General features: G+C 59.5%; 254 protein-coding genes, 2 tRNA genes and 6 pseudogenes (1 of these 262 cut by a window edge). 114 read left to right on the top strand and 148 right to left on the bottom strand.

What is annotated here, in order from left to right; all coding sequences use genetic code 11:
• Window positions 1–214: 214 nt before the first annotated feature.
• Entirely contained in the window at window positions 215–568 is a 354-nt protein-coding gene (locus tag PspCFBP13508_RS04435; protein ID WP_116658751.1) for a hypothetical protein, read from the bottom strand.
• 293 nt (window positions 569–861) lie between these two features.
• Here PspCFBP13508_RS04435 and PspCFBP13508_RS04430 point away from each other — a divergent pair, with 293 nt between their 5' ends.
• Window positions 862–2256, top strand: coding sequence for a hypothetical protein (locus PspCFBP13508_RS04430; RefSeq protein ID WP_137213783.1), 1395 nt, complete (start codon window positions 862–864; stop codon window positions 2254–2256).
• Window positions 2257–2735: 479 nt separating this feature from the next.
• Window positions 2736–7631: an NAD-glutamate dehydrogenase gene (locus tag PspCFBP13508_RS04425; RefSeq protein WP_137213782.1), complete on the top strand. Its 4896-nt coding sequence runs from the start codon at window positions 2736–2738 to the stop codon at window positions 7629–7631.
• 61 nt (window positions 7632–7692) lie between these two features.
• Here the strand turns inward: PspCFBP13508_RS04425 and PspCFBP13508_RS04420 are convergent, their stop codons facing one another.
• The 5 genes from PspCFBP13508_RS04420 to PspCFBP13508_RS04400 all read right to left on the bottom strand — a co-directional run bounded on the left by PspCFBP13508_RS04420 (window position 7693) and on the right by PspCFBP13508_RS04400 (window position 12674).
• Window positions 7693–8991: a hypothetical protein gene (locus PspCFBP13508_RS04420; RefSeq protein ID WP_137213781.1), complete on the bottom strand. Its 1299-nt coding sequence runs from the start codon at window positions 8989–8991 to the stop codon at window positions 7693–7695.
• 297 nt (window positions 8992–9288) lie between these two features.
• Window positions 9289–10002 carry an ATPase gene (locus tag PspCFBP13508_RS04415; protein ID WP_137213780.1) on the bottom strand — a complete coding sequence of 238 codons (714 nt, stop codon included), beginning with the start codon at window positions 10000–10002 and terminating at the stop codon, window positions 9289–9291.
• A gap of 217 nt (window positions 10003–10219) precedes the next feature.
• Complete coding sequence (locus tag PspCFBP13508_RS04410) at window positions 10220–10621, bottom strand: cupin domain-containing protein (RefSeq protein WP_137213779.1); 402 nt, start codon at window positions 10619–10621, stop codon at window positions 10220–10222.
• A 202-nt stretch (window positions 10622–10823) separates the two neighbouring features.
• Window positions 10824–11117, bottom strand: coding sequence for a putative quinol monooxygenase (locus PspCFBP13508_RS04405; protein WP_137213778.1), 294 nt, complete (start codon window positions 11115–11117; stop codon window positions 10824–10826).
• Window positions 11118–11240: 123 nt separating this feature from the next.
• Window positions 11241–12674: a PLP-dependent aminotransferase family protein gene (locus tag PspCFBP13508_RS04400; protein ID WP_137213777.1), complete on the bottom strand. Its 1434-nt coding sequence runs from the start codon at window positions 12672–12674 to the stop codon at window positions 11241–11243.
• A gap of 373 nt (window positions 12675–13047) precedes the next feature.
• Here PspCFBP13508_RS04400 and PspCFBP13508_RS04395 point away from each other — a divergent pair, with 373 nt between their 5' ends.
• Complete coding sequence (locus PspCFBP13508_RS04395) at window positions 13048–13488, top strand: carboxymuconolactone decarboxylase family protein (RefSeq protein ID WP_137213776.1); 441 nt, start codon at window positions 13048–13050, stop codon at window positions 13486–13488.
• Window positions 13489–13587: 99 nt separating this feature from the next.
• On the opposite strand, the gene PspCFBP13508_RS04390 is transcribed toward PspCFBP13508_RS04395, so the two are convergent.
• Window positions 13588–13875 (bottom strand): hypothetical protein, encoded by a 288-nt coding sequence (locus PspCFBP13508_RS04390; protein WP_224787249.1) that lies wholly within the window; start codon window positions 13873–13875, stop codon window positions 13588–13590.
• Window positions 13876–14039: 164 nt separating this feature from the next.
• On the opposite strand from PspCFBP13508_RS04390, the gene PspCFBP13508_RS04385 reads away from it, so the two are divergent.
• The 4 genes from PspCFBP13508_RS04385 to PspCFBP13508_RS04370 all read left to right on the top strand — a co-directional run bounded on the left by PspCFBP13508_RS04385 (window position 14040) and on the right by PspCFBP13508_RS04370 (window position 17613).
• Window positions 14040–14762: a secretin and TonB N-terminal domain-containing protein gene (locus PspCFBP13508_RS04385; RefSeq protein ID WP_161984069.1), complete on the top strand. Its 723-nt coding sequence runs from the start codon at window positions 14040–14042 to the stop codon at window positions 14760–14762.
• Window positions 14759–15310, top strand: coding sequence for an RNA polymerase sigma factor (locus PspCFBP13508_RS04380; protein ID WP_137213775.1), 552 nt, complete (start codon window positions 14759–14761; stop codon window positions 15308–15310). The genes PspCFBP13508_RS04385 and PspCFBP13508_RS04380 overlap by 4 nt, the downstream gene beginning before the upstream one ends.
• A gap of 32 nt (window positions 15311–15342) precedes the next feature.
• Window positions 15343–16281 carry a DUF4880 domain-containing protein gene (locus PspCFBP13508_RS04375; protein ID WP_137213774.1) on the top strand — a complete coding sequence of 313 codons (939 nt, stop codon included), beginning with the start codon at window positions 15343–15345 and terminating at the stop codon, window positions 16279–16281.
• A gap of 243 nt (window positions 16282–16524) precedes the next feature.
• On the top strand, window positions 16525–17613 hold the full coding sequence (locus PspCFBP13508_RS04370) for a hypothetical protein (RefSeq protein ID WP_137213773.1): 1089 nt from the start codon (window positions 16525–16527) through the stop codon (window positions 17611–17613).
• Between the two features lie 104 nt (window positions 17614–17717).
• Here the strand turns inward: PspCFBP13508_RS04370 and PspCFBP13508_RS04365 are convergent, their stop codons facing one another.
• The gene (locus PspCFBP13508_RS04365) at window positions 17718–18326 is read right to left on the bottom strand and encodes a prepilin-type N-terminal cleavage/methylation domain-containing protein (protein ID WP_137213772.1); all 609 of its coding nucleotides are present in this window, start codon (window positions 18324–18326) and stop codon (window positions 17718–17720) included.
• Window positions 18323–18769: a GspH/FimT family pseudopilin gene (locus PspCFBP13508_RS04360; protein WP_137213771.1), complete on the bottom strand. Its 447-nt coding sequence runs from the start codon at window positions 18767–18769 to the stop codon at window positions 18323–18325. The genes PspCFBP13508_RS04365 and PspCFBP13508_RS04360 overlap by 4 nt, the downstream gene beginning before the upstream one ends.
• Window positions 18770–18889: 120 nt before the next feature.
• Here PspCFBP13508_RS04360 and PspCFBP13508_RS04355 point away from each other — a divergent pair, with 120 nt between their 5' ends.
• The 8 genes and pseudogenes from PspCFBP13508_RS04355 (at window position 18890) to PspCFBP13508_RS04315 (ending at window position 28397) form a co-directional block, all read left to right on the top strand.
• Entirely contained in the window at window positions 18890–19318 is a 429-nt protein-coding gene (locus tag PspCFBP13508_RS04355; RefSeq protein ID WP_137213770.1) for a type II secretion system protein N, read from the top strand.
• A gap of 392 nt (window positions 19319–19710) precedes the next feature.
• Complete coding sequence (locus PspCFBP13508_RS04350; RefSeq protein WP_161984068.1) at window positions 19711–20601, top strand: SIR2 family protein; 891 nt, start codon at window positions 19711–19713, stop codon at window positions 20599–20601.
• A 50-nt stretch (window positions 20602–20651) separates the two neighbouring features.
• A complete protein-coding gene (locus PspCFBP13508_RS04345) occupies window positions 20652–22139 on the top strand; it encodes an RES domain-containing protein (protein ID WP_161984067.1) in 1488 nt (495 codons plus the stop codon).
• Window positions 22140–22400: 261 nt separating this feature from the next.
• A complete protein-coding gene (locus PspCFBP13508_RS04340) occupies window positions 22401–23297 on the top strand; it encodes a hypothetical protein (protein ID WP_137213767.1) in 897 nt (298 codons plus the stop codon).
• A 271-nt stretch (window positions 23298–23568) separates the two neighbouring features.
• Window positions 23569–24729, top strand: coding sequence for an ATP-binding protein (locus PspCFBP13508_RS04335; protein WP_137213766.1), 1161 nt, complete (start codon window positions 23569–23571; stop codon window positions 24727–24729).
• Window position 24730: 1 nt separating this feature from the next.
• On the top strand, window positions 24731–26953 hold the full coding sequence (locus PspCFBP13508_RS04330; protein WP_137213765.1) for a hypothetical protein: 2223 nt from the start codon (window positions 24731–24733) through the stop codon (window positions 26951–26953).
• A gap of 324 nt (window positions 26954–27277) precedes the next feature.
• Window positions 27278–27565 (top strand): annotated as a pseudogene (locus tag PspCFBP13508_RS04320) (hypothetical protein).
• A gap of 472 nt (window positions 27566–28037) precedes the next feature.
• On the top strand, window positions 28038–28397 hold the full coding sequence (locus PspCFBP13508_RS04315; RefSeq protein ID WP_071172636.1) for a DUF6124 family protein: 360 nt from the start codon (window positions 28038–28040) through the stop codon (window positions 28395–28397).
• Window positions 28398–28554: 157 nt separating this feature from the next.
• Here the strand turns inward: PspCFBP13508_RS04315 and PspCFBP13508_RS04310 are convergent, their stop codons facing one another.
• The gene (locus PspCFBP13508_RS04310) at window positions 28555–28821 is read right to left on the bottom strand and encodes a hypothetical protein (protein ID WP_241669494.1); all 267 of its coding nucleotides are present in this window, start codon (window positions 28819–28821) and stop codon (window positions 28555–28557) included.
• 205 nt (window positions 28822–29026) lie between these two features.
• Window positions 29027–30331 carry a PBS lyase gene (locus PspCFBP13508_RS04305; RefSeq protein WP_137213763.1) on the bottom strand — a complete coding sequence of 435 codons (1305 nt, stop codon included), beginning with the start codon at window positions 30329–30331 and terminating at the stop codon, window positions 29027–29029.
• Between the two features lie 488 nt (window positions 30332–30819).
• Here PspCFBP13508_RS04305 and PspCFBP13508_RS04300 point away from each other — a divergent pair, with 488 nt between their 5' ends.
• Window positions 30820–31179: a DUF6124 family protein gene (locus PspCFBP13508_RS04300; RefSeq protein WP_137213762.1), complete on the top strand. Its 360-nt coding sequence runs from the start codon at window positions 30820–30822 to the stop codon at window positions 31177–31179.
• Window positions 31180–31520: 341 nt separating this feature from the next.
• Here PspCFBP13508_RS04300 and gspI read toward each other — a convergent pair whose 3' ends face one another.
• The gene (gene gspI, locus PspCFBP13508_RS04295) at window positions 31521–31907 is read right to left on the bottom strand and encodes a type II secretion system minor pseudopilin GspI (RefSeq protein WP_137213761.1); all 387 of its coding nucleotides are present in this window, start codon (window positions 31905–31907) and stop codon (window positions 31521–31523) included.
• A gap of 190 nt (window positions 31908–32097) precedes the next feature.
• On the opposite strand from gspI, the gene gspG reads away from it, so the two are divergent.
• From gspG to PspCFBP13508_RS04250, 9 genes are all read left to right on the top strand, one after another.
• Window positions 32098–32514 carry a type II secretion system major pseudopilin GspG gene (gene gspG, locus PspCFBP13508_RS04290; RefSeq protein ID WP_178084470.1) on the top strand — a complete coding sequence of 139 codons (417 nt, stop codon included), beginning with the start codon at window positions 32098–32100 and terminating at the stop codon, window positions 32512–32514.
• Window positions 32515–32561: 47 nt separating this feature from the next.
• Window positions 32562–33482, top strand: coding sequence for a type II secretion system minor pseudopilin GspK (gene gspK, locus PspCFBP13508_RS04285; protein WP_137213759.1), 921 nt, complete (start codon window positions 32562–32564; stop codon window positions 33480–33482).
• Window positions 33479–34600: a type II secretion system protein GspL gene (gene gspL, locus PspCFBP13508_RS04280; RefSeq protein ID WP_137213758.1), complete on the top strand. Its 1122-nt coding sequence runs from the start codon at window positions 33479–33481 to the stop codon at window positions 34598–34600. The genes gspK and gspL overlap by 4 nt, the downstream gene beginning before the upstream one ends.
• On the top strand, window positions 34593–35141 hold the full coding sequence (gene gspM / locus PspCFBP13508_RS04275; RefSeq protein WP_137213757.1) for a type II secretion system protein GspM: 549 nt from the start codon (window positions 34593–34595) through the stop codon (window positions 35139–35141). The genes gspL and gspM overlap by 8 nt, the downstream gene beginning before the upstream one ends.
• On the top strand, window positions 35138–37519 hold the full coding sequence (gene gspD, locus PspCFBP13508_RS04270) for a type II secretion system secretin GspD (protein ID WP_137213756.1): 2382 nt from the start codon (window positions 35138–35140) through the stop codon (window positions 37517–37519). Before gspM ends, gspD begins: the two co-directional genes overlap by 4 nt.
• Before the next feature lie 1161 nt (window positions 37520–38680).
• Window positions 38681–40087 (top strand): type II secretion system ATPase GspE, encoded by a 1407-nt coding sequence (gene gspE / locus PspCFBP13508_RS04265; protein ID WP_137213755.1) that lies wholly within the window; start codon window positions 38681–38683, stop codon window positions 40085–40087.
• On the top strand, window positions 40087–41298 hold the full coding sequence (gspF, locus tag PspCFBP13508_RS04260) for a type II secretion system inner membrane protein GspF (protein WP_137213754.1): 1212 nt from the start codon (window positions 40087–40089) through the stop codon (window positions 41296–41298). The genes gspE and gspF overlap by 1 nt, the downstream gene beginning before the upstream one ends.
• Window positions 41299–41735: 437 nt before the next feature.
• Window positions 41736–42845 carry a substrate-binding domain-containing protein gene (locus PspCFBP13508_RS04255; protein WP_137213753.1) on the top strand — a complete coding sequence of 370 codons (1110 nt, stop codon included), beginning with the start codon at window positions 41736–41738 and terminating at the stop codon, window positions 42843–42845.
• A 191-nt stretch (window positions 42846–43036) separates the two neighbouring features.
• A complete protein-coding gene (locus PspCFBP13508_RS04250; protein WP_137213752.1) occupies window positions 43037–55537 on the top strand; it encodes a filamentous haemagglutinin family protein in 12501 nt (4166 codons plus the stop codon).
• A 56-nt stretch (window positions 55538–55593) separates the two neighbouring features.
• Here the strand turns inward: PspCFBP13508_RS04250 and PspCFBP13508_RS04245 are convergent, their stop codons facing one another.
• The 11 genes and pseudogenes from PspCFBP13508_RS04245 to PspCFBP13508_RS04195 form a co-directional block, all read right to left on the bottom strand.
• Window positions 55594–55815: a type II toxin-antitoxin system RelE/ParE family toxin gene (locus PspCFBP13508_RS04245; RefSeq protein ID WP_231507568.1), complete on the bottom strand. Its 222-nt coding sequence runs from the start codon at window positions 55813–55815 to the stop codon at window positions 55594–55596.
• Between the two features lie 37 nt (window positions 55816–55852).
• Window positions 55853–56047 (bottom strand): stability determinant, encoded by a 195-nt coding sequence (locus PspCFBP13508_RS04240; protein ID WP_110645437.1) that lies wholly within the window; start codon window positions 56045–56047, stop codon window positions 55853–55855.
• Window positions 56048–56376: 329 nt separating this feature from the next.
• A complete protein-coding gene (locus PspCFBP13508_RS04235; protein WP_137213751.1) occupies window positions 56377–60723 on the bottom strand; it encodes a hypothetical protein in 4347 nt (1448 codons plus the stop codon).
• Window positions 60724–60930: 207 nt separating this feature from the next.
• Window positions 60931–64881 (bottom strand): Ig-like domain-containing protein, encoded by a 3951-nt coding sequence (locus PspCFBP13508_RS04230; protein WP_137213750.1) that lies wholly within the window; start codon window positions 64879–64881, stop codon window positions 60931–60933.
• 397 nt (window positions 64882–65278) lie between these two features.
• Window positions 65279–65497, bottom strand: a complete 219-nt coding sequence (locus tag PspCFBP13508_RS04225) for a hypothetical protein (protein WP_137213749.1) — start codon at window positions 65495–65497, stop codon at window positions 65279–65281.
• A 108-nt stretch (window positions 65498–65605) separates the two neighbouring features.
• A pseudogene (locus PspCFBP13508_RS04220) lies at window positions 65606–67285 on the bottom strand (MFS transporter).
• A 178-nt stretch (window positions 67286–67463) separates the two neighbouring features.
• Window positions 67464–68231 (bottom strand): phosphonate ABC transporter, permease protein PhnE, encoded by a 768-nt coding sequence (gene phnE, locus PspCFBP13508_RS04215; RefSeq protein ID WP_137213748.1) that lies wholly within the window; start codon window positions 68229–68231, stop codon window positions 67464–67466.
• Entirely contained in the window at window positions 68228–69055 is an 828-nt protein-coding gene (locus PspCFBP13508_RS04210; protein ID WP_130911897.1) for an ABC transporter permease, read from the bottom strand. Before PspCFBP13508_RS04210 ends, phnE begins: the two co-directional genes overlap by 4 nt.
• Window positions 69049–69846, bottom strand: a complete 798-nt coding sequence (locus tag PspCFBP13508_RS04205) for an ATP-binding cassette domain-containing protein (protein ID WP_056789573.1) — start codon at window positions 69844–69846, stop codon at window positions 69049–69051. Before PspCFBP13508_RS04205 ends, PspCFBP13508_RS04210 begins: the two co-directional genes overlap by 7 nt.
• Window positions 69843–70706, bottom strand: coding sequence for a putative selenate ABC transporter substrate-binding protein (locus PspCFBP13508_RS04200; RefSeq protein WP_137213747.1), 864 nt, complete (start codon window positions 70704–70706; stop codon window positions 69843–69845). The genes PspCFBP13508_RS04205 and PspCFBP13508_RS04200 overlap by 4 nt, the downstream gene beginning before the upstream one ends.
• Before the next feature lie 157 nt (window positions 70707–70863).
• Entirely contained in the window at window positions 70864–71262 is a 399-nt protein-coding gene (locus tag PspCFBP13508_RS04195) for a RidA family protein (RefSeq protein ID WP_024013144.1), read from the bottom strand.
• A 114-nt stretch (window positions 71263–71376) separates the two neighbouring features.
• Between PspCFBP13508_RS04195 and PspCFBP13508_RS04190 the strand changes: the two genes are divergently transcribed.
• From PspCFBP13508_RS04190 to PspCFBP13508_RS04180, 3 genes are all read left to right on the top strand, one after another.
• Window positions 71377–72270 (top strand): LysR family transcriptional regulator, encoded by an 894-nt coding sequence (locus PspCFBP13508_RS04190; protein ID WP_137213746.1) that lies wholly within the window; start codon window positions 71377–71379, stop codon window positions 72268–72270.
• Window positions 72271–72393: 123 nt separating this feature from the next.
• On the top strand, window positions 72394–73554 hold the full coding sequence (locus PspCFBP13508_RS04185; RefSeq protein WP_137213745.1) for a radical SAM/SPASM domain-containing protein: 1161 nt from the start codon (window positions 72394–72396) through the stop codon (window positions 73552–73554).
• Window positions 73555–73646: 92 nt separating this feature from the next.
• Window positions 73647–74672, top strand: a complete 1026-nt coding sequence (locus tag PspCFBP13508_RS04180) for a GlxA family transcriptional regulator (RefSeq protein ID WP_137213744.1) — start codon at window positions 73647–73649, stop codon at window positions 74670–74672.
• Window positions 74673–74777: 105 nt separating this feature from the next.
• Here the strand turns inward: PspCFBP13508_RS04180 and PspCFBP13508_RS27560 are convergent, their stop codons facing one another.
• Both PspCFBP13508_RS27560 and PspCFBP13508_RS04170 read right to left on the bottom strand, forming a co-directional pair.
• The gene (locus PspCFBP13508_RS27560; RefSeq protein WP_241669493.1) at window positions 74778–75293 is read right to left on the bottom strand and encodes a hypothetical protein; all 516 of its coding nucleotides are present in this window, start codon (window positions 75291–75293) and stop codon (window positions 74778–74780) included.
• A 100-nt stretch (window positions 75294–75393) separates the two neighbouring features.
• A complete protein-coding gene (locus PspCFBP13508_RS04170) occupies window positions 75394–76428 on the bottom strand; it encodes an alpha/beta hydrolase (protein WP_137213743.1) in 1035 nt (344 codons plus the stop codon).
• A gap of 307 nt (window positions 76429–76735) precedes the next feature.
• On the opposite strand from PspCFBP13508_RS04170, the gene PspCFBP13508_RS04165 reads away from it, so the two are divergent.
• Window positions 76736–76810 (top strand) — tRNA-Gln (locus tag PspCFBP13508_RS04165).
• A 113-nt stretch (window positions 76811–76923) separates the two neighbouring features.
• Here the strand turns inward: PspCFBP13508_RS04165 and PspCFBP13508_RS04160 are convergent.
• From PspCFBP13508_RS04160 to gstA, 3 genes are all read right to left on the bottom strand, one after another.
• A complete protein-coding gene (locus tag PspCFBP13508_RS04160; protein WP_024013138.1) occupies window positions 76924–78912 on the bottom strand; it encodes a U32 family peptidase in 1989 nt (662 codons plus the stop codon).
• A gap of 259 nt (window positions 78913–79171) precedes the next feature.
• Window positions 79172–79552 carry a RidA family protein gene (locus tag PspCFBP13508_RS04155; RefSeq protein WP_101157158.1) on the bottom strand — a complete coding sequence of 127 codons (381 nt, stop codon included), beginning with the start codon at window positions 79550–79552 and terminating at the stop codon, window positions 79172–79174.
• Between the two features lie 72 nt (window positions 79553–79624).
• Entirely contained in the window at window positions 79625–80236 is a 612-nt protein-coding gene (gstA, locus tag PspCFBP13508_RS04150) for a glutathione transferase GstA (protein WP_137213742.1), read from the bottom strand.
• A 105-nt stretch (window positions 80237–80341) separates the two neighbouring features.
• On the opposite strand from gstA, the gene PspCFBP13508_RS04145 reads away from it, so the two are divergent.
• Window positions 80342–81235, top strand: coding sequence for a transcriptional regulator GcvA (locus PspCFBP13508_RS04145; protein ID WP_137213741.1), 894 nt, complete (start codon window positions 80342–80344; stop codon window positions 81233–81235).
• A gap of 123 nt (window positions 81236–81358) precedes the next feature.
• Window positions 81359–81772 (top strand): cupin domain-containing protein, encoded by a 414-nt coding sequence (locus PspCFBP13508_RS04140; RefSeq protein ID WP_137213740.1) that lies wholly within the window; start codon window positions 81359–81361, stop codon window positions 81770–81772.
• Window positions 81773–81784: 12 nt separating this feature from the next.
• Here PspCFBP13508_RS04140 and PspCFBP13508_RS04135 read toward each other — a convergent pair whose 3' ends face one another.
• From PspCFBP13508_RS04135 to PspCFBP13508_RS04115, 5 genes are all read right to left on the bottom strand, one after another.
• Window positions 81785–82036 carry a hypothetical protein gene (locus PspCFBP13508_RS04135; protein WP_130910972.1) on the bottom strand — a complete coding sequence of 84 codons (252 nt, stop codon included), beginning with the start codon at window positions 82034–82036 and terminating at the stop codon, window positions 81785–81787.
• On the bottom strand, window positions 82033–82290 hold the full coding sequence (locus tag PspCFBP13508_RS27555; RefSeq protein WP_130910973.1) for a DUF6555 family protein: 258 nt from the start codon (window positions 82288–82290) through the stop codon (window positions 82033–82035). Before PspCFBP13508_RS27555 ends, PspCFBP13508_RS04135 begins: the two co-directional genes overlap by 4 nt.
• 206 nt (window positions 82291–82496) lie before the next feature.
• Window positions 82497–83048, bottom strand: a complete 552-nt coding sequence (locus tag PspCFBP13508_RS04125; RefSeq protein ID WP_137213739.1) for an ATP-dependent Clp protease proteolytic subunit — start codon at window positions 83046–83048, stop codon at window positions 82497–82499.
• 97 nt (window positions 83049–83145) lie between these two features.
• Window positions 83146–83496, bottom strand: a complete 351-nt coding sequence (locus PspCFBP13508_RS04120) for a general stress protein (protein WP_130910976.1) — start codon at window positions 83494–83496, stop codon at window positions 83146–83148.
• A 469-nt stretch (window positions 83497–83965) separates the two neighbouring features.
• On the bottom strand, window positions 83966–84142 hold the full coding sequence (locus tag PspCFBP13508_RS04115; protein ID WP_016774938.1) for a general stress protein: 177 nt from the start codon (window positions 84140–84142) through the stop codon (window positions 83966–83968).
• A 295-nt stretch (window positions 84143–84437) separates the two neighbouring features.
• Here PspCFBP13508_RS04115 and PspCFBP13508_RS04110 point away from each other — a divergent pair, with 295 nt between their 5' ends.
• The gene (locus PspCFBP13508_RS04110) at window positions 84438–84638 is read left to right on the top strand and encodes a general stress protein (RefSeq protein ID WP_330221312.1); all 201 of its coding nucleotides are present in this window, start codon (window positions 84438–84440) and stop codon (window positions 84636–84638) included.
• A gap of 65 nt (window positions 84639–84703) precedes the next feature.
• Here PspCFBP13508_RS04110 and PspCFBP13508_RS04105 read toward each other — a convergent pair whose 3' ends face one another.
• The 8 genes from PspCFBP13508_RS04105 to PspCFBP13508_RS04070 form a co-directional block, all read right to left on the bottom strand.
• Window positions 84704–84934, bottom strand: a complete 231-nt coding sequence (locus tag PspCFBP13508_RS04105) for a hypothetical protein (RefSeq protein WP_016774936.1) — start codon at window positions 84932–84934, stop codon at window positions 84704–84706.
• Window positions 84935–85055: 121 nt separating this feature from the next.
• Window positions 85056–85286: a hypothetical protein gene (locus PspCFBP13508_RS04100; protein ID WP_137213738.1), complete on the bottom strand. Its 231-nt coding sequence runs from the start codon at window positions 85284–85286 to the stop codon at window positions 85056–85058.
• 206 nt (window positions 85287–85492) lie between these two features.
• Window positions 85493–86530 (bottom strand): DNA topoisomerase IB, encoded by a 1038-nt coding sequence (locus tag PspCFBP13508_RS04095; RefSeq protein WP_137213737.1) that lies wholly within the window; start codon window positions 86528–86530, stop codon window positions 85493–85495.
• Window positions 86531–86601: 71 nt separating this feature from the next.
• Window positions 86602–87681: a molybdenum ABC transporter ATP-binding protein gene (modC, locus tag PspCFBP13508_RS04090; protein WP_137213736.1), complete on the bottom strand. Its 1080-nt coding sequence runs from the start codon at window positions 87679–87681 to the stop codon at window positions 86602–86604.
• Between the two features lie 3 nt (window positions 87682–87684).
• Entirely contained in the window at window positions 87685–88365 is a 681-nt protein-coding gene (gene modB / locus PspCFBP13508_RS04085) for a molybdate ABC transporter permease subunit (protein ID WP_137213735.1), read from the bottom strand.
• Window positions 88366–89133, bottom strand: a complete 768-nt coding sequence (gene modA, locus PspCFBP13508_RS04080; protein ID WP_137213734.1) for a molybdate ABC transporter substrate-binding protein — start codon at window positions 89131–89133, stop codon at window positions 88366–88368. It lies immediately after the preceding gene.
• A 136-nt stretch (window positions 89134–89269) separates the two neighbouring features.
• A complete protein-coding gene (locus tag PspCFBP13508_RS04075; RefSeq protein WP_137213733.1) occupies window positions 89270–90334 on the bottom strand; it encodes a nitronate monooxygenase family protein in 1065 nt (354 codons plus the stop codon).
• A gap of 104 nt (window positions 90335–90438) precedes the next feature.
• The gene (locus tag PspCFBP13508_RS04070; protein ID WP_137213732.1) at window positions 90439–92880 is read right to left on the bottom strand and encodes an autotransporter; all 2442 of its coding nucleotides are present in this window, start codon (window positions 92878–92880) and stop codon (window positions 90439–90441) included.
• 185 nt (window positions 92881–93065) lie between these two features.
• Here PspCFBP13508_RS04070 and PspCFBP13508_RS04065 point away from each other — a divergent pair, with 185 nt between their 5' ends.
• A complete protein-coding gene (locus PspCFBP13508_RS04065) occupies window positions 93066–94049 on the top strand; it encodes an MDR family oxidoreductase (protein ID WP_137213731.1) in 984 nt (327 codons plus the stop codon).
• Here the strand turns inward: PspCFBP13508_RS04065 and ada are convergent.
• The 4 genes from ada to PspCFBP13508_RS04050 form a co-directional block, all read right to left on the bottom strand.
• Window positions 94039–95100, bottom strand: a complete 1062-nt coding sequence (ada, locus tag PspCFBP13508_RS04060) for a bifunctional DNA-binding transcriptional regulator/O6-methylguanine-DNA methyltransferase Ada (protein WP_130909752.1) — start codon at window positions 95098–95100, stop codon at window positions 94039–94041. The genes PspCFBP13508_RS04065 and ada overlap by 11 nt on opposite strands.
• An 80-nt stretch (window positions 95101–95180) precedes the next feature.
• Window positions 95181–95852 carry a DNA oxidative demethylase AlkB gene (gene alkB, locus PspCFBP13508_RS04055; protein ID WP_137213730.1) on the bottom strand — a complete coding sequence of 224 codons (672 nt, stop codon included), beginning with the start codon at window positions 95850–95852 and terminating at the stop codon, window positions 95181–95183.
• Window positions 95853–95859: 7 nt separating this feature from the next.
• Window positions 95860–96024: a hypothetical protein gene (locus PspCFBP13508_RS27390; protein ID WP_178084465.1), complete on the bottom strand. Its 165-nt coding sequence runs from the start codon at window positions 96022–96024 to the stop codon at window positions 95860–95862.
• 34 nt (window positions 96025–96058) lie between these two features.
• Entirely contained in the window at window positions 96059–96361 is a 303-nt protein-coding gene (locus PspCFBP13508_RS04050; RefSeq protein ID WP_007912251.1) for a DUF1883 domain-containing protein, read from the bottom strand.
• A gap of 211 nt (window positions 96362–96572) precedes the next feature.
• Between PspCFBP13508_RS04050 and PspCFBP13508_RS04045 the strand changes: the two genes are divergently transcribed.
• Complete coding sequence (locus PspCFBP13508_RS04045) at window positions 96573–96929, top strand: hypothetical protein (protein ID WP_130909750.1); 357 nt, start codon at window positions 96573–96575, stop codon at window positions 96927–96929.
• A gap of 72 nt (window positions 96930–97001) precedes the next feature.
• On the top strand, window positions 97002–97232 hold the full coding sequence (locus PspCFBP13508_RS04040) for a hypothetical protein (protein WP_039762740.1): 231 nt from the start codon (window positions 97002–97004) through the stop codon (window positions 97230–97232).
• Between the two features lie 2 nt (window positions 97233–97234).
• Here PspCFBP13508_RS04040 and PspCFBP13508_RS04035 read toward each other — a convergent pair whose 3' ends face one another.
• The gene (locus PspCFBP13508_RS04035; RefSeq protein ID WP_137213729.1) at window positions 97235–97522 is read right to left on the bottom strand and encodes a hypothetical protein; all 288 of its coding nucleotides are present in this window, start codon (window positions 97520–97522) and stop codon (window positions 97235–97237) included.
• A gap of 140 nt (window positions 97523–97662) precedes the next feature.
• Window positions 97663–97848 (bottom strand): hypothetical protein, encoded by a 186-nt coding sequence (locus PspCFBP13508_RS04030; RefSeq protein ID WP_016774922.1) that lies wholly within the window; start codon window positions 97846–97848, stop codon window positions 97663–97665.
• A gap of 258 nt (window positions 97849–98106) precedes the next feature.
• Here PspCFBP13508_RS04030 and galU point away from each other — a divergent pair, with 258 nt between their 5' ends.
• Together galU and gorA are read left to right on the top strand one after the other, a co-directional pair.
• Window positions 98107–98946 (top strand): UTP--glucose-1-phosphate uridylyltransferase GalU, encoded by an 840-nt coding sequence (galU, locus tag PspCFBP13508_RS04025; RefSeq protein ID WP_024013124.1) that lies wholly within the window; start codon window positions 98107–98109, stop codon window positions 98944–98946.
• Window positions 98947–99075: 129 nt separating this feature from the next.
• Complete coding sequence (gorA, locus tag PspCFBP13508_RS04020; RefSeq protein WP_137213728.1) at window positions 99076–100434, top strand: glutathione-disulfide reductase; 1359 nt, start codon at window positions 99076–99078, stop codon at window positions 100432–100434.
• Here the strand turns inward: gorA and PspCFBP13508_RS04015 are convergent.
• Complete coding sequence (locus PspCFBP13508_RS04015) at window positions 100431–101447, bottom strand: DNA-binding protein (protein ID WP_137213727.1); 1017 nt, start codon at window positions 101445–101447, stop codon at window positions 100431–100433. The genes gorA and PspCFBP13508_RS04015 overlap by 4 nt on opposite strands.
• A gap of 177 nt (window positions 101448–101624) precedes the next feature.
• Here PspCFBP13508_RS04015 and PspCFBP13508_RS04010 point away from each other — a divergent pair, with 177 nt between their 5' ends.
• From PspCFBP13508_RS04010 to ahpF, 3 genes are all read left to right on the top strand, one after another.
• Entirely contained in the window at window positions 101625–102563 is a 939-nt protein-coding gene (locus PspCFBP13508_RS04010) for a site-specific integrase (protein WP_130909745.1), read from the top strand.
• Between the two features lie 137 nt (window positions 102564–102700).
• On the top strand, window positions 102701–103264 hold the full coding sequence (ahpC, locus tag PspCFBP13508_RS04005) for an alkyl hydroperoxide reductase subunit C (protein ID WP_126363038.1): 564 nt from the start codon (window positions 102701–102703) through the stop codon (window positions 103262–103264).
• 124 nt (window positions 103265–103388) lie between these two features.
• Entirely contained in the window at window positions 103389–104951 is a 1563-nt protein-coding gene (ahpF, locus tag PspCFBP13508_RS04000; RefSeq protein WP_137213726.1) for an alkyl hydroperoxide reductase subunit F, read from the top strand.
• Between the two features lie 252 nt (window positions 104952–105203).
• Here ahpF and gloA read toward each other — a convergent pair whose 3' ends face one another.
• Window positions 105204–105725: a lactoylglutathione lyase gene (gene gloA / locus PspCFBP13508_RS03995; protein WP_071172594.1), complete on the bottom strand. Its 522-nt coding sequence runs from the start codon at window positions 105723–105725 to the stop codon at window positions 105204–105206.
• A gap of 138 nt (window positions 105726–105863) precedes the next feature.
• On the opposite strand from gloA, the gene PspCFBP13508_RS03990 reads away from it, so the two are divergent.
• Window positions 105864–106382 (top strand): DUF4946 domain-containing protein, encoded by a 519-nt coding sequence (locus PspCFBP13508_RS03990; protein ID WP_137213725.1) that lies wholly within the window; start codon window positions 105864–105866, stop codon window positions 106380–106382.
• Window positions 106383–106598: 216 nt separating this feature from the next.
• Here the strand turns inward: PspCFBP13508_RS03990 and PspCFBP13508_RS03985 are convergent, their stop codons facing one another.
• Window positions 106599–106964 (bottom strand): histone-like nucleoid-structuring protein, MvaT/MvaU family, encoded by a 366-nt coding sequence (locus PspCFBP13508_RS03985; protein ID WP_016774912.1) that lies wholly within the window; start codon window positions 106962–106964, stop codon window positions 106599–106601.
• Window positions 106965–107191: 227 nt separating this feature from the next.
• Complete coding sequence (locus PspCFBP13508_RS03980) at window positions 107192–108727, bottom strand: EAL domain-containing protein (protein ID WP_137213810.1); 1536 nt, start codon at window positions 108725–108727, stop codon at window positions 107192–107194.
• A gap of 350 nt (window positions 108728–109077) precedes the next feature.
• Here PspCFBP13508_RS03980 and hppD point away from each other — a divergent pair, with 350 nt between their 5' ends.
• Window positions 109078–110154 carry a 4-hydroxyphenylpyruvate dioxygenase gene (gene hppD, locus PspCFBP13508_RS03975; protein WP_016774910.1) on the top strand — a complete coding sequence of 359 codons (1077 nt, stop codon included), beginning with the start codon at window positions 109078–109080 and terminating at the stop codon, window positions 110152–110154.
• A 173-nt stretch (window positions 110155–110327) separates the two neighbouring features.
• On the opposite strand, the gene rarD is transcribed toward hppD, so the two are convergent.
• Both rarD and PspCFBP13508_RS03965 read right to left on the bottom strand, forming a co-directional pair.
• Window positions 110328–111209: an EamA family transporter RarD gene (rarD, locus tag PspCFBP13508_RS03970; RefSeq protein ID WP_137213724.1), complete on the bottom strand. Its 882-nt coding sequence runs from the start codon at window positions 111207–111209 to the stop codon at window positions 110328–110330.
• 289 nt (window positions 111210–111498) lie between these two features.
• A complete protein-coding gene (locus tag PspCFBP13508_RS03965; RefSeq protein WP_137213723.1) occupies window positions 111499–112809 on the bottom strand; it encodes an MFS transporter in 1311 nt (436 codons plus the stop codon).
• 171 nt (window positions 112810–112980) lie between these two features.
• On the opposite strand from PspCFBP13508_RS03965, the gene PspCFBP13508_RS03960 reads away from it, so the two are divergent.
• From PspCFBP13508_RS03960 to PspCFBP13508_RS03945, 4 genes are all read left to right on the top strand, one after another.
• Window positions 112981–114099: a sugar diacid recognition domain-containing protein gene (locus tag PspCFBP13508_RS03960; RefSeq protein WP_122506803.1), complete on the top strand. Its 1119-nt coding sequence runs from the start codon at window positions 112981–112983 to the stop codon at window positions 114097–114099.
• Window positions 114100–114314: 215 nt separating this feature from the next.
• Window positions 114315–115454 (top strand): glycerate kinase, encoded by a 1140-nt coding sequence (locus PspCFBP13508_RS03955; protein ID WP_137213722.1) that lies wholly within the window; start codon window positions 114315–114317, stop codon window positions 115452–115454.
• A gap of 304 nt (window positions 115455–115758) precedes the next feature.
• On the top strand, window positions 115759–117384 hold the full coding sequence (locus PspCFBP13508_RS03950; protein ID WP_137213721.1) for a methyl-accepting chemotaxis protein: 1626 nt from the start codon (window positions 115759–115761) through the stop codon (window positions 117382–117384).
• Window positions 117385–117425: 41 nt separating this feature from the next.
• Entirely contained in the window at window positions 117426–118613 is a 1188-nt protein-coding gene (locus tag PspCFBP13508_RS03945; protein WP_137213720.1) for an aminotransferase class I/II-fold pyridoxal phosphate-dependent enzyme, read from the top strand.
• A gap of 155 nt (window positions 118614–118768) precedes the next feature.
• Here PspCFBP13508_RS03945 and PspCFBP13508_RS03940 read toward each other — a convergent pair whose 3' ends face one another.
• From PspCFBP13508_RS03940 to PspCFBP13508_RS03920, 5 genes are all read right to left on the bottom strand, one after another.
• The gene (locus tag PspCFBP13508_RS03940; protein ID WP_137213719.1) at window positions 118769–119746 is read right to left on the bottom strand and encodes a D-glycerate dehydrogenase; all 978 of its coding nucleotides are present in this window, start codon (window positions 119744–119746) and stop codon (window positions 118769–118771) included.
• A gap of 13 nt (window positions 119747–119759) precedes the next feature.
• Window positions 119760–121058 (bottom strand): MFS transporter, encoded by a 1299-nt coding sequence (locus PspCFBP13508_RS03935; protein WP_137213718.1) that lies wholly within the window; start codon window positions 121056–121058, stop codon window positions 119760–119762.
• A 57-nt stretch (window positions 121059–121115) separates the two neighbouring features.
• Window positions 121116–122135, bottom strand: coding sequence for a sugar kinase (locus PspCFBP13508_RS03930; RefSeq protein ID WP_137213717.1), 1020 nt, complete (start codon window positions 122133–122135; stop codon window positions 121116–121118).
• On the bottom strand, window positions 122128–122910 hold the full coding sequence (locus PspCFBP13508_RS03925) for a TIM barrel protein (protein WP_137213716.1): 783 nt from the start codon (window positions 122908–122910) through the stop codon (window positions 122128–122130). The genes PspCFBP13508_RS03930 and PspCFBP13508_RS03925 overlap by 8 nt, the downstream gene beginning before the upstream one ends.
• Window positions 122911–123060: 150 nt before the next feature.
• Window positions 123061–124089, bottom strand: coding sequence for a LacI family DNA-binding transcriptional regulator (locus PspCFBP13508_RS03920; RefSeq protein ID WP_137213715.1), 1029 nt, complete (start codon window positions 124087–124089; stop codon window positions 123061–123063).
• A 223-nt stretch (window positions 124090–124312) separates the two neighbouring features.
• Here PspCFBP13508_RS03920 and PspCFBP13508_RS03915 point away from each other — a divergent pair, with 223 nt between their 5' ends.
• The 3 genes from PspCFBP13508_RS03915 to PspCFBP13508_RS03905 all read left to right on the top strand — a co-directional run bounded on the left by PspCFBP13508_RS03915 (window position 124313) and on the right by PspCFBP13508_RS03905 (window position 129835).
• On the top strand, window positions 124313–125143 hold the full coding sequence (locus PspCFBP13508_RS03915) for a hypothetical protein (protein ID WP_137213714.1): 831 nt from the start codon (window positions 124313–124315) through the stop codon (window positions 125141–125143).
• Window positions 125144–125269: 126 nt separating this feature from the next.
• The gene (locus tag PspCFBP13508_RS03910) at window positions 125270–127258 is read left to right on the top strand and encodes a hypothetical protein (protein ID WP_137213713.1); all 1989 of its coding nucleotides are present in this window, start codon (window positions 125270–125272) and stop codon (window positions 127256–127258) included.
• 222 nt (window positions 127259–127480) lie between these two features.
• Window positions 127481–129835 carry an autotransporter outer membrane beta-barrel domain-containing protein gene (locus PspCFBP13508_RS03905; protein ID WP_137213712.1) on the top strand — a complete coding sequence of 785 codons (2355 nt, stop codon included), beginning with the start codon at window positions 127481–127483 and terminating at the stop codon, window positions 129833–129835.
• A 55-nt stretch (window positions 129836–129890) separates the two neighbouring features.
• Here the strand turns inward: PspCFBP13508_RS03905 and PspCFBP13508_RS03900 are convergent, their stop codons facing one another.
• The 4 genes from PspCFBP13508_RS03900 to PspCFBP13508_RS03885 all read right to left on the bottom strand — a co-directional run bounded on the left by PspCFBP13508_RS03900 (window position 129891) and on the right by PspCFBP13508_RS03885 (window position 135753).
• Window positions 129891–130364, bottom strand: coding sequence for a hypothetical protein (locus tag PspCFBP13508_RS03900; protein WP_137213711.1), 474 nt, complete (start codon window positions 130362–130364; stop codon window positions 129891–129893).
• Between the two features lie 313 nt (window positions 130365–130677).
• On the bottom strand, window positions 130678–131319 hold the full coding sequence (locus PspCFBP13508_RS03895; protein WP_137213710.1) for a DUF1345 domain-containing protein: 642 nt from the start codon (window positions 131317–131319) through the stop codon (window positions 130678–130680).
• 162 nt (window positions 131320–131481) lie between these two features.
• On the bottom strand, window positions 131482–134580 hold the full coding sequence (locus PspCFBP13508_RS03890; RefSeq protein WP_137213709.1) for an efflux RND transporter permease subunit: 3099 nt from the start codon (window positions 134578–134580) through the stop codon (window positions 131482–131484).
• 15 nt (window positions 134581–134595) lie between these two features.
• The gene (locus PspCFBP13508_RS03885; RefSeq protein ID WP_137213708.1) at window positions 134596–135753 is read right to left on the bottom strand and encodes an efflux RND transporter periplasmic adaptor subunit; all 1158 of its coding nucleotides are present in this window, start codon (window positions 135751–135753) and stop codon (window positions 134596–134598) included.
• Window positions 135754–136006: 253 nt separating this feature from the next.
• On the opposite strand from PspCFBP13508_RS03885, the gene PspCFBP13508_RS03880 reads away from it, so the two are divergent.
• A complete protein-coding gene (locus tag PspCFBP13508_RS03880) occupies window positions 136007–136708 on the top strand; it encodes a response regulator transcription factor (protein ID WP_016774890.1) in 702 nt (233 codons plus the stop codon).
• A gap of 4 nt (window positions 136709–136712) precedes the next feature.
• Complete coding sequence (locus PspCFBP13508_RS03875) at window positions 136713–138014, top strand: ATP-binding protein (RefSeq protein ID WP_137213707.1); 1302 nt, start codon at window positions 136713–136715, stop codon at window positions 138012–138014.
• A gap of 5 nt (window positions 138015–138019) precedes the next feature.
• Here the strand turns inward: PspCFBP13508_RS03875 and pncA are convergent, their stop codons facing one another.
• Entirely contained in the window at window positions 138020–138646 is a 627-nt protein-coding gene (pncA, locus tag PspCFBP13508_RS03870) for a bifunctional nicotinamidase/pyrazinamidase (protein ID WP_130912202.1), read from the bottom strand.
• A 50-nt stretch (window positions 138647–138696) separates the two neighbouring features.
• Window positions 138697–138864 carry a hypothetical protein gene (locus PspCFBP13508_RS27340; protein WP_161984066.1) on the bottom strand — a complete coding sequence of 56 codons (168 nt, stop codon included), beginning with the start codon at window positions 138862–138864 and terminating at the stop codon, window positions 138697–138699.
• Window positions 138865–139149: 285 nt separating this feature from the next.
• Here PspCFBP13508_RS27340 and ilvA point away from each other — a divergent pair.
• Window positions 139150–140139, top strand: a pseudogene (gene ilvA, locus PspCFBP13508_RS03865) (threonine ammonia-lyase, biosynthetic); the annotation flags it as partial.
• Between the two features lie 36 nt (window positions 140140–140175).
• Here ilvA and eco read toward each other — a convergent pair.
• Window positions 140176–140661: a serine protease inhibitor ecotin gene (eco, locus tag PspCFBP13508_RS03860; protein WP_137213705.1), complete on the bottom strand. Its 486-nt coding sequence runs from the start codon at window positions 140659–140661 to the stop codon at window positions 140176–140178.
• A gap of 369 nt (window positions 140662–141030) precedes the next feature.
• Between eco and PspCFBP13508_RS03855 the strand changes: the two genes are divergently transcribed.
• Complete coding sequence (locus tag PspCFBP13508_RS03855; RefSeq protein WP_137213704.1) at window positions 141031–141300, top strand: DUF1652 domain-containing protein; 270 nt, start codon at window positions 141031–141033, stop codon at window positions 141298–141300.
• Here the strand turns inward: PspCFBP13508_RS03855 and PspCFBP13508_RS03850 are convergent.
• From PspCFBP13508_RS03850 to PspCFBP13508_RS03750, 20 genes and pseudogenes are all read right to left on the bottom strand, one after another.
• Window positions 141297–141695 (bottom strand): hypothetical protein, encoded by a 399-nt coding sequence (locus PspCFBP13508_RS03850; RefSeq protein ID WP_137213703.1) that lies wholly within the window; start codon window positions 141693–141695, stop codon window positions 141297–141299. The genes PspCFBP13508_RS03855 and PspCFBP13508_RS03850 overlap by 4 nt on opposite strands.
• A gap of 90 nt (window positions 141696–141785) precedes the next feature.
• A pseudogene (locus tag PspCFBP13508_RS03845) lies at window positions 141786–142055 on the bottom strand (DUF2790 domain-containing protein).
• Between the two features lie 269 nt (window positions 142056–142324).
• Window positions 142325–143461, bottom strand: a complete 1137-nt coding sequence (locus PspCFBP13508_RS03840; protein WP_241669492.1) for a sel1 repeat family protein — start codon at window positions 143459–143461, stop codon at window positions 142325–142327.
• 6 nt (window positions 143462–143467) lie between these two features.
• Window positions 143468–144442 carry a sel1 repeat family protein gene (locus tag PspCFBP13508_RS03835; RefSeq protein WP_137213702.1) on the bottom strand — a complete coding sequence of 325 codons (975 nt, stop codon included), beginning with the start codon at window positions 144440–144442 and terminating at the stop codon, window positions 143468–143470.
• Between the two features lie 4 nt (window positions 144443–144446).
• Window positions 144447–147755, bottom strand: a complete 3309-nt coding sequence (locus tag PspCFBP13508_RS03830) for a hypothetical protein (protein ID WP_241669491.1) — start codon at window positions 147753–147755, stop codon at window positions 144447–144449.
• 33 nt (window positions 147756–147788) lie between these two features.
• On the bottom strand, window positions 147789–148655 hold the full coding sequence (locus tag PspCFBP13508_RS03825; RefSeq protein WP_122611354.1) for a DUF4123 domain-containing protein: 867 nt from the start codon (window positions 148653–148655) through the stop codon (window positions 147789–147791).
• A complete protein-coding gene (locus tag PspCFBP13508_RS03820; protein WP_137213700.1) occupies window positions 148646–150700 on the bottom strand; it encodes a type VI secretion system tip protein VgrG in 2055 nt (684 codons plus the stop codon). Before PspCFBP13508_RS03820 ends, PspCFBP13508_RS03825 begins: the two co-directional genes overlap by 10 nt.
• A 275-nt stretch (window positions 150701–150975) precedes the next feature.
• Complete coding sequence (locus tag PspCFBP13508_RS03815) at window positions 150976–151596, bottom strand: hypothetical protein (RefSeq protein WP_016774877.1); 621 nt, start codon at window positions 151594–151596, stop codon at window positions 150976–150978.
• A 44-nt stretch (window positions 151597–151640) separates the two neighbouring features.
• Window positions 151641–152579, bottom strand: a complete 939-nt coding sequence (locus PspCFBP13508_RS03810; protein WP_137213699.1) for a carbohydrate kinase — start codon at window positions 152577–152579, stop codon at window positions 151641–151643.
• A 13-nt stretch (window positions 152580–152592) separates the two neighbouring features.
• Entirely contained in the window at window positions 152593–154089 is a 1497-nt protein-coding gene (gene xylB, locus PspCFBP13508_RS03805; protein ID WP_137213698.1) for a xylulokinase, read from the bottom strand.
• Between the two features lie 138 nt (window positions 154090–154227).
• The gene (locus PspCFBP13508_RS03800) at window positions 154228–155700 is read right to left on the bottom strand and encodes a mannitol dehydrogenase family protein (protein WP_137213697.1); all 1473 of its coding nucleotides are present in this window, start codon (window positions 155698–155700) and stop codon (window positions 154228–154230) included.
• Between the two features lie 15 nt (window positions 155701–155715).
• The gene (gene ugpC, locus PspCFBP13508_RS03795) at window positions 155716–156819 is read right to left on the bottom strand and encodes a sn-glycerol-3-phosphate ABC transporter ATP-binding protein UgpC (protein ID WP_073476158.1); all 1104 of its coding nucleotides are present in this window, start codon (window positions 156817–156819) and stop codon (window positions 155716–155718) included.
• 131 nt (window positions 156820–156950) lie between these two features.
• Complete coding sequence (locus PspCFBP13508_RS03790) at window positions 156951–157781, bottom strand: carbohydrate ABC transporter permease (RefSeq protein WP_016774872.1); 831 nt, start codon at window positions 157779–157781, stop codon at window positions 156951–156953.
• Between the two features lie 8 nt (window positions 157782–157789).
• A complete protein-coding gene (locus PspCFBP13508_RS03785) occupies window positions 157790–158716 on the bottom strand; it encodes a sugar ABC transporter permease (protein ID WP_041480415.1) in 927 nt (308 codons plus the stop codon).
• Window positions 158717–158872: 156 nt separating this feature from the next.
• Window positions 158873–160183 (bottom strand): sugar ABC transporter substrate-binding protein, encoded by a 1311-nt coding sequence (locus PspCFBP13508_RS03775; RefSeq protein ID WP_073476160.1) that lies wholly within the window; start codon window positions 160181–160183, stop codon window positions 158873–158875.
• Window positions 160184–160525: 342 nt separating this feature from the next.
• Window positions 160526–161431 (bottom strand): AraC family transcriptional regulator, encoded by a 906-nt coding sequence (locus PspCFBP13508_RS03770; protein ID WP_137213696.1) that lies wholly within the window; start codon window positions 161429–161431, stop codon window positions 160526–160528.
• Between the two features lie 90 nt (window positions 161432–161521).
• The gene (locus tag PspCFBP13508_RS03765) at window positions 161522–162385 is read right to left on the bottom strand and encodes a phospholipase (RefSeq protein WP_130911307.1); all 864 of its coding nucleotides are present in this window, start codon (window positions 162383–162385) and stop codon (window positions 161522–161524) included.
• 111 nt (window positions 162386–162496) lie between these two features.
• Complete coding sequence (locus tag PspCFBP13508_RS03760; RefSeq protein ID WP_137213695.1) at window positions 162497–163801, bottom strand: glycosyltransferase; 1305 nt, start codon at window positions 163799–163801, stop codon at window positions 162497–162499.
• Window positions 163802–163900: 99 nt separating this feature from the next.
• The gene (locus PspCFBP13508_RS03755) at window positions 163901–167824 is read right to left on the bottom strand and encodes a hypothetical protein (RefSeq protein WP_137213694.1); all 3924 of its coding nucleotides are present in this window, start codon (window positions 167822–167824) and stop codon (window positions 163901–163903) included.
• A gap of 171 nt (window positions 167825–167995) precedes the next feature.
• The gene (locus PspCFBP13508_RS03750) at window positions 167996–168355 is read right to left on the bottom strand and encodes a response regulator (RefSeq protein WP_137213693.1); all 360 of its coding nucleotides are present in this window, start codon (window positions 168353–168355) and stop codon (window positions 167996–167998) included.
• Window positions 168356–168620: 265 nt separating this feature from the next.
• Between PspCFBP13508_RS03750 and PspCFBP13508_RS03745 the strand changes: the two genes are divergently transcribed.
• Genes PspCFBP13508_RS03745 through PspCFBP13508_RS03725 form a run of 5 tightly spaced genes read left to right on the top strand, consistent with a single transcriptional unit; the run spans window position 168621 to window position 175147 of the window.
• Entirely contained in the window at window positions 168621–172094 is a 3474-nt protein-coding gene (locus tag PspCFBP13508_RS03745; protein WP_137213692.1) for a response regulator, read from the top strand.
• Complete coding sequence (locus PspCFBP13508_RS03740; RefSeq protein WP_137213691.1) at window positions 172094–172927, top strand: protein-glutamate O-methyltransferase CheR; 834 nt, start codon at window positions 172094–172096, stop codon at window positions 172925–172927. Before PspCFBP13508_RS03745 ends, PspCFBP13508_RS03740 begins: the two co-directional genes overlap by 1 nt.
• Window positions 172924–173517: a chemotaxis protein CheB gene (locus PspCFBP13508_RS03735; RefSeq protein ID WP_122506843.1), complete on the top strand. Its 594-nt coding sequence runs from the start codon at window positions 172924–172926 to the stop codon at window positions 173515–173517. Before PspCFBP13508_RS03740 ends, PspCFBP13508_RS03735 begins: the two co-directional genes overlap by 4 nt.
• The gene (locus PspCFBP13508_RS03730; protein WP_130911312.1) at window positions 173511–174725 is read left to right on the top strand and encodes a hybrid sensor histidine kinase/response regulator; all 1215 of its coding nucleotides are present in this window, start codon (window positions 173511–173513) and stop codon (window positions 174723–174725) included. Before PspCFBP13508_RS03735 ends, PspCFBP13508_RS03730 begins: the two co-directional genes overlap by 7 nt.
• A 44-nt stretch (window positions 174726–174769) precedes the next feature.
• Window positions 174770–175147: a response regulator gene (locus tag PspCFBP13508_RS03725; protein ID WP_016774860.1), complete on the top strand. Its 378-nt coding sequence runs from the start codon at window positions 174770–174772 to the stop codon at window positions 175145–175147.
• A 44-nt stretch (window positions 175148–175191) separates the two neighbouring features.
• On the opposite strand, the gene PspCFBP13508_RS03720 is transcribed toward PspCFBP13508_RS03725, so the two are convergent.
• The 3 genes from PspCFBP13508_RS03720 to PspCFBP13508_RS03710 all read right to left on the bottom strand — a co-directional run bounded on the left by PspCFBP13508_RS03720 (window position 175192) and on the right by PspCFBP13508_RS03710 (window position 179550).
• A complete protein-coding gene (locus PspCFBP13508_RS03720) occupies window positions 175192–176862 on the bottom strand; it encodes an ATP-binding protein (RefSeq protein WP_130909876.1) in 1671 nt (556 codons plus the stop codon).
• On the bottom strand, window positions 176859–178361 hold the full coding sequence (locus PspCFBP13508_RS03715) for an ATPase domain-containing protein (protein ID WP_024013082.1): 1503 nt from the start codon (window positions 178359–178361) through the stop codon (window positions 176859–176861). The genes PspCFBP13508_RS03720 and PspCFBP13508_RS03715 overlap by 4 nt, the downstream gene beginning before the upstream one ends.
• Window positions 178362–178494: 133 nt before the next feature.
• Window positions 178495–179550 carry a tetratricopeptide repeat protein gene (locus PspCFBP13508_RS03710; protein ID WP_130909875.1) on the bottom strand — a complete coding sequence of 352 codons (1056 nt, stop codon included), beginning with the start codon at window positions 179548–179550 and terminating at the stop codon, window positions 178495–178497.
• A gap of 170 nt (window positions 179551–179720) precedes the next feature.
• On the opposite strand from PspCFBP13508_RS03710, the gene PspCFBP13508_RS03705 reads away from it, so the two are divergent.
• The 3 genes from PspCFBP13508_RS03705 to PspCFBP13508_RS03695 are packed head-to-tail and all read left to right on the top strand — an operon-like array spanning window position 179721 to window position 182995.
• On the top strand, window positions 179721–181856 hold the full coding sequence (locus PspCFBP13508_RS03705; RefSeq protein ID WP_137213690.1) for an FUSC family protein: 2136 nt from the start codon (window positions 179721–179723) through the stop codon (window positions 181854–181856).
• Window positions 181846–182046: a DUF1656 domain-containing protein gene (locus PspCFBP13508_RS03700; RefSeq protein ID WP_016774855.1), complete on the top strand. Its 201-nt coding sequence runs from the start codon at window positions 181846–181848 to the stop codon at window positions 182044–182046. Before PspCFBP13508_RS03705 ends, PspCFBP13508_RS03700 begins: the two co-directional genes overlap by 11 nt.
• Window positions 182047–182050: 4 nt before the next feature.
• Complete coding sequence (locus PspCFBP13508_RS03695) at window positions 182051–182995, top strand: HlyD family secretion protein (protein ID WP_071172553.1); 945 nt, start codon at window positions 182051–182053, stop codon at window positions 182993–182995.
• A gap of 224 nt (window positions 182996–183219) precedes the next feature.
• Here the strand turns inward: PspCFBP13508_RS03695 and PspCFBP13508_RS03690 are convergent, their stop codons facing one another.
• The 4 genes from PspCFBP13508_RS03690 to PspCFBP13508_RS03675 all read right to left on the bottom strand — a co-directional run bounded on the left by PspCFBP13508_RS03690 (window position 183220) and on the right by PspCFBP13508_RS03675 (window position 189812).
• Window positions 183220–184641 carry a TolC family protein gene (locus PspCFBP13508_RS03690; RefSeq protein WP_137213689.1) on the bottom strand — a complete coding sequence of 474 codons (1422 nt, stop codon included), beginning with the start codon at window positions 184639–184641 and terminating at the stop codon, window positions 183220–183222.
• On the bottom strand, window positions 184638–187817 hold the full coding sequence (locus PspCFBP13508_RS03685; RefSeq protein ID WP_137213688.1) for an efflux RND transporter permease subunit: 3180 nt from the start codon (window positions 187815–187817) through the stop codon (window positions 184638–184640). The genes PspCFBP13508_RS03690 and PspCFBP13508_RS03685 overlap by 4 nt, the downstream gene beginning before the upstream one ends.
• Window positions 187818–187832: 15 nt before the next feature.
• Entirely contained in the window at window positions 187833–189086 is a 1254-nt protein-coding gene (gene mexE / locus PspCFBP13508_RS03680) for a multidrug efflux RND transporter periplasmic adaptor subunit MexE (RefSeq protein WP_137213687.1), read from the bottom strand.
• A gap of 273 nt (window positions 189087–189359) precedes the next feature.
• Window positions 189360–189812, bottom strand: coding sequence for a DUF805 domain-containing protein (locus PspCFBP13508_RS03675; protein ID WP_137213686.1), 453 nt, complete (start codon window positions 189810–189812; stop codon window positions 189360–189362).
• A gap of 312 nt (window positions 189813–190124) precedes the next feature.
• Between PspCFBP13508_RS03675 and gcvA the strand changes: the two genes are divergently transcribed.
• From gcvA to PspCFBP13508_RS03660, 3 genes are all read left to right on the top strand, one after another.
• A complete protein-coding gene (gene gcvA / locus PspCFBP13508_RS03670) occupies window positions 190125–191030 on the top strand; it encodes a transcriptional regulator GcvA (RefSeq protein WP_130909869.1) in 906 nt (301 codons plus the stop codon).
• 75 nt (window positions 191031–191105) lie between these two features.
• The gene (locus tag PspCFBP13508_RS03665; RefSeq protein WP_137213685.1) at window positions 191106–191933 is read left to right on the top strand and encodes a DMT family transporter; all 828 of its coding nucleotides are present in this window, start codon (window positions 191106–191108) and stop codon (window positions 191931–191933) included.
• Between the two features lie 29 nt (window positions 191934–191962).
• Window positions 191963–192724, top strand: a complete 762-nt coding sequence (locus PspCFBP13508_RS03660) for an SDR family oxidoreductase (RefSeq protein ID WP_137213684.1) — start codon at window positions 191963–191965, stop codon at window positions 192722–192724.
• A gap of 3 nt (window positions 192725–192727) precedes the next feature.
• Here the strand turns inward: PspCFBP13508_RS03660 and PspCFBP13508_RS03655 are convergent, their stop codons facing one another.
• The gene (locus PspCFBP13508_RS03655) at window positions 192728–193642 is read right to left on the bottom strand and encodes a LysR family transcriptional regulator (RefSeq protein ID WP_016774850.1); all 915 of its coding nucleotides are present in this window, start codon (window positions 193640–193642) and stop codon (window positions 192728–192730) included.
• Window positions 193643–193912: 270 nt separating this feature from the next.
• Here PspCFBP13508_RS03655 and PspCFBP13508_RS03650 point away from each other — a divergent pair, with 270 nt between their 5' ends.
• The 4 genes from PspCFBP13508_RS03650 to pgm all read left to right on the top strand — a co-directional run bounded on the left by PspCFBP13508_RS03650 (window position 193913) and on the right by pgm (window position 200153).
• Complete coding sequence (locus PspCFBP13508_RS03650) at window positions 193913–194935, top strand: zinc-dependent alcohol dehydrogenase family protein (protein ID WP_064362651.1); 1023 nt, start codon at window positions 193913–193915, stop codon at window positions 194933–194935.
• A gap of 546 nt (window positions 194936–195481) precedes the next feature.
• Complete coding sequence (locus tag PspCFBP13508_RS03645) at window positions 195482–196948, top strand: hypothetical protein (RefSeq protein WP_137213683.1); 1467 nt, start codon at window positions 195482–195484, stop codon at window positions 196946–196948.
• A gap of 49 nt (window positions 196949–196997) precedes the next feature.
• Window positions 196998–198398 (top strand): PLP-dependent aminotransferase family protein, encoded by a 1401-nt coding sequence (locus tag PspCFBP13508_RS03640; protein WP_137213682.1) that lies wholly within the window; start codon window positions 196998–197000, stop codon window positions 198396–198398.
• Window positions 198399–198506: 108 nt separating this feature from the next.
• Window positions 198507–200153: a phosphoglucomutase (alpha-D-glucose-1,6-bisphosphate-dependent) gene (gene pgm / locus PspCFBP13508_RS03635; RefSeq protein WP_095180093.1), complete on the top strand. Its 1647-nt coding sequence runs from the start codon at window positions 198507–198509 to the stop codon at window positions 200151–200153.
• Window positions 200154–200207: 54 nt separating this feature from the next.
• Here the strand turns inward: pgm and PspCFBP13508_RS03630 are convergent, their stop codons facing one another.
• Entirely contained in the window at window positions 200208–200903 is a 696-nt protein-coding gene (locus PspCFBP13508_RS03630) for a pirin family protein (RefSeq protein WP_137213681.1), read from the bottom strand.
• Window positions 200904–201160: 257 nt separating this feature from the next.
• On the opposite strand from PspCFBP13508_RS03630, the gene PspCFBP13508_RS03625 reads away from it, so the two are divergent.
• Complete coding sequence (locus tag PspCFBP13508_RS03625; protein ID WP_137213680.1) at window positions 201161–203635, top strand: UvrD-helicase domain-containing protein; 2475 nt, start codon at window positions 201161–201163, stop codon at window positions 203633–203635.
• 49 nt (window positions 203636–203684) lie between these two features.
• Here the strand turns inward: PspCFBP13508_RS03625 and PspCFBP13508_RS03620 are convergent, their stop codons facing one another.
• On the bottom strand, window positions 203685–203957 hold the full coding sequence (locus tag PspCFBP13508_RS03620) for a DUF1652 domain-containing protein (protein WP_039761582.1): 273 nt from the start codon (window positions 203955–203957) through the stop codon (window positions 203685–203687).
• A 265-nt stretch (window positions 203958–204222) separates the two neighbouring features.
• On the opposite strand from PspCFBP13508_RS03620, the gene PspCFBP13508_RS03615 reads away from it, so the two are divergent.
• The 13 genes from PspCFBP13508_RS03615 to PspCFBP13508_RS03550 all read left to right on the top strand — a co-directional run bounded on the left by PspCFBP13508_RS03615 (window position 204223) and on the right by PspCFBP13508_RS03550 (window position 224713).
• A complete protein-coding gene (locus tag PspCFBP13508_RS03615; RefSeq protein ID WP_137213679.1) occupies window positions 204223–205038 on the top strand; it encodes a nuclear transport factor 2 family protein in 816 nt (271 codons plus the stop codon).
• 52 nt (window positions 205039–205090) lie between these two features.
• Complete coding sequence (locus tag PspCFBP13508_RS03610; protein WP_130912415.1) at window positions 205091–206497, top strand: FAD-dependent oxidoreductase; 1407 nt, start codon at window positions 205091–205093, stop codon at window positions 206495–206497.
• A 31-nt stretch (window positions 206498–206528) separates the two neighbouring features.
• Entirely contained in the window at window positions 206529–206873 is a 345-nt protein-coding gene (locus PspCFBP13508_RS03605; RefSeq protein WP_137213678.1) for a cupin domain-containing protein, read from the top strand.
• A gap of 55 nt (window positions 206874–206928) precedes the next feature.
• On the top strand, window positions 206929–208017 hold the full coding sequence (locus PspCFBP13508_RS03600; protein ID WP_137213677.1) for a polyamine ABC transporter substrate-binding protein: 1089 nt from the start codon (window positions 206929–206931) through the stop codon (window positions 208015–208017).
• A gap of 169 nt (window positions 208018–208186) precedes the next feature.
• On the top strand, window positions 208187–208636 hold the full coding sequence (locus tag PspCFBP13508_RS03595; RefSeq protein ID WP_137213676.1) for a hypothetical protein: 450 nt from the start codon (window positions 208187–208189) through the stop codon (window positions 208634–208636).
• A 459-nt stretch (window positions 208637–209095) separates the two neighbouring features.
• A complete protein-coding gene (locus PspCFBP13508_RS03590) occupies window positions 209096–210541 on the top strand; it encodes a serralysin family metalloprotease (RefSeq protein ID WP_130912418.1) in 1446 nt (481 codons plus the stop codon).
• A gap of 22 nt (window positions 210542–210563) precedes the next feature.
• Window positions 210564–211055, top strand: a complete 492-nt coding sequence (locus PspCFBP13508_RS03585; RefSeq protein ID WP_343287056.1) for an AprI/Inh family metalloprotease inhibitor — start codon at window positions 210564–210566, stop codon at window positions 211053–211055.
• 168 nt (window positions 211056–211223) lie between these two features.
• Window positions 211224–212999, top strand: a complete 1776-nt coding sequence (locus PspCFBP13508_RS03580; protein ID WP_137213675.1) for a type I secretion system permease/ATPase — start codon at window positions 211224–211226, stop codon at window positions 212997–212999.
• Entirely contained in the window at window positions 212996–214345 is a 1350-nt protein-coding gene (locus PspCFBP13508_RS03575; protein ID WP_137213674.1) for an HlyD family type I secretion periplasmic adaptor subunit, read from the top strand. Before PspCFBP13508_RS03580 ends, PspCFBP13508_RS03575 begins: the two co-directional genes overlap by 4 nt.
• Window positions 214346–214347: 2 nt before the next feature.
• A complete protein-coding gene (locus PspCFBP13508_RS03570) occupies window positions 214348–215718 on the top strand; it encodes a TolC family outer membrane protein (protein WP_137213673.1) in 1371 nt (456 codons plus the stop codon).
• Window positions 215719–216283: 565 nt separating this feature from the next.
• The gene (locus PspCFBP13508_RS03565; protein WP_137213672.1) at window positions 216284–219229 is read left to right on the top strand and encodes an autotransporter serine protease; all 2946 of its coding nucleotides are present in this window, start codon (window positions 216284–216286) and stop codon (window positions 219227–219229) included.
• Window positions 219230–219469: 240 nt separating this feature from the next.
• Window positions 219470–222547, top strand: a complete 3078-nt coding sequence (locus PspCFBP13508_RS03560; protein WP_137213671.1) for an autotransporter serine protease — start codon at window positions 219470–219472, stop codon at window positions 222545–222547.
• A gap of 312 nt (window positions 222548–222859) precedes the next feature.
• On the top strand, window positions 222860–224713 hold the full coding sequence (locus PspCFBP13508_RS03550; RefSeq protein WP_137213807.1) for a polyurethanase: 1854 nt from the start codon (window positions 222860–222862) through the stop codon (window positions 224711–224713).
• Between the two features lie 121 nt (window positions 224714–224834).
• Here PspCFBP13508_RS03550 and PspCFBP13508_RS03545 read toward each other — a convergent pair whose 3' ends face one another.
• Window positions 224835–225059: a YgdI/YgdR family lipoprotein gene (locus PspCFBP13508_RS03545; protein WP_137213669.1), complete on the bottom strand. Its 225-nt coding sequence runs from the start codon at window positions 225057–225059 to the stop codon at window positions 224835–224837.
• A 195-nt stretch (window positions 225060–225254) separates the two neighbouring features.
• Between PspCFBP13508_RS03545 and PspCFBP13508_RS03540 the strand changes: the two genes are divergently transcribed.
• From PspCFBP13508_RS03540 to PspCFBP13508_RS03525, 4 genes are all read left to right on the top strand, one after another.
• The gene (locus PspCFBP13508_RS03540; RefSeq protein ID WP_137213668.1) at window positions 225255–226907 is read left to right on the top strand and encodes a VRR-NUC domain-containing protein; all 1653 of its coding nucleotides are present in this window, start codon (window positions 225255–225257) and stop codon (window positions 226905–226907) included.
• Window positions 226904–229234 (top strand): ATP-dependent DNA helicase, encoded by a 2331-nt coding sequence (locus PspCFBP13508_RS03535; RefSeq protein ID WP_137213667.1) that lies wholly within the window; start codon window positions 226904–226906, stop codon window positions 229232–229234. Before PspCFBP13508_RS03540 ends, PspCFBP13508_RS03535 begins: the two co-directional genes overlap by 4 nt.
• Window positions 229227–231146, top strand: coding sequence for a PAS domain-containing sensor histidine kinase (locus PspCFBP13508_RS03530; protein ID WP_137213666.1), 1920 nt, complete (start codon window positions 229227–229229; stop codon window positions 231144–231146). Before PspCFBP13508_RS03535 ends, PspCFBP13508_RS03530 begins: the two co-directional genes overlap by 8 nt.
• A gap of 78 nt (window positions 231147–231224) precedes the next feature.
• The gene (locus PspCFBP13508_RS03525; RefSeq protein ID WP_137213665.1) at window positions 231225–231758 is read left to right on the top strand and encodes a hypothetical protein; all 534 of its coding nucleotides are present in this window, start codon (window positions 231225–231227) and stop codon (window positions 231756–231758) included.
• A 340-nt stretch (window positions 231759–232098) separates the two neighbouring features.
• Here PspCFBP13508_RS03525 and PspCFBP13508_RS03520 read toward each other — a convergent pair whose 3' ends face one another.
• The 5 genes from PspCFBP13508_RS03520 to PspCFBP13508_RS03495 form a co-directional block, all read right to left on the bottom strand.
• Window positions 232099–232392 carry a hypothetical protein gene (locus tag PspCFBP13508_RS03520; protein ID WP_016774825.1) on the bottom strand — a complete coding sequence of 98 codons (294 nt, stop codon included), beginning with the start codon at window positions 232390–232392 and terminating at the stop codon, window positions 232099–232101.
• Window positions 232393–232575: 183 nt separating this feature from the next.
• Window positions 232576–233919, bottom strand: a complete 1344-nt coding sequence (locus PspCFBP13508_RS03515; RefSeq protein ID WP_137213664.1) for a cation:proton antiporter — start codon at window positions 233917–233919, stop codon at window positions 232576–232578.
• Window positions 233920–233961: 42 nt separating this feature from the next.
• The gene (locus PspCFBP13508_RS03510; RefSeq protein ID WP_016774823.1) at window positions 233962–234573 is read right to left on the bottom strand and encodes a Yip1 family protein; all 612 of its coding nucleotides are present in this window, start codon (window positions 234571–234573) and stop codon (window positions 233962–233964) included.
• 87 nt (window positions 234574–234660) lie between these two features.
• The gene (locus PspCFBP13508_RS03505; protein WP_016774822.1) at window positions 234661–235518 is read right to left on the bottom strand and encodes a glucose 1-dehydrogenase; all 858 of its coding nucleotides are present in this window, start codon (window positions 235516–235518) and stop codon (window positions 234661–234663) included.
• Between the two features lie 363 nt (window positions 235519–235881).
• Window positions 235882–237036, bottom strand: coding sequence for a PatB family C-S lyase (locus tag PspCFBP13508_RS03495; RefSeq protein ID WP_137213662.1), 1155 nt, complete (start codon window positions 237034–237036; stop codon window positions 235882–235884).
• A gap of 318 nt (window positions 237037–237354) precedes the next feature.
• Between PspCFBP13508_RS03495 and fdnG the strand changes: the two genes are divergently transcribed.
• The 7 genes from fdnG (at window position 237355) to PspCFBP13508_RS03460 (ending at window position 247139) form a co-directional block, all read left to right on the top strand.
• Window positions 237355–240420 (top strand): formate dehydrogenase-N subunit alpha, encoded by a 3066-nt coding sequence (gene fdnG / locus PspCFBP13508_RS03490; RefSeq protein ID WP_137213661.1) that lies wholly within the window; start codon window positions 237355–237357, stop codon window positions 240418–240420.
• Window positions 240421–241356: a formate dehydrogenase subunit beta gene (gene fdxH / locus PspCFBP13508_RS03485; RefSeq protein ID WP_137213660.1), complete on the top strand. Its 936-nt coding sequence runs from the start codon at window positions 240421–240423 to the stop codon at window positions 241354–241356.
• Complete coding sequence (locus tag PspCFBP13508_RS03480; RefSeq protein ID WP_137213659.1) at window positions 241353–242018, top strand: formate dehydrogenase subunit gamma; 666 nt, start codon at window positions 241353–241355, stop codon at window positions 242016–242018. Before fdxH ends, PspCFBP13508_RS03480 begins: the two co-directional genes overlap by 4 nt.
• Window positions 242019–242021: 3 nt before the next feature.
• On the top strand, window positions 242022–242948 hold the full coding sequence (gene fdhE / locus PspCFBP13508_RS03475) for a formate dehydrogenase accessory protein FdhE (protein ID WP_137213658.1): 927 nt from the start codon (window positions 242022–242024) through the stop codon (window positions 242946–242948).
• Window positions 242949–243712: 764 nt separating this feature from the next.
• Window positions 243713–245125 (top strand): L-seryl-tRNA(Sec) selenium transferase, encoded by a 1413-nt coding sequence (gene selA / locus PspCFBP13508_RS03470; protein ID WP_137213657.1) that lies wholly within the window; start codon window positions 243713–243715, stop codon window positions 245123–245125.
• Window positions 245122–247038 carry a selenocysteine-specific translation elongation factor gene (gene selB / locus PspCFBP13508_RS03465; RefSeq protein WP_137213806.1) on the top strand — a complete coding sequence of 639 codons (1917 nt, stop codon included), beginning with the start codon at window positions 245122–245124 and terminating at the stop codon, window positions 247036–247038. Before selA ends, selB begins: the two co-directional genes overlap by 4 nt.
• 5 nt (window positions 247039–247043) lie before the next feature.
• Window positions 247044–247139 (top strand) — tRNA-Sec (locus PspCFBP13508_RS03460).
• A gap of 101 nt (window positions 247140–247240) precedes the next feature.
• Here the strand turns inward: PspCFBP13508_RS03460 and PspCFBP13508_RS03455 are convergent.
• From PspCFBP13508_RS03455 to PspCFBP13508_RS03385, 8 genes are all read right to left on the bottom strand, one after another.
• Window positions 247241–247531 (bottom strand): type II toxin-antitoxin system RelE/ParE family toxin, encoded by a 291-nt coding sequence (locus PspCFBP13508_RS03455; RefSeq protein WP_041480302.1) that lies wholly within the window; start codon window positions 247529–247531, stop codon window positions 247241–247243.
• Window positions 247524–247769 (bottom strand): type II toxin-antitoxin system ParD family antitoxin, encoded by a 246-nt coding sequence (locus PspCFBP13508_RS03450; protein WP_122505613.1) that lies wholly within the window; start codon window positions 247767–247769, stop codon window positions 247524–247526. Before PspCFBP13508_RS03450 ends, PspCFBP13508_RS03455 begins: the two co-directional genes overlap by 8 nt.
• Before the next feature lie 341 nt (window positions 247770–248110).
• Complete coding sequence (locus PspCFBP13508_RS03445) at window positions 248111–248470, bottom strand: hypothetical protein (RefSeq protein WP_137213656.1); 360 nt, start codon at window positions 248468–248470, stop codon at window positions 248111–248113.
• Window positions 248471–248928: 458 nt separating this feature from the next.
• Entirely contained in the window at window positions 248929–249438 is a 510-nt protein-coding gene (locus PspCFBP13508_RS03440; protein WP_016774812.1) for a hypothetical protein, read from the bottom strand.
• Window positions 249439–249446: 8 nt separating this feature from the next.
• The gene (locus PspCFBP13508_RS03435; RefSeq protein WP_024013038.1) at window positions 249447–249962 is read right to left on the bottom strand and encodes a hypothetical protein; all 516 of its coding nucleotides are present in this window, start codon (window positions 249960–249962) and stop codon (window positions 249447–249449) included.
• On the bottom strand, window positions 249959–250612 hold the full coding sequence (locus PspCFBP13508_RS03430) for a hypothetical protein (protein WP_056786867.1): 654 nt from the start codon (window positions 250610–250612) through the stop codon (window positions 249959–249961). Before PspCFBP13508_RS03430 ends, PspCFBP13508_RS03435 begins: the two co-directional genes overlap by 4 nt.
• Window positions 250613–250838: 226 nt before the next feature.
• Complete coding sequence (locus PspCFBP13508_RS03425) at window positions 250839–252134, bottom strand: OprD family porin (RefSeq protein ID WP_137213805.1); 1296 nt, start codon at window positions 252132–252134, stop codon at window positions 250839–250841.
• A 1723-nt stretch (window positions 252135–253857) separates the two neighbouring features.
• Window positions 253858–255561 carry an amidase gene (locus PspCFBP13508_RS03385; protein ID WP_137213651.1) on the bottom strand — a complete coding sequence of 568 codons (1704 nt, stop codon included), beginning with the start codon at window positions 255559–255561 and terminating at the stop codon, window positions 253858–253860.
• 442 nt (window positions 255562–256003) lie between these two features.
• On the opposite strand from PspCFBP13508_RS03385, the gene PspCFBP13508_RS03380 reads away from it, so the two are divergent.
• Together PspCFBP13508_RS03380 and PspCFBP13508_RS03375 are read left to right on the top strand one after the other, a co-directional pair.
• Window positions 256004–257119: an AI-2E family transporter gene (locus tag PspCFBP13508_RS03380; RefSeq protein WP_137213650.1), complete on the top strand. Its 1116-nt coding sequence runs from the start codon at window positions 256004–256006 to the stop codon at window positions 257117–257119.
• A 10-nt stretch (window positions 257120–257129) separates the two neighbouring features.
• Window positions 257130–258743, top strand: coding sequence for a mechanosensitive ion channel domain-containing protein (locus PspCFBP13508_RS03375; RefSeq protein WP_137213649.1), 1614 nt, complete (start codon window positions 257130–257132; stop codon window positions 258741–258743).
• Between the two features lie 3 nt (window positions 258744–258746).
• On the opposite strand, the gene PspCFBP13508_RS03370 is transcribed toward PspCFBP13508_RS03375, so the two are convergent.
• The 6 genes from PspCFBP13508_RS03370 to PspCFBP13508_RS03340 form a co-directional block, all read right to left on the bottom strand.
• A complete protein-coding gene (locus PspCFBP13508_RS03370) occupies window positions 258747–260012 on the bottom strand; it encodes an OmpP1/FadL family transporter (protein WP_241669497.1) in 1266 nt (421 codons plus the stop codon).
• Between the two features lie 98 nt (window positions 260013–260110).
• Window positions 260111–261613, bottom strand: coding sequence for a glycine betaine/L-proline transporter ProP (proP, locus tag PspCFBP13508_RS03365; RefSeq protein ID WP_024013032.1), 1503 nt, complete (start codon window positions 261611–261613; stop codon window positions 260111–260113).
• A gap of 378 nt (window positions 261614–261991) precedes the next feature.
• A complete protein-coding gene (locus PspCFBP13508_RS03355) occupies window positions 261992–263290 on the bottom strand; it encodes a carbohydrate porin (RefSeq protein ID WP_137213646.1) in 1299 nt (432 codons plus the stop codon).
• A gap of 97 nt (window positions 263291–263387) precedes the next feature.
• Entirely contained in the window at window positions 263388–265793 is a 2406-nt protein-coding gene (locus tag PspCFBP13508_RS03350) for a glucose/quinate/shikimate family membrane-bound PQQ-dependent dehydrogenase (RefSeq protein ID WP_137213645.1), read from the bottom strand.
• Window positions 265794–266155: 362 nt separating this feature from the next.
• Window positions 266156–267172 carry an NADP-dependent oxidoreductase gene (locus PspCFBP13508_RS03345; protein WP_137213644.1) on the bottom strand — a complete coding sequence of 339 codons (1017 nt, stop codon included), beginning with the start codon at window positions 267170–267172 and terminating at the stop codon, window positions 266156–266158.
• Window positions 267173–267227: 55 nt separating this feature from the next.
• A complete protein-coding gene (locus PspCFBP13508_RS03340; protein ID WP_137213643.1) occupies window positions 267228–268016 on the bottom strand; it encodes an SDR family oxidoreductase in 789 nt (262 codons plus the stop codon).
• 139 nt (window positions 268017–268155) lie between these two features.
• On the opposite strand from PspCFBP13508_RS03340, the gene PspCFBP13508_RS03335 reads away from it, so the two are divergent.
• Entirely contained in the window at window positions 268156–268758 is a 603-nt protein-coding gene (locus PspCFBP13508_RS03335; RefSeq protein WP_137213642.1) for a TetR family transcriptional regulator, read from the top strand.
• Between the two features lie 5 nt (window positions 268759–268763).
• Here PspCFBP13508_RS03335 and PspCFBP13508_RS03330 read toward each other — a convergent pair whose 3' ends face one another.
• On the bottom strand, window positions 268764–269165 hold the full coding sequence (locus PspCFBP13508_RS03330; RefSeq protein ID WP_241669490.1) for a response regulator: 402 nt from the start codon (window positions 269163–269165) through the stop codon (window positions 268764–268766).
• Window positions 269162–270151: a response regulator gene (locus PspCFBP13508_RS03325; RefSeq protein WP_137213641.1), complete on the bottom strand. Its 990-nt coding sequence runs from the start codon at window positions 270149–270151 to the stop codon at window positions 269162–269164. Before PspCFBP13508_RS03325 ends, PspCFBP13508_RS03330 begins: the two co-directional genes overlap by 4 nt.
• A gap of 262 nt (window positions 270152–270413) precedes the next feature.
• Between PspCFBP13508_RS03325 and PspCFBP13508_RS03320 the strand changes: the two genes are divergently transcribed.
• A complete protein-coding gene (locus PspCFBP13508_RS03320) occupies window positions 270414–275663 on the top strand; it encodes an AAA family ATPase (RefSeq protein WP_241669489.1) in 5250 nt (1749 codons plus the stop codon).
• A gap of 568 nt (window positions 275664–276231) precedes the next feature.
• On the opposite strand, the gene PspCFBP13508_RS03315 is transcribed toward PspCFBP13508_RS03320, so the two are convergent.
• The 5 genes from PspCFBP13508_RS03315 to PspCFBP13508_RS03295 form a co-directional block, all read right to left on the bottom strand.
• The gene (locus tag PspCFBP13508_RS03315) at window positions 276232–276708 is read right to left on the bottom strand and encodes an AraC family transcriptional regulator (protein ID WP_016774798.1); all 477 of its coding nucleotides are present in this window, start codon (window positions 276706–276708) and stop codon (window positions 276232–276234) included.
• A gap of 88 nt (window positions 276709–276796) precedes the next feature.
• Window positions 276797–277909 (bottom strand): alkene reductase, encoded by a 1113-nt coding sequence (locus tag PspCFBP13508_RS03310; RefSeq protein WP_137213640.1) that lies wholly within the window; start codon window positions 277907–277909, stop codon window positions 276797–276799.
• Window positions 277910–278080: 171 nt separating this feature from the next.
• On the bottom strand, window positions 278081–280315 hold the full coding sequence (locus PspCFBP13508_RS03305; RefSeq protein ID WP_137213639.1) for a molybdopterin cofactor-binding domain-containing protein: 2235 nt from the start codon (window positions 280313–280315) through the stop codon (window positions 278081–278083).
• The gene (locus tag PspCFBP13508_RS03300) at window positions 280312–280785 is read right to left on the bottom strand and encodes a (2Fe-2S)-binding protein (RefSeq protein WP_137213638.1); all 474 of its coding nucleotides are present in this window, start codon (window positions 280783–280785) and stop codon (window positions 280312–280314) included. Before PspCFBP13508_RS03300 ends, PspCFBP13508_RS03305 begins: the two co-directional genes overlap by 4 nt.
• Complete coding sequence (locus tag PspCFBP13508_RS03295) at window positions 280782–282062, bottom strand: c-type cytochrome (protein ID WP_137213803.1); 1281 nt, start codon at window positions 282060–282062, stop codon at window positions 280782–280784. Before PspCFBP13508_RS03295 ends, PspCFBP13508_RS03300 begins: the two co-directional genes overlap by 4 nt.
• A 285-nt stretch (window positions 282063–282347) precedes the next feature.
• Between PspCFBP13508_RS03295 and PspCFBP13508_RS03290 the strand changes: the two genes are divergently transcribed.
• The 3 genes from PspCFBP13508_RS03290 (at window position 282348) to PspCFBP13508_RS03280 (ending at window position 286180) form a co-directional block, all read left to right on the top strand.
• Window positions 282348–283547: an MFS transporter gene (locus tag PspCFBP13508_RS03290; protein WP_122505585.1), complete on the top strand. Its 1200-nt coding sequence runs from the start codon at window positions 282348–282350 to the stop codon at window positions 283545–283547.
• A 94-nt stretch (window positions 283548–283641) separates the two neighbouring features.
• Window positions 283642–284547: a LysR family transcriptional regulator gene (locus tag PspCFBP13508_RS03285; protein ID WP_137213637.1), complete on the top strand. Its 906-nt coding sequence runs from the start codon at window positions 283642–283644 to the stop codon at window positions 284545–284547.
• 130 nt (window positions 284548–284677) lie between these two features.
• Complete coding sequence (locus PspCFBP13508_RS03280; RefSeq protein ID WP_137213636.1) at window positions 284678–286180, top strand: sensor domain-containing diguanylate cyclase; 1503 nt, start codon at window positions 284678–284680, stop codon at window positions 286178–286180.
• 6 nt (window positions 286181–286186) lie between these two features.
• Here the strand turns inward: PspCFBP13508_RS03280 and PspCFBP13508_RS03275 are convergent, their stop codons facing one another.
• From PspCFBP13508_RS03275 to PspCFBP13508_RS03265, 3 genes are all read right to left on the bottom strand, one after another.
• The gene (locus PspCFBP13508_RS03275; protein ID WP_137213635.1) at window positions 286187–287725 is read right to left on the bottom strand and encodes a cryptochrome/photolyase family protein; all 1539 of its coding nucleotides are present in this window, start codon (window positions 287723–287725) and stop codon (window positions 286187–286189) included.
• A gap of 195 nt (window positions 287726–287920) precedes the next feature.
• Window positions 287921–289042: an alkene reductase gene (locus tag PspCFBP13508_RS03270; protein ID WP_125927083.1), complete on the bottom strand. Its 1122-nt coding sequence runs from the start codon at window positions 289040–289042 to the stop codon at window positions 287921–287923.
• 102 nt (window positions 289043–289144) lie between these two features.
• Window positions 289145–289822, bottom strand: a complete 678-nt coding sequence (locus PspCFBP13508_RS03265; protein ID WP_122692540.1) for a type 1 glutamine amidotransferase domain-containing protein — start codon at window positions 289820–289822, stop codon at window positions 289145–289147.
• Between the two features lie 212 nt (window positions 289823–290034).
• Here PspCFBP13508_RS03265 and PspCFBP13508_RS03260 point away from each other — a divergent pair, with 212 nt between their 5' ends.
• Window positions 290035–290619: a TetR/AcrR family transcriptional regulator gene (locus PspCFBP13508_RS03260; RefSeq protein ID WP_137213634.1), complete on the top strand. Its 585-nt coding sequence runs from the start codon at window positions 290035–290037 to the stop codon at window positions 290617–290619.
• Between the two features lie 1100 nt (window positions 290620–291719).
• On the opposite strand, the gene PspCFBP13508_RS03225 is transcribed toward PspCFBP13508_RS03260, so the two are convergent.
• Together PspCFBP13508_RS03225 and paoC are read right to left on the bottom strand one after the other, a co-directional pair.
• Complete coding sequence (locus PspCFBP13508_RS03225; RefSeq protein WP_137213632.1) at window positions 291720–292052, bottom strand: hypothetical protein; 333 nt, start codon at window positions 292050–292052, stop codon at window positions 291720–291722.
• A gap of 25 nt (window positions 292053–292077) precedes the next feature.
• Complete coding sequence (paoC, locus tag PspCFBP13508_RS03220) at window positions 292078–294288, bottom strand: aldehyde oxidoreductase molybdenum-binding subunit PaoC (RefSeq protein WP_137213631.1); 2211 nt, start codon at window positions 294286–294288, stop codon at window positions 292078–292080.
• A 266-nt stretch (window positions 294289–294554) separates the two neighbouring features.
• On the opposite strand from paoC, the gene PspCFBP13508_RS03215 reads away from it, so the two are divergent.
• Both PspCFBP13508_RS03215 and gabP read left to right on the top strand, forming a co-directional pair.
• Entirely contained in the window at window positions 294555–296681 is a 2127-nt protein-coding gene (locus tag PspCFBP13508_RS03215) for a TonB-dependent siderophore receptor (protein WP_137213630.1), read from the top strand.
• Between the two features lie 235 nt (window positions 296682–296916).
• Window positions 296917–298323: a GABA permease gene (gabP, locus tag PspCFBP13508_RS03210; protein WP_071172494.1), complete on the top strand. Its 1407-nt coding sequence runs from the start codon at window positions 296917–296919 to the stop codon at window positions 298321–298323.
• Here gabP and PspCFBP13508_RS03205 read toward each other — a convergent pair.
• Both PspCFBP13508_RS03205 and PspCFBP13508_RS03200 read right to left on the bottom strand, forming a co-directional pair.
• Complete coding sequence (locus tag PspCFBP13508_RS03205) at window positions 298320–298532, bottom strand: hypothetical protein (RefSeq protein WP_137213629.1); 213 nt, start codon at window positions 298530–298532, stop codon at window positions 298320–298322. The two genes, gabP and PspCFBP13508_RS03205, sit on opposite strands and share 4 nt — an antisense overlap.
• An 18-nt stretch (window positions 298533–298550) precedes the next feature.
• The gene (locus PspCFBP13508_RS03200; RefSeq protein ID WP_137213628.1) at window positions 298551–300602 is read right to left on the bottom strand and encodes a pyridoxamine 5'-phosphate oxidase family protein; all 2052 of its coding nucleotides are present in this window, start codon (window positions 300600–300602) and stop codon (window positions 298551–298553) included.
• A 285-nt stretch (window positions 300603–300887) separates the two neighbouring features.
• Between PspCFBP13508_RS03200 and PspCFBP13508_RS03195 the strand changes: the two genes are divergently transcribed.
• Window positions 300888–301517, top strand: coding sequence for a glutathione S-transferase (locus PspCFBP13508_RS03195; RefSeq protein ID WP_137213627.1), 630 nt, complete (start codon window positions 300888–300890; stop codon window positions 301515–301517).
• A gap of 20 nt (window positions 301518–301537) precedes the next feature.
• Here PspCFBP13508_RS03195 and PspCFBP13508_RS27800 read toward each other — a convergent pair.
• A pseudogene (locus tag PspCFBP13508_RS27800) lies at window positions 301538–301627 on the bottom strand (metal ABC transporter ATP-binding protein); the annotation flags it as partial.
• A 43-nt stretch (window positions 301628–301670) separates the two neighbouring features.
• On the opposite strand from PspCFBP13508_RS27800, the gene PspCFBP13508_RS03185 reads away from it, so the two are divergent.
• A complete protein-coding gene (locus PspCFBP13508_RS03185) occupies window positions 301671–302591 on the top strand; it encodes a LysR family transcriptional regulator (RefSeq protein WP_137213626.1) in 921 nt (306 codons plus the stop codon).
• Window positions 302592–302618: 27 nt separating this feature from the next.
• On the opposite strand, the gene PspCFBP13508_RS03180 is transcribed toward PspCFBP13508_RS03185, so the two are convergent.
• The 3 genes from PspCFBP13508_RS03180 to PspCFBP13508_RS03170 all read right to left on the bottom strand — a co-directional run bounded on the left by PspCFBP13508_RS03180 (window position 302619) and on the right by PspCFBP13508_RS03170 (window position 306035).
• Window positions 302619–303395 (bottom strand): alpha/beta hydrolase, encoded by a 777-nt coding sequence (locus PspCFBP13508_RS03180; protein WP_137213625.1) that lies wholly within the window; start codon window positions 303393–303395, stop codon window positions 302619–302621.
• A gap of 146 nt (window positions 303396–303541) precedes the next feature.
• Window positions 303542–304783 (bottom strand): MFS transporter, encoded by a 1242-nt coding sequence (locus tag PspCFBP13508_RS03175; RefSeq protein ID WP_137213624.1) that lies wholly within the window; start codon window positions 304781–304783, stop codon window positions 303542–303544.
• Between the two features lie 118 nt (window positions 304784–304901).
• Entirely contained in the window at window positions 304902–306035 is a 1134-nt protein-coding gene (locus PspCFBP13508_RS03170) for a lactonase family protein (protein ID WP_137213623.1), read from the bottom strand.
• 265 nt (window positions 306036–306300) lie between these two features.
• Here PspCFBP13508_RS03170 and PspCFBP13508_RS03165 point away from each other — a divergent pair, with 265 nt between their 5' ends.
• Window positions 306301–307602, top strand: coding sequence for an Nramp family divalent metal transporter (locus PspCFBP13508_RS03165; protein ID WP_024013001.1), 1302 nt, complete (start codon window positions 306301–306303; stop codon window positions 307600–307602).
• Window positions 307603–307644: 42 nt separating this feature from the next.
• Here the strand turns inward: PspCFBP13508_RS03165 and PspCFBP13508_RS03160 are convergent, their stop codons facing one another.
• The 7 genes and pseudogenes from PspCFBP13508_RS03160 to PspCFBP13508_RS03130 all read right to left on the bottom strand — a co-directional run bounded on the left by PspCFBP13508_RS03160 (window position 307645) and on the right by PspCFBP13508_RS03130 (window position 313013).
• Complete coding sequence (locus PspCFBP13508_RS03160) at window positions 307645–308448, bottom strand: DUF1206 domain-containing protein (RefSeq protein ID WP_137213622.1); 804 nt, start codon at window positions 308446–308448, stop codon at window positions 307645–307647.
• Window positions 308449–308573: 125 nt separating this feature from the next.
• A complete protein-coding gene (locus PspCFBP13508_RS03155; protein WP_016774774.1) occupies window positions 308574–308879 on the bottom strand; it encodes a DUF6482 family protein in 306 nt (101 codons plus the stop codon).
• A 14-nt stretch (window positions 308880–308893) separates the two neighbouring features.
• Window positions 308894–309604 (bottom strand): SDR family oxidoreductase, encoded by a 711-nt coding sequence (locus tag PspCFBP13508_RS03150; protein ID WP_137213621.1) that lies wholly within the window; start codon window positions 309602–309604, stop codon window positions 308894–308896.
• Window positions 309601–310143 carry a DUF3833 domain-containing protein gene (locus PspCFBP13508_RS03145; RefSeq protein WP_122746185.1) on the bottom strand — a complete coding sequence of 181 codons (543 nt, stop codon included), beginning with the start codon at window positions 310141–310143 and terminating at the stop codon, window positions 309601–309603. Before PspCFBP13508_RS03145 ends, PspCFBP13508_RS03150 begins: the two co-directional genes overlap by 4 nt.
• Before the next feature lie 45 nt (window positions 310144–310188).
• Window positions 310189–310746 (bottom strand): GTP cyclohydrolase I FolE, encoded by a 558-nt coding sequence (gene folE, locus PspCFBP13508_RS03140; RefSeq protein ID WP_041480339.1) that lies wholly within the window; start codon window positions 310744–310746, stop codon window positions 310189–310191.
• A 426-nt stretch (window positions 310747–311172) separates the two neighbouring features.
• Window positions 311173–312607: pseudogene (locus PspCFBP13508_RS03135) on the bottom strand (IS1182 family transposase).
• A 124-nt stretch (window positions 312608–312731) separates the two neighbouring features.
• Entirely contained in the window at window positions 312732–313013 is a 282-nt protein-coding gene (locus PspCFBP13508_RS03130; protein ID WP_130910228.1) for a hypothetical protein, read from the bottom strand.
• 277 nt (window positions 313014–313290) lie between these two features.
• On the opposite strand from PspCFBP13508_RS03130, the gene PspCFBP13508_RS03125 reads away from it, so the two are divergent.
• Window positions 313291–313602 carry a hypothetical protein gene (locus PspCFBP13508_RS03125; protein WP_130910133.1) on the top strand — a complete coding sequence of 104 codons (312 nt, stop codon included), beginning with the start codon at window positions 313291–313293 and terminating at the stop codon, window positions 313600–313602.
• A gap of 175 nt (window positions 313603–313777) precedes the next feature.
• Window positions 313778–314188 carry a hypothetical protein gene (locus tag PspCFBP13508_RS03120; RefSeq protein WP_125916284.1) on the top strand — a complete coding sequence of 137 codons (411 nt, stop codon included), beginning with the start codon at window positions 313778–313780 and terminating at the stop codon, window positions 314186–314188.
• A 151-nt stretch (window positions 314189–314339) separates the two neighbouring features.
• Here PspCFBP13508_RS03120 and PspCFBP13508_RS03115 read toward each other — a convergent pair whose 3' ends face one another.
• Entirely contained in the window at window positions 314340–315299 is a 960-nt protein-coding gene (locus PspCFBP13508_RS03115) for a LysR family transcriptional regulator (RefSeq protein WP_130910226.1), read from the bottom strand.
• Window positions 315300–315388: 89 nt separating this feature from the next.
• Here PspCFBP13508_RS03115 and PspCFBP13508_RS03110 point away from each other — a divergent pair, with 89 nt between their 5' ends.
• From PspCFBP13508_RS03110 to PspCFBP13508_RS03100, 3 genes are all read left to right on the top strand, one after another.
• The gene (locus tag PspCFBP13508_RS03110; protein WP_137213620.1) at window positions 315389–316207 is read left to right on the top strand and encodes an NAD(P)H-dependent oxidoreductase; all 819 of its coding nucleotides are present in this window, start codon (window positions 315389–315391) and stop codon (window positions 316205–316207) included.
• Entirely contained in the window at window positions 316204–316494 is a 291-nt protein-coding gene (locus PspCFBP13508_RS03105) for a hypothetical protein (protein ID WP_137213619.1), read from the top strand. The genes PspCFBP13508_RS03110 and PspCFBP13508_RS03105 overlap by 4 nt, the downstream gene beginning before the upstream one ends.
• 284 nt (window positions 316495–316778) lie before the next feature.
• Window positions 316779–318233: a TrkH family potassium uptake protein gene (locus PspCFBP13508_RS03100; protein WP_137213618.1), complete on the top strand. Its 1455-nt coding sequence runs from the start codon at window positions 316779–316781 to the stop codon at window positions 318231–318233.
• Between the two features lie 58 nt (window positions 318234–318291).
• Here the strand turns inward: PspCFBP13508_RS03100 and PspCFBP13508_RS03095 are convergent, their stop codons facing one another.
• The 7 genes from PspCFBP13508_RS03095 to PspCFBP13508_RS03065 all read right to left on the bottom strand — a co-directional run bounded on the left by PspCFBP13508_RS03095 (window position 318292) and on the right by PspCFBP13508_RS03065 (window position 326032).
• Window positions 318292–318777 carry a DUF6130 family protein gene (locus PspCFBP13508_RS03095; protein ID WP_137213617.1) on the bottom strand — a complete coding sequence of 162 codons (486 nt, stop codon included), beginning with the start codon at window positions 318775–318777 and terminating at the stop codon, window positions 318292–318294.
• 121 nt (window positions 318778–318898) lie between these two features.
• Window positions 318899–321289: a TonB-dependent siderophore receptor gene (locus PspCFBP13508_RS03090; RefSeq protein WP_137213616.1), complete on the bottom strand. Its 2391-nt coding sequence runs from the start codon at window positions 321287–321289 to the stop codon at window positions 318899–318901.
• Between the two features lie 121 nt (window positions 321290–321410).
• The gene (locus PspCFBP13508_RS03085) at window positions 321411–322391 is read right to left on the bottom strand and encodes a FecR domain-containing protein (protein ID WP_137213615.1); all 981 of its coding nucleotides are present in this window, start codon (window positions 322389–322391) and stop codon (window positions 321411–321413) included.
• Window positions 322378–322896: a sigma-70 family RNA polymerase sigma factor gene (locus PspCFBP13508_RS03080; RefSeq protein WP_137213614.1), complete on the bottom strand. Its 519-nt coding sequence runs from the start codon at window positions 322894–322896 to the stop codon at window positions 322378–322380. Before PspCFBP13508_RS03080 ends, PspCFBP13508_RS03085 begins: the two co-directional genes overlap by 14 nt.
• A 185-nt stretch (window positions 322897–323081) precedes the next feature.
• Window positions 323082–323975: a LysR family transcriptional regulator gene (locus tag PspCFBP13508_RS03075; RefSeq protein ID WP_137213613.1), complete on the bottom strand. Its 894-nt coding sequence runs from the start codon at window positions 323973–323975 to the stop codon at window positions 323082–323084.
• A gap of 96 nt (window positions 323976–324071) precedes the next feature.
• Window positions 324072–324812, bottom strand: a complete 741-nt coding sequence (locus PspCFBP13508_RS03070; RefSeq protein WP_137213612.1) for an SDR family oxidoreductase — start codon at window positions 324810–324812, stop codon at window positions 324072–324074.
• Window positions 324813–325135: 323 nt separating this feature from the next.
• Window positions 325136–326032 (bottom strand): LysR family transcriptional regulator, encoded by an 897-nt coding sequence (locus tag PspCFBP13508_RS03065; RefSeq protein ID WP_130910219.1) that lies wholly within the window; start codon window positions 326030–326032, stop codon window positions 325136–325138.
• A gap of 486 nt (window positions 326033–326518) precedes the next feature.
• On the opposite strand from PspCFBP13508_RS03065, the gene PspCFBP13508_RS03060 reads away from it, so the two are divergent.
• From PspCFBP13508_RS03060 to PspCFBP13508_RS03050, 3 genes are all read left to right on the top strand, one after another.
• Entirely contained in the window at window positions 326519–327169 is a 651-nt protein-coding gene (locus tag PspCFBP13508_RS03060; protein ID WP_071172471.1) for a hydrolase, read from the top strand.
• Window positions 327170–327549: 380 nt separating this feature from the next.
• Window positions 327550–329262: a sigma-54-dependent Fis family transcriptional regulator gene (locus tag PspCFBP13508_RS03055; protein WP_071172470.1), complete on the top strand. Its 1713-nt coding sequence runs from the start codon at window positions 327550–327552 to the stop codon at window positions 329260–329262.
• A 298-nt stretch (window positions 329263–329560) separates the two neighbouring features.
• Window positions 329561–329712 carry the start of a nuclear transport factor 2 family protein gene (locus PspCFBP13508_RS03050; protein WP_016774755.1) on the top strand. 427 nt of this gene lie beyond the right edge of the window, so 152 of the gene's 579 nt are visible here — the first part of the coding sequence; its start codon is at window positions 329561–329563; the stop codon falls past the right edge of the window.

The raw sequence follows: 329712 nt of genomic DNA, 5'->3' as shown, positions 1-329712 counted from the left end.
CTCGATGATCAGTCGAGAACTATCGCTCCTGACGGAGCGTTAGTCGAGATACAAGGAGCTGCCGAAGGCTGCGATCTTTTGATCTTCCGTCAGCAGGAAATTTATCGGATGGCAGTTCCGGCCTCTTCGCGAGCAGGCTCGCTCCCACAGGGTCTGATGTACGCATTCCAATGTGGGAGCGAGCCTGCTCGCGAAAGGGCCAGCCCGGTCAACATCAAACCTCGCTGATAAAGGTCCCGGTCCCATCGAGAATGTTCTTCAAAGTCTCGACAACCTCATCCATATCCACCATATCCGGGTTGAAGCTGATCTCCAGCACATCATCGCCATTCAACGCATCGGCATCCGCCGCAGCGATCTCGATCTTCAGCAGGTTCGAAGTCAGCGTGACCTTTACCCCGTCAAGCGTCGACGGCTCGCCATCCAGGGTGATCTCCAGCTCATCCTCATCCGGATAACGGCTCATCAGGAACATCTCGCCCTTGTCGCTGTGGCAGCAGAGCATGGCCATGTTGTCTTCTTCGTCGTCGCACGGGTTGACGATCAGTAGGGCGGTGGTCATTTGCATGGGGAAAATCCTGCGCAGTGGCGGCGGTGAGTCTGTTCGAAGGCGCGATTTTGCCAGTCTCGACCGATTTGCGCTGCCTGCATCGGCAAAAAGTCGCAAAGCAGGACATTTCCGTCGCCCATCTCCGAGCAGCGAGAAGGGGAAATCCGACGCCAGCGTAAGGCAATTACCGAATGCGCAAAATCGTCCCGAAATTGCGATTTTTCCCTTGTGATAGCCACCTTTTTGCCGTTAGTTTCGCCGCTCTTGCGCAACGGAGTGCGTTATCAAAACCCCAAAAAAGGACCTTTGTCATGACTCAATATTTCGAACGCGCCGAAGAAATTCGCCACCTGTCCGATGAGCAGATCGAGGAAATCTACAAGCGCTATCTCGAAGGCGAAAAAACTGCCGCGCTGATGGCGGAATTTCAGATCCCTGCAACGGTGCGCAGTCTGCTCAAGGTTCTGCCCCCGGTTATCAGTGCCAACCTCAGCTGTCCTTATTGCAAATTGCCGATGTGGATCCGCCGGCACGCCAGAGGTACTCCGCTTTCGCTGCGCAGTACATTCAAATGCGTACGCTGTGAGCACCAGCAAAGCCTTCCCGGCACCAATACCCGCCACACGACTTGCAGCTGCACAGAGTGTTTCAAGTTACGCCATCAGCAGCTTGCCGCCCGGGCCGCGCGTGATCGCCTGGAATTGGAAGCTCGATATGGCGCGCGATGCCCCGCAGTGCCTTACGCCAATCTGGGGTTTGTGCAGCAGCTGACGTTGCTCGCCTTGCTGGATGATGGTTACGGCGCGACCGTTGAATGGATTGCGCCGTTGAATGCGCCATCCAGAGAAGAACTGCTCGCCCTGACGTTCGAGGCCCGTGAAGAGTTGCTCAAAAGCCTGCACGAAGCCGGAGTGCTGGCAGTTTCCACCGATTCCGACATCAACGCCTTCGATCGCAGCGAGGGCTGCAATATCCGCGAGTACAGCGCGGTGCGCTGGCTGCCCAGCGTCACGTTCGACGGCGTGGCGCGCAGTACCCGCGAGAATTTGTACCGGGTGCTGTATCAGGAGTTGTCTGGCAGCGTAAAAGCCGCCTGGAAGAGCGAAATCTATTCGCTGGTCTTCAGTCTCGCTCGCGAAGCGTCCATTCAATACATCCGTGTGCTGGCCGCTGAAGTGGATTTTGCCTTCACGGCCGAGGCCCGTGCCGAGGAGGTGGTCGGGCAGTTGCTGCAGGACTTCTCGGTCAGTCAGCTGTATTACTTCGCCCGGCTGGCCGTGAGAAACGCCGCGCATTTCTATGCCACCGGCAATTCCAAGGGGCGCAGTCACGCCTCCAACACCATTCCGCGCAACATGCTGGGCACGGCGCAGGACGCGCTCGCGCGCAACTGGCGCAAGAACGCCCATCGCGATGCGCGAGTACCGCAAACGGCCTTGCAGCGCTTGCTCTACGACGTGGTGCTCAAGGACAGCGGCGCCGGATTTTCCAAATCGCCGGGCATGTACTGGCGTGACGAACTGGTCCCGCAATTCTTTTCCGCCGTGGCGTTCGACAGCGACTTGCTCAGCCATCTGCGCCTGTTCTGCCGCGAATGCGATTCGAGCAACATCGACGCCAGCATGGACAAGCACATCCTGCAGACGATGTGCTACGACTGCGCCACGGTGAGCAAATTCAGAGCCTTTGAGGAACTGCCGGACTGATCCGCGTCAACCGCTGGCGCTGAACCGGATGCCACGCTCAGGGTCGATAACAGGGCCTTGGGCGTTTTCGTTTCCGGATATGTAACGTCCTCGGCGACCGACCTGGCACGAAAGTCCCGTGAAACCGGGGTTTCGAACCTGCATTTCGGCGCACGCCTGCTAGTGTTGATGCAGGCCAAACCCTGCATTTACGTGCCAATGACCGAATATGTCGCAGCACCGCAAGCAGACACATTGTCGCACCCATTAAGCTGCGCAACGGATGAGCACCCGTAAAGGCATTGCTGGCAGCGCTGGCAGTCGCTTTTGCAGATGCTCATTCATGGAAGGTGAATGTGACCTGAGTGTCCCGTCCAGCTTCACCCACCTGTCTCCCTGTTTCCTCTGCCCGAGAATCAGGAACAGGGCGACACCAGCCCCGAAAGGGGTGTTGCACGCGACGCTTTCCATCAATAACAAGCTTAAGCGGAGTACCACAGATGGCGTTCTTCACCGCAGCCAGCAAAGCCGACTTCCAGCACCAACTGCAAGCGGCACTGGCGCAGCACATCAGTGAACAGGCACTGCCACAAGTGGCGCTGTTCGCTGAACAATTCTTCGGCATCATTTCCCTGGACGAGCTGACTCAACGTCGCCTCTCCGACCTCGCTGGCTGTACTCTCTCTGCGTGGCGCCTGCTTGAGCGCTTCGATCACGCGCAACCGCAAGTGCGTGTCTACAACCCCGATTACGAACGCCACGGCTGGCAGTCAACCCACACCGCGGTCGAAGTGCTGCACCACGACCTGCCATTTCTGGTCGACTCGGTACGTACCGAGCTGAACCGTCGCGGCTACAGCATTCACACCCTGCAGACCACCGTGCTCAGCGTCCGTCGTGGCAGCAAGGGCGAATTGTTGGAAGTCCTGCCAAAGGGCAGCACCGGCGAAGGCGTGCTGCACGAATCGCTGATGTACCTGGAAATCGACCGTTGCGCCAACGCGGCCGAGCTGAACGTACTGAGCAAAGAGCTTGAGCAGGTGCTCGGTGAAGTGCGCGTCGCCGTCGCTGACTTCGAGCCGATGAAAGCCAAGGTGCAGGACATCCTCACCCAGCTCGACAACAGCGCCTATCCGGTCGATGCCGACGAAAAGAGCGAAATCAAGAGCTTCCTGGAATGGCTGGTGGGCAACCACTTCACCTTCCTCGGCTACGAAGAGTTCGTGGTTACCGATCAGGCCGATGGCGGCCACATCGAGTACGACCAGAGCTCCTTCCTCGGCCTGACCAAACTGCTGCGCACCGGCCTGACCTACGAAGACCTGCGCATCGAAGACTACGCCGTGTCCTACCTGCGCGAACCGACCCTGCTGTCGTTCGCCAAGGCTGCGCACCCGAGCCGCGTACACCGTCCGGCCTACCCGGACTACGTGTCGATCCGCGAAATCGACGCCGACGGCAAAGTCATCAAGGAACACCGCTTCATGGGCTTGTACACCTCCTCGGTGTATGGCGAGAGCGTGCGGGTCATCCCGTTCATCCGCCGCAAGGTCGAAGAAATCGAGCGCCGCTCGGGCTTCCAGTCCAAGGCTCACCTGGGCAAGGAACTGGCGCAGGTCCTCGAAGTGCTGCCGCGTGACGACCTGTTCCAGACCCCGGTCGACGAACTGTTCACCACCGTGATGTCGATCGTGCAGATCCAGGAGCGCAACAAAATCCGCGTGTTCCTGCGCAAAGACCCGTATGGTCGCTTCTGCTACTGCCTGGCCTACGTGCCGCGCGACATCTACTCCACCGAAGTCCGCCAGAAGATCCAGCAAGTGCTGATGGAGCGCCTGAAGGCCTCCGACTGCGAGTTCTGGACGTTCTTCTCGGAATCCGTGCTGGCCCGCGTGCAGCTGATCCTGCGCGTCGATCCGAAGAACCGTCTCGACATCGACCCGCTGCTGCTGGAAAAAGAAGTGGTCCAGGCCTGCCGCAGCTGGCAGGACGACTACGCCGCACTGACCGTCGAAAGCTTCGGCGAAGCCCACGGCACCAACGTGCTGGCCGACTTCCCGAAAGGCTTCCCGGCCGGTTACCGCGAGCGTTTTGCCGCACATTCGGCCGTAGTCGACATGCAACATCTGCTGAGCCTCAACGAAAAAAATCCGCTGGTAATGAGCTTCTATCAGCCGCTCGGTCAGGTCTCCGGCCAACGCGAGCTGCATTGCAAGCTGTATCACGCCGACACGCCGCTGGCGCTGTCCGACGTCCTGCCGATTCTGGAAAACCTCGGCCTGCGCGTACTGGGTGAATTCCCGTATCGCCTGCGTCACACCAACGGCCGCGAGTTCTGGATTCACGATTTCGCTTTCACCGCCGCTGAAGGTCTGGACCTCGACATCCAGCAACTCAACGACACCCTGCAGGACGCGTTCGTGCACATCGTGCGTGGCGATGCCGAAAACGATGCGTTCAACCGTCTGGTGCTGACCGCTGGTCTGCCATGGCGCGACGTGGCGCTGCTGCGTGCCTACGCCCGTTATCTGAAGCAGATTCGTCTGGGCTTCGACCTGGGTTACATCGCCAGCACTTTGAACAACCACACCGACATCGCTCGCGAACTGACCCGGTTGTTCAAGACCCGTTTCTATCTGGCGCGCAAACTCAGCGAAGATGATCTGGAAGACAAGCAACTGCGTCTGGAACAAGCGATCCTGACCGCACTGGACGACGTTCAGGTGCTCAACGAAGACCGCATCCTGCGTCGCTATCTGGACCTGATCAAAGCCACCCTGCGCACCAACTTCTATCAGACTGACGCCAACGGTCAGAACAAGTCGTACTTCAGCTTCAAGTTCAACCCGCATGCGATCCCTGAGCTGCCGAAGCCAGTGCCGAAGTTTGAAATCTTCGTCTACTCGCCACGCGTCGAAGGTGTGCACCTGCGCTTCGGCAACGTTGCCCGTGGTGGTCTGCGCTGGTCCGACCGTGAAGAAGACTTCCGTACCGAAGTGCTCGGTTTGGTAAAAGCCCAGCAAGTGAAGAACTCGGTCATCGTGCCAGTGGGCGCGAAGGGCGGCTTCCTGCCGCGTCGCCTGCCACTGGGCGGCAGCCGTGACGAGATCGCGGCCGAGGGCATCGCCTGCTACCGCATCTTCATTTCCGGCCTGTTGGACATCACCGACAACCTGAAGGACGGCGCGCTGGTGCCGCCGGTCAATGTCGTGCGTCATGACGACGATGACCCGTACCTGGTAGTCGCGGCGGACAAGGGCACTGCAACCTTCTCCGACATCGCCAACGGCATCGCCATCGACTACGGCTTCTGGCTGGGTGACGCGTTTGCGTCCGGTGGTTCGGCCGGTTACGACCACAAGAAAATGGGCATCACCGCCAAGGGCGCGTGGGTCGGCGTACAGCGCCACTTCCGCGAGCGCGGCATCAATGTCCAGGAAGACAGCATCACCGTGGTTGGCGTCGGCGACATGGCCGGCGACGTGTTCGGTAACGGCCTGTTGATGTCCGACAAGCTGCAACTGGTCGCTGCGTTCAACCACATGCACATCTTCATCGACCCGAACCCGAACCCGGCGACCAGTTTCGTCGAGCGTCAGCGTCTGTTCGACCTGCCGCGTTCGGCCTGGACCGACTACGACACCAGCATCATGTCCGAAGGTGGCGGTATCTTCTCGCGCAGCGCGAAGAGCATTGCGATCTCGCCGCAGATGAAAGAACGCTTCGACATCCAGGCTGACAAGCTGACCCCGACCGAACTGCTCAATGCCTTGCTCAAGGCGCCGGTGGATCTGTTGTGGAACGGCGGTATCGGCACCTACGTCAAGGCCAGCACCGAAAGCCACGCCGATGTCGGCGACAAGGCCAACGATGCACTGCGCGTCAACGGTAACGAGCTGCGCTGCAAGGTCGTGGGCGAGGGCGGTAACCTCGGCATGACCCAACTGGGTCGTGTCGAATTCGGCTTGAACGGCGGCGGTTCCAACACCGACTTCATCGACAACGCCGGTGGCGTGGACTGCTCCGACCACGAAGTGAACATCAAGATCCTGCTGAACGAAGTGGTTCAGGCCGGTGACATGACCGACAAGCAACGCAACCAGTTGCTGGCGAGCATGACCGACGAAGTCGGCAATCTGGTGCTGGGCAACAACTACAAGCAGACTCAGGCCCTGTCCCTGGCGGCGCGCCGTGCCTACGCGCGCATCGCTGAGTACAAGCGTCTGATGAGCGATCTGGAAGGCCGTGGCAAGCTGGACCGTGCCATCGAGTTCCTGCCGACCGAAGAGCAACTGACCGAGCGCGTCGCTGAGGGCCACGGCCTGACCCGTCCTGAGCTGTCGGTGCTGATCTCCTACAGCAAGATCGACCTGAAAGAGCAGCTGCTGGGCTCGCTGGTGCCGGACGACGATTACCTGACCCGCGACATGGAAACGGCGTTCCCGCCGACCCTGGTCAGCAAGTTCTCCGAAGCCATGCGTCGCCATCGTCTGAAGCGCGAGATCGTCAGCACCCAGATCGCCAACGATCTGGTCAACCACATGGGCATCACCTTCGTGCAGCGACTCAAAGAGTCGACCGGCATGAGCCCGGCGAACGTGGCGGGCGCCTACGTGATCGTGCGCGACATCTTCCACCTCCCGCACTGGTTCCGTCAGATCGAAGCGCTGGACTACCAGGTTTCCGCTGACGTGCAGCTGGAACTGATGGACGAGCTGATGCGTCTGGGCCGTCGCGCCACGCGCTGGTTCCTGCGTGCCCGCCGCAACGAGCAGAACGCTGCTCGTGACGTCGCGCATTTCGGTCCGCACCTGAAAGAGCTGGGCCTGAAACTCGACGAACTGCTCAGCGGCGAAATCCGCGAGAACTGGCAGTCGCGCTATCAGGCGTACGTCGAAGCCGGTGTGCCGGAATTGCTGGCGCGTATGGTTGCGGGCACTTCGCACCTGTACACGCTGCTGCCGATCATCGAAGCCGCCGACGTCACCGGGCAGGACCCGGCCGAAGTGGCCAAGGCCTACTTCGCCGTCGGCTCTGCGCTGGACATCACCTGGTACCTGCAACAGATCAGCGCGCTGCCGGTGGAAAACAACTGGCAAGCCTTGGCCCGTGAAGCGTTCCGTGATGACGTCGACTGGCAGCAACGGGCGATCACCATCTCCGTCCTGCAACAGGGCGACGGCTCCCAGGATGTGGAAGCACGCCTGGCGCTGTGGATGGCCCAGCACGAAAGCATGATCGAACGCTGGCGCGCCATGCTGGTGGAAATCCGTGCTGCGAGCGGTACGGACTACGCCATGTACGCGGTGGCCAACCGCGAACTGCTGGATCTGGCGTTGAGCGGGCAAGTCATCGTGCCTGCGGTTGCTGCGAATGCCGAGCTTGAACTGGCGTAAATAGTGGCTGAATGAAAAAGCCCCGCTCTCGAAAGAGGCGGGGCTTTTTCTTGTCTGTCATTCAGAACGTATCAGCGCAGCGGAAGGCGAAGGAGCGCACGCCGTCAGGATAGGGCAATGAAGTTCCGGATACGACAATCCGATTGTTCTGGAGAGCTATGGATTCTCCCATGTCGAGAACGTTGGTCAGATTGATGACAAGCACACCGTTATCCGCAAAATCGTCTGGACGTCCGTCCGATTTGAACTGAGCAATGACAATTTCGGAGTTTTCTTCGCCGTGTGTGCTGGCAAGCACTATGATGCGCCCGCCATCTCGCAGCTTGCCGGAAGTCCACTGGATGCCGTAACGGGCGTTAGGCCAAGATGTCTGGACAGGCTTGCCTTGATTGAAGCCTTGAACGAAGTCTCCCTTGCGATTGACGCAAACAAGCACACCCTTGCTGACATATGATTCGTCGGTAGCGCTGCCGATCCCCACAATATTGCCGTCAGGCATTTCGACGAGCGCGTTTATCTGGCTGAAGGTGTCCAGGTCGTCAAACAGCGCATAACCCTTGTCGCCGAACTCAAGGACGGGTTCACCTTCGGCGCTGAACAGGGCAATCATTGCGCGATAGCCGAAATTGCCTGAAACGTTTCCTGCGATGGCAAATCTGCCATCGTGGAGTCGGATCATTGGCCCTGTCCACGTGAAGTTCGCAAGGTATCGAATCGCAACGTATCCCTTACCTTTACCAAAGCTAGTATCCAGATCGCCGTTGCTTTGCAGCCTGATCAAAAGGCCGCATTGGTCATTGACGGAGTATCGATGGTTGCTCAATACCATCAGCTTTCCATTGTCCAGTTCGATGGAACGGCCACTCAAGTCGGCTGCCGTGGTCCGGTTTTGCCTCGGTTGCATGTCGGGAGGGATGAGGACAGGCAAAGGAATCGGATCAACGAGTTTTACGCCGTTATCGCCAAATCGGGTGTCGGGCGTTCCGTCACTGCGAAACATTGCCAGGCCGCGCTGCGCCTGTGCCTTTTCATGTAGATAAAAGAAACCGTCAAGCAATAGGTTCTTGTTCCCAAGGATGGTGACACTGCCGCCAAAGGATCTGTAACCAGGGGCGAAAATACCGCTGGCCACGCCGTCCTTTGAAAACGAAGTGTCCTGTTTGCCATTTGCGTTCAATCGCACGATGGAGAACTTGTTACCGACATGGCCGGCGATTAACAGCTTGCCGTCAGGCGCGACAGTGATTCCCTCGGCCGAGCCATTTTCATGCTCGGGAAATTTGAACCAGGTGAGACCATTTTTTTGCGGGCCGAAAGTGGGGTCCAGTTTATGCACGCCGGGTGTTTTGGCTCCAGTCATGATCTGCTCCTCGAGTACGCAGTTGTTGCGTAAAGCGATCAGTCGATATGCACCGGCCAAATCAACGCAGTGCTGGTATTAGGGGAGGTTGCGGCCAAGTTGTCCACTGTCAGACCTGACAGTGGACAACGGGGGATGATTGTGGATTTGGAAGAAGGGATGGCCAGTCTTGGCGAGGATTTAATGTCTGAGGGTTTTTGTGGTGTCTGGTCTGGCGCCTTCGCGAGCAGGCTCGCTCCCACAGTTGATCGCATTCCAAATGTTGGAGCGAGCCTGCTCGCGAAGAGGCACTTACATTCAATACAACTTTTGAGCTGGTTTACCCTCAAGCATCGACACTTTCTCCCCCGGCTGCACAACCAGATTACTCAGCGAGCGATCAAACTCCCGCAACGCCGCCAGCTGCAATTCCTCCTGCTGATTGATATCCGCCACGATCTCTTCCGAGCGCTTGAAGTCCGCCCACACCGGGGTCAGTTCCCGCGCCTGCGAGCCCTTCGCTGTGCCGATGTAGTTCAATTGCGCATCGTAAAAATCGGCACTGACATCCGCGCGGATATCCGAGCTGCGCGAGGTGATCAGTTGGCTATGGGTATCGACGATCGCCACCACATCCGGCCTGGCGGCACGCAGGCTTTGCATGTCCGGGTACACCGTCACCGAGCCGAACTGGCGTTGCAGCGAAGCGTTGACCCACTCGACCGCGCGATCCGGGCTGGAGCTGGCGACGTAGGCGTCTTGGATCGGCTGCACCAGCAGGCTCTGACCAAAACCGGTGCCGGCCTTCGTCTGGTACTCGCGCAGGTATTGCCGATTGGCCTGGGTGCCGGGGCTGTAAATCGCGCCTAGCGAGACGCCAGGACCGCTCTTGACCAAAGTGGCAGCGCTGCGACCGGTCGGGTGCGGCAGCAGCGTGTCGAGGGATGAGACGGCTTGCGGGGCAGTGGGAACAGAGCAGGCAGAGAGCAGCAAAACGGAAATCGCCAGCAGGGCGGGAAGCGCAGGTTTCATGGTGTTTCTCCCGTGAAACAAGGTCTGTCGATGAGTGTGCACGGGCCGAAGATATCGGCGGATATTCAGGGTAAACCTGCCGGCCTGACCGTTGGCTGAATAACCTTTGCGCGGTTAGTTTTATTGGCTTTAAGCGTTTGCACGTAATGCCCCAAGGCAATAAAAAAGGCGCAAATGCTCGATTCGCGCCTATCGTTTATGGCTGGCCACGCAGCCATCAGTTTTCCAGCGGGATCAGCACCTGTTCATCCGGGGCCAGCACCATGAACACCAGCAACTTGGCCGGCTTGGTCGAACTGGCATTTTTCGACACCAGATGCTCGGACCCGGCCGGCTCGTACCAGAACTGGCCCTTCTTGTAAGTGATGGCTTTTTCGCCCTTCACCTGTGAAATCACCTCGCCGTCGAGCACGTAAGCCATCGCCGTGCCCTCGTGTTTGTGTGCGATCGAAGACTGGCCGGGCTTGTAATCGACTTCGATCATCATGGCTTTCTTGCCGGGGGCGTTTTTCAGCAGTTGTTCCTGCAGAACGGTGACTTTCTCGGATGGGTCGTGAGCCATTGCCGAAGCGGAAAGGGTGAAGACAAGGGCGGCGGCGAAGAGGGGCAGGGCTTTCATGGCGGGTTACCTGTGAGGGTTGGGGTGTAATCACAGTAGGCCGCAATGTGGCCGGTTCAAACGGCCAATATTCGCGAAGATGGGGTGACCAATTGGCCTCGGAAGGATTTCGGTGCGGCGCAAATCGCCTTCGCGAGCAGGCTCGCTCCCACAGTTGATCGCATTTCAATGTGGGAGCGAGCCTGCTCGCGAATGGGGCATATCAGACGATGGGAAAGCTGTTGAAATCCACGCTATTGGCCAGGCGGCTGTCGATCAGGTCGATAAACCCCTGCGCCTCGGGCCGGTTGAAATGCGCCTGCATCGCCGCTTCCGACTGCCAGCGCGCGCTGACCGTCCAGCGGTGGCTGTCCTCGGGGCAGCGGTCGACCAGGTAGGAATCGCAGCCCGGGGTTTCGCGCAAGGTGTCGACGATCTTTTGCAATTGCTTGCCCAGCTCTTCCGAGCGGCCCGCAACAGCCTTGATCTCAACCGTGTTGATCACTTCTTTGGACATTGCTCACACTCCTGAATCAGGCCGGACGAATCCTGCTCATTGAGGGATAACGCCTGTGCAGAATAGGCCTGCCGCCATGAATCACCAATAACCAATCGGCGGTAAAAGCCTTATACCAACGGCTCATGACAGCTGTTCGAGGATGTCGCGCAGGCGATCGAGGGCAATGTCGATGTCGAGGGTTTCGATGGCGCCGAAACCGAAGTACAGGCCTTCTTTCGCCGGCTGCTGGTAGTAGAAACCACTGATCGCATAAAGGCCGACCTCGACCTTTTTTGCCAGCTCGATGACCAGCGGCAAGTCGACCGGCACCTTGCAGAACACCGCCATGTGAAACCCGGCACTGGCCGGCACGGCTTGCAGCCATGGCGCCAGATCCGTCGCCATGCGCTCCAGGATCCGTTCGCGACGTTGCGCATAGATCGTGTGGCAGCGGCGGATGTGCTTGAGCAGGCAACCCTCGGCGATGAACTTGGCCAGCGCCCATTGCGGCAGGGTCGAGGCGTGCAAATCGGTGAGCTGTTTGGCGCGAATCACCGCTTCGATGATCGACGGCGGCAGGATCGCGTAGCCCAGGCGCAACTCCGGCAGCAGGGTTTTCGAGAAGGTGCCGACGTAGGCGACGATACCGCGCTGATCGAGGTTGTACAGCGAATCGGTGGGCCGGCCCTCGTAGCGGAATTCGCTGTCGTAATCGTCTTCGATGATGATCGCGCCGAGCTCGTGGGCACGGGCAAGCAGGGCCTCGCGGCGCGCCTGACTCATCGCCATACCCAGCGGAAACTGATGCGATGGCGTGACGTAAATCAGCCGCGTGCCATCGGGAATCTGCTCGACCTGAATACCCTCGGCATCCACCGGCACCCCGACCACTTCGGCGCCGTGCGTGCCGAACAACAAGCGCGCGGGCGGATAGCCGGGATCTTCCATCGCTACCAGACTGCCGGGGCGGGTCAGTACGCGGGCAATCAGGTCCAGCGCTTGTTGCGCGCCGTTGCATACGACGATGTCCTCGTCCTGACAATTGATGCCACGGGAAAAGGCGATGTGCCGGGCGATCGCATTGCGCAGCGCCGGCAAGCCTTCGGCGACGCTGTAGAAACCTTTCGACTGCGCCATCTGCCGCATCGCATGGGCGACGCAGCGGCGCCAGTCGTCGTGGGGGAACTGGCCTTTGCTGGTGGCGCCGCCGATGAAGTCGTAGCGCAGCGAACCTTCCAGCGTCGGGTGACGGAGGAACACCGGCAGATTGCGCCAACTCTCGATCACCTCGGCACTGGCCAGCTCGGTGTGGCTCTGCTTGCGCTGTACCTGCGCCGGGCGGGCGTTGACATAGGTGCCTTTGCCGATCACCCCGGTGAGGAAATTTTCGTAGGTCAGCTGCGCATAGGTGTCGGAAATGGTCTTGCGCGAGATGCCCAATTGCTCGGCGAGCAAGCGGCTCGGCGGCAACTGCGTACCCGCCGCCAACCGCCCGGATTCAATCGCCGCGCGCAACTGCTGATACAACTGACCGGCAAGATCCTTGCGGCCGTTGATCACGACATGAAGTTCCATACCGACGAGGCTCCCGGGTGTTGAGTGAAGTGTCGGTCAGATTAGCGTTGTTGGGCTTTTGGCAGTAGTTGCGTGGAGTAAAAACCGCAAATTGGCGCAAGTCCCTGTGGGAGCGAGCCTGCTCGCGAAGGCGGTGTGTCATTGAACAGATTCGTTGTCTGACACTCCGCTATCGCTGGCAAGCCAGCGATGGCGGTGGTGCAGTGGATGAATATTTGTCTGGGAAACCGCTTTCGCGAGCAAGCTCGCTCCCACAGGTATTGCGTTTGGCCGAGGTTCAGTGGTGCAGCCGAAATTCGTGGAATTGGGGCTGTAACACAGCCCGCACAGCCCTTACCGTGAACTCATTATTCCGCCTGCCGAGAGCCGCGCCATGTCCCTGCGTCTGGATTACTACAACGCGTCGCCCAAGGCGATGAAAGCGATGCTTGCCATGGAGGCGCTGACCGCCAACCTGAGTATCGAAGCGTCGCTGCTGCAACTGATTCGGATCCGCGCCTCGCAGCTCAACGGCTGCGCGTTCTGCACCGACATGCACTCGGTGGACGCGCGGCGAGCCGGGGAGAGTGATCGGCGCCTTTACGCGGTCGCGGTGTGGCGCGACAGCAACTTCTTCAACCCCCGCGAACGCGCGGCGCTGGCCTGGGCCGAGGCGGTGACGCTGTTGGCCGAAAGCCACGTGCCGGATGACGTCTACCAGCAGGCGCGCGAGCAATTTGATGAAGGCGAACTGGTGGATTTGACGGTTGCGGTGAGCACCATTAACAGCTGGAATCGGTTGGCAGTGAGTTTCCGCCAGACCCCGAGTGACTGAAGATCAAAAGATCGCAGCCTTCGGCAGCTCCTACATGGGCTCATGCGCATATCCCTGTAGGAGCTGCCGAAGGCTGCGATCTTTTGATGTTGACCTTGCCTAATTCGCCGGCCGCTGCGGTTTCACCGAGGTGCCAAATGTATTGCCCATCCGCGTACTGGTCGCGGCCGGGGTCGCCAGCCCGACCTGATTCGGCGCGCGCTTGTGCACCGGCACATTTAACGCTTCCATGTTCTTCTGCGCCGCCGCCGCGCCGTCGGGATTGTTGCCCATCTGCTGGCTCAGGCAATCGTAATTCGGCGCCTTGTAACCGCCGACCGTGACCTCGACACAGCCCAGCGGCTCCTCCGCCTGCGCCGCGCCCACCGTCATCAGCAAGACCCACATCCACCGTGTTTTCATGTCCGCCTCCTGGCCCGCCCGATTGGGCCGCTATGGGTTTGAGTCTAGTGCAAGCGCGGGGCAAAACCCGTGATGGTTTTTTTGCACCGCCCGTCATACCAGAGTCATAAATGCCCCGCAGGATAGCGATTTTCAGGGGTGCGCCAGTCGTGCAGCGAGGCAGTTCGCGGATCAGTCTTCAGCGCTCGGCGACGCTTGTGCGCCGCGCGGGTCTGGGGTGGTTGCTCGGTCTGCTGGCCAGCGCAGCCCATGCTGATCCGGCAGCGGCGGATATGCGCATGACCTTGCACATCCCCGCGCAGGAACTCGCTCGGGCGTTGGATCAATACAGCCGCGCCACGGGCGTCGCGGTGTTGGTCGACAGTCAGTTGAGCCGGGGCCGTCGCTCCCTCGCCGTAGATGGCGAATTTACCGCCGCCGACGCCTTGCGCCATCTGCTCGGCGGCACCGGGTTGATGGCGCGTTACGCCCGCGCCGACGCGTTCACCTTGCAAGCGGCGCAGGTGGAAGACCTGCCAGTGCCGACGGACAAACCCACGCCGGCTGCTGTCGCGGTCAACCGCAGTTACGCGACGGCGGTGCAAGCGGCGATCGAGCGCAAGCTGTGCCGTTCGCCGCTGACCCGCCCGGGCAGTTATCGCGCGGTGTTGCAGGTGTGGGTCGGGCGCGACGGCGTGGTGCAGCACAACCGGTTGGTCACTTCGACCGGCGATGTACGGCGCGATAACGCGCTGGTGGAAAGTTTTCGCAACCTCACAATCGATCGGCCGACGCCCAGCGCCTTGCGCCAGCCGGTCACGTTGCTGTTGTTACCGGAGTCGTCAGGGAAACGCATGGAATGCACGAGATGGGAAGGAGTTTCCGGGGGATGAAAGACGCCGGACAAAGCGTGATGGGCCAGTTGTTCCTCAGCTCCTACGAGGATTTTCGCGTGCGCCTGCGCCGCCGCCTCGGTTCCGAGGACCTGGCCAACGACGTGCTGCACGAGACCTGGCTGCGGGTCGATCGCATGGAAATTCCGCCGAACCTGCTCAAGCCCAACGCCTACCTGTATCGCATGGCCCTGAACATCGCCGCCGACCGCCGTCAGGCCGATGCGCGCCTGCTCACCGGCACCGAAGTCGAGGAACTGCTGCAACTGGGCGACGAAGCCCTCGACCCGGCGCGGGTGGTCGGTGGGCAAAAGGAGATGCAGGCCCTGCTCAGCGCCTTGTACGAACTCCCCGCACGGCGTCGGCGGATCTTTATCGCCGCGCGGCTGGAAGAGGCGCCACACCTGGAAATCTCCCAGCGTTTCGGCATCTCCACGCGCATGGTCGAAAAGGAAATCAAAGCCGCGCTGGGCTTCTGCGCAGCGAAACTGGAAAGAAAAGTGTTTCAGCGGTTCGGTCGCGGGGCCGGAAAACCGTCTAGCGAATAGTGACCCGATTAATCCGTTGAGAATTTGCGCGTTTGAACATCTTTCGACTGAAACCCGCCGAGCCTTCGGCCACCGAGTCTCTGCACAGCGAAGCCCACGACTGGCTGATCCTGCTGACCTCGGGCCGTGCCACCGTCGCCGACGCCCGCGCCCTGCGCGAATGGTGCGAGCAGAGCGGCGAACATGCCCGGGCCTTCGAAGAAGCCAAGCGGCTATGGCATCACCTGCAACCGGCCGCCGAAGCGTTGCAGGGCCGACGCGGCTTCGGTCGACGGGCTTTTCTCGGCGGTGCGATTGCCGCATCCGCCGCATTCCTGCTGGTGCGCGGCACGATTCCCGGCGGCTTCGAAGGGCTGGGCGCCGACTACATCACCGAAGTCGGCCAGCAGCGCCGGGTCGAACCGGCGCAAGGCGTCAGCCTCGAACTCAACACCCAGACCCGCATCAATCAGCGCAGCGTCGAAAACGGTGTGCAGGGCTTTGAACTGGTCAGCGGTGAAGTCGAAGTGCAAACCGCACGCCTGCCGCTGGCGATGCAGGCCGGGGCAGGGTGGTTGCGCGCCAGCCAGGCCCGCTTCAACCTGCGCAACACCGACCAGCAAGTCTGCGTGACCTGCCTCGACGGCGCAGTCGACGTCGCCCTCGAAGGCCGCAACCTGCGCCTCGAAGCGGGCCAGCAAGTCACCTACAACGCACGGCAAATCGGCAACGTGCAAACCGTCGACACCGCCGCCGTGATGAACTGGCGCCAACAAGTGCTGGTGTTCAACGGCGCGACCCTCAGCCAGATGATCGACGAAATCAACCGCTACCGCCCCGGCATGCTCCTGCTGCTCAACCGCGAACTCGGCCAACGCCGCGTCCAGGCCCGCTTCAACCTCGACCAACTCGCCGGAGTCGCCTTGCTGATCCGCGACGCCTACGGCGTCAAATGCACTGAGCTGCCGGGCGGCGTGGTCGTTCTCAGCTAACCCAGTCCCGCCAGCACCACCCAACCCTGTGGGAGCGAGCTTGCTCGCGAAGGCTTCCGTACTGTCATACCGTCATCAGTGGGCCCGCCCTATTCTCGAGCAGGCGAACAGGCTTAATACGGCTTATGGGGTGTGCAGCAGCAGGTAACATAGAGGCGTGTCAAAGTGCTAGCATCGCGGAATATGGGCCATTGATTCTTTCTAAGATCCGGTGGCCTCCTAGGTGAACGAAGGGAGAGATTGGTGCAGGTCATTACAGGGAACGCTCGGCTTCGTAGAGGCATTAAATCTTTTCAAAAGGCTCTGATCGATCAGGCAGAGCCACGCGGGGAAGAAGTGTGGGCATTTCCGAGTGGAGATAGAGCACCCTGCCTTACCTATGCATTGGAAACCGATCTTGGGGAAATGTTGTTCGCTATTCCTCCGCCTTGGGATGGGAGACAAGCACACCTGTTCAAGCTAGGCTTTGAGGGCGGAACACTCTCTCCCGACGCTGAGATCAACATTCCTGACGGCCTCAACCGCAAGGTCTCAGGGGTTTTGATAGCTGGTCCTGACGGCGAAACTCTAATCGGTCATCGTGGTACCTTCACGGCATTTCGTGGCCGGGTGCCCCGCAGAGACGCGTTCGAGCACTTTCAGGATTGGTTGATAGAGGTAGCAGACGACGATCGGAACGCAGACGTAATCGCTGTGTCCTCAACAAACTCCCCGAGTATCGCAAATGACATTGCCGAGTTCCTATTCAAGGTGAAACGGCTCAAGGAGCAAAGAAAGGCGGAGCTTGGAGATGATGCCCAGAACTCAGATTCGGCCCCCGACGACGAAGACAAATCGGGCGCTAAGTGGCGGGAGCAGGAAGAGTTTGAGGGCAGCAAGTCCTATACTCCTGGCCATGACAAATGTGAATACCAGTATCTACACGGCCCACTCTGTAATGCTCTCCATCGCAAGCTGGATGAGCTCGTAAAGGGAAATTCCGAGCTCAAGGTCGGCAAGAACCGCGTCGATTTGGCGCTAGTTAGCAGAGCTACAGAAAAGGCCAAGGTAATTTTTGAAGTAAAAACCAGCAGCGCCATGTCAGCACAGCTCTACGCTGGATTTGGCCAGCTTGCCTACTACCGGCATCGTTTCGGAGATGCTGATACCAAGCTCATCTTGGTGCTGCCGGCGAGCACAGCACCCGATTTTGCAGCAGCGGACTTCTTCAAACAGGCGAACATTCAGGTGTTGTTTGGTGAGGGCGGTCTTTTTGAGAACTCAGATGGTGAAAGCTTGGAAGAAGTGCTGAGCGGCATCCTGCAATCGCCTACGACGCCGGTCAGTCCATGAAAGCCAGCTCCGTCTGCATCGGCCCGTCAACGTAATGACATTTCCAAGACCAAGGGCGAGAGGAATCCGAACCCGCTCCCTCGGGCTCGTGCGGTGATGCTGGTTTATTGGAGTTGACCAATCACTTGACGGTATTTTTCAGGCCCTTGGGGTGTTTGGCGGGTCAGGTATATCTCCAACCCCAACGGATCCTCCCGCCGATTCCCACTCAGCTGCCGCCAGCCCTTGTCCACCTCCCAAACCCGCACCTGCGCATCACTCACCTCACTCAACACTGCAACCCCCTTCCCAGGCGCAGGCAACGGATAGCGACTGCGCGCCTCAGCCACCGCCCGATACAACGTATCCCCCTTGACCCACCACCGCACCCGCTGCAACGCCCCCGGCTGATCCGCCGCGCTACGAATAATGTCCAGCCGAAACCCCTTGCTATCACTACTGCGCACCGTCACCGCCGGCGGCGCAGTCGGCGCCTCATCCTCAGCCCCGACCTTGCGCGGCTCGCTCAACTCCACCCCCGCGCGCATGTCCACATCCCGCTGCAACTGATTCAACACCCGCAACAACCCATCGCTCTGCTCACTGCTCGCCTGCAAATGACTGTCCGCCCGCGTCACACTGTCCAGCCCGCGCCAGGCAATCAGACTCACCACCGCCATCAGCAGAATTGCCACCATCACCTCAATCAGAGTGAACCCTTGCTGAGTCTTCATTGAATACTGATCCGCCCACTGCTATCGCGCAGCACACTCAGCCGATTGGCCCCATCCGACAAAATCAGCCGCAACGGCGGATTGATCCACTCGGCATTCAGCACCACCGTCTGCCGAGGCTCCACACGCACCTCGACCTTCGGGCTCTGCCACGCACGCGGGCGCAACTGCGCATCCTCCTTGAACGACTCAAACCCCACGCCATCATCCCCACGCCGCCCAAAGCGAAACCCCTTGGCATCCGCCACCCACACAATCGGCCGCCCATCGGCGCGAGCCTCCGCCTGCGCCACCTGCAGCAACTGCGCAACCCGCTCGGCATCCTTGCGCAACAACTGCAACGGATCAGGCTTGATACTCAAACTGATCGCCGCACTGGCGATGCCAATAATCACCAGCACCACCATCAACTCGATCAACGTAAAACCCTGCTGCCTGCTCATCACCCACGCGCTCCTTGGCGTCCCACCCCATCGTGCCCGGCGAACATGTAAGGCATGTGAAATAAAACGGAGAGAATTGCCGCGTAGGCTGGCAACAGGGACAACAAGGAGCGACAACCCATGAAATTCACCGCACGGATCACCCCGGCGCAAACCGTCCAGGCCCTGGCACTGCTCGCCGCCCTGGTGGGCGTCGCGACATGGTCGTCGCTGCTGCTAACCACGGCGGAATCCCACACCCCCGCAGCCGCCCCGCAAGTGCTCGCGGCGAGGAGCGATAGCCCGGCGTTGCAGTGGTTCTCCAATGAGACCGCGCCGGTGGATATCAAGGTGAGCGGGGTGATCGCAGGCGGGAGTGGGACGGTGGCGATATTGAGTTTGAACGATGGAGCACCGAGGAGTTTTTTGGTGGGAGAGAAGGTTGGGGTTGGGGTGCGGTTGGTGGGGGTTGAGGGGGATGGGGTGGTGATTGAGCGGGGTGGGGAGAGGGTGAGGTTGGGGGTTGAGAGGTTGGGGGAGGGAGTGGAGTTACCTAATCTTCGTCATTAAATTTATCCGAGATTCAAAAAAGCACGCCCGAAGGGGCTTTGATTTTGGCAGCCCACCTTCGAGTAACCCGAGAGCGCGCAATATAACTGACAGTCACCCCACGCAACTGAGGATGTTGAGATAGGGATAGAAGCTTCCTTAAACTGCTTGTCTAGGCATAGTCGTAAGAGATAGCATCGAGCCATCAAACGCCAGGAGGCTTGAAATGTACGTGGCTTTCTATTCATTCATATTCGCTCTCGCCATCTCAACATAGTTGGCGTAATCGAATATCGCTATTTACTATAGAGTTAAGGTTTTATAGCGCGTCGAGATACAGTCGGGATTGGACTCTATAATCTGCAACTCATGCAGGTGCTGCTTACCAAAATACTTTCATGGAAAAGTTTGCAATGAAAAATACTATTCTTTTTGGAAATGGAATAAATAGGCTTTCTGCCAATGCGATAAGTTGGGAGGACTTACTTGATGAGTTAAAAGGCGAGGATGCATTCTCCAATGGCTCTTTGCCCAATACGATGGTGTATGAAAGAATATTTATGGGGGCGCACAAAGCTAATAGGAGTCAGCGTGCGGATGAATTGGCTATAAAAAATAAAATTGCAGAGTCACTTGCAGTGCAAGAGTCTAATGAAGTATATGAGTTGTTAGGCGGGATGGAGTTCGAGCATTACCTGACTACAAATTATGATTATGCGTTTGAGAAGGCTCTTGGTGGTATTCCGAATAAGCTTAGTACTGAAGAAATTTACAGTCTAAGAAGGAGTCGTGCATACGAAGTAGACGGGGGTACGAAATATCTATGGAATATTCATGGTGAAATTGATAGCCCAAAATCAATAATGCTAGGGTTAGATCATTATTGCGGTTCGGTTAGCAAAATAGATGCCTATGTCAAAGGTAACTACAAATATTTCGCAGATGGAAAAGAGAGGGTGGTTGAGTCGATAAGGGATAAGTTGAGAGCTGATAGTTTTTGTAATTCTTCTTGGGTTGATCTTTTTTTCTGTTCAAATGTCCATATGCTCGGTATTTCATTAGATTATAGTGAGACGGATCTTTGGTGGATTTTGAATAAGCGCGCCCGGTTTTCAACAGAGAAAATTGTCAATAATAATATTTTCTTTTATGTTAGTGATATTGATGAGCAGAAAAAAGGTTTGCTGGAGTCATTCGATATCAATGTTGTAGTGATAGATGTTGTTGGTGGAGACTATGAGGGGATGTATCGTGCTGCCATCTCTAAAATGCTCCCTTCTAAGTCGTTGATCCGGGCGGCATAAGTATAGCTCAAACGATTTTTTTTGCTATGCTGGCATGCGAGGGAAAATTTATGGGTGAGTTTTCTTCTTTTGAAGAGGTTTCTAGAAGGTTCGTATGTGGTGAATGTATAGGGGAGGAGTATCTGCGCGCTCTGATAAAAGGCAAAGAATACCATAGTTGTTCCTATTGCGAATCTGTGAGTGTGACATGTATATCTATAACTGAACTGGCCAGTCACGTAGAAAAAGCTGTCCGTGAACACTTTTGCAGAACCTCACCTGAGCCGGATGACTATGAGTCAGCTTTAATGCGAGACAGAGAGTCTAGTTACGAGTGGGAGCGTGCGGGCGACCCAATTCTGACTTTGGTTGCCGAAATTCTTGGCTCTGAGGAGTCTGTTGCATCTGATATTTTGGAAGTCTTAAGTGATCGCTTTGGTACTGTTCATCCCGGCGATCCAGATGAAGGCGAGGGAGAGTTTTCTTTAGATGCCCACTATGAAGAAAAGCCAGTTTCACTTTTGTACTGGTCAATGGAGTGGTTAAAGCTTGAAAATGCACTTAAATACGAGAGCAGATTCTCCAATCCAACTGTGATGAGTGTTCTTCAGTCCGTATTTGCCAATCTTGATACTGCACGTTCGTACAGGGATGGGTTTGCGATTGTTACTGCAGGTCCGGGAAGTGAACTAACTGCGCTGTACAGGGGTAGAGAGTTTCAGTCTCAAGATGAACTTTATAAAGCTCTTAAAAGCCCTCTGAGCGAGCTTGGTCCTCCACCTGGACGTTTGGCAAGAGCTAACCGTATGAACGCTTCGGGTATATCAGTATTTTATGGGGCGGAGGACGCGCACTCGGCTTTAGCTGAGGTCCGGCCAGTTGTAGGTAGTAAAGTGGCCGTGGCTATGTTTACTATTATTCGTTCTCTTAGGTTGTTGGACCTGCGTAAGCTAGAATCAGTAGGTTGTTCAGGAAGTGTCTTCGATCCCGCGTTTACTGAAGAGTTTGAGCGCGTGCAGTTTCTCCGGACTTTAACTAAACGATTAACTATCCCGGTCATGCCTAACGAGAAAGATCGAGAATACTTGACCACCCAAGCAGTCGCGGATTATTTGGCTGGCTTGGAGCATCCTGCTATTGATGGAATTCTATTCCCATCGGTACAAGATGGTGTAGGAGTAAACGTTGCACTTTTCCATAAGGCTTCGTTGGTCGAGCCTTTGATATATCCTGACGATGTACGTATTGAAGCGGCGCTTACTGAGTATGATCTCGATTCTGCGATAGAGTGTCCTGAGTACAGTATCAGTATCAGACCACCTTCGGAAAAAGAAAAACCTGTATTTGATGCGCAGTTTTTCTTTCAGGCTGATTACGATAATCCTGATTTTCCGCAATCATCCGTGCGCCGGCAACCGGCTCTTAAATTGGAGCTTCAGTCAATTGAGGTTCACGAAATTACAGCGGTTAAAGTGGTTTCAAAATCAAGTAAAGTCAGGGTCTTTGATAGGTTTGAATTGGAAAAATTTAAACTTGCGGATTTGTCGGATGATTTTTGAATGTCCGGCATCGCAAGCGTGAGGGGTGCTAAAAATTGTCAGTTTTGTGATCTCTTCATGCGGAGGAAGCTGGTTTGATGTGGTGTGTTCGCTGACGCGATCAATCACTCCTCGCGCTCCCATTCTTTATTGATTGTAGTGGTTGGTGTCGCGAATAAATCTGGTTGCGCTTGTTTTGTTTTGTTTTTATTGTGCTTTTGCCTGGTTGCATTGTTTTTGCGAGATGATGTAAGGTTATTGATTTTGTTTTAGGGGTTTATTTTGAATTTTAAGCAATTTGATCCGGAAATCGGTGTTGAAGGTTATTGCAGCGCAATACATGACAGCCTATACCCGAATGCAGCCCCAGAAAGTATAGATTTGGCTGGCTTACGCATGGTAAATAGAGTTTATGCCATGGGCTCTATTTTTTCCAGAGTTCGTTCAATTCGTGAAGTCGATATTGAACATTTTCTTTCTGGGAAAGTATTAATTAAAGAATTTCTGCCTCCTAAGAAGAGCGTTGCGCCCACTTCTGTTGGCCGTTTTAACTACAGTGGAGAGCGTAAGCTTTACTTGGCTGATCATCCTTATGTGGCTCTAATGGAGTGCGGCATTAAACCAGGCGATTACTTTCTCTATAGTTACTTCTCGTTTAAAGTTGACGCTTTTTTTGTAGAGGCTAACGTAAAGGGTTCGACGGCCAAGGATTTAATAAACTCACTGTTTCAAAGTGAGGATGGTAATTTTTACGAAGTCATAAATCGTGTGTATGAGAAATATTTTAACTATGAGGGGCTTCATGGGGTTGTTTACGACTCGGTAAGAGTTCAGAAGGGGTTCAAGCATGAAACTTGGGGTGATATAAGCTCCACTTCTAATCTCGCAATAAAGGAACAGGATCTCTCATTGGCTAGTTTTATGGGGGGCTGGCTTGCCCGATGCGATGATCATTATCGTCCGGTGTATCTGCGAAGTTTTTCTCCAATGTTAAATCCAAAAAAGAAAAGCAAGCTGTCTACTGTCAGTTATCATCAAGAAAAGCCAAAATTTAAGTTGGAGTATTCTCGTGTGATGAAAGAAGTTAATCGACTTCGGGGCTTCTCTAAGTTGCGGTTGGATAATTGCGAGTTTTCTGAGCCGCCGTCTGTCTTGGTTAAGGTGAATTACAAGGATTAGCAATAGAGCGCTCGCTAAGAAATGCATCCCGCCGAAAAGATAATTAGCATATTAAAAAAGGGGCTGATCTGATTTCTAAAAATAGAACAGTCTCCTTTCTTTAGTTATTCAGGGCGTCGCATAAATCTGTTGCAACGCGTAGAGTCTTCCGCGTGCTCCGCCTTCACCCACCATGATGGTATGAGGCTTGGGGCGGCTAAGGTAGGTCAAGGCGTTGGCGGCTCGGTACTCCAGTTATCGCCAAGTCAACGATGGAATGTGAGGGACGTAAATGCAAATCAGCCGAAAGCTCAACCTTTACGAGATCGAGGATCTTTATCAATCGCTTGGTACGGATCCTAACCTCCGACTTCCCATCAGCATGAGTCACGGCGGTGGATTGGGAGTTGATGCGGCCTTGGCACAGTTCATCGTGACCTGGGCACGTGCTTGCGAAAAAGCTGTCCTTCACCTGCACGCAGCTGCTGGTGACGACGCGATGAGGCAAATCACGCAGTTGGCCCAGAGCGCCGCAGGGTTCTCGGCGTTGATCATGTGCGCTGAAGTCCATGCCCAAGATCATCAGGTCATTGACAAGCGCACAGCGCTGATTGCCATCAGGCCTCTAGTTGATGCGATGTTTGAAGGCGAACTGCGTTACACAGCAGGCGCCCGTGGTGCCCGCCCTACAGTGATCAATTTGTTCAGCGTCAACTACGCCAAACGTGAGTTCATCAAGCCTTTTTACTTCGATCATGCCGAGCCCAAGGTACAGCCAAAGACCTGGTTCTCAACGCTGGTCGAGAAGTCTTCGATGCTGATGAACTCGCGGGGGGATCGGGGAATTCTCCTGAGGTTAGGCCTACCAGCACTGGGCAGCGTGCTATGGGAATTGATTTCCAATGCCGACCAACACGCTGTCACAGATGTGGACGGAAACAAGTACAAGAAGGCGCTGCGCGGGACATCCATTAAGCTTAATCGCATGAGTCGCCAAGATGCTCTTGAGTATTCAGCCAACGAGCCTGAATTGGCGAGGTTCATACTGAAGCGTTTTCTGACAGCCGAGGTGTTGGACTTCTTGGAGATTTCGGTCATTGACAGTGGCCCGGGTTTGGCACGTCGGTGGCTGACAGCGAAAGAGGGGCGGCCAGTAGAAAGGCTTGAGGAGCTGAGCCATGAAACTGAACTACAGGCCACGCTTGATTGCTTCAAAAAACACGTTACCTCCAAGCCGCAGTCTCCGAACTCCGGTATGGGACTGCATAACGCCGTTCAGGCGCTCAACAAGCTCAAGGCCTTCGTGCGTGTCCGAACAGGTCGGCTTTCACTGCATCAGGCATTTCAAGGAAGTGATGAGATTATGGAGTTCGATCCGTCTATTCGATACGGTGGCCGGGTGCTCTCCGCTGTGGAAGGCACCGTCTTCACTATCTGCATTCCGGTGAACTGACATGTTCGATCTCATGGATTTTGAAGTCGAGCTGCTCCAGGCCGGCAAGCCGATAAATGCAGTGTTTTTCTTCACCGGACCTGATCTAATCACTGACACGCAAGCAGCGCACGCCCTCCAGCATCAGCTTTCTGGCTACGTTATGCCTGATCTCATGGTGTTTTTGATGCCGGGTTATACCCTGCTCGAATTTCGCGCCCAGATGGCAGCGCCTACATCACCCCTAAAGGCGGAGTTGAGCCGGAAAGGCCCAGGCTCGCCTCGCACCTATGCCTGTGCCTTCTACGATGTGAACGGTGCGATTACCGAGTACGTCCATATTTCTGGCCCGAAACTGAGGTTCGAGGCGCTCATCAAGGGCAATTCCAATGAAATTGCAAAAACTGGTCTGAACCGCCTAGTCGATTGCTCAGACGTACTGAAGAAGGCGCCTCCAGGCTTTTTCTATTCAAAGCCGTCGTCTCGGGCTTCGAACTATTTCATCCGTGCGGAAGACCTGCTGTCCGAGACTTTGCACGCCCATTACCTGGCGTTTGCATGCCTGCCCTTCATCAAGAAAGCCACGGACGATGGCATGGCGGCGCCAGATACGTTGTATTTGGACACGATCGCCTTGTTACCTCTGGCGATGGCGATGCAGATGTACCTTGTACGATTCGGGGTGCCAGGCTTTGCGAACATCCGGTCATTCCATTCGCACGAAGGCCTCATCAAGGACGGGCCTTTGCCCAAGGCCGTTTCTGCCCTGTGCCTCATTTCTGCGTCGAGCCAATGTGGTCTTGCAAAGCAGTGGGTGAAGGTCAATAGCGCTTCGCCAACGCGTGTTGCGACCCTTCTTTCTTTTGATGAGGCATCGAATTCTTGCTCGGTCTTGCATGCGCTCAAGCAACCTGACGACTTCGAAGTGCTTGGAGAGGGCGAAGCGGGTGGGATTCGTCTGATTCGCATCCATGGCGAACGGTTCGTCGCCGAGCACAGCGAAACCAAGGTGCTGAACATTGGCACTGATCATGCTCCAGACGCGCTTCAAGCCAAGTTCTACTCATTCATGGGTGCCGATTTGTTCAGCTGCTATACCCATGATCGGCCAGGGCTAAGGCCTCGGACGGTACATGTCGATAAAGATAAGCTGGTGGCTGCCCATGATTTCGGTGTGTGGTACGAGCGAGTGTTGCGGGAGGAGGCTGTCGCGTCGACCAAGTGGGTCATCCACGATGACGACGGGGCCAGTGAAGCCTTGGCCGACCGTGCGATCAAATACTTGGCGTCTTGTGGTGTCACGGTCGAGAACAAGGTGTCCTTCGATAATTTCGATGCCAGCGTAAATTTTGACGGATCTGTCATCGTCATTGCAGCTGTTGCCGAGCGTGGTTCGCGTCTGCAGAGCGTAAGCCGTCGGCTGCGTACCGCCCAGCAAGCGGGCACCCGCCTTTACATAACGGGGGCCCTCTTTGGGCGTAGCTATCAGATTATGAAAGAGCTTCAGAGCAACCTGACACAGCCACCCAAGGGGCATAGTCGGTACGTCTTCAAGGCATTCATCGAGATCCCGGCTGCGGAGCTTGCGTGTACGACTCACTGGGGTGAAGAGCAACGGGTGCTCAGCTCCTTGAACTCGTTTGCAAGCACCTTCTCGTCGGCAGTTACTCAGCGCATGCAGGTGTTTGATAACGCTGCCACGGGAGGTCTTGGTTTGCACCCATTCTGGCCGAGCAGCCGCACCAGTCTGCCGATGACCCTAAGCCGAGGATTTGCGTTTGTTGACGGTAAGAAAGATGTCAGAGCTGCGTCGTCGACGGACATATACCTCACCATTTTGTGGATTCTGCAGAATGCTCGATACAGCGATAAGGTGCAGAATGCCAAGCGGCTGGAGTCTGGGGAACTTCAACAGGTTCTCCTCTCGCCAGAGGTATTCTCGCGCTTCGACGATGGCGTAATCCAGGCGGCATTCTTGCGCGCCGCGCTGCCGACGGAACTTGATTATCGGGCTCAGGAAACTCATAGCTTGTCGATGGCGGACATTATTCAGCGTGTTGCCGCAGGGTATGGGCAGGAGCGCGGGGAGGCTGCCATGGAGTTTGCGATGGCGTTGGCGATCGGGAAGATCCGACTGCACAAGGACGTCGATCGTCGTCTGCGGGCTAGCCTAATCGAGATCTTGACGCCTCATGTGCCTGAGATCATTTACCTGCTCGATCCTGATTACGAGCCTCCATTGTGATCAGTATCCTCTAACGCCGATGCCTGCCGGCATTCGTTGCGGGAGCGCTCTGCCCGGATCATGGCTTTTTTCTCGGGGGAAAAGGGGGCTGGTTTATTTCAATCGATCCCCTTCTTAAGCCGCTTCGCCGATATCTGGCTGTGAAGGTGCGTCCAGAAAAAAGGGGGCTGATGGACGCATTGAAAAACGTTTTTTTATCAAGAATTTTGGTGTACATCGGGAATATCCAGGACAAGCAAAAATCTGTCCCGGCAATATTGGAATGGAGCTGGTCAGAAATGTCAGAGCGAAAACCCAACTGCCTCCGCCGCCGGCACCACAGAAATGAAAAAGCTTTTAATCGCGGCAATCCTCGTCGTGGTGGCCTTGCTCTATGTCGGCTACTACAAGGCCGTTGAGGATGGAGACATCCAGATCATTGCCTTCATCAAGAAACACCCCACGCTTCAGATGAATTTCTACAACATCCACGCCAATAATGGAGAGATCAGGAAGGTGGAGCGCCTGACGGCGGAGGCGCGGGGGTGAATTATTGATTACTGTAGGTACCGGTTGGGCATCGATACAGACCTGAGCACTCAAGATGACGTCGATATGTGCTGGAAGAAATAGCACTATTTATATGGCCCAGGTTGTGAGTTACGACTGGCAATCCCGGCCATTTTCCTTCGTCTGTTGGGGCAGAGGACGGATCTGCCGTGGGGGGCCGAGACGGAATGAAGTCTAGATAAACACCAACGTTTAAAAAGACATCTCCAAACACTCTCCTAGGCTACACATCCTTGCGCCTTTGCCTACAGCTACGCCAGAATCCGCCGGCTTGTGCGCCTTGGTGGCGGGTTCTATTGTGGTCGGGTCGCTGACGAATCAGCGATCGGGTTTGGTAGCCCGGTTTAGACTTGGCGCATAGCGTCACCGGATACAGTCCTTTTGGGGCTGTTGCTTTATGGTGGCCATGCGCAGGGCGTCTTCGGGCGCGCCGGTTTTCCAAGTCACCGGTCTACCAACCTTCGTATGGCCACCACCCCCTTCGTTTGGTAGCGAAAAGATGATGGCTCCTTTTCTATGATTTGGAGATTCACTCATGATCAAACCAACACCCAACCCGCCCGAAACCGACCCCACGTCTCCCTACGAATCCCTCGATTCCAACAAACTCCACGAAGCCGCCGACCGCGCGCTAGATCATTACCTGTCGCCAAACAATCTCCTGCCTCCGCCGCGTAAGGCGCGGGGGATGTATGCCGTTACCGCTGATACCAAAAACGAAGAATTGCTGGCCGATGCGAGTGAAACGCTTGCTTCGGCGAAGACGATTGCTCAGGACATTTCCAGTTTGTTGCCGGCGCCGCAGCGGCGGGCGTTGTTGGGGGTTGCGCAGTTGATCATGTTGGGGGAGCTGGCGGTGAATCGGGTGATGGATAATTTGGAATTGCCGGGTTGATGTGGAGTAGGGATGGCAGCGATGGCAAATGCGCTGTTTCTGCTGCCGGATAATCCGCTATCGCCAGCAGGCTGGCTCCCACAGGGTTTTGTGTTAATCAGGGACGTTGTGTTCGTCGCTGAAACCTGTGGGAGCGGGTCGGTTTAGTTTTGCGTGATTATTCAGCCGCTTCAGGACATTCACCGGTCCATCGCGTCACCGTCATGTCATTGAACTGCTCACCGATGGTATCGACGCGCAGGCAAGAGCCTTTCTTCGAGTAGTACAAGATGCAGCGCGAGCTATCAAACGAGCAGGTGTCCAGTTCGAAGTAATTGCGTGTAGCCAGCTCCTTCTCCACGCCACTGTATTCATACCCGTCGGTGGTGTGCATCGGTGTTGGCTTCCATCCTTGTTTGACGAGCTTGGATTTGGCCGCAGCCAAACGCTCACCGACGACGATGCCTGCTGGCCCGGGCTTGTCGTTTGACGCCTGTGAGCCATTGGCAAACGCTGCGCTGAAACCCGTGCAATACAGTGCGACAAGTACGAGGATCGAAGCTTTGATTTCATAGTTCCTTCAGCTGACTTGTAGTTCGACAAAACCAGTCATGACTACCGCGCACCCGAGCGGATCTGTCCGTTTGCCTTTAATTCACGAGCTTTTCTTGCCATGCGGCGCGATCGGTCTTGGGAGTTATCGGATCGAAAGCGTGATACTGCCCGTCACACCACGCATCGATTTGGCCGAGCCAATAGGTTTGGCCGGCGTGCCCCGTGTCGAGGCGTTTCAGCAAGTAGCCGAGTTGTTGCCACGTCGGAACAAGTCGGAAAATGGTGCTGCGCCGTTTCGAAGTAAGCTCATGCCAGTCTTGATCAAGTTTGGCCGTCAATCTGATGTGCAATAAGGACCACGGTATTTTGTCCAGTTTCGCAATCACCACCGCAAATACTTTCTCCGAAGGATCATCAAGCGCCTCGAACAGCTCAGAAAGTTGATCATCGCGAAGCAGGCGTGTTGCGGCTTGTCGCACAGTCACATAGCTCGAGCGCAGCGCAAGTGTATGCCATCGCTTTGGCAACTCCACAGCCAGTTCTGTGGCGAGCCCGAGCACGCCCAGCCAATGTTGTTTTGATGTGGGCAAAGGCTGACGTAGGCGCTCGGTCAGCACTGTATGAGCATCAACATCGTTACGAGCCGCAGCCCAAAGCGCCAGATTGCGTACTGCCGGTGAAGCATCTATCAACGCTTCGCGCAGTACAGGTTTCGGATCGACGAGCAGCGGCAGCAGCGCATAAAGCACGCGTACGCGGATTTTGGCACCGGGGTACGACATGGCTTCAAGGAGCAACGGCAGACTCTGCGTCGCCGGTAGATTCAGGCTCGCCGACACCGCCATCAACCGTACGGTCAACTCGCGATGAGCCAACGCACTGCGTATCAGCGTTACGGGAGCGTCGGGGGCTTCAAGCAACAGCGTAAACAGGTAGCGCGCGGCTTTGCCCTGGCGATTCAAGAAGTCAGCGTAGACCTCATCCCAGCAGTCCACCGATTGCAGCATCGCTCGGACCGCCGACAGTGTCTGGGCGTGGTCGACCCGGCGTTGCGCTGCCAATGCCATCAAGGGTTCCAGTGCCGATAACCATGCCTGGGTGTGAGCTGGTGACAGGTAGTGCTTCAGGCCGTCCGCTGCCAATTCGCGAACCTGAGGGACCCAATCGTTCAGACGTTCGATCAACACGGCTAATGCTTCGGGGGACGGTTGCCTGCACAGTTCTCGCACCGCGACTTCCCTGACGAAGCCGTTGGAGTGATTGCTCACGTCTGCCCATGTGCCGGTGTTATTGAAGTGAGCGAGTATCTCCAGCGCCTCGTTGCGCCGATAGCTTTCATAATCGGAGAGCTGTCCTTGCTTGCGTGCCAACCGAGCCAGCCAGTCTTGTGTAGTGTTCATGTGCAGTCCTGTGCGTCCTTGCGGGTGCATATTGTTAGTGCAAAAGCAGCAGCCTACGCGACTTGCTCTTGCGGGCAAAATTCTCGGGTAACGGGACAGATCTTTTCAGGAGGTGGGCGGGGCAGTAATTTTTCGACGACCGTCCATGTTTAAAAAGACATCTCCAGTCACGCTCCCAGGCTACATATCCTTGCGCCTTTGCCTACAGCTACGCCAGAATCCGCCGGCTTGTGCGCCTAGGGAGCGGGTTCTATTGTGGTGCGGTCGCTGACGAATCAGCGATCGGGTTTCGCAGCCCGGATCAATCAAGGCGCACAGCGCTCCAGTTCGTTGTCATTTTTGGCAATGATGCTTTATGGCGGTTGTGCGCGGGATACCTTCGGGTATGCCGGGTTCCTTGATTCCCGGTCTGCGAACCTGCGTACAGCTGCCACCTCTCTTCGTTTCGCAGCGAAACGTGGCGGCTCCAATAATCAAGGAGCTTCACCATGATCAAACCCACACCCAACCCACCCGTAATCGATCCCTCGTCTCCCTACGAATCCCCCGATTCAAACAAACTCCACGAAGCCGCCGACCGCGCGCTTGATCATTACCTGTCGCCAAACAATCTCCTGCCTCCGCCACGTAAGGCGCGTGGGATGTATGCGGTGACGGCGGATACCAAGAATGAAGAACTGCTGGCTGATGCGAGTGAAACGCTTGCTTCGGCGAAGACGATTGCTCAGGACATTTCCAGTTTGCTGCCGGCGCCGCAGCGGCGGGCGTTGTTGGGGGTTGCTCAACTGATCATGTTGGGGGAGCTGGCGGTGAATCGGGTTATGGATAATTTGGAGGTGGCGGGGTGATGTCGTTGGCCTTGATCCGGCGCAGGGCCTTGGGATTTTAGGTGCGGCAGAAGAGGCCCTCACCCCAGCCCTCTCCCGGAGGGAGAGGGGGCCGACCGAGGTGTCTTGCGTTGTGCATCGACCTGGACGAGCGTGTTGATTATGGATTTTTGATGCTTATGCACCGTGGCAGAAGAGCCCCTCACCCCAGCCCTCTCCCGGAGGGAGAGGGGGCCGACCGAGGTGTCTTGCGTTTTACATCGACCTGAGCGACCGCGTTGATTATGGATTCAGAGCGATACGTTCAGGTCGGCGTATCTCTGGAACATCCCCGTATCGGTTCCCTCTCCCTCGGGAGAGGGCTAGGGTGAGGGGCTTCCTGGCCGTGACAACAGGGTCTCCAGTCTGGCCAACGGCGGCGCATCCTGATTGCGGTCGAATACTTGGATTCCAATCCTGAGCAGCCGTCCATTCTCTGCGCTGGCAATCACCTGTTCACAGCGCAACATAAGCCGCCCTTGATCACATTCAACAGCCTTCACCCCATTCGGCAATCGACCTTCCAGCCGTAGCTCAGCCATCCGGCTCTGCGCGGCAATCAGCGCAATCGATCGATCCCGCAGCAGCCCATTACTCTGCGTCATCAACCCCGCCACACGCACGGCGGCGGACATGGCGACGGCGATGATCGCCAGTGCCACCAGCACTTCAATCAGGGTGAATCCTTTCTCTCGCGAACGCGCGCGCATACATGGCCTAAAAGCAAAACCCAGCCCTCGACGCTAACCCCCGTCCTTGACGGCTTGACGACGGAAACACCCGAGGATTTTCAACATCCCTGACATATCTTCTTGCAACACTGCGCGTCGAATTCGGATCAAGCCAGGGAATGTCGAGATGGATATCGCACCTTTGAACACGCTCAGTCAGTCGCCGCGCATGCCGCGTCGCCAGCAGGGTTTTACCTTGATCGAGATCATGGTGGTGGTGGTGATTCTGGGGATTCTGGCGGCGATGGTGGTGCCCAAGGTGCTTGACCGGCCGGATCAGGCGCGGGCGACGGCGGCGAAGCAGGATATTGGCGGGTTGATGCAGGCGTTGAAGTTGTATCGCCTCGATCACGGCACGTATCCGAGCATGAATCAGGGCCTGAAGGTGTTGGTCGAGCGGCCGGCGGATGCGAAGAACAGCAACTGGCGTTCGTATCTGGAGCGTTTGCCGAATGACCCGTGGGGCCGGCCTTATCAGTACCTCAACCCGGGCGCGAACGGTGAGGTCGATATCTTTTCCCTCGGCGCCGATGGTCAGCCTGACGGCGATGGCGTGAATACCGATATCGGTTCCTGGCAGTTGTAAGGCCGGCCGTGAACACAGGTTCGCTCAACGGGGCGAAGCAACAGGGCATGGCGATTATCAGCGCGTTGTTAATTGCCGCCGTGGTGGCGGTGATTGCGGCGGGGATGTTGACGCGGCAGAGCGTGGCGACCCGTGCGCTGGAGGCCGATCAGCAGCGGGTGCAGGGGCGTTGGGTCGCGCAGGGTGGTCTGGAGATCAGCCGGCAGTTGCTGTGGGATGCGCGCCTGCGTGATCCGTTGACCCGGCGTGATCAGCCTTGGGCGCAGCCGTTGTTGGCGGCGGGTTTTGCCGGGCGGCTGGAGGACGAGCAGGGCAAGTTCAACCTGCGCAATCTGGTCGCCAATGAGCGCATCGATGAGGCGCAGGTGCAGGCGTTCGAGCGCTTGTGCGAGTTGATCGGTGTGAGCGCCGTTGTCGGCCAGCGCATCCGTCAACGGGTGATTGCCGGTTATCCGCATCTGCTGAATGCGCAGATTGATGCGACGGGCAAAGCCGGTTTCGACAGCGGCCGCGCGACTTCGCCGGATGCCGATCACAAACCGTCACCGCCGAAGGTGCCGATGCTGCGCACACTCGATGACTTGCGCAGCGTCGAAGGCGTGACCGATGCGCTGATCGGCCAACTGGCGCCGTACGTGACGGTGATTCCGGCGACGACGTGGATCAACGGCAACACCGCCACGGCGCAGGTGCTGGCGGCGTATGTGCCGGGGCTTTCGCTGGAGCGGGCGACGGCGTTGATTGCCGAGCGTGACGCCGGGCGCTGGTTTATCAATCGCGGCGATTTCGTGAACCGCTTGCGCATGCCGCAGCTGGAAGTGAGCAGCGTCAAAGTCGGCATCACCAGTGACTGGTTTCGTTTGCGCGGTGAGGCGCGGCGTGATCAGCGCCGGGTCAGCCTCGACGCTTTGCTGCATCGCAGCGAGGATCGGCTGCCGCAGGTGATCTGGTCGCGGGTGGGCGCATGAGCCAGTTGCGAGTCGCGTTGCCGCCGCTGGCGGAGCTGGAGTTGCACAGCGAAGTGAGCTGCGCCTGTCTGGATCGTCAGGGGCAGGTCAGCCGTGAGGAGCGGCTCACCCTGCGCCAGTTGGGGCAACGGCCGAAGCAACCAACGCTGCTGTGTTTTCTGCATCCGGCCGACAGCCTGCTCGCCAGCATCGATCTGCCGCCGCTGCCCGCGAACAAAACGGCGGCCGCTGTTCAGTGCGCGGCGCAGGCGTTGATGCTCGGTGACAGCAGCCAGATGCATATCGGCCACAGTCCCCGCGATGCGAGCGGGCAGGTGCAGATCGCCTGGGTGTCGCGGCAGCACTTGCAGCGATTGGCGGCGTTGCTGAAGCAGGCGGGTTTGAGTCTGCGCGGTTTGTATCCAGCGCCGTATAGCCTGCCAGTGGCGCCCGGTGTTGTCGCTTGTGTGGCGGACGGACATTTGCTCCGGCGCGAGAGTTTGAACAATGCGCAGGTTGAGCCGTTGCTCGGTGACGAAGTTGATGAGGCATCGTTCGCAGCTGGTGCGACACAGCGCTGGATGGGTCCTTTGCCCGGTTGGGGTTTACACGGTGGTCTGCAGCAAAGCGGCGGCGAGCAACGTGGCTGGGGTCGTGCTGTCGGGTGTGTGGCTTTGGCCGTGGCCGTTTGGGTGATTGGCCTGAATCTGTACGCCGCCCGCGAAGCGCGGCAGGGCCAGCAGCTCAAGGCGCAGATGAGCCAGCGGGTGAAGCAGGCCTTTCCTGAATTGCCGGTGATTCTCAACCCGCTGCAACAGGCGCGTCAGCAACTGGAGCAGCGGCAAAAAGGCGCGGTCGATGATCCGGCGCAGAACTTCAATCGGCTGGTGTTGCAGGCCGGCACGGGCATGCCGTTCATTGCCGGCAGTGTCGAGCGCCTGACCTATCGCGACGGCGTCTTGCAACTGGCGTTGCTAAGCGATGCGAACCGTGGCAGCAACGACAAGGACTGGCAAAGCACCTTGGCCCAGGCCGGCATCAGCGTCACTGCCGATGACGAAGGCTGGACGCTGCGGCCGAGCGATGAATCCAGCGCAAACACCAACGAAGACGACGACAGCGGAGCAGACGATGAGTAGGGCGACGCTGGCGATTTACCGTGCGCGCTGGCAGCGCTTCAGTAGCCAGTTGCAGGCGCGTTGGCAGCCGTTGGCGCTGCGTGAAAAACGCATGGTCGCCGGCATGGCGCTGGTGCTTGTCGGTCTGCTGATCTGGCTGACGCTGGTCAAGCCGCCGTTGGCCAGGATCACTTTCTGGCAGAGCGAAACGCCCAAGTTGCGCGCGCAAACCGAGGCGTTGGAAGTGCTGTTGCGCAGCGTCAACCTGAGGCCGCAGGGGCAGAGCGTTGGCCAGTCGCTGGAGCAAAGCCTGCAAGCGGCGGGGCTGGCCGGGCATTACCAATTGCAAGCAGCGGAGGGTGACGCGTGGCAGCTGAATGTCGATTCCGCGCCGGCCGATGCGCTGCTCGACTGGCTGCTCAGCCAGCCATCACAACTTTCTCTGCAGGTGGTCGAGGCGCAGTTGCGACGCGCAAACGAAACCTCGACCGATGTCACCGCCGGCACATTGTCAGGCACCGTTCGCATGGATCAGGCGCAGGGCGCTAAGGAAGCTTCATGAAGGAGTCACGCTGCAAACCGGCACGTCTGGCGCTGCCGTTGTTGCTGATGGCATTGAGCGCGTGCAACAGCACCACGGCGCCGCAGCATCAGCCGCCGCTGTTGGTCGACAGCGAACTCGGGCGGCCGCTGGCCAACACCCAGCGCAGCGGCGACGCGGTGGCCGATCGCGAACGGGCGCAGGCTCAGGCGCGGCCGGTGCCCAAGCAGTTGCACAACATCAGTCAGCGTGGGCGCAGTGCTGGTGTTGCGCCGAGCAATGCGATCCCGCGCAATCCGTTGGGCGAGCAACCGGTGACGCTGAATTTTGTCGAGGCGGACATTCAGGCGGTGGTGCGTGCGCTGTCGCGGGCCACCGGGCAGCAGTTTCTTGTCGATCCACGGGTCAAGGGCAATCTGACCTTGGTCTCGGAAGGTCAGGTGCCGGCCCGTCAGGCTTACGACATGCTGCTCGCGGCGTTGCGTATGCAAGGCTTCAGCGTGGTCGATGTCGGCGGCGTGGCGCAGGTGGTTCCCGAGGCCGACGCGAAACTGCTCGGCGGGCCGATCTACAGCGCCGACAAACCGGCCGGCAACGGCATGCTCACGCGCACGTTTCGCCTGCAATACGAGAACGCGGTGAACCTGATCCCGGTGCTGCGCCCGATCGTTTCGCCGAACAATCCGATCAACGCTTATCCCGGCAACAACACCGTGGTCATCACCGATTACGCCGAGAACCTCACCCGCGTCGCGCAGTTGATCGACAGCATCGATACGCCGAGCGCAATCGACACCGATGTGGTGCAGATCCAGAACGGCATCGCCGCTGATATCGCGCCGATGGTCGCCGACTTGCTCGATGCGCCGGGCAATGATCCGACGCAGAAAATCGCCGTGATCGGCGACCCGCGCTCCAACACCATCATCATCCGCGCCGGCAGCCCCGAGCGTACCGAGCTGGCGCGCAATTTGATCTACAAACTCGACAACGCGCAGAGCAATCCGAGCAATCTGCACGTGGTTTATCTGCGCAACGCCCAAGCGGCGAAACTCGCGCAGGCGTTGCGCGGTTTGCTCACCGGCGAGAGTGACAGCGGCAGCAGCGACGCGGCGCGGTCGGTGCTCAGCGCGATGGGCAGCAGCACCGGCGGCAATGCCGGGCAGAACGGCCAGAGCAGCACGCCGAGCACTGGCACTTCAACGACGACTGGCAGCGGCGCAAGCGGCGGCAGTTATGCGCAGGGTAGTGGTGGTGGCAGCAGCAGTGGCGGTACGCAAAGCAGCGAACAGAACGTTGCGTTCAGCGCTGGCGGCGTGACGATTCAGGCTGATGCCACCACCAACACGCTGCTGATTTCCGCGCCGGAACCGCTGTATCGCAATCTGCGTGAGGTTATCGATTTGCTGGATCAGCGCCGTGCGCAGGTGGTGATCGAGAGTCTGATTGTCGAGGTTGGCGAGGACGATGCCAGCGAATTCGGTGTGCAATGGCAGACCGGCAATCTCGGCGGCAAGGGCGTGATCGGTGGCGCCAATCTCGGCGGCGCGGGTCTCAACACGGGGGCCAAGAACAGCATCGACGTACTGCCGCAGGGTTTGAATCTTGGCTACGTCAACGGCACGGTCGACATCCCCGGCATCGGCAAGATTCTCGACCTGAAAGTGCTGGCGCGGGCGCTGAAGAGCAAGGGCGGCACCAACGTGCTGTCGACACCGAACCTGCTGACCCTGGACAACGAAGCGGCGAGCATTTTTGTCGGCCAGACCATCCCGTTTGTCAGCGGCAGCTACGTCACCGGCGGCGGGGGCACCAGCAACAACCCGTTCCAGACCGTCACCCGCGAAGAGGTCGGCCTCAAGCTCAACGTGCGTCCGCAGATCTCCGAGGGCGGCACGGTGAAGCTGGATATCTATCAGGAAGTCAGCAGCATCGATGAGCGCGCGTCCAACAGCGTGACCGCCGCCGGCATCGTCACCAACAAGCGCGCGATTGATACCAGCATCCTCCTTGATGATGGGCAGATCATGGTTCTCGGCGGGTTGCTTCAGGACGGCTACAGCCAGAGCAATGATGCGGTGCCGTGGCTGGGCAGCCTGCCGGGCATCGGCGCGCTGTTTCGCAACGAACGCCGGGCGATCACCAAGACCAACCTGATGGTGTTCCTGCGCCCGTACATCATCCGCGACAGCGAAGCGGGGCGCAGCATCACCCTCAACCGCTACGATTTCATGCGCCGCGCCCAGGGCGGCTTGCAGCCGGAACGCAGCTGGGCGATGCCGGACATGCAGGCGCCGCAATTGCCAAGCGCCGCGCAAGGCGTGCCAGCGCCGGGGCCAACATCAGGCCCACGGGCCACGATCAAAGCCGTACCGATTGAACGGAGCACCCGGTTTTGAATGGAATGATGATTGTGGCGAGGGGATTCATCCCCGCTCGGCTGCGCAGCAGTCGTGAAACCGGTACACGGGATTTGCCTGTAGAAACCGGTTCTCAAGGTTTGGGTCTGCTGCGCAGCCCAACGGGGATAAATCCCCTCGCCACAGGGGATCCCATTGCCACTGAGGACTCCATTGCCACAGGGAATCCCATTGCCACGGTACCGATCGAAGGGAGCACCCGGTTTTGACTGAGATGATGACTGTGGCGAGGGGATTTATCCCCGCTCGGCTGCGCAGCAGTCGTAAAACCGGTACACGCGATTTGCCTGGAGAAACCGGTTCTCAAAGATTGGGTCTGCTGCGCAGCCCAACGGGGATAAATCCCCTCGCCACTGAGGTTCCCATGGCCACAGAGAATCTCATTGCCACAAGGGATCCCCTTGCCACGGTACCGATCGAAGGGAGCACCCGGTTTTGACTGAGATGATGATTGTGGTGAGGGGATTTATCCCCGCTCGGCTGCGCAGCAGTCGTAAATTGGGCACACGCGATTTGCCTGGAGAAACCGGTTCTCAAGGTTTGGGTCTGCTTCGCAGCCCAACGGGGATAAATCCCCTCGCCACAGGGGATCGCATTGCCACAGAGGATCGCATTGCCACGGCACTGATCGAAGGGAGCACGCGGTTTTGACTGAGGTGATGATTGTGGCGAGGGGATTTATCCCCGCTCGGCTGCGCAGCAGTCGTAAACCGGGCACATGCGATTTGCCTGTAGAAACCGGTTCTCAGGTTTTGGGTCTGCTGCGCAGCCCAACGGGGATAAATCCCCTCGCCACTGAGGTTCCCATTGCCACAGGGGATCGCATTGCCACAAGGGATCTCATTGCTACAAGGGATCTCATTGCCACAGGGAATTCCATTGCCACGGTACCGATCGAAGGGAGCACCCGGTTTTGACTGGAATGATGACTGTGGCGAGGGGATTTATCCCCGCTCGGCTGCGCAGCAGTCGTAAAACCGGCACACGCGATTTGCCTGTAGAAACCGGTTCTCAAGGTTTGGGTCTGCTGCGCAACCCAACGGGGATAAATCCCCTCGCCACACGGGATCGCATTGCCACAGGGGATCGCATTGCCACAGAAGATCGCATTGCCACAGCGGATGGTGGGGAGGGTGGGCGATGAGTCGGTTGCCTTACGCCTGGGCCAAGGCGCAGCGCATTCTGTTGCGCGATGGCGTGCTGACGGTGTGCCCGTCAACGCCCGGCTGGTCGATCAGCGAGGTGCGTCGGCAGTTCGGTGCGACGCAGGTTGAGCGGGTGCGTGATGACGAGCTCGACGGGTTGCTCGCCAGCGCTTACGCCGATACCGGCAGTGCGGCGGCGGTGGTCGGTGCCGCCGAGAACGAAGTCGATCTCGATCGACTGATGCAGGACATGCCGGAAATCACCGACCTGCTCGACACCCAGGACGGCGCGCCGGTGATTCGCATGATCAACGCCTTGCTCACCCAAGCCGCGCGCGACGAGGCCAGTGACATCCACATCGAGCCGTTCGAAACCCATTCGGTGGTGCGCTATCGCGTCGACGGCACCCTGCGGGATGTGGTCTCGCCGCGCAAGGCGTTGCACGGTGCGCTGGTGTCGCGGATCAAGATCATGGCCCAGCTCGATATCGCCGAAAAACGCTTGCCCCAGGACGGGCGTATCGCCTTGCGCGTAGCGGGGCGGCCGATCGATATTCGGGTGTCGACGGTGCCCACCGGCCATGGCGAACGCGTGGTGATGCGCCTGCTCGACAAACAGGCCGGGCGCTTGCATCTGGAAACCCTCGGCATGGATGCGCAGGTGTTGGCCAAACTCGACCATTTGATTCGCCAGCCCCACGGCATCGTCCTGGTCACTGGGCCGACTGGTAGCGGCAAAACCACCAGCCTCTACGCGGCGCTGGCGCGGCTGGATGCAAGCACCAGCAACATCCTCACCGTGGAAGATCCGGTGGAATACGATTTGCCGGGGATCAGCCAGATTCAGGTCAACGCCAAGATCGACATGACCTTTGCCCTCGCGCTGCGGGCGATTCTGCGCCAGGACCCGGACATCATCATGATCGGCGAGATCCGCGATCTCGAGACTGCGCAAATCGCCGTGCAGGCTTCGCTCACCGGGCACTTGGTGCTGGCGACGCTGCACACCAACGACGCGGTGTCGGCAGTCAATCGCCTGATCGACATGGGCGTTGAGCCGTTCTTGCTCGCGTCATCCATGCTCGGCGTCCTCGCGCAACGTCTGGTGCGGCGCCTGTGCAATCAGTGCAAACAGGAAGATCCGGCCACGCCCGGCACCTGGCGTCCGGTCGGTTGCGCGGCATGCAATCACACCGGTTACAGCGGCCGCACCGGCATTCACGAATTGTTCTGCATCGACGACGACATCCGCACGCTGATTCACCAAGGGGCAGGGGAGCAGGCCTTGCGTGCGGCGGCGTCGAAAGCGGGGATGTTCAGCCTGCGTGAGGACGGTGAGCGCTGGATTCGCAGCGGTGCCACCGCGCCGGAAGAAATCCTTCGTGTGACACGGGACGCCTGATGAATCGCTATCGCTTTGAAGCGGCGGATGCCACGGGAAAAATCGAATCCGGGTACCTTGAGGCGGACAGCCAGAGCGCGGCGTTCAGTGCCTTGCGCGGGCGTGGCCTGACGGCGCTGTCGGTGCACGAGGAAAGCAACGTCGCCCACCACGGTGGCGGCGGTTTGTTCAGCGCCAGACTCTCCGACAACGACCTCGCCTGGGCCACGCGGCAATTGGCGAGCCTGCTCGGCGCCAGCCTGCCATTGGAAGCAGCGCTGAGCGCGACGGTCGAGCAGGCCGAAAAAAAGCACATCGCCCAGACCCTCAGCGCCGTGCGCGCCGATGTGCGCAGCGGCATGCGTCTGGCGGAATCGCTGGCGTCGCGGCCACGGGATTTTCCCGAGATTTACCGCGCGCTGATTGCCGCTGGCGAGGAGTCCGGAGATCTCGCCCAGGTGATGGAACGGTTGGCCGATTACATCGAGGAACGCAACAACCTGCGCGGCAAGATTCTTACCGCGTTCATCTATCCGGGCGTGGTCGGGCTGGTGTCGATCGGCATTGTGATTTTCCTGCTCAGCTACGTGGTGCCGCAGGTGGTCAGCGCGTTTTCCCAGGCGCGGCAGGATTTGCCGGGGCTGACCCTGGCGATGCTCACCGCCAGTGATTTCATTCGCGCGTGGGGTTGGTTGTGTGCGGCTGTGATGGCCGGGACGTTCTGGAGTTGGCGTTTGTATTTGCGCAATCCAGCGGCGCGGTTGAGCTGGCATCACCGGGTGCTGAAGTTGCCGCTGTTCGGGCGTTTCATTCTCGGGCTGAACACCGCGCGATTCGCGTCTACGCTGGCAATTCTCGGCGGCGCCGGGGTGCCGTTGTTGCGTGCGCTGGAAGCGGCGCGGCAGACGCTGTCCAACGACCGCTTGAGCCTGAGCGTCAGCGAGGCCACGGCAAAGGTGCGCGAAGGCGTCAACCTCGCCGCCGCGCTGCGGGTGGAGAATGTCTTCCCGCCGGTGCTGATTCACCTGATCGCCAGCGGCGAGAAAACCGGCTCACTGCCACCGATGCTCGAGCGCGCGGCACAGACTCTATCGCGGGATATCGAACGGCGAGCGATGGGCATGACCGCCTTGCTCGAACCGCTGATGATTGTGGTGATGGGCGGGGTGGTTCTGGTGATTGTGATGGCGGTGTTGTTGCCGATTATTGAGATCAACCAGTTGGTGCAGTAGCCCAGTTTGATGTCGGCCGGGCCGGCCTCTTCGCGAGCAGGCTCGCTCCCACAGAGGAACGCATTTCAACTGTGGGAGCGAGCCTGCTCGCGAAAGCGCCAGTCCCGACAACACAAAACTCAAATATTTTGCACCGGCCTGACCCTCACCCGAGTCCCGAGCCCGCCATCCTCGGGTTCTCCATTCTGTCATCTGCAACCACCCGCCAACGCCTCCAGCCCGATTCAGCCAAACCCCCGATCCAGACATGCTGCCACACCCCGCAAACACCCGAGAAATCCGCGCAAAAATCCCCCCGCAGCTCCCGAGGTTTTTTCCTTTATCTGTCACCGGAAGCTGCGAATTTCTCTCTGCGGCTCCACCACGGTGGACCCTCCCGGTGTCATGCAAGCCTTCCGAAACCTGTGTTCCAAACCAAGTTGAAAAGGAGATTCTTCATGTTCAAGCGCACTCTGATCGCCGCCTCACTGACCGTCGCCGCTCTGGCTTCCGCCCAGGCCATGGCCGTAACCGGTGGTGGCGCCTCGCTGCCTGCCGCACTGTACAAAGGTTCTGCCAACAGCATCCTGCCTGCCAACTTCAGCTACGCCGTGACCGGTAGCGGCATTGGCAAAAGTGCTTTCCTGACCAACAACGCTTCGCAATTTGGCACCACCGGCACAGTGCACTTTGCTGCCAGCGATTCGATTCTCAGCGCTACCGAACTCAGCAACTACACCGCCAACTTCGGTACTTCCTACGGCCCGCTGATTCAGTTGCCATCGGTTGCGACCTCGGTGGCGATCCCTTACAAAAAAACTGGCAACACCACCCTCAACCTGACCAGCACGCAACTGTGCGACGCATTGTCCGGTGCCAAGATCACTTGGGGTGAATTACTCAACAACGACGCCAAAACCGACCCGACACTGATCCGCGTGGTTTATCGCACGGCTTCCAGCGGCACCACTGAAATTCTCACCCGTCACCTGAACTCGGTGTGCCCTGGCAAGTTCGCCGTCGGCACTACCTTTACCAGCGCTCGTCTGGGTGGCTCTCCGCTGCCAGGCAACTGGGTAGGTGTGGTCAACACCGCTGAAGTTGCTACTGCCGTCAACGCTGTGGACGGTTCGATCGGTTATGTCGGTCCGGACGGTGTGAACGCCTCGAGCAACGCCGTTGTGGCGCGCATCAACGGTGTTCAGCCTACCAGCGCCAACGTCAACGCTGCCTTGTCGTCGGCTGCTCTGCCAGCCACCCCATCCAACCCGGCGCAGTGGGTACCGGTCGTAGCCAACCCAAGTACCGGCTATGCCATGGCGGCCTACACCAACTTCATCTTCGGCCAGTGCTACAAGGACGCAGCGGTTGCCGCTGACGTGAAGGCCTTCCTGACCCAGCACTACAGCATTCCGGGCAACGCTGCCGCTACTGCTGCCCACGGCTTCATTCCGGTTCCAACCAACTGGAAAAACGCTGTGACCGCCAACTTCGTCACCAACTCCACCGGCAACAACCTGGACATCAACAACGCCAGCGTCTGCAACGGCGTGGGTCGTCCTTTGTAAGTCCTGCTACACGCGCAATGAAATGGCAGCAGCCTTCGGGCTGCTGCCATTTTTTTTGGCCGATCTACACCTCAATCATGAAGTTTGTGTGACATCCGTTCGGTCGTGCCTCGCGCCAACTGCCTATGTCGTAACAGCAGGTTTTCGCTGGCCTGCAGCCTTATGTGGCAATCAAAAAGGATCTCGTAGTGATGCTCGCTCGCCCATCCCGTCGCAGTACCCGTGCTCAAAATCTCAAGCGTGAGGTCAACGACCCGGGGTTGTGGCTGCTCAAGCCCCTGGCGCACGCGGTGGCGTTGTGTCTGGTGGCAAGCAGTGCGCAGGCGCAAACGGCGTTCAGTTCGAGCTGGTTTGCCGCCAAGGGCGCTGCGCAACAAGCGACGGCCGCTCGACCAAGTATGGGAGGGCTGCCGGGGATGACGCCACCATTGGCGCAGCAGCAAAAAGCCAATCAGCAATTGCAGCGTTCATTGCAGACGCTCAACAACACCGTGGCGGCGATTGCCGCGCAACAGGCGGCGCAGGCGGCCGGGCGTGCGGTGGCCCTGGGCAGTGTGCAAAACGTGCCGGACGGGTTGGGCGACGGCGGCTTGAAGGTCGACAACAGCCTCACCCAGGGTTGGCTGAACGCCAAAGGCCCGCAACAGACGCAAGCCGATGGCAAGACCAACGTGAAGATCGAGCAAACCGCCGACAAGGCGATTCTCAACTGGGAGACCTTCAACGTCGGGCGAAATACCACTGTCGAATTTGCTCAGCAGTCCAATTGGGCCGTGCTCAACCGTGTCAACGATCCGAACGCACGCGCCAGTCAGATCCAGGGCCAGATCAGGGGCGATGGCACAGTGATGCTGATCAACCGCAACGGCATCGTGTTCAGTGGCAGCAGCCAGGTCAACGTGCGCAACCTGGTGGCCGCCGCCGCCAATATCACCGATATCCAGTTCCGGGATCGTGGTCTGTATTTCGATAGCAACGGCAGCCAACCGACGTTCACCGATGCCGCCGGCAAGGTGCTGGTGGAGCGCGGTGCGGTGCTTGAAACCCACAAGCCCGCCGTCTCGACCGACGCCGGCGGCTATACGCTGTTGCTCGGTAAAGACGTGATCAATGACGGCACCATCAACACCGTCAAAGGCCAGACCGTGCTGGGTGCCGGTGATCGTTTTTACATCCGCAAAGGCTCAGGCACGGAAGGCAACACGTTTTCGACAACCTTCGGCAACGAAGTCACGCCTGGCTTCAAGGCTTTGGAAAGTGGTGGGCGGGTCAGCAACAACGGGTTGATTCAGGCTGCCACGGGTGACATCACCCTGACCGGGCATGAGGTGGAGCAGGGCGGCGTGTTGCTGAGCAGCACCTCGGTCGCCACTCGCGGGACCATCCATTTGCTCAATCCGGCGAGTGACACGAGCGGCAGCGTGACCCTGGCGCCCGGCAGTGTCACGGCGGTCCTGCTCGACAGCAGCGACCTGACGGCGCTGGACAGTCAGCATCAGGCGGCCCTGAGCGGGGTCAGCCTCAATAACAGGATTCGCGGCGATCAGTCGCGTATCGATCTCCAGAGCGGTGGCAGCGTCGATTTCCAGAACGGTTCGATCACCCTGGCCACCGGCGGCCAGGTCGCTGTCAGCGCGCAGCGTCGCAGCCTGGTTGGCGAAGGCGCGGTGATCGACGTTTCCGGCGCCGTCGGCGTCAAGGTGGCGATGGAATCGAACAACATCAAGATCAACGTGCAGGGCAACGAGCAGCGCGATGCGTCGGTCAACCGCGAGAACGGCGCGCTCAACAGTAACGATGTCTGGGTCGATGTGCGTGAACTGGTCTACGTGCCGGCCGGCACCAATGGCTATGCGACGGACCGTTGGTACACGGCCGGTGGCCTGCTGGAAGTCGGCGGTTATCTGGGCACCCAGGGGCATGGCATCGGCGAGTGGATGGCGCAGGGCGGCACAGTGAGTTTTGCCGGCAACGACGTGGTCACTCGTAAGGGATCACTGATCAACCTGTCCGGCGGTACCCTCGATGTGCAAAGCGGTGAGATTCGGCAGAGCTGGCTGCGCGGTGCAGACGGTCGCCTGTATGAAGTCTCGCGTGCGCCGGGGGATCAGCTCTACACCGGTTTGTACAAGGGCTACGAGGATGAAAGTGAGCGGTGGGGCCAGACCCGCACGTTCTACAACCCGCTGATTGCACCGTCGAGTCGCAGAGAGTCGGGGTACACGGTTGGTCGCGATGCCGGGCAACTGCTGGTCAGCACTGTCAACGCGGTGCTGGGCGGGCAACTGCTGGGTGAGGTTTTCCAGGGTGAGCGACAGACCCAGGCTCCGCGTGCGGTCATCGACGGTTATGAGCAGAGCCAGACTGCGCTGGCACGGCGCGCGCAATTGATTGTCGGCAGTTATCTGCCGAGCTATCAGGCGGCGTCAGGCGGATTGCGCTACACCCTCAATCCGCTGCTGGATCAGGTCCTGATTGGCGGCGAAGGGCGGGACGAGGAATTCACCGAGGAGCTGAACGGCGCCGTCGCGCAAGACCGTCAGGGCAAGTTGTTGCTCAACGCCGGCCAGCTCAATGGTTTTGATCTCGGCGCACTGAAGATCTCGGCGCTTGAGCGGATTGAAGTGAACGACGCGCTCAAGGTAGACGCCGGTGGTGACATCACGCTGTACGCACCGGATGTCCGCGTTGCGGCCAACCTGACGGCGCGCGGCGGCAGTCTGAATCTGGGCAACGTGTTGAACCAACTGCGCAGCACCACCCTTGATGACATGCTGATTGCGGCACCGGCGGGTGATCCGGTGCAGGTAACGATCGCCAGGGACGTACGCCTCGACACCCGTGGTCTCTGGAGCAATCTGCGCACCGATCCGGACGATGTGGCAAGTCTCGGCTACCTGAACGGCGGCCGGATCTCGATCCGCAGCAGTGGCGATATCGATGTTGCGACGGGCAGCTTGATCGATGTGTCGTCCGGTGCTGCGATTCTGGCCAATGGCAAGACCCGGGGTGGCAAGGGTGGCGACGTGAGTCTTGAGTCCGGCGCGATTTCCGCGCTGGGCGATTCGCATCTGACGATGGCCGGCGACATCTTCGGGCATGGCGTGACGGGCGGCGGTGCGCTGGCTATCCAGGCCAACCGGGTGCGGATCGGTGCGTCCGCAGATACGCTGCCCGAACATGCCTTGCAGCTGACGCCCGAGTTGTTCGACAACGGTTTCTCCGCCTACCGGGTCACCGGCCTGAACGGGCTGGAGGTGACAGCGGGCACACAAATCGATGTGACGATGCCGGTCTACCGTTTTGCAGACACAACGCTGAATCCGGGCAGCGGGGTCGAACCGAGCCAGGCGATGGAACTGTGGACGCCCACGCTGTATCAGGAAGACCCGCTCAAGGGCGTACTGAGCCAGCGCGCCGGTGCGAGTCTGGCGCTGCAGGCCGGCTCGAGTGAACTCGACCGGTTCGACACCGCCAGCACCCTGACGCTGGGCCGCGCATCGCGCATCACCGTCGATCCCGGACAGCGGATCAATCTGCGCGGGACCGGGCAGATCACCCTCGAAGGCGAACTGCAGGCCTGGGGCGGAACCCTGGATATACGTCAGCAACAGTTCGGTTCGATCGACGTCGCCACTTCACAGCAACAAGCCGACAGCAAGGCGCACAACCGCTCGATCTGGATCGGCGAGCAAGCGCAGCTGGACGTTGCGGGGCGTGCCCACACGGCTGTCGATGCGTCGGGTCGGGTCTACGGTCAGGTCGACAAGGGCGGCAGCATTATCATCGGCGGCGAAATCGATCCCAAGCGAGCGACGGCGACGGCGGCCGATGCGTTTGTGATTGTGCGCGAAGGTGCACGTCTGGATGCCTCCGGAACGCAGGCCGTGCTGGACATCTCCGGGCAGGGGCCGACTCGCGTTGCCTCGGATGGCGGACGTATCAGCCTGAGCTCCTATAACGGCCTGTGGATCAATGGTCAGCTGCGCGCTGCTTCAGGTGGCAGCGGTGCTGCCGGCGGACGGCTGGAGGTAGCCCTGGAGACCCCGCTGTACGCTACGCAGAAGGCGAGTGCCGAGGTTCTGCGAGCTCGGGAAATCGTTATTGGCCAGGGGCCGGACGATGCAGTGTTGCCCCTGGACCTCAAGCCCGGTGACGCCGCGGACAACCTTCGTTACGGCCATGCCCGCCTGAGCACCGATACGTTGATGTCGGGCGGATTCGACAATCTGAGCGTGTTCAGCAACGGCCTCTTGTCATTTGACGGCGACGTCGACCTGCACATGAATCAGAGTCTGAATCTCTATGCTGGGGCCTTGTCCCTGGCGCAGACTTCCAGCGACTCGACGCGGGTCGATCTATCAGCGCCTTCCGTGCGGCTGTCCGGTGTGGGGACTTATTACGGCGTGGTGGACACCATTCGCCCCCGGGTCCTGAACAGTCCGACTGCGCAAGTTTCGCCGGCGCAGTTCAACGTGAATGCCAACGTTCTGGATATTGCCAACAGCCTGTCGTTCGGCGCGCATGGGTCGATCTTGCAGAACAAAGACGCCCCGGTTGAGGTCAGCCGTCGCGGCTTTGATCAGGTAACGCTGACCAGCACCGGGGACGTGCGGTTTCTGGCGCCCGTCAGTGGCCAAGTGAAGTCAGAGTTGTGGACACCAGGGGACCTGAATCTTCGCGCTGCGCAGATCTACCCTGCGAGCGGGGTCTCGGCCGAAGTCCGGGTCGGCTATCAGAGTCAGAGTTCTCTCGCCGATACCCATCGGACATTGCGCATTACTGGCCAGGGTACGGCGCCGACAGCGCTGCCGTACTCGGTGTTTGGCACGCTGGCGATGAGCGCCAGCCGGATCCATCAGGGCGGTGTTCTGCGTGCGCCTCTGGGCGTGATCAGTCTGGGTGATGATCTGCTGATCAAAACCCGGGAACTGCGCCTGTTGCCCGGCAGTACGACGTCGGTCAGTGCGGCCGGTCTGGTGATGCCTTATGGTGGCACCACCGACGGTATCGAATACCTTTACAACGGCGCACCGATCATATTGAAAGGCATCAGTGGCGACAGCGCCGGGGTGAACCTGCGCTCGCAGTACGTGGATGTGCAGTCCGGCGCGTTGATCGACCTCTCGGGCGGCGGAGATTTGCGCGGTGCCGGGTTTGTCTCCGGTCGCGGTGGCTCCACCGATGCGCGGTTCAGTCCGTTGGTGCGTAATGCCAGCGATGGCACGTTCAGTCTGCCGGGGCTGGCCAGCAACCCGGTGTACGCCATTGTCCCGGGCGATCAGAGCGCCTACGCACCGATACTGGGGGAAGCGGGAGCGGTCGATCCGCGCATCGGCCAGCAGATCACCCTGGACACCGGCGTGCCAGGGTTGGCGGCAGGCACTTATACACTGTTGCCTTCCACCTTCACGTTGCTGCCCGGCGCGTTTCGGGTCGAAGTCAACGGCCAGGCCGCCCCCGGCGCCAGCAACGGCGCGGTTGCAATGCGCAACGGCTCGTGGACAAGCAGTGCGCGGATGTCGATTGCCAATACCGGCGTGCGGGAAAGTCTCGCCAGCCAGGTCATCGTGACATCGGCGGATGTGTTACGGCGTTACTCGCAATACAACGAAACCACACTGGAGCAGTTCATCGTCAGCGATGCAGCGCGCCGGGGTGTTCCGCGTGCGCTGGCGCCCATGGATGCCAAAGCGCTCAACCTGTTTGTCATCGCGGGGGGTAATCACGATACCGCGCTGGATTTCAATGGCCGGATCGCCTTCGCCGCCGCCAAGGGAGGCGTGGCCGGGACGGCTGTGATTCGTGGCGGCAGTGGCGCCAACTTCGAGATTCTCGGCCCCGGACAGTCAGCCACGAAAGGCTTTGCCGGCGTCTCGCTGAGTGCCGATACGCTCAACCGGCTCGGCGCTTCTCGTCTGGCGATCGGTGCGAGCCCGACGGTGAATTACGGCTCGGCCGGCAATATCGTCAGTTTCACGGGCAGTACCTACAACATCACCTTGCGTGAAGGTGCGCTGCTTTCAGCACCGGAAGTGCTGCTCTGGACCAACAATGGCAACGGTGCCATCACGGTTGAGGCCGGTGCCGGCATCAATTCCCTGGGCCGCGGCGAGGTGCCGTACGACTCCTCCAACGGTTTTGTCTATCAGCCCGGCGCCGCAAGTCTGCTGGTGGTGTCCAATGGCTGGACGAATGTGCTGGCGCCAGAGGTCAACGCCAGCACTGCGTCTGGCAGCATCCGCATCGGCACCTGTAATCACCTGGCATGCGCCAATCCGGCGATGCTCTATTCCAATGGCAGCATTACGGCGGCCACCAACAATCAGTTCGAACTGGCCGAAGCGGTGCGTTTCGGCACCCGTCACCTGGCATTGGCTGTGGGTGCGGTCAACATCGGTACCGCTGAAACACTGGCGGCGGCCGGTCGCCTGCCTGCCGGCCTGACGTTGAGTCAGGGCGTGCTGGACCGCTTGCTGCGCGGCGATACTCAGTTTGCTGCGCCAGCCCTGGAAACGCTCAGCCTGACCGCTCGCGACGCGTTGAACTTTTATGGCAGCGTCGCGCTGGACACCGTGGATCCTCAGACCGGGCGCAGCAAGTTGCAGAATTTGATCATCACGACGCCGGCGATGTACGGCCTGGGCGATACGAGCGACGTGGCGACCATCCGCACAGCCAACCTGATCTGGAACGGCGCCACTCAGGCGCCCGGGGCCGTGGCCAGCGGTGGTGCGGGCAGCGGACACGGCACGCTGGACATTGAGGCTCAGCGCATCGATTTTGGCTACGGCCCTTATTCCCAACCCAACGGCCTGGATCAGAACGCTCGTCTTGCGCTGGGCTTTGCCAACGTCAACCTCAACGCCAGTGATCGTATCACCGCCAACCACAAGGGCAGCCTCGCGGTTTATGAAACGCAGGGGGCTTACGACCCGATCAAGGGTTATCTCTACAGCGGCGGCAACCTGAACCTGCGCACACCTCTGCTGACCGGGGAGGCCGGCTCGGTGAATGCGCTCAAGGCCGGCGGCAGTCTGGTATTGAGCGGACCGGCCGGGACGGCGCTCGCCGATGCACTGGGTGCCGAACTGACGCTGGCGGGGCGTACCGTGGTGCTCGACGGCCGGATTGCGCTGGCCAGCGGCAAATTGCAGGTCAAGGCCGAGGGCGATCTGACCCTCACGAGCGGGGCGAACCTGGACCTGGCGGGCCGCACCTTGCCATTCAACGATATCAACCAGTACAGCTGGGGCGGCGACGTGGCGTTGTACAGCCGCGACGGCAATATTCGTCAGGCGAGCGGCTCGCGCATCGATCTGTCGGCGCAGAACAATCAGGCCGGCAATCTGAGTGTCGTGGCACTGTCAGACACCGCAGGCGAGGTCGATCTGCAGGGTGAGATCCGTGGCAGCAGTACAGGGCATTACGATGCCGGCGGCACGTGGGTACCTTACAAATCCGCTGGCGTGGACATCCGCGCGCAACACTTGGGTGGCGCACTGAATGAACAGTTTGCTGCGCTCAACCAACGCTTGAACGTCGGCCAAGTCTTCGGCAGTCGCAGCTTCCAGTTAAAACAGGGCGATCTGGTGGTCGGCGATGGCCTCAGGGCGGGCGAGGTCTCGGTATCGCTAGACAACGGCAGCCTGACGGTGAACGGCCTGGTCGATGCCAGCGGCGAACGGGTCGGCAACATTCGCCTGTCCGCCGCCCATGGCCTGAATGTGGCGGGCGGTGCGGTGCTGGATGCTCACGGTCGGGTACTGCGGGTCGACAGTTACGGCAAGATTATCGACGCGCCCAACCGGGCCATGGTCGAACTCAGTTCCGGCGACGGCCTGCTGACACTCGCTCCCGGTGCGCGGATAGACCTGCGCCATGGCACGGACGCGGCAGTCGGCACACTGGCGGGTCAGAATGACGGTCGCCTGCGCGGCACGCTGGAGCTGAACGTACCGCGACTGGGCGCCGATGACATCGCCATCGACGCCCCTGGCGCGTTGATCATCCAGGGCGCGCGGTCCATCGGGCTCAATGCCGTGCGCCGCTATACCGATGCCGCCGACGGGGTGGATCCAGCGGCCAGCGGCCGGCCTTATCAAATCATCGACCAGGCTTACCTGAACCGCATCCACGCTGACAACGATCTGTTCATCAATGCAGCCTTGGGCAACAGTGATCTGTTGCAGCGCAAACTGGCAGGGTTGAACAATGCGCGGTATGCCGATGCCTTCCATTTGCGCCCAGGCGTAGAGATTGCGAGTAAAACCGCCGACGGCGATCTGGTGGTACAGGGCGATCTGGACTTGTCCGGCTATCGCTACGCCAGTCTCAACCCGAACACCGGCAAAACTTCGGTGTACGGTTCTGGCGAGGCGGGGAGCCTGGTGATTCGAGCCGGAGGGGACCTGGATATCTACGGCAGCATCAACGATGGTTTCGCGCCGCCACCGGAAACCGTGGACGATGCCGGATGGAAATTGCTACCGGGCGTCCAGCCGTTTGGCGGCGATCTGATTGTGCCGGGCGCAGGCGTGACGCTGGCCGAGGGCACGTTGTTCCCAGCAGGCGTCAAGCTGAACTATGACCTGCCGATCCAGGCCGCCGTCCTCGCCAGCGGTACGCTGTTGCCCACCGAGGCCGTGCTCGCCGGCCCCTACACTCTGCCGGCCGGCACCGTGTTGAGCGCAGCCGTACACGATGCCTCCGGTAACCTGCTGTATGGCGCCGGAACGCTGCTCAATGACAGTGTGATATTGCCAGCCGGCAGCCGCCTCGGCGCCGGGACCCGCCTCGGTCAGGCTACCGGGATGCAGGCCATGCTCTGGCCAAAAGGCGTGCCGTTGCCCAGTGTTCTGGATGACCAGCAGCGTTCGGTGGGTGTGAAGTTGAATGGGGCGCTGGCGCTGCTGCGTGGTTCCCTGATTCCGTCGATGACCGATGTGGTGCTGGCCGCCGACACACCCTTTATCGAACTTCGTTCATTGAACGGTACACGCCAGGGCGCGAACTGGGCGATCGCGAGCATGTTGCCGTCGGGCAGCGCATCGTGGTCGATGCGGATGGTTGCGGGTGCCGACCTGCAAGCCGCTGACAGTCGGGTGGTGAAACCCGTCACCAGTACCGGTGACTTGCGGCTGGCGGACACCCACCTCGGGATTCTTGTCACTGAGAAAAAGCTCGACAGCACCTGGTCGGCGGATAACCCGCTGGGTTATCCGGCGGGCAGCGTTGTCAGCGATGAGGATAGTTTCTGGTGCGATTTGATTCCCGGGGTCTGTCTCCCTCCGGCCAAGTTCCTGTGGGCGGATGGCAACATGATGGGCATACCCGCCGGAACCCCGGTCAGTGACGACGATCTGTTCTGGTGCGACATCGACCCGGGGAACTGCCTGGCCAACAAGGGCGGGATAAACGCCAGTCCCCATTCGCAGATGTTCAGCGTGCTTCGCACCGGTACTGGCGATCTGGATTTGATGGCCGCGGGCAATCTGAGCATGAACTCACCGTTCGGCGTTTATACGGCGGGCACTCAGTCCAGCGATGTCGATTCACGTTTCAACCAGGCCCGCGGCCGCTTGTCTGACGATGGATCGATACTGGGCAGCGCCGGCAGTGCTTACGAAAAATGGGTCAATGGCGGTTCGGAGAGCCTGTATCAGGCGTGGTATCCGCAGATGGGCGGCAACCTGACCATCGGTGCCGGTGGCTCGGTGTCGGGGGACACGCTCGGGCGGCGCGGCTATGTAATGAACGCGCCACTGCGCGAACAGGTATCCAGCGTTGCTGTGGGCAACTGGCTCTGGCGTCAGGGTGATGGCAAGGCGGATCTGCCTACGGCCTGGTGGATCAACTTCGGCAGCTACGCCACGCAGCCCTTGCCGGACCAGAGCACCGACACCGGGTCATACCTGGTCGGCTTCACCGGCTTCGGCACATTGGGCGGCGGCAATATCAGCCTGCGCGCTGGCGCGGATGCAGGCATGCTCAGGCCCATGGGCGATCAGTTGCTTAATCCCCGCAGTCAGGGACTGATCGTGGCGGTGGGCAGCACCGGCCGCGTTGGCGCTGACGGTAGCCTGCAGTTGACTGGCGGTGGCGACATGGACATTCGTCTCGGTGGCATGCTCAATCCGTCATTGCAGGCGAGGTCGGGGCAAAACGGCACGACACCGCCGCGACACGACCTTCAAGGCGCCCTGATCAATCTACGGGGTGCGGCACAGCTGACCGGCGCGGCTGCGGGTGCAATCAACCTGCAATATGGCGTCGAGCAATTCCAGCAGGACGCCCGGGAAACCAGAGCCTACGATTTGTTCAGTGCCAGCACCGGAGCGGCGGGCGGTGGCGTGGTATTGATACCGGGTGATTCGGGGATGCGCATCAGTACACGCGGCGACCTGGTGATGGGGGGCGCGGCGGACCCGGGTCGGGTAAGGCTGCAGAACTCCACGCCGTTCACCACTGACAGTGGTGTGGTCCATGCGGGTGGCGGACTGAGCGGTTTCTCGTTGTGGACCGGGCACACGGCCATAGATCTGTTTTCCGCTGGGGGCAATCTCACACCGAGCACACAGATGGCTGAAGTCAGCACGACGTTGTCTCAACCCGTCAGCGCAATGAACAGCTCGCCGACTGATGGTCGCTTTGTATATCCCTCGATTCTTCGGGCCGTTGCAGCCAAGGGTTCCATCTACGTGGGACCGTCGGCCGCTTTTGGTGCAGCGAGCAATCTGTTCCCGGCGGTGGGGTACTCGCTATTGCTGGCGCCTTCGACAAACGGGCAATTGTCGTTGCTGGCTGGTGACTCCATCTACGCCGGCGGCTATGCGATCAATCAGTCCGGCGCGAGCCCGGGAGCCATCGCGACCCCGTTTGCGCCTTCCTTCTCCGGATACGGAGCCAGCACTGCAAACGTGCCGTTGGTCAGCAACTACAGCCCCGATGGTGTGATCCCGAGCAGAAACCTGCGTTATCCGCTGTTTGCGTTTGGCGCCGATACCTTCTCGGGGTCGAGTGATGTACAGGGTCCGGCGCGTTTCTATGCCTTGACCGGTGATCTGGTCGGTCTACGCAGCGGCGAAACCCTGAGCTTTTCCCCGTCCGCGCGAACCTGGTATGAAGCGGCGGGGCCGGTGTGGATGATGGCCGGTCGCGACATCGTCGGGTCCGGTACTTTCCTGGGGCAGCCGACAATCGCGCCGAATGAGGAATTGGGCGGAACCCGCCAAAGCGTCAGTTCGACCGGTAACCTGTTCATTCACAACGACCCGCGGGATGTCTCGCGCGTATCTGCCGGGCGCGACATTCTCTACAGCAGCTTCGATATCGCCGGTCCGGGCCTTTTGGATGTCAATGCCGGGCGCAACATCCTGATGGAGAACCGGGCCGCTATTACCAGCCTCGGACCGATCGCGGCGGGAGACAGCCGATCGGGGGCGAGCATCGTGTTGCAGGCCGGCGCAGGCGTGCAGGGGCCGGATTACTCACGGTTCATTGCGCGTTATCTGAACCCGCAAAACGTAGCGGATTCAGCGGTGGCCCTCAGCGCGCAACCGGGCAAAGTGGTCAAGAGCTACGTCGATGAACTGCTGAGTTGGCTGAGCCTCGGTTATGGCTTCAAGGGTAGCGACCAACAGGCGCAAGCCTTCTTCGCCGCACTGCCGAGTACCGAGCAGGCGATCTTCGCCCGCCAGGTGTACTTCGCCGAATTGCGCGCCGGTGGCCTGGAATACACCGATGCCAGTGGTCCGCGCACAGGTAGTTACCTGCGCGGTCGCAACGCCATTGCGGCACTGTTCCCGACCACCGATGTGGCCGGTAATCCGATCCGCTACGACGGCGGTATCACGATGTACGGCGGCGCCGGGGTCAAGACGCTGTTTGGCGGCGATATCCAGATGCTCACACCGGGCGGTGGCCAGGTGTTCGGCATCGAAGGCGCGGCGCCGCCGTCGACAGCGGGGATCATCACCCAAGGCTCGGGCGACATTCAGCTGTACTCCCAAGGCAGCATCCTGCTCGGCCAGAGCCGGATCATGACCACCTTCGGCGGCTCGATTCTCGGTTGGTCCGCCGAGGGCGATATCAACGCCGGTCGCGGCTCGAAAACCACCGTGGTCTACACACCGCCGAAACGCGTCTACGACACCTGGGGCAACGTCACGCTGTCGCCGTCGGTGCCGAGCACCGGCGCTGGTATCGCCACACTCAACCCGATTGCCGAAGTGGCACCGGGCAACATCGACCTGATCGCGCCACTGGGCACCATCGATGCCGGCGAAGCGGGGATTCGCGTGTCAGGCAACGTCAACATCGCCGCGCTGACGGTGGTCAACGCCGCGAACATTTCGGTGCAGGGCAAGGCAACCGGCGTGCCGGTGGTATCGGCGGTCAACACCGGCGCGATCACCTCGGCCAGTTCGGCGGCATCCTCCGCTACACAAGCGGCTGAAGACGTCGCGCGGCAGCAACAGGCAGCGGCGCGGCAGAACCAGGCCTCGGTGTTCACCGTGCAGGTACTCAGCTTCGGCAACGAGCAACTGGCACCGTCGCGTGATGGTGCCAGTCGCGCGCCAGCGCCGGGTTATAACCCGGACAGCCCGGTGCAGGTGCTGGGCGCCGGGGCGTTGGATGAACAGGCGAAACAGCAGCTGACCGAGGAGGAGCGTGGGCAGCTGACGTTGTAAAAGACTCTCGTGCAGTACGTTTGGGCGGCCGGTTGGCCGCCTTTTTTTATGAGTGGTTATGGATATTTTTTACGGGCGTGCAAAACGGTCAGAATTTTGATGTGGTCTGTCACCCGATAGACCAGTAAATAATTCGAGTTAATGACCATTTCGCGAGTGCCCGGTATTCGGCCGGAGCGGAAACCATGCGGTATCCAGGAAAGCCTTCGCGCTGCGGCGCTGAGCTTTTGGTGCAGTGCAACTGAAGCGACAGTGTTGCGTTGTTCTACGTATTCGATGATGTCAGCCAGATCTCCAAGAGCCGGTTTACTCCAGCTAACCGGCAGCGCGTCGATTCTTGCGTCTCTCTTCCAGCATCTGACCTAGCAGCACCATTGCCTCATCGTGGGGAATAGGCGGGCGCGGGTCATCAAGTGCGGCTTGTACCTTGGCGCGATACCAAAGGTCGTATTCCGCAGCCTCTTCTTCGGTTTCGAAGTCTGAAACGATAAGTGAAAGTTCAGCGCTCATCATGACCTCCATGATCAATGTGAAGCAGTCTAAGGGGATGTGGGCTCGTTGTCGTCACTGGCGGGACGAGGGACTCATCATCTCCAAACAGACGATGCAGATCTGTCAGACGCTTCGCTTGTGATGCGAGTTAAGTCGATCAGGGGAGTAGTTCGAATCTGTAAGGAATCAGTTTCTGGTTCTCGGGCCATGCGATGTCCAGGAAAGCCTCCGCGCCGCGGCGCTGAGTTTTTGGTGCAGTGCAAATGAAGCGACAGTTGTTGCTCATGAGTGCAGCGTCAGCCCATGCGGCGCCCAGAGGAGCGCCGCATGAAAAGCACGGCCTTGTTTCAGACTGATGCACCTGTTTTACCCAAACGACTCGCTTTGAGCGCAATACCCCGAGAAGCCGGTGTAGCGAGGTACGACACCATTCCCTTTAGTCGATCCTGCACGGTGCTACTGTTTCCCCCTCCCGTAGGCTGACCCCAGGTTACAACCCGGCCGTCAGCGGTGAGCGCGCTAAACCCGTGAGTATTGGTGTAAATCGCGCGGACGTCAGTCAATTGATCCGCTACCGGCTTTGTGTCTCCACCCACGGTGGCATTACCCCATGCTGCCACCGTCCCATCTTTGAACAGTACGGCAAAAGCATGAGACGTCCCTGCCACTTGGACAACATCATCCCGGGCAGCGATGGCATCGGGCACCTTGCCGTCGGCACTGGTTTCCGGCCAAGCAACGACATGACCATTTTCGCGTAGCGCCGCAAACGAGTTCCAAGTGGCAACTACGCATAAGATATCTGTCAGTGTCGAGATCAGTTGGGGAACAGTTCCCCCTTGTGCCACAGGCCCCCAAGCGACGATCTGATTGGTTTTGCGCAGGGCGACAAAACTGTACTTATTGGCACAGGCAAGCCTTTTAATATCCGTCATGGCGGCGATAGGGCCAGGTACAGTACCGCCATAGGTCGCGTTACCCCAAGCGACAAGTGTTCCATTGGCCCTATAGGCTGCGAAGGCATAGGGATTGCCGATAACGTCTTCGATATCGTCGAGTGAAGCTATTGGCGCGGGTACGGTTCCAACATTTGCCGGCAGCCCCCAAGCCTTTACGTGCCCTGTTGCAAGTCTTACGGCAAAGGCTTGCCCAGCAGGAATGATGTCAACAGCATTGATCACGGCTTTGATTTCTGCGGTGGGCACGCCGCCGTTGGCAGCGGTGCCCCAGGCATCCACCGTCCCACCGGCTCTTATACCGGCGAAGGCAGCGATATTACCGATGATCTGGACGAATCCGACCGGACTGACTGTGCCCATGTCGCTGCCCTCACCGGCAGTGGCACTCCAGGCTATCGTGGTGTTATTGGTGCGCCGGGCCGCAAAGGTGCTGCGCGTGGCACTTACCTCAACAATGTCGTTCATCGTGATGATGGTAGGTGGAATGACGCCACCATTGGGTCCGTAGCCCCAACCAGTCATGTCGTTCTTATCGCGCAACGCGACAAATGCTGCTTGACCGGTAATGGTCGTGTCGCTCCCGGTGCCGAAGATGTTCGCTTCGCTGAGTGTGACTTGATCGTCTGCTGTACGGACTTGAAGGTGCTCCTGTGGGGCGGTATCAAACCAGGTGCTCGCCTGCGTCCATTTGCTTTCTGAAGCGTATTTCCACTCTGCCTGAAGCGGTTTTGCGGTAGTTGCATCGAATGCCATCAGTAACCTGCTGGTACTGGCGGCCCGGTATACGCTGCGATTGTAGCGAGCGCCCATGACTCGTAGCTTGCCGGGAGAGATCACCTTGCGCACATCGTATACAGCCGGTGCGGACGGGCCGTCCGTTCCTCCCGCTTTGCGTTTGACGGTGTAGTTCAGCGCGATGCTGCCGCCTTCTTCGTCGCTGATCACCCTGTGAGGCAGTTTGATTGACGACAGTTCTTTATCGGCTTCTTCAGGCTTCACGGTATGGGCAGGATGGAGATAGGTGTTTTTCCCCTCCACGGTAACGCTGATTTCGTCGCCATCCTTCAGCTTTGCAGAGTCGGCAATGATGATCGTCGCACCGTTCGTTACATCGTCAGGGTTTAACTGATCGCCGTTCGCCTCGTTGATTTCGGCAACGGGCAAGTCGATCGGTACGATTTCTCTGGATACTTCATAAACTATGGCTTCCGATGGGCCGTCCGCTCCTCCGGCCTTGCGTTTTACGCTGTACCTCAGCGCGATGCTGCCGCCCACTTCGGCGCTGATCGCGCTGTGAGGTACTTTAATTGATGACAGTTCTTTATCAGCTTCCTCAGGTTTCACGGTATAGGCAGGATGGAGATAGGTGTTTTTCCCCTCCACGGTAACGCTGATTTCGTCGCCATCCTTCAGCTTTGCAGAGTCGGCAATGATGATCGTCGCACCGTTCGTTACATCGTCAGGGTTTAACTGATCGCCGTTCGCCTCGTTGATTTCGGCAACGGGCAAGTCGATCGGTACGATTTCTCTGGATACCTCATAAACGGTGGCTTCCGATGGGCCGTCTGTTCCTCCGGCGTTGCGTTTTACGCTGTACCTCAGCGCGATGCTGCCGCCTTCTTCGGCGCTGATCACGCTGTGAGGTACTTTGATTGATGACAGTTCTTTATCAGCTTCTTCAGGCTTCACGGTGTAGGTTGGATGGGGGTAGGTGTTTTTCCCGTCCACCGTAACGTTGATTTCATCGCCATCCTTCAACTGAGCAGAGGCGTCAATAATAATGGTGGCACCATCATTTACTTTGTCAGGATTCAAATAGCCTGCATTTGCCTCTTCGATTGTGGCGCCGGGCAATTTGATCGATGCGACTTCCCCCACCGTAAATTCCAACACATTCGAATAGCTGGTCGTGTTGCTGGCGGCGCGGAAGATCTCGTTGTGAACCTGCACTTTTTTCCCGCGGTTAGGCTCGATGTGCTGCGCTACAAACGCTGCGTACAGCGGGAAATCCACGTCCTTGTCCTTGGATAGTGCGTTGAGTTTTTTAAGGTCGGTAACAGGCTCATTGCCTTCAACGATCCAGAAAAACTTCACGATATCGTTGGCCTCGCTCGGAACAGCCACTGGCCGTGGGGCGGTGATTTTGCTGGCGCCGCCGGGCAGGTCCTTGGGTTCCAGCACGCCATCCTTTTCACCCAGCACGATGGGTTTGACCAGTTCCCGTTGCGCTTCGCCGACGCTGAGCAGCGAAGCGTGCAGCGACGCGCGACGGGTGATGGTGCCGTTTTCGTCGCTCAGCAGGTAATACGACAGATCCAGCGTGCCGCCCTTCAGGGTTTTGCCGTGTTCGCCGGAGACGGTCACGATGAAGCCCTCGGGATCATTGGCCTCGTCTTCGCTGGGGAAATACCACTCCAGTTCCGGGTCGTAAGTCGTGAGGTCGGACCGGGTGCCGAACCATTTCAGTTCGATGGCATTGTCCGGGGTGATCAGTAGATCGTATGGGATGCGGATGCGGTATTCGGGTGCGTCGGGGTCGAGCGCGCCACTGATCTGGTCGATCGCGATCGGTGCGGCCAGGCGTGTCGGTTCGCCGATTACGCTGTAGGACCGGGACTTGGATCTGGAGTTGTCGACCACGACGCCACCGCGGCGGACATGATAGGAGTACACCACCGTGCGTCCGGCCAAGGCACGCAGGGTGCTGTTGTTGTGCTTGATCGAGACCCGCACCGGCGGCGTGGTTGTAATAGCTTGAATTACCAGTTCGCTGATCTCTTCACCGTCGTTGTTGGTACCGATGACGCTGAGGTAGATCTCGTCGTTCTTTTTAAAGATATCCGCGTCTTCCGCCCAGACTTCCACCAGCGGCGGTTCGTCCCCCAGCACATCCAGATCCACGACGAGACCGTCGGCCTGTTTGAGGATGGGCGCACCCAGCCGCAAGCCTTGGGTGTCGACGACGATACGCACGGCCTCGCACCAGTCTTCGGACTCGTTGTACACGCGGTCGCGGATCTTGTAGCTGACCAACATGCCGTCGGAGTCTCCGGCTGAGAGGATGGTGGCCTTGTCGGCCAGAACCACGATGGGATTATTCTCTGGATCGTCGAGCTGTTCCTGGATGACGGGCTCGGATTCCACGGTTTTCCCGGCCCAGGCGAGGATGAGTACGTCACCGACGGCGGCGTTCTTGTAGAGCAAGCCATCGCCGGGCTTGGGTTTGGCGTAGACAAGTACACCTGCCTCGGCGGTGGCCTTGTCGACACCGTCGCGCACCACGTCCGGCGGATCGAAGGCCATGGTCAGTTCGGAGTGGCCATAGTCGGGATTGGTGTCCTGGCCGGCGGGCAGTTCGAGTTTGACGAAGAGCTTGATCGTCGGTCCCGTCTCGGGCTGCTGACCGAACCGCGTGATCTGGTAGGACAGCTCCCATGCGCGGCCGCTGAGCAAGCGCTCGGGCGGGACGAACAGGGTGACATGCTTGTTCACTTCGATGTCTTCGGTGATGGTCTTTTGCGCGACCATGGTGGTGCCCAGGTACAACTTGCAGTTATCGCTCTTGCTCATGCTGTTCCAGGCGGGAATCTGGGTCTTCAGCCCCTTGTCCGGATAGTTGAGTTGTGCGGCGGCGAGGTTGATGCCCCAGGTGCCGTCATCCAGCAGCCGGCCGCCGGGAATTTCCGGGTCGAGCAGGGACAGTACAGAGATTTCTTTGCGTGGTTGGATGAGCATGACGGGCACTCCTGTCTGATGTGGGAACGACGGAGTGATTAGGGCGCGGTTTCGTGATTTGCGCACCTGTCAGATCTGACAGGTAGAGGCATGTTTCCGATGAGTGGTAGTGCTTCCTTTCTCCCTGAAGCACGAGTTGGTTAGACAAAGGCGTATGAACGCTTTAGAGGTGCCCGCACCGGGCGGTGCGGGCGATAATGAACAAGGCTATCGTATTCCGACACCATCAGACGCGTGCCCATTCTCTTTGGCCTCTGCCCACCCTCCACCCACGATGTACTTGGTTTTCCTGCTGGGCCATGGCCAAAAAGAGCTGCCTTTGTCGGTCGACCAGTAATGGTGATTACTCATAGGCCAGCTTCCGCCATACGCCGCAGAAATTTCATTCAGTTCTCCCATGCTCGGAATTCGTGCGCCATTAACCGATGCGTTCGCATTCATGGCACTCCAGCCGCCATTGCCCAGACCAATGCACAAGATGACGTTGGTGACATGAACGGTATAACTCTTGGATTGCCCTACACCGTCTCTGGCCGTGATTACTGCCGAGCCTCTGCTTCGTGCCCTGACAAACCCTGTCCCGTCGACTGGCGCTACCGCTGGATTACTGGAACTGTAGGTGATCGATCCCGAGCCGCCCGAAGCCTGATGTCGGACCGAGTTGCCTGCATTCGCTGCGGGGAACAGGTTTGGGTAGTCTCGACAGATATATGTTTTGCCACCCAGCGTTACCGGATTCTGATTGAAGTTCAGGGGAGGGATCGGATTGTTCCGGTGGAAGGTCCGAGTATTGGAGTTCTGTCCTGTTGCCAGCGCTTTCGCATAGACCGAATGTCCGCCAAGTCCTATGCCCAGTGTGGTAGTCCAGCTGCCATTGCTCGGATGCCCGGTAAGCTTTGGGCCTGGATTGTTGTTGTCATAAATCTGCACTTCATAACGGGGTGTCACAGTACCGCTCAGCGTGACGCTGGAGTCGGTAGTTGCACCTCCATTTGGTAGTTCGCCTCCCGAGTGTCTGACAGACGTCAGCGTTACTGCCAGATGAGCCTTGACCGCAAAGTTATGCACCGCTGATTCAAGTTGTTGGCCATAAAGCGCTCTGGCCTTGAGGGCGTACCCTTTGACAGTCAAATCAGTGAGCGTGGTCGAACCATTGCCCTCGCCATCAAGTTCGATGGGAGCACCAATTGCCGTGGCGCTGTCGTAAAGCTGGATCAACTGATCTGGGTCAGCCTTCACCGCCACTGTCACCACAGAGTCGTAAGTAGTGCCATCCATCGCCACGGAACCCTTGGAGTCATTGACCGCTGTGATGCTGGGTTTGGTAGCAACGCCGACGGTGAATGTTCTCGGCTTGCCGACCGGGACATCAGCGTCGTACAAGGCTTCGACAGTGATTTTTTGAAGGCCTTCGGTCAGGCTGTCGGCAGGGCACTCCCATGTCCAGAGTGCTGAGGCTTCGGGTGTGCCTTTCAGTACGTCATTGATCCTGATCTCTACCTTCTCGCCACGCGTCGCCGTGCCCTGAACCGTCACACGTTTATCGTATGTCAGCCCGGCTTCAGGAATGTCCTGGCCTTGCGGGTTCAACACTTTGGTGATGACAGGGGTCACGTAGTCATAACGCGTGCGGATGGTCAGCGGCAGAGAGGGAAACTCGATCGCTGCCGACATGTCTGTGCTGCCATCAAAAACAACCGCGCACTTCACCACGGCGGCAGAACTGTGCAGCAGTTTCAGCAATTCGCTTCTGAGCAAAGGCTCGTACAGCCCTTGGATGACTTGCTGGTCGGTAATCAAGTGCCCGCTCAACACATTGATGACGTAGCTGCCTGTGCTGGCGCGACCTTCGAGCCAGATCGAGGCGAGCTGGCCTTTGGCAATGAACGGCCAGGGTTTAACCACCACGCTGGCGTCGCCGGCGATCTCCATCAAATCCAGCACCGCGTCTATTGCCTGCGGGACCTCAGGCCGTGGCAGCTCTTTTTCCGGGGCCTGAAAATCCAGTACCTGCAACGGCAGCACCTGTGACGACGTCCACAAGGCGTATCGCTGAACGTCGTGACTGACGTCAACCGAGCGCCGAATATTGGCACCCACAAAAGAGGCGGGCAGGTGAAAGGTGACGATGCCGGAAGATTCGGCGGGTTGTTCCCGATCCTCTGATGTACCGGCACCGGGTGTTCCCCGCCATTTCAGCGCCAGGGTGTCGAGTGCTTCGTCCATGCTGAGATAACTGCACTCGATATCGACACCGTCGAGGGCATCCATCGGGTTCAACGAACCGTTGGGGGCTTGCAACACAGTGGGCGCAGGCAAAAAACCTACGGGGATGCCAACCATCACCTCGAAGGGCGCCGAATAGCTGAACTTTCCAGTCGCGACATGCAGCAGGGTGTAACGCACAGTGACTGGATAGCCGATGTTTCCCGAGACGTATTGGACATCCACCCGAAAACGCGCGGTCTTGTCGATCGACAAAGTAGTGATGGGGATGCTGCCTTTGGTTGAGCTGAAAGCGGAGAAACCGGTCCAGTGATACGTCAGGATATCGTCCTTCAGCCAGTTGACCGGTTTGACCAGCACATGCGCCTGGGTATAAACCAGGGTCGGGTCGATGACGCCATCTTTGGCTTCTTCTACGTCAGGGGCGGGTAAAGTGCCGGGCACTTCACGTACCTCGACCCGCAGAAAATCAGACTCGCTGAGTCCATAATCGGCTGGATCGTCGTTGTACACCCGGTAATAGAGTTTGAGGCTGCCGTTGATCAAGGCGAGGATGTGCTCGTTCATCACGTAGATGTAGATAAAACCCGTCTGCTGATCGTTGTTGCTGACGTCATATGGTTCCTCATACAGATAGCCATTGCCGTCTGATTTCGTGCCGTCCCAGATCATGTTGATCGTGTCGCCGGTTTTGAGGCTCGGGTAGGTAATTCTTACGGTCGCTGTTTTGCTGTCTCCAGGCAAAATCGCACCGATAACCTCTTCAATCTTCGGGGCGGGCAGCAATGCCGGATTGCCGATCACTTTGACGAAGGTGCGCTTGGAGTAGAGCAGAGGGCTTTCGTCTTTCTTGCGCAAAACATAGGAGCCATCGAGCGTCCCGGTGGCGAAGAGACTGACGAATGCGAAGGGGATCGGGAATTCGAGAATGTAGGGAAGATTGCCGACGGTGACTTCCTCGGTCAGGGTGCGAGGCGCTGTTCCGGTGCTCCCGACACCGGCGACATTGATCACGATCGTGTCGCCCGTGGTGAACTCCTTATTGGTTTCGAGCCGGATCAGCAGGTTGGTCGCCTGATGGTCCAGTTGATCGAGATGGAGTTCGCCATCATCGGCATCTTCGAAGAAGGCCGGGTAGAGGCGAGAAGCACCGGCATCCACCGGAATCCTGGTTTCCTTCGACCATTTCTCGCACCAGTTCCAGACCTCGTCATGGATTTCGTACCTGATCGGCAACGAGCTGCTATCGCCAGCGGTCAGGATGTCGGCGGGCAATGCGGTGATGACAATCTCCTGGATACCCTCGGCCTCGGCCTGAGTCACCACGTGTGGGGCCAGAAGCGTACTCCCCCAGCGCACCCAGATGACATCGCGCGCCCGACTTCCCCGATAGTGCTTGATGGTCATGGGGACGCCGGTGTTCGCCCAATCCTTGCTGACACCATTGTCGATGACATCCTCTGGCAACCCGACCAGGTCGAGGTGTGAGTGCCAAGGAAGATGCTGCTCCTCATCCTCCCCAGCGGGTAAATCCAATTTGACTAACAGTTTCAATGCGACCGAAGGGTCGTCAGGGAGTGGTTCACCTAGCCGGGTCACCTGGTAATAGCACTCAGAGTAACCCGGGGCGATTTCAACAGTCGGGAGAAAGAAAAACAGTCGCTCATTGACTTCTTCGGCTTTGACTTTAAGTTCGTGGATGATTTTGTTGTTCCAGAAAATCTGGATTTCATCTCCCGCTCCCATACCGATGTACGGATCGATAACGGTGAATATTCCAGCCTCGGATTCTTCATATGTGCCCAGGTTGATACCGCCGTCGGCATCCTCGACAGGACGAGTCATGCCGGCGAAGTAGATGGGCCATTCTTCTAAAAGCCCGACGGACAAATTTCCGCGAGGAGGGAACAGAAAAAGTTTGAAAGAGTTCATGGGGGATCCGCCTGAGCATGAAAACGGGAATTCCTTTCTAGTCCCTTTCATTGCTCATTGACTACTGTCAGATCTGACAGGGGAAAGCATAATTCAGACGAACGGTCCAGTGCAGGTATGTCTGTTAATCGGGCGGCCGGTTGCTAGTGATGGCCAGCCGATCAATACCGTACTCACCGGCAGGGACGATGCTTTGTATGGATGTCGAGGGGCCGATTCTTGCCCACGTCCCACAGAATGATTAGCGTGATAGTGCTATAGCCCTTGGCTTCGGGGGTATCGCTCAGTCGAATTTCGAGACCGCCTCTTTCGACCACGGCTGAGCGATATGGCTAGGATCCGGCAAGTAAGGCTGGCTGGGATGTCCTTCAAGCTGTTGCTATCTCCTCCAAATCCATTAATTACCATCAGCCACCTTACGCTCGATCTCATCGACCTTACGCTGCAGCTCTTGCGCTTCCTGCTCTTTGACCCGAGTGGAAGAGGGCGTGATGACCTTGTCCACGCCTTCGGTCTTGCCGTCGCGGTCCTGCAGATCGCGCTCGACCACGTTCACCGGTTTGCCGCTGGCATCGGTGGGTGGGGCGTTGGGAGTTTTGTCGTCGTTGGTATTCATGGTGCTGGCCTCCAGTGGGTGTACATATTGGAGACAGCGCGGCGGCAGACGTTCGAAATTTTTCAGCGCCAGTGCCCTCTCGCGCAGGAGAGGGCACAGTGGCGTTCTTCAGTCCTTGAGAATGTCGCGATCCTTGGTTTCCGGCAGGAAGAACGTGCCAAGTATCGCCGTCGCCACTGCAATGACGATCGGGTACCACAGCCCGTAATAGATATCGCCGGTGGCGGCGACCATGGCGAACGCCACGGTCGGCAGGAAACCGCCGAACCAGCCGTTGCCGATGTGGTAGGGCAGCGACATCGAGGTGTAGCGGATGCGCGTCGGGAACAGTTCGACCAGCCACGCGGCGATCGGGCCATAAACCATGGTCACGTAGATCACCAGGACGGTCAGCAGAAGCAGCATCATCGGATAGTTGATTTTCGCCGGGTCGGCTTTTTCCGGGTAACCGGCGTCTTTCAGCGCCGCGGCGAGATTGGCGGTGAAGGCGTCGTTGCGGGTCTTGAAGTCGGCGGCGGGGAGGGCGCTGCCTTCGAAGCTCTCGACCACGCGGTCACCGATGCGCACCTGCGCCACCGTGTTCGGTTCTGCGGCGACGTTCTCGTACGGGATCGCCCGTTTCGCCAGCAGGGTTTTCGCCAGGTCGCAGGAGCTGGTGAATCTGGCCTTGCCCACCGGATCGAACTGGAACGAGCACTGATCAGGGTTGGCGATCACCTTGACCGGATTTTTTTCCTGCGCGACGAACACGTCCGGATTGCCGTACTGGGTCAGCGCAGTAAAGATCGGGAAGTAAGTCAGCGCCGCGAGAATGCAGCCAGCCATGATGATCGGCTTGCGCCCGATGCGATCGGACAGGCTGCCGAAAATCACGAAGAACGGTGTGCCGATCAACAGCGAACCGGCGATCAGCAGGTTGGCGGTCTGCGCGTCGATCTTCAGGGTTTGCAGAAGGAAGAACAGCGCATAGAACTGCCCGGTTTACCAGACCACAGCTTGCCCTGCGGTACCGCCGAGCAGCGACATGATCACCACTTTGAGGTTGTCCCAGCGTGCGAAGGATTCGGTCAGCGGCGCTTTCGAGGCCTTGCCTTCGTCCTTCATTTTCTGGAATACCGGCGACTCGCTCAGTTGCAGGCGGATGTACACCGACACGGCCAGCAGAATGATCGACAGCAGAAACGGAATCCGCCAGCCCCACGCCTCGAACGCTTCTGTGCCCAGCGCAGTGCGGCAGGCAAGAATCACCAGCAACGACATGAACAGACCGAGGGTGGCGGTAGTTTGAATCCACGAGGTGAAAAAGCCACGGCGATTACGTGGTGCGTGCTCGGCCACGTAGGTCGCCGCGCCGCCGTATTCCCCGCCCAGCGCCAGGCCTTGCAGCAGACGCAGGGTGATGAGGATGACCGGGGCGGCGACGCCAATGGTCGCGTAGCCGGGCAGCAAACCGACGATTGCCGTCGACACGCCCATGATCACGATGGTGATCAGAAACGTGTGCTTGCGCCCGATCATGTCGCCCAAGCGCCCGAAGACGATAGCGCCGAACGGCCGCACCGCAAACCCGGCGGCGAAGGCCAGCAGGGCAAAGATGAACGCGGTGGTTTCGTTGACGCCGGCGAAGAAGTGCTTGGCGATGATCGCCGCCAGTGAGCCGTAGAGGTAAAAGTCGTACCACTCGAAAACCGTGCCCAGCGAGGAGGCGAAGATGACCTTGCGCTCCTCCCTGGTGATGCCGCCGCTGCGCGGTGGCGTGCCGGTGGATGCTGTGTCGATTGTGGCCATGGGTGTTCTCCGTCGTGCTTATTGTTGTAGGCCGGAGTCCCCCGTTACTGCCTGTCGCACTCTGGCCCGTTGGCATCTGCCGCCGTTGCTCTAGCGTGAAGCTTGCACAGTCTGACCGCCTCGCAGGGCTGCAAGGTTTCCTGAAGCATAATCAGCTTTTGCCAGATATCCACTCGGCCTACGCTTTGACCCAACGCTGCCGGCTCCAGGCGCTCAACCAATCAACCAGAAACACCAGCAACAGCATCGCCAGAATCACCGTACTGGCCTGGGCTTCCTGGAACAGACTGAGACTGACATACAGCATCTGGCCCAGCCCGCCGGCGCCAACAAAACCCAGCACGCTGGCCATGCGGATGTTGTTTTCCCAGCGATACAGGCAGTAGGCGAGCAGTTGCGGGGCGAGGTTCGGCAGGGTGCCGTAGCAGAACGCGAGAAGCGGATTGCCGCCCTGCAAGCGAATCGCTTCTGCGGGTTGCGGCGGGGTGTTTTCCAGCGCTTCGGCGAACAGCCGACCGAGCACGCCGGTGGTGTGCAGGGCGAGGGCGAGGGTGCCAGCGTTCGGCCCGAGCCCGGCGGCAAGCACCATCAGCGCCGCCCAGACCAGCTCCGGAATCGCCCGCAAGCCGTTGAGCAGCAGACGCGCCGCACTTTGCAGCGGCCAGCCGAAACGCCCTGCGGCAGGCAGCGCCAGAACAATGCCGAACAGTGCCGCGAGCAGGGTGCCGAGGGCCGACATGGCCAGGGTTTCCAGTGAACCGTGGGCGATGGCTTTCAGGTAACCGGCGCTCAAGTCGGGACTTAGAAAGCGCTGCACATAACTGCCCATCTGCTTGAGGCTATTGGCGCTGCCGAGTTCGGCGAGATCCAGCTCCAGATAGGCAAAGGACGCGACCACCGCACATGCGATGACGACGATCAGCAGCAGGTTGATCAGGCGCCTCATGTCAGCCTCCAGCGCAGCAAGCGGCTGAGCTGATCGGCGCACAGCACCAGCAGCAGGAACGTCAGCAACATGCTGGCGACTTCACCGCCGGCGAACATGCGGATCGACAGGTCAATTTGCTGCCCCAGTCCACCGGCACCGACAAAGCCCATCACCACCGAGGCACGGATTGCGCACTCCCAGCGATACACCGTGTACGAGAGCAGTTCGGCGGCGACATTCGGCAACGTGCCGTAGGCAAATGCCGCCAGTCGGCCGCTGCCGGCCTGCAACAATGCGTGCGCCGGGCGTTGGTCGGTGGATTCGAAGATCTCCGCGTAAACCTTGCCGAGCATACCGCTGTAGGTGATGGCGATGGCCAGCACGCCCGCCGCCGGCCCGAGGCCGACCGCGCGCACAAACAACAGCGCCCAGACGATCTCCGGCACGCTGCGCAAAAAGATCAGCAAACCGCGAATCGGCCAGCGCAGCAAACGCCCGGGCAGGCTCGGCACGCCGCCCCGGGACGCCGCCGAGAGCGACAGCGCGCGACTGGCGATCAGACTTGCCGGCACTGCCAGCAGCAACGCCAGGGCCATTCCCGCTGTGGCAATCGCCAAGGTTTGCAGGGTGGCTTTGAGCAGCAGTTGCAGGAACGCCTGATCGTGCGCCGGTGGCCAGAATGCCGATACAAAACGGCCCATTTCGTTCTGGCTATCGGCCTGAAACAGCACGCCCAGGTCCAGCTCACTGAGCTGAATGCCCGGCCACAGCAAAGCCAGCGCCAGCAGCGTCAGCAACAGTCGCGGCCACGCCGCCGGGTCCCGTGCATCGGCCTTCAGCATCGCGGAATCTGCACAATCAAAGGCGCGACCGCTGGCGCTGGCGATTGCAGTTGTTCATTGGCGTACAGCGCATCGAGCTTGTCGCGGCTGACTTGATCGGATGGGCAATCAAAAAGAATCTGCCCGTCGCGCAAGCCAATGATCCGTGGAAAGTGCGCCAGCGCCAGATCTACCGCGTGCAGACTCGCCACCAGCGTGACGTTGTGCTCCCGGGCATGGCGCGACAGGATCGACAGCGTGTGGCCGGCAAGCACCGGGTCCATCGCCGAAACCGGTTCGTCGGCGAGCAATATTTCCGGCGCCTGATACAGCACCCGCGCAATGCCGACGCGCTGCAATTGCCCGCCGGACAATTGCTGGCAATGGGCGAACAGCTTGTCGCCCAGATCCAGTCGCGCCAACGCCGCGCGGGCGCCCGCCACATCCAGCGGATGCAGCAGGTTCAGCAGACTTTTGCCCAGACTCCACTGACCGAGCTTGCCGGCCAGCACCGCCGTAATCACCCGCTGACGCGGCGGAATCGGCGGCGCCTGATGCACCAGACCGATGCGCGCACGCAGGCGTTGACGCTGGTGAGCCGACAAGTGCCAGGCGCGTTCGCCGAGCACTTCGATGTCGCCACTGCTGGGCTTGAGCGCAGTCGCCAGCAGATTGAGCAGGCTCGACTTGCCCGCGCCGGACGGGCCGATGATCGCCACCTGTTCGCCAGCGCCAATCTGCACGTCGATGTTACGAAGGGCATCGACGCCATTGGCATGGCGCAGGCTGCCCTGGGTGAGGCGTAGGGTCATTTCAGCAATTCGGCAGCGCGGGCGGCTTCCTCGATGCCCTTGTAGTTCTCGGGCTTGGTCTCGATGAAGCGACTGGCGGCCTGCAGATCGAGGATCTTCTTCTGCTCAGGATTGGCCGGGTCGAGGTCGAGGAAGGCTTGCTTGATCTTCGCGGCCAGCTTCGGATCAAGGGTGCCGCGCACGGTCCAGTTGTAATCGAAGTAGGTAGGGGTGGTGGCGAAGACTTTGACTTTGCTGGTGTCGACCTTGCCGGCGTCGACCAGTTTCTGCCAGACGCTGGCATTCAACACCCCGGCATCGACCTTGCCGGCCTGCACCCAGGCAACGGTGGCGTCATGCGCGCCGGAGTAGGCGACGCGGCTGAAGAAGCCCTCAGGTTTGATGCCGTCGTTTTTCAGCATGAAGTAGCGCGGCATGAGGCTGCCGGAGGTGGACGACACCGAACCGAACGCGAAGGTCTTGCCCTTAAGGTCGGCGAGGCTTTTCACGTTCGGGTCGGCGGTGATGAATTTGCTGGTGAACTGCGCATCCTGCTCGCGCTGCACCAGTGGGATCACTGGCGTGGTGGCGTCGGTCTTCAATCGAGCTTGCACAAAAGTGAAACCGCCGAGCCAGGCCATGTCGAGGCGATCGGTGGCCAGGGCTTCAACCACGGCCGGGTAGTCGGCGACAGGCACAAACTGCACCTTCATGCCCAACTGCTGCTCAAGGTAGGCGCCCAGCGGTTCGAACTTGCGCAGCAACTCGGTCGGGGCTTCGTCGGGAATCGCGCTGACGCGCAGGACATCTGCGGCTTGCGCTATCAGGGCAGAAAAGGACAGGGCCAGACCGGCGGTGAGGGCGAGGGTACGCTTGAACATAGAATTCTCCGTTTCGTAAGCGTCAACATTCGAAGGGCCACCGGTTGTCAACGGCGCGCCACGTCAGGGTAGACGAAACGGCGAGGTTATACGCATTCGCGATGAGATTGGCCAGCCTCCGTGCCGGCGCGTTGTGTCTGTTTATGTGCGGTTGCGGTCAAGCCGCTTCGGGCAGTCTGGCAATCACCTTGATCTCGAAATCGAAACCCGCCAGCCAGGTCACGCCGACAGCTGTGATGGTCGGAAACGGCGCTTCGCCCCAGAACTCCGGCACCACAGTCCAGATCGTTTCGAACGTCGAGTGCGGATCGACCATGAACACGGTGACATCCACCGCATCATCGAAGCTGCAACCGGCCGCAGCGAGGATCGCGTTGAGGTTGTTGAAGGCGGTGCGCACCTGATCGCGCAGATCGGCCTCGGGCGAGCCATCCTCACGGCTGCCGACTTGTCCGGAGACAAACAGGAAACCGTTGGAGCGAATCGCCGGAGAGTAACGGTGACGCTCATACAAGGCATGGCGGGCGGGTGGGAACACTACATCGCGCTTGGACATGGGGCTGACTCCATCAGGGGTTGATGGGAACGACTTTAGGTATTTGCAGTGCGCGGATAAACGCGCAAGCTTGGCGTTCACTGTTTGCAGATTCCAAACAATCGAGGGGCGCGGATGGACCGGTTCGATGCGATGCAGGCCTTTGCCCGGGTGGTCGAGGCGGGCAGTTTCACCAAGGCTGCCGAAACCTTGCACATGGGCAAGACCACGGTGACGCAACTGGTCCAGCAACTGGAGGCGCGGCTGCGGGTCAAGCTGCTCAACCGCACCACGCGCAAGGTCAACGTCACCGCCGATGGCGCGGCGTATTACGAGCGGGTGATCAAGCTGCTGGCCGACATGGACGACGCCGAAACCAGCCTGCCCGGCGCCGCTGCACGGCCACGTGGACGCTTGCGCATCGACGTACCCAGCCCGTTCGCGCGGCTGATTCTGGTGCCGGCCTTGCCGGATTTTCATGCGCGCTACCCGGACATCCAGATCGACATGGGCGTCAGCGACCGCATCGTCGACATCATCGATGAGAACGTCGATTGCGTGGTGCGCGGCGGCGAGCTGCTCGATCAATCGTTGATGGCGCGCAAGATCGCCGACCTGCCCTTGGGTGTTTTCGCCGCGCCGGCATATCTGGCCCGCGAAGGGACGCCTGAGCATCCGCTGGAACTGCAAGACTCCCATCACCGCGTGGTCGCTTTCCTCTGGGCGCGCACCGGCAAACCTTTGCCCTACGCCTTGCACAACGGTGCTGAGCAGTTGCACATCAAGGGCCGGCATGTGCTTGCGGTGGATGACGGCAACGCCTATCTGGCGGCGGGGCTGGCCGGCATGGGCGTGTTGTGGTTGCCAACGTATATGTCTGACGCCCATGTGGCGCGTGGCGAGTTGGTGCAATTGTTTGAAGGCTGGCAACTTGAATCGATGCCGCTTTATCTGGCCTATCCGCCCAATCGACACGTGAGCCTCAAGCTGCGGGTATTTATCGATTGGATCGTGCACTTGATGGCATAGCTTCACATGGTGCAGTTATTGCTTGCTGGTGCCGCACAGCCGTCAAAATTCCAACACAAGCGACGGCCGGAACCCATGCAGTGATGAGATGCGTGGTGTTCCCATCAAGGAGCTTCGCCTGCAATGAACATGTATATCGATATTGTTGGTGCCTGCAATCTGAGCTGTCCTTCGTGTCCGATGGGCAACTCGGAAAACCTCAATTACAAGAAATCGATGCAACTGGAGATGTTCCGCCAGATCGTCGAGAAGGCCAAGGCAGAGGGCGTGCGTTCGATCTTCCTGTATAACTGGACCGAGCCATTGGTTCATCCGAAGATCGGCGAGTTCATCGAGATCATCAATGCCGCCGGCATGGCCAGCGGCATCAGCACCAATTTGAATCTTTCGAAAAATATGGAAAAGGCGCTGTTGGCCGAGCCGGCCTATTTCCGTATCTCGCTGTCAGGGTTTCATCAGGAAACCTACAAGAAGGGCCATGCCGGCGGCGATATCGAAGTTGTGAAGCAGAACATGCTCGCCCTGCACGAGATCAAGCAACGGCTGGGGCTCAAGACCCGGGTCGATGTCTATTACCACCGTTATCTGGACAACATTGACGAAGAAGCCTTGATGCGCGGGTTCAGTGAGCGTCTCGGCTTTGTCTTTACCACGGGCTATTCGGTGATGATGCCGCTGGAGAAAGCCCTGGCGATTGTCGAGCGCGATCCGTCTGTCACGCCAACCGACCATGAGACCCTGACACGCCTTGCACTGCCGCCTTACGATGACCTGATCAACGTCGTTCAGCATTATCCCAAGCAAGCCTGCATGCTCAAGGATGACTGGCTGGTGATCGACTGCAATGGCAATACCGTCCTGTGTTGCACCATCTTCAACCAGACCGAATACCAGGTCGGCAAGTACCTCGACATGCCGCTCGATGAACTGACGCGGCGCAAATCCACACAGCAGAACTGTGTCGATATGTGCAACCGCTGCGCCTCGAAAGGCCTGCACATCTATTCGATGTTTCCGAATCAGGGCGTTCTGGAGCGGCATGCGGTCAATCGCATCGTCGACTTCGAACGCCTCAACAGTCAGGGGCTGGCCATCGACAGCCTGCAACTGGGCCGCGCGGGTGAGGTCAGTGCCGAGGACTTCGATGAAGCCCAATACCTTCGCTTGAATGACGACGTCAGGGTGGCGGTTTCCAACGGTTCGTTCAGCAGCGGCTATCAACATTACGTGCTGTGTGGCCGTCTGGAAGGACGACTCGGTGCCGGGGTTTTCTCGGTGCTCTGAAGCGACAGCGGAGTAGCAGTCGATCACGCGCTGCGCAGGCGTGATTGACTCTTTGCTGGATCAAGCCAACTATCGGCGCATAACAACGACCGATGGACCCGACCTTGATTGAACGACGTCAATTCAGCGGTGGCATGAAGGGCAAAAACCTTCGCTATCTGAATGAACAGAACCCCGATAACACCGGCGTGACCCGCACCGGTTTTCTCTTGCTTGAACACTTTTCGCTGCCGGCCTTCACCCAGGCGCTGGACACGGTAGTCACCACCAACCTGCTACGCCCGGGACTTTTCTCGTCGCGCACCTTCGGCCTTGGAGATGGCGAGGTGATCAGCGATCTGGGCCTGGTCATCCGCCCCGACGCGCGCCTGGATTCTGCTGCGCTTAACGAGCTGGACCTGCTGGTAGTGTGCGGTGGTTATCGCACCGAGCTGCGCGCCAGTGACGAATTCATCGGCTTGCTCAAGACCGCGGCGGAGCGGGGCGTGAGCCTGGCCGGATTGTGGAACGGCTCGTGGTTTCTCGGCCGCGCCGGTTTGCTCGATGGCTATCGCTGCTCGATCCACCCGGAACATCGCCCGGCACTGACCGAAATCGCCAAGAGCACCCATGTCAGCAGCGAACCCTATGTGATCGACCGCGACCGCCTCACTGCGTCCAGCCCTTCCGGGGCCTTTCACATGGCGCTGGACTGGATCAAGGGCCTGCACGGCAAGGCCTTGGTCGAGGGCATCGAAGACATCCTTGCTTTCGAGGAGTCGCGCTATCGGCGGATCAAACCCGATGAAAATATCTGCGTCAGCGCGCCGCTGCGTGAAGTGATCAAACTGATGGACGCCAACCTCGAAGAACCGCTGGAACTGGAACAACTGGCGGTCTACGCCGGCCGCTCACGGCGCCAGCTCGAGCGCTTGTTCAAGGAACAGCTGGGCACCACGCCGCAGCGCTATTACCTGGAACTGCGTATCACCGAAGCACGACGCCTGCTGCAACACACCGAACTGTCGCAGGTGGAAGTGCTGGTGGCATGCGGGTTTGTCTCACCGAGCCATTTCAGCAAGTGCTACAGCTCGTACTTCGGTTATCGGCCTTCGAAGGAGAAGCGGCTGGTTAAATAGGACCAGCCGTTAATTACGCTGACTCCGGTCAAAAACCAAGCGTAAAAAAGGGCGCCTTGTCAGGCGCCCTTTTTATTTGTGCTTGTGTGCTTGATCTATAACCGATCAGCGGGATTTCTTTGCGTTCGACGTTGTGGCGTTGCTCAATCCTTTGGAATTGTGATCCCCAGGCGTCGAGGTGGAGATGGCAGATGCTTTGGTCACGCCGCGCGTATCTCTGGACTGGGCGATGCCCGAGGTCGTTGAGCCGTGTCCGCTATCGCCATTGCGATCGCTGCCATAGTGGTTGCCGCTTTCACCGCGGTCGCGAACAGCCTTGCCGGCATGATCACTGCTGAGTCCATTGCCTCGGCCGTTGCTGTTGGCGCTGCCGTGATCCGATCCGCTGTGACCACCGCCTGTGCCGCCACCGTGGCCACCGCCGTTCCCGCCGCCATTTCCACCGCCGCCGCCATTACCGCCACCGCCGCCATTACCGCCACCGCCACCATTTCCACCGCCACCGCCATCTTTCGCATAGGCAGAATTCATGGGGGACAGATCAGCAGGGAGAAGTGGGGCGGCTGCGAGCATCATGGCGCAGGACATGACAGCAACGAGACTCTTGTTTTTTAAAAGCATGATAGCTTCCGTAGGGGGGGTTGATATCGCATCAGTTCAGACGCAAATGGCCCCCTCTAGTTCAAGTCCTGCGACAGACGGAACGGCAGCCGGGCTGCGCCTATAAGCGATCCGCGTCAATCACAGCCTGCGCGAAGGCCTTCGGATCCTCTTGCGGCAAATTATGCCCGACACCGCCTTCAATCAACCTGAATTGATACTTGCCGGTAAACCGTTTGGCATAGTCCTCAGGCTTGGGATGCGGCGCTCCATTGGCGTCGCCTTCCAGGGTAATCGTCGGCACGCTGATCGACGGTGCAGACGCAAGCTTCTCTTCCAGTGCGGCATATTTCGCCTCGCCCTGCACCAGGCCCAAGCGCCAGCGGTAGTTGAACACGGTGATCTCGACGTGATCGGGGTTTTGCAACGCCTTGGCACTGAGATCAAAAGTCGCGTCGTCGAATTTCCACTGCGGCGACGCCAGTTGCCAGATCAGTTTGGCGAAGTCGTGAGTGTTCTTTTCATAGCCAACGCGGCCGCGTTCGGTGGCGAAGTAGAACTGGTACCACCACTGCAACTCGGCTTTCGGCGGCAGTGGGTTTTGCCCTGCGGCCTGGTTGCCGATCAGATAGCCGCTGACTGCCACCAGCGCTTTCACACGTTCAGGCCACAGCGCTGCGACGATATCAGCCGAACGCGCGCCCCAGTCGTAGCCGCCAAGTACCGCTTGTTTGATCTTCAGCGCGTCCATGAAGTCGATCACGTCGCTGGCCAGCGCCGCCGGTTGGCCGTTGCGCAGAGTGTCTTTGGACAGGAAATGCGTGTCGCCATACCCCCGTGCATACGGCATCAGCACGCGATAACCCTTGGCAGCCAGCAGTGGGGCGACTTCGTCGTAGCTGTGAATGTCGTAGGGCCAGCCGTGCAGCAGAATCACCACCGGGCCATCGGCAGGACCGGTTTCGGCGTAGGCCACGTCGAGCAAGCCAGCCTTGATGTGCTTCAGCGGGCCGAAAGGCGAGGGCGCGGAATAGCTGACGGCAGCCGGTTCTGTGGTTTGCGCCTGAGCGCTGCCGACAGCGCCGAACAGCGACAGCGCCAGGACCGACAAGCCGAGCGCGTGGATGATTTTAGAAGTGTGCAGAGCCTGTTTCATGCTGACGTCTCCTTTGCGAGCCTGTGGCCAAGGGGCTGGATGAACCCTTGAAACCTTGGGGCCATTGAAGCGTAGCGAGGTATCCGTTGTGTGTCCCCGCACGGCAGTTTTGCAAGGGCGTGTATGGCGGCGGGGCGCGTACACAGTGTGATACACAGAGGCGAAACCCATTGTTTTCGCGCGAAAATAATAAGTGGCTGTTTTAAAACAAAAAATATTTCATCTCGGGCTTCCCAAACGAAATGAATGTTGTTAAATTGCGCCCCGTTCTCACAGCGATCCTCACGGAGCCGCTGACCAGAGCTACAGGGGCGTCGCCAAGCGGTAAGGCAGCAGGTTTTGATCCTGCCATGCGTTGGTTCGAATCCAGCCGCCCCTGCCATCTACGAAAAAACGCCAACTTCGCAAGAAGTTGGCGTTTTTTTATGCCTGCGATTTACCGCGCTTGAGCCAGCCGGGATTGCGCGGCGCCGAAGCACCGCGCACGCCGGTCAATCAGTGCGGTGCGCGCGGGATGGTTTTCATCAGGTCTTCAGGGCTGATGTGGCCGACCACGCTGCCCGGCTGCGGCAGATTAAGGATGTGGCCTTTCATCTTGCCGATGATGTGCATCTCGCACGGCTTGCAATCGAATTTCAGCGTCAGCACTTCATCGCCGTGGATCAACTGCATCGGCGCGACCTTGGTACGCACGCCGGTCACGCCTTTGGCCTGTTTCGGGCACAGGTTGAAGGAGAAACGCAGGCAATGCTTGGTGATCATCACCGGCACCTCGCCTGGCTCTTCGTGAGCCTCATACGCCGCGTCGATCAGCTTGACGCCGTGACGGTGGTAGAAGTCTCGGGCCTTCTGGTTGTAGACGTTGGCGAGGAAGGTCAGGTGCGAATCCGGGTACACCGGCGGCGGCGTGGTTTCGGCCTTGCGGCTGCCACGCGGATGCGCGGCGACACGTGCCGCAGTCAGCGCTTCGATCACTTCGCGGCGCAGCGACTTGAGCTGCGAGTTGGGAATGAAGAACGCTTGCGGCGCATCCAGCTTGATGTCGGTGGCGTGGTACTGCGTGGTGCCGAGCTGGCCGAGCAGGTCGCGCAATTGCTCCAGCGCTTGCTCAGGCTTGTTGGCGACACCAAACGGCCCATTGAGGGTGACGCTGGCGCTGATGCCTTCTTCGCTGGTCGCGGTCACTTCCAGCTGTTCTTCGCGCAGACGGGCGAACCAGCTCAGGGCCACGCGACGTTCCGAAGAAGTTTTCTGCAACGCCTGTTGCCAGTTGTGATCGAGGTTGCGATTCAACGGATGACTTGGGCGCAGCTTGAACAGGCCTTCGGGCATTTCGTTCGGCTCGACGCGGTAGCGATAGCGCTTCTCGCCGTCTTCTTCGAACTCGCCTTTGGCCTCGGCGATGTTGGCGCGGAACCCCACCACTTCGCGTTTGACCAGTACGTTCAGACCGTCACCGTTGGACAGCGGCTCATGGGTGACAACCTGCATGTCACGCTTGCCGACTTTTTCCACCGTACCGACCGGCAGGCCGGTGAAGGTTGGCGAATCGAAGGCGCCGATGTCGATCTTGCGATCGGTCACGAAATAATCGGTGCTGCCACGGTGGAAGGTCTTTTCCGGATCGGGCAGGAAGAAATGCACAGTACGGCCGCTGGAAGCGCGGGCCAGGTCCGGGCGGTCTTCAAGCACGTCGTCGAGGCGCTGGCGGTAATAGGCAGTGATGTTCTTCACATAGCCCATGTCCTTGTAGCGACCTTCAATCTTGAATGAACGCACGCCGGCCTCGACCAGCGCGCGGATGTTGGCGCTCTGGTTGTTGTCTTTCATCGACAGCAGGTGTTTTTCGTAGGCGATCACGCCACCCTTTTCGTCCTTCAGGGTGTACGGCAAGCGGCACGCCTGCGAGCAGTCGCCACGGTTGGCGCTACGGCCGGTTTGCGCGTGGGAAATGTTGCACTGGCCGGAGAAGGCCACGCACAGCGCGCCGTGAATGAAGAACTCGATGGCGGCATCGGTTTCATCGGCGATGGCGCGGATTTCTTTCAGATTCAGCTCGCGGGCCAGTACCAGTTGCGAGAAACCGGCCTGGTCAAGGAACTTCGCTCGCTCGAGGGTGCGGATGTCGGTCTGGGTCGAGGCGTGCAGCTCGATCGGCGGGATGTCCAGCTCCATCACGCCCAGATCCTGGACGATCAGCGCGTCGACACCGGCGTCGTACAACTGATGGATCAGCTTGCGCGCCGGCTCCAGTTCATTGTCGTGCAGGATGGTGTTGATGGTGGTGAAAATACGCGCATGGTAACGGCGGGCGAATTCGACCAGCTCAGCGATTTCGCTGACTTCGTTGCAGGCGTTGTGGCGCGCGCCGAAGCTCGGGCCGCCGATGTACACGGCGTCAGCGCCATGCAGGATGGCCTCGCGGGCAATGGCGACATCGCGGGCAGGGCTGAGCAATTCCAGGTGATGCTTGGGCAAGGACATAGTTTTTTTAGTCAGGCGGTCACGGGCAAGGGGCGCATTCTACCCGTGAAACGCTTGGTGGGCACGTGTGTGCTGCCCGATGGTGGCTGGTGATCGAGTCAGTTCGGCAGGCTATTGTGTTGAATGTGTCGGCCTCTTCGCGAGCAGGCTCGCTCACACAGGGTTAGATCCGGGCCGGAATACATTCACTGTGGGAGCGAGCCTGCTCGCGAAAGCGGTGTGTCATCCGAAAATCATTGAGTGACATCCGCAAATTCGATCAGCCTTTCGCGGCCATCGCCGTCACTTCCACACGCATCCCTTCAACCGCCAGCGAGGCCACGCCTACCGCCGCCCGCACCGGCCAGGGCTTGGCGAAGTAGCGTTTGTACACTTCATTGAAAGCCGCGCGATCGCCCATGTCGGTGAGGTAAATGGTCAGGTGCAGCACCCGGTCCATCGAACTGCCGGCACGTTCCAGCGCGACTTTCAGCGCTTGCAGCGTGCACTCGCTCTGCTCGGTGATGCCGCCCAGTTCCAGGCTGCCATCGGCGCGGGTCGGGATCTGCGTGGAGACCATGATCCCGCCGAAGGTGGCGACGTCGGACGAAATCGAGTCAGTGTCCGGATCGGGCGTGAAGGTGATGTCTTGATTGGCCATGCGCTTCTCTTGTTCGAGTGAATGAAGATCGCGCCAGTTTACAGATTCCCTCCGGCCATGGCCCGCGCGCGTTCAGACTGGCGAAGTCGCTGCTTCCGCGGCGATGGCCGCAAGCACACTGGGCCGCGCGCCGATGCGCTGCATGTACGCAGCCAGAGTTGGCCATTCGCAAATATCGATGTTGAACGTCGGCAACCAGGTCAGCACAGTGAACAGATACGCATCGGCAACGCCGAACGTGTTCATCAGGTAGTCCTGACCCGTGAGCGTCTGCTCAAGGTAATCCAGCCGTTTGTACAGTTTGTGCCGAAAAATCGCTTTGACCGGTTCCGCAAATTCGCCGCTGAACAATGGCGCGCTGGCACCGTGAATCTCCGAGCTGATGAAGTTCAGATGCTCCTGCAAACGTGTGCGATCCCACGTACCAGCGGCAGGTGCCAAGTCGTTCCCGGGGAATTGATCGGCGAGAAACTGCAGGATCGCCGGGCCTTCAGTGAGCACTTCGCCGTTATCCAGTTGCAGCGCGGCCACGTAGCCTTTCGGATTGATCTCGCGGAAGTCACGGCCGTCAGCGGTGCGTTTGGTCTGGTTGTTGACGCGGATCATTTCGAACGACAAGCCGAGTTCGCGCAGGACGATGTGCGGGGAGAGCGAACAGGTCATCGGTGCAAAGTACAGTTTCATGGCAAGTCCCTTGAAATTGGAGGCGCCACGATCCCCTGCGGGCAAAACTTCCGCAAAGGTCATTTGCAGTGCTAGCGTATGACAAATTCTCATGCGCTTAGCCTTATGACTGCCAGACTTCCTTCCCTCAACGGCCTGCGCGCGTTCGAAGCGGCGGCTCGGCATATGAGCTTTACCACCGCTGCGACCGAGTTGAACGTCACGCAGACAGCAATCAGTCACCAGATCAGGCGCCTCGAAGCCGAGTTGGGCGTGGCATTGTTCCTGCGCCTCAAGGATGGCCTGGCGCTTAGCGAAGACGGGCAGGCCTACCTTCCGGGGGTGCGTTCTGCATTTCAAGCGTTGCGCCATTCGACGCAACAATTACTCGAGTCGCGCGGGCCCAGCGTGTTGACCATCAGCACGCTGGTTTCGGTAGCGTCGAAATGGCTCTTGCCGCGCCTTCCGGCATTTCAGCAGGCGTTCCCGGACATCGATGTGCGCATCAGCGCCGCTACCGATCTGGTGGATTTTCGCCGAGGAGGCATCGACGCGGCGATTCGCTACGGGCGGGGCGACTGGAAAGGTCTGCGCGCGGACTTTCTCATGGCCGATGAGGTATTTCCCGTGTGCAGTCCAGCACTGGCGACGACATTGCACACGCCGCAAGATCTGGCCAGTCACACCCTTGTACAAGTCAGTGGCGTCACCGCCATAGACTGGCAGGCCTGGCTCAGCGCCGCCGGCCAGCCTGCGCAGTTGGCCGACGGCGCGAAGCTGACCTTCGATCTGGCGATGATGGCGGTGCAGGCGGCAATTGACGGGCAGGGCGTGTGTATCGGGCGTTCGACTTACGTGAACGACGATCTGCGTGCGGGCCGATTGGTCGCGCCGTTCGACCTGCGCCTGCAGGATGATCTCGGGTTCTATCTTGTCACACCCCATGAAACCGCTGACTCGACAAAGATCAGCGCTTTCAGAAAGTGGCTTGTGGCTGCGGCCCGCGACACATTTGTATAAGCGTGTATCAACCCTCTGCGGATACACACGGCAACACCAAACCGGGCATTCGAGACACATCCACCTTACATGCCGAACCCAAAGTAGCCCTCACACCAACACGACGTTTGAGAGGGCACCACCATGTATCGTCCACTGTTTCTGGCTTCTGCCGTTGTCTTCGCCTCCCTGACCGGCTTCGCCCATGCGGCGGATGCGCCGGCAACGAGCTGGCAGAAAGGCTTGAGCCGCACCGATCTGGTTCGCCAGGATCTCGGCGCTGACAATCGCGAAGTGATCCAGGCGCGTATCGATTTTGACGCTGGCGTCACCTCGCCTCGGCATGCGCACCCCGGTGTCGAGGTCGCCTACGTCATCAGTGGCACCTTTGAATATCAGCTCGAAGGACGAGCGCCGGTGATACTCAAGGCCGGCGATTCGTTGTTCATTCCGGCGGGCGTCGCGCATGTGGCGAAGAACATTGGCAGCGAGAAAGGCGTAGAACTGGCCACTTACGTCGTGCCGAAAGGCGAACCGCTGCTGATCCTCAAGCCATGATGCGCAAATCCGCTATTTGGAGCGCGGTTTGCTCATCGCACGCTTGATGCGCATCCAGTCCTGAAAGGCCGCCGTTCGCTTGGCGTCGGCCAGAGCCTTGGCTTCGCTGAAACGGGCCCAGGCTTCAGGATTGTCCGTGTCGTCCTCGATGATTCTGTAAGCCGCTTCTTCGAGCAGATCGGCTTCGCGGAACATCGCGGCGTTTTCTGCCATCTCGTCATCCCAGGATCGGCCGAAACCGAACTTCAATGTGTGTTCTGTCATTTCACGTGATCCTCCTCCCAGACCAGAGGTACCGATTCTCGCCATTGCACCTCGGTCACGCCAAAGCGTTCCGCCATCGGTTTGGAAAAACGTTTCAACGGAGGTCGACCGGGGCGGGGAATGGGTGCGATACCCGCGTCGCAACTAGCCCACTGCCACGCTTCGGCATTGTTCATGTTTCTTGTGCGAATGACGAATGACCTGGGCTTTCCATGTAACAGGTACTCGATCACGTACAAATCCGCTCCGCTCATACATTTCCTCCGGCTGCTTAAGAAGAGGGATATCTGGCGAAATGAATAATTCAGAGAAATTGATGCGGGCGTGATGACCGGCTGATTGGGCGCTTGGAGGGCCTGTACGGCGGGCTAAAGCTGTACAAGTTCTGTCGAAATATCGATCGCTTAGAAGAGTGTGGAGACAGGAACGCGCCCGCTACGACGCGTTATTCAATCGGAGTTCAGGAGTAAATGCACGAGCAGACAAAGTCGGCATGAACCTCTGTGTTTTCAACTGCAGTGATCAGACCTGAATGCAAGGCTTCTTCAGGATTGATGATGCGTGGAGCTGCGGTCAGGTACTTCTCTGTCTCCAACGCGTTTTTCCCGTTAGTCGTACGTTCGGCGACGATCTGCGCGTAGAGGTGCAAGTCATAATCCAGGCTCATGGCGTATTCCGACATGCGCGAGTGATCGACTGAACCTTGCAGGTGCCAATGAAATGGGTGAAACAGAAACTTGCTGTGGGTACAGGCGGTGCGGCGCTGGCCGGCGAGAAAGACGATATTGCCCATTGACTCGACCGTTCCCAGATTGTGCGTGTGCACCGGAATTGGCAGGGCCAGCAGGAAGTTGTACATGGTGAAGCCGTAACTGCACTCACCGCCCATGGTGGCGATGTTGACGATGAGTCTGGGTGCATCTTCCTTTACGGCGAGCGAGGCTTTATCGATCAGTTGGCCGCACGTCGAGGCATTGATCGGGCCGGTGAAGTTGATGACATGAACAGGCATGGCGATTCCCTCGGCTGGTCAGGACTCCTAAGCAATAGCTGTAATTTCGCTTGAATGAAAGTGGGCAGGGGAGCCACGCTCCCCTGCACCCGGCGCATTAACTGTTGCGCCCGCCACCATGGCTGTTTTGACCACCTTTGTGTCCGGCTTCAGAGGCTTTTTCCCGATCGTTGGCGAAGTTCCCGCCGCTGCTCTGGCCGCCCTTGCTGCCGGCTTCGGACGCTCTGTCCCGGTCGTTGGCAAAATTGCCACCGCTGTTCTGGCCACCCTTGCTGCCGGCTTCGGAGGCGCGCTCAGGATCATTCTTGAAGTTGCCGCCACTGTTCTGGCCGCCCTTACTGCCGATTTCCTGATAGAACTCTTTGTCGTGCGAAGCCGAAGTGGCTTCACCACCTTTTTTTCCTGCTTCGTTAACTGACATGCTGCCTTGTTGTTTATCTTGTGCCATTTCAAACTTCCTCATTTCTCTGTATAGGCACATGGCGAATCAAGGATGCACAAACTACGTGCCGTCGTTATTCGCCAAGTGCTCATAAAGTTTACTGATGTCGTTTGCGTTGGTTGGTCTGGCTTGTCTTGTAACTACAAGTTTGACCCTCGTGCTAAGAAGAGCGCTCATAAGTTGGCGTTGTATCCGGTGTTCGGGAGTTTTCAGAATTCACTGCCAATTCCCGGCGCTCATAACATTCCTGCTGAACGCTCTCCCTGTGCCTGGGACTGATCTGCTGTCGTTCAACACAAGGTGACACCGGTGGTATATCCGACTTCGTCACGTGCGAACTGCGCGCTGCTTCGGGATAAACTTCTGCTCCCTTGTTTCGTTGCACTTCGCCTCGTGCGAAATCTGTTGCCATGCTCATGATTGCGCTCCATCAGCTGATTTCAAAGGGCAGCGAGGCTGCCCTTGTACCGCTTGCTCAGGACTTGCGACCGCCGCCGTGGCTGTTTTGACCGCCTTTGCGGCCAGCCTCGGATGCTTTTTCACGGTCGTTGGCGAAGTTGCCGCCGGACGACTGACCGCCTTTCTTGCCGGCTTCAGATGCCTTTTCACGATCGTTTGCGAAGTTACCTGGATTTTTATTTCCTGTGGTCATGATAGCTCTCCGATATCAATTAACGTTTCGCTAGTTATGTCCGTTGTCGCACCGGACATCTACTCCGATTACGAGCCGGCGAAGAATGTTTTGAAAATTTTTATCCAGCCCGATGAACGGTAATTTTGTGATGAAACTTATACAGACTGTTAGTTTCTGCGCCGCTTCGTATAACTTTTCATAATTGAGGTCGGTTATGAAAAGAGTCGGGTCAAGTCGCCGTTTCGCTTTGCATTTCATAACCATTGGTCGGCAGGAAGTTGAACTGTAATTTGCCCCAACTAGAGTCTGGAGAGTGTATGTCTACAACTATATCGAGGGCATGAACATGACCAATCACCACAAGGGACAACCGTTTGCCGAGGATCCGCAAAAAATCAAGGAAGCCGGCAAGAAAGGCGGCAGTTCGGTCAACGTGAAAGTCGATCGGGCGGAAAAGGCACGCGTCGGCGGGCAGCACAGCCATGGCGGTGCGCGTACGGGCAAGGGTGACTGAGACGCCGGAGTCCACCAATCGCCGTCCTCTCTGCGCCAGTGCAGAGAGGACTTCTACGCTGACGCCTATCTGAACCGTGGCAACGGACGGTCAATCGGCTTGAGTGTCGACAACGTGTCGCGAATCAGCGGCGCATCTTTTTCGATGTCATGCAGACGATCGCGAATGCGCAGTGCCGTCGGGTGTCCGCCCTGATGATCGACCCAGTCGGCGATCTCTTTGCAGGCGGCTGCAAGGCGCGCCTGGCGGGCGTCAAGCAAGGTGAGGAGGGTGGTGATGGACTCTTTTTCGGACATGGAACACCTCCGTTCTATGAAACCGCTGAACCGCAACAAAAAGCCCGCATGTTGCGAGCGTTCTGCCGTTGGGGTGCTGCTCCATCAGCTGGTTTCAGTATAGACCCGCTATCGCCGGGCATCAGCCGGAGTGCAGGCGGGCCGGTAGTTGAGAACTCGCTGCGTTGAGGCGCTGACATTCAGCTCGAGCATCCGCGTGCTGGTCAAAGCCATCGCCGAAAAAGCCGCCGGTGCGTGTGTCGCAGATACGAAACCATGCCGATGCTTCGGCGGGTTCCTGCTGGCTGTCTTCGGCGCGGCGGCCGTGAATGACTATCTTGGTGCAACGCTTCACGACGAAAATGTCTTCCATGGCGCCACCGCAGTTGATTCGTGTCAGATCAACTATAGAAGCCCTGCGTGATCGTGCAAAAAATACCCGCCTCAACTCGTCGGCAAACGTCTGTAGGAGTGTGAGCCTGCTCGCGATAGCGATGCGTCAGTTGATGAAGATGTCGACTGACAGAGCGCTATCGCGAGCAGGCTCACTCCTACGGGGGAGTGATGTTGTGCCGGAAATCAGCATGCCTCGGTCATCTCACACATGCGTTCGAGAAACATGGCCAAGGCTACTTCCTCGGCGCGCAGGCCTTTGCGCACTCGCGGGCGCGGCAGTTCGGCGAGGGCGCCGAGCATGAAATGTTCGAGCACGGCGGGGTGGATGTAGCACTTGCGGCACACCGCCGGCGTGTTGCCCAGCTGTTTCGCGACGTTCTTCACCGCTTCGACCACGTGGCGCTTGGCTTCGGTCTCCGACTCATGCTGCAACTCGCGCAGCACCGACAACGCCAGGGCGCTGCCCGCCCAGGTGCGGTAATCCTTGGCGGTGAAGGCCGCGCCGGTGAGCTTTTGCAGATAAGCGTTTACGTCGGAAGAAGTGACGGTGTGCCGTTCGCCGTGTTCATCGAGGTACTGGAACAGATTCTGCCCCGGTATCTCCAGGCAGCGCTTGATGATTCGCGCCAGGCGGCGATCCTTGACGGTGATCTGGTGCTCGATGCCGCTCTTGCCACGGAACTGGAACAGGATCGCGCTGCCGTTGACCTCGACATGGCGACTGCGCAACGTGGTCAGGCCATAGGAGCGATTGTCCCGCGCGTATTGCGTATTGCCGACGCGGATCAGCGTGGCATCGAGCAAGGTGATCACCGTGGCCATGACCTTGTCACGGCTGAAGCCCGGCTCATCAAGCAGTGCCTCGAGCTTGCGCCGCAGTTTCGGCAGGGCCAGGCCGAAGTCGCGCAGGCGCGAGTATTTGTCGGCGTCGCGCACTTCGCGCCAGCGCGCGTGATAACGGTACTGCTTGCGCCCGCGCGCATCGCGTCCGGTGGCTTGCAGGTGGCCGCACGGGTCGGCGCAGATCCACACATCGGTGTAAGCCGGCGGCACCGCGAGGGCATTGATGCGTTTGATTTCGTCCGGGTCGGTGATGCGCTGGCCCGATGGTTCGAAATAAACGAACTTGCCGCGCAGTTTTTTCCGGGTGATACCAGGCTGAGTGTCATCGACGTAATGCAGGTCGGCGGGCAGAGCATCTGTCAGCACGGTATCGGGCATGGCGGTTTCCTTCGGTCATACGGCAGTCTGTAACTGATTGACCGCAGGCACCGGCCGTCGTGCCGAATGATTTACGCGAGCACCGCCACCGCCTTGATCTGCGCCCACAGGCGCTGGCCCGGGTGCACGCCCAGTTGATCACGCGAGAAGCGGGTGATCCGCGCCAGCAGCGGCGTGCCGCCGGCATCGAGGCGGATCAGCACATGGGCACTGTTGTCAGCGGCCTGTTCGCTGACGACCGTAACGGGCAGACGATTGAGAATGCTGCTGGCTGCATCATTGTTCAGCGCCAGGCTGATGTCGCGCGCGTGCACTTTGCAGCGCAGAGCCTGGCCCACGGCCATCGGCGCATGGGTGACGCGAATGTTCATTGCAGTGGCCGGCAGTTGCAGGCTGAGCAATTGATAGGTGGCGTCGTAGGCGCTGACCTGGCCTTCGATGATCACCCCGGCGTCATCGCCCAGCGCCAAAGGCAGATCCAGGCGCGCAAGGGTTTCACCGATTGGGCCGCTGGCGAGGGCTTTGCCATCACGGAGCAATACCAAATGATCGGCCAGACGCGCGACTTCGTCCTGGGCATGGCTGACGTACAGCAGCGGAATATCCAGTTCGTCGTGCAGGCGCTGCAGGTATGGCAAGATTTCGCTTTTGCGCCGGCTGTCGAGAGCCGCCAGCGGTTCGTCCATCAGCAACAGTTTCGGGCTGGTCAGCAGGGCGCGGGCGATGCCGACGCGCTGCCGTTCGCCGCCGGACAGATGCTCTGGATGACGCTCGAGCAGATGGCTGATGCCGAGCAGTTCGGTCGCTTGGTTGATATCGACCCGGCGTTGCGACCTGGCGATGCGTTTTAGACCAAACTCCAGATTGGCCAGCACCGACAGATGCGGGAACAGGCTGGCTTCCTGAAACACATAGCCAAGCGCACGTTTATGCGGCGGGACGAAGATGCCCTTGGCACTGTCCTGCCACACCTCATCGTTGATCTGCACAAAACCGTGCTCGGCGCGCTCGAGCCCGGCGATGCAGCGCAGGCAAGTGGTTTTGCCCGAGCCGGAATCGCCAAACAGCGCAGTGACGCCGCGGCCCGGCACTTGCAGATCGACATCCAGTTCGAACCCCGGATAAGTGCGTTTCAGGCGTACATCAATCATCGATCAGCTCCAGCCGGCGCGGGTCTTGCGGCTGGAATACAGCGCCAGCAACACCAGAAACGAAAACACCAGCATCGCCGCGGACAGCCAGTGCGCCTGGGCATATTCCAGCGCTTCGACGTGGTCGTAGATCTGCACCGAGACCACGCGGGTCTTGTCGGGAATGTTGCCGCCGATCATCAGTACCACACCGAACTCACCCACGGTGTGGGCAAAGCCGAGGATCGCTGCGGTGATGAAGCCGGGGCGCGCCAGCGGCAGGATCACGCTGAAGAACGTGTCCCAGGGATTGGCGCGCAAGGTCGCGGCGACTTCCAGCGGGCGGGTGCCAATCGCCGAGAAAGCGTTTTGCAGCGGTTGCACCACGAACGGCATGGAGTAGATCACCGAGCCGATGACCAGCCCGGTGAAACTGAACGTCAGCGTGCCCAGCCCCAGCCACTGAGTGAACTGACCGAGAAAACCGTGCGGCCCCAGCGCCAGTAGCAGGTAAAAACCGATCACCGTCGGCGGCAGCACCAGCGGCAGGGCGACGATGGCGCCGATGGGCCCGCGCAACCACGACGATGTGCGCGATAGCCACAACGCGATCGGCGTGCCGATCACCAGCAGGATCGCAGTGGTCAGCGACGCCAGTTTCAGGGTCAGCCAGATCGCGGCGAAGTCGGCACCGGTCAGCGACATTTACAGTTCATATCCAAAGGATTTGATCACCGCAGCGGCTTTCGGCCCCTTGAGGTAATCGACCAGGGCCTTGGCAGCGGCGCTGTCCTTGCCTTTGTTCAAGATCACCGCGTCCTGTTTGATCGGATCATGCAGGGTGGCCGGAACAATCCATGCCGAGCCGCTGCTCACCTTGCCGTCCTTGTAGATTTGCGACAGCGCTACAAAGCCCAGTTCGGCGTTGCCGGTGGAGACGAACTGGTAGGCCTGGGTAATGTTCTGGCCTTCGACGATTTTGCTTTTCGTGGCTTCGCTCAACTGGAGTTTTTCCAGCACCTGAGTGGCGGCCAGGCCGTACGGCGCGGCTTTCGGGTTGGCGATGGACAGGTGCTGGTATTGGTTGGTTTTCAGCACATCACCCTGTGCATCGACATAACCTTCTTTTGCCGACCACAGCGCGAGGGTGCCGACGGCATAGGTGAAGCGTGAGCCTTTGACGGTTTCGCCTTCTTTTTCGAGCTTTTCCGGGGTTGTGTCGTCAGCGGCGAGGAATACCTGGAACGGCGCGCCGTTCTTGATCTGGGTGTAGAACTGGCCGGTTGCGCCGTAAGCAGCGACCAGTTTGTGGCCGGTGTCTTTTTCGAAGTCGGCAGCGATGGCCTGGATTGGCGCGGTGAAATTGGCGGCAACTGCCACTTGTACTTCGTCAGCCTGCGCGGCGCCCATGCTGAACAGTGCGAGGAATGAAGCGAAGCAGACGGGGGTGAAGCGTGTGGCAGCAAGTGTCATGTAAAGGCTCCGTCATCGGCGGCGGTAATTGCTCTGGTTGGGATAACGCCGATACATGGGCGTAATCGCTGTATACGGAAATATATAGCGATACGCCGCCAAGTGGCGAGGGAATAAATCCGCTCGCCGCATTAATTCAGTGACGGTTGAGTTTCGCCAATGCGCCCTCGGCCAGTTGCCGGGTGAGTTCAGCGCTGTCGATATCCTTGCCCAACGTCAGCGCTTGTCCGGCCCAGAGGTTGGCAAAGTCGGCGTCATCCTTGGCCCGCAGCGGCATCAGCGCACCGCCGGCCAACGGGAAGGCCGGCGCCTGCGCCGACATCGGCCCGAGCTCGCGCATCGCCCGATTGACAATGCCCCGCGCCGGACGGCCGGTGAAAATATTGGTGATGGCGGTCTGGCTTTCTTTCGCAGTGCGCAAGGCTTTGTGGTGCGATGCGCTGACTTTGGCTTCCGGAGTGAACAGGTACGCCGTGCCGACTTGCACCGCCGAGGCGCCGAGCATGAAAGCTGCGGCAACACCCCGGGCATCGCTGATCGCGCCCGCCGCGATCACCGGCACTTTCACCGCGTCGACCACCTGCGGCACCAGGGCGAAGGTGCCGACCTGAGTGCTCAGGTCCTCGCTGAGAAACATCCCGCGATGGCCACCGGCCTCATAGCCCATAGCGATGATCGCATCGCAGCCGTGTTGCTCCAGCCAGATCGCTTCCTCGACCGTGGTGGCAGACGAAAGGATTTTCGCCCCGGTGGCCTTGACCCTATCAAGCAGGTTTTTTTCCGGCAGCCCGAAATGAAAACTCACCACCTCGGGGCGGAATTCCTCAAGCACGGCACACGCGGCTTCGTCAAAGGGTGCGCGGTTGGACACTGGTGTCGGCGCGTCGAAATCGGCACCCAGTTCGCGGTAGTAGGGTTCGAGCAGATTTTTCCAGTCACGGGCGCGCTGTTCATCAGGCGCCGGTGGCTGATGGCAGAAGAAATTGACGTTGAACGATTTGGCGGTGTGCTGGCGAATCGTTTTCAGTTCTTCGCGCAGTTGTTCGATGCTCAGCATTGCTGCCGGCATTGAACCGAGGCCGCCGGCGTTGCACACGGCAATTACCATCGAAGAATTGGTCGCACCGGCCATCGGGCCCTGGATGATCGGCAGTTCGATACCGAGAAGATCAACGATGCGGGTGTCTGGCCACTGGCTCATATAGCAATTCTCCGACGATGAAACGGGCAGGGACGGCAGGCGGTTTTTAGCAGCAAAACCTGTTGCGGGGCCAGTCTGAAATTCTGAACATCACGTGCAGTTTTTCAGCGTCGGTGCAATCCGCCACCGCCAAACGAACGGTTCATCATTTGTGAGGAATGGTTGAAGTTGTGCGTGCGCTGGTTACCGAGATTACGTGCGGCGGATTCGCGGTTGAGATTTTGCAACTGCGCATTGTTGTTCGCGGGTCTGGTCCGGTTGGCACCGCTGCCGGCCACGGACTGCCAGCCGTTGTCGGTTCTCTTGTAGACGTTGCCGTCGCGCCCGGCATAAACGTTGTCGCCGACCCGCGCGGCGCCGCCGTTGCGGCCATGGATACCGCCGTATTGCGTGGTGTTGCCGGTATTGGGGTTGTAAACGGCGCCGCGATTGGCACTGACGTGAGTGCCGCTGCGGACGTTGCCAGCGCTAACCCGCTCTCCGGCGATGGCACCGCCGTTCGGGCCGACTGCCACGCCGCTGCGCCCGGCAGCGTAGTTGCCGGTGTAGGCGTTGTGCACCGCGCCACGTTGCCCGGCGGCGGCAATGCCGGTACGCGAGTTGTACGAGGCGCCAACCTGACCGGCCCAGCGATTGCCGGTCCAGGCGTTGTAACCGGCGCCATAACGGCTGACCGTCGCGCGATCACCCCACTGATGATAAAGATTGCCGGTGGTTCCGGCCCAGCCACCCGGGCCCCAGGCCACCGCGCCGCCGCGATAACCGTAAGCGGCGCCCCCCCAGGCCAGCGGCGCCGGGTACAGACGCGGACCCCACGCGTAGCCCCAGCCGTAATTTCCCCACCACGGATAGGCGCCCCAACCCCAGCCCATGGCGACGGTGCTGCCGCCCCAGCTCCAGCCGAATCCAAAGCCAAAGGACCAGCCAGTCCACGGCGTGTAACGAATCGCGACGCCGAAACCATAGGTCACCGGCGGCCCGTACCAGACGCTGCCGACCCACGGCGTATACGGATAACCGGTGCCGTACACCACAACGCCAGTCGCCGGGTCCAACGTCGAGCCTTGATAGCCCGGTGTGTAGCCGACCACCACGGTATCGCCACTGGCCTCGTAAACCTTGACGTATGTGAGGTAGTGCATCGGCGAGCTGGGCGGAATCGAATAAATCACCGCTGGTACTGAAGAGGCCACACTCCACGGCCCGCTCACCGAGGTGGCGCTGAACCAGATGCCGTTCTCCACGGCCCACCAACTGTCGTTGTCGACGCGAATGATCGGTGTGGCGCTGTTGACCACGTATTGCAGCGGCGTATTGCTGATCGCTTTGAGCTGCGGCTCGCCGTCAAATTGCGGTGTGGTCATCTTCACCGCGCTTTTCTTGATCGCCGACGTCTGCGGGATGGTCGCGGCAATGGCCGCCTCCTGCGCCTGTGGCGTGCCGGCCACCGAGGCCTTGACGTTCTCTTTGGCGCTGTCGTCAGGAATATTGGCAAAGTCGGCCGGCAGTTTGTCTGCCGGGACAAAGGTCCATGGCCCGCTCATGTCGCTGGCGCGGAACCAGCGCCCGGAGATCAGTACATAACTGTTCTGATCGCCGATTTCCTTGAAGATGTGCCCGGTGGTGTTGCTCACGTACAACAGGCTGGTGCCCTGAATCGGTTGCCATTGCGCGGCGCCGTCAGTGACCAACAGTTCCGTTGGCGTGGTGGCGATGAAAATCTTTGGCTGCGGAGGCTTGGCCAGGCTGGGAATCTTGTCCTTCGGATCGCTTTGTCCGGTGAGCAAATCCACCTGGCGACTCTTTATCGCCGCCTGTTTGGCTTTTTCCAGTTCGGGCGACGGTGCAGCGAGGCGCGTGTAGTTGCCGTCCACTTGATCCGCGACCATCCAGCCGTCGAATACGTGCAGGTAGTGTTTGCCCTGGACGTCCTTGAGCAGCAATGGGCGCGTGTTGATCACCCGTTGCAGCTCGGTGCCTTCCACCGGCCGGTAAGCCGCTTCGCCGTCGATGTACACGAGGATTGCCGGGCTGTCGGAGCTGATGATGGTCGGCGGTGTGTTTTCCAAGGGCGCGCTGTCGGCTTTCTGTTCAGCGTTGAGCACGCCAACCGCTGCTTCCAGCTGATCCAGTGAAATGGTTTTCTTGCGGCTCTCGGCATCTTTTTCCAGGACGGCTAGCCACGTGTCGGCCTGTTTGGCATCGGCGGGGAAATCGGCCTTGATGATGTTGTACTGATCGAGCGCGACCCAGCGGGTGGCTTTATCGACGAGGGTGTGAGCGCTGAACTGGACGATGCCGTAGGTGGACTTGCCATCGGCAGCCGTGGCTTCGACCGCCGCGCGGGCATTGAGCGTATAGCCGTCCCAGCTGTCGAGCTGCGGCTGATATACCGTCAGTTTGCTCTTGCCGCTGTTGATCACCTGCGGCCAGTTCGGCTCGCTTGGCGCCGCGTCCGGCTTTGCCGCTGGGGCGGCTGCCCAGGCGTTGCCAAGTGTCAGCAGACATAACATCAGCAACCAGGGTAAAGCGCGCAGCAAAGGCATCGTCAGCTCCATCGACAGACCGGTTCGCAAGGCAAAACCGGGAAAACACAACCGTCGAAAAAGCATAGCCGCCCGCCGAGGATTTACCCGGCTGATCGAGCAGTCAGCGCAAAGTCGAGTGTGGCAATGTGTTGCGATGTGCTATTTCAAGGCATGCTTTTACAAATCATTTTCGAGAGGCCGTCATGTTCAACGCCATTCTGATCGACAAAGACGACAGCGGTTATCGCGCCAATCTGCAGCAAATCGATGAGCAGCAACTGCCCGAGGGCAACGTCAGCGTGAACGTCGCGTACAGCACGCTGAATTTCAAGGATGGCCTGGCGATCACCGGCAGCAGCCCGGTAGTACGCAAGTTTCCCATGGTGCCGGGCATCGACCTGACGGGGACTGTCGAGTCCAGTTCGCATGCCGATTTCAAGGCGGGCGACCGAGTGCTGCTCAACGGCTGGGGCGTCGGGGAAAGCCACTGGGGCGGACTGGCGCAAAAGGCCCGGCTCAACGGTGACTGGCTGATTCCACTGCCCGAAGCTTTCACCCCTGCGCAAGCCATGGCCATTGGCACTGCGGGCTACACGGCGATGCTGTGCATTCTGGCGCTGGAGCGCCATGGCGTGACCCCTGATCAGGGCGAAGTGCTGGTCACTGGCGCCAATGGCGGAGTCGGTAGCTTTGCCATCGCTTTGCTCAGCAAGTTGGGATACCGCGTGGTGGCGTCCACGGGCCGGGTGTCCGAGCATGAATACCTGGAGCAATTGGGCGCTGCAGAAATAATCGATCGCGCCACCTTGTCCGAACCGGGCAAGCCGTTGGCGAAGGAGCGTTGGGCGGCGGTGGTCGATTCGGTCGGCAGCCATACATTGGCCAACGCTTGCGCCAGCACTCGCTCGGAAGGCGTGGTCGCGGCATGCGGGTTGGCGCAAGGCATGGACTTTCCGGCCTCGGTAGCACCATTTATTCTGCGCGGCGTGACGTTGGCGGGGATCAACAGTGTGACCCAGCCCAAGGCGCGCCGTATCGAGGCGTGGAACCGGCTGGCCAAGGATCTGGATTTCTCGTTATTGCAATTGATCAGTCAGGAAATCAGTTTGAGCGAAGCGCTTGAGGCTGCGCCCAAACTGCTCGCCGGGAAACTGCGGGGCAGGGTGGTGGTCGACGTCAATCGTTGAGTTCGCGCTCAAGCAACTGGCGTTTGCGTTCGACGCCCCAGCGGTAGCCGGAAAGGTTGCCATCGCTGCGCACCACGCGGTGGCAGGGAATCGCCACCGCCAGGCGGTTGGCCCCGCAAGCCTGGGCCACCGCACGCATCGAAGTCGGCGCGCCGATGCGTTGCGCGATCTCGGCGTAACTGGCGGTGCTGCCTGCGGGTATCTCGCGCAGCGCCTGCCAGACGCGCTCCTGAAACGCGGTGCCGCGTATATCCAGCGGCAAGTTCAGGCCTGTCGCGGGCGCTTCGACAAAACCGACGACGCTGGCGATCAACTGTTCAAATTCGCGGTCGGCGCCGATCAGATTGGCCTTGCGAAACTGATCCTGCAGATCGCAGACCAGTTGATGCGGATCGTCGCCGAGCAGAATTGCGCAGATCCCCCGTTCGCTTTGCGCCACCAGAATCGCCCCCAGCGAGCATTGGCCAACGGCAAAGCGGATGTCGTTGTTTTGCCCGGCGGCGCGGTAGTCGGTGGGCTTCATGCCCAGCAGTTGATCGGCTGATTCGTAAAAACGGCTGTTGGAGTTGAAGCCAGCGTCATACAGCGCGTCGGTCACCGAGCCGCCATCCGCCAGACGCGCACGCAGTTTGCGTGAACGATGCGCCGTGGCGTAAGCCTTGGGCGTCAGGCCAGTCGCGGCTTTGAATACTCGATGAAAATGGAAAGGGCTAAGGCCGGCGCTGGCGGCAAGGCTGTCGAGCGCGGGCAATGTCTCGGACGCTTCGATCTGCCGGCAGGCTGCTGCGATGATCGCCGCATGTTGCGCGTCATTCTGGTCCTTGCTGGCCCGTTTGCTCGGCCGATATCCGGCAGCTTCGGCCAGTTCGGCGGTTTCGAAAAATATGACGTTCTGCGGTTTCGGCAGACGCGCAAGGCTGCTCGGTCGGCAATAGACGCCGGTGGTTTTCACCGCGTAGACAAATTGTCCGTCGGCACTTGGGTCGCGAGCAACCACGGCGGCCCAGCGGGGATCGTCTTCAATACTGATGGTGTTCGAAAGCGTGTCCATGAGAGGGAATCCGTTGACCTGTTTGAGTCAGGTTAACCAGCATCGTAACCCGCGACACTCCGCGCCTTGCGGTCAAACTTTTACTGATCGCCAGCAACGCGGAAGGTGATGTTGATGCGCCGTTCGCCCAAGAGCGGGTGATGGCCGGGTTTGATTGGCAGCACGCCGTGATAGCGCAGGCGATCCACACCACCCCAGACCACCATGTCGCCGTGCAACAGCGGGATGCGCTGGCTCTTGTCGCTGCGTTCGAAACCGCCAAACAGAAACATTGCCGGCAAACCCAGCGACAACGAAACGATGGGCGCGGCATAACCCTTTTCGTCCTTGTCCTGATGCAACGACATCTTGGCGCCGGGGACGTATTGGTTGATCAGGCAGGAGTCGGCCTGAAAATCCGGAAAGCCGGCACGCTCAGCCGCTTGGTGCGCCAGTTCGGCAAATACCGCCGGCATCGACGGCCACGGCAAGCCGCTGAGTGGGTCGACGCTGGAATAGCGGTAACCGCTGCGATCGGTGATCCAGCCCAGCTGTCCGCAACTGCTGGTGCCGACCGACATGCTGAAACCGCCGGGCGTGACCATGTGGCGTAGCGGGGCGGCGGCGAGAACGGTTTCGAGCGCCGTTAGCAGTTGCTCGACCCGAGACAAGGCGAATCCGCGCAGCACCCACGATTGCTCGCCGATCTGCTCGGCGCGGAGTTGCTGAACGGGCTCGTTGTCGGCGAACAGGTCAAACGTGGTTGGTTGCATGATTCGGTTACAGCGCTTTGCTGACCTTGATGTCACTGAGTTCTTCGTCAGCGTGCATTTTCTTCAGCGCCGCTTTCGCTTCCTCGTCAGTGCCGGTTTCCAGTTCAGCGAATTCGAAACGCTGTTCACCGTCCAGTTTGTACTTGATCACGTATTTGATTTTTTGCGCCACGGTAGTGGTTTCCTTTCAGAATAGGCTGCGCGTATCAGCTCAGTTTAGTGCTGGAGCGACGGATGATCTTGATCGAATGGGTCAGGGTCGGCTTGCGCGTCACGCTGATTGCACGGCGGTTGACGGTGTCGATGGTAATGTTCCAGAAGCCGGTGCTCGGCGCCGTTATGCGTGCTGGGAAGGTGTCGAACGCGCCGCCGTGGTAGGTGTGACGACCGCCGTTTTTGAAGCTGCGGAAGTTGGCGTCGTTCATCAAACGGATGTTGCACATCTGCGAGCATTGAATGACGACGATGTCGTCTTCGTTGAGGTGCTCGCGCTGGTGAATGAATTTCATGGGCGCCTCCAGAAGGGCTTTTTCTACTAAATCAAAACGATAGCTTGTCGATGGGCGCAGTTTATCAGCCCGCACGGGTTATTATCTGGCCGTCGGGCGTTGCTTTGACAAATTTTGAACAGAACTTCGCCATGGCCGGCGGGTTAAATGCACAAGGCCCCGGAGAAAAGCGGCATTTGTGCTGTCGGACGGTCTTTAACGGAGGATTTATATGAAGTGGGGTGTGGTGTGTGTGCCGTTGATTCTGGCAATGGCCGGTTGCGCAAATGTTTCCGAAATCAATGAAACCCTGCCGACCATGAGCGTTATCTCTGGCAAAAAGCCTCAGGAATACGCGCAGTGCCTGACTGAAAAACTCGCCGACAGTCGCGGCGCGTTGCAGGTTCAGCCGCAGAAGGACGGTGTACGAGTGATCGTCCCCGGCAAACTTTCGTCAGGTCCAGCAGCAGTGTTTGATATCGAGGATCGCGCCGGTGGCAGCAGCATCAAGCTGCATGAGCGCATGTCAAACGTGCCGGTTCGCCCTCACGATGTACAGAAAGCCGCGAACGCCTGTATTTCCGGCTGATAGACTACCGGACATCAGCACCCGATGCCGTCACAGTCCTGCTGTGGCGGCATTGTCATTTATGGAGTCGCGATGAAGCGAGAGCACGTGCGGGAGCGCCATGCAGAGGGCCTTATCTCTGCCACCCATGTCATCCAGAACCCGGCAAATCCCGGTGAATGGATCGTGTTTTTCAAGAAGAGTGCAGGGCGCAGCTACTTTTTGGTGGATGACAATGATGAAGTCGAGTCCTTCAGTCGGCTCGACGATCTGATCGAGGTCGTCCGTGGCCTCGGAATCAAGTTCGCCGAAATCCACATGTAGGCTTACTTGCAGACAACCACGACGTTGCGGGTTTTGTAATTGCCGACGTCGACGCCCAGGGTTTTGTCGTCTTCCGCAGGTGCCGGTGTGCCGTCAGTGCCGACAATCCGATAACCGGTGCCGGCGCAGGAGGCATCTGCCTTCTCGTAGCACATCGCCCAGGAGTTGGCCTCACCTGAACAGTCGATGCTCAGGCCTTGTTCGCCATTGTTCAGAAAGGTCGGCTGCGAGGTGGCACAGCCGCTCAGTACCAACACCGCGAAAATCAGATGCAGTTTGTTCAGGTTCATGGTTGCGTGGTCTTCAAGTGGGGGACTGGATGCTCTGACAGCGCCGCGATGAAAAGGTTATAGCGATTGGCCACTTGTTTGCCAACAAGGCACAAAAAAGCCCTGCGTCCTGGCAGGGCTTGAAGCGTGTGGCGACAAGGTCAGTCCTGATCCTTGCCACGGCGCTTGGAAGAAGCAGGCGTATCGGTGAACACCGAGGCCACATCCGTCGCCATCTGCTCGCTGTCGAAAGGCCCGGCGATGTGTTCGCCGTTGGTGGTGGTCAGCGTCCACTTGCCGTCTTTCTTGTCGATCACATACCCGTTGATGATTTTTACCGCAGCCATCTGGTCTTACTCGTTCGCAGGTTCAAAGGCGCCATGATACCGGCAAATGCTCGCTTCGGGGACCGATAAGCGTATGGTGATCCAGTTTCCCCGGATCTTGAGCTACGCTGAATTCGCCGCTGCAACACCGGGATGGAACTATCCGCGCGAATATTTCTCTATGTTGGCATCGGTTAGCCAGCGCGGGGCATTGTAAGGCGCACGCCGCCTGATTAGACTGCCCCGAAACTCGTACACACAGCCTTTTCAAGGACTTATATGATCAAGAAATGCTTGTTTCCAGCAGCCGGTTACGGCACTCGCTTCCTCCCAGCGACCAAAGCCATGCCTAAAGAAATGCTGCCGGTGGTAAACAAGCCACTGATCCAGTACGGCGTTGAAGAAGCACTGGACGCGGGCCTGACTGAGATTTCCATCGTCACCGGTCGTGGCAAGCGTGCTCTGGAAGACCACTTCGACATCAGTTACGAGCTGGAAAACCAGATCAAGGGCACCGACAAGGAAAAGTACCTGGTCGGTATCCGCAAGCTGTTGGACGAGTGCTCGTTCTCCTACACCCGTCAGACCGAAATGAAAGGTCTGGGCCACGCGATCCTGACTGGCCGCCCGCTGATCGGTGACGAACCGTTCGCCGTGGTTCTGGCGGACGACCTGTGCGTCAACATCGACGGCGACGGCGTGCTGACCCAGATGGTCAAGCTGTACAAGCAGTTCCGCTGCTCGATCGTCGCTATCCAGGAAGTCGATCCGCAGGAAACCAACAAGTACGGCGTAATCGCTGGCGAAATGATCCGCGATGACATTTACCGTGTGCACAGCATGGTCGAGAAGCCAAAGCCGGAAGACGCGCCGTCGAACCTGGCCATCATCGGTCGTTACATCCTGACCCCGGACATCTTCGACCTGATCGAGCAGACCGAGCCAGGCAAGGGCGGCGAAATCCAGATCACCGACGCCCTGATGAAGCAAGCCCAGAACGGCTGCGTGATGGCCTACAAGTTCAAGGGCAAGCGTTTCGACTGCGGTGGCGCTGAAGGCTACATCGACGCGACCAACTTCTGCTTCGAAAACTTCTACAAGACTGGCAAAGCTTACTGATAGCGTTTGCCCCGTCTGCAAGAGAAAGCCACCTTCGGGTGGCTTTTTCATTTTCCGCCCTTATATGGATGGCAGTGCTTGCCCAATGAATGGCTGCGGGTATGCTGATGGCCTGCCGAGGAGATAGAAATGGCCTACGATTTTGACCTTTATGTGATTGGTGCCGGTTCCGGCGGTGTGCGGGCTGCGCGGTTTGCCGCCGGCTTCGGGGCGAAAGTGGCGGTGGCCGAAAGCCGTTATCTGGGCGGCACCTGCGTCAATGTCGGCTGCGTGCCGAAAAAACTCCTTGTGTACGGCGCGCACTTTGCCGAGGACTTCGAGCAAGCGTCCGGTTTCGGCTGGAACCTGGGCGAGGCCAACTTCGACTGGGCCACGTTGATCGCCAACAAGGATCGCGAGATCAATCGCCTCAACGGCATTTATCGCAATCTGCTGGTCAACAGCGGCGTGACCCTTCACGAGGCGCACGCGAAAATCGTCGGGCCGCACGAGGTCGAGGTCAACGGCGAGCGCTTCACCGCGAAGAACATCCTGATCGCCACTGGCGGCTGGCCGCAGATCCCCGAAATCCCGGGGCACGAGCATGCGATCGGTTCGAACGAAGCGTTCTTTCTCAAAGAACTGCCCAAGCGTGTGCTGGTAGTTGGCGGCGGTTATATAGCGGTCGAGTTCGCCGGAATTTTCCATGGCCTCGGTGCCAACACCACGCTGCTGTATCGCGGCGATCTGTTCCTGCGCGGTTTCGACGGTTCGGTGCGCAAGCATCTGCAGGAAGAATTGACCAAGCGTGGCCTCGATCTGCAATTCAACGCCGACATTGCGCGCATCGACAAGCAGGCTGATGGCAGCTTGAAGGCCACGCTCAAGGATGGTCGAGTGCTCGAAGCCGACTGCGTGTTCTACGCCACCGGTCGCCGTCCGATGCTGGACAATCTGGGCCTGGAAAACACCGATGTTCAGCTCGACGACAAGGGCTTTATCAAAGTCGACGACGAGTATCAAACCACCGAGCCGTCGATTCTGGCGCTGGGCGACGTCATTGGTCGCGTGCAGCTGACACCGGTTGCGCTCGCCGAAGGCATGGCCGTGGCGCGGCGTCTGTTCAAGCCGGAGCAATACCGCCCGGTGGACTACAAGATGATCCCGACCGCCGTGTTCAGCCTGCCGAACATCGGCACGGTCGGTTTGAGCGAAGAAGAAGCGCGCGATTGTGGCCACGAAGTGGTGATCTTCGAAAGCCGCTTCCGCCCGATGAAGCTGACCCTGACGGACTGTCAGGAGAAAACCCTGATGAAGCTGGTAGTCGACGCCAAGACCGACAAGGTGCTTGGCTGCCACATGGTCGGCCCGGATGCTGGCGAGATCGTGCAAGGACTGGCGATTGCTTTAAAGGCGGGCGCGACCAAGCGCGACTTCGACGACACCATCGGGGTGCACCCGACGGCCGCCGAAGAGTTCGTCACCATGCGCACACCGGTCAGCGCTTAAGCATCCTTCGCTTTGGTCGATTCTGGCGCTGCCGCAACGGTAGCCGCCAGACGCTGGCTGTCCTCAAGGCTCGCCTGAGCCTTGAGCAATTCCTTTTCCAGTGACTGATTGAGCTGCGTCTGCTCGTCGACGCTCTGTTTGAGCGCCTGGCTTTCCAGTGTCGCCACGCGCAGACGTTCCTGGAGGAGGGTGCGCTCGCTGTCCATGCGCGTCGCCTGCTCGAGCAACTGATCCTGACGCTGATTGCTCTGCTTGAGTTGATCCTGCACCAGGTTCAGCTCGCGCTGGGTGCCACGGTTTTCGGTAAGCAGGCGTTCGTTGTCGCGGTGCAACTGCGTGATCTCATCCTGACGCACCAACGCGCTCTGCTGGGCTTGACGCAGTTCGGCCTGAATCTGCTGGATCTGCCCTTCGTGGCGGGCCTGTTCCTGCTCGCGCTGTTCCTTGCTGGCGTTGCGGTAATGCTCCAGCGCATCGCGGGCGTGCAGGTGTTTTTCTTCCAGCGAGCGGATCTGCTCGTCCTTGTCCTGCAGACGCAATTCGAAGTCGGCCAAGGCCTGGTTCAGGCCGGCGTTGCGCGTCTGTTCGGTTTGCAGCATCGAGCGGGTGTTGCTCAGCGCTTCGGATTCGCGTTGCAGGGCGGCGCCCTGAATGTCGTGGTCGTGTTCAAGTTTTTCCAATGCCTGGCGTACCTGTTTCAGCTCGGTTTCCAGTGCTTCGCGTTGCTCCTCGAACTGTTCGCGGGCTTGCTCGATGGGCTCCTGCGCCTGTTCTTTCAGGCGCTGGGCGAGGCGAGAGACGAGGGCGGTCAGCTCATCATCGATCGGTTCTGCTGACGCTTCTATTGGCTGGGCGCCGTCATCCAGCTCTTTCAGATAACGATGGATCGTGGTTTTCGAGCCGGTGTTGCCCATTTCGATGCGTACTGCATCGATGCTTGGGTGTTCGCCGCGGGCCAGGATTGCTGTGCGTGCGATTTGCACCAGTGCTTTGGTAATGCCGCCACGGGCCATGTGAACTCCTACGTTTACGTACTGTGGTACATGCCACTAAAGTACGCAGTGTACCATGCTGAAAATATAGGTAAATCGTTGATGTAAAACAGGCGGGATATACTGGTATTACCCAATGTCAGGCGGCAAAATGCGCTTTTGCATGCCTGAACCCGTACACCAGCGAGAAAACCGCCCATGAGTGACATTGATCGATATCTGCAAGCCGCCACCCGCGACAACACCCGCCGCAGCTATCGCATGGCCATCGAGCATTTCGAGGTGACGTGGGGCGGATTTCTCCCGGCCACCGCAGATAGCGTTGCGCGCTATCTGGTGGAGCACGCCGGGGTTCTATCGATCAACACGCTGAAATTGCGCCTGTCGGCGCTGGCGCAGTGGCACAACAGTCAGGGTTTTGCCGACCCGACCAAGGCGCCAGTGGTGCGTAAGGTGTTCAAGGGCATTCGCGCCTTGCACCCGGCGCAGGAAAAACAGGCCGAACCATTGCAACTGCAGGATTTGCAACGTGTGATCGATTGGCTGGAACAGGAGGCGCAATCCGCCCGCCAGGAACAGGACCGCCCGACCTTGCTCAAGGCCTATCGGGATCGCGCGCTGATTCTGTTGGGCTTCTGGCGGGGCTTTCGCAGCGACGAGTTGTGCCGCTTGCAAATCGAGCATGTGCAGGCCAGTGCTGGCAAGGGAATCACCTTGTATCTGCCGCGCAGCAAGGGCGACCGGGAAAACCTCGGACAGACCTATCAGGCCCCAGCGCTGCTCAAGCTGTGTCCGGTGCAGGCTTATATCGACTGGATCACCGAGGCCGCGCTGGTACGCGGCGCAGTTTTCCGAAGCATTGATCGGTGGGGCAATCTGAGCGAGGAGGGTTTGCACGCCAACAGCATCATCCCGCTGTTGAGACAGGCTCTGCAACGTGCCGGGATTGCCGCCGCCGGTTATACCAGCCACTCGTTGCGACGCGGCTTTGCAACCTGGGCGCATCAAAGCGGCTGGGATCTGAAATCACTGATGAGTTACGTCGGCTGGAAGGACATGAAATCCGCCATGCGCTATGTTGAGGTCAGCCCATTCCAGGGAATGGCTCGGATTATGGATAAGCCGGATCAAGCGTAGAGATCGTTTTCTTCTATTAATACAGTCAGCTAATAGCGAAAACAAATCAGCAGTATCAGGTTTGCCAATGAGCCTTCCGTCGAGTGAGTGGGTAGGATTCACCCATCAACTTCATAACCCCTGACGGAGAGTCATCGATGCCTATCATCAACAGCCAAGTAAAACCGTTCAAAGCTACCGCGTTCAAAAACGGCGACTTCGTTCAAGTCTCGGATGCTGACTTGAAAGGCAAGTGGTCCGTGGTGTTCTTCTACCCAGCCGACTTCACCTTCGTATGCCCAACCGAGCTGGAAGACCTGGCCGACAACTACGCTGAGTTCAAGAAGCTGGGCGTGGAAATCTACAGCGTTTCGACCGACACCCACTTTGCTCACGCTGCCTGGCACAACACTTCGCCAGCCATCGGCAAAATCCAGTACACCATGATCGGCGACCCGACCCACGTCATCTCGCGCAACTTCGACGTGCTGATCGAAGAAGCTGGTCTGGCTGACCGTGGCACCTTCGTGATCAACCCTGAAGGCCAGATCAAAATCGTTGAACTGAACGATGGCGGCGTTGGCCGTGACGCTTCCGAGCTGCTGCGCAAGATCAAGGCTGCTCAGTACGTCGCTGCACACCCAGGCGAAGTTTGCCCGGCCAAGTGGAAAGAAGGCGAGGCCACTCTGGCTCCGTCGCTGGACCTGGTCGGCAAGATCTAAGTCTGTGACATGCAACGCAGGGCGGCACGCCGCACCTTCTTAAGTTAGCTGCACCGCCCAATAAAAATGCCCGGGCGAGATTCGCTCGGGCTTTTTTTCGCCTCAAATAAAGGCAATCGCCCGTATGTTGGACGCCAATCTTAAAGCCCAGTTGAAATCGTACCTGGAACGGGTCACCCAACCGATCGAGATCGTCGCATCCCTCGACGACGGTGCGAAATCCCGTGAAATGCTGGAACTGCTGAAAGACGTTGCCAGTCTTTCGAGCCAAATTACCCTGATCGACAGCGGTGACGATGCCCGCAAACCATCGTTCTCGATCAATCGCCCCGGAGCCGACATCAGCCTGCGCTTTGCCGGTATACCGATGGGCCACGAATTCACCTCCCTGGTGCTGGCGCTGCTGCAAGTCGGTGGCCACCCGTCGAAGGCCAGCGTTGAAGTCATCGAGCAGATTCGTTCGCTAAAAGGCGAGTTCAGCTTCGAGACCTACTTCTCGCTGTCTTGCCAGAACTGCCCGGACGTCGTTCAGGCGCTGAACCTGATGGCCGTGCTCAACCCGAACATCCGCCACGTCGCCATCGACGGCGCGCTGTTCCAGGACGAAGTCGACGATCGCAAGATCATGGCTGTGCCGAGCATCTACCTCAACGGCGAAAACTTCGGCCAGGGCCGTATGGGCCTGGAGGAAATCCTCGCCAAACTCGACACCGGCGCGATTGAGCGTCAGGCCGAGAAAATCAGCGCCAAGGAAGCCTTTGACGTGCTGGTCGTCGGCGGTGGCCCGGCCGGTGCTTCGGCGGCCATCTATGCCGCACGTAAAGGCATCCGCACCGGTGTCGCTGCTGAGCGCTTCGGCGGTCAGGTGCTGGACACCATGGCCATCGAGAACTTCATTTCCGTCCAGGAAACCGAAGGGCCGAAACTGGCCGCGGCTCTGGAAGAACACGTCAAGCAGTACGACGTCGACATCATGAACCTGCAACGTGCCGACAAGTTGATCCCGGGCAAGAATGGCGAGTTGCACGAAGTCCACTTCGCCAGTGGCGCAACCCTGAAAGCCAAGAGCGTAATCCTGGCGACCGGCGCACGCTGGCGCGAAATGAACGTCCCCGGCGAGCAGGAATACCGCAACAAGGGCGTGGCTTACTGCCCGCACTGCGACGGCCCGCTGTTCAAAGGCAAGCGCGTAGCGGTGATCGGCGGTGGTAACTCCGGCGTTGAAGCGGCCATCGACCTGGCCGGTATCGTGTCGCACGTAACGCTGCTTGAATTCGACGTGCAACTGCGTGCCGATGCCGTTCTGCAACGCAAACTGCACAGTCTGCCGAACGTCACCGTGATCACCAGTGCGCAAACCACTGAAGTCACCGGCAATGGCGAGAAGGTCAACGGTCTGCGTTACAAGGATCGCACCACAGATGAGCTGCGCACGGTTGAGCTGGAAGGCATCTTCGTGCAGATCGGTCTGCTGCCCAACACCGATTGGCTGAAGGGCACCATCGAGCTGTCGCCGCGTGGTGAGATCATCGTCGATAATCGTGGCGAGACTTCGATTCAGGGGATCTTTGCAGCGGGCGACGTGACGACTGTGCCTTACAAGCAGATCGTGATCGCAGTGGGCGAGGGCGCCAAGGCTTCTCTGAGCGCGTTCGATCACTTGATCCGGACTTCGGCCCCGGCGTAACTTCCAGGTCGAAAACGAAAAAACCCATGAGCGATCATGGGTTTTTTATTGCGCGTGGAAAGCCACCCCTCACCCCAGCCCTCTCCCGAGGGAGAGGGAGCCGACCGAGGTGTCTGAAGTCATCCATAGACCTGAGAGGGCCGGTCGATTATGGATTCACCGCCAATCTTTCAAGTCGGCGTAATTCTCCAACATCCCCCAATCAGTCCCCTCTCCCTCTGGGAGAGGGCTAGGGTGAGGGGCTTTCAGCTTTTACAGCGGCGCAGGCTGAATGATTTCGACCCAGTAGCCATCCGGATCCTTGATGAACGCCAGGCTCTTCATCCGGCCATCGGTCAGACGCTTCTGGAAATCGCAACCCAGCTCTTCAAAGCGTGCACATGCTGCAACGATATCCGGCACTGAGATGCAGATGTGGCCGAAACCGCGCGGGTCGGTGTTGCCATTGTGATAGGCGAAGTCGGCATCGTTTTCGGTGCCGTGGTTGTGGGTCAGTTCGAGAATGCCCGGGATCGATTTCATCCATTCGGTACGCGCGGCGGCGTCGGTCGGGATCTGTGATTTATCGACCAGCGCGAGGAAGTACAGGCTGAACTCGGCTTCCGGGAAATCACGCTTCTCGACCAGCGAGAAACCCAGTACACGGGTGTAGAAATCCAGCGACTTGGTGATGTCCTTCACGCGCAGCATGGTGTGGTTGAACACGAAGTTGCGGGTTGCGCTGTCTGGCGTAGCTGTCACGCCGGGAAAAGTGTTCAGTTCGTTGAGGCTCATGGGCCCTCCAATAACAAATGGGCGAGTGAATGGGCGCAATGATACGCATGCCGGCCGGCATCGCCAAATGCAAGGCGGGCTTGCCCTGCGCGAGGGCGGGGCTCAGACTTTGCCTTCTATCTACGAGTGCGTCCGGCAATGATCCGACTGTTGAAATCCGTGTTTGTTTTTTTTGCTTTGTCGTCGGCTGTGGTTTTACCCGTAATGGCCGAACCAAGTATCACTTGGCCGACGGGCTGGGAGGTTGAACCATTGCCGGACACCGCGCCACCAGTCTCGCGGCAGCGGGCGGTGAAGCTCGATGCTGATGGCAATCAGGTGATGGTGATGGAGTTGACCATGACGCAAGTGGAGGCGGGGCATCAGGTCAATTTGCAAGGCGTGCTGCTGGAAATGCGCAAATCGATCCAGAAGGATTTCTTCCGCAGTGGTTATCAGAGCGTTTGCAACAGAATTCATCCGGCTGCGCTCGGCTCATTGTCCGGGCTGGAGACGACGTGCACGGTCACCGAGAACGGTCGACACGTATTATCACAAACGTTGGTGGCAGCTGTGGAAACAGACAAGGCTTACGTACTTTCATATGCCGGTCAGGCCGAGGTTTATAAGGCGAGCGCCGACGACATAGAGGCGGCGCGCAACAGCCTGAAATTATAAACGTCCGTACTAACTTGCAATGATTTGAATGCCGGAAAGGATTAAGCACAAAGTTTGATCCAGCGTGTCCTAGCAACATTGCGCAGCAAAATGTTTAGCCTGATGATTCAGTAACGTTACACAAATTTCCAACTTGTTCGATGAAAATCATTTCATTTGTTAGATATTGTCAATAAAAAAGCCCTGCATCGAGCAGGGCTTTTTGTTGGCGTCAGATCAACCGCGCAACCATGAATCCACGGTGGCTGCACCGTACTGCTCTTTCCAGGCTTTCAGACCGCGATGGTTGCCACCCTTGGTTTCGATCAGCTCGCCAGTGTGCGGGTTCTGATAAACCTTGACCACCCGAGCGCGGCGAGTCTTGGGCGCTGCGGACTGCTGGAGACCGGACTTTGCCGGGTTTGGATCAAGGATGGCGATGATGTCTTTCAGGCCTTTGCCATAGGTTTTCATCAGTCCCTGGAGCTTTTCTTCGAATTCGATTTCTTTCTTGAGCCCGGCATCGTTCTTCAGCGATTCCAGCTGTTTGAGCTGTTCCTGAAGGGCCTTTTCAGCTGCGCGAAATTCGGCGAGTCTGGACAATATCTTTACTCCAATAGTGTGTTTGGCTGATACCAACCGCAAACAAAGCTATAAGCCAAGAGCCTGGAAGCGACTCGGTGATAATTGGCTCACCTGCCAGTCTGGCTCAGGTTGAAAAAATTGTAGTAGTTAATGCGACAAGAGTAAATCCTGATGTTGTCGTCATGTAACAACAATGACTTTTTGTATCAATTTGGTGCGGCTGTTCGGCGGGCCATGTCGGCGACTTAATGATGAGTTAATGCGTCGAGGAACTCAGCGCCAGGCATTGGTCTACCGTACAAATAGCCCTGCAAAAAATTAACGTTATGCTCGGTCAGGTAATCAGCCTGGACCTGAGTTTCGACACCTTCGGCAACAATGCGCAAGTCCAGTTTGGCCGACAGCTCGATAATGGAGTCGAGGATATGCCTCGATAACGCGTCTATGCCGATCATGGCCACGAAGCTCTGATCGATCTTTAGAAAGTCGACATTGAAGGTGCGCAGATAACCAAGGCTTGAATGTCCGGTACCGAAGTCGTCGATTGCGATTTTCACACCCAGTGCATGCAGCTGCTCGAAGAGCTGCAGGGTGATGTCATTCGGCTCGACCAGCTGGCGCTCCGTCAATTCCAACACCAGTTCGATGCTGCCAGGCGCAAATGCAGCCAAGAGGTCACGACAATCCTCGACCAGCTCCAGATCCTGGCAATGGCTGGCGGTGATATTGATGCCGATATGGAAAGGTTTGGCGAAGCTTGTGGATTGCGGCCCCAGCAGCACCGCAGTCTGTTGCATCAGGGCGCGGGTCATCGGCACGATCAAGCCCGAGTGCTCGGCAAATGGAATAAACAGATCCGGCCGTACCAGGCCCTCTTTCGGATGATTCCAGCGCATCAGCACTTCGGCACCCGACCATTGCTTGCTGTCACCGTGAACCACGGGCTGGAAATAAGGGATGAACTCCCCGGCTTCCAGCGCACGCAGCATTTCATGGCTGGGCGAGGTCGATCGCTTCTGGACGAAGTGGCCGATTGCACCGGAGACTGCACCGAAGAAAATCAACAGGCTGAACAGCGGAGGATATTCAGCCGCCATGTAACGTCGGATTTCGCCCTCGGGGAACCCCGCGGAGACCTTGAAACCGTAGCGTTCGGATTCCAGCAGGCTGTGCGCGACCGGCAGGGCAGGCAGTGATCCGTGATGCACTTTGCCGTCGGCGGACAGCCAGTTATCGCCTACTTGCAACATCAGTAATGTCTGGCGGCCGATCAGGCGCAGGATGTTACTCAAGTGATAGCCATCCAGTGTGGTCAGTGCGCCACCACGACCGTCGCTGAGACGGTAGATCAATAATGCCGTGTCGGGCGTCACCGGATTGCCATTCATCAGCCACAGTTTGCCGTCGTGGTAGTTTCCGGCATCGACGGCTTCGTTGAACTGGCCGAACAGCGAACTACAGTAGAGATTGTTGTCCCAGACCAGATTGGTTGAGCGCACGAAGGGGCGACGGGTCACCTGTTCGCGCAGGGCGAGTTTCACTTCTTCGCAATTTTTCCCGGCAAGCGGCAACAGAATCCGGGCAGCTTCTGCGGTGTTATCGAGCATCAAGTCGAACTGTCGCAACGCTTGCTCGGCAGTTTCTCCGGCGCTTTGTTGCAACGTGCGTTCTGCCTGCATATAGAGAATCACACTGCCCAGCACGATTGGCAGCAGGCTGCTGAGCAAAGTCACAACCTTGCGGGTGCTGCGCTTGCGGCGGGGGCGGCGGGTCAGCGGCATGGACACATCCTGTGGCTTCGAAGTCGGGCCCGGTAAACAATCGAGCCAGAGGGAGAATAGATGGCAGATGGCTCTTGTGCCGTATCCAAAAAACAGGATTTTATAGAGAGGGCAGACAGGGTCGGTTACGCTGTGTAGAATCGGTTTACGCATACAATAATAATCGTCTTCTGGCAGCAGAAGCCTCGCCCGCAAGAGCCTTGGGTCGACAATGAAGATATTCGGGTTTCAACTGATCTACGGAGACTTCCTCGCTCGCAGCGTGCGTGGCATCTCCTGTGCGCCTCCCACTACATCACTTTCCTGACAAATAACCCTGGTTAATTGATAAGAAATGATGAGGCGTCACCATGGCAGATTTATACGAAAACCCAATGGGCCTGATGGGCTTTGAGTTCATCGAGTTCGCAGCGCCGACCCCTGGCACGCTGGAGCCGATCTTCGAGATCATGGGCTTCACCAAGGTCGCGACCCACCGTTCCAAGAACGTGCACCTGTACCGTCAGGGCGCGATCAACCTGATCCTCAATAACGAACCCAACAGCGTCGCCTCGTACTTCGCGGCTGAGCACGGCCCGTCCGTTTGCGGCATGGCGTTTCGCGTCAAGGATTCGCAAAAAGCCTATTCCCGCGCACTCGAACTCGGCGCTCAGCCGATCCACATCGAAACCGGTCCGATGGAGCTTAACCTGCCGGCGATCAAAGGCATCGGTGGCGCGCCGCTGTATCTGATCGACCGTTTCGGCGAAGGCAGCTCGATCTACGACATCGACTTCGTGTTCATCGAAGGCGTTGATCGCAACCCGGTTGGCGCCGGCCTGAAGATCATCGATCACCTGACCCACAACGTGTATCGCGGTCGCATGGCCTACTGGGCGAACTTCTACGAGAAGCTGTTCAACTTCCGTGAAATCCGTTACTTCGACATCAAAGGCGAGTACACCGGTCTGACTTCAAAAGCCATGACCGCACCGGATGGCATGATCCGCATCCCGCTCAACGAAGAGTCGTCCAAGGGCGCCGGGCAGATCGAAGAGTTCCTGATGCAGTTCAACGGCGAAGGCATCCAGCACGTTGCATTCCTCACCGACGACCTGATCAAGACCTGGGATCAGTTGAAGAAAATCGGCATGCGCTTCATGACCGCGCCGCCGGACACCTACTACGAAATGCTTGAAGGTCGCCTGCCGAACCACGGCGAGCCGGTCGATCAACTGCAATCGCGCGGCATCCTGCTCGATGGCGCGTCGGAGCAGGGCGACAAGCGTCTGCTGTTGCAGATCTTCTCGGAAACCCTGATGGGCCCGGTGTTCTTTGAGTTCATCCAGCGCAAGGGCGACGACGGTTTCGGCGAAGGTAACTTCAAAGCCCTGTTCGAATCGATCGAGCGCGACCAGGTGCGTCGTGGCGTGCTGACCACCGAGTAATCTGGAATGAGAAAATCCCGGCCGGCAGAGATGCAGGGCCGGGATTTTTTTGCTTCATACAAAACCTGTGGGAGCGAGCCTGCTCGCGAATGCGGACTTTCATTCAACAGTCATGTTGACTGGTCTGATGACTTCGCGAGCAGGCTCGCTCCCACATTTGTCTTGTGTTGGATTCAAGAGCGGCGTTGGCGCGTCAAGTGTTTGAAACCTTCGAAAACCAGCACCACCACCGCCAGCCAGATCGGAATGTAGGTCAGCCACTCGCCCGACTTGATGCTTTCCCCGAGCAACAAAGCCACCGCAAGCAGCAACACCGGTTCCACATAACTCAACAAACCAAACAGACTGAACGGCAGCAAGCGGCTGGCGATGATGTACACCACCAGCGCGGACGCACTGATCAGGCCGAGCAGCGGAATCAGCCACATCAGTCCCGGATATTGATCGAACACGGCCAGGCCCTGTTCGCCGCCCTGCACAAACCAGTAGGCGACCGGCAGCATCAGGGTCATGTCGACCCACAGGCCACCGAGGTTGTCGGTTTTCAGGTATTTGCGCAGCACGAAGTACAGCGGATAGCCAACCACGACCACCAGCGTCGCCCAGGAAAAACCACCCACCTGATACAGCTCGTTCAACACGCCCAGACTGGCGAAAAACACCGCGATTTTCTGCAGGTAAGACAGGCTCTCGCCATAGGCAATCCGCCCCGTCAGCACCATCGCCAGTGGCAAGAGGAAATAGCCCAGCGATACATCCAGGCTGTAATCATTGAGTGGTGCCCACATGAACAGCCACAGCTGTAACCCGAGCAGGGCGGAAGAAACCAGCAGCCCGGCAACCAGCTTCGGCCTGGCCGCCATCAATCGAACCAGCTCCAGCACCCGCCGCCATTCCCCGGAAACCAGCATGAACACGGTCATGCACGGCACGGTCAGGAGCATGCGCCAGCCGAAGATTTCCACGCCGCTCAGAGGCGTCAGCAGCGACGTGTAGTAATACATGACGGCAAACAGCACCGAGGCTGAAACCGATAGAGCGATACCTTTAGACAAACTGTCCTCGCGACGTGATGGTTGAACGGGGCGCGCAGGATACGTGGTTTTTGTGCTGAATATTGAGCGGGCGCTCATTATTTCCCACATCCCGGAGCCAAGCACAGAACCTGTGGGAGCGAGCCTGCTCGCGAAGAGGCCGGCAGGTTCAGCATAGATGTTGCGTCGGCTGGCGCTATGCATGATTGCATCGCTTAAACGCAAAAGATCGCAACCTTCGGCAGTTCCTACAGGGAACGCATTCCACAGTAGCTGCCGAAGGTTGCGATCTTTTGATCTGCGCCTCTGATTAAGCCCGCAACGTCCGCGTCATCCGCAACGCCAGCAGACTACCGCCGACGATCACCGCCGCCAGCACATAGAGCGCCGCATCCGTCGAGCCTGTGCTGTCCTTGACCCAACCTACCAGGTACGGGCTGAGGAACCCGGCTATCTGCCCCATCGAGTTGATCAGCGCCAGACCGCCAGCCGCCGCGCCCGCGCTCAGCATGGCGGTCGGCACCGGCCAGAACATCGGCAGACCAGTCAGTGCGCCCATGGTCGCTATGGTCAGGCCGAGAATCGCAATCGCCGGATTGGCCGCGAAATTCACCGCGATCACCAGCCCGACAGCGCCCATCAGCATCGGCACCACCAAGTGCCAGCGGCGCTCCTTGCGCAAATCCGCCGAGCGGCCGACGACCAGCATGAACACTGCCGCGAGCAGATACGGAATCGCACTCAGCCAGCCGATCACCAGGTTATCGCTGAAGCCGAGGTTCTTGATGATCGACGGCAGCCAGAAGTTGATCGCGTACACGCCGCTCTGGATGCAGAAATAGATCAGGCCGAAGGCCCAGATCGCAGGATTCTTGAACACCGCAAGCAGTGAGTCGGTGGCGGTTTTCGGTTTGTTGGCGAGGTCTTCGGCGTGGTCGGCTTCGAGCACCGAACGTTCGTGGGCGGTCAGCCATTTGGCGTTGGCGAAGCTGTCGCTCAACAGGAAATACGCCAGTGCGCCGAGAATCACCGTCGGAATGCCTTGCAGCAGGAACATCCACTGCCAACCGGCCAGGCCACCTTGGCCGGCGGCGAAGTGGTTAAGGATCCAGCCGGAAAACGGGCTGCCGAGCAGACCGGAGACGGGGATCGCCGACATGAACAACGCCATGATCCGGCCACGGCGGAAGGTCGGGAACCACTGCGAGAGATACAGCACGACGCCCGGGAAGAAACCCGCCTCAGCCGCACCGGTGAAAAAGCGCAGGGTGTAGAACTCGGTCGGGGTGGTGACGAACAACAGGCAGGTCGACAGCGTGCCCCAGGTGATCATCATCAGGGCAATCCAGCGCCGTGGACCGAAGCGGGTCAGTGCCAGGTTGCTCGGCACGCCGCACAGCACGTAACCGATGAAGAAGATGCCGGCGCCGAGGCCGTACACCGTTTCGCTGAATTTCAGTGCGTCGAGCATCTGCAGTTTGGCGAAGCCAACGTTGACCCGGTCGAGGTAGTTGAACAGATAGCAGATGAAAATGAAGGGAATCAAACGCAGGGTGATGCGTTTGTAGACGGCGTTTTTACCGTCGTCGATGGTCTGGGTAGCTGCGGCGCTCTGCGACATAGCGGCTCTCTCTTTATTATGATTTTTTGCGATGCAAAGGGTAACGTTGATCGCCCTGAGAGTCTCGGCCACCTTTGGCCGGATTGTCTTTGTGCCTGAGCACAGGGTTTGCCGCCAGACCCTGTGCGGCTGAACAACCGTCCGTGCCTGAAATGAAGGATTGCCGCCGCTATGTTCGAACTCGATCACGACCTTGCCCAGGACATCGTCGACCGGGCCATGGCCATTTTGCCGTACAACGTCAACGTCATGGACAGTCAGGGCCTGATCCTCGGCAGCGGTGAACCGGAGCGCATCAACACCCGGCATGAAGGCGCGCAACTGGTGCTGGCCAACGGGCGTGTGGTGGAAATCGATGCGCAGACGGCGGTGCACCTCAAAGGCGTGCAACCGGGCATCAACCTGCCGCTGTTGCTCGATCAGCGCTTGATCGGCGTGCTTGGCATCACTGGCGAGCCGGAGCAATTGCGCACCTACGCCGAGCTGGTGCGCATGACCGCTGAAATGCTCGTCGGCCAGCGCAACCAGCAGGCCGAGCAGCAATGGCGACGGCAGCGTTGCGATGATCTGCTGGCTTTGCTGTTGAGCGAGGCGGGGGATTCGCCGCGCCTGATCGATGAGGCGCAGCAGCTTGGGCTCAAGCCGCAATTGACCCGGGTGCCGTATCTGTTTGAGCTGGGTCTTGAGCACGGGCCGGGGCAAACCGTCGAGGCACTGAGTGCGTGGCTGACCTCGCGGTATCCCGACAGTTGGTGCGTGAGTTCGGCGAAGTCGTCGCTGTTGTGGTGTCGCCCGGCGAGCCAGAACGTCGAGCACGATCGCCTGCTGGAAAAGCTCGATGGCCTCGGCTGGAAGATTCTGCGCATCGCCGTCGGTGGGCAGGCGGATGGTCTGGCCGGGTTGCGTCGCTGTTATCGACGGGTCGGCGATTTGCTCGCTTATGGTCGTGACGTGCTGCCGAATTCGCGGCTGCTGACGCTCAATCGTTATCGCTTGCCGGTCATGCTATGGCGACATCGCAACGATGATGCGCTGGACGAACTGCTCAAGCCGCTGCGCAAGGTTATCGCCAAGGACAGCAACGGCCAGTTGCTGGCGACGCTGCGCAGTTGGTGCGAGCACGACGGGCAGAGCCAGGCCTGTGCCGAAGCGCTGGGCATCCATCGCAACAGCCTGCGCTATCGCATGGAGCGGATTGCCGAGTTGAGCGGGGTTGATCCGTTGAAGCTGGACGGGATGCTGGCGTTGTACCTGGGGGTGCAGCTGTTGCCGCAGACTGATCCGAATTGATCGGTGTATTTCGGGGCTCCTTCGCGAGCAGGCTCGCTCCCACAGTGGCATGCATTTCAAATGTGGGAGCGAGCCTGCTCGCGAAGAGGCCGGAACATCCAGCGCCAGCCTTTTGTGGAAATGAACAATAAACGCCGACGCCACTTGTGCAGCCGACCGGCGTCAAGGCGCAGGCCGACTGGCAGCATGAACGCCACTGCAACCGGAGAATTCCCATGAAGATCGTCATCGCCCCCGACTCGTTCAAGGACAGCCTGAGTGCCCAAGGCGTTGCCGAAGCCCTTGCCCTCGGACTGGCGCAGGTCTGGCCGCAGGCGACGCTGGTCAAATGCCCGATGGCCGATGGCGGCGAAGGCACGGTCGAGTCGATTCTTGCAGCCTGCGAAGGTGAGTTACGCCGCACCCGCGTGCGCGGTCCATTGGGTGCGCCGGTCGAAGCCGCATGGGGCTGGCTGCCGCACAACCACACCGCGATCATCGAAATGGCCGAGGCCAGCGGTCTGCAACTGGTGCCGCCGGGGCAGCGCGATGCCTGCATCAGCAGCACGTTTGGCACCGGTGAACTGATTCGTGCAGCGCTGGATGCCGGCGCGCAACGGGTGATCCTGGCGATTGGCGGCAGCGCGACCAATGACGGCGGTGCGGGTGCGATGCAGGCGTTGGGCGTGAAGTTGCTGGATGCGCAGAATCAATCGTTGGTGCCGGGCGGCCTGGCTTTGGCGCAACTGGCGCGACTCGATGTGGCTGGGCTTGATCCGCGTCTGGCCGAGGTGCGTTTCGTCATTGCCGCCGACGTCAATAATCCGCTCTGCGGCGCCCATGGTGCCTCGGCCATTTTCGGCCCGCAGAAGGGCGCTTCGCCTGCGCAGGTTGAGCAGCTCGATCAGGCGCTGGGGCACTTCGCCGAGCTTTGCGCGCAAGCATTGGGCAAGGACGTGCGCGATGAACCGGGCAGCGGCGCGGCGGGTGGTCTGGGCTTTGCCGCCAAGGCTTTTCTCGGCGCGCAGTTTCAGGCGGGCGTCGAGGTGGTGGCGGAACTGGTCGGGCTCGCTGAGGCGGTCAAAGGTGCGGATCTGGTGATTACTGGAGAAGGCCGCTTCGATGCGCAAACCCTGCGTGGCAAAACACCGTTCGGCGTGGCGCGAGTTGCCAAACAACACGCTGTGCCGGTGATCGTGATTGCCGGGACCTTGGGCGAGGGTTATCAGGAACTCTATCAACACGGCATCGACGCCGCGTTTGCTGTTACCAGCGGGCCGATGACTCTGGAACAGGCGTGCGCCGAAGCCCCGCGCCTGCTGCGTGAACGCGCTACCGACATCGCCCGGGTCTGGCAGCTCGCCGCCAAACGCTGAACCGCTGGCCTCTGTAGGAGCTGTCGAGTGCAACGAGGCTGCGATCTTTTGATCCTGCTTTTAAAAGTCAAAAGATCGCAGCCTCGTTGCACTCGACAGCTCCTACCCAAGGCAGCGGACCTTGGTTGATTGCTGTAACGTCCCGAAAAATATTTACTTCGGACCCGAAACCTTCCTCAAGCCTGGCCGATACAACGTTCAGGCGCACACAAAACCAAAACCCAGTGACGCCGGACTGTCGCCCGCTATGGGCCAGTGCTCACGGCATGGATGCTCGTAGTTTCTTTCTTTCGAGAGTCCGACCATGTCCCTGCGTAATCTGAATATCGCGCCCCGTGCTTTCCTCGGTTTTGCCTTCATCGCCTTGCTGGTGATTGTCCTCGGCGTGTTCGCCGTAAGCCGCATGACGGTCATACGTCAGGCGTCGATCGATATGGACACCAACCAGTTGCCAAGCGTGACCCACCTCAGCGTGGTCACGGAAAACGTCCTGCGCATGCGCATTCTCTCGTTCCGTGTGCTGGTCAATCGCGAACCGGCCAGCCTGCAAGAGGCAGAAACCCGCATCGCGGTGCTGGTCGACAAGGTGCGCAAAGCACAGGCCAACTACGCTGCGTTGCCGGCAGGTCCTGAAGAGCGCGCGGTCTTCCAGACGTTTTCGACGACGCTCGATAATTACCTGCAAGCGCAGAATCAGATGATCGAGCTATCGCGCAAGGGCGATCTGGAAGCGATGCGCGCGTTGATCAACACGCGCATCAAGGAAGGCACCGATCAAATGGGCGAGCAGCTCAACAAGTTGATCGGCATGAACACCGCCGGGGCCAGAGCGGCGGCGACCAAGGCCGGTGAAAACTATGACAGCGCCATCACCGGGATCATCATCGTCGCCGTGATTGCGGCGCTGGCCACCGTGTTGCTCGCCTGGTTGCTGACCCGTAGCATCGTCACGCCGCTCAACCGCGCCGTGCTCGCCGCGCAAACCATTGCCAACGGCGACCTCAGCAAAGCCATTGAAGACGACGGCAAGGACGAACCGGCGCGCCTGCTCGAAGCTTTGGCCGCGATGCAGACCAACCTGCGCAAAACCATCGAGCAGATCGCTGGTTCCGCCACGCAACTGGGCGCCGCTGCCGAAGAGCTCAGCGCCGTTACCGAAGAAGCCTCTCGTGGCTTGCAGCAGCAGAACAGCGAAATCGAACAAGCCGCCACTGCCGTCAACGAGATGACCGCTGCGGTGGAAGAAGTGGCGCGCAATGCCGTGTCGACTTCAGAGGCGTCCAACCAGTCGACCCACGCCGCCCGCGAAGGTCGCGATCAGGTGGTGAAAACCGTCGACGCAATCCAGACCATGACCCACGACGTGCAGAACACCGCGCAGATGATCGAAGGCCTCGCCGCGCAAGGTCGTGACATCGGCAAGGTGCTGGATGTAATTCGGGCCATCGCCGAGCAGACCAACCTCTTGGCGCTCAACGCTGCAATTGAAGCGGCGCGTGCCGGCGAGGCTGGCCGTGGTTTTGCCGTGGTGGCTGACGAAGTGCGCGCCTTGGCCCATCGCACCGCGCAGTCGACCCAGGAAATCGAAAAAATGGTTGCCGGCATTCAGAACGGCACCGGTGAAGCGGTCTCGTCGATGCAGCAAAGCAACCAGCGCACTCAGTCCACGCTGGAAATGGCCCGCGCGGCCGGTGTGGCGCTGGAGCAGATCACGCAATCTATTCACCAGATCAACGAACGCAACCTGGTTATCGCCAGCGCTTCGGAAGAACAGGCGCAAGTCTCGCGCGAAGTCGATCGCAACCTGGTCAACATCCGCGACCTCGCCACGCAATCGGCCGCCGGCGCCAACCAGACCAGCGCCGCGACCCACGAACTGTCGCGACTGGCGGTGGATTTGAATGCCATGGTGGCGCGTTTCGTGATTTGAGATACGGTGAAGGCTGGAAACCGCGCTAACAGGAGACGTACATGCGCTATTCAGCCTTGACCCAACGAATCGCCGGGGAGGGTGCCGCTGCCTGGCAGATTCACGACCGAGCGCTGGAACTGCGCGCCGAGGGCGTTGATGTATTGTTGTTGAGCGTCGGCGATCCGGATTTCGATACGCCGTTGCCGATCGTCCATGGCGCGATCGATAGCCTGCTGGCCGGCGACACCCATTACGCCGACGTGCGTGGGCGGTTCGAGCTGCGCAGGCTGATTGCCGAGCGTCATCGCCAGCGCAGTGGTCAGCGTGTTGATCCTGATCAGGTGATTGTCCTGCCCGGCGCGCAATGCGCGGTGTACTCGGTGGCGCAGTGTCTGCTCGATCCGGGTGACGAGGTTATCGTCGCCGAGCCGATGTACGTCACCTACGAAGGCGTGTTTGGCGCTTGCGGTGCCAAGGTAATTGCGGTGCCGGTGCGCCCGGAGAACGGTTTTCGTGTCGACCCCGCCGATGTCGCTGCGCGCATTACCCCGCGAACTCGCGCCATGCTGCTTAACAGCCCGAACAATCCCAGCGGCGCCAGTTTGTCCTTGCTGATCTGGCAGGAACTGGCGGCGCTGTGCATTCGTCATGATCTGTGGCTGATCAGCGATGAGGTGTACAGCGAGCTCTTATATGAAGGCGAGCACATCAGCCCGGCAAGCCTGCCGGGCATGGCCGAGCGCACCGCAACGATCAACAGCCTGTCGAAATCCCATGCGATGACCGGTTGGCGCATCGGCTGGATGATCGGCCCGAAACCTTTGGCCGAGCATCTGGTGAATCTGTCGCTGAGCATGCTGTTCGGTCTGCCGGATTTCGTACAGAAGGCCGCGCAAGTGGCGCTGCAAAGCGATCTGCCGGAAGTCACGCAGATGCGCGAGGAGTATCGCTTGCGTCGCGATCTGGTCTGCGAACGTTTGTACGGTTGCCCTGGATTGCAGCCGATTTGCCCGGATGGCGGCATGTTCGTGATGGTCGATGTGCGCCAGACCGGCCTCGGCGCTCAGGCGTTTGCCGAGCGCTTGCTGGAAGGTTACGGCGTGTCGGTGCTGGCCGGCGAAGCGTTCGGGCCGAGTGCGGCGGGGCACATTCGCATCGGGCTGGTGGTGGATCGGGTCAAACTGGCGGATGCCTGCGCGCGGATTGCCTTGTGTGCGATGCAGCTGTTGCAGGCGCGGAGTGCCTGATGGATTTGCGTAGTTTGTAAAGGCCTCTTCGCGAGCAGGCTCGCTCCCACAGTGGAATGCATTCTGCTGTGGAAGCAGGCTTGCTCCCATTTTGAAATGCATTCTCTGTGGGAGCGAGCCTGCTCGCGAAGGCGGCTTTACTGGCGCCAGAGATCTCAGCTTTGCCACGCAGAGGCATTCACCAGATTCCCCGGCCGCTGTCCATTCAGCGCCGCCAACAGATTCTCCACCGCACACCGCGCCATCGCCTCACGCGTCTCATGAGTCGCCGAGCCCATATGCGGCGTCGCCACCACATTGCTCAACTGCAACAACGGCGAATCATGATTCAACGGCTCGCGCTCGAACACATCCAGCCCCGCCGCGCGGATACGCTTGCTGCGCAACGCCTCGATCATCGCCGCCTCATCGACCACCTTACCGCGCGAGATATTGATGAAGATGGTCTCCGGCCGCATCAGCGCAAATTGCTCGGCGCCGATCAAGCGTTCGGTCTGCGCCGTCAGAGGCAAGGTCAGGCAAATGAAATCGGCCTGCTGGAGCAGTTCTTCGAGACTGCGATATTGCGCAGCGAACCGCTCCTCGACCGCCGGTTTGCGTGACTGGCTGTGGTAGATCACCGGCATGCCGAAACCGAAATGCCCACGCTGGGCCAGGGCCTCGCCGATGCGGCCCATGCCGATGATGCCCAGCGTCTTGCCATGCACATCGGTACCGAAATGCGCCGGGCCGATATTGCGGCTCCACTGCCCGCCACGGACCATGTTCGCCAGTTCGACTACACGGCGGGCGGCGGCGAGGATCAGGGCGAAACCGGTGTCGGCGGTGGTTTCGGTGAGCACGTCGGGGGTGTTGGTCAGCAGGATCTTGCGCCGGCTCAGATACTCGATGTCGTAGTTGTCGACACCCACCGAGACGCTGGCAATCGCCTCCAGCTGCGGCGCCAGATCGAGCAGCGCGGCATCGAGTTTCAGGCTGGCACCGAGCAAACCGTGGGCGCGGGGCAGGGCATCGCGCAGCTGCATGAGGCCATCGGCGTCGAGGCTTTCGATCAGCGTTACGTCAAATTGCTCTTTTAGGCGCGCCATCAGCGCGGGCGAAAGTTTCTTGTACAGCACGACCTGTTTTTTCATGGCAAAAGTCCTTTCAGGAATGCGCCGGCACACGCGGCGTGGCGGCGGCTTTGGCGACGACGCGATCACTGGCGCCGGGCTTGAGGAAAATCGTCAGCACCACCGACAACAGCAATGCTCCGCTCATCAACAGGTAGGAGGCGCCGGGCGAACCGGTGGAGCTGTTCAGATAACCGACCAGATACGAACCGCCGAACGAGCCGAGCGCGCCCATGCTGTTGATCAGCGCCATGGCGCCACCGGCAACGTTGGCCGGCAGGATCTCGGGAACGATGGCGAAGAACGGCCCGTACGGCGCGTACATGCAGGCGCCGGCAATCACCAGCAGCGTGTACGACCACCAGAAATGTTCGGCGCCCAAGGCATACGAGCCATAGAACGCAATCGAGGCGATCAGCAGTGGCGGCCAGACAAAGCGTTTGCGCTTTTGCAACTTGTCCGAACCCCACGACACCGCGAGCATGCCCAGCACTGCCGCCAGATATGGCAGCGCCGAGAGCCAGCCGGCCTCGATCATGTCCATTTGCGCGCCGGCCTTGAGGATCGATGGCAGCCACAGCACGAAACCGTAGACGCCGATGCTCCAGCAGAAAAACTGCAGCGCCAGGATGATCACCTTCGGCGAACGGAAAGCCTCGGCGTAGTTCTTCACAGCCTTGATGCCGACCTGCTCTGCGGCGAGGGCGCTTTCCAGATCGTGCTTTTCCTGGTCATTGAGCCACTTCGCCTGGGCCGGGCGATCATCGGCCAGACGCCACCAAATAAAGGCCCAAAGCACCGCAGGCAGACCTTCGATGATGAACATCCAGCGCCAGCTGAAATGCTGCACCAGATAGCCCGACACCACCGACATCCACAGCATGGTCACCGGGTTGCCGAGGATCAGAAAAGTGTTGGCGCGCGAGCGTTCGGCACGGGTGAACCAATGGCACAGATACACCAGCATGGCCGGCATCACCGCCGCTTCGACCACGCCGAGCATGAAGCGAATGACGATCAGCCAATAGGCGTTGGAGACCACGCCAGTCAGCGTGGCGAGCCCGCCCCAAAGAATCAGGCTGACGAAGATCAGCTTTTTCACGCTGTGCTTTTGCGCGTAGATCGCGCCGGGGACCTGGAAGAAAAAGTAGCCGAGAAAGAACAGTGCACCGAGCAGCGAGGACAGGCCCGGTGTGATCATCAGGTCTTCGGCCATGCCCGACGCGGCGGCGAAGCCGTAGTTGGCGCGATCGAGATAGGCCAGGCTGTAAGTGATGAACACGATCGGCATGATGTACCACCAGCGGCGGGTGGCGAGGGTTGCAGTTTTCATCGGTGTGACTCCTGAGCTTGTTGTTTTTGTCGCAGCAGGTTCATTGATTTGCGGTGATCAGGCGGGCCTCTTCGCGAGCAGGCTCGCTCCCACATTTGAAATGCACTCACCTGTGGGAGCGAGCCTGCTCGCGAAGGCGGCCTTTAATTCAACCGATAACTCCTGACGGGTTGGGAGGCCTTCCATATCCCCACGACTCTGCACCGCGCGACTGCCAATCCAGTTCGCCCGCTGCACCGCCTCGGCAAAACTCTGCTGCTCGAGCAGGGCGCTGATCATCCCGACCGCAAAGCCATCACCGGCGCCCACGGTATCGACCACGTTGCTTACCGGCACGCCAGCGACAAAACCCTGATCCAGCTGCGTGCGGTAATAAGCGCCTTCAGGCCCGAGCTTGATCGCCACCGCCTCGGCGCCTTGATCCAGGTAAAACGCAGCGATGTCCGCCGGGTCATCGCAACCGGTGAGCAAGCGGCCTTCGCTCAACCCCGGCAGCACCCAGTGGGCGAGGGCGGCGAGGCGGTTGATCTCGCGAATCATCTCGCCCTCGCTGGCCCACAGGCTTGGACGCAGATTCGGGTCGAATGAAACGCTGCGTCCGGCGGCGCGCATGCGGGTCATCAGTTCGACGGACATTTCCCGCGCCGAGGTGGATAGCGCTGGAGGAATACCGGTGGCGTGCAAGTGACGGGCGCTCAGCAGGTTGTCGCTGATGGAGTGCGGCGACAAATGACTGGCTGCCGAACCACGGCGGAAGTATTCGACCTGCGGGTCGCTGCCATCGTCGTTGCGCGATTTGAACTGGAAACCCGTTGGCTGGTTTTTATCGACTTCGACGTGGCTGCAATCCAGACCTTCCTTGATCAGCGTCTCGACCACAAAGCGTCCGAGCGAATCGTTACCGACCCGGCTCAGCCACGCGACGTTGAAACCCAAGCGCGACAAGCCGATCGCGACGTTGCTGTCGGCCCCGGCAATCCGTTTGTGAAACTGCTCGACCTTGGCCAGATCACCGGTCTGCTCGGCGACCAGCATTGCCATGGTTTCACCGAAAGAAAGAATATCGATCTCAGACATGGGCTGGCTCCAGGCGCGATTGACCGAGGCGGGCGAGGGCGGCGACGTGTTCACGGGTCAGTTGCACCAGATCATCGCCTTGCAGCGGGTATTCGGCGGCGCGCATAACGCCTTGGTCCATGTGCCGCAGCAGTTGTTCCCACAAATGCAGATCGCTGATGGCCGGCGGTACGGCAACCAGTTTGCCGTCGTCGCGGCGCGCCACGGCTTTGCAATGCACGTAACCGACATGACGCCCAAGCGCGCGGGCGGCGCTGGCGGCAGATTGGTCCTGCCAGTGCCAGTTACCGATGTCGAAAGTCATCTTGATCGGCAGGTTGTGCTGCTCGACGGCGGCGAAGAAACGCTGGAACGGCTCGATGCGCCCGCCGTGCAAGGTCTGGTCGTTTTCCACCAGCAGTTGCACCGGGCTCTGCTTGAGTCGCTCGGCCAGTGCCTGCAAATCAGAGTTGTCAGTGAAATAGCCCAGCGACACTTTCAGCCATTTCGAGCCGAATGCCTGGGCCTGTTGCAGCGCGGTAATCAGTTCGGGATTTGGCTGCGCTTGCCCTGCGAGCCAGAGTTCGGTGGGTGAGGAATAAATGCTTTGCAGGCCCTGCGCCTGGGTAGCCTGAGCCAGTTGCGCCGGGTCTTCACGGGTAAGCAGTTCTTCGCGCCACTCGATGCGATTGGCGCCGGCCGCAGCCAGCACATCGATGAAAGCATCCTGTCCGCGCTGACGCACAAGCTCGGCACCGTAGCTGGACAGACTGATGGAAACGGCTGGTTTATTCATTGTTATTGACCTCTGAAACCGGTTTCATTTTTGTTCAAAAAAAATCAGGTGATTCTGTAGTGTTTTTGCAGGCCGTTTCGCGAGCAGGCTCGCTCCCACAATGGAATGGGATCAACCTGTGGGAGCGAGCTTGCTCGCGAAGGCGTCAGATCAGACTCCGCCAACCTCACGGGTCGACCCACGCTCAACCAGCGCCGGCGCAAAATCCAGCACCCGCGCCATCTCATCATCTCCGCGCAAGCGCTTGAGCAGACACTCAAACGCCCGCGCGCCTATCTCTTGCGTCGGCTGTGCCAGCGCGGTAATCCCGCTGCCCACCAGCGGATACCAATCCAGATCATCCAGGGCAATCAACCCGACATCTTCAAATAGAAGCACGCCCAGCGCGCGCAGCGCATGCGTTGCCGCAAGCGCTGCGACACCATTGGCGCAAAACAGCGCTTTCGGGCCATCACCGGGTGTGTTTAAAAAGGTTTGAAGTCGCGCGTTCAGATCATCACCGGTTTCCAGCACCGCGCCACTCAGAGTCGTGCGCTGAGCAATCTGCGCCTGAAAACTGCTGACCCGCTCGATCCGCGAGCTGGTGCCGTCATACGGTTCAGTCACCAGCAAAAGATCCCGATATCCGCGTTGCTCGAGATGCGCGAGCGCCATCTCTACTGCTTGCGAGTTGTTCAACCCGACCATATCACTGTCGAGCCCATCGACCTTACGATCGACCAGCACCAGTGGCATCTCGCGGCGCAGCTCATGCAATTCGTCACGGTGATGGCCCAGCGTGTTCACGATCAGCCCTTCGATGTTGTACGAGCGCAACAGCGCCAGATGCTGGCGCTCCTGCTCGTCATCGCGGTCGGTGTTGCAAACCACCAGGCTGTAGCCGTGCGCCCGGCATGCGGTTTCCACCCCGTGCATCACGGCAATCGAATAGGGGTTACGGATATCGGCGACAAGCATGCCGATCAGGCGTGTGCGCCCGCGCTTCAGGCCGCGAGCCATCTGGTTGGGGCGGTAGCCGAGTTCGCTGATGGCCAACTCGATGCGCAGGGCAATGGCGTCGGAGAGCAGGGCGCGATCATCGCCGATGAAGCGCGAGACACTGGCCTTGGACACCCCAGCGCGTTCGGCGACGTCGAGCATGGTCACGCGGCTGCGCTGGGCGGCGGAGAAGTCGTTCATTGCGGACCTTTTTGTTATTGGGGTAGCGCTGAAACCGGTTTCAGTGAACGACAGTGATGTGATTTCGTCAAGCGCAGGATCAACAGCAATCCTGAGTTGACCCGACGAACGGTGCAAATACCTGTCAGATATGACAGTAGGCAAACATCGCGCGGAGCCTTCTAATCCTTACACACCGATATTCACTATTTAGAGCAATTATCTGGCTTGTAAGGACTTCGCTATGTCGATGCATCGCAAGAGTGATAACGCTGGCATATTACTGGCTGATCCTCCGACCGTAGATGGTGTCCCGGACAGTGATCCTGATGGACGGTTACCCGCAGAAGTATTGCTCAACGGTGGTGTGGCAAGAGTGCCTCGATGGCCAATCTATGCCGATGCTCCCGAAAAGACCGATTTGCTGGAAGTGTTCTGGAGGCCAGATGGTGGCGTCGCAGTCCGGATTTACAACGACCCAAAAGTAGGACCAATTACTGAAACCGAGTTTATGATCCCGCTCGATAAGGGGCTGTTTCAGAATGATGGAGTTGCCTTCCTTTATTATCGGGTGTCGCCTCAGCCATTTGGTAACCCATTAACCTCCGAAGAAAAGAGGTTAACGATTGATCACAGCGTTATTCCACTGCCGATTCTGTTGAGTCCGAGCTTTACGGGTGTGGATTTTTACGGTTATTTGAACTGCGCTACCAAAAAACCGATATGGGAAGGTGTGTATGTGAAAGTGCCTTTCCAGAACTTTAGAGAAAACGACGTTTGTGAACTTTCATGGCGAGGTTTTTCCGAGCTTACTAATAGTGAAGAATTCTATGTAGAGGGTTCGGCGGGAGAGTTGAGTCATACTATGAGTCTTGCTGAGGCAGGAAACAGGGACGGGTTTGAATTGCCATCTATTCCGTTTTCCCCGTATTTGGAGCAGCTGATTGATAAATGCTCTATCACCGCGCGATATAGAGTCAAAAGGGATGGGCGTTATATTGGTCAATCCAGGGATGAGTTGGCAAAAATCGACCGTATAATACCGGGTGAAGATATTCCCTGTGGGCCGGTTTGAAGAAAAATATTAATTCGCTCTGAAATTGAATATTGGTTGTATCAATGTTCGTGCGAGGTTGTGGTGTTGCGTAAACGTTGAATTCTCATCTGTGAGAATTTGGGTAATGGGCGAGGAGAAAATCAAATGAATGCTAAGCAAGAGCTTTCCGAAGTTGATCGGTTGGCAGTCGAGAGCAGAATGAATGTGCCTTTGGCCGGCCCGCCGCCTGTGGTGGACGACATCATTAGCCCCGCGGACCGACGTGTATATGCAAACAAACTCTTGCCGGGTGCAAAACTCCCAGTAAAGTTGCCAAGATGGCCTATCGATATGCCTAACGACAAAGTGGTGACGCGCATTCGCCAAGCAGGCACTACGGCATGGACAATCGTTAACTCTTTCGACGCTGAAGCTGTTGATGGAAGACCTTCAGAGTATGAAATCTCCATTGACTCGGATCTGTTGTTGGAGGTCAATCCGCCCGAAACACCGACCACGTGGGAACTTCAATACCGTGTAGAACCGCAACCGGCCGGTAATCCATATTCCTCAGATATTACAACAATCATCATTGACAGGCGTGCGCCTTATCAAGCCGTGCCGGGTGGCGCGAAAGCTCGTCCGACAATTGGCAGGCTGCCTATCCTATCGCCTGGCAATCTGATCGACGAAGATTTTATCGAGCGCAACTCACCAAACGCTGTTATTAATTTTACCCATAACTATCAAAATCCTTTGCCGGGTGACATTCTGCGTTTTTGGATAAGCAGGGTCTATTCTGCAAGTAATACGGAGGAACCGATTTATGAGGGGCCTGCGGCAGCACTTATTAATGTCAGTATCAACAAGTTCAGGTTGCTTGACCCTCTGGCTGTCTATGCGTACTACACGATTACTGATGAAGTGGGGAATGTCAGTAATTTGTCGTTCGCCGCCGGAGTGAAAGTACTGTTTGCGCCACTGCCAGTGCTTGAAACGCCTATTGTTGATCTGGCGGAAACTGATAAGTTGATTGATCTTAAAGATTCAGCCAATACCACCGTAAAGTTGAGGAGAGTAGATAATATACTGGATGATGATGAAGTCAGAGTAGAGTGGGGCGGCCAAAACCTTGGCGAGTTTGCATTCGGGACTAACGACCCATTATCGGTGCCAGTGCCCTTTACTGATATTTTCACTGAGTACTACGATGGTGATGCGGATATCACGACGGACAAGCCGGTAACTATTGTTGCAACTCTCTTGCGCGGCACCGAAGTCATCAGTGATTCCGAGCTTGAAATTGGTGTAAATATCTACTATCCAGGTCCCGTCAACCCCACCGACCCTGTTCCTCCCAATGATTTATTGGAAGAGCCACACATCACGAGTACCGCAGTACCAGACATCCTGGAACCTGCGGACTATGACAAAGATCACACGGTGACTATCCAGCTCTGGACGGACGTCGACAAACCGGTGAAGACTGGACAACAAATTCACGGCGAGTATGAGGGGGTGCGTTTCGGACCTGAATTCCTGACTGATGGGGATACCAGTGTAACAATGACCCTGCCGTGGTCTGTTATTAGTGCTGGTGGACTGGGGATCAACAAGAAACTTCGATATTTCGTATCCGATATCGGTGGGGTCAATGAAAATCCGTCTCCGATTACCGATGTCACCAATAACGCGATTGTGGTTGAGCTGGATCCACCAGTCGTTGCGCGAGAGTCTGGCACGACTATTTATTGTGAGGATCTCACAGAAGCTGGTTTCGGACTGAAAGTTGGTATTCCGGGCAATGCAACTCATCTGCTGGACGGTAGAACTGTGATTCTCTACGCCCAAGGGTATCGCGATGCGGCGATGACTGAGGAGTCTCCGAATACAGCGTTCGAGTCTGCGCCACACCCAATAACCGGAGGGGAAGGCGCTGCCGGATTCGATATGACAATTACGCCATATGACCCAAACATCAGAAATATTCCGGTGCCACCTCCTGATCCGATTCCCGTTCCACCCGGCGATTACCGTGGGTATTGGAAGATCTGGTACACGGTGGAGATCAACGCGACGGAATATCCGTCGGTGGAGTTCGATAGCCCGATATACCTGGTCAATCCGAAAGGTGAGTACTGCGAGGATCAGTAAAGCGTTTTAGTTGTTTCCCGCCACGACAGCAGGTTGTACGTCGTGGCGGGAATCGTTGCGTTAAAATTTCCGACACCTCAGGAGGATAAAACCCTCACCATATCAGACTTTTCCTACATCGAATGTGCGTGTGTGACGATAATCTTGCCGCCCTTCGGTTGGGCATTCTGATAGCGAGTTGTCGAGCCGATTCTTTATATTCGGTAAGTTCGGTGAACTCTTATGTCGACGTTTAGCAAGCATAGAATTATCAGAAAGTGGTCGCCCGGTTTGATGTTGATATTTTTCTGTTCCTCTGCCGCGCAAGCACGAGTACTCAATCCTGGTGAAAGTGAAACCCTTACGCCCGCATCCCCGATCGAGAGCTGGAGTTTCGGTACAGGTTCTACCTTGACTGTCAACGGAGCAGAGACTCACGATATTTCTACTTTCGGCGGGACGTTGAATGTCAACGCGGGCAAAACCCGAGAAATAGAGGCTACAGAGGGAACTCTAGTCAATCTGAATGGCGCGACGATATCTGGTACAAGCGGCTCCATCACGCTGTCGCTGGTTAACAGCTCAGCAAACATCGAGAGTTCCACGATATCAGGTTTGGCTATTGGTTTGCAGGCTGTCCGGGAGCAGGGCACCCAAACTGGCTCGGTTGTTCACTTGCAGGACAGCACTGTTCAGGGAGCCGCGGGCGGGGCGTTTTTGGCCTCTTATAGTGTCCTTGACATGAGTAACAGCACTGTCGAGGGAACTGGTAGCGATAGCTTTGGTTTGTCACTGTCTGGTGGTTCTGCAAATTTGAGTGCCAACTCGAAGGTAATCGGTGATCTTAACGGCGTGATTTATGGGCTGGATGGTTCGGATGAACTACTCAGCCAGCTGGTATTGGACAAGTCGAGCATTGAAGGAAAAACCGGCGCGGCGATTGTCGCTGACCTGGGTCTCAATCCGTTGGGGCCGTTGGTCATACAAGTGCTGAATGGTTCTACTCTTTCAGGGGGTAACGGTTCGATTCTGGAAGTCGCGGGAGGTACGTCTGTTGATTTCAGTGTCGCGAATAGCCAGCTGAACGGCAATGTCACTGTCCAGCCAGGCAGTGCAGTGAGTGTTTCGTTGGATCAAAGTGCTTCCTTAACCGGTGATCTGTTGAATGTCTCTGCATTAAAGCTCAGCAACAACAGTGCGTTTCACGGGCTATTCAAAGGAAATGCAGTGGATGGCTCAAGCGTGAGAGTCGAAAGCGGTTCGACGTTTACCGGGAATGTCGAGAATGTAACGAGCTTTACCCTTAATGATTCTGCCTGGGTTCTGGCCGGTAACAATCAAGTCGGCAATCTGGAAATGGCAGGTGGCACGCTCGATTTCGCTCCGGGGCAGACCTTCTACAAGCTGGATGTCGAAAATTTGTCTGGCAATGGCGTAATAAAAATGGCCACGGATTTTGGCAGTCAACAAACGGATTTCCTCAATGTCACCAACCGCGCAGACGGCAACTATCAGCTGTCAGTGACAGCGACTGGCAGCAAACCCACGAGTGACGAGCCGATTCAGTTGGTCAAGGTGGCCAGTGGTGATGCGAAGTTTGCGTTGAACAACGGCTCGGTAGACGCAGGCGCTTTCATCTACAAGTTGTTCGAGGAAGGCGACGGCTGGTTTCTTCGACCTGATACGCAAATCAGCACCAGTACCCGCTCTGTATTGGCCATCGCCAATACTGCACCTACAGTGATTGATGCGGAGCGTACGCTGCTCAATACGCGAATGGGCGATCGTCGGTTGACGGGCAGGGCCGGCGGCTTCTGGATGCGCACCTATGGCAATCGTTACAGCGTGCAGAACGGATACGGTGATGGTTATAGCCAGACTCAACAGGGGCTGGTTATTGGAGCCGATACCCGTCTGGCGGAGAGCGAATGGTTAGTGGGGGCGATGGTTGGCTATGGCAAAACCGATCTCGATTTGAAACATGGTAGTACTGGCACGGTCGATAGCTATTCGGTAGGTGGCTACCTGACAAAGTTTGATGCCCAGTCCGGTTTCTACATCGATGCAATCGTGAAGATCAACAGCTTCGACAACAGGTTGAATGTCAGCATGAGCGATGGCGAACGCAGCAAAGGTGACTACAACACGTATGGTTTAAGTGGATCGCTGGAAGTGGGTAAGCAATATGATTTGACTGCTGATCTGTTTCTGGCCCCGTTTGTTCAAGTCAATGCCGCGGTGATCTCTGGTAAGCATTACTCTCTGGACAATGGGCTTGAGGTCGACAGTCAACTTACACGCACCCTTGTTACCAAGGGGGGGATATATGTGGGTAGCCAGATCGATTTGGGCAATGGCCAGAAAATTCAGCCGAGAGTTCGTGTAGCGATGGGCCATGAGTTCATTAAGTCCAATGAGGTCAATGTCAACGAGAGCCGCTTCAATAACGACACGTCGACAACCAGTATGGAGCTCGCTGGTGGTGTCAATTGGGCTTTGCCGAACGGAGTACAGATTTTTGCCGAAGCGGGGTCGAGTCAAAGCAAGACGGTCAGTCAGGATTATAATGTGAGCGCTGGCTTCAGCATTGCGTTCTAAATGCATATCTTATAAAAAAGGAGGCGAAAGCCTCCTTCTTATTGTCTTGCAAATGTCATTTAATACGTTTTACCCAATTCTCTGCGATCAAGTTGAAAGCGATAGTTAGTTCATGAGTCTTTGGTGTTTCCAAGCCGTCACTGACAGTTGCGCTGATATTGCCACTCACTGAACCAGCCGCCGAATCAAAATCTATTGCCGTTGTCGCAGCGCTTGTAGAGTACTCAGAAGGTGGATCTTCTGCGGTATTGCTGTAGAGAATTCGCAGATTTTCATTTGCAAGGACCGGTTTGTTATTTTCCGGAGTCTTCAGAAAAATAACCCTGATGCTCTGGATCTGGTTGGTTGTCGAGTCACGATAACGTGCCTCAATCGTCCAGCGAGGAGGTTCCCCCTCCTGTGGATAGATAACCTTTTTAAACGTCGCCTGAAAATCAATAGGCTCCGATTTGTCGATAGATGCGCTGAAGCTATTATCGAGAGGGGAGTACTTCGTAATAGGTGTACGCAGTTTCCGTGCTGTACTCATGAGTTTGTCTCCATCATTGAAGTCGCAAGTGGGTCCAGCGGATCAGCATTCAAATCGAGCCACGGGAACTGCATCAGAGCGCGATTAGATGAGTCTGTAAACTGTCAGACTTCACAGTTTACAGAATGCGTTTTTTATGATTTGTCAGGAACGTTGATGGATTGCAGAATGGCGATGCATCAACGCATACACAGACATCCTTGATGTCTGTTATTTCCCTGAATATCCAATTACGCAACAGCGATAGCGAATGCCGCCTGAGTAAAGACAACCAATCGACTATATTTCTGCAGTTTCGGAGATTCGCTGAGTTTCAGCCAAACAACCCTGCCGCAATATTAATCGAAAACCCCAAAATCGCGGTGTTGAACACAAACCCGATCAACGACTGCGCCAGCACGATTTTCCGGATATCCCGAGTCGCCACGCCGACATCCGCTGTCTGTACCGCCACGCCGATGGTGAAGGAGAAGTACAGGAAGTCCCAATAGTTGGGCGTGGTCAGCCCTTCGGCAAAGCGCAACGCCGGTTCTTTGCCATCCCAGGTGTAATACAACCTTGCGTAGTGCACGCAAAAGATCACTCCTATCAGCAGCCACGAGCCGGCCACCGTCAGCGCTGTGAACCCGTAGTGCATCAGTTTGCGTGAGGTTTCCAGGTCTCTGCTGCCGGCCAGTTCGAGGGTGATGGTGGCTAGGCTCGCCAATGCGGCAATGCACACCACAAACAGCACCAGCCCGGCGTTCTCATCTTCGACTTCGGCGATGCGTCGAACGTCCGGGGCCTTGGCACGCACGGTCAGCCAGAACATCAGGATCAGGTAAGTCCAGACACCGACGTTCCAGCCAATGAGGATTTTGCTGACGATGGAGTCGGCCGGGACCAGCAGGCCGGTGGCGAGGCCGAGCAGAGCGGCGGCGGATAGGCGAGGGTGGGTGCGGGCGAGGAAGCGCATGGGGACTCACGTTGGTGAACTGTTAGCGCACCATAGCGCAGGCGATCCGGCTTTTGTAAGAGCTGCCGAAGGCTCGGGCCGCGATCGGACGATCTTTCGACTTTAGCTTTTCAAGATCAAAAGATCGCAGCCTCGTTGCACTCGACAGCTCCTACATTTGGATCAGTGGGGTTTGGTGAAGCGTTGTACGAGTTTGATGACGACGACGAAAAAGACTGGGACGAAGATCACCGCCAGCGTGGCAGTGATCATCCCGCCAATTACGCCGGTGCCGATCGCTTGCTGACTCGCCGAGCTTGCGCCAGTGGCAATCGCGAGCGGCACCACTCCAAGAATGAACGCCAGCGATGTCATCACGATCGGCCGCAGACGCAAACGCGCGGCCTGCAACGTCGCATCGATCAGATCGTGACCTTCGTCATACAAGCTCTTGGCGAACTCGATGATCAGGATCGCGTTCTTCGCCGACAGACCAATGATGGTGATCAGTCCAACCTTGAAGAACACGTCGTTAGGCATCCCGCGCATTGTCACCGCCAGCACCGCGCCGAGCACACCCAGCGGGACAACGAGCAGCACCGACGTCGGAATCGACCAGCTCTCATACAGCGCCGCCAGACACAGGAACACCACCAGTAGCGACAAACCGAGCAACATCGGCGCCTGATTGCCTGACAGGCGTTCCTGCAACGACAGACCGGTCCATTCCTGGCCCAGACCTTTCGGCCCCAGCGCTACCAGTCGTTCGATTTCCGCCATCGCTTCGCCGGTGCTGTGCCCCGCCGACGGTTCGCCAGAGATGGCAATCGCTGGATAGCCGTTGTACCGGGTCAACTGCGCCGGGCCTTGAATCCAGTTGGCCTGGACAAATGCCGACAGCGGCACCATGTTTCCGGCGTTGTTGCGCACGTGCATTTTCAGCAAGTCGTCCACCTGACTGCGCTGATCACCTTCAGCTTGCACGACCACGCGCTGCATGCGCCCCTGATTCGGGAAGTCGTTGATGTAGCTGGAACCAACCGCAGTGGACAGTACGTTGCCGATATCGGCGAACGAAACGCCTAAGGCATTCGCTTGCCTGCGGTCGACGATCAATTGCACTTGCGGCGCTTCCGCCAGCGCGCTTTCACGGACGTTCATCAATACCGGACTTTTCTCGGCGGCGGCGAGCAGTTCCGTTCGCGCTTGCATCAATGTCGCATGGCCCAGGCCAGCGCGATCCTGCAAGCGGAACTCGAAACCGCTCGATGTGCCGAGACCGTCCACTGGCGGCGGCAGTACCGAGAACGCCATTGCGTCCTTGATCTGGCTCAGAGCAGCGTTCGCGCGGTCAGCGATCGAGCTGGCGGCATCGTCACTGCCACGTTCCGACCAATCCTTGAGCGTCGAAAACGCCAGCGCCGCATTCTGCCCGCTACCGGAGAAACTGAAACCCAGGATCACTACGCTGTCACTGATTCCCGGCTCACCGGCGTTGTGCGCTTCGAGCTGTTCGGCTACTTGTACGGTACGGTTCTTCGTTGCGCCTGGTGGCAGCTGGATATCGGTAATGGTGTAACCCTGATCTTCTGTGGGCAGAAACGAGGAGGGCAGGCGCGCAAAACAAAACCCGAGCCCAATCAGCAGCACGACGTAGATCAACAGATAGCGACCAGTGCGCTTGAGCGCGTAGCCGACCCAACCCTGATAGCGGTCGGTCAGTTGTTCAAAGCGACGATTGAACCAGCCGAAAAATCCGGACTTCTCGTGATGCTCACCCTTGGCGACAGGCTTGAGCAATGTTGCGCACAACGCCGGCGTCAACGTCAGGGCGAGAAACGCCGAGAACAGAATCGACGTGGCCATGGACAGCGAGAACTGTTGGTAGATCACGCCGACCGAGCCCTGCATGAACGCCATCGGAATAAACACCGCGACCAACACCAGCGTTATGCCGATGATCGCCCCAGTGATCTGCGTCATCGCCTTGCGCGTGGCTTCCTTGGGCGACAGGCCCTCGGTGGCCATGATCCTCTCGACGTTCTCTACCACGACGATGGCGTCATCCACCAGAATGCCGATGGCCAGCACCATGCCGAACATGGTCAGCACGTTGATCGAGAAGCCCAGCGCGAGCATGGTCGCGAACGTGCCCATCAGCGCCACTGGCACCACCAGGGTCGGGATCAGCGTGTAGCGCACGTTCTGCAGGAACAGGAACATCACCGCAAACACCAGCAGCATCGCTTCGCCTAGGGTGTAAATCACTTTGGTGATCGAGACTTTGACGAAGGGCGAAGTGTCGTAAGGAATCTTGTACTCCACGCCGGCCGGGAAGTAGCGTGCCAGTTCATCCATCTTCGCCCGCACCAGCGTCGCGGTGTTCAGCGCGTTGGCACCCGGAGAGAGCTGCACGCCGACGGCGGTGGACGGCTTGCCGTTGAGGCGCGTGCCGAATTGATATTCCTGACTGCCGATCTCCACTCGCGCTACATCACCGATGCGCACCGTGGAGCCATCGCGATTGGCCTTGAGCACGATGTCGGCGAATTCCTGCGGCGTCGACAACTGGCCCTTGACCAGAATCGTCGCGGTGATTTCCTGCGTCGAAGGTGACGGCAGATCACCGATGCTACCTGCTGAAACCTGGGCGTTTTGCGCAACAATGGCTTCGTTGACATCGGCCGGCGTCAGGTTGAACGCGATGAGCTTCTGCGGATCGATCCAGATGCGCATGGCCCGCTCGGCACCATACAACTGAGCCTTACCGACACCGTCCAGGCGCTTGATCTCGTTCATCACGTTGCGCGCCAGATAATCGCTGAGCGCCACGTCATCGAGCTTACCGTCGCTGGAGGTCAGGGTAATCAGCAAGAGGAAACCGGAAGAGACCTTCTCCACCTGCAAACCCTGCTGATTGACCGCTTGCGGCAGGCGCGACTCGACCACCTTCAGGCGGTTTTGTACATCGACCTGCGCCAGCTCGGGGTTGGTGCCCGGCTGGAAAGTTGCCTTGATCGTCGCGCTGCCCAGGCTGCTCTGCGATTCGAAGTAGAGCAGGTGATCGGCGCCGTTGAGTTCCTCCTCGATCAGGCTGACCACGCTTTCATCGACGGTCTGCGCCGAGGCGCCTGGGTAGACGGCATAGATTTCGATCTGCGGCGGTGCGACGTCCGGGTACTGCGCGACCGGCAACTGCGGAATGGCCAGCGCTCCGGCCAACAGGATGAACAGGGCGACCACCCAGGCAAACACGGGGCGGTCAATAAAGAACTGCGGCATATAGAAGCGTCCTGCTTACTGGCCAGTGGTCTGGACAAGTGGAAGAGGGGTTTCGTCGATCTGTACCTTTTCCCCGGGACGGGCGTGTTGCAGGCCTTCGATGACAATGCGGTCGCCGGGCTTCAGGCCACCGGTGACGATCCACCGATTGTTCTGCACCGCACCCAGTTGCACCGGTTGCTGCGCCACGCGCATCTGCTCATCGACGGTCAGCACTTGGGCAATGCCGGCACTGTCACGCTGCACCGCGCGTTGCGGCACGGTGATGCCGTTCTGGATGGTTGCCTGCTCAAGGCGTACGCGGATGAAACTGCCCGGCAGCAGGTCGAGATCCGGATTGGGGAATTCACTGCGCAGGATGATCTGGCCAGTGCCTGGATCAACGGTGATGTCGCTGAACAGCAGCTTGCCGGGAAATGGATACAGGCTGCCGTCATCCTGAATCAGCGTGGCCTTGACCTGATCCTGACCGACTTCCTGCAACTGCCCGGAGCGAAATGCGCGACGCAATTCATTGAGCTCGCGGGTCGACTGGGTCAGGTCGGCATGGATCGGGTTGAGCTGCTGGATCAGTGCCAGTGGCGTGGTTTCGTTCTGTCCGACCAGCGCACCCTCGGTGACCAGCGCGCGACCGATACGCCCGGAAATCGGCGCGGTGACGGTGGCATAACCGAGGTTGAGTTTCGCTCGTTCAAGTGCTGCCTTGCTGGCGGCAACATCAGCTGCCGTTTGCCGGGCGGCGGCGCGGGCGTTGTCGTAATCCTGGCCGCTGATGGCCTTGTCATCGATCAACTGCGCATAGCGTTGTTCTTGCAGTTTCGCCTGAAAGGCGTTCGCCTCGGCTTTGCGCAACGCTGCTTCGGCACTGTCCAGATCGGCCTTGAACGGCGCCGGATCGATGCGGAACAGCACATCGCCTTTTTTCACGTCGCTGCCTTCGCGATAGGTGCGCTGCAACACTACGCCGGCCACCCGTGCACGCACTTCGGCAATCCGTGGTGCGGCGATGCGGCCGCTCAGTTCGCTGGTGATCGACAATGGCTGGGTTTTGATGGTCTCGATGCGCACCGTGGCCGGCGGCGTCTGCTCTTCGGCGTTCGATGACGAATCACAAGCGCTCAGCGTCAGCGCCAATGCGATCAGGCCGAGCCCGGCCAGCAGTTTTCCAGACATGTACAACCCCCAATATTGAAGGCCGCATCCTACGGCCAGACGGGGAGGTTAGCGGTGAAGCTTTGTAGTTGCTGTGTGAAATTGTGTAAGGGTTTTGCTCGGTGGTGCGCGAGGGCGTATATCCTGCAAACCTTGAAATTTATTGCGACAGTTCGATCGCTTTCGCGAGCAGGCTCGCTCCCACAGGAGATCGCATTTCAATGTGCGAGCGAATGAGTCCTGACTGTCGCCCCAGCATTTTCTGGAACACCCCATGCCCAATATCCTCCTGGTCGAAGACGACACCGCCCTCGCCGAACTGATTTCCAGCTACCTGGAGCGCAACGGTTATTCCGTCAGCGTCATCGGCCGTGGCGACCATGTGCGCGAACGGGCGCGGATCAGTCCGCCGGATCTGGTGATCCTCGACCTCATGCTGCCGGGCCTCGACGGCTTGCAGGTGTGCCGCTTGCTGCGGGCCGATTCGGCGACACTGCCGATCCTCATGCTCACGGCCCGCGATGACAGTCATGATCAGGTGCTGGGCCTGGAAATGGGCGCTGACGACTACGTCACCAAACCCTGCGAGCCACGAGTGCTGCTGGCGCGGGTGCGTACCTTGTTGCGGCGCAGCAGCCTCGGCGAGCCTTTGGCGGTAAATGATCGGATCGTCATGGGCAATCTGTGCATTGACCTGTCCGAGCGCACCGTGACCTGGCGTGATCAAGCGGTTGAGCTGTCCAGCGGCGAATACAATTTGCTGGTGGTGCTGGCCCGGCACGCCGGCGAAGTGCTGAGTCGCGATCAGATCCTTCAGCGGCTGCGCGGTATTGAATTCAATGGCACCGATCGCTCGGTGGATGTGGCGATTTCCAAGCTGCGGCGCAAATTCGATGATCACGCCGGCGAGGCGCGCAAGATCAAGACCGTGTGGGGCAAGGGCTATCTGTTCAGCCGCTCCGAATGGGAATGCTGAGCTGATGTTTCGTATCCTGTTTCGCCTGTATCTGGTGACGATCGTCTCCTATAGCGCAGCGATCTATCTGGTGCCTGATCTGGTGGTCATGGCCTTCCGGGATCGCTTCGTCACCTACAACCTGGACTTTTCCCGAGGTCTGCAATCGCTGATCACCAAGCAGTTTCATGCTGCGCCGCAAGAGCAGTGGCCGGCGATTGCTGCGGCGATGGACAAGGAATTCCAGCCCCTGCACATCGTCCTGACGCCAATCGACGACCCAGTGTTCACGCCCATTGAGCAGGAGCGACTGCACCGTGGTGAGAACGTCGTACGCATCGGCGACTGGGGCTGGCGCACCTTGGCGGTCACTCCGTTGAATGCGGAAATGGCCGTGCGCATGGTCGTGCCGCCGGATCCGGTCGACGTCGATCTGTTGTACTGGAGCATCAACGTCCTGATCGGCGCCATGTTGCTCGGTTGTCTATTGCTTTGGCTGCGCCCACACTGGCGCGATCTGGAGCGTCTGAAAGGCACCGCCGAACGCTTCGGCAAAGGCCACTTGAGCGAGCGAACCAGAATCGCCCCGAGTTCGAACATCGGCAGCCTCGCCAACGTGTTCGACACCATGGCCGGCGATATCGAGAACCTGCTCAACCAGCAGCGCGACCTGCTTAACGATGTTTCCCATGAACTGCGTACGCCGTTGACGCGTCTGGATTTCGGCCTGGCCTTGGCGTTGTCCGAAGACTTGCCAGCCGCCAGTCGCGAGCGCTTGCAGAGCCTGGTCGCGCATATTCGTGAACTGGATGAACTGGTGCTGGAGTTGCTTTCCTACAGCCGCTTGCAGAATCCCGCGCAATCGCCCGAGCGCATCGAGGTGTCGCTGGACGAGTTCATCGACAGCATTCTCGGTAGTGTCGACGAAGAACTGGAATCGCCGGAGATCGTCATTGATGTTCTGTTGCACGGTCAGCTCGAACGCTTTGCGCTGGATCCGCGTCTGACCGCCCGGGCTATCCAGAACCTGTTGCGCAATGCCATGCGCTATTGCGAAAAGCGCATTCAGATTGGCGTACAAGTCATTGCCGGCGGGTGTGAGATCTGGGTCGATGATGATGGCATCGGCATTCCCGACGATGAGCGCGAGCGGGTTTTCGAACCGTTCTACCGGCTCGACCGCAGCCGTGATCGCGCGACGGGTGGGTTCGGCCTCGGTCTGGCGATCAGCCGCCGCGCACTGGAAGCGCAGGGCGGCACTTTGACAGTTGAGGATTCGCCATTGGGTGGTGCGCGGTTCAGATTATGGCTGCCTGCGACCGCCTGACACGTCTAACGGATATCGGATGACTGAATCAGGCCGACGCCGGCCTCTTGCATCCGGGCAGTCGCGGCTGCCAGCGAACCGTCCAGATCAATCGCCCGGCAAGCATCCATCACTACGAAGGCATTGAAGCCTGCCGCGCGCGCATCCAGCGCCGAAAACATCACACAAAAATCCAAGGCCAGGCCGACCATGTACACGGTGTCGATGCCGCGTTCTTTAAGATAACCCGCAAGACCCGTAGTGGTGCGTCGGTCCGCTTCAAGAAAGGCCGAGTAGCTGTCGATGTCGGGATTGCAGCCTTTGCGGATGACCAATTGCGCGTGTGGCAAATCCAGTTCCGGGTGGAATGCGGCGCCGGCACTGGCTTGCACACAATGATCCGGCCACAACGTTTGTGCGCCGTACGGTAACTCGATGACGTCGTGGGGCTGCCGGCCCGGATGGCTGGATGCGAACGAAACATGCCCGCTGGGATGCCAGTCCTGAGCAATAACGACTTGCCTGAACTGACGCGCGAGCCGGTTGATCAGCGGCACAATCCGGTCACCTTCAGGCACCGGTAACTGGCCGCCGGGAATGAAGTCGTTCTGAACATCGATGACCAGCAAGGCAGTGCGAGATGAAATTGGCAAAGGGCGATCCTCCTTGGAATAAAACCTCTGCCAGTTTAGCAGGGCTGTGTTCAGCCGCTGGTCTGCAACAAGCATTGCTGGGTTTTGCTGTCCCAGACTTGGCCTTTCGGGCATTCGGGTTTCTTGACGGCGTCGCTTTCATCTACAGCGAAAACAGCAGGGCTGGACAGGGCGGCGACCAGCAGCGGGACGGCGAACAGCACTTGGCGAATGTTCATGGTCAATCTCCACTTTCATCGGCTTGGAACGGAAGTTGTTGTTCTCCTTTGCAGTGACTGTTCCGTTCTGTGCAAGATTCAAAGTTCTGCAGCGGCCATTGACTTGTCATCCGCCGGCAGGCTAATTTCCAGTCCATGACTTTCACCGTATCGCGCTGCCAGCCAAGCATTATTACCGCCATTCCTCATTTGGCGGGCTAGCTCACGACTGCAGCACCCAACCCGCCCCAGAGGCGGGTTTTTACTTTCTGTCTCCGGGGTTCTGAAAAATGTCAGGAGACGACCATGCCGCACAGCCCCGACCAGCAAGCCCTGCTTGAGCACTACGTAAAGAAGATTCTGGCCGCGCCGGTTTACGACATTGCGGTGCGCACGCCGTTGCAGCCTGCGCCGGCATTGTCGCAAGCACTGGGCAATCGGGTCCTGCTCAAGCGCGAAGATCTGCAACCGACGTTCTCTTTCAAGATCCGTGGTGCTTACAACAAACTCGTGCAACTGAGCGATGAGCAGCGAGCGCGGGGAGTGATCACTGCGTCGGCGGGTAATCACGCGCAGGGTGTAGCGCTGGCGGCACGGGAGTTGGGCATCTGCGCGACGATCGTCATGCCGTCTACCACCCCTGAGCTCAAAGTTCTCGGCGTGCGCAGTCGCGGTGCCGAAGCACTGCTGCATGGCGAGAGTTTCCCGTTTGCTCTGGCCCACGCGTTGCATTTGGCCGAGCAGAGCGGACGCACGTTCGTTTCACCGTTCGATGATCCTGACGTGATCGCCGGACAAGGCACCGTGGCGATGGAAATACTGCGCCAGCATCAAGGCGCGCTGGATGCGATCTTTATCCCGGTCGGCGGCGGAGGCTTGATCGCCGGTATCGCGGCCTACGTCAAATACCTGCGCCCGGAGGTGCGGATCATTGGCGTCGAATCCGAACATTCGGCCTGCCTGCAAGCGGCCCTGAGCGCGGACGAGCGGGTGATTCTTCCCAGCGTGGGCACTTTCGCCGATGGCGTGGCGGTGGCGCAGATCGGCGCGTATGGCTTCGAGGTTTGCCGCTTCTGTGTTGATGAGGTGATTACGGTCAGCAATGACGAGCTCTGCGCAGCGATCAAGAATATCTACGACGATACCCGTTCGATCACTGAACCGTCGGGGGCGCTGGCCGTGGCGGGGATCAAGCAGTACGTGGCGCGCAGTGGGGTTCGCGATCAGACATTCGTCGCCATCGACTCCGGGGCCAACATCAACTTCGACAGCCTGCGCCATGTCGCCGAGCGCGCCGCTGCTTGCGGCGTGCCGGCGTAACAAGCGCTCGGGTTATTCCTGCAGGGCGGTGCCGACTTTGTCCGACGCCGACCAGATGCGATAACGCACTTCGACGTCCGACGGCGCGTACACCACAACCGGCAATTTGCTGTTGTAACGCAACATGAAGCCGTCGCCGACGACCGGAACGAAAGCGCGCTTTTTCTGACTGCCAGGCGGGCAGGCCATCATCGTGCTCATTGGGCCGATGACCTTTTCCAGGCGATAGAACGGATAGCCCCAGCCTTGCAGATTCTTTTCATCGAGAACACCGCCCAGACGTTGACGGTTGCAATCTACTTCCAGAGTTTTGCCGGCGAGAATTTCAACCTGGAAATTCTCTTCCTGCTCTTGTTTGGGCAGATGGATGACTTGACGGGTAAACCCGGCTTCGGCTTTGGGATACGGCGCGACGTCTTCGAGTTTGGCGGCGTGGGCGAGGGTGGAAAGGTTGGCGATTAACAGGCCGGTGATCGCGCAAATACTCAAGGGATTCATGGAAGCCTCCGTGCGGGTTGAATTGCATTGGGAGACATTCTTGCCGTCATGGTCGTCGAAAGCAAATTCAGCCGGAGATTGCAGATTGCAGGGGACAGGTGGTCGGTTCATGCATTTTGCAAATAGCAGGATACTGGCCACTTTTCCAAGTGCTTGATTTTGAAAGAAGCAAAACGAACCGATCAAAGGCACGTTTTATGCGTTCTTTCGGTAAGGCGCACCGGATTTGGGCGCCTACACTCCAATGGGCATTTCGCAGTACCACCACTTGCTGCACCAAGGAAACAGCGGGGGCACACCCGTGAAGGCGCAGCAAAGGGTCAGCGTGAATACTTGATTGGCAATCGCACAGAAAGGAGAGGGTTCGCCATGTTTTTATCTGCCTTGGAATTACGCAATATCATTGAAAGCAGCTTCCTGCCGAAACGCTGCCAGTGCACGCTGACACCAGACTTGTCGATGTCGGTCAAAGTATTTGGCGACCATCGAACCGACCAGGCCGAGCTCTACGTCAGTGGAATCGACGCCAGCCGCTTGAACAGCTGCCGTGAGATCAACAACCTGGTCGCAGGGCTGCGTTCCGATCTCGCGCAACAAACCACGACACATCAAAACAGCGCTCGTTCTCGAGCCGTTTAACCCACCGTTTCACTCAGTTCGACCGTCACGCGCCGGGCCTTCACGAAACCAAGGCCCAGCGCGAACTCGACCAGCACCGCGAGCAAAATCCCGGGGCCGGCATGGCCATTGAGCCACTCGCCAAAACCCAACGCCGCCAAACCGAAACAGCCGACGATAAAACCATTGCTCAGTGCACTGCGTGCCGCTGACGGCGGAGCATTGCGCAACAAATAAAACATCACCCCCAACGCCGCAAACAGCACCGCGCTGCGCCTTGCGACTACGCCCGTGCCCTCCGAATAGCCAATACTCCAGATCGCCAGCAACACCTCCGGAAAAAATCCCCAGACCAGCGCCAGCAAAAAACACAGGATGGAAGTAAAGCTCGACAACGTGCGGAACGACAACTGCATGGCCAGTCCTTGCGGCAGTAGGGAAGGCCCCGAGCATACCCGTCGAAACCATCCCACGCCTATGGCCAACCGGAAAATCAGAAGCGTCTGTCAGTTCGGTTGACTGCAAGCGTCAGATAATTTCCTGTAGCTGATTTGTGCGGGCTTGCCGGTGTTGTCGATGTATTTCATGTCGGCGGTGATGACTTTGCACTAGAGGGTCGGCGGCTCGGTTAGCGAAAGCACCTTCGCCACGTGGAGTGGCATGCCGTATTGGTAGGGTGTTTGATTCGATGTGGCGGAGGTGTCGTTGGCTTGGGCCAGTGCGGCGTATGAGCAGCAGGCGAGGGTGGCGGTGAGCAGGAGGGGACGAATGTTCATGAGAGGACTCCAGTGTTGCGGGTAGGCGCCCGGCACGAAGCCGGGCGAGCCTGCCGCACTGGGCGTCAGCGGGGGAGGGCTGAGGGTGTGCGGTGATATGGAGTCTCTGACTGTGGCGTTAAGGCTGAGTTAACCGATGTGAACATGAGCTGAGTTATTTACGGTTGCTTTTCCCTTGCCTCGGGCATTTGTCGTTTGCGATATGAATCATTAGGGTACGGGCTTTGACGTGCTCGAAAAAATTAATGATAAGGCTGTACTGCTAAATTTCAGTACCCTAACTTATCTGGAAAAAACGAGAGCGGTGGGTGAGTGGCCTTCCACGTTTTTGCGAGTTCTTTTGCTTTTTCTAATTGCTCTTTTGACAGCTTTTTTTCCACTTCCGGCAATACGTCGTTAACGTTGTTTGTTACGTTTCCACCACCATCGAGCTCCAGTAGATTCGACAATAGTGCGTATGACTTCACCGGGTCTGATTCAAATCCGTATTCTGGTTCAGCTTCGCCAATATATGACGCATAACCAAAAACTGCTGATGCATAGCCTGAGGCTGCAGCTTTTTCATTCCATTTTCTAAATGATGAAAAATCGGCTTTTTCAATCCTGGTAGCGGCAAATCCCATCATGGCTGGTGGATAACCATTCTCTGCAGCGGCTTTCATCCATTTTTCGATTTCATCTGATCTGCTAGAGGGTAGTAGGAACATGCCTCCCCCCTCTTGATACTTGGTCGCTAAACGAAATTGCGCTAATGCAAAACCTTTTTCTGCGGACTTTTCAAGCCATTCATCGTTTCCTGTTATCTCCCATAGTAGGTACATCGACTCAGCGTCACCATGAGATGCCTGATCTGTAGCAAGGTTTTTGGCTTTGTTCATCCAATCTTTAAGCGATTGCTCAGCGGAAGAACAGTTGTTCATAGTTACGCACAAATCTTGATCCGCGCCGCCGAGCCGAATCATAGAGTAAATATTGCCTTTTTTTGCTGATTCCTCGTAAGCCTTTCGCGCTTCTTGAGTCATGTATCTGTTGTTTTTTCTTATAGATTCTCCCAAATAGTAAAGTGCTTCATCATCACCGCCTTCGGCTGCTATTTGTAATGTTTCAATTGCGGAGATGGCTTTGTGTTGATTGTATAGTTCAATGCCCTTGATTTTTGCCTGAGATTGTTCGTTCGTAAGCGCCAGTGACTGGGGCGACGCTAACGTTAATAAAATAAGCGTAGTGGTGATCACTTTTGGTAGTGTAAGTGCTAAGTTGTTTCTCGGTTGCAGTTGTTTAGCTGGTATATCGGTCTTTGTGAAACTTTTGAAAACGATACGGCAGAGCGCGGACGACAAGGCTGTCGATTGTTCTAATTGGGGAAGATTAGCCTCGTGCCGGTTATTTCTTGCATTCTGCTTCATTACTAATTAAAAACCTAATTTCCTTGGAAAGAAAGAAAGGGGCGGGTGGGTGGCCTTCCACTCAATTGCATATTTTTCCGCTTCCTCAATCTGGTTCGATGTCATTTTTGCAGCAATTTTAGGAAGCTTCCCTTCCACATAGACTTGAACGTTTCCACCGCCATCCAATTCTTTAAGCAAAGAGACCAGTGCGTAGCCCTTGATCAAATCGACGGGGTAGCCAACTTTGTCGGGCGTGTGGGAAAGATATGCACCATAGGTTGCGACGGCATTTTGATAACCGGTTTTCGCCGCTTCTTCCCACCAATGCCGAACACCTGCCAGATCATTTCGCTGGGAAAGAATCGAAATATATTCGATCATTGCAGGAGGGTAACCTCCTTCCGAAGCAGCCTTTAGCAACTCCTCCTCGGCAGTCTTTCTTTTCCAAGGTAGCAAAAATGTGCCTTCCCCCTCGGCGTAACGATTAGCGAGCAACCACTGTGACGGCGCATATCCAGCCGCTGCTGATTTCTGCAACCAATCCAACTCTGCAGTCGCGTTGTAAAGCACAGCCATCGCTTCGCCGTCGCCACCCAAAGCGCGAGGCGTAGCAGTTTTTATCAATAAATCTAGCCAGTCACTTGGTTTTTTACTACTAGCAGGACATTGGTTGACAACCGAGCACAGGTCTTCCGATACGGTGGCGAGTTTAAACATCGCATAATAATCCCCCTGTGATGCTGATGCCTCGTACCATTTTTGCGCTTCGACAGTCATTCCTTGTTTTTTTTGACGAAGCTCGTCAGCTAAATAGAATTGTGCTTCCGCATCGCCCGCTTCGGCTGCTATGCGAAGTTCCAGTTCTGCTGGTTTGTATTGATTGAAAAGCATTATCCCACGAGTTTTTGCGGCCTGCTGAGTTGGTGTAAGCTCGGCAAGTACATTGTTTGATAAGAGGGTTGCAATTGCGGTTGCTATATATATAAGTGTGCGCGACATTTTTTTATCCCTTGATGTATGTAGCTGGAGGGACATATTTTGCTTTTCCGCCAGGAACAAAAGTTTGTCCGTAGTATCGGGTTCTGTGACAAAAGCCATCTAGGTTCGCGCCTAAAAGGTTCACGTGCGCTTTATACCGGGCACGCATTTCGTCGTTCGCATCGTCGTGCAGTCGCAGAATTGCTTCTGACATGAAATTGTCCATATGCAGTCGATTCTCGCAATATAGCTGTTCTGCTTCGTCTGCGGCTTTGGTTCCGAACCGATTCATGCTCATGCATGCTTCTTCAAATTGTGCTTGGGCAAGGGTTATTGTTCCTTGCTTTTCCGCTTGGCGGACAATCAATCCTAGTATGCGCTCAACAGCCTGCTGCTGAAGCAGTTGACACTGGTCTTTTGTATAAGACTTTTCTGTGGCTTTAGAGCTTGCACTAGGCGCTCCATATTCCGAAATCTTAAATTTCTCCGGCGCGGAAATCAATGTCATCAACATTGGGCCAAGCGCACCTGGAGTCGCTGCCAAGATCCATTGGTCTAACTCAGCTTGATTATGATAATTCATAATCGTATGAGCGATAATTGCTCCTCTGCCGCCCCCGGTTAACGCCTCATATAACGACATCACCATATCAACGCCTTGCATGTAAGTCATCGCCACTTCCATCCCGGCAGCGCCAAGAAAGTTTAGTTTGTCGATGTAGTCGGCGGCTTCGTCCGTCACAAAAATTAGCGATTTATCCTGATTTTTATGCATTTCCCGTCGCAGCAAGTTAATCAAGTCAGTAACACCGTCATAGCCTACTTCAAATTGAAATTCGCCGCCGACGCCAGCGCCGACGATGACGGAAGCCTTGAACCGCATGATGAAGCGGCCTTCATGCAAGGAGATCCCAATATCTGCCGTAGTACCCAGCCCATACGCGGCAGTAAAGCCTGCTGTGAGTCTGGCCAGGCTCGCCCATTGGCTAGCTTTCGCGTTGTTGACGGTGTTCGCCATGCCGGGCGAAGGGGCGGTGCGCAACACAGCGATATTTTTCGGCGGAGCCCAGTTCAAGGCGCCTGTCAGTAGAATCCCAGCCTGAACTCCTGCAAAGAGATTGAATTGGGCTTTAGCCCCATCTTCAACCCGTACTTTCGCGGCGTCGCCCGCCAGAACAGGTTCGCTTCTAGTTGTAGTTGCTACGGCATTGGTGGTCTCCGGACGTTTTGCATCGGTGATTTCCGGAAGATTGAGGCCGCCTTGTACGTTTGCACGTCCCAACTGCACGCTGGAGGAGAGGAGGAGGGTAGCGCCTGTGTAGCCCCACGCTCTAGCGCCCAAATGGATCGAAAACCTGCCGAGATTCAGGTTTTTGCGGTTTTTCTCGTAATCCAGGTACGGGATCAGGATGTCTTTTGCTTGATCTTTACCCGGCAGATCCATCTTCATCAACTCAACTTCACCGCGTGCCAAGTCAATCCCAAGGCTGGCTTCGGCTTTGGCAGAGGCCTTGAAGTTATCGGTGACGCTGAAGCTCGGACCAGTGACCTTGGTTCCAGTGTGGATGGAGGACTGTGGTGGCGTGAGGCAACGAACCAATTGTGCTTGAGGACTGTTATCGAACAGGCGCAACGAACTTCGAACTTCTTCTTTGAACAGCAGCTGCCGAAGGCGCAGCCCCCAGTCTTTGCGGGCGCCTGCGTCCTCAATAGTATCCACTGTCAGTTTTTTCGACTTGAGATAGAAATGGAAGAGTTCTACATCGAACCAGCCTTTTTCATCGAACCAGTTGCTTTCCTGATCCTTGATGGCCATCGCGCCTTCGAGGCGTAGCCATTCATGGAAAGGGTTATCGTCTGTGTCAGTTTGCGCTTTCCCGTTGCTGTTGCCGGGAAGTTTCTGCAGGTCTTTGCTTGCAGTAGCACCGAGCGCGCTTACGTCTTTTTTCAAGGCTTTTTCAATGCCTTCCAGATTAAGCAGACTCAAATGCTTGACCGGACTGTTGGGGCTATTGAAAAGCGCCACTTCGCGCAACGGAAAGCCAGCCTTGACCAGGCGCTCTTCCGGTTTCGGCTGAAATTGCTCTGGCTCCCACAACAGATGGCGCAGTGGTAGGGCTGCGGCTACAGCGGCTTCTGCATCATCGCGAAGCTTCATGCGCTCTTGTTGAATGCGCTGCCACTCGGTTTTTTCAGCCTGCACGATGCCCGCTGGTGCCGCTACGTTTTGGCCGCTGGCGTCAATCCAGCCTTTGTATTTGGTGCGGATTTGTTCAGCCAGTTTGACCTGCCGCTGTTCCATCTCGAGATATGATTTGAATTTCTCGATACCTGCGCTGATTTCGCCTGTGTCAGGAATGAGGGCAAACTCAGGAAGTGCCAAGCCATAGTCGGCGACTTTCAAAATCGAATCGATATAGGCAGCAAAGTCTTTTTCGATTTTTTTGCGTTCGTTGGCTACATCGTTCAAATAACCGCACATCCGGGCCTTGCCATCGATCACACAGTTTGTGGCGTCCAGATACGCCTTCTTGTTCTTCTTGAAATCTTCTTCTTTGAGAGTAGTCAGCTTGCCGCTGGCTGTGAGTGCCGCACGGGCTTTCAGATAGGTCTGAACACGAGTTCTAGCCTCAAGAGCACCGGGCGAAAACAGGTTGCCACTTTCATAGATATAGCCAGCTATCTTGGCTTGCTCTATTGCTACAGCCTTCAGCTTCTTCCACTCGTTGTAGAGTCGTTGCAGCTTTTGCCCCTCGGAGTTAGCCTCAAGCAGGCTAGCCTGTTGCTGACCGGCCAGTGCCCGGTTCCGTGCGTACTCACTCTGATCCGGCAACTTCTCCAGCGCCGCTGAATTTCGGGCGTCACGGCTCACGGATTTCAAGCGCATGGCCATGGTTGGCTGCGCAATATCCGGCTCCTGAGCTTCGATTTCCAGCATTCGGCTTTTCTGTTCACCTTGCAGGAAGTTTGACAACTTGGGTTCGAGGAAGTACTCGAGCAACCCCGCGGTGTTCATCCCCTTTAAACGTTCCTCAGGAGACTTGCTTGCGCTGATATGTTGCTCAAGTTCATTCATCGCTTCTTTGATCGAGCTTGCAGCGCGTTCAGGCAGCAGATAGAACATTCTTTCCTTGGTTGCGTAAATCACCTCGCCATAACTTGTCGAGCAAGCCGTTTCCACTTTGTCGAACGCGTTGGGGCAACTGGCAGGCATTACAGGCTGAGGATCAAGCTCCAAGGCAGGTTTCGTTTCAACCGGTGTCGACGGGGCTGAGGCAGTTGCCGCAGAGCTGTCGCGATCTACCTTTGTTGCTTCTGAGATTTCAGTATCCATTTCGCTTCCATTCATTCTTAACGGACGGGTTCATCAAGCAACGCTGGTGGTGAGTTGCTGCAGCTGCTGTACTTTGATGAACGACTCTTCCCTGGATTGCAGGATGGCCATTGCCTGTGGCTGTGTTTCAAGCAGTGGGCCATTTGTGATTGACCCCAGCTTCAGCAAGTGACGGCCTTCGTAAATATTGTGGGCAACCAGCACATTGAGGTTTGCCACAAGGTTGGGCAGATGCTCATCGCTCGGCTCGCCGTAATCTGCGTGATGTTCATCTGCCCAATAAATCCAACCCAAATGCTCTTGAACGTTCGCCGCGGATGGCGGCAGGCTGAACACTGAAGTATCGCCCAGCCATTCGACTTCCGAGACGGCGCGCCAACTGAGCCATGGACCTTTATTGCGCCCAAAATGAACCGGCGCTGGGCTGTATACGTGCTGCCAAGGGCCGAACAGCTGATGGGAGTTGTCGCCAGCGGTATAGGCCAGCGCGGCCCACAGGCTTGGCTTGTGGTAGCTCAGCAGGCTTTGTCCGCCAGAGCCATCATTAGCGCGCAAGAGCCAGCGCGCATGGGCGAGCGCTTTGTCAGAATCAGCTGTGGTAATGGCAATGCCAGAGAAATTTTCCTCGCACAGCTTTGCTGCCTCAGCCGCAAGGCGACTGCCCCACGGCGCGGTGATCCAGAGCGGACCGTCAGCGGCGATCTCAGCGAAGGCGGTTTTGAGGAACAGGCTCTGTGCATCTACCACCGGTTCGCCAACACGATAAAGGCGGCTCATCGCGTCAGGCTGTCGAACCGGGTCAATAATGAAACACACTGTTGATTCAGAGCTTTCTCTCGGTAAATCAACGAACCCATGGCGTGGAGCTTCGAGGAGTGCGCTGAGCGCTTTCACATGCATGTGCAATCCTTACGGCTGCAGGCGCCGTTGCTTTGCTTGCCGCACAACGGCGTTATTCCAGACTCATTCAGACGTTTGGGCAGCGGGACAGGGACTTTCCCCGCCTTATCCGCATCCGCAACCTTCATCGGCCCCGGCAGCAACGGCGCCGCCGGCGTGCCCACCCCAGGCGAGCCACCAGTATTCACCTTCACCTCAGCGCCGCTGATGGTCACGCCACCCGCATCTACCTTGACGAAGCTGCCGCCAGCCTTGGCGGTCAGTTCCATGGCGCCTTCGACCACGACTCTCTGGCCGGCGTAGTAATGTATTTCGTTGCCAGCCTCAACAAACTGCCCAGTCCCCACCTTCACATGCTGCGTCACACCCACCGTCAGGTGATCATCCGCGCGCATCTCACTGATGCGGTCCAGATGGGTGATCCGGTGTTCTTCGACCTTGAACTCGCTCAACACGTTAGCTTCAACAGTGTCATGCCGTTCGTTGCCGACGCGGATTTTCTGGTCGTGTTCGATGTTTTCGTCCCAGTCGCGCTGGGCGTGGATGTAGATCTGTTCGGCGCCTTTCTTGTCTTCGATGCGGAATTCGTTGTAACCCTTGCCGCCCGGGGAGCTGAGGGTTTTGAAGGTGCTGCGGGTCTTGTTGGCCGGCAGGTCGTAGGGGACGACGTTTTCCTTGTGGTACAGGCAGCCGGTGACGAGGGGCTGGTCGGGGTCGCCTTCGAGGAAGGTGACGAGGACTTCCATGCCGATGCGCGGGATGGCGATGCCGCCGTAGGCTGCTCCGGCCCAGCCGCTGGCGACGCGCATCCAGCAGGTGGTTTTATCGTCGGACTGGCCGTCGCGGTCCCAGTGGAATTGGACTTTGATGCGGCCGTATTGGTCGCAGTGGATTTCTTCGCCGGGCGGGCCGGTGACGATTGCGGTCTGGCTGCCGAGGACTTTCGGTTTCGGGTGTTCGAGGGCAGGGCGGTAGTGCGCGTCCCACGGGGTGGCGACGAAGCTGTTGCGGTAGCCCTGGTGGAAATCGCTCTTGTTGTCGGTGACGTCGCTGGTGACGTTTTCGCCGAGCACTTGCGGTTGTTTGCCTTCGTGGAAGACTTCCAGCAGCAGCCACAGGTCGTTCCACTCGGCGCGCGGGTGTTCGGCGAGCGTGAGGAAATGGCCGCTGGTGAGGGTCGGTTCATCACCTTTGCCTTCGGCGAGTTTGTAGTCGCTGCGATGGCGTTCGAGGGCGCGGGTCGAGAGGAACTTGCCGCGCTCGCGGGTGGTGAAGCGGCCGGGGTAATCGTAGTCTTCCAGGTCCGGGGCGAATTCGGATTTGACCGCGCCTTCGGGCAGCAGCTTGGGTTTTTCGAAATCGTAGTCGCGACGGCTGACGCGGGTGGTGCGGGTTTCCAGGCGCAGGTTGAAGCGCTTGATCACCGGTTTCTCCGCAGCCATGCCGGAGTCCTGCTGATAGCTGACCGGCTTCAGTTTGCGGAACACCGTCTGATCGTCGCCGAACACCAGTTTGTGGCCGCTGCTGCTGTGCTGGAAGTGAAAGTGAATGCCTTCCTCTTCGCACAGACGCTGGATGAAGTGCAGGTCGGACTCATCGTATTGCACGCAATACTCACGCTCCGGGTACTCGGCGCCGAGCTGGAAGCTGTAGGCGTCAGAGAGAATGCCGCGATCTTCCAGCACCTGGGCGATGATTTTCGGCACCGTCAGTTGCTGGAAGATCTGCTGATCATGGTTGTGCTGCAGATAGGCCAGTTGCGGCATCAGGCTGATGCTGTAGCGGGTCAGGGTCTTGCCGGAGTCGCCCTGCTCGATGCGATAGACCTGGCCGTGAATCTTGCCTTCGCCGGTGGCGCCGAACGTCAGGCAGGCGCGCTTGTGCAGCAGCTCTTCGAGCTTCAGGTCGGGGCGGGCGCTGACCAGTTCGAGGTCGAAACGGAACGGTTCGTTGAGGGCTTCGCGACCGGTGAAGCTGAGGACTTGCAGGTCGGCGTTGGCGTCTTCGATCGAGAGGGTGATGTGGGTTGCATTGGCGTCCAGCATGCCTTGAATTCCGTCCGTTGAATAAGCAGGTGATGGATGTTGCAGGATTAGACGGCCTCATTCAAGGCGCAAATGGCGTAGGTGTGGGGCCTTGATGCCATAGGGAAAACCCTTAGGAGGGCGGTTTGGGCCAGTGAAATCGGGCCTTTCATAGACGTTGATGGTGTTTGGGAGATTGCCATCGCGGGCAAGCCCGCTCCCACAGGTTTCTCGGGTGTAGACAAAATCGGCGTTCACTAAGGTCCTGTGGGAGCGAGCCTGCTCGCGAAGGGCTTCTACAACCAATGCCAGAACCGGCTCCAGAACCCGCGATTGAGGTCTTCCTTGCAGCCGGCATACTGCTGCGCATACAGATCCGAACGGTTCTGCACCTTGCGCGCGGTCGGCGGTAGCCAGGCCTTGCTGGCGTAGGTCTTGTTGCGGAAGCCGCCCCAGCCTTCGTGGTAGTTCAGGTATTGGTTATAGGCGTCGTATTTGTACACGCCGTTGATCGAGGTGGTCTTGTCCATGTACCAGCCGACGAAGTCGATGGCGTCGTCGAAGTCTTCGCGGTCGGCCCAGTTGCGACCGGTGCTTTTCTGGTAGTCGGCCCAGACTTCGTCCTTGGCTTGCGCGTAGCCGGACGCGGTGGAGACGCGGCCCCACGGAATTACCCAGAGCAGGTATTTGCGTGGCGTCTTGGCGTCGTAGCGATAGCCGGATTCCTGATACATGATCGCGAAGGGCACCTGGATCGGCACGCCCCAGCGTTTCTGGGTGACTTGCGCAGCGTCGTACCAGTCGCTTTTCTCGCGGAAGATTGCGCAGATGTCTTCCGGTGAGCGGGGCGGCGAGGTGCCGCAACCGCTCAGCAGAGTGGCCAGGGTCAGGAGGGCGAGGATGTGCCTGTGATTCAAGAGCTGTTTTCCGTCGTGCGCAAAAAGGCCGACAGTCTACGCGCTCAGCTCAATTGATGACGATAGGGCAGATCCGGACCGGTTTTGCTGCAGGTCAGCGCGGCGGCTTGCACGGCGAACCTGAGCATGCCGTCGATTTGCTCTCGACTGAGCTGCTGCACGCCTTCGACGGAGTCCAGCGAATGTTCGGTCAGCCAGGTGATCAGCGCGGCCTGGAAGGTGTCGCCAGCGCCTACCGTATCGGCAATTTTCACCGGGTTGGCCGGGACCGACCACGAGCCATGGGCGCGACTGAACACGGTCGCGCCGTCGCCGCCGCGAGTCAGGAAGACGATCTGGCAGCGATGTTCGAGCCAGCCTTCAATCACATGCTGCGGATTCTGTTCGGGATACAGCAGGCTCAGATCCTCGTCGCTGACTTTGATCAGATCGGCCAGGCGCACCAGCGTGGCGATGCGCTCGCGCCATAGATCGATGTTCGGCTCGGGATTGAGGCGCACGTTGGGGTCGAGGCTGATCAGGCGTTTGCCGCTTTCGCGCTGAACCAGCTTAAGCAAGGTGTCGCCGATCGGCTGTACTACCAGCGAAAACGAGCCGATGTGCAGGCCGCGCACCTCGTCGCCAAGTGTTGGCAGATGCGCCTCGCTCAATTGCCGATCGGCGCAGCCTTCGCCACGGAAGCTGTAATGCGGCGAGCCATTGGCGCCTACCGCGACCATTGCCAGAGTGGTCGGCGCGGCGAAATCCACCAGATAGTCCGGGCGCACACCTTCGTCCTGCAGCACTTGCTGCAAGCGGCGGCCAAGGTAGTCGGTGGACAGCCCACCGAATAGCGCCGAGTCCACGCCCAAGCGGCGCAGACCGACGGCGACGTTGAACGGCGAGCCGCCGGCAATCGCCTTGAAATTGACTTTCGAGGCCAGCCCGCTGGCATCGTTTTCGCTGAAGAAATCAAACAGGGCTTCGCCACACACCAGGTACATAGTTGTTTGCTCGTTATAGGGTTGCGACATGCTGTTGATAGCGTTCGTAGGCCTGCTGGAACGCCGCGACATTGGCGGCGATCGGCAGGGTTTCGCTGCCCGCGTCGAGTTTCACGCAGCGCTCGCACAGATCGGCCAGGGAGACATCGTCTCCGTTCGAGCGTGACGCGCACCACGCCGCTTGAATCGCCGCACCCAGTGCGGCGGCTTCGCTTTGTTCGGTGCAGATCACCGGGGCGTTCATGATGTCGGCGACGATCTGCCGCCACACCGGACTCTTCGAACCGCCGCCGATCAGGCAGATGCGCAGGCTTTGTAAACCATTCTGGCGGAGCAAATCCAGCCCGTAGCGCAAACCGAAGGTGGTGCCTTCGACGGCGGCGCGGCATAGATTGGCCTGGGTCAGGTTGTCCATGGTCAGGCCATGCAAACTGCCGGTGGCGTGGGGCAGGGCGGGAACGCGTTCGCCATTGAGAAACGGCAACATGCTCACGCCCTCGGCGCCGATCGGCGATTGCGCGACCAGTTCGTTGAAGGTCGGCAGATCGAGCTTGAACAGCTCGCGAATCGCGCCGGTCGCGTTGGTCAGATTCATGGTGCAGATCAGCGGCAGCCAGCCGCCGCTGGAGGAGCAGAACGTCGCGACCGAGGCATCGGCGCTGACGTTCGGCTCCTCCGAATAGGCGTAGACCGTGCCGGACGAACCGAGGCTCATGGTGATCGCGCCGGGCTGGATATTGCCGGTACCAATGGCGCCCATCATGTTGTCGCCACCGCCGCTCGAGACCACGGCGTTGGGGTTGATGCCGAGTTGCTCGGCGATTGCCGGCAGGAGAGTGCGGACGGCGGCGTGCGCGTCGATCAGCTCCGGCAGCGCGGTTTGCAAACGGCCGCTGGCATCGATGTCGCGCAGGATCTGCACATCCCACTGACGCGTGCGCACGTTGAAATAGCCGGTGCCGGACGCATCGCCGTATTCGCTGCAGGCGCGGCCGGTGAGCCAGTAGTTGAGGTAGTCGTGAGGCAGCAGAATTCGGGCGATGCGTGCGAACACGTCGGGATGCTGCTCTTTGGTCCAGAGCAGTTTCGACACCGTGTAGCCCGGCGCAATGACCACGCCGAGGCGTTCCAGCGAACCTTTCTCTCCGCCCAGGTGTGCGAGCAAGCGCTCGTTTTCCGGCGTGGTTTCGGTGTCGCACCAGAGCTTGGCCGGACGCAGCACTGCGCCTTGCTCATCGAGCAGCACCAAGCCGTGTTGCTGGCCGGAGACGCCAACGCCACGGATCGCCTGGCCGTCGACGTTCGCCGCTTGCAAGGCCTGGCGGGTGGCGCTGACGAATGCGTCGAGCCACTGTTGAACGTCTTGTTCGCGGCGGCCGTTGGCGCCGCTGATCATCGTGTGCGGCGCCGCGCCCAGACCGAGCACCTGCCCGCTGTCGGCATCGAGGATAATCGCTTTGGTGCCTTGGGTGCCGCAGTCGATACCCAGGAAGAGTTGTTGGCTGGTCACAATGAGGTCCTCAGGATGTCAGGGTGTTTCCGAGTATGGCGGCTATTCGCGAGCAGGCTCGCTCCCACAGGTCAGTGTTCCAACATCACTTGTGGGAGCGAGCCTGCTCGCGAAGACGTCAGTCGCATCGCCGCAGGATCAGGCTAGAACTCGTTCCAGAGTTCGCGAAACCCCAACCTCGCGCAGACTCTGGCAGCACCACTCGAATGCCGCAACAAACTCCGCCGACTTCGGTATCGCCGTGCCGAAAATTTCTTCCACGCCCAACAGGCGCTCGGTGATCAACTCATCGTCCGCCACCAATCCCTGACAGAACGCCGCTCGCGGGTCCGGAATCGAATACGTATCGCCATTCTCATCCACGCCCTTCAAATACAACGCCCACGCTGCCACGACCAGCGCTGCACGCTTGGTCTCGCGGCCATCGGCGATCAGCCGATTGATCGTCGGCACGGTGAACTTGGGAAACTTCGATGAGCCATCCGAACACACGCGCTCCAGTTGATCGGCAATCGCCTGATTGGAAAACCGCGCGACCAGCGTGTCCTTGTATTCGCTCAGATCAATGCCCGGCACCGGTGCCAGTTGCGGCGTGACATCCAGATCCATATAAGCGCGCATATAGCGCACGAACAGCGGATCGTTCATGGTCTCGTGGACGAAGCGATAGCCCTTGAGAAAGCCCAGATACGTCAGCGCCAGGTGACTGCCGTTGAGCAGTTTGATTTTCATCTCTTCGTACGGCGACACATCGTCGGTGAACTGCACGCCGACCTTTTCCCACGCCGGGCGACCGTTGACGAATTTGTCCTCCAGCACCCACTGTACAAACGGTTCGCAGACCACCGGCCAGGCATCGTCGACGCCGTGTTTGTCGGCCAGTTGCAGGCGATGTGCGGTGCTGGTCATCGGTGTGATGCGGTCGACCATGGCGTTGGGGAAACTGACGTTCTGCTCGATCCAGTCGCGCAACTGCGGATCACGCAGGGCTGCGAAGGCCAGCAGCGTCTTGCGCGCGACCGCGCCGTTGTGCGGCAGGTTATCGCAGGACATCACAGTGAATGCCGGAACGCCCGCCGCACGGCGTTTGGCCAACGCGGCGCAAAGGAAGCCGAACACGGTGCCCGGCGTTTCGGGATGGGCGAGGTCGTGTTGAATCTGCGGCAGATGCGCCATGAATTCGCCGTTACTGTCGTCGATGCAGTAGCCGCCCTCGGTGATAGTCAGCGAAACGATGCGGATCTGCGGTTCGGCGAGTTTGTCGATCAGCGTTTGCGCGCCATCTTCGGCCAGCAGCATGTCGCGGATCGCGCCGATGACGCGCACTTCGGTGTCATCGCTGTCACCCAGTTCGAACAGGGTGAACAGGTAATCCTGCTCGCGCAGATCATCGCGGGCGCGGCGATCTTCCGGGCGCAGGCCGACGCCGCAGATTGCCCAGTCCAGCGCTTGGCCAGTGTTCATCAAGGCATCGGTGTAATACGCCTGATGGGCACGGTGAAAACCGCCGACGCCGATGTGAGCAATGCCCTGGCGTGTGTCGCCGAGGTCGTAGGCCGGCAGTTGCACTTCGGCGGCGAGGCGGTTGAGGTTCTGTTGGTTGAGTTTCATCGGATAGTCTCGAAATCAGGCGGCAGCGCGCAGTGGACGGGTCAGCGCCACACCTTCGGCGTCGAACAGATGGCAGTGAGTCGGGTCCAGACGCAGGCTCAATTGCTCGCCATAACGGCTGGCCAGATCGCCGCGCACGCGCATGGTCAGCGCTTCACCAGCGCTGGTGGTGACGTGGCAGAAGGTGTCGCTGCCAAGGCGTTCGCTGACGTCGGCAGTGACTTGCAACGTGCAGTCGCCGGGTTGCGCCAGCTCTAGATGTTCCGGACGAATGCCCAACGTCACCGCGCTACCGACGCTGAGGTTGGCGGCGTTGAACGGCAGGGTGATACGCGTGCCGGCGTCCAGCGAAACTTCGCAGCTGGCGCCGTCGATGCGGGCAATCTTGCCTTTCAGAAAACCCATTTTCGGCGTGCCGAGAAAGCCTGCGACAAACAGGTTGGCCGGGTTGTGATAGAGGTCCAGCGGCGAGCCGACCTGCTCGATTCTGCCGCCATTGAGCACCACGACTTTGTCGGCCATGGTCATCGCTTCGACCTGATCGTGGGTCACGTAGATCATCGTTGCTTGCAGGTCCTTGTGCAGGCGCAGCAGCTCCAGACGCATCTGCACGCGCAACGCCGCGTCGAGGTTGGACAGCGGTTCATCGAACAAGAAAATCTTCGGGTTGCGCACGATGGCACGGCCGATCGCCACGCGCTGGCGCTGGCCGCCGGAAAGCTGTTTCGGCTTGCGCTCGAGCATCGGCCCGAGCTCGAGAATCCGCGCCGCTTCGCCAACCTTGCGCTCGACCTCGGCTTTCGGCACGCCGGCCAGATCGAGGGCGAACGACATGTTCTTTTTCACCGTCATGTGCGGGTACAGCGCGTAGGTCTGGAACACCATCGCCAGATCGCGCTTGGCCGGGCTGACTTCGGTGATGTCGCGGCCATCGAGTTCGATGGTGCCGCCGCTGACCTCTTCAAGGCCGGCGATCAGGCGCAGCAGGGTGGATTTGCCGCAGCCCGACGGGCCGACGAAGACTACGAATTCCTTGTCGTTCACTTCCAGGTCGATGCCCTTGATGATGGAAAAGCCTTCGAAGCCTTTTTGCAGATTCTTGATTTTCAGGTTGGCCATGAGATGGGCCTCCGCATTGTTGTTTTTCAAGATCAAAAGATCGCAGCCTGCGGCAGCTCCTACAGGAGGTTTATACCGATTGGACATTCCATGTAGGAGCTGCCGAAGGCTGCGATCTTTTGCTTTTCAGTTCATTTCACGGCACCAAACGACAGGCCGCGCACCAGTTGCTTCTGGCTGATCCAGCCAAAGATCAGAATCGGCGCACACGCCAGGGTCGAGACCGCCGATAACTTGGCCCAGAACAATCCTTCGGGACTTGAATAAGAGGCGATCAAAGCGGTCAGTGGTGCGGCATTCGAAGAGGTCAGGTTCAACGACCAGAACGCCTCGTTCCAGCACAGGATCAGCGACAGCAGCACGGTCGAGGCGAGGCCGCCCTTGGCGATCGGCAGCAGCACGCGGACCATTTCCTGCCACAGCGTCGCACCGTCGAGGCGGGCGGCTTCGAGGATGTCTTTGGGGATGTCCTTGAAGTAGGTGTAAACCATCCAGACCACGATCGGCAGGTTGATCAGCGTGTAGATCACGATCAGCGCGATGCGCGTGTCGAGCAGGCCGAAACTCTTGGCCAGCAGGTAGATCGGCATCAGCACGCCCACCGGCGGCAGCATCTTGGTCGAGAGCATCCACAGCAGCGTGCCTTTGGTGCGCTGGGTTTCGTAGAACGCCATCGAGTACGCCGCAGGCACCGCGATCAACAGGCACAGGGCCGTGGCGCTGAACGAGATCACCACCGAGTTCCAGGCGAAACTGAAGTAATCGCTGCGCTCGTTGATGTGCAGGTAGTTCTCCAGCGTTGGCGTGAAGATGAACTGCGGCGGCGTGGCGAAAGCGTCGATTTCGCTCTTGAAACTGGTCATCACCATCCAGAAGATCGGGAAGAAAATCACGATCGCGATGGCCCAGGCCAGGGTGCCGAGCAGCAGGCTTTGCAGGCGGCGGGATTGTTGGAGGGTCATGGCAGGCCTCACGCTTTGTCAGTCAGGTTTTTGCCGATCATCCGCACCAGAATGATCGCGGCGATGTTGGCGATGACCACGGCAATCAAACCGCCCGCCGAAGCCATGCCAACGTCGAACTGCACCAGTGCCTGGTTGTAGATCAGATAGGCGAGGTTGGTCGAGGCGTAGCCGGGGCCGCCGTTGGTGGTGGTGAAGATTTCGGCGAACACCGAGAGCAGGAAGATCGTTTCAATCATCACCACCACGGCAATCGGCCGCGCCAGGTGCGGCAGGGTCAGGTGCCAGAAGATCGCGATCGGGCCGGCACCGTCCAGGCGCGCGGCTTCTTTCTGTTCCTGATCCAGCGATTGCATGGCGGTCATCAGAATCAGGATCGCGAAGGGCAGCCATTGCCACGAAACGATGATGATGATCGACAGCAGCGGGTAGTGCGCCAGCCAGTCCACCGGTTGCGCGCCGAACAGCTTCCAGATGTAGGCGAGGATTCCCGAGACCGGGTGGAAGATCAGGTTCTTCCAGATCAGCGCACCGACGGTGGGCATGATGAAGAACGGCGAAATCAGCATCACCCGCACCAGGCCGCGACCGAGGAATTCGCTGGCCTCCAGCAACGCGCTGATCAACACACCGAAGACCACGCTGATAAGCAGCACGCTGCCAACGAGCAACAACGTATTGGTCGCGCCGGGCATGAAACCCGAGTCGGTGAGGAAGTAAGTGAAGTTCTCCAGCCCGACGAATTCGTTTTCGCCGGGGTAGAGCAGGTTGTAGCGGATCATCGAAAAGTACAGGGTCATGCCCAGCGGCACGATCATCCACAGCAGCAACAGCGCCACCGAAGGGCTGACCAGAAACCAGCCGGGATTGCGCACCCGCAGCTTGCGCTGGGGTGGCGACAGGTCGATGTGGGCTTTGGCAGTTGAAGTATTCATGGCATTCACAACCGAGTCATACAGACCTATGGAGATCCCCATGTGGGAGCGAGCCTGCTCGCGAAAGCGCCGGATCAGTGTCATGTGTACTGGCTGACACGACGCCTTCGCGAGCAGGCTCGCTCCCACAAGAGGCAGGAGCAAGTCGTTCAGCGCTTACTTGGGATAACCCGCGCGCTTCATCTCGCGTTCCGTAGTCTGCTGCGCCGCCGCCAGCGCCTGATCCACCGTGGTCTGGCCGATCAGCGCTGCCGAAAACAGCTTGCCGACCTGGGTGCCCACAGCCTGGAATTCAGGAATGGTCACCAATTGAATGCCGATGTACGGCACCGGTTTCAGCGTCGGTTTGCTCGGGTCAGCGGCCTTCAGCGATTCCAGCGTCACCTTGGCAAACGGCGCTGCGCTCATGTACGCATCGCTGTAGGTCGAAGCGCGGGTGCCCGGCGGCACGTTGGCGATGCCATCGGTCTTGGCAACCAGTTCGCCGTACTCTTTGGACGTGGCCCAGGCGCTGAAGGTTTTTGCTGCGTCCTTGGCCTTGGAGCTGGTCGGAATCGCCAGCGCCCACGAATACAGCCACGCCGAGCCTTTATCCGTGACCTGATGCGGAGCGAAGGTGAAACCGACGCTATCGGCGACCTTGCTCTGGGTCTTGTCGGTGACGAACGAACCAGCCACGCTTGCATCGACCCAAATCGCGCATTTGCCGCTGTTGAACAGGGCCAGGTTTTCGTTGAAACCGTTGCTGGATGCGCCCGGCGGGCCGGATTTCTTCATGGTGTTGACGTAGAAATTCAGCGCATTTTTCCATTCCGGGCCGCTGAATTCCGGTTTCCATTGCTCATCGAACCAGCGCGCGCCGTAAGCGTTGGCAACCGTGGTCACCAGCGCCATGTTCTCGCCCCAACCGGCCTTGCCGCGCAGGCAGATGCCGTATTGCTCTTTGTCTTTCTGGGTGAGTTTTTCCGCAAACCCGGCGATCTCTTCCCAGGTCGGCCGCTCCGGCATGGTCAGCCCGGCTGCCTTGAACAGGTCGGTGCGGTAATAGGTGATCGAACTCTCTGCGTAGAACGGCAGCGCATACAGCGAACCCTTCACCGACAGGCCTTCGCGCACCGACGGGAAGACGTCGTCGAGGGCGTAACTGGCCGGCAGATCCTTCATCGGCTCCAGCCAACCCTTGCCGCCCCAGAGTGCGGCTTCGTACATGCCGATGGTCAATACGTCGAACTGGCCGCCCTGAGTGGCGATGTCGGTGGTCAGGCGCTGACGCAGGACGTTTTCTTCCAGCACCACCCAATTGAGCTTGATGTCCGGATGCTCGCTCTCGAAGGTTTTCGAGAGTTTCTGCATGCGGATCATGTCGCTGTTGTTGACGGTGGCGATGGTCAGGGTCTGGGCGCCAAGGCTGACGCTGCTGAGGGTCATGCAGGTGAGAGCGAGCAGAGCTTTTGCAGTGGGTTGCATCGTGCACTCCTTTTCTGACACCCGACGGGGCAGAAGGACAGTTATTGTTTTTGTGTCTTCCGAATGCAGGAAGAATCTGCGCTGATTACAGCCCTCAATCGAAGGGCTGACAAATCATCCCTAGCACTTTTGTTGATACTTTTTTGCACTGGGGTTTGAGCGGGGGAGCGCAGGGAAGGGCTTTTGCGCGAAGGATCGTTCGCGAATGCGTACAGATTTCGCCAGCCGGGGCACGGTTTTTTGTGGGAGCGAGCCTGCTCGCGAAGACGATATCCCTGTCACAGGGTTCTTGACTGACAGACCGCTTTCGCGAGCAGGCTCGCTCCCACAGGGATAGTGTCGTCAGAGATGGTTCTGTTCAGTCAGCCGCTGCACCGCCAGCCGTCGATAGTGCGACGGCGTCATGCCCTTGAGTTGCTGAAAGCGTCGATTGAAGTTGGAAATATTGTTGAAGCCCGACTCGAAGCACACCTCGGTCACCGGTTTGTCGCCATCGGCCAGCAGCTCACAGGATTTGCTGATGCGCAGGCGATTGACGAATTCGATGAAGTTGCGTCCGGTGGCCTGTTTGAACACTCGGCTGAAGTAAGTCGGCGTCATGCCCAGATGCTCGGCCACTTCTTCCAGTGAAATGTCCCGCGCGTAGTGGCTGAAGATGTAATCGACCGCGCGGTTGGTGCGGTCGATATTGTGTTCGTCGGCCAATTGCGGCGTGGTCGCACCGGACAACAACTGGAAGTCATCACTGGCCGCGAGCAATTCCATCAGGATGAAAAAATGCCCGAGGCGAGTGATGCCGGTGCTGTCGGCGATCCGCTGCATAAGCGTCATGGCCTGACGGATCGTGCGTTTGCAGCGGAATTCGATGCCGTACTGCGCACGCTCGAGCAGTGGCGCCAGGGTTTTCAACTCAGCAAACACCTGATGGCCGCTCTCGAACAGTTCGTCGGTGAAGTTGACCAGCATGTCGCGTTTCTCGACCACTTCGTCTTCGGCGACCTGACTGATCCAGTTGTGCGGCAAGTTCGGACCGGTCAGAAACAGCGTCTCGGGATAGAAATTACCGATGTAGTCGCCGATGAACACCTTGCCGGAGCTGGCGACGATCAGGTGCAGTTCGTATTCCTTGTGGAAATGCCAGCGCACCAGCGGGCACGGAAAGCCGTGCTGGCGATAGATGATGGATAAACCGTTATGGTCATCCATCAACTCGTAAGAGGGGTCGGTCACGCGAGCGGTTCGAGTCATGACGGGGCACTTTTTTATTATTGCTGCGCGATGATGCCTCGTTTTCCGACATTTGTGCCACTTCCACCTGATCGTGGCTGGGTACCGCGCTTAGCTGGGCTTGTCGTGAGCCTTTTGCAAGTTGGCCATTTGGCAAAAGCGCACAATGTTCGAGTTTTTGATGAAATCGAAATTGATGATATTGCACTTGCGCGCCCAGTCGGTCTTACCTGGGTCAAACCATTCGTCAAGGCTGTCGAGGATTCGCTGAGGTCCACCGAGGGTGAAGCTGGTTGCCGATAATGACCATGGGCGGCGTGTGCTGACGGGGTTGCTTAGAACACCTTTGATATAGCCATGCAGATCCGTGGTGTTGACTTGAGTCTGCCCGATCCATTTGTGCTGGATCGGACTTTCGAAACGGGATTCCTGCGTTTCCCAGGTCATCGGCGCGGCCACCATGATGCGTTGCAATGGATTGATGGCTTTGAGCTGGCCAAGTGTCAGATGCAGGTTTTCGGTGGGAATGATTCGCTCCCCAAGCTGTTCCAGCAAAGCTGATTTGAATTGCGCATGATTGAATGGGTCGTTGACGCTGGAAAGTTCATGAAAGTCGAGAACGATAAATTCATTCCGGCTCCGTTCCTGAAATCCCTTCAGATCCCTGACGAGGTCTTCAAGAGTTCGCGAAGAGGTATAGCCATTGTGATGGAAGCGAAATCTCCCCAGATGGTTTGCCTCGCTGTTGTAAATGAGGCGCAGGTCAAGTGCGCGAGCACCGCGATTCAATTGCGAATAAAAGGACACGTCCTGACAGGCAAGCCAGTTTTTGCCGGGAATCAAAGCGTAGGAGGCTTCCCAGTCACACCCGGCGTTATGTGCGCCGGGCAGGGTCATCTCGAATAACGAAAGTTTGTCGAGTAGTGGAGAATCAGCCATCCATTGATGAGTTTGAAAAGTATCTTGGTCTTGCATGTTGAACATCCTGCCAGATCGTTAATGAAAGTTTTGCGCGCAGGATGGTTATAGGCATATTCGGTTTATCGCGATAGTTTGCTTTCAATGCAAGTCGTGTATGGGCTGTAACTACCGCTCCGTAGAATGTAACTGGTTCTTGGCTTCAATCCATTGAGCCATGTATTGGGTACTTTTGAGCGTGTGATGACGCAACATGGCACCGGTAAAGTTGTCGTTTCTAAGTTGTGCCAAATGTTGTCGGCAATCGTTGATCCTGTTGATGAGAAGAGGGCCGTGCACATTGCGCTGGTAGCGTTGTTGCAACAGTGCTTCAGCCAGAACCTGCGCGTGCTGCCAGCGTGACGGATCTTCGTGCAACTGCACCGCCTGTTCGGCGAACGTGTTCGCGTCAAGGACAACCGCTCCGGGCCAGGGACTGTCGCCGTGCATGGCTTCGGCGCCAGTCGGTGTGGTCACACTCGGGGTGCCGCAGAGCATGGCATCGACCAGTTTGCCCTTGATTCCCGCGCCGAAGCGCAGTGGCGCGAGGCAGACCCGTGCTGCAGACATCACCTCAAGCGCATCTTCGGCCCAGTTCATGATGTGAAAACCTTGAGCCGGGTTGTGCAAAGCAGTCGCCTTGGGGGGCGTGTAGGCCCCGTAGATGTGCAGTTGCGCGCGTGGCAAGCGCGCGCGGATCAACGGCCAGAGGGTGGTTTTCATCCAGAGCACGGCATCCCAGTTCGGCGCGTGGCGGAAGTTGCCGATGCTGAGGAAATGCGCGCGCTCGGCAAAACCACGCGGCGCCGTGGCCGGAATATCTATCATCAACGGACACCAGTGCAGAATCTGGCGGGGCACGCCGAACTCCTGCACCAGCAAATCGATTTCGACTTCGGAAATCATCAGGTTCAGGTCGCAACGATACAGCGCGGCGATTTCCCGTTTGGCCAGATCGGTACCCGCCATCAGCTGGAATTCTTCGTGCAATGCCGGGGAAAACAGTTCGCTGAAATCAGTCTGTTCGTCGTTGCTTTTGAGCCGGTCCTTCAGGCGCTGATGGCGCGCATGACGCAGACTTTGCAGATCGGAGGTCTCCAGAATACGAAGGGCATCCGGGCAGTTTTTTTCCACACGCCAGCCAAACTGTTCTTCCATCATGAACTGGTCGAACAGCACGATATCCGGTACCAACTCGCTGATGAACGTATCGAAACTGCTGTTGTTGAGCTCGATCGGTACTTCGCGAATGCCCAGCGATACGAGGTCAGCCTTGTGTTCACCCGGGCCGGCCGGGCTGCTGAACGTGATGTCCCAGCCTTGCTCGAGAAACGTTTCGAGGATCTGCATGACATGCCCGCTGGCCGCCGACGAACGCGGTTCTGGCCAGACGTAGCCGATGACCAGAACTCTGGTGGTACACGAATGGCTCACGACTGATCCTCTGACCCATGGAAAAAAGGGCGCAATTAAACCACAGCGAAGTGATTGAAATGCACCCTGTAGCCCTTTCACCGCCGATCGTTTGCCCGTTCAGCTGACCGGTTTGGCGAGATTTAGCAGCAGCGGCCCTTTCAGGAACTTGCCAGCAGCGGTCTTGCTCACGGCATATTCGATAGTCTTGATATTGAAGCTCAATATGGCCGGGCGGGTGTGCGCTTGATCGAGCAGGGACACCGCAAGCATGTAGGACTCCGCATTGGCCAGCGCGGGGTGATCCTGGACCAGTTTCGGCAGACCCGCCTTCATCTGGTCGAACTGGACGAAACCCGGTCGGTACGCCAGCGCGTGGTGCGGATTGATCAGGTTGTCCGGGTGAGCCTTTCGCGCATCTCGGGCCAGCTCCAGCAAACCGACCGCATCGAATTCCGCATGATACAAATCGGGGTACACCTGGCCGTAATACAGATCAAGGGTGTCCGGGCCACCGTGGGACATTTCATGGATGAGTACGTCGGCGACGCTACCGTCGTCGTAGCGGGACAACTTGTAGAACTCATCGAGATTGTCCGGGTAGATCGAAAGAAACTTGCCGGCGGATTCATCGATGGTCTTGCCGGTGCGCAGCGCCGTCTTCCAGCGCTTGTAGGCCGGTGGCGACAGCGATGCAATCACGCCGGGTTGATGCGGGCGGAAGGTGACGTTGCTGAAACTGATCGATTCCAGATCCCTGCGCATGGCGCGCAGGTGCTTGGACACATGTTCAACCACTTCATCGGAATCATTGCCGAACACATGCCTGAGCACTGCGGGAATGTCGTCGTTGGAGGACAATTCCATCAGCGCGCTGATGGAATTGTCCAGCTTGCTGCGCGCCACGGGAATGGCTTTTTTCAGATAGCCACGGGTGTAACTGAACGGCTTGAAGCGGCCGAACAGACGCTTCAACGGTGCGAAGTTGCCCAGGTCGAGCAGTTTCAGGCGCGGTCCCCAGGCACCGCCGGTGCGGATGTTCAGCGCGTGCCAGTCCTGGTTGCGCTCGAGCACCGCGATATCGACTCCCTCGCCAAGCGCATCGCCCCCTCGCCACGTCGCCTGATACACATCGCGGGTGGGGGAGAGCCTGATCCAGTCGTGACCGTCGGCGCCATGCATCAATCTCTTCAATTGCACGCTGGCGGTGTGCGCGGCATCGAGCGCGCTGGCTCCGGCAAACACGACGCCGCGCCTGGCCAGTTGAAAGCCTTTGCGGGCGAGGGCGGGCACGCCATCGAGCGGGTTGGCCAACGACACCGCCGCACGAGCGACAGCTTTGGCGACTTTCAGCAGTTTAAGGGTGGTCGACCCGGTCTTGGCGAGGATGCTCGCTGCCGACGCGCCAAGACCAACCAGCAGTCCGATCACCGACAGGCCATCCAGAACGCAGCCACCAATACCTTCGGAGACGCGGTCGGTGCGTCCGGAGCGGATGTCTTCAACGCACTGTTTGAATGGCACGATGACGTTGATTGCCAGGTTTTCGATGGTTTCCCTGGTGGTGCGCCATTCTTCCAGGCCGTTGCGCACATCCAGTGCTGCATACAACTCGTCGCGGCTGGCGACAGGATGGTTGTCCAGTACGCACTCGGCGATCGCATCCAGTTGCGCTGAAAAGAACAGCGCGACCGCCCGCACATCAGTCGCGTCGAGTTGCAACTGCCAGAGCTTTTCCACCACCACTTTGGAGGTCATGCCCGGGCGTGATTCGCTGCCCTCGCGATAGGCGGCGTAATCAAGAGGCCACTGGCTCGCTTTGTTCTTGTCCTGGAAGTCGTACTTGCTACCGGTATACGAGAGGGTCGGACGTTGATGGATGAGGCCGGTGCTTTGCAACTTGAGCGCCAGATCGGGGCGCTCGCGACAAACGCCGCGCAACGTGAACAGCTCGTAAGCGCGGATTTGATCACCGTTGCCGCAGCAGAGAATGATCCCGTAACGCCCATGGGCTTCATCCCGCTGGATTTGCGTTTCCTGATTCGGATTCAGCGGATTGACTTCTTTGCGGACGGTGTAGAGGGTTGTTTTGCCGCGGGTCAAGGCGAGGCGATCGTCCTCCGGCATTTGCGTGATTGCCATTTTGATCAGGGACGACAAGCCCTCGCGCACGTTCCGGTAGTAACCATCGAATGCCTGATCAAACAGTTGCGACGGCGATTGCAGTTCGCCGAGGCGGGCAAAGGCACCGGCTGGAGCGCGGAAATTGTCGCGGGGCTTGAATTTGTCCGAGAGTTTTCCGTTTTCGACCAGGTCCCCGGAAAGGTACAGATCGAGAATCGACAGGCGCAGGCGCAGCAGGCCGTTGATTGCATATTCGTTGTTGCCGGTGGTGCTGGCGAGCAAATCCCAGAACTCGCTGAGAATCCCCGCCGGATGCGCAGCCTTCAGACCTTCCAGCCAGCTGCGCTCTTCGAAACTGCTCAAATACTTTATTTTGAAGGCTTTCTGTTCAAGGTAGGGGCCGGCGGGCATGACCTTTTCCAGCGCTTGCAAGGCGATTTTGCGCCGGTCGGGGGGCGTAGCGGACAAGCCGGTTTCAGACTGGGCAAGGGCCTGCATATAGCGCGAGAAATAAGCGGTAGCCTTGATCACCGCAGCGTTGTCGTAGTCTTTGGCACTGCGGTAAGAGATGACTCCGTTCAAAACCGCCCAGTCCACCACCGCCGGGATTGCCACCGCTTCGTACAATTTGTCGAGGTCAGTGGAAACACCTGTCAGCTCGGAAAATGCCTTGATTTGCGCAAACGTCATTGCTCGGCAGCTGCCTGGCGCGAGGTGTTCGATGACGGCAGCGGTCTGGCGCGCTGTTACCCAGCCAGGCTTGTCCAGCGTCAGCCCGGGCGGGATTTGCGCAATCAGCAGCTCCGGTGCCGCACCCGCCAGTAACAGATGCGCTGCCAGTGGCGCGTTGTGCGCCTCGCTCAGGCCGACGTCAACCAGATGCTGTTCGAACAGGATGCGTACTTCGGCCGCGCTCCGTGCGCTATTGGCCGGTTGATAGAAGTCATAGCCGGCGAGGAGCGGCTGATCGGAGCGCAATTGCATGTCGATGATCAGCGCAGCCAGGACTATCTCGTCGAGCTGGCGATCGCGGACGGCTGAATCATCGGCCTCCAGATGCCAGCCAAGCCGCTCGTGCAACGTGACCCCGAGTGCGCGAGCAGTCTTTCGACGCAGGAAGTTTTGCAGAAACTTGTCCGCATGCTCGCGTATATCCTGCGCCGGGATCAGGTTGAAGTTGGCGAACGCCACTGCCTGCAACAGGCTTGTCGCACCTCGGGTCAGCTCATGCACGGTCTGGGTGATGACGTGGCGTTCTGCGATCGATAAATGAAACGGTGAGGATTGATCGGCGTGGAGCAACTCGTGGTAGTCGCCCAGGATGGGTGGTTCAGGCAGTTCGAAGACAAGCCACTCAATCAATACCCTGGTTTCGCCAAGCGTTGTCGGCAAGTTATAACCGTGAAAATTCAACCATTGCTCTATGCCGATCACTTCACCGGAATAAATAACGCCGCCAGTGTCCTCTGCCAACTCGGCGAGCATGTCGAGCTCTTCGCTGAATACGCTTGTTTCTTCACTATCAAAAGCAACGCTGAACCGATGGGATTCAAATTCCGAATCATAAACAATAAATAGCCTGGACTCGGTGTTGACCCCCAGCTGCATGTCATCGGCATATGAGTGTTTGCGCAGTAATTGTAAAAAAGCAGGCGCGTTGATTATCTCTTTGAAGACGTTCCGTGCTGGTTCGCAACGTTCGTCAAAGCTGCTGCCGACGACCCGAGGCATGAAACGATCTTGCACATTGAATACTGTACTGGAGGGGCGCGAGGCGCTTGCCGCATAGCTGCCGACGGAGACGTGAAGCTCGGTTGCTGCAATCGCCTCGGTCAGTGCCCGGGCCATTAGCGCGCGTTCCTGTTTGTCATACGCGCTGCGGTCGACGGTGACAGCCACGTCGGCTGAAATGAACTTCATGGGCTCTATCCTGAATTTATTGAATGGTGTTTGGCAAACGTTCCGTTATTTGCATGACGGGGCCAAGGATTACTCAGGATAGAGCTGGCAGGTTAAGTGATGGCAGTATTAGTTAGTTGCTGATTGTTTTTGGATGTGACAAGTTGCATCCGCGACGGGCAGCTATCAGGTTTATTTCAGAATGCTTTTAACTTTGTCGCGCAATTGGTCAATAGAGAAGGGCTTGCCAATGACCTGCATATCGCTGGGCACATCAATAGTCTCGGCATAACCGCTGGCGAACAGGATGGGCAGAGCAGGGCGCAGCTGACGTGCCCTTTGAGAGAGTTCGCGGCCATCCATGCCAGGCAGGCCGTGGTCGGTCATCATCAAATCGATGGCGTTACCAGAATCCGCAAGAATCGCAAGCGCCTTGCCGCCGTCTTCAGCCTCCAACACGGTGAATTCCAGCTCCTCCAGCACATCCACGATGAGCATGCGCACGATGTCGTCATCTTCTACGACAAGGATAGTGGAGGCATTGGCAGACATGGCAGGACTCTCAAAAATTGAAATCGGGGGATACCGGGCAAGTGAATTTTGCCGGACTCTTGCATGAGTAAGTGGCGCATAGCCACAAGTTCCCGAGCTGATACAAAAAAGAACAGCTCAGTGCGGTGCGGCAAGGATAACCGTTGGCGTCGCCCAATGCGCAGGCGCGTGTAGGAAAATGCCATCATTTGTGTGAGAAAAATGGATCCATGGCGGGGTTTTGGGGCAAACTCTCGGGTTTTCAACAGTTCGACAAGGCTGCCCCATGTCCTCTCCGTCCTCGGTTGATGAACAACGGTTTCGCAAACTTCTGAGTCGCAACGTCAGCCTGCCGCTGGGTGTTGGCGTGCTCAGTGCCGTGTTCTTCGTCTCGCTGATCACTTATTTGCTGTCGGTCATCCAATGGGTCGAGCACACCGACCGGGTGATCAATAACGCCAATGAAGCGGTGAAGCTCACCGTTGATCTGGAAACCGGCATGCGCGGCTATCTGCTCAGCGGTGACGAGCACTTTCTCGACCCGTACGAAGTTGCCAAGCCGCGTATCGAGGTCGCTCTCAATACGTTGCTGGAGCTGACCGCCGATAATCCGGTGCAGACCGATCGCCTGCGCCGTTTGCAAGCCTTGCAGGTGGAGTGGGCCAACTACGCGCAGTCGATGATCGATCTGCAGCGCAGCAGTGGCGACTATCGCGGCGCGGTCAAGGCCGGGCGGGGCAAGCGCCTGACCGATGAGATCCGCAAGCAGTTCGAGGACGTCATCGAGACCGAGCAGGTGCTGCGCGCCACGCGTAACGAAGACGTGCGCCGCACCACTATCTGGAGCATCACCCTTTATCTGATTTTCATCGTCGGTATCAGTGGGTTGCTGGCCTACATCGGCCGCCGTGATCTGCTCAACCTGTCGACCAACTACAGCGCCAACCTCGCCGCCCAACTGGCCAGCGCCGAACGCCTCGAGAAGCAGGCGTGGCTGCGCAACGGCCAGACGCAACTGGCCGAGCAGGTGTTGGGTCAACTGACGCTGAACCTGCTGGGGCGCAACATTCTGCAATTCTGCGCGCAATACCTCGGCACTGCCGTCGCCGCGCTTTATGTGCGTGAAGAACATGGCGGCCTCAAACGCGTGGCGACTTATGGTTTCTCCCGCGAGCAGGAAGAGCTCAATCAAACGATCTACAGCGGCGAAGGCATCGTCGGCCAAGTGGCAGAACAGGCACGGCTGATCCGTCTCGACGCAGTACCGGGCGACTATTTCAAAGTCAGCTCCGGCCTCGGCGCAGGCCTGCCGCACAGTGTGCTGGTGGTGCCGACCAGCGATGACGACCGGGTCAATGGCGTAATCGAATTGGGTTTCCTGCGTCCGCTGTCCGAGCGCGACATCGAACTGCTGGAGCTGATTGCCGGCAACATCGGCACCTCGATCGAAGCGGCGCGCTACCGTCAGCGTTTGCAGGAAGTGCTCGCCGAAACCCAGCAGCTCAACGAAGAACTGCAAGTGCAGCAGGAAGAGCTGAAGACCGCCAACGAAGAGCTGGAAGAACAGTCGCGGATTCTCAAGGAATCCCAGGCGCATCTGGAAACCCAGCAGGTGGAACTGGAGCAGACCAACGAGCAGCTCGCCGAGCAGCGCGACGCGATGGACAAGAAAAACACCGAGCTGAATCAAGCGCAGATTCAGCTCGAAGAGCGTGCCGAAGAACTGCAGCGCTCGAGCAAGTACAAGTCCGAATTCCTCGCCAACATGTCCCACGAGCTGCGTACGCCGCTGAACAGTTCACTGATTCTGGCCAAGCTGCTGGCGGAAAACCCGCAGCAGAATTTGTCGGCGGAACAGGTCAAGTTTGCCGAATCGATCTATTCGGCCGGCAACGATCTGCTCAACCTGATCAACGACATTCTCGACATTTCCAAGGTCGAGGCCGGCAAACTTGAAGTGATTGCCGAAAACACCCGTGTCGATCGACTGGTCGACGGCTTGCGCTCGATGTTCGAACCGTTGGCGGCGGACAAGAAACTCGCCTTCAGCGTCGAGGTTCAGCCGGACGCACCGGGCTTGCTGTTCACCGACCGTCAGCGCCTGGAACAGGTGATAAAGAACCTGCTGTCCAACGCGATCAAGTTTACCGAGCACGGCTCCGTCAGCCTGACGATTGCTGCGCAGCCGAACGATCACATCGCCTTCAGCGTCAAGGATTCCGGCATCGGTATCGCCGCCGACCAGCAGGAAAGTATTTTCGAGGCGTTCCGCCAGGCGGATGGCACTACCAACCGCAAGTACGGTGGCACCGGCCTTGGCCTGTCGATCTCGCGGGATCTGGCGACGTTGCTGGGCGGTTCGATCAGCGTCGATAGCGTACCGGGGCAGGGCAGCACGTTCACCCTGGTGTTGCCGCGTCAGTATCACGAGTTCGGCGAAACGCCGGCCGCGCCGCTGACCTTTCACCCGACACCTGTGACGCCTGCGCCAGTCGCGGTTGCGGTGCCGGTGGCATCAGCGATTCCTGCGGTCATCCCGCGCTTCGCCGATGACCGCGACAAGGCGCCGTTTGCCACTCGTTGCATTCTGGTGGTGGAGGACGAGCCCAACTTCGCTCGCATCCTCTATGACCTCGCCCATGAGTTGGGTTACATGTGTCTGGTCGCCCACGGTGCTGACGAGGGTTACGACCTGGCCCGCGAATTCGTGCCGGATGCGATCCTGCTCGACATGCGCCTGCCGGATCATTCCGGCCTGACCGTGCTGCAACGCCTGAAAGAGCGCGCCGAAACCCGGCACATTCCAGTGCACGTGATTTCCGTCGAGGATCGCGTCGAAGCGGCGATGCACATGGGCGCCATCGGCTACGCAGTGAAACCGACCACCCGCGAAGAGCTCAAGGACGTCTTCGCCCGTCTCGAAGCCAAGCTGACGCAGAAGGTCAAACGCGTGCTGCTGGTTGAAGACGACGATCTGCAACGCGAAAGCATCGCGCGGCTGATCGGCGATGAAGACATCGAAATCACCGCCGTCGGGCTGGCCCAGGACGCGCTGGAGCTGCTGCGCACGACCATCTACGACTGCATGGTCATCGATCTCAAGCTGCCGGACATGCTCGGCAACGATCTGCTCAAGCGCATGTCCACCGAAGACATCTGCTCGTTCCCGCCGGTCATCGTCTACACCGGCCGCAACCTGACCCGGGACGAAGAGGCTGAACTGCGCAAGTATTCGCGCTCGATCATCATCAAGGGCGCGCGCTCGCCAGAGCGGTTGCTCGATGAGGTCACACTCTTTCTGCACAAAGTCGAATCGCAGCTGTCCCATGAACGGCAGAAGATGCTCAAGACCGCGCGCAGCCGCGACAAGGTCTTTGAAGGTCGCAAAGTGCTACTGGTGGACGACGATGTGCGCAACATCTTCGCCCTGACCAGCGCGCTGGAACACAAAGGCGCAGTCGTGGTGATCGGCCGTAACGGCCGCGAAGCGATTGAGAAACTTCATGAAGTCGAGGACATCGACCTGGTGCTGATGGACGTGATGATGCCGGAAATGGATGGCTTCGAAGCCACCATGGAAATCCGCAAGGATCCGCGCTGGCGCAAGCTGCCGATCATCGCGGTAACGGCCAAGGCCATGAAGGACGATCAGGAGCGCTGCCTGCAAGCGGGCGCCAACGATTACCTGGCCAAGCCCATCGACCTCGATCGTCTGTTCTCGCTGATACGTGTGTGGTTACCGAAAATGGAACGCATCTAGTGGAACGCAGCAGTCCGGCCGAACGCAACAGCGAGATCGAATTACGCTTGTTGATCGAGGCGATCTACCTGAAATACAGCTATGACTTTCGCGACTACTCCGGCGCTTCGATCAAGCGCCGGGTGCAGCACGCGCTGAGTCAGTTCGAATGCGCGACCATTTCGGCCCTGCAGGAAAAAGTCCTGCACGACCCGACGGCGTTCATGCAACTGCTGCAACTGCTGACGATCCCGGTCAGCGAGATGTTCCGCGATCCGTCGCACTTCCTGGCGATCCGCAACGAAGTGGTGCCGCTCCTGCGTACCTATCCGTCGCTGAAGATCTGGATCGCCGGATGCAGCACGGGCGAGGAGGTCTATTCGATGGCGATTCTGCTGCGCGAAGAAGGCTTGCTCGACCGCACGATCATCTACGCCACCGACATCAACCCGCGCTCGCTGGAGAAGGCCAAGCAAGGGATTTTCTCCATGGAAAATGTCCGCGCCTACACTGCCAACTATCAGCAGGCCGGCGGTCAGCGTTCGTTTGCCGATTACTACACCGCAGCCTACGGCTACGCGATTTTCGACAAGAGCCTGTGCGAGAACGTGACATTCGCCGACCACAGTCTGGCCACCGACAGCGTGTTCTCCGAAACCCAGTTGATCTCTTGCCGCAACGTGCTGATCTACTTCAACAAGAAGCTTCAGGACCGCGCGTTCGGGCTGTTCCATGAATCGTTGTCGCATCGCGGTTTTCTGGTGTTGGGCAGCAAGGAAACCCTGGATTTTTCCAACTATTCGAACCAGTTCGAGCCGTTGGTCAAACAAGAACGGATCTACCGCAAATCATGAACGACACCCCGAGCCTGCCTCGCATCGAGGCCGTCGTGATCGGCGCCTCCGCAGGCGGTGTCGAGGCGTTGCTGACCCTGCTCGGGCCGTTGCGCAAAGGCTATGTGCTGCCGATCATCATCGTTCTGCATCTGCCGGAAGAGCGCCGCAGTCATCTGGCCGAAGTGTTCTCCCGTCGTGTGGCGATGCCGGTCAAGGAAGCTGAAGACAAGCAGGACATTGAAGCCGGCACGGTGTATTTCGCCACGCCCGGTTATCACTTGTCGGTCGAAGCTGATCGCAGCCTGTCGCTGAGCCTGGAGGATCGCGTGCATCATTCGCGGCCGTCTATTGATTACCTGTTTGAATCGGCCGCTGACGTTTACGGCGAGACACTCGCCGCCGTGCTGCTGACCGGCGCCAATCACGATGGCGCGCGCGGGTTGGCCTGCGTCAAGCACTGCGGCGGTCTGACCATTGTTCAAGACCCCGATGATGCACAAGTCGCCACCATGCCCCAGGCTGCACTGAACGTTCTGCAGCCGGATCATGTCCTACCCATTCACGGCATCGGCCGTCTGCTAGTCGAGCTGGAACGAATCGCATGCTGAGTAATATCCAAGCCAAACTGTTGATCGTTGACGATCTGCCAGAAAACCTGCTGGCGCTGGAAGCGCTGATCAAGCGCGAGGATCGCACGGTCTACAAGGCTCTGTCGGCGGACGAAGCACTGTCGCTGTTGCTGCAACACGAATTCGCCATGGCCATTCTCGACGTGCAGATGCCCGGCATGAACGGCTTTGAACTGGCCGAGTTGATGCGCGGCACCGAGAAGACCAAGAACATCCCGATCATCTTCGTCAGTGCCGCCGGCCGTGAACTGAACTATGCGTTCAAAGGTTACGAAAGCGGCGCGGTGGACTTTCTGCACAAGCCGCTGGACATTCATGCGGTGAAGAGCAAGGTCAACGTTTTCGTCGATCTGTATCGCCAAAGCAAAGCCATGAAGCAGCAGGTCGAGGCGCTGGAGCAGGCCCGACGCGAGCAGGAAGCGCTGCTGCAACAACTGCAAAGCACTCAGCTTGAGCTCGAGCAAGCGGTGCGCATGCGCGATGACTTCATGTCGATCGTCGCACATGAGGTGCGTACGCCGCTCAACGGGCTGATTCTCGAAACCCAGCTGCGCAAGATGCACCTGGCCCGGGACAACGCCTCGGCGTTTACGCTCGACAAGATGCAGGCGATGGTTGACCGCGATGAGCGGCAGATCAAAAGCCTGATTCGCCTGATCGAAGACATGCTCGATGTTTCGCGAATCCGCACCGGCAAACTTTCGATCCGCCCGAGTCGTTTCGATCTGGTGCAGTTGGTCGGCAACCTGTTGCAGAACTTCGCCTCGCAAATGGAAGCGGCTGAGACCAGTGTTTCCTTTGAAGCGCCCGAGCCGGTCGAAGGTTGCTGGGACGAGTTCCGCATCGAGCAAGTGGTATCCAATCTGCTGACCAACGCCTTGCGTTACGGTGGTCGCAGCCCGATTCAGGTGCGCGTCTATCGCGAAGGTGACGAGGCGCGGGTCGAAGTTCAGGACCACGGCATCGGCATCAGCGCCGAGAACCAGAAGCGTATTTTCCAGCAGTTCGAACGGGTGTCCGCCAAGACGGTGGTGGCCGGGCTCGGGCTGGGTCTGTTCATTTCCGAGCAGATCGTCGCCGCCCATGGCGGCTCCATCGTCGTCGAAAGTGAAATCAACGAAGGCGCCCTGTTTCGCGTTTGTCTGCCGATCCAGGAAAACGGCATATCCGACGCAACCTCTGAGTGACCACACGGTCGTATCAGCAGCTATTGACCGAACATAGGCTTCCCATGAGCGTAGATGCGCAAGATGTAGTACTCGTCGTCGAAGACGAACCGGTTATCTTGATGGTCCTGACAGATTACCTGTCAGGGCAGGGCTATCGCGTGTTGCAAGCGGAAAACGGCGAGCAGGCTTTCGAGATCCTCGCCAGCAAACCTCACCTGGACATGCTGATTACCGATTTCCGCCTGCCGGGCGGAATCTCCGGCGTGCAGATCGCCGAGCCGGCAGTGAAACTGCGACCGGACCTGAAAGTGATTTTCATCAGCGGCTACCCGCAGGAAATCCGTGAAACCGGCAGCCCGATCACCAGCAAGGCACCGATCCTCGAGAAACCGTTCGACTTGGATGTGCTGCAGGAAAAGATTCAGGAATTGCTGGCCTGATTAAAACGACGGGCGCCGTAACCCCAATCACGGCGCCCGTTGTTTTAGCTATTGATCATCTCGCGCACCTTGGCGGTGAGCAGATCAAAGGTGAAAGGCTTGGTGATCATCTGCATCCCCGAGTCGAGGAAGCCGCCGCGCACCGCCGCGTGTTCGGCATAACCGGTGATGAACAACACTTTCAGACCTGGTCGGTATTGCCGACCGACCTCCGCCAGTTGCCGACCGTTCATCCCCGGCAGACCAACGTCACTGATCAGCAAATCAATACGTTGCGTCGAATTTAGAATCGGCATGGCGCCATCGGCATCACCGGCCTCCACAAACGCGTAACCCAACTCACTGAGCACGGCGCTGACCAACACGCGCACAGCCGGATCGTCTTCGACGATGAGTACGGTTTCGCCATCCATCGCATACGGAGCCTGCTGCGAATCCGAGACGGGAATTTCCACTTCTTCACCACGGAAACGCGGCAGGTAGAGTTTTACCGTGGTGCCTTGATCGACTTCACTGTCAATCGACACATGCCCGCGTGATTGCTTGCTGAAGCCATAGATCATCGACAGTCCGAGGCCGGTGCCCTGGCCGATTGGCTTGGTAGTAAAAAACGGATCGAACGCACGGCTGACCACGCTTTGCGGCATGCCGCTGCCGTTGTCGGTGACGCTGAGCATCACGTAATCGCCCGGCTCCAGATTGCTGTAAGCGGCGGTGAAATCGCGATGCAGCACCTGATTGCTGGTTTCCACCACCAGTTTGCCACCCTCGGGCATCGCATCACGGGCATTGATTACCAGGTTGAGCAGGGCGCTTTCCAGTTGATTGGGATCGGCCTCGGCAACCCAGAGGTTGTCGTCCAGGCGCATTTCCAGATGAATGCTTTCATTAAGGCTGCGTTGCAGCAGCTCGCCCATCGACAGCACCAGCGTGTTCATCTGCACGGCTTTCGGGTCGAGGGATTGTCGGCGGGAGAACGCCAACAAGCGGTGAGTCAGCCCGGCGGCGCGGTTGGCGGAGGTCACGCCTAGATCGATCAGACTGTCGAGGTCTTCGGTGCGGCCCCGGGCCAGACGCCGGCGCAGCAGTTCCAGGCTACCGATGATGCCGGTGAGCATATTGTTGAAGTCGTGAGCAATGCCGCCAGTAAGTTGGCCGACCGCTTCCATTTTCTGCGATTGGCGCAGCGCTTCTTCGTTGTGGCGAAGCTGTGCGGTGCGCTCTTCAACCTGTTGTTCGAGGGTTTCCAGCGTCGATTGCAGGCGTCGTTCGCTTTCACTCAGGTCGATCAGCCGATCGCGCGCTTCATATTGTCGTCGCCGCCCGCGCAGGGCGGCGGAGACCAGACTGACCAGCGTCGCGGGATGGAAGGGGCGCTCGAGAAAAGTCACGTTGCCGAGCAGGGTGCTGAGACGCGACGGCGGCCCTTGTTCATCGCCGCCATGATGAGTCAGCAGCACGATGGGCATGTCCGACCACGCGGGCTGCTGGTCAAGGTAGGCGATAAGCCCTTCAAGTTCCGGTCCGCGCAACGCTTCAGCAGCAATCAGCAGCAACCCGGCGCCGACCTCCAGCTCGGTGCACAGAGCACCGAGATTCGGCGCCACCATGCCGCCGTAACCGGCTTCGTTGAGAATCATCAACGCGATCTGGCTGTCACGGCCCATGGGCGCCAGAACCAGCACCCGCTCGGCCAACGGCGTGTTGACCGTCACAAGCTTTCATCCTCGAGCAATGGATTGCTCGCTCCCATGTAGGTCGGCACGCCACGCAGCACGCCCTGGAAGGATTCCAGCGGTTGGCCGATGGTCATGCCACGCGAGGAGATCCGGTATTCACGGATGGTCGACTCGTGGTTGCCGGTACGTTTTTTGATAATCGAGATCGCCCGGCGGACTTTGCCGAGGGCTTCGAAGTAGCGCAACAGAATCACCGTGTCGGCCAGGTAAGTGATGTCGACCGGCGCCTGCATATCGCCCACCAGACCGTGCTGGGCGACCGTCATGAAAGTCGCCGCGCCTTTGCGGTTAAGGTACAGCAGCAGCTCGTGCATGTGCAGCACCAGCGCGTTTTCTTCCGGCATCGCCGCTTGATAGCCGTTAATGCTGTCGATCACCACGGTTTTGATACCCAGCTCATCGACGCAACGACGCACGCGATGGGACAACTCACCGGGAGACAATTCGGCGGCGTCTACTTGTTCGATCAGCAGGTTACCGGTGGCCTGCAAGGCTTTGAGGTCTATGCCGAGATGACGCATGCGTTCGAACAGCAGGCCCAGCTCTTCATCGAAAATGAACAGCGCGGCTTTTTCGCCTCGGGCCACCGCTGCGGCGGCGAAGATCATCGAAATCATCGATTTGCCGGTACCGGCCGGGCCGAGAATCAGCGTGCTTGAGCCGGTCTCGATGCCGCCGCCGAGCAGGGCGTCCATTTGCGGGATGCCGCTGGACAGCTGCAGACGTGGGTAGTCGCCGCGATGTTCCGCCGCTACCAAGCGTGGGAAAACATGGACGCCGTCGCCCATGATGGTGAAATCGTGGAAACCGCCACGGTATTTCTGCCCGCGATATTTGACCACTCGTACCCGACGACGCTCGGCGCCATAGCTTGGCGTCAGCTCTTCAAGGCGAATCACGCCGTGGGCGACACTGTGCACGGTCTTGTCGAGGGATTCTGTGGTCAGGTCGTCAAGCAGCAGGACGGTGGCGTCGTAGCGCACAAAGTAGTGCTTGATCGCCAGAATCTGCCGACGATAGCGCAACGAGCTCTGCGCCAGCAGACGGATCTCCGAAAGGCTGTCGAGCACTACGCGGGTCGGTTTGAAGCGTTCGACAACTTCGAAAATCTGCCTGGTCGCCTCGCCCAGTTCAAGGTCCGAGGAATACAGCAGGCTTTGCTGATGTTCGGCATTGAGCAGGCTTTCCGGCGGTGTCAGCTCGAAGATCTTGATGTTTTCGTTCAGCTCCCAGCCGTGGGAGAGCGCACCTTGACGCAGTTCTTTCTCGGTTTCCGAGAGAGTGATGTACAAGCAACGTTCCCCGGCCAGCGCACCGGCGCGGAGGAAATGCAAAGCCACGGTGGTTTTGCCGGTCCCGGGTTCCCCTTCGAGCAAAAACACATGGCCGCGAGACAGGCCACCGGCAAGGATGTCGTCCAGACCTACGATGCCGACGGCGGCCTTTGCACTGATCAACTCGTTTGATGTAGTCAAAAAACGCCCTCTTATGACTAGGGTAATTCGGCGGCTGGCTTAAGTGAGCCGCCTGAATAACTTGACCTCAGGGCATGTTCACGGTTCCGCTTTTTCTTTCGACAGGTGGTTGATTGCACCCGCTTTGCCTTGATTAAAGACCTTGTTGCAGGGCCGGGTCGTCCGGATTCAGTTGCTCCAGTTGCGCCAGCAGGATCTGCACATTCTGCAATTGGCCGCTTTCCTTCCAATAGTTGATCAACAGCACTCGCGCCTTGCGGTCGGCGGGATGGCGCTGAACGATTTCCTGCAGTTGTTTCTGCGCCGCTTCCAGTTCTTCCGCACTGTGCAGAGTGGTGGCGAGGTCGTAGCGATAATCCTTGTTGTCCGGCTCCAGCTCGACCGCCTTGGACAGGCCGAGCAGGGCATATTCGCGCTGGCCGTGATGCAACAGCCACAGACCCAGGGCATGTTGCAGATAGGCCGAGTCAGGCTGCGCCTTGAGTTGTTGTGCAAGTAACTGGCGGGCCGCATCGCTCTGGCCCTGGCGGTCGAGCACATCGATCTGCATGACCAGCGCCGACAGGTTGCCGGGCTCCAGGCGCAACGTGTTGTCCAGCGCTTGCTGTGCCTGTTTGTATTCGGCGTTATGAATATAGAGACGTGCCAGTTGCGCATAGTTGGCGGCGCTTTCCGGCTGGCTTTCGAGCGTCTGCTGCCACCCGTCGATGGCTTGCTGTAGCGGCGCGAAATACAGGCCCAACTCGTCCGGGGTTAGGCCGAGCAGGGCATTGATCGCAGCGAAACGGACAGTTTGTTCTTCATCGTCGAGCAGCGGCCCGAGCAACAGGCTGCGTTGCCCGCCGGGCACCAGGCCGACGATGCTTTTGATCGCTGCGACGCGCACTTGCGGCGCTTCGTGATGCAAGTCGATGTCAGCCAGTTTCAGTGCCTGCGGGCTGGGATAGTTGGGCAGCTCGCCATGCAGCCAGACGCGGCGCTTGACCGAGATGTCCGGGCGCCCCAATTGCTGGTACAACTGGCGCGCCGCTCCGGGCTCACCGGTGCGCGCGGCGTTCAGCGCTTCGCTGTAGCCATGTTTGATAGCATCGGGAATAGTCGGTGCATTGCTGCGCCAGGACAGCCAGACGACGCCGAGGATCAGGACGAGGCCTAGGCCGATCAGCAGGTTGCGGCGGGACTGAGTCATGCGGGTTTCCGAAAGCTTCGAACTTGAGCAGAGCGGCAAGCTTCGTTCAGCTTGGCGCGTGAGTCAAACCGTTGCCAGCGAATCGTCCTACAACACGTGTCGACTGTGAAATCCGTCAGGCTTTTGCTGCAATGTCTACGCTTGCAGAAGTCGTTTTGAAGAGTGTGCCCATGCCAGCGCTGTTTGCTTATTTCAAGGCTCTGATCCATCCCGGTCAGGCTGTTCTGCTGTTTGCCCTGCGGACTATCGCCGCTGGCCTGTTGACCCTGTATCTGGCGTTCATTTTCGATCTCGAACAGCCGAAGTGGTCGATCATGGCCGTGGTGATTGTCAGCCAGCCATTGGCGGGGATGGCACTGGCGCGCAGTTTCGGCCAGGTGATCGGCACCACCGTGGGGGCGGCGGTGGCGGTGTTGATCATGGCGATTTTCCCTCAGGCGCCGCTGCCGTTCATTACCACATTGGCGTTGTGGCTAGCGCTGTGCACGGCGGGCGGCACCTTGCTGCGCTACACCAGTTCCCAAGCGTTCGTGCTCAGTGGTTACACCGCAGTGGTCGTGGCCTTGCTGGCGATTCCGGATCAGGACGGCACGTTTCTGCTAGCGGTTACCCGTGTCACCGAAACCTTGTTGGCGGTGGCCTGTGTCTGCGTGGTCAGTTTGCTCACGGCACGGCCTGAAGCTGTCGCCAAGGGCTATTTCGCCAAAATCGATCAGGTCATCAAACTGGCCGCCAGCCACGCCGCCGAGGTGCTTCGCACGGAAGAAAGCGAAGCCGATTTCCAGCGTAGGCAAATGCAGCTGCTAGGTGAAATCAGCGCGCTGGAAGGTTTGCGCCGTCATTTGTATTTCGATGCGCCACGGTTGCGCAGCGCGGACAACCTGGTATTGCTGCTCGGCAATCAACTGATGCTGCTGACCTCGCGACTGACCGCGCTGCGTCATCAGCGTGAATTGCTCATCGAACGCTGGGAGGGCGATCTGCCGCTTGAGGTTCAGCAGTTGCGGGCCGAGGAATTGGCATTGCTGGAGCAGCTCGCGCAACAGGGGCGCGCGCTGTCTGGCGCCGATCGGCAGCGTTTCGTCACCTTGCAGCAACAGTTCGAAGCGTTGGCGTACAAGGCCGAGCAGCAGACCGAGAACATGAGCGCGACCCTGCGTTCACTGGCCTGGGCGCTGCGTTGGGAGCAGGCGCGCCTGTTGCAGCAACTTGAGCAGATCCTCGAACTGAGCGACGCGATTCAGGAAGGGCGCCCGGCCAGCTGTCTCTATCGCGGCCAGAGCAGTCCTTTGCATCTGGATTTCACCCTGGCCTCAATGAACGCCATTCGCGCCTTCACCGCGCTGTTGGTGTCCGGCCTGATCTGGATCGAAACCGCGTGGGATGGCGCGCGTGGCGGGATGATTCTGGTGGGGATTCTCTGCTCGCTGATGGCGACTTTTCCGCGCCCGCTGATGGCTGCGCAAAGCTATGCGCGCGGACTGGGCCTGGCACTGGTGGTATCGGCGTTGTACCAATTCATGCTGGTGCCGGCGATCAGTGATTTCGAGCTGCTGGCATTGCTGCTGGCGCCGCTGCTGTATGCCATTGCTGTGGGCATTTCCAGTCCGGCCACCGCCGGTATCGGCATGGGCCTTGGCCTGTCCAGTTTCCTCATGCTCGGACCGCAAAATACCGGCACTGGGCAGAACACGGCGATCCAATGGTTCGAATTCGCCGGCGCCTACGTCAGTGCAGCGATGCTGGCCCTGATCGTTTATGCGCTGATCTTCCCGTTCCGCCCGGCCTTGCGCATCCGCCGCCTGTACGGCGAAGCGCGGGAGCAGGTGTACCAACTGAGCAAAATGCCGGCGACCGATGAACAACAATTCGCTTTCGAGAGTCGGATGACCGATCGCCTGACCAGCATGCTCGGCCTGCTGCCAGCGGCGAACGATCGTGCCATGCAGCGCTTGTATGAAATCAGCCTGGCATGCGTGGCCTTGGGCGTGGCCATGCATCAGCTGCGGCAGCAGGCGCAGAACAATGGGTTACTCACCGATGCGTTCGGCCAACGCCTGGCGTCGGCGTTGCGCAAGACTGGTCGTTTGGTTGCCGGTCGCGACGATGTCCAGCTTGCGGCGCTGCTGGCCACGTTGCACCAACTCGGCGATGAGCTGGACGAGCTGCACGCCACCAGTCATGAACATCTGTGGTCGGTGTTCCGTATGCGCGTGGCGCTGCTGATTGTGGTGTCGTTCCTCGAGCGGCACGGCGAATATTTGCAACCTCAAGGCCTGGAAGGAGAACCGCAACTTGCCCATTGATTTCGAGATTGGCGGGGTCTATCTGCCGCCGATTGCCCAGGCGCTGTTACTGGCGATCCCGATTTTCATGTTGCTGGACTGGTGTCTGCGGCGCCTCGGCGTGCTGCGCCTGGTGTGGCATGAAGCACTGTTCGAAGGCGCGCTGTATGCCTGTGTCTGCGCCACGCTGATTCTGTTGATGGGAGCCTGATGTCTTGAAAGCACTAGTTGCACGAATGATGACCGTGGCAGTGGTGATCCTGGCGATCGTCCTTGGCTGGTTTGCTTGGGAGTATTACACCCGCGCGCCGTGGACACGGGATGCTCGGGTGAGGGCGGATGTGGTGACGCTGTCGGCGGATGTTTCGGGGCGAATCGTCAAACTGGCAGTGCAGGACAACCAGCATGTCGACAAGGGCCAATTGTTGCTGGAGATCGATCCGGCGCGCTATCAACTGGCGGTCGAGCATGCCCGGCGCTCGGTGGAAGTGTCCAAGGCGTCGCTGGGGCAATCGCAAGCGGCAATCGTCGCCAGTGAGGCGTTGCTCAAACAACGTCAAAGCGAGGAGCGCCGGCGCCGCACGCTGAAACAGGGCTTCGCGATTTCCGGTGAAGAATGGGAGAAGGCCAGTACCGACGTAGCGGTTGCCCAGGCGGATCTGCTGCGCAATCAGGCAAACCTCGGGCTGGCCGAAGCCAATGTGCAACTGGCAATTGCCGCGCTGACCCAAGCCGAACTGGACTTGCAGCGCACCCGCGTTGAATCGCCAGTGAGCGGTTACGTGACCAACCTGCTGACCCGCCAGGGTGATTACGCACAGGCGGGCGGGGCACTGCTGGCGCTGGTCGACAGCGATTCGTTCTATGTCAGTGGTTACTTCGAGGAAACCAAGCTGCCGCGAATCGAGGAGGGTGATCGGGTACGCATTCAATTGATGAGCGGTGAGCGTTTCGGCGGCACGGTAGAAAGCATCGCCTTCGCCATCGCCGACCGCGAAAACGCGCCGGGCAGTCGTCTGCTGGCGAACATCAACCCGAGTTACACCTGGGTGAAACTGGCGCAACGGGTGCCGGTGCGTATCGGCATCGATGGCGACTTTGCCGGCAAGCATCGCCTGCGCGCCGGTACCACCGCCACCGTCACCGTCCTGGAACCCTGATTCCCCTGTAGGAGCTGTCGAGTGCAACGAGGCTGCGATCTTTTGATCTTGGGACGCAGAGCGTCCCCGGCTACATTCCCATCAAGGATCGCAGCCTCGTTGCACTCGGCAGCTCCTACACGGGATTGGTGATTCAGTGGCATAAAAAAACCCCGCGACCGAATGATACGCGGGGCAAAAAATTTGGTTGGTTGCGGCCAACCAAAGGAGCTCTTTAACAATCTTTACTTGCTGGCAACTGTCTCCGGTTGCCAGCCACCGCCGAGGGCCTTGTAGATCGCGACGATGCCGCGATACAGCTCAACTTCGGCCTGGGCCTGAGTGTCTTCGGCGTTCAGGCGCTCACGCTGGGCGTCGAGCAGGACAAGGAAGTCGGTGGTGCCTTCGCGATAGCGGATTTCCGCCAGATCGGCAGCCTTGCGACTCGATTCGCTCTGACGGATCAGCGAGATCAGGCGTTGCTGACGCTTGCCGTAATCGCTGAAGGCGTTTTCCGATTCTTCGAGAGCCAGCAGTACCTGTTGCTCGTAGTTGGCCAGCGCGCCCTCGGCGTCAGCATCTGCGCCACGCAAACGAGCGCGGACGCTGCCGAGGTCAAACGCGGCCCAAGTGATGCTCGGGCCGAGTGCCCAGGCGTTGGCCGCCGAGGAACCGATTTGCGAGCCACGTCCGGCCGTCCAGCCGAGGAAACCGCTGAGACTGACCCGGGGGAACAAATCGGCCTTGGCCACGCCGATGCGCGCAGTGGCCGAAGCCAGTTGCCGCTCGGCGCTGAGGATGTCCGGACGACGTTGCAGCAGTTCACCCGGATCACCGATTGGCAGCGCCTTGGCGATGGCCGGCAGGTCTTTCGGGCTCAGGTCGACGGTCAGCTTGTCCGGGCGCTCACCGAGCAGGGTGGCGATACGGTTTTTCTGCCGAACCTGTTCCGCCTGCAACTGCGGCACAGTGGCTTCAACGTTGGCCAGACGCGCATCGGCGCGCTCGACATCGAGCTGATCACCGACACCGGCGTCACGAAGGCTGATGGTGATCTTGCGCGACTCCTCCTGGTTGTTCAGGTTGGCCACGGCGATCTTTTCCCGCAACTGTGCGCCGCGCAGTTGACCGTAGGCATCGACCAGTTCGGCAATCATGGTGACTTGCAGCTGGTACAGATCGGCTTCGGCGGCTTGCTGGTCGGCATCACTGGCTTCCAGGTTGCGCTGGATGCGGCCGAACAGGTCAAGCTCCCAGGCCATGTCCAGACCGAGGTCATAGCGTTCGCTATTGACCCGGTCGGTGGTCTGGCCAGGAATCTGGCCTTTGCCCAGGTCACTGCTGGCGCGGCTGGTGATGGTTGGCATCGCGTCGTTGCTGGCGTCGTCGCGGATTGCCCGGGCGGCTTTCCAGCGGGCGAACGCCACACGCAGTTCACGGTTGCCTTGCAGCGATTGCGTCACCAACTGGTTGAGGGTCGGATCGTCGAATTGCTGCCACCAGATGCCTTCGAATTTCGAACGGTCGAAGTTTTTTTGCCCGGCGGCGCCGTCGGTGGCGGTCGTAATATTGGCCGCCTCCGTGGCTGGGGTCTTGTAGTCGGGGCCGACGGCGCAGGCGCTGAGGGCCAGCACCAGCAGACTCGGCAGGAAGACTTTCAGACTCATTGTTGCGCCTCCAATTGCAGGGCTTTGGCTGCTTTGCGCTGCTCGCCGCGTTCGACAAAGTTACGGATCAGTACGTAGAACACTGGCGTCAGCAGCAGACCGAAGAAGGTCACCCCGAGCATCCCGGAGAACACTGCCACACCCATGGCGTGACGCATTTCGGCACCGGCACCGCTGGAGAACACCAGTGGCACCACACCCATGATGAACGCGAACGAGGTCATCAGGATCGGACGCAGACGCAGCCGGCAGGCTTCCAGCACCGCAGCGAGCGGATCGAGGCCTTCTTCCTGTTTGTCCTTGGCGAACTCGACGATCAGAATTGCGTTTTTACAGGCAAGTCCCACCAGTACGATCAAGCCGATCTGAGTGAAGATGTTGTTGTCACCGCCGGAGATGATCACACCGGTGATGGCCGACAGCAGGGTCATCGGTACGATCAGGATCACCGCCAGTGGCAGGCTCCAGCTTTCGTATTGTGCGGCGAGCACCAGGAACGCCAGCAGTACGCAGAGCGGGAACACGAACAGCGCGGTGTTGCCGGACAGAATCTGCTGGTAGGTCAGGTCGGTCCACTCGTAGGTCATGCCGTTCGGAAGTTCTTCCTTGAGCAGTTTCTCGATGGCTTTTTCTGCCTGGCCAGAGCTGTAGCCCGGGGCTGCGGCACCGTTGATTTCAGCGGTGATGAAGCCGTTGTAGTGCATCACGCGATCCGGCCCGGAGGTGTCGCTGACCTTGATGAAGGTTGCCAGCGGGATCATCTCGCCTTTGTTGTTGCGCACTTTCAGCTGACCGATCTGGTCGGACTCAAGACGGAACTGCTGTTCGGCCTGAACGTTGACCTGATAGGTGCGCCCGAAGCGGTTGAAGTCGTTGGCATACAGCGAACCCAGGTAGATCTGCAGGGTGTCGAAGATGTCGCTGACGGCCACGCCATGGGTCTTGGCTTTTTCCCGGTCGATGGCGGCATCGACCTGCGGCACGTTCACTGTGTAGCTGGTGAACAGGCCGGCCAGTTCCGGCACGTTGTGGCTCTTGTTGATGATGTTCATGGTTTCTTTGTACAGCTCGTCGTAGCCGAGGTTGCCCCGGTCTTCGATCTGCAGGCGGAAACCACCAATGGTGCCCAGGCCTTGTACCGGCGGTGGCGGGAAGATCGCCATGTACGCTTCCTGAATGTTCGCGTACTGGCCGTTCAAGGCACCGGCAATCGCACCGGCGGACATGCTCGGGTCTTTACGCTCGTCGAACGGTTTCAGCGTCACGAAGACGATGCCGGCGTTCGGGCTGTTGGTGAAGCCGTTGATCGACAGCCCTGGGAACGCTACGGCGCTTTCCACGCCTGGCTGTTTCAGCGCGAGGTCGGACATGCGCTTGATCACGTCTTCGGTGCGATCCAGGCTCGCGGCGTCCGGCAATTGCGCGAAGGCCACCAGGTATTGCTTGTCCTGGCCGGGTACGAAACCGGTCGGCGTGCTGGAGAAACCGAAGAAGGTCAGCACCATCAGGCCTGCATACACGAGCAGGGCGATGCCGCTGCTACGGATGACCCGGCGCACGGTGCCGACGTAGCCATGGCTGGCGCGATCGAAGAAGCGGTTGAACGGACGGAACAGCGAGCCACCGAAGATCTTGTCGAGCACTTTCGAGAAGCGGTCTTTCGGCGCGTCGTGACTTTTCAGCAACACAGCAGCCAGCGCTGGCGACAGGGTCAGCGAGTTGAATGCCGAGATCACTGTCGAGATCGCGATGGTCAACGCGAACTGTTTGTAGAACTGCCCGGTGAGGCCGGAAATGAACGCCGCCGGGATGAACACCGCACACAGCACCAGTGCCGTGGCCACGATAGGACCGGTCACTTCACGCATGGCGCGCTTGGTCGCTTCGACCGGCGTCAGTCCAAGTTCGATGTTCCGTTCGACGTTCTCCACCACGACGATGGCGTCGTCCACCACGATACCGATGGCCAGTACCAGGCCGAACAGCGACAGGGCGTTGAGCGAGAAGCCGAACAGGTGCATGACCGCAAACGTACCGATCAACGATACCGGCACCGCCACCAACGGAATGATCGAGGCGCGCCAGGTCTGCAGGAACAGGATCACCACCAGCACCACGAGGATCAGCGCTTCGAACAAGGTATGAACCACCGCCTCGATCGAGCCACGGACGAAGATCGTCGGGTCATACACGATGCTGTAGTCCATGCCCTGCGGGAAGCCTTTCTTCAGCTCTTCCATCTTGCCGCGCACTTCGTTGGAAATGTCGATGGCGTTGGAGCCGGGACGCTGGAAGATCGGGATCGCCACCGCCGGCTGATTGTTCAGCAGCGAACGCAAGGCGTATTGGCTGGAACCCAGTTCAATGCGCGCGATGTCCTTCAGGCGAGTGATCTCACCGTCGTCGCCTGCGCGGATGACGATGTTCTCGAACTCTTCCTCGGAGACCAGACGGCCTTGAGTGTTGACCGACAGCTGGAAGCTTTGCGCGGTCGGGGCAGGGGGCGCGCCCAGTTGACCGGCGGCGACCTGACGGTTCTGCTCGCGAATCGCCGTGACCACATCGGTCGCGGTCAGATTGCGCGAAGCGGTCTTGTTCGGATCAAGCCAGACGCGCAGCGAGTAGTCGCCCATACCGAACAACTGCACGTCACCGACACCACCGAGGCGAGCAAGCTCATCCTTGATGTTGAGGATCGCGTAGTTGGACAGGTAGAGCATGTCGTAGCGTTTGTCCGGCGAGGTCAAGTGCACAACCATGGTCAGGTCGGGCGAAGCCTTGTCGACGGTGATACCGATACGCGTCACTTCCTCGGGAAGCTTGGGCTCGGTCCGGGTCACCCGGTTCTGTACCTGCACCTGCGCGTTGTCCAGGTCAGTGCCCAGGGCGAAGGTGATGGTCAGGGTGATCTTGCCGTCGGCGGTCGATTGCGAGGACATGTACAGCATGTTCTCGACGCCGGTGATCGCCTGCTCCAGAGGAGCGGCCACGGTTTCACCGATGACTTTGGGGTTGGCGCCCGGGAAGTTGGCACGCACGACCACGGTCGGCGGCACGACTTCCGGGTATTCGCTGATCGGCAACTGGAACAGCGAGATCGCACCGGCGATCAGGATCAACAGCGACAGCACCGCTGCGAAGATCGGCCGGGAAATGAAGAATTGGGAAAAATTCATCGGAGTTGTCGTCCCTTAACCGCGTGGGGTCGTAGCAGCCAGCTTCGCAGCCGAACCCGATGCGCCCTTGGCAGGGGCAACTTTGGGCAGGTTGCTGGCTTCCAGCGCTTGACGTTGTTGAGCGAGGGCGGCGAGGGTCTGCTCGCTGGCCATCTGAATCACCTCAGGGGTGACCGGGGAACCAGGACGAACCCGTTGCAGACCCTTGACGATGATGGTGTCGTCCTTGTTCAGACCGTTGCGGACGATGCGCAGGCCTTCGATTTTCGGACCGAGTTCGACGGCGCGGTACGCAGTCTTGTTGTCGCCATCCATCACCAGCACGAACTTCTTGCCCAGGTCAGTGCCCACGGCTTCGTCATTGATCAGCATGGCGTTGTAGGTGCCGCTGCCGACCAGCTTCAAGCGAGCGTAGAGGCCCGGGGTGTAGGTGCCGTCAGCGTTGTCGAAGACGGCACGGCCACGGATGGTGCCGGTTTTCGGGTTGACCTGGTTGTCGACGAAGTTCATCTGGCCCAGGTGCGGGTTGCCGTCTTCGTTGGACAGGCCCATGTACACCGGCGTGGTGGCGCCGCGCTGACCGTTGCGGGCCAGTTGCGTGTATTTGAGGAACACGCGTTCGTCGGCGTCGAAGTAGGCGTAGACCTTGTCGGTGGAGACGACGCTGGTCAACGCGGTGGTGTCGGCGGTCACCAGGTTGCCGGCAGTGATTTCGGCGCGGCTGACGCGGCCGCTGATCGGTGCGGTCACGCGGGTGAAGCTCAGATTCAGTTTGGCCAGGTCCAGTTGTGCCTGCAGGGCACCAACGGCGGCGCGGGCCTCTTGGGCGGCGCTGGTGCGCGAGTCGGCCAGTTCAGCGGAAATGGCGTTGCTGGTACGCAGACGTTCACCGCGAGCGGCTTCGTTTTCGCTGCGAGTGGCGGTGGCGCGGGCTTGGGCTACCAGAGCTTCGAGGCGGCGTACCTCGGCCTGGAATGGACGCGGGTCGATCTGGAACAGCAGGTCACCTTTCTTGACCAGCGCGCCTTCGGTGAACGCGACTTGATCAATCTGGCCAGAAACCCGTGGACGGATTTCAACGGTTTCCGGCGCCTCGAGGCGCCCGGTGAATTCGTCCCACTCGTTGACCGGTTGTTCGATAACCTTCGCCACGCTGACTTTGGCAGCGGGCGGGGCGCCGGCAGTCTCAGGGGTTTTGCCGCAGGCGCTCATCACCAGTACGGCCAGCATGGCCAACGGGAAGCGCAAATGTTTGAGTGATTGTTCCATGGATGCAATCCGCCGAATTGTTGAAGATGGGCGGATGATGCTCGGCGCGGGTGTGATGGCACGAATCGAATGAAGCAAAGGTAACTATCATTCGGAATGATATAAGGGCCGAGGCAGCCCTCTAGCATGCACCTTTCGTTAGGGGGCTATCAATTGGTTCCCCGGCAAAAGTTTGTTGCCTGAACCGCAACGATCCAGCGCGGCCCCGAAAACGATAACCCAAAACAAAGAAACGGCCATAAAGGCCGTTTCGATCCGCGATGCGGCTGAGGGTCAGTTGAAACCTTTGCGATTCGCACCAAAACGGTTGGGACCGGGTTGGCTGTCCTGCGCCAGGAACACGATGTTGACGATAGGCAGCAGAATCCACCAGCCGCTGCGGTCAGTGTCGTGCATGCGCCGTACGCCAACAGCGAGGCTCGGCAACAGCATTGCCAGGTTGTACAGGCTCTGCAAAACGCCACCGGTCTTGAGCATGGCGTCGAAAACGCTCATGACAATAGCGATGCCCATGTTGATCAGAAAGAACATCCAGTATTCACGGCGCGTGGCGCGTCCGGTGAACACGGCATATTTCTTCAGCGCTTCCACGTACGGGTTGCCGCTTGCCATGACGGGGCCATTGGCAATCGAATGCAGTGGCGCTTGAGGTGCGCCGCACTGTGGGCATGCCAATGCCAGTGTACTTATTTCCTTGGCGCAACCACGGCAGAAAACCAGGCTCATATTTTTTTCCCTAAAAAATGGTCAGTCGAAAGACGGGACAGATACGCCCCGGTGTTTTCGTTGGTGCAAACATCGCCGCCAACGAGAGCAGAGAGACTGAATGCCCGACTCTCCATTGGCGGGGCGGCGGTAATCTAATCGTTACCATAAGGTTTGTCATCGGCTCTCGGTTTTCGATTTGTGGGTCTGCGGCTAAACCGAAACCCGATCGTCACCAAATCCACTTGGGGCGAGAGGCATGCGAAAGCATTCCGCTCTAACATGAGCTGATATTCATGCCGTCAGCTTCTGCCAACCCCGGAACTTTCATCTATGCGCGACCTGCCCCCGACCGCGACCCTGCGGGCTTTCGAAGTGGCCACCCGGCACCCGACGTTCACGGCTGCCGCTCAAGAACTGCACGTGACCCAAAGCGCCGTCAGTCATCAGCTCCGGCACCTTGAAGAACTTTGGGGATTGCAATTGTTCGAGCGCGGTAAAGCGTTACGACTCACCGCAGCGGGGGCGACGCTGGCGCCGATCGTGCGCGAATTTTTCATGAGCCTTGAAGCAACGCTGGAGGATCTGCGCGAGCAAAAGGACAGGGTTCGCCTGTCTGTCAGCACCACCTATTCGTTCGCGTTGAAGTGGCTGCTGCCACGCTTGCCGAACCTGTCACGCCAACACCCGGAGCTGTTGGTGTCGCTGGATACCACGGACAAGATCATCCACTTCGCCAATGGCGAAGCCGATGTCGCGATCCGCTTGGGCAAAGGCAATTATCCCGGTCTGTATTCGGAGTTCCTGTTTGGCGAGCAGGTGTTTCCCGTGGCAAGTCCCGAACTGCTGCAGCGCGTCGGCACGCCCGGCAGTCCCGCCGAGTTGCTGCAGATGCCGTTACTCATTCGCGACGGCGCCGAGTTGGCGCCGAAATGGGAGGTGTGGTTTCAGTCCGTCGGGCTGGAGTTTTTACCGCTGCGCGAAGGCGTCAGGTTTGGTGATACCAATATGACGGTGGAAGCTGCGTTGCTCGGCCAGGGTGTGGCGCTGGTGCGCAGCGGCCATGTCGAGAATGAAATCGCCGATGGCCGCCTGGTGAGGCTGTTCGATGTGCCGTTCACTTCGCCGCTGGCCTACTATTTCGTCTGTCCCAAAGGCATTGAAGCACAGCCACATATCGTCAATTTTCGTGAATGGTTACTGGGTGAGGCGTTGAAGGTGCAGAGCGCCCAGTGCTGAGGCATGAGCTTTTACTCATGCTTCAATGAGGAAACTTCGCTGTAATGCCAATGCCAGTGATGCCTAGAATGCCGCATGCCAATCCATCTCGTACTTCTTGTTCTGTTCGCCGCGCTCCTGCACGCTAGCTGGAACGCGCTGCTGCGCGGCGGCGCCGACCGGCTCTGGTCGATGACGATGATGTGCGTGGCCATCGCCATCGTCTGCGTCATCGCCGCCTTTTTCATGGACGCGCCTGCACCTGAGAGCTGGGGGTATGCGCTGCTCTCGGCACTGCTGCATGTCGGCTACAACCTGTTTCTGGTGCGCAGCTATCGGGTCGGCGACCTTGGGCAGATCTATCCGATTTCCCGCGGCTCGTCACCGGCGCTGATCACCCTCGGCGCCGCGCTGTTTGCCGGCGAAACCATAACCCCCGGCGAACTGCTCGGCATCGGTCTGGTATCCGGCGGAATCATTTCCCTGGCCTTTCGCGGGCGCAGCCTGTCGGTGCCGAGCCTTCCGTATGCGCTGGGTACCGGTTGCTTTATTGCCGCCTACAGCGTGGTCGATGGCATTGGCGCCAGACTGTCGGGGGCGCCGCTGGCTTACACGGTTTGGATGAGCGCACTGTGGGGCGTGCTGATGCCGCTGGTGTATATCGGCCTGCGCGATGCTCGCAGTCTGTTTTCCGTACGGCCCGGCATGCTCGCCACTGTGGTCGGCGGACTGGTCTCGTTGCTGGCCTACGCAATCGTTATCTACGCCATGAACGAAGCGCCACTGGGCGCGGTGTCGGCCTTGCGCGAAACCAGCGTGTTGTTCGCGGCATTGCTCGGCTATTTGTTCCTCGGTGAAAAACTCACCGTCCGCAGGATGCTGGCGTGCGTGGTCATTGCCAGCGGCGCCATCATCATCGGCTGACACAGCCCAACTGCTCAGGAGAACGTCGCATGGACAAAGTCTCGCAGGCCCCGCTGATTCTGATCACCGGCGGCAGTCGCGGAGTCGGCGCGGCCACCGCCCGACTCGCCGCAGCACAAGGCTACGACGTTGCCATCAGCTACGTCGCCAACGAGTCCGCTGCGCTGGCGGTGGTGGCCGATGTCGAAGCAATGGGTCGCAAAGGCCTCGCGGTGCGTGCTGACAGTTCTGACCCCGAGCAGGTTGCTGAACTGTTCTCGGCCATCGATCGCTCGTTCGGACGCATCGATGTTCTTGTGAATAACGCTGGCGTGCTGGCGAAGCAGTCACGCATGGAGGACCTGAGCTTCGAACGCATGCAACGCATCTTCGCGGTCAATGCTCTGGGACCGATCCTGTGCGCGCAGCAAGCGGTGAAGCGCATGGCTTATCGGCACGGCGGCACAGGTGGGGCAGTCATCAACGTTTCTTCTGCCTCGGCGCGCTTGGGCAGCCCCAATGAATACGTCGACTACGCAGCATCGAAAGGCGCGCTGGAAACCTTCACCATCGGCTTTGCCAAAGAAGTCGCGCGCGAGGGTATTCGGGTCAACTGCATTCGCCCGGGCCACATCTATACCGACATGCACGCCAGCGGCGGCGAGCCGGGGCGGGTGGATCGCGTGAAGGACTCGATCCCGATGGGCCGAGGCGGACAGCCGGAAGAGGTGGCGCGGGCCATCTTGTGGCTGGCCAGCGCGGAGGCCTCGTTTGTTACCGGGACTTTTCTGGATGTGACGGGTGGCAAGTAGTTCCTAGAGGCTATCGGGGTCGCCGAAGAACATCTGAATCCGCGACCTCAACCACCGCTCCCCCGGGTCGTTGTCCTGCGACCCGCGCCAGGCCATATGCAATTCAAAGGTCCGCGTAGGCAGTGGCGGGTCTTCAGCACGCAGACCGCCGGCCGCCGTCAGTGCCTCAGCTGTGTAATCCGGCACGGTCGCGACAATATCGGTGCCTGCCAGCAACGTGCCCAATCCGTTGAACTGCGGCACGGCCAGCACCACGTGCCGTTTGCGTCCGAGCTTTTCCAGTTCTTCATCGACAAAACCACTGAGGTCGCCTGCGAACGACACCAGTGCGTGCGGTCGGGCGCAGTAGTCGTCGAGGCTCAACGGCCCCGGTACTGTGTCGGCGCGCAGCAGCTTCGGTGCGCTGCGGCGCAGGACCTTGCGCTTGGCGTTCGCCGGCAGGTCGGTGGTGTAGCTGACGCCGATCGAAATCTCGCCGGAGGCCAGCAGGCCCGGCATCAATATGTAGTTGACCCGTCGCACCACGAGGACGATGCCTGGTGCTTCGGCGCGCAGGCGCTTGAGCAGCATCGGCAGCAGGGCGAATTCGACGTCGTCGGATAATCCAATGCGGAACACCGACGTGCTGGTCGCCGGATCGAAATCGGCGGCACGACTGACGGCGGTCGAGATCGAATCGAGGGCAGGCGAGAGCAGGGCGAAGATTTCCACCGCGCGCGCGGAGGGTTCCATGCTGCGGCCGGTGCGGACAAACAAGGGATCGTCAAACAGGCTGCGCAGGCGCGATAAAGCGGCACTGATAGCCGGTTGGCCGAGGAACAATTTTTCCGCGGCCCGGGTCACACTGCGTTCGTGCATCAATGTTTCGAACACGATCAGCAGGTTCAGGTCGACACGACGCAGGTCATTACGATTCATCTGGAGTCCTGGCAGAGTCATCAAACTTGACGAGGGCGGCCATATGAGAACAATGGCCGGCATGAATCTTACGGGGAAAGGCTGGTACTCTGCACCGGAAAATTCAGCTTTACTGCGACGGTGGCAGGCCTTTTTTCATGGAATTTGCCAATGCCGCCCTTGATGCGGAATCAATGACAGGCATGTCGACTATTAATAGCCACTGATGGTCTTGGGTCAAAAGCCCAGATAGAGTTCATGGCATTAGAGGTTACTTTGACGAGGTTTGCGATGTCCCGCACGATCCGTTTTCACAAGTTTGGTCCGGCCGAGGTGCTCAAATGCGAAGAGCATGCGGCTGCTCAGCCAGGTCCTGGCGAAGTGCAGGTGCGTGTCGAGGCAATCGGCATCAGTTGGTACGACACCCTGTGGCGCCAGAATCTGGCGTCGTCCCAGGCACGTCTGCCTTCGGGTCTCGGTCATGAAATGGCTGGGGTGGTTACTGCGGTGGGCGCTGATGTCGACGACCTGTCCGTCGGCGACAAGGTAGCCAGTTTTCCGGCTGAAAGTCCGAACGATTATCCGGTGTACGGCGAGTCGATCGTTCTGCCGCGCACCGCGCTGACCCGCTACCCGGATGTGCTCAGCCCGATCGAAGCGAGCGTGCATTACACGCCGCTGCTGATCGCCTACTTTGCCTATGCCGATCTGGCGCGGGTCAAACCCGGTCAATTTGCGCTGGTGACTGACGCCAGCCACTGCGCCGGCCCGTCGTTTGTCCAGCTTGGTAAAGCGCTGGGTGTGCGAGTGATCGCCGCGACCAAGTCGGCCGAGGAGCGCGAGTACCTGCTGTCCCTTGGTGCGGAGAAGGTCATCGTCACCGAAGAGGAAGATCTGTTGATGCGCATCAACAAGATCACCGACAACCGCGGCGTCGATGTGGTATTCGATGGTCTTGGCGGTCCGCAGATGTCGTTGCTCGGCGATGTGCTGGCGCCACGCGGCAGTCTGGTTCTGTACGGCCTGCAGGGCGGCAATCAGACTCCGTTCCCGGCGTGCGCAGCGTTCCAGAAGAACATCCAGTTCTTCGTGCACTGCATCGGCAACTTCACCGGCAAGCCGGAGCTGGGCATTGTCCAGGATCACGTCGCTCTGCAACGTGCTCTGCGTGACATCAACCAGTTGACCGCTGACCGCGTGCTCCTGCCGCTCAAGACTCGTGTATTCCCGTTCAACGAGTTCGTCGAAGCACATCGCTACATGGATGAATGCCCGTGCCGCGAGCGGGTCGCCCTGCAAGTCGAACCTGCGTAAGCCAGCTAAACAGAGTCCGTGGCCCCACGGACTCTTTTGTTTATTTTCCCGTCCCAAACCGATCCTGCCCGCCACGAAGCGTTGACCAATTCAGCAACTGAACTGGTTTTTGCTCCCCATCTGTATCTTCTAATCACACTATAAGCACTGATAATTGAATGATTACTTTCATCTCAAGGAATGAGCTATGGCTGTGCATTCAATTTGTCCAAGGCAATATCAAATGGCTGGCTCGGCTGGCTTCGTCAATTTCTGTTTAATTGCTGTAGGGCGTTTCGGAAGTTGCTTCTCCTTTTCTTGTAATGATTTGTCGTGGGACGTTGTGGGAAGTTTCCTCAGATCATTTGTGGATGGCAAAAGGTCAATGATTACGGGCGGTTGAGCGCCACGCTTGGCATCTGGGAGAATTTTTTCAGGTCAAGTGTTTCAAATAACTACAACTTTGTAAGTGTTAGCATTTCAGCGTCTATTACTTATTGATCCAATTGTCGCGCGCTCATTGTCATGTCTGCGCGGCATGAAACTTTTGATACCGGGTAAATACCGATGAGCACGATCCATGATCAGGCAATGAATTATGTCTATCAGCAAGTATTGCAGCGTCTGCTGAGTTTCTTTTCCCGAGCCGAGCGCACGGCATTGCAGTTGCTGATACAGCGCCTGGTGGTGGCCGCTGGCGGCATGGAAAACATCGGGCAGTTCAAGGTGCTGGTGCATCAGTCCGGCCTGCGTGACAGCTGTTACACCCTGGCCCTGCTTCGGGCGGCGCAACTGACCATTGCCGGCCGCGCCCCGGCGACTTTCCAGCTGCGCGTGGCCTCCCTGCGCTGGAATGGCGACAGCCCGGTCGCCCTGCAGAACCTGCATCGCAGCTACAGCGCGCTGTTTCTTTATGACGATCCGCGGGTCGAAGTGCTGATGGTCGATAACCGCGAGGTGCTGCCGTTCGACCATCGCACGCCTGTCAGCGATGAGGGGCGTGAGGCCAGTCGCGTCAATCTGCTGCTGGTCGGGCACTGTCGCACCTGGCTTGAAACCCCTGAATTATGGGATGAAGCCTATCTGGCGACGGCCGAGTACTACAGCCAGATTGCCCGTTGGAACAATGGTGTCGACGCCATGATCAGCACTGAAAACAAAGGCAGTCAGCAGCAATTTCTCGAGGGTCTGAACCGCGCCATGCAGCGTGTGGCGATAGCGGGGCCAGGCAACGTCAATGCCGGATTCGAAGCGCTGTTTCCTCTGCTCGACGGGCTTGGTGACAATTTCTATGGCGAGCTGCTCCCGGAAGGTGACCGCATTGCCTGGTGCCCCGAAGGCGAGTTCGAGGCCTGCCGACGTACCAGTTTTATCGACATCAACGACATGATGGTTGGCAAAATCGAAGATCGTTGGCTACTGCTGGGAGAATTTCTCGGTTATGAACCCGACGACCTGGCGCTGTACCAGGGCGAAGCGATTTTTGCTGACCCTTTGATCTCGGCACATGTGCGAGGTTTGTACGCCCGGTTCATCGAAGGGCGCGCCTATGAGGCGGGCATCGACGACTACGTCCGGCACACGCTGGCCGACATGCGGCGAAAGCAGGTTGCCGAGCCTGTCTGCGAGCACTTGCTGTCCAGCTACGACAACGCCGGCGGACCAGAGCAGCTGCGCACGCTTGCCGAGGATTACCTGAGCAATGGTTTCGGATTGAACGAAACGCAGTTGGCGTGCCTGTTGTTCGCACCATTCATCGACAGCGGCAAAGGCCTCGAGCGGTTCCTGCGCAACTGTCACCCCGGCATGCTCGTCGCCATGCCCGACCTGCACCGCGCCATGCAGGGCTTGCACGCGCCAGAGCAAGTGTTGAAGTGGCTGACGGAAGTCAGCGGTTTGCCGGTGAGGCTGGTGATCCGTCTCTACGCGATGGGCCCCGTACAGATTCAAGCACCCGCCGAATGCGTCTTGGAAGATGCGGGATCGGATGAGGTGGGTTCCGCCTCGCCATTCGAGCGGTCGACGGAACGCTGACCGTGAGCCAGGAGGTGGGTTGTGAACCGCTGTGTACAGGAACAAGGTTGTGAAAGGCGCGCGGGACAATGACTTCGTTTACCAAGCCGTTTATCGATATCTGACAATGCTGATTGATGATGCAGGGGGGAGCACCACGGTGCGCCTGCCATCGCTGCGTCAGCTGGCTGATCGGCTGAATGTATCCATCTCGACAGTGCAGTACGCCTATTCGCTTCTGGAGAAGGAGGGCCGGGTCTATTCCATAGCGAAATCCGGGTATTACGCGCAAGCGCTGTTCCATCTGGATGCGCCCGGCAACGGCAATGATTTGCTGGAGACCGTATACGTCAACGCCAGACGTCCCGGGATGTGTGTGTTGAGCGCCGACGAACCGGCCTCGCTGCAGCCGCTGGACAGTCCGTTGCTGACATTGGAGCGTGAGCTTTTGCGTCAATACCCGCGTCAGCTACAGACATTCGTACAGCCTTGCGGTGAGCTGGAATTGCGGGTTGCGCTGGCGGCTCGGTACACCAGCTCCACAGAGCATTTCTGGCACGCCGATGACATCTACATCGGAGCTGATCTGCGCGGGGTTCTGGAGATCCTGATTTCGGTCCTTGAATTGCGCCAGGCCACCGTGATCGTCGAATCGCCTTGCGACTGGGTGATATTGCGCCTGCTCGAATCGTCCGGCGTACGCGTGATCGAGTGGTCATTGCTGGCCGAAGGCGTGCTCGATCTGTCGACGCTGGAATCACTGTTGCAGAACGAGCCGGTGCGTTTGATTCTGTTGTCTTCGGTATTGAGCATGCCCCAAGGCAACGGCCTCACCCATGAAAATCAGCAGGCCACCGCTCAGTTGCTTAATCAACATGGCGTCTGGGTGCTGGAAAACGACTGCTACAGCGAGCTTGACGAGCGCAATGGTTCGCAGCGATTGCGAACCTGGCTTGATCCTGATCGCCTGCTGGTGTTTTCCACTTTCGAAAAATTCATCGGCGCTGAAGCGCCATTCGGTTTTGTCTTGTCGCGTCACTGGCGCGAGGCGTTGCAGCGCCATTTTCTGCTGCGCGCGTTTCGATTGTCACCCATTCGCCAAAAGGCCATTGCCCGGCTGTTGAATGGCGGGCGGCTTGATCAGCATTTATGCGTGTTGCGGCGAATGCTGGGCGAACGGCGGGCGGTGTTGATCCAGGTAATGCGCGAGCGTCTGGGCGATGCCCTGCATGTCATCGAGCCGCAGGGCGGGGCGACGGTGTGGGTGCGTTCGTTACGGCCGGTCGACATGGCTAACGTGTTCCACCGCCTGCTCAAGCAACAGATCATCGTGGCGCCCGGCGAGCTGTTCAGTCTGCAAGGGTTGCACTCGGATCATCTGCGTTTAAGCGCGTTGAACCACGGCGAGCGCGACTTGCCGAGTGTCATCGGCCTGCTCGGCGATGCCTTGCGCCTGTCGCCCAGTCAATAACGTTAAAAAACATCGGGCGAGTTTCGGATACATCCCGTCGCACAGTGGTCAAACTGCCAGTAAACTGCGCTGCATTTCCTGAACCACTCCGATTTCAGAGGTTTTTGCATGACACTCAGTCCTTTTGCGGGCAAACCGGCACCGGCAGAACTGTTGGTCGATATCCCGCGACTGGTTACGGCCTATTACACCGGCCAGCCTGATGCATCGATTTCTACCCAGCGAGTTGCGTTCGGCACTTCCGGCCACCGCGGCAGTTCGTTCGATTTGAGTTTCAACGAATGGCATGTTCTGGCCATCAGCCAGGCGATCTGCCTGTATCGCGAAGCCCAGGGCATCACCGGCCCGCTGTTCGTCGGCATCGACACCCATGCATTGTCGACCCCGGCCGGCGCCAGCGCGCTGGAAGTCCTCGCCGCCAACGGCGTCACCGTGATGATCGCCGAAGGCGATGAGTACACGCCGACCCCGGCAGTTTCCCACGCCATTCTCTGCTACAACCGCGGCCGTACCTCTGGCCTGGCGGACGGTATCGTCATCACGCCGTCGCACAACCCGCCACAGAGCGGTGGCTACAAATACAACCCAACCAACGGTGGCCCGGCCGATACCCACATCACCAAGTGGATCGAAGCCAAGGCCAACGAGCTGCTGGCGAACAAACTGGCCGGGGTCAAACGCATCAGCTACGAGCAAGCGCTCAAAGCCAGCACCACCCATCGTCACGATTACTTGAACACCTATGTCGCCGACCTGATCAACGTCATCGACTTCGATGCCATCCGCGACGCCAAGCTGCGTCTGGGTGTTGATCCGTTGGGCGGAGCAGGGGTGCGCTACTGGTCGGCCATCGCCGAACACTACCGTCTCGACCTGGAAGTGGTGAATAAACAGGTCGATTCAACGTTCCGTTTCATGACCGTCGATTGGGACGGCCAAATCCGTATGGACCCGTCGTCCAGCCACGCGATGCAGGGCCTGATCGGCCTGAAAGAGCGCTTCGACGTGGCGTTTGCCTGCGATCCTGACCACGACCGCCACGGCATCGTCACGCCGTCCGGTGGTTTGCTTGCGCCGAACAACTATCTGGCGGTATCCATCGACTACCTGTTCCAGAACCGTCCGCAATGGCGCGCTGATGCTGCTGTCGGCAAAACCGTGGTCAGCAGCGGTTTGATCGACCGCGTGGCCAAGCGCCTGGGCCGTCGCCTGTACGAAGTGCCGGTCGGTTTCAAATGGTTCGCCGATGGCCTGTTTGATGGCTCGCTGGGTTTTGGCGGTGAAGAGAGTGCTGGCGCTTCGTTCCTGCGCAAGGATGGCGGTGTATGGAGCACCGACAAGGATGGCCTGATTCCAGCCTTGCTCGCCGCCGAAATGACGGCGCGCACCGGACGCGATCCAAGCCAGGCCTACCGCGCCCTGACCGATGAACTGGGCGAACCGTTCTCGGTACGCGTCGATGCCAAGGCCAACCCTGAGCAGAAGGCATTGCTGAGCAAGCTGGCGCCGGAGCAGGTCACCTCGACCGAGCTGGCGGGCGAAAAGATCCAGAGCATCCTCAGCCACGCACCGGGCAACGATCAGGCCATTGGTGGTCTGAAAGTCATGACCGAGAACGGCTGGTTCGCCGCGCGTCCGTCGGGCACTGAGGATATCTACAAGATCTACGCCGAAAGCTTCCTCGGCGACGACCACCTCAAACAACTGGTGGCCGAAGCGCAAACTTTGGTGGATGGCGCCATTTCCAGCAAATAATGCGCACATGAAAAAGGGCAACCGTAATGGTTGCCCTTTTTTATTGCCTGCAGATCAAGCCAGGTCGACCAGTACGATCTCGCTGTCTTCAATCGCCGTGACCGTCAGCACTTGCTCGTGTGCCACCGCCACGCCGTCACGCGCTTGGGCACGCAAGCCATTGACTTCGATCACGCCGGTGGCCGGAACCAGATAGGCGCGACGCCCCTCGTCCAGTCGGTACTCAGCGGTTTCACCGGCCTTGATGTTCGCGGCGACCAGACGCGCATTGGCGCGAATGTGCAAGCTCTCATCGTCGCCGTCCTTGCCGCTGGCCAACGTCACAAAACCCTCACGCTCGCCTTTGGGAAACGGCTTGGCACCCCACGACGGCGGCGCACCGGTTTCGGTCGGCAGAATCCAGATCTGGAAGATCTTGGTTTCCTTGTCCTCCAGGTTGTACTCGCTGTGAGCGATGCCGGTGCCGGCGCTCATCACTTGTACGTCGCCCGCTTCGGTACGGCCCTTGTTGCCCAGATTGTCCCGGTGCGTGATGGCACCCTCTCGCACGTAAGTGATGATTTCCATGTCGCGGTGCGGATGCTGCGGGAAACCGGTGCCTGCAGCGATGATGTCATCGTTCCACACGCGCAGGTTGCCCCAGCTCATCCGCTGCGGATCGTAGTATTCGGCAAAGGAAAAGTGGTGATGCGCGTCCAGCCAGCCATGATGGGCGCCGCCCAGCGAGCTGAAGGGTCTGAGTTCAAGCATGATCGTCTCCTAATAAGGGTCGTCAGGGGGCGAGCCCCGTGGTTGATGACGACGATCATCTATCAGGCAATCATCGAAAAAAAGCGCAAAAACTGCCGCATCATGATCAGGTTATTTGATGGGAATGCGCCTCGAAATCGTCTCATCCGACTTTCAATTCGTCGCCTAAACCGATGACCTGTAAGCATTTCGCTAGAACTCATCAGCAAATCCAGACACCATAGCCGCCACAGCCTCACACCCTGGAGTCCGTCAGCGTGGCGCAACACACCCCCGATCTTCCCCCTGAACTTCGTCCACTGGCGGAGATGCCCTGGTTCAAACGTCTGGCCGCGCGATTCTTTGGTCACGGTCTGACCAAGCTGCGCGCCCAGCACCGGGCGTCGTGGCTGCACGGGCAAGCCGACGGATTTCGCAGTGGCCACACCGCTGGCGTCGAATACGGTTTCAAGGAGGGCAAGCTTGAGGGGTTGGAGGAAGGCCGCCAGGTTCTGCTCATTCGAGACAGCCGCAACACCGAGCATCGGCCGCCCAGCGTCGATAACAACCTGTTCGATGACTGGCGCCTGCCGCTGACGGCGGAACTGAAGAAGCGCATCAAAGCTGACGTCGCCCGTTTGCTTCCGGCCCACGCCCAGCCCAGCGCCGCGCAGTGGAAAATGATCTTCAGCGATACGCCGTCCACCTCGGTGGTGGCTGGTGCCGGCGCCGGCAAGTCGACCACGCTGGTGCTGCGCATTCTGTTGCTCAGCCATTATCTGGGTTTTGAGCTGGATTCGATGACCGTGGTGACCTTCACCCGCGAATCGCGTAAGGACTTCATCAACAAACTCATCGAAATCTTCACGCTGTGGGGCCAGCCGCTGAACCTCAAGCAGGCCCGCGAGCTGGTCAGAACCTTCCACTCACGCATTCTGCCGATGGTCCGCAGCCTGCCGGGTTTCGAGCGTTTGCAGGCCTTCGAGAACCTCAGCGATCGCCCGCAAAGCGGCGCAGAGGAGGTCGACTGCAATCCGTTTGACCTGCGGATCAATGACGCACAGCGCCAGCAACTTAATGCTTGTTATCACCGGCTGTTCACCGACGATGAGCGTTTCCGCCAGTTGATCCAGCCGCTGTCCCGCGCGGGTTTGCAATTAAAGGAACTGGAACGCGATCACCCCGATGTGCAGAAGCGCATGGCGGTCACCGAACTCGCAGCCAAGCGCGATGAAGAACTCTGCGATGTGATTGAGGATCTGTGGTTTCGCGCAGGGGCGTGGCCGATCAAAGGCATCGAACCGAATCGGCAGGCCTTCGAAATCAATGGTTCGAAGTTCCACGCTCACGGCTATATTCCCAGCCTCGATGCCTGGGTGGTGCTCGGCTTTGATCCCAGGGAAAACGCCCAGCTGACCCGACCCAACGCCAAGCTGAGTGTCCGTGCAGAGTGGGCCGTCAAGCGCACCCTGTTTCAAGCTTTCTGCCGTAAGCCATTGATATGGATGGATAGTTACGAGTCATCCAGGCGCGTTCTTGCGACGTTGGCCGGAGATGCCAGCGCCGGTCCAGGCTTCGATTACAAGGTCAAAGGCGAGCTGGCATCGGCGCCATTGCTGGATTGTTTTGTCGCCGCAGCAGGCTTTATCGAAAACCTCGGCCTGGATGTACCGGACGCGGTCAGTCGGATGAGCTTCGCCAAGGACGATCCCGATCGCTTTTTCTTTGAAGCCCTGAGCCTGTTCTGGCGCGCATTTGAAGATCACTTGCTGGATCAGAAGCCGCCAGTGATGACCTACAACCGCATGTTCGCGCTGTTCAGCGAGCACTCGCCGGAAAACCTCAAGCTGCTCAGCGATGAGTTGCTGCGGCCGATGGCGCATTTGATGATCGACGAATTCCAGGACGTCTCTCCGCAGATCGTTTCGTGGATTCGTGCCAGCCTCAATGAAATCCGCAGCCGTGGCCCGGCCATGCATGTCGGGCGAGGGGCGCAGCGGTCGTCGCTGCTGTGCGTCGGCGATGACTGGCAATCGATTTACGGCTGGCGCGGCAGTTCGCCGAGCTACTTCATGGAGTTCAACAAGGAATTCCCTTCACCGAGCACCACGCGGGTCATGCTCAGTGACAACTACCGCAGCCACCAGCACATCATCGACGCCGCCGAACATATTGTCCGTGCCGCTCCAGCGATAGCGGGCAAGAAGGCCAAGGCCAGTGGTGAGCCCAAGCCGCTTCACCCGGTCAACGTGCTTGAGCGTGATGATGAAGCATTGGGTCAGCGCCTGGCTGAGCATTACCGGCGCGGCGATTCAATCTTGATGCTTTATCGAAAAAGCAGCGATAAGTTATTGATAGAGAAGCATATTCAGCCTGTACTTAATGTAGATTCGAGCTTACCCTACGACGCGCGGCGGTTGAAACAACTGACCTATCACAGCGCCAAAGGCTTGCAGGCTGATGCGGTATTCCTGCTGGGTGATTGCCAGCATCTGACCAGTTCTCCATACAAGAATCAGGTCTATCGCATGGCCGGATTAGGCAAAGCCGGCGACAGCGAGCCATACGACACTGCACAAAAGGACGAAATCCTGCGCCTTGCCTACGTCGGTATCACACGCGCCGTCAGTCATTGCTACTGGTACGTCGAACCGCAGGAAACCCAAGCGGTAAACATGCCGCGGGCCTCGGATCGAGTTGCCAGGGGCAAGCCTTTCTTCGTCGATCATCGGATCGAAAAGGCCAGCGCCTGATCAATAAAAAGCCCGCATCACTGCGGGCTTTTTATTTTAAATCAGGCGCTTATGCGTAGTTCTTGAGAGATTCCGGAGGAGTGAAAGCTTCCAGCTCATCCTCGATGGCTTCGATGATTCGCTCGACGTCCGCCGCGTTCATCACCGTTGCGCAGGGAATGCCGGCGATGGCGATCATGGTTTCGCCGCTGGCACGATCAAACAGACGGGCGATCATGCTGCCCGGCGCATCCATCGTTGCCTCGAAACCCATTGGATGAAAATGCCAGCGCATCAGCTGGCAAGCGTTGGGGAAAGTGACCTTGCTGAACCCTTTATTCATGGTGTTGCCCGCCTGCTTCATCGAGCGCTTCCTTTTGCTCATGTTAGGTGGGAAGAGCCTTCATTGGCTCAACCAGTGCTTGAGCTTTAAAAGTAGCATCCGTGTGTGAAAAAACTGTGAGTTTTTTCAGTCCGTTTAGCGATTGATTCGCATTTTTTGATGTAAGTCACTGGCTCATCGATTATCGCCAAAACGCCACTATGGATTTTTCGTTGAAGCGGCAGAGGAAGTTGGGCAAGCTCGGTTCTTTTTCGCCGAGCCGCTTATGCACGCCGATGACGACGGCCCAGAACAGACCCAGGCCACGGCCGCCACGGTCATGCGCTATCACCTGAGCTGGAAACACCGGGATCTGGACAGCGTGATGGCGCTTTATCACGCCGATATCCAATACAACGATTTCTTTCAGAATCGCGTACTTGGTCTGAACGAGTTGCGCGGATACGTGCGCGTGAGCATGCCGCGAGAATCCGACGAACTGCTCGAGCATTGCGACCGAATCCGGGTGGACGGCAACACCGCGTTCATTCAGTACGAGGTGACCTTGCGCGGCGGCGATGGCCTGGTATCGTTTCGCTCCAGCGAAGCGATCACGGTCAAGGACGGTTTGATCTGGCGCGTCAACGAGTACGCCTCGCTGGTGCGTACGCAAGCCGACGGCAGTTCGGCACAGAGTCAGCGTCCGGCGGTCAGTCGGCTGGGTCTGTCACCGCGGCAACTGAGTTTCATGGCCGAAGACCTGCAGCAGTATTTTGAAAAGCAGCAGCCCTATCTGGACCCTGAGCTTGACCTGCAACGGGTGGCGAAGGAGTGCGGGTACAGCCGCAATCAGATTTCCTATCTGCTCAATCAGGTGCTGGGGCAAAGCTTCTATCGCTACGTCAATCAGGCGCGCCTGCAGCATTTGCTACGTGCGCTGGACAGCGCCACGCCGCCGTTACGTGTCGACGAGCTGGCGTTTGCCGCCGGCTTCAATTCGCTATCAGCGTTCTACAAATGTTTTCGCGAGCACACCGGCCAGTCGCCCAAGGCCTATGCCAAACAAATTTCTCTGCGGGCACGCGCGCAAGACATCCACTGAAGGCAGCCACTAGGATCGACGCCATCGAAAGTTTTCAATGGCGGAGTCTGGCATGTCGGCGTGGCGCACGATCAGTTTGTGGATGGATCAGCTCGATGAGCCGCTGCTGGCGCGGCCTGCGCTTGAGCGCGATCTGGACGTCGACGTGGCCATCATCGGCGCCGGTTACACCGGACTGTGGACGGCGTACTACCTGAAAAGACAGGCGCCCGGCCTGGATATCGCCATCGTCGAGGCGCAAACCGCCGGGTTCGGTGCTTCCGGGCGTAACGGCGGCTGGCTGATGGGTAATTTGCTGGGCGAGGATCGCTTGCTCGCAGGCTTATCGCCGCAGCAACGGCGGGCGTCGTTTGATTTGCTGCACAGCATCCCCGATGAAGTGGAGATCGTCCTCGAACGCGAAGGCATCGACTGCGATTACCGTAAGGGCGGGGTGCTTTATTGTGCTGCGCGCTATCCAGAGCAGGAAACCGTTCTGCGCGATTACCTGAGCAAGCTGCATGCCCAAGGTCTGACTGACGACGATTACCGCTGGCTCAGTCCCGAGCAGTTGGCCCAGCAGATCCGCGTGGCCAAGCCCTACGGCGGCATCTTCGCCCCCCATGTCGCGACCATTCACCCGGCGAAACTGGCGCGTGGCCTGGCGCGGACCGTGCAGAACATGGGCGTGAAAATCTACGAAAACAGTCCGGTCACCCACTGGCAGTCCGGCAGTCTGCGTACCGCCAAGGCCAGCGTGCGCAGCCGCTGGATCGTCCCGGCGGTAGAAGGGTATTCGGTGACGCTGCCGCCACTTGGCCGCTATCAGCTGCCGGTGCAAAGCCTGATCGTCGCCACCGAGCCGCTGTCCGCTGCGATCTGGGACGAAATCGGCCTCAATCGCGGCCAGGCCTTCAGTGAATTCAGCCGCCAGGTCACCTACGGCCAGCGCAGTGCCGACAATCGTCTGATCTTCGGCGCCCGTGGCGGTTATCAGTTCGCCGGCAAGCTGCGCCATGACTTCAACCTCACCCGCGATGAAGTCGAGTTGCGCCGCTATCTGTTCGGCGAACTGTTCCCGCAGCTGAAAAATGTGCAGATCACCCACGCCTGGGGCGGCAATCTCGGCATGTCGCGGCATTTCAAGCCGCACATGCTTTGCGACCGCGCCAACGGCATCGCGTTGTCCGGCGGATACGGCGGGGAGGGTGTTGGTGCCAGCAACCTCGGCGGACGCACCCTGGCGGATCTTATTTTGGAGCGCGACAGCGAACTGACCGAGCAACCGTGGGTGCTGCCCGACGGCGGCATTCACGCGCTGCGTGCCTGGGAGCCAGAGCCATGCCGCTGGCTCGGCTACAACGCGATCATCAAAAGTTTCGTGCACGAAGACCAGACCCTGGCCAATCCCGCGACCGCGCCCTGGCGGCGCAAGCTCGCCAGCCGGGTTGCCGGGTTCATGGAAGGTTTCATGCACTGAACGTCGTTTCCCTCAATAAACAGGTCACGCCATGAGCATCACCCACTTCAAGAACACCGCCACGCTTGAGCTCGAAGAATCCAACCCGGTCGCCGTGCCCCTCGGCGAACCCGTCGCAATTGCCTCGACCACCAGCGTCGAGCGCGACGACGGTGTCGAAACCGGCGTCTGGGAATGCACCCCGGGCCGCTGGCGGCGGCAGATCACCGCGCAGGAGTTCTGCCATTTCATTTCCGGGCGTTGCACGTTCACTCCTGACGGTGGCGGCGAAACCCTGCACATACAAGGCGGCGACGCACTGATGTTGCCAGCCAACAGGCTCGGGGTCTGGGATATCCAGGAAACCGTGCGCAAGAGCTACGTGCTGATTTTCTGATTGTTTGATCCTTTGATTGCCTGCCAACAAAAAAAGCCCATACAGGAATCGCCTCATGATCCAGAAAACCCTCGCATTGGCGCCGCTGCTGCTGCTGGCCGCTTCCGTCAGTCACGCGGCCGAGACGGTCAAGGTCTACAACTGGTCCGACTACATCGCCCCGGACACCACGAAGAACTTCCAGAAAGACACGGGCATCGGCGTCACTTATGACGTCTACGACAGCAACGAAACCCTCGACGGCAAGCTGATGACCGGCAAATCCGGTTACGACGTGGTTTTTCCGTCGAACCACTTCATGGCGCGGCAAATTCAGGGCGGGGCGCTGAAGAAACTCGACAAGAGTCAGTTGCCGAACTGGAAGAACCTCAACCCGGCGCTGCTCAAGGCCCTGCAAACCAACGACCCTGACAACGAGCACGGCTTCCCTTATCTGTGGGGCAGCACCGGTATCGGCTACAACATTGCCAAGGTCAAAGCGGTGCTGGGCGACAACGCGCCGGTGGATTCCTGGGATCTGATCTTCAAGCCCGAATACATGGAGAAACTGCAGAAGTGCGGCGTGGCGATCCTCGACAACGGCCCGGAATTGCTCCCTGCGGCGCTCAACTACCTGGGCCTGCCGCACCACAGCAAAAATCCCGAAGACTACAAGAAAGCCGAAGCGCTGCTGATGAAAGTGCGGCCTTACGTCAGCTACTTCCATTCCTCCAAGTACACCAGTGATTTGGCCAACGGCGACATCTGCGTAGCAGTAGGCTTTTCCGGCGACATCCTGCAAGCGGAGAACCGCGCCAAGGAAGCCAAGAACGGCGTCGAGATCGGTTATGCGATTCCCAAGGAAGGCGCGGCGATCTGGTTCGACATGGTCGCCATGCCCGCCGACGCACCAGACGAAAAGGCCGGCTACGCCTTCATGAATTACCTGCTGCGCCCCGATGTCATGGCCGGCATCACCAATTACGTGCATTACGCCAATGGCAACGAACAAGCCGACAAACTGATCGACCCGGCAATCAAGAACGACACCAAGGTTTACCCGAGCGCGGAAATGATGGGCAAACTGTTTGCGCTGGAAGCGATGCCGCTGAATATCGACCGGATCCGGACGCGGGTTTGGAACAAGATTCGGACGGGGAGTTGATCGAGGTCTTCCGGGCGCTAAAGCGCCCGGCGTTATAGCGTTAGCGAGAGTTAGCACGAAAAAACAGAGTTTGCACCTGTCATTGTTGACAGGTCCAGCTTCGCTGGAAATTGGATTTAATGCCTCGGCAGGAGGGCGAAATTCCGCCTTTCCTTACAGAGGATTTTTGATGATGAGCAATGAAAATGGTCTTGAAAATGTATTGAAGGGGGCGGTGACAAACCTTCGTAATGGTAAGGAATTAAAGTTCTTCGCCAGAGAAACCCATCGCGACGAGCAGGGAGGGACGCTCAGATTTCATGGCACGATGGTCGACCCGGAGGGCAATAGCAGCTTTCATCTTTCATCTATAGCAGTGAATCTCAGCAACAAGGCTGATGCCGGCACAGAGATTCCGCTCACGGACGCGCGAGTTCTTTTTGTGGCTTACACCCGCTCTGGGGCGACTACTGAACCCAGACATTTTTACGCAGACAAGGAAAAGCCGGGCTTTGTGACGCTCCAGCATTCAGGGGAGCGCATTAACGGTAAATTGCAATTCACCACTGAAGCCCTTGGAGGCGACAGCTACGAGGTCGACGTGATCTTTGACCAGGGTGGTCCTTCTCTATCTCAATAAATCGCTCTACAGGAATCGGTGAGTGCAACGAGGCTGCGATCTTTTGATTTTGATTTTTTGAAGATCAAGATCAAGAGATCGCAGCCTCGTTTCACTCGTCAGCTCCTACAGCTCCTACAGTTCGAATATCGCCGCGGAGTTGATATCAAAGCACTGGCACCCCTGACTGAAAGTGTGACTTGCCCAACAAATTCAAACTTACCGATATTTAATATTTAAATAGAAAATCGTCAGACAATTTCCACCCTCACCGCAACTAAAAACAATCTTTTCTCCCCGCACGCTTTGTTTACGGCAGTTTCCTGATATCACCAAATTGGATCGCAAAAAAACTCTTTACGACAGATTTCAAATTGTGTCAGGTTCGTTACGCCTCATTGGGCGAGTGATAGGACGATCTCGCCAAAGATCGTCCTGTCGGACAAAAACTGTTCCATTGCTAAACAAGGAAGTGTGTTTATGTCGAAAGTTAAAACCAATGCTGTTGATTCCGCCGAACAGGCTTTCCAACTGGCCGCGTTCAGCTCGGCGTACAACCAGATCAATAGCTTCAGCCATCAGTACGACCGTGGCGGCAACCTCACGGTCAATGGCAAACCCTCGTACACCGTCGACCAGGCGGCTACGCAATTGCTGCGTGACGGCGCTGCCTACCAGGACAAGGACGGCAGCGGCAAGATCGACCTCACCTATACGTTTCTGACTTCGGCCTCGAACAGCACGATGAACAAGCACGGCATCAGCGGGTTCAGTCAGTTCAGCGCGCAGCAGCAGGCGCAGGCCAAGCTCGCCATGCAGTCGTGGGCCGATGTGGCCAATGTCACCTTTACCGAGAAAGCCTCGGGCGGTGACGGGCACATGACCTTCGGTAACTACAGCGGTGGTCAGGATGGCGCTGCGGCGTTTGCCTATCTGCCGGGGACCGGCGCTGGTTATGACGGTACTTCGTGGTACCTGATCAACAGCGGTTACACGCAGAACAAGAACCCGGATCTGAACAACTACGGGCGTCAGACCCTGACCCACGAAATCGGCCATACCTTGGGCCTTGCTCACCCTGGCGACTACAACGCCGGCAATGGCAACCCGACTTACAACGACGCGACTTATGGCCAGGACACCCGTGGCTACAGCGTCATGAGTTACTGGAGCGAAAGCAACACCAACCAGAACTTCAGCAAGGGTGGCGTCGAAGCCTATTCGTCCGGCCCGCTGATGGACGACATCGCAGCCATCCAGAAACTCTACGGCGCCAACACCACCACCCGCACCGGCGACACCACCTACGGCTTCAACTCCAATGCCGGCCGCGATTTCCTCAGCGCGTCGTCGTCGAGCGACAAGGTGGTGTTCTCGGTCTGGGATGCCGGCGGCAAGGATACCCTGGACTTTTCCGGGTTTACCCAGAACCAGAAAATCAACCTCAATAGCGCTTCGTTCTCCGACGTTGGCGGCATGGTCGGCAACGTGTCGATCGCCAAGGGCGCAGTCATCGAGAACGCGATTGGTGGTTCGGGCAGTGATCTATTGATCGGTAACAGCGTGGCCAACGAACTGAAGGGTGGTGCCGGCAACGACATCCTCTTCGGCGCTGGCGGTGCCGACAAGCTGTGGGGCGGCGCCGGTTCGGACACTTTCGTGTTCGCCGCCAGCTCGGACTCCAAGCCGGGGGCGATCGATCAGATTCTCGATTTTGTCAGCGGTCTGGACAAAATCGACCTGACCGGCATCACCAACGGCGCGGGCCTGCACTTCGTCAACAGCTTCACCGGTTCTGCCGGCGACGCAGTGCTGACCTCGTCGGGCGGCAACAGCCTGTTGTCGGTGGATTTCTCCGGGCATGGCGTGGCTGACTTCATCGTCAGCACCGTTGGCCAGGCAGCGACCAGCGACATCGTGGCGTGATGTGAAAGGAAAGCGGCGCCTCGTGCGTCGCTTTCTTCGCTTGCATCGGCCTGATCGCTGGGCAAGGCTACAGACCGAAGTGAAATTTCCTATGAGTCGATACGTTTTCACCTACACCACGATGGCATGGCTGATGGCAGTCACGCTGATGATGACCGGAGCGACAAGCATGGCAAGCAGCCTCAGACTCGACGACCCCTCGGCATTTGCCGGGCGCTGGCAGGCCACTTTGACCGGTCACAGCGACACACCCGAAACGCGGTCGCTGCAAGACAAGCCCTCGAACACTTGCCTGGTCGAGCTTGCGCCGAACCAGACCTTGGGCGAGGGCACTGAATGTCTGGCCGCGTGGTTGGGCGAAGCGCCGATCAGTTGGTTTCCGGAGCCCGATGGCGTTGCCATCATCGGCGAGAAAGGTTCGAAAATTGCGTTTTTCAGCCGCCAGCGCGAGAGCGTATATACAAAAAACCTGGATGGCGGATTACTCATCACGCTAGAGCGTGCGGGGCAATAAGCAATGCCCAGAAAGTTGATAAGCACCAGTGATCATAAGTAATAAGCGACCACTGGTTAACTTGTTATGAAATTGTAAGCACTATTTGCAAGTCCTCTTCGGCAGGTAGGCGAAATATCAATGGAATGCTCGTCCGTAATGACGAGAACATGAATTCAGGAAGAATCAATGAAGATGGCGAAGTCTCCGGCCACCGCTCCGTTAATCAAGGCACTGGGTGACTACAAGAGCATCTTGATCAGCGTCGGTTGTTTTACGGCGTTGATCAACGTATTGATGCTGGTACCGTCGATCTACATGCTGCAAGTCTATGACCGGGTGCTCTCGTCGCAGAACGAAACCACCCTGGCAATGCTGTCGTTGATGGTGGTCGGATTCTTCGCTTTCATCGGCCTGCTGGAAGTGCTCCGCAGCTTTATCGTCATCCGCATCGGCAGCCAGTTGGAGCGTCGTTTCAACCTGCGGGTCTATCAAGCCGCGTTCGAGCGCAATCTGTTCAAGGGCGAAGGCAACGCCGGGCAGTCGCTGGGCGACCTGACCCACATTCGCCAGTTCGTCACCGGCCCGGCGCTGTTCGCCTTCTTCGACGCACCGTGGTTCCCGGTCTATCTGTTTGTCATCTACTTGTTCAATGTCTGGCTCGGCGTGCTGGCCACGGCGGGCGCGTTATTGCTGGTTGCACTGGCCTGCCTCAACGAATACATGACCAAAAAACCGCTGGGCGAAGCCGCCGGTTTTTCCCAGCAGTCGAGCCAGTTGGCTACCAGCCACTTGCACAACGCCGAAACCATTCAGGCGATGGGCATGCTCGGCTCGCTGCGCAAGCGCTGGTTCGGGGTGCATTCGCGCTTCCTCGGCTTGCAGAACCAGGCCAGCGACACCGGCGCGGTGATCAGTTCGCTGAGCAAGACCCTGCGCCTGTGCCTGCAATCCCTGGTGCTGGGCCTGGGCGCGTTGCTGGTGATCAAGGGCGACATGACGGCGGGGATGATGATCGCCGGTTCGATCCTGATGGGCCGCGTGCTGAGCCCGATCGACCAGCTGATCGCCGTTTGGAAGCAGTGGAGCGGGGCGAAGCTGGCTTACCGGCGTCTGGATGCGCTGTTGCAGGCGTTTCCGCCAAGCGACGAGGCGATGGCACTGCCGGCACCGAAAGGCCAGATCACCTTCGAACAAGTCAGCGCCGGCCCGCCTGGGCAGCGTGCGGCGACGCTGCATCTGGTCAATTTCAATCTGGGCGCTGGTGAAGTGCTCGGCGTGCTCGGCGCCTCCGGTTCCGGCAAGTCGACGCTGGCTCGGGTGCTGGTCGGCGTGTGGCCGGTTCTGGGCGGCACCGTGCGCCTCGACGGTGCCGATATTCACCGCTGGAACCGCGACCAGCTCGGCCCGTATATCGGTTATTTGCCGCAAGACATCGAGCTGTTCAGCGGCTCCATTGCCGAAAACATCGCGCGCTTCAGCGAAGCCGACCCGCAAAAAGTCGTAGCCGCCGCGCAGCAGGCCGGCGTTCACGAGATGATCCTGCGCCTGCCGCAAGGCTACGACACGCAACTGGGCGAGGACGGCAGCGGTTTGTCCGGTGGCCAGAAGCAACGCGTGGCCTTGGCCCGCGCGCTGTACGGCACGCCAAGTCTGGTGGTGCTGGATGAACCCAATTCCAATCTCGATACCGTCGGCGAAGCGGCACTGGCCAGCGCCATCGCGCAACTCAAGGCTCAGGGCACCACGGTGATTCTGGTCACCCATCGTTCTTCGGTGCTGGCTCAGGCTGACAAATTGCTCGTGCTCAACGACGGCCGTTTGCAGGCGTTCGGCCCGAGTCAGGATGTGCTCAAGGCACTTTCCGGTCAGCACGAACAGCAACGTGAAAAAGCCGCACAAACACCGGGCGGGCTCAGCATGAGCCGGCAGTATCAGCCCTCGACAAGGAATTCGGGTGTATGAGCAGCGCCAGCATGAACACTGAAAGCGAAGCGAACATGGAACACGCCTACCTCACCGAGCGCCCGGAACGCGACGCGAAATTCTTCGCGCGCATGGGCTGGATTCTGGCCATCGTCGGCGCTGGCAGTTTCTTCACCTGGGCGGCGCTGGCGCCGCTGGATCAGGGCATTCCAGTGCAGGGCACCGTGGTGGTGTCGGGCAAACGCAAGGCTGTGCAGTCGATGAGCAGCGGCGTGGTCAGCCGGATTCTGGTGCGCGAAGGCCAGATCGTGAAGCAGGGCCAGCCACTGTTCCGCCTCGATCAGACGCAGGTCGCCGCCGATGTGCAATCGCTGCAGGCGCAGTACCGCATGGCTTGGGCCAGCCTCGCGCGCTGGCAGGCCGAGCGCGACAACCTCAAACAAGTGATCTTTCCGCCTGAATTGAGCAACGACCCGGACCCGCGCCTGGCGCTGGTGCTGGAAGGCCAGCGGCAACTGTTCAGCAGCCGCCGCGAAGCGTTCTCCCGGGAGCAAGCGGCACTGCGCGCCAACATCGAAGGCGCCACTGCACAACTGGCCGGCATGCGCCGCGCGCGCAGCGACCTCAATGCTCAGGCCAGTTCCTTGCAGCAACAATTGAGCAATCTGCAACCGCTGGCCGACAACGGCTACATCCCGCGCAACCGCTTGATGGACTACCAGCGGCAACTGTCGCAAGTGCAGCAACAACTGGCAGAAAACACCGGTGAAAGCGGGCGCGTGGAGCAGGGCATCCTTGAGTCGCGCCTGAAGTTGCAGCAGCACGGCGAGGAATATCAGAAGGAAGTGCGTACGCAACTGGCCGACGCACAGCTGAAAAGCGTCACCTTGTCCGAGCAACTGACCTCCGCCGGTTTTGACCTGCAACACAGCGAAATCCTCGCCACCGCCGATGGCGTGGCAGTCAACCTCGGTGTGCACACCGAAGGCGCTGTGGTGCGTCAGGGCGAAACCTTGCTGGAGATCGTTCCGCAGGGCACCACCCTGGAAGTGGAAGGGCACTTGCCGACCAACCTGATCGACAAGGTCGGCACGCATTTGCCGGTGGACATCCTGTTCACCGCGTTCAACCAGAGCAAAACCCCGCGTGTGCCCGGCGAAGTCAGCCTGATCTCCGCCGACCAGATGGTCGATGAGAAAACCGGTATGCCGTATTACGTGTTGCGCAGCAGCGTCAGCGATCAGGCCATGGAAAAGCTCAACGGCCTGGTGATCAAACCCGGCATGCCGGCGGAAATGTTCGTGCGCACCGGTGAGCGTTCACTCCTCAACTACCTGTTCAAACCGCTGCTCGATCGCGCCGGTTCTGCGTTGACCGAGGAATAAGGATGTTCGGCTGTATGAAAAAGCTTTGCATGCTGGGGGCCGCAATGACGCTGCTCACGAGTCACTCGGCAGTCGCGGCCATGGGTCCATTCGAGATTTACGAACAGGCGTTGCGCAATGATCCGGTTTTCCTGGGGGCGATCAAGGAGCGCGATGCCGGCCTGGAAAACCGCGCGATTGGCCGCGCCGGGTTGCTGCCACGGATCGGCTACACCTACAACAAGGGCCGCAACTCGTCCAAGGCTACGTCTCTGGATGATCGTGCGCGCAACCGCACCGATGAGCGTAATTACAGCAGTTACGGCTCGGCGCTCACGGTGCAGCAACCGCTGCTCGATTACGAGGCTTACGCGGCGTATCGCAAGGGCGTCGCGCAGTCGTTGTTCGCCGACGAAGCCTTTCGCGGCAAGAGTCAGGAGCTGTTGGTGCGCGTGCTGGATAACTACACCAAAGCCTTGTTCGCCCAGGACCAGATCGACATCGCCCAGGCGAAGAAGAAGGCCTACGAACAGCAGTTCCAGCAGAACGAACACATGTTCAAGCAGGGCGAGGGCACGCGCACCGATATTCTCGAAGCCGAGTCGCGCTATGAGCTGGCGACTGCCGAGGAGATCGAAGCGCGCAACGAGCAGGATGCCGCTTTGCGCGAGCTGGGCGCGCTGGTGGGCGTGCCGACGGTGGATATCGGCGATCTGGCGCCGCTTGGTCAGCAATTCCAGACCTTCACCCTGCAACCGGCCAACTTCGACACCTGGCATGAACTGGCGATTAGCAACAACCCGAACCTCGCTTCGCAGCGTCAGGCCGTGGAAGTGGCGCGCTACGAAGTCGAGCGCAACCGCGCCGGGCATCTGCCGAAAGTCAGTGCTTATGCCTCGATGCGCGACAACGAGTCCGAAAGCGGCAACACCTATAACCAGCGCTACGAAACCAACACCATCGGCCTGGAAGTCAGCGTGCCGCTGTACGCCGGCGGCGGGGTGTCCGCCTCCACACGGCAAGCCAGCCGCACCATGGAACAGGCCGAATACGAACTGGATGGCAAAACCCGCGAAACCTTGATCGAACTGCGCCGCCAGTTCAGCGCCTGCCTTTCTGGGGTGAACAAATTGCGCGCTTATCAGAAAGCCTTGAAGTCGGCCGAAGCGCTGGTGGTCTCGACCCGACAAAGCATTCTGGGCGGCGAACGCACCAATCTCGATGCGTTGAACGCCGAGCAGCAACTGTTCACCACCCGCCGGGATTTGGCCCAAGCGCGCTACGACTACCTGATGGCCTGGACCAAATTGCATTACTACGCCGGGACGCTGAATGAGCAGGATCTGGCGCGGGTGGACGAAGCATTTGTGGTCGCGCAACAGCCCTCACCCTAACCCTCTCCCAGAGGGAGAGGGGACTGACCGAGTGGCCTGCGATAGCTGCATCGACCTGAACCACCGAGCTGGACGCAGGTTTGACATCAACAAAAATCGGCTCCCTCTCCTGCAGGGAGAGGGGACCAATCCGGGGAGATTGGCGAGATGCACCGACTTGAACGAGCTGTGCTGAATCCGTAATCGACTGGTTTTCTCAGGTCGCTGAATGACTGAAGACAACACGGTCGGCTCCCTCTCCCTTTGGGAGAGGGCTGGGGTGAGGGGAACGGGCGACACCGCAGGATCTGAGGCTTTGCACCGAGACGTTATGAGCAGGATCTGGTGCGGGTGGACGAAGCGTTTGTGGTCGCGCAACAGCCCTCACCCTAACCCTCTCCCAGAGGGTGAGGGGACTGACCGAGTGGCCTGCGATAGCTGCATCGACCTGAACCACCGAGCCGGACGCAGGTTTTGACATCAACACAAATCGGCTCCCTCTCCTCGGGGAGAGGGCTGGGGTGAGGGGAACAGGCGACAACGCAATTCAGCCCTGAACAAAACAACAAAAACGAGAGTGATGACCATGGACGTACGCATCAAACCGATTTGGCTCGGCACGCTTTTGCTGGTGACCTCGGCGACTCAGGCGCAATACCTCGAACCCGGCGAGCCCGGCAATCCGGCAAGTTGGCGCAGCGCCGAGTTCCTGCGTGACTGGGGCCTCGAACGCATGCAGGCTGATCAGGCCTATGCCGCCGGCATCACCGGCAAGGGCGTGAAGATCGGCGCGCTCGATTCCGGTTTCGATGCCGCCCATCCCGAATTCTCCGCCGACCGTTATCACCCGGTAAGGGCCAGCGGCAGCTACGTCGATGGCTCAGCGTTCAACGTCGACGGCACGCTCAATCCCAACAACGATTCCCACGGCACCCACGTGGTCGGCACCATGGGCGCAACCCGTGACGGCAACGGCATGCACGGCGTGGCGTACAACGCGCAGATCTACGTCGGCAACACCAACAAGAACGACAGTTTCCTCTTCGGCCCCAGCCCTGATCCGCGTTATTTCAAAGCGGTCTATGACAGCCTCGCCGATGCCGGGGTGCGGGCGATCAATAACAGTTGGGGCAGCCAGCCGCCGGATGTCAGCTATCGCACTCTCGCGGATCTGCACGCCGCCTACGCGCAGCACTGGAACAAGGGCACCTGGCTCGACGCTGCTGCCGATGTCTCCCGGCGCGGTGTGATCAATGTGTTCAGCGCCGGCAACAGCGGCTACCCGAACGCCAGCGTACGTTCAGCGCTGCCGTATTTTCAGCCGGACCTGGAGGGCCACTGGCTGGCAGTGTCCGGCCTCGATCAGAGCAATCAGCAGAAGTACAACCAGTGCGGCATCGCCAAATACTGGTGCATCACCACACCGGGGGCGAAGATCGACAGCACCATTCCCGGTGGCGGCTACGCGATCAAATCCGGCACCTCGATGGCGGCGCCGCACGCGACCGGCGCCCTGGCGCTGGTGATGGAACGCTATCCGTACATGAGCAACCAGCAGGCGCTCGAAGTGCTGCTGACCACCGCCACGCAACTCGATGGCTCGGTCACCGATGCGCCGAGCGAGCGCGTCGGCTGGGGCGTCGCCAATCTCAGTCGGGCGATGCGCGGGCCGGGGCAATTGCTCGGTGCGTTCGACGCCAGTCTGGGGGCAGGGCAGCGCGATGTCTGGAGCAACGACATTTCTGACAAGGCGCTGCTCCAGCGCCAGCGCGAAGACCTCGCCGAGCACAGTGCCTGGCAGCAAACCCTGCAGGACAAAGGCTGGCAGAACGGTGTTGCGGCCGACGCCAGTCAGCAGGACCAGACCGATTACGCCGTCGGCATGCTCCGCGATGCAGCGGCGGCGAAGCGGGTTTATCAGGGCAGCCTGATCAAGTCCGGCGCCGGGCAATTGCTGCTCAGCGGCGACAACACCTATCGCGGTCCGACCACGGTCAATGGCGGTCTGCTGACCGTCAACGGTTCGCTGACCTCAGCGGTCACCGTCAACAACAGCGGCACCCTCGGCGGCTCCGGACGCATCGGCGCGTTGACCGCCAACAGCGGCGGCCGGGTGGCACCGGGCAATTCCATCGGCACCTTGAACGTCGCCGGTGATGTGACATTCAATCCGGGCTCGACTTACGCCGTTGAGCTGTCGCCCACCAGCAGCGACCGTATCGTCGCCGGCGGCACGGCAACCGTCAGCGGCGCCAGCGTCAGCCTGGCGCTGGAAAACAGCCCGACCTTGCTCAGCAGCGCCGAAGCGCAAAGCCTGCTCGGTCGTCAGTACAACATCCTGCAAGCGGCCGGCGGCGTGCAGGGGCAGTTCGCTGCGGTGGTGCCGAACTATCTGTTCATCGGCGGCGCCCTCGACTACGCCGCAACCGGCATTCAACTGAATATCCAGCGCAATGCCACAAGCTTCGCCAGCGTCGGGCAAACCCCGAACCAGCGTTCGGTGGCAGCGGCAGTCGAAGCGTTGGGCGCTGGCAATTCGGTATACGAAAGTGTGCTTCGTGCACCGACTCAAGCTTCGGCGCAGCAAGCCTTTCAGCAACTGAGCGGCGAGATTTATCCGGCGCTGGGCACGATGCTGATCAACGACAGCCGACAGTTGCGTGATGCGGTTGGCGAGCGGCTGCACGATGAATCGGCGACCCGCAGCAATGGCTGGATCAAAGCCCTCGGGGCCTGGGGCAGCACCGATTCGGGCCACGACACGGCCGGCTACAACACCTCGATCGGCGGTCTGTTGGCCGGTGTCGACGGCGCGCTCGATGAGCAGACCCGCATCGGTCTGGTCACCGGCTACAGCGACAGCTCCTTGAGCATGGGCTCGGGCACGCATTCCTCGGCGAAAGTCGACAGCTATCACCTCGGCGCTTACGCCGGCCACGACCTCGGTGCCTGGCGTTTGAGCACCGGCGCGGCGTACAGCTGGCATCGCGGCGATGTAAAGCGCGATCTGCAATACGACGACGTCAGCGCCAAGCAGAAAGCCAAGCTTGATGCGACCACCACTCAGGTTTTCGCCGAGGCGGCGTATCGCTTGCAGTTGCAAGCGTTGGCGCTGGAACCGTTCGCCAACCTGACTTACCTGCATCTCGACACCGAGGGCTTTACCGAGAAGGGCGATGCCGCGGCCTTGAAAAGCTCGGGCGATACGCGCGACGTGGTGTTGAGCACTCTGGGCATGCGGGCGAGCAAAACCTTCATCCTTTCCAACCAGCAGGCGCTGGACGTCAGCGCCCGTCTCGGCTGGCAGCACAGCCTCAGCGAGATCGAATCGGAGCAACATTTGCGCTTTGCCAGCGGCGGTACGCCGTACGCGGTGGAGAGTTCGGCGCTGGTTCGCGATGCCGCACTGGTTGGCGTGCAGGCCAGTCTGGCGTTGAGCAAGGACGTGCGGGTCAACCTCGATTACAACGGCCAACTCGCCAGCCGCGAAAAGCTGCATGGCGTTGGCCTGAGCCTGAACTGGCAGTTCTGATTGCATGTGTTTGAGTCAACGTGGCGAGGGGATTTATCCCCGCTCGACTGCGCAGCAGTCGCAAAACCTGTGTTTACGTAGGTTGGAAAAATTGCCGGGGGGGGTCGCTTCGCAACCCAACGGGGATGAATCCCCTCGCCACAGGTGCGGTCTGTCATTGGCTACCGCGGACAAAGGTGCCTCTCGCCACAGCTATTGAAACAACCGGATTTTTCGCAACATCACTAAGGAAGGTCGTGGATGGATAACAACAATACCCCCGCGCAATCGGGTGGCCGCTTTGCCCTGAAAACCCTGACAGTCGCCATGCTCTGTGCCAGTGCGATGGCACAGGCAGCGCCTTACGTTGAGAACGGCCGCAGCGGCGATCCGTCGAGCTGGCGCAGCAATGAATTCAAGGCCGACTGGGGCCTGGGCGCGATCGGCGCGGATTACGCCTACGCCGCCGGCTACACCGGCAAAGGCGTGAAACTGGGCATCTTCGATCAGCCGGTCTACGCCGCGCATCCGGAGTTCTCTGGCAGTAACAAAGTCGTCACCCTGGTCACCAGCGGTATCCGCGAATACACCGACCCGTATATTCCGGTGAAAGCCGGCGACGCGTTCCGCTATGACGGTTCGCCCTCGGTCGGCTCCGACGGCAAGCTCGGTGCCCATGGCACCCACGTCGGCGGTATCGCGGCGGGCAGTCGCGACGGCGGGGTGATGCATGGCGTCGCATTCGGGGCGCAGATCATCAGCGCCGACAACGGCGACCCAGGCCCGGAAGATGGCATCGTGCGCGGCAACGACGGCGCGGTGTACAAGGCCGGTTGGGATGCGCTGATCGCCAGCGGAGCGCGGATCATCAATAACAGCTGGGGCATCGGCATCACCGACCGCTTCGACCTCGGCGGCCGCGATCCGGCGTATCCGCACTTCACCGTCAACGACGCGCAGTTGCAGTTCAACGAAATCCGCACCCTGCTCGGCACCAAACCCGGCGGCGCCTACGACGGCGCGATTGCCGCCGCACGCAGCGGCATCGTCACCATTTTTGCCGCCGGCAACGACTACAACCTGAACAACCCGGATGCCATTGCCGGCCTCGGTTATTTCGTTCCGGACATCGCGCCGAACTGGATCACCGTCGCCGCATTGCAGCAGAACCCGGACACCGCCAGCGCCAATCCCTACGTGATCAGCACGTTCTCCTCGCGTTGCGGCTATACGGCGAGTTATTGCGTGTCGGCGCCGGGCACCAAGATCTACAGCTCGATCATCGAAGGTACCAACGCCGACAACCTGACCACCGGCTACAAAAACTACAACGGCACCTCGATGGCCGCGCCACACGTGGCCGGTTCCATCGCGGTGTTGATGGAACGCTTCCCGTATATGTCCGGCGATCAGGTCGCCAGCGTATTGCGCACCACTGCGACCGACCTCGGCGCACCGGGCATCGACGCCTTGTACGGCTGGGGCATGATCAACCTGCGCAAGGCCATCGACGGCCCGGCAATGTTCGTCACTGAGCAGGACATTCCCGAGGAGTTCCGCGTGCAGGGCGCTTACGGTTCCGGCCAGTTTGTCGCCGATCTGCCGGGCATCGGCGCGATCATCGATCAGGGCAAACCGACCGAACGCGTGTGCAGCGACATCACGTGCGGCCTCGACACCTGGCGCAACGACATCGGCGGCCACGGCGGTCTGACCAAGCAAGGCATCGGCACTTTGGTGCTGACCGGCAACAACACTTACAGCGGCTCGACCCTGGTCAATCAAGGCCGTCTGGCCATCAACGGTTCGCTGCAATCGGCGGTCACCGTCAACAACGGCGGCATCCTCGGCGGCAATGGCCGCATCGGCGCGCTGGCGGTGAACAGCGGTGGTACGGTGGCGCCGGGCAACTCCATCGGCACCCTGAATGTGGCGGGGGACGTGACCTTCGCGCCGGGCTCAACCTACGCCGTAGAGCTGTCGCCAACCAGCAGCGACCAGATCGTCGCGGGCGGCAAAGCCGTCATCGACGGCGCCACGGTGAGCCTGTCGCTGGAAAACAGCCCGACCTTGCTCAGCACCGGCGAAGTGCAAAGCCTGCTCGGCACCCGCTACAACATTCTGCAAGCGGCGGGCGGCATTGAAGGGCGCTTCGGGCAGGTCTTGCCGAATTACGCGTTCCTCGGCGGCACCCTCGATTACTCGGCGGGCGGCATCCAGCTGGCGGTCGGGCGTAATGAGGCATCGTTTGCCAGCGTCGGTCTGACACCGAACCAACGCGCCGTCGGTGCCGCCGCCGAAAGTTTGGGCGCGGGCAATGCGCTGTTCGAAACCCTGTTGCTGTCGCCCAACGCGGCGTCGGCGCAGCAGGCCTTTCAACAGTTGTCCGGCGAGATTCACCCGGCCATCGGCACGCTGCTGATCAACGACAGCCGCTACCTGCGCGAAGCCGTCGGCGAGCGCCTGCGGGAGCGTGATCTGTTCAACGCCGATGCGCCGACTGATGAGCGCAGCAACGTCTGGGTCAAGGTCCTCGGATCGTGGGGCGAAAGCGATGGCGGGCATGACAATGCCGACTCCAACAGCTCCATCGGTGGGCTGCTGGCCGGTGTCGACGGGCTGATCGCTGAAGATACCCGTCTCGGTTTCGTCACCGGTTACAGCGACAGTTCGTTGAGCATGGGCAGCGGCACGCATTCCTCGGCGTCGGTCGACAGCTACCATTTGGGTGCGTACCTGGGCCACGAAATCGACGCGTTGCGCCTGACCGTCGGCGGCGCCTACAGCTGGCATCGCATCGATGTGAAGCGTGATCTGCAGTTCGGCGACGTCAGCGGCAAACAGAAAACCAAACGTGACGCGACCACCGCGCAACTGTTCACCGAGGCCGCATACGACCTGGGCCTGCAACCGATGAACCTGGAGCCGTTCGCCAATCTGTCCTACGTGCACCTCAACACCGACAGCTTCACCGAAAAGGGTGACGCTGCCGCGCTCAAGGGTGGCGAAGACAACCGCGACGTGGTGCTCTCCACCCTCGGCGTGCGCGCCAAGCGCAGCTTCGCCTTGTCGGATAAGCATCAGTTGGCACTGGGCGCCAGCCTCGGCTGGCAGCACAACCTGAGCAGCGTCGATGCCGACAGCCATCTGGCCTTCGCCAACGGCAACAGCGCGTTCACGGTGCAGAGCGTGTCGATGGATCGTGACGCTGCCGTGGTGGGCGTGCGCGCCGGGCTGGCGCTCAATCGCGACGTGCGGGTCAACCTCGACTACAACGGTTTGATCGGCTCCAACGAGAAAGATCACGGAGTCGGTCTGACGCTCGACTGGCAGTTCTGAGGCGTAACCGGCAGCGCTTCTCGGGCTGCCGGTTTTTCAAGAAAAGGGAGCGCTGCTCATGGGATTGTTCGAGTACAAAAATCCAAATGTGCAGAAGATCCAAATGTGGGAGCGAGCCTGCTCGCGAATGCGCTGGTTCAGGCGATTGTGATGTTGAATGTGCTGCCGCCTTCGCGAGCAGGCTCGCTCCCACAGGTACGGCGTACACATGACATTTGAGGGACCATTGAACGACAAATGAAATGCTCCGGAGCCCTGCGCTCTGGCTGTGAGCTATCTCTGACAATTCCAACAACAAGAGAGGCAATGGCAATGGGTGTATACGATTACAAGAACTTCGGCACAGCCGATTCCGCGGCGCTGTTCAGCGATGCCATGGCGATCACGCTGTATTCCTATCACAACCTCGATAACGGCTTCGCCGCCGGTTACCAGCACAACGGCTTCGGCCTCGGTCTGCCGGCGACGCTGGTTACCGCGCTGATTGGCGGCACCGATTCGCAAGGGGTGATCCCCGGTATCCCGTGGAATCCCGATTCGGAAAAACTCGCCCTCGAGGCCGTGCAAAAGGCCGGCTGGACACCGATCAGCGCCGCGCAATTGGGCTATGAAGGCAAGACCGATGCACGCGGGACGTTCTTCGGCGAGAAGTCCGGCTACACCAGCGCACAAGTGGAAATCCTCGGCAAGTACGACGCTCAGGGTCACCTGACTGAACTGGGTATCGCCTTTCGCGGCACCAGCGGCCCGCGCGAAATCCTCATCGGTGATTCGATTGGCGACGTGATCAACGATCTGCTCGCGGCGTTCGGCCCGGCCGATTACGCGAAAAACTACGTCGGTGAAGCCTTTGGCAATCTGCTCAACGATGTGGTCGCATTCGCCCGGGCCAACGGCCTCAGCGGCAAGGACGTGCTGGTCAGCGGTCACAGCCTTGGCGGTCTGGCGGTGAACAGCATGGCCGATCTGAGCGGCGGCAAGTGGGGCGGGTTTTTCGCTGATTCCAACTACATCGCCTACGCCTCGCCGACGCAAAGCAGCGGCGACAAGGTGCTGAATATCGGCTACGAAAACGACCCGGTGTTTCGCGCCCTCGACGGTTCGACCTTCAGCAGTGCCTCGGTGGGCGTGCACGACGCGCCTCACGCATCGACCACCGACAACATCGTCAGCTTCAACGATCACTACGCCTCGAACGCCTGGAACGTGCTGCCGTATTCGATCCTGAATATCCCGACGTGGATTTCGCACCTGCCCACCGGTTACGGCGACGGCATGATCCGCGTGCTGGAATCGAAGTTCTACGACCTGACCAGCCGCGACTCGACGATCATCGTCGCCAACCTGTCCGACCCGGCGCGGGCCAACACTTGGGTGCAGGACCTCAACCGCAACGCCGAAACCCACAAGGGCAGCACGTTCATCATCGGCAGTGACGGCAACGACCTGATCCAGGGCGGCAGCGGAAATGACTATCTGGAGGGGCGCGCCGGAAATGACAGCTTCCGCGACAGCGGCGGGTACAACATCATTTTGGGTGGGCAGGGCAGCAACACCCTCGACTTGCAGCAGACGGTAAAGAACTTTGATTTTGCCAACGACGGCGCTGGCAACCTGTACATCCGCGATGCCAACGGCGGGATCAGCATCACCCGTGACATTGGCAGCATCGTCAGCAAAGAGCCGGGGTTTCTCTGGGGCGTGTTCAAGGACGACGTGCTACACAGCGTCACGGCCAGCGGTTTGAAAGTCGGCAGTAACCTCACCGCTTATGAATCGAGCGTTAGAGGAACGGCCGGCGCTGACACACTGAAGGCGCATACCGGCGGCGACTGGCTGTTTGGCCTTGAGGGCAACGATCATTTGCTCGGCGGCGCGGGCAATGACGTGTTTGTCGGTGGCGCCGGCAATGATCTGCTGGAATCGGGCGGCGGAGCGGATACGTTTCTGTTCAATGGCGCGTTTGGCCAGGATCGTGTGGTTGGCTATACGGCCGATGACAAACTGGTGTTTCTTGGCGTGCAGGGGGTGTTGCCGGGGGATGATTTGCGCGCCCATGCGTCGGCGGTCGGGCAGGATACCGTGCTGACGTTTGGTGGGGATTCGGTGACGTTGGTAGGGGTGGCGCTTGGGAGTTTGAGTGCCGACGGGGTTGTTATCGCCTGAGGTTGATGCGGGGCCTTTGGCGGCCCTTCGCGAGCAGGCTCGCTCCCACAGGGGATTTGTGGACGACGCAGATCCAGTGTGGGAGCGAGCCTGCTCGCGAAAAACGATCATTCAAGCCAAGTCAGTCTTCCTTGCGCACGGTCGCTACTTCATCAGCGCGAACCTTGACCCTGGCGCCGGAGATGTCTTCGAACTCATAGAAACCGTCTTCGGTCTCGGTCTTCGGCATGTCCTCGGTCAGGTACTGGGTGCCGTTCTGCAACGTCACCACGGTCTGGGTCGAACAGCCGCCCAGCGCCAACAGGGCTGCGACCGCTACAGGAATACCCAGCATCTTGATTTTCATACCCACCTCTGACTCCTTGCTTGAATGTGATTGCGGGCATTGTCGGCCCTGTAACGCGGTTGGTGCCAGCATCGGCGGAAAAGTTCGATGGCGGCGCAAAAAAATGCCATTGATCTTTTTCCGTTTGCGCCGGGCAGGGCTGAGCTGGTATCTGTACGCATAACCAGTGTTCGCTTGCCGTGGCTTTGAATTCCCGTGACCTCCAACCCTCTCGACGATCCGTTCTATTACCTCAACAACTTCCGGCAAGTGCTTGATTGGCTTGGGCTTCGCTATGCCGATGTGATGAATGAAAGCGAGCACGGCTTCATCCGCGACTTCAACACGCTGCCGCAAACCTCGCAGGGATTGCTGGTACGCATGGTCATGCGCAAGGGCATTCACTTTCGCGCGAGCAAACTCAATTATCTGGAAATCGGCGACATTGCCGAGGCGGCGCAGCCGTTGCTCGATCGCGGCTGGCTCGATGAACAGGCGGATTTGACACTGGCAGAACTGTTCGATGTCTTGCTCAAGGCCGAGCTTTTGCAGGCATTCGGCGCCTCTATCGAACAGCCGAAAGGGCGCAAGGATGAATGGCTGCCGGTGCTGGCCGAACAGTTCACCGACGCGCAAACCCTGCGCGCCTGGGCGCCGCAACTGGCTGAGCGGCTGTTCAGCCTGACCCTGATGGACCTGTGCGATCGCCTGCGCCTGATGTTCTTCGGCAATCTGTATCAAGACTGGTCGGAGTTCGTGCTGGCCGACCTGGGCATCTTTACCTATGAAAAAGTCGAGTTCTGCGCCGATTCCCGAGGCCTGCGCAGTCGCGAAGACGTCGACGCCTGCCTGTTCCTGCATCAATGCCAGTTGCGCTTCGAAGCCGGTGAAGCGCTGGACGAGATCGTCGAACAGATCAACGCCGTGCAATTCGACAACCCGTGGCTGCGCCGCCGGCAAGCCAAGGCGTTGTTCCAGATCGGCCAGTACGCCGAGCGCATCGGCGACTTTGCCCTGGCCCTGAGTGTTTACCGCGACTGCGCCTACCCGGGCGCACGACTGCGGATGATCCGCGTGCTTGAACGTTGCGGCGAATACGCATTGGCGCTGGAACTCGGCACGCTGGCCGAACAGGCGCCGCAAAGCGCGGCCGAGCAACAAGGCTTGCAGCGCATCGTCCCGCGTCTGCGCCGTAAACTCGGCGGCCCGCCGCTCAAGCGTGCCAAGGCCAGAGAGGTCGAGCGCCTCGATTTGCACTTGCCGCGCATCGATCCGGCGCGGTCGGTGGAGTTTCATGTGCAAGCGCACTTGCACGCCGATGACGGCCCGGTGCATTACGTCGAGAACAGCCTGATCAATTCACTGTTCGGCCTGTTGTGCTGGCCGGCGATCTTCGCGCCGTTGCCGGGTGCGTTCTTTCACCCGTTCCAGCGCGGCCCGGTGGATCTGCTCAGCGAAGACTTCCTCGAGCGCCGCGCCGAACTGTTTCAGGCCTGCCTGGGCGAACTCGACGACGGCCGCTACGCCGAGACGATCCGCCAGCGCTTCGTCGACAAATGGGGCATCCAGTCGCCATTCGTGTTCTGGGGCGCGCTCAATGAAGCCTTGCTGGAGCAGGCGCTGGCCTGTCTACCCGCCGAGCACCTGAAACACTGGTTCAACCGCCTGCTGCTCGACATCAAGTCCAACCGTGCCGGCATGCCGGACCTGATCCAGTTCTGGCCGCAGCACAAGACCTACCGGATGATCGAAGTCAAAGGCCCCGGCGACCGCTTGCAGGACAATCAACTGCGCTGGCTGGAGTTCTGCCACGAGCACCAGATGCCGGTGGCCGTGTGTTACGTGCAATGGGCGGAGCAGAGCGCTTGAGTTACAGCGTTGCCGTGCGTGCACTGTGCGAGTTCACCGCCAAGACCGGCGACCTCGACCTGCGCTTCACCCCGTCACCAACCGCGCTGGAAGGCATCGTCGGCCATCGTACCGTGGCCTCGCGGCGCAGCGAGCAGTACCAGAGCGAAGTGGCACTGCAAGGCGAATTCGGCGAGCTGAAGGTCAAGGGCAGGGCGGATGGCTACGATCCGGCGCAAAACTGCCTGGAAGAAGTCAAAACCTATCGCGGCGACCTGAGCAAGCAACCGGCCAATCACCGCCAGTTGCACTGGGCGCAGGCGAAAATCTACGGCTGGTTGATGTGCCAGAAGCTGCAACTGCAGCAGATCAATTTGGCGCTGGTGTATTTCGACGTCGTCAGCGAAAAGGAAACCTGTCTGGTCGAATCCCACAGCGCCGAATCGCTCCAGGGGTTTTTCGCGCAGCAGTGCGCTTTGTTCCTGCAATGGGCCGAGCAGGAAATGGCCCACCGCGAGGCGCGCAATCTGGCCGCGCAGCAACTGGCGTTCCCGCACGCGGATTTTCGTCCCGGCCAACGGCATCTGGCCGAATCAGTGTTCAAAGCCGTCAGCACCGGCCGCTGCCTCATGGCCCAGGCGCCGACCGGCATCGGCAAAACCCTTGGCACGCTGTTTCCGATGCTCAAGGCCTTGGCGCCGCAACAACTGGACAAGGTGTTCTTTCTCACCGCCAAGACTCCCGGACGCAAGCTGGCGCTGGATGCCAGCCAGGTGTTGTTCAGGCAAACGCCGGACTTGCCGCTGCGGGTGATGGAAATGGTTGCCCGCGACAAGGCCTGCGAACATCCGGACAAGGCCTGTCATGGCGAATCCTGCCCGCTGGCCCAGGGTTTTTATGATCGCTTGCCGGCCGCCCGCGGAGCCGCCAGCCGCATCAACCTGCTCGATCAGGCGGCGATGCGTGAAGTCGCCGCGCAGCACAGCGTGTGCCCGTACTACCTGAGTCAGGAAATGGCCCGCTGGGCGGATGTGGTGGTTGCCGACTACAACTATTACTTCGACTTCAGCGCGCTGCTGTTCGGTCTGGCCCAGCTCAATCAGTGGAAAGTCGCGGTGCTCGCCGACGAGGCGCACAACCTGGTCGAGCGCGGCCGGCAGATGTACAGCGCCAGCCTCGACCAGTTCACCCTCGCCAGCGTGCGCAAAACCGCGCCGGCCGCGCTGAAGAATTCGCTGCAACGGGTCAATCGCGAATGGAACGCGCTGCACGCGCCGCAACTGGCGGCGTATCAGGCCTACGACAAGGCGCCGGACAAACTCCTGCAAGCCATCTCCCTGTGTTGTGCGGCCATCGGCGATTACCTCAACGAACATCCGCAAGGCCTCGACAGCGGCCTGCAGAATTTCTATTTCGACTTGCTGCAATTCGCCCGGGTCGCCGAGCTGTACGACGAGCATTACCTGTTCGATATCAGCAAACGCGACCTCGACCGCAAGCGTCCACTGTCGCAACTTTGCCTGCGCAACGTGGTGCCGGCCGCGTTCATCGGCCCGCGCCTGAGCGCGGCGCGCAGCAGCGTGCTGTTCTCGGCCACGCTGAGCCCGCGCAACTATTACGCCGACCTGCTCGGCACGCCCGCCGATACGGTGTGTATCGACGTCGAATCGCCGTTCAGCGCCGAGCAGTTGCAGGTGCACATCGTCAGCCAGATTTCCACGCGTTTTAACCATCGCCAGGCCTCGCTGGAGCCCATCGTCGAACTGATCGCGCGCCAGTTCAGCGAGCGCCCGGGCAATTATCTGGCGTTCTTCAGCAGTTTCGATTACCTGCAACAGGTCGCAACCTTATTGGCCGAGCGCCATCCGCACATCACCCAGTGGCTACAATCGCGGGGCATGGCCGAGGGCGCGCGGCAGGCGTTTCTCGACCAGTTCAGCGCCGACAGCCAGGGTGTGGGGTTTGCGGTGTTGGGCGGCGCATTTGGCGAGGGCATCGATTTGCCCGGCGCGCGGCTGATCGGCGCGTTCATCGCGACGCTGGGGCTGGCGCAGCTCAACCCGGTCAACGAGCAGATGAAACGGCGCATGGCCGCCATTTTTGGCGCCGGCTACGACTACACCTATCTGTACCCGGGCATGCAAAAAGTCGTACAAGCCGCCGGGCGGGTGATTCGCACCCGTGAGGATCGCGGCACGGTCATGCTCATCGACGACCGCTTTGCCGAAAGCCGCATCAAACAACTGCTGCCGCGCTGGTGGGCGATCAAAAGCGAACCGGCGCTGTTCAAATCGACGGATTCACGCATACTTCAGCCCATGACAGTGGCTGGTGAGTGCGATGAGTGAGAACAACAGAACCGCAGCGATCGAAGACAGCCGATTCCGGCTGCTGATCGACGCGGTTGTCGACTATGCGATCTACATGATCGACCCCGACGGTACCATCACCAGTTGGAACTCCGGCGCCAAACGTTTCAAAGGTTATGAAGAAGCCGAGATCATCGGCGAGCACTTCTCGCGCTTCTATACCCCGGAAGACCGCGCCAACGGCATGCCGCAGCGGGCGCTCGACACGGCAATTCGCGAAGGTCGCTTCGAAGGCGAGGGCTGGCGCGTGCGCAAGGACGGCACGCACTTCTGGTCGCACGTGGTGATCGACCCGATCATCGACCCCAACGGCAAGCTGCTCGGGTTCGCCAAGATCACCCGCGACCTCACCGACCGCAAAATGGCCGAGGAAACCCTCAAGCAAAGCGAACAGCAGTTCCGCCTGCTGGTGCAGGGCGTCACCGACTACGCGATCTACATGCTCAGCCCCGAAGGCTGCGTCAGCAACTGGAACCAGGGCGCGCAGCGCATCAAAGGCTATTTGCCGGAAGAGATCATCGGCCAGCATTTTTCGATTTTCTACACCCCCGAAGACCGCGAACTCGGCGAGCCGCAGCGCTCGCTGGAGATTGCCACTCGCGAAGGCCGCTTCGAGAACCGCAGTTGGCGGATGCGCAAGGACGGCACGCGCTTTCTTGCCCACGTGGTGGTCGATGCAATTCGCGGCGACACCGGCACGTTGCTCGGCTTCGCCAAGATCACCCGCGATGTCACCGAGGCGCACGAGGCGCAGCAGGCCCTGGAAAAGACCCGCGAGGCGTTGTTCCAGGCGCAGAAGATGCAGGCGATCGGCCAACTCAGCGGCGGCATCGCCCATGACTTCAACAACCTGCTGACGGTGATTCTCGGCAACCTCGAGATCGTGCAGAAACGCATCGGCGACGCGCCGAAAATCGCTCGTCTGCTGGAAAACGCCACCCAGGGTGCGTTGCGCGGTGTCTCGTTGACCCAGCGCATGCTGGCCTTCGCCCGTCGTCAGGAGCTGAAGACCGAGTCGGTGGATATCCCGCAACTGGTGCAAGGCATCACCGGGCTGCTGCGCAGTTCGCTCGGGCCGGGGATTCGCATCGAAACGCGCTTTCCCGAAGATCTGCAGCCCGTGCTGGCGGACAGCAATCAGCTGGAACTGGCGATCCTCAATCTCGCCACCAATGCCCGCGATGCCATGCCCGACGGCGGCACGGTGATCATTCAGGCGCAAGCCGAAGTGGTGCTGGAACAAACTCATTCGACATTGGCGGCGGGGCGTTACGTGTGCCTGAGCCTGATCGACAGCGGCGAAGGCATGGACGAAGCCACGCTGGCCTGCGCCCGTGATCCGTTCTTCACCACCAAAGGCTTGGGCAAAGGCACCGGGCTGGGCTTGTCGATGGTGCACGGCTTCATCGAGCAGTTGGGCGGGCGCTTTATTCTGAAAAGCGAGAAGGGCGAGGGCACGGCGGCCGAGCTGTGGATTCCGGTGGCGCTTGAGCGTACGGCCAGTCGCCCGGCGTACAGCAACTCCGCGCCCATTGCGGTGCCGAGGCTCAGTGTGCTGGTGGTCGATGACGATTCGCTGGTGCTGACCAGCACCAGTCTGCTGCTGGAAGATCTCGGCCATCGAGTCATCGGCGCAACTTCCGGCGCCCAGGCGCTGGCGCTGTTCGATCAGGGCGAAGTGATCGATCTGGTCATCACCGACATGGCCATGCCAAAAATGAGCGGCGCGCAACTGGCCCATGCGTTGCGCATGCTCAAGCCGGATCTGCCGATCATTCTCTCCACTGGATATGCCGAACGCCTCGAGGGTTTTGCCGCTCAACTGCCGCGCCTGCCGAAACCGTTCACCCAAGCGAGTCTGGTGCAGATCATCGCCCAATCGATGAAGTGACTCGCTGGTCGATCCGGCTGAACTAGTGCTGACGCGTGCCTTTCCAAAGGTCTTGTTCACTTTTGGAGGGCACGTCTCTTGTCTCGCATATTGACCCAGCCAAGCGCTGTTGAAGAAGCCTTGGCCGAACACGACGCCAAGATGTTTGGCTCACCCAAGGAGCGCCTGGATTTCTATCGCCGGGAAATCCAGTACGAAACCAGCATCCTCGCCAACCGCACCGACGCCTACCTGGCGGCGCAGTCGTTCCTGGTGATCGCTTTCGCCTCGTGCATGGCCAACCTCAATCCGGAGTGGGGCAAGATGTTCACCCTCGTCGTGCCGCCGTTTCTCGCGCTGCTCGGGGTGCTCAGTTCATTGAATGCCTGGCCGGGGATTCGCGCGGCTTACGACATCATTGATCACTGGCACTTCAAGCAGAGCCAGTTGCTGCACGCAGAGCCGGTAATGGGCGCGGCGTATGACGAGTCACCACTTTTCAGCGAAATGGAATCGAGCCACAAGGGCTATCGCAAGTCGCTGCTGTTCTCGGTGCGCACGCCTTGGATTTTTGCCACGTTCTGGGTGATGTTGGGGGTGTATGCGGTGTTTATTCAGGTGACCAATCCTTGAGGTGGATTGGTCGGGACAGGTGCTGGATGTTGTGGTGTTAATGAGATTTTACCCCCTCACCCCAGCCCTCTCCCCCCAAGGGGGGCGAGGGGGAAAGGGAGCAGATTTTCACGCTTTTCAAAATTTGTATTCGACTCGATTTTCAGGTCGATGAATAACGAAAAAACACACCGGTCAGTCCCCTCTACCCTAGAGGGGCGAGGGGGAAAGGGAGCAGATTTTCACGCTTTTCAAAATTTGTATTCGACTCGATTTTTCAGGTCGATGAATAACGAAAAACACCCCGGTCAGTCCCCTCTCCCTCGGGGAGAGGGCTAGGGTGAGGGGCTTTTGACTTTTATTACGCAGTTTCCAGCTCACGCCGCGCAGTTACAGCATTCTGCACCGCCGCCGGAATCGGCGGGAAATCCTCATTCAGCACACACAGATGATCAATCGCATCTTCAAACTTCGCATCGGCTTTCTTGCGCAGTGCCCGGTATTGCTCAAAGCGTTCGAAGTCGGTTGGCGTCTGTTCCAGCAGCGCATTGGCCGCTCGGTTCAGTTCGTGGGCTTCTTCGAACAGTTGACGATTGCGTTCCAGAGCCAGTGCTCTGCAAGCCTTGATTTGCGCAGGAGTCGAGCATTCGTTCATGACCGTGACCTTGTTTGTGTCGGGGTTCCGTTTAATAGGCTGTTCACCGCAGGGGAACCGAACCTGCCGGGCCGCGCTGATGATTGGCGCGGTTAAAGTTGTGACCGTTGGGTCGCGCCTGGCGATCCATTTTTTTGCAGAAAAATCTTCGATAAATTTCAGCCAAGCGCAGCGGCTGAAGAATCAGCTTTTTCGTTGCTTCAGGCGTTCATAGCGCGCCAGCATCGGTTGTGTGCTGATGCCATGCAGCAGAATGCTCAGGGCCACCACCGACAAAGTGACGTCGGTGCAGACCTTGGCCACGTCGGAATCCAGGCCATGGTTCAGGGCGAAGAACAGATAGAACAGGCTGCCGATGCCACGAATGCCAAACCAGCCGATCAACAAACGCTGCGGCCCGCTGAGCAGGTTGCCCCACGGCATCAGCGCCACGCTCAGCGGGCGAATCAGGCAGAACAGCACCGCGCCGATCCACAAGGCCCGCCAGTCCCAATGCGCTATCAGCACAACACCAAGCAGGGTTACCAGAAACACTTCCATCGCCCGCTCGACCAGACTGCCGAATGCGAGCATGTCGCCCATCATGATCCCGGCCGCGACCTGGCTGTCTTCCAGTTGTTCGGTGTCGCCATGCACGGCGTTTTCAGGTTCGATGTTCTGATGGCCGACCACCGGCTGCACCAGATGCTCGGCAGGGGCCTGAGTGATGCCGGTGGATTTCACTTCTTCCTGACGCAGGCCGAGGCCGGCAGCGAAGACCGCGAGGAAGCCGTAGCCGCCAATGGCGTCGGCCACCACGTAGGACAGCGCGATCAGCGCCAGCGTCAGGTAATCGTTCGGGCCGAGGGTGCTGTCCTCGTTGTGAATGCGCAGCAGCAGGGCGATCCGGCCGATGCCGCGACCCATCCAGTAACCGGTGAGCAAACCCGCCGGCACCGCCCACAACAGACTGCGAATTACCCAGTGCTGCCACTCGCCGGCGCTACCGTCACCGTGCAGCAACAGCAGGCCGAGAATGACGAAAGGGAAGGCCACGCCATCGTTGAGCCCGGCTTCACCGGAGAGGCCGAAGCGCACGCGATCGACGTCCTGCGCATCATTGACCTGCACCAGCGCGGCGAGGACCGGGTCGGTTGGCGCCAGCATCGCGCCGATCAGCAAGGAAGGCCCCCACGGCAATTGCAGGCCCCAGTGCAACAGCAGGCACACGCCGATAATCGTCAGAATCATCACCGGCCCGGCCAGACCAAAAGCGATGCGCCAGGTCTTGTTGCCTAGCGGGAGGCGCAATTTCAAACCGCAGACGAACAAGGAAAACAGCACCGCGACTTCCGTCAGGTGCTCCATCCACAAGGATGATTCTTCCAGCGACAGTTTCAGCAAGTCGAGGCCGCTGGGGCCGATGGCGATGCCCAGCAGCAGGCACACCGCCGAGGTGGTGACCGGCATCCAGCGCAACCATGACGATGTCAGGGCCAGCGTCAGCAGCACGGCGCCGAGCACCGCGACCCATACGCCGAAACTCATGACCGCTCACTGCAGTGAATTACCAAGGACAGGCGCACCGGCTCAGCTCACGGTCGTGCGCAGGTACTCGGGGATGAGCACGTTGAACCACAGCAGAATCATCGACACGAGCATGGTCACCAGCACCAGCAGGCCAACGCCCCACACGCACGCCGAATACAGCAGGCCTTGTTCCTTGCGCTCATGCATGAAGGTCGGCAGGCCGACAAACAGCAGGAAGGTCGAATAAATCGACGCTGCGCCGAGCACCAGAATTGCCAGCCAGCGGCTCGGATACAACCCGGCAATCCCGGCGAGAAAAAACGGCGTCACCGTGTAGGCGGCAAAACCGATGCATTGATTGAGCGTTGGCCGCGCATCGAATGATCGCGACATCCATCTGATAAACCCGCCGATAATCGCGACACCGGCGACGATCGTCACGTACAGCAACACGCTCAGTTGCAAGGCGCTGGCCGTGCTCAACCGCACGTTTTCACCGACGGCGAGGCTCCAACCGACTTGGGTGGTGCCGATGAACAGGCACACGGCCGGAATCAGCGCGAGCAGCAGCAGATGCGCGAGATAGTGGCGGGGGTGGGTTTCTTCTTCGCGGCGGATATCGGTCCAGGCGAAGTTGGGTTGGGTGAAGAGTCTGACGAGGGGGGCGGACATGACAACCTCCTGTTCCTGATGGCCCGTAGGCGCTTACAGGTATGGAGGGATGCCATGCCGCTCGGGTTCAGTTTTTCTGCTGCACGGTTACAGCATCGGTTTGCCGCCGGTCACGCCGTAGCGCTGGCCGGTGATATAGCTGGCTTCGTCGGAGGCCAGCAGCACGTAAATCGGTGCGACTTCCACCGGTTGGCCGGGACGGCCGAGCGGGGTGCTGCCGCCGAAGTTCTGTACTTCTTCGTCGGGCATGGTCGAGACGATCAGCGGCGTCCAGATCGGGCCAGGGGCGACGCTGTTGACGCGAATTTCCTTCGGCCCGAGCATTTGCGCCAGGCCACCGGTGAAGTTGGCGATCGCGCCTTTGGTGGTGGCGTAGGCCAGCAGGGTCGGCTTGGGCATGTCCGAGTTGACCGAGCTGGTGTTGATGATCGACGAGCCGGGGCGCATGTGTTTGATCGCCGCCTGGCAGATCCTGAACATGGCCGTGATGTTCACATCGAAGGTCATCACCCATTCGTCATCGGGGATTTCCTCGAAGTTTTCGTGGGTCATCTGGAACGCGGCGTTGTTGACCAGAATGTCGATGCGGCCGAAGCGCTCGACAGTCTTGTCGACCAGCGCTTGGCACTGCGCTTTCTCGGCGATATCGCCCGGCAGCAGGATGCACTGACGCCCGGCTTGCTCGACCCAGCGTGCGGTTTCCTTGGCGTCTTCGTGTTCATTCAAGTACGCCACGGCGACATCGGCGCCTTCACGGGCGAAGGCAATCGCCACTGCGCGACCGATGCCGCTGTCGGCACCAGTGATCAACGCAATCTTGCCGGCGAGGCGGCCGGAACCGACGTAACTTTGCTCGCCGCAGTCTGGATACGGCTCCATCTTGCGTTGCGAGCCGGGCACCGGTTGGGCTTGTTTCGGGAAGGGTGGTTTTGGGTAGTCAGTCATCGCAGGGTCTCCTGATTTCAAGGCCAGTGTTCCGGGTTGACCCGGTGGGTTTGCCTTGAGTTCGATCGGATTTGCGCTGGATTTTGGTTGGCTATGCAAAACCAATGTGGGAGCGAGCCTGCTCGCGAAGGCGGTGTGTCAGATACAGATATTTACCTGTCCGGCCGCATTCGTGAGCAAGCTCACTCCCACAGGGTTTTCGGTTGTACTGAGATTCCCGACAACCCCACAAATCTCATGTGGGAGCGAGCCTGCTCGCGAAAGCGGTGTGTCAGACGATAAATATGTCGACTGACAGTACGCTTTCGCGAGCAGGCTCGCTCCCACAGGGGATCATTTACACAAGGGAATCTAGGGGCAGGATCAGAGATTGCGGCTGGCCAGCGCCCGCTCCATTCGCGCAATCCCTTCTTCCAGCAACGCCCTCGGGCAACCGAAGTTCAAGCGCACAAACTGCTGATGCTGGTCACCAAAATCGAGCCCGGCACTCAGCCCGACCTTGCCCTGTTCGAGGAAGAACCGCTGCGGATCCGGCAGGTCCAGCGCCGTGCAATCGAGCCACGCCAGATACGTGCCCTGCGGCACATTGATGGTCACGCCCGGCAGGCGCGTGCGCACCGCATCTACCAGCCAGTCGCGGTTGGCCTGCAAATAGGTTTTCAGCTCGGCGAGCCACGGCCCGGCTTCGCTGTAGGCGACGCGGGTGGCTTCCATGCCCAGCGGGTTGACGCTGTCGACCATGCCGCAGCGGGCGTGGTTGACGCGCTCACGCAGGGCGGCGTCCTGGATGATCATGAACGAGGTCTTGAGCCCGGCGATGTTATAAGCCTTGCTCGCCGACATCAGGGTGATCGTGCGTTTGGAAATCTCGGGGCTCAGCGATGCGGTGGGAATGTGCACGCGGCCGTCGAAGCACAGTTCGGCGTGAATCTCGTCGGAGATGATCCACGCGTCCTGCGCTGCGCAGATATCCGCGACTGCCTGCAACTCTTCGCGATCGAAGACCTTGCCGATCGGGTTGTGCGGGTTGCTCAACAGCAGGGCGCCGCCGCCTTTCAGCGACTCGCGCAGTGCGTCCAGCGGCGTGGCGTAGGTGCCATCGGCCTGGGCGTTGAATTCCAGCTCGACCTTGTTCAGGCCCCAATGCCCTGGTGCGTGACGCAGCGGCGGGTAGTTCGGCACTTGCACGACGACATTCTGCTGCGCCTGGACCAACGCCTTCAGCGCCATGTTGAAGCCGGATTCCACGCCCGGCAGGAAAATCAGCTCCTGCGGTTTGACCTGCCATGCGTACTTGTTCCACAGGTCGGCGACGATGGCTTCGCGCAGGTTGTCCTGGGCCACGCTGTAACCGAGCAGCGGGTGCAGCAGGCGCTGTTGCAGGGCTTCGACGATGACCGGCGGCGCGGCAAAATCCATGTCAGCAACCCACATCGGCAACACATCGGCCGGGTAGCGGCTCCACTTGGTGCTGCCAGTGTGGTGGCGGTCGAACAGCTGATCAAAATCGAAAGTCATGCGCGGTCTCGTCAAGGCGGAGTTGGTTCTGCCGGACATTCTATGCGCAACACCATCTGTGTGGGAGCGAGCCTGCTCGCGAATACGTCGGGTCAGGCAGCATCGAGTTGGATGACCCAGCGCTTTCGCGAGCAGGCTCGCTCCCACAGGGGGGTGTGCACTGGCTGGAAATCCGGGCCAGACACCCGACGGTCGGTTTTCACACAATCGGCAAGGTCTTTGTCTACAGTGAAAAAGTCGGCGCCAAGGCGTCGCAACCGTGATTGTCCAGATAAAGCCCGGCACAAGTACCGGGTTCCACCTGATCAGGAGTGCACGATGGATCTCAGCCGTCGTCAGTTCTTCAAGGTCGCCGGTATCGGCCTTGCAGGCTCAAGCCTGGGCGCGTTGGGGATGGCCCCGACGGCGGCCTTCGCCGAGCAGGTGCGTCACTTCAAGCTCGCCCACACCCGTGAAACCCGTAACACCTGCCCGTATTGCTCGGTCGGTTGCGGTTTGATCATGTACAGCCAGGGCGATGCCGGCAAAAACGTGGCGCAAAACATCATTCATATCGAAGGCGATTCCGACCACCCGGTCAATCGCGGCACCCTGTGCCCGAAAGGCGCGGGCCTGCTCGACTTCATTCACAGCCCCGGCCGCTTGCAGTATCCGCAGGTGCGCAAGCCCGGCAGCAATGAATGGACGCGCATCGGCTGGGACGAAGCCCTCGATCGCATCGCCGACCTGATGAAGGCCGACCGCGACGCCAACTTCATCGAGAAAAATACCAACGGGCAGACGGTGAATCGCTGGCTGACCACCGGTTTCCTCGCGGCATCGGCGGCATCCAACGAAGCCGGCTACATCACTCAGAAGGTGATTCGCAGCCTCGGCCTGCTGGGGTTCGATAACCAGGCGCGTGTCTGACACGGCCCGACGGTGGCAAGTCTTGCCCCGACGTACGGCCGTGGTGCCATGACCAACACCTGGACCGATATCGCCAACGCGAATCTGATCCTGGTGATGGGCGGCAACGCAGCAGAAGCGCATCCGTGCGGCTTCAAATGGGTGACCGAGGCCAAGGCGCACAACGCCGCGCGGCTGATCGTGGTCGACCCGCGTTTTACCCGGACCGCTTCGGTGGCCGACTATTACGCGCCGATCCGCACCGGTACCGACATCGCCTTCATGGGCGGGTTGATCAATTACCTGTTGACCGAGGACAAGATCCAGCACGAATACGTGCGCAATTACACCGACGTGTCGTTCATCGTCAAAGCCGGTTATGGCTTCGAAGACGGCCTGTTCAGCGGCTATGACGCGGAAAAACGCAGCTACACCGACAAGTCCGGCTGGGGTTACGAATTCGCCGAGGACGGTTTCGTCCGCGTCGACCCGACCCTGCAAGACCCGCGCTGCGTCTATCAACTGATGAAGCAGCATTACAGCCGCTACAACATCGACCTGGCGAGCCAGATCTGCGGCATGCCGGTCGACGCCATGCAGAAAATCTGGGAAGAGATTGCCACCTGCTCGACACCGGGCAAGACCATGACGATTCTCTATGCCCTCGGCTGGACGCAGCACTCGATCGGCGCGCAGATCATCCGCAGCGCGGCGATGGTGCAACTGCTGTTGGGCAACGTCGGCATGCCCGGCGGCGGCGTCAACGCTTTGCGCGGGCACTCGAACATCCAGGGCCTGACCGACCTCGGCCTGCTGTCCAACGCCTTGCCCGGCTACCTCACGCTGGCCAGCGACAGCGAGCAGGACTACGGCCAGTTCATCTTCAAGCGCACGCAGGTTCCGCTAAGACCGGGGCAGCTTTCGTATTGGCAGAACTACAGCAAATTCCACGTCAGCCTGATGAAATCCTGGTACGGCGCCAACGCCACCGCCGAGAACAACTGGCTGTTCGACCATTTGCCGAAGCTCGACATCCCCAACTATGACGTGCTGAAAATGTTCGACCTGATGAGCCAGGGCAAGGTCAACGGTTACTTCTGCCAAGGCTTCAATCCGATCGCGGCGTTACCGGACAAGAACCGCGTGATGGGCGCATTGGCCAAGCTCAAGTGGCTGGTGGTGATGGACCCGCTGGCCACCGAAACCTCGGAGTTCTGGCAGAACGTCGGGCCGTACAACGATGTGAAAACCGAGGAAATCCAGACCGAAGTCATTCGCCTGCCGACCACTTGCTTTGCCGAGGAGGACGGCTCGCTGGTCAACAGCAGCCGCTGGCTGCAATGGCACTGGAAGGGCGCCGACGGCCCCGGCGAAGCGCAGACCGACATTCGCATCATGAGCGAATTGTTCCTGCGCCTGCGCCAGCGTTATCAAAGCGAGGGCGGCAAGTTTCCTGATCCGCTGCTCAAGCTTTCGTGGCCATATAAGATCCCCGACGAGCCGTCGCCGGAAGAACTGGCGCGGGAGATCAACGGCACCGCCGTCAGCGATTTCACCGATGCCAGCGGCGTCACGGTCAAGGCCGGTACGCAACTGGCCGGCTTCGGTTTGCTCAAGGATGACGGCAGCACCGCGTCCGGTTGCTGGATTTTTGCCGGCAGCTGGACCGAAGCCGGCAATCAAATGGCGCGGCGCGATAACGCCGATCCATTTGGCATGCACCAGCATCAAGGCTGGGCGTGGGCATGGCCGGCCAATCGGCGAATCCTCTACAACCGCGCCTCTTCGGACCCGGCGGGCAAACCGTGGGACCCAAAAAAGCGGCTGGTGTGGTGGAATGGCAAGGCCTGGACCGGCACCGACGTGCCGGATTACAAGGCCGACGTGCCGCCGGAAGCCGGGATGAACCCGTTCATCATGAACCCCGAAGGCGTCGCGCGGTTCTTCGCCGTCGACAAGATGAACGAAGGGCCATTCCCTGAGCACTACGAGCCGTTCGAAACGCCGATCGGCATCAACCCGCTGCACCCGCAGAACAAGAAGGCCACCAGCAACCCGGCGGCGCGGATCTTCGATTCGGTCTGGGAAACCCTCGGCGAGGCCAAGGACTTCCCCTACGCCGGCACCAGTTACCGGCTCACCGAGCATTTCCACTTCTGGAGCAAGCACTGCAAGTTGAACGCGATTGCCCAGCCTGAGCAGTTCGTGGAAATCGGCGAAGTGCTGGCGAACGAGAAGGGCATTGCTGCCGGTGATCGCGTGCGAGTCAGCTGCAAGCGCGGCTTTATCGAAGCGGTGGCGGTGGTGACGAAAAGGATCCGGCCGCTGCAGGTCAACGGCCAGGTCGTGCATCAGATCGGCATCCCGCTGCACTGGGGTTTCACCGGCCTGACGCGTCACGGTTACCTGATCAACACCCTGGTGCCGTTCCTCGGCGATGGCAACACTCAGACCCCGGAATCCAAGTCATTCCTGGTCAACGTGGAGAAACTGTAAATGGCCAGCCAAGACATCATTGCCCGCTCGGCCACCACCACCGTGCCGCCGTCGGTGAGGACTCAGCAGGGCGTTGCCAAGCTGATCGACACGACCAAATGCATCGGCTGCAAGGCCTGCCAGGTCGCCTGCTCGGAATGGAACGAGCTGCGCGACGAGGTCGGCCACAACCACGGCACCTACGACAATCCGCAGGATCTGACGGCGGATTCGTGGACACTGATGCGCTTCACCGAGCACGAAACCGACGCTGGCAACCTTGAGTGGCTGATCCGCAAGGACGGCTGCATGCACTGCGCCGAACCTGGTTGTCTGGCCGCGTGCCCGAGCCCCGGGGCGATCATTCAGCACGCCAACGGCATCGTCGATTTCGATCAGGACCACTGCATCGGCTGCGGCTATTGCATCACCGGTTGCCCGTTCAACATCCCGCGCATTTCGCAGAAGGATCACAAAGCCTACAAATGCACGCTCTGTTCCGATCGCGTGGCGGTAGGGCTGGAGCCGGCCTGCGTGAAAACCTGCCCGACCGGCGCCATCGTCTTCGGCACCAAGGAGGACATGAAAGAGCACGCCGCCGAGCGCATCGTCGATCTGAAAAGCCGTGGCTTTGAGAACGCCGGTCTGTACGACCCGGCCGGGGTCGGCGGCACCCATGTGATGTACGTGCTGCACCACGCCGACACGCCAAAAATCTACGCCGGCTTGCCGGATCACCCGGCCATCAGTCCGCTGGTGGGTTTGTGGAAAGGCATCAGCAAACCCCTCGGCCTGCTGGCGATGGGCGCGGCGGTGCTGGCCGGATTCTTCCATTACGTGCGCATCGGCCCCAATCGTGTTGAGGAGGATGAAGTTCCGCCAGCGCCCGACACCTCGGTGCACGTGATCGACCCGGCGGTGCACACCTTCGATCCACGCGGGGAGGAGCGGCCATGAGCAACAAGACGATCCTGCGTTACAGCGCCAACCAGCGCAGCAATCACTGGCTGGTGGCGATCCTGTTTTTCATGGCCGGGTTGTCCGGGCTGGCGTTGTTTCATCCGTCGCTGTTCTGGCTCAGTAACCTGTTCGGCGGCGGCACCTGGACGCGGATCCTGCACCCGTACATGGGCATCGCCATGTTCGTGCTGTTCCTCGGCCTGGTGTTCAGCTTCTGGCGCACCAATTTCTTCATCGCCAATGACCGCCAGTGGTTGCGGCGGATCAACCGGGTGATGGTCAACGACGAGGAAAGCGTGCCGCCGGTGGGCAAATATAACGCCGGGCAGAAACTGCTGTTCTGGACTTTACTGCTGTGCATGCTCGCGTTGCTGTTCACCGGGCTGGTGATCTGGCGCGCGTGGTTCAGCGCGTATTTCGGCATCAGCGTGATCCGTTGGGCCATGCTGTTGCATGCACTGGCCGGGTTCGTGCTGGTGCTGAGCATCATCGTGCACATCTACGCCGGTTTGTGGATCAAGGGTTCGGTCGACGCCATGTTGCATGGCTGGGTCAGTCGGCCGTGGGCGAAAAAACACCATGAACTGTGGTACCGCGAGGTGACCCGCGACGAACAGCCTCGGGACCTGCCCGAGCGACCGCTGACGAAAAAGGGCTGACTTTTGCCAAGCATTCTTGAACCTGGGGAAATCGAGGCGGCGGCCAGTTCGCCGCCGTATCTGTATCTGCCGCCGCGTGACCTGTTTGCCCTGCGTGCAGAGCGGCTTGAGCGTCTGGCCGAGGGCAATGGGTTGGCGGATTATCTGCGGCTGATGGCCGGTTTGTGCCGGGCGCAGCAGCAGGTCTTCGACGATCCGCCGCTGACCGCGCCGTTTGATGCGCAACGTTTCGAAGCCTGTCAGCAGCACGGTCTGCCGCCGTTCGCCGCAGACACCCTGGTGCGCGAGGATGCCTGGCAGCCGTGGCTGGATGCCTTGCTGCAGCGCTATGCGCCCGGCGATCAGCCGGCGGTCATCGACGCGCTGGACACGCTGCGCGCCGCCAGTCCCGGCCAGTTGCGCGCGTGGGCGGTGGCGTTGGTCAGCGGTCAGTATTCGCTGGTGCCGGTGGCGCTGGTGCCGTTTCTCGGCGCCGCGCTGCAAACCGCGTGGAGCCACTGGCTGCTCAGCGTGCCGCAGCTGCAACTCAAACCCGGCGACAGCCTCAGCCAATGCCCGGCCTGTGGTTCGCCGGCCATGGCCGGGGTCATTCGCCATCGCGGCAAGCACAACGGTTTGCGCTATCTGGTGTGTTCGCTGTGCGCCTGCGAATGGCATGTGGTGCGGGTCAAGTGCGTGTATTGCGAGCAGAGCAAAGGCCTCGAGTACCTGAGCCAGGAAGACGATCGGCACAGCGCCGAACAGGCCCCGCTGCGCGCCGAAGTCTGCCCCAGCTGCAACAGCTACCTGAAATTGCTCTATTTGGAGAACGATGCCGAAGCCGAGGCGTTGTCGGCAGATCTCGGCAGTTTGCTGCTGGACATGCGTCTGGCCCAGGACGGCTATCAGCGTCTGGCGCCCAATCTGCTGCTGGCGCCGGGAGACGACTGACCAGAGCAAAATTGTGGGAGAGGGGTGTGCTCCCACAGGTCTATGTGCCGAATCACAAAGCCCGGTCAGCCCCCGATTTCCCTGTGGGAGCGAGCCTGCTCGCGAAGGCGTCAGGTCAGCCACATCCACACTGACTGACACACCGCTTTCGCGAGCAGGCTCGCTCCCACAGGGATTGGCGGTGACCAACAATGTTCATTCCTCCCCGAATCCCTGTGGGAGCTGGCTTGCCAGCGATTGGTCAGCAAATCCACCGCCTTCTTTGACTGACCCACCGCAATCGCTGGCAAGCCAGCTCCCACAGGTCTATGTGCCGAATCACAAAGCCCGGTCAGCCCCCGATTTCCCTGTGGGAGCGAGCCTGCTCGCGAAGGCGTCAGGTCAGCCACATCCACATTGACTGACACACCGCATTCGCGAGCAGGCTCGCTCCCACAGGGATTGGTGGTGACCAATAATGTTCATTCCACCCCGAACCCTGTGGGAGCTGGCTTGCCAGCGATTAGGTCGGCACATCCGCCGCCTTCTTTGACTGACCCACCGCAATCGCTGGCAAGCCAGCTCCCACAGATGTTGTGCCGGACCACAAAACCCCTGTGGGAGCGAGCCTGCTCGCGAAGTCGTCAGGTCAGCGACAACCACACCAACTGACACACCGGTTTCGCGAGCAGGCTAGCTCCGGCAGTGCGTCTACACTTCTGAAACCCTTTCGGGAGCAAGCTTGCTACCAAAAGGGATTGTTTCAGTGAAATCAGGAGTGGCTGATGTCTTCCAGCGTTGCCCTGCGGTTGCCGTCCATTGATGGCTTGTTGCGTCACCCGGCGTGCGTGCCGTTGGCCGAGCGCTACGGCCGGGATTCTTTGCTGACGGGCCTGCGTCAGTTGCTCGATGAGCTGCGGCCCGGCGTGTTGAGCGGGCAATTGGCGGCTGTGGAGATCGGTCCCGAAGTGCTCGCCGGGCGCGTCGGCGAGCGCTTGGCGCAACAGCAGCGCAGCCAGGTGCGCCGGGTATTCAATCTGACCGGCACGGTGCTGCACACCAATCTCGGTCGCGCCTTGCTGCCCGAAGAAGCCATCGAAGCAGTGCAAATGGCCGCACGCTATCCGCTCAATCTCGAGTTCGATCTGTCCAGCGGCAAGCGCGGTGATCGGGACGATCTGATCGAAGGCCTGATCCGCGAACTGACCGGCGCCGAAGCCGTCACCGTGGTCAATAACAATGCCGCCGCCGTGCTGCTGACCCTCAACAGCCTCGGCGCGCGCAAGGAAGGCATCATCTCGCGCGGTGAGCTGATCGAAATCGGCGGCGCTTTCCGCATTCCCGACATCATGGCCCGCGCCGGCGTGCGCCTGCATGAAGTCGGCACCACCAACCGCACCCATGCCCGCGATTACCAAGCGGCAATCAGTCCGCGCAGCGGTTTGATCATGCGCGTGCATGCCAGCAACTACAGCATCGAAGGTTTTACCGCGCGGGTGCCAACCGCTGAACTGGCCGAGTTGGCTCACGCCCATGGCTTGCCGTTGCTGGAAGATCTGGGCAGCGGCAGTCTGCTCGACCTGACCCGCTGGGGTTTGCCGGCGGAACCGACGGTGCGGCAGGCGCTGCTCGATGGTGCCGACATCGTTACCTTCAGCGGCGACAAATTGCTTGGCGGACCGCAGGCCGGGTTGATCGTCGGACGCAAGGAACTGATCGCGAAGATCAAGAAGAATCCACTGAAACGCGCGTTGCGGGTCGACAAATTGACCTTGGCCGCGCTGGAAGCGGTGCTCGGTCTGTACCGCGATCCGGATCGCCTCGCCGAGCGTCTGCCGAGTCTGCGTCTGCTGACCCGCCCGCAAGCCGACATCCATGCGCAGGCTGTGCGCTTGCAACCCTTGCTGGCCGAAATCCTGGGACCAGCCTGGCAGGTCAGTGCAGTCGAGGCGTTGGGCATGATCGGCAGCGGCAGCCAACCGGTGGCGCGCTTGCCGAGTGCAGCGCTGTGTTGTCGCCCGCAAGTGTCCAAGCGCTGGCGCGGGCGCTATCTGCTCAATCTCGAAGCGGCGTTACGCGGCTTGCCGATCCCGGTGCTTGGGCGGATCGACGACGATGCGCTGTGGCTGGATCTGCGTCAGCTCGACGATGAGCCGGCGTGGCTGGCGCAGCTGGCGCAATTGCAGGTCGACCGGTGATCGTCGGCACGGCGGGGCACATCGACCATGGCAAGACGTCGCTGTTGCAGGCGCTGACCGGGCAAACCGGCGACCGCCGACCGCAAGAGCGCGAACGCGGCATGACCATTGACCTCGGTTACCTTTACGCCGAGCTAGAAGCGGGCGCCGGGCTGACCGGGTTCATCGATGTGCCCGGTCACGAAAAATTCACCCACAACATGCTCGCCGGCGCGCAGGGCATCGATCTGGTGTTGTTGGTGGTCGCGGCCGACGACGGCGTGATGCCGCAGACCCGCGAGCATCTGGCGATCGTCGAACTGCTCGGCATTCCCCGCGCGCTGGTGGCGATCACAAAATGCGACCGGGCCGGAACGGGCAGGGTGGAAGAGGTGCAGCGTCAGGTGCTCGACCTGCTGGCGCCCGGGCCATTCGCTGATGCGCCTCTCTTTACGGTGTCGAGTGTGAGCGGGCAGGGCGTCGATGAGTTGCGCGCGGCGTTATTGCAGGCGCAGAACGAGGTGCAGGCGCGCGGTTGTGAGGGCGGCTTTCGTCTGGCGATCGATCGGGCGTTCAGCGTCGCGGGTGCTGGGATTGTGGTCACGGGCACGGCGTTGTCGGGCACGGTTGCGGTGGGCGACAAACTTGTCTTGGGGCCTGCGGGCAAATCGGTGCGTATCCGTGGCCTGCACGCGCAAAACCAGGCCGCCGAACAGGCGTTCGCCGGCCAACGCGTGGCATTGAACCTCAGCGGTGATCGTCTGGAACTGGCGCAGATCCACCGTGGTCACTGGCTGCTGGCGGACTGGCTGCACGCCCTGACCCAGCGCATCGACATCGACTTTCAACTGTTGCCCGGCGAGCGCACCTTCGAACACTTTCACCCGGTGCATCTGCACCTTGGCACCCAGGATGTCATCGCCCGCGTCGCCTTGTTGCAAGGCCCACGCCTGAGCCCCGGCGAGCGCATGTTCGCGCAACTGTTGATCAACGCCCCGGTGCACGCGGTAAGGGGCGATCGACTGATCCTGCGCGACGCCAGCGCCCAGCGCACCCTCGGCGGCGGCGTCGTCCTCGACCCGTTCGCCCCGTCCCGCCAGCGCCGCAGCCCGGAACGCCTTGCGCAACTGCAGACCCTCGCTCTGAGCGTCAGCCTCGAACAAGCCCTGCCGGCGCTGCTCAACCACAGCCCCGGCGGCCTCGACCCGCAACGCCTCGAACGCCAATTCAACCGCCCGCGCGCGCAGTGGACGCTGGCGGAAAACATCCGCCTGATCGACACCCGCCAAGGCCCGCTGCTATTCAACGTGCAGCGCTGGGGCCAGTTGAAATTCACCTTGCTCGAACAACTGGCGCGATTCCACGAACAGGAACCCGACCAGATGGGGCCGGACCGTGATCGCCTGCGTCGCTTCAGCGCGCTGGCACTGGAACGCTCGACGTTCATCAGCCTGCTCGACGAACTGCTCAACGCCGGCTCCATCCTCGCCAGCGGCCCCTGGTTGCACCTGCCCGACCATCAGGTGCGCCTGAATGCCGACGACGAAATCCTCTGGCAGCAATTACAACCGTTGTTCGACCAGACCGGTTTCGACCCGCCCTGGGTGCGCGGCGCGGCGAAAATGCTCGGCGAAGACGACGCCAACGTTCGCCTGCTGCTGCGCAAACTCGCCCGGCTGGGCCTGATGCACCAAGTGGTGCGCGACCTGTTCATCAGCGACATCGTCCTGCGACAAATGGCGGCGCTGCTGCTGAAACTCGCCGAAGAAAATCCAGCGATTGAGGTGACAACCTTCCGCGATGCGCTAGGCTTGGGACGCAAACGCTGTATTCAGTATCTGGAATATTTCGACCGCCTCGGCCTGACCCGCCGCCTCGGCGAATCCCGCCAGATCCGCCCAGACAACGCGCTGGCCAACGCCTGCGCACCCTGAGTTCAGGAAGACAATCGCGCCCGGTGGCGCGGCCGGGCTTCAAACCCGGTTGGGGACGGCATCCGTTCCCGGGCAGGTTCGACTCCGGCTGTCTTCCGCCAGTTTCCCCAGAGCAAAAGATCGCAGCCTTTGGCAGCTCCTACATCGATTTGTAGGAGCTGACGAAGGCTGCGATCTTTTGATTTTCGGTGATACGAGAAGGTCAGAGATTGCGCTGCGCTTCCATCCGGTCATGCAAGATTCTGATTATCGCGATCCCATAGGCGGTGATTCGAAAATAAATCATGTGACTCTCCACGCTGCAGCGTCGGTAACCGGGGCGGATAGCGTCGCATGCGGGTGCTGTTTTGGGACGATCAGCCAACTGCTCGAAAGACTCAGTCAGGATGTCGATGTAGCGATTGGCCTGATCCAAACCCCATTGTTGAGCTGTATAGGTCCAGATAGCCTCAAGATCCGCTTCGGCGGCGGGGGTAAGTCGGTATTCAGCCATGCGCCCTCAACATTTTCTTTTTGAAAGCATCAGCATCGAAAGGCCGGGGGGCACCACTGGATTCTCCTTCTCGAAGGGCTGCGCGGACGGTTTCCAGTTCAGCGTTTCGCTCTTGCTCTCGACGGATCAAATCGCGGATATATTCGCTATCGTTGGTGTAATGTCCCGCTTCTATTTGAGCTTTGATCCAATGGTCTTGCTGGTCAGTCACGGTTATGGTTTTGCGTACGGTAGCCATGATCGGGCCCTTTGCGGATGGGGAACTTTGCGCAAATTATCATACTAATGGTGCGCTAACGAGTATAAGCCTAGCCGTTACAAGAACGAATCACAGCCTTCGGAAGCTCATGCGTATATCGCTCGAACTGCCGCAGGCTGCATTTTCAGACCCGCAACCGCATCTGCTGCCCGAGCACATCCATCGGGTTAAATAAATCCGTCCCTTTGTGATCGCGAGCAGGCTCGCTACCCCAAGTTCCTTCAGTGGTCGCAAAGTTTGCGTCCGACCAGGATCAATGTGGGAGCGAGCCTGCTCGCGAAGAGGCCGGCACGGGCATCGCATAACTCAGCCGGCCCGCATTAGCCCGGCAACTCCAGATTATCCAGCACCCGATTCACCGCCAGTTCCCAAAGCATGATCAGTTGCGCAATCCCCATCAGCGTCCGGCGCTGGGATGGCTTGACCAGCCCGGCGAATTCCTGGGCGATGGTTTTGGCCGAGGCGAGGGTTTCGCAGGCGTTGGCCAGCAGGTCTTCGTTTTTGGTGTCGGCGGTGACGGCGTACATGGCGCGGGGGCTGAACGGCGGTGGGGTTGAGCCGGGTGGGCAGAGGTAGTGGTCGAGGGCGCGGTCGGCGGCTTGGTGGAGTTTTTTGGAGTCGAGGGATTCGTAGGGGGAGGTGGGATCGGTTTCGGGTGGGTTGGGTGTTGGTTTGATCATGATAAAGCTCCTATTAAGTGGAGCCGTCAGGCACTGTCGCTAAACAGTAGGTGGCGGCTGTACGCAGGTTAGCGAACCGGTTATAGGCACCCGGCAGATCCGAAGGTCTCCCGCATACAGCCACCATAGCGCAGTCGCAGAATTGAACCTGCGACGAAGCATGGACCGCTGATGCACCTAATTAAGATCCGGGTCGCTAAACCCGATCGCTGATTCGTCAGCGACCGCACCACAATAGAACCCGCCCTCAAGGCGCACAAGCCGGCGGATTCTGGCGTAGCTGTAGGCAACGGCGCAAGGATTTGTAGCCTTGAGACCGTATCCGCAGGTGTCTTTTAAACAGCTTCGTTTAAATCAAAGAATTGCGCCGAACCTGATGGCCTCTTCGCGAGCAGGCTCGCTCCCTCATTGCAATTCATTGCGCCGCAGTCCACCGCACCAGCCCCCATCACCCAGCCTCACGGCTGATACGGAATCACCTTGTCCCGGTCCATTTCCACCAACAACTGGTCGAGCATCTGCCGTTTGTTCTCGACCCCGGGAATCGGCACATACCACGTCATCACGCTCCAGCCTTCGCGGGAGTAGTTGTAGGTTTTGAGCAGTTGGCCATCCTTGAAGACCGAGCCGCGCAGGTTGTCCTGGTAGTGGTAGGGCATCGGGAAGGTGAACAGGGTGAAAACGTTGACCAGCGCCAGCCAGTTGACCTTGCCGTCGCTGGGTTCGGTGATCAACAGGCTGTAGCCGTTGCGGGTGTAACCGCCGTCGAGCATCGAGAACGCGCCGGTCTTTTTCAGGACGCTGACGGTTTCGCGCTGATGCTGCTCGTCGATGCGCGTATACGCCGGCCCCATGCCTAGCGTGACCGGCACGTAGGCCTGATCGGCATGGTAATCGAGCGGCTGCAAGGTGTTGGCGCAGCCGCCCAGCATCAGTGAGGCACAGAGCAGGCCGGCGACTTTTATCATCGCGCGGCTCATTGCGCGACTGCCGGGATCAGCCGGTCCTGCTGCACATCCTGCGCGAAGGCGCGGGCGATGCGGCCGAGGTTCTGTTCGCGCATCTCGCCGCCCTGATCCAATAGCCAGACGTATTTTTGAGTGATGTTGCGATAGGTGTATTGCTTCAGTCGCTTGTCACCCTGGTACACGGTGAATTCGGTTTGCGTATCGAATTCGTTCGACAGCGGCAGCAAGAACAACGTCGCGGTGCTCAGCAGAATCACCGGAAACGGCGGCAGGTGACGTTCCACATTGAGTTTGACCTGCACGTTGTACTCGTCAGCTTTACCGCTGCCGGTTTCGATGGTGCGGAACACACCGGTCTGACGCAGGTGGTTGCGCAGGCTGGAGCCGTTTTCCGGGTCATCGACCATAACGTGAATCGGCTGCAGATAATCCTGAGCGTCCGTAAGCGTACGCTCGGGCAAGGTGTTGGTCGCCGCGCAACCGGTCAACAGAGCGGCGGCGGTGAGGGCGATGATTTTTTTCATGGTTTGGCGTCCACGGCAATACCCGGGATGGGGCCGGTGAAGATGTAGGGCTGAGCACTGTTCAGGTCGAGTTTCAGCGGTTGCAGCGTTGGCAATCCTGGCGCCAGACGTTGCGCAATCAGCGCATCGCGGGCGTTCTGATCACTCCAGCGGAACGCGCAGAAACCGGCTGTCAGGCAGAACGAGCGGAACTCGCCGATGTAATAGGCCTTGCCGGGTTCCAGGCGCATCGGCAGGTTGAATTTCTCCCGCGCCTCTCTCGAGGTGAAAACAGTGCCTAGCCCAGGTTGATAACGTGCGGAAAAGAACTGGAAATCATAGAACTCGTAATCGCCCGGCTTCAGGGGAAGCACGAATACGCTCGCTGCGCCGACACCGTCCTGAACATCCTGCGGCGTGGAGTAAGCGCCGGCCATTTTCCAGACGCCGGCCGCACCGTATTCGGAACCGCGTTTGCGGAAAAAGATTCGCTGGTTGTCAGCGGCTGATTGCTTGAGTGATTGCGGCCCGATTGAGCCAACGAGATAACTGACTGGCTCGCTTGCCTTGGGTTGCAAGGGTTCGCTGACCCAGGAAGCGCTTTCGGTAATGCAGCCGCTGAGCGTCGCGGCGAGCACGACGGCCGCTCCGAGTTTGAATAGCTGAAACATGTACATCCCTGAATCTGCTTGCGTTGATTGACTACAAACAGGAAGGTCAATCAATGCCTTCCTGGCTTGGCTTTTTATGCGGGGGCGCAGAATAAACGAGGTGATGGCACTTGGCTAGCCGCTGTAGGCGCTGCGGTACGCTGAAATCATTTGATTTTGATCTCAAGGAGCAAACTCATGGTTTGTGGCCGACGCAGGAACCTGTGGGCGGGTTGATCGTTTTACCTCAAAAACCCAACGGGTACTGAACGACCACGTAAATCCGGTCAATGTCATCCCCAGCCTGCGCTTCGTTGGCGCGGTGGGTGACGTGCGACAGCTGCAGCGACAGATCCTTTGCGGTGCCGGATTGCACGACATATTTCAGGTCGATATCGCGTTCCCAGTGCTTGCCGCCGCTGCCTTGTTGCGGTTGATAGTCGCCGCTGTCGGCGTCGAACGGGTTGTAGGCGCCGCCCCTCGGCGCGTGGGTGCCGTCAATGTGGCTGCCGCTGACGTAGCGGGTCATGAAGTTCAGGCCGGGGATGCCGAAGGCGCCGAGGTCGAGGTCGTAGCGGGCTTGCCAGGAGCGTTCGTTGGCGCCGTTGAAGTCGGCGTATTTGATCGAGTTGGCGAGGTAGATCGAGTCGCCGCCGACGAAATCGAACGGCGTGTCGCCATTGATCCGCTGCCAGCCAAGCATCACCGCGTGTGGGCCGAAGCTGTATTTGCCGGAGAGGCTAAGGGCGGTGTTATCGATCTCGCCGGCCACTGCGCGGCCGGTGTCGCGGGTGTGGTAGAGGTTGGCGTCGAGCAGCACGCCGGACTGTTTGAAGTGCAGATTGCCGTAATACTGGTGCCAGGTGTCGCTCAGTTCCGAGGCATACAACGCGCCGCCGATCGGGCTTGAGCTGAATAGATCGGCGCCGACGAAGCTGATGCCGCCCGCTTCGGTGTTCGCGCCGTAGCCGTAGAAGTCGCCTTTGCCGGAGGAACTGTCCTGGTTCTTGAACGCGGTGAAGTGCCCGACGACCAGATTGATGTTCTCGAACTCGGCGCTGTTGAGCAAAAAGCCTGTGGCGTATTCCGGTTGCAGGCGTTTGTCGGAGGTGTCGAAGACCGGGGTTTCTACGGTCATTTCGCCGAAGGCGAGGGTGGTGCGCGAAGCTTTCAATTTGAGCGCACCGCCCGCGCTGGAATAGTCGCGTTCGCTGCGGCCATCGCTGTCGACCGGTAGCAGGCCGGTGCCGGAATGGCCCTTGCCGCCGTCGAGTTTCAGGCCGGCGAAAGCGTGGGCGTCGATGCCGAAACCGACTGTGCCCTCGGTGAACCCGGATGAGAAGTTACCGATAAAGCCCTGTGCCCATTCCTGTTTGTAGTTTTTTCCGGAGGGCGTGGGCGAGCGGTAGTCGTTGCTCAGGTAGAAGTTGCGTAGCAGGACATCGCTTTTGGCGTCGTCGAAAAAGCCGCTGGCGTGGGCGGTGCCGGTCAGACCGCAGAGCATGGCAAGCAGGGTGAGGCGGGAGGGGGCGCGGTTGATCATGGTCAGGGCCGGTGGTAACAGGATGGCGCTGATGATCGGCGGATTGGCCTGGAAAGGATTGGGCCGGTGTGCTGAGTTGGCAGCCTTCACACCAAACCCTGTGGGAGCGAGCCGGCTCGCGAAAGCGGTGTGTCAGTCAGCATTTTCGTTAAACTGACACTCCGCATTCGCGAGCAGGCTCGCTCCCACAGTTTGAGTCGGGGTAGTCAGGTAGAACTGTGGCGGCTGTCAGGCCGCCATCGCTGGCAAGCCAGCTCCCACAGAGATTGCGGGTGTACACATCAGAGGCGATCACCCGCGCATATTTTAGGAGCGAGCCTGCTCGCGAAAGCGGTGTGTCAGTCAGCATTTTCGTTAACTGACACTCCGCATTCGCGAGCAGGCTCGCTCCCACAGTTTGAGTCGGGGTAGTCAGGTAGAAATGTGGCGTTTGTCCGGCCGCTATCGCTGGCAAGCCAGCTCCCACAGGGTTTGTGGGTGTACACATCAGAGGCGATCACCCGCGCATATTGTAGGAGCGAGCCTGCTCGCGAAAGCGGTGTGTCAGTCAGCATTTTCGTCAACTGACACTCCGCATTCGCGAGCAGGCTCGCTCCCACAGTTTGAGTCGGGGTAGTCAGGTAGAACTGTGGCGGCTGTCAGGCCGCCATCGCTGGCAAGCCAGCTCCCACAGAGATTGTGGGTGTACACATCAGAGGCGATCACCCGCGCATATTGTAGGAGCGAGCCTGCTCGCGAAAGCGGTGTGTCAGTCAGCATTTTCGTCAACTGACACTCCGCATTCGCGAGCAGGCTCGCTCCCACAGTTTGAGTCGGGGTAGTCAGGTAGAACTGTGGCGGCTGTCAGGCCGCCATCGCTGGCAAGCCAGCTCCCACAGAGATTGTGGGTGTACACATCAGAGGCGATCACCCGCGCATATTGTAGGAGCGAGCCTGCTCGCGAAAGCGGTGTGTCAGTCAGCATTTTCGTCAACTGACACTCCGCATTCGCGAGCAGGCTCGCTCCCACAGTTTGAGTCGGGGTAGTCAGGTAGAACTGTGGCGGCTGTCAGGCCGCCATCGCTGGCAAGCCAGCTCCCACAGAGATTGTGGGTGTACACATCAGAGGCGATCACCCGCGCATATTGTAGGAGCGAGCCTGCTCGCGAAAGCGGTGTGTCAGTCAGCATTTTCGTCAACTGACACTCCGCATTCGCGAGCAGGCTCGCTCCCACAGTTTGAGTCGGGGTAGTCAGGTAGAACTGTGGCGGCTGTCAGGCCGCCATCGCTGGCAAGCCAGCTCCCACAGAGATTGTGGGTGTACACATCAGAGGCGATCACCCGCGCATATTGTAGGAGCGAGCCTGCTCGCGAAAGCGGTGTGTCAGTCAGCATTTTCGTCAACTGACACTCCGCATTCGCGAGCAGGCTCGCTCCCAAAGTTTGAGTCGGGGTAGTCAGGTAGAACTGTGGCGGCTGTCAGGCCGCCATCGCTGGCAAGCCAGCTCCCACAGAGATTGCGGGTGTACACATCAGAGGCGATCACCCGCGCATATTGTAGGAGCGAGCCTGCTCGCGAAAGCGGTGTGTCAGTCAGCATTTTCGTCAACTGACACTCCGCATTCGCGAGCAGGCTCGCTCCCACAGTTTGAGTCGGGGTAGTCAGGTAGAACTGTGGCGTTTGTCCGGCCGCTATCGCTGGCAAGCCAGCTCCCACAGGGTTTGTGGGAGCTGACACAGTGCATTAAGCCAGCGGCGGTGTACGCGGTGGGATCTGGCGCTTGCTGCCGGTGGATTCGAAAGCGGCGGCGAAGCGCAGCAGGTTCGAGTCGTCGTAGGCGCGGCCGGCGAAGGTCAGGCCGACGGGCATGCCGATGTCGGCCATCACGCCCATGGGCACGGTGACGGTTGGCACGCCGAGGTGGCGGATCGCGAGGTTGCCGTTGGCCACCCAGACGCCGTTGCTCCAGGCGATGTCGGCCGAAGCAGGATTGACATCCGCATCCGCCGGGCCGACGTCGGCGACGGTCGGGAACAGCACGGCGTCGAGGCCGAGGCTGTCCATCCAGTCTTCGAGGTCGATGCGTCGGGTCTGCTCCAGACCGCGCAAACCATCAGGCACGGTTGAGATTTCATTCCACGGCGTGATGCCGCGCTCGGCCATGCGCACGTACTCGTCCATGCCGGCGGCCAGATCACCTTCGCGGTTGGGCAGGGTGCCCGGGTCGTGCGGGAAGATCTTCGGCCCGTCGACATCGACCAGACGATTAAGCTTCGGGTCACCGTTGGCCTGCAGGAAGTCGTCGAACGCCCAGGCAGTCAGATCCCACAGTTCATGGTGCAGAAACTCTTTCGACACCAGCCCACGGGTGAACACGGTTGGCGCGCCAGGGCGGTCGCCTTCGCAGTTGGAGACCAGCGGGAAATCGGTTTCGACGACTTCGGCGCCAGCGGCTTCCAGGGCCTGACGCGCCTGTTTCCACAAATCGATCACGGACGCGCGGGTGTTGATGCGCTGGCCAGTCGGGCCGCCAATGCCGGGGGCTTCGCTGGTGCCAGCGTCCGGGTCGGCATTGATGTACATGCGCGGGATGGCAAAGCGTTTGCCCGCCAGCGCTTTGGCGTCGGCGGCCAGTTCGCTGTATGCAGCCGGGCGCACTTCGCTGACGCGCGGGATCGGCACCCACGGTTGCAAGCGCCAGAGGTCGCCACGGGTATCGGTATCTTCGGCGACGACCACATCGAGCACTTCGAGCAGGTCGGCCATGGTCCGCGCGAACGGCACGACGACGTCCATGGTCGGGGTCAACGGCCAGTTGCCGCGCACGGAGATTACGCCGCGCGACGGGGTGTAGGCGCACAGGCCGTTGTTCGACGCAGGGCCACGACCGCTCGACCAGGTTTCCTCGGCCAGACCGAACGCAGCGAAACTCGCAGCGGTCGCGGTGCCAGCGCCGTTGGACGAGCCGGAGGCGAACGGTGCGGTGAGGTAAGCGGCGTTGTACGGGCTTTCAGCGCGGCCATAAACGCCGCGTTGCATGCCGCCATTGGCCATCGGCGGCATGTTGGTCTTGCCCAGGCAAATCGCCCCGGCAGCGCGCAGGCGCTCGATGGTGAAGGCGTCGCGATGGGCGATCAGATCGGCGAACGCCGGACTGCCGGAGGCGGCGGTCAGGCCCTTGACCAGATAGCTGTCCTTGGCGGTGTAGGGAATGCCATCGAGCGGGCCGAGGGTTTCACCGTTGGCACGGCGGGCGTCGGAGGCGCGGGCTTCGTTCAGCGCTTCGGGGTTGCGCACGACGACGGCGTTGAGTGCCGTCGGGGTGTCGGCGCCATCGTAGGCATCAATGCGCGCCAGATAGGCCTGCACCAGCTCCACGGCAGTGGTCTGGCCGGATTCGAGGGCGGCGCGCAGTTGCGCGATGGAGACTTCGGTGACTTCGATCATGGGGTCACCTGTAGAGCGTGGATGTTCTGGGCAGGGGTTTTCATAGCGGTTCTCGTGGCACGGCTTGAAGCGACAAGGTCGGGACTGGCGCCTATTTAACACCATGCGGCGGGCGGAGTAATCGGTGGGGTGATGGTTTTGTTGGTAGATGGCCTGAGCATCCGTGCTGCCTGACCTTGCGCTTTCGCGAGCAGGCTCGCTCCCACACTGGATTTGTGGGCGGGTTGAGATTGAGGATTAACGCAAAGCCCGATGGGAGCGAGCCTGCTCGCGAAGGTGCGGCAGATTCAAAAGGGTCTTGGCCCTGAAATACTGCTTTCGCCAGCAGGCTTGCTCCCACATGTGTTGTGTAAACCGATAATCCCGCGCCCCACAGGAAGACCAGCCCAACATGTTCTAGGCTCAGCGCATCCCGAATGCTGCGCCGCTCAGGAATGTTCCCATGGAAGAGAAGCCACTGATTGCCTTCAACAGTTCCAAAGCCTTGCTCGACGTACTGATCCGCGCCGGGTTGATCGCGACCCTGGTGCTGTTCTGCTACGACATTTTCCATCCGTTTCTCAATGTGATGCTGTGGGCGCTGATCCTCGCAGTCACGCTGTACCCGCTGAACCAGAAACTCGGCGCAAAACTCGGCAACCGTTACGGTTGGGCGGCGATTGTGCTGGTGTTGCTCGGCTTGGTGATCCTGATGGTGCCGCTGAGCCTGCTCGGCGCATCCGTGGCCGATTCGGTGAAGGTGGGCATGCAAACCGTGGAAACGGGGCAGTTCGAGATTCCGCCGCCACCCGCCAATGTCGCCGACTGGCCGCTGATCGGTGCGCCGTTGTATGGCATCTGGATGCACGCTTCGCAGGACCTGAGCTGGGTGTTCAAGGAACTGGCGCCGCACCTGACCAGTTGGGGGCGGGTGCTGTTGCATCAGGCCGCCGGCGTCGGCGCAGGTATCGTGGTGTTTGTCGTGGCGCTGATTGTCGCCGGACTGATCATGACCCACGGCGAACGCGGCCATCGCACGGCTGTGGCGATTACCCAGCGTATTTCCGGGCCGGTGCGTGGCCCGCAGATCGCGCAACTGTGCACCTCGACCATTCGCGCGGTGGCGCAGGGCGTGGTCGGTATCGCTTTTATCCAGATGATCTTGATCGGTGTGGCACTGGTGATCATGGGCGTGCCCGCTGCCGGTGTGCTGGCGTTGATGGTGTTGCTGCTGGGCATCATGCAACTGCCGGTGCTGCTGGTTACCGTGCCGGTGGTGGTGTTTGTCTTTGCCCATGACGGCGTCGGTCCCGGCACGATCATATTCGCCGTGTGGATGGTGATCGCCGGGCTTTCCGACAACGTGCTCAAGCCGATGTTGCTCGGGCGTGGCGTGGCCGTGCCGATGCCGGTGGTGCTGATCGGCGCGCTGGGCGGCATGGTCACCAGCGGCATCATCGGCCTGTTCACCGGGCCGGTGATTCTCGCGGTCGGTTATGAATTGTTCATCGGCTGGGTCTATCAACCGGCCGACGTCAGCGAAGTGCTGGACGAAACCTCTCACGACAATCAGCCATAAGGAACGGTGCATGCGTAACAGGCTGATGGTGCTGGCGATGCTGCTGGCTGCAACACTGTGGTCCGGGCTCGGCCAGGCATTGGAAGACACCACGACAGCAACGGACGAAGCGGTAGAACTGAAGGTGGCCAACCGCAGCATCATGCTGTTTCGCGCGACGATCCTCGGCGAGGCGCCGGCCTCACGGGTCAAGCGGGCGAAGCGGGTGATCAGTGAAGCGCTGGAGGAAGACCCTGAGCTGAAAATCAGCACTGATTCGATCCAGAACAGCTACATGGTGCTGATCGGCAATACCCGTGCGTTCATCGTTGCACCGAAAGATGTCGACAGCCTGGCCTATTCCTCGGTGCAGGAAGCCGCCGAGGGCGCAGCGGAAAAACTGCGCCAGGTGGTCAACGAGACCCGCGAGGCGCGCAACGTGCAGATGGTTGTGCGTTCGCTGGCGCTGGTGGCGGTGGCCACGCTGATCTATCTGGCGCTGCTCTGGTGCCTGTCATGGCTGCGCCACAAGCTGTTGGCGAAACTGCCGGCGCTGATGGATCGCCACACCAAGGCGCTGAAGGTCGGGCGGGTGCAACTGATCGATTCGAATTTTCTCTACCCGTTGGTCAGCCGCTGTCTGTTGTTCCTGCGTTGGTTGCTGATCCTGCTGCTGTCCTACGAATGGCTGGGTTTTGTCCTGTCACGCTTCCCGTATACGCGGCCGTGGGGCGAAAGCCTCAACAACTATCTCGTTGAACTGGCCAGTTATCTGTTGCAGGGCATCGTTGATGCGATACCGGGGCTGGGCGTGGCGCTGGCGATTTTCTTCATCGCCCGGGGCGTGACCGCATTTACCCGACGCATCCTGCGCCGGATGGCCGCGCCGGGGACGTTCAACTGGCTCAACCATGAAACCCTGCAACCGACGCAACGCCTGACCGCACTGGCAGTCTGGCTGTTTGCGCTGGCGATGGCTTATCCCTATCTGCCGGGCGCCGGGACCGATGCGTTCAAAGGCTTGTCGGTGCTGATCGGTTTGATGATTTCCCTCGGCGCCACCAGTGTTGTCGGGCAAGCGGCGGCCGGGTTGATCCTGACCTACACGCGGACCCTGCGCCCCGGCGAGTTTGTCAGGATCGGCGAGTACGAAGGCACCGTCACCGAGCTGGGCATGTTCACCACGCGGATTCGCACCGGCCTCGGTGAAGTGCTGACGCTGCCCAACTCGATGATCACCGGCACCGTGACCAAGAACTACTCGCGCACCGTGCAAGGTCCGGGCTACGTGGTCGACACGGTGGTGACCATCGGCTACGACACGCCATGGCGCCAGGTCGAAGCGATGCTGCTGGAGGCGGCCAAACGCACGCCGGGCGTGCTCGAAGACCCGCCGGCGCAGGTGTTCCAGACCGCGTTGTCGGACTTCTATCCCGAGTATCGCCTGGTGGCCCAGGCCATCCCCAGCCAGCCGCGCCCGCGTGCGGTGTTGCTGAGCATGCTCCACGCCAATATTCAGGATGTGTTCAACGAATATGGCGTGCAGATCATGTCGCCGCATTACCTGGGCGATCCGCAGCAGGAAAAACGCGTGCCGCCGGAGCAGTGGTTCACCGCACCGGCGCAGGCACCGAAGGATCAGTGATCCCTAGAAACGCCAGACCACGCCGCCGCCCAGCACATGCAGGGCGGCGTTTTTGTATTCGCCGGAGACCGAGCCACCGGAGCGCGCTTTGGTCTGTTGCACGTCCATGTCGCCGAGGTAGATCAGCGTGTAGCTCATGTGCACATCGACATCGTCCTGCAATGCATAGCTGACCCCGGTCGCCAGGCGCCACGCTTCGTTCATCGGGTTGTCGACGGTGCGATCCTTGTCGTCCACTGCCGAGGAGTCGTAACCGAGGCCGACGTTCCAGCGCAGTTTCGGGTTGATCTGGTGCTGCGCGCCGATCGAGGCATGCCAGGTGTCCTTGTATTGCCGCTGCGCAGTTCTGGACGTCGAGCCCAGGTCGGTATCGACTTCCACGCCGACCTTGCCGAAATCGCTCCAGTCCTGCCAGCCGAGGCTGCCGAGCAGCGTCCACTGCGGATCGAGCTGGTAGGACACGCTGGTGGTGACGGTCTGCGGCACGTTCATGTCGACGTTCAGCTGATCGGCGTCGAGACGGTTGAGCGCCAGACGCAGCAGCGGATTGGTGATTTTCTTCAGCTCGGGTTGGTCTTCGAATTTGAGCTTGATCGTGCTGGTCCAGGCCAGCCCGAGCTTTGTGCGCTCGTTGAGGTTGTAGAGCACGCCGACGTTGGCGCCCGTGCCCCAGTCGGTGTCCTTGTAGCGCAACTGACCATCCTCGGCGTTGCCCAGACCGAGCACGTTATTGTTGACCGCCACTTCGGTGCGGAAGTAGCCAAGCATGAAGCGCGGGCCGAGGCCGACGGACAGGTCGTCAGTGATTTTGTAGGCATAGGTGGGCTGGAATGACACGCCGAGAATGGCCGACTCCTGGGTGAAATAGCGCCCGGCCCAGTCATCGTCGTAATCCACCGCCAGACCGAAATTGCCGTACATGCCGAAGCCGATCGAGGAGCGCTCATCGAGTTGATGGCTGATGAAAAAGCTGGAGCCGGGCAGGTACTTCAAGGCGTTGCCACCTTCGTTGCCGCCGAAGGTATTGGCGTTGTCGCGGGAGAAGCTGACGTCGCCGAGGATCAACTGCGCGTTGAAGTTGATCTGAGTGCCGGCCAGTTGGCTGATGCCCGCCGGGTTGGTCATCAGAATGCTCGGGTCGCTGGCCATGACCGCAGAACCGGCGTTGGCCAGCCCTGTGCCTTCGTGGCCGGCCTCGTAAATCATTATGCCGCCGGCTTCGGCCTGGAGGCTGGCGAAGAGCAATCCGCCAGCGACCGAACTTTTCATCAGCTTGAACATGTGGACTCCTTGAGTGGCATGCGATCCGGTTTCAAGGCTAGCTCAAGCTTGGCGCGGCGTCGGACCGATTGCCGACGCCGCACTGATCAATCGATGCGCGGATGCTGGAGCGCCAGTTCCTTGCGCTTGGCTTCCAGCGCGGCGATTTCGGCATCGATGTCTTCGATTTTCTGCTCGATGTTGTCGTGGTGTTCCTGCAACAGCTCCTTGGCCTCTTCCAGGTCCGAAGCCGCCGGGGCCGCGCCGCGCAGGGGCTTGTTGGCGGTTTCCTTCATGGTCACGCCAGTGACCAGACCGACCACGGCGATGACCATCAGGTAATACGCAGGCATGTACAGATCGTTGGTGCTTTCCACCAGCCAGGCCACGGCAGTCGGGGTCAGACCGGCGATCAGCACCGAGACGTTGAAGGCACTGGCCAGCGCGCTGTAGCGGATGTGCGTGGGGAACATCGCCGGCAGGGTCGAGGCCATCACGCCGATGAAGAAGTTGAGCAGCACCGCGAGGATCAGCAGGCCGGAGAAGATCAGGCCGATGCTGCCACTGTTGATCAGCATGAATGCCGGAATGGCGAAAATGAACAGGCCAATGCTGCCGACGACGATGAAAGGCTTGCGGCCGATCTTGTCGCTGATGAAACCGATCAGCGGCTGCACGAAGAGCATGCCGACCATGATCGCGATGATGATCAGCACGCCGTGGTTTTCGCTGTAGTGCAGGTTGTGCGTCAGGTAACTCGGCATGTAGGTGAGCAGCATGTAATAGGTGACGTTGGTCGCCGCCACTACGCCGATGCAGGTCATCAGGCTGCGCCAGTGTTTGGTTGCGACTTCCTTGAACGACACCTTCGGGCCACCAGCGAGGCCTTCGCGGTCGCCTTGTTCGAGTTTTTCCACGTGCTGCTGGAACGCCGGGGTTTCTTCGAGGGCGTGGCGCAGATACAGGCCGATCATGCCCAGCGGCAGGGCGAGGAAGAACGGAATCCGCCAGCCCCATTCTTCGAAGCGCTGTTCACCGAGAATCGTCGAGATCAGCACCACGACACCGGCGCCGAAGACGAAACCGGCGATCGAGCCGAAATCCAGCCAACTGCCGAGGAAGCCGCGCTTACGGTCGGGCGCGTATTCAGCGACGAAGATCGAGGCGCCGGTGTATTCGCCACCGACCGAGAAACCTTGGGCCATTTTCGCCAGCAACAGCAGGATCGGCGCCCAGATGCCGATCGAGGCATAGGACGGAATCAGGCCGATGGCGAAGGTGCTCAGGGACATGATGACGATGGTCGCGGCGAGGACTTTCTGCCGTCCGTACTTGTCGCCCAGCGCACCGAAGAACAAACCGCCAAGCGGACGGATGAGGAAGGGCACGGAGAAGGTCGCCAGCGCGGCGATCATTTGCACGCCGGGATCGGCGCCGGGGAAGAAGACCTTGCCGAGCACATAGGCGACAAAGCCGTAGACGCCAAAGTCGAACCATTCCATGGCGTTGCCCAGTGCGGCGGCGGTGATCGCCTTGCGCATCTTGGCGTCGTCGACAATGGTGATGTCTTTCAAACCGATCGGTTTGACGGTGTTCTTGCGTGATTTCATTGCGCTGTTCCCGCTCGCTGATCCAGATTACCGCTGCGATGCCATCTCCATGATGGCGCCGGCTCTTCTGGCTCAGATACATGCGGACACGAAATAATTCACCGATGGGCTGGAATTAATTTCCTGCCCGCCGCAAATCCTCTGCATCCCGCTACGGCAGCGGCGAATCCAACTCTCCGACCTGATCCAAACCCCCTGTGGGAGCGAGCCTGCTCGCGAAGTCGGCGCTACATTCAACATCGCAGTCGCCTGACCCGGCGCTTTCGCGAGCAGGCTCGCTCCCACAGTGGTTTTGTGTTCTGCAGAGATTTTGCGCACGCCGCCAATCCTGTAGGTGTGAGCCTGCTCGCGATGACGGCAGCCCTTTCACCACAAGGCTTAAAGCGCAGCCTTCACCTGCAACCCCACCACCAGCGCATTGTCGATGTCCTGCCCGGAAAACGCCCCCGGTTCGATGATGTATTGCAGGTTCGGGCGCAGGGTCAGCCATGGGGTGGCCTGATAGCCATAGCCCAACTCAATCAACTGTTCGGCACTGTCGAGGTTCGGAAACGCAGCACCATTGGCCAGCGCGGCATCCTGCTGCACATCGCGGCTGCGCGGGTTCGGCACGGCGCGGCCATAGCCCAGAGCGAGGGTGTCACGCGGACGGCCTTCGAATGGTTTGTACAAAACCACGCCGGTGCCGTACCACTTGCTGAACGGCGAGGCGGCTTCACTGGCCGCCGAATACTGACCGAATGCATGCAGGCTGCGGCCCTCGGAGGTCGGCGAACGCCAGACTGCCTGATCGATCAGCAAATAGTGCCCGCCACGCCCGGACACCTCGTCGTCGCTGCCAATGCGTTTGACGTCGGAGCTGTCGTAGTAATAGCCGAGCTTGTACTCACCCGGCAGCTCGCCGGCGTGCTTGTACACCAACTCGATCGGCACGACGGTGCCAGTGGTGTGCTTCGGCCCCAGATGCCAGGCGCGGCTGGAATTGCCGTTACTTTCTGGATCGACGTTGAACGCCGCCACACGCAGCTGCCAGGACGGCGACAGGTCGTATTTGACCCGCACGCCCAGACGCGCGTTGGGGTAGTTGGTCCAGCCGCTGCCGCCGGACATGTTCAGCGGGTGACCGCAGAAACCGGCGTTCATGAAGTTGCACAGAATGCCGCTGTCGAGGCCGCCGAGGTCGTTGCCCATGGCCATGTAGCCGAGCTTCACGTTCAGCGCCGGGGTGAACAGGCTGCGCTCATAACTCAGTTCAGTCAGGCGCGTGTACAAACCGCCGTAGTTTTCCTGAATCGGCAGGCGGTTGCCGACCAGATCTTCCGAAGCGCTGTTGCCGCGCCGGTCATTGATGGTCAGTTGCACTTTGCCGGCGTTGTCGACGCCGTAGAGTTTGCTCAGATCAAACTGCACGCCGAGCTTGATGTTCTGCGAGTAGCGCGCCGAACGGTGCAGGCCGCCGTCGGCGTTGTAAGCGGTTTCGCCGCTGTAATCGCCAGTGAACTTGATGCCGTCTTCATCGAGTTGATGACGCAAGCCGCCCCAGTCACCGGACAAGGTGCTGCGGGTCAGTAGATCGGAATCGCTGGCGGCCAGCGCGGGGAGGGCAGTGGTGCAGCTCAGGCCCAGCAACAGGCCAGTGGAAAGCTTGGTACGAGAAAAGCGAACAGCCGATGACATGTGAATCCTTCCTGCTGAAATCTTTAACGCAATAAAACGGCGACGCGGTGCTTTGGGGCACCGCGCGCTTGGAGGAGGTTGGTGGTGCGGCAGCGAGTTACGGCAGGGCGTAAGCCATCACGTAATCGCCACGATCGGTCGACTGGCGTGCGCCGCCAGCGGTGACGACGATGTACTGCTTGCCGGTCTTCGGCGAAACGTACGTCATCGGGCCGCCCTGGCTGCCGACCGGCAGACGGGCTTTCCAGACTTCTTCACCGTTGCCGCTGTTGAAGGCGCGCAGGTAGAAGTCCTGGGTGCCGGCAATGAAGATCAGGCCGCCCTGGGTCGACAGGGTGCCGCCGAGGGTTGGCAGACCGATCTTGATCGGCAGGTGCATGCGGATGCCCAGGGGACCGGTGTCTTCAACGGTGCCGACCGGAACCTGCCACGCGACTTTCTGGGTCTTCATGTCGATCGCGGTCAAAGTGCCGAACGGCGGCGCCTGGCACGGAATGCCGGCCACCGACAGGAAGCGGTTCTTGTTCACCGCGTACGGCGTGCCTTTGAGCGGCACAGCGCCCATGCCGGTGTTCAGTGCTTCACCACCGCCAGCGGCCTGGCCTTTGTTCTGCGACGGGATCATCTGGATCCACAGACCCAGGCGCATGTCGTTGACGAAGATGAAACCGTGCACCGGGTCAGTGGAGATGCTGCCCCAGTTCATGCCGCCCAGCGAACCCGGGAAGCTCAGCGATTTGTCGGTACCCGGCGCGGTGTACAGGCCGTCGTAGCGCATGCTCTTGAAGTCGATGCGGCACAGCAACTGGTCGTACGGCGTGGCGCCCCACATGTCCGATTCGGTCAGGTGCTGCGCGCCGATCTGCGGCATGCCCACGGATTTCGGCTGAGTCGGCGAGTACGGCTCGTTGGGGATGTTCGCGGCTTTCACCGGTACTTCCTTGACCTCGGTCAGCGGCTTGCCGGTGGCGCGGTCGAGCACATAGATCTGCCCGGCCTTGGTACCGATGACCAGCGCCGGAACGCTTTGGCCGTCCTTGTCGAAGTCGATCAGGCTCGGCTGCATCGGCAGGTCGAAGTCCCACAGATCGTTGTGCACAGTCTGGAACACCCAGCGTTCTTCACCGGTACTGGCGTCCAGCGCGAGGATCGAAGCGCCGTACTTGTGGTCCAGTTCGCTGCGCTCGACACCATAGATGTCGGTGGACGAGCTGCCCATCGGCAGGAACACCGTGTTGGTCGCCGCGTCGTAGGACATCGGCGCCCAGCTGTTCGGCGTGCTGCGCACGTAGGTTTTGCCGTCGGCCGGCGCGTTGCGATCCTGCGGGTTGCCCGGGTCGAACGCCCAGCGCATGGCGCCGGTGATCACGTCAAAACCGCGAATCACACCGCCCGGCATGTCGCTTTGCACGTTGTCGGCAACACGACCGCCAACCACCACGGTGGTGCCGGCCATCAATGGCGCGGACGACAACTGATAGTAGCTGTCCGGCACATCACCCAGACCGGCCTTCAGATCGACCTGGCCGTTGTTGCCGAAACCCTGGCAGAACTCGCCGGTGTCAGCATCGACCGCGATCAGGCGGGCATCGATGGTGTTGGTCAGCAAACGACGCTGGCAGTTGGCGGCCGGCTCGGGTTTGGATTCGATGATCGGCGAATTGGCTGGCTGCGCGATGGTAGCGGTGCGATCGAAATACGCCATGCCACGGCAGCGCTGCCAGACTTTCGACTGGGCGTTGATCTGGTTTTTCCAGATTTCCTTGCCGGTGTCGGCGTCCAGCGCGATCAGGTTGTTGTGCGGGGTGCAGATGAAGACTTTGTTGCCGACCTGCAGCGGGGTGAGCTGGTCTTCGGCGCCGTTGCCATCGCTCTCGGCGACGTCACCGGTGTGGTAGGTCCACGCGACTTTCAATTTGTCGACGTTGTTGCGGTTGATCTGATCGAGCGCGGCGAAGCGGCTGCCACCTTCGGTGTTGCCGTAGTGCGCCCAGTCTTTCTGCGCCTTGGCCGGCTCGACCGGAGTCAGGCCCGGGCCAGTGCCAGTGGCGGCAACGGTTGGGTGGGCGACGAACATGTTGCCCGCCGCAACGGCCACACCGACCGCCAGCACAGCGGCCACGGCATACGCACCACGACCGGCCACGCGGCCATTGGCGCGCGCCAGCAGCGGGTAGACCAGAGCGACGACCATACCGATGGCGCTGAACATGAACAGCCGCGAGAACACCGGCCAGAACACCAGCCCGGCGTCAGCCAAGGCCCAGATCGCGGTGGCCACGAGAAATGCGGCGAACAGCCAGGCGCCGGCAGTTTTCTTCAGTGCGATCAGCACCCCGGAAACGGTCATCGCCAGACCGCCGACCAGGAAGTACCAGGAACCGCCCAGGCTGACCAGCTTCACACCGCCGACCGCGAGCGCCAGACCGAGCAGGGCGATGATCACGCCAAGGCCGACCAGAATGAACGTTGAAACGCCTGAGACGCGTTGACTGTGGTTCACATTGAAAGTCCCGTTTGAATGAAGCGCGGGATTATAGCGGTAACTAACCATTCAGTTAATCGCAGTTTTGCCATGAAAACGTGCACTTCTGTGAATCAAGCGTGGGGCAGGTTGAGGAAAACGCAAGTCGAGAGGGGTTTCTCGAAGTTTCAGCAGGAGGGGCGGATTGAGCTTGGTAAGCAATGCACATGCTTGGACACCGCGCTGAATTCACCCCTCATCGGAACGCCGCCCGCCCAGCCCTCTCCCCGAGGAGAGGGAGCCGATTGGTGGCTTTTCAGAACTTGTGTTCACCTCGGTATTGCAGGTTGGAATCACTCGATCAAACAACTCGGTCAGTTCCCTCTCCCTCCGGGAGAGGGCTAGGGTGAGGGGCTTTTGGGGTTGGCCGCGATGGCAACCTTGCCCTTGGCCCGACCTTGTTCAACGTAGTGCAAGGCGTCAGCTATCTGATCGAACGGAAAAGTACGATCGATCACCGGTTTGATCACCCCGGCCTCAATCAACGCAGTGATTTTTTGCAACTGAACGCCATCGGCGCGCATGAACAGAAACGAATAACCCACCCCACGCTTGCGCGCCTTGCGCCGAATGCCACTGCTGAGCAGACGCATGACCAGCCCCAGCAGCCAGGACAAACCCTGCTCCCGAGCGAACTGCGCAGTCGGCGGCCCTGACAGGGAAATCAGTTGCCCGCCAGGTTTCAACACCTTCAACGATTTCTCCAGCACATCGCCGCCGAGGCTGTTGAGCACCACGTCGTAGTCGCGCAGCTCAATGGCGAAATCCTGCTGCTTGTAATCGATCACCACATCAGCGCCCAGCGCCTTGACCCATTCGACATTCGCCGTGCTGGTAGTGGTCGCAACAAAAGCGCCGAGGTGTTTGGCCAGTTGAATGGCGACCGTGCCAACGCCACCGGAGCCGGCGTGAATCAGCACCTTCTGGCCTTTTTGCACGTTGGCGACTTCGACCAGTGCCTGCCACGCCGTCAACGCCACCAGCGGCATGCAAGCCGCCTCGGTCATGGCGAGATTGGCGGGTTTTAACGCGATCGCTGTTTCATCGACAGCGATGCGTTCGGCAAACGTGCCAATCCTGTTATCAGGCACACGCGCATAAACCTCATCGCCCGGCTTGAAACGCTTGACCGCCGCACCGGTGCTGAGCACCACGCCGGCGACATCGTTGCCCAATATCAAAGGCATTTGATAGGGCAGGATCATCTTGAATTCGCCGCTGCGAATCTTCAGATCCAGCGGGTTGACGCTGCTGGCGCGCACTTCGATCAGCACGTCGTGCGCGCCGACCTGCGGTTCCGGGATGTCGCCGATCCGGCCGTTCTGCTTGCCGTAGCGCTCGATGAAAAATGCCTTCATTGCGGATGCTCTTGTCGGTAGAAACCCGCCGGCATAGCGGCGGGTCTGGATGAGGTCAGGCCTGAGCCAGATAACGTTGCGCAACAGCCGACTGGCGGATCTGCCCCAACAGCCCCTGACGCGCCGCTTGCAAGGCATCCCAGCGCTCGCCTTCGTGCAGCGGCGGGATGGTCACGACTTCGCGACGGTCGAAACCGACCAGCGCGGCGTCGACCATATCGCCGACTTCCATGATGTCGGTGAGGGTGTTGATGTCGATACCGGCGCGGTCCCAGATTTCCGTGCGGGTGGCCGCAGGCAGCACGGCTTGCACGTACACGCCTTGTGGCGACAGTTCCAGGCTCAGACCCTGGGAGAGGAACAGTACGAACGCCTTGGTCGCGCCATACACCGACATGCCGAACTCCGGCGCCAGGCCCACCACCGAACCGATATTGATGATTGCGCCGTCGCCAGCCTTGGCCAGACGCGGGGCGATAGCACTGGCCAGACGCACCAGCGCGGTGGTGTTGAGCGCGACCAGTTGCGCCACGCTGTCGGTGCTCTGCTCGATGAAGGTACCGGATTGCGCGGCGCCGGCATTGTTGACGAGGATACCGATGCGCGAGTCATCACGCAGACGCGCCTCGACGCTTTGCAGGTCGCTCAGTTGCGTCAGGTCGGCCTGTAGCACTTCGACATTGACGTTGTGCTCAGCGCGCAAACCGGCAGCAAGGGTGTCCAGGCGCGCCTGGTCACGGGCGACCAGCACCAGATCGTGACCGCGCTGGGCGAAACGTGCGGCGTAGACCGCGCCGATGCCGGTGGAGGCGCCAGTAATCAGAACAGTAGGGCGAGTAGTCATGGTGTGGGCTCTTTGTCAGTTGAAGACTGATTGCGGGCCTTTAGGATGATGATCGAAATCTAACCTGTCAACGGTTTTGATTATGGCCAACATCTATGTATCATCTGCGCATGATTTTTCAGCGCCGGAGGTATTCAATATGCGCGTATCCAAAGCCCAGGCTCAGGCCAATCGCGAGCACATTGTCGAAACGGCATCAGTGATGTTCCGCGAGCGCGGTTATGACGGGGTCGGCGTGGCCGACCTGATGGCAGCCGCCGGTTTTACTCACGGCGGTTTCTACAAACACTTCGGCTCCAAGGCCGACCTGATGGCCGAAGCCTCGGCCAACAGCCTGGCGCAGTCCACGGCCGCCGCCGAAAGCATGAGCGTGGAGGATTTCATCGACGTGTACGTGTCGCGAGACCATCGCGACGGCCGCTCCACCGGTTGCACCATGGCAGCGTTGTGCGGCGATGCGGCGCGGCAGTCCGGGGACGTGAAAGCGGCGTTCGCTGAAGGCATCGAGCGCACGTTGCAGACGCTCGGCGAGAAATACCCCACCGCAGCGGATGCACCGCAAGGTGAGGGCAGGACCCGGATGATCGACCTGCTGGCCCGCGCGGTCGGGGCGATCATGCTGTCGCGGGCCTGCCCGGATGATTCGGCGCTGGCCGATGAGATTCTGGCGGTGTGTCACGCTTCGATGACTGCGTCGCTGGCCGTGATCGAAACTGCGGAAGAAGCCACGCAGGACAGCTGAAGCGATCAGTGCTGGCGGTGCAGGGCCTTGTCGAGTGCCGCCAGCAAAACCTCTTCTTCGAAGGGTTTGCACAGGCATTCAAACGCCTGGTAATGCCCGGACTCAGCCAGCGCCGCCTCGTCCCAATGGGCGGACATGCAGATCACCGGAAACTGTCGCGGCAGTTGGCGCATCACGTCGATGCCGGACAGGCCGGGCATGCGCAGATCTAGCAGCAGGCAGGCGATCTCGGCGAAGTCTGCTTCGGCGAGAAACGCTTCGCCACTGGCATACACCTGCGCGCGATAACCGACCGAACGCAGCAGGTTCGACAGGCTTTTGCGCACCGACGCATCGTCATCGACGATGCAGACAATCGTCGGTCGAGTGTTCTCGAACGCCGTCGGGCGACCCGCCGGGCCGCTCACGACAGGCTCGATGGGCCAGGCGAAGGCGCAGCGCTGATCAGTCCGTAGAGTTCGACGAGGTTGACCAGCGAGCGGGTCTGCATCTTCGCCATGATGTGTTTGCGATGGACCTTGGCGGTCACTTCACTGGTGCCCAACTGGTTGGCGATCTGTTTGTTCGACAGACCGCCGACGATCAGCGGCAGCACTTCGCGCTCACGCGGTGTCAGTTGCGCCGCCAACTGCCGCACGTGCTGCACCCGTTGCCATTGATTGAACGCGGTCGCGGCGTGTTGACGGGTGCTGCGCAGAATGCCGAGCAGTTCATCGTCATTGAATGGTTTGGTCAGGAACTCCACCGCGCCGGCCTTCATCGCCTGCACCGACATCGGAATCGTGCCGTGGCCGGTCATGAAGATCACCGGCCACGGCAAGCCGCGCTCGTTCAGCGCTGCCTGCAATTGCAGGCCTGTGGTTTCGGGCAGGCTGACGTCGAGCAACAGGCACGCCGGGCCACTGGCGATGTCGGCCCCGAGCAGTTCTTCGGCGGACTGGAAAATCCGGTGCTCGATGCCTTCGGCGCGCAACAAACGGCTCAAGGCGCTGCGCACGCAGGCCTCATCGTCGACGATAAATACCGGCACCGAGTGCGCATCGACCGCCGGCGGCTGCGCCACCATCGGCGCCGAGGCCAGTGCGTTGAACACGGGCAGTTTGGGTTCGCGGTCTTTCAATAATCGGTAACCTCGACGGGCAACCGTCTGGATGATTTCTTTTTCCCCGAGCAGTTTGCGCAGCGAGGAAATCTGCACTTGCAGATTGTTCTCTTCGACGACGATGTCCGGCCACACCTGATTGATCAGCTCGTCCTTGCTGACGATGCGCCCATCGGCCTGCATCAGTACCGAAAGTATTTCGAACGCCCGCCCGCCCATGCGCAAGGGCCGGCCATCGAGAAAGGCTTCGCGCCGTTCCAAAGAAATCGTGGCTTGGCCGAGTCGGATCATGCGGGCCTCTGCGTTGCGGTGAGAAGGACAGGGCGCGGGCGCCGGGTTATCAGGTTCGTACGCTAGGGGACGGCCTGGCATAAAGCAATTATCCCGAGGGATAAGACGTGCGCTTCTATAGCGCAAGAAACAGCAGCGCAAGGCTCTGGACGGCCATCTTGAGGCTGCGGACGGACATCAGCGCAGCGGCTGGCCCTCTGGCAAAAAAACGCTGGGTATACTTCGCCACCAGCCTGAATCCCATTTCCAGCGGTGAATGCGTATGCCCGGCCAGCCATCTTCATCTGCAATTTCCTGCGCGGCCGATGCGCCGATACTCGATGAAGCATGGCTGGAGAACTGTCGGTTCAGTTTGCTGCGCCGTGACCATGAACTGACCTGGTTCAGCCTCGAAGACAGCCACTCGGGCCAGAGCTGGTTCGCTGTGCGTGCGCCGATCCAGCGCCCGGCGCTGTGCCAGCGGCTGGAGCGCGATTTCCATTTGCAGTTGCCTTCGCAGTGGGCGCTCAACCCGCTCGCGCTGATACGTTCGGCGGACGGGCCGGTGCTGGTCTACCCGCAATGGGGCGCGCCACTGGCTGGACTGATCGACGCCGCCGGCTTACCACTCGGACGGGTGCTGAATATCGCCGTCGCCGCTGCCAATGCGCTGGTCCACTCTCGCCATCCGGAAACACCGCAAAACCCTGTGAGAGCGAGCCTGCTCGCGAAAGCGTCAGTCCAGCCGACATCACCCTTGACTGACCCACCGCTTTCGCGAGCAGGCTCGCTCCCACAGTGTTCTTTATTGCCTTGGCATCTGCTGGTCGATGCTGACGACAGCGTCAGGCTGATGGGCTTTCACACCCACGCGCAGGAAACGCCGGCGACTGAACTGCCGAGCCTGGAACACTGGCCTTATCTGGCGCCGGAACAGCTGCAGGGCGACGGCGTCGATTCCGATGAGCGCAGCGACGTCTATGCGCTGTCGGCAATCATCTACGAGGCGCTGACCGGGCGCCCGCCGCTGATCGCTCGCGACGCCTCGCAATGGTTGCATGTGCACGCCGCCGTCCAGCCTTTGTCGCCAGCGCAATACCAACCCGACCTGCCGCAAGGCATTTGTCATGTGCTGCTCAAGGGCCTGACCAAGGAGCCGGACGCGCGCTATCAAAGCATCGAATCGCTGGCCGCCGATCTGACCTGGTGCCTGCGCCAATGGCAGAAAAAAGGCCAGATCGAAGCGTTCCGCCTCGGTGCATTCGATGCTCGCGCAACGGCCACGCGCGGCGATGTGCTGTTTGGTCGTGACGACGAACGTCAGCAACTGCTTGAACAGATCCAGCGCGTGCGCAGCGACGGCATCGCTCGCGTGCTGATGGTTGCCGGCGCACCGGGAGCGGGGAAGTCGACGCTGATCCAGCAAGTCCTGCGTAGCCAGGCACCCGGTTATTGGGCCAGCGGCAAGATCGAACTGCTGAACAATGACCGGCCCTTCGCGCCGCTGGCGCAGATTTTTCAGTCGCTGATCAGCCAAGTGTTGACCAAGCCCACGCTGGCCTTGCAGGCCTTGGCCGAGCAACTGCGCGAAACCCTCAAGGGCCGTGGCCGCTTGCTGCTGGACTTGGCGCCGGAAGCCGAACTGCTGATCGGCGCCACCGCCGAACTGCCGAACATGCCGGCGCGCCACGCCCTGGATCGGGTCAATCGAGCGCTGCTCGATGTGCTCGAAGTCTTTGCGCAACCGGGGCATCCGCTGCTGCTGTTTATCGACGACTTGCAGTGGGCTGACGACTCGACGCAGGCGTTTCTCAAAGCCTTTATCGCCAGACCGACGCGGCATTTGCTGCTGGTTCTGGCGTATCGCGAGGGCGAGCTGACGGAGCATCCGGGCGGCTGGCTCGATGAGATGCGCAAAGCACCCGCGCTGCCAGTCAGTGACCTTGGACTAGGGCCGCTGTCGGTGCAGGCCGTTGCGCAACTGATGGCGGTCGAACTCGATGCCGACGTCGACAACCTCGAGGCGCTGGCCCGCGTCGTGCACTTCAAAACCGCCGGCAATCCTTTGTTCGTCAGCCAGGTGGCGCGTGCTCTGGTGGACGAGCGTCTGCTGCGTTTCGACGCGACGACGCGGCGCTGGGTGTGGAATCAGGCCGAAGTGAACGGCTATCGCTACGCCGACAACGTGGCCGAATTGATGGTGCAACGCTTGCAGCGTCTGCCGGTCAGTGCCTGTGAAGTGTTGCGCACCGCGGGTTACGTTGGTGGCCGCTGTGACGAAACGCTGTTGGGCGATTTGCTGGGGGACGATCCGGCGCAATTGCTGCGTGACGTGGATTATCTGGTCAGCGCCGGATTTCTTCTGCGCGAGCCGGGCCAACTGGTGTTTCCCCACGATCGGGTGTTGGAAGCCGCCGCTGCGCTGACCCCACCGGCCGGGCGTTCGGCTGAGCATGCGCGCATCGCTGCCGCCATGCTCGATCAAAGCGGCGAGCAGCGGCAGGCGCGGGTCTTCGACATCGCCAGTCAGATTCAGCGCAGCGCCGGCAATGCGCTGCAAGCGCCTCGACGCGCTGAGTTCATCCAGTTATTGCTCGAAGCTGCCGAGCGCGCCCGCGATAGCGCCGCTGTCGAGCAGGCCGTGGATTATCTGCGCAGCGCCGAGGTGTTACTCGGCGACAACGGCTGGACGCAGCTCTACCCGCAAGCCTTCGCGGCGCGCTGGCTGGCAGCCGACTGCGCGATGTTGCTGGCGGATCTGCCCGGCGCGCAACAGCGTCTCGACGATTGCCTGGAACACGCTGCCACCGTGCTGGACCGCGCGAAAACCTACCGCCTGCGCGCCAGCCTGCGCACCTTGCATTCCGATTACCACGGCGCGATCGGCGAAGCGCTGGCCGGTCTTGCCTTGCTCGATATCGACCTGCAGCGACACCCATCGAAGGCGCAACTGGGCGAAGCGTTCGAACGGGTTCGGCAATTGGTCGGTGCGCGACAGATCGCTGAGTTGACGGCGTTGCCCAAAGCCAACGAGCCGCGAATCGAAGTGGCCATGGAGCTGCTGAGCACGCTGATCGCCTCGTTCTTCGTGCAGGACGACATTGCTTTTCTGCACCTGGCGAAGATGGTCGAACTGACTTTGCTCCATGGCACCACGCCCAGCAGCGGCTACGGTTTTGCCTGGTACGGCGTGATGATCGCCGACCGTTATGGCGAATATCTGGACGGTGTTGCTTTCGCCGAACTGGCGCTGGAACTGACTGATCTGCACGGCTATGAGGCAGGGCGCACCGGCACGCTGGTGGCGCTGGATCAGGTCAGCGCGTGGACCCGGCCGATGGCCTACGCGCGGCAGAAGGCTTTCGCCGCGTTTGAGTGCGGTCAGGCCGGCGGCGATCTGGGCATGTCGTGTTACGCCTGCAACCACATAGGCTCCGATCTGCTGTTCATGGGCGAGCCGCTGCCAAACGTGTTGAACGAGCTGGACGTCGGCCTGAGTTGGGTGCGGCAGTTTCACTACATTGACATCGAGCGCATTCTTGTGGCGCAACAGGCGTTCGCCAGCGATTTGCGCAATGGGCCTGAGCCTCGTTCGATCGCAATGCTGGATGCTTTGGAACATGACCGCTTCGGCCCGCTGCATCGCGACCGCGTTTCACAGCCGACGCTGGTGTGGATGTGGTTGTATTCGGGCATGTCGGCGTTGTATTTCGGTGAAGTGCGTTACGCGCTGCGCCGTTTCGAAGACGCCGAGGCGTTGACCTGGTCGCTGCCGGCGCACATTGATCTGGCGCATTACTACCTGTTCTACGGCTTGGCACTGGCCAGTCCCGAGGCGCCGGGCTCTGTTGCCGAAAAACTGCAGAAGCTGGAGCAGCAACGGCAGCGTTTTCTGCCATGGGTCGAGCTCAATCCTTCGACCTTCAGCAACAAACTGCTGCTGATCGAAGGCGCGATGGCCCGCGTGCGCGGCGAAGGGCTGGCCGCCATTCGCTGCTTCGACCAAGCGCAAATCGCGGCGGCCGCTGCCGGGTTTATCCATGAGCAAGCACTGGCCCATGAACAACTGGCCGAGGTCTGCCTGACCAACGGCCTGGTCTCCGGCACGCATCATCACCTGCGTGTGGCGCGCGACTGCTATGTGCTGTGGGGCGCTGAAGCCAAGGCGCGCCAGCTCGAAGCGCAGCATCCGTTTCTCGCCCACGAGCATTCCCTGGAAGCGGGAACGCCGGTGACGCGGGTGCGCCTTGACCTGGAAGTCGGCATTGAAGCGGCACGCGCGGTCTCGCAAGAGGTGTTGCTCGATCGGCTGGTGGAGACCTTGATGAATCACTTGATGATTCAGGCCGGTGCCGATCGCGGCGCGCTGCTGTTGGTCGCCGAGGGTGAGTTGCACTTGGCCGCTGCCGCGCATGTCGAGGCGGGCAACGTGCGGGTCAGTCAGGACAACGATCGCTCGCTGGAGCAGATCGCGCCGGTTTCAGTGCTCAATTCGACCATGCGCACGCGCACGCCGCTGGTGCTTGACGATGCCCGCGCCGACTGCCCGCAAGCCTACAGCGCTGATCTGCAGCAACGGCAGACGCGCTCGCTGATGTGCCTGCCGTTGCTCAAGCAGGGCGCGCTGATCGGTCTGGTGTATCTGGAAAACAGCCTGGTACCGAAGCTGTTCAGCGCCGAACGCCTGACCATGCTGGAAATTCTCGCCTCGCAGGCAGCGGTGTCGCTGCAGACCGCGCGGCTGTATGCGCAACTGGTCGAAGACAACCGCTTGCGCGCGCAGATGGAAGCCGACTTGCGCAGCTCGCGGGCGGAACTGGCGCGCAACTCGCACCTGAAAATGATGGGCGAACTGTCGGCCTCGATCGCCCACGAAATCAGCCAGCCGCTGCTGGGCATTTCATCGAACGCCTCGGCCAGTCTGCGCTGGCTCAAGCGCGACACGCCTGATCTCGACGAGGCTATTCAGGGACTGGAAGACATCCGCTCCGACAGCGCCCGTGCCACCGAGATCGTCCAGGCCTTGCGCGCATTGGCCAGGCAGGCGCCGTTGCAACGATTGCCGGTGTCGATTGACGCGTTGATCGGTGAGGTCGTGCAACTGACGGCGAGCGATGTGCACAATCGCGGGGTGAGCTTGCGCACGCAACTCAACGCTGCTGACCCGGTGCTGGGGGATCGGGTGCAGATCCAGCAGGTGATCTACAACCTGATCGTCAACGCGCTGGAAGCGATGGCTGGGCAGGGCGTGACTGACGGGCGCCTGGTGATTGAGTCGACGCTGTCCGATGGGCAGGTCTGCGTGGCTTTTCAAGACAACGGGCCGGGGATCGCCGAGCATCAGCGTGAAGAAATTTTCGATGCGTTCTTCACCACCAAGGGCAGCGGCATGGGCATGGGCCTGGCGATTTGCCGAACGGTGATAGGCGCCCATGGCGGGACGTTGCGCGTGGAAGACAGCGAAGAGGGCGCGCGGATCTGTTTCAGGCTGCCACTTGCGCCGGACGCCAGGATCAAAAGCCCCTCACCCTAACCCTCTCCCGGAGGGAGAGGGGACTGACCTAGGTGTTTGGTCGACGTACGCCGACTTGCAATACCGAGTTGAATTCAGGTTTGGCAAAAACAAAAGCCCCTCACCCTAGCCCTCTCCCGGAGGGAGAGGGGACTGACCTAGGTGTTTGGTCGACGTACGCCGACTTGCAATACCGAGTTGAATTCAGGTTTGGCAAAAACAACAGCCCCTCACCCTAACCCTCTCCCGGAGGGAGAGGGGACTGACCGAGGTGTTTGGTCGACGTACGCCGACTTGCAATACCGAGTTGAATTCAGGTTTGGCAAAAACAACAGCCCCTCACCCTAGCCCTCTCCCGGAGGGAGAGGGGACTGACCGAGGTGTTTGGGGGAGATACGCCGACGTGAAAGTCCGAGTTGAACTCAGGATTGGAAAAGCCCACAAATCGGCCCCCTCTCCCTAGGGAGAGGGCTGGGGTGAGGGGTGAATTCACCGCGATCGCAACGCCGACCGCCAATTCGCTGCCAAAAAAAACCGCGAAAAATCGCGGCCAAAAGGGAGGAGTGAACAAAACCCTTTGAAGTCCCACTCAGGGCCGCAGTTCCGTCAAGCGCTGGCCCATCGTCGAATTCAGCAACCCATCGCTGAGCCGCCACACATCCGCATCCACCAGCGCCACCCGCGCTCCGCACATCAGTTGGCGCCAGACCTTCGGTGGCATCCCCACCATGCGCCCGAAAGTGCGGGTGAAGTGCGAGTGATCGGAAAATCCGCATTCATACACAATCTCGGTAATCGCCATCGAGGTCAGCAACAGCCCTTTGGCCTTGTCGATCTTCATCTTCAGCATCCATTCCTGCGGCGAGCAGCCGGTGACGATCTTGAACGCCCGGGAAAAGTGGCTGCGTGAAAGATTGCAATGTTCGGCAATCTCGCTGACGCGCAGGCTGCGGCTCAGATCGTGCAGCATGTAGGCCTTGGCGCGGCGTTCCTGCCAGCCGGACAGTGCGCCCAGTGGGCGAGCCAGGTGGCAGGAAGGGTCTGACTTCACCGATTGCGGGTTCATGGCGGCTCTCCTGATCGATGGGCAAAGTCTGGCCGCAGGCTTTATTTAAAGTCCTTAAACAAACCTTAAAAGTTATGAAGCCCAAGCCTCAGGCGTGAAACGGATAATCGACGTAACCACGCTGATCGCCGCCGAAGAAGCTGCTCGGATCCGGCGTGTTCAACTCAAGCCCGTCGTGCAGCCGACGCGGCAGGTCCGGGTTGGCCAAAAATGGCCGGCCAAAGGCAATGATGTCGGCGCGATCGACGCTCAAGGCCAGTTCGGCGGATTCAGCGTCGTAACCGCCAGCGAGGATCAGCACGCCGTTCCAGGTCTGGCGCAACTGGGCGATGATCGCGTCCCAGCGCGGGTCGAAGTTTTCGTCCTTGACCGTGCCGACCATGGCCGGCTCGACCAGGTGCAGGTAGGCCAGATTCCACTGGTTGAGCGCTTCGACCAGATAACCGAAGGTCGCTTCAGGCGTGTCATCGCCCATGCCCATGAAGCGGCCCATTGGCGTCAGACGCACGCCGACGCGCTCGGCGCCGACTTCATCAGCGACGGCGGCGACCACTTCGAGCAGAAACCGCGCACGGTTTTCCACACTGCCTCCATAGGCGTCATCACGCTGGTTGCTGTTGCTGTTGAGGAACTGGTCGAGCAGATAACCGTTGCCGGCATGGATCTCCACGCCGTCCATACCAGCGTTCAACGCGTTGCGCGCAGCGCGGCGATAGTCTTCGACGATGTCGGCGATTTCCGCTGTTTCGAGGGCGCGCGGCACCGGCACATCGCCCCATACGCCGTTGCCTTGTTCATCGACGATAAAAGTCTTGCCCGGCACAGGCAGGGCGCTCGGCGCCACCGGCAAACCGGCGTCCGGCTGGAAGCTGGGATGCGAGACCCGGCCGACGTGCCACAGCTGCATGAAGATCAGACCGTTGGCCGCGTGCACCGCCGTGCTGACTTCGCGCCAGGCGTGGACTTGCGCATCGCTGTAGATCCCCGGCGTCCACGCATAGCCCTGGCCTTGCTGAGAAATCTGCGTGGCTTCGGTGATGATCAGCGCAGCACTGGCGCGTTGGCGGTAGTACTCGGCGTTCATTGCGGTCGGCACGTCGCCCGGCTGGCCAGCGCGCGAGCGGGTCAGGGGCGCCATCGCCACACGATGAGCAAGGGTGTAAGGGCCGAGTGCGATGGGTTGAAACAGGCGACGGGTCATGGGTAGCTCCGGATGTCGATGAGTAGGGTTCAAGTGCGGCAGCCAGGTGCCGCGCGGTGTGCAGGTAACTTAACCGGGGGTGGCGGGGCTGATAATCCGTGGCCGGCGCTACGCAGCTTTGCGCGCAACGCAACGGCACCCGCGCTCATCCATGACGAGCGCGGGCGTGGTTCAGGCGGGTTGGGTCGAGCGAGTCAGCGGCAGGTGCAGCCAGCGCCGGCCGGTGGCATTGCTGACCGCGTTGCCGAGCGCAGCAGCCATTGGCCCTTGGACGATTTCGGCAGCACCGAGGAAGGGTTCGCCCGGTTGATCGAGCAGATGCACATCGACTTTTTTCGGCAATTGCGTGAAACGCAGAATTGGATAACCGCTCCAGTCATAGCTGCGAATGCCGCCGGCGTCGTAGGCGACTTTTTCGTAGAGCGTCCAGCTGGCCGACTGGACGATGCCGCCCTCGACCTGATTGCGCAGGCCATCGGGGCTGACGATCTGGCCGACGTCGACCGCCGTGACCACATGATCGACACGGATCTCGCCGGTCTGCGGATGCACCCGCAGTTTCACCGCAAGGGCGCAGTAACCCATGATGTTTTTGTAGCGGGCGAAGGCAAAACCGATCCCAGCACCGGGCTCGCTGCTCTTGTGTGGCCAGCCGATTTCGTCGCGCACGCGCTCAATCACAGCCCGGGCACGTGGGTCGCGCAGATGCGCCAGACGTAACGCCAGCGGATCGAGCCCGGCCTTGATCGCCAACTCATCAATACCTGCCTCGATGGCGAAGATGTTGATGTGCGCACCCAGCGAGCGCATGGCCGAGGTGCGGAACGGCATAGTGGTGACGAAGTTCATGTTGATTCGCGTCGCGCCCAGCTCGTACAGCGGCACCGCGTTGCGATCGCCATCACCTTCGGGCTGGGCGATCGGCACCGAGGGCGCCGAGGTGAAGGGTTTCGCCAACAGGCGTGCCGGCAGCAGGCGCCCGGCATTGACGATGCGTTCGTTGTGCGGCGTGGTCCACAGCTCGTAGTTCCAGTCCTGCAAACGGCCCTGACTGAGGCCGGCATCGACTTCGGTGACCATCGCCGAACTGTACGGCTCCCAGAGATTTTCCTGCTCGCGCATCCATTGCACCCTGACCGGCGTGCCCGGCAGGCGCATGGCGATCAGCGCGGCATCGGCGGCGGCATCATCGGCGCCGTTGTGGCCGTAGCAACCCGAGCCTTCGGTGTGAATGCAGCGCACACGCTCCGGCGGCAGACGCAGCATTTCGGCGATACCGGCGCGCAGCGGATAGACGCCCTGAGTGTGGGTCCACACCGTGAGCACGCCATCGTTGAACCAGGCCACCGCACAGGACGGGCCGATCGAGCCGTGCATCAAATACTGCTTGGTCACCCGCGCCTTGAAGCGCGTTTCGGTCGCGCCGCCGGCATTGCCGTTGTTGCTGATCGGATAGCGCTTGGAGGGCAATTGCTTGAGCAAATCGTGAATCCCGGCGGCTTCGGGAATCGCCTCGCCGCCACTCCACTTGGCACTTTCCATGCCGGCGCGCATGGCCTTGATCGCTTGCCACTCATCATGGGCGACCACCGCCAGATAGTTGCCGTCGCGAATCACTTTGACCACGCCGTTCAACGCCTCGATGGACGCGGCATCGAACGGCTGAAGCGTGCAGCCGGGACGCGGCGGGCGGATGACACGCGCGTGCAGCATGCCCGGCAGGCGCATGTCCTGGACGAATGCCGCGCCGCCGCTGACCTTGGCCGGAATATCCAGGCGCGGCAGGTTGTGGCCGATCAGTTTGAAATCGGCCGCCGCCATCGCCGGTGATTGCGCCTTGGCGTACTGGTGCACATCGACATGCTTGACCGCGTCGGCATATGCCATGCGCTGACCATTCGGCCCTTCGATGATGCCGTCGCGAGTGCTCAGTTGTGCCGCATCAACTTGCCAGCTGCGCGCGGCGGCATCGACGAGCATTTCCCGCACCTGGGCGGCCGCGTTGTACAGCGCGGTGCCGCTGTCGAAAATACTGTGGCTGCCGGCGGTGTAGCCTTCGTTGGGCGTCAGCGCGGTGTCGGCGGTGAGCAAGTTGATCGCGCTGGCCGGCACCTGCAAACGTTCGGCAGCGATTTGCAGCAACGCGGTTTTCACCCCGGTGCCCAGTTCGACCTTGCCGGTGTACACGGTGATGCCGTCGGCGGCGATGCGAATCCACGCGTCGAGGTATGGGTTGGTGCGCAGGCTGCCGGGCAGATCGGGGGCCAGCACCACAGTGCCAAGGGTGTCGACTTCGGTGTCGGCCAAGGCACGCCGGGCTATCGGCATCAGGGTGAAGGCCATCAGCAGCGCGCCGCCACGCAGGAAGGCCCGGCGGCTGGGGTTCAAGCCGTTTGCTTCGCTCATGTCCGGCTCCCGTTGTGCCCGGCCGCCTGTTTGATCGCCTCGATGATGCGCAAATGGGTGCCGCAACGGCACAGATTGCCGGCCATGTGTTCGCGGATGGTTTGTTCGTCCGGGTGCGGATCGCGTTCGAGCAACGCCTGCGCGCGCATCAGCATGCCGGCGATGCAGTAACCGCATTGCGCGGCCTGCTTGTCGATAAATGCCGCTTGCAACGGGCCGGGTTTGTCTGCGCTGCCGAGGCTTTCCACGGTGCGGATCTTTTTCCCTTCAAGGCCTGCGCAGGGCGTGAGGCAGGCGAACACCGGTTGGTCGTCGACGATCACCGTGCACGCGCCGCACTGGCCCAGGCCGCAGCCGTACTTGGCGCCGTTGAGGTTCAAGTGGTTGCGCAGCGCATACAGCAGCGGCATGTCCGGTTCCAGCTCCAGCGCTTGGCCGGCTCCATTGACGGTGAGAGTGATCTGGCTCATTTCGTCTCCTGACGTAACGCTTCGATAGTGGAAGAGAGGTCGGCCCATGGCTGTTCGGGGCGGGCTTGTTCGCGCAGATACGCGGCGAGTGCGCCGAGCTGGGCGTTGTCGAGGCTGGCGGCGAACGGCGGCATCACCGGGCCGGGGGCGCCGGGAATGGCGGGCACGCCTTCGAGCACGGTCTTGAGAAAGTTGCGCGAGCTGGCCGCTTGCAGCGCCGAAGTGCCTTGCAGGCCCGGGCGGCCGTCGATTTCGCGCATCGGCGCGGCGGGTGCGTGACATCCGGCGCAGGCGCTACTGAAGAGCAGGGCGCCGGTTGTGTGATCCGCTGGAATACCTGGCTGCTTTTTCGCCGTGGTTTCGGTCACCGCGTGCGGGTTTTGCAGGCTCAGCAGGTAGTCGGCAATTGCCTCGGCTTCACTGGCCGGCAAGCGCGCCAGACTCAGGCTGACCGGGCGCATCGGGCCGGCGGGCGTACCGTGGCCATCGACCACATCGGCGCGCAGGTAGCCGACCAATTGCTCGCGATTCCATGGATTGGCGCGTTGGCCGAGGCCGACCAGTGTCGGCGCTTCCCAGCCATCGACGCTGCCGCCCTGAAGGTATTGCGAGGATTTCTCCGCGCCGATCAGGTTCAGCGGCGAATGGCAGCCGGCGCAGTGGCCCGGGCCGTCGACCAGATAGCGTCCGCGATTCCATGCCGCGCTGTGTTCGGCCAGCGGCGTCAGTGGCTCGCCATGCAGAAACAGCAGATTCCAGAACGACACCAGCGGGCGGATGTTCATCGGGAAGTTCATCTGGTTCTGCCGCGCCGGGGCTTGTACGGCGGGGCCGCTCATCAAGTAGGCGTAAGCGTCGGCGATGTCTGCTGCACTCATGCGTCGGTAGTGCACGTAAGGAAACGCCGGGTAGAGAAAGTGGCCGTCGCGGGCAATGCCTTCACGCATCGCCCGCTCGAAGGCCGGCAGTGACCATTCGCCGATGCCGGTCTGCGCATCCGGGGTGATGTTGGTGCTGTACAGCGTGCCGAACGGCGTCACCAGCGGCAGCCCGCCAGCCAGGTATTCGCCGCCGGGGCGGGTATGGCACACCGCGCAGTCGCCGGCCTCGACCACCCGTGCGCCGCGTTGCAACTGCGCAGTATCGAATGACGTCGGCCGTTTGATTGGTGCGATCGCCGGGCGCCACATCAGCGCGACGGCGACGATCAGGCCGAGCACCGCGAGCACGGCGACGCTGATCCACAGGGTTCTGGATTTGAGCAAATGGCTGTTCATGGTCGGCAGAAAAACGCGGCGGACAGTGGCAGGACGAGTGCAGTGCGGGTCATGGAAACGCTCCTTGTAGCAGCCGGGGAAGGGCGCCGATGCGGACGTCAGCGCCAGGGCCAAAGCGTAGAGAAGACCCTTGCGGCGGAGAATCACCGGCCCGCGCAACAGCGCGTTGCGCCACAAGCAACGTTGCGCGCCACGCATCAGTGCGTTGCCAGTGGCATGGATTCTCGCCCCCGCCGGCTGACCGTAGCCTTGGCACAACTTTCCCGAACTCAACGAGGTGTCACCATGCTTACGGGCAACCCTGCCGTTGCGGCCCCGGCCGAACAGCCTGCTTCACTCTCCGGCCTGATGGTCGCGTTTCTGGCCTTCTGCTGCGGCGCGGTCGTCGCCAACCTGTATTACGCGCAGCCCATCGTCGAACTGATCGCGCCGCAGATCGGCCTGTCCAGCGCCAATGCCAGCCTGATCGTGTCGCTGACCCAGTTCGGTTACGCGCTGGGCTTGTTGCTGCTGGTGCCGCTGGCCGACCTGATGGAGAACCGCCGTCTGGTGGTCGGCTTCACCCTCGCTGCCAGCGTGACGCTGCTGTGTGCTGGCCTGACTCATTCGCCGTCGCTGTTTCTGCTGCTCTCTTTGCTGATCGGCCTGACCTCGGTGGCGGTGCAGATTCTCGTGCCACTGGCCGCGCATTTGGCGCCGGAAGCCAGCCGGGGGCGCGTGGTCGGCAATATCATGAGCGGCCTGCTCTTGGGGATTCTGCTGTCGCGGCCGCTGTCGAGTCTGTTGGTCGAAGTGTTCGGCTGGCGCGGGGTGTTTTACAGCGCGGCGGCACTGATGGCGGTGATCGCGTTGATTACCGCTGTGGCACTGCCGCGCCGGGTGCCGACGCATAAGGCCACTTATGTCGCGTTGATTGGTTCGGTGTTTGCCTTGGCCCGGCGCTTTCCTGTGTTGCGCCAGCGTTCGCTGTATCAGGGTTTGCTGTTCGCCAGTTTCAGCCTGTTCTGGACGCTCGCGCCAATTGAGCTGATGCGTCACCACGGTTTCAGCCAGGCGCAGGTGGCGATCTTTGCCCTGGTCGGCGCGGTGGGTGCGATTGCCGCGCCGATTGCCGGGCGTCTCGCCGATGCCGGGCACGGTCGTCGCGGTACCTTGGTGGCGTTGCTGCTGGCGCCGCTGTCGCTGTTGATCGCCGCGCTGCCGGGCAGTGGTTACGTATGGCTGGTGGTGTGTGCGGTGCTGCTGGATTTTGCCGTGCAGCTGAACATGGTCCTCGGCCAGCGTGAGGTCTACGCCCTCGACCCGCACAGCCGCGCACGCCTGAATGCGGTGTACATGACCAGCATCTTCGTCGGCGGCGCGCTCGGTTCACTGGTCGCCAGCCCGCTGTACGAACACTTCGGCTGGAACCTCTCGGCCGTTGCCGTGGCGGTTTTGCCGGCGTTGGCGCTGGCGTTGTTCCTGAGTCGCAAGGCTGATGTCTGAGGTCGCGATGAGGCCCGGCAAGCACGACGATACAAGACGTGTGGCGAGCGCTGATGCACAATCAGCGGCGTTCCCTCACCACCGGACCCCGCTTATGGACAAGTTGCTGGCACTGAAGATGTTTGTTGAAACCGTGCGCTGCGGAGGCTATTCCTCGGCGGCGCGCAAGCTTGGGATTTCGACGTCTTCGGTGACACGGCAAGTGGCGGGCCTGGAAAACGAGTTGGGCGCCAGCCTGCTCAATCGCACCACGCGCAATACCAGCGTCACCGTCGCCGGCCAGACCTATTTCGAGAAGGCCGTGGCCATTCTCGATGCCATCGACGAAGCCGATGCGGTGGTCGCCGATCGTGGCAGTGATGCCCAGGGCCGCTTGCGCATCAGCGTGCCGGTGGAGTTTGGCCGGCGACTGATCGCGCCGCACCTGAGCCGCTTGCTTGAACGCCATCCCGGGCTGGAGATCAGCCTGTCGCTGAGCGATCAGGTCAGCGATTTGCTCAGCGAGCAGATCGACGTTTCAGTGCGGCTCGGCTCGACGGTGGTCAGCGAGGACATCGTCAGCAAACGCGTCGGGCAGTTTCAGCGTTGGATTGTTGCCAGCCCGGATTATCTGGCGCGCAGCGCTGTGCTGGAGCATCCGCGGGATTTGCTCGAGCATCAATGCCTGCGCTTCGACTACGGCGGCAGCCATCATCACTGGACCTTTCAGGGCGACGAAGAGCCGATTCAGCTCAACGTCCAGGGCCGCCTGCAAAGCAACAACGCCGACATTCTTCGCGAAGCGGCGATTGGCGGTGGCGGTGTGGCGCTGCTGGCCGACTGGCTGGTGCGCGACGACGTCACCGCCGGGCGCCTGACGCGCTTGCTTGAGCACTACGAGGTCAATCCCGGCAGCGCGAGCAGTTGCATCAACGCGCTGTACCTGCCCAACCACCGTGGATCGAGCCGGATCAACGTGTTCATCGATTTTCTCGTGGAAATCCTCAAACCCGCCGCATAGCGCTGCACACTCTGTTGCTGCAGCCGCTGCACACTGCTTGTATGCTTGCGCCCCGGAACACGTGGCCGCCGTGAGTGCCGACGTTCGAATGATGGCTGGAATGGATACCGGACTTCCTTAAGGTACTGACGTGAAGCGTGATACTCGCCTTGTAATGCTCCTGCTGCTGGTGATCGGCTGTTCCCTGACTTCGCTGACGATCTGGAAAGTCTGGTCTTCGCGTGAGCGTGCACTGGCCGAGGTCGATGTGCATGGCCTGAACCTGACCCAGGCGCTCAACACCTACACCGAAGGCATCGTCCGGCAAAGCTCGCTGCTCTTGCTCGGGCTGGTCGAACGTCTGGAAACCGAGGGCGACGGCCCGGCGCAGATTCAGCGCATCCAGAGCCTGATCGACCGCCAGCAGCCGCTGATGCCACAGCTCAGCGGCATCACGATTTATGACCGGCACGGGCATTGGTTGATGTCCTCCAACCGACCGATTCCCGAGGGCGCCAACAGCAGCGACCGCGCCTATTTCATCCACCACCGTGACAGCCCGAGCCGCGAGCCGTTCATTGGCCCGCCGATCCAGAGCCGTGCCAATCACGAATGGGTGGTGACCATCAGTCGGCGCTTCAACGACGATGCCGGGCAGTTCGCTGGCGTGGTAGCGGTGACGCTGGGGGTGGAGAACTTCCTGCGGGTGTTCGGCAAACTCGACGTTGGCCAGGACGGCGCGATCGGTCTGTCTTACACCGATGGCACGCTGCTGGTGCGCTACCCGTTCCGCGAGCAGGACATGGGCCGCAATTTCTCCAGTTCGCCGATCTACGCCAAATACCTCGTCGACCGTTCGGTTGGCACTGCTTCGTACACCTCCAGCCTCGACGGTGTCGAGCGGCTCTACGCGTTCCGCAAAAGCGAAACGCTGCCGCTGATCACCACCGTGGCCCTGGGCAAGGATGAAGCGCTAGCGGCGTGGCGTATCGAAGCGGCGCTGTCGGCGGTAGTGGTGGCCGGACTGCTCGGGCTGACCGGGTTGATCGGCTGGTTCCTGATCCTTGATATCCGCCGCCGGACTGAGGCTGAAGAGGCGTTGCGCGATGCCCAGCAGCAGTTGCTCGCGTCCAATCGGCAACTGGAATTACTGGCGCTGAAAGATGCGCTGACCGGCCTGGCCAACCGCCGCTGTTTCGATGAAACCCTGGCGGTGGAAGCGCGGCGGGCGCAGCGTGACGGCACCTCGCTGGCCTTGCTGATGATCGATATCGATCACTTCAAATTGTTCAACGATGCCTTGGGCCACGTTGCTGGCGATGCCTGCCTGCAGGCGGTCAGCAAGATTCTTGAAGGCTGCGTGCGACGCCCCTCGGATCTGGTCGCACGCTACGGTGGCGAGGAAATTGCGGTGATCATGCCGGCCACCGACAGCGCCGGTGCGACGGTGGTGGCGCAGTTGATGCTCGAGCGTTTGCAGCAGGCGAACATCGCCCACCCGGGCAGTCCGTTTGCTCGGATTACGGTGAGTATCGGTATGGCGGTGGGGACGGGCGCGCAGCTGGATTCGCTGCCGGCGTTGATCCAGACCGCCGATCAGGCGCTGTACCGCGCGAAAGCGGCGGGCCGCAACGGGATGGCCGGGCAGGCCTGAGGCGCACTAGAAAGCTTCGCCGCTATCCAGTTTCGCCAACAGCATTTGTCCGCGTTGCCACAGTGCATCCTGCTTGGCCAGCGGCATGCGGTCGAGGTTCTTGTACATCATGCCCATGCGCTGATTGCCGCGCAGGATATCGCCGTGGCGCATGAGGAAATGCCAGTACAGCGCGTTGAACGGGCAGGCATCGTCCGCGCTGCTTTCCTTGACCTTGTAGGCGCAGTCGCCGCAGTAATCCGACATCCGATTGATGTACTGGCCGCTGGCGCAGTAAGGCTTGGAGCCGAGATAACCGCCGTCGGCATGCATGACCATGCCAAGGGTGTTGGGTAGTTCGACCCAGTCGAAGGCGTCCATGTAGATCGCCAGATACCACTCACAGATTTCCTTCGGCGCAATCCCGGCGAGCAAGGCAAAGTTGCCGGTGACCATCAGCCGCTGGATGTGGTGCGCGTAGGCATGTTGCAGGCTTTGGCCGATGGCCTGGCGCATGCAGTTCATCTGCGTTTCACCCGTCCAGTAGAACTCCGGCAGCGGGCGCGTGTTGCCGAACACATTGCCCTCGGCGTATTCCGGCATCTTCAGCCAGTACACACCGCGCACGTATTCGCGCCAGCCGATCAACTGTCGAATGAAGCCTTCGGCCGCGTTGAGGCCGATGCTCCCCGACCAGTAAGCCGCCTCGACATCGCTGCACAGCTGGCGCAAATCGAGCAGGCCGATGTTCAGCGCCGCGCTGATCCGCGCGTGAAACAGGAACGGTTCGTCGCTGGCCATGGCGTCCTGGTAATCACCGAAGCCGGCCAGCGCGTAGTCGAGAAAGTATTGCCACAGGGCCTGGGCATCGGCGTGGGTCACCGGGTAATTGAAGTCATCCAGCGTGCCGTAATGGCTGGCGAAGCGCTCGCCGACCAATACCAGAACCTCTTGGGTGATTGCGTCATTGGCGAAACGCGCCGGGTAGGGCGGTTTGGCGTGTTTGGGCAGCGCCTTGCGATTCTCCGCATCGAAATTCCACGCACCGCCGACCGGCGTGCCGTCGCCATTGAGCAGCAGCCGACTCTTGCGCCGCATCTCGCGGTAGAAAAACTCCATGCGCAGTTGCTTCTTGCCGCTGGCCCAATTGGAGAACTCTTCGCGGGAGCAGAGGAAACGGCGGTCTGAATGCCAGTGCACGGGCAAGCCCGAATCTTTGATTGATTGCTCAAGGCGCCAGTCGCCGCATTCGGTGATGTGGATCTCGTCGGCACCAGTGAGGGTTTGCCAGCGCTGTAGTTCGCCGGGAATTGAGCCGCTGTTGTCCGGGTCGTCTAGGCTGACGTACTGGACGCGGTAGCCTTTATCGCGCAACGCCTCGGCAAAGTGGCGCATGGCGCTGAAGATCAGGGCGATCTTTTGCGGATGATGGGCGACGTGGGTCGCTTCCTCCATAACCTCGACCATCAGCAGCAGGTCTTGCTGGGGATCGAGTGGCTGCAGGGAGGCCAGGTCGAATGACAGCTGGTCGCCGAGGATCAGGAGCAAGCGGTGGGCAGGGGGCATGGAGCGAAGTCCGGTTGGCGATTCGAACTCCAATAGTTATACAGATTGTTTGCTATGTATAGGTTTTAGCGGCCACTGACATCCTGTAGTGGGAGCGAGCCTGCTCGCGAAAGGGTCCTGTAAGTCAATACAAATGCTGACTGACCCACCGCCTTCGCGAGCAGGCTCGCTCCCACAGGGATTTGGGTGGGGTTCTTAAGCGGGGTAGGTCGGATAGTCGATATAACCCTCGGCACCGCCGCCATACACCGTCGCCGGATTCAACTGATTCAACGGCCAGTCATTGGCAATCCGCGCCGGCAGGTCCGGGTTGGCCATGAACGGTCGGCCAAACGCGACCAGATCCGCCAGCCCCGACTCAAGCAATTGCGCGCCGGTTTTGGCGGTGTAGCGACCGGCATAAATGATCGCGCCGCTGAACGTGTCGCGCACGGCCTGGCGAAAGGTCTGCGGCATCGCTGGGGCGTTGTCCCAGTCGGCTTCGGCGATCGACAGGTAGGCGATGCCGACGTCTTCAAGAATCTTGATCGCGGCAATGTAAGTTGTGTGCGGATCTTCCTCGACCAGGCCCAGATACGTCCGCGCTTCATCGGTGGTAGTGAACAGCGGCGCAAACCGCACACCGACCTTGTCCTTGCCGATGCATTCGGCGACGCCGGCCACCACTTCGCGCAAAAAGCGCAAGCGATTGTCCAGCGAGCCGCCGTACTGGTCGGTGCGCAGGTTGCTGTGGGCGGAGATGAACTGGTTGACCAGATAACCGTTGGCGCAATGCAGTTCGATGCCGTCGAAACCCGCATCCATCGCGTTGCGCGCGGCCTGGATGTACAGCTGAATCAGTTCCTGCACTTCATCGGTGCTCAACGCGCGCGGAGCGGACGGCGGCACCAGTTCACCGACACCGGGCGCGGTTTCGATGAACACGCTGACGCGGTCCGTCGCCACCGCAGAGGCCGACACCGGCGCGTCTCCGTTGGGCTGCAACGCCGTGTGCGAGACCCGACCGACATGCCAGAGCTGGGCGAAGATCACGCCATCCACGGCGTGCACCGCCTCGGTGACTTTGCGCCAACCGGCGATCTGCTCCGGCGTATGAATGCCCGGCGTCCATGCATAACCCTGACCGCGCGGTTCGATCTGCGTGCCTTCGGTGACCAGCAAACCGGCACCGGCGCGCTGCTGGTAATACTCGGCCATCAACTCGTTGGCGACATTGCCCGGCTGCGTGCTGCGCTGGCGGGTGAGGGGCGGCAGGACGATGCGGTTTTTCAGGGTGTGTGCGCCCAATTTGGCAGGCGTGAAGAAAGCGTTATTCATGGAGTAAGCCTGGAATCTGATTAGACCAGTCGACTAGTGACTGGGCAAAAAAACAACGCCGGGCTGTACGCACGCGGCGTTGATCGGGTTGGAGCGAGGGATTCAGCCGAGCATCTTCAACAGCTTTTCGGCAACGGCGGCAGAGCTGGCCGGGTTCTGGCCGGTGACCAGTTGACCGTCAGCCACCACATGCACCTGCCAATCGGCGACTTTCGAATAGCGCCCGCCCAGACGCTGGAACTCATCTTCGATGAGGAACGGCACCACGTCAGTCAGACCAACAGCAGCTTCTTCGGCGTTGGTGAAACCGGTGACGTCGCGATCTTTGACGATCGGCTGGCCGTCAGCGCGCACCACATGACGCAACACGCCGGGTGCGTGGCAGACAAAACCGTGAGGTTTGTTGGCGCGGTCGAAGGCTTCGATCAGTGCAATCGAGGCCTTGTCTTCGGCCAGATCCCACAGCGGGCCGTGGCCGCCTGGGTAGAACACGGCATCGAAATCTTCGGCCTTCACATCAGCCAGACGGCCAGTAGTGGCCAGTGCTTGTTGTGCGGCCGGATCGGCGCGGAAGCGATCGGTTTCGGCAGTCTGCGCGCTTGGCTCATCGCTTTTCGGATCGAGCGGTGGCTGGCCGCCGGCAGGCGATACCAGGGTGACGTCGGCGCCGGCGTCCTTGAAGGCAAAGTAGGGCGCGGCGAACTCTTCCAGCCAGAAGCCGGTTTTCTTGCCGGTGTTGCCGAGTTGATCGTGGGAAGTCAGAACCATCAAGATTTTCATAGAGCACCCTTGGGTTGGTCTGGCATCGGCAGAAGGCGAGGGATTCGCTTGTTGTCGGTGCCGCATGAATTTGTGTGTCGGGGCGCAGCATAGTTTCCAATTAGACCAGTCGTCTAGTAATTTTTTCAGAAAATGTTTTTGCCCGTCGGTTATGGCAAACTCCCGGTCCTGAAAACTATACGACTGGTCTATTGTCTGGAATTTTGCGCACCATGAAGCCGACCTTTGACGACACCCGCCAACACTTGCTCGACACCGGCCACCGGATGATGGCCGAGAAGGGCTTCACCAGCGTCGGCCTCAACGAGATCCTGCAGACCGCCGGCGTGCCCAAGGGCTCGTTCTATCACTACTTCAAATCCAAGGAGTTGTACGGCCAGGCGCTGCTCGAGGATTACTTCGTCGACTACCTCGCGGACATGGAGCGCCGCCTGACATTGCCTGGGCTGACTGCCTTCGAGCGCTTGATGGATTACTGGCAGGGCTGGCAGAACCGCTGCACCCTCGAAGGCCACGGCGATGAATGCCTGGTGGTGAAACTCAGCGCCGAAGTGGCCGACCTGTCTGAGTCAATGCGCCTGACCCTGCGCGACGGCGCTGAACGCATAGTCGCGCGCATCACCGAATGCATCGAACAAGGCCAGACCGACAAAAGCCTGCCCGAGGGCGATGCGCGGAAGTTGGCAGAGACGCTGTATCAGCTCTGGCTCGGCGCCAGCCTGCTGAACAAATTGCAGCGCACCGGACAGTCGCTGCAGACCTCTATGGCGATGACCCGGCAGTTGCTGCAAGCCTGAGCCTCGCCGCAGATCCCTTGTAGGAGTGAGCCTGCCCGCGAAGAGCGCGGCACATTCAACATCTTCATCGCCTGACCGAATGCATTCGCGAGCAGGCTCGCTCCCACAGGTTTTCACGGCGAATGCAAAAACCCCGGCAACACGCAAAACCCAGTGTGGGAGTGAGCCTGCTCGCGAAGAGCGCGGCACATTCAACATCTTCATCGCCTGACCGAATGCATTCGCGAGCAGGCTCGCTCCCACACTGTTATGGGCCGAACCATCGATCTTCATTCAATCCCAATCCTGTGGGAGCGAGCCTGCTCGCGAAGACGGCGGCACATTCAACATCTTCTTTAACTGACCCAATGCATTCGCGAGCAAGCTCGCTCCCACAAGTTTTCGCGGCGTGTGCCAAATCCCGGCGACATGCAAATCCAGTGTAGGAGCGAGCCTGCTCGCGAAGACGGCGGCACATTCAACATCTTCATTGCCTGACCCAACGCCTTCGCGAGCAAGCTCGCTCCCACAGGTTTTCGCGGCGTGTGCCAAATCCCGGCGACACGCAAAATCCAGTGTGGGAGCGAGCCTGCTCGCGAAGGCGGCGGGACATTCAATACCTTCATTGCCTGACCCAATGCATTCGCGAGCAGGCTCGCTCCCACAGGTTTTCGCGGCGTGTGCCAAATCCCGGCGACATGCAAAATCCAGTGTGGGAGCGAGCTTGCTCGCGAAGAGGGCGGCACATTCAACATCTTCATTGCCTGACCCAATGCATTCGCGAGCAGGCTCGCTCCCACAGGTTTTCGCGGCGTGTGCCAAATCCCGGCGACATGCAAAATCCAGTGTGGGAGCGAGCTTGCTCGCGAAGAGGGCTGCACATTCAACATCTTCATTGCCTGACCCAATGCATTCGCGAGCAAGCTCGCTCCCACAGGTTTTCGCGGCGAATGCAAAAACCCGGCAACACACAAAACCCGATGTAGGAGCGAGCCTGCTCGCGATGGCGGCGGCACATTCAACATCTTCATTGCCTGACCCAATGCATTCGCGAGCAGGCTCGCTCCCACAGGAGATCTGTGTTGATTGGTGGGATTGGAGATCAGCAGGCCACTCAACATTCAGTCAGGGGATTTTTCCTCTTCAGGCAGTTGGGCAAACCACTGCGCATACGGTGTGTTGCTCACTTTGAATCGGTTGTAATCCGGGCTGCCGTCATCCCACCACACCGGCCCGCGTTCACCCAGCGCGACTTTGGCGTCGTTGACGCGAGCTCTGGCTGACTTCAACGCCTGTGCATCGTCGCCACGCTTTGCCTCTTTGACCGCACGCCGCGCTGACATGAGTTCGGCTACAAATGCCTCACGCTCGGCGGCTGGCAGTGATGGATTGCTGCAACGCCATAGCTGTTGCTTGACCACAAAATAGCGGCCATCGGGGGTGGTGGGGTACATGGACGATATCCTGCGTGATCCAGTCTCAGACCGGGTAGGACAACTCGCCGATGAGTTTATCCAGCGTAATCGGATAATCGCGCACCCGTACGCCACAGGCGTTATAGATCGCGTTGGCGATGGCCGCCGCCGCGCCGCTGATACCCAGCTCACCGACGCCTTTGGCCTTCAGCGGGGTGGCATACGGGTCGACTTCATCGAGAAATACTACTTCCTGATGGGGAATGTCGGCGTGCACCGGCACCTCGTATCCGGCCAGATCGTGATTGACGAAAAAGCCGATTCGATGATCCACCGCCAGCTCTTCCATCAATGCCGCACCAGCGCCCATGGTCATGCCGCCTATGATCTGGCTGCGCGCAGTTTTCGGGTTGAGGATGCGCCCGGCGGCGCACACGGCCAGTTGCCGACGCAGGCGAATTTCGCCGGTCGCCGCATTGACCGCGACCTCGGCGAAATGCGCGCCGAAAGTCTGCTGGGCGAAGCGCTGGGCAAGGTCACCGTATTCCATGCGGTCCTCGCCCGTCAGCTCGCCATTGGCTGCAGCCTGAACCAAGGCAACCTGCTGCGAGCCTGCGCGAATTTGCCCGTCGACAAACTCGGCTTGCTGCGGGCCGATCCCGACGGCGTGAGCGGCGGCCTCACGCAGTTTCACGCACGCGGCATACACGCCGGCAGTGGAGGAGGCGGCGCCCCACTGGCCGCCGGAGCCCGACGATTCCGGAAACCGCGAATCGCCCAAGTGCACCACGACACGGTCCAGCGGCACGCCCATCATTTCGGCAGCGGTCTGGGCGATGATGGTGTAACTGCCGGTGCCGATGTCGGTCATGTCGGTTTCCACGGTGATGACGCCTTGACGATCGAGTCGCACCCGCGCCGCCGAAGCGGTCGTCGGTGCGCCGCGAATCGCCGAGGCCAGCCCGATGCCGATCAGCCAACCGCCCTCACGACGCTGAGCGGGTTGAGGGTTGCGCTGACGCCAGCCAAAGCGTTCGGCCCCAGTGTTCAGGCATTCCACCAACTGCCGTTTGGAGAACGGCCGCGACGGTTGCTCCGGATCGACCTGCGAATCGTTGAGGATGCGCAACTGCAGCGGATCCATCTGCAGCTTTTCGGCCAGTTCATCCATGGCGATTTCCAGCGCCATCATCCCCGGTGCCTCGCCCGGCGCGCGCATCGCCGAACCCTCGGCGAGATCGAGCACGGCGAGATTCAAACGGGTCATGCGATTGGCACCGGCGTAAAGCAATCGGGTTGACGCGGTAGCCGCTTCGGCGCGTCCGCCGCGCAGATTGCCCGACCAGCTCTCGTGGCCGATCGCGGTGATCACGCCGTCACGGTTGGCACCGATGCGCAGGCGCTGAAGCGTCGCCGGACGATGGGTCAGGTTGTTGAACATCAGCGGCCGCGGCAGCGCGACTTTCACCGGTCGCCCGGCATGTCGAGCGGCCAGGGATGCCAACACTGCGTCGCAAAGAATCGTGCCCTTGCCGCCGAAACCACCGCCGATATACGGCGAGATCAGGCGCACATCTTCCTTGGCGATGCCGAGGGTTTTCGCCAGATCGCGCACGCCCCAGTTGATCTGTTGGATCGATGTCCACAAGGTCAACTGCGTGCCACTCCAGCGGGCAATGGTTGCGTGCGGTTCCATCATCGCGTGGGCCTGGTCAGGCGTGCTGTAGTGCTGATCGATTTGCACGGGCGCAGCGTTGAAGGCGCCTTCGAAGTCACCGACGCTGGTCTGCGGCGGCGGGCCGAAGCCGGCCGGTGGCGGTGGGGTTGCGGAGTCTTTCGCAGCCGCCAGATCGAATGAACCTGGTTCGGCCACGTAGCGGATGTCGAGCAAGCCGGCGGCCGCGCGGGCCTGTTCGAAGGTGTCCGCGACGACAATCGCCACGGCCTGGTGATAGTGATCGACCTGCGGCCCGGCCAAGGCCCTGGCTACGTAAAACTCGCCTTTGGCCAATGGCCCGGCGTTTTCGTAAGTGACGATGGCAATCACCCCGGACGCCTCCCGCGCTTGCGTCGAATCGATCGAGGCAATGTGCCCCTTGCCGATCCCGGCGCCGACGATATAGCCATAGGCGGCGTCCGGCACCGCTGCGTTTTGCTCGTAGGCGTAGGGGGCGGTGCCGGTGGTTTTCAGCTTGCCGTCGATGCGGTCGGCAGGTTGGCCGATGACGTTCAGCTGGTCGATCGGATTGGAGCCGGCCGGGGTGTCGAATTTCATCTGCAAATTCCTTTCAGACAGGCTGGCGACGCCCACGTAGCGCGGCGCAGCCATCGATTGACGTCGGATCTCTACGAGCCTAGGCCATCGACGCGCTGCTGATAATGCGCGGTTTCAGGATGGAGTGATGAATCCCGCTCACCAATCCTGATCAACATGACAAATAAGAATACGTTTCAATTACTAATGCGACCGTATACCATGCGCCGCGTTTTCATTGGCGGTTTTGCCCTTCGTTCTGGCCTATTCGTAAAGGTTTTCACCTCATGCGTCGAACTCTGCTTTCCATTTGTGTGCTGCAGGCGTTGTCTTCTTCCTCGTGGGCTGAGTCAGCCGAACCGACTTCTTCAACGCTTGAGCTGGAAGCCACCGATGTGGTCGGCACAGCGGATTACGAAAGGGCAGACGGCCCGGTTCAAGGCTACCGCGCGACCCGTTCGGCCAGCGCCACGCGCACCGACACTTCGATTCACGAAACCCCGCAGTCGATCAGCGTGGTGACCAAGGATGCCGTCGAAGACCTCGGCGCCACGCGTTTGCAGGATGCGCTGGATTACGCCGGCGGCGTCGGGCGCGCGAACAACTTCGGCGGGCAGGGCCTGACCACCTTCACCGTGCGCGGTTTTACCACCGGTGAGTTCTACCGCAACGGTTTCCCGATCAACCGTGGCTACCCGAATATGCCCGACGCCAATACCATCGAGCGTCTGGAAGTGCTGCGCGGTCCGGCGACCATGCTCTATGGCCGTGGCGATCCCGGCGGTACCTTCAACGTGGTGTCGAAACAGCCATTGCCCGAGCGCACCGTCACTCTGGGCAGCCAGTTGAACGATCAAGGCATGAAGCGCGGCACCCTCGACGCTTCCGGGCCACTCGATGAAGAAGGGCGTCTGGCCTATCGCTTGAATGTGGTGGGCGAGGGCGGCGACACCTTCCGCGATCATGTCGAGACCGAGCGCTACGGCATTACGCCGGTGCTGAGCTGGCAGGCCACCGACGCGACCAAGCTGATTTTCGAAGGCGATTTCATGCGCAACAACGCGCCGCTCGATCGCGGCGTGACGCGCTACCCGGCGCAGATCGGCACCGCCTCGCGCGATACCTTCTTTGGCGAGAAGGACGTCGGCAAGCTGCACAACGACAACAACATGGCGCAACTGCGTTTCGAACACATGCTCAACGACGACTGGACCCTGGGCGGTGGTTTCCAGTGGCTCGACGGCTCGCTCCAGGGCAACGCGATCGAGGCCAACGGCATTGCCGCTGACGGCCGCACGCTGGGACGCAACTTCAACTACCGCAAGCTGGAATGGACCGACAAGGACACCCAGCTCAACCTCACCGGGCATTTCGACACTGGCGGTCTGCAGCACACCTTGCTCACCGGCATCGAGTATGAAGATTACGATTACAAGTCGATCATCCAGCGCTCCAGCGGCGCGGTCAGTGCCTACCCGATCGACATCTTCAATCCGGTTTACGGCCAGCCACGCCCGGCGCTGACCCGCACACCGACCCACGATAAAGAGAACCTCAAGACCTACGCCGCGTTCGTGCAGGATCAGGTCGCCCTGACCGACAAACTGAAAGTGCTGGCCGGCGCACGTTTCGAGCGCTTCGAGCACGATTACGAAACCTACGTGCCCGGCGGGAAGAGCTGGCAGGCCAGCGACAACGCGGTCACCCCGCGTATCGGCGTGACCTACGATTTGACCGAAACCCTGGCGGTGTACGCCAACACCGCGCGCTCGTTCAAGCCCAACACCGGCGCCAGCCGCGAAGGCGGCGGCTTCGCTCCGGAAAAAGGCAAGTCCTACGAGATGGGCGGGAAGTGGGAAGCGCTGGATCAGCAGTTGAGCGTCGACGCAGCGATCTACCAGATCGAAAAACGCAACGTGCTGACCACCGACCCGGTGGATTCGACCTTCAGCGTCGCCGCCGGTGAAGTACGCAGCCGTGGTTTCGACGTCAATGTCACCGGCAATCTCACCCCCGAGTGGCGAGTGGTCGGCGGTTACGCTTACGTTGACGCCGAGGTGACCAAGGACAACACGCTGCGCTCCGGCACGCGCCTGCTGAACATCCCGAAGAACAGCTTCAGCCTGCTTAACATGTACGAGTTCCAGGACGGCACGCTCAAAGGCCTTGGCCTTGGCACCGGCCTGAAATACGTCGACGAGCGCGCCGGGCAGACGTCCAACACCGCGTTTTCCATGGGCAGTTACACCGTGGTCGACCTGCTGAGCTTCTACAAGATCAACGACAAGGTGCGGCTCAATCTCGATGTGAAAAACATCTTCGATCGCGACTACGAAGAAGGCGCCTTCGGCAACGTCTACGCCTACCCGGGCGCGCCGCGAACCGTGCAGGTGGGGATTTCCTACACGCTGTAAATCTCCGCAGCGGTTGCCGCCGACCCATGCTGGCCTGAGAGTGGCATGTCGAAATCAGACATCGGCATGCCGCACTCAGGCTAGTTGCGCGGCGGTCGGGCCACGTAAGGTGAAGCATCATTTCGTCGGCAAAGCGTCTGCGTCGCAGCTTTCGCCTGATGTCGACACCGGAAATGATGATCGCCTGACGCTCAGTCAGTGGCCCAAACGTCGATCATGAGAACAATAAGAACCCATGACTAGCCTGAACCCCAAGGACTCCAACGGTCAGTTGGCGCAAGGTTTCAAACCGCGTCACGTCACCATGCTCTCCATTGCCGGCATCATCGGCGCAGGACTTTTCGTTGGCTCAGGCCACGCTATCGCCGCCGCAGGACCTGCGGTGCTGCTCGCTTATCTGTTCTCCGGTCTGCTGGTCGTGCTGGTCATGCGCATGCTCGGCGAAATGGCCGTGGCGCATCCCGACACCGGCTCGTTTTCCACCTATGCCGATCAAGCCATCGGCCGCTGGGCCGGGTTCACTATCGGCTGGCTCTACTGGTGGTTCTGGGTGCTGGTGATTCCCATCGAAGCCTTGGCCGCCGGGCACGTGCTCAATCAGTGGTTTCCCCAGGTCGATGCGTGGTTGTTCGCCTTGCTGTCGATCGTCCTGCTGGTGATTACCAACCTGTTCAGCGTGTCGAAATACGGCGAGTTCGAATTCTGGTTCGCCATGGCCAAGGTCATCGCGATCATCGGTTTCATCGGCCTGGGTTTTGCGGTGCTGATGGGCTGGATTCCCGAGCGTGAAGCCAGTGGCTTGAGCACGCTGATGGCCGAGCACGGCGGCTTTGCGCCCAACGGCATGTCGGCGGTGGTCGGCGCGTTCATCACCATCATGTTCAGTTTCATCGGCACCGAAGCGGTGACTATCGCCGCTGCAGAATCGAACAATCCGGCGCAGAACATCGCCAAGGCCACGCGCTCGGTGATCTGGCGCATCGGCATTTTCTATCTGCTGTCGATCTTCGTGGTGATTTCCGTGGTGCCATGGAACGACCCGCAACTTGCCTCGGTCGGTTCCTACCAGCGCGCACTGGAACTGATGAACATCCCCAACGCCAAATTTCTCGTCGACGTTGTGGTGTTGATCGCGGTGGCCAGTTGCATGAACTCCTCGATCTACATTTCCTCGCGCATGCTGTATTCGCTGGGCCGACGCGGCGATGCGCCGCCGGCATTGAAGGTGACTTCGGCGGCTGGCGTGCCACGCGCGGCGGTCATTGCCAGCACGGTGATCGGCGCGGGTGTGACGTTACTCAGCTATTTCATGCCGGCCGGGCTGTTCCAGTTCCTGCTCGCCAGCTCCGGCGCAATTGCCTTGCTGGTGTATCTGGTGATCGCCATTTCGCAGTTGCGCATGCGCCGCCGACTGGAACGGGAAAAGGTCGAAATGACCTTGCGCATGTGGCTGTTTCCCTGGCTCACCTGGCTGGTCATCGCCTTTATCTGCGCGGCTCTGGCGGTGATGATGATCACCCCTGAACATCGCCTTGAAGTGACTTCGACCATTGGCCTGGCGCTACTGATCTCGTTCATTGGCCTGGTCACCAGCCGCCAGCACCGGCCGGCGGGCAGGGTGGCGGCTGTTAGCAAAGCCTAAGCAAACAACGCCTTGAGCCCACGGGAAAACCAGCCGTTCGGGCTCGAAGGCAGATGCTCACGTTGATTGGATGAGCCCGTCAACGCACAGGTTTCACCGGCGAGCGAGCCCATCAGTTGCGGCAGCAAAAAACTGCGTTCGCATTCACTGGCGGACAGTCCGGTTTTCTCTTGCGGCCAAACCACGTTGGTTTCGGCAAACGGCTTCATGGCGCACCTCCTCATGATTCAAACGTCCAGCACCAGGGTTTCGCTGCCCTGCGCCGGGGCGGCGCAGCAGATCAGCACTTCGTCGTCCGCCAGGCGCATGGCCGGCGGGGTGAGGTAATGCACCTGACCGCTGGTAAGGCGGGTTTTGCAGGTGCCGCACGAGCCGCCGCGACAGCTGAACTCCGGATTCAAGCCACGTGCCTCGGCCAGTTCCAGCAAGGTGCCGCTGCCCGGTTCCCAGCGTGCTTCCTTGCCGGACGTGGCGAACAACACCTTGACCGGTTCTTCCGCGACCGGCACTTGCGGCGGCGCCGGGGTGCTGATTTCGACATCGCGGATCAGCGTCGACGGGCCGAAGGTTTCGGCGTGGATGCGATCATCGGGAATGCGCATTTTGCGCAAGCCGTCGTACAGCGCCTGAGTGAAGCTGCCCGGGCCGCACAGGTAGAAATCGTAGTCATCCAGCGGCAGCAGGCTTTTCAGCAAGGCGATGTCGATGCGCCCGGCATGGTCGTAACCCTGCGCCGTTGCTTCCAGCGGCGGCTGGCTGACCACGCGCAGAACCTTGACCTTGTCACCCGCGCGTGCAGCCAAGGCGTCGATTTCTTCGCGAAAGGCCAGATCCTCGACGGTGCGACTGCTTTGCACCACCCAGGTCGGGCGCATGCGGCTGATGCGTTTGCCCTGATAGACCACCTCGCGCAGCATCGACAGCAACGGCGTCACCCCAACCCCTGCGGCCAACAGCACCAGTGGCCGGCGTTCGGTGGCGTCGACGGTGAAGTCGCCTTGCGGGGCACGGGCTTCGATCAAGTCCAGTGCCTGGACCCGATCATGCAGATGCGAGGATACCGAGCCATCGCGTTTGACGCTGATGCGCAGAAACTCGTCCGACGGCGCGCTGGACACGCTGTAGGTGCGGATCGACGCGGCGTCCTGGCCGTCGAGCAAGACCTTGATCGGCAAGTGCTGGCCCGGTTCAAAGCGCGGCAGGCCGAAGCCGTCGTTGGCTTGCAGGTAAAAGGAGCGGATCTGCGGACTCTCATCGACCACCCGCGTGACGTGCAGCGCGCGCCATTGATTGCGCAGCGCCTCGGCCTGCAAACGCTCACGGGTCTGTTCCCAGCTGCCGGTCATTTGCGAATTGGGCGATTCGCCTTCCGGCTGCTCGGCCCAGCGCAGTGGCAGCGCGGCCTGACGGTAAACGATGCGCTGCGGCTTGAAGCGCCACAGCCGCTCGGCGCCCTGGAACGCGGCGATTTGCGGATCGTCGAGCAGCACTTCTGCGCTGCCGGTCATCTGCAACAGATCGCCGCTTTCGAAATCGATAAAGGTCAGCCCGGCGCGCGGGTTGAGCACGATGTTGCCCAAGGTGTTGAAGAACAGATTGCCGGAGAAATCCGGGATGGTCAGGGTGCCGTCTTCGTCCATATGCACGAAGCCGGATTTGCCACCGCGATGGGACACATCGACTTGGCGCTCGCCGTCGCGCACCACGTAAGTGGCCACGTAGAACGAGTCAGCGGCGGTGATCATGTCGCGCACCAAGGGTTCGCTGACCGGCAAGTCGAGCGCGTTGTCGGTGGTCTCTTCGACGAAGGCGTAATGGCGCAGGTTGATATAGCGCGGGCAGTTGCCGTAAGCCTGGGTCACGCTGATCTCGAGGCTGTCGTCCTTGCGGCGGCTGATATTGCCGTTCATGCGATTGCGCCGACGGGTGTGCAGCTCGATGCCGAGCATGCCGATCGCATCGCCGGGTTGCAGGCCTTGATTGGCCGGGTCGTTGGGCTGCGCGTCGAGTTTGATCTTCAGAACCTGTGGTGACGGCGAATCCATGAACCCCGGTTGACCGGTGCGCAGAGTCGCCCACGGATCGCCCTGGCCATCAACGGCGCCGAGCACGACGAAGGGCAGTTGCGCATAGAATTCGCGGTGCTGGTCCGGCATCCAGTCGCGGGCCAGTTGCCGCTGGCCGACGCCGACCATCATTTCCACCGCGCCGACGGCACGTTGCAGGGTCAGCTCACCTTCATGCCAGGGCGAGGGCTGCGGTTTCGACGCTGTGTCCATTTCGATTCTCCTCGGGTACAAACGGGCCGGTGAGCCGCCTGGGGCTGAAGCTCAAGTGGGCTCATGTTCGCCCCCGGCCGGTTACGAGGGAATGGCCAGAAACTGCAATCCACTGTTTCACCCGGTGAAATGATCCCTGCGCGCGCCTAAGGAGGCGGGTGATTATTTCACTGGCTGAAATGCTCGATTGTATTGGCTGAGGATTCCGCGATTTGCGGCAGGGGAGCAGGATGAGCCCCATCGACACGATCAGCGGGTCGACCTCAAATAATCCAGGAGCACGTCATGTCCCAGTCAGCCGTCAAACTGTACCGCCATCCGTTGTCCGGCCACTCGCATCGCGTCGAGTTGATGCTGTCCCTGCTGGAGGTTCCGACCGAACTGGTGTTCGTCGACCTGATGAAGGGCGCGCACAAAACCCCTGAATTTCTTGCTCTCAATCGTTTCGGCCAGGTGCCGGTGATTGATGACAACGGTACGGTGCTCGCTGATTCCAACGGCATTCTTGTTTATCTGGCGAGCAAATACGGCAACGGCCAGTGGCTGCCGAGCGATCCGGTCGAGCAAGCCAAGGTGCAGCGCTGGTTATCGGTGGCTGCCGGGCAGATCAGCTCGGGTCCTGCGACGGCGCGCTTGATCACGGTGTTCGGCGCGGGTTACGACGCGGCTGATGCGATCAAGCGTTCCCACGCTTTATTGCAAGTGATGGAAGACGAGTTGGGCAACAGCGCATTCCTCGCCGGCGACAAAGCAACCGTTGCCGATGTGGCCGCCTACACTTACGTCGCCCACGCACCGGAGGGCAATGTTTCGCTTGAGGATTATCCGAATGTGCGGGCGTGGCTGGAACGGGTCGAGGCGCTGCCCAAGTTCGTCGGCATGCAGCGTACAGCGGTGGGCCTGCAAACAGCTTGACTCACAACGATGCACATCCCCTGTGGGAGCGAGCCTGCTCGCGAAAGCGGTGTGTCATTCAACGGTGATGTTGACTGACAGAATGCCTTCGCGAGCAGGCTCGCTCCCACATGATTTCACTGTGTTTTCGAGGTTTTTTACAGGTTCCCGTCTATGGATCGTTTTCAGGAAATGCGCATGTTCCTGGCCGTGGCCGAGGAGGGTGGCTTTGCGGCGGCGGCCCGGCGTTTGAACACCTCGCCCCCCAGCGTCACCCGCGCCATTGCCGCGCTGGAACAACGCATCGGCACGCGCCTGTTGTCGCGCACCACGCGCAGCCTGCACCTGACCGAAGCCGGGCATCGTTATCTGGATGATTGCCGAAGAATTCTGTGCGACGTCGACGAAGCCGAAGAGGCGGCCGCCGGCAGTTATCGGGTGCCGTGCGGGCATTTGAGCGTGACCGCGTCGGTGTTGTTTGGCGAGCTGTTCATCGCGCCGTTGCTGGCGCAATACGTCGATGCGTTTCCTTCGGTGCATCTGAAGGCTTTGCTGGTCGATCGGGTGGTGAACATGGCCGAGGAGGGCATTGATGTCGCCGTGCGCATCGGTCATCTGCACGAAAACAATCAGCATGCGATCAAGGTCGGCGAGGTCCGCCAAGTGATCTGCGGCACCCCCGATTACTTCGCCCGCTATGGCCGACCGCAACATCCGAACGAGCTGAGCCGCGCCAATATCGTCATGTCGTCCGCCAGTCATTTGCTCAGCGATTGGCAATTCGCCCATGCCGACGGGCCGTTGAGCTTTCGCTTCGAACCGCGCCTGGTGGTCACCGCGAATCAGGCGGCAATCAACATCGCCAGTTCCGGTTGGGGCATTACCCGGGTGCTGTCTTATCAAGTCGCCAGCCAGGTTGCGGCCGGTGAACTGGAATTGGTGTTGCAGGCCTTTGAGCCGCCGGCGTTACCTGTGCAACTGGTCTATCTGAAACATCCGCGCGTACCGGCGAAGGTGCGCACGTTTGTCGATTTCCTCAGGGAACGTCTACAACATCATCCAGCGCTGAAAGCCGTGAACAGGGTTCACGGCTAGGGCTTGAAGGCTCAACTCAGCGCTGGATCACTTCGCGGCCGCAGCGGTTTCGATCAGGCTGGCGACGGCTTTCGGGTTGGACACCATCACCACGTGCGACGCGCCTTTGGCCACGACGGTCTGCTTGGAGTGCGCGCGCTCAGCCATGAACGCCAGGGCTTGCGCCGGGATGTTCTTGTCCTGGTCACCGTAGACGAAGTACGACGGCACGGTTTTCCATGCAGGCTCGGTGGCGGCTTCGTTGAGCGCGGCGACGGTCACCGGGCGCTGGGTGGCGGCCATCAGCTTCGCATCAGCGGGGGAAACATCGGCTGCGAACTGCTCATGGAATTTGTCCTGCTGAATGTACAAATCCTTGCCACCATCGGCCAGCTCAACCGGGGCCGACAGGGTCGGGCCAAGGGTGCTGCCAGGGAAACGGCCGGACAATTCGGCTGCGGTTTCGCCCTTTTCCGGGGCGAACGCGGCGACGTACACCAGCGCTTTGACATTGGCATTGCCGTAAGCGGCTTCGCTGATCACCGGGCCACCGTACGAGTGCCCGACCAACACCACCGGAGTTTTCACGCTGGCCAGCACATCCGCCACCGATTGCGCATCACCCTTGACCGAGCGCAGCGGGTTGGCGGCGGCGATCACCGGGTAGCCATCCTTCTCGAGAATCTTGACCACGCCGTTCCAGCTGCTCGAATCGGCAAAGGCACCGTGCACCAGCACCACGGTAGGTTTAACCGGTGCGGCGAACGCAGCGGTGGCGCCGAACATGGCAGCGGTGAGGGCGAGGGTAGCGAAGACTTTGTTCATGGTGATGTCCTGTCGATTGGTTAAGGTAGGAATGGAAGCGACAGGGGTATTTAGCGCGCTAAATGTGTCAGTTCTGTGTGCGCAAGGCTGAACTTCGCATGCGTGTGTATCTGTGTCGGCAAAAGCTACATGCTGATACAAACCGCTCAGTTTTGGCTCAGCAGTGCAGCGGACTCGAACTTGTCAGTCCGCTGCAGCGTTTCCGGAACACCGATCAACAGCAGCAGAAACGCCGCCGCCGCAACTCCGGCAAGAGTCAGGAACGCTGCGCTGTAACCGGCGGCCTCGACGACAAATCCGGCCAGCCCATTGCTCAGCGCCGCGCCCAGACCAAACGCTGTGGTCAGCGCGCCAAGGCTGACATTGAAATGCCCGGAGCCGAGGGTCAGATCCTTGACCATCACCGGGAACAGCGCGCCGAACAGCCCAGCGCCAACGCCGTCGAGCAGCTGCACGGCGACCAGCCAGTACGGATCATCCGAGAAGGTGTAGAGCAAACCACGCAGCGGCAGGATCAGAAAACCCGCCAGCAATAACGGTTTGCGCCCCCAGACATCGGCTTTCGCACCGGCCAGCAGCGCCATCGGCACCATCACCAGTTGGGCTGCGACGATGCACGCCGACGTCAGCGGCGTGGCCATGTGCAAGTTGGCTTGGGCGAGTTTCTGGCTCACCAGCGGCAGCATCGCCGCGTTGGCCAAGTGAAACAGCGCGCAGCACAGGGCAAACATCAGCAACGGGCGATTGCTCAGCAGTACCTTGAATCCGGACGGCTGATGACTTTGATCGCCAGGCTGCAAACCGCGCGCGACGTCGTGATCTATCGCTTCTGCCGAAACGAACAGCACGGCAATCACACTGGCCAGCGCCATGACCGCCATCAGATAAAACACCGCCACCGGACCGAACAGATACGCAAACAAACCGGCCAACAACGCCGCGCACGCGTTGCCGGCATGGTTGAACGTCTCGTTGCGACCTGTACGCCGGGTGAATGCTCGCGGGCCGGTGATGCCCAGGGTGATCGCGGAAATAGCCGGGGCAAAAATAGATGCTGCCGCCGCGCTCAAGGCTTGGGTCAACGCCACCAGACTGAATGACGAAATGAACGGCAGGAGCAGACAACTCACCGTGACCAACAGCGCGGCGATGATGACCAGCGCACGTTTCGCCCGGCTGCTGTCAACCAGCGCACCAGCGGGCGTCTGCGTGACCAGCGCGGCGATACCGGCGAGAGTCATGACCACACCGATGCTGGCCGGGTCCCAGTGGTGCACGGCGAGCAAGTAGATGGCGAGGTACGGCCCGAGGCCGTCGCGGACATCGGCGAGAAAGAAATTCAGACTGTCCAGCGAGCGGTTGTTGCGGCGATCGAGATGGCTGATCACGTTGGGCAGTCTCTTGAACGGGAGGTCTGCGTAAGTGAATCGACCTCGGCAAACCTAATGACCGAAGCGGCGGGGGATTAGTTGCAGGGCTGCGGAGCAGTTGCTGCTCCGCAGATATTCATGCGTCAGGCGTTTGCAGTATCTCGATCCACAATGCGCCTTTGCCGGACGCCGCTTCACCGACACGCTTCAGCGCGCCATCCTTGCTCACCGCGTACGTACCGACCTTGGCGCTTTTCTCGCCCGTCACCAGCAGCCAGCGGCCATCTGGGGAGAAGGCGATGTTGCGTGGTTGCTGTTCTTGCACGGGGTAGTTGTCGAGAAACGTCAGTCCCCCTGTTGCCGGATCCACGGCAAATGCCGAAACGCTGCTGCTGGTGCGCTCACTCATCAGCAGCAGTTTTCCATCCGGCGACATGCGCAGGTCGGCAGCCCAGATGCGCGGGGTCGGGTCGTCTTTCAAATCGTTGTTGCGCGCATCACGGACTTCGCCGTGGGCCAGTTGCAAGCGTTCGGGAATGCCATTGGCCACAGCGATTTCGGTCAACGCGCCGCTGGTTTCGTCGATTGAGAACGCAGTCACAGTGCCGCTCATCTCGCCAACGACGTAAAGGAATTTGCCGTTGGGCGAGAACGCCAGGTGCCGAGGCCCGGTTTTCTCCGGGACGCTGACCGAGCCGCTGCCGATCGGGCTGAGCTCGCCAGTCTTGGCATCCAGGCGATATTGCAGCACCTTGTCGGTGCCCAGGTTGCCGGCGTAGGCAAAGCGATTGCTCGGCTCGGTGCGAATCGAATGCGCGTGCAGGCCGGTCGGATAACGCAGGATGTTGGCGGAAGGTTGATGATCCTCGCCGATCTTTTGAACGCTGAGCGCATCGGCGCCGTAGGAGGCCGCGAGCAGGTAGCGACCTTTTCGATCGGTCGACAGGTAGGCCATGCTCTCTGCCAGGGGCGCTTGGGTAAACTTTGTCAGATGACCGCTTTTGGAGTCGATCCGATAGCCCAGCACCTGGAAAGGCTTGACCCGCAACGCTGCAAACAGCACTTTGCCGTCCGGGGTGAGGGCCATGGGATTGACCTGGTCGCCGGCCTGGATCTGCTCAACGAGGGTGAGTGCGCCGTTGCTCTGGTCAAGGCGATATTGCGAGATCAGACCGTCGCCTGGGCTTGAGATGTAAGCGTAAGTAGCGGCGTTAGCCGTCACGCTCAACGAGGAGGCGAGCGCAGCGATCAATAGCGTTCCTTTCATCATTTCCAGCCTTATTGTTGTTGTGATCAGTCATCCTATGAGTGATTGGCTGGGGCATCAATGGCTATTTCGGGGGCCTGTAACGTCGCTACGCTTATTTGACATGCTTGTTCTAGATGATTTTGATCAGCGGAAATGATCGGAGAGGGTGGTCGTGATTGAGGTTTGACACATTTTTACATACTCTCCCGTTAGCGTTGTTGTACGACATCCTACCTAATGTGCGCATTGCAACAACTCTCACAAAAACAATAACGGAGATACCCCTATGACGAGCATGGCTCCACTCGATCATCAGGCCGCTGCAAAACCGCAAAACCTTTTCCTGCGTACTCTGAAACTGCTCGGCCCCGGCATTATCGCCGTGCTGTCGTGGCTCGGTGCGGGCGATCTCATCACGTCTTCAGTGGCCGGTGCGAACTACGGCTACGCCATGATGTGGGTGCTGGCGGTCTCGCTGTTGCTCAGGTACCTGATCGTCAACATCATTGCCCGCTTCCAGCTGTGCAATAACCAGGGCATGACCATTCTTCAGGGCTACGCCCAGCTCAACCCGGTGTTTGCCTGGTTCATGCTGGTTTATGCCTTGTTGATGGGGCACTTGATGAACGCCTACATGATCAAGGGGGCAGGGGAGTCGCTGGCGATGCTGTTCAAGATCGATCAGCCATTGCTGTGCTCGGTGGCGGTGGTGCTGGCGGTGTGGATGCTGGTCGGGCGCAACATCTACACGATGATCGAAGGCGTGATGAAGCTGCTGCTGGCGATCATGACCCTGGCGTTCATCGCCCTGGCGGTGATGTCCGGCCCGGATGTCAGCGGCATCATCAAAGGCACCATCGGCTTCAGCATTCCGCCGGACGAAGGCGTGCATGGCGCCTTGCTGGTGGCGGTCTCGGTGATCGGCGCGGTCGCCGGCTCGATCGCCAACTTCGTGCACCCGTATGTCATGCGCCAGAAAGGCTGGACCGGGCCGCAGCACAAGCGCATTCAACGTAACGATCTGCTGTTTGCGGTGTTCGTCGGGATCATCATCAACCTGGCGATCTGGATTGTTGGCGCGGAAATCCTGCGGCCCAACGGCATCGAGGTGAAAACCTTGGGCGATCTGGGCAAGGCGCTGGAAATCTTCTTCGGCCCGATCGGCTGGTACGTGTTCTTCATCGGTGTGTTCGCGACGCTGTTCGCCAGTATTTCAGGCAAGACCACGGCGTTTCCGATGCTGATCACCGATGCCTTCCAGCATGTTCGTCCTGAGCGTCGCGAGAAGTACGGCAAAGAGTTCCATCATGACCCGATGCACAAGTGGTTCATGCTGTTCATCCTCGTCACGCCGCTGATCTGGTCGATGCCGGGCATGCCGGATTTCGTCACCCTGACCATTGGTGTCAGCGCATTGAACATCATTGGTTTGCCGGTGATTTCCCTGGGCCTGCTGATCATGTCCAACCAGAAATCGCTGCTGGACAAGCAATACCGCAACAACCTGTTTGAAAACATCGCGCTGATGTTTGCTACGGGTCTGGCGCTATGGGTAGCGTTCCAGTTGGGCGTTGATCTGTTTACTTGATGGGAAGCAGTCGAGGGGGCAAACGCCCCCTCGAATAGCCGCTTACAGCGGCATATCCATTTCGATCCGGCGCCAGGCTGCTTCGGAAAAGCTGTACACCGAAAACGCGATCAGCCCCAACGCCATCAGCATCAACAGCACCCCACCTGCCGGCAGATTCTGCAAAGCATCCAGCGCTTCCTTCATGCCGGGTGGATTGGTCGCTTGGTAAACCGAGCCGCTGACCGCCATCAACACCGCAATCTCGATAAACACCACGCCTCGGGCGATCAAGCCAAAGCGCGACACCGGGCGCACGTAACGCATCACTTCGTCATCCGCTTCGAAGTATTTCTCGAACGTGGCCTTCCAGCCTTTGATGATGTGGGCGATACCGACACCCAGCGGGATCAGCGCGATCAGGTAGATCAACAGGTTCGAATGCTCGAACGACAGCAGCTGCGCGAGCAGATCCTTGGTCTTGCCATCGCCGGAGCCGCCCGAACTCCTGAGACCACTCACCAACAGACCCAAGGCAAAGAAGGCCAGCGCCGCATTGACCAGACCGCCGGCGAGCAGACCTGCGCGAATGACCAGGCCTTTGAACTCGCTGCCGTGGTGGTCGACATCGCGGATCGCTTGCAGCGCACGCCAGGCGGCGAAGGCCAGCAGGCCGGCGACCACAACACCGATCAGCACGTAGCCGAACGGCTGGCTGAGCAATGCTTCAAGGCTTTTGTGACTGTCTTTCGGTTTGGTGGAGTCGTGCGCCGCCAGTAGCGCGAAGATGCCGATGATCAGATACAGAACGCCGCGCGCGGCGTATCCGCCTCGGGCAAGCAGGACAAGCGTGTGTTGAGTGGACATGGGTTTACTTCCAGGGAATCGATGTGAAGCAGACCCGTGGACGGGGCAGGGGTTCGATAAATGCGTCGCCGGTGGGCGACGCGCGCCTTATCAGCCTGCCATGCAGCGCTTGCCTCGCTTCGGCGTCATAACGGCGTGGTCAGCGAAAATGGAATGCGCAGCTCTTCAACCGGCCCTGAATCCCGGCCGCACATTTCGTCGTGCACGCATTGCTGCACCAGCACGCAGGGAAACGCCGGCACGGTTTGCAGCAAGTCGCGCAGGTGGGTGATCGAACGCAGGTGCATTGGCTTGGCCGCGTCATCGAGCAAGGTGAACTGGCCTTGATCCACGCGAATCCTCGCCAGATAAAAACCACCTTCGAGTGACAGCAGCTCCAGTTCGCGAACTTCACTGTTGGCCGCACGTTCGGTGAGGGTTTGCAGATTCATGCTTCACTCCTTGCCTACCAGGGCAGGCGTTCTCCATCGTAGGCGAAGAAATGGCCGCTATCGGCCGGCGTCAGCGTGTCAATCAAACTCAGTAATTGCGCAGCGGCAATGTCTGCCGGGCGGGCGCTTGCGGCTCCGCGAAAAGGTTGCGACAACGGCGAGACCACCGTGCCTGGGTGCAGGCTGAGCAAGCGGCTCTGCGGTCGAGTGCGCGAAAGCTCGATGGCGGCGGTCTTGATCAGCATGTTCAGCGCAGCCTTGGAGGCGCGATAGGCGTACCAGCCGCCCAAACGGTTGTCGCCGATGCTGCCGACTTTTGCCGAAAGCATCGCCATCGCGCCTTGAGGCGCAAGCAATGGCAGAAAGTCGCGCAGCAGCAATGCCGGCCCCAGGGTGTTGACTTGAAACACGGCCTGCAGCGACTCGGCTTCGATTGCGCTGTAGCTTTTTTCCGGCTTGAGTTGGCCGCGATGGAGCAGGCCGGCCGCGTGAATGATCAGGTGATAAGGCGCTTCGGCTGCCAGTTCGGCGGCGGCGCTGGCGATCGTTTCGGGCTGCTCGAGGTCGAGCTTCGGCACAGTTTTGCGTCCCAGCGCACGGACGCTGGCGCAGCGTGGATCCTGGTTCAAATGTTGGCAGAACGCCGTGCCGAGGGCGCCACTGGCACCGATCACCAAGGCGCGATAACCGTCGCCGAACGAGGCCAGGGTCAACCCACTGCTCATGGGTTCGCTCCAGCGTTCTGGCGCCGGAAGAACACCGTCACCTGACCGACTTCGAAACCCCACTTGGACATACGGGTGCGGTTGATCAACGTGTCTTCGTCGACCAGGTACATCCAGTCGTCCATGCTCATCTCGTAAGTCGAGTCGTCGACCGGCAGATTCAGGCGATAACGCCAGTGGAAGGTGTTGCCTGCGATCTGGCCCTGAGCAACTCCGACCACATCATGCGCGCGACCGCTCCACTGACCATTGCCCCCGGGAGTGAGGGTCCAGACTCGGCGTTCACGGGTGCCGTCGCTGTAACGGAAGCGCTCGTCGAGGATCAGGTTTTCACCTTCACGACGGCTGGCGATATCGACCTCGAAACGCTTGACCACTTCGCCGTTGCGCTTCTGGAACATTCCCCAGGCTTTGACGGGCTGGCTGAAGAACTGCTCCAGACTCAATGCCGGTTGCTGATCCGCATAACGAGCAACATCGACACTGCCGCAGCTTGCAATGCTGAGCGCCAGTCCTAACAGCAGCAGAAATCGGGTCATCTTCCTACTCCTTGTGCTTGTACAGTTAACAGGCTGTGTATAGGCCTAGCGCCGGCCGATGAGCTGGAGAAATTCCTGCCGCGTCGTCGAGCTGTCGCGAAAGGCACCGAGCATGACAGAGGAGGTCATGATCGAATTCTGCTTCTCGACGCCGCGCATCATCATGCACATGTGCCTGGCCTCAATAACCACCGCGACACCGGCAGCGTCGGTGATCTGCTGGATCGCCTGAGCAATCTGCCGAGTAAGGTTTTCCTGGATCTGCAGACGCCGCGCGAACATGTCGACCACCCGTGCCACCTTGGACAGCCCCAGCACCCGGCCAGTGGGGATATACGCCACATGCGCCTTGCCGATAAACGGCAGCATATGGTGCTCACACAGCGAATAGAGCTCGATGTCGCTGACGATCACCATCTCATCGCTCTGCGACTCGAACAGCGCACCGTTGGTGACGTCTTCCAGGCTCATCCCGTAACCGTTGCACAGGTATTGCATCGCCTTTGCGGCGCGCTGGGGCGTGTCCAGCAAACCCTCGCGTTCCGGGTTCTCACCGACGCCAACGAGGATTTCACGGTAATGGCTGGCTAGTAGTGGGCTCATTCGGGCTACTCGTGGCGGTGCGGGTTAGGGACGCTGTCGGGCGAAAAGGTTGTACGCACACAGGCTGGCTGTATAGGTTTTATTGAAGATAGGCTGAAAAGGATCAACTGACAACGCATCGGTGGTTTTTTTGTGCGGGTTTGGGATTGCAGGCAGGAAAAACATGGGGCCAGGTTTGGTGAGTGGCTTGCTTGGGCCAGATGTACGGGCGTCTCAGCTGATAGCTGCCGGTGGCGGATGGTAGCTATCGACCCAGGCTGTGTGAAAACGCACAAAATACGTCGCAAACTGAAAGTCGCGATGGTGCCAGTGGAATCAGCGGACGGAAGCGCGAATTTCCTTGATCAGTTGCATAGGCGTTCGTATTGCCGTTTGGGCCGCGTCAGCGACCCAAACAGGCGCTCACGAACGGCCAAGCGGCTTGGTTCACGCCCTGATCGCCTCAAGCAGTCCTGCGATGCCGAAGATGCTCATCATTCGTTTGAGGTTGTAGGCGAGCACATGAAGGCTCATCTCAGTGCTCACCCTCGGCAGGGTTTTGGTCAGGAAGTGGGTACTTCCCATGCAGTACTCGAGCGTTCCGAAAAGATGTTCAACAGTCTGGCGGCGAACCTTCATCTTCCCCGGGGCATGTTCTAGCCGAACCTGCATCGCGTCGACTACAGCCTCATGTTCCCAGCGCTTCACACGGCGCTCCTTACCCGTCGTACATTGCTTTTGCATTGAGCAGGACTGGCAGCCCGAAAAGTAGTAACAATGCAATAACATGCCGTCTTCCATGACGAATGCCGCCTGGTTAGTAACTGTCCCGCAGGGCATCGATACTCGTCCGACGCCGCAAGATAGATGAAGTCCTGCTTACCAAATCGGCCTTCGGCTTTGCTGCCAGATGTGGGGTGTTTCGGTACGAAGGTAGTGATGCCGGCTTGCTCGCAAGCAAGGATTTCCAGACCTTTGTAATAGCCTCGGTCGGCCACCACCGTTAGCGATTCAGCCTCGATTTCTTCACGCGCTTGTTTCGCCATATTGCTCAGTTGCCCACGATCATTACCAACGTTGGCACCTCATGGGCAACGATCAGATGGTGTTTGTCGTCGACAGCTGTTTGTACGTTGCAGCCAACCGTTCCGGTGCCTCGGCCGCTCGTAGCCATTGAGCGTGCGTCTGGGCCTGTGAGGGAGATCTGCTGGTCTGGACTTTCGTGGAGCTGCGCCTCGATGTCCTTGAGTGTCTGCATCTGCTTTTTCAGTGTTTCTATCTTTTCTTTAAGCCGCTCTGCTTTGGCCTCGGCCACTTCGGGCGTTGCCCGATCCGCCGAATCCATCGCCGCCAGATATCGATCAATGCTCTGCTCGATCTGCTGCATGCGTGCCTTCACCTTGCCCTGAGTGAAGTTGCGGTCGCGATTATTGACGGCTTTGAATTTGCTGCCGTCGATGGCGATGATCGATTGGGAGAAGAGATTGAGGTTGCGACAAAGAACTACGAACTGGCGGCATACGCTGCGAATGGCTTTGCCGTTGTCTTTGCGAAAGTCGGCAATGGTTTTGAAGTCCGGGGCCAAACGCCCCGTTAGCCACATCAACTCGACGTTGCGCTCGGCCTCACGCTCAAGCCGGCGACTGGACTGAATCCGATTGAGATAGCCGTAGATATAGATCTTTAGCAAGACCGCTGGATGATAGGCCGGACGACCCGTTGCAGCAGGATCGACGCCCTCAAACCCAAGTGCGCCCAGGTCGAGTTCATCGACGAAAACGTCGACCACTCGGACTGGATTTTCTTCGGTTACGTAATCGTCCAGGCACTCCGGCAGCAGAGTCACTTGCGTCCGGGCCTCGCCTTCAATGAATCGCTTCATGATCGTCCTCGATACGATCTAGACGATCAAAAGATTAGACAAGCACTGGCGTTTTCACCCGGTGTGCTCGACTTCTGCCTGTCATGAAAAGCCGTTTCGATCTAAACAACCCCCGTCATCGTCTCTAGAGCGATGTTCGGTCGACACCTTGTACAATCTCGCTTGTTACAAAACCCACCCCGCAATGATCGCAATAAAACCCATCAACCAGCTGCTCCAGCGGCGCTGCTTTCAGAAGGGCAGGCTTGCATTCATCAACTGCTAGCTGATCCAAGCGTTGATAGCCTGCTTTTTCTTCCCCATTGAAGCGTTTTTTTGGGCTTGCTGCTCCTATCAGGATTCCCTTTGGTCTGACGTGTTGGACCGATCCACAGCGGGGGCAGGATTCCATAGGGTTTTGGTTCATGGCATGACCTGATTTGAGAGGGGCGAGAGTAATGATACCGATGAACTCAAGAAATCCTTTAACCAACGTCGTAAGAACTGACCTCCAGAGCAGTGAAGATGATTCCGTATATCTACGGACTTCACGTAGAGACGCCCCGTCCCTATCGACGCTGACGTTTTCACACAGCCTGGACCAAAAGCGGACGCCCAACGCACTTTTTTCAACCCAAAGCGGTCATCATCATGGTCAAGTATTATTGTGCCGAGGCTCGGACTGTTCATAGGTAGGTTGATGCATGGCCAGAAGCGTTAGGCTTCAACAGAAACTTCATTCAAAGTATCTCGTTGAGGTAGCGGGAGAGGTGGTGCTTGATGACTGCCTTGTTGAAAAGCTATGGGCGCTCAACAGAGGTGACAGGTTTGAGTTGAATTCACGCTCCTTCGGTATTGGACCTGTTCAAAAATACCGCTTGGAATACGCGATAACGAGAGGCCCCATTCCTGGGCATTGGCTCTACAAAGAATTTGACCCAAAGGAACTGACATTATTTTTTACGGCAAAAGACTTTGCCGGCATTTGCCATGGCTGGACCTTGTTTGACGAGTGACCATTCACGGTTCGCTGCCTGGGAGGCAGCTTCCGGCCAAAAGCAGCCGTCCACGCATGGCCTTTTTCAGCCCCAAAAGATAATAATCGGAGCGGAGACGGCCTATTGAAAATTGGCTACATGGCTGAATACGCCTCTTCTTCAGCATTCCATTATCGACATCAGAGTAAGACTCATGGGCGCGCCCATCATTATCGGCAACAGCTATGACCTCTGGGTCAGCAACAGCATGAAAGATACTTTTTGCGAGGTACTCACCGCTGTCGCGGCCTTGGAAGGCCATGATGTGAAGGCCTTATATGAGGAGGCACCAGGTGTGGCCGGCACCTATGGTGTTCCAGGCGTGGGTATCCTTCTCGACGAGTTCTTTCTCTATCTTGGTGGATTTTCCGGGGTTCGACGCCACCTCGATGTTTGCCGAGTACGGCTAGACGAAGTCAGAGAATCTTGCGGACTGTCGCCAGTTGCTGCCGAACGCATGGCACACGTACTGGCATGGGCCGCATACCATATGGATGGCAACCCGATCCCTGTAGGCGGCTCTTTCTATGAGAGCTGGCCTCCTGACGAAGCTGAAACAAGGTAATACCCGCCTGCTTTCGGCCAAAACAGTCATTCAGGTATGCCGATAAAAACCCATAATCGACCGTAAGGAGATGGATGGAAGTTTATTGCCTCAACGAGCTTGCAAGAGCGAGCCAACCAGCGAGCCTTTGACCTATCGAGTACTCGACACGCTAGCTTGTCTGGACGGGTTTCGAGGTTGTCAGAGTTCTTGGGTTGCCATAATCGGATGCACGAGAATCGGCCACGCGAGTGATGAACTCACGTACCCATTTGAAGCCGGCATGCCCATCCGACCGCTCATGCCAGAACAAGCCAATCGCAAAACCTTCCACCGGCAATGGAGGGGCTACGCACAGCAGTTGCTCGCTGCGACCGTCTACAAGACGACTTGGAACCAGGGCCACACAATCCGACTGCGCGACCAACTCCGGTACTGGAAGGAATGACGACGCTGAATGAACGACGTTACGCCGCAGCCCGCGCGCTACCAAGGCGTGATCCACCGAGGTAGAGAAGCCTCCGCCGCGCAGTGACACCACGACATGTTCCAGCTGCGCGAACTCATCCACGGTCAGGTCCGCGCGCATGCTGGGATGCCCACGACGCCCGATCAGCACGTAACTCTCATCATAGAGGTGCTGCGAGTGCAGTGCGGGCGGAACCCCGTTCATGTTTATCACGGCCAGATCCACCTCGCCGCGGGTCATCTGCAGCTCCAGCTGTGGTACGTCCAGGATGCGCAGTGCGATGCGAACACCCGGCGCTTCGCGTCGCATGGCGACAACGAGATGTTTGATCAAAACCGCCTGCACGTAATCCGTGCAGGCGATTGATACCGTCAGGCTCGCCGTCGCGGGCTCGAAATTCAGGTGAGTAGTGACGGTCGCCCTTACCTGGTCAAGTGCCTGGCGAAGCGGCACGAGCAGCTCCAAGGCTTTGACGGTGGGCGTCATTCCACGCTGCGCGGGGATCAGAAGAGGGTCGTTGAAGACGTCGCGCAGACGGCTCAACTGAGCGCTGACTGCTGGCTGGCTCAAATGCAGACGGGCGGCAGCCCGGGTCACGTTCTGCTCAATGAGAAGGGCCTCCAACGTCACAAGCAGATTTAGATCAAGGCGTCTGGTATCCATCGATCTTATGTTAGCAGCAAAATTTTGCGATTTCACAGATGGCCCGAGCCCCGCGACACTCCTTCGAAATCACAGCGGAGCCGTCCTTCATGTCGAAAAAAGTACTGATCATCTATGCCCATCCCGAGCCTTCGTCGCTAACGCGGCAACTGGTGGATGTGTCTGTTGAATGCTTGACTGCGCAAGGACACGAGGTCCTGCAATCCGATCTATACGCCATGGGCTGGAAAGCGATATTCGACGAGCACGACTTTCCTCAGCGGGCCAACCCTCAGCGGCTGTCGTTCGGAGCAGAGTCCGCCCACGCCTATCGTCATCGCCGCCAAAGCCCTGACGTGGCGGCGGAGCAAGACAAGGTTCTAGCGGCAGACGTTGTCATCTTCCAGTTTCCGCTTTGGTGGTACGGCATGCCGGCCATCATGAAGGGGTGGATAGATCGCGTCTGGGCAGCCGGACTCGCCCACGGCTACAAGGACGCTGGCAACGCCTACCGCTATGGTGACGGCGCTTTCAAAGGCAAGCGGGCCATGTTGTCAGTCGCTGTCGGCGGCCCCGCAGAAGACTACTCGCCGCGCGGCATCAACGGACCACTCGAGCAATTGCTGTTTCCGATCACGCACGGCTCGCTCTACTTTCCTGGGTTCGATGTGCTGCCGACGTTCGCCATATACGGCACTGGCAACTTGACCGCCGCAGATGCCATCGCAGCCAAAGAGGCTTGGCGCACCCGACTCGAGGATTTGTTCACAGATGCGCCAATACCTTTCCGGCCCCAAAACGGTGGGGACTACACTTCCCGCAATGAGCTTGAACCGCATGTGGCCGTGGGCCAGAGCGGCATAATGGCGCACGTCGCTTATGGTGAAACAACCCAGCGCAAGCAGCTGAAAACGGAGGAGGTGACATGAAAACCTTCGTGATTCTGACTCGCCGTGCTGATGGAGCGGCAGAAGACTTCAAGCGGCTGGCGAAACCGGAGGTATTGCACGTTTGGCAAGGCTTCGCTGACGGTATCGTGCGCGCAGTTCATGGGCTGGCCGCTGGTCCCGGTGCCGCGTTTGAACTGGAATCCGCCACCTTCGAAGAGGCGCGTGATTACATCGAGGCGCTGCCTTACGTCAAAGGGAATCTGCTACACGTGCAGTACTGCGCGCTCAAGCCCTTCTCTGATTACGAGAAACTCGTTTCCTCCTGATGAGCGATCAGCGCAGATCAACTTCCGTTTGCAGGGCGCTGCATGCTGCAGCCAGATTTTACGCGCAACATGCAGCGTCAGGCCGGGACTCGTCTGATGCGAAGAGGGCTGGTACTGGCGGCTTCTGCCGTTTCCGGCCTGTTGCGAAGGCCTGTAATTGACTCATAGCCCCGCTTTGACTCCCGCAGCCTGCCTGATTGCAGATAAAAATTTTACGGAGAATTTACGCAGTCTTTATTGAGGGCATCCGATACTGCGCGGCGCTAATTTGGAACGCTATCGTGATGTCCCTCGCAGCAATTCGGCTTATCGGCTTTATCTTGGGTATTTTTCTGATCACCCTGGCGGTAAGCATGGCTATACCCATGATGACACTGGTGGTCTATGAGCATAGCGACGATCTGTCGGCCTTTCTCTGGTCGAGTCTGATTACCTTCATCTGTGGTCTGCTGTTGATCGTGCGAGGGCGTCCGGACGCCGGCAATCTTCGACCCAGGGACATGTACCTGCTGACTACCGCGAGCTGGGTTGTTGTGTGCGCCTTCGCAGCGTTACCCATGGTTTTCATCACTGATATCAGCTACACCGATGCGTTCTTTGAAACGATGTCGGGCATCACAACCACTGGCTCGACGGTACTCACCGGTCTGGATAGCGCCTCTCCCGGCTTGTTGATCTGGCGTTCCATGCTGCATTGGTTAGGCGGCATCGGTTTTATCGGCATGGCTGTCGCGATTCTTCCGCTTTTGCGAGTTGGCGGCATGCGTCTTTTCCAGACTGAGTCCTCGGACTGGTCGGAGAAAGTGACACCACGTTCTCATGTCGCAGCCAAGTACATCCTTTTGCTCTATCTGGGCCTGACGGGTGTCGGCACTTTGGCGCTCTGGCTCGCAGGAATGACCCCATTCGAAGCGATCAACCACGCAATGTCGTTGATCTCTACCGGCGGGTTCTCGACGTCGGACTCCTCCCTCGGGCACTGGGAGCAGCCAGCAATTCACTGGGTGGCGGTAGTCATCATGATCCTGGGCAGCCTGCCATTCACCTTGTATGTCGCCACATGTCGGGGCAATCGGCGTGCGCTGATCAAAGACCACCAGGTGCGCGGGTTTATTGGGTTCCTGCTCGTCACATCACTGGCGGTAGGTACCTGGCTGTATTTGCACAGCGCCTACGGATGGTGGGATGCGTTTCGTATCGTGGCGGTCAATGTGACCTCGGTCGTCACGACCACCGGAATTGCGGTTGGCGACTACACCCTGTGGGGCAGCTTCGCTGTGTTGTTGTTTTTCTATTTGACCTTCGTCGGAGGCTGTTCCGGCTCAACGGCAGGCGGGCTGAAAATCTTCCGTTTTCAGGTGGCTGCCGCGCTTCTGGTCAGCAGCTTGAAGCAGTTGATCCATCCCCGGGCCGTGATTCAGAAAAAATACAACGGCCATCCCATCGACGAGGAAATCGTCCGTTCGCTGCTGACCTTCTCGTTTTTCTTCACCATCACGATTGCCGCCATCGCTTTGGGCCTGGCGCTGATCGGGCTTGATTGGATCACCGCCCTGAGCGGCGCCGCTACGGCGGTGTGTAACGTCGGCCCCGGCCTGGGCACAATCATCGGGCCGGCAGGTAATTTCTCGTCACTGCCCGATGCGGCCAAATGGCTACTCACCGTTGGCATGCTGCTAGGCAGGTTGGAAATCCTGACGGTGTTGGTGCTCGTGACCCCGGTTTTCTGGAGATATTGAGCCAGGCAGTCGTTGGCAGAGACGCCGATCGTTGCCTGTTACGGTGATAGCACGGCGTTCATGGTTTTACCGCGTGATGATCGTCAGTACGGGGAGCGTCCATCGGTTTCTTCTCCGGTACTGTAAAACTCACTGTCGTACTGGTGATGATCTGGTGCGTCGGATCGGCCACTTCCAAGAGAACCTTGTGAGGACCGGGCGTTAGCCCGACCAGGATAATCGGGTCTTCACTGGTGTGCGCCCACGTACCTTTCCAGTCATCGACGGTCACGTGAAGGTGACCTAAGCGTGGTGATACCTCAGCAGCCACCTTGCCAAATACCGGCATGATCCTGGCGTGCTCTGTTCGAAACTGGATGATGACCACTCCACGGGCGAGCGGCTCGGCAAGCGGCGGGTAGGCAATGAGTTTCGGCGCACTCTCGGATGCCAAGGGCAGTATCGCCGGCGGAGAATCGCTGTCTGCTGCCCCTTGTCCCAGCACGGATGTGCAAACGAAGACACCCAAAACCAGGGCCAATAGCTTTCCGGGAGCGAGGGACATGATCTGTTTCTCCGCGAGATTTCATTCAAGCGTAGATCAACCTGGGTATGCCCGTAGTTAACGGTGCCCGCGGTAACGCGGGCACCGTTTTCTGTGTGGGGAAAAACGCTGACCCGCCGGTTTACCAGTTGTAGCTCAGCTTGGCGGTTATCTCGCGGCCCGGGTTGTAGAAGTTCGCGGTGCCGGAGCCGACCACATGCTGCTCGTCCAGCAGGTTGCTGACGTTCACCGCCAGGTCGGTGCCTTTGGCGATCTTGTAGTTGAAGGCGGCGTCGAACAGGGTAGTGCCATCGCTCTTGCCGGAGTTGGCTGCATCGAAGTAATACGCGCCGACGTAGCGCGCACCCAGGCCCACGCTGACATCAGTGGCGGGTACGTCGTAGTAACTCCAGAGCGAAGCGGAATGCTTGGGTGCCGTGGCGAACTCGTTACCCTTCAGGGAACTGCCGTCGAACAACGAACCGCGCAATACTTCGGACTCCATGTAGGAATAGCCACCGATCAGGCTGAGGTTCTGCGTCACCTGCGCCTTGGCCTCCAGGTCGAGGCCGCGTGCACGTGATTCACCCACCGTCTGCTGCTCGATGATGCCGCTCGGCAGCACCACGGCGATGGTGACGTTTTCCTGGGTCAGGTCATACACGGCGGCGGAGAACAGTGCATCCATTCCCATCGGCGCATACTTCACGCCCACTTCGTACTGCCTGCCTGTCTGCGGTGTCACGCCAACCTGCGGCGGCGAGACGGATTCGACCATGCTCACGTAGGTTGATACTTCATCGTTGACGATATAGGTCAACGCACCTCGGTAGGATGTTTCGGAGAAGGTGTCTTTGTCGGTGGATTGCAAGCCTTTGCTGGTCAGGTCCATCGAGTCGTTGCGCACGCCTCCGGTGACGATGAAACGCTCGTAGAACGACAGGTTCTGCTGAAGGAAGACGGCCTTGGTGGTCGCGTCTCGCTTGTTGACGGCATACGGCGCGACTGAGCGTGGAACGCCAGTAAACACAGGGTTGGCAATATCGATTGGTGTCGTCAGGGCGTAGACCGAGCTTTCCTTGGTGGTCGAATCGAGGTACTCCACGCCCACCAGGCTGCTGCTGTCGATGTTCTCGAAGCGGGCATCGTATTGCAGCATCAGATTGCCGTTGAACTGGTCGGCGTCAGTGTCCGTGCCAAACAGGTATCGATCGACGGTAGTACCGACACGTGCGGCACTGTCGCTGAGGTACACGTAGCCGAAATCATCGGTCAACTTGCTGTAACGCAGATTGCTGCGCAGCACGAAACCGTTGTCGAAATCATGGGTGACGTTACCGCTGAGGCTGGTGCGCTCGACATCGTGGAAGTTGTAGCTGGGCTCGCCATAAAACTTGCTGCGGTCGTATTCCCGATCCAGTGGATAGCCGCCGCTGTTGGGCGAACTCTCGGTTTTCAGGTAGTCCAGAATCATCGTGGCCGACGTGTAATCCGTCGGTGCCCAGGTGAGGCCACCCATAAACAGCTGGTTGTCGTCCTGCGAGTGGTCGTACTCGCGATCGCTGTTCTGGCCTTTGGCAGTAAAGCGGCCGGCCAGGGTTTTCTCGTCGTTCAGCGCATCGCCGACATCGATGCCGGTCTCGACATGGTCAAACGAACCGTAGGTCACATAGCCTTGGCCAAACTTCTCGAAGCGCGGCTGTTTGGTCACGAAATTTACCGAACCGCCCGGGTCTGCAGGGCCAAACAGGGTGGAGTTGGCGCCACGCAGAATCTCGATGCGCTCATAGGCGAATGGGTCTTCGCGTACGCCGCGCATTGAGCTGAGGGTCAAGCCGTCACGGTAGGTGGTGGCCTGGAAGCCGCGGATCTGGAAATAGTCGTTGCGATCATCCGTACCATAAAAGTCACTGACCACGCCCGGCGTATATTGCAGCGCTTCTTCCGTGGTGCTGACGCTGCGTTGCTGCATTTCCTTGTTGGTCACCACCGACACCGATGCCGGTGTATTGAGAATGCTGGTGGCCACCTTGCCGCCCACCCAGAGCTCCTTGGCAACCACCGAGTTGGCGTCGTCGTCGGCACTGACCCGGACCTTGGCATTGATGATGAGCGGGGCGAGGCGGTAGTCCTCGACGGCCGTTGCGTCGAGTTCCAGCGGGCCGGCGGTTTTTGCTTGAGGGGTCAGCAGGTAAGCATTCGGCCCTTGCTGTTCGACCTGCAATTCGCTTCCCTGAAGCAAGGATGACAGCGCTGCCGATGTATCGAGCGTGCCATTCACGCCAGCCGTGGTGCGGTTCGCCACACTCGAGGCGTCGAAGGAAAGGCTGATGCCAGCCTCGCGCGCAAAGCGGTCAAGCGCTGGCGCCAGTGGCCCGGGGGCGATATTCCACTGTTTGACTTGATTGCTGTGATCAGCGCCCGAGGTTTGCGCCAGCGATGGCAATGCGTAGCTGCTCACGATCAAACCCAGGATCGCACCGTGCATGGCACGACTTAATGGATGGCGCTGTGAAACCGGGGACGAACTCATTTTCTCGCTCCAAGAAAGGACATCGGCAGACTGGCCTGTATTCCGGCCTTCCTTACAGGTCGAACGAGAATGAGAAACCACCTCATTATTTTTCAGGTGGCGAAAAAATATTCGGGTGGAGTCAGGTGGCAGCGGTTACGGTGACCCAGTAACGGGTTCGGTAATCAATGTGCAGGCGCAGTGACTGTGCGATCAATGCCAGGACCCGATCGTTGTCGGCGAGCTGGAAGGTGCCGGAAACGCGTCGATCAGCGACCTCTTCGGCGCAGCGCAAGACTCCGGGGCGATAACGCGACAACTCCGCGATAAAGTCACCAAGGCGCATATGGTTCGCACTGATCACACCGTCACCCCAAGCCCATAGATCGAGGCCGTTGTCCCTGAACGTTCGGGCGTCACTTGAGGTGAACAGCAGTTGGTTTCCTGCCAGGACGTTGCGACTCGCAGACGCTTCACCGGAACCGGGGAAAACCGTGACTGATCCCTCCTGAGCTGCGACCAGAGTGCCGTCGTCACGCTCGCGGACCAGAAAGCGCGAGCTGTGGGCTCGCATGATCCCGTCGCGTGATTGCACCCACAACGGTCGCGCTTGCGGCGAGTGTTGATCCGCACCGACATTCACGATGATTTCACCACGGCGCAGGATGATCAGGCGCCGCTGGGCGTCGAAATCGCTGTCGACGGCGCTATCGCTATTGAGCTGGATAAGGCTGCCATCATCGAGTTGGAAACGTCGTTGCTCGCCGGTGCTGCTGCGCTGCTGTGCAAGCATGGAGGGCAGGGGGGTGTAGTCGCGGCCGAGCCAGGCTGCCGTGCCGACGGTCACCAATACGCCCAGTAGCTTCAGGCTTTCCCGCCGGCGCATTCCCTGCTGGGCGCCCTTAAGGGTTTGTCGAGCCAGTTGAGCTGGCACGCCTTCGAATTCATCGCCAAGCGTTTCCACACGCTGCCACGCCAATCCATGCTCCGGGCGCTGCTGCAGCCAGTGTTCGAACGTGCGCTGTGTCTGTTCATCGGCTTGATTGAAGCGAAGGCGCACCAGCCATTGGATCGCCTGCTCGACAATGGCCGGATCCAGCGCCTCGGGCTCAGGCCTCGACATAACGCAAGCGATAGCAGTGTTGCAGGGCCGTGGCCAGGTCGCGCTCCACCGTCGCGCGGGAAACTCCGAGCTTTTCGGCGATTTGGGCGCAGGTCAGACCGTCGAGTCGGGCAAATAAAAACGCCTGGCGAACTCTTGGTTTAAGCGAGTCAAGCAGACGGTCTATGCGCTCGAGCGCATCGAGAATCATCAGCCGGCGTTCTTCCGAGGGAACCTCGTGTTGCGGCAGCAAGGTGATGCTTTCCAGGTAGGCACGTTCCAGTTCGCGACGACGATACTGATCAATCATCAGACCGCGGGCAATGCTGCTCAAATAGGCGCGTGGCTCGCGCAGGGCGCCGGACTGATGGCGGTGTTTGAGCACACGGACGAAAGTGTCCTGCGCCAGATCTGCGGCGTTGTCGCGACAGCCGATGCGCCGAATCAGCCAGCCCTGTAACCACGAGAAGTGGGTGCGATAGAGCAGCCCTGGATCTGCAGTACCTAGTGTTTCGTCGCTACGCATCGGCATCCCGGGACATACATGATTGATAATGAATCGCATTCTACTCAGGCGATTGATCTTAGGCAAACATGCGCAGCTCAGCGCCTGCATGCAGGCGAATGGCATGGTTGTGCAGGAACTACGAGTGGAAGATGCGTCCGGAAATTGGATAGATTGAACGCTCGCCGTCCCGAGTGGCTTGCCTTCTAAAGGGAGAGGACGTTGCCCGGGCTCACATCTGCGAACCAATCGACCAGCATGTCCGTCAGCACCCGTATCTTTCGCGCAGGGTGCTGGCTTTGGGGGCGAACAATGTAAATACCCGCCGGAACAGGGGGATATCTGTGCATGACGGACACCAATGCGCCAGATTTGATGTGCTCGTCGATGACGCTGTCAGAAAGGTACCCAAGACCCAGACCTGCAACGGCTGCCGCGGCGAGCGCGACAGGATTGTCAGCCTTGAAGCGCCCTTGGGGATTAACCATGATGGACTTTTGGCCATCGATAAACCGCCAGGTTTCCGCACCTTGCATAAGAGATTCATGCGCAAGAATCTCGTGGGGAGCCTCCGGCGCTCCATGTGTACTCACATAGCCTGGGCTTGCCACGAGTTTGCCGTGAATGCTGCCCACACGCTTTGCGATGAAATTGGAGCTCTGTAAATGGCCGACCCGAATAGCACAATCGAAGCCCTCGCCAATCAGATCGACGATACGATCGCTGTAACTTGCATGAATGTGCAGGAGAGGGTGGCGTCGCCCCATTTCAGCAAGCACGGGGGCAATATGTGTCGGGCCGTACGAGATCGGTGCTGCGATCCGGAAACGGCCTCGAAGGTCTCCATCTGGAACAATGGCGTCCCTGGCCGCGTCAAACTCAGCGACGATCCGCGCCGCATACTCTCGCAAGGCGGCTCCCGCTTCGGTGACAGCAGCACCACGGGTTGTCCTGGCCAATAGCTGCACACCCAGTTGGGTTTCCAGCTTTAGAAGCCTGCGGCTTATTATCGATTTCGCAACACCCAGTCGCCGGGCCGCCGACGAAACACCGCCCGCGTCGGCTACCTCGACGAAGGTTCGAAGATCATCAATATCCAACTGCTTCCTGCCTCTGCAAATGGCCATTAGTGCGTTTCAACCCCTGACCAACAGTCCATGGCTGCCGTCCACTGCGGACAGCTGCCTGAGCGTTAGTCAAGCGATCGCACCGCCGTCCACGGTGAGGATGGCGCCAGTGATCAGGCTCGCGGCAGGACTGGCCAGATAGACCACCGCACTCGCAACCTCGCGAGGCTCGCCAAAACGTCCCAGGGACGACAGGCTCCGCTGAAAGTCGCCGGCGGGGCCGTCGGCTGGATTTGCGTCGGTGTCGACCGATCCCGGCTGAACAAGATTAACGGTTATGCCGGTGGGGCCGAGTTCACGCGACAAACCCCGGGTAAATGCGAGCAACGCCGACTTGGACATTGCATAGGCTGTAACACCCGCAAAGGGCACCCGCTCTGCCAGTCCCGAGCCAATTGAGATGATTCTTCCGCCAGCGGGCAGATGCGGGATGACCGCCTTTGCGAACAGGACGGGGCCTCGCACGTTGATATCCATCAGTGCTTGATAGTCGTCTACATCAATGTCAGCGATCATTCCGTTAAAGCCGATAGCCGCGCTATTGACGAGAATATCGAGGCCGCCCAGCGTCGAGATGGCTTGCGCGACTGCGCATTCAATGGCTTGCGGGTTGGCACTGTCGGCTTGAATCGCGATAGCACGACGCCCTTTATCAGCGATGAATTTGGCCACTGCCTCAGCTTTTTCCGTCGACTGCTGGTAGGTGAACGCAACATCGGCCCCATTCTCTGCCAGTGCCACTGCGATAGCGGCGCCGATCCCGCGAGCTCCTCCCGTCACCAACGCCCGTTTTCCTTCCAAATCGATCATTACTCACCTGTCTGGCATGCAGTTATTTGGCCGCGCGCATTCACCAGGGATGGTGCAAGCGTGCCGATACGGGGGCGGATATTAGGGATCCAGTTCCTTGGTTTGTAGTCTCGTGGGTTGTATTACTGTGTCGCACAAATCGGAACATCCAACCGGGTGTTGGCGTTATTCGCGAGTGAGGAATGAAACTTTGGAGAAATATTCGGGTGCGCTGATCAGGACTCGACGTATTAGCCGCGATAGCTCTGATGGATCAATAAGTAAGCCTGGTATCCATACTTTGCTTTCAGGACTCACTCGAAGGGAGCTTGGAATCGGGTCTTTCAGCTCTGTGGCGACTCAGGAATATGTGCCGCCTGGTCGCAGTATTCAAGCAGCAATTCGGTGAGCACCCTTATCTTTCGCGCAAGGTGCTGGCCTGGCGGTCGAACTACATAAGCGCCTGCTGGAGGCGGCGGATAATCCGTCATGATCGCTACAAGTGCGCCGCTCGCCAAATGCTCATGCGTGACCCAGTCAGGTAACCAGGCAATGCCGATGCCGGCCAAAGCTGCGGCCAGCAATGCGGTGCCATTGTCGGCTTTGAACGTTCCCTGCGGGCGCACCGTAACCATCGTGTCACCATCCATGAATGACCACGATTCATTGCCTTGCATCAGTGCTTGGTGGCTGACGACTTCGTCGGGTGTTTCGGGCGCTCCATTCGCCTTGATATAGACGGGGCTTGCTACCAATTGGCCAAAGATCGGTCCGATACACCGGGCGATCATGTTGGAATCGGGCAGGTAGCCCACCCGTATCGCGCAGTCATACCCCTCGGCGATGAGGTCAACGAAACGATCGGTGTAGTTTGTTTGCACATGAAGCTGTGGGTGACGCCTGGCCATTTCCGCGAGGATCGGCGCGAAATGTATTGGCCCCAAAGTAAGGGGCGCGGCGATCCGCAGGCGGCCACGAAGCTCGCCGGAAGGCAAGATCGCATCGCGTGCCGACTCGGCCTCAGCGCATATTCTGGCGGCGTAGTCGCGGAAGGTCGCCCCAGCTTCGGTAAGGGCCGCACCGCGGGTGGTACGCGCCATCAGTTGCACGCCCAGCTCTGCTTCCAGGCGGGCAAGCCGGCGACTGACGATTGATTTCGACATGCCCAGGCGCGTTGCCGCACGGGAAATGCCGCCGGCATCGGCCACTTCTACAAAGGTTTCAAGCTCTTCTATATCCATTTCCACTTTCCTTTTTTTGCCACGCAGCTACACACGGAATGCGACTACCAGAACGTACATCTGTTCGCGCCTTGGCGCCAATAGCGGTTCCCGGGGACGTCCTGATCTGTGCGTACATGGGGCCGTTTTTCGAGCGGCCGGCAGTGCGTGCGAGTGTCGACTAGCTGCTACAGGATGTATTGCGGGAGCGTATACGGGTTGTCATTGAACGGGCCTTTACCCTATCGCAGGCTGCTGCGCATGACTTCGCGGAGCGAAGCAAACCGCTGGGGCGCGTCGTCATGAAGCCGTGAAGCCATCGCCAGAGAATGGCAGCAAAAACCGTGGCGTTCCTCATTGCGCGACACAGTTAGTCATTCGCTGCTACTACCCGAAGGTTTGAGGGCGCTGCACAGTGCATGAGGCATCGCCGCTCATAAGGCGCGCTGCACGGAAACTGATCCCGCAAATAAACGTGCCAACCCACGGCAACAAGAGGATGGATTAATGGCTTTTCGTAACGGTCTTGCTTCGCTTCTTCGTCCAGAAGACTCCGTACTTGTGTTGATCGACCACCAGCCTTTTCAACTCACCAATCTCAATAGCCACGATCCGCACGCAGCGGTCAACTGTGCGACAGCATTGGCGAAGGCTGCGAAGGCGTTTAACGTCCCGACCATTCTGACCAGTGTGATTGCCGAGCGTGGCGGTTGGATCTTTCCGCAAATCACCGACGTTTTCCCCGGTCAGGAGGTGATTGACCGAACGCTCATCAATACTTGGGAAGACAAGAAAGTAGTGGACGCGGTCAAGGCAACAGGCCGCAAGCAATTGGTCCTGGCTGGCCTGTGGACTGAGGTCTGCGTCGCCATGCCAGCGATTCAAGCACTAGGCGAGGGCTGGGACGTTACCGTGGTCACCGACGCGTGCGGTGGCGTTTCGGTCGAAGCCCATCAAGTCGCCATCCAACGCATGGTCGGCGCCGGGGCAAATGTCATGACCTGGTTGGCAGTCATGGCTGAATGGCAACGCGACTGGGCACGCCTCGATACGGCAGGCGCTGTAACCGATGTGCTTCTCCAGCATGCTGCAGGTAGCGGCATTGCTTATCTGTGGGAGCAGCAATTGCTCGACACGCCGGTACCCGCTGAAGGTTGATCAGCACGGGAGTGAGGGGCCAGTGAAGTACCGCTTTGCCAGGGAGGCGCCCCATTCCCGCGTTCATCGACGGCCGATACTGAAGGCGTGCATTCGCAATCTGCTGGGATATTGCGAATGACCAATACCTAGTCCAACACAGCACATGGCCGGCTCGGGCCAGATCACCAACATTAAGCCTGGCTGACTTTGGCGCTTGGTAACTGCCTTCATCTGCCCGCGAAGCCCGTGCACCGTCATGTCTTTGCATCGGGAGGCCCGCTGGCTCTGCGTAGCAATGCACTAAAATCCCTTCATATCGCGATCGATTGTTTCGGTGCTTTCACTCGGCGCCACAGCTTGATCAAGACCGCTCAAAACAATAATCGAGGTCTCTCTCAATGGCTGTCAGTTACAACCCTGAGCTCCACTATTCCGGCTTTCACGACCTGAGCGACCAGGTTCGTTTTCAAAGCACGGAAGGCAAGATCTGGTTTGGCGAGCAGCGCATGTTGTTGATGCAGGTATCGGCGATGGCTAATTTTCGCCGTGAACTCATCAATAGCCTCGGCGTCGACCGCGCCAAGGGGTTCTTCTTGCGCCTTGGCTACCAGTCTGGACTCAAGGATGCGGAAATGGCCCGCAAGCTCAGACCAGACAGTCCGCAGTTGCAGATGTTTCTGGTCGGCCCGCAACTGCATTCCCTCAAAGGTATGGTCAATGCGAAACCCATTCAGTTAGAGCTGGATCAGGAGAGCGGCCATTTTTATTGCGAGCTCGAATGGATTGACTCCTTTGAGGTCGAGACTTGCCTGACTGAAGTCGGCCTGATGGAGGAACCAGTCTGTTGGTCTTTGTTGGGCTACGCCTGTGCGTACAGTTCTTCATTCATGAAACGCGAAATCATCATCCAAGAAACGACCTGTCGCGGATGCGGGGATGAGCGCTGCATCATTATTGGTAAACCTGCCGAGGAATGGGAGAACGCCGCAGAATTCAGACAGTACTTTCAAGCCGACCCAATCATCGAGGAGCTGTATGAACTGCAATCACAGATCAGCTCTCTGCGTAGAAGCCTGGAGAAGCAGGAAGCTCAATTCTATGGAGTAGGGCGCTCGCCTGCCTATTTGAAGGTATGCAAGATGATCGACAAGGCTGCCAAAGGAAAAATTTCCGTCCTGCTGCTCGGAGAAACTGGCGTCGGCAAGGAGGTCATCGCACGGAGCGTGCATCTGCGCAGTGATCGCGCCGAGCAAGCGTTTGTCGCAGTGAACTGCGCTGCCATTCCTCAGGACCTGATTGAAGCCGAATTGTTTGGTGTTGAGAAAGGCGCTTTTACCGGCGCCAATCAAACCCGCCCAGGACGCTTTGAACGGGCCAACGGAGGGACGATTTTTCTAGACGAGGTGGTGGAGCTGACGCCCAGAGCGCAGGCGACATTACTTCGGGTACTGCAAGAGGGTGAACTGGAACGGGTAGGCGATTCCCGAACCCGCAAGATCAACGTGCGAGTCATCGCTGCTACCAATGAAAGCCTCGCCGACGCCGTCGAAGCGGGCCGGTTTCGCGCCGATCTTTATTACCGCTTGAATGTGTTTCCGGTGCAGATTCCCCCACTGCGCGAGCGGCTTGAAGATCTGCCACTGCTGGCCGAGCACTTTATAAGCAAATTTCACTTGCAATATCACAAGCGAACGCTGGGTTTATCAGACAAAGCTCTTGAATTGTGTCGCCGCTACGCCTGGCCGGGGAATATTCGCGAATTGGAAAATACGATTGAGCGTGGCGTCATCCTGACCGACAGCAACGAGACCATAGGCCAGGATGCACTCTTTGCAGTCTTCCCAAAAACAGACGATTCGCACGGTGATCGTCTCAACTCTGATGGCGCGTTAGTTCAGGCTGGCGGTGAAGAACCTTGTCCCGATTGGGTTACGCAGATCTTTGATAAAAACATCAGCCTGGATGCTGTGGAAGAACGGCTGATGCGCCGCGCCATGGAGCTTTCACACCAAAACGTCTCGCAAGCCGCTCGCATGCTCGGCTTGACCCGGCCGGCACTGGCCTATCGCCTGAAGAAAAGCGGCTTGTTGCATGACGAGAGTCTTGAGTGACTTTGCGTGGCCGCCTGGCGGTTCACCGTGGACCACGCTTGAGCTGGATTGATCAAATCAACAAAACCTCGCCGAGACTTCATCAAATGATCAAACAAGCCCTTCGATAAACTCCGAGCCCGATACTCGCGACATCACATTAAGTTATATGTCATTGATAAATATCGATTTATATAAGTTTTATAAAATTGGCATAGCCCTTGCTCCAGTACCAATTGTCGCTTTTCGACGCGTAGCAATTTGCAACATGGGTTGGATGACCGCGAATCGCAAAATCGTACTCATAAATGGAGAGTTCATGAATACTCGAAGCATCAAATTGATCACTGCAGCAATGGCGCTCGCCTCATGGTTAGTAACAATCACTCCAGCGTCGGCGCAGTCAGCTACTGAAGCGCAATCTGCTGCTTCACTAGCGGTTGTCGTGGAATTCCTGGCCAATACCGCACC

This window comes from Pseudomonas sp. CFBP13508 (genome assembly GCF_005233515.1).
GTDB classification, from domain to species: Bacteria; Pseudomonadota; Gammaproteobacteria; order Pseudomonadales; family Pseudomonadaceae; genus Aquipseudomonas; species Aquipseudomonas mercuritolerans.
Note: the sequence above shows the minus strand (reverse complement) of the source record. Positions and strands in the feature narration are given on the sequence as shown.

What these genes read in the sequence shown, in the direction of transcription:
- PspCFBP13508_RS04435 (WP_116658751.1), bottom strand. Translation starts at nt 568, where the DNA reads ATGCAAATGACCACCGCCCTACTGATCGTCAACCCGTGCGACGACGAA.
- PspCFBP13508_RS04430 (WP_137213783.1), top strand. Translation starts at nt 862, where the DNA reads ATGACTCAATATTTCGAACGCGCCGAAGAAATTCGCCACCTGTCCGAT.
- PspCFBP13508_RS04425 (WP_137213782.1), top strand. Translation starts at nt 2,736, where the DNA reads ATGGCGTTCTTCACCGCAGCCAGCAAAGCCGACTTCCAGCACCAACTG.
- PspCFBP13508_RS04420 (WP_137213781.1), bottom strand. Translation starts at nt 8,991, where the DNA reads ATGACTGGAGCCAAAACACCCGGCGTGCATAAACTGGACCCCACTTTC.
- PspCFBP13508_RS04415 (WP_137213780.1), bottom strand. Translation starts at nt 10,002, where the DNA reads ATGAAACCTGCGCTTCCCGCCCTGCTGGCGATTTCCGTTTTGCTGCTC.
- PspCFBP13508_RS04410 (WP_137213779.1), bottom strand. Translation starts at nt 10,621, where the DNA reads ATGAAAGCCCTGCCCCTCTTCGCCGCCGCCCTTGTCTTCACCCTTTCC.
- PspCFBP13508_RS04405 (WP_137213778.1), bottom strand. Translation starts at nt 11,117, where the DNA reads ATGTCCAAAGAAGTGATCAACACGGTTGAGATCAAGGCTGTTGCGGGC.
- PspCFBP13508_RS04400 (WP_137213777.1), bottom strand. Translation starts at nt 12,674, where the DNA reads ATGGAACTTCATGTCGTGATCAACGGCCGCAAGGATCTTGCCGGTCAG.
- PspCFBP13508_RS04395 (WP_137213776.1), top strand. Translation starts at nt 13,048, where the DNA reads ATGTCCCTGCGTCTGGATTACTACAACGCGTCGCCCAAGGCGATGAAA.
- PspCFBP13508_RS04390 (WP_224787249.1), bottom strand. Translation starts at nt 13,875, where the DNA reads ATGTGGGTCTTGCTGATGACGGTGGGCGCGGCGCAGGCGGAGGAGCCG.
- PspCFBP13508_RS04380 (WP_137213775.1), top strand. Translation starts at nt 14,759, where the DNA reads ATGAAAGACGCCGGACAAAGCGTGATGGGCCAGTTGTTCCTCAGCTCC.
- PspCFBP13508_RS04365 (WP_137213772.1), bottom strand. Translation starts at nt 18,326, where the DNA reads ATGAAGACTCAGCAAGGGTTCACTCTGATTGAGGTGATGGTGGCAATT.
- PspCFBP13508_RS04360 (WP_137213771.1), bottom strand. Translation starts at nt 18,769, where the DNA reads ATGAGCAGGCAGCAGGGTTTTACGTTGATCGAGTTGATGGTGGTGCTG.
- PspCFBP13508_RS04355 (WP_137213770.1), top strand. Translation starts at nt 18,890, where the DNA reads ATGAAATTCACCGCACGGATCACCCCGGCGCAAACCGTCCAGGCCCTG.
- PspCFBP13508_RS04350 (WP_161984068.1), top strand. Translation starts at nt 19,711, where the DNA reads ATGAAAAATACTATTCTTTTTGGAAATGGAATAAATAGGCTTTCTGCC.
- PspCFBP13508_RS04345 (WP_161984067.1), top strand. Translation starts at nt 20,652, where the DNA reads ATGGGTGAGTTTTCTTCTTTTGAAGAGGTTTCTAGAAGGTTCGTATGT.
- PspCFBP13508_RS04335 (WP_137213766.1), top strand. Translation starts at nt 23,569, where the DNA reads ATGCAAATCAGCCGAAAGCTCAACCTTTACGAGATCGAGGATCTTTAT.
- PspCFBP13508_RS04330 (WP_137213765.1), top strand. Translation starts at nt 24,731, where the DNA reads ATGTTCGATCTCATGGATTTTGAAGTCGAGCTGCTCCAGGCCGGCAAG.
- PspCFBP13508_RS04315 (WP_071172636.1), top strand. Translation starts at nt 28,038, where the DNA reads ATGATCAAACCAACACCCAACCCGCCCGAAACCGACCCCACGTCTCCC.
- PspCFBP13508_RS04305 (WP_137213763.1), bottom strand. Translation starts at nt 30,331, where the DNA reads ATGAACACTACACAAGACTGGCTGGCTCGGTTGGCACGCAAGCAAGGA.
- PspCFBP13508_RS04300 (WP_137213762.1), top strand. Translation starts at nt 30,820, where the DNA reads ATGATCAAACCCACACCCAACCCACCCGTAATCGATCCCTCGTCTCCC.
- gspI (WP_137213761.1), bottom strand. Translation starts at nt 31,907, where the DNA reads ATGCGCGCGCGTTCGCGAGAGAAAGGATTCACCCTGATTGAAGTGCTG.
- gspG (WP_178084470.1), top strand. Translation starts at nt 32,098, where the DNA reads ATGCCGCGTCGCCAGCAGGGTTTTACCTTGATCGAGATCATGGTGGTG.
- gspK (WP_137213759.1), top strand. Translation starts at nt 32,562, where the DNA reads ATGGCGATTATCAGCGCGTTGTTAATTGCCGCCGTGGTGGCGGTGATT.
- gspL (WP_137213758.1), top strand. Translation starts at nt 33,479, where the DNA reads ATGAGCCAGTTGCGAGTCGCGTTGCCGCCGCTGGCGGAGCTGGAGTTG.
- gspM (WP_137213757.1), top strand. Translation starts at nt 34,593, where the DNA reads ATGAGTAGGGCGACGCTGGCGATTTACCGTGCGCGCTGGCAGCGCTTC.
- gspD (WP_137213756.1), top strand. Translation starts at nt 35,138, where the DNA reads ATGAAGGAGTCACGCTGCAAACCGGCACGTCTGGCGCTGCCGTTGTTG.
- gspE (WP_137213755.1), top strand. Translation starts at nt 38,681, where the DNA reads ATGAGTCGGTTGCCTTACGCCTGGGCCAAGGCGCAGCGCATTCTGTTG.
- gspF (WP_137213754.1), top strand. Translation starts at nt 40,087, where the DNA reads ATGAATCGCTATCGCTTTGAAGCGGCGGATGCCACGGGAAAAATCGAA.
- PspCFBP13508_RS04255 (WP_137213753.1), top strand. Translation starts at nt 41,736, where the DNA reads ATGTTCAAGCGCACTCTGATCGCCGCCTCACTGACCGTCGCCGCTCTG.
- PspCFBP13508_RS04250 (WP_137213752.1), top strand. Translation starts at nt 43,037, where the DNA reads ATGCTCGCTCGCCCATCCCGTCGCAGTACCCGTGCTCAAAATCTCAAG.
- PspCFBP13508_RS04240 (WP_110645437.1), bottom strand. Translation starts at nt 56,047, where the DNA reads ATGAGCGCTGAACTTTCACTTATCGTTTCAGACTTCGAAACCGAAGAA.
- PspCFBP13508_RS04235 (WP_137213751.1), bottom strand. Translation starts at nt 60,723, where the DNA reads ATGCTCATCCAACCACGCAAAGAAATCTCTGTACTGTCCCTGCTCGAC.
- PspCFBP13508_RS04230 (WP_137213750.1), bottom strand. Translation starts at nt 64,881, where the DNA reads ATGAACTCTTTCAAACTTTTTCTGTTCCCTCCTCGCGGAAATTTGTCC.
- PspCFBP13508_RS04225 (WP_137213749.1), bottom strand. Translation starts at nt 65,497, where the DNA reads ATGAATACCAACGACGACAAAACTCCCAACGCCCCACCCACCGATGCC.
- phnE (WP_137213748.1), bottom strand. Translation starts at nt 68,231, where the DNA reads ATGAGGCGCCTGATCAACCTGCTGCTGATCGTCGTCATCGCATGTGCG.
- PspCFBP13508_RS04210 (WP_130911897.1), bottom strand. Translation starts at nt 69,055, where the DNA reads ATGCTGAAGGCCGATGCACGGGACCCGGCGGCGTGGCCGCGACTGTTG.
- PspCFBP13508_RS04205 (WP_056789573.1), bottom strand. Translation starts at nt 69,846, where the DNA reads ATGACCCTACGCCTCACCCAGGGCAGCCTGCGCCATGCCAATGGCGTC.
- PspCFBP13508_RS04200 (WP_137213747.1), bottom strand. Translation starts at nt 70,706, where the DNA reads ATGTTCAAGCGTACCCTCGCCCTCACCGCCGGTCTGGCCCTGTCCTTT.
- PspCFBP13508_RS04195 (WP_024013144.1), bottom strand. Translation starts at nt 71,262, where the DNA reads ATGTCCAAGCGCGATGTAGTGTTCCCACCCGCCCGCCATGCCTTGTAT.
- PspCFBP13508_RS04190 (WP_137213746.1), top strand. Translation starts at nt 71,377, where the DNA reads ATGGACCGGTTCGATGCGATGCAGGCCTTTGCCCGGGTGGTCGAGGCG.
- PspCFBP13508_RS04185 (WP_137213745.1), top strand. Translation starts at nt 72,394, where the DNA reads ATGAACATGTATATCGATATTGTTGGTGCCTGCAATCTGAGCTGTCCT.
- PspCFBP13508_RS04180 (WP_137213744.1), top strand. Translation starts at nt 73,647, where the DNA reads ATGGACCCGACCTTGATTGAACGACGTCAATTCAGCGGTGGCATGAAG.
- PspCFBP13508_RS27560 (WP_241669493.1), bottom strand. Translation starts at nt 75,293, where the DNA reads ATGCTTTTAAAAAACAAGAGTCTCGTTGCTGTCATGTCCTGCGCCATG.
- PspCFBP13508_RS04170 (WP_137213743.1), bottom strand. Translation starts at nt 76,428, where the DNA reads ATGAAACAGGCTCTGCACACTTCTAAAATCATCCACGCGCTCGGCTTG.
- PspCFBP13508_RS04160 (WP_024013138.1), bottom strand. Translation starts at nt 78,912, where the DNA reads ATGTCCTTGCCCAAGCATCACCTGGAATTGCTCAGCCCTGCCCGCGAT.
- PspCFBP13508_RS04155 (WP_101157158.1), bottom strand. Translation starts at nt 79,552, where the DNA reads ATGGCCAATCAAGACATCACCTTCACGCCCGATCCGGACACTGACTCG.
- gstA (WP_137213742.1), bottom strand. Translation starts at nt 80,236, where the DNA reads ATGAAACTGTACTTTGCACCGATGACCTGTTCGCTCTCCCCGCACATC.
- PspCFBP13508_RS04145 (WP_137213741.1), top strand. Translation starts at nt 80,342, where the DNA reads ATGACTGCCAGACTTCCTTCCCTCAACGGCCTGCGCGCGTTCGAAGCG.
- PspCFBP13508_RS04140 (WP_137213740.1), top strand. Translation starts at nt 81,359, where the DNA reads ATGTATCGTCCACTGTTTCTGGCTTCTGCCGTTGTCTTCGCCTCCCTG.
- PspCFBP13508_RS04135 (WP_130910972.1), bottom strand. Translation starts at nt 82,036, where the DNA reads ATGACAGAACACACATTGAAGTTCGGTTTCGGCCGATCCTGGGATGAC.
- PspCFBP13508_RS27555 (WP_130910973.1), bottom strand. Translation starts at nt 82,290, where the DNA reads ATGAGCGGAGCGGATTTGTACGTGATCGAGTACCTGTTACATGGAAAG.
- PspCFBP13508_RS04125 (WP_137213739.1), bottom strand. Translation starts at nt 83,048, where the DNA reads ATGCCTGTTCATGTCATCAACTTCACCGGCCCGATCAATGCCTCGACG.
- PspCFBP13508_RS04120 (WP_130910976.1), bottom strand. Translation starts at nt 83,496, where the DNA reads ATGGCACAAGATAAACAACAAGGCAGCATGTCAGTTAACGAAGCAGGA.
- PspCFBP13508_RS04115 (WP_016774938.1), bottom strand. Translation starts at nt 84,142, where the DNA reads ATGACCACAGGAAATAAAAATCCAGGTAACTTCGCAAACGATCGTGAA.
- PspCFBP13508_RS04105 (WP_016774936.1), bottom strand. Translation starts at nt 84,934, where the DNA reads ATGTCCGAAAAAGAGTCCATCACCACCCTCCTCACCTTGCTTGACGCC.
- PspCFBP13508_RS04100 (WP_137213738.1), bottom strand. Translation starts at nt 85,286, where the DNA reads ATGGAAGACATTTTCGTCGTGAAGCGTTGCACCAAGATAGTCATTCAC.
- PspCFBP13508_RS04095 (WP_137213737.1), bottom strand. Translation starts at nt 86,530, where the DNA reads ATGCCCGATACCGTGCTGACAGATGCTCTGCCCGCCGACCTGCATTAC.
- modC (WP_137213736.1), bottom strand. Translation starts at nt 87,681, where the DNA reads ATGATTGATGTACGCCTGAAACGCACTTATCCGGGGTTCGAACTGGAT.
- modB (WP_137213735.1), bottom strand. Translation starts at nt 88,365, where the DNA reads ATGTCGCTGACCGGTGCCGACTTCGCCGCGATCTGGCTGACCCTGAAA.
- modA (WP_137213734.1), bottom strand. Translation starts at nt 89,133, where the DNA reads ATGACACTTGCTGCCACACGCTTCACCCCCGTCTGCTTCGCTTCATTC.
- PspCFBP13508_RS04075 (WP_137213733.1), bottom strand. Translation starts at nt 90,334, where the DNA reads ATGAGCCAGTGGCCAGACACCCGCATCGTTGATCTTCTCGGTATCGAA.
- PspCFBP13508_RS04070 (WP_137213732.1), bottom strand. Translation starts at nt 92,880, where the DNA reads ATGCCTTTGCTGCGCGCTTTACCCTGGTTGCTGATGTTATGTCTGCTG.
- PspCFBP13508_RS04065 (WP_137213731.1), top strand. Translation starts at nt 93,066, where the DNA reads ATGTTCAACGCCATTCTGATCGACAAAGACGACAGCGGTTATCGCGCC.
- ada (WP_130909752.1), bottom strand. Translation starts at nt 95,100, where the DNA reads ATGGACACGCTTTCGAACACCATCAGTATTGAAGACGATCCCCGCTGG.
- alkB (WP_137213730.1), bottom strand. Translation starts at nt 95,852, where the DNA reads ATGCAACCAACCACGTTTGACCTGTTCGCCGACAACGAGCCCGTTCAG.
- PspCFBP13508_RS04050 (WP_007912251.1), bottom strand. Translation starts at nt 96,361, where the DNA reads ATGAAATTCATTCACCAGCGCGAGCACCTCAACGAAGACGACATCGTC.
- PspCFBP13508_RS04045 (WP_130909750.1), top strand. Translation starts at nt 96,573, where the DNA reads ATGAAGTGGGGTGTGGTGTGTGTGCCGTTGATTCTGGCAATGGCCGGT.
- PspCFBP13508_RS04040 (WP_039762740.1), top strand. Translation starts at nt 97,002, where the DNA reads ATGAAGCGAGAGCACGTGCGGGAGCGCCATGCAGAGGGCCTTATCTCT.
- PspCFBP13508_RS04035 (WP_137213729.1), bottom strand. Translation starts at nt 97,522, where the DNA reads ATGAACCTGAACAAACTGCATCTGATTTTCGCGGTGTTGGTACTGAGC.
- PspCFBP13508_RS04030 (WP_016774922.1), bottom strand. Translation starts at nt 97,848, where the DNA reads ATGGCTGCGGTAAAAATCATCAACGGGTATGTGATCGACAAGAAAGAC.
- galU (WP_024013124.1), top strand. Translation starts at nt 98,107, where the DNA reads ATGATCAAGAAATGCTTGTTTCCAGCAGCCGGTTACGGCACTCGCTTC.
- gorA (WP_137213728.1), top strand. Translation starts at nt 99,076, where the DNA reads ATGGCCTACGATTTTGACCTTTATGTGATTGGTGCCGGTTCCGGCGGT.
- PspCFBP13508_RS04015 (WP_137213727.1), bottom strand. Translation starts at nt 101,447, where the DNA reads ATGGCCCGTGGCGGCATTACCAAAGCACTGGTGCAAATCGCACGCACA.
- PspCFBP13508_RS04010 (WP_130909745.1), top strand. Translation starts at nt 101,625, where the DNA reads ATGAGTGACATTGATCGATATCTGCAAGCCGCCACCCGCGACAACACC.
- ahpC (WP_126363038.1), top strand. Translation starts at nt 102,701, where the DNA reads ATGCCTATCATCAACAGCCAAGTAAAACCGTTCAAAGCTACCGCGTTC.
- ahpF (WP_137213726.1), top strand. Translation starts at nt 103,389, where the DNA reads ATGTTGGACGCCAATCTTAAAGCCCAGTTGAAATCGTACCTGGAACGG.
- gloA (WP_071172594.1), bottom strand. Translation starts at nt 105,725, where the DNA reads ATGAGCCTCAACGAACTGAACACTTTTCCCGGCGTGACAGCTACGCCA.
- PspCFBP13508_RS03990 (WP_137213725.1), top strand. Translation starts at nt 105,864, where the DNA reads ATGATCCGACTGTTGAAATCCGTGTTTGTTTTTTTTGCTTTGTCGTCG.
- PspCFBP13508_RS03980 (WP_137213810.1), bottom strand. Translation starts at nt 108,727, where the DNA reads ATGCCGCTGACCCGCCGCCCCCGCCGCAAGCGCAGCACCCGCAAGGTT.
- hppD (WP_016774910.1), top strand. Translation starts at nt 109,078, where the DNA reads ATGGCAGATTTATACGAAAACCCAATGGGCCTGATGGGCTTTGAGTTC.
- PspCFBP13508_RS03965 (WP_137213723.1), bottom strand. Translation starts at nt 112,809, where the DNA reads ATGTCGCAGAGCGCCGCAGCTACCCAGACCATCGACGACGGTAAAAAC.
- PspCFBP13508_RS03960 (WP_122506803.1), top strand. Translation starts at nt 112,981, where the DNA reads ATGTTCGAACTCGATCACGACCTTGCCCAGGACATCGTCGACCGGGCC.
- PspCFBP13508_RS03955 (WP_137213722.1), top strand. Translation starts at nt 114,315, where the DNA reads ATGAAGATCGTCATCGCCCCCGACTCGTTCAAGGACAGCCTGAGTGCC.
- PspCFBP13508_RS03950 (WP_137213721.1), top strand. Translation starts at nt 115,759, where the DNA reads ATGTCCCTGCGTAATCTGAATATCGCGCCCCGTGCTTTCCTCGGTTTT.
- PspCFBP13508_RS03945 (WP_137213720.1), top strand. Translation starts at nt 117,426, where the DNA reads ATGCGCTATTCAGCCTTGACCCAACGAATCGCCGGGGAGGGTGCCGCT.
- PspCFBP13508_RS03940 (WP_137213719.1), bottom strand. Translation starts at nt 119,746, where the DNA reads ATGAAAAAACAGGTCGTGCTGTACAAGAAACTTTCGCCCGCGCTGATG.
- PspCFBP13508_RS03935 (WP_137213718.1), bottom strand. Translation starts at nt 121,058, where the DNA reads ATGAAAACTGCAACCCTCGCCACCCGCCGCTGGTGGTACATCATGCCG.
- PspCFBP13508_RS03930 (WP_137213717.1), bottom strand. Translation starts at nt 122,135, where the DNA reads ATGTCTGAGATCGATATTCTTTCTTTCGGTGAAACCATGGCAATGCTG.
- PspCFBP13508_RS03925 (WP_137213716.1), bottom strand. Translation starts at nt 122,910, where the DNA reads ATGAATAAACCAGCCGTTTCCATCAGTCTGTCCAGCTACGGTGCCGAG.
- PspCFBP13508_RS03920 (WP_137213715.1), bottom strand. Translation starts at nt 124,089, where the DNA reads ATGAACGACTTCTCCGCCGCCCAGCGCAGCCGCGTGACCATGCTCGAC.
- PspCFBP13508_RS03915 (WP_137213714.1), top strand. Translation starts at nt 124,313, where the DNA reads ATGTCGATGCATCGCAAGAGTGATAACGCTGGCATATTACTGGCTGAT.
- PspCFBP13508_RS03910 (WP_137213713.1), top strand. Translation starts at nt 125,270, where the DNA reads ATGAATGCTAAGCAAGAGCTTTCCGAAGTTGATCGGTTGGCAGTCGAG.
- PspCFBP13508_RS03905 (WP_137213712.1), top strand. Translation starts at nt 127,481, where the DNA reads ATGTCGACGTTTAGCAAGCATAGAATTATCAGAAAGTGGTCGCCCGGT.
- PspCFBP13508_RS03900 (WP_137213711.1), bottom strand. Translation starts at nt 130,364, where the DNA reads ATGAGTACAGCACGGAAACTGCGTACACCTATTACGAAGTACTCCCCT.
- PspCFBP13508_RS03895 (WP_137213710.1), bottom strand. Translation starts at nt 131,319, where the DNA reads ATGCGCTTCCTCGCCCGCACCCACCCTCGCCTATCCGCCGCCGCTCTG.
- PspCFBP13508_RS03890 (WP_137213709.1), bottom strand. Translation starts at nt 134,580, where the DNA reads ATGCCGCAGTTCTTTATTGACCGCCCCGTGTTTGCCTGGGTGGTCGCC.
- PspCFBP13508_RS03885 (WP_137213708.1), bottom strand. Translation starts at nt 135,753, where the DNA reads ATGTCTGGAAAACTGCTGGCCGGGCTCGGCCTGATCGCATTGGCGCTG.
- PspCFBP13508_RS03880 (WP_016774890.1), top strand. Translation starts at nt 136,007, where the DNA reads ATGCCCAATATCCTCCTGGTCGAAGACGACACCGCCCTCGCCGAACTG.
- PspCFBP13508_RS03875 (WP_137213707.1), top strand. Translation starts at nt 136,713, where the DNA reads ATGTTTCGTATCCTGTTTCGCCTGTATCTGGTGACGATCGTCTCCTAT.
- PspCFBP13508_RS27340 (WP_161984066.1), bottom strand. Translation starts at nt 138,864, where the DNA reads ATGAACATTCGCCAAGTGCTGTTCGCCGTCCCGCTGCTGGTCGCCGCC.
- eco (WP_137213705.1), bottom strand. Translation starts at nt 140,661, where the DNA reads ATGAATCCCTTGAGTATTTGCGCGATCACCGGCCTGTTAATCGCCAAC.
- PspCFBP13508_RS03855 (WP_137213704.1), top strand. Translation starts at nt 141,031, where the DNA reads ATGTTTTTATCTGCCTTGGAATTACGCAATATCATTGAAAGCAGCTTC.
- PspCFBP13508_RS03850 (WP_137213703.1), bottom strand. Translation starts at nt 141,695, where the DNA reads ATGCAGTTGTCGTTCCGCACGTTGTCGAGCTTTACTTCCATCCTGTGT.
- PspCFBP13508_RS03840 (WP_241669492.1), bottom strand. Translation starts at nt 143,461, where the DNA reads ATGAAGCAGAATGCAAGAAATAACCGGCACGAGGCTAATCTTCCCCAA.
- PspCFBP13508_RS03835 (WP_137213702.1), bottom strand. Translation starts at nt 144,442, where the DNA reads ATGTCGCGCACACTTATATATATAGCAACCGCAATTGCAACCCTCTTA.
- PspCFBP13508_RS03830 (WP_241669491.1), bottom strand. Translation starts at nt 147,755, where the DNA reads ATGGATACTGAAATCTCAGAAGCAACAAAGGTAGATCGCGACAGCTCT.
- PspCFBP13508_RS03825 (WP_122611354.1), bottom strand. Translation starts at nt 148,655, where the DNA reads ATGCATGTGAAAGCGCTCAGCGCACTCCTCGAAGCTCCACGCCATGGG.
- PspCFBP13508_RS03820 (WP_137213700.1), bottom strand. Translation starts at nt 150,700, where the DNA reads ATGCTGGACGCCAATGCAACCCACATCACCCTCTCGATCGAAGACGCC.
- PspCFBP13508_RS03810 (WP_137213699.1), bottom strand. Translation starts at nt 152,579, where the DNA reads ATGTACCTGGTGTGTGGCGAAGCCCTGTTTGATTTCTTCAGCGAAAAC.
- PspCFBP13508_RS03800 (WP_137213697.1), bottom strand. Translation starts at nt 155,700, where the DNA reads ATGAAACTCAACCAACAGAACCTCAACCGCCTCGCCGCCGAAGTGCAA.
- ugpC (WP_073476158.1), bottom strand. Translation starts at nt 156,819, where the DNA reads ATGGCCAACCTGAAAATCAAGAATCTGCAAAAAGGCTTCGAAGGCTTT.
- PspCFBP13508_RS03790 (WP_016774872.1), bottom strand. Translation starts at nt 157,781, where the DNA reads ATGACCCTCCAACAATCCCGCCGCCTGCAAAGCCTGCTGCTCGGCACC.
- PspCFBP13508_RS03785 (WP_041480415.1), bottom strand. Translation starts at nt 158,716, where the DNA reads ATGAATACTTCAACTGCCAAAGCCCACATCGACCTGTCGCCACCCCAG.
- PspCFBP13508_RS03775 (WP_073476160.1), bottom strand. Translation starts at nt 160,183, where the DNA reads ATGCAACCCACTGCAAAAGCTCTGCTCGCTCTCACCTGCATGACCCTC.
- PspCFBP13508_RS03770 (WP_137213696.1), bottom strand. Translation starts at nt 161,431, where the DNA reads ATGACTCGAACCGCTCGCGTGACCGACCCCTCTTACGAGTTGATGGAT.
- PspCFBP13508_RS03765 (WP_130911307.1), bottom strand. Translation starts at nt 162,385, where the DNA reads ATGCAAGACCAAGATACTTTTCAAACTCATCAATGGATGGCTGATTCT.
- PspCFBP13508_RS03755 (WP_137213694.1), bottom strand. Translation starts at nt 167,824, where the DNA reads ATGAAGTTCATTTCAGCCGACGTGGCTGTCACCGTCGACCGCAGCGCG.
- PspCFBP13508_RS03750 (WP_137213693.1), bottom strand. Translation starts at nt 168,355, where the DNA reads ATGTCTGCCAATGCCTCCACTATCCTTGTCGTAGAAGATGACGACATC.
- PspCFBP13508_RS03745 (WP_137213692.1), top strand. Translation starts at nt 168,621, where the DNA reads ATGTCCTCTCCGTCCTCGGTTGATGAACAACGGTTTCGCAAACTTCTG.
- PspCFBP13508_RS03735 (WP_122506843.1), top strand. Translation starts at nt 172,924, where the DNA reads ATGAACGACACCCCGAGCCTGCCTCGCATCGAGGCCGTCGTGATCGGC.
- PspCFBP13508_RS03730 (WP_130911312.1), top strand. Translation starts at nt 173,511, where the DNA reads ATGCTGAGTAATATCCAAGCCAAACTGTTGATCGTTGACGATCTGCCA.
- PspCFBP13508_RS03725 (WP_016774860.1), top strand. Translation starts at nt 174,770, where the DNA reads ATGAGCGTAGATGCGCAAGATGTAGTACTCGTCGTCGAAGACGAACCG.
- PspCFBP13508_RS03710 (WP_130909875.1), bottom strand. Translation starts at nt 179,550, where the DNA reads ATGACTCAGTCCCGCCGCAACCTGCTGATCGGCCTAGGCCTCGTCCTG.
- PspCFBP13508_RS03705 (WP_137213690.1), top strand. Translation starts at nt 179,721, where the DNA reads ATGCCAGCGCTGTTTGCTTATTTCAAGGCTCTGATCCATCCCGGTCAG.
- PspCFBP13508_RS03690 (WP_137213689.1), bottom strand. Translation starts at nt 184,641, where the DNA reads ATGAGTCTGAAAGTCTTCCTGCCGAGTCTGCTGGTGCTGGCCCTCAGC.
- PspCFBP13508_RS03685 (WP_137213688.1), bottom strand. Translation starts at nt 187,817, where the DNA reads ATGAATTTTTCCCAATTCTTCATTTCCCGGCCGATCTTCGCAGCGGTG.
- mexE (WP_137213687.1), bottom strand. Translation starts at nt 189,086, where the DNA reads ATGGAACAATCACTCAAACATTTGCGCTTCCCGTTGGCCATGCTGGCC.
- PspCFBP13508_RS03675 (WP_137213686.1), bottom strand. Translation starts at nt 189,812, where the DNA reads ATGAGCCTGGTTTTCTGCCGTGGTTGCGCCAAGGAAATAAGTACACTG.
- gcvA (WP_130909869.1), top strand. Translation starts at nt 190,125, where the DNA reads ATGCGCGACCTGCCCCCGACCGCGACCCTGCGGGCTTTCGAAGTGGCC.
- PspCFBP13508_RS03665 (WP_137213685.1), top strand. Translation starts at nt 191,106, where the DNA reads ATGCCAATCCATCTCGTACTTCTTGTTCTGTTCGCCGCGCTCCTGCAC.
- PspCFBP13508_RS03660 (WP_137213684.1), top strand. Translation starts at nt 191,963, where the DNA reads ATGGACAAAGTCTCGCAGGCCCCGCTGATTCTGATCACCGGCGGCAGT.
- PspCFBP13508_RS03655 (WP_016774850.1), bottom strand. Translation starts at nt 193,642, where the DNA reads ATGAATCGTAATGACCTGCGTCGTGTCGACCTGAACCTGCTGATCGTG.
- PspCFBP13508_RS03650 (WP_064362651.1), top strand. Translation starts at nt 193,913, where the DNA reads ATGTCCCGCACGATCCGTTTTCACAAGTTTGGTCCGGCCGAGGTGCTC.
- PspCFBP13508_RS03645 (WP_137213683.1), top strand. Translation starts at nt 195,482, where the DNA reads ATGAGCACGATCCATGATCAGGCAATGAATTATGTCTATCAGCAAGTA.
- pgm (WP_095180093.1), top strand. Translation starts at nt 198,507, where the DNA reads ATGACACTCAGTCCTTTTGCGGGCAAACCGGCACCGGCAGAACTGTTG.
- PspCFBP13508_RS03630 (WP_137213681.1), bottom strand. Translation starts at nt 200,903, where the DNA reads ATGCTTGAACTCAGACCCTTCAGCTCGCTGGGCGGCGCCCATCATGGC.
- PspCFBP13508_RS03620 (WP_039761582.1), bottom strand. Translation starts at nt 203,957, where the DNA reads ATGAATAAAGGGTTCAGCAAGGTCACTTTCCCCAACGCTTGCCAGCTG.
- PspCFBP13508_RS03615 (WP_137213679.1), top strand. Translation starts at nt 204,223, where the DNA reads ATGCACGCCGATGACGACGGCCCAGAACAGACCCAGGCCACGGCCGCC.
- PspCFBP13508_RS03610 (WP_130912415.1), top strand. Translation starts at nt 205,091, where the DNA reads ATGTCGGCGTGGCGCACGATCAGTTTGTGGATGGATCAGCTCGATGAG.
- PspCFBP13508_RS03605 (WP_137213678.1), top strand. Translation starts at nt 206,529, where the DNA reads ATGAGCATCACCCACTTCAAGAACACCGCCACGCTTGAGCTCGAAGAA.
- PspCFBP13508_RS03600 (WP_137213677.1), top strand. Translation starts at nt 206,929, where the DNA reads ATGATCCAGAAAACCCTCGCATTGGCGCCGCTGCTGCTGCTGGCCGCT.
- PspCFBP13508_RS03595 (WP_137213676.1), top strand. Translation starts at nt 208,187, where the DNA reads ATGATGAGCAATGAAAATGGTCTTGAAAATGTATTGAAGGGGGCGGTG.
- PspCFBP13508_RS03590 (WP_130912418.1), top strand. Translation starts at nt 209,096, where the DNA reads ATGTCGAAAGTTAAAACCAATGCTGTTGATTCCGCCGAACAGGCTTTC.
- PspCFBP13508_RS03580 (WP_137213675.1), top strand. Translation starts at nt 211,224, where the DNA reads ATGAAGATGGCGAAGTCTCCGGCCACCGCTCCGTTAATCAAGGCACTG.
- PspCFBP13508_RS03575 (WP_137213674.1), top strand. Translation starts at nt 212,996, where the DNA reads ATGAGCAGCGCCAGCATGAACACTGAAAGCGAAGCGAACATGGAACAC.
- PspCFBP13508_RS03570 (WP_137213673.1), top strand. Translation starts at nt 214,348, where the DNA reads ATGTTCGGCTGTATGAAAAAGCTTTGCATGCTGGGGGCCGCAATGACG.
- PspCFBP13508_RS03565 (WP_137213672.1), top strand. Translation starts at nt 216,284, where the DNA reads ATGGACGTACGCATCAAACCGATTTGGCTCGGCACGCTTTTGCTGGTG.
- PspCFBP13508_RS03560 (WP_137213671.1), top strand. Translation starts at nt 219,470, where the DNA reads ATGGATAACAACAATACCCCCGCGCAATCGGGTGGCCGCTTTGCCCTG.
- PspCFBP13508_RS03550 (WP_137213807.1), top strand. Translation starts at nt 222,860, where the DNA reads ATGGGTGTATACGATTACAAGAACTTCGGCACAGCCGATTCCGCGGCG.
- PspCFBP13508_RS03545 (WP_137213669.1), bottom strand. Translation starts at nt 225,059, where the DNA reads ATGAAAATCAAGATGCTGGGTATTCCTGTAGCGGTCGCAGCCCTGTTG.
- PspCFBP13508_RS03530 (WP_137213666.1), top strand. Translation starts at nt 229,227, where the DNA reads ATGAGTGAGAACAACAGAACCGCAGCGATCGAAGACAGCCGATTCCGG.
- PspCFBP13508_RS03520 (WP_016774825.1), bottom strand. Translation starts at nt 232,392, where the DNA reads ATGAACGAATGCTCGACTCCTGCGCAAATCAAGGCTTGCAGAGCACTG.
- PspCFBP13508_RS03515 (WP_137213664.1), bottom strand. Translation starts at nt 233,919, where the DNA reads ATGAGTTTCGGCGTATGGGTCGCGGTGCTCGGCGCCGTGCTGCTGACG.
- PspCFBP13508_RS03510 (WP_016774823.1), bottom strand. Translation starts at nt 234,573, where the DNA reads ATGTCCGCCCCCCTCGTCAGACTCTTCACCCAACCCAACTTCGCCTGG.
- PspCFBP13508_RS03505 (WP_016774822.1), bottom strand. Translation starts at nt 235,518, where the DNA reads ATGACTGACTACCCAAAACCACCCTTCCCGAAACAAGCCCAACCGGTG.
- PspCFBP13508_RS03495 (WP_137213662.1), bottom strand. Translation starts at nt 237,036, where the DNA reads ATGACTTTCGATTTTGATCAGCTGTTCGACCGCCACCACACTGGCAGC.
- fdxH (WP_137213660.1), top strand. Translation starts at nt 240,421, where the DNA reads ATGGCCAGCCAAGACATCATTGCCCGCTCGGCCACCACCACCGTGCCG.
- PspCFBP13508_RS03480 (WP_137213659.1), top strand. Translation starts at nt 241,353, where the DNA reads ATGAGCAACAAGACGATCCTGCGTTACAGCGCCAACCAGCGCAGCAAT.
- selA (WP_137213657.1), top strand. Translation starts at nt 243,713, where the DNA reads ATGTCTTCCAGCGTTGCCCTGCGGTTGCCGTCCATTGATGGCTTGTTG.
- PspCFBP13508_RS03455 (WP_041480302.1), bottom strand. Translation starts at nt 247,531, where the DNA reads ATGGCTGAATACCGACTTACCCCCGCCGCCGAAGCGGATCTTGAGGCT.
- PspCFBP13508_RS03450 (WP_122505613.1), bottom strand. Translation starts at nt 247,769, where the DNA reads ATGGCTACCGTACGCAAAACCATAACCGTGACTGACCAGCAAGACCAT.
- PspCFBP13508_RS03445 (WP_137213656.1), bottom strand. Translation starts at nt 248,470, where the DNA reads ATGATCAAACCAACACCCAACCCACCCGAAACCGATCCCACCTCCCCC.
- PspCFBP13508_RS03440 (WP_016774812.1), bottom strand. Translation starts at nt 249,438, where the DNA reads ATGATAAAAGTCGCCGGCCTGCTCTGTGCCTCACTGATGCTGGGCGGC.
- PspCFBP13508_RS03435 (WP_024013038.1), bottom strand. Translation starts at nt 249,962, where the DNA reads ATGAAAAAAATCATCGCCCTCACCGCCGCCGCTCTGTTGACCGGTTGC.
- PspCFBP13508_RS03430 (WP_056786867.1), bottom strand. Translation starts at nt 250,612, where the DNA reads ATGTTTCAGCTATTCAAACTCGGAGCGGCCGTCGTGCTCGCCGCGACG.
- PspCFBP13508_RS03425 (WP_137213805.1), bottom strand. Translation starts at nt 252,134, where the DNA reads ATGATCAACCGCGCCCCCTCCCGCCTCACCCTGCTTGCCATGCTCTGC.
- PspCFBP13508_RS03385 (WP_137213651.1), bottom strand. Translation starts at nt 255,561, where the DNA reads ATGATCGAAGTCACCGAAGTCTCCATCGCGCAACTGCGCGCCGCCCTC.
- PspCFBP13508_RS03380 (WP_137213650.1), top strand. Translation starts at nt 256,004, where the DNA reads ATGGAAGAGAAGCCACTGATTGCCTTCAACAGTTCCAAAGCCTTGCTC.
- PspCFBP13508_RS03375 (WP_137213649.1), top strand. Translation starts at nt 257,130, where the DNA reads ATGCGTAACAGGCTGATGGTGCTGGCGATGCTGCTGGCTGCAACACTG.
- PspCFBP13508_RS03370 (WP_241669497.1), bottom strand. Translation starts at nt 260,012, where the DNA reads ATGAAAAGTTCGGTCGCTGGCGGATTGCTCTTCGCCAGCCTCCAGGCC.
- proP (WP_024013032.1), bottom strand. Translation starts at nt 261,613, where the DNA reads ATGAAATCACGCAAGAACACCGTCAAACCGATCGGTTTGAAAGACATC.
- PspCFBP13508_RS03355 (WP_137213646.1), bottom strand. Translation starts at nt 263,290, where the DNA reads ATGTCATCGGCTGTTCGCTTTTCTCGTACCAAGCTTTCCACTGGCCTG.
- PspCFBP13508_RS03345 (WP_137213644.1), bottom strand. Translation starts at nt 267,172, where the DNA reads ATGAAGGCATTTTTCATCGAGCGCTACGGCAAGCAGAACGGCCGGATC.
- PspCFBP13508_RS03340 (WP_137213643.1), bottom strand. Translation starts at nt 268,016, where the DNA reads ATGACTACTCGCCCTACTGTTCTGATTACTGGCGCCTCCACCGGCATC.
- PspCFBP13508_RS03335 (WP_137213642.1), top strand. Translation starts at nt 268,156, where the DNA reads ATGCGCGTATCCAAAGCCCAGGCTCAGGCCAATCGCGAGCACATTGTC.
- PspCFBP13508_RS03325 (WP_137213641.1), bottom strand. Translation starts at nt 270,151, where the DNA reads ATGATCCGACTCGGCCAAGCCACGATTTCTTTGGAACGGCGCGAAGCC.
- PspCFBP13508_RS03320 (WP_241669489.1), top strand. Translation starts at nt 270,414, where the DNA reads ATGCCCGGCCAGCCATCTTCATCTGCAATTTCCTGCGCGGCCGATGCG.
- PspCFBP13508_RS03315 (WP_016774798.1), bottom strand. Translation starts at nt 276,708, where the DNA reads ATGAACCCGCAATCGGTGAAGTCAGACCCTTCCTGCCACCTGGCTCGC.
- PspCFBP13508_RS03310 (WP_137213640.1), bottom strand. Translation starts at nt 277,909, where the DNA reads ATGACCCGTCGCCTGTTTCAACCCATCGCACTCGGCCCTTACACCCTT.
- PspCFBP13508_RS03305 (WP_137213639.1), bottom strand. Translation starts at nt 280,315, where the DNA reads ATGAGCGAAGCAAACGGCTTGAACCCCAGCCGCCGGGCCTTCCTGCGT.
- PspCFBP13508_RS03300 (WP_137213638.1), bottom strand. Translation starts at nt 280,785, where the DNA reads ATGAGCCAGATCACTCTCACCGTCAATGGAGCCGGCCAAGCGCTGGAG.
- PspCFBP13508_RS03295 (WP_137213803.1), bottom strand. Translation starts at nt 282,062, where the DNA reads ATGAACAGCCATTTGCTCAAATCCAGAACCCTGTGGATCAGCGTCGCC.
- PspCFBP13508_RS03290 (WP_122505585.1), top strand. Translation starts at nt 282,348, where the DNA reads ATGCTTACGGGCAACCCTGCCGTTGCGGCCCCGGCCGAACAGCCTGCT.
- PspCFBP13508_RS03285 (WP_137213637.1), top strand. Translation starts at nt 283,642, where the DNA reads ATGGACAAGTTGCTGGCACTGAAGATGTTTGTTGAAACCGTGCGCTGC.
- PspCFBP13508_RS03275 (WP_137213635.1), bottom strand. Translation starts at nt 287,725, where the DNA reads ATGCCCCCTGCCCACCGCTTGCTCCTGATCCTCGGCGACCAGCTGTCA.
- PspCFBP13508_RS03270 (WP_125927083.1), bottom strand. Translation starts at nt 289,042, where the DNA reads ATGAATAACGCTTTCTTCACGCCTGCCAAATTGGGCGCACACACCCTG.
- PspCFBP13508_RS03265 (WP_122692540.1), bottom strand. Translation starts at nt 289,822, where the DNA reads ATGAAAATCTTGATGGTTCTGACTTCCCACGATCAACTCGGCAACACC.
- PspCFBP13508_RS03260 (WP_137213634.1), top strand. Translation starts at nt 290,035, where the DNA reads ATGAAGCCGACCTTTGACGACACCCGCCAACACTTGCTCGACACCGGC.
- PspCFBP13508_RS03225 (WP_137213632.1), bottom strand. Translation starts at nt 292,052, where the DNA reads ATGTACCCCACCACCCCCGATGGCCGCTATTTTGTGGTCAAGCAACAG.
- paoC (WP_137213631.1), bottom strand. Translation starts at nt 294,288, where the DNA reads ATGAAATTCGACACCCCGGCCGGCTCCAATCCGATCGACCAGCTGAAC.
- PspCFBP13508_RS03215 (WP_137213630.1), top strand. Translation starts at nt 294,555, where the DNA reads ATGCGTCGAACTCTGCTTTCCATTTGTGTGCTGCAGGCGTTGTCTTCT.
- gabP (WP_071172494.1), top strand. Translation starts at nt 296,917, where the DNA reads ATGACTAGCCTGAACCCCAAGGACTCCAACGGTCAGTTGGCGCAAGGT.
- PspCFBP13508_RS03205 (WP_137213629.1), bottom strand. Translation starts at nt 298,532, where the DNA reads ATGAAGCCGTTTGCCGAAACCAACGTGGTTTGGCCGCAAGAGAAAACC.
- PspCFBP13508_RS03200 (WP_137213628.1), bottom strand. Translation starts at nt 300,602, where the DNA reads ATGGACACAGCGTCGAAACCGCAGCCCTCGCCCTGGCATGAAGGTGAG.
- PspCFBP13508_RS03195 (WP_137213627.1), top strand. Translation starts at nt 300,888, where the DNA reads ATGTCCCAGTCAGCCGTCAAACTGTACCGCCATCCGTTGTCCGGCCAC.
- PspCFBP13508_RS03185 (WP_137213626.1), top strand. Translation starts at nt 301,671, where the DNA reads ATGGATCGTTTTCAGGAAATGCGCATGTTCCTGGCCGTGGCCGAGGAG.
- PspCFBP13508_RS03180 (WP_137213625.1), bottom strand. Translation starts at nt 303,395, where the DNA reads ATGAACAAAGTCTTCGCTACCCTCGCCCTCACCGCTGCCATGTTCGGC.
- PspCFBP13508_RS03170 (WP_137213623.1), bottom strand. Translation starts at nt 306,035, where the DNA reads ATGATGAAAGGAACGCTATTGATCGCTGCGCTCGCCTCCTCGTTGAGC.
- PspCFBP13508_RS03165 (WP_024013001.1), top strand. Translation starts at nt 306,301, where the DNA reads ATGACGAGCATGGCTCCACTCGATCATCAGGCCGCTGCAAAACCGCAA.
- PspCFBP13508_RS03160 (WP_137213622.1), bottom strand. Translation starts at nt 308,448, where the DNA reads ATGTCCACTCAACACACGCTTGTCCTGCTTGCCCGAGGCGGATACGCC.
- PspCFBP13508_RS03155 (WP_016774774.1), bottom strand. Translation starts at nt 308,879, where the DNA reads ATGAATCTGCAAACCCTCACCGAACGTGCGGCCAACAGTGAAGTTCGC.
- PspCFBP13508_RS03150 (WP_137213621.1), bottom strand. Translation starts at nt 309,604, where the DNA reads ATGAGCAGTGGGTTGACCCTGGCCTCGTTCGGCGACGGTTATCGCGCC.
- PspCFBP13508_RS03145 (WP_122746185.1), bottom strand. Translation starts at nt 310,143, where the DNA reads ATGACCCGATTTCTGCTGCTGTTAGGACTGGCGCTCAGCATTGCAAGC.
- folE (WP_041480339.1), bottom strand. Translation starts at nt 310,746, where the DNA reads ATGAGCCCACTACTAGCCAGCCATTACCGTGAAATCCTCGTTGGCGTC.
- PspCFBP13508_RS03130 (WP_130910228.1), bottom strand. Translation starts at nt 313,013, where the DNA reads ATGAACCAAAACCCTATGGAATCCTGCCCCCGCTGTGGATCGGTCCAA.
- PspCFBP13508_RS03125 (WP_130910133.1), top strand. Translation starts at nt 313,291, where the DNA reads ATGGCCAGAAGCGTTAGGCTTCAACAGAAACTTCATTCAAAGTATCTC.
- PspCFBP13508_RS03120 (WP_125916284.1), top strand. Translation starts at nt 313,778, where the DNA reads ATGGGCGCGCCCATCATTATCGGCAACAGCTATGACCTCTGGGTCAGC.
- PspCFBP13508_RS03115 (WP_130910226.1), bottom strand. Translation starts at nt 315,299, where the DNA reads ATGGATACCAGACGCCTTGATCTAAATCTGCTTGTGACGTTGGAGGCC.
- PspCFBP13508_RS03110 (WP_137213620.1), top strand. Translation starts at nt 315,389, where the DNA reads ATGTCGAAAAAAGTACTGATCATCTATGCCCATCCCGAGCCTTCGTCG.
- PspCFBP13508_RS03105 (WP_137213619.1), top strand. Translation starts at nt 316,204, where the DNA reads ATGAAAACCTTCGTGATTCTGACTCGCCGTGCTGATGGAGCGGCAGAA.
- PspCFBP13508_RS03100 (WP_137213618.1), top strand. Translation starts at nt 316,779, where the DNA reads ATGTCCCTCGCAGCAATTCGGCTTATCGGCTTTATCTTGGGTATTTTT.
- PspCFBP13508_RS03095 (WP_137213617.1), bottom strand. Translation starts at nt 318,777, where the DNA reads ATGTCCCTCGCTCCCGGAAAGCTATTGGCCCTGGTTTTGGGTGTCTTC.
- PspCFBP13508_RS03090 (WP_137213616.1), bottom strand. Translation starts at nt 321,289, where the DNA reads ATGAGTTCGTCCCCGGTTTCACAGCGCCATCCATTAAGTCGTGCCATG.
- PspCFBP13508_RS03085 (WP_137213615.1), bottom strand. Translation starts at nt 322,391, where the DNA reads ATGTCGAGGCCTGAGCCCGAGGCGCTGGATCCGGCCATTGTCGAGCAG.
- PspCFBP13508_RS03080 (WP_137213614.1), bottom strand. Translation starts at nt 322,896, where the DNA reads ATGCGTAGCGACGAAACACTAGGTACTGCAGATCCAGGGCTGCTCTAT.
- PspCFBP13508_RS03070 (WP_137213612.1), bottom strand. Translation starts at nt 324,812, where the DNA reads ATGATCGATTTGGAAGGAAAACGGGCGTTGGTGACGGGAGGAGCTCGC.
- PspCFBP13508_RS03065 (WP_130910219.1), bottom strand. Translation starts at nt 326,032, where the DNA reads ATGGATATAGAAGAGCTTGAAACCTTTGTAGAAGTGGCCGATGCCGGC.
- PspCFBP13508_RS03060 (WP_071172471.1), top strand. Translation starts at nt 326,519, where the DNA reads ATGGCTTTTCGTAACGGTCTTGCTTCGCTTCTTCGTCCAGAAGACTCC.
- PspCFBP13508_RS03055 (WP_071172470.1), top strand. Translation starts at nt 327,550, where the DNA reads ATGGCTGTCAGTTACAACCCTGAGCTCCACTATTCCGGCTTTCACGAC.